This window comes from Microbacterium sp. M4A5_1d (assembly GCF_053345465.1).
The window spans coordinates 57672-506801 of the sequence record NZ_JBKFAD010000001.1; the positions used below are offsets into that span (position 1 = coordinate 57672).

At 69.6% G+C, this 449130-nt stretch carries 429 protein-coding genes, 11 tRNA genes, 1 pseudogene and 2 riboswitches (2 of these 443 running past the window's edge); of the genes and pseudogenes, 206 read left to right on the forward strand and 235 right to left on the reverse strand.

The window, feature by feature from the left end; genetic code table 11:
* The 9 genes from ACLBWJ_RS00210 to ACLBWJ_RS00250 all read left to right on the forward strand — a co-directional run.
* Positions 1-1120, forward strand: partial view of a protoporphyrinogen/coproporphyrinogen oxidase gene (locus ACLBWJ_RS00210; RefSeq protein ID WP_447659561.1) — the 3' portion only. Its footprint begins 287 nt before the window's first position; only the last 1120 of its 1407 coding nucleotides appear in the window; its start codon lies beyond the left edge, outside the window; it ends in the stop codon at positions 1118-1120.
* Positions 1117-1809 carry a hydrogen peroxide-dependent heme synthase gene (gene hemQ, locus ACLBWJ_RS00215; RefSeq protein ID WP_274179544.1) on the forward strand — a complete coding sequence of 231 codons (693 nt, stop codon included), beginning with the start codon at positions 1117-1119 and terminating at the stop codon, positions 1807-1809. The genes ACLBWJ_RS00210 and hemQ overlap by 4 nt, the downstream gene beginning before the upstream one ends.
* Positions 1809-3023, forward strand: coding sequence for a ferrochelatase (locus tag ACLBWJ_RS00220; RefSeq protein ID WP_447659562.1), 1215 nt, complete (start codon positions 1809-1811; stop codon positions 3021-3023). Before hemQ ends, ACLBWJ_RS00220 begins: the two co-directional genes overlap by 1 nt.
* Positions 3020-4000 (forward strand): hydroxymethylbilane synthase, encoded by a 981-nt coding sequence (gene hemC / locus ACLBWJ_RS00225; RefSeq protein ID WP_274179542.1) that lies wholly within the window; start codon positions 3020-3022, stop codon positions 3998-4000. Before ACLBWJ_RS00220 ends, hemC begins: the two co-directional genes overlap by 4 nt.
* Positions 3997-4767 carry a uroporphyrinogen-III synthase gene (locus tag ACLBWJ_RS00230; RefSeq protein ID WP_112617980.1) on the forward strand — a complete coding sequence of 257 codons (771 nt, stop codon included), beginning with the start codon at positions 3997-3999 and terminating at the stop codon, positions 4765-4767. Before hemC ends, ACLBWJ_RS00230 begins: the two co-directional genes overlap by 4 nt.
* Positions 4764-5759, forward strand: a complete 996-nt coding sequence (gene hemB / locus ACLBWJ_RS00235) for a porphobilinogen synthase (protein WP_274179541.1) — start codon at positions 4764-4766, stop codon at positions 5757-5759. The genes ACLBWJ_RS00230 and hemB overlap by 4 nt, the downstream gene beginning before the upstream one ends.
* Positions 5756-7075: a glutamate-1-semialdehyde 2,1-aminomutase gene (gene hemL / locus ACLBWJ_RS00240; protein ID WP_274179540.1), complete on the forward strand. Its 1320-nt coding sequence runs from the start codon at positions 5756-5758 to the stop codon at positions 7073-7075. The genes hemB and hemL overlap by 4 nt, the downstream gene beginning before the upstream one ends.
* 58 nt (positions 7076-7133) lie before the next feature.
* Positions 7134-7979: a 16S rRNA (adenine(1518)-N(6)/adenine(1519)-N(6))-dimethyltransferase RsmA gene (gene rsmA, locus ACLBWJ_RS00245; protein ID WP_274179539.1), complete on the forward strand. Its 846-nt coding sequence runs from the start codon at positions 7134-7136 to the stop codon at positions 7977-7979.
* Positions 7980-8079: 100 nt separating this feature from the next.
* The gene (locus ACLBWJ_RS00250) at positions 8080-9000 is read left to right on the forward strand and encodes a phosphodiesterase (RefSeq protein ID WP_274179538.1); all 921 of its coding nucleotides are present in this window, start codon (positions 8080-8082) and stop codon (positions 8998-9000) included.
* On the opposite strand, the gene ACLBWJ_RS00255 is transcribed toward ACLBWJ_RS00250, so the two are convergent.
* On the reverse strand, positions 8945-10468 hold the full coding sequence (locus ACLBWJ_RS00255; RefSeq protein ID WP_323985806.1) for a stealth conserved region 3 domain-containing protein: 1524 nt from the start codon (positions 10466-10468) through the stop codon (positions 8945-8947). The genes ACLBWJ_RS00250 and ACLBWJ_RS00255 overlap by 56 nt on opposite strands.
* Positions 10469-10666: 198 nt before the next feature.
* Here ACLBWJ_RS00255 and ACLBWJ_RS00260 point away from each other — a divergent pair, with 198 nt between their 5' ends.
* The 8 genes from ACLBWJ_RS00260 (at position 10667) to ACLBWJ_RS00295 (ending at position 17583) form a co-directional block, all read left to right on the forward strand.
* Entirely contained in the window at positions 10667-11737 is a 1071-nt protein-coding gene (locus ACLBWJ_RS00260; protein ID WP_114589289.1) for an aldo/keto reductase, read from the forward strand.
* Entirely contained in the window at positions 11734-12675 is a 942-nt protein-coding gene (locus ACLBWJ_RS00265; protein ID WP_447659563.1) for a 4-(cytidine 5'-diphospho)-2-C-methyl-D-erythritol kinase, read from the forward strand. The genes ACLBWJ_RS00260 and ACLBWJ_RS00265 overlap by 4 nt, the downstream gene beginning before the upstream one ends.
* On the forward strand, positions 12672-13985 hold the full coding sequence (locus tag ACLBWJ_RS00270; protein ID WP_447659564.1) for a GNAT family N-acetyltransferase: 1314 nt from the start codon (positions 12672-12674) through the stop codon (positions 13983-13985). Before ACLBWJ_RS00265 ends, ACLBWJ_RS00270 begins: the two co-directional genes overlap by 4 nt.
* Before the next feature lie 114 nt (positions 13986-14099).
* A complete protein-coding gene (locus ACLBWJ_RS00275; RefSeq protein WP_447659565.1) occupies positions 14100-14390 on the forward strand; it encodes a DUF427 domain-containing protein in 291 nt (96 codons plus the stop codon).
* Between the two features lie 4 nt (positions 14391-14394).
* Positions 14395-15216, forward strand: a complete 822-nt coding sequence (locus ACLBWJ_RS00280) for an ABC transporter ATP-binding protein (protein WP_114589291.1) — start codon at positions 14395-14397, stop codon at positions 15214-15216.
* Position 15217: 1 nt separating this feature from the next.
* The gene (locus tag ACLBWJ_RS00285) at positions 15218-15901 is read left to right on the forward strand and encodes an ABC transporter permease (RefSeq protein WP_112617990.1); all 684 of its coding nucleotides are present in this window, start codon (positions 15218-15220) and stop codon (positions 15899-15901) included.
* Entirely contained in the window at positions 15898-16611 is a 714-nt protein-coding gene (locus ACLBWJ_RS00290) for an ABC transporter permease (protein ID WP_112618041.1), read from the forward strand. Before ACLBWJ_RS00285 ends, ACLBWJ_RS00290 begins: the two co-directional genes overlap by 4 nt.
* A 54-nt stretch (positions 16612-16665) precedes the next feature.
* Positions 16666-17583 (forward strand): ABC transporter substrate-binding protein, encoded by a 918-nt coding sequence (locus tag ACLBWJ_RS00295; RefSeq protein WP_071918006.1) that lies wholly within the window; start codon positions 16666-16668, stop codon positions 17581-17583.
* A gap of 57 nt (positions 17584-17640) precedes the next feature.
* Here the strand turns inward: ACLBWJ_RS00295 and ACLBWJ_RS00300 are convergent, their stop codons facing one another.
* Entirely contained in the window at positions 17641-19458 is a 1818-nt protein-coding gene (locus ACLBWJ_RS00300) for an ABC-F family ATP-binding cassette domain-containing protein (RefSeq protein WP_447659566.1), read from the reverse strand.
* 59 nt (positions 19459-19517) lie between these two features.
* Positions 19518-20036, reverse strand: coding sequence for a MarR family winged helix-turn-helix transcriptional regulator (locus tag ACLBWJ_RS00305; RefSeq protein ID WP_274179529.1), 519 nt, complete (start codon positions 20034-20036; stop codon positions 19518-19520).
* Between the two features lie 99 nt (positions 20037-20135).
* On the opposite strand from ACLBWJ_RS00305, the gene ACLBWJ_RS00310 reads away from it, so the two are divergent.
* The 7 genes from ACLBWJ_RS00310 (at position 20136) to ACLBWJ_RS00340 (ending at position 28518) form a co-directional block, all read left to right on the forward strand.
* Positions 20136-20207: transfer RNA gene (locus ACLBWJ_RS00310), tRNA-Gln, on the forward strand.
* 1 nt (position 20208) lies between these two features.
* Positions 20209-21681 (forward strand): bifunctional UDP-N-acetylglucosamine diphosphorylase/glucosamine-1-phosphate N-acetyltransferase GlmU, encoded by a 1473-nt coding sequence (gene glmU, locus ACLBWJ_RS00315; RefSeq protein WP_274179528.1) that lies wholly within the window; start codon positions 20209-20211, stop codon positions 21679-21681.
* Positions 21656-22690, forward strand: coding sequence for a ribose-phosphate diphosphokinase (locus tag ACLBWJ_RS00320; RefSeq protein ID WP_112617994.1), 1035 nt, complete (start codon positions 21656-21658; stop codon positions 22688-22690). Before glmU ends, ACLBWJ_RS00320 begins: the two co-directional genes overlap by 26 nt.
* A gap of 126 nt (positions 22691-22816) precedes the next feature.
* Positions 22817-25522, forward strand: coding sequence for an HAD-IC family P-type ATPase (locus ACLBWJ_RS00325; protein WP_274179527.1), 2706 nt, complete (start codon positions 22817-22819; stop codon positions 25520-25522).
* 88 nt (positions 25523-25610) lie between these two features.
* Positions 25611-26105, forward strand: coding sequence for an FMN-binding protein (locus tag ACLBWJ_RS00330; protein ID WP_274179526.1), 495 nt, complete (start codon positions 25611-25613; stop codon positions 26103-26105).
* Positions 26102-26974 carry an FAD:protein FMN transferase gene (locus tag ACLBWJ_RS00335; protein ID WP_282501042.1) on the forward strand — a complete coding sequence of 291 codons (873 nt, stop codon included), beginning with the start codon at positions 26102-26104 and terminating at the stop codon, positions 26972-26974. The genes ACLBWJ_RS00330 and ACLBWJ_RS00335 overlap by 4 nt, the downstream gene beginning before the upstream one ends.
* Positions 26971-28518 carry an FAD-dependent oxidoreductase gene (locus ACLBWJ_RS00340; RefSeq protein ID WP_282501041.1) on the forward strand — a complete coding sequence of 516 codons (1548 nt, stop codon included), beginning with the start codon at positions 26971-26973 and terminating at the stop codon, positions 28516-28518. The genes ACLBWJ_RS00335 and ACLBWJ_RS00340 overlap by 4 nt, the downstream gene beginning before the upstream one ends.
* 51 nt (positions 28519-28569) lie before the next feature.
* Here the strand turns inward: ACLBWJ_RS00340 and ACLBWJ_RS00345 are convergent, their stop codons facing one another.
* From ACLBWJ_RS00345 to ACLBWJ_RS00360, 4 genes are all read right to left on the reverse strand, one after another.
* Positions 28570-29979, reverse strand: coding sequence for an HNH endonuclease (locus ACLBWJ_RS00345; protein ID WP_447659567.1), 1410 nt, complete (start codon positions 29977-29979; stop codon positions 28570-28572).
* 99 nt (positions 29980-30078) lie between these two features.
* Positions 30079-30498, reverse strand: a complete 420-nt coding sequence (locus tag ACLBWJ_RS00350; protein ID WP_282501039.1) for a hypothetical protein — start codon at positions 30496-30498, stop codon at positions 30079-30081.
* A complete protein-coding gene (locus ACLBWJ_RS00355) occupies positions 30495-32078 on the reverse strand; it encodes a sensor histidine kinase (protein WP_323985794.1) in 1584 nt (527 codons plus the stop codon). Before ACLBWJ_RS00355 ends, ACLBWJ_RS00350 begins: the two co-directional genes overlap by 4 nt.
* Positions 32075-32806 (reverse strand): response regulator transcription factor, encoded by a 732-nt coding sequence (locus ACLBWJ_RS00360; RefSeq protein ID WP_274178006.1) that lies wholly within the window; start codon positions 32804-32806, stop codon positions 32075-32077. Before ACLBWJ_RS00360 ends, ACLBWJ_RS00355 begins: the two co-directional genes overlap by 4 nt.
* 88 nt (positions 32807-32894) lie before the next feature.
* Between ACLBWJ_RS00360 and ACLBWJ_RS00365 the strand changes: the two genes are divergently transcribed.
* Positions 32895-33908, forward strand: a complete 1014-nt coding sequence (locus tag ACLBWJ_RS00365) for a magnesium and cobalt transport protein CorA (RefSeq protein WP_274178005.1) — start codon at positions 32895-32897, stop codon at positions 33906-33908.
* Between the two features lie 76 nt (positions 33909-33984).
* Here ACLBWJ_RS00365 and gndA read toward each other — a convergent pair whose 3' ends face one another.
* On the reverse strand, positions 33985-35577 hold the full coding sequence (gndA, locus tag ACLBWJ_RS00370; protein ID WP_274178004.1) for an NADP-dependent phosphogluconate dehydrogenase: 1593 nt from the start codon (positions 35575-35577) through the stop codon (positions 33985-33987).
* Between the two features lie 69 nt (positions 35578-35646).
* On the reverse strand, positions 35647-36309 hold the full coding sequence (eda, locus tag ACLBWJ_RS00375; protein ID WP_274178003.1) for a bifunctional 4-hydroxy-2-oxoglutarate aldolase/2-dehydro-3-deoxy-phosphogluconate aldolase: 663 nt from the start codon (positions 36307-36309) through the stop codon (positions 35647-35649).
* A gap of 96 nt (positions 36310-36405) precedes the next feature.
* Between eda and ACLBWJ_RS00380 the strand changes: the two genes are divergently transcribed.
* Both ACLBWJ_RS00380 and ACLBWJ_RS00385 read left to right on the forward strand, forming a co-directional pair.
* On the forward strand, positions 36406-37848 hold the full coding sequence (locus ACLBWJ_RS00380) for a gluconokinase (protein WP_274178002.1): 1443 nt from the start codon (positions 36406-36408) through the stop codon (positions 37846-37848).
* Positions 37849-37856: 8 nt separating this feature from the next.
* Complete coding sequence (locus ACLBWJ_RS00385; protein ID WP_274178001.1) at positions 37857-38813, forward strand: phosphoglycerate dehydrogenase; 957 nt, start codon at positions 37857-37859, stop codon at positions 38811-38813.
* Here ACLBWJ_RS00385 and ACLBWJ_RS00390 read toward each other — a convergent pair.
* Positions 38788-39483, reverse strand: a complete 696-nt coding sequence (locus ACLBWJ_RS00390; protein WP_114589581.1) for a FadR/GntR family transcriptional regulator — start codon at positions 39481-39483, stop codon at positions 38788-38790. The two genes, ACLBWJ_RS00385 and ACLBWJ_RS00390, sit on opposite strands and share 26 nt — an antisense overlap.
* Before the next feature lie 163 nt (positions 39484-39646).
* Between ACLBWJ_RS00390 and ACLBWJ_RS00395 the strand changes: the two genes are divergently transcribed.
* From ACLBWJ_RS00395 to ACLBWJ_RS00405, 3 genes are read left to right on the forward strand one after another with little or no spacing between them, the layout of a single operon-like run.
* A complete protein-coding gene (locus ACLBWJ_RS00395) occupies positions 39647-41035 on the forward strand; it encodes a GntP family permease (protein WP_274178000.1) in 1389 nt (462 codons plus the stop codon).
* Between the two features lie 40 nt (positions 41036-41075).
* Positions 41076-41843 (forward strand): SDR family oxidoreductase, encoded by a 768-nt coding sequence (locus tag ACLBWJ_RS00400; protein ID WP_447659568.1) that lies wholly within the window; start codon positions 41076-41078, stop codon positions 41841-41843.
* A 15-nt stretch (positions 41844-41858) separates the two neighbouring features.
* The gene (locus ACLBWJ_RS00405; protein WP_274177999.1) at positions 41859-42872 is read left to right on the forward strand and encodes a zinc-binding dehydrogenase; all 1014 of its coding nucleotides are present in this window, start codon (positions 41859-41861) and stop codon (positions 42870-42872) included.
* A gap of 93 nt (positions 42873-42965) precedes the next feature.
* Here the strand turns inward: ACLBWJ_RS00405 and ACLBWJ_RS00410 are convergent, their stop codons facing one another.
* The gene (locus ACLBWJ_RS00410) at positions 42966-43088 is read right to left on the reverse strand and encodes a hypothetical protein (protein WP_274177998.1); all 123 of its coding nucleotides are present in this window, start codon (positions 43086-43088) and stop codon (positions 42966-42968) included.
* Between the two features lie 213 nt (positions 43089-43301).
* Between ACLBWJ_RS00410 and ACLBWJ_RS00415 the strand changes: the two genes are divergently transcribed.
* From ACLBWJ_RS00415 to mfd, 3 genes are all read left to right on the forward strand, one after another.
* Positions 43302-43940: a 50S ribosomal protein L25/general stress protein Ctc gene (locus ACLBWJ_RS00415; protein WP_269266094.1), complete on the forward strand. Its 639-nt coding sequence runs from the start codon at positions 43302-43304 to the stop codon at positions 43938-43940.
* Between the two features lie 65 nt (positions 43941-44005).
* A complete protein-coding gene (pth, locus tag ACLBWJ_RS00420; protein WP_274177997.1) occupies positions 44006-44587 on the forward strand; it encodes an aminoacyl-tRNA hydrolase in 582 nt (193 codons plus the stop codon).
* A gap of 58 nt (positions 44588-44645) precedes the next feature.
* A complete protein-coding gene (mfd, locus tag ACLBWJ_RS00425; RefSeq protein WP_274177996.1) occupies positions 44646-48242 on the forward strand; it encodes a transcription-repair coupling factor in 3597 nt (1198 codons plus the stop codon).
* Between the two features lie 31 nt (positions 48243-48273).
* Here the strand turns inward: mfd and ACLBWJ_RS00430 are convergent, their stop codons facing one another.
* From ACLBWJ_RS00430 to ACLBWJ_RS00440, 3 genes are all read right to left on the reverse strand, one after another.
* Positions 48274-49713: a basic amino acid/polyamine antiporter gene (locus ACLBWJ_RS00430; RefSeq protein ID WP_447660069.1), complete on the reverse strand. Its 1440-nt coding sequence runs from the start codon at positions 49711-49713 to the stop codon at positions 48274-48276.
* Positions 49714-49786: 73 nt separating this feature from the next.
* Positions 49787-51145 (reverse strand): NADP-specific glutamate dehydrogenase, encoded by a 1359-nt coding sequence (gene gdhA / locus ACLBWJ_RS00435; RefSeq protein ID WP_274177995.1) that lies wholly within the window; start codon positions 51143-51145, stop codon positions 49787-49789.
* Positions 51146-51223: 78 nt separating this feature from the next.
* Complete coding sequence (locus ACLBWJ_RS00440; RefSeq protein WP_323985786.1) at positions 51224-53896, reverse strand: phosphoenolpyruvate carboxylase; 2673 nt, start codon at positions 53894-53896, stop codon at positions 51224-51226.
* 117 nt (positions 53897-54013) lie between these two features.
* On the opposite strand from ACLBWJ_RS00440, the gene ACLBWJ_RS00445 reads away from it, so the two are divergent.
* The 10 genes and pseudogenes from ACLBWJ_RS00445 (at position 54014) to ACLBWJ_RS00490 (ending at position 63005) form a co-directional block, all read left to right on the forward strand.
* Positions 54014-54673 carry a MazG family protein gene (locus tag ACLBWJ_RS00445; protein ID WP_274177993.1) on the forward strand — a complete coding sequence of 220 codons (660 nt, stop codon included), beginning with the start codon at positions 54014-54016 and terminating at the stop codon, positions 54671-54673.
* Between the two features lie 31 nt (positions 54674-54704).
* Positions 54705-55961, forward strand: a complete 1257-nt coding sequence (gene hisS / locus ACLBWJ_RS00450) for a histidine--tRNA ligase (protein WP_282502580.1) — start codon at positions 54705-54707, stop codon at positions 55959-55961.
* Between the two features lie 280 nt (positions 55962-56241).
* Positions 56242-56781, forward strand: a pseudogene (locus ACLBWJ_RS00455) (SGNH/GDSL hydrolase family protein); the annotation flags it as partial.
* A gap of 96 nt (positions 56782-56877) precedes the next feature.
* Complete coding sequence (locus tag ACLBWJ_RS00460; protein WP_274178047.1) at positions 56878-57555, forward strand: O-methyltransferase; 678 nt, start codon at positions 56878-56880, stop codon at positions 57553-57555.
* Positions 57556-57653: 98 nt separating this feature from the next.
* The gene (eno, locus tag ACLBWJ_RS00465) at positions 57654-58934 is read left to right on the forward strand and encodes a phosphopyruvate hydratase (RefSeq protein WP_023950384.1); all 1281 of its coding nucleotides are present in this window, start codon (positions 57654-57656) and stop codon (positions 58932-58934) included.
* Positions 58935-58965: 31 nt separating this feature from the next.
* Positions 58966-59436, forward strand: coding sequence for an FtsB family cell division protein (locus ACLBWJ_RS00470; RefSeq protein ID WP_240309863.1), 471 nt, complete (start codon positions 58966-58968; stop codon positions 59434-59436).
* 104 nt (positions 59437-59540) lie between these two features.
* Positions 59541-60011, forward strand: a complete 471-nt coding sequence (locus ACLBWJ_RS00475) for a DUF501 domain-containing protein (RefSeq protein ID WP_274178046.1) — start codon at positions 59541-59543, stop codon at positions 60009-60011.
* The gene (locus ACLBWJ_RS00480; protein ID WP_447659569.1) at positions 60008-61273 is read left to right on the forward strand and encodes a S8 family serine peptidase; all 1266 of its coding nucleotides are present in this window, start codon (positions 60008-60010) and stop codon (positions 61271-61273) included. Before ACLBWJ_RS00475 ends, ACLBWJ_RS00480 begins: the two co-directional genes overlap by 4 nt.
* A 43-nt stretch (positions 61274-61316) precedes the next feature.
* Entirely contained in the window at positions 61317-62753 is a 1437-nt protein-coding gene (locus ACLBWJ_RS00485) for an NAD(P)/FAD-dependent oxidoreductase (RefSeq protein ID WP_112618016.1), read from the forward strand.
* A 179-nt stretch (positions 62754-62932) separates the two neighbouring features.
* A tRNA-Leu gene (locus ACLBWJ_RS00490) sits at positions 62933-63005 on the forward strand.
* On the opposite strand, the gene ACLBWJ_RS00495 is transcribed toward ACLBWJ_RS00490, so the two are convergent.
* Positions 62965-63873: an EamA family transporter gene (locus ACLBWJ_RS00495; protein ID WP_447660071.1), complete on the reverse strand. Its 909-nt coding sequence runs from the start codon at positions 63871-63873 to the stop codon at positions 62965-62967. The two genes, ACLBWJ_RS00490 and ACLBWJ_RS00495, sit on opposite strands and share 41 nt — an antisense overlap.
* Before the next feature lie 42 nt (positions 63874-63915).
* On the opposite strand from ACLBWJ_RS00495, the gene ACLBWJ_RS00500 reads away from it, so the two are divergent.
* The 4 genes from ACLBWJ_RS00500 (at position 63916) to ilvA (ending at position 67509) form a co-directional block, all read left to right on the forward strand.
* Positions 63916-64395: a MarR family winged helix-turn-helix transcriptional regulator gene (locus ACLBWJ_RS00500; protein ID WP_447659570.1), complete on the forward strand. Its 480-nt coding sequence runs from the start codon at positions 63916-63918 to the stop codon at positions 64393-64395.
* Between the two features lie 78 nt (positions 64396-64473).
* Positions 64474-65040, forward strand: a complete 567-nt coding sequence (locus ACLBWJ_RS00505; protein WP_112618018.1) for a LemA family protein — start codon at positions 64474-64476, stop codon at positions 65038-65040.
* Positions 65041-65104: 64 nt separating this feature from the next.
* A complete protein-coding gene (locus ACLBWJ_RS00510; protein ID WP_112618019.1) occupies positions 65105-66286 on the forward strand; it encodes an AI-2E family transporter in 1182 nt (393 codons plus the stop codon).
* Positions 66283-67509, forward strand: a complete 1227-nt coding sequence (gene ilvA / locus ACLBWJ_RS00515) for a threonine ammonia-lyase (RefSeq protein ID WP_447659571.1) — start codon at positions 66283-66285, stop codon at positions 67507-67509. Before ACLBWJ_RS00510 ends, ilvA begins: the two co-directional genes overlap by 4 nt.
* Positions 67510-67534: 25 nt before the next feature.
* Here ilvA and greA read toward each other — a convergent pair whose 3' ends face one another.
* Both greA and ACLBWJ_RS00525 read right to left on the reverse strand, forming a co-directional pair.
* Positions 67535-68026, reverse strand: a complete 492-nt coding sequence (gene greA / locus ACLBWJ_RS00520) for a transcription elongation factor GreA (protein WP_112618021.1) — start codon at positions 68024-68026, stop codon at positions 67535-67537.
* 84 nt (positions 68027-68110) lie between these two features.
* Positions 68111-68506: a DUF4307 domain-containing protein gene (locus ACLBWJ_RS00525; protein ID WP_112618022.1), complete on the reverse strand. Its 396-nt coding sequence runs from the start codon at positions 68504-68506 to the stop codon at positions 68111-68113.
* Between the two features lie 80 nt (positions 68507-68586).
* On the opposite strand from ACLBWJ_RS00525, the gene ACLBWJ_RS00530 reads away from it, so the two are divergent.
* Entirely contained in the window at positions 68587-68832 is a 246-nt protein-coding gene (locus tag ACLBWJ_RS00530; protein WP_112618023.1) for a hypothetical protein, read from the forward strand.
* Positions 68833-68866: 34 nt separating this feature from the next.
* Here the strand turns inward: ACLBWJ_RS00530 and trhA are convergent, their stop codons facing one another.
* A complete protein-coding gene (gene trhA / locus ACLBWJ_RS00535) occupies positions 68867-69559 on the reverse strand; it encodes a PAQR family membrane homeostasis protein TrhA (RefSeq protein ID WP_274178043.1) in 693 nt (230 codons plus the stop codon).
* Between the two features lie 96 nt (positions 69560-69655).
* Here trhA and ACLBWJ_RS00540 point away from each other — a divergent pair, with 96 nt between their 5' ends.
* Both ACLBWJ_RS00540 and ACLBWJ_RS00545 read left to right on the forward strand, forming a co-directional pair.
* Positions 69656-70432 carry an isoprenyl transferase gene (locus ACLBWJ_RS00540; RefSeq protein WP_274177988.1) on the forward strand — a complete coding sequence of 259 codons (777 nt, stop codon included), beginning with the start codon at positions 69656-69658 and terminating at the stop codon, positions 70430-70432.
* 192 nt (positions 70433-70624) lie between these two features.
* Positions 70625-71980 (forward strand): PhoH family protein, encoded by a 1356-nt coding sequence (locus ACLBWJ_RS00545; protein ID WP_447659572.1) that lies wholly within the window; start codon positions 70625-70627, stop codon positions 71978-71980.
* A 39-nt stretch (positions 71981-72019) separates the two neighbouring features.
* Here the strand turns inward: ACLBWJ_RS00545 and ACLBWJ_RS00550 are convergent, their stop codons facing one another.
* From ACLBWJ_RS00550 to xseA, 7 genes are read right to left on the reverse strand one after another with little or no spacing between them, the layout of a single operon-like run.
* On the reverse strand, positions 72020-72673 hold the full coding sequence (locus ACLBWJ_RS00550; protein ID WP_274177987.1) for a response regulator transcription factor: 654 nt from the start codon (positions 72671-72673) through the stop codon (positions 72020-72022).
* Positions 72670-73644, reverse strand: coding sequence for a sensor histidine kinase (locus tag ACLBWJ_RS00555; RefSeq protein ID WP_181574278.1), 975 nt, complete (start codon positions 73642-73644; stop codon positions 72670-72672). Before ACLBWJ_RS00555 ends, ACLBWJ_RS00550 begins: the two co-directional genes overlap by 4 nt.
* A 10-nt stretch (positions 73645-73654) precedes the next feature.
* Complete coding sequence (locus ACLBWJ_RS00560) at positions 73655-75049, reverse strand: class II fumarate hydratase (protein ID WP_274177986.1); 1395 nt, start codon at positions 75047-75049, stop codon at positions 73655-73657.
* A gap of 29 nt (positions 75050-75078) precedes the next feature.
* A complete protein-coding gene (locus ACLBWJ_RS00565; protein ID WP_269266110.1) occupies positions 75079-75756 on the reverse strand; it encodes a carbonic anhydrase in 678 nt (225 codons plus the stop codon).
* The gene (locus tag ACLBWJ_RS00570; RefSeq protein ID WP_282501033.1) at positions 75753-76394 is read right to left on the reverse strand and encodes a DUF4245 family protein; all 642 of its coding nucleotides are present in this window, start codon (positions 76392-76394) and stop codon (positions 75753-75755) included. The genes ACLBWJ_RS00565 and ACLBWJ_RS00570 overlap by 4 nt, the downstream gene beginning before the upstream one ends.
* Positions 76394-76627, reverse strand: a complete 234-nt coding sequence (locus tag ACLBWJ_RS00575) for an exodeoxyribonuclease VII small subunit (protein ID WP_023950420.1) — start codon at positions 76625-76627, stop codon at positions 76394-76396. The genes ACLBWJ_RS00570 and ACLBWJ_RS00575 overlap by 1 nt, the downstream gene beginning before the upstream one ends.
* Before the next feature lie 10 nt (positions 76628-76637).
* The gene (xseA, locus tag ACLBWJ_RS00580) at positions 76638-77948 is read right to left on the reverse strand and encodes an exodeoxyribonuclease VII large subunit (RefSeq protein WP_274177983.1); all 1311 of its coding nucleotides are present in this window, start codon (positions 77946-77948) and stop codon (positions 76638-76640) included.
* A 58-nt stretch (positions 77949-78006) separates the two neighbouring features.
* Between xseA and ACLBWJ_RS00585 the strand changes: the two genes are divergently transcribed.
* A complete protein-coding gene (locus tag ACLBWJ_RS00585) occupies positions 78007-79068 on the forward strand; it encodes a 4-hydroxy-3-methylbut-2-enyl diphosphate reductase (RefSeq protein ID WP_274177982.1) in 1062 nt (353 codons plus the stop codon).
* Positions 79065-79646, forward strand: a complete 582-nt coding sequence (locus tag ACLBWJ_RS00590; RefSeq protein ID WP_112618031.1) for a DUF6264 family protein — start codon at positions 79065-79067, stop codon at positions 79644-79646. Before ACLBWJ_RS00585 ends, ACLBWJ_RS00590 begins: the two co-directional genes overlap by 4 nt.
* A 71-nt stretch (positions 79647-79717) precedes the next feature.
* Here ACLBWJ_RS00590 and fbaA read toward each other — a convergent pair whose 3' ends face one another.
* Positions 79718-80746: a class II fructose-bisphosphate aldolase gene (gene fbaA, locus ACLBWJ_RS00595; protein ID WP_274177980.1), complete on the reverse strand. Its 1029-nt coding sequence runs from the start codon at positions 80744-80746 to the stop codon at positions 79718-79720.
* A 210-nt stretch (positions 80747-80956) separates the two neighbouring features.
* Between fbaA and glpX the strand changes: the two genes are divergently transcribed.
* Positions 80957-81946: a class II fructose-bisphosphatase gene (gene glpX, locus ACLBWJ_RS00600; RefSeq protein WP_274177979.1), complete on the forward strand. Its 990-nt coding sequence runs from the start codon at positions 80957-80959 to the stop codon at positions 81944-81946.
* A gap of 130 nt (positions 81947-82076) precedes the next feature.
* The gene (locus tag ACLBWJ_RS00605) at positions 82077-82259 is read left to right on the forward strand and encodes a UDP-N-acetylmuramyl pentapeptide phosphotransferase (RefSeq protein WP_240309861.1); all 183 of its coding nucleotides are present in this window, start codon (positions 82077-82079) and stop codon (positions 82257-82259) included.
* 36 nt (positions 82260-82295) lie between these two features.
* Here the strand turns inward: ACLBWJ_RS00605 and ACLBWJ_RS00610 are convergent, their stop codons facing one another.
* Entirely contained in the window at positions 82296-83543 is a 1248-nt protein-coding gene (locus ACLBWJ_RS00610) for a DNA recombination protein RmuC (protein ID WP_282501031.1), read from the reverse strand.
* 98 nt (positions 83544-83641) lie between these two features.
* Between ACLBWJ_RS00610 and ACLBWJ_RS00615 the strand changes: the two genes are divergently transcribed.
* Positions 83642-84304 (forward strand): DUF6226 family protein, encoded by a 663-nt coding sequence (locus ACLBWJ_RS00615; protein ID WP_447659573.1) that lies wholly within the window; start codon positions 83642-83644, stop codon positions 84302-84304.
* A 254-nt stretch (positions 84305-84558) separates the two neighbouring features.
* On the opposite strand, the gene ACLBWJ_RS00620 is transcribed toward ACLBWJ_RS00615, so the two are convergent.
* The 3 genes from ACLBWJ_RS00620 to ACLBWJ_RS00630 form a co-directional block, all read right to left on the reverse strand.
* Entirely contained in the window at positions 84559-85593 is a 1035-nt protein-coding gene (locus ACLBWJ_RS00620) for a DUF222 domain-containing protein (RefSeq protein WP_447660072.1), read from the reverse strand.
* On the reverse strand, positions 85479-85955 hold the full coding sequence (locus ACLBWJ_RS00625; protein ID WP_447659574.1) for a hypothetical protein: 477 nt from the start codon (positions 85953-85955) through the stop codon (positions 85479-85481). The genes ACLBWJ_RS00620 and ACLBWJ_RS00625 overlap by 115 nt, the downstream gene beginning before the upstream one ends.
* A gap of 73 nt (positions 85956-86028) precedes the next feature.
* Positions 86029-86625, reverse strand: coding sequence for an exonuclease domain-containing protein (locus tag ACLBWJ_RS00630; protein WP_307222043.1), 597 nt, complete (start codon positions 86623-86625; stop codon positions 86029-86031).
* Between the two features lie 109 nt (positions 86626-86734).
* Between ACLBWJ_RS00630 and ychF the strand changes: the two genes are divergently transcribed.
* The 3 genes from ychF to ACLBWJ_RS00645 all read left to right on the forward strand — a co-directional run bounded on the left by ychF (position 86735) and on the right by ACLBWJ_RS00645 (position 88942).
* Positions 86735-87808, forward strand: coding sequence for a redox-regulated ATPase YchF (ychF, locus tag ACLBWJ_RS00635; protein ID WP_094261420.1), 1074 nt, complete (start codon positions 86735-86737; stop codon positions 87806-87808).
* A 52-nt stretch (positions 87809-87860) separates the two neighbouring features.
* Positions 87861-88304: a hypothetical protein gene (locus ACLBWJ_RS00640; RefSeq protein ID WP_282501028.1), complete on the forward strand. Its 444-nt coding sequence runs from the start codon at positions 87861-87863 to the stop codon at positions 88302-88304.
* 98 nt (positions 88305-88402) lie between these two features.
* Positions 88403-88942: a Dps family protein gene (locus ACLBWJ_RS00645; RefSeq protein ID WP_112614998.1), complete on the forward strand. Its 540-nt coding sequence runs from the start codon at positions 88403-88405 to the stop codon at positions 88940-88942.
* Positions 88943-89042: 100 nt separating this feature from the next.
* On the opposite strand, the gene ACLBWJ_RS00650 is transcribed toward ACLBWJ_RS00645, so the two are convergent.
* Together ACLBWJ_RS00650 and ACLBWJ_RS00655 are read right to left on the reverse strand one after the other, a co-directional pair.
* Positions 89043-90083 carry a zinc-binding dehydrogenase gene (locus tag ACLBWJ_RS00650; RefSeq protein WP_447659575.1) on the reverse strand — a complete coding sequence of 347 codons (1041 nt, stop codon included), beginning with the start codon at positions 90081-90083 and terminating at the stop codon, positions 89043-89045.
* Between the two features lie 66 nt (positions 90084-90149).
* Positions 90150-90512: a hypothetical protein gene (locus ACLBWJ_RS00655; protein ID WP_112614994.1), complete on the reverse strand. Its 363-nt coding sequence runs from the start codon at positions 90510-90512 to the stop codon at positions 90150-90152.
* A gap of 192 nt (positions 90513-90704) precedes the next feature.
* Here ACLBWJ_RS00655 and ACLBWJ_RS00660 point away from each other — a divergent pair, with 192 nt between their 5' ends.
* The gene (locus ACLBWJ_RS00660; RefSeq protein WP_114589563.1) at positions 90705-90965 is read left to right on the forward strand and encodes a hypothetical protein; all 261 of its coding nucleotides are present in this window, start codon (positions 90705-90707) and stop codon (positions 90963-90965) included.
* A 27-nt stretch (positions 90966-90992) separates the two neighbouring features.
* Here the strand turns inward: ACLBWJ_RS00660 and ACLBWJ_RS00665 are convergent, their stop codons facing one another.
* Both ACLBWJ_RS00665 and ACLBWJ_RS00670 read right to left on the reverse strand, forming a co-directional pair.
* A complete protein-coding gene (locus ACLBWJ_RS00665; protein WP_258524558.1) occupies positions 90993-91118 on the reverse strand; it encodes a hypothetical protein in 126 nt (41 codons plus the stop codon).
* Between the two features lie 238 nt (positions 91119-91356).
* On the reverse strand, positions 91357-91755 hold the full coding sequence (locus tag ACLBWJ_RS00670; protein ID WP_269266125.1) for a glucose-6-phosphate dehydrogenase: 399 nt from the start codon (positions 91753-91755) through the stop codon (positions 91357-91359).
* Positions 91756-91922: 167 nt separating this feature from the next.
* On the opposite strand from ACLBWJ_RS00670, the gene ACLBWJ_RS00675 reads away from it, so the two are divergent.
* Entirely contained in the window at positions 91923-92837 is a 915-nt protein-coding gene (locus ACLBWJ_RS00675) for an alcohol dehydrogenase catalytic domain-containing protein (protein ID WP_323985764.1), read from the forward strand.
* A gap of 50 nt (positions 92838-92887) precedes the next feature.
* Here the strand turns inward: ACLBWJ_RS00675 and ACLBWJ_RS00680 are convergent, their stop codons facing one another.
* The gene (locus tag ACLBWJ_RS00680) at positions 92888-93436 is read right to left on the reverse strand and encodes a type 1 glutamine amidotransferase domain-containing protein (RefSeq protein WP_112614984.1); all 549 of its coding nucleotides are present in this window, start codon (positions 93434-93436) and stop codon (positions 92888-92890) included.
* 89 nt (positions 93437-93525) lie between these two features.
* On the opposite strand from ACLBWJ_RS00680, the gene ACLBWJ_RS00685 reads away from it, so the two are divergent.
* Positions 93526-93651 carry a hypothetical protein gene (locus ACLBWJ_RS00685; RefSeq protein WP_258524557.1) on the forward strand — a complete coding sequence of 42 codons (126 nt, stop codon included), beginning with the start codon at positions 93526-93528 and terminating at the stop codon, positions 93649-93651.
* A gap of 87 nt (positions 93652-93738) precedes the next feature.
* On the opposite strand, the gene ACLBWJ_RS00690 is transcribed toward ACLBWJ_RS00685, so the two are convergent.
* The 7 genes from ACLBWJ_RS00690 to ACLBWJ_RS00720 all read right to left on the reverse strand — a co-directional run bounded on the left by ACLBWJ_RS00690 (position 93739) and on the right by ACLBWJ_RS00720 (position 101925).
* Positions 93739-95247 (reverse strand): DHA2 family efflux MFS transporter permease subunit, encoded by a 1509-nt coding sequence (locus ACLBWJ_RS00690; RefSeq protein WP_282501024.1) that lies wholly within the window; start codon positions 95245-95247, stop codon positions 93739-93741.
* A 144-nt stretch (positions 95248-95391) separates the two neighbouring features.
* Entirely contained in the window at positions 95392-96348 is a 957-nt protein-coding gene (locus ACLBWJ_RS00695; RefSeq protein ID WP_274177968.1) for a glycosyltransferase family 2 protein, read from the reverse strand.
* Positions 96345-97475 (reverse strand): cysteine desulfurase family protein, encoded by a 1131-nt coding sequence (locus ACLBWJ_RS00700; RefSeq protein ID WP_447659576.1) that lies wholly within the window; start codon positions 97473-97475, stop codon positions 96345-96347. Before ACLBWJ_RS00700 ends, ACLBWJ_RS00695 begins: the two co-directional genes overlap by 4 nt.
* Positions 97475-98332, reverse strand: a complete 858-nt coding sequence (nadC, locus tag ACLBWJ_RS00705; RefSeq protein ID WP_447660074.1) for a carboxylating nicotinate-nucleotide diphosphorylase — start codon at positions 98330-98332, stop codon at positions 97475-97477. The genes ACLBWJ_RS00700 and nadC overlap by 1 nt, the downstream gene beginning before the upstream one ends.
* Positions 98332-99909, reverse strand: coding sequence for an L-aspartate oxidase (gene nadB, locus ACLBWJ_RS00710; protein ID WP_447659577.1), 1578 nt, complete (start codon positions 99907-99909; stop codon positions 98332-98334). The genes nadC and nadB overlap by 1 nt, the downstream gene beginning before the upstream one ends.
* On the reverse strand, positions 99906-101219 hold the full coding sequence (nadA, locus tag ACLBWJ_RS00715) for a quinolinate synthase NadA (RefSeq protein ID WP_323985758.1): 1314 nt from the start codon (positions 101217-101219) through the stop codon (positions 99906-99908). Before nadA ends, nadB begins: the two co-directional genes overlap by 4 nt.
* Positions 101220-101229: 10 nt before the next feature.
* Positions 101230-101925, reverse strand: a complete 696-nt coding sequence (locus tag ACLBWJ_RS00720) for an NUDIX hydrolase (RefSeq protein ID WP_274177965.1) — start codon at positions 101923-101925, stop codon at positions 101230-101232.
* 108 nt (positions 101926-102033) lie between these two features.
* On the opposite strand from ACLBWJ_RS00720, the gene ACLBWJ_RS00725 reads away from it, so the two are divergent.
* The 4 genes from ACLBWJ_RS00725 to gcvP all read left to right on the forward strand — a co-directional run bounded on the left by ACLBWJ_RS00725 (position 102034) and on the right by gcvP (position 107882).
* Positions 102034-103206 (forward strand): MarP family serine protease, encoded by a 1173-nt coding sequence (locus ACLBWJ_RS00725; RefSeq protein WP_269266134.1) that lies wholly within the window; start codon positions 102034-102036, stop codon positions 103204-103206.
* Positions 103207-103281: 75 nt separating this feature from the next.
* Positions 103282-103373: riboswitch (glycine riboswitch) on the forward strand.
* Position 103374: 1 nt separating this feature from the next.
* Positions 103375-103463: riboswitch (glycine riboswitch) on the forward strand.
* Positions 103464-103513: 50 nt separating this feature from the next.
* Positions 103514-104626 carry a glycine cleavage system aminomethyltransferase GcvT gene (gene gcvT / locus ACLBWJ_RS00730; protein ID WP_323985755.1) on the forward strand — a complete coding sequence of 371 codons (1113 nt, stop codon included), beginning with the start codon at positions 103514-103516 and terminating at the stop codon, positions 104624-104626.
* Complete coding sequence (gene gcvH / locus ACLBWJ_RS00735; protein WP_114589552.1) at positions 104623-105006, forward strand: glycine cleavage system protein GcvH; 384 nt, start codon at positions 104623-104625, stop codon at positions 105004-105006. The genes gcvT and gcvH overlap by 4 nt, the downstream gene beginning before the upstream one ends.
* Positions 105003-107882: an aminomethyl-transferring glycine dehydrogenase gene (gcvP, locus tag ACLBWJ_RS00740; RefSeq protein ID WP_447659578.1), complete on the forward strand. Its 2880-nt coding sequence runs from the start codon at positions 105003-105005 to the stop codon at positions 107880-107882. The genes gcvH and gcvP overlap by 4 nt, the downstream gene beginning before the upstream one ends.
* Positions 107883-107978: 96 nt before the next feature.
* Here the strand turns inward: gcvP and ACLBWJ_RS00745 are convergent, their stop codons facing one another.
* From ACLBWJ_RS00745 to ACLBWJ_RS00760, 4 genes are read right to left on the reverse strand one after another with little or no spacing between them, the layout of a single operon-like run.
* Positions 107979-108734 (reverse strand): CPBP family intramembrane glutamic endopeptidase, encoded by a 756-nt coding sequence (locus tag ACLBWJ_RS00745; protein ID WP_447659579.1) that lies wholly within the window; start codon positions 108732-108734, stop codon positions 107979-107981.
* A gap of 39 nt (positions 108735-108773) precedes the next feature.
* Positions 108774-109322, reverse strand: a complete 549-nt coding sequence (locus ACLBWJ_RS00750) for an Lrp/AsnC family transcriptional regulator (RefSeq protein ID WP_023950488.1) — start codon at positions 109320-109322, stop codon at positions 108774-108776.
* Positions 109319-110683 (reverse strand): M20/M25/M40 family metallo-hydrolase, encoded by a 1365-nt coding sequence (locus ACLBWJ_RS00755; RefSeq protein WP_447659580.1) that lies wholly within the window; start codon positions 110681-110683, stop codon positions 109319-109321. The genes ACLBWJ_RS00750 and ACLBWJ_RS00755 overlap by 4 nt, the downstream gene beginning before the upstream one ends.
* A 2-nt stretch (positions 110684-110685) precedes the next feature.
* Positions 110686-111846 (reverse strand): M24 family metallopeptidase, encoded by a 1161-nt coding sequence (locus tag ACLBWJ_RS00760; RefSeq protein ID WP_274177960.1) that lies wholly within the window; start codon positions 111844-111846, stop codon positions 110686-110688.
* Positions 111847-112220: 374 nt separating this feature from the next.
* On the opposite strand from ACLBWJ_RS00760, the gene ACLBWJ_RS00765 reads away from it, so the two are divergent.
* The 16 genes from ACLBWJ_RS00765 to ACLBWJ_RS00840 all read left to right on the forward strand — a co-directional run bounded on the left by ACLBWJ_RS00765 (position 112221) and on the right by ACLBWJ_RS00840 (position 130796).
* Positions 112221-113831 carry a peptide ABC transporter substrate-binding protein gene (locus ACLBWJ_RS00765; protein ID WP_274177959.1) on the forward strand — a complete coding sequence of 537 codons (1611 nt, stop codon included), beginning with the start codon at positions 112221-112223 and terminating at the stop codon, positions 113829-113831.
* A 117-nt stretch (positions 113832-113948) separates the two neighbouring features.
* A complete protein-coding gene (locus ACLBWJ_RS00770; protein ID WP_023950495.1) occupies positions 113949-114878 on the forward strand; it encodes an ABC transporter permease in 930 nt (309 codons plus the stop codon).
* Positions 114868-115818, forward strand: a complete 951-nt coding sequence (locus ACLBWJ_RS00775; RefSeq protein WP_023950496.1) for an ABC transporter permease — start codon at positions 114868-114870, stop codon at positions 115816-115818. Before ACLBWJ_RS00770 ends, ACLBWJ_RS00775 begins: the two co-directional genes overlap by 11 nt.
* Positions 115815-117539 (forward strand): dipeptide ABC transporter ATP-binding protein, encoded by a 1725-nt coding sequence (locus ACLBWJ_RS00780; RefSeq protein ID WP_274177958.1) that lies wholly within the window; start codon positions 115815-115817, stop codon positions 117537-117539. Before ACLBWJ_RS00775 ends, ACLBWJ_RS00780 begins: the two co-directional genes overlap by 4 nt.
* Before the next feature lie 11 nt (positions 117540-117550).
* Complete coding sequence (locus tag ACLBWJ_RS00785; protein WP_274177957.1) at positions 117551-118105, forward strand: PH domain-containing protein; 555 nt, start codon at positions 117551-117553, stop codon at positions 118103-118105.
* Between the two features lie 234 nt (positions 118106-118339).
* Complete coding sequence (locus ACLBWJ_RS00790; protein ID WP_269266146.1) at positions 118340-120064, forward strand: ABC transporter substrate-binding protein; 1725 nt, start codon at positions 118340-118342, stop codon at positions 120062-120064.
* A 112-nt stretch (positions 120065-120176) separates the two neighbouring features.
* Positions 120177-121697, forward strand: coding sequence for an ABC transporter permease (locus ACLBWJ_RS00795; RefSeq protein WP_282501015.1), 1521 nt, complete (start codon positions 120177-120179; stop codon positions 121695-121697).
* A complete protein-coding gene (locus ACLBWJ_RS00800; protein ID WP_269266148.1) occupies positions 121694-122737 on the forward strand; it encodes an ABC transporter permease in 1044 nt (347 codons plus the stop codon). Before ACLBWJ_RS00795 ends, ACLBWJ_RS00800 begins: the two co-directional genes overlap by 4 nt.
* The gene (locus tag ACLBWJ_RS00805; RefSeq protein ID WP_282501014.1) at positions 122734-124389 is read left to right on the forward strand and encodes an ABC transporter ATP-binding protein; all 1656 of its coding nucleotides are present in this window, start codon (positions 122734-122736) and stop codon (positions 124387-124389) included. The genes ACLBWJ_RS00800 and ACLBWJ_RS00805 overlap by 4 nt, the downstream gene beginning before the upstream one ends.
* Before the next feature lie 109 nt (positions 124390-124498).
* Complete coding sequence (gene typA / locus ACLBWJ_RS00810) at positions 124499-126412, forward strand: translational GTPase TypA (RefSeq protein ID WP_023950506.1); 1914 nt, start codon at positions 124499-124501, stop codon at positions 126410-126412.
* 106 nt (positions 126413-126518) lie between these two features.
* Complete coding sequence (locus ACLBWJ_RS00815; RefSeq protein WP_323985747.1) at positions 126519-127241, forward strand: AzlC family ABC transporter permease; 723 nt, start codon at positions 126519-126521, stop codon at positions 127239-127241.
* Positions 127238-127552 carry an AzlD domain-containing protein gene (locus ACLBWJ_RS00820; protein ID WP_114589537.1) on the forward strand — a complete coding sequence of 105 codons (315 nt, stop codon included), beginning with the start codon at positions 127238-127240 and terminating at the stop codon, positions 127550-127552. Before ACLBWJ_RS00815 ends, ACLBWJ_RS00820 begins: the two co-directional genes overlap by 4 nt.
* Positions 127553-127561: 9 nt before the next feature.
* Positions 127562-127963: a histidinol dehydrogenase gene (locus ACLBWJ_RS00825; protein WP_114589536.1), complete on the forward strand. Its 402-nt coding sequence runs from the start codon at positions 127562-127564 to the stop codon at positions 127961-127963.
* Between the two features lie 9 nt (positions 127964-127972).
* The gene (fdxA, locus tag ACLBWJ_RS00830; RefSeq protein WP_023950512.1) at positions 127973-128299 is read left to right on the forward strand and encodes a ferredoxin; all 327 of its coding nucleotides are present in this window, start codon (positions 127973-127975) and stop codon (positions 128297-128299) included.
* Positions 128296-129402, forward strand: a complete 1107-nt coding sequence (gene dapC, locus ACLBWJ_RS00835; protein ID WP_404567744.1) for a succinyldiaminopimelate transaminase — start codon at positions 128296-128298, stop codon at positions 129400-129402. The genes fdxA and dapC overlap by 4 nt, the downstream gene beginning before the upstream one ends.
* A gap of 101 nt (positions 129403-129503) precedes the next feature.
* Entirely contained in the window at positions 129504-130796 is a 1293-nt protein-coding gene (locus ACLBWJ_RS00840; protein WP_274177950.1) for a citrate synthase, read from the forward strand.
* Positions 130797-130923: 127 nt separating this feature from the next.
* Here ACLBWJ_RS00840 and ppk2 read toward each other — a convergent pair whose 3' ends face one another.
* Positions 130924-131724, reverse strand: coding sequence for a polyphosphate kinase 2 (gene ppk2, locus ACLBWJ_RS00845; protein WP_274177949.1), 801 nt, complete (start codon positions 131722-131724; stop codon positions 130924-130926).
* Between the two features lie 92 nt (positions 131725-131816).
* Here ppk2 and ACLBWJ_RS00850 point away from each other — a divergent pair, with 92 nt between their 5' ends.
* A complete protein-coding gene (locus ACLBWJ_RS00850; protein WP_447659581.1) occupies positions 131817-133424 on the forward strand; it encodes an L-lactate permease in 1608 nt (535 codons plus the stop codon).
* A 25-nt stretch (positions 133425-133449) separates the two neighbouring features.
* On the opposite strand, the gene dapD is transcribed toward ACLBWJ_RS00850, so the two are convergent.
* Positions 133450-134400 carry a 2,3,4,5-tetrahydropyridine-2,6-dicarboxylate N-succinyltransferase gene (gene dapD, locus ACLBWJ_RS00855; protein WP_447659582.1) on the reverse strand — a complete coding sequence of 317 codons (951 nt, stop codon included), beginning with the start codon at positions 134398-134400 and terminating at the stop codon, positions 133450-133452.
* Positions 134401-134443: 43 nt separating this feature from the next.
* On the opposite strand from dapD, the gene dapE reads away from it, so the two are divergent.
* The 3 genes from dapE (at position 134444) to ACLBWJ_RS00870 (ending at position 136983) form a co-directional block, all read left to right on the forward strand.
* On the forward strand, positions 134444-135520 hold the full coding sequence (dapE, locus tag ACLBWJ_RS00860) for a succinyl-diaminopimelate desuccinylase (RefSeq protein ID WP_323985740.1): 1077 nt from the start codon (positions 134444-134446) through the stop codon (positions 135518-135520).
* A 10-nt stretch (positions 135521-135530) separates the two neighbouring features.
* Positions 135531-136736, forward strand: a complete 1206-nt coding sequence (locus ACLBWJ_RS00865; protein WP_447659583.1) for a hypothetical protein — start codon at positions 135531-135533, stop codon at positions 136734-136736.
* A 73-nt stretch (positions 136737-136809) separates the two neighbouring features.
* Positions 136810-136983: a DUF3117 domain-containing protein gene (locus tag ACLBWJ_RS00870; RefSeq protein ID WP_023950528.1), complete on the forward strand. Its 174-nt coding sequence runs from the start codon at positions 136810-136812 to the stop codon at positions 136981-136983.
* Between the two features lie 67 nt (positions 136984-137050).
* Here the strand turns inward: ACLBWJ_RS00870 and ACLBWJ_RS00875 are convergent, their stop codons facing one another.
* A complete protein-coding gene (locus tag ACLBWJ_RS00875; RefSeq protein WP_114589532.1) occupies positions 137051-137686 on the reverse strand; it encodes an O-methyltransferase in 636 nt (211 codons plus the stop codon).
* 71 nt (positions 137687-137757) lie between these two features.
* Here ACLBWJ_RS00875 and ACLBWJ_RS00880 point away from each other — a divergent pair, with 71 nt between their 5' ends.
* Positions 137758-138153: a Sec-independent protein translocase TatB gene (locus ACLBWJ_RS00880; RefSeq protein ID WP_240309858.1), complete on the forward strand. Its 396-nt coding sequence runs from the start codon at positions 137758-137760 to the stop codon at positions 138151-138153.
* On the opposite strand, the gene ACLBWJ_RS00885 is transcribed toward ACLBWJ_RS00880, so the two are convergent.
* The 3 genes from ACLBWJ_RS00885 to ACLBWJ_RS00895 are packed head-to-tail and all read right to left on the reverse strand — an operon-like array spanning position 138154 to position 141091.
* Positions 138154-139290 carry an Mrp/NBP35 family ATP-binding protein gene (locus ACLBWJ_RS00885; RefSeq protein WP_447659584.1) on the reverse strand — a complete coding sequence of 379 codons (1137 nt, stop codon included), beginning with the start codon at positions 139288-139290 and terminating at the stop codon, positions 138154-138156.
* The gene (locus ACLBWJ_RS00890) at positions 139287-139820 is read right to left on the reverse strand and encodes a DUF1003 domain-containing protein (RefSeq protein ID WP_112614922.1); all 534 of its coding nucleotides are present in this window, start codon (positions 139818-139820) and stop codon (positions 139287-139289) included. The genes ACLBWJ_RS00885 and ACLBWJ_RS00890 overlap by 4 nt, the downstream gene beginning before the upstream one ends.
* Positions 139820-141091, reverse strand: a complete 1272-nt coding sequence (locus ACLBWJ_RS00895; protein ID WP_112614920.1) for a magnesium transporter MgtE N-terminal domain-containing protein — start codon at positions 141089-141091, stop codon at positions 139820-139822. Before ACLBWJ_RS00895 ends, ACLBWJ_RS00890 begins: the two co-directional genes overlap by 1 nt.
* Before the next feature lie 50 nt (positions 141092-141141).
* Here ACLBWJ_RS00895 and ACLBWJ_RS00900 point away from each other — a divergent pair, with 50 nt between their 5' ends.
* On the forward strand, positions 141142-141873 hold the full coding sequence (locus ACLBWJ_RS00900) for a general stress protein (protein ID WP_282501006.1): 732 nt from the start codon (positions 141142-141144) through the stop codon (positions 141871-141873).
* An 8-nt stretch (positions 141874-141881) separates the two neighbouring features.
* Positions 141882-142541, forward strand: a complete 660-nt coding sequence (locus ACLBWJ_RS00905; RefSeq protein WP_404567756.1) for an alpha/beta hydrolase family protein — start codon at positions 141882-141884, stop codon at positions 142539-142541.
* A 16-nt stretch (positions 142542-142557) separates the two neighbouring features.
* Here the strand turns inward: ACLBWJ_RS00905 and ACLBWJ_RS00910 are convergent, their stop codons facing one another.
* The 3 genes from ACLBWJ_RS00910 to ACLBWJ_RS00920 form a co-directional block, all read right to left on the reverse strand.
* Positions 142558-144279, reverse strand: a complete 1722-nt coding sequence (locus ACLBWJ_RS00910) for a gamma-glutamyltransferase family protein (protein WP_404568561.1) — start codon at positions 144277-144279, stop codon at positions 142558-142560.
* Positions 144280-144341: 62 nt separating this feature from the next.
* Positions 144342-145778 (reverse strand): aminopeptidase P family protein, encoded by a 1437-nt coding sequence (locus ACLBWJ_RS00915; RefSeq protein WP_447659585.1) that lies wholly within the window; start codon positions 145776-145778, stop codon positions 144342-144344.
* 39 nt (positions 145779-145817) lie between these two features.
* Complete coding sequence (locus tag ACLBWJ_RS00920; RefSeq protein ID WP_447659586.1) at positions 145818-146837, reverse strand: endonuclease/exonuclease/phosphatase family protein; 1020 nt, start codon at positions 146835-146837, stop codon at positions 145818-145820.
* A gap of 58 nt (positions 146838-146895) precedes the next feature.
* Here ACLBWJ_RS00920 and ACLBWJ_RS00925 point away from each other — a divergent pair, with 58 nt between their 5' ends.
* Positions 146896-147774 carry a PHP domain-containing protein gene (locus ACLBWJ_RS00925; RefSeq protein WP_112614912.1) on the forward strand — a complete coding sequence of 293 codons (879 nt, stop codon included), beginning with the start codon at positions 146896-146898 and terminating at the stop codon, positions 147772-147774.
* A gap of 28 nt (positions 147775-147802) precedes the next feature.
* Here the strand turns inward: ACLBWJ_RS00925 and ACLBWJ_RS00930 are convergent, their stop codons facing one another.
* On the reverse strand, positions 147803-149257 hold the full coding sequence (locus tag ACLBWJ_RS00930) for a DEAD/DEAH box helicase (RefSeq protein ID WP_112614910.1): 1455 nt from the start codon (positions 149255-149257) through the stop codon (positions 147803-147805).
* Between the two features lie 130 nt (positions 149258-149387).
* On the opposite strand from ACLBWJ_RS00930, the gene ACLBWJ_RS00935 reads away from it, so the two are divergent.
* The gene (locus ACLBWJ_RS00935; protein WP_447659587.1) at positions 149388-150104 is read left to right on the forward strand and encodes a ferritin-like fold-containing protein; all 717 of its coding nucleotides are present in this window, start codon (positions 149388-149390) and stop codon (positions 150102-150104) included.
* A 12-nt stretch (positions 150105-150116) separates the two neighbouring features.
* On the opposite strand, the gene ACLBWJ_RS00940 is transcribed toward ACLBWJ_RS00935, so the two are convergent.
* Both ACLBWJ_RS00940 and ACLBWJ_RS00945 read right to left on the reverse strand, forming a co-directional pair.
* Positions 150117-150407, reverse strand: a complete 291-nt coding sequence (locus tag ACLBWJ_RS00940) for a hypothetical protein (protein WP_114589527.1) — start codon at positions 150405-150407, stop codon at positions 150117-150119.
* A 2-nt stretch (positions 150408-150409) separates the two neighbouring features.
* Positions 150410-150634: a DUF3107 domain-containing protein gene (locus tag ACLBWJ_RS00945; RefSeq protein WP_064956528.1), complete on the reverse strand. Its 225-nt coding sequence runs from the start codon at positions 150632-150634 to the stop codon at positions 150410-150412.
* Between the two features lie 140 nt (positions 150635-150774).
* Between ACLBWJ_RS00945 and ACLBWJ_RS00950 the strand changes: the two genes are divergently transcribed.
* Both ACLBWJ_RS00950 and ACLBWJ_RS00955 read left to right on the forward strand, forming a co-directional pair.
* Positions 150775-153846, forward strand: a complete 3072-nt coding sequence (locus ACLBWJ_RS00950; protein ID WP_447659588.1) for an ATP-dependent helicase — start codon at positions 150775-150777, stop codon at positions 153844-153846.
* Positions 153843-157124, forward strand: coding sequence for an ATP-dependent DNA helicase (locus ACLBWJ_RS00955; protein WP_354450551.1), 3282 nt, complete (start codon positions 153843-153845; stop codon positions 157122-157124). Before ACLBWJ_RS00950 ends, ACLBWJ_RS00955 begins: the two co-directional genes overlap by 4 nt.
* Positions 157125-157134: 10 nt before the next feature.
* Here the strand turns inward: ACLBWJ_RS00955 and ACLBWJ_RS00960 are convergent, their stop codons facing one another.
* Positions 157135-158406, reverse strand: coding sequence for an aminoglycoside phosphotransferase (locus ACLBWJ_RS00960; RefSeq protein WP_354450553.1), 1272 nt, complete (start codon positions 158404-158406; stop codon positions 157135-157137).
* A gap of 65 nt (positions 158407-158471) precedes the next feature.
* On the opposite strand from ACLBWJ_RS00960, the gene nudC reads away from it, so the two are divergent.
* Together nudC and ACLBWJ_RS00970 are read left to right on the forward strand one after the other, a co-directional pair.
* Positions 158472-159374, forward strand: coding sequence for an NAD(+) diphosphatase (gene nudC, locus ACLBWJ_RS00965; protein WP_274177935.1), 903 nt, complete (start codon positions 158472-158474; stop codon positions 159372-159374).
* Positions 159371-161125 (forward strand): ATP-dependent helicase, encoded by a 1755-nt coding sequence (locus ACLBWJ_RS00970; protein WP_269266169.1) that lies wholly within the window; start codon positions 159371-159373, stop codon positions 161123-161125. Before nudC ends, ACLBWJ_RS00970 begins: the two co-directional genes overlap by 4 nt.
* A 747-nt stretch (positions 161126-161872) precedes the next feature.
* Here the strand turns inward: ACLBWJ_RS00970 and ACLBWJ_RS00975 are convergent.
* On the reverse strand, positions 161873-163282 hold the full coding sequence (locus tag ACLBWJ_RS00975) for a zinc-dependent metalloprotease (protein WP_112614898.1): 1410 nt from the start codon (positions 163280-163282) through the stop codon (positions 161873-161875).
* 125 nt (positions 163283-163407) lie between these two features.
* Here ACLBWJ_RS00975 and ACLBWJ_RS00980 point away from each other — a divergent pair, with 125 nt between their 5' ends.
* Positions 163408-164532 (forward strand): YlbL family protein, encoded by a 1125-nt coding sequence (locus ACLBWJ_RS00980; protein ID WP_112614896.1) that lies wholly within the window; start codon positions 163408-163410, stop codon positions 164530-164532.
* A 42-nt stretch (positions 164533-164574) separates the two neighbouring features.
* Positions 164575-167481 (forward strand): UPF0182 family membrane protein, encoded by a 2907-nt coding sequence (locus tag ACLBWJ_RS00985; RefSeq protein ID WP_274177933.1) that lies wholly within the window; start codon positions 164575-164577, stop codon positions 167479-167481.
* Between the two features lie 148 nt (positions 167482-167629).
* Here ACLBWJ_RS00985 and ACLBWJ_RS00990 read toward each other — a convergent pair whose 3' ends face one another.
* The 6 genes from ACLBWJ_RS00990 to mvk are packed head-to-tail and all read right to left on the reverse strand — an operon-like array spanning position 167630 to position 174007.
* Positions 167630-168784 (reverse strand): hydroxymethylglutaryl-CoA synthase, encoded by a 1155-nt coding sequence (locus ACLBWJ_RS00990; RefSeq protein ID WP_274177932.1) that lies wholly within the window; start codon positions 168782-168784, stop codon positions 167630-167632.
* A complete protein-coding gene (locus tag ACLBWJ_RS00995) occupies positions 168781-169827 on the reverse strand; it encodes a hydroxymethylglutaryl-CoA reductase (protein ID WP_274177931.1) in 1047 nt (348 codons plus the stop codon). Before ACLBWJ_RS00995 ends, ACLBWJ_RS00990 begins: the two co-directional genes overlap by 4 nt.
* Positions 169824-170903 (reverse strand): type 2 isopentenyl-diphosphate Delta-isomerase, encoded by a 1080-nt coding sequence (gene fni / locus ACLBWJ_RS01000; protein ID WP_112614888.1) that lies wholly within the window; start codon positions 170901-170903, stop codon positions 169824-169826. The genes ACLBWJ_RS00995 and fni overlap by 4 nt, the downstream gene beginning before the upstream one ends.
* Complete coding sequence (locus ACLBWJ_RS01005) at positions 170893-172041, reverse strand: phosphomevalonate kinase (protein WP_274177930.1); 1149 nt, start codon at positions 172039-172041, stop codon at positions 170893-170895. Before ACLBWJ_RS01005 ends, fni begins: the two co-directional genes overlap by 11 nt.
* Positions 172038-173006: a diphosphomevalonate decarboxylase gene (mvaD, locus tag ACLBWJ_RS01010; protein WP_274177929.1), complete on the reverse strand. Its 969-nt coding sequence runs from the start codon at positions 173004-173006 to the stop codon at positions 172038-172040. The genes ACLBWJ_RS01005 and mvaD overlap by 4 nt, the downstream gene beginning before the upstream one ends.
* Positions 173003-174007, reverse strand: coding sequence for a mevalonate kinase (mvk, locus tag ACLBWJ_RS01015; RefSeq protein ID WP_274177928.1), 1005 nt, complete (start codon positions 174005-174007; stop codon positions 173003-173005). The genes mvaD and mvk overlap by 4 nt, the downstream gene beginning before the upstream one ends.
* Positions 174008-174150: 143 nt before the next feature.
* Between mvk and pyrR the strand changes: the two genes are divergently transcribed.
* From pyrR to pyk, 27 genes are all read left to right on the forward strand, one after another.
* The gene (pyrR, locus tag ACLBWJ_RS01020) at positions 174151-174681 is read left to right on the forward strand and encodes a bifunctional pyr operon transcriptional regulator/uracil phosphoribosyltransferase PyrR (RefSeq protein WP_269266176.1); all 531 of its coding nucleotides are present in this window, start codon (positions 174151-174153) and stop codon (positions 174679-174681) included.
* Positions 174678-175643 (forward strand): aspartate carbamoyltransferase catalytic subunit, encoded by a 966-nt coding sequence (locus ACLBWJ_RS01025; protein ID WP_274177927.1) that lies wholly within the window; start codon positions 174678-174680, stop codon positions 175641-175643. Before pyrR ends, ACLBWJ_RS01025 begins: the two co-directional genes overlap by 4 nt.
* The gene (locus ACLBWJ_RS01030) at positions 175640-176950 is read left to right on the forward strand and encodes a dihydroorotase (protein ID WP_274177926.1); all 1311 of its coding nucleotides are present in this window, start codon (positions 175640-175642) and stop codon (positions 176948-176950) included. The genes ACLBWJ_RS01025 and ACLBWJ_RS01030 overlap by 4 nt, the downstream gene beginning before the upstream one ends.
* Positions 176947-177471: a PH-like domain-containing protein gene (locus ACLBWJ_RS01035; protein ID WP_274177925.1), complete on the forward strand. Its 525-nt coding sequence runs from the start codon at positions 176947-176949 to the stop codon at positions 177469-177471. Before ACLBWJ_RS01030 ends, ACLBWJ_RS01035 begins: the two co-directional genes overlap by 4 nt.
* Positions 177468-178616, forward strand: coding sequence for a glutamine-hydrolyzing carbamoyl-phosphate synthase small subunit (gene carA / locus ACLBWJ_RS01040; RefSeq protein ID WP_378718704.1), 1149 nt, complete (start codon positions 177468-177470; stop codon positions 178614-178616). The genes ACLBWJ_RS01035 and carA overlap by 4 nt, the downstream gene beginning before the upstream one ends.
* A complete protein-coding gene (gene carB / locus ACLBWJ_RS01045) occupies positions 178616-181903 on the forward strand; it encodes a carbamoyl-phosphate synthase large subunit (RefSeq protein WP_274177924.1) in 3288 nt (1095 codons plus the stop codon). Before carA ends, carB begins: the two co-directional genes overlap by 1 nt.
* The gene (pyrF, locus tag ACLBWJ_RS01050; RefSeq protein ID WP_447659589.1) at positions 181900-182769 is read left to right on the forward strand and encodes an orotidine-5'-phosphate decarboxylase; all 870 of its coding nucleotides are present in this window, start codon (positions 181900-181902) and stop codon (positions 182767-182769) included. The genes carB and pyrF overlap by 4 nt, the downstream gene beginning before the upstream one ends.
* A complete protein-coding gene (gmk, locus tag ACLBWJ_RS01055) occupies positions 182762-183658 on the forward strand; it encodes a guanylate kinase (RefSeq protein ID WP_112614868.1) in 897 nt (298 codons plus the stop codon). Before pyrF ends, gmk begins: the two co-directional genes overlap by 8 nt.
* A gap of 79 nt (positions 183659-183737) precedes the next feature.
* Positions 183738-183992, forward strand: a complete 255-nt coding sequence (gene rpoZ / locus ACLBWJ_RS01060) for a DNA-directed RNA polymerase subunit omega (protein WP_023950606.1) — start codon at positions 183738-183740, stop codon at positions 183990-183992.
* 110 nt (positions 183993-184102) lie between these two features.
* Positions 184103-185296 (forward strand): methionine adenosyltransferase, encoded by a 1194-nt coding sequence (gene metK / locus ACLBWJ_RS01065; protein ID WP_404567782.1) that lies wholly within the window; start codon positions 184103-184105, stop codon positions 185294-185296.
* A gap of 29 nt (positions 185297-185325) precedes the next feature.
* Complete coding sequence (locus tag ACLBWJ_RS01070) at positions 185326-187257, forward strand: primosomal protein N' family DNA-binding protein (RefSeq protein WP_447659590.1); 1932 nt, start codon at positions 185326-185328, stop codon at positions 187255-187257.
* Positions 187258-187265: 8 nt separating this feature from the next.
* On the forward strand, positions 187266-188186 hold the full coding sequence (gene fmt / locus ACLBWJ_RS01075) for a methionyl-tRNA formyltransferase (protein ID WP_282500994.1): 921 nt from the start codon (positions 187266-187268) through the stop codon (positions 188184-188186).
* On the forward strand, positions 188183-189535 hold the full coding sequence (locus tag ACLBWJ_RS01080; protein WP_282500993.1) for an RsmB/NOP family class I SAM-dependent RNA methyltransferase: 1353 nt from the start codon (positions 188183-188185) through the stop codon (positions 189533-189535). The genes fmt and ACLBWJ_RS01080 overlap by 4 nt, the downstream gene beginning before the upstream one ends.
* 17 nt (positions 189536-189552) lie before the next feature.
* Positions 189553-190230 carry a ribulose-phosphate 3-epimerase gene (rpe, locus tag ACLBWJ_RS01085; protein WP_447659591.1) on the forward strand — a complete coding sequence of 226 codons (678 nt, stop codon included), beginning with the start codon at positions 189553-189555 and terminating at the stop codon, positions 190228-190230.
* Between the two features lie 52 nt (positions 190231-190282).
* Positions 190283-190546: a phosphoribosyl-ATP diphosphatase gene (locus ACLBWJ_RS01090; RefSeq protein ID WP_023950618.1), complete on the forward strand. Its 264-nt coding sequence runs from the start codon at positions 190283-190285 to the stop codon at positions 190544-190546.
* A 40-nt stretch (positions 190547-190586) separates the two neighbouring features.
* Positions 190587-191429, forward strand: a complete 843-nt coding sequence (gene hisG, locus ACLBWJ_RS01095) for an ATP phosphoribosyltransferase (protein ID WP_094261495.1) — start codon at positions 190587-190589, stop codon at positions 191427-191429.
* A gap of 1 nt (position 191430) precedes the next feature.
* Complete coding sequence (hisF, locus tag ACLBWJ_RS01100) at positions 191431-192195, forward strand: imidazole glycerol phosphate synthase subunit HisF (protein WP_447659592.1); 765 nt, start codon at positions 191431-191433, stop codon at positions 192193-192195.
* Positions 192192-192551, forward strand: a complete 360-nt coding sequence (hisI, locus tag ACLBWJ_RS01105; RefSeq protein WP_447659593.1) for a phosphoribosyl-AMP cyclohydrolase — start codon at positions 192192-192194, stop codon at positions 192549-192551. The genes hisF and hisI overlap by 4 nt, the downstream gene beginning before the upstream one ends.
* Positions 192548-193153: a Trp biosynthesis-associated membrane protein gene (locus ACLBWJ_RS01110; RefSeq protein ID WP_354450574.1), complete on the forward strand. Its 606-nt coding sequence runs from the start codon at positions 192548-192550 to the stop codon at positions 193151-193153. Before hisI ends, ACLBWJ_RS01110 begins: the two co-directional genes overlap by 4 nt.
* 47 nt (positions 193154-193200) lie before the next feature.
* Positions 193201-193428 carry a DUF6704 family protein gene (locus tag ACLBWJ_RS01115; RefSeq protein WP_023950623.1) on the forward strand — a complete coding sequence of 76 codons (228 nt, stop codon included), beginning with the start codon at positions 193201-193203 and terminating at the stop codon, positions 193426-193428.
* Position 193429: 1 nt separating this feature from the next.
* Positions 193430-194206 carry an indole-3-glycerol phosphate synthase TrpC gene (gene trpC, locus ACLBWJ_RS01120; protein ID WP_269266187.1) on the forward strand — a complete coding sequence of 259 codons (777 nt, stop codon included), beginning with the start codon at positions 193430-193432 and terminating at the stop codon, positions 194204-194206.
* Positions 194203-195462, forward strand: a complete 1260-nt coding sequence (trpB, locus tag ACLBWJ_RS01125) for a tryptophan synthase subunit beta (protein ID WP_112614848.1) — start codon at positions 194203-194205, stop codon at positions 195460-195462. The genes trpC and trpB overlap by 4 nt, the downstream gene beginning before the upstream one ends.
* A complete protein-coding gene (trpA, locus tag ACLBWJ_RS01130; protein ID WP_112614846.1) occupies positions 195459-196253 on the forward strand; it encodes a tryptophan synthase subunit alpha in 795 nt (264 codons plus the stop codon). The genes trpB and trpA overlap by 4 nt, the downstream gene beginning before the upstream one ends.
* A 43-nt stretch (positions 196254-196296) precedes the next feature.
* A complete protein-coding gene (gene lgt, locus ACLBWJ_RS01135; protein ID WP_404567790.1) occupies positions 196297-197271 on the forward strand; it encodes a prolipoprotein diacylglyceryl transferase in 975 nt (324 codons plus the stop codon).
* A gap of 53 nt (positions 197272-197324) precedes the next feature.
* The gene (gltB, locus tag ACLBWJ_RS01140) at positions 197325-201905 is read left to right on the forward strand and encodes a glutamate synthase large subunit (RefSeq protein WP_447659594.1); all 4581 of its coding nucleotides are present in this window, start codon (positions 197325-197327) and stop codon (positions 201903-201905) included.
* Positions 201898-203364, forward strand: a complete 1467-nt coding sequence (locus ACLBWJ_RS01145) for a glutamate synthase subunit beta (protein WP_112614840.1) — start codon at positions 201898-201900, stop codon at positions 203362-203364. Before gltB ends, ACLBWJ_RS01145 begins: the two co-directional genes overlap by 8 nt.
* Before the next feature lie 44 nt (positions 203365-203408).
* Positions 203409-204857, forward strand: a complete 1449-nt coding sequence (pyk, locus tag ACLBWJ_RS01150) for a pyruvate kinase (protein ID WP_112614838.1) — start codon at positions 203409-203411, stop codon at positions 204855-204857.
* 58 nt (positions 204858-204915) lie between these two features.
* On the opposite strand, the gene ACLBWJ_RS01155 is transcribed toward pyk, so the two are convergent.
* Positions 204916-204996 (reverse strand) — tRNA-Leu (locus tag ACLBWJ_RS01155).
* A gap of 81 nt (positions 204997-205077) precedes the next feature.
* Between ACLBWJ_RS01155 and ACLBWJ_RS01160 the strand changes: the two genes are divergently transcribed.
* A complete protein-coding gene (locus ACLBWJ_RS01160; protein ID WP_112614836.1) occupies positions 205078-205695 on the forward strand; it encodes an ANTAR domain-containing response regulator in 618 nt (205 codons plus the stop codon).
* A 62-nt stretch (positions 205696-205757) separates the two neighbouring features.
* Here ACLBWJ_RS01160 and ACLBWJ_RS01165 read toward each other — a convergent pair whose 3' ends face one another.
* A complete protein-coding gene (locus tag ACLBWJ_RS01165) occupies positions 205758-206189 on the reverse strand; it encodes a hotdog fold thioesterase (protein WP_282500991.1) in 432 nt (143 codons plus the stop codon).
* 58 nt (positions 206190-206247) lie between these two features.
* Here ACLBWJ_RS01165 and polA point away from each other — a divergent pair, with 58 nt between their 5' ends.
* The 6 genes from polA (at position 206248) to ACLBWJ_RS01195 (ending at position 214217) form a co-directional block, all read left to right on the forward strand.
* Positions 206248-208887: a DNA polymerase I gene (polA, locus tag ACLBWJ_RS01170; RefSeq protein ID WP_447659595.1), complete on the forward strand. Its 2640-nt coding sequence runs from the start codon at positions 206248-206250 to the stop codon at positions 208885-208887.
* Positions 208888-208923: 36 nt separating this feature from the next.
* A complete protein-coding gene (locus ACLBWJ_RS01175) occupies positions 208924-210600 on the forward strand; it encodes a DUF885 domain-containing protein (protein ID WP_447659596.1) in 1677 nt (558 codons plus the stop codon).
* 71 nt (positions 210601-210671) lie between these two features.
* Positions 210672-211712, forward strand: coding sequence for an LLM class flavin-dependent oxidoreductase (locus tag ACLBWJ_RS01180; RefSeq protein WP_354450589.1), 1041 nt, complete (start codon positions 210672-210674; stop codon positions 211710-211712).
* A 43-nt stretch (positions 211713-211755) separates the two neighbouring features.
* Positions 211756-213108 carry an MFS transporter gene (locus ACLBWJ_RS01185; protein WP_274177908.1) on the forward strand — a complete coding sequence of 451 codons (1353 nt, stop codon included), beginning with the start codon at positions 211756-211758 and terminating at the stop codon, positions 213106-213108.
* On the forward strand, positions 213098-213868 hold the full coding sequence (locus ACLBWJ_RS01190) for an SGNH/GDSL hydrolase family protein (protein WP_447659597.1): 771 nt from the start codon (positions 213098-213100) through the stop codon (positions 213866-213868). The genes ACLBWJ_RS01185 and ACLBWJ_RS01190 overlap by 11 nt, the downstream gene beginning before the upstream one ends.
* 88 nt (positions 213869-213956) lie before the next feature.
* Positions 213957-214217, forward strand: coding sequence for a DUF6458 family protein (locus ACLBWJ_RS01195; protein ID WP_274177906.1), 261 nt, complete (start codon positions 213957-213959; stop codon positions 214215-214217).
* Between the two features lie 29 nt (positions 214218-214246).
* On the opposite strand, the gene ACLBWJ_RS01200 is transcribed toward ACLBWJ_RS01195, so the two are convergent.
* Positions 214247-215575 carry an MFS transporter gene (locus ACLBWJ_RS01200; RefSeq protein ID WP_274177905.1) on the reverse strand — a complete coding sequence of 443 codons (1329 nt, stop codon included), beginning with the start codon at positions 215573-215575 and terminating at the stop codon, positions 214247-214249.
* Between the two features lie 146 nt (positions 215576-215721).
* Between ACLBWJ_RS01200 and ACLBWJ_RS01205 the strand changes: the two genes are divergently transcribed.
* Positions 215722-217623 (forward strand): alpha-amylase family protein, encoded by a 1902-nt coding sequence (locus ACLBWJ_RS01205; RefSeq protein WP_447659598.1) that lies wholly within the window; start codon positions 215722-215724, stop codon positions 217621-217623.
* A 13-nt stretch (positions 217624-217636) separates the two neighbouring features.
* Here the strand turns inward: ACLBWJ_RS01205 and ACLBWJ_RS01210 are convergent, their stop codons facing one another.
* The 3 genes from ACLBWJ_RS01210 to ACLBWJ_RS01220 all read right to left on the reverse strand — a co-directional run bounded on the left by ACLBWJ_RS01210 (position 217637) and on the right by ACLBWJ_RS01220 (position 219522).
* Positions 217637-218101 carry a hypothetical protein gene (locus ACLBWJ_RS01210; RefSeq protein ID WP_274177903.1) on the reverse strand — a complete coding sequence of 155 codons (465 nt, stop codon included), beginning with the start codon at positions 218099-218101 and terminating at the stop codon, positions 217637-217639.
* A 91-nt stretch (positions 218102-218192) separates the two neighbouring features.
* Complete coding sequence (locus ACLBWJ_RS01215) at positions 218193-218498, reverse strand: hypothetical protein (RefSeq protein WP_274177902.1); 306 nt, start codon at positions 218496-218498, stop codon at positions 218193-218195.
* A 172-nt stretch (positions 218499-218670) separates the two neighbouring features.
* The gene (locus ACLBWJ_RS01220) at positions 218671-219522 is read right to left on the reverse strand and encodes a phosphatase PAP2 family protein (RefSeq protein ID WP_282500982.1); all 852 of its coding nucleotides are present in this window, start codon (positions 219520-219522) and stop codon (positions 218671-218673) included.
* An 87-nt stretch (positions 219523-219609) separates the two neighbouring features.
* On the opposite strand from ACLBWJ_RS01220, the gene ACLBWJ_RS01225 reads away from it, so the two are divergent.
* Both ACLBWJ_RS01225 and ACLBWJ_RS01230 read left to right on the forward strand, forming a co-directional pair.
* Positions 219610-220527, forward strand: coding sequence for an AEC family transporter (locus ACLBWJ_RS01225; RefSeq protein ID WP_274177900.1), 918 nt, complete (start codon positions 219610-219612; stop codon positions 220525-220527).
* 108 nt (positions 220528-220635) lie between these two features.
* Positions 220636-221187, forward strand: a complete 552-nt coding sequence (locus ACLBWJ_RS01230) for an HdeD family acid-resistance protein (RefSeq protein WP_274177899.1) — start codon at positions 220636-220638, stop codon at positions 221185-221187.
* Positions 221188-221199: 12 nt separating this feature from the next.
* Here ACLBWJ_RS01230 and ACLBWJ_RS01235 read toward each other — a convergent pair whose 3' ends face one another.
* On the reverse strand, positions 221200-223182 hold the full coding sequence (locus ACLBWJ_RS01235) for a S9 family peptidase (RefSeq protein WP_447659599.1): 1983 nt from the start codon (positions 223180-223182) through the stop codon (positions 221200-221202).
* A 2-nt stretch (positions 223183-223184) separates the two neighbouring features.
* Positions 223185-223949 carry an SDR family oxidoreductase gene (locus ACLBWJ_RS01240; protein ID WP_112614802.1) on the reverse strand — a complete coding sequence of 255 codons (765 nt, stop codon included), beginning with the start codon at positions 223947-223949 and terminating at the stop codon, positions 223185-223187.
* A gap of 123 nt (positions 223950-224072) precedes the next feature.
* On the opposite strand from ACLBWJ_RS01240, the gene ACLBWJ_RS01245 reads away from it, so the two are divergent.
* The 4 genes from ACLBWJ_RS01245 to ACLBWJ_RS01260 all read left to right on the forward strand — a co-directional run bounded on the left by ACLBWJ_RS01245 (position 224073) and on the right by ACLBWJ_RS01260 (position 226744).
* Positions 224073-224564: an NfeD family protein gene (locus ACLBWJ_RS01245; RefSeq protein WP_269266204.1), complete on the forward strand. Its 492-nt coding sequence runs from the start codon at positions 224073-224075 to the stop codon at positions 224562-224564.
* Positions 224557-225504, forward strand: a complete 948-nt coding sequence (locus tag ACLBWJ_RS01250) for an SPFH domain-containing protein (RefSeq protein WP_114589502.1) — start codon at positions 224557-224559, stop codon at positions 225502-225504. The genes ACLBWJ_RS01245 and ACLBWJ_RS01250 overlap by 8 nt, the downstream gene beginning before the upstream one ends.
* On the forward strand, positions 225501-226271 hold the full coding sequence (locus ACLBWJ_RS01255) for a glycerophosphodiester phosphodiesterase family protein (protein WP_282500978.1): 771 nt from the start codon (positions 225501-225503) through the stop codon (positions 226269-226271). The genes ACLBWJ_RS01250 and ACLBWJ_RS01255 overlap by 4 nt, the downstream gene beginning before the upstream one ends.
* A 110-nt stretch (positions 226272-226381) precedes the next feature.
* Entirely contained in the window at positions 226382-226744 is a 363-nt protein-coding gene (locus ACLBWJ_RS01260) for an RNA polymerase-binding protein RbpA (protein ID WP_112614794.1), read from the forward strand.
* A 50-nt stretch (positions 226745-226794) separates the two neighbouring features.
* Here the strand turns inward: ACLBWJ_RS01260 and lnt are convergent, their stop codons facing one another.
* The 9 genes from lnt to ACLBWJ_RS01305 all read right to left on the reverse strand — a co-directional run bounded on the left by lnt (position 226795) and on the right by ACLBWJ_RS01305 (position 236644).
* Positions 226795-228405, reverse strand: coding sequence for an apolipoprotein N-acyltransferase (gene lnt / locus ACLBWJ_RS01265; RefSeq protein ID WP_447660075.1), 1611 nt, complete (start codon positions 228403-228405; stop codon positions 226795-226797).
* Complete coding sequence (locus tag ACLBWJ_RS01270) at positions 228365-230839, reverse strand: DEAD/DEAH box helicase (RefSeq protein WP_447659600.1); 2475 nt, start codon at positions 230837-230839, stop codon at positions 228365-228367. Before ACLBWJ_RS01270 ends, lnt begins: the two co-directional genes overlap by 41 nt.
* On the reverse strand, positions 230836-231615 hold the full coding sequence (gene tatC / locus ACLBWJ_RS01275; protein ID WP_447660077.1) for a twin-arginine translocase subunit TatC: 780 nt from the start codon (positions 231613-231615) through the stop codon (positions 230836-230838). Before tatC ends, ACLBWJ_RS01270 begins: the two co-directional genes overlap by 4 nt.
* A gap of 66 nt (positions 231616-231681) precedes the next feature.
* Complete coding sequence (locus ACLBWJ_RS01280) at positions 231682-231930, reverse strand: twin-arginine translocase TatA/TatE family subunit (RefSeq protein ID WP_181574133.1); 249 nt, start codon at positions 231928-231930, stop codon at positions 231682-231684.
* A 60-nt stretch (positions 231931-231990) separates the two neighbouring features.
* The gene (locus ACLBWJ_RS01285) at positions 231991-232950 is read right to left on the reverse strand and encodes a helix-turn-helix transcriptional regulator (RefSeq protein ID WP_112614792.1); all 960 of its coding nucleotides are present in this window, start codon (positions 232948-232950) and stop codon (positions 231991-231993) included.
* Complete coding sequence (locus ACLBWJ_RS01290; RefSeq protein ID WP_447660078.1) at positions 232947-233885, reverse strand: helix-turn-helix transcriptional regulator; 939 nt, start codon at positions 233883-233885, stop codon at positions 232947-232949. The genes ACLBWJ_RS01285 and ACLBWJ_RS01290 overlap by 4 nt, the downstream gene beginning before the upstream one ends.
* A 99-nt stretch (positions 233886-233984) precedes the next feature.
* Positions 233985-234947, reverse strand: coding sequence for an FKBP-type peptidyl-prolyl cis-trans isomerase (locus ACLBWJ_RS01295; RefSeq protein ID WP_112614790.1), 963 nt, complete (start codon positions 234945-234947; stop codon positions 233985-233987).
* 9 nt (positions 234948-234956) lie between these two features.
* Complete coding sequence (locus ACLBWJ_RS01300; protein WP_447659601.1) at positions 234957-235967, reverse strand: tRNA (adenine-N1)-methyltransferase; 1011 nt, start codon at positions 235965-235967, stop codon at positions 234957-234959.
* The gene (locus ACLBWJ_RS01305; RefSeq protein ID WP_282500976.1) at positions 235964-236644 is read right to left on the reverse strand and encodes an HAD family hydrolase; all 681 of its coding nucleotides are present in this window, start codon (positions 236642-236644) and stop codon (positions 235964-235966) included. Before ACLBWJ_RS01305 ends, ACLBWJ_RS01300 begins: the two co-directional genes overlap by 4 nt.
* 122 nt (positions 236645-236766) lie before the next feature.
* On the opposite strand from ACLBWJ_RS01305, the gene ACLBWJ_RS01310 reads away from it, so the two are divergent.
* Entirely contained in the window at positions 236767-237633 is an 867-nt protein-coding gene (locus ACLBWJ_RS01310) for a PAC2 family protein (protein ID WP_274177893.1), read from the forward strand.
* 27 nt (positions 237634-237660) lie between these two features.
* On the opposite strand, the gene ACLBWJ_RS01315 is transcribed toward ACLBWJ_RS01310, so the two are convergent.
* The 4 genes from ACLBWJ_RS01315 to ACLBWJ_RS01330 form a co-directional block, all read right to left on the reverse strand.
* Positions 237661-238494, reverse strand: coding sequence for an undecaprenyl-diphosphate phosphatase (locus ACLBWJ_RS01315; protein ID WP_112614784.1), 834 nt, complete (start codon positions 238492-238494; stop codon positions 237661-237663).
* A 10-nt stretch (positions 238495-238504) separates the two neighbouring features.
* Positions 238505-239803 (reverse strand): M20/M25/M40 family metallo-hydrolase, encoded by a 1299-nt coding sequence (locus ACLBWJ_RS01320; RefSeq protein ID WP_282500974.1) that lies wholly within the window; start codon positions 239801-239803, stop codon positions 238505-238507.
* 72 nt (positions 239804-239875) lie between these two features.
* A tRNA-Leu gene (locus ACLBWJ_RS01325) sits at positions 239876-239960 on the reverse strand.
* Between the two features lie 96 nt (positions 239961-240056).
* Positions 240057-241901 (reverse strand): DEAD/DEAH box helicase, encoded by a 1845-nt coding sequence (locus ACLBWJ_RS01330; RefSeq protein WP_404568564.1) that lies wholly within the window; start codon positions 241899-241901, stop codon positions 240057-240059.
* 78 nt (positions 241902-241979) lie between these two features.
* On the opposite strand from ACLBWJ_RS01330, the gene ACLBWJ_RS01335 reads away from it, so the two are divergent.
* Complete coding sequence (locus ACLBWJ_RS01335) at positions 241980-242825, forward strand: SGNH/GDSL hydrolase family protein (RefSeq protein WP_282500973.1); 846 nt, start codon at positions 241980-241982, stop codon at positions 242823-242825.
* On the opposite strand, the gene ACLBWJ_RS01340 is transcribed toward ACLBWJ_RS01335, so the two are convergent.
* A complete protein-coding gene (locus ACLBWJ_RS01340; RefSeq protein WP_447659602.1) occupies positions 242826-243617 on the reverse strand; it encodes a TrmH family RNA methyltransferase in 792 nt (263 codons plus the stop codon). It lies immediately after the preceding gene.
* 55 nt (positions 243618-243672) lie between these two features.
* On the opposite strand from ACLBWJ_RS01340, the gene ACLBWJ_RS01345 reads away from it, so the two are divergent.
* The 3 genes from ACLBWJ_RS01345 to ACLBWJ_RS01355 all read left to right on the forward strand — a co-directional run bounded on the left by ACLBWJ_RS01345 (position 243673) and on the right by ACLBWJ_RS01355 (position 245709).
* The gene (locus tag ACLBWJ_RS01345) at positions 243673-244521 is read left to right on the forward strand and encodes a Sir2 family NAD-dependent protein deacetylase (RefSeq protein WP_447659603.1); all 849 of its coding nucleotides are present in this window, start codon (positions 243673-243675) and stop codon (positions 244519-244521) included.
* A 37-nt stretch (positions 244522-244558) separates the two neighbouring features.
* Complete coding sequence (locus tag ACLBWJ_RS01350; protein ID WP_114589498.1) at positions 244559-245161, forward strand: histidine phosphatase family protein; 603 nt, start codon at positions 244559-244561, stop codon at positions 245159-245161.
* Positions 245162-245238: 77 nt separating this feature from the next.
* Positions 245239-245709: an Lrp/AsnC family transcriptional regulator gene (locus tag ACLBWJ_RS01355; protein ID WP_274177888.1), complete on the forward strand. Its 471-nt coding sequence runs from the start codon at positions 245239-245241 to the stop codon at positions 245707-245709.
* On the opposite strand, the gene ACLBWJ_RS01360 is transcribed toward ACLBWJ_RS01355, so the two are convergent.
* Entirely contained in the window at positions 245675-246682 is a 1008-nt protein-coding gene (locus tag ACLBWJ_RS01360; RefSeq protein ID WP_274177887.1) for a DMT family transporter, read from the reverse strand. The two genes, ACLBWJ_RS01355 and ACLBWJ_RS01360, sit on opposite strands and share 35 nt — an antisense overlap.
* A 74-nt stretch (positions 246683-246756) precedes the next feature.
* On the opposite strand from ACLBWJ_RS01360, the gene ACLBWJ_RS01365 reads away from it, so the two are divergent.
* Positions 246757-247317, forward strand: a complete 561-nt coding sequence (locus ACLBWJ_RS01365) for a CGNR zinc finger domain-containing protein (RefSeq protein ID WP_274177886.1) — start codon at positions 246757-246759, stop codon at positions 247315-247317.
* On the opposite strand, the gene ACLBWJ_RS01370 is transcribed toward ACLBWJ_RS01365, so the two are convergent.
* The gene (locus ACLBWJ_RS01370; protein ID WP_447659604.1) at positions 247277-248176 is read right to left on the reverse strand and encodes an alpha/beta fold hydrolase; all 900 of its coding nucleotides are present in this window, start codon (positions 248174-248176) and stop codon (positions 247277-247279) included. The two genes, ACLBWJ_RS01365 and ACLBWJ_RS01370, sit on opposite strands and share 41 nt — an antisense overlap.
* A 144-nt stretch (positions 248177-248320) precedes the next feature.
* Here ACLBWJ_RS01370 and ACLBWJ_RS01375 point away from each other — a divergent pair, with 144 nt between their 5' ends.
* The gene (locus ACLBWJ_RS01375; protein WP_447660079.1) at positions 248321-248989 is read left to right on the forward strand and encodes an exonuclease domain-containing protein; all 669 of its coding nucleotides are present in this window, start codon (positions 248321-248323) and stop codon (positions 248987-248989) included.
* Between the two features lie 117 nt (positions 248990-249106).
* On the opposite strand, the gene leuA is transcribed toward ACLBWJ_RS01375, so the two are convergent.
* Positions 249107-250867: a 2-isopropylmalate synthase gene (gene leuA / locus ACLBWJ_RS01380; RefSeq protein ID WP_269266218.1), complete on the reverse strand. Its 1761-nt coding sequence runs from the start codon at positions 250865-250867 to the stop codon at positions 249107-249109.
* 206 nt (positions 250868-251073) lie between these two features.
* On the opposite strand from leuA, the gene ACLBWJ_RS01385 reads away from it, so the two are divergent.
* Positions 251074-251676: a hypothetical protein gene (locus ACLBWJ_RS01385; RefSeq protein ID WP_274177884.1), complete on the forward strand. Its 603-nt coding sequence runs from the start codon at positions 251074-251076 to the stop codon at positions 251674-251676.
* Here ACLBWJ_RS01385 and era read toward each other — a convergent pair.
* From era to lepA, 11 genes are all read right to left on the reverse strand, one after another.
* Entirely contained in the window at positions 251673-252572 is a 900-nt protein-coding gene (era, locus tag ACLBWJ_RS01390; RefSeq protein ID WP_114589491.1) for a GTPase Era, read from the reverse strand. The genes ACLBWJ_RS01385 and era overlap by 4 nt on opposite strands.
* Positions 252569-253897, reverse strand: a complete 1329-nt coding sequence (locus ACLBWJ_RS01395) for a hemolysin family protein (protein WP_274177883.1) — start codon at positions 253895-253897, stop codon at positions 252569-252571. The genes era and ACLBWJ_RS01395 overlap by 4 nt, the downstream gene beginning before the upstream one ends.
* Positions 253894-254358, reverse strand: coding sequence for an rRNA maturation RNase YbeY (gene ybeY, locus ACLBWJ_RS01400; protein ID WP_023950734.1), 465 nt, complete (start codon positions 254356-254358; stop codon positions 253894-253896). The genes ACLBWJ_RS01395 and ybeY overlap by 4 nt, the downstream gene beginning before the upstream one ends.
* The gene (locus ACLBWJ_RS01405; RefSeq protein WP_112615153.1) at positions 254355-255392 is read right to left on the reverse strand and encodes a PhoH family protein; all 1038 of its coding nucleotides are present in this window, start codon (positions 255390-255392) and stop codon (positions 254355-254357) included. The genes ybeY and ACLBWJ_RS01405 overlap by 4 nt, the downstream gene beginning before the upstream one ends.
* Positions 255393-255438: 46 nt before the next feature.
* Complete coding sequence (locus ACLBWJ_RS01410) at positions 255439-255786, reverse strand: HIT domain-containing protein (protein ID WP_447659605.1); 348 nt, start codon at positions 255784-255786, stop codon at positions 255439-255441.
* 43 nt (positions 255787-255829) lie between these two features.
* Positions 255830-256558, reverse strand: a complete 729-nt coding sequence (locus ACLBWJ_RS01415; RefSeq protein WP_282500970.1) for a 16S rRNA (uracil(1498)-N(3))-methyltransferase — start codon at positions 256556-256558, stop codon at positions 255830-255832.
* A gap of 4 nt (positions 256559-256562) precedes the next feature.
* Positions 256563-257684 carry a molecular chaperone DnaJ gene (gene dnaJ, locus ACLBWJ_RS01420; RefSeq protein WP_112614750.1) on the reverse strand — a complete coding sequence of 374 codons (1122 nt, stop codon included), beginning with the start codon at positions 257682-257684 and terminating at the stop codon, positions 256563-256565.
* A 39-nt stretch (positions 257685-257723) separates the two neighbouring features.
* On the reverse strand, positions 257724-258761 hold the full coding sequence (hrcA, locus tag ACLBWJ_RS01425; RefSeq protein WP_112614748.1) for a heat-inducible transcriptional repressor HrcA: 1038 nt from the start codon (positions 258759-258761) through the stop codon (positions 257724-257726).
* A 79-nt stretch (positions 258762-258840) separates the two neighbouring features.
* Positions 258841-260058 (reverse strand): radical SAM family heme chaperone HemW, encoded by a 1218-nt coding sequence (hemW, locus tag ACLBWJ_RS01430; protein ID WP_323987682.1) that lies wholly within the window; start codon positions 260056-260058, stop codon positions 258841-258843.
* Positions 260058-260717, reverse strand: a complete 660-nt coding sequence (locus ACLBWJ_RS01435) for a DUF1990 family protein (RefSeq protein WP_112614744.1) — start codon at positions 260715-260717, stop codon at positions 260058-260060. The genes hemW and ACLBWJ_RS01435 overlap by 1 nt, the downstream gene beginning before the upstream one ends.
* A gap of 26 nt (positions 260718-260743) precedes the next feature.
* Positions 260744-262594 carry a translation elongation factor 4 gene (lepA, locus tag ACLBWJ_RS01440; protein WP_064956574.1) on the reverse strand — a complete coding sequence of 617 codons (1851 nt, stop codon included), beginning with the start codon at positions 262592-262594 and terminating at the stop codon, positions 260744-260746.
* 272 nt (positions 262595-262866) lie between these two features.
* Between lepA and ACLBWJ_RS01445 the strand changes: the two genes are divergently transcribed.
* The 3 genes from ACLBWJ_RS01445 (at position 262867) to rpsT (ending at position 269002) form a co-directional block, all read left to right on the forward strand.
* On the forward strand, positions 262867-267771 hold the full coding sequence (locus tag ACLBWJ_RS01445) for an ExeM/NucH family extracellular endonuclease (protein ID WP_447659606.1): 4905 nt from the start codon (positions 262867-262869) through the stop codon (positions 267769-267771).
* Positions 267772-267887: 116 nt separating this feature from the next.
* On the forward strand, positions 267888-268625 hold the full coding sequence (locus tag ACLBWJ_RS01450; RefSeq protein ID WP_023950752.1) for an alpha/beta fold hydrolase: 738 nt from the start codon (positions 267888-267890) through the stop codon (positions 268623-268625).
* A 116-nt stretch (positions 268626-268741) separates the two neighbouring features.
* Positions 268742-269002 carry a 30S ribosomal protein S20 gene (gene rpsT / locus ACLBWJ_RS01455; protein ID WP_112614742.1) on the forward strand — a complete coding sequence of 87 codons (261 nt, stop codon included), beginning with the start codon at positions 268742-268744 and terminating at the stop codon, positions 269000-269002.
* Between the two features lie 61 nt (positions 269003-269063).
* Here the strand turns inward: rpsT and holA are convergent, their stop codons facing one another.
* Together holA and ACLBWJ_RS01465 are read right to left on the reverse strand one after the other, a co-directional pair.
* Positions 269064-270104, reverse strand: coding sequence for a DNA polymerase III subunit delta (gene holA / locus ACLBWJ_RS01460; RefSeq protein WP_323987680.1), 1041 nt, complete (start codon positions 270102-270104; stop codon positions 269064-269066).
* Positions 270105-270145: 41 nt separating this feature from the next.
* Positions 270146-271261 carry a zinc-binding alcohol dehydrogenase family protein gene (locus ACLBWJ_RS01465; protein WP_447659607.1) on the reverse strand — a complete coding sequence of 372 codons (1116 nt, stop codon included), beginning with the start codon at positions 271259-271261 and terminating at the stop codon, positions 270146-270148.
* A 92-nt stretch (positions 271262-271353) separates the two neighbouring features.
* Here ACLBWJ_RS01465 and ACLBWJ_RS01470 point away from each other — a divergent pair, with 92 nt between their 5' ends.
* Positions 271354-271953 (forward strand): TetR/AcrR family transcriptional regulator, encoded by a 600-nt coding sequence (locus ACLBWJ_RS01470; RefSeq protein WP_447659608.1) that lies wholly within the window; start codon positions 271354-271356, stop codon positions 271951-271953.
* 9 nt (positions 271954-271962) lie between these two features.
* Here the strand turns inward: ACLBWJ_RS01470 and ACLBWJ_RS01475 are convergent, their stop codons facing one another.
* The 6 genes from ACLBWJ_RS01475 to ACLBWJ_RS01500 all read right to left on the reverse strand — a co-directional run bounded on the left by ACLBWJ_RS01475 (position 271963) and on the right by ACLBWJ_RS01500 (position 279801).
* Positions 271963-274293 (reverse strand): ComEC/Rec2 family competence protein, encoded by a 2331-nt coding sequence (locus ACLBWJ_RS01475; RefSeq protein WP_447659609.1) that lies wholly within the window; start codon positions 274291-274293, stop codon positions 271963-271965.
* Positions 274290-274904, reverse strand: a complete 615-nt coding sequence (locus ACLBWJ_RS01480; RefSeq protein WP_447659610.1) for a ComEA family DNA-binding protein — start codon at positions 274902-274904, stop codon at positions 274290-274292. Before ACLBWJ_RS01480 ends, ACLBWJ_RS01475 begins: the two co-directional genes overlap by 4 nt.
* A gap of 68 nt (positions 274905-274972) precedes the next feature.
* Complete coding sequence (locus ACLBWJ_RS01485; protein ID WP_447659611.1) at positions 274973-275287, reverse strand: hypothetical protein; 315 nt, start codon at positions 275285-275287, stop codon at positions 274973-274975.
* A gap of 51 nt (positions 275288-275338) precedes the next feature.
* Entirely contained in the window at positions 275339-275767 is a 429-nt protein-coding gene (locus tag ACLBWJ_RS01490) for a TlpA family protein disulfide reductase (protein WP_269266230.1), read from the reverse strand.
* Positions 275768-275838: 71 nt separating this feature from the next.
* The gene (gene leuS / locus ACLBWJ_RS01495; protein WP_354450628.1) at positions 275839-278421 is read right to left on the reverse strand and encodes a leucine--tRNA ligase; all 2583 of its coding nucleotides are present in this window, start codon (positions 278419-278421) and stop codon (positions 275839-275841) included.
* Positions 278422-278472: 51 nt separating this feature from the next.
* Positions 278473-279801 (reverse strand): anthranilate synthase component I family protein, encoded by a 1329-nt coding sequence (locus ACLBWJ_RS01500; RefSeq protein ID WP_447659612.1) that lies wholly within the window; start codon positions 279799-279801, stop codon positions 278473-278475.
* 42 nt (positions 279802-279843) lie between these two features.
* On the opposite strand from ACLBWJ_RS01500, the gene ACLBWJ_RS01505 reads away from it, so the two are divergent.
* The 4 genes from ACLBWJ_RS01505 to ACLBWJ_RS01520 are packed head-to-tail and all read left to right on the forward strand — an operon-like array spanning position 279844 to position 283232.
* Positions 279844-280524 (forward strand): DedA family protein, encoded by a 681-nt coding sequence (locus ACLBWJ_RS01505; protein WP_274177872.1) that lies wholly within the window; start codon positions 279844-279846, stop codon positions 280522-280524.
* A 4-nt stretch (positions 280525-280528) separates the two neighbouring features.
* Positions 280529-281563 (forward strand): App1 family protein, encoded by a 1035-nt coding sequence (locus ACLBWJ_RS01510; protein WP_112614726.1) that lies wholly within the window; start codon positions 280529-280531, stop codon positions 281561-281563.
* 45 nt (positions 281564-281608) lie between these two features.
* Positions 281609-282316, forward strand: a complete 708-nt coding sequence (locus ACLBWJ_RS01515; RefSeq protein ID WP_447659613.1) for an SOS response-associated peptidase — start codon at positions 281609-281611, stop codon at positions 282314-282316.
* Between the two features lie 37 nt (positions 282317-282353).
* Complete coding sequence (locus ACLBWJ_RS01520; protein ID WP_447659614.1) at positions 282354-283232, forward strand: 3-methyladenine DNA glycosylase; 879 nt, start codon at positions 282354-282356, stop codon at positions 283230-283232.
* Between the two features lie 101 nt (positions 283233-283333).
* On the opposite strand, the gene ACLBWJ_RS01525 is transcribed toward ACLBWJ_RS01520, so the two are convergent.
* The 10 genes from ACLBWJ_RS01525 to rplU form a co-directional block, all read right to left on the reverse strand.
* Positions 283334-283409, reverse strand: a tRNA-Ala gene (locus ACLBWJ_RS01525).
* Between the two features lie 27 nt (positions 283410-283436).
* Complete coding sequence (rsfS, locus tag ACLBWJ_RS01530) at positions 283437-283826, reverse strand: ribosome silencing factor (protein ID WP_112614722.1); 390 nt, start codon at positions 283824-283826, stop codon at positions 283437-283439.
* Positions 283823-285022 (reverse strand): hypothetical protein, encoded by a 1200-nt coding sequence (locus ACLBWJ_RS01535; RefSeq protein ID WP_282500963.1) that lies wholly within the window; start codon positions 285020-285022, stop codon positions 283823-283825. The genes rsfS and ACLBWJ_RS01535 overlap by 4 nt, the downstream gene beginning before the upstream one ends.
* Entirely contained in the window at positions 285019-285615 is a 597-nt protein-coding gene (gene nadD, locus ACLBWJ_RS01540; protein ID WP_094261568.1) for a nicotinate-nucleotide adenylyltransferase, read from the reverse strand. The genes ACLBWJ_RS01535 and nadD overlap by 4 nt, the downstream gene beginning before the upstream one ends.
* Before the next feature lie 10 nt (positions 285616-285625).
* Positions 285626-285853 (reverse strand): hypothetical protein, encoded by a 228-nt coding sequence (locus tag ACLBWJ_RS01545; RefSeq protein ID WP_112614718.1) that lies wholly within the window; start codon positions 285851-285853, stop codon positions 285626-285628.
* Positions 285854-285900: 47 nt separating this feature from the next.
* Positions 285901-287163 (reverse strand): glutamate-5-semialdehyde dehydrogenase, encoded by a 1263-nt coding sequence (locus ACLBWJ_RS01550; RefSeq protein ID WP_114589479.1) that lies wholly within the window; start codon positions 287161-287163, stop codon positions 285901-285903.
* 24 nt (positions 287164-287187) lie between these two features.
* Complete coding sequence (proB, locus tag ACLBWJ_RS01555) at positions 287188-288018, reverse strand: glutamate 5-kinase (RefSeq protein ID WP_404567847.1); 831 nt, start codon at positions 288016-288018, stop codon at positions 287188-287190.
* Positions 288015-289526 carry a GTPase ObgE gene (gene obgE, locus ACLBWJ_RS01560; protein ID WP_274177868.1) on the reverse strand — a complete coding sequence of 504 codons (1512 nt, stop codon included), beginning with the start codon at positions 289524-289526 and terminating at the stop codon, positions 288015-288017. The genes proB and obgE overlap by 4 nt, the downstream gene beginning before the upstream one ends.
* 73 nt (positions 289527-289599) lie before the next feature.
* Entirely contained in the window at positions 289600-289857 is a 258-nt protein-coding gene (rpmA, locus tag ACLBWJ_RS01565) for a 50S ribosomal protein L27 (protein WP_023950785.1), read from the reverse strand.
* Between the two features lie 17 nt (positions 289858-289874).
* The gene (gene rplU, locus ACLBWJ_RS01570; RefSeq protein WP_023950787.1) at positions 289875-290183 is read right to left on the reverse strand and encodes a 50S ribosomal protein L21; all 309 of its coding nucleotides are present in this window, start codon (positions 290181-290183) and stop codon (positions 289875-289877) included.
* A gap of 231 nt (positions 290184-290414) precedes the next feature.
* Here rplU and ACLBWJ_RS01575 point away from each other — a divergent pair, with 231 nt between their 5' ends.
* Positions 290415-290687, forward strand: a complete 273-nt coding sequence (locus ACLBWJ_RS01575) for a DUF4031 domain-containing protein (protein ID WP_112614710.1) — start codon at positions 290415-290417, stop codon at positions 290685-290687.
* A gap of 34 nt (positions 290688-290721) precedes the next feature.
* Here ACLBWJ_RS01575 and ACLBWJ_RS01580 read toward each other — a convergent pair whose 3' ends face one another.
* Positions 290722-293148 (reverse strand): Rne/Rng family ribonuclease, encoded by a 2427-nt coding sequence (locus tag ACLBWJ_RS01580; protein ID WP_447659615.1) that lies wholly within the window; start codon positions 293146-293148, stop codon positions 290722-290724.
* 277 nt (positions 293149-293425) lie between these two features.
* Between ACLBWJ_RS01580 and ACLBWJ_RS01585 the strand changes: the two genes are divergently transcribed.
* Positions 293426-294025 (forward strand): vitamin K epoxide reductase family protein, encoded by a 600-nt coding sequence (locus ACLBWJ_RS01585; RefSeq protein ID WP_114589475.1) that lies wholly within the window; start codon positions 293426-293428, stop codon positions 294023-294025.
* A gap of 62 nt (positions 294026-294087) precedes the next feature.
* On the opposite strand, the gene ndk is transcribed toward ACLBWJ_RS01585, so the two are convergent.
* Genes ndk through ileS form a run of 4 tightly spaced genes read right to left on the reverse strand, consistent with a single transcriptional unit; the run spans position 294088 to position 299621 of the window.
* Positions 294088-294504: a nucleoside-diphosphate kinase gene (ndk, locus tag ACLBWJ_RS01590; RefSeq protein ID WP_447659616.1), complete on the reverse strand. Its 417-nt coding sequence runs from the start codon at positions 294502-294504 to the stop codon at positions 294088-294090.
* Between the two features lies 1 nt (position 294505).
* Complete coding sequence (locus ACLBWJ_RS01595; RefSeq protein ID WP_114589473.1) at positions 294506-294907, reverse strand: DUF4233 domain-containing protein; 402 nt, start codon at positions 294905-294907, stop codon at positions 294506-294508.
* Positions 294895-296247 (reverse strand): bifunctional folylpolyglutamate synthase/dihydrofolate synthase, encoded by a 1353-nt coding sequence (locus ACLBWJ_RS01600; RefSeq protein ID WP_274177865.1) that lies wholly within the window; start codon positions 296245-296247, stop codon positions 294895-294897. Before ACLBWJ_RS01600 ends, ACLBWJ_RS01595 begins: the two co-directional genes overlap by 13 nt.
* The gene (gene ileS / locus ACLBWJ_RS01605) at positions 296244-299621 is read right to left on the reverse strand and encodes an isoleucine--tRNA ligase (protein ID WP_447659617.1); all 3378 of its coding nucleotides are present in this window, start codon (positions 299619-299621) and stop codon (positions 296244-296246) included. Before ileS ends, ACLBWJ_RS01600 begins: the two co-directional genes overlap by 4 nt.
* A 212-nt stretch (positions 299622-299833) precedes the next feature.
* Between ileS and ACLBWJ_RS01610 the strand changes: the two genes are divergently transcribed.
* Together ACLBWJ_RS01610 and ACLBWJ_RS01615 are read left to right on the forward strand one after the other, a co-directional pair.
* Positions 299834-300517 carry a hypothetical protein gene (locus tag ACLBWJ_RS01610; protein ID WP_447659618.1) on the forward strand — a complete coding sequence of 228 codons (684 nt, stop codon included), beginning with the start codon at positions 299834-299836 and terminating at the stop codon, positions 300515-300517.
* Positions 300514-301020: a GNAT family N-acetyltransferase gene (locus ACLBWJ_RS01615; protein WP_269266241.1), complete on the forward strand. Its 507-nt coding sequence runs from the start codon at positions 300514-300516 to the stop codon at positions 301018-301020. Before ACLBWJ_RS01610 ends, ACLBWJ_RS01615 begins: the two co-directional genes overlap by 4 nt.
* A 10-nt stretch (positions 301021-301030) precedes the next feature.
* On the opposite strand, the gene ACLBWJ_RS01620 is transcribed toward ACLBWJ_RS01615, so the two are convergent.
* Complete coding sequence (locus ACLBWJ_RS01620) at positions 301031-301447, reverse strand: OsmC family protein (RefSeq protein WP_447659619.1); 417 nt, start codon at positions 301445-301447, stop codon at positions 301031-301033.
* Positions 301448-301492: 45 nt separating this feature from the next.
* On the opposite strand from ACLBWJ_RS01620, the gene ACLBWJ_RS01625 reads away from it, so the two are divergent.
* From ACLBWJ_RS01625 to ACLBWJ_RS01645, 5 genes are all read left to right on the forward strand, one after another.
* Positions 301493-302254 (forward strand): methionine ABC transporter ATP-binding protein, encoded by a 762-nt coding sequence (locus ACLBWJ_RS01625; protein ID WP_447659620.1) that lies wholly within the window; start codon positions 301493-301495, stop codon positions 302252-302254.
* On the forward strand, positions 302251-302922 hold the full coding sequence (locus ACLBWJ_RS01630) for a methionine ABC transporter permease (RefSeq protein ID WP_447659621.1): 672 nt from the start codon (positions 302251-302253) through the stop codon (positions 302920-302922). The genes ACLBWJ_RS01625 and ACLBWJ_RS01630 overlap by 4 nt, the downstream gene beginning before the upstream one ends.
* A 32-nt stretch (positions 302923-302954) precedes the next feature.
* Positions 302955-303776 (forward strand): MetQ/NlpA family ABC transporter substrate-binding protein, encoded by an 822-nt coding sequence (locus ACLBWJ_RS01635; RefSeq protein WP_323987661.1) that lies wholly within the window; start codon positions 302955-302957, stop codon positions 303774-303776.
* 72 nt (positions 303777-303848) lie between these two features.
* The gene (gene valS / locus ACLBWJ_RS01640) at positions 303849-306428 is read left to right on the forward strand and encodes a valine--tRNA ligase (protein WP_447659622.1); all 2580 of its coding nucleotides are present in this window, start codon (positions 303849-303851) and stop codon (positions 306426-306428) included.
* 1 nt (position 306429) lies between these two features.
* Complete coding sequence (locus ACLBWJ_RS01645; protein ID WP_112614684.1) at positions 306430-306663, forward strand: hypothetical protein; 234 nt, start codon at positions 306430-306432, stop codon at positions 306661-306663.
* Positions 306664-306682: 19 nt separating this feature from the next.
* On the opposite strand, the gene ACLBWJ_RS01650 is transcribed toward ACLBWJ_RS01645, so the two are convergent.
* Complete coding sequence (locus ACLBWJ_RS01650; protein WP_439117173.1) at positions 306683-308002, reverse strand: MFS transporter; 1320 nt, start codon at positions 308000-308002, stop codon at positions 306683-306685.
* 2 nt (positions 308003-308004) lie between these two features.
* On the reverse strand, positions 308005-308628 hold the full coding sequence (locus ACLBWJ_RS01655; protein ID WP_447659623.1) for a helix-turn-helix domain-containing protein: 624 nt from the start codon (positions 308626-308628) through the stop codon (positions 308005-308007).
* 69 nt (positions 308629-308697) lie between these two features.
* On the opposite strand from ACLBWJ_RS01655, the gene ACLBWJ_RS01660 reads away from it, so the two are divergent.
* A complete protein-coding gene (locus ACLBWJ_RS01660) occupies positions 308698-310740 on the forward strand; it encodes a M3 family metallopeptidase (RefSeq protein WP_447659624.1) in 2043 nt (680 codons plus the stop codon).
* Here the strand turns inward: ACLBWJ_RS01660 and ACLBWJ_RS01665 are convergent.
* From ACLBWJ_RS01665 to ACLBWJ_RS01690, 6 genes are all read right to left on the reverse strand, one after another.
* Positions 310737-311351: a dihydrofolate reductase family protein gene (locus ACLBWJ_RS01665; RefSeq protein WP_447659625.1), complete on the reverse strand. Its 615-nt coding sequence runs from the start codon at positions 311349-311351 to the stop codon at positions 310737-310739. The genes ACLBWJ_RS01660 and ACLBWJ_RS01665 overlap by 4 nt on opposite strands.
* Positions 311352-311405: 54 nt before the next feature.
* On the reverse strand, positions 311406-312674 hold the full coding sequence (clpX, locus tag ACLBWJ_RS01670) for an ATP-dependent Clp protease ATP-binding subunit ClpX (RefSeq protein ID WP_269266251.1): 1269 nt from the start codon (positions 312672-312674) through the stop codon (positions 311406-311408).
* Positions 312675-312845: 171 nt separating this feature from the next.
* Entirely contained in the window at positions 312846-313511 is a 666-nt protein-coding gene (locus ACLBWJ_RS01675; RefSeq protein ID WP_023950830.1) for an ATP-dependent Clp protease proteolytic subunit, read from the reverse strand.
* A gap of 23 nt (positions 313512-313534) precedes the next feature.
* Positions 313535-314119, reverse strand: a complete 585-nt coding sequence (locus ACLBWJ_RS01680; protein ID WP_023950833.1) for an ATP-dependent Clp protease proteolytic subunit — start codon at positions 314117-314119, stop codon at positions 313535-313537.
* Between the two features lie 194 nt (positions 314120-314313).
* On the reverse strand, positions 314314-315849 hold the full coding sequence (tig, locus tag ACLBWJ_RS01685) for a trigger factor (protein WP_274177851.1): 1536 nt from the start codon (positions 315847-315849) through the stop codon (positions 314314-314316).
* A gap of 71 nt (positions 315850-315920) precedes the next feature.
* Positions 315921-315994: transfer RNA gene (locus tag ACLBWJ_RS01690), tRNA-Pro, on the reverse strand.
* A gap of 134 nt (positions 315995-316128) precedes the next feature.
* Between ACLBWJ_RS01690 and ACLBWJ_RS01695 the strand changes: the two genes are divergently transcribed.
* Positions 316129-316199 (forward strand) — tRNA-Gly (locus ACLBWJ_RS01695).
* A gap of 38 nt (positions 316200-316237) precedes the next feature.
* On the opposite strand, the gene ACLBWJ_RS01700 is transcribed toward ACLBWJ_RS01695, so the two are convergent.
* Positions 316238-316774, reverse strand: a complete 537-nt coding sequence (locus ACLBWJ_RS01700) for a gamma carbonic anhydrase family protein (protein ID WP_447659626.1) — start codon at positions 316772-316774, stop codon at positions 316238-316240.
* Between the two features lie 109 nt (positions 316775-316883).
* On the opposite strand from ACLBWJ_RS01700, the gene ACLBWJ_RS01705 reads away from it, so the two are divergent.
* The gene (locus ACLBWJ_RS01705) at positions 316884-317369 is read left to right on the forward strand and encodes a Dps family protein (RefSeq protein ID WP_269266254.1); all 486 of its coding nucleotides are present in this window, start codon (positions 316884-316886) and stop codon (positions 317367-317369) included.
* Positions 317370-317478: 109 nt separating this feature from the next.
* Here ACLBWJ_RS01705 and ACLBWJ_RS01710 read toward each other — a convergent pair whose 3' ends face one another.
* From ACLBWJ_RS01710 to ACLBWJ_RS01725, 4 genes are read right to left on the reverse strand one after another with little or no spacing between them, the layout of a single operon-like run.
* Positions 317479-318981 (reverse strand): amidohydrolase, encoded by a 1503-nt coding sequence (locus ACLBWJ_RS01710; RefSeq protein ID WP_447659627.1) that lies wholly within the window; start codon positions 318979-318981, stop codon positions 317479-317481.
* On the reverse strand, positions 318978-319631 hold the full coding sequence (locus tag ACLBWJ_RS01715; RefSeq protein ID WP_447659628.1) for an FMN-binding negative transcriptional regulator: 654 nt from the start codon (positions 319629-319631) through the stop codon (positions 318978-318980). Before ACLBWJ_RS01715 ends, ACLBWJ_RS01710 begins: the two co-directional genes overlap by 4 nt.
* 4 nt (positions 319632-319635) lie before the next feature.
* The gene (locus tag ACLBWJ_RS01720; RefSeq protein WP_114589455.1) at positions 319636-320643 is read right to left on the reverse strand and encodes an Fpg/Nei family DNA glycosylase; all 1008 of its coding nucleotides are present in this window, start codon (positions 320641-320643) and stop codon (positions 319636-319638) included.
* The gene (locus ACLBWJ_RS01725; protein WP_112614660.1) at positions 320643-321188 is read right to left on the reverse strand and encodes a ribose-5-phosphate isomerase; all 546 of its coding nucleotides are present in this window, start codon (positions 321186-321188) and stop codon (positions 320643-320645) included. The genes ACLBWJ_RS01720 and ACLBWJ_RS01725 overlap by 1 nt, the downstream gene beginning before the upstream one ends.
* Before the next feature lie 112 nt (positions 321189-321300).
* Between ACLBWJ_RS01725 and pepN the strand changes: the two genes are divergently transcribed.
* From pepN to ACLBWJ_RS01760, 7 genes are all read left to right on the forward strand, one after another.
* Complete coding sequence (gene pepN, locus ACLBWJ_RS01730; protein WP_447659629.1) at positions 321301-323847, forward strand: aminopeptidase N; 2547 nt, start codon at positions 321301-321303, stop codon at positions 323845-323847.
* 108 nt (positions 323848-323955) lie between these two features.
* Positions 323956-324870, forward strand: coding sequence for an ABC transporter ATP-binding protein (locus ACLBWJ_RS01735; RefSeq protein ID WP_274177847.1), 915 nt, complete (start codon positions 323956-323958; stop codon positions 324868-324870).
* Positions 324867-325679, forward strand: coding sequence for an ABC transporter permease (locus tag ACLBWJ_RS01740; protein WP_274177846.1), 813 nt, complete (start codon positions 324867-324869; stop codon positions 325677-325679). Before ACLBWJ_RS01735 ends, ACLBWJ_RS01740 begins: the two co-directional genes overlap by 4 nt.
* A gap of 10 nt (positions 325680-325689) precedes the next feature.
* Positions 325690-326952, forward strand: coding sequence for a sensor histidine kinase (locus ACLBWJ_RS01745; RefSeq protein ID WP_354450663.1), 1263 nt, complete (start codon positions 325690-325692; stop codon positions 326950-326952).
* A complete protein-coding gene (locus ACLBWJ_RS01750) occupies positions 326942-327616 on the forward strand; it encodes a response regulator transcription factor (RefSeq protein ID WP_205289308.1) in 675 nt (224 codons plus the stop codon). The genes ACLBWJ_RS01745 and ACLBWJ_RS01750 overlap by 11 nt, the downstream gene beginning before the upstream one ends.
* Positions 327617-327662: 46 nt before the next feature.
* Positions 327663-328787 carry a mechanosensitive ion channel family protein gene (locus tag ACLBWJ_RS01755; RefSeq protein WP_269266261.1) on the forward strand — a complete coding sequence of 375 codons (1125 nt, stop codon included), beginning with the start codon at positions 327663-327665 and terminating at the stop codon, positions 328785-328787.
* Entirely contained in the window at positions 328784-329254 is a 471-nt protein-coding gene (locus ACLBWJ_RS01760) for a globin (protein ID WP_114589451.1), read from the forward strand. Before ACLBWJ_RS01755 ends, ACLBWJ_RS01760 begins: the two co-directional genes overlap by 4 nt.
* A 1-nt stretch (position 329255) precedes the next feature.
* Here ACLBWJ_RS01760 and ACLBWJ_RS01765 read toward each other — a convergent pair whose 3' ends face one another.
* The gene (locus ACLBWJ_RS01765) at positions 329256-329930 is read right to left on the reverse strand and encodes a hypothetical protein (protein WP_447659631.1); all 675 of its coding nucleotides are present in this window, start codon (positions 329928-329930) and stop codon (positions 329256-329258) included.
* A 44-nt stretch (positions 329931-329974) separates the two neighbouring features.
* On the opposite strand from ACLBWJ_RS01765, the gene ACLBWJ_RS01770 reads away from it, so the two are divergent.
* Positions 329975-330898, forward strand: coding sequence for an acyl-CoA thioesterase (locus ACLBWJ_RS01770; protein WP_447660080.1), 924 nt, complete (start codon positions 329975-329977; stop codon positions 330896-330898).
* Here the strand turns inward: ACLBWJ_RS01770 and ACLBWJ_RS01775 are convergent.
* The 5 genes from ACLBWJ_RS01775 to msrA form a co-directional block, all read right to left on the reverse strand.
* On the reverse strand, positions 330876-331403 hold the full coding sequence (locus tag ACLBWJ_RS01775; RefSeq protein ID WP_274177843.1) for an acyl-CoA thioesterase: 528 nt from the start codon (positions 331401-331403) through the stop codon (positions 330876-330878). The genes ACLBWJ_RS01770 and ACLBWJ_RS01775 overlap by 23 nt on opposite strands.
* Complete coding sequence (gene ettA / locus ACLBWJ_RS01780; RefSeq protein ID WP_269266265.1) at positions 331396-333075, reverse strand: energy-dependent translational throttle protein EttA; 1680 nt, start codon at positions 333073-333075, stop codon at positions 331396-331398. The genes ACLBWJ_RS01775 and ettA overlap by 8 nt, the downstream gene beginning before the upstream one ends.
* A 56-nt stretch (positions 333076-333131) precedes the next feature.
* The gene (locus ACLBWJ_RS01785) at positions 333132-333623 is read right to left on the reverse strand and encodes a DUF6993 domain-containing protein (RefSeq protein WP_378718550.1); all 492 of its coding nucleotides are present in this window, start codon (positions 333621-333623) and stop codon (positions 333132-333134) included.
* A gap of 39 nt (positions 333624-333662) precedes the next feature.
* Positions 333663-334169, reverse strand: a complete 507-nt coding sequence (gene ssb, locus ACLBWJ_RS01790) for a single-stranded DNA-binding protein (RefSeq protein WP_114589448.1) — start codon at positions 334167-334169, stop codon at positions 333663-333665.
* 155 nt (positions 334170-334324) lie between these two features.
* A complete protein-coding gene (gene msrA, locus ACLBWJ_RS01795; RefSeq protein ID WP_112614640.1) occupies positions 334325-334852 on the reverse strand; it encodes a peptide-methionine (S)-S-oxide reductase MsrA in 528 nt (175 codons plus the stop codon).
* A 116-nt stretch (positions 334853-334968) separates the two neighbouring features.
* On the opposite strand from msrA, the gene ACLBWJ_RS01800 reads away from it, so the two are divergent.
* The gene (locus ACLBWJ_RS01800) at positions 334969-335223 is read left to right on the forward strand and encodes a hypothetical protein (protein ID WP_274177841.1); all 255 of its coding nucleotides are present in this window, start codon (positions 334969-334971) and stop codon (positions 335221-335223) included.
* 30 nt (positions 335224-335253) lie between these two features.
* Here the strand turns inward: ACLBWJ_RS01800 and yczR are convergent, their stop codons facing one another.
* Positions 335254-336663, reverse strand: a complete 1410-nt coding sequence (gene yczR / locus ACLBWJ_RS01805; RefSeq protein WP_274177840.1) for a MocR-like transcription factor YczR — start codon at positions 336661-336663, stop codon at positions 335254-335256.
* A gap of 61 nt (positions 336664-336724) precedes the next feature.
* Between yczR and yczE the strand changes: the two genes are divergently transcribed.
* A complete protein-coding gene (gene yczE, locus ACLBWJ_RS01810; protein ID WP_112614634.1) occupies positions 336725-337360 on the forward strand; it encodes a membrane protein YczE in 636 nt (211 codons plus the stop codon).
* On the opposite strand, the gene ACLBWJ_RS01815 is transcribed toward yczE, so the two are convergent.
* Positions 337341-337553: a methyltransferase gene (locus tag ACLBWJ_RS01815; RefSeq protein WP_274177839.1), complete on the reverse strand. Its 213-nt coding sequence runs from the start codon at positions 337551-337553 to the stop codon at positions 337341-337343. The two genes, yczE and ACLBWJ_RS01815, sit on opposite strands and share 20 nt — an antisense overlap.
* A gap of 111 nt (positions 337554-337664) precedes the next feature.
* Between ACLBWJ_RS01815 and ACLBWJ_RS01820 the strand changes: the two genes are divergently transcribed.
* Positions 337665-337737: transfer RNA gene (locus ACLBWJ_RS01820), tRNA-Arg, on the forward strand.
* A 13-nt stretch (positions 337738-337750) separates the two neighbouring features.
* Here the strand turns inward: ACLBWJ_RS01820 and ACLBWJ_RS01825 are convergent.
* The 7 genes from ACLBWJ_RS01825 to ACLBWJ_RS01855 form a co-directional block, all read right to left on the reverse strand.
* Complete coding sequence (locus tag ACLBWJ_RS01825) at positions 337751-338455, reverse strand: hypothetical protein (protein ID WP_447659635.1); 705 nt, start codon at positions 338453-338455, stop codon at positions 337751-337753.
* Positions 338456-338519: 64 nt separating this feature from the next.
* Positions 338520-340187 (reverse strand): ABC transporter substrate-binding protein, encoded by a 1668-nt coding sequence (locus ACLBWJ_RS01830; RefSeq protein WP_274177837.1) that lies wholly within the window; start codon positions 340185-340187, stop codon positions 338520-338522.
* 44 nt (positions 340188-340231) lie between these two features.
* Positions 340232-341119 (reverse strand): carbohydrate ABC transporter permease, encoded by an 888-nt coding sequence (locus ACLBWJ_RS01835; protein ID WP_269266274.1) that lies wholly within the window; start codon positions 341117-341119, stop codon positions 340232-340234.
* Between the two features lie 35 nt (positions 341120-341154).
* Positions 341155-342183, reverse strand: coding sequence for an ABC transporter permease (locus tag ACLBWJ_RS01840; RefSeq protein ID WP_114589445.1), 1029 nt, complete (start codon positions 342181-342183; stop codon positions 341155-341157).
* Positions 342184-342225: 42 nt separating this feature from the next.
* Positions 342226-343314, reverse strand: coding sequence for a Gfo/Idh/MocA family protein (locus ACLBWJ_RS01845; RefSeq protein WP_274177836.1), 1089 nt, complete (start codon positions 343312-343314; stop codon positions 342226-342228).
* The gene (locus tag ACLBWJ_RS01850) at positions 343311-344039 is read right to left on the reverse strand and encodes a cupin domain-containing protein (protein WP_274177835.1); all 729 of its coding nucleotides are present in this window, start codon (positions 344037-344039) and stop codon (positions 343311-343313) included. The genes ACLBWJ_RS01845 and ACLBWJ_RS01850 overlap by 4 nt, the downstream gene beginning before the upstream one ends.
* A complete protein-coding gene (locus ACLBWJ_RS01855) occupies positions 344036-345166 on the reverse strand; it encodes a Gfo/Idh/MocA family protein (RefSeq protein ID WP_274177834.1) in 1131 nt (376 codons plus the stop codon). The genes ACLBWJ_RS01850 and ACLBWJ_RS01855 overlap by 4 nt, the downstream gene beginning before the upstream one ends.
* Before the next feature lie 121 nt (positions 345167-345287).
* Here ACLBWJ_RS01855 and orn point away from each other — a divergent pair, with 121 nt between their 5' ends.
* From orn to ACLBWJ_RS01880, 5 genes are all read left to right on the forward strand, one after another.
* Complete coding sequence (gene orn, locus ACLBWJ_RS01860; protein WP_354450679.1) at positions 345288-345911, forward strand: oligoribonuclease; 624 nt, start codon at positions 345288-345290, stop codon at positions 345909-345911.
* A 38-nt stretch (positions 345912-345949) separates the two neighbouring features.
* Positions 345950-346025 (forward strand) — tRNA-His (locus tag ACLBWJ_RS01865).
* Between the two features lie 27 nt (positions 346026-346052).
* Complete coding sequence (locus tag ACLBWJ_RS01870; protein WP_274177833.1) at positions 346053-346403, forward strand: metallopeptidase family protein; 351 nt, start codon at positions 346053-346055, stop codon at positions 346401-346403.
* A complete protein-coding gene (gene clpS / locus ACLBWJ_RS01875; RefSeq protein WP_112614614.1) occupies positions 346394-346693 on the forward strand; it encodes an ATP-dependent Clp protease adapter ClpS in 300 nt (99 codons plus the stop codon). The genes ACLBWJ_RS01870 and clpS overlap by 10 nt, the downstream gene beginning before the upstream one ends.
* Positions 346690-347160, forward strand: coding sequence for a DUF2017 family protein (locus ACLBWJ_RS01880; RefSeq protein WP_269266384.1), 471 nt, complete (start codon positions 346690-346692; stop codon positions 347158-347160). Before clpS ends, ACLBWJ_RS01880 begins: the two co-directional genes overlap by 4 nt.
* On the opposite strand, the gene ACLBWJ_RS01885 is transcribed toward ACLBWJ_RS01880, so the two are convergent.
* From ACLBWJ_RS01885 to gatC, 6 genes are all read right to left on the reverse strand, one after another.
* Entirely contained in the window at positions 347161-347739 is a 579-nt protein-coding gene (locus tag ACLBWJ_RS01885; protein WP_354450683.1) for a hypothetical protein, read from the reverse strand.
* The gene (locus ACLBWJ_RS01890) at positions 347714-348034 is read right to left on the reverse strand and encodes a hypothetical protein (protein ID WP_112614608.1); all 321 of its coding nucleotides are present in this window, start codon (positions 348032-348034) and stop codon (positions 347714-347716) included. Before ACLBWJ_RS01890 ends, ACLBWJ_RS01885 begins: the two co-directional genes overlap by 26 nt.
* A gap of 40 nt (positions 348035-348074) precedes the next feature.
* A complete protein-coding gene (dinB, locus tag ACLBWJ_RS01895) occupies positions 348075-349334 on the reverse strand; it encodes a DNA polymerase IV (RefSeq protein ID WP_114589364.1) in 1260 nt (419 codons plus the stop codon).
* A 72-nt stretch (positions 349335-349406) separates the two neighbouring features.
* Entirely contained in the window at positions 349407-350924 is a 1518-nt protein-coding gene (gene gatB, locus ACLBWJ_RS01900) for an Asp-tRNA(Asn)/Glu-tRNA(Gln) amidotransferase subunit GatB (protein WP_269266387.1), read from the reverse strand.
* Positions 350924-352435, reverse strand: coding sequence for an Asp-tRNA(Asn)/Glu-tRNA(Gln) amidotransferase subunit GatA (gene gatA, locus ACLBWJ_RS01905; RefSeq protein ID WP_354450686.1), 1512 nt, complete (start codon positions 352433-352435; stop codon positions 350924-350926). Before gatA ends, gatB begins: the two co-directional genes overlap by 1 nt.
* Positions 352432-352731 (reverse strand): Asp-tRNA(Asn)/Glu-tRNA(Gln) amidotransferase subunit GatC, encoded by a 300-nt coding sequence (gene gatC / locus ACLBWJ_RS01910; RefSeq protein WP_112614600.1) that lies wholly within the window; start codon positions 352729-352731, stop codon positions 352432-352434. The genes gatA and gatC overlap by 4 nt, the downstream gene beginning before the upstream one ends.
* Positions 352732-352783: 52 nt before the next feature.
* Between gatC and ACLBWJ_RS01915 the strand changes: the two genes are divergently transcribed.
* The gene (locus tag ACLBWJ_RS01915; protein WP_447659638.1) at positions 352784-354481 is read left to right on the forward strand and encodes a long-chain-fatty-acid--CoA ligase; all 1698 of its coding nucleotides are present in this window, start codon (positions 352784-352786) and stop codon (positions 354479-354481) included.
* 14 nt (positions 354482-354495) lie between these two features.
* Here the strand turns inward: ACLBWJ_RS01915 and ACLBWJ_RS01920 are convergent, their stop codons facing one another.
* The 3 genes from ACLBWJ_RS01920 to ACLBWJ_RS01930 all read right to left on the reverse strand — a co-directional run bounded on the left by ACLBWJ_RS01920 (position 354496) and on the right by ACLBWJ_RS01930 (position 357973).
* Entirely contained in the window at positions 354496-354987 is a 492-nt protein-coding gene (locus ACLBWJ_RS01920) for a DUF4262 domain-containing protein (RefSeq protein WP_269266391.1), read from the reverse strand.
* Positions 354988-355054: 67 nt separating this feature from the next.
* Complete coding sequence (ligA, locus tag ACLBWJ_RS01925; RefSeq protein ID WP_354450690.1) at positions 355055-357367, reverse strand: NAD-dependent DNA ligase LigA; 2313 nt, start codon at positions 357365-357367, stop codon at positions 355055-355057.
* Positions 357368-357376: 9 nt separating this feature from the next.
* Positions 357377-357973: a DUF4166 domain-containing protein gene (locus ACLBWJ_RS01930; RefSeq protein WP_274177825.1), complete on the reverse strand. Its 597-nt coding sequence runs from the start codon at positions 357971-357973 to the stop codon at positions 357377-357379.
* Between the two features lie 100 nt (positions 357974-358073).
* Between ACLBWJ_RS01930 and ACLBWJ_RS01935 the strand changes: the two genes are divergently transcribed.
* Positions 358074-359090: an epimerase gene (locus ACLBWJ_RS01935; protein WP_354450692.1), complete on the forward strand. Its 1017-nt coding sequence runs from the start codon at positions 358074-358076 to the stop codon at positions 359088-359090.
* On the opposite strand, the gene mnmA is transcribed toward ACLBWJ_RS01935, so the two are convergent.
* Positions 359047-360144 carry a tRNA 2-thiouridine(34) synthase MnmA gene (gene mnmA, locus ACLBWJ_RS01940; protein WP_323987634.1) on the reverse strand — a complete coding sequence of 366 codons (1098 nt, stop codon included), beginning with the start codon at positions 360142-360144 and terminating at the stop codon, positions 359047-359049. The genes ACLBWJ_RS01935 and mnmA overlap by 44 nt on opposite strands.
* Before the next feature lie 9 nt (positions 360145-360153).
* The gene (locus ACLBWJ_RS01945; RefSeq protein WP_274178030.1) at positions 360154-361353 is read right to left on the reverse strand and encodes a cysteine desulfurase family protein; all 1200 of its coding nucleotides are present in this window, start codon (positions 361351-361353) and stop codon (positions 360154-360156) included.
* A gap of 44 nt (positions 361354-361397) precedes the next feature.
* Between ACLBWJ_RS01945 and glgX the strand changes: the two genes are divergently transcribed.
* Genes glgX through glgB form a run of 3 tightly spaced genes read left to right on the forward strand, consistent with a single transcriptional unit; the run spans position 361398 to position 367755 of the window.
* Positions 361398-363467: a glycogen debranching protein GlgX gene (gene glgX, locus ACLBWJ_RS01950; protein WP_354450695.1), complete on the forward strand. Its 2070-nt coding sequence runs from the start codon at positions 361398-361400 to the stop codon at positions 363465-363467.
* Positions 363468-363514: 47 nt separating this feature from the next.
* Positions 363515-365599, forward strand: a complete 2085-nt coding sequence (locus ACLBWJ_RS01955; protein WP_447659639.1) for an alpha-1,4-glucan--maltose-1-phosphate maltosyltransferase — start codon at positions 363515-363517, stop codon at positions 365597-365599.
* Positions 365596-367755, forward strand: coding sequence for a 1,4-alpha-glucan branching protein GlgB (gene glgB, locus ACLBWJ_RS01960; protein ID WP_447659640.1), 2160 nt, complete (start codon positions 365596-365598; stop codon positions 367753-367755). The genes ACLBWJ_RS01955 and glgB overlap by 4 nt, the downstream gene beginning before the upstream one ends.
* Before the next feature lie 62 nt (positions 367756-367817).
* Here glgB and ACLBWJ_RS01965 read toward each other — a convergent pair whose 3' ends face one another.
* Positions 367818-368759 (reverse strand): tetratricopeptide repeat protein, encoded by a 942-nt coding sequence (locus ACLBWJ_RS01965; RefSeq protein WP_282502523.1) that lies wholly within the window; start codon positions 368757-368759, stop codon positions 367818-367820.
* A complete protein-coding gene (locus ACLBWJ_RS01970) occupies positions 368760-370544 on the reverse strand; it encodes a glycosyl transferase (RefSeq protein ID WP_447659641.1) in 1785 nt (594 codons plus the stop codon). It lies immediately after the preceding gene.
* Between the two features lie 155 nt (positions 370545-370699).
* Between ACLBWJ_RS01970 and ACLBWJ_RS01975 the strand changes: the two genes are divergently transcribed.
* Positions 370700-371770 carry an AI-2E family transporter gene (locus ACLBWJ_RS01975; RefSeq protein ID WP_114589351.1) on the forward strand — a complete coding sequence of 357 codons (1071 nt, stop codon included), beginning with the start codon at positions 370700-370702 and terminating at the stop codon, positions 371768-371770.
* Positions 371771-371773: 3 nt separating this feature from the next.
* On the opposite strand, the gene ACLBWJ_RS01980 is transcribed toward ACLBWJ_RS01975, so the two are convergent.
* The 9 genes from ACLBWJ_RS01980 to rpsB all read right to left on the reverse strand — a co-directional run bounded on the left by ACLBWJ_RS01980 (position 371774) and on the right by rpsB (position 378357).
* Positions 371774-372514: an alpha/beta hydrolase gene (locus ACLBWJ_RS01980; protein ID WP_274177818.1), complete on the reverse strand. Its 741-nt coding sequence runs from the start codon at positions 372512-372514 to the stop codon at positions 371774-371776.
* Entirely contained in the window at positions 372511-372792 is a 282-nt protein-coding gene (locus ACLBWJ_RS01985) for a hypothetical protein (protein WP_274177817.1), read from the reverse strand. The genes ACLBWJ_RS01980 and ACLBWJ_RS01985 overlap by 4 nt, the downstream gene beginning before the upstream one ends.
* 11 nt (positions 372793-372803) lie before the next feature.
* On the reverse strand, positions 372804-373388 hold the full coding sequence (locus ACLBWJ_RS01990) for an aggregation-promoting factor C-terminal-like domain-containing protein (protein WP_240309840.1): 585 nt from the start codon (positions 373386-373388) through the stop codon (positions 372804-372806).
* 141 nt (positions 373389-373529) lie between these two features.
* Positions 373530-374099 carry a DivIVA domain-containing protein gene (locus ACLBWJ_RS01995; RefSeq protein WP_112614572.1) on the reverse strand — a complete coding sequence of 190 codons (570 nt, stop codon included), beginning with the start codon at positions 374097-374099 and terminating at the stop codon, positions 373530-373532.
* Positions 374096-375016, reverse strand: coding sequence for a phosphatidate cytidylyltransferase (locus tag ACLBWJ_RS02000; RefSeq protein ID WP_240309839.1), 921 nt, complete (start codon positions 375014-375016; stop codon positions 374096-374098). The genes ACLBWJ_RS01995 and ACLBWJ_RS02000 overlap by 4 nt, the downstream gene beginning before the upstream one ends.
* Positions 375017-375111: 95 nt before the next feature.
* Positions 375112-375666 (reverse strand): ribosome recycling factor, encoded by a 555-nt coding sequence (frr, locus tag ACLBWJ_RS02005; RefSeq protein ID WP_112614568.1) that lies wholly within the window; start codon positions 375664-375666, stop codon positions 375112-375114.
* Between the two features lie 54 nt (positions 375667-375720).
* Positions 375721-376440, reverse strand: a complete 720-nt coding sequence (pyrH, locus tag ACLBWJ_RS02010; RefSeq protein WP_114589348.1) for a UMP kinase — start codon at positions 376438-376440, stop codon at positions 375721-375723.
* A gap of 87 nt (positions 376441-376527) precedes the next feature.
* Positions 376528-377355, reverse strand: coding sequence for a translation elongation factor Ts (tsf, locus tag ACLBWJ_RS02015; protein ID WP_023950948.1), 828 nt, complete (start codon positions 377353-377355; stop codon positions 376528-376530).
* Positions 377356-377460: 105 nt separating this feature from the next.
* The gene (gene rpsB, locus ACLBWJ_RS02020; protein WP_274177814.1) at positions 377461-378357 is read right to left on the reverse strand and encodes a 30S ribosomal protein S2; all 897 of its coding nucleotides are present in this window, start codon (positions 378355-378357) and stop codon (positions 377461-377463) included.
* A 277-nt stretch (positions 378358-378634) separates the two neighbouring features.
* Between rpsB and ACLBWJ_RS02025 the strand changes: the two genes are divergently transcribed.
* A complete protein-coding gene (locus ACLBWJ_RS02025) occupies positions 378635-379138 on the forward strand; it encodes a murein hydrolase activator EnvC family protein (protein WP_282502520.1) in 504 nt (167 codons plus the stop codon).
* Between the two features lie 3 nt (positions 379139-379141).
* Here the strand turns inward: ACLBWJ_RS02025 and ACLBWJ_RS02030 are convergent, their stop codons facing one another.
* The 10 genes from ACLBWJ_RS02030 to ACLBWJ_RS02075 form a co-directional block, all read right to left on the reverse strand.
* Positions 379142-379720 (reverse strand): DUF3060 domain-containing protein, encoded by a 579-nt coding sequence (locus ACLBWJ_RS02030; RefSeq protein WP_282502519.1) that lies wholly within the window; start codon positions 379718-379720, stop codon positions 379142-379144.
* Positions 379721-379788: 68 nt separating this feature from the next.
* Positions 379789-380700 carry a tyrosine recombinase XerC gene (locus ACLBWJ_RS02035; protein ID WP_274177811.1) on the reverse strand — a complete coding sequence of 304 codons (912 nt, stop codon included), beginning with the start codon at positions 380698-380700 and terminating at the stop codon, positions 379789-379791.
* A gap of 58 nt (positions 380701-380758) precedes the next feature.
* Positions 380759-381940, reverse strand: a complete 1182-nt coding sequence (gene dprA / locus ACLBWJ_RS02040; protein WP_274177810.1) for a DNA-processing protein DprA — start codon at positions 381938-381940, stop codon at positions 380759-380761.
* Positions 381937-383484 carry a YifB family Mg chelatase-like AAA ATPase gene (locus tag ACLBWJ_RS02045; protein ID WP_447659645.1) on the reverse strand — a complete coding sequence of 516 codons (1548 nt, stop codon included), beginning with the start codon at positions 383482-383484 and terminating at the stop codon, positions 381937-381939. The genes dprA and ACLBWJ_RS02045 overlap by 4 nt, the downstream gene beginning before the upstream one ends.
* Positions 383481-383843, reverse strand: a complete 363-nt coding sequence (locus ACLBWJ_RS02050) for a YraN family protein (protein ID WP_447659646.1) — start codon at positions 383841-383843, stop codon at positions 383481-383483. The genes ACLBWJ_RS02045 and ACLBWJ_RS02050 overlap by 4 nt, the downstream gene beginning before the upstream one ends.
* 90 nt (positions 383844-383933) lie before the next feature.
* Positions 383934-384257, reverse strand: a complete 324-nt coding sequence (locus ACLBWJ_RS02055; protein ID WP_023950963.1) for a DUF2469 family protein — start codon at positions 384255-384257, stop codon at positions 383934-383936.
* A 63-nt stretch (positions 384258-384320) separates the two neighbouring features.
* A complete protein-coding gene (locus tag ACLBWJ_RS02060) occupies positions 384321-384980 on the reverse strand; it encodes a ribonuclease HII (RefSeq protein ID WP_447659647.1) in 660 nt (219 codons plus the stop codon).
* Positions 384977-385720 carry a signal peptidase I gene (gene lepB, locus ACLBWJ_RS02065; protein WP_114589341.1) on the reverse strand — a complete coding sequence of 248 codons (744 nt, stop codon included), beginning with the start codon at positions 385718-385720 and terminating at the stop codon, positions 384977-384979. The genes ACLBWJ_RS02060 and lepB overlap by 4 nt, the downstream gene beginning before the upstream one ends.
* Before the next feature lie 141 nt (positions 385721-385861).
* Complete coding sequence (gene rplS / locus ACLBWJ_RS02070; RefSeq protein ID WP_023950969.1) at positions 385862-386209, reverse strand: 50S ribosomal protein L19; 348 nt, start codon at positions 386207-386209, stop codon at positions 385862-385864.
* A gap of 155 nt (positions 386210-386364) precedes the next feature.
* A complete protein-coding gene (locus ACLBWJ_RS02075; protein ID WP_114589340.1) occupies positions 386365-386859 on the reverse strand; it encodes an MFS transporter permease in 495 nt (164 codons plus the stop codon).
* Between the two features lie 52 nt (positions 386860-386911).
* Between ACLBWJ_RS02075 and map the strand changes: the two genes are divergently transcribed.
* Complete coding sequence (map, locus tag ACLBWJ_RS02080) at positions 386912-387694, forward strand: type I methionyl aminopeptidase (protein ID WP_112614490.1); 783 nt, start codon at positions 386912-386914, stop codon at positions 387692-387694.
* Between the two features lie 38 nt (positions 387695-387732).
* Here map and trmD read toward each other — a convergent pair whose 3' ends face one another.
* Genes trmD through rpsP form a run of 4 tightly spaced genes read right to left on the reverse strand, consistent with a single transcriptional unit; the run spans position 387733 to position 389715 of the window.
* The gene (gene trmD, locus ACLBWJ_RS02085) at positions 387733-388434 is read right to left on the reverse strand and encodes a tRNA (guanosine(37)-N1)-methyltransferase TrmD (RefSeq protein ID WP_274177808.1); all 702 of its coding nucleotides are present in this window, start codon (positions 388432-388434) and stop codon (positions 387733-387735) included.
* A 1-nt stretch (position 388435) separates the two neighbouring features.
* On the reverse strand, positions 388436-389053 hold the full coding sequence (gene rimM, locus ACLBWJ_RS02090) for a ribosome maturation factor RimM (RefSeq protein ID WP_274177807.1): 618 nt from the start codon (positions 389051-389053) through the stop codon (positions 388436-388438).
* A 1-nt stretch (position 389054) separates the two neighbouring features.
* On the reverse strand, positions 389055-389285 hold the full coding sequence (locus tag ACLBWJ_RS02095; protein ID WP_023950977.1) for an RNA-binding protein: 231 nt from the start codon (positions 389283-389285) through the stop codon (positions 389055-389057).
* A 4-nt stretch (positions 389286-389289) separates the two neighbouring features.
* Positions 389290-389715, reverse strand: a complete 426-nt coding sequence (gene rpsP / locus ACLBWJ_RS02100) for a 30S ribosomal protein S16 (protein ID WP_323987618.1) — start codon at positions 389713-389715, stop codon at positions 389290-389292.
* A gap of 183 nt (positions 389716-389898) precedes the next feature.
* Here rpsP and ACLBWJ_RS02105 point away from each other — a divergent pair, with 183 nt between their 5' ends.
* Entirely contained in the window at positions 389899-391068 is a 1170-nt protein-coding gene (locus tag ACLBWJ_RS02105) for a glutamate--cysteine ligase (RefSeq protein ID WP_112614484.1), read from the forward strand.
* Positions 391069-391083: 15 nt separating this feature from the next.
* On the opposite strand, the gene ffh is transcribed toward ACLBWJ_RS02105, so the two are convergent.
* Both ffh and ACLBWJ_RS02115 read right to left on the reverse strand, forming a co-directional pair.
* Positions 391084-392637 carry a signal recognition particle protein gene (gene ffh, locus ACLBWJ_RS02110; protein WP_094261654.1) on the reverse strand — a complete coding sequence of 518 codons (1554 nt, stop codon included), beginning with the start codon at positions 392635-392637 and terminating at the stop codon, positions 391084-391086.
* Between the two features lie 33 nt (positions 392638-392670).
* Positions 392671-393237 (reverse strand): TetR/AcrR family transcriptional regulator, encoded by a 567-nt coding sequence (locus ACLBWJ_RS02115; protein ID WP_282502517.1) that lies wholly within the window; start codon positions 393235-393237, stop codon positions 392671-392673.
* 57 nt (positions 393238-393294) lie between these two features.
* Between ACLBWJ_RS02115 and lipB the strand changes: the two genes are divergently transcribed.
* Together lipB and lipA are read left to right on the forward strand one after the other, a co-directional pair.
* The gene (lipB, locus tag ACLBWJ_RS02120; protein ID WP_274177804.1) at positions 393295-393933 is read left to right on the forward strand and encodes a lipoyl(octanoyl) transferase LipB; all 639 of its coding nucleotides are present in this window, start codon (positions 393295-393297) and stop codon (positions 393931-393933) included.
* On the forward strand, positions 393930-394952 hold the full coding sequence (gene lipA / locus ACLBWJ_RS02125; RefSeq protein WP_407667133.1) for a lipoyl synthase: 1023 nt from the start codon (positions 393930-393932) through the stop codon (positions 394950-394952). The genes lipB and lipA overlap by 4 nt, the downstream gene beginning before the upstream one ends.
* Before the next feature lie 26 nt (positions 394953-394978).
* Here the strand turns inward: lipA and ACLBWJ_RS02130 are convergent, their stop codons facing one another.
* From ACLBWJ_RS02130 to smc, 4 genes are read right to left on the reverse strand one after another with little or no spacing between them, the layout of a single operon-like run.
* On the reverse strand, positions 394979-395422 hold the full coding sequence (locus ACLBWJ_RS02130; protein ID WP_112614476.1) for an MSMEG_6728 family protein: 444 nt from the start codon (positions 395420-395422) through the stop codon (positions 394979-394981).
* A gap of 1 nt (position 395423) precedes the next feature.
* On the reverse strand, positions 395424-395924 hold the full coding sequence (locus ACLBWJ_RS02135) for a DUF2004 domain-containing protein (protein ID WP_023950989.1): 501 nt from the start codon (positions 395922-395924) through the stop codon (positions 395424-395426).
* A gap of 60 nt (positions 395925-395984) precedes the next feature.
* Positions 395985-396857: a signal recognition particle-docking protein FtsY gene (ftsY, locus tag ACLBWJ_RS02140; protein ID WP_103840597.1), complete on the reverse strand. Its 873-nt coding sequence runs from the start codon at positions 396855-396857 to the stop codon at positions 395985-395987.
* 4 nt (positions 396858-396861) lie between these two features.
* Positions 396862-400368, reverse strand: coding sequence for a chromosome segregation protein SMC (smc, locus tag ACLBWJ_RS02145; RefSeq protein ID WP_323987617.1), 3507 nt, complete (start codon positions 400366-400368; stop codon positions 396862-396864).
* 368 nt (positions 400369-400736) lie between these two features.
* On the opposite strand from smc, the gene ACLBWJ_RS02150 reads away from it, so the two are divergent.
* Entirely contained in the window at positions 400737-400988 is a 252-nt protein-coding gene (locus ACLBWJ_RS02150; protein ID WP_112614470.1) for a hypothetical protein, read from the forward strand.
* Positions 400989-401036: 48 nt separating this feature from the next.
* Positions 401037-402164, forward strand: coding sequence for a GNAT family N-acetyltransferase (locus tag ACLBWJ_RS02155; RefSeq protein WP_274177801.1), 1128 nt, complete (start codon positions 401037-401039; stop codon positions 402162-402164).
* Here ACLBWJ_RS02155 and mutM read toward each other — a convergent pair.
* From mutM to ACLBWJ_RS02185, 6 genes are all read right to left on the reverse strand, one after another.
* On the reverse strand, positions 402112-403008 hold the full coding sequence (mutM, locus tag ACLBWJ_RS02160) for a bifunctional DNA-formamidopyrimidine glycosylase/DNA-(apurinic or apyrimidinic site) lyase (RefSeq protein ID WP_274177800.1): 897 nt from the start codon (positions 403006-403008) through the stop codon (positions 402112-402114). The two genes, ACLBWJ_RS02155 and mutM, sit on opposite strands and share 53 nt — an antisense overlap.
* Complete coding sequence (gene rnc, locus ACLBWJ_RS02165; protein ID WP_112614464.1) at positions 403001-403693, reverse strand: ribonuclease III; 693 nt, start codon at positions 403691-403693, stop codon at positions 403001-403003. Before rnc ends, mutM begins: the two co-directional genes overlap by 8 nt.
* 11 nt (positions 403694-403704) lie before the next feature.
* Entirely contained in the window at positions 403705-403914 is a 210-nt protein-coding gene (gene rpmF / locus ACLBWJ_RS02170) for a 50S ribosomal protein L32 (protein ID WP_019179169.1), read from the reverse strand.
* A gap of 2 nt (positions 403915-403916) precedes the next feature.
* Positions 403917-404414: a YceD family protein gene (locus tag ACLBWJ_RS02175; protein WP_112615121.1), complete on the reverse strand. Its 498-nt coding sequence runs from the start codon at positions 404412-404414 to the stop codon at positions 403917-403919.
* A gap of 105 nt (positions 404415-404519) precedes the next feature.
* Positions 404520-405017, reverse strand: a complete 498-nt coding sequence (gene coaD / locus ACLBWJ_RS02180; RefSeq protein WP_112614462.1) for a pantetheine-phosphate adenylyltransferase — start codon at positions 405015-405017, stop codon at positions 404520-404522.
* A 9-nt stretch (positions 405018-405026) separates the two neighbouring features.
* A complete protein-coding gene (locus tag ACLBWJ_RS02185) occupies positions 405027-407186 on the reverse strand; it encodes an ATP-dependent DNA helicase RecG (RefSeq protein ID WP_282502514.1) in 2160 nt (719 codons plus the stop codon).
* Between the two features lie 57 nt (positions 407187-407243).
* Between ACLBWJ_RS02185 and ACLBWJ_RS02190 the strand changes: the two genes are divergently transcribed.
* Entirely contained in the window at positions 407244-407858 is a 615-nt protein-coding gene (locus ACLBWJ_RS02190; RefSeq protein WP_114589327.1) for a 1-acyl-sn-glycerol-3-phosphate acyltransferase, read from the forward strand.
* Positions 407855-408451 (forward strand): 16S rRNA (guanine(966)-N(2))-methyltransferase RsmD, encoded by a 597-nt coding sequence (gene rsmD, locus ACLBWJ_RS02195; protein WP_274177797.1) that lies wholly within the window; start codon positions 407855-407857, stop codon positions 408449-408451. Before ACLBWJ_RS02190 ends, rsmD begins: the two co-directional genes overlap by 4 nt.
* Here the strand turns inward: rsmD and thiL are convergent.
* Entirely contained in the window at positions 408421-409419 is a 999-nt protein-coding gene (gene thiL, locus ACLBWJ_RS02200) for a thiamine-phosphate kinase (protein ID WP_447659654.1), read from the reverse strand. The two genes, rsmD and thiL, sit on opposite strands and share 31 nt — an antisense overlap.
* 54 nt (positions 409420-409473) lie before the next feature.
* Between thiL and ACLBWJ_RS02205 the strand changes: the two genes are divergently transcribed.
* Positions 409474-409986, forward strand: coding sequence for a DUF3515 family protein (locus ACLBWJ_RS02205; protein WP_447659655.1), 513 nt, complete (start codon positions 409474-409476; stop codon positions 409984-409986).
* On the opposite strand, the gene ACLBWJ_RS02210 is transcribed toward ACLBWJ_RS02205, so the two are convergent.
* From ACLBWJ_RS02210 to ACLBWJ_RS02240, 7 genes are all read right to left on the reverse strand, one after another.
* Positions 409976-411085, reverse strand: coding sequence for a D-alanine--D-alanine ligase family protein (locus ACLBWJ_RS02210; RefSeq protein ID WP_447659657.1), 1110 nt, complete (start codon positions 411083-411085; stop codon positions 409976-409978). The genes ACLBWJ_RS02205 and ACLBWJ_RS02210 overlap by 11 nt on opposite strands.
* Complete coding sequence (locus tag ACLBWJ_RS02215; RefSeq protein WP_114589590.1) at positions 410985-412121, reverse strand: NAD(P)H-dependent glycerol-3-phosphate dehydrogenase; 1137 nt, start codon at positions 412119-412121, stop codon at positions 410985-410987. The genes ACLBWJ_RS02210 and ACLBWJ_RS02215 overlap by 101 nt, the downstream gene beginning before the upstream one ends.
* Positions 412111-412875, reverse strand: a complete 765-nt coding sequence (locus tag ACLBWJ_RS02220; protein WP_112614448.1) for a lysophospholipid acyltransferase family protein — start codon at positions 412873-412875, stop codon at positions 412111-412113. Before ACLBWJ_RS02220 ends, ACLBWJ_RS02215 begins: the two co-directional genes overlap by 11 nt.
* 3 nt (positions 412876-412878) lie before the next feature.
* Complete coding sequence (gene murA, locus ACLBWJ_RS02225; RefSeq protein WP_282502508.1) at positions 412879-414246, reverse strand: UDP-N-acetylglucosamine 1-carboxyvinyltransferase; 1368 nt, start codon at positions 414244-414246, stop codon at positions 412879-412881.
* 71 nt (positions 414247-414317) lie between these two features.
* Complete coding sequence (gene leuD / locus ACLBWJ_RS02230; RefSeq protein WP_023951020.1) at positions 414318-414914, reverse strand: 3-isopropylmalate dehydratase small subunit; 597 nt, start codon at positions 414912-414914, stop codon at positions 414318-414320.
* A 2-nt stretch (positions 414915-414916) separates the two neighbouring features.
* Positions 414917-416365 carry a 3-isopropylmalate dehydratase large subunit gene (gene leuC, locus ACLBWJ_RS02235; RefSeq protein WP_447659659.1) on the reverse strand — a complete coding sequence of 483 codons (1449 nt, stop codon included), beginning with the start codon at positions 416363-416365 and terminating at the stop codon, positions 414917-414919.
* A gap of 151 nt (positions 416366-416516) precedes the next feature.
* Positions 416517-417590 carry a TerC family protein gene (locus ACLBWJ_RS02240; RefSeq protein WP_112614442.1) on the reverse strand — a complete coding sequence of 358 codons (1074 nt, stop codon included), beginning with the start codon at positions 417588-417590 and terminating at the stop codon, positions 416517-416519.
* 116 nt (positions 417591-417706) lie between these two features.
* Here ACLBWJ_RS02240 and ACLBWJ_RS02245 point away from each other — a divergent pair, with 116 nt between their 5' ends.
* Positions 417707-418267, forward strand: coding sequence for an RNA polymerase sigma factor (locus ACLBWJ_RS02245; protein WP_274177795.1), 561 nt, complete (start codon positions 417707-417709; stop codon positions 418265-418267).
* Positions 418264-419382, forward strand: coding sequence for a DUF4349 domain-containing protein (locus ACLBWJ_RS02250; RefSeq protein WP_447659661.1), 1119 nt, complete (start codon positions 418264-418266; stop codon positions 419380-419382). Before ACLBWJ_RS02245 ends, ACLBWJ_RS02250 begins: the two co-directional genes overlap by 4 nt.
* Positions 419383-419451: 69 nt before the next feature.
* Here ACLBWJ_RS02250 and ACLBWJ_RS02255 read toward each other — a convergent pair.
* A tRNA-Glu gene (locus ACLBWJ_RS02255) sits at positions 419452-419527 on the reverse strand.
* Positions 419528-419648: 121 nt separating this feature from the next.
* Here ACLBWJ_RS02255 and ACLBWJ_RS02260 point away from each other — a divergent pair.
* A complete protein-coding gene (locus tag ACLBWJ_RS02260) occupies positions 419649-420287 on the forward strand; it encodes an MBL fold metallo-hydrolase (RefSeq protein ID WP_447659662.1) in 639 nt (212 codons plus the stop codon).
* Between the two features lie 64 nt (positions 420288-420351).
* On the opposite strand, the gene ACLBWJ_RS02265 is transcribed toward ACLBWJ_RS02260, so the two are convergent.
* The 5 genes from ACLBWJ_RS02265 to ACLBWJ_RS02285 form a co-directional block, all read right to left on the reverse strand.
* Complete coding sequence (locus ACLBWJ_RS02265) at positions 420352-420621, reverse strand: HPr family phosphocarrier protein (RefSeq protein WP_023951028.1); 270 nt, start codon at positions 420619-420621, stop codon at positions 420352-420354.
* Positions 420622-420633: 12 nt separating this feature from the next.
* Positions 420634-422709 carry a PTS fructose transporter subunit IIABC gene (locus tag ACLBWJ_RS02270; protein ID WP_447659663.1) on the reverse strand — a complete coding sequence of 692 codons (2076 nt, stop codon included), beginning with the start codon at positions 422707-422709 and terminating at the stop codon, positions 420634-420636.
* Positions 422710-422746: 37 nt separating this feature from the next.
* Positions 422747-423697 (reverse strand): 1-phosphofructokinase family hexose kinase, encoded by a 951-nt coding sequence (locus tag ACLBWJ_RS02275; protein WP_447659665.1) that lies wholly within the window; start codon positions 423695-423697, stop codon positions 422747-422749.
* On the reverse strand, positions 423694-424470 hold the full coding sequence (locus ACLBWJ_RS02280) for a DeoR/GlpR family DNA-binding transcription regulator (protein WP_447659666.1): 777 nt from the start codon (positions 424468-424470) through the stop codon (positions 423694-423696). The genes ACLBWJ_RS02275 and ACLBWJ_RS02280 overlap by 4 nt, the downstream gene beginning before the upstream one ends.
* Before the next feature lie 144 nt (positions 424471-424614).
* On the reverse strand, positions 424615-425388 hold the full coding sequence (locus ACLBWJ_RS02285; RefSeq protein WP_447659667.1) for a hypothetical protein: 774 nt from the start codon (positions 425386-425388) through the stop codon (positions 424615-424617).
* Positions 425389-425514: 126 nt separating this feature from the next.
* Between ACLBWJ_RS02285 and ACLBWJ_RS02290 the strand changes: the two genes are divergently transcribed.
* From ACLBWJ_RS02290 to ACLBWJ_RS02300, 3 genes are all read left to right on the forward strand, one after another.
* Positions 425515-427527 (forward strand): DUF262 domain-containing protein, encoded by a 2013-nt coding sequence (locus tag ACLBWJ_RS02290; protein WP_323987610.1) that lies wholly within the window; start codon positions 425515-425517, stop codon positions 427525-427527.
* Positions 427528-427738: 211 nt separating this feature from the next.
* Positions 427739-429220, forward strand: coding sequence for an SDR family NAD(P)-dependent oxidoreductase (locus tag ACLBWJ_RS02295; protein ID WP_447659669.1), 1482 nt, complete (start codon positions 427739-427741; stop codon positions 429218-429220).
* On the forward strand, positions 429214-429426 hold the full coding sequence (locus ACLBWJ_RS02300; RefSeq protein ID WP_447659670.1) for a putative acetyltransferase: 213 nt from the start codon (positions 429214-429216) through the stop codon (positions 429424-429426). The genes ACLBWJ_RS02295 and ACLBWJ_RS02300 overlap by 7 nt, the downstream gene beginning before the upstream one ends.
* 83 nt (positions 429427-429509) lie before the next feature.
* Here ACLBWJ_RS02300 and ACLBWJ_RS02305 read toward each other — a convergent pair whose 3' ends face one another.
* The 3 genes from ACLBWJ_RS02305 to ACLBWJ_RS02315 are packed head-to-tail and all read right to left on the reverse strand — an operon-like array spanning position 429510 to position 431417.
* Entirely contained in the window at positions 429510-430562 is a 1053-nt protein-coding gene (locus ACLBWJ_RS02305; RefSeq protein ID WP_447659671.1) for a 2,3-butanediol dehydrogenase, read from the reverse strand.
* A 25-nt stretch (positions 430563-430587) separates the two neighbouring features.
* Entirely contained in the window at positions 430588-431136 is a 549-nt protein-coding gene (locus tag ACLBWJ_RS02310; RefSeq protein ID WP_447659672.1) for a TetR/AcrR family transcriptional regulator, read from the reverse strand.
* A 23-nt stretch (positions 431137-431159) separates the two neighbouring features.
* Positions 431160-431417 (reverse strand): hypothetical protein, encoded by a 258-nt coding sequence (locus tag ACLBWJ_RS02315; RefSeq protein ID WP_274177785.1) that lies wholly within the window; start codon positions 431415-431417, stop codon positions 431160-431162.
* Positions 431418-431563: 146 nt separating this feature from the next.
* Between ACLBWJ_RS02315 and ACLBWJ_RS02320 the strand changes: the two genes are divergently transcribed.
* Positions 431564-432811 carry an MFS transporter gene (locus ACLBWJ_RS02320; RefSeq protein ID WP_447659674.1) on the forward strand — a complete coding sequence of 416 codons (1248 nt, stop codon included), beginning with the start codon at positions 431564-431566 and terminating at the stop codon, positions 432809-432811.
* A gap of 59 nt (positions 432812-432870) precedes the next feature.
* Here the strand turns inward: ACLBWJ_RS02320 and ACLBWJ_RS02325 are convergent.
* The 3 genes from ACLBWJ_RS02325 to ACLBWJ_RS02335 all read right to left on the reverse strand — a co-directional run bounded on the left by ACLBWJ_RS02325 (position 432871) and on the right by ACLBWJ_RS02335 (position 435507).
* Positions 432871-432942, reverse strand: a tRNA-Gln gene (locus ACLBWJ_RS02325).
* Positions 432943-433025: 83 nt separating this feature from the next.
* A complete protein-coding gene (gene gltX, locus ACLBWJ_RS02330; RefSeq protein ID WP_447659676.1) occupies positions 433026-434540 on the reverse strand; it encodes a glutamate--tRNA ligase in 1515 nt (504 codons plus the stop codon).
* A 10-nt stretch (positions 434541-434550) separates the two neighbouring features.
* Positions 434551-435507, reverse strand: coding sequence for a LysR family transcriptional regulator (locus ACLBWJ_RS02335; protein ID WP_274177782.1), 957 nt, complete (start codon positions 435505-435507; stop codon positions 434551-434553).
* 80 nt (positions 435508-435587) lie between these two features.
* Here ACLBWJ_RS02335 and ACLBWJ_RS02340 point away from each other — a divergent pair, with 80 nt between their 5' ends.
* Positions 435588-436637 (forward strand): aminotransferase class V-fold PLP-dependent enzyme, encoded by a 1050-nt coding sequence (locus ACLBWJ_RS02340; RefSeq protein ID WP_282502488.1) that lies wholly within the window; start codon positions 435588-435590, stop codon positions 436635-436637.
* A gap of 26 nt (positions 436638-436663) precedes the next feature.
* Here ACLBWJ_RS02340 and ACLBWJ_RS02345 read toward each other — a convergent pair whose 3' ends face one another.
* The 6 genes from ACLBWJ_RS02345 to ACLBWJ_RS02370 form a co-directional block, all read right to left on the reverse strand.
* Positions 436664-436840: a hypothetical protein gene (locus ACLBWJ_RS02345; protein ID WP_269266446.1), complete on the reverse strand. Its 177-nt coding sequence runs from the start codon at positions 436838-436840 to the stop codon at positions 436664-436666.
* Between the two features lie 61 nt (positions 436841-436901).
* The gene (locus ACLBWJ_RS02350) at positions 436902-438191 is read right to left on the reverse strand and encodes an MFS transporter (protein WP_447659677.1); all 1290 of its coding nucleotides are present in this window, start codon (positions 438189-438191) and stop codon (positions 436902-436904) included.
* A complete protein-coding gene (locus ACLBWJ_RS02355) occupies positions 438184-438948 on the reverse strand; it encodes a fumarylacetoacetate hydrolase family protein (RefSeq protein ID WP_404567968.1) in 765 nt (254 codons plus the stop codon). Before ACLBWJ_RS02355 ends, ACLBWJ_RS02350 begins: the two co-directional genes overlap by 8 nt.
* 1 nt (position 438949) lies before the next feature.
* A complete protein-coding gene (locus ACLBWJ_RS02360; protein ID WP_112614406.1) occupies positions 438950-440056 on the reverse strand; it encodes a branched-chain amino acid aminotransferase in 1107 nt (368 codons plus the stop codon).
* A 41-nt stretch (positions 440057-440097) separates the two neighbouring features.
* A complete protein-coding gene (locus tag ACLBWJ_RS02365; protein WP_447659679.1) occupies positions 440098-441150 on the reverse strand; it encodes a 3-isopropylmalate dehydrogenase in 1053 nt (350 codons plus the stop codon).
* A 38-nt stretch (positions 441151-441188) separates the two neighbouring features.
* Positions 441189-442736 carry an MFS transporter gene (locus ACLBWJ_RS02370; RefSeq protein ID WP_282502481.1) on the reverse strand — a complete coding sequence of 516 codons (1548 nt, stop codon included), beginning with the start codon at positions 442734-442736 and terminating at the stop codon, positions 441189-441191.
* 63 nt (positions 442737-442799) lie between these two features.
* On the opposite strand from ACLBWJ_RS02370, the gene ACLBWJ_RS02375 reads away from it, so the two are divergent.
* On the forward strand, positions 442800-443345 hold the full coding sequence (locus tag ACLBWJ_RS02375) for a TetR/AcrR family transcriptional regulator (RefSeq protein ID WP_181574124.1): 546 nt from the start codon (positions 442800-442802) through the stop codon (positions 443343-443345).
* A gap of 43 nt (positions 443346-443388) precedes the next feature.
* Here ACLBWJ_RS02375 and serA read toward each other — a convergent pair whose 3' ends face one another.
* The 7 genes from serA to ACLBWJ_RS02410 all read right to left on the reverse strand — a co-directional run.
* Positions 443389-444993: a phosphoglycerate dehydrogenase gene (gene serA, locus ACLBWJ_RS02380; protein WP_269266450.1), complete on the reverse strand. Its 1605-nt coding sequence runs from the start codon at positions 444991-444993 to the stop codon at positions 443389-443391.
* A 130-nt stretch (positions 444994-445123) separates the two neighbouring features.
* A complete protein-coding gene (locus ACLBWJ_RS02385; RefSeq protein WP_282502480.1) occupies positions 445124-445453 on the reverse strand; it encodes a hypothetical protein in 330 nt (109 codons plus the stop codon).
* On the reverse strand, positions 445453-445920 hold the full coding sequence (locus ACLBWJ_RS02390) for a hypothetical protein (protein WP_282502479.1): 468 nt from the start codon (positions 445918-445920) through the stop codon (positions 445453-445455). Before ACLBWJ_RS02390 ends, ACLBWJ_RS02385 begins: the two co-directional genes overlap by 1 nt.
* 57 nt (positions 445921-445977) lie before the next feature.
* The gene (locus ACLBWJ_RS02395) at positions 445978-446700 is read right to left on the reverse strand and encodes a hypothetical protein (protein ID WP_282502478.1); all 723 of its coding nucleotides are present in this window, start codon (positions 446698-446700) and stop codon (positions 445978-445980) included.
* Between the two features lie 140 nt (positions 446701-446840).
* Positions 446841-447866, reverse strand: a complete 1026-nt coding sequence (ilvC, locus tag ACLBWJ_RS02400) for a ketol-acid reductoisomerase (RefSeq protein WP_023951072.1) — start codon at positions 447864-447866, stop codon at positions 446841-446843.
* A gap of 36 nt (positions 447867-447902) precedes the next feature.
* Positions 447903-448412 carry an acetolactate synthase small subunit gene (gene ilvN / locus ACLBWJ_RS02405; RefSeq protein WP_071918201.1) on the reverse strand — a complete coding sequence of 170 codons (510 nt, stop codon included), beginning with the start codon at positions 448410-448412 and terminating at the stop codon, positions 447903-447905.
* A 1-nt stretch (position 448413) separates the two neighbouring features.
* Positions 448414-449130: the 3' end of an acetolactate synthase large subunit gene (locus ACLBWJ_RS02410; protein WP_112614396.1), read on the reverse strand. Its footprint extends 1086 nt past the window's final position; the window shows 717 of its 1803 coding nt (coding positions 1087-1803); its start codon lies off the right edge, out of view; its stop codon occupies positions 448414-448416.

Below are 449130 nucleotides of genomic sequence, written 5' to 3' on the forward strand. Positions count from 1 at the left end.
CGGCCTGCCCGGCACCCGGTGGAGCCGTCTGCCGTTGCCGCGACGCACGGTCATCGGCATCCCGGCCGACCCGCTCGCTTCGGATGTGGTCGCGATCATCGGCGACCGCGCGGCCGAGCGGGCCGCCGCCGAGGTGCTCGACGCCCCGATCGACCCGACCGCCTCGCTCGCCGACGTCGTCGAAGAACGCCTCGGCGAAGGCCTCCTCCGTGCTCTCGTGGATCCGCTCTGCCGCAGCATCTACTCGCAGCCGGCCGCGGCCGTTCCGCTCCCGCGTCTTCACCCGAAGATGTGGGCGGCGTTCGAGCGAACCGGATCGTTGCTGGCCGCGGCCGCGGAGGTCGCCCCGAACGCGCCCGGCGGAACCGCTGTGGGCGGGATCTCCGGGGGCATGTGGCGGCTCGCCGACGCCGTCGCGAGCCTCGCCGCCGAGCGAGGCGCGGTGATCCGCACCGGCACCGCGGTCGGCCGGGTCGATTCGGCGCGGGGCTCCGGCGTCTCGGTGGCGCTCGCCGACGGCGGGACGATCCGTGCCGAGCACGTCGTCATCGCGACCGGCCCGCGAGGCGCCGCAGCCCTGCTCGGGCAGGACAGCGGCGCCATCGACGCAGCCGCCACGGCGCCGATCCAGCCCGCGGTTCGCCTGCTCACCGCGGCGGTCACCTCCGACGACCTGTCTGCGGAGCCGGTCGGCTCCGGCGTCATCGTCGCTCCTGACGCGCGCACCGCGGCCAAGGCTCTCACCCACATCGACGCGAAGTGGGCCTGGGCCCGGGAAGCGCTGCCCGAGGGAACGCATGTCGTGCGCCTCTCAGCGCGTGCCGACGACACCGCCGGCCTCGACTCCGCCGCAGCCGTTGCCCGCGAGATCTCGCATCTCACCGGTGCGCGCGTCGACCGAAGCGACGTCGGTGAGATCATCACCACCCGCTGGCGCGATGCCGTCGTCCCGGCCGAGTCCGAGGCGTGGACGGCGACGGTGATGGATGCCGCCGCCCGCGGCATCCACGTCACCGGCGCCGTCGCCGCCGGGACCGGACTCGCCTCGGTCATCCCGCACGCCCGCGCGCTGGCCCATGAGCTCTTCGCCGTTCCCTCCGTTCGAAAGGACTCCCGATGACCGAAGAACAGATCCCGCTCGGTTACACCCTCTTCGCGATCCTCGCGGGCCCGCGCCCGCGGCCGCAGACGCCCACCGACGCCGACCTCGCCGAACTCGAGCGCGTCGTCGCCGGACTGCCCGACGCAGGAGTGACGGTGCGTGGCCTGTACGACGTCACCGGCATGCGTGCCGGCGCCGATCTGATGGTCTGGCTGCACACCGCCCCCGGCTCCGACGACGACCCGGCGGCGCTGCAGCGCGCCCTGCGCGAACTTCGGCGGACGGCCGCGCTGGCCGCCTTCGACCTCGAGTGGAGCGCCATGGGCGTGCACCGCGAGGCGGAGTTCAACAAGCGGCACGTTCCCGGTTACCTTCGCGGCGAGCACGCCCGCGACTGGCTCTGCCTCTACCCGTTCGTGCGCAGCTACGAGTGGTACCTGCTGCCCGAGGAGGAGCGCTCGGCGATGCTCGCCCAGCACGGCCGCCGCGGCGCGAAGTTCTCGGACGTCATCGCCAACACCGTCTCGACCTTCGCCCTGAGCGACTACGAGTGGCTCCTGCCCCTCGAGAGCGACGAGCTGATCAGTCTCGTCGACCTCATGCGCGACCTGCGCGCCACCGATGCGCGGCGGCACGTCCGTGAAGAGGTGCCCTTCTACACCGGCCGACGCGTCGAGGTGTCCGAGCTGGCGGAGGTGCTGTCCTGATGAGCGCGAACGAGTTCCGCCCCAAGCCCCCGCGTGCCCAGAGCGCGCCGCCGTGCGCCCCCGGCTGCGCGGTTCCCGCCGCCGGTCCGGCGTCGTGCGGGGGAGCGCCCCACGCGAGCGAGCCCACGTCGTACGACGCGCTCCTCCTCCTCGGCTTCGGTGGCCCCGAGGGCCAGGACGACGTTCTGCCGTTCCTCCGCAACGTCACCGCCGGGCGCGGCATCCCCGACGAGCGCCTCGAAGAGGTCGCGCACCACTACCGCCACTTCGGCGGCGTGTCGCCGATCAACCAGCACAACCGCGAGCTCAAGGCCGCCCTCGAGGCGGAGATCGCCGCGCGCGGCCTCGGGCTGCCGGTGTACTGGGGCAACCGCAACTGGATGCCGTACGTCGACGATGCCCTGCGCGACCTGCACGCCGACGGGCATCGTCGCGTCATCGCGATCGCGACGAGCGCCTACAGCTCCTACTCGTCGTGCCGCCAGTACCGCGAAGACCTGGCCGACGCGATGGAGGCCACCGGACTGGCGGGCGAGGTCGAGATCGATAAGGTCCGGCAGTTCTTCGACCACCCCGGGTTCGTCGCTCCGTTCGTCGACGGCATCCGCGACGGCCTGGCGAAGGTGCGCGAGCGCGGCATCGCCGAGGAGGACATCGAGATCCTCTTCTCGACGCACTCGATCCCGAACTCCGACGCCGACCGTTCCGGCCCGCCCGAGCGCGGCTTCGGCCCCGGTGGCGCGTACGTCGCGCAGCACACCGCTGTCGCGGAGGCGATCGTGGCCGAGCTCGGCACGACGAGCCCGTGGCAGCTGGTGTTCCAGAGCCGGTCGGGCCCGCCGTCCGTGCCGTGGCTCGAGCCCGACATCAACGACGCGATCGCCGAGCTGCCCGCCGCGGGGCGCAAGGCCGTGCTGATCGTGCCGCTCGGGTTCGTCAGCGACCACATGGAGGTGCTCTGGGACCTCGACACCGAGGCGATGGAGACGGCCGAGGAGCACGGGCTGTTCGCGGTGCGCACCGCGTCGCCCAGCACGCACCCGGCCTACGTCGCGGGTCTGGTCGACCTCGTCGAGGAGCGGCTCGAGGGGACGCCCGTCGAGGAGCGTCCCGCGGTGACCTCACTGGGCCCCTGGTACGACGTGTGCCGTCCCGGATGCTGCGAGAACAAGCGCCTGGGCTTCCAGCCGGCGCTCGCGGGGGTGGCGCCGTGACAGCCGGTGCACACGACGTCGACAGGTCCGCGGCGCCGGTGCTCCGTCTCGGGACACGGGCGAGCCTGCTCGCCACGACCCAGTCGCGCCACGTCGCCGACGCGATCACGGATGCAACCGGGATCACCGTCGAGCTCGTCGAGATCACCACTGACGGCGATGTGCTGACCGGCTCGCTCGCGCAGATGGGCGGTACCGGTGTGTTCGCCACCGCCTTGCGCGAGGCGCTGCTGCGGGGCGACTGCGACCTCGTCGTGCACTCGATGAAGGACCTTCCCACCGCGCCCTACCCGGGATTGACCATCGGTGCCGTGCCGCCGCGGGCTCCGCAGCGCGACGTGCTGTGCGGTCCGAGCGAGGAGACGACTCTCGACGGTCTGCCCGAGGGGGCCGTCATCGGCACCGGGTCGCCGCGCCGCGTCGCGCAGGTCCTCCGGCGCCGGCCCGACCTGCGTGTGCGCGACATCCGCGGGAACATCGACACGCGCCTGCGCAAGATGCGCGACGGTGAGTACGACGCGATCGTCCTCGCCGAGGCGGGGCTGCGGCGCATCGAGCGCGACGCGGCGATCGGCGAGGTCTTCGGGCTCGACCAGTGGCCGACATCGGCCGGTCAGGGAGCCCTCGCGGTCGAGATCCGCACGGTCGACCTCGACGGACCGATCGGTCGCGCGGTCGCGCTGATCGACGACGCCGAGTCGTCGTCGCGCGCCCTCCTGGAGCGTGCGGTCCTCCGCCGCCTGGAGGCCGGGTGTGCCGCGCCGGTGGGGATCTCGGTCACCGGGCTCGCGGCCGAGTCCGTCTTCGTCGCCGAGGTCTACGCGCCCGGGGGCGACCGCACGGTGCGCGCCCAGCGTGCCCTGCGCGCCGACCTGACCTCCGAGGGCGAGCGTGAGTCGGTCGCCGCCGATGTCGTCGCCGAGCTGCTGGACGGCGGTGCCGCGGACATCGCCGATCTGCCGGGGACGAGCCGATGACGGGCGGCCTGAAGGGACGCCGCATCCTGATCCCCCGCGGGGGATCCTGGGGCGAGCGCGTGCGCGATGAACTCGAGCGCCGCGGCGCGACCGGCGTGATCGCGCCCCTCATCCAGTCGCGGCCCCCGCGCGATCTCGCCGCCCGCGACGCCGCCTTCACCGCTCTGGCTGCGGGGGAGTACGCCTGGGTCTTCATCACGAGCGCCGCGACCGTCGAGCAGCTCGTCGCCCAACGAGTGAGCATCCCGATCGGAACGCGCATCGCCGCGGTCGGCCGCCCGACTGCGCGCGCCGTGGCCGACGCCGGCTTCGAGGTCGAGTTCGTGCCGGTCGGCACCTCGTCGGCGACCAACATGATCGCGCAGTGGTGCGCCGGACGCTCGCCGCGATCGACGGGGCGCTGTCTCGTGCTCCGCTCCGACCTGGCGATGGCCGTCATCAGCGACGAGCTCGAGCTCCAGGGCTACGAGGTCGACGTCTGCATCGCGTACCGGACGGTCGGGGTCGACCTGACCCCCGAGATCGCCGAGGAGGTGCGCACCGGGAAGATCGACACCGTGCTCCTCACGTCGCTCAGCGTCGGGCGCGAGCTCCGCCGTCAGGTCGGCATCCCCGGGCCCGAGGTGTTCATCGCCTCGATCGGTCCCGGCACCACGCGCGACGCCGAGAAGCTCGGCTACACCGTGCACCACACCGCACACTCGCAGAGCGTCGACGCCCTCATCGCAGAGCTCGACGCGCGACCCGCACCAGAGGATTCCCCATGAGCACCTTCCCCGAGCGGCGCCTGCGCCGCACGCGCCGCACCCCCGCGATGCGCCGCCTGTCGACCGAGCACCACCTCGTCGCCGCGCAGCTGGTGCTGCCGGTCTTCGTGAAGGAGGGCATCGACGAGGCGCTGCCGATCGCCAGCATGCCGGGCGTCATGCAGCATCCGATCGAGGCCATCGCGAGCGTCGTGACGGATGCCGCGGACGCGGGCATCGGCGGGATCATGCTCTTCGGCGTTCCGGCCGTCCGCGACGCCGAGGGATCGGGGGCGGTCGCCGAGGACGGCATCCTCAATCGCGCGATCCGCGTCGCGCGAGACGCCGCTCAGGGACGCATCACGGTGCAGGCCGACCTGTGCCTCGACGAGTTCACCGACCACGGTCATTGCGGGCTGCTCGCGGCCGACGGGTCGGTCGACAACGACGCGACCCTCGAGGTCTACGCGCGGATGGCGCTCGCCCAGGCTCGGGCCGGTGCCGAGGTGCTGGGGCTGTCGGGGATGATGGACGGCCAGGTCGCCGTCATCCGAGCCGCGCTCGACGAGGCCGGTCACAGCGACGTCGCGCTGCTGGCGTACTCAGCGAAATACGCCTCGGCCTATTACGGGCCCTTCCGCGACGCCGTCGAATCGACTCTGCAGGGCGACCGCCGCACGTACCAGCTCGACCCCGCCAACGCGCGTGAGGGGCTGGCCGAGGCGATGCAGGACATCGCCGAGGGCGCCGACTACGTCATGGTCAAGCCCGCGGGCCCCTACCTCGATGTACTCGCGCGCGTCGCGGAAGCCGCCACAGTGCCGGTCTGGGCGTACCAGGTGTCGGGGGAGTACGCGATGATCGAGCTGGCCGCGCGGGCCGGCGCGATCGATCGTGACCGTACGATCGCCGAGTCGCTCGTCGGCATCCGGCGCGCGGGTGCCGATGTGATCCTCACGTACTGGGCCCGCGAGGTGGCGGACTGGATCCGCGCTGGAAAGGACTTCGCATGACCCGCAATGACGAACTGTTCGACCGTGCCCGGGCTGTCATCCCCGGAGGTGTGAACTCCCCGGTCCGCGCCTTCGGCTCGGTGGGGGGCACACCGCGCTTCTACGTTTCCGCGACCGGTCCCTACGTCACCGACGCGGAGGGACGCGACTACGTCGACCTCGTCGCGAGCTGGGGGCCGGCGCTGGTCGGACACGCTCATCCCGAGGTCATCGACGCCGTCGTCGACGCTGCCCGCCGCGGTCTGTCGTTCGGTGCGTCGACCCCCGCCGAGACCGAGCTGGCGGAGGAGATCCGCCGCCGCGTGCCGATCGCGGAGAAGATCCGTCTCGTCTCGACGGGCACGGAAGCGACCATGACCGCCATCCGGCTCGCGCGGGGTGCGACCGGACGTGACCTGCTGGTGAAGTTCTCGGGCCACTATCACGGTCACTCCGACGGGCTCCTCGCTCAGGCCGGCTCGGGACTCGCGACCCTCGCCCTGCCCGGATCGGCGGGCGTCCCCGCTCCGATCGCCGCGCAGACCCTCGTGGTGCCCTACAACGACCGGGTCGCCCTCGAGGCCGTCTTCGCCGAGCATGGCCCGAACATCGCCGCGGTGATCACCGAGGCCGCCGGCGCGAACATGGGGGTCGTCCCGCCCGTGCCCGGCTTCACGACGTTCCTCCGCGAGCTCACGACCCGGCACGGCGCGCTGCTCATCAGCGACGAGGTCCTGACCGGATTCCGCTCCGGACCCTCGGGCTACTGGGGAGTCCTGCGCGAGACGGGCGAAGACGTCGCTCCCGACCTGCTCACCTTCGGCAAGGTCGTCGGAGGTGGTCTTCCGGTCGCGGCGCTGGCGGGACGCGCTGAGATCATGGATCTGCTCGCGCCCCTCGGCCCCGTCTACCAGGCCGGCACGCTCTCGGGGAATCCCGTCGCGGTCGCGGCCGGTCTCGCCACCCTCCGGCTCGCCGACGCCGACGTCTACGCGCGCATCTCGCGAGCGGCCGACACGGTCTCCGTCGCGGCCTCGGCCGCCCTCGATGCGGCCGGTGTGCCGCACATCGTCCAGCGCGCGGGAACGCTCTTCAGCGTCTTCTTTGGCTCGGCGGTGGTCGCAGGCGTCCCCGACTACGAGACGGCGACGGGTCAGGATGCCGGCGCCTACGCGGCCTTCTTCCACGCGATGCTCGACGCGGGGGTGTCGCTTCCCCCCTCGGCGTTCGAGGCGTGGTTCCTCACCGCGGCGCACGACGACGTCGCCCTCGGCCGCATCCTCGAGGCGCTGCCGGGTGCCGCTCGGGCTGCCGCTGCCGCCTCCGCGGACGTATGACCTGCAGCGCCGCGCCGTCCGCCGGGCGACGCGGCGCCGCGCAACTAGGCTGGTCCTCATGCCTGTGACCCTGCTCGGTGCCGCCGAGATCCGCGCCCTCGCGGCCGAACTCGACGTGACGCCGACCAAGAAGCTCGGGCAGAACTTCGTCGTCGACGCCAACACCGTCCGCAAGATCGTGCACGCCGCCCGCGTCCAGCCCGGCGAGCGGGTCGTCGAGATCGGACCCGGTCTGGGGTCGCTGACGCTCGCGATCCTCGAGGCCGGAGCGAGCGTCACAGCGGTCGAGATCGACCACCGCCTCGCCGCGCACCTTCCGGTCACCGCGGCCCGGCACGGCGTCGCCGACGGCGCGCTGACGGTCGTCGACGCCGACGCGCTGCGCGTCACCGAGCTTCCGGGCGATCCGACCGTGCTCGTCGCGAACCTGCCGTACAACGTCAGCGTTCCCGTGCTGCTGCATTTCCTCGAGACCTTCCCGTATCTGCGGCGCGGTGTGGTGATGGTGCAGGCCGAGGTGGCCGAACGCCTCGCCGCTGCGCCCGGGTCGAAGATCTACGGCTCGCCGAGCGCGAAGGCCGCGTGGTACGGATCGTGGCGTCTCGCCGGCACGGTCTCGCGGCAGGTGTTCTGGCCCGTCCCGAACGTCGACAGCCTGCTGGTCGCCTTCGAGCGGGATGCCGAGGCGCGCGGCGACGAAGCCCTCCGCCGCCGCACATTCCAGATCATCGACGCGGCCTTCGGCCAGCGGCGCAAGATGCTCCGCCAGGCGGTCTCGCCGCTGTTCGGCGGAACCGCGGCGACGGCGTCGGCGGCTCTCGAGGCCGTCGGCATCGACCCGACCCTGCGCGGCGAGCAGCTCACGATCGACGATTTCGTGCGGCTCGGGGCATCTGTTCACTGAACGCTCATCAGCGCGTCATCGGGTTCTCCCGAAACATGCCGGTAACATTCGGGACGAGCCGCGAGCGTCGCGGCGAGCATCACCCGACCCGGAAGAGACGATGCGAACCGCCGAGTACCCGGCACCCGAAAGGGTGCTGCTGCACCTGAGCGACACCCACCTGCGAGCCGCCGGCTCCCAGCTCTTCGACCGCGTCGACGCGGCCGCGCACCTGCGCCGGGCCCTCGATGCGATCGAGACGGCCGCCCTTCGCCCCGACGGGATCGTCTTCACCGGCGACCTCGTCGATCTCGGCGAGCGCGGTGCGTACGCCGAGCTGCGCGACCTGGTCGAGCCGTTCGCCGAGCGTCTGGGGACCCGCGTCTTCTGGGTCATGGGCAACCACGACGACCGCGCAGGATTCCGCGAGACGCTGTGGCGCGAGCCCGGTACCGCTGATGCCGCCGATCGCGTCGACGAGATCGACGGGCTTCGGCTCATCACGCTCGACACCAGCGTCCCCGGCGCGCATCACGGCGAAGTGCGCCCCGCGCAGCTGGCGTGGCTGCGCGAGGTGCTGTCGACCCCCGCTCCGCTGGGGTCGATCCTCGCGATGCACCACCCGCCGGTCCCGAGCGTCCTGCCGCTGGCGGCCAGCGTCGAGCTCCGCGACCAGCGCTCGCTCGCGGCTGTGCTTGCGGGTTCGGACGTGCGGGCCATCATCGCGGGCCACCTGCACTATTCGACCTTCGCGACGTTCGCCGGCATCCCGGTCTCGGTGGCGTCCTCGACCTGTTATGCGCAGGACCTCACGGTTCCGGTGGGTGGCACGCGGCCGCAGGACGGCGCACAGTCGTTCAACTTCGTCCACGTGTACGACGACACGGTCGTGCATTCGGTCGTGCCGGTCGATGCGCCCGCCACGCTCGAGTACACCGACGCGGGCGAGGCTCAGCGGCGGCTGGCCGAGGCCGGGATCGCGCCCGTCAGCGCTTCACGCCGGAGCGCGCCGCCGACGCGTCCCGTGCCCGTCCTTCGCTGACCGCCGGGATCTCCCAGGGCGCGCGGATCGGGAACATCCGCTCCAGCACATCGCGCAGCGATGCGACCCGGATCTCCTCCGGAACCTCGGTCTCGCCGCCGTCGTTCAGGCAGAACATGTCGATGTCGCGACGCTTCGCCAGCCGCTCCATTCCGGCGAGCGAGCGGGCGAGCGTCGTCTGCACGTACCGGGTGCGCGGCACCGATGTCGGCAGCGCGCGCCCCGTGAACATCGCGTAGTAGTGGTAGAGCGAGTTGGTCACGGAGATGTCGGTCGCAGCGCGGAAGCGGGATGCCGCGGTGCGGCGGAAGTCCTCGGGGAACGTCTCCTCGAGCTCCCGCATGACGCTGCGGCGCAGGGGAGCGGCGCAGTGCTCGAGGTCGCGGACGATGACGCGCCCGAAGCGCTCCTGCAACAGGGCTCGGTTGACGCGCAGGCCGTTGTCGTGGCCCGAGCGCTCCAGGCGCGGGTCGCCCGCGCCGATGCGCACGTCGCACTCGACGAACGACGAGATGCCGCCCGGCGAGAAGAAGAGCTCGGGATGCACGGGGCGACCGAAGAACATGTCGTCGTTCGAGTACAGGAAGTGCTCGGCCAGCCCGTCGATGCGGTGCAGCTGGGCCTCGACCGCGTGCGAGTTGTGCGTGGGCAGAGTGGAGGGGTCGGCGAAGAACTCCTCGCTGCGCACGATCGTCACCTTCGGGTGGTCGGCGAGCCATGCGGGCGCGGGGGAGTCCGTCGCGATGAAGATCCGCCGCACCCACGGCGCGTACATGTGCACGCTCCGCAGGGCGTAGCGGAGCTCGTCGACGTGCCGATAGCGGGCCGGACCGTCATCTCCCTCGCCGACGACGTACTCGGAGAGCTGGGCGGCGCGCTGCCGCTGGAACTCGCTCGCCGAGCCGTCGACCCACGAGAACACCATGTCGATGTCGTGGGTGACCTCGCGGGGGTGCGGGTCGAGCATTCCGACCACCGTCTGCCATTCGCGTCCGTACCGCGACCCGCTCACGATGTGCACGTCCTGCGCCGGCGTGATGCGCCGCATGAGCGCATTCGCCTGCGGAGCCTCGACGGCCGTCTCGCCGAACCGCCAGAACTCCACGCGCACGCCGTACTCGTGGTCGTACCGCCGGCCTCCGCCAGCGCTGACGCGGGGGCGGTAGGCCCGGAGCGCGTGGGGTGCGGAATCGGGGATGTCCGCATCGGCCGCGAAAACAGGGGCCGTGCCTTTCGCCTTGAGATACAGCGGCTCGCGCTGACCGAGACTGCGCAGGGTCGCCGCCGTCCTGTGCGCGTCCGCGAGGTCGATCGCGAGCGCGGGCGTGTGGAGATCGTGCCGGATGAGCAGCGTGCGGATGCCGGCGGACTCGAGCGCGTCAGCGATCAGCAGCAGGTCGGCGGTGCGGGCGCCGTCCGGCGTCGTGGTCTCGTGGACGAGGCGCAGGACGCCTTCGTCGAGGATCACGTCGTCGCGGCTCGCGGGCAGATCGATCCAGGGGTTCTCGCGGCGGGGCAGAGCGGAAAGGGCCAGGGTTTCCTCCTCGGGGGATGATTGTCTCGGTAGGCAGACTAGACATTCTCCGTTACATCGGTGTTTCCGCGCACCTCGGAGACTCTGCGCGAATGAGGACGCAAGCGGGTGCGCGCTCGATAGGCTCGGACGGTGACCGCCTCGCCCCGCTTCCCCGCCTCGCGCGGCGGAGACCTGCACCGTCCCTATACCGCAGCCCCCGATCGCTACGAGAGCAGCGGGTACCGCCAGGTCGGGGCCTCCGGGCTGTTCCTGCCGCCGATCTCGCTCGGGCTGTGGTGGAACTTCGGCGACAACATCCCCTTCGACCGTCAGCGCGAGGTGCTGCGCCACGCCTTCGACCGCGGCATCACGCACTTCGATCTCGCCAACAACTACGGGCCCCCCTACGGTTCGGCCGAGACGAACTTCGGACGCATGATGCGCGAGGATTTCGCGCCCTACCGCGACGAGCTGATCATCTCGTCGAAGGCGGGGTACGACATGTGGGACGGCCCCTACGGCAACCACGGTTCACGGAAGTACCTGATCGCGAGCGCCGAGCAGTCGCTGAAGCGGATGAGCGTCGACTACGTCGACATCTTCTACTCGCACCGCGAGGACGACACGACCCCGATCGAGGAGACGGTGGGAGCGCTCGACGCGCTCGTGCGTCAGGGCAAGGCGCTCTACGTCGGGATCTCGTCGTACTCGGCCGAGAACTCCGCTCGGGCCGCCGCGGTGGCCCGCGACCTCGGCACGCCGCTGGTGATCCACCAGCCTTCGTACTCCATCCTCAACCGCTGGATCGAGGACGGCCTGACCGACCAGCTGCGCCGAGACGGGATGGGCGCCATCGGCTTCATGCCGCTGCAGCAGGGTCTGCTGACGGGGCGGTATCTCGACGACGGCACGTCCGAGCGGTCGATGCAGCGCTTCTCGCTGCCCGATGACGGGCGGCTGTCGGCGTCCGCACTGGCGGGCCTGCGCGAGCTCGGCGACCTCGCGCGCGATCGTGGGCAGACCCTCGCCCAGCTCGCCATCCGGTGGACGCTGCGTGACCCGGTGGTCGCTTCGGCTCTCATCGGCGCATCGCGCACCGCTCAGCTGGACGAGAACCTGGCGGCGCTCGACGGGCCCGACCTCACCGAGGACGAGCTCGAGCGGATCGACGACATCGCCTCCCGCATCGGCTCGATCTGGGACGGGCCGGACGGCTCATGAGCCTCAGCGCCGTCCCCGACCGCGTGCGTGTGCGGGCTCCCGGCAAGATCAACCTGTTCCTCGACGTCGGGTCCGTCCAGGACGACGGCTACCACGACGTCGCCTCGGTCTATCAAGCCGTCTCGCTGTACGAGGACCTGGTCGCCACACCGGCGGACGACTTCAGCGTGAGCGTCGTCGATGAGGCGGGTGCGCCCGTGCCCCGCGTTCCGCTCGATGATCGCAACCTCGCTCTGCGCGCCGCACGGATGGTGGCGCGCGAGGTGGGGTATCTCGGCGGCGTGCACCTGGAGATCTGCAAGGCGATCCCGGTGGCCGGCGGCATGGGCGGAGGCTCGGCGGATGCCGCCGCCGCCCTCGTGGCCTGCGACGCGTTGTGGGGCGCCGGGCTCACCTCCCCGGCACTGCAGGAGCTGGCAGCGCGACTGGGCGCCGATGTCCCCTTCTCTCTCATGGGCGGCAGTGCCGTCGGGACGGGACGCGGCGATCGCTTGAGCCCGGCGCTGGGGCGGGCCCGCTTCGACTGGGTCGTGGTGATCGACGAAGCCGGACTCTCCACCCCCGAGGTGTACGCGCAGCTCGATCGGCTGCGAGCCGAACGCCGTCCCGACATCGCGCCACGGCCCGAGCCGCCGGAGGTCGACCCGGTCGTCCTGCAGGCCCTGCGTTCGGGTTCCCCCGACCTGCTCGCGGGCGCGTTGCGCAACGATCTGCAGGATGCCGCGTGCGCGCTGCGCCCCGACCTGGGCGAGCTGCTCGATCGCGCCGTCGAGATCGGCGCGCTGGCCGGCCTCGTGTCGGGCTCCGGCCCCACGCTGGCCTTCCTCGCCGCCGACGCCGACGCGGCGCGCGGCATCGAGCAGAACCTGTCCGCGATGGGCCACCGTGCCCGTCACATCTCCGGCCCGGTGACGGGCGCGAAAGTGGTGACCCGATGACCGAGCCCCAGACCTCCTTGCTGAACCGTGACGTCGACGAGGCGTCGCATCGCGCGCTCGCCGAGCGCGGCTTGACGTACCTGACCGTGGCCGCCGGCGAACCGGCGTTCGAGGGCTGGATCCAGGCCGTCTCGCGCGGTTTCCAGGACGGCGAGCGCTCGCCCGAGCAGATCGCCGGCGCACGCGGCAGGAACAGCGGTCGGCGCCTGACCGGCGTGTTCGACGAGAGCGGGCCGATGCCGGAGGTGGCGGTCGGCACGATCGCGTCGTGGCCCTCCGAGCTCACCGTGCCGGGCGGAACGATCCCCGCCGGTGCGATCAGCGCCGTGACCGTCGCGCAGACGCACCGGCGCCGAGGCATCGCGCGGGCGCTCCTGGAGGGCGAGGTGCGCACCGTCGCGGCGGCCGGGCTTCCCATCGCCATGCTCACGGTGACCGAGTCGACGCTCTACGGCCGTTACGGCTTCGCCTCGGCGGCTTCCGCCGCGATCCTCGACATCGACACCCGCCGGGTGCGCTGGGCGGGTCCCACGCCCGACGGGCGCCTCGATTTCATCGATCGGACGGCCGCACGCGACCTCGTGGCGACGCTGCACGAGCGCACGCGTCACCGCACCCCCGGCGACATCGCGCTGCCGCCGGGACACGGCGACCGCTTCACCGGCACCGATCCCGACGAGAAGGACGGGGGAGCGATCCGCTGCGTGCAGTATCGCGACGCCGCGGGCGAGGTGCGCGGCATCCTGACCTACTCGCTCGCGCCTCATGAGCGGGACATCGTCAAGGGCACCGCGAAGGTGACGATCCTCATCGCCGAGACCGACGATGCGTACGCGGCGCTCTGGCGGTTCCTGCTGGAGCTCGACCTGGTGGCCCACGTCCGCGCGGAGCTGTGCTCGGTCGACGAGGCGGTGCTGTGGATGATCGGCGATCGGCGGGCCGCCTCGGTCTCGGTGTTCGACCACCAGTACCTGCGCATCCTCGACGTGCCGGCCGCTCTCCGCGCGCGCACCTACAGCTCCGCGGGGCGCGTGCTGCTGCGCGTGAGCGACCCGCTCGGGATCGCCACCGGCGAGTACCTCCTGACGGTCGATGACGACGGCGAGGGCACGGTGGCGACGGCGGCGGATGCCGATAGGGCCGGCGCCGATGTGCTCGAGCTGTCGGTCGTCGAGCTCGCGGCCGTCTATCTCGGCGGTGTGTCGCCCGAGACTCTCGGGCGCGCTGGACGCCTGACCGGCACCGACCTCGCGGCATCCTCGCGCATGTTCGCATCGACGATCGTTCCCCGCGTCGGCCTCTGGTACTGATCGCTCCGCCCGGGCCGGGATGCGCTGTTCTAGTCCATTTCGCGACATGACGCAACACGGCCCGAGTGTCGGCTCCGAACGCTAGCGTGAGAGACCACAACGGAGGGCGGCGCCATGCGTGCACGACTGGGCGACACGATCATCGCCGAAGCCGACGAGAGCGATCTCGTGCGGATCGAGGGCAACTGGTACTTCCCGCCGCGGAGCATCGCTCCGGGCGTCCTGACCGAGAGCGACACCGCGTACACCTGCGCGTGGAAGGGTGACGCCCAGTACTTCGACGTCGCCGGTTCCTCGGACAAGGCCTGGTCCTACCCCGCGCCGTACCCGACTGCGATCGAGCGCGTCGGCACAGATTTCTCCGGCTACGTCGCATTCGACCGCTCGGTCGTCATCGAGAGCTGAACGCGTGATCGAGTTCCGCGACGTCGTCAAGGAGTTCCCCGACGGCACCCGCGCGGTGCAGGACTTCTCTCTGGTCATCCCCTCGCACAAGACGACCGTCTTCGTCGGATCGTCGGGATGCGGCAAGACGACGCTGCTCCGCATGATCAACCGCATGGTCGAGCCGACCTCCGGAGCCATCGAGATCGACGGCGAGAGCGTCGCGACCGGTTCGCCGGTGCATCTGCGCCGCCGTATCGGATACGTCATGCAGAACTCGGGGCTGCTGCCGCACTTCACCGTCGCCGACAACATCGCCACGGTGCCCGTGCTGACCGGCACGAGCCGGCGTGACGCGCGTCGCCGGGCGCTCGAGCTGATGGAGACGGTCGGTCTCGACACCCGGATGGCCGATCGCTACCCGAGTCAGCTGTCGGGCGGCCAGCAGCAGCGCGTGGGAGTTGCCCGGGGCCTCGCGAACGACCCCAACATCCTCTTGATGGACGAGCCGTTCGGCGCGGTCGACCCCATCGTGCGTGACGAGCTGCAGCAAGAGCTGCTGCGTCTGCAGCGCGAGCTCGGCAAGACCGTCGTCTTCGTCACCCACGACATCGACGAGGCGTTCCTCCTCGGCGACCAGGTCGTGATCCTCGCGGCCGGTGCGCGGAAGCTGCAGGTCGGCTCGCCCAGCGAGATCATCCGCGACCCGGCCGACGAGTTCGTCGCGAGCTTCATCGGCGTCGACCGGGGCAAGCGCGCCCTGCGCGTCGAGCGGACCGCCAACGGCGCGGTGCTCGTCGATTCCGAGGGGCGCACGCAGGGCACCCTGGTCGAAGGCGACGCCTGACGTGTCGTGGATCTGGTCGAATCTCGACCTCATCTTCTCGCTCGCTCTGGATCACATCCGGCAGAGCGTCATCGCGATCGTGCTCGGGTTCGTCCTCTCGGTGCCGCTCGGGTGGGTCGCGTGGCGCTATCGCCTGCTGCGCGGGTGGGTCATCACCCTGACGGGGCTTCTCTACACGATCCCCTCGCTCGCGCTGCTCGTTCTGCTGCCGAGCGCGCTCGGGTACGGCATCCGCACCGAGACGAACCTCATCGTCGGGCTGACGATCTACGCCATCGCGATCCAGACCCGCTCGGTCGCCGACGGCTTCGACTCGGTCGACCCCGGCGTCCGGCAGGCGGCCACGGCCATGGGATACGGCGGGTTCCGTCGTTTCTGGGCGGTCGACCTGCCGCTGTCCGGACCCGTGCTGCTCGCCGGCCTGCGGGTCATGGCCGTCTCGACGGTGTCGCTCGCGACCGTCGGCATCCTCGTCGGCGTCACCAACCTGGGGTATCTCTTCACCAACGGCATTCAGCGCCGCCTGCTCGAAGAGGTGTTCGCCGGCATCGTCGCCGTCGCGATCATCGCGCTCGTCATCGATGCGCTGCTCGTGGTGATCGGACGACTCGTGATGCCGTGGGCGCACGCGGGCTCGGCCCGCCGCGATCGTCGCGCGCGCCGCCGACGGGAGGCGACCGCATGAACGTCTTCGTCGACGCGATCGCCTGGATCCTCGACCCCGCCCAGTACACGGGCAGCAACTCGGTGCCGTTCCTGATCGGCCAGCAGCTGTTCTACACCTTCGTCTCGGTCCTGATCGCCGCGCTCATCGCCGTACCGATCGGCTGGGCCATCGGCCACACGGGGAAGGGCCGCGAGTTCGCCGTGGCCGTCTCGGGAGCGGCCCGCGCCATCCCCTCGTTCGGACTGCTGATCCTGCTGATCCTGCTGCTGGGCGTCACCCAGAAGACCGAGGCGGCGTTCATCACGTTCGTCGTGCTGGCGATCCCGCCGCTGCTCGCGGGCGCCTACAGCGGACTGCAGGCGATCGATCGCCGCACGATCGACGCCGCCCGGGCCGTCGGCATGACGGAGTGGCAGATCCTCTGGCGCGTGGAGGTTCCTCTGGGCCTGCCGCTCCTGATCGGCGGACTGCGCTCCGCGGTGCTGCAGGTGGTGGCGACCGTGACGATCGCGGGGTACACCGACCTCGGGGGGCTCGGCTTCCGCATCATCCAGGGCATCGACCTCCGCGCGATCGACCAGGTGCTCGGCGCCGCACTGATCCTCGCGCTGCTCGCCCTCCTGCTCGACGCCGTCTTCGCCCTTCTGCAACGTCTCAGCGCGCCACGCGGTGTGCGCGCCGCCGACGCCCCGCAGCGGAACCGCCGGCCCGTCGCCGCGACCGCCTGACCGACCTTCCCGACCCACAGCACCGAACTCCCGCACCATCGAAAAGAGGAACCCATGTCCCGCTTCACCACCCGCCGCCTGTTGACGGCCGGTGTCGGCGTGCTCGCCGCCACCACCCTGTTCGCCGGATGCGCGAGCTCCGACCCGCTCGCGGAAGGCGGGGGCGAGTCGGCGGCCCCCGCCGACGGCACCATCGTCATCGGCTCGCAGGACTACTACTCCAACGAGATCATCGCCGAGATCTACGCCCAGGCGCTCGAGGGCGCAGGCAAGACCGTCGACCGTCAGTTCACGACCGGCCAGCGCGAGGCGTACCTGCCCGAGCTCGAGAGCGGCTCGCTGACGCTGTTCCCGGAGTACACCGGCAACCTGCTGCAGTACTTCGACGAGGACACCACCGCCCGCACCTCCGAGGACGTGTATGCCGCTCTCGCCGACGCGCTCCCCGAGAACCTCACGGTGCTCGACCAGGCGACCGCGAGCGACCAGGACTCGTACACCGTGACGGCGGCATTCGCCGAGCAGTGGAACCTGACCACGATTGCCGACCTCGCGAACGTCACCGAGCCGCTGACCCTCGGCGGCCCGGCCGAGCTCGAGCAGCGTCCCTACGGCCCGACGGGCCTCGCCGACACCTACGGCATCGAGGTCGGCTTCCAGGCGACCGGCGAGACCACGGTCGACGACCTCGTCGCCGGCACCGTCAACGTCGCGAACGTCTTCACGGCCGACCCGCGCATCCAGACCGACGACCTCGTCGTGCTCGAAGACCCCGAGGGGCTCTTCCTCGCGTCCAACGTCGTCCCGGTCGTCAACAAGGAACTCGCTGGCGAGGTCGAGGACACCATCAACGCCGTCAGCGCGAAGCTCACCCCAGAGGCCCTGGTCGCCCTGAACGTCCAGAGCACGGTCGACAAGCTCGAGCCGGCCGCGATCGCGAAGAAGTTCCTCGAGGACAACGGACTCGTCTGATCCGCAATGAAGCCCCCGGTGCGCACAGCGCCGGGGGCTTCGTCGTGCGGCGCGCACTCAGCCGTCGATGGCCTCGCCGAGCTCGAGCCAGCGTTCCTCGAGGGTCGTCGTCTCGGCGACGAGTTCATCGCGCCGGCGCTGCAGGCTCATGATCCGCTCGAAGTCGTCGTGAGCCTCCGCGAGCTGGGCGTCGACGGCCGCGATCTCGCCCTGGATCTTCTCGAGACGGCGGTCGATCGCCGAGATCTCCTTCTCGGCCGCTCGCCGCTCCGCGCCGCTCAGAGTGGGGGCCGCCGGGCTCGCCGCCCCGCCACCCGATGCCGGAGCGGATGCCGCTGAGGTCGACCCCGTGCGCCCGGGCTGCTCGCGTCGCAGCCGCAGGTACTCGTCGACACCGCCGGGAAGATGTCGCAGCCGCCCGCCGAGGATCGCGTACTGCTGATCGGTCACGCGCTCGAGGAAGTAACGGTCGTGCGAGACGACGATGAGTGTGCCGGCCCACGAGTCGAGCAGGTCCTCGATGGCCGCCAGCATGTCGGTGTCGAGGTCGTTGGTCGGCTCATCGAGGATCAGCACGTTCGGCTGGTCGAGAAGGATGAGCAGCAGCTGGAGACGCCGCTTCTGCCCGCCGGAGAGGTCCTTGACCGGCGTCGAGAGCTGCGCCGAGCTGAACCCCATGCGCTCGAGGAGCTGCCCCGGGGTCAGGTCCTGCGCCTTCGATCCCGAGCCGATCGTGTAGCTCGTCCGCAGATTCGAGATGACGACGCGGACCGGCTGTTCGAGGTGCTCGTCCAGTTCGCTCATGCGCTGGGAGAGGGTCGCGACCTTGACGGTCTTGCCGTGCTTGACGCGTCCCGCGGTCGGCTCGACGGTACCGGAGATGAGCCCGAGGAGCGTCGATTTGCCCGCGCCGTTCACGCCGAGGATGCCGGTGCGCTCGCCCGGCGCGATGCGCCACTCGACCTTCTCGAGCACGACGCGATCGCCGTAGCTGACACCGGCGTCGAGGACGTCGACGACATCCTTACCCAGTCGCGACACCGCGAGCGACTGCAGCGCGACCCGATCGCGGATCTCGGGAACGTCGGCGATCAGCTCGTTCGCCGCGTCGATGCGGAACTTCGGCTTCGATGTGCGGGCGGGGGCGCCGCGGCGCAGCCACGCCAGCTCCTTGCGGGCGAGGTTCTGCCGTCGGGCCTCGATGGCGGCCGCCTGCCGGTCGCGCTCGACCCGCTGCAGGATGTACGCCGCGTAGCCGCCCTCGAACGGTTCGACGATGCGGTCGTGGACCTCCCAGGTCGCGGTGCAGATCTCGTCGAGGAACCAGCGGTCGTGCGTCACGACGAGGAGCGCACCGGAACCGGCCGACCAGCGGCGCTTGAGGTGCTCGGCGAGCCACGAGATGCCCTCGACGTCGAGATGGTTCGTGGGCTCGTCGAGGAAGATGACGTCGTGATCGCCCGCGAGGAGCGCGGCGAGCGAGACGCGACGGCGCTGACCGCCGGAGAGCCCGCGGATCGGACCTTCCCAGTCGAGGTCGCCGAGAAGGCCCGCGATGACGTCGCGCACGCGGGCGTCGCCCGCCCACTCGTGATCGGCGAGGTCACCGACCACCGCGTCGCGCACCCGGAGGTCGTCGTCGAGGTCGTCCGCCTGCGCCAGGACGCCCACCCGGGTGCCGCCGCGAACCGTCACGCGGCCCGAATCGGGCTCGACGAGCCCCGCGAGCATGCGCAGGAGGCTCGACTTGCCGTCGCCGTTGCGGCCCACGATGCCGATGCGGTCGCCCTCGTCGACTCCGAGGGAGACCCCGTCGAACACCACTTTGGTCGGATACTCGAGGCGAAGGCCCTCGGCTCCCAGAAGATGCGCCATATTGCTTCCAGGCTAGGCCACGCCCGCGGCGGGGCCGCTGTCAGCCGGAGCGGGATGCGTCAGGCGGACGCCGGCGGGGGAGAGCCGTCGAACCCCAGCGACAGCTTGCGCAGCAGCGACGCCAGGCGGTCCCGGTCGCCCTTCGACAGGCCCGACAGAAGCACGGCTTCCGCGTCGACGAGACGCGTGATGGCCGCATCCACGCGGATGCGTCCGTCGTCGGTGAGGGTCACCAGGACACTGCGCCCGTCGCCCGGATCGGCCTCGCGCCGAACGAGCCGGCGCGCGACGAGCCGGTCGATGCGGTTGGTCATCGTGCCGCTCGAGACGAGGGTCTGCTGCAGCAGCTGCTTCGGGCTCAGCTGGTAGGGCTCGCCCGCGCGGCGCAGGGCCGAGAGCACGTCCCACTCCCACGGCTCGAGATCGCTGCGGCGAAACGCCTCGCGCCGCGCCCGGTCGAGGTGACGCGACAGCCGGTCGACGCGCGAGAGCACCCCGAGGGGGGAGAAGTCGAGGTCGGGGCGCTGCAGCGACCACGCACCGACGATGCGGTCCACCTCGTCGGTCTCGTGTGCCATGGCACCATTATCCCGACCCGCGGGGCGGGACTCAGCCGCGGCGCAGACGCGACCCCGCGCGCTCTGGCAGACTTGTCGGGCTGCACCTGCGTGCGGCGTTCCGCCGTGGTGTAATGGCAGCACGACAGCCTTTGGAGCTGTGAGGTCTAGGTTCGAGTCCTGGCGGCGGAGCATGAGCGACACCCCACTCGACCCCCGTCTCGCTGTCGTGATCCTCGCCGCGGGGCAGGGGACGCGGATGAAGTCCTCCCTCCCGAAGGTGCTGCACCGCATCGGCGGTCGCCCCCTCGTCGGCCATGTGCTCGACACGGCACGCGACCTCGCACCCGCTCACGTGCTCGTCGTCGTCCGGCACGAGCGCGATCGCGTCGCCGAGGCCGTGCTCGGCGTCTCGCCCGAGGTCGTCGTCGTCGACCAGGACGAGATCCCCGGCACCGGCCGGGCCGTCGAGGTCGCTCTCGACCAGCTGCCGGACTTCGACGGTGACGTGCTCGTACTCAGCGCGGACGTCCCCCTGCTCGATGACGCGACGCTCGGCGAGATGCTGCGCACCCATCGTGCATCGGGCGCCGCCGCCACGATGCTGAGCGCACGCCTGAGCGACCCGACCGGTTACGGTCGCGTCATCCGTGACACCGCGGGCAGCGTCGACCGCATCGTCGAGCACAAGGACGCGTCGGATGCCGAGCGCGCCGTCGACGAGGTCAACGCCGGGGTCTACGTCTTCCAGGCAGCGCCGTTGCGCGAGCGGCTCGGCCGCATCAGCATCGCCAACGTGCAGGCCGAGAAGTACCTCACCGATGTCGTCGGCATGCTCCGCAACGACGCGCTCGCGGTCGCCGCGCAGCTCGTCGCGGACGCGAATCTCATCGTCGGCGTCAACGACCGGGTGCAGCTGGCCGAGGCCGCGCGCCTGCTCAACGCCCGCACCGTGCGCCGCTGGCAGCTCGAGGGGGTGACCGTGCAGGACCCCGCCACGACGTGGATCGACGTCACGGCGACGCTGGCCCCCGACGTGACCGTTCTGCCGAACACGCACATCCTGCGTGCCACGGTGATCGCGGAGGGTGCGACGATCGGGCCCGACACCAGCCTCTCGGACTGCGAGGTCGGCGCGGGCGCGACCGTCACGCGGAGCGACGCGACCCTCGCCGTCATCGGGGCCGACGCGACCGTGGGGCCCTTCTCGTACATCCGGCCGGGCACGCAGCTCGGCGAGCGCGGCAAGATCGGCACGTTCGTCGAGACGAAGAACGCCGTCATCGGGGAAGGCAGCAAGGTCCCGCACCTGTCGTACGTCGGCGACGCCGAGATCGGCCGCGGCGTGAACCTGGGGGCGGGTGCCATCACCGCGAACTACGACGACCTCGCCAAGCACCGCACCGTGATCGGCGACGAGGTCCACGCCGGCTCGCACAACGTCTTCGTCGCGCCGGTTAAGATCGGTGAGGGCGCCAAGACGGGCGCCGGAGCGGTCATCCGCAAGGACGTCCCGGCCGGTGCTCTCGCGCTCAGCGTCGCCCCCCAGCGCAATGTCGCAGGGTGGGTCGAGAAGAACAGACCCGGTACTGCAGCCGCCGCAGCAGCGGCACGCGTGCGGTCTTCACAGGAAGCGGACGATGGCTCGCAAGAAGAACACGGTTGACCTCGACGTCTCGCGGGGCATCGCCCCGGGACTGGTCGCCAAGACCAAGAAGCGTCTCGTCGTGGCATCCGGTGGCTCGCACCCCGCGCTGTCGGCCGATGTAGCAACGCAGCTCGGCACGGAGCTCGTCCCGACCGAGCACCGCACCTTCGCATCGGGCGAGATCCTCACCCGCTTCGAGGTGTCGATCCGCGGATGCGACTTCTTCCTGGTGCAATCGTTCGGACCGCCGGTCAACGAGTGGCTCATGGAGACGCTGATCATGCTGGATGCCGCCAAGCGCGCGTCCGCCAAGCGCATCACCGTCGTCGCGCCGTACTACCCCTACTCGCGGCAGGACAAGAAGGGTCGCGGCCGCGAGCCCATCAGCGCGCGTCTCGTCGCCGATCTGTTCAAGACGGCCGGCGCCGACCGCGTGATGAGCGTGGACCTTCACGCCGCGCAGATCCAGGGGTTCTTCGACGGTCCCGTCGACCACCTGTTCGCCAAGCCGGTCCTGCTCGAGCACTTCGAGCGCACGCTGAGCCCGGAGGACCGCGAGAAGCTCACCGTCGTGTCGCCGGACACCGGCCGCGTCCGCGTCGCCGACACCTGGTCCGACAGCCTCGGCGCTCCGCTCGCGATCATCCACAAGCGGCGCGACCCGAACGTCGCCAACCAGGTCACCGTCAACGAGATCGTCGGTGATGTCCGGGGTCGTGTCTGCCTGCTGGTCGACGACATGATCGACACGGGTGGCACGATCGTCAAGGCCGCGCAGGCCCTGAAGAACAACGGCGCCGAGCGCGTCATCGTCGCGGCGACGCACGCCGTCTTCAGTCACCCCGCGGTCGAGCGTCTGCAGGATGCCGCGATCGACGAGGTCGTCGTCACCGACACGATCCCGCTCGGTGACGACAAGCGCTTCCCCGGCCTCACCATCCTCCCGATCGCCCCGCTCCTGGCGCGCGCGATCAAGGAGGTCTTCGAGGACGGCTCTGTCACCAGCATGTTCGACGGCGCCGCCTGACTCGACCTGACCCCGGCAGGGTGACCCCGGCGCTGCATCGAGCGTCGGGCTCGGGACGGGGCCGCACCGGGATCTTCTCCGGCGGCCTCCGGTGTACCGCAAAGCCGCACGCCGTAGGATCGGCCCATGGCTGCCCCTGTCTCCGAGGCGGATCTCGAGTCGCCTCGCTCGTACGCCCGCCCCGTCGACGAGGTCGCCGCGGCGCTCAGAACCAGTGCCGACGGCCTGAGCTCGGATGAAGCAGGGCGGCGCCTCGACGCGGTGGGGCCGAACGTCCTTCCCGAGGCCAAGCGCACGCCCGCGTGGCTGCGGTTCCTCTCGCACTTCAACGACACGCTGATCTACATCCTGCTGGCCGCCGCCGCGATCAAGGCGGTCATGGCGGACTGGCTCGACGTGTGGGTCATCCTCGCCGTCGCCATCATCAACGCGGTGATCGGGTATGCCCAGGAGGGGCGCGCCGAGAAGGCTCTCGCGGGCATCCGCGGCATGCTGTCGTCGGATGCGAGCGTGCGCCGAGACGGCTCGTGGCGGAGTGTGCCCGCCGCCGAGCTCGTGCCCGGCGATGTCGTGCGCCTGTCACCGGGCGATAAGGTTCCGGCCGACCTCCGGCTCGTCCAGGCGAGCCAGCTGCGCATCGACGAGGCGGCGCTGACCGGCGAGTCGGTACCGGCGTCGAAGCACACCGATCCGGTCGACGCGGATGCCGGCGTCGGCGACCGGGCGTCGATGGCGTTCTCCGGCACGATCGTGTCGGCGGGACAGGCCCGCGGAATCGTCACGGGCACGGGCGCTCGTACCGAGATCGGCAAGATCCAGGAGCTCGTCGGGGGCGCTGGAGCCCTGACGACGCCTCTCACGAAGCAGCTGGACGCGTTCGGGCGGGTCCTGACCCTCGTCATCCTCGGGATGGCGGCCGCCATGATGCTCGTCGGCCGATTCGTGCACGGGATGCCGTTCGGCGAGCTCGTCTCGGCCACGATCGGTTTCGCGGTGGCGGCGATCCCGGAAGGGCTGCCGGCGCTCGTGACGATCACTCTGGCGATCGGTGTCCAGCAGATGGCCCGGCGTCGCGCCATCACGCGGAAGCTTCCCGCTGTCGAGACGCTGGGCTCGGTGACGACCGTCTGTTCCGACAAGACGGGCACGCTGACGAAGAACGAGATGACGGTGCGGCGGATCGTCACCCCGGTCGCCCGCTACGACGTCTCGGGGCTGGGCTACGAACCGGCGGGCGAGATCGAGCGGACCGACGGGGACGGGCGTTCCGGCGGTGATCTGTCGGCCGTCCTCGCCGTAGCGGACCTCTGCAACGACGCGAACATCGTCTCGGATGACGACGGTTGGAAGCTCGTCGGTGAGCCGACCGAGGGTGCGCTGCGCGTCGTCGCGATGAAGGGCGGACACGACGGTGAGGCAGAGGGCGTCCGTCGCGTGGACGTGCTCCCGTTCGACTCGGAGAACAAGTTCATGGCGACCCTGAACGAGGGCGCCGACGGGTCGCGCGCTCTCCTCGTCAAGGGCGCGCCCGACCGGCTGCTCGACCGCTCGACGCGCCAGCGCGGGGCCGCGGGGCCGGAGGAACTCGACCGCGAGTTCTGGGATGCGGTCATCGCCGAGCTGAGCGCCGAGGGCCTGCGCGTGCTCGCCGCCGCGCGCAAGCCGTCGCGCCTCGACGAGGTCGGGATCGACGACGTCGATGAGCTGGAGTTCCTCGGCCTCTGGGGCATCCTCGACCCCCCGCGGCCCGAGGCCGTCGAGGCGATCGCCGACTGCCACCGGGCCGGCATCCGCGTGAAGATGATCACGGGCGACCATGCGGGAACGGCCGTCGCGATCAGCCGTGAGATGGGGCTGGTGTCGGATGACGAACCCCGCGTGCTCACCGGCGGCGAGCTCGAGTCGCTCAGCCAGGAGAAGCTGAAGGATGTCGTCCGCGACGTCGACGTCTACGCGCGGACGAGTCCCGAGCACAAGATCCGTATCGTCCGAGCGCTCCAGTCGCACGGCGAGGTGGTCGCGATGACCGGTGACGGCGTCAACGACGCCCCCGCGCTCACCCGCGCGAACGTGGGAGTCGCGATGGGGATCAAGGGCACCGAGGCGACGAAAGAAGCCGCCGAGATCGTACTCGCTGACGACAACTTCGCCACCATCCGTTCCGCGATCCGCGAGGGGCGCCGGATCTACGACAACCTGCGCAAGTCGATCGTGTTCCTGCTGCCCACCAACGGGGCCCAGTCGCTCGTGATCCTCGTCGCCGTCGTCTTCGGGTTGGCGCTGCCGTTGTCTCCCGTGCAGGTGCTGTGGGTGAACATGGTCACGGCGGTGACGCTCTCGCTCGCCCTCGCGTACGAGCCGGCCGAGCCGGGGATCATGTCGCGACCGCCCCGGTCGAGCGGCGGGTCGATCATCTCGCTGCGCGAACTTCTGTTCGTCCTCATCGTGTCGGTGATGATCGGGGGAGCGACGCTCGCGGCGTTCGCGATCGTTCGAGCAACGGGCGCCGAGCTGGATGTCGCCCGGACGGTCTCGGTCTCCGTACTCGCGCTCGGCCAGCTGGCGTTCCTGTTGAACTGCCGGTTCTTGCGCCGTTCGAGCCTGACCCGGGATGTCCTGCGCGGCAACCGGGTGATCTGGTGGTCGGCTGCAGCCCTCGTCGGCTTGCAGCTCATCTACACGTACGTGCCGTTCATGAACGCGCTGTTCGACTCGCGGCCGCTCTCGGCGCAGGCCTGGCTGCTTCCGCTGGGGTTCGCCGTGGCGATCTTCTTCGCGGTCGAAGGGCTGAAAGCGCTGTGGCGCGCGCCGGAACTCGATGCAAACGCATAGGAACGACAGAGGGGAGCCATGGCGACGGGCCGCTAGCGTGAGATCAGCCCACCTCCCCCCGGAGGGGCACGACACAGGAGGACCCATCATGATCCGCGCCACTGCCGTACCCCGTTCGCTCCGCGTGACCGCCGCCGCGGCGTCCGTCGCCGGCCTTGCGCTCCTCGCCGGCTGCGCGGGCCAAGCCGAAGGCGAGCAGCCCGCATCAGGCACGGCGCCCTCCGCCGACGCGACGACCGAGACCGGTTCGAGCAGCCCGAGCGGTTCGTCGGGGGCGACCGGCGGCACTTACACCGACGGCACGTACACGGCCGAGGGGACCTATCAGACCCCCGAGGGCCCCGAGACGATCACCGTGACGCTCACGGTCGAATCCGATGCCGTGACCGCGGTCGAGGTCACCGGTGAGCCGACCCGCCGCGAGAGCAAGCAGTACCAGTCGCAGTTCATCGGCGGCATCTCGGATGCCGTCGTCGGCAAGAGCCTCGACGACGTGAAGGTCGACCGCGTGGCGGGCTCGTCGCTCACGAGCGGTGGTTTCAACGCGGCGGTCGAGGAGATCCGCACCGACGCGGCAGCATGATCGTCGCGACTGCCGGCTTCGGGCGGTGGGAGTTCGGCGCCATCGGAACCGCGTGGTGCGTCGACAGCGAGGTGCCGCTGCGTGACGGCGATCGGTCAGCGGTGATGTCGCTCGTGGAGTCGTTCGATCGGGACTGGTCGAGATTCCGCGCGGACTCGACCGTGAGCCGGCTGGCGTCGGGCGGATCGGTCGCGGCGCCTCCCGACGCCGCGGCCTTGCTGGCGCTGTACGGCGACCTGGCCGACGTCACGGACGGCGCGGTGAACCCGCTCGTGGGTGACGCACTCGCCCGGCGCGGTTACGACGGCTCGTACTCCCTCCGCGATCGCGGGGCGATGGCCGCGCCGGACCGGTGGCGCGATGTCGTCGAGCTGGCGGACGACCGACTCACGCTTCACAGCCAGGCGACGATCGATGTGGGCGCGGTGGGCAAGGGTCGCCTCGTCGATCTCGTGATGTCGGAGTTGCGGCGGCGCACGGCCGGCTGGCTCGTCGTCGATGCGAGCGGCGACCTCGCGATCGACGGGGTGCAGCAGCGTGTCGCGCTCGAGCACCCGTATGACGGGTCCCGGGCGGTCGGAGTCTGGACGCTTGACGCCGGGGCGCTGTGCGCCTCCGCGACCAACCGTCGAGCGTGGGGCGATGGTCTGCATCACGTTCTCGACGCGCGCACGGGCGAGCCGGTTCGGGAGTACGCAGCGACGTGGGCGGTCGCTTCGGACGCCATGACGGCGGATGCCGTCGCCACCGCCCTTTTCTTCGACGGCGGCCCGCGGTTCGCGCAGGCGCAGGGGGCATCGTGGGTGCGGATGCGCACCGACGGTTCCGTCGAATGGTCACCTCACTGCGAAGCGGAGTTGTTCGTATGACGTCCCTGACAGCCTTTCGGAATCGGACCGTCGGCGCGCTCGGGCGAGTGTCGATGTACCGGTTCGTCCTCGTCGCACTCTCCGCGCTGACGGTGATCGCTTTCGTGCTCACTCTCGTGGGTCAGATCGCCGGCGACCCGCTCGCGCTGCCGGTGTCGCTCATCGTGCTGGCCGTCGCGATCATCGCGGTCGATGCCGTTGCGCAGCGGATGCTCGGTCGCACCTGGCGCATCGAGTCGGCGCTCATCACCGCGCTCATCCTGTTGTTCGTCCTGCGCCCGACGCTCGAGCCGGTCGGACTCCTGGGGCTCGCCGTCGCGGGAGCGGTGGCCTCGGCCTCGAAGTACCTGCTGGCCTGGCGCGGGCGGCACATCTTCAACCCCGCGGCGGCGGGCGCGACCGTGCTGACGGTGCTCAGCATCCCGTTCCCCGACCTCGGCGCATCCGCATGGTGGGTGGGTTCGCCTGTGCTGGCCGTGCCGGTCATCGTGCTCGGCGGGCTGGTGCTCGTGCGCACGGAGAAGGTGCGGGTGGTCGCGGTCTTCCTCATCGTCGCGGTGGCCGTCGCGCTCGTGCGGACGTTCGTGCAGTACGCGCAGGTGTCGCTCCCCGTCGACGCGTCCGTCATCGCGCAGGTGCTGTGGTCGTCGCCGTTCCTGTTCCTCGGCGCGTTCATGCTGTCGGAGCCGTTGACCCTGCCGCCGCGTCGGCGGCAGCAGTACGCGGTCGCGGCTCTCGTGGGGGCTCTCGCGGGATGGCCGATCCTCGTCGGCGACGTGAGCCTCGGGCAGGAGCGTGGGCTGCTGATCGGCAACCTGCTGGCGTTCTTCTTCGCGTACCGCGCCGCGGTGCGGCTGACCTTCGTCGAGCGCACAGCCCTGACTCCGTCCGTTCGCGAGCTGACCTTTCGGGCGCACCGGGGTTTCCGATTCCGCCCGGGTCAATACCTCGAGCTCGAAGTGCCGCATCGCCGTCCCGACGCGCGGGGCACGCGGCGCGAATTCTCGATCGTTTCGGCGCCCGCGGAGCTGCCGGAGGTGCGGATCGCCATCCGCGAGGGGTCGCAGTCGAGCTACAAGAAGGCGCTCGCGCTGGTCGAGCCCGGTCGCGATCTTCCCGTCACCGGCGTGTGGGGCGATTTCGTGCTCCCCGCACGGACCGATGCCAAGGTGTTGCTCGTCGCGGCCGGTATCGGGGTGACGCCCTTCGTCTCGCAGTTGCGCGAGATGCGTCTGGCGGGGGAGCGGCGGGATGTCGTCATGGTCTACGTGGCATCGGATGCCGACGAGCTGGCCTTCCGCGATGACATCATCGCTGCGGAGATCCCGGTGATGGTCGTGACGCGAGACGAGCCTCGGAACCTGCCCGACCACTGGACGTGGACGGGCGGGGCGCGGCTGACCGCGGCATCTCTCGCCACGCTCGTGCCGGACCTCACCGAACGGCACGCGTTCATCTCGGGACCGCCGCGGCTCATCGCCGACCTCGCCCCGGCGCTCTCGAAAGCGCGGTCGCTCACCACGGACGCCTTCGCCGGATACTGAATTCGCAGTGCGTGTCGAGATCGCGCGACGCATCAGAAGGGTCGCGACGCATCAGAAGGGTGGAGCGAGATCCGGCGGCGGCCCGCCGGATCCGACGCGAGATCGCGGTGGGCCGGAGGTGTCGATGGTGAAGCAGACGGCGGGTATGGGGACGTCTTCGCGGTAGATCCGGCCGAGGGGTGAGGTCCATTCGAGAACGCCGCCGCCGACCTGCCTGACCTCCCACTTGGTGAACTGCTTCATGGAGTGGTGTCGTTGGCAGAGGTGGGCGAGGTTGAAGATGTGGGTGTGGCCGCCGAGGGCGTAATCGACCGTGTGGTCGAGTTCGCAGCGGATCGCGGCCCGTCGGCATCCGGGGAACCGGCAGTGCTGATCCCGCGCCATCAGGAGCTTCTTCATCGACGCGGTCGGCCGGTAGGTGTCGATCTCGACGGGAGTACGGCTGACGGGGTCGATGAAGAGCCGGTCCCACTCCGACACCTGCCCCGCGAGCTCGCGCGCCGTTTCGGCATCGACAAGCCCCGCACCCACGGCTTCGGCGGGGTTCTCGTCACGCCCCATCAACGTCTCGGCGGTGACCGCCACCTGCACGCGTGCCCGGATCGCCCCGAGCCCACCAGCCCGATCGATCCCATACGTCGGGTCAACGACCGGCGCCCCGCCGAGCACCAGGTCGCCGAGGATGTCGGCCCGCAGCTGATCCATCGTCCGCGTATCGGCGGGCTCGCCCGCCCCGACGGCATCCGCCCCGGCGGCATCCGCCCCGGCACCCGCACCCGCACCCGCATCCGCATCCGCACCCACGGTCCGGGCGTCCTTGACGGACTGTCCCATCTGCGTGAGCCGGTCGAGCATGCCCACCGCGATCACGGTCGGGACGGTCGCGATGACATCCGACATCCCGTCCGTTCCGTGTGAGACCCGCACACACCGCCCGGCGGCGGCGTCGCGGTGCCGGTCGGTGAACGTGCGCTCATGAAGTCTCTCCGCGAGGGCACGCAGCGCCGGTTTCACCCGGGTGGCGATGTCGCGCTCGCGCACCGCGATCGCCGCGACCTCGAACTCGCCCCGCACCTCATCGGGCAGCCCGGTCCCCGCTGTGACGACCGCGTCGACGTGGTCGCGGGTGATCCGCCGCTCCTCCCACGCCGAAAAGACGGTCGGGTAATCGTCGACGATCGTCAGCGCATGGTCGATGTCGGCCTGCAGGCGCCTGTCGGTCCGCCGGGCCAGCCCCGCAGCTTCAGCCGCGACCGACCGCAGCTCCATGTCCGAGGCCATCCCACGCACTCCGTCACGGCGCGCCTCACGCAACGCGGACCGGCCCAGCTCGGCCAGAGCCCGCACCGAAGCGACATCCGCGTCATGCACCAGCGCGAGCGCCTCGCCGTAAGCCGCGATCGCGGGGCCGTGCGGCGAGACCTCGATCTCGTCCGAGCCGCCACCCCTGTTCGCTGACATGTTCCCATTGTGGCAGCCGGGTCAGACATCCACATCGAACATAGCTACGAAATGCAAAACTCGTCAGACCCCACCCCTGGGGAGGAATCGCCGACCGGCTCAGCCGCCCGCCCGACCGCGCCCGTCGATCTCGGAACAACGGTGTTCGACAGCACGTGCGATGTCATCCACCGCGCGCCACAGCGCCGTCGATGCATCCGTCGGCGACGGGCTGGCATCCCCGCGGAGACGGCGCTTGAGGAGGTCCTTCGCTTCAGCGCGTTCGATGTCGGCGGCGAGCTCGAAAGCGAGAACGTCGAAGTCGCGCTCCGCATATCCGTCTACGGTCGCTCGTACTCTGCCCAGCTGCGCATCGTCGCTCTCGAGGTGCAGGTGAGTGCGGAGCGCTGGGTCGTACGGTGTCGCACCGACGTAGGCGATGTCGCCTGTCGCCGCGTCGACCCAGACGTAGATCCATGAGCTGGACGGCTGCACCCGCCCGCGGCGGACCGCCACGATCCGCGGCTCACCGAGCGTCACGGCATGTCCTGCGTTCCGCTCGCCTGCTCATTCGTGGTCGGTCCCGTCCCGGCATCCGACGGCTCGCCCGTCTCCGGGGCGGCCGGTCTCGCGGTCAGGCGCAGTTCGAAGGTGGTCGAGCCGGGCTCGCTCTGCACGGTGAGCGAGCCTCCGTGCGCGGCAACGATCGCGCGCGCGATCGACAGGCCCAGCCCTGTGCCGCCGGTCTGACGCGCGCGGGAGCGATCACCGCGTGAGAAGCGTTCGAAGATTTCGTCAGCCACGGCGGGGTCGATACCCGGGCCGTCGTCGTGCACCGACAGGATCGCCGTGCCGTCCGCAACGCGCACGGAGGTGGTGACGGTGGTCCCCGCCGGGGTGTGCACGCGGGCGTTCGCCAAGAGGTTCGCGACGACTTGCGTGATGCGGGTGGCATCCGCGGCGACGATGACCGGATCGTCGCCGACGTCCAAGCGCCATTCGTGGTCCTGGCCCGCGGCACGCGCGTCGGCGACGGCATCGACCGCGAGCGCCGTCAGGTCGACGGTGCCGTAGACGAGCTCCTGGCCCTCGTCGAGGCGGGCGAGGAGCAGCAGGTCTTCGACGAGCCTGGTCATGCGCAGCGACTGCGCCTGGATGCGCTCGAGGGCGGCCGTCGTCGTCTCTTCGACCCCGGGCACGCCCTGGCGCATCGCGCGCAACGAGAGCTCCGAGTATCCGCGGATCGAGGCGAGCGGGGTGCGCAGCTCGTGGCTGGCGTCGGCGACGAACGACCGCATGCGCTCCTCGTTGCGCTGGCGTGCGATGAGGGATGCGTCGACATGGTCGAGCAGCGTGTTGAGGGCGGCGCCCACGCGGCCGATCTCATCATGGTCGTCGGTCTCCTCTGCGGGCACGCGCTCGGTGATGGAGACAGCGCCCTGCGCGAGGGGGAGCGACGCGACCCTCGTCGCTGTGTCAGCCACAACGCGCAACGGCCGGAGTGAGCGCTGGATGACAACCGCGATCGCCGCGCTGAGGAGGAGCAGGCCGCCGACGGTCACGATCGTGATCGTGGTGACGACGATTGCGACAGTCGTATCGACCTGTGCGAGCGGAAGAGCACCCAGCCCGGTGATGTCGCCCGCTTTAAACGACACGACGCGGAACGCGCCGAGATCGCCGATCTCGATCGTCGCCGGAAGGGCGCTGAGGTCGGTCGAAGCCAGATCGTTGAGCTCCGCGGTCGTGAGGCTGCGCACTCCCTCGTCGCCGTCGAAGGTCGCGCCGGTGACGGGACCGCGCGGGTCCTGCACCAGCAGCGTGTAACCATACGGGAGACCCGTCGTGCCGGCGATCGTCTCCTCCGCGGAGCGCACACGCACGACGTAGCCGCTGCTGTCGAAGAGTTTGAGCCCGCGCGTGAGCGATTCGGCGTTGGTGGTGACGGTTGAGACCAGCACAGTTCCGATCGTGGTCGCGAGCCCGACGGCGCTCGAGATGAGCGTCAGCGCGACGACACCGACCACCGTGACCATCAGCCGCGTCTGCAGCGTCCAGCGCTTGCGGGCGCGCCGGTCCGTGCGCCCGTGCGCGCCGGCGCCATCCGGGGCGGACGTCACTGCGGAGCTTTGATCATGTAGCCCACACCCCGGACGGTGTGGATGAGCGGCTCGCGACCCGCATCGATCTTCTTGCGCAGGTACGAGATGTAGAGCTCGACGACCGAGGATCGCCCGCCGAAGTCGTAGTTCCACACGCGGTCGAGGATCTGGGCCTTCGACACCACGCGGCGCTGGTTTCGCATGAGGTAGCGCAGGAGCTCGAACTCGGTGGCGGTGAGCTCGATGCTCGTCCCGCTGCGTTCGATCTCGTGCGAGTCCTCGTTGAGCGTGAGGTCCCCGACGCGTAGCACGGGGTCGGCGCCACCGGCTGTCGCGGTTCCGGCGCGCCGCATGAGACCCCGCAGCCGTGCGACGACCTCCTCGAGACTGAAGGGCTTCGTGACGTAATCGTCGCCGCCCGCTGTGAGCCCAGCGACGCGGTCGCCCACGGAATCCTTCGCGGTGAGGAACAGCACGGGAACATCGTCGCCGGACTGACGAAGGCGCTGCAGCACCGACATCCCGTCGAGGTCGGGCATCATGATGTCGAGCACCATGGCGTCCGGCTCGAATTCCCGGGCGAGCGAGAGCGCCTCGAAGCCGGATGCCGCGGAGCGGACCTCCCAGCCCTCCATCTTCAGTGCCATCGAGAGCAGATCGGTGAGCATCTGCTCGTCGTCGACGACGAGGATGCGCAGCGGGGAGCCGTCGGGACGCTGCAGTGCCGTGGGAGCGGGAGTGGTCATGAGCCCATTGTGAGGCGTTCGCTATGGAGAAGCTATGGACGATGCTATGTGCGCGCTGTGAGCTCGGGATGTGGCATACGGTGACGTCATGACGAACGTTGAGGCGGCGGTGTATGTCGACGGGTCGCGGATCGGCGACGGTCTGGCGCCGCGCGACGCCGCGGTGCTCGCGCGCGAACGGGGCGGCTTCGCGTGGGTCGCGTTGATCGACGTCGACGACGCGCAGATCGAGTCTCACGCGGCCGAGCTGGGGGTACCTCCCATCGCGGTCAAGGAAGCCCTCCGCCCGCATCAGCGGTCGATCTTCGAGCGGTACGGCGACCACGCCTTCGTGGTGCTGCAGCCCGCGCATTACGACGATGCCTCCGAGACGGTCCGCTGCGACGAGATCGACGTGTTCCTCGCACCGCACCTCATCGTGACCGTGACGCGCTCGGATCGCATCGACCTCAGCGAGCTCCAGGGTCGTCTCGACAGCCACCCGGACCTGCTCCGCCGCGGCCCGGCATCCGTCATGTGGGTACTCGCGGAACTCGTCACGACCGGTTACCGCGTCGTGCTCGACGGCGTCGAGAACGACATCGACGAGATCGAGGATCAGCTGTTCGGCGACGACCCCGGAGTGTCGAGGCGCATCTTCGACCTGCAGCGGGAGGTGATCGACCTCGCTCACGCCACGACGCCGCTGCCGGACGTCCTGACGCGGCTCGCTTCGACCCTCACGGATGCCGCGGCCGGCGCCGAACCGGCCGGATGGGACGACGTCCGCGGCCGCGCGCAGTACGTGGCGGAGCGCGTGCAGTCGATGCGACACACGCTCGACGACGCGTTGACGATCCACGCGACCCTCGTCAACCAGCGGCTGGACGAGAAGATGGCCGACCTCACCGTCGTCCAGGTGCGCCAGAACGAACAGGTCAAGAAGATCTCGTCGTGGGCGGCGATCGGATTCGCCCCGACGTTCGTCGCGAGCGTTTATGGCATGAACTTCAGATTCATGCCCGAGCTGGACCAACCGTGGGGCTACCCGATGGCGCTCGGGCTGATGGTGCTCCTGAGCGCCGGTCTCTACGGGATCTTCAAGCGCAACGACTGGCTCTGACGTCTCGTCGTCGCGTACAGCGAAGGCCCCGCCGAGCGGAGATGCTCGACGGGGCCTCGTGACCTCAGGAGTGGGGTCAGTGCGTGTCTTCGGCCTCGACCTCGGAACGGTCTCCCGACCACAGCGTGTGGAAGGTGCCGTCCTTGTCGATGCGCTTGTAGGTGTGCGCACCGAAGAAGTCGCGCTGGCCCTGGATGAGGGCTGCCGGCAGGCGCTCCGCACGCAGGCCGTCGTAGTACGACAGCGACGAGCTGAAGGCGGGAGCGGGGATGCCGGCGCCGGCCGCGGCCTGCACGACGTGGCGCCACGCGTCCTGGGCGCGGCCGAGCGCCTCGACGAAGTACGGCGCGGTCAGCAGGACGGGGAGCTCGTCGCCGGTCGCGTACGCGTCGGCGATGCGGTTGAGGAACTGCGCGCGGATGATGCAGCCGCCGCGCCAGATCTTCGACACCGCGCCGAGGTCGATGTTCCAGCCGTACTGGGCAGCGCCGGCACGGATCTCGTCGAAGCCCTGCGAGTAGGCGACGATCTTGGAGGCGTAGAGCGCGAGGCGCACCTGCTCGATGAAGGCGTCGGCGTCCTCGACCGTGAACGACGCGTCGTCAGGGCCGGGCAGCGAGCCGGACACGTCGCGCTGCTCGCGGTGGCTCGAGAGCGAACGCGCGAAGACGGCCTCCGCGATGCCCGAGACGGGCACGCCGAGGTCGAGCGCGGTCTGCACGGTCCACGCGCCGGTGCCCTTGGCACCGGCCTGGTCGACGATCACGTCGACGAGGGGCTGACCGGTGGCGGCATCCGTCTGACGCAGCACCTCGGCGGTGATCTCGATGAGGTACGACTCGAGCTCGCCGCGGTTCCACTCGGCGAAGATGTCGGCGATCTCGGCGGGCGATTTGCCGGTGCCGCGGCGGATGAGGTCGTAGGCCTCGGCGATGAGCTGCATGTCGGCGTACTCGATGCCGTTGTGCACCATCTTCACGAAGTGGCCGGCGCCGTCGTGGCCGACGTGCGTCACGCACGGCTCGCCCTCGGCGACCGCGGCGATCGACTTCAGGATGGGGCCGAGGGTCACCCACGACTCGTCGGGGCCTCCGGGCATGAGCGAGGGCCCGAGGAGGGCACCCTCCTCACCACCGGAGACGCCCATGCCGACGAAGTTGAAGCCGGCCTCGCGGACCGCCTTCTCACGACGGATGGTGTCGGTGAACAGCGAGTTGCCGCCGTCGACGATGATGTCGCCCGGCTCGAACACCCGCATGAGCTCGTCGATGACGGCGTCGGTGGGGCGACCCGCCTTGACCATGATGATCGCGGTGCGCGGCTTCTGCAGGTTCGCTGCGAACTCCTCGTAGGAGAAGGCGGGGATGAAGTCCGCCTCGGGGTGAGTCTCGATGAGCTCGTCGGTCTTCGAACGCGACCGATTGAACACGGCGACCGTGTTCCCTTCGCGGCTCGCGAGGTTGCGGGCGAGGTTCGAGCCCATGACGGCGAGTCCGACCACACCGATGTTCGCGGAGCCGGACCCGGCCTCGGCGGGAGCGCTGCTCTCGTCGGGGGTCGGGCGGTCGACCTCCTCGGGACGCGGGGCGCCCTCGTGGACCGTGGCCGCTTCGTGCGGCGCCTGATCCTGATCGGTCGAGGGTCCTGTCGGTGAGGGGGTCGACGCCATGCGTAGCTCCAGGTTCGCGTGCGGGTGGGGTGGCCAGGTGCTGCGAGAGAGCCCGGCTCTCTCGCCACTTTATCCGTTCGGGAGGCCGGCCGGAGCGGCTTGCGACAAGGCGTCGACACGTGCGACCGCGTCGGATGCGGCGCGGGTGATGGCGGCGGCATCGCGTGCTCGGACGGCGGTCCGCGGCAGCATCCACGAACCGCCGACGGCGGTCACCTGCGGGTGCGCGAGATAGGCGTCGAGGTTCGTGGCGTCGATGCCGCCGGTCGGCACGAACCGCAGGTCGCCGAAGGGGCCGGCGAGAGCACGCAGGGCGGGGAGGCCGCCCGAGGTCTCGGCGGGGAAGAACTTGACCGTGGTGATCCCGGCCGCGAGCGCCCCCATGATCTCGCTCGCGCTGACGGCTCCGGGAATGAGGGGAACCCCGAGGTCGGCGGCGCGGTCGGCGACCGCGGGGTGGAAGCCGGGGGAGACGAGGAAGCGGGCACCGGCGGCGACGGCGGTGTCGACCTGGGCGGGCGAGACGATCGTGCCCGCGCCGACGAGCACGTCGCCTCGTTCGGCGATGGCTTCGATGGCGGCCGGTGCTGCGGGGGTGCGGAAAGTGATCTCGGCCACCGGGAGCCCGCCCTCGGCGAGCGCAGCGGCGATGAACAGGCCCTCGTCGGCGGTGTCGGCCACGACGACCGGAACGAGGCGGTGGCGGGCGATCTGATCGAGAACAGCGACCATGATGTTTCTCCTCGGGGTGTCCATCGTCGGCCGAATGATCATATCATTGAGTCTCGGCGACGCTGCTGCCCGCCGGACACCCGACGATGGGCCCCTATGAAGATCCTCGCTCTCGAAGCCAGCACCACCTCGGCGAAGACCATGCTCTTCGACACGGACACCGGCGCGGTCGCCGTTCGCAGCCGCCGGTTCGAAGTCGATGGGCCCGATTCGGCCGTCCGAGATGCCGACGCGATCTACATCCAGCTCATGGCCCTCGGTCGCGAGGCCGCAGCCGGCCAGCGGATCGACCTCATCGTGCTGAGCGGCACGTGGCACGGCCTCACCCTTCGCTCCGACGACCTCTCGGCGGTCACCCCGGTGATGGAGTGGCCCTACACCGGCGCGCAGGACCTCAGCGCCGCCCTCCGTGCGGACGACGACTTCACGTGGTGGTTCTACGAGCGCACGGGCTGCATGGTCAATGCCATCTATCCCGTGTTCAAACTTCAGCACCTCCGTGCGCAGGGGCTCGACATCGACGGGCTGCTGGCCCTCGACCAGGCCAGCCTCATCTTCGCTCGGATGACGGGTGAGGTCTGGACGAACGATTCCCTGGCCTCAGGCAGCGGGCTGCTCTCCGCCACCGATGCGACGTGGGACAGCGAGGTCATCGACCGGTTCGATCTCGGTCGCGTCCGGCTGCCCGAGCTGCACGAGACCACTGCCACGGCGCCCCTGTCGGCCGAGGCCGCGGTGCTCCTCGGACTCGCCGCGGGCATCCCGGTGCTCACCCCCGGCCCGGACGGCGGCTTGAACCAGATCGGCGACCTCGCGACCGAGCCCGGCGAGATGACCTTCTCGATGGGGACGAGCGGCGCCCTCCGCGTCGCGTCGCGTCATCCGGCGTTCTCGCCCACGCTGAGCACCTGGTCGTACCGCTCGCCGCTCGGTGCGCTGAGCGGCGCAGCGACCTCGGGATGCGGCAACTGCGTCGACTGGGCGCGCGACCGCCTGTTCGGGGCTTCGACCGACTACCTCGACATCGAGCCGTCGCTGTCGACCGACCGGGTCGACCTGCCCGTCTTCCTGCCCTTCTTGTTCGGCGAGCGGAGCCCGGGCTGGCAGGACCAGCGCCGCGGCGGCTTCGTCGATCTCGCGCCGGCACACTCGCGCGTGGACATGTACCAGTCGGTGCTCGAGGGCATCGTGTACTCGCTCTACCACTGCTACAAGGAGCTCACCGCCCTCGGTGGGACGCCTCGTCGCATCGTCCTCTCCGGCGGCGTCCTGTCGTCGCCGTTCTGGACGCAGCTCACGGCCGACGTGTTCGGGGTCGAGATGCAGGTCTCGGCGCAGCAGCACACCTCGATCGTCGGTGCGGTGCGGATGGGGATGCTCGCGAGCGGGCTCGACCTGCGGCATCCGGCCTTCGACGACGTCGAGGTGCGGACGATCACGCCTCGTGAGCAGCACCGAGATCGATACGACGAGGGGTTCGCCCGGTACCTCGATCAGTATCAGCGCACTGTGCCCGGATCGTTCGAGGCAGTCCGATGAAGGTCCTGGTGACGCCGACGTCTCTGTGCCGCGACCCGCACGGCGCATCGCTCCGCCGCCTCCGCGAGCAGGTCGGCGAGGTTATCCTCAATCCTCACGGGCGGCCACTCACGGCGGCGGAGCTCATCCCGCTCGTCGCCGATGTCGACGGCATCATCGCCGGGCTCGACGAATACGACGGGGCCGTCTTCGCGGCCGCGCCCCGATTGCGTGTTCTCGCTCGCTACGGGGTGGGTGTCGACCGGGTCGACCTGGACGCCGCCGCGTCGAGAGGCGTCATGGTCACTCGGACTCCCGGCGCGAACGCGATCGCGGTCGCCGAGCTCGCGATCGGCCTCGTGCTCGCCGCAGCGCGGGGCATCCCGCGGCTCGACGAGGCGGTGCGTGCGGGGGAGTGGCCGCGCCTCGAGGGCAAGGAGCTCACGGGCACCACCGCGGGGGTCGTGGGCTTCGGCGCCATCGGCCGCCTGGTCGCCGAGCGTGCGCGAGGGCTCGGTATGGAGGTGGTCGCGTACGACCCGATGCTGCCCGACGAGGCGTTCGCGCAGGCCGGGGTCGAGCGGGTCGGCATCGACGAGCTGTGCCGCCGCAGCGATGTGGTGAGCCTGCACGTCCCGCTGCTGCCCGAGACCCGTCATCTGCTCGATGCGCGCCGACTGAGCCTGCTGCCGCCGGGAGCGATCGTCGTCAACACCGCGCGAGGCGGCCTGCTCGACGAGGCCGCGGCGCGCCGCGCACTCGACGAGGGGCGCCTCCACGGGGTCGCCGTGGATGTCTACGAGACCGAGCCGCCGTCCAGTTCGCCGCTCGTCGGGCATCCCGGCGTGGTGGCGACGCCGCATGCGGGAGGGCACACGAGCGGTGCCGTGCAGCGAATGACGGATCAGTCGATCGATGCGCTGCTGGCGGCGCTGCGCGGCGAGCAGCCCGACGGCCTGGTCACACCAGCGCCCGGACCTCGCTGAGGACCGCGTCGACGTAGCCACGGGTGTGGCGCTCCGCACCGTCGGCGTCGCCGCGCGCGATCGCCGCGGCGGTGCGCACGTGGTTGTCGAGCGCCGCTTCGTAGGGGATCGCGGGAGTGAGTCCCACGTCGGAGCGCCCGGCGATGACGGCGGCGATCGCCGCCTTGTTCGCGGCGAGCATGAGGTTGCCGCTCATGTCGAGGATGAGGTCGTGGAACTGGATGTCGACCTCGAGGTACTCCGGCGATGCGCCCTTGCCGCTGCGACCGAGCTCCTCGAGACGCGCCGCGAGGCCGAGGAGCTGCGAGCGCTGCACGTCGGTGCCGCGCTGGGCGGCCAGTCGTGCGGCGATCGGCTCAACGGCGGACCGCAGCTCGTTCACCACGACGATCTGGTGGTCGCGGCGCGGTGATGCGAGCTGCCAGCCGATGAGGCGGGTATCGAGCGCGCTCCACTCGTTCGTCGGCGTCACGGTGAGACCGACGCGCCGGCGCGACGAGAGCATCCCCATCGCCTCCAGCACCCGAACCGCTTCGCGGATGACGGTGCGAGAGACCCCGAACTCGGCTTCGAGATCGGCGAGGGTGCATACCGACCCGGGTGCGAGCTCACCCGACGCGATACGCAGCCCGAGGGCGTCGAGCACGGATCCGTGGGATGCCTGCGCCATGACGCCTCCGATAAATACGATCAGTGGTTGTAAAAGATACGATCATTGTGCGAGGATCGCTCTGCTCCGCTGCCGTGGCACGGGGCAGCTCGAATCCTAACGCGGGACGATCCGCGGGGCTCAGCCCTCGGTCGTCCGCTTCCCGACATCAACGGAGATACCGATGGAAGACTGGACCCAGACCCTGGGTGCCGGACCGCTGCTGCTCATCGCAGTCGGCGCGATCGCCCTCATCCTGTTCCTGATCATCGTCTGCAAGGTCCACGCCTTCCTGACGCTGATCATCGTCTCGCTGCTCACCGCGTTCGTCGCGCAGGTGCCGGTCTCGGCGATCGCGAAGACGCTCACCGATGGATTCGGTGGGACACTCGCCGGAGTCGCCCTCCTCGTCGCCCTCGGCGCGATGCTGGGCAGGCTCATCGAGCACTCCGGCGGCGCCAAGGCGCTCGCCGACAAGTTCGTCGAGGTCTTCGGCGAGAAGCGAGCACCCTTCGCGCTCGGCATCGCCTCGCTCATCCTCGGCTTCCCGATGTTCTTCGACGCGGGCCTGGTGATGATGCTCCCGATCATCTTCGCGATCGCCCGCCGCGTCTCGAAGGCGAACGTCCTGCTCTTCGGCATCCCCGCCGCCGCGGCGTTCTCCGTCATGCACGTCTTCCTGCCGCCGCACCCCGGCCCCGTCACGGCGACCGAGGCGTACGGAGCCAACCTCGGTCTCGTCCTTCTCCTCGGCCTCGTCGTCGTCTTCCCCGTCTGGTACGTCTCCGGTTACCTGTGGGGCAAGTTCATCGCCGCGCGCATCCCGCTGCCGGTGCCGGCTCTCTTCGGCGAGAAGGATGACGACCAGCCGGCGAACCCGCCGCGTCCGCTGACGATCGTCCTGCTCCTGCTCCTGCCGATGTTCCTCATCTTCATGAACACGGGGCTCACGACCCTCGCCTCCGCCGGCGCCGTGTCGACGGACGACCTGTGGGTCCAGGTGCTGGTGCTCCTCGGCAACTCCTTCGTGGCTCTGCTCATCACCGTCATCGTCGCGACCTTCGTGCTGGGCACGCGCCGCGGCGAGAACGGCACGGCGCTCGAGAAGGTCGTCGACTCGGCTCTCGGTCCTGTCGCCTCGGTCATCCTCATCACCGGCGCCGGCGGCATGTTCGGCGGCGTCCTGCGCGCCTCGGGCATCGGCGACGCGCTCGCCGACACGCTGTCCGACCTCGGCCTGCCGATCATCGTGGCCGCATACGTCATCGCCGTCATCATCCGCCTCGCGCAGGGGTCGGCCACCGTCGCTCTGGTGACGGCAGCAGGCCTCGCGGCGCCGGCTGTCGCTGCGGGTGACTTCAACCCGCTCCAGGTGGCCGCCATCGTCCTGGCCACCGCGGCCGGCTCGGTGTTCGCCGGACACGTCAACGACTCGGGCTTCTGGCTCGTGGGCCGCCTCATGGGCATGGACGTGAAGACGACCCTGAAGACGTGGACCGTGCAGCAGGCCATCGAGTCCGTGACCGCGTTCGTGCTCGTGCTCGGTCTGTTCGGGCTCGCGTCCCTCATCTGAGCCGCTGCTGACGGCTCTGCCCTGACGTTAAGGAGTTCCGATGTCCTCTCTGTTCGATGTGACCGGACGCGTCGCCCTCGTGACGGGCTCGTCGCGCGGGCTCGGGCGCTCCCTCACGCTCGCGCTCGCCCGCGAAGGCGCACGTGTCGTCGTGCACGGCCGTGATGCCGAGGCGGTCGAGCGCACGCGGCGTGAGGCCGCCGAAGCCGGTTCGCCGGAACCGGTGGCGGCGGTCTTCGACGTCACGGATGCCGCTGCCGTCGAGGCGGGGGTCGCGGCCATCGTCGCCGAGGTCGGGGTGCCCGACATCCTCGTCAATAACGCGGGGATCCAGCGGCGGGCCCCCTTCGCGGAGTTCTCGGTGTCCGACTGGGACGAGATCGTCGCGGCCAACCTCAACGGCGTCTTCTACGTCGCGCGCTTCGTGGCCCCGGGAATGGTCGAGCGCGGGTCGGGGAAGATCGTCAACATCGCCTCGGTGCAGTCGGCGCTGGCGCGCCAGACGATCGCGCCGTACTCGGCGACCAAGGGCGCGGTAGCGCAGCTCACGAAGGGGATGGCGGCCGACCTCGCTCGACACAACGTGCAGGTGAACGCGCTGTCGCCCGGCTACTTCGCGACCGAGATGAACCGCGCCCTCGTCGACGACGCCGATTTCAGCGCGTGGCTCACGCAGCGCACCCCGGCACAGCGCTGGGGCGACTTCAGCGAGCTCGATGGGGCCCTGCTCTTCCTCTGCTCGGATGCCTCGAGCTTCGTGTCGGGGCAGAACATCTTCGTCGACGGCGGCATGACCGCCGTCGTCTGATCCGGAAGGACCGCCATGCGCGCAGCGCACATCCATGGAAAACAGCACATCGAGATCTCGGACGTCCCCGAGCCGTCGCCCGGCGAGGGAGAGGTGCGGATCCGGGTGGACTTCGTCGGCATCTGCGGGTCCGACCTCCACTACTACTACGAGGGTGCCAACGGGGCTTTCGTCGTGAGGGAGCCGCTGATCCCGGGGCATGAGCTCAGCGGCCGCATCGATCTCGATCCGACCGGGGAGTGGGAGTCCGGCACGCCCGTGACGCTTCACCCCGCCACCTTCGGCCGCAAGGTCGAGGCGATCGCCGACGACCCGCACCTCTGGCCGGGCGGAGCGTATCTGGGCAGCGCCTCGACGACGCCGCACACCCAGGGCGCCCTCGCCGAGCTCATCGTCGCCGATCGGTCCATGGTGCGACCCCTCCCGCCGACGCTGCCGGTCCGTCGTGCCGTGCTGGCCGAGCCGCTCGCGGTCGCCCTGCACGGGCTGAGCAAAGTAGGCGACGTCGCGGGTGCGCGGGTCCTCGTGACCGGTGCCGGGCCGATCGGACTGCTCGCGGTGGCAGCGGCGACCGCTGCCGGGGCGGCGGAGGTGCACGCCACCGATGTGCTGGCCGGACCCCTCGACCGTGCGAGCCGACTCGGCGCGACCCGAACGTTCGACGTCACCACGGAGCAGCCCCCCGCCGACGCCTACGACGTCGTGCTGGAGTGCTCGGGCGTCGCGGCGTCGGTGTCCGCCGCGTTGCGCGCCGTGCGGCCGGCGGGGCGCGTCGTACAGGTGGGCATGGTCCCCAACGAGCCGCGACCGGTCAACCTGGCGCCCTTCATCTCCAAGGAGGTCGTCTACGTCGGCACGTTCCGCTTCAAGGACGAGATCGACGAGGCGGTGCGCCTCCTCGACGAGCGACCCGAGATCGAGCAGGTGATCACCCACGTCGTCGACGCCGCCGACATCGTCGAGGCGTTCGCGACGGCGAGGGACTCGGAGGCGTCCGGCAAGGTCGTCGTCGCGGTCTGGCCCGCCTGAACTCGACACGAAAGCGCGAGGCGCGCCACCTCACCCGGTGGCGCGCCTCGCGCTTTCGTCGATCGGGCCGTCGCGGCGACGCCCGCGGGCGGGTCAGCCCTTGCGGTAGCCCTGTCGTCCCATCGCGAACAGCGCGAGGCTGACGGAGACGATCGACCCGAGCGTCATCGCTCCGATGACCCACAGAAGCACGTGAGAGAACCAGCCGTATTCCATTTTTCCTCCGGGCGTAGACGACGTCTCACCCACCCTACCCAGCGCTGGTAGAGTAGGGGTGTACTTCGGCGAGGGATGCCGCGTGCCCGCTGTGCGGGAACCGGGATCCGTGATCGACGAGGGTGTGTGCAGGACGTTTCCTCTCCACGCGCTCGCGTTCGCGTCGAACCCGCATACCGCTGAGCAGGGCCCCGGGCCCACAAGGAGAAACGCATGTCCACCGAGACCGACACCAAGGTCGTTGCAGAGACGCGCACCAACTTCGGCAAGGGCTTCGCCCGCCGTCTGCGTGCCGCCGGTCAGATCCCCGCCGTCATCTACGGGCACGGCACCGACCCCGTGCACGTCGCCCTGCCGGGCCACCAGATGCTGCTGCTCGTCCGCCGCGCTAACGCCGTCATCGAGCTGACCATCGACGGCAAGGAGCAGCTGGTCCTCGTCAAGGACGTCCAGCGCGACCCCGTGCGCCAGATCATCGAGCACATCGACCTCCTCGTCGTGAAGAAGGGCGAGAAGGTCCAGGTCGACGTTCCCGTCGTCGTCACCGGCGAGCCGTTCTCGGGCACCATCGCGACGCAGGACGCGTCGTCGATCACGCTCGAGGTCGAGGCCACCCACATCCCCACCAACGTCGAGGTCGACGTCGAAGGCCTCGAGGACGGCGCGCGCATCACGGCCGCCGACCTGACGCTGCCCCGCGGCGCCACGCTGGTGACCGACCCCGAGACGCTCGTCGTCGCCGTGTCGGTCCCCGCAGCGACGCTCGCCGCCGTCGACGAGATCGAGGCCGCCGACGAGGCGACCGCCGCCGAGCAGTCCGACGAGGCTGAGGGCGACGAGAAGTCCGAGTAATACTCACCCCTGCGGAGCCCGTTCTCACCTCGTGAGGACGGGCTCCGTCGTTCGAAAGGCGCGCCATGGCGGATACCTGGCTCATCATCGGTCTCGGCAATCCGGGGCCGCGCTACGAGGCGACCCGGCACAACATCGGCCAGATGGTCATCGACGAACTGGCGAGCCGGCGCGGTGAGACGCTTCGTTCGCACAAGGCCAACGCCTGGGCAGCCGAGTCCTGGCTCCGGCCCGGTGCTGCCAAGATGGTGCTGGCCAAGCCGAAGACGTTCATGAACGTCTCGGGAGGCCCCGCGGCTGCGCTGGCCTCCTTCTACGGCGTCGACCCGGACCACGTCGTCGTGGTCCATGACGAGCTCGACATCCCCTTCGACACCATCAAGCTCAAGACGGGCGGCGGCCACGGCGGCCACAACGGCGTCCGTGACATCGCCAAGGCGCTCGGCACCCCCGAGTTCGCGCGTGTCCGCGTCGGGATCGGGCGGCCCACGGGGTCCCAGGATCCGGCCGACTGGGTGCTCGACCCCTTCTCGGCGACCGAGCGCAAGACGCTCGGCATCCTTGTCTCGGATGCTGCGGACGCGGTCGAGGCGGTCGTGGGTGATGGTCTCCTCGCCGCGCAGCAGCGCTTTCACGCACCGCGCTGAGCACGCTGCCCGGGCACGGCGAGGCGCCCGTGTCGGCGGCCGGCGGTAGGCTTCTGTGGTGACAGTTCCCGGGATCGTGCGCGCCCTTTCGCAGGCTGACTCCTTCCGGGAGGCGGTGACATCCGGTGCGGTCGGCAGCGTCGACTACTCGCTGGCCGACGGCCTCGACGCCCCGCTCCTCGCCGCGCTGCTCGAGCAGCGCCGGAGCGAGGGCCGACCCGCTGTCGTCCTCGCCGTCGCGCCCACCGGTCGTCGCGCCGAAACGCTCGGTGCTGCGCTGCAGTGTCTCGTCCCCGAGGCCGAGATCGTTCACTTCCCCGCCTGGGAGACCCTGCCGCACGAACGTCTGAGCCCGAGCCCCGAGACGGTGGGGCGTCGGCTCGCCGTGCTCCGCCGTGCAGCGGCCCATGATGGCGGCACGCCGTTGATCATCACCGCCTCGGTGCGCGCCGCTCTGCAGCCGCTTGCCGCGGGCCTGACCGACGCCGAGCCGATCTCGCTCACGGTGGGCACGCGCGGGAGCGACCTCGAGCAGGTCGTCCGCCGTCTCGTCGAACTCGCCTATCACCGTGTCGACATGGTCTCCCGCCGCGGCGAGTTCGCCGTGCGCGGCGGCATCCTCGACGTCTTTCCGGCCGCGGCCGACCACCCGCTGCGCATCGACTTCTTCGGTGACGAGGTCGACCAGATCCGCGCGTTCTCGATCGCCGACCAGCGGTCGCTCCCGGGCGAGGTCGAGAAGGCCGAGCTGCTTCCGGCCCGCGAGCTGCTCCTGACGCCGGCCGTCCGCGAGCGCGCTGCGGCGATGGCGCCGACGTTCCCCAGCCTGACCGGCATGCTCGAGAAGATGTCGCAGGGCATCCCCGTCGAGGGGATGGAGTCGCTCCTGCCCGCGCTGGCGGAGGGGGTCGTGCCGCTCGTCGACTACCTGCCCCGAGGCTCCGCGATCGCGCTGGTCGATCCCGAGCGCTCGCGCACTCGGGCGCGCACGCTCGGCGAGACGAACCGTGAGTTCCTCGAGGCGGCGTGGAGCGCGGCCACCGCCGGGGCGGACAGCCCGGTCGATCTCGGCGCGGGCGACTTCCTGACGCTCCCCGCGCTGCGCGAGGCGATGCGTGAACGCTCCGGCGTGTGGTGGACGCTCAGTGCGTTCGACTCGGGAGCAGCGGATGCCGCGGACGAGGGGCTGACCGACACGGGCGACGACCTGCGCATCGACGGCAGTGCGGTGCCGTCTTTCCAGGGCAACGTCGACGGCGCCACTGCTCATATCGGTGACCTCCTCTCGCGCGGCTGGCGCGTCGTGGTGTGCGCGTCCGGTCCCGGGCTCGTCGACCGTGCCCGCGACGTGCTCGCCGAGCGCGGCATCGCCGCACGCACGAGCGATGGGGTCGCCGAATTGGCCGACGAGGCCGTCGCGGTCTGCGTCGTCGCGTCGCTCGAGCGCGGCTTCGAGTCGGCGGAGGCGAAGCTCGCCGTCCTGACCGAGAGCGAGTTCTACGGGCGCACGATCGGCAGTGACGGCCGCGTGGTGAAGAAGCTCGCGACACGACGGCGCAACGTCGTCGATCCGTTGCAGCTCAAGCCCGGTGACGTCGTCGTCCACTCGACCCACGGCATCGGAAAGTTCGTCGAGCTCGTGCAGCGCGAGGTATCGAGTGGCGGACGCAACGCGGTGAAGACGCAGCGCGAGTACCTCGTGCTCGAGTACGCGCCCGCCAAACGCGGCTATCCCGGCGACAAGCTCTTCGTGCCGACCGATCAGCTCGACCAGCTCTCGCGCTATGTCGGTGGTGAGGCGCCGGTGCTCTCGAAGATGGGCGGCAGCGACTGGGCGGCCGCGAAGGGCAAGGCGCGCAAGGCCGTTCGTGACATCGCCGTCGAGCTCGTCAAGCTGTACTCGGCCCGCATGGCGTCGAAGGGTCACGCGTTCGGGCCCGACACCCCGTGGCAGCGCGAGCTCGAAGAGGCGTTCCCGTTCGCGGAGACGCCCGACCAGCTGCAGACGATCGACGAGATCAAGGCCGACATGGAGAAGCCGATCCCGATGGATCGCCTGCTCTCGGGCGACGTCGGGTTCGGCAAGACAGAGGTCGCCGTCCGCGCCGCGTTCAAGGCGATCCAGGAGGGGAAGCAGGTCGCGATGCTGGTCCCGACCACGCTTCTCGCGAAGCAGCATCTCGAGACGTTCACCGAGCGCTTCGCCGGATTCCCGGTCAAGGTGCGCCCCCTGTCGCGGTTCCAGACTGCGAAGCAGGCCCGCGAGACGGTCGACGGGCTCGCCGACGGCACCGTCGACATGGTCATCGGCACCCACCGCATCCTGACCGAGAAGGTCGCCTTCAAGGATCTCGGGCTCCTCATCATCGACGAGGAGCAGCGGTTCGGTGTCGAACACAAGGACTCGCTGAAGAAGCTGAAGACCGGCGTCGACATCCTCGCGATGAGCGCGACGCCGATCCCGCGCACGCTCGAGATGGCCGTGACCGGCATCCGCGAGATGTCGACCCTGGCGACCCCGCCCGAGGAACGGCATCCGATCCTGACCTATGTCGGACCCCGCAGCGACAAGCAGATCGCGGCGGCCATCCGACGCGAGCTGCTGCGCGAGGGCCAGGTGTTCTTCGTGCACAACCGCGTGCAGTCGATCCAGCGGGTCGCGGCGCAGCTCGGTGAGCTGGTGCCCGAGGCGCGCATCGCCGTCGCGCACGGCCAGATGGGGGAGAACCAGCTCGAGCAGGTCGTGGACGATTTCTGGGAGCGGCGTGCCGACGTCCTCGTCTCGACGACGATCGTCGAGACCGGACTCGACATCTCGAACGCCAACACCATCATCATCGACCGTGCCGACAAGTACGGACTGAGCCAGCTGCACCAGCTGCGCGGCCGGGTCGGGCGCGGGCGCGAGCGCGCTTACGCGTACTTCCTGTACGACGAGAACAAGCCGCTGAGCGAGACCGCCGCCGACCGGCTCGAGACGATCGCGGTCAACAACGACCTCGGCTCGGGCATGCAGGTCGCGCTGAAAGACCTCGAGCTGCGTGGCGCGGGCAACCTGCTGGGCGCCGAGCAGGCCGGTCACATCGCCGGTGTCGGATTCGACCTCTACCTGCGGATGATCGGCGAGGCCGTCTCGACCTTCCGGGGCGAGGAGGTCGACGGGCCGGCCGAGCTGCGGCTCGAGCTCCCCGTGGCGGCGCGCATCCCCGAGGACTACATCGACAGCGAGCGCCTGCGCCTCGAGGCCTATCAGAAGCTGTCGGCTGCGGCAGCCGTCAGCGCGAAGGATGACGCGATCGATCTCGTCGTCGAGGAGCTGACCGACCGGTACGGCCGCCCGCCGGCCGAAGTGGAGGGACTGCTCGCGGTCGCTCGTCTGCGTCGTCGGGCCGCCCAGTCGGGGCTCACCGACGTCGTCGCGATGGGGCCGAACCTGCGGGTCGCGCCGGCGCGCCTGCCCGAGTCGATGCGCATCCGACTGCAGCGGCTGTACCCCAAGGCCAAGCTCCTCGCCGGCGGCGAAGCCCTCGTGGTCCCGCTGCCGACGGCAGGCGGCACCGTGCTCGGCGATGCGGATCTCATCGCCTGGACCGGTCAGCTGCTCGAGCAGCTCTTCCCCGTCGCCGCGCCGACGACGCCCGCCGCGACGTCCTGACGCGTCTCGGCCTCCTCGCCGGGGGCGCGCGTCAGAGGGTGATGCGGCCCGTCGCCAGCAGCACGACGGCGCACACGGCACCGAGCACAGACGCGCCGAAGATCACCCATTCGATGCGCGTGAAGACGCGGGCTCCAGCGCGCCGACGCGCCGCGGCGAAGAGTGCTGTGCCCGGCACGATGATCAGCAGCGAGAGCAGGAGGTAGTGCGCGCCGGCAGCGATCAGGAGGAACGTCGTGTACGCCGTCGCGATCACGGCGACGACGAGGTCGCGCATCCGCGCACGGTCGCCCGGGCGGTAGGTCTCGCCGGTGACGGTGAGCTTGAGCGCGTACCCGGCGGAGAGGACGAACGGGATCAGCACGAGGACACTCGTCAGATCGAGTGCCACCGAGAACGCGTTCTCGGCGAAGAGGACCACGACCAGCAGCACCTGCACCAGCGTCGTCGACAGGAGGAGCGCACCGACCGGCGTGTCGTCGGCATTGGTCCGCGAGAGGAATCTCGGGAGATCGCCCGACCGCGACGCCTCCAGCAGGACCTCCGCGGCCATCAGGGTCCACGACAGGTACGCGCCGAGCACGGCGACGATGAGGGATGCGCCGATGAAGACCGCACCGGCCGGGCCGACGATCGTCTCCAGGACTCCGCCCAGCGACGGCTCGGGCAGAGCGGCGATCTCCTCCCGCGGCAGCACGCCGAACGAGACGATGGTCACCGACGCGAACACCGCGAGCACGCTGAGGAAGCCGAGGAGGGTCGCGCGGCCCACGTCGCGGCGCGACCGGGCGTGCCGCGAGTTGACGCTCGCGCCCTCGAGACCGATGAAGACGAAGACGGTGACGAGCATCGTGGCGCGGATCTGGTCCCACAGCGGAGCGCCCGACGGGCCCGCCCAGTTGGCGGCGAACACCGCGGGATCGAAGACGGTGGCGCAGAGGATGACGAACACGACGATCGGCAGCGTCTTCGCGATGCTGACGACGCGGTTGACGGCGGCCGCCGATCGCACTCCGCGGCGGATCAGGATGAAGAACAGCCAGAGCCCCGCCGACGACACGGCCACGGCTGCCACCGTGTCGCCTGCGCCGAGGGCCGGGAACACCGCTCCGAGGGTGGAGGTGATGAACACCCAGTAGAAGACGTTGCCCGCGCACGCGCTGGCCCAGTAGCCGAACGCCGAGAAGTATCCGAGGTAGCTCCCGAAACCGGCTCGCGCGTAGCTGTAGACGCCCGCGTCGAGATCCGGCCGACGATTGGCCAGAAGCTGGAACGCGAAGGCGAGCGCGAGCATGCCCCCGCCCGCGACCGCCCACGCGATGAGCGTCCCGGCGACCCCGGTCTCGGCCGCGAAACCAGCGGGGAGCGAGAACACGCCCGCTCCCACCATCGACCCGATGACGAACGTCGACAGGGTGAGCATCGACACGGTCGCCGGGCGGGCTCCGGGGCGCGTGAGAGCGGACTCCATGGGGGAGGAGGGATCGGAAGGCACGGGGTGAAAGCCTAACCCGGCTCGCACCCCGCCCCGCCCCGCGGCAGCGTCAGATGACGCCCTGGGCGAGCATCGCGCGCGCCACGCGCTCGAACCCGGCCGCATTCGCCCCGACGACGTAGTCGCCCGGGTGGCCGTAGCGCTCCGCGGCCGCGAATGCGGCGTCATGGACGTTCTTCATGATCTCGCGGAGCTTGTTCTCGCTGTCGGCGAAGCCCCACCGCTGGCGCGACGCATTCTGGCTCATCTCCAGCGCGGATGTCGCGACACCGCCCGCGTTCGCCGCCTTACCGGGGCCGAAGAGCACTCCGGCCGCACGGAACGCGTCGACAGCCTCGGGGGTCGAGGGCATGTTGGCTCCCTCGACGACGACCCGGACGCCGCTGTCGACGAGCGCGCGGGCGTCGTCTCCGTCGAGCTCGTTCTGCGTCGCGGACGGGATGGCGACGTCGACCGCGGTGCGCCACGGACGGCCACCTTCGATGAACGTCGCGCGGGGCCGGTGGTCCAGGTACGCCGAGATGCGTCGGCGGTCGATCTCCTTGACCTGCTTGAGCACGGCGAGGTCGATCCCGTCCTCGTCGACGATGGTGCCCGACGAGTCGGATGCCGTGATCGGGGTCGCACCGAGCTGGTACGCCTTCTCGATGGCGTACGTCGCGACGTTGCCCGAGCCCGACACCGCGACGCGCTTGCCCTCGAGCGAGTCGCCCGCGACGGCGAGCATCTCCTGCGCGAAGAAGACCGCGCCGTAGCCCGTCGCCTCGGTGCGGACCTCGGCCCCGCCCCACTGCACGCCCTTGCCCGTGAACATGCCCGACTCGTGGCGGTTGGTGATCTTGCGGTACTGCCCGAAGAGGTACCCGATCTCGCGCGCACCGACGCCGATGTCGCCGGCCGGGACGTCGGTGTGCTCGCCGAGGTGGCGGTACAGCTCGTTCATGAACGACTGGCAGAAGCGCATGATCTCGGCATCCGAGCGACCGTGCGGGTCGAAGTCGCTGCCGCCCTTGGCGCCGCCGATGCCCTGACCGGTGAGGGCGTTCTTGAAGATCTGCTCGAAGCCGAGGAACTTCACGATCGACAGGTTCACGGTCGGGTGGAAGCGCAGCCCGCCCTTGTACGGTCCGAGCACCGAGGAGAACTGCACGCGATAGCCGCGGTTGACGCGAACCGTGCCGGCGTCGTCGAGCCACGGCACGCGGAACATGATCTGTCGCTCGGGCTCGACCAGACGTTCGAGGATGCCCTCGCGCGCGAGCTCGGGCTGGACCTCCACGACCGGCGCGATCGCCTCGAGCACCTCGTGCACGGCCTGCTGGAACTCGGGCTCGTTCGGATTGCGCTGGAGGACGGTGTCGAAGACCGGCTGAACGGAGGAGGGCAGGGGAGCGTGGTGTTCGGTCATGGTGGAGCTTTCTGGCCGAGCGGGCGGGACCCGATCCACGCTAGCGGGCACGACGGTGCCCGCCCGGCCATATGACGATCACCCGGTGTTCTGGAGGCCCGCCGCGACGCCGTTGACGGTGATGAGCAGCAGGCGCTGCCACTCGGGCGGGGTGGGTGCGTCCTGCTCGGTCGAGCGGAGCACACGCAGCGCCCGCAGCTGCAGGAGCGAGAGGGCGTCGACGTACGGGCTGCGCATCTTCACGGCGCGCTGGAGCACGGGCTTGTTGGCGAGCAGACCGTCGCCTCCCGCGATGCGCACGACCCAGTCGCGGGTGAGCAGCATCTCGTCGACGACGAGCTGTGCGAGATCATCGCGGTCGGCGAGCGCGAGGTGTCGACGAGCCATGCGCGGGTCGGCCTTCGCGAGGCTCATCGCCACGTTGTCGATGACCGTGCGCAGCAGGGGCCACTGCTGGTACGCCTCACGCAACAGCGCTTCGTCTCCGACCGCCTCGAGTGCGGTTCCGAGCCCGAACCAGCCCGCGAGGTTGATACGCGCCTGCGTCCAGGCGAAGACCCACGGGATCGCGCGCAGGTCTTCGAGCGACTCGACGGACAACCCGCGGCGCGCCGGGCGCGAGCCCAGGGCGAGGAGGCCGATCTCCTCCATCGGCGTGACGGCGGCGAACCACGGGGCGAACCCGGGTGCCTTCACGAGGGAGAAGAAGCGCTCGCGCGAGGCGGCATCCATCGTCGCCGCCACGTCGGCATACCGCTCGGCGGCTCGGCTGTTGCGCTCTTCGATCGACGGCGCGGAAGCGAGCAGGATCGCGGCGGCCACCTGATCGATGTGGCGCAGGGCGATGTCGGGGTCGCCGTAGCGGGCGAAGATGACCTCGCCCTGTTCGGTGAGCTTGAAGCGACCGTCGACCGAGTGCGGCGGCTGGGCGAGGATGGCGGAGTTGGCGGGCCCGCCGCCGCGGCCGAGAGCGCCGCCGCGGCCGTGGAACAGAGTGAGCTCGATGCGCTGCTCCTGCGCCCATGCGGCGATGCGTGCCTGCGCCTCGTAGAGGGCGAGGTTGGCTGCGACCGGTCCGACGTCCTTCGACGAGTCGGAGTAGCCGAGCATGACCTCCAGGCGCCGGCCGGTGGCTTCGAGGCGCGCGGCGAACGCCGGGTGGTCGACGATCTCGGCGAGGATTCCGGGAGCTGCCTGCAGATCGGCGAAGGTCTCGAACAGCGGGATGACGTCGAGGACCGGCGGGGTCCCGTCGGGACCGACGGCGTGACGCGCGAGGGCGTGCACGTTCGCGAGGTCGTCCGCCGACTGCGTGAACGACACGATGTAGCGGCCCGCGGCCCGCGGGCCGAAGCGCTTCTGCACCTGCGAGATGGTGCGGAAGACCTCCAGGACCTCGTTCGCGAGATCGCTCAGCTCGCCGCCCGCCTCGCACTCGGCGAGAACCTTGGCGTGGACGGCGGAGTGCTGCCGGACCTCGAGCTCCGCGAGGTGGAAGCCGAAGGTCTCGACGGCCCAGATCAGCTGCTGGAGCGCGCCGAAGGCCTGGCGCTTGGCGCCGGCCTCGTCGAGCGAGCTCTGCACGACACGCAGGTCGGCGAGGAACTCCTCGGGGTCGCTGTAGGCGAGGTCGGCGTTGCGCGCACGGGTGGCGCGGATGCGGCGTGCGAGCAGCATCATGACGCGCTTGTGGTGCTCCCCGGGGGCGCGCTTCACGGCGTCGGCGGCGCCCTCGTCGTCGGACGCGGCGAGGCGATCCCACAGTGCTCGCAGCGCGGGACTCGGGGGCGTCGTGTCTCCCGACATGGTCAATCCGCGGCCGACGCGCTCGGTGCTGCGCTCAAGGCCGAGGAGCACGTGCTCGGCGGCGATGCCGGCGGCCTTCTTCGTGACCGACGCGGTGACGAAGGGGTTCCCGTCACGGTCGCCGCCGACCCATGTACCCAGACGCACGAACGGCGCCACCACCGGGGGACGGCTGCCGGCGACCTCGCCCTGCAGGGCGTCGTCGAGACGACGGTAGACCAGCGGGATCGTCGTGTAGAGGGTGTCGTCGAACACGGCCATGACGGCGCGGACCTCGTCGGTCGGCGTCGGCTTCTCGGCGCGCAGCGGCGACGTGCGCCAGAGCGTGTCGATCTCCTCGAGCATGCGGCGGCGGGCCCGTCGGTGCTCGGCGCCACCGGCAGCGGAGTTCTCGAGCGTCTCGAGCAGGGTCACGAGCCTCCGGATGCTCTGCGAGACCGCGCGGCGACGTGCCTCCGTGGGGTGCGCCGTGAAGACGGGGTGGAAGCGCAGTTCGCGCAGCCGGCGCGCCGCTTCGTCCTCGCCCACCTCGGACGACAGCTGCGCGTATGCGGCGGGGATGGAGTCGCTCGCGCTGTCCTGGTCGGAGATGCCCGCGCGCTCGCGCAGGAGGCGCACGCGCTGGTGCTCCTCGGCCAGGTTCACGAGGTGGAAGTAGACGGTGAAGGCGCGTGCCACCTCGTCCGCACGCGCGACGCTGAACGACTCGGCGATGGCTGCCGCGCGCTCGAATGCCTCGGGGGAGTCGTCGGTGTACGCCTGGATCGTGGCGCCTCGCAGGCGTTCGACGTCGTCGAAGAGGCCGGGCGAGCCGCTCTCTCGCAGCACCTGGCCCAGCATCGAGCCGAGCATCCGCACGTCGGCGCGCATCGCCTCGGGGATCTCCTGCTCGGCCTCGTATCGGCCGACGAGATCGATGGCTTCGGTTCGGGTCAGCTCGCGCATGCCTCCAAAGTACTGGCACGCGCGACCGCGCTTTGACACGGGCGTCACACACGCGCCGTCGGCTGCCGCTGTGTTACGGCGGGGCTAGCCTGGGACCGTCCCGTACGAAGGAGCCCGATGTCCGATCCGCTGCGTGACGCCGCCGAGACGATGCGCGCCGTGCGCGACCGATGCGTGTGGACGGCGCAGATCTCCCATCGCGATCTCGTCCCGTACCTCATCGAGGAGTCGGCGGAGGTGGTGGATGCCGTCGAGGCGGGCACGGTGGACGACCTCCGGGAGGAGCTCGGAGACCTGCTGTGGCAGGTGCTCTTCCACGCTGAGATCGCGTCGCGTGCGGCATCCGATCCGTTCGACATCGACGACGTCGCCCGGGGTCTGACTGAGAAGATGGTGCGGCGGCATCCCCACGTTTTCGGCGACGCGACGGCCGAGACTCCCGAGCAGGTGCTCGTGCTCTGGAACGCCGCGAAGTCGGCCGAGAAGCGCGCGCGCACGAGTGTGCTCGACGGAGTGTCCGCCCACATGCCGACGCTCGCCCTGGCCCAGAAGATGCTCGCCAAGTCGGAGTCCGTCCTGTCTGCCGCACCGGCGCCACCCGCGGAACCGCCCGCCGACGAAGCCGGGCTCGGTGACGCGCTGCTCGCGCTCGTCGCTCACGGCCGCGCCCAGGGCTGGGATGCCGAGCGCGCCCTGCGCGAACGACTGCGCACCCTGGGCGCCGACATCCGCGAGGCCGAGGGCACCAGTGGCGCCGCCGCCGACCTGGAAGGATAGGACGGTGCCCACCGTGAACCCGCCGCGCGGCATGCGCGACTTCCTTCCCGCCGACAAAGCCCGCCGCGAGCGCGTTCTCGCCGTCGTCCGCGAGCGCTACCGAGCGCACGGCTTCGACGAGATCGAGACACCCGTCATGGAGGAGTACGGACGTCTGCACGCCGGAATCGGCGGCGACAACGAGAAGCTCGCGTACAACGTGCTCGCGCGCGGACTCGACGCCGACGGCATCCGCGCCGCGGCGGACGACCCTGCCGCGCTCACCGATCTGGGGCTGCGCTACGACCTGACGGTGCCGCTCGCCCGCTTCTACGCCTCGCACCGTGCCGAGCTGCCCACGGTGTTCCGCGCCATCCAGATCGCGCCGGTGTGGCGCGCCGAGCGGCCGCAGAAGGGTCGCTACCGGCAGTTCGTGCAGTGCGACATCGACATCATCGGAGACGCGACCTCGCGAGCGGAGACCGAGCTGATGACGGCGAGCCTCGACGCTCTCGACGCGCTCGGTCTGACCGGTGCGTCGGTGCGCATCAACGACCGGCGCGTGCTCGATGCGATGCTCGCGACGTTCGGGTTCGCCGAGTCCGAGCGCCCGGGAGTGCTCATCACGATCGACAAGCTCGACAAGCTCGGGACGGACGGCGTCGTAGCCGAACTGCGCGAGCGTGGTGCCACCCCGGCCGCCGCGGACGCGTTCGAGGCGTTCCTTCGCCGCCCGCAGTCGGATGCCGCGGCCTTCGACGCCGACGGCATCCGCTCGCGACTTCCCGAGGGCGTGGGCGACGACGTGATCTCGCACCTCGTCGGCATCGGCGAGGCCGTGCGGTCGGCGCGGGGCGGGTCGACCGAGGTGCCGCTCGTCTTCGACCCGTTCCTCGTGCGGGGCATGGGCTATTACACCGGCACGATCTTCGAGCTGGCGCACCCCTCGGTGTCGTACTCGCTCGGCGGGGGCGGCCGCTACGACGGCATGATCGGCCGGTTCCTCGGCTCGGACGTGCCGGCCGTGGGCTTCTCGCTGGGGTTCGAGCGGCTCGTCGACCTGCTGGGCTCGTCGGCGGGCGATGACCGCACCGGCGTCGTGCTCGTCCACGATCGTGACGTGCCGCTGCCCGAACTCCTCGCCGCGAAGGCACACCTTCTCGCGACCGGTTCGCGGGTGCGGCTCGAGCAGCGCCCGAAGAACCTCAAGGCGCTGCTCGAGCGCGCCGCTGCCGACGGCTACGCCGCCTTCGTCACGCTGCGTGCGGGGGAGGACGTCGGATCGGTCGAGCCACGCCCGATCGGCTGAGGGACTCCCGACGTCGTTCGCGCGAGCGTCGGATAGTCTTCCGCGCCCGTTCACTCGACGGTGTTGTGCTGGCGTCATGACCACACCTGTCGTGCGCATCGCCGCGGCCGTCGGCGGCGCCGTTCTCTCGGCTGGAGCCGTCGCGCTGGCCTCGGGCGTCGTGCTGGCACGGCAGGCCGCGCTCGCGCGAGAGCGAATCGGCAAGCCCCTGGGTGAGCTCGCCCTCGACGCCGACCGGCTGTGGCGCCGCTCCTATGCGGGCGAGCCGGTGCGTCTGGTCATGCTCGGCGACTCGCTCGCCGCGGGCCTCGGGGCCGAGCGTCGGAAAGACACTCTCGGCGGACGGCTCGCGCGCGGACTGGCGAAGCGGGCGCGCCGCCCCGTGCGGCTCCGGACCGGCGCCGTCGTGGGCGCGGAGTCCTCGACGCTGCCGGACCAGATCGCAGCCCTCGGCGACGATGCCGCAGCCGATGTCGCGGTGATCGTGGTCGGCGGCAACGACGTCACGCACCGCATCCCGGCCGCTGACGCGGCTCGCAGCCTCGCCGACGCCGTCGAGACGTTGCGCGCTCGGGGGTGTGCGGTCGTGGTGGGCACCTGTCCGGACCTCGAGGCCCTCCGACCGGTCCCGCAGCCGCTGCGGAGCTTCGCATCGCGGGCGTCGCGGGCGCTCGCGCAGGCTCAGGAGACCGCGGCGCGGGCAGCCGGCGCGCGGGTCGTCTCACTCCGCCGCGCTGTGGGACCGGTGTTCGTCGACAATCCGGACGAGATGTTCTCCCTCGACCGATTCCACCCGAGCGCACTCGGGTACCGGCGCACCGCTGACGCGCTGCTCCCGGCGGTCGCCGCCGCCCTCGACGAGGTGATGGCGGAGCGGATGCTGGCGCGCGCGGACGCCGTGCGGTTGGCTGAGAGCATGACGACCGACCCCACTCCCGACAGCTGGCGGCGTACCGACGCATACCTGACGGCGACTCTCGTGACGCCCGATCCGGATCTGGATGCCGCCCTCACCGATCAACGCGAGGCCGGGCTTCCCGCCATCGAGGTCTCACCGCTCAGTGCCAAGCTCCTGCAGCTGCTCATCCGGATCGGTGGCGTTCGCCGGGTCCTCGAGATCGGCACGCTCGGCGGCTTCTCGACGATCGCGATGGCGCGCGTCCTGCCGGCGGACGGACGGCTGCTGACCATCGAGGCCGAGCCCCGGAACGCGGAGGTCGCCCGAGCGAGCATCGCGCGTGCCGGCGTCGACGACCGCGTCGAGGTGCGCGTCGGACGCGGCGCGGACGTGCTCCCCGACGTCGACGAGGAGTTCGATCTGGTCTTCATCGACGCCGACAAGGAATCCAACACGATCTACCTCGATCACGCCGCGCGGCTGACCCGGCCGGGCGCGATCGTCGTCGTCGACAACGTCGTGCGTGCGGGCCGCGTCAGCGACCCGGCGACGGAGGACGAGCAGGTGGCCGGCACCCGCCGAGGACTCGAGATGCTCGCCCGTGATCCGCGCTTCGAGGCGACCGCGCTGCAGACGCTCGATCTCAAGGGCTGGGACGGGATCGCGGTCGCGCTGCGGGTCGACCCCGCGTCATAGTCCCGGCAGACCCGGTGGCGGCGGCTCCGGTCATCACTAGACTCAGAGTGGACCGACGACGCTCCACGACTCACCCTCCACAAGCAAGGAGTACCCCTGTGGCACTGATCGAGGCTGTAGGCGCACGCGAGATTCTGGATTCGCGTGGCAACCCGACCGTCGAAGTGGAGGTGCTCCTCGACGACGGCATCGTCCAGCGCGCGGCCGTCCCCTCCGGCGCATCCACCGGCGCGTTCGAGGCGTACGAGCTCCGCGACGGCGACAAGAGCCGCTACGGCGGCAAGGGCGTGCTGAAGGCCGTCACCGCCGTCATCGACGAGCTCGGCCCCGCCATCGAGGGCGTCGACGCGAGCGAGCAGCGCATCATCGACGAGATCCTCATCGAGACCGACGGCACCGAGAACAAGTCGCGCACCGGCGCGAACGCCATCCTCGGCGTCTCGCTCGCCGTGGCCAAGGCGGCCGCCGATTCGGCCGACCTGCCGCTGTTCCGCTACCTCGGTGGCCCGAACGCGCACGTCCTGCCCGTGCCGCTGTTCAACGTCATCAACGGCGGCGAGCACGCCGACAACGGCATCGACATGCAGGAGTTCTTCCTCGCGCCGATCGGCGCCGAGACCTTCAGCGAGTCGCTGCGCTGGGGTACCGAGGTCTACCACGTCCTCAAGGGCGAGCTGAAGGCCGCCGGCTACGCCACCGGTCTCGGCGACGAGGGCGGCTTCGCGCCCGACCTGCCCAGCAACCGCGAGGGCCTCGAGTTCCTCGTCAAGGCGATCGAGAAGGCCGGTTTCAAGCCCGGCTCCGAGATCGCCCTCGGCCTCGATGTCGCGGCGACCGAGTTCTTCAACGACGGCGTCTACCGCCTCGACAACAAGGACTGGAACGCCGAGCAGCTGACGGACTACTACGTGCAGCTCGTCAACGACTTCCCGATCGTCACGATCGAGGACGCCCTCGCCGAGGACGACTGGGACAACTGGACCGCCCTCACCGAGAAGCTCGGCGACAAGGTGCAGCTGGTCGGCGACGACCTCTTCGTCACCAACCCGGCGCGCCTGGCCGACGGCATCCGCCGCAAGGCCGCCAACTCGCTGCTGGTGAAGGTCAACCAGATCGGCACGCTGTCCGAGACGCTCGACGCGATCGCGGTCGCTCACCGTGCGGGCTACACGACGATGCTCTCGCACCGTTCGGGTGAGACCGAGGACACGACCATCGCCGACCTGTCGGTGGCGGTCAACGCCGGTCAGATCAAGAGCGGCGCGCCCGCGCGATCGGAGCGTGTGGCGAAGTACAATCAGCTTCTGCGCATCGAGGAGGAGCTGGGTGACGCCGCGGAGTTCATCGGCCGCGCTGCGTTCCCGCGATTCCAGGGCTGATCTGCGCTGAAACGTGACGAGAGGGGGAGCCGTGGTCAAGACGACGGCTCCCTCTCCTCGTTCCCGGCGGCGGGTGGACGTCCGCGAGTGGATGGGCGGCATCCGCGTGTCGGGCTTCGCCTTCATCATGCTCGGGCTCGTCGTGCTGGCCGCGTGCGTGCTCGTCCCCTCGGTCAGCACCTACCTCGATCAGCGCGCTCAGATCGCAGCGCTGGAGGAATCGGTCCGTGTCAGCCAGGAAGAGGTCGACGCCCTCTCCGCGGAGCGCGAGCAGTGGCGTGATCCGGCCTTCATCATGACGCAGGCGCGCGAGCGCCTGTACTACGTCCGTCCCGGCGAGGTCGTCTACCTCATCGACGACGATCTGCCGGCATCCGCCCTGCCCGATGATCCGGCCGCAGTCTCGAGCGACGTCGAACGCACCCGCACCGACTGGATGTCGCAGTTCGTGCGCTCGGTCGTGACCAGCGGATCCGCTCGAACGGCAGCCACCGGCCCCTGAGCACCGCTGCCGTGCCGCCCCAGGAGTCGGCCAGCGGCGGACGGTAGCCTGTCAGAGTGACTGCTCCCGCTCTGACGCCCGCGACCGACGCCGACCTCGAGGTCATGCGCGAGCAGCTGGGACGCCCGATGCGCGGCGTGGTGGGGATCGCGGCGCGTTGCGTGTGCGGCAACCCGACGGTCGTGTCGACCGAGCCGCGGCTGCCCGACGGCACGCCGTTCCCGACGTTCTACTACCTGACCCACCCCGGTGCCACCGCCGCGATGTCGGCCCTCGAGGCGACCCACGTCATGCGCGAGCTCTCCGACCTGCTGGCCGACGACTCCGACATCGCCGCGGCCTATCGGAGCGCCCATGAGAAGTACCTCGCCGACCGCGCCGCGTACGGTGAGGTCGAAGAGATCGCGGGGATCTCCGCCGGGGGCATGCCGACGCGCGTCAAGTGCCTGCACGCCGTCGCGGCCCACGCCCTCGCGGCGGGGCCGGGGGTCAACCCCATCGGCGACCTCGCGCTGGAGCGATCCACCTGGTCGCCCGAGCGGTGCACGTGCGCGAACCCCCGGGTGGCCGCGTGACGCGGCGCGTCGGGCGGCTTCTGCGCGCGGCCGTCGTCGGCGTGCTCGTCGTCACCACGGCGACGGCCGGTGCGGTGGTGCCTCCGACAGACCCCGCGCGTCAGGCGGAGTACTGGCTCGACGACTACGGCATCCGCACGGCGTGGCAGACCACGCGCGGTGCAGGTACGACGATCGCGGTCATCGACACCGGCATCGGACGCGGACCGGCCGAGTTCGAGGGGGCGGTCACCGCCGGAGCGGACTTCTCGGGCTCGGGCAGCGCCGACGGCCGCACTCCTGTGGGAGGCGACGACCGCGACCACGGCAGCTGGGTCGCCTCGCTCGCGGCATCCCGCGGCACCGGCCCGGACACCGGGATGATCGGCGTGGCTCCCGAGGCGAAGCTGCTGTCGCTCTCGATCGGCTTCGGCGGCAGCTCCGACATCCCGTTCGCCACGCAGGTCGCCGATGCCATGACGTGGGCTGTGGACCACGGGGCCGACGTCATCAACCTCTCGTTCACGACGAACCTGCTCGAATGGGACCCGTCGTGGGACACGGCCTTCCAGTACGCCTACGACCACGACGTCGTGGTCGTCGTGGCCGCGGGCAACCGGGGGACCGGAACCGACCGCGTCGGAGCGCCGGCGACGATTCCGGGTGTGCTCACGGTGGGCGGCGTCGACCGAGGCGGGCTCGCGAGTCAGGAGGCCTCGACGCAAGGCATCACGATCGGCATCTCCGCGCCGAGCGAGGGGCTGCTCGGGGTTTCTGCCGACGGACGCATCGTCGTATGGGACGGCACGAGTGGCGCAGCCCCCATCGTCGCGGGCGTCGCGGCCCTGGTGCGCTCGGCGCACCCCGGGCTCGACGCGAACAACGTCATCAACCGCATCATCAAGACCGCGCGCGCGGTGCCCGGCGTCTCGGCGAAGCCCGACCCGCTCTACGGCTACGGACTGTTGGATGCCGCTGCCGCGGTGAACACCGCCGTTCCGGCGGTTTCGGAGAACCCGATGGGTGATCTCGCCGAGTGGGTGCGCATCTACCGTCGGGCAGAGCAGGCGCCGGCGCCGCAACCCTCGACATCGCCGGTCGCGCTTCCGGAGCTCCCGGCCGCGGATCCGCCGTCCGAGGCTGGTTCGCCGCTGCTGCCGAGCCTGAACACGCTCCTGTACGGGACCGTCCCGCTCGTGGGTGTGACCATCGCCGCTATACTGGTGGCGCTCGGCGTCACTGCTGCTGTCCGGCGCATCCGATCGGCCCGCGCGTCGCGCTAGCCGAGCCCCCGATCAAGGAGTTCTTCCGAACGTGTCCACATCTGTGCCCCAGATCCTCGTCGTCGGTGGCGGCTACGCCGGCTTCTACACTGCGTGGAAGCTCGAGAAGCACCTCCGCAAGGGTGAGGCCGAGGTCACCATCGTCGACCCGCTGCCGTACATGACCTACCAGCCGTTCCTCCCCGAGGTCGCGGCCGGTGAGATCGAAGGCCGCCACGTCGTCGTCGGCCTCCGTCGTCATCTCAAGCGCACGAACGTCGTCAACGCGAAGGTCACCAAGATCGACCACGCGAACAAGGTCGCCACGATCACCCCCGCTCAGGGCGAGCCGTGGGAGCACCGTTACGACCAGATCGTCGTGACCGCCGGTGCTGTCTCGCGCACGTTCCCGATCCCGGGCATCGCGGACAACGCGATCGGCCTGAAGACGGTCGAAGAGGCCATGGCCATCCGCGACCGCATCCTCACGAACTTCGACCGCGCGGCGAACCTGCCGGCCGGTCCCGAGCGCGACCGCCTGCTGACCGTCGTCGTGGTCGGCGGCGGCTTCGCGGGCATCGAGGTGTTCGCCGAGCTGCGCGCGATGGCGTCGTCGCTCCTCAAGAGCTACCCCCAGCTCCGTTTCGAGGACACGCACTTCCACCTCATCGAGGCGATGGGCCGCATCATGCCCGAGGTCTCCCTCGAGACCAGCCAGTGGGTCCTCAAGGACCTCGCGAAAAAGGGTGCCAACGTGCACCTCGACACGCAGGTGCAGGGCGCCGAGGGCGGCAACGTCGCGCTGTCGACGGGTGAGGTCATTCCCACCGACGTCATCATCTGGACCGCCGGCGTCATGGCGAACCCGACGGTCGTCCGCGGCAGCGACCTGCCCGTCGAGGAGCGCGGTCGCATCCGTACGCGCGCCGACCTGCGCGTCGGGACGCCCGAGGAGATCGTCGAGGGCGCCTGGGCTGCCGGTGACATCTCGGCCGTTCCCGACCTCACCGGCGGCGGCGTGGGCGGGTACTGCGTGCCCAACGCGCAGCACGCCGTACGCCAGGCCAAGCTGCTCGCGAAGAACCTCGTCGCGGTTCTCCGCGGTGAGACGCCTCGCGAGTACTTCCACAAGAACCTCGGCGCAGTCGCCGGTCTCGGCCTCGGCAACGGTGTCTTCCAGTCCGGCAAGATCGCGATCAAGGGCTTCTTCGCCTGGGTCGCGCACCGCGGCTACCACGGCCTCGCGATGCCGTCTTGGGAGCGCAAGTGGCGCGTCGTCGGCGACTGGTGGATGAACTTCTGGCTCGGCCGCGACAACGTCGCGCTCCAGGGCACGCTCACCCCGCGCGCCGCGTTCGAGGAGTTCGCCGCGCGTCCGCGTCCCGCTCAGCCGGCCGCGGAGAACCCGCAGCCGCCGATCGACCCGAAGAGCGTCGCGAAGGACGAGGGCGCCGCAGCGGTCGCTCCCGCCGAGAAGGACAACAAGGTCGACGCGAACTGATTTCGCCCGTCACGACGAGGCCCCCGCACCGCACGGTGACGGGGGCCTCGTCGTTTCTGCGCAGTGCGCTCAGTTGGCAGGTTGCGCCGCTTCGTGGGGTGCGAGTGGGCGTGTGCTGCCAGGTGAAGGGTCACCCCTGGGCCCGAGCGGCCACCCGGGGGCCGGTAACGTGGGACCGGGCCCCCGTAGCCCAATGGCAGAGGCAGGCGACTTAAAATCGCTTCAGTGTGGGTTCGAGTCCCACCGGGGGTACGTCGGGGATCTTCGGGCCGCGCTGTGCGACGGCGGCGGTCACCGACGCGAGCACCGTGACGAGGCCGGCGGCTTGGAGGGCGCTCAGCGTCTCGCCGGCGACGAGCAGCCCGAGCAGGACCGCCACGACGGGGCTCAACAGCCCCAGGAACGCCGGAAGGCGCGTCGGCAGCGCCCGCACGCCGCGGAACCACAGCAGGTAGGCGAGCGCCGTGCCGATGAGCGTGAGGTACGCGTAGGCCCCGAGTTCGGGCGCGGTGGGAAGCGCGTCCGGCAGCGGCTCGAGGAACGCCGTGAGCACCGCGAGCAGGATCCCGCCCGTGACGAGCTGCCACGCTGTGATCGTGAGCGGCGGCTGCCCCGCGCCCCAGCGCTTCGTCAGGACTGTGCCGACGGCCATCGAGACTGCGCCGCCGAGCGCCGCGGCGATACCGATCGGGTCGAGGTCGGCGCCTCCGGGCGCGACGATCATCCCGACGCCGATGACACCGGCGACTCCGGCGATCGACGTCAGCACGGTCAGCCGCTCGGAGAGGATCCACCAGCCGAGCATCGCGACGATGAGCGGCTGGATCCCGCCGACGACGGCGGCGACGCCGCCGGGTAGCCGGTCGGCGGCGACGAAGAGGCACCCGAAGAAGACCGTGAAGTTGAGGGCTCCGAGGATCCAGGCGCGCCACCACCACGACCCGGTGGGCAGTCGCCGGGCCACGAGAAGCAGGATCAGCCCGGCCGGCAGCGCGCGCATGGTCGCGATGAGCAGCGGATGCCCCGGCGGAAGGAACGTCGTCGTGGTCAGGTACGTGGTTCCCCAGACCAGGGGCGCGATGGCGGTCAGGGGAACAAATGCGGTCCGATTGCTAAGCACTTAGTCAATATAGCTCAGTGCTTAGCCAGTAGGATCGAGAGCATGGACCGCGTGGACCGGATTCTGGAACAGTGGGCGCGTGAAAGGCCCGGCCTCGACGTGACCCCGATGGCGGTCATCGGGCGGCTCGGGCGGGCGGCGGCCGCCGTCGATGCGCGCCTCGCGGCCACGTTCGCGCGTCACGGTATCGACGCGGCGACCTTCGATGTGCTTGCGACGCTCACCCGGCAGGGGAAGCCCTATGAGCTGACGCCCGCTGAGCTCGCGGCGGATGCCATGATCACCTCGAGCGCCGTCGCCCAGCGGCTGAACCGGCTCGAGGGCCTGGGCTACGTCAGCCGCAATCCTGACCCCGCGGACGGACGGGGGAAGATCGTGCGCCTGACCCCGAAGGGGCTCCGGGTGGTCGACCGCGTCCTCCCGGACCATCTGGAGACCGAGCGTGCGGTGCTCGCGCCGCTCACCGAGAGCGAACGGTCTCAACTCGCCGTGCTCCTGTCCCGGCTCGCCCCGGGTGGGTAAGACCTGCGAGTTCGCGTGCGTGGCCGGTTCGGCCGGATACGCCCTGGTTAGACTGGTCGCGGAGAAGGGGGACATGCAATGGAGTGGCTGATCCCGGTCATCGTCATCGTCGCACTGCTTGCCGTGATCGGCATCTACCTGTGGGCGACCTACAACTCGCTCGTGGCGTTGAACGTCCGCGTCGACGAGGCCTGGAGCGACATCACCGTGCAACTGAAGCGGCGCGCGGACCTTCTCCCGAACCTCATCGACACGGTGCGCGGCTATGCCGCGCACGAGAAGGCGGTCTTCGAGAACGTCACCCGTGCTCGTGCCGAGATCCTGTCTGCGAACGGGCCAGCCGAGGCAGGAGTGGCCGAGGGGCACGTCCAACAGGCGTTGAAGTCGCTGTTCGCGGTCGCCGAGGCGTACCCACAGCTTCAGGCGAGCCAGAACTTCCTGCAGCTGCAGCAGGCGATCGTCGACACCGAGGACAAGATCCAGGCGTCGCGTCGCTTCTACAACGGCGGCGTGCGAGAACTGAACACGAAGATCAAGGTGTTCCCCAACAACCTCTTCGCGCGCAGCCTCGGGTTCTCCGAACGAGAGTTCTTCGAGGTTCAGAACGGCGCGGCGATCGCGGAGCCGCCGCGCGTGCAGTTCTGAGCGCACGCTCTGAGACCGCCCCCGACGGTCGGACGCGCCCGCGGCGCAGTCTTAGACTGGCCGGATGAGCGACGACAAGGTCGGGCGGTCCTTCTTCGACGCCCTGCGCACCCGAACCGTTGCCACCGAGACGTCGACGGGAATTCCCCGGGGCCTGCGTTTGGCCACGGCGTACTCCTGGCGGCTGCTCGTGGTCGCTGCCGCCGCGGGAGTGGCCATCTGGATCATCATCCAGCTCAAGCTGCTCGTCATCCCGCTGCTCATCGCGATCCTGATCGCGGCACTGCTCTGGCCGGGTCTGCTCTGGATGCTGGAGCATCGTGTGCCGCGCTGGGCGGCGATCGTGGTGAGCGTGCTCGCGACCATCGCCGTCATCTCGGGCCTCCTCTGGCTCGCGATCTGGCAGATCAGCCGGCAGTGGTCTTCGGTTCAGGCGAGAACGGTCGAAGCCGTCGGTCAACTTCGTCAGTACCTCATCGACGGTCCGCTCCATCTCACCTCGACGGAGATCGACGGTCTGCTCCAGCAGGGCTGGGGCTTCCTCGAACAGCAGGCGTCACTCCTGTGGTCGGGCGCCCTCGCCATCGGCTCCACCGTGGGGCACGTCGCGACCGGAGCGCTGCTCGTGCTCTTCATCCTGCTGTGCATCCTCGCCGACGGCGGGCGCATCTGGCGTTGGGTCGTCCGGCTCTTTCCCCGTCAGGCTCGTCCGGCGGTCGACGGCGCCGGCCGGACGGGGTGGCGCACCGTCGTGACCTACGCGCGCACCCAGCTGCTCGTCGCGACGATCGACGCAACCGGTATCGGTCTGGGCGCCCTCTTCCTCGGCGTGCCGCTCGCGGCCCCGATCGCTGTGCTCGTGTTCCTCGGTGCCTTCATCCCCTTCGTGGGGGCCGTGGTCACGGGCGCCCTCGCCGTCTTCCTCGCGCTCGTCTACAACGGCCCCTGGATCGCGCTGTGGATGCTCGTCATCGTGCTCGGCGTGCAGCAGCTCGAGGGGCACATCCTGCAGCCGCTCCTCATGGGCTCGGCGGTGAAGGTCCACCCGCTCGCCGTCGTCATCGTCGTCGCCGGCGGTGCGATGATCGCCGGCATTCCCGGGGCCCTGTTCGCGGTTCCGCTGGCCGCATTCGTCAACGTCGTCGTGCTCTACGTGTCGCGACGTTCGTGGGAGACCGGGGTCGCCCCGCGGCCCGATGAGATGATCTGGAGCACCGTGCCCCGAGACCGGAGGAAGAACGCATGACCGGACCCACTCCGGCCGACCTCGACGCCGCAGCGGCCGTGCTCGACGGCGTCGTCACCCGCACGCCGATGGAGTACTCCGAGCACCTCTCGGATCTCCTGGGCGTGCCCGTGCACCTGAAGCTCGAGAACCTGCAGCGCACCGGCTCGTTCAAGATCCGCGGAGCGACCTACCGCCTCTCCCGCCTCACCGAGGAAGAACGCGGGCGCGGCGTCGTCGCGGCGTCGGCCGGCAACCACGCCCAGGGCGTCGCGCTCGCAGCGCAGAAGCTCGGCATCCGGGCGACGATCTTCATGCCGCTCGGCGTCCCCGTCCCCAAGCTCCTCGCCACCCGCGGTTACGGCGCCGATGTCGTGCTCGAGGGCGCGACGGTCGAGACGCCCCTGCGCCTGGCCGCCGAATTCGCCGAGCGCACCGGTGCCGTGCTGATCCATCCGTTCGACCACCCCGACGTCATCACGGGCCAGGGGACTCTCGGACTCGAGCTCGTCGACCAGGTGCCCGACATCGAAACACTCCTGATCCCGATCGGGGGAGGCGGTCTCATCGCCGGCGTCGCCGCCGCAGTGAAGGGCCGCGCCGCCGCCGAGGGGCGCCGCGTGCGCGTGATCGGGGTGCAGGCGGAGAACGCGGCTGCGTATCCATCGTCGCTGGCTGCAGGGATGCCGCTCGCGGTCGAGACGACCCCGACGATCGCCGACGGCATCGCGGTCGCCCGCCCCGGCGACGAGACGTTCGCGGTCATCCGCGAGCTCGTCGACGAGGTCGTCACGGTCTCGGACGACGACATCGCCCGTGCGCTTCTGGTGCTGCTCGAGCGCGCGAAGCAGGTCGTCGAGCCCGCCGGCGCAGTGGGTGTCGCAGCCATCCTCGCGGGCAAGGTGACGGCGTCGGGCCCAACGGTCGCGGTGCTCTCGGGCGGCAACATCGACCCTCTGCTGCTGCAGCGCGTCGTCGCCCACGGCCTCGCGGCATCCGGTCGGTACATGACGCTGCAGATCCCGCTTCCCGATCGGCCCGGCCAGCTGGCTCGCGTCTCGGAGCTCCTGTCGGTCGCGGGCGCGAACGTCATCGAGGTGCTGCACACCCGCCACGGGCAGGGGCTGCAGATCAGCGAGGTGATCCTCCAGCTGAGCGTCGAGACGCGGGGTGAGGAGCACCGCGCTCAGGTCATCGCGATCCTCGAGGATGCCGGCTTCGCGCCGACGGTCGTCGCCGATTGACGGACGCCGGCGCGAAGCTCGCGGGTCACTGGCCCGAGTAGGTCTCGACCTTGACGATCTCGACGGAGATGTCGCGCCCGTTCGGCGCGGTGTACGAGGTCTTGTCGCCCTCCTTGAGGCCGAGGATGGCCTCGCCGAGCGGTGACGCCTCGCTGTAGACATCGAGCTCTGAGCCGGCCGCGATCTCGCGGCTGCCGAGGAGGAAGACCTCCTCGCCGCCGGCGACGAGCGCGGTGACGACGGTGCCCGAGAGCACGGTGCCGTCGGATTCGGGAGCCTCTCCGACGGTCGCGTCCTTGAGCAGCTGCTGCAGCGTGCGGATGCGCGCCTCCTGCTTGCCCTGCTCGTCCTTCGCGGCATGGTAGCCGCCGTTCTCCTTCAGGTCGCCCTCCTCGCGCGCGGCCTCGATGCGCTTGGCGATCTCCTCGCGGCCCGTCGTCGAGAGGTGTTCGAGCTCCGCGACGAGACGGTCGTAGGCGTCCTGCGTGAGGAAGGTGACGGGAGCGTCGTTCGACATGTGATCTCCTTGGACTGGCGCGGCGCACAGCCGCCTATGGCGAACGCCCCGGCATCCGACCGGGGCGCACAAGAAATGCCTAGACTACGGGATCCAGCAAGAGGTCACCAAACCATTGGTCGCCAGCGCCACGGTCGGGATGGTCTCGGTGAACGCTCGTGAGACACCGTCAGCGGCCGGATACTCGACGACCCGCCACCCGACGACGCCGTGCTCGGTGTCCTGGGCCTCGAGGGCGCACGCGAGCGGCTTGTCTCGCGCGCCGCTGACCTGGAACGAGACGACCACCGAGTGCTCGTCGATCACCTGGAATCCGGTCGCGTCGGTGTCGACGGAGTCGATGGCGCCGGTCACGGTCGTCCAGGCGACGAGTCCGAGAACGCTTGCCCCCACCACCGCAGCGGCACCGATCAGAATCCGCCGGGACCGCTTCTCACGCGTCCGACCGTAGCGCTGGTCGAGCTTGAGCTGCGTGGTCACGATGACGGTCTCCGGGGTGGTTCTGACGGGATTAGGCTGGTGGTTCCAGGCTAAGCGCTTCTCGCGCAGATCGAGGAACCATGAACTCCCTCCTGTGGCTCACGTCGGCGGCGACACCGCTCCCCGAGATCACGGTCGACCCCACGTCGGTCACGCCCGGCCCGTGGGGCTTCGGAGCGATCGTGATCCTGACGATCGCCGTCGTGCTCCTCCTGCTCGACATGCTGCGACGGGTACGTCGGGGCCGATACCGTGCCGAGGTGCGCGAGCAGCTCGACGAAGAGGATGCCGCCGCTCGCGGCGAACGGGACGCCGACACGCGCTGACCTACGGGGCCGTCGGCCTCGTCCCTCCGCGACCTCAGCCCGCGTGATACGCGGGCTCGAGCGCGATGAGGAGACACGCCGTCCAGTGGCAGAGGAATGCCAGGACCGTGCAGACGTGGAAGATCTCGTGGAAGCCGAAGTGGCCCGGCCACGGGTTCGGCTTCTTCAGCGCGTAGACCACCGCGCCGCCGCTGTAGAGCAGGCCGCCGATGATCACCAGGATCATCATGGCGGCGTTGGCCTGGAACAGCGGAACGATGTACATCACCGCGGCCCAGCCCAGCGCGAGATAGAGCGCGACATAGAGCCAGCGCGGTGCGTGTATCCAGAACACGCGGAAGAAGATGCCCGCGATCGCTCCGCCCCACACCAGCGACAGCAGCAGCACCGTCTGCTCGGTGGGAAGGGCCAGCACCGCCAGCGGCGTGTACGTTCCGGCGATCAGGAGAAGGATGTTCGCGTGGTCGATCCGCTTGAGGATCGCCTTGGTGCGCGGCTTCCAGTCGAACCGGTGGTAGAGCGCGGAGTTGCCGAACAGCAGCAGCGAGGTGGTCATGAACACGGCGCTCGCCCACTTGGCCGGCGCGCCCTGTGCGAGCACGATCAGAACGATGCCTGCGGCGATCGCGACGGGGAAGGTCGCCGCGTGGATCCAGCCCCGCCACGACGGGCGCAGCTCGACCTGAGCGCTGACGGCAGCGGCGTCCAATAGGGGAAGCTGGGGCATCTCGACGCCCTCATCGGGTGCGGGTCGGGTCACAACACGAGCGTACGCTCTGGCATATGCCAGCGTTCACATGAGGGCGAGGAGTAACGTAGGGGAGTGGCTGCGAACCGCGGACGAGGACCCCTCTATCGCCTGTATGCGTCCCGGCTGCGCCGGCACCTGACGCCGGAGACCGTTCCGCATCACGTCGCGATGATGATCGACGGCAACCGTCGGTGGGCGCGCCAGGCGGGTTACCCCACACCCGCCGAGGGCCACCGCGCCGGAGCCGCGAAGATGCACGAGTTCCTGCGCTGGTGCGACGAGCTCGGCATCCGCGTCGTCTCGCTCTATCTGCTCTCGCACGACAACCTCGCCAAGCGCGACTCGCGCGAACTCGCCGACCTGCTCGAGATCATCGCCGAGCTGGCCGAGACGCTCTCGAGCGAGCCGGGGTGGCGCGTGCAGCACGTGGGCCGCGCGGGCCAGCTGCCCGATGATCTCGCCCGCGTGCTCGCCAAGGCGGAGGACCGCACGCGCGAGAACACCGGTCTGCACGTCAACCTCGCCGTGGGTTACGGCGGGCGGGGCGAGATCGTGGATGCGGTGCGGAGCATCATCACGAGCCACCACGAGCGCGGCGGATCTATGGAGGAGCTCGCGGAGAGTCTGACGCCCGAGCAGATCGGCGAGCACCTCTACACCGGTGGCCAGGCCGACCCCGATCTCGTCATCCGCACCTCCGGCGAGCAGCGCCTCAGCGACTTCCTGCTCTGGCAGTCGGCGCACAGCGAGTTCTACTTCGTCGAGGCGCTCGGACCCGACCTGCGTGAAGTGGACTTCCTGCGCGCGATTCGCGACTTCGCGACGCGCGACCGCCGCTTCGGCGGCTGACGCGCCAAGCACGGCACGCAGAGTTCACGTTGGCGAAACCTTCGCGGGCGTGTCGCGCTGGCGGGCTGCCGGTCGCCCGCCGTACTGTCATCGCAACGGGCACGGCGCCCGTTCGAGTCGGCCTCCTCACGACTCGTGACCCCTGGTCGACTCGTGTGAATCGGGTGAGACACCCGAGGCGGGGAGTGGGCTGTGGCCGCACGAGCAACAGAGCAGCAGCGTCGCGTCATCCACGGCGGAGGTGGCGAGCTCGACCAGGAGCTGCGCACCTACGTGCTGGACACGTCGGTGCTGCTGAGTGATCCGCGAGCATTGTTCCGCTTCGCCGAGCATTCGGTCGTCGTCCCCGTCGTGGTCGTCACCGAGCTCGAGGGCAAGCGGCACGATCCCGAGATCGGCTATTTCGCCCGCCAGGCGCTGCGCCACCTCGACGACCTGCGGGTCGAGCACGGCCGGCTCGACTTCCCCGTTCCCGTCGGCGAGGGCGGCACCCTGCGGGTCGAGCTGACGAACACCGACCCCTCGGTGCTCCCCGCCGGGATGCGGCTGGGTGACAACGACACGCGCATCCTCGCCGTCGCGATGCACCTCGCTCAGGAGGGGCAGCCGGTCACGGTCGTCTCGAAAGACCTGCCGATGCGGGTCAAGGCGGCTTCGCTGGGCATCAGCGCGGAGGAGTACCTCGCCGAGCAGGCCGTGGACTCCGGATGGACCGGCATCGCGAACATCGACCTCTCCGGCGACGAGATGAGTGATCTCTACGAGAGCGAGGTCGCCACGAGCGACGAGGTGCGCGGCGTCCCGGTCAACACCGGGCTCGTCATCCACTCCGAGCGGGGGTCTGCCCTCGGGCGCGTGACGGGCCCGGGCTCGTTCCGCCTCGTGCGGGGCGATCGTGACGTCTTTGGACTGCACGGACGCTCGGCGGAGCAGCGGATCGCGATCGATCTCCTGCTCGACCCGGATGTCGGCATCGTCTCGCTCGGCGGTCGCGCGGGCACGGGCAAGTCAGCGCTCGCGCTGTGCGCTGCCCTCGAGTCGGTGCTCGAACGGCAGCAGCAGCGCAAGATCATCGTCTTCCGTCCGCTCTTCGCCGTCGGCGGTCAGGAGCTCGGCTACCTTCCCGGCGACGCCCAGGAGAAGATGAACCCCTGGGGTCAGGCCATCTTCGACACCCTGGGGTCGGTCGTCTCGGGCAACGTGGTCGAGGAGATCATCGCGCGCGGGCTGCTCGAGGTGCTGCCGCTCACGCACATCCGCGGTCGCTCGCTGCACGATGCCTTCGTCATCGTCGACGAGGCTCAGTCGCTCGAGCGCAATGTGCTGCTGACGGTCCTCAGTCGCATCGGTCAGAACTCCCGCGTCGTCCTCACCCACGACGTCGGCCAGCGCGACAACCTGCGCGTCGGACGGCACGACGGCATCGCCTCCGTGATCGAGACGCTCAAAGGCCACGACCTGTTCGGCCACGTGACGCTCACGCGCTCGGAGCGGTCGGCGATCGCGGCGCTCGTGACGGATCTGCTCGAGGCGGGCGAACTCAGCTGATCCCGGATGAGGTCGGCCTCGGGAAGACCGGGGCCGACCTCAATCCCAGCGGTACCCCTCACCGCGTACCGTGACGATGCGCGAGGCGCCGACCTTGCCCCGCAGATAGCGCACGTAGACGTCGACCACGTTCGATCCGGGGTCGAAGTCGAGCTCCCAGACGCGGCTCAGCAGCGTCTCGCGGCTGAGCACCTCGCCGGCATGGCGGAGGAACTGCTCGGCGAGCGCGAACTCCCGTGCGGAGAGATCGATGTCGCGGCCGTCGACGGTGGCACGCCGGGTCAGCATGTCGAGGCTGACGCCGTCGCGGGTGATCATGGTCGTCGGGCCCGCGCTCTCGCGCAGCCGCGAGCGTACCCGGGCGAGGAGTTCGGCGACGACGAACGGCTTGGACACGTAGTCGCTCGCCCCCGCATCCAACCCTTCGACGGTGTCGTTCGTTCCGCTCCGAGCGGTGAGCATGATGACGGGCACGGCCGATCCGGACGCGCGGAGGCGGCGCAGTACCTCGAACCCGTCGATTCCCGGAAGCCCGACGTCGAGGATGACGAGGTCGATATCCTCGCCCTCGAGCAGGTCGAGCGCCGTCTCACCGTCCTCGGCGACGAGCGGCTCCATGTCGGCGGTGCGTACCGCACGCTCCAGGAGGCCGATGATGTGGGGCTCGTCGTCGACGAGCAGGATGCGGGTCATCCGATCTCCTTGCGCTGGAGGACGACCTCGTCGGCCCGCACCGGCGCAGGGAGGCGCCGGGCCGAGCGGAGCGGGATCGTGATGGTGAAGGTAGCGCCGCCGCCCGCGGTCTCCGTGACCGTGCAGGAACCGCCGTGGCCCTTCGCGATCGCATCGACGATGGCGAGGCCGAGACCCGAGCCGCCGACCGACCGCCGGCGACCGCCGCGATCGAATCTGCGGAAGATGCGATGCCGGGCCGCGGGCGGGATGCCGGGGCCGTGGTCGCGCACCCAGAGGTGGAAGGCGCCCGCGTAAATGCCGCTGCCGAGCTCGATCGCGGTTCCCACCGGGGTGTGCTTGGCGGCGTTGTCGGCCAGCTGCAGCCATGCCTGGAGCAGGCGGTCGGCGTCGCCGTGGATGATCCCGCGCTGCGTCGATTCGACGGCCCAATCGTGCCCGGGGATGACGGTGACGAGGTCGACCACGCGCTGGGTCAGGCTCTCGATGTCGACCTCGTCGAGGGCGAACCGCTCGCCCTCGACCGAAGCCAAGAGATCGATGTCACCGATGAGGCGGGTCATGCGATCGAGTTCGCCGATCGAGATCTCGCGGACGGCGTCGACATCCGCCGGGTCATCGGCATCGACGAGTTCGAGGTGCCCCCTCACGATGGCGATCGGTGTCTTGAGCTCGTGACGCACGTCGTCGAGCAGACGTCGTTGGGCCTCGACCGCCGCGTCGAAGGCGTCCTGAGCCGCCGCCTCGCGCGGCGGGGTGGCCAGGAGCGGCCAGCCGACGAGCCATACCGTCACAAGAGTGCCGGCGCCGGCGACGGCGAAGACCAGAACAGCCGCCCAGGGGAGCTCGACTCCGAGCAGCAGGAACACCAGCAGCGAGCCGATCGCGGCGACGACGAAGCCGGCGCACACGATCGCGAGGACGATCCCCAGGATGCGTGCGCGCCGGGCTTCCGACCGCGACGGGTTCACCCTCCGATTATCAACCAGGGTGCGTCATCGAGAGCAGGTCGAGCTTCTCGTCGAGCTGCGCCTCGGTCAGCTCGCCCCGCTCGACGTATCCGAGGTCGATCACGGCCTCGCGGACCGTGATGCCCTTGGCGACGGAGTGCTTGGCGATCTTCGCCGCGGCCTCGTACCCGATGAGCTTGTTCAGCGGGGTGACGATCGACGGCGACATGCCTGCGAACGCGGCGGCGCGTTCGACGTTGGCCTGCAGACCGGCCACCGTCTTGTCGGCGAGCACGCGCACGGCGTTCGAGAGCAGGCGGATCGACTCGAGCAGCGCCGTGCCCATCACCGGGATGGCGACGTTCAACTCGAACGAGCCGGATGCCCCGGCCCACGCGACCGTCGCGTCGTTGCCGATGACCCGGGCCGACACCATCAGCACGGCTTCGGGAACGACCGGGTTGACCTTGCCGGGCATGATGGACGAGCCGGGCTGGAGGTCGGGGATGTGGAGCTCACCGAGACCGGTGTTCGGGCCCGAGCCCATCCAGCGGATGTCGTTGTTGATCTTCGTCAGCGATACCGCGATCGTGCGCAGGGCGCCGGATGCCTCGACGAGGCCGTCTCGGTTGGCCTGCGCCTCGAAGTGGTCCTTCGCCTCGGTGATCGGAAGCTCGGTCTCGGCCGCGAGCAGCTCGATGACCTTCTGCGGGAAGCCGAGGGGCGTGTTGATGCCCGTCCCGACGGCGGTGCCGCCGAGGGGGACCTCGCCGACGCGGGGCAGCACGGCCTGGACGCGCTCGATGCCGAGGCGCATCTGGCGTGCGTAGCCGCCGAACTCCTGACCGAGGGTCACGGGCGTGGCATCCATGAGGTGCGTACGACCGGACTTCACGACGTCCTTCCACTCCTCGGCCTTCGTCTCGAAGGCGACCGCGAGGTGGTCGAGGGAGGGGATGAGGTCGTCGATGAGCGCCTGGGTCACGGCGATGTGCACCGACGTCGGGAAGACGTCGTTCGACGACTGCGACGCGTTGACGTGGTCGTTCGGGTGCACCGTGCTGCCGAGCGCGCGGGTCGCGAGGGTGGCCAGCACCTCGTTCATGTTCATGTTCGACGACGTGCCGGAACCGGTCTGGTACGTGTCGACGGGGAAGTGCGCGTCGTAGCGCCCGGTGACGACCTCATCGGCTGCTCCGGCGATCGCATCGGCGATGGCGGGGTCGAGCGTGCCGAGCTCCTTGTTGGCGAGCGCGGCGGCCTTCTTGATCCGCGCGAGTGCGGCGATCTGGCTCGACTCGAGCCCCGAGCCCGAGATCGGGAAGTTCTCGACCGCGCGCTGGGTCTGCGCGGCGTAGAGGGCGTCCTTCGGGACGCGGACCTCTCCCATGGTGTCGTGCTCGATGCGGTACTCGATGTCGGTCACGTCGTTGTTCCTCTCTCGGTGGGATGTCGTCAGGATGCGGCGTCGTCGTGGACGTCGCCGAGGATGATGGAAGCCTCAGCGGCGCCTTCGCCGAGGCGGTAGTTCGCTCCGATGATGGCCAGTCGGCCCTCGGCGACGGCGGTGCTGATGAGCTCGGACGCGTGGAGCAGCTGACCGACCGTGTCGCGCAGGTGCTCCCGGCCCACGACCTCGGCGTCCACGTTCTCGGCGGTGACGCCGGCGTCGGCTCCTGCCCGCAGGACGCGGCGCACGGCGGGCACGATGGGGGAGATCTGACGCCAGATGAGCGGCGGCAGCGGGGGAGCGTCGATGCCCGTGCTGTCGATCGCGGCACGCACGGCGCCGCAGGCGTCGTGCGCGAGGACGACGATCAGCGGCACGTTCAGCACGGCGACGGCGTACTCGAGGCTGCCGACGACCGAGTCGGAGATGACCTGACCGGCGTTGCGGATCACGAAGAGGTCGCCGAGGCCCTCGTCGAAGATGATCTCGGCCGCGAGGCGCGAGTCGGAGCAGCCGAAGAGCGCGGCGCGCGGAGTCTGCGAGCCGGCGATCTCGTGGCGGCGCTCGACGTCCTGCCGGGGGTGGCGCGGAGTGCCTTCGACGAATCGGATGTTTCCCGCGCGCATCTCGTCCCAGGCTTCCTGGGGCGTGGGGGATGCCGGAGCGGCCGCGGTCGACGTCATGGTGTCTCCTCCTGCAGTTCGACGATCTGGGTCGCGAGGCCGCGCGCAGCGGTGCGCACGGTCTCGGCGTCGATGGCCCCGCCGCCGTAGACGAGGATGGTGTCGGCTCCCGCCTGGGTCGTCAGGGCAAACGAGATGTTCCCGGCGCGCGCGGGATCGGGGATCTCGAAGACCTCCCACGACACGCCGTCGATGGTCTCGGTCGACGTCGTGCGCGAGCCGCTGACCTGCCGCGACGCCCAGCCGGCATCGGCGTCGAACGCCTGCTGCACGTTGACGTATCCGCTGGCGGGCGCGTAGACGATCTCCCAGGTCTGGACGTCGTCGCCGGCGAGCTCCGCCTTGTTCACGCGCCACGCTTCCGGCACCTCGGGGGCCACGAGCTGGCGACCGATGCCGGAGCCGACATCCGTCGCGACCGCGGCGACGTCGATGCCGGGCTGTTCGGGGACCGAGCCGCGCGGCACGGCGAACACGATGACCGCGACGACGGCCACCGTGACGATGAGGGCGGCGAGCAGGTTCCGCACGTTCTGGCTCGAGCGGTAGACCTGCGACGACGCCGCCTTGCGGGCGGCGGTCTCGTCGGGCGTCTCGGGGCGGCCGAGCTCCGCGACGACGCGGGGCCCCTTGGCCATCACGCGTCGTCCGCGCGCGTGGCGCGCGCTTCGTCGAGCCGGCGCTTGGCGCCGAGCAGCCATTCCTCGCATCGTGCGGCGAGCTGCTCGCCGCGCGTCCACAGGGCGAGCGACTGCTCGAGAGTCGGCGCACCTTGTTCGAGCTCGGCAACGACGCGCACGAGCTCGTCGCGCGCCTGTTCGAAGCTGAGGGTCTCGACGTCGGCGGAGAGCCCTTCGGCCGGCGGAGTCATGTCAGCCATTCTAGGACGGGTCCGCCGGTGCGCCCGCCGCCTCAGCGGGCGCGGCCCCGTCGTCGACGACGCCTTCGGAGCGCGCCGCGAACGCGCCGCGGCCGACGGTGACGGTGACGTGCGAGCCCGCCGGGGCCTGCGCGGCGTCTCGGATGATGACTCCCGCATCGAGATGAGCGATGGCGTAGCCACGGTCGAGTGTGGCGCCCGGCGAGAGCGCCCGGAGTGTGGCGCGGAGTCGGGCGATGTCGTGGCCCGCGGCATCCATGCGGCGCGTCACGACGTCTCGACCGCGCGCCGTGAGGACGTGCAGTTCGTGCGCGCGGGTCGTCATGAGCGATTCCGGATTGCGCAGCACCGGCCGCGATCGCAGTTGCTCGAGCTGCGCGAGATCGTGCGAAACGCGCTGCGTGAGGCGCGTACGGGCGCGGCTGCGCAGCTGCTCGACGAGCGCGCGCTGCTCCACGACGTCGGGCACGACCCGCTTGGCGGCATCCGTCGGCGTCGACGCGCGGAGGTCGGCGACGTCGTCGAGGAGCGGATGGTCGTTCTCGTGGCCGATCGCCGACACCACCGGCGTCGTCGCCGCGGCCACGGCCCGCAGCAGCCTCTCGTCGCTGAAACCGAGGAGCGTCTGCGGGTCGCCGCCGCCGCGCGCGATGACGATCACATCGACCTCCGGGTCGGCGTCGAGGGCGCGCAGAGCCGCGATCGTCTCGGGAACGCACCGATCGCCCTGCACCGCCGCGTGCACCGTGCGGAAGGCGACGTGCGGCCAGCGCAGCTCGGCGTTGCGGTGCACGTCGCGTTCCGCGTCGCTGCGCTCACCCGTGATCAGGCCGATCATGTGGGGGAGGAACGGCAGGCTCCGCTTGCGGGACGGATCGAACAGACCTTCCGCCCGCAGCTTCGCGCGTAGACGCTCGAGCTGGACGAGCTGATCGCCGAGACCTGTCGGTCGCATGGCCGACACCGTGAACGAGAAGTCGCCGGACTTCACGAAGTAGTCGCTCTTGACGCACGCGACGACGCGGTCGCCGACCTGCGGGCTCGAGCCGAGGCGCTGCAGGGTGCTCGACCAGAGGCGGAACGAGAGCGCGGCATCCGCTTCGGCGTCCTTCAGGCGGCCGAAGACATGACCGCCGCGGAGGTTCCAGGAGGTGATCTCGCCCTCGACCCACACGGCGTTCCACCGCTGCACGAAGTCGCGGATGGTCTCGTTGAGCCGCGAGATCGAGGTCGGCGTCTGCGGCGACGAATCGCGAGGATGGACGGCATCCGGCGGCGGCGTCTGATCGGGCGCGGTCTCGAACGACGGCATGGGGCTCCTCACGGCCGGTTCCGAGCGGCTGGCAGGATGCGCCTCGTAGAATCGAGGAGTGAGCACTCCCGCCGTCCGGCTGCCCGTTCCCCGCGTGCCGGGGCGTCACGGCCGTCTCCAGGATATCCCTGTGGGCGCCGCCAAGCGGGTGCTCCTGGCAGCTCCGCGAGGATACTGCGCCGGAGTCGACCGCGCCGTCGTCGCGGTCGAGAAGGCGCTGGAACGCTTCGGTGCGCCCGTCTACGTGCGCAAGCAGATCGTGCACAACATCCACGTCGTGCGCGAGCTCGAGGAGCGCGGCGCCGTCTTCGTCGACGAGGTCGACGCGGTGCCCGAGGGCGCGCACGTCGTCTTCAGCGCGCACGGGGTGTCTCCCGCGGTGGTCTCGGCGGCGTCCGATCGGGGGCTGCAGGCGATCGACGCGACCTGCCCGCTCGTGACCAAGGTGCACCGTGAGGCCGTGAGGTTCGCGCGCGACGACCGCGAGATCCTGCTGATCGGCCACGAGGGGCACGAGGAGGTCGAGGGGACCGCCGGCGAGGCGCCCGAGCACATCACGATCGTGACGTCGCCCGAACACGCAGACACCGTCGAGGTGCGCGACCCGTCGCGGGTCGTCTGGCTCTCGCAGACCACGCTCTCCGTCGACGAGACGATGGAGACCGTTCGGCGGCTGCGCGTGCGGTTCCCCGAACTGCAGGATCCGCCCTCGGACGACATCTGCTACGCGACCCAGAACCGCCAGGTCGCCATCAAGAAGATCGCCGCCGAAACCGACCTGGTGATCGTCGTGGGGTCGGCGAACTCGTCCAACAGTGTGAGGCTCGTCGAGGTCGCGCTCGAGTACGGCGCTCGCGCCGCGTACCGCGTCGACTATGCCGATGAGATCCGGCAGGAGTGGCTCGACGGCGTCCGGACGGTCGGGGTCACGAGCGGCGCTTCGGTACCCGAGGTGCTCGTGCAGCAGGTGCTCTCCAGTCTCGCGGATGCCGGTTACGCCGATGTCGACGAGATCCGAACGGCCGAGGAAGACCTCATGTTCTCCCTGCCGAAGGAGCTGCGCACGGATGCCGCCGGGAAGCAGGACGCCCGCGCACGCGGCGGACGGGGGCGGTCATGAGCGAGCAGGAACGTCCGCGCCCGCAGTACGGCGAGTACGCCACCCCCGAGGAGCAACGCGCCCGCATCGCGGCACTGGGCGGGGAAGCACCGCACCCCGATGTGGTCGAGACGGCGCAGGTGCCGGCCGGCTCAGCGGCACCCCGTCCCCATGAGTCCGCACGACAGCAGCTTCCCTCGCCGCGCCCGACCACGTCGGCTGCGCGCCCCACGCGGCTCGCCGACCGGATCATCACGGTCGCGCTGCTCGCGTACGGCCTGGTGACGGTGCTCGGAGCCATCCCGCAGCTGGTCGACTTCACGGGCTTCGCGCAGACGTGGATGGACATGGCTGGTATCGACGGGACGCTCGCGGACCCGGCGGGCGGACGGGCGTGGGGCATCGCCGCCGCCGTCGTCTACGGCGCGGGGTGGCTGCTGACCGCGGTGCTGTCGTGGTGGTCGCTGTCGCTGCGGCGGCTGTCGTGGTGGATCCCGCTCGTCGGCGCGATCGTGACATTCATCATCGTGAGCCTGCTGCTGGCGGTGCCGCTGCTGTCCGACCCGGCTGTGCTCGACGGGTTCTCGACCAGCCGCTGACGCGTACCCGAGAACGACAGAACGGCGCCCCGCGAACGAATCCGCGGGGCGCCGTTCCGTGTGGCCGGCGGTCAGCTCTGGGACTGGCCGAACGAGCCGAGCTGGCGGGTCGCCTCGACGACGCGAGCGGCCATCGCCGACTCGGCCTTCTTGCCCCAGGCGCGCGGGTCGTAAGCCTTCTTGTTGCCGACCTCGCCGTCGACCTTCAGCACACCGTCGTAGTTCTGGAACATGAACCCGGCCACCGAGCGCGTGAACGCGTACTGCGTGTCGGTGTCGATGTTCATCTTCACGACACCGTTCGCGACGGCGAGGGCGATCTCCTCGTCGGTCGAGCCGCTGCCGCCGTGGAAGACGAGGTCGAGGGGCTTCTCGCCGGTGCCGAACTTCGACGCGATGCCGGCCTGGATCTCGCCGAGCAGCTCGGGCTTGAGCTTGACGTTGCCCGGCTTGTAGACGCCGTGGACGTTGCCGAAGGTGAGAGCGGCGATCCAGCGGCCCTGGTCACCGAGCCCGAGAGCCTCGACGACCTGGGAGACGTCACCGGTCGTGGTGTAGAGGGCGTCGTTCGAGCCTTCGTGCTGCACGCCGTCCTCTTCGCCGCCGACGACGCCGATCTCGACCTCGAGGATCGCGCGGATCGCCTTGATGCGGGGCAGCAGCTCCTTGGCGATCTCGATGTTCTCGGCGAGCGGCACGGCCGAGCCGTCCCACATGTGCGACTGGAAGATCGGCTGACCGCCGTCGGCGACGGCCTCCTCCGATGCCGAGATGAGCGGCAGCAGGAAGTCGTCGAGGGCGGGCTTCGGGCAGTGGTCGGTGTGGAGCGCGACCGTGACGGGGTAGTTCTTGGCGACCTCGTGGGCGAACTTCGCGAAGGCGAGCGCACCGGTCGCGCGGCCCTTGACGGTGTGTCCGGCGAAGTAGTCGGCGCCACCGGTCGTGACCTGGATGATGCCGTCGGAGCCGGCCTCGGTCAGGCCCTGAAGAACGGCGTTGATGGACTGCGAGCTGGCGGCGTTGATGGCGGGGTAGGCGAAACCACCGGCCTTCGCGCGATCCAGCATCTCTGCGTACTGTTCGGGGGTGGCGATGGGCATGAGAGCTCCTCAAATCGGCGGTGTTACCGAGCCCACTTTATCGAAGGCCGCTCTCGCCGTCCGCGGGGCGGCCGGAGAAACGACGCTGCTTGTTGTCACGTGTTCGCGACGCGGCTGGATGTACGGATTCGTTAAGAATCCCGATTCCTTCGTGGGCGCGCGGCCGAAAGCGGCGGATCCCCGCGCCTGCCCGCACCTATGCTGTGGCGCATGGTGAGTTTGACCGCCGACATGAGTCCGCTGCATCCCGATCGAAACCTCGCGCTCGAGCTCGTGCGCGCGACAGAGGCGGCGGCGATCCGTTCGGTGCCGTTCATCGGCCGCGGGCAGAAGGAGCTCGCCGACGGGGCGGCCGTCGACGCCATGCGCGCGTTCCTCACGACGGTCAACTTCGACGGCGTGATCGTCATCGGCGAGGGTGAGAAGGATGCCGCACCCATGCTCTTCAACGGCGAGAAGGTCGGCACCGGTCGCGGGCCCCAGGCCGACATCGCCGTGGATCCGATCGACGGCACGACCCTCACCGCGGAGGGGCGCAACAACGCGCTCTCGGTCATCGCGGTCGCCGACCGGGGAGCGATGCTCGACGCCTCGTCGGTGTTCTACATGGACAAGCTCGTCACCGGCCCTGCGGGTGTCGGCGTCGTCGACATCCGACTGCCCATCGCCGAGAACATCCGGCGGCTCGCGAAGGCTCTCGGCAAGCCTGTCGATGAACTGGTGGTCTCGGTCCTGAACCGTCCGCGTCACGCGCAGCTGATCCAGGAGATCCGGGATGCCGGCGCGGGCACGCGGCTGATGAGCGACGGCGACGTCGCGGGTGGGATCAACGCGGCCCGGCACAACGCGCGCACGGACATGTGCGTGGGTGTCGGCGGCAGCCCGGAGGGCATCGTCACCGCGTGCGCCATCAAGGCCCTCGGCGGTCACATCCAGGGCCGGTTGTGGGCGCGCGACGACGACGAGAAGCAGCGCGGCATCGACGCCGGGCTCAACCTCGACGGTCACGTCTACGAGGCCGACGATCTCGTCCGCGGCAAGAACACGATCTTCGTGGCGACCGGTGTGACCAACGGCGAGCTCGTCGGGGGCGTTCGGCGCGAAGGCGACTACGTGTACACCGAGAGCGTGGTGCTGCGCGGCGCGTCGGGGACGCTGCGTCGGATCACCTCGGAGCACCTCACATCCAAGTGGCTCTGAACTCGGGCGGGTAACTATCACGACACGACTGCGTGTCAACCACTGATGCTCCCAGCAAGGCTCTGTCAGAATGGCAGCGGTATCAACGGCGATGACCACCCTTACGTCAGCACCCGGGAGAACCATGTCGATGACAGCAAACAACCCGCCGACCGGCCAGGTCGCGGTGACGATCGACCCCGCTCGACGTCCGGACGTGCTGCTGCGTCGGCGCCACCCCGAGGGACATCAGATGAGTGCCTGGTGGATGATCGGCGCCTTCCTCGCCGTCTCCGTCGCCGTCGTCGGCCTCGTCAACATGTTCCCGGCCTGACCGGACAGCTCGCCTCCCTTCCCCTCCGCCGACGCGTCACAGCCGTTCGCGAAGCTCGCCGACGTCCGCGCTGAGCAGCTCGGGAGCCGTCGTCATCCGCGTCGACGTCTCGATCGGGCTCGGCGCGCTCGTTGCCTCGAGCCGTGTCTCGTCGATGCCCGGGAACTTCCGCGCCGTCACGAGCACCCTGCTCTCGAGCGTCCCCACGAACTTGTTGTAGGACTCGACCGTCCGCTCGATCGCACGGCGCAGGTCGCCGGCGTGGGAGGCAAGCCCTCCGAGACGCTGGTACAGCTCGTTGCCGAGGTCGAACAGGCGCCGGGCCTCGTCGGAGACGTCTTGCTGGGTCCACGTGTATGCCACGGTCTTCAGCACCGCCCACAGGTTGACCGGTGACGCGAGTGCGACGCGCCGGCTGAAGGCGTAGTCGAGCAGCGCGGGGTCTTCGTCGAGCGCCGCCGCGAGAAGCGATTCGCTCGGGATGAAGCAGACGACGAACTCGGGACTCGAGCTCAGGCCCTGCCAGTAGGCCTTCTTCGCGAGGGCGTCCACGTGGGCGCGCACCGCCTTGACGTGCGCCGTCAGCAACGCTTTGCGGCGTCGCGCCTCCTCACCCTGCGCGGTGACGGGTATCGCGCTCGCCTCGAGATACGAGTCGAGCGGCACCTTCGCGTCGACCGCGAGCGCCTTGTCGCCGGGGAGACGGACGATCAGGTCGGGGCGCCCCGCGCCGCTGTCGGACGAGATGCTGGACTGCAGCTCGAAGTCGACGTAGCGGGTGAGGCCGGCGGACTCGACGATGCGTCGCAGCTGCGTCTCGCCCCAGACGCCACGGGCCGCGCTCGAGCGCAGGGCGCCGGCGAGCGACTCCGTCGTCGAACGCAGCGCCTCGTCGGTCTCGCGTCCGAGTCGCAGCTGCTCCGCGACCGAACCGAACTGCTCGCTGCGTTCGCGTTCGAGGAGCTCGACCTTGGCCTGCATCGCCTGCAGCGACTCCTGGACGGGGGCGAGCGCTCGCAAGACCGCCTGCTCGCGGCGTTCGCGTTCGTCGCGAGCGGCCTGGTCGAGCCGCGCCTGGGTTCCCAGCTCGCGCTGCAGCTCGCGCTGTCGTTCCAGTTGCTCGGCGTGGGCGTCGCGCTCGGCCTCAGCGACGGCCGCGCGAGCCTCGAGACGGACTCGGTCGGCTGCTCCCTCGCGTGAGGCGCGAGCGGAGCCCGCGAACCAGCCGCCGGCGGCGGCGATCGCGGCGACGACGATGAGGATGAAGACGAGAGCGGCGTCCATGTGTCCAGGATGCCGGGTGGCTCCGACATCGCCCGGAGGCGGGGCGTCCGGCGCGGCTCTCTCCGCGCCCGGAGCGGACGGTGCGGCAGGATGTCGGCATGAGAGGCTACGTGCGCCCGACTATCGACACGCCGGCGTTCCGCGATGCCGACGGCGCGGTCATCGAGTACGGCAGACGTTGGCCGGGATCGCCTCCAGAAGACGCCTATTCGGTCGACACGCACCCGGAGCGCTTCGCGCCGCTGCATGCTGTCGGCGATGCGCTCATCGCTCACCTAAGCGAGACATTCGAGGTCGACGTCGAGGAGGGTGTTGAGGTCGCCTCAGATCTGAACAGACCGAGCTCTTTCGCTGTGCTCCGTGCGGTGCGCCTGGAGCCCGCCGACCCGCAGTGCGCATCGGTGACTTTCGTTTTCGATGCGTATCCGGGTCTCTCGGTGCACTCGGGACTGCTGCATGACGCTCACTACCCCCATTGCGGGTGCGACGCATGTGACGAGGAATGGCGGTCTGTCGCAGACGAACTCGAGGAGCAGGTCTTCGCGGTCGTGACGGGGAACTTCCGCGAGGCTATCGTGCCCGGCGCCGAGCTTCCGGTGGAGCACGCGTTCACATTCCCCGAGGGCAGCCGATCCGGCCAATCGCGCGTGGAGGACTTTCCGGTGCAGCGGCTGTCGAGCGCCGCGGAGGTGCTCCGCACCGCGGCGGACGGGTGGGCACCGTGGCCGCGCACGCAGGCGTCGCCGGGTGATGGCGCGTAGTCCCGCACTCCCGCGCGCGGCGCTGACATGGAATCATCAATCGGCCGCGCTGAGCAGGCGACCAGGGCGAACCGAACGATGGACTCGTCAGAACCGTCGAAGCCGGGGCCGGGTGGGTCTGCGCACGCTGACTCGGTGACCGGTACCGGCGAAGCGGCGAGCTGCGTACGCGCGAGTGCGCGAGTGAGCGCACGCCGAACCTGCGGTCTGTGCGCGCCGAACCCACGACCAGCGCCAACCGAACGGCGAACTCGTCAGAACGGTGGAAGCCCCGGATCGGGCGGATCTGTGGTCGTGAAGGCGACGAGGGGTGGTGGTGCGTCTTCGCGGTAGGCCCGTCCGGTGGGTGAGGTCCACACGAGCCGCCCGCCCGCGAGTTGTCGGACGTGCCATCGGGTGTGGTGTTTGACGTCGTGGTGTCTTTTGCAGAGGTTGGCGAGGTTGCACACGTGCGTCGCTCCGCCGTCGGATGCGGCGATGGTGTGGTCGAGTTCGCAGCGGATGGCGGGTTGTTGGCATCCGGGGAACCGGCAGTGCCGGTCCCGCGCTCTCAGCAGTCTGACCATGGCTGCGGTGGGCCGGTAGGTGTCGCATTCGAGCACGGTTCCGGTGACGGGGTGGGTGAGGAGCCGGTCCCATGAGGTCGCGTTGCCGGCGAGCTCGCGGGCGGTCGCGGCGTCGATGGGGGAGCGGCCGGCCAGGTCGGCCGGCCCCTCGTCTTGCCCCATGAGCGTGAGCGCGGACACGGCCACTTGCACGTGTGCGCGGATCGCTCCGAGCGTTCCGTCGCCGTCACCTGTGCCGGTGGGGTCGAGGGCGGGTGTGCCGGCGAGGAGGAGGTCGGAGAACACGTCGGCGCGGACCTGGTCGATGGTTCGGGCGTCACCGACGAACGACGACCCGTCGTGAATGGTCGTGCCGTCATCGTTCGCGTCTGCTCGCGCGTCGGCTCGCCCCTCAGCGAAGCCGGCTGCAGCGTCGGCCTGGGCCCGCGCGTTGATGATCTCCCGCGCCTGCCGCGTCAGCCGGTCGACGATCCCGTCGGCGATGACGGTCGGCAGGGTTGCGATGAGATCCGACATCCCATCCGAACTGGGCTGCACCCGCACGCACCGACCGGCCGCGGCCTCCTCGTGCCGCTCGGTGAAGCTCCGCGGGTGCATCCGTTCCGCGATCATCCGCAATGCCTCCAGCACCCGGTTGGGCCTCTCGTCCTCGCACCGGTCGATCGCGACGCGTTCGAACTCCGCCCGCTCGCCCACGGGTACCAGACATCCGACCTCCTGAATGACCCGGACGTGTCCGCGGACGATCCGCCCGGCTTCCAGGCCGCCATCGTCACCGGGTAGTTCTCGACCAGGTCCCGCGCTTCATCGATGCGGCGCTGCAGGGTCCGGTCGGTCGTGACGAACACCCCGGCCAACTCCGCGGCGATGCCGCGAAGCGCCATCTCGCGCGCCTTGACCTTCTCCGACGACCCGGCGGCCTGGGACTCAGCCAGCTGACCGGCTGCAGCGAGGAGACGAACCTCCCGGACCTGTGCCGCTCGTGCGGCATCCGCTATGCCCTCGGCATCCGCGACCAGCTGAGCGAGGACGTCGACGTCGCCGTCGCTGCCCATCCCGCCGCCAAGTCCGCCATTCGAATGCATGTTCGAATCATGTCACGGACCTCCGACATCGCTCCGGAACTGTCCCCAGGCCCGAGACCGGCGAGCGGTTCGGTCAGGCTGGGCTGAGCAGCGAAGCCCCGATCGGCTCGTGCTCGGGCACGCGCACCCCCAGCAGCATTGCGAGTTCGACCAGGTCGTGCGCGCCGGCCCGACGGGCCGCGTCGATCGTGATGTGTGCGCACGCGAGTGCGTCCGCCAGGGCGTCGTGGTGCGCGAAGTCGAGGAAGCCGACGGCGGCGGCCACGAGCGGCAGTCTGTAGGAGTCGAGCTGATACGTCTTGCGTGCCAGCTGCACGCTGCACACCGAGCGGATCGCGGGGAGCACGGCATCCGTCGCCTCGCACGCGCGGCGCAGCACGGCCATATCGAATCCGGCGTTGTGCGCAACCAGTACGTCGTCACCGATGAACTCGAGAAGCCGGGGGAGTTGCGCTACCCAGCCGGGGGCATGCTCCACCGCGTCGGCGGTGATCCCGTGGATGGACACGTTGATATCGAAGAATCGGTCGTGGCCGGAGGGTGGTCGGATCAACCAGCCGTCGGAAGCGACGACCTCGCCATCGCGAACGCGGACGAGTCCGACCGAGCATGCGGATGCACTGGAGGAGTTCGCCGTCTCGAAGTCGATCGCGGTGAAGTCCAGTGCCACGGGACAAGCGTCACCCGCGTTCGGAGCGGGGGAAGGGAGGCGCGCCGCCGAGCCGGGCGATCCGCATCGGTCGGAGGCGATGCCGGTGGGCCACGTAGACTGGATGCCCGTGGCTCTCACCATCGGAATCGTAGGACTGCCCAACGTCGGCAAGTCGACCCTCTTCAACGCCCTGACCAAGAACCAGGTTCTCGCCGCGAACTACCCGTTCGCGACGATTGAGCCGAACGTCGGCGTGGTGAACCTGCCCGACCCGCGCCTGAAGGTGCTGGCCGAGATCTTCCACTCCGAGCGCATCCTTCCCGCAGCGGTGTCGTTCGTCGACATCGCCGGCATTGTGCGCGGTGCGTCGGAGGGTGAGGGGCTGGGCAACCAGTTCCTCGCGAACATCCGCGAGGCCGACGCGATCGCGCAGGTCGTCCGCGGCTTCGCCGACGACGACGTCGTGCACGTCGAGGGCGCCGTGAACCCGCAGAACGACATGGAGACGATCAACGCCGAGCTGCAGCTCGCCGATCTCCAGACCCTCGAGAAGGCGATCACGCGCTACGAGAAGGAGGTTCGCGGCAAGAAGCTCGACCCCTCCGTGCTCGACGCCGCCAAGGCGGCTCAGGATGCCCTGCAGCGCGGCGAGCTGCTGTCGGGCTCGGGCATCGACCTCGCGCCCATCAAGGAGCTCGGTCTGCTGACGGCCAAGCCCTTCATCTTCGTCTTCAATGTCGACGAGGCCGTTCTCACGGATGACGCGCGCAAGGCGGAGCTCGCCGCGCTTGTCGCGCCCGCTCAGGCGGTGTTCCTCGACGCGAAGATCGAGTCGGAGCTCATCGACCTCGACCCGGAAGAAGCCGCCGAGCTGCTCGCCTCGACCGGTCAGGACGAGTCGGGCCTCGACCAGCTCGCGCGCATCGGGTTCGACACGCTCGGCCTGCAGACCTACCTCACCGCGGGCCCGAAGGAAGCGCGTGCCTGGACGATCGGCAAGGGCTGGAAGGCTCCGCAGGCCGCCGGCGTGATCCACACCGACTTCGAGAAGGGCTTCATCAAGGCCGAGGTCATCTCGTTCGAGGACCTCGTCGCGACCGGCTCCGTCGCCGAGGCCCGCGCGAAGGGCAAGGCGCGCCTCGAGGGCAAGGACTACGTCATGCAGGACGGCGACGTCGTGGAGTTCCGCTTCAACGTCTGACGCCCTGCCGCTATCGGTGAAGCCCACCGCCCACGGCTGGCACAATCGAGGCATGCCACGCGAGCGCGCCGGAGACCCGCAGTACGACGGGTCGCCCGGTGTCGACACGCCCACAGATGACACTCTGCGGGCGTACGACCGACGAATCGGAGCGCTCGTGATCGAAGACCAGGTCGTCGGTCATGTGGCGAGCGTCGTCCGCGAGATGCGATTTCCGTCGAGGCAGCGCTGGTTGTGGTTCACCGTCGTGTGGCCCGATGGATCGCGTGAGCTCCCCTTCGAGGACTACGGTCCTGGATGGCACACGGTTCGTGAGCTCGAGGCCGGGTACCTTGCTTACCACCTGCAAAGCACGGTGCACGAGCGGCGTCTGTTGGGCCGCCACTGGCTCTCGGCGAGGTGGGGTGCGTCGCAGACGTTCGGCGTGCGATGGCTCGAGGGAGACGTCGCCGCTCGTCGTTGGCTCGAACTCGGTCTTCGTGACGAAGACTTCTGAACACCCGTTACCAGCCCCCGCACGTTCCATCAACCGGTGGGCGCCGCGCCCTCGCCCTGCCTAGCGTGGATGTCATCTCGACTCGAGGAGGCAACACTATGGCCACGAACACCACCACCACGCGCAACAAGCGCCGCGCTTCCGGCGCCGGTCTGACCAACGAGCAGAACGCCGAGAGCGGCTTCCGCGCCTCGCAGAAGCTCAGCGAGAACACCCAGAAGGTGCTCGTCGACCTCATCGAGCTGTCGCTCCAGGGCAAGCAGGCGCACTGGAACGTCGTCGGACGCAACTTCCGCGACACCCACCTCCAGCTCGACGAGATCATCGACGCCGCCCGCGAGTTCGCCGACACCGTCGCCGAGCGCATGCGTGCGCTTCACGCCCTCCCGGATGGCCGCAGCGACACCGTCGCCGAGACCACGACGCTGCCCGAGTTCCCGCAGGGCGAGATCGACACCGCCGAGGTCATCGACCTGATCACCGAGCGCCTCGAGGCGACGATCGGCACGTGCCGTGATGTGCACGACGAGGTCGACGAGGAAGACCCGACGACCGCCGACATCCTGCACTCGATCCTCGAGCGCCTCGAGCAGCTCGCCTGGATGGTCAGCGCCGAGAACCGCAAGCCCCAGGGCTGATATGCCCCAGGGCTGACCAAGTCCCGGCCGGGTAGTCCCGGCGACGAAGACCCCGCTCGTGACCACTGCGTCCGGGCGGGGTCTTCGCGTATCGCGTGTGTCAGACCAGCCGCGGATCGATCATCGTCATGCCCGCCGCTGCCGCGGTGTCCATGGCCGGCAACAGTCGCGCACCTTCCTCCAGTCCGACGACCCGCTGCACGAGGTCCTGCGGGCGCAGGCTGCCGTCGCCGATCAGCGCCATCATTCCGGGGTAGTCCTCTGCTGCCATGCCGTGGCTGCCGAGCAGGTCGAGCTCCCACGCGATGACGCGGGCCAGGGCAGCGGCGCTACGACCGGATGCCGAGGGCAGCAGCCCGATCTGCACATGACGTCCTCGACGACGAAGGCTCAGAATCGCATCGGATGCGGTCTGCTCGCTGCCCACCGCATCGACCGAGACGTGGCTGCCCCCGCCCGTCAGCTCGTGAACGACGGCGGGGACGTCCTGCCCGTCAGCGGCGACGACGTGTTCGGCGCCGAGCTCCGAGGCGGTCTGCAAAGCGCCAGGCGACCGGTCGACCGCGATGACCCGCGCTCCCAGAGCCCGTGCGATCATCACGGCGCTGAGGCCGACACCGCCTGCGCCGACGATCGTGATCCACTCGCCGCCGCTCAGGGTCGCCCGGGCGATCAGCGCGCGGTACGCCGTGGCGAAGCGGCATCCGAGCGCCGCCGCGGCTTCGAACGAGACGCCGTCGGGGATGCCGACGAGGTTGACGTCGGCCGCCGGCACGACGACCCGCTCGGCGAACGAGCCGGCGTAGGTGAAGCCGGGCTGCTGCTGGTGCGGGCAGACCTGAGCATCGCCGCGTGCGCACCACTCGCATCGACCGCAGCCGATCACGAACGGCGTCGTGACGCGATCACCCACCTGCCAGCCCGCGACTTCCGCACCGACCTCGGAGATGACACCTGAGAACTCATGCCCGGGGGTGTGGGGGAGTGCGATGTCGTCGTGGCCGGCCCAGGCGTGCCAGTCGCTTCGACAGAGCCCGGTGGCGCGCACCGACACCACCACCCCGTCGGCGGGGACGCTCGGATCGGCCACCTCGCGAACCGTCACCGGCCCGCGGATGCTGTCCATGACCATCGCTCGCACGTTCGGCCACGCTACGCCATCGAGCGAGTCAGCGCCGCACGGTCGACGGCAGTGTGACGCGAAAGGTCAGGCGTCGCGGAAGCCCTCGAGGTCGGGGTCCCACTGTGCGGGTGCCTCGTCGTCGAGGGCATAGAGGTGAGCGCCCTCGGAACGGCGCTGAGGGTAGCTCTCGTGTGCTCGAAGGTCTTCCGCCCCCTCGGAGAAGTCCGGTTCATCGGCGTCCCAGTCGATGGGGGCGGACAGCACGTCGTTGCCGACCCCGATGACAAGTTCGGCCTCATCGACACGCCCGCTCGGTTCGAGCACGATCGGAATCCGCACGGCTTCGGCGCGGCCGTAATTGGCGACCGCCGCCGTGAGCTCCACCAGTGCCTCCGCAACGTCATCCGTCGTGATCACCGTGTCGCCCGCGTACGTGATTCGTCTCATGACAACACTGTGTCGGCTAGCGCCGCCGGGCACCTCGCACTTGCGCTGACGATCGTCATCGGATACGGCTCGCATCGGCCGAGGATCATTGCACGAGGCTCCCGGCTGGTCAACGCGCCTGACGCGATCGGCGGCGCTGCCTAGCGTGGTCGCGAGCGTCGGAATCGGCGCGCCGACAGCGAGGGAGACGTGATGAGCCAGCAGGACCCGGCGACCGACCAGGAACCGCTCTCCGAGCCGGAGGCGGTCCGCAAGGACATGCGCTACAGCCCGGCCAGCGACACCGAGACCCGTGAGAAGCAGGACGAGGCCCCGACCAGCCCCGACGAGGACGTCGATGACGAGCTCGTGCGTGCGCGTCCGGGAACCGGCGGTCCCGACGATGTCGGCGACGTCGATGTGCCCGCCGAAGACCTCAATCTGCCGTGGCGTGACGACGAAGCGGGCGCCTGACAGTCCACCGTCTGTTGGCGCGGGCGGTCAGTTCCACCCGACGGTGTTGAACCACTGAGCCCGGGCCTCGGCCTCGGCGGCATCCGTCGTGCCGCGGAAGGCGTCGTGGCGGTCGATGCGACCCTCGCTCAATTCGACGAAGGCCGTGCACACGGGGCACAGTCCCCGTCCGAAGGGAAAACCGCCGGGCAGTGTCGGCGACGGCTGCGCAGGCTCACCGCTGCCCGAGCATCGTGGCGGATCGGCCTGCGCCTCTGACCACATCTGCGACGTTCCGAGCCGGTTATGCAGCCCCGCGTGTCCCCTCGGGCGGGTGCACAATGCCGATCCGCGGCGGGACCGGCACCACAGCGCGGTCGGATAGTTCGCGGCGGCCGGTTCGCTCACGCCGTCAGATCCGGATGCCGCAGACGCCGCACTCGCCCGCGGCGGACACCTCGACGAAGCAGTCCGGGCACATCGCGCGGACGACATCCGAGGGTGCGGGCGCCTTCGGAGTGCGCGGCGCTGCAGCTCGGGGCGCGGCACGTCGCGCGGGTGCCGAACGTGTCGCGACCGCGACGGGTTGCTTGCGCTCCGGAACGTGCGACTCGCAGTAGAACCGGACGAAGCCGCCGTGGTTGGTCGGGTGGCGGTGCTTGACCGCCCACAGGTGGTCGCGATCATGGGCACCGGCGTCGGCGGGGCAGGCGGCGCATCGCGCGGGATCACCCGGCATGACGTCGGCGACGCGGTAGGGCGTCTCGTAGGTGAGGCGATCGCGCCAGTCGGCCGAGTCGACGATTCTCATGATGGTCCTCTCCGGCACTCGCGCGCCGGATTCCAGCGTACCCGCGGCGCCGGGGAGGCGGTCCGCCCACCATCCGGTGAACATTCGCGAAACGGCGTGCGCCGCCGCGCCGCGGGCCCGGCGGCCTTTGCGACAGTGAGGGGGTCACCACGGGCGAGAGGGCGCGAATGGAACTGGCGACCCCGGCACCGATGGACGTGCTGCTGCGTCCTGCTGCACTGGCACGCGCATGGATGGGGCCGGGCCGCGACCAGGAGACGATCGCCGTGCCCGGCGTCGTGCTCGGGCCGGGCGAAGTGCTCGTCCGTGTCGAGCTCGTCACGATCACCGAGGACGACATCGCGATCACGGACGGTGAGGAGCAATGCCCGGTGCCGACGGTCCTCGGCCGTGAGTTCGTCGGCAGGGTCGCGGCGCTCGGCGGCGCGGTCGCGGCGGCGGACGGCATTCCGCTCGAGCTCGGGGAGCGCGTCGTGAGCGCCGTGGGACCGCATGAGCGCATCGGAGCCCATCGCGAACTCGTGGGCGGCTTCGCGACGCACGTGCATCTGGTCACCGGCACGCCGATCGTCCGTGTGGGCGAGGCGCTCCCCGCCTGCATCCTGGCCCCCGTGTCGGGCGCGGTCGCGCGAGCGGCCGGGCTCGTGCGACGGCTGGAAGAGATCTCCGATCCCGAGGACCTGCTCGTGACCATCGCCGGCACCGGCGCCGATCCGCTCGTGCTGTCCGCCATGATCGCCGAGCGGGGTGGACGAGCGCGGCTCGCCTCAGCCGATCCGCGGGTGCGCGCGCGGGCCGAGCGCTTCGGCGCTGCGCTGGCGCCCGAGCACGTGCCCGAGACGGATCTGAGCGCGCGCTTCCGTACCGCGAGCGAAGCCTCACCGGAAACGACCCTGCGGGTCGGCGTGCCGACATCCGCCGACCTCGAGGCTGCCGTCGCCTTCATGCGCGCCCCGGGCACCCGCCGCTACCCGTTCGCCGACCTCGTCTCGACGCCCTTGCCGCTCGACCGGCTCGACGACGCGATCGAGCTTGCCCGGTCGGGTCGCCACCTGCGCGTGGCGATCGCCCCCGGAGCCTGAGCTCGCGGGGGCGATCGGAAGCCGTGTCGGCGGCGTTCAGGACCGACGGGTCACGCGGTCTGGCCGGCGTGCTCGCCTTCTTCGATCTCCTCGATGACCTTCGCGTTGAAGGCCGGGAGGTCATCGGGCGTTCGGCTCGAGACGAGGCCCTGGTCCACGACGACCTCCTCGTCGACCCAGGTGGCACCGGCGTTCATCAGATCGGTGCGCAGGCTCGGGAAGCTCGTCAGGGTGCGGCCCGAGAGGACGTCGGCCTCGGTCAGGATCCACGCCGCGTGGCAGATCGCGCCAACGGGCTTGTGCTGTTCGAAGAACGCGCGCGCGAAGTCGACCGCGTTCGCGTCGAGTCGCAGGTTGTCGGCGTTGACGACGCCGCCCGGAAGCACGAGCGCGTCGTACTCGTCGGCCTCGGCATCCGCCGTGACGACGTCGACCTTCTGGGTGTGGCCGTTCTTGCCGGTGATCTCGCCCGATTCGGGGGCGATCATGACGACGGTCGCGCCCGCGTCGGAGACGGCCTGCCAGGGCGAGGTCAGCTCGCTGTCCTCGAAGCCGTCGGTTGCCAGGAATGCGATTTTCTTGCCATCGAGAGTGCTCATGTCGCCGACGCTACGCGCGGCCGACGGCGGCTGCGACGCGCTTGACACGCTCCGCGACGCATGGTCCGCTGCGGGGTTACGATGGCGATATGTCCACAGCATCCACGCCCCAGCCTCAGACACTGCAGCCGGTTCCCGATGAGAAGAACCTGCTGGTCACCGCGAACGACGACGCAGGTTCCTGCTGCGGCGGAGGATGCTGCTCGACCTCTTGAACCTCGCCTCGAGGCGTACGACGAAGCCGCCGGTGCATGACGCACCCGGCGGCTTCGTCGTTCTCGCGCGATGGCGGTGAGGCCGGCTCAGTGCGCCGCGGGCACGCCTTCGGGGCTGTCGGCCGGCTTGCGGATGAGCAGCGCCCCGATGATCAGCGGCGACGCGATGATCGCGGCCACGAAGAAGGCCGCCCGCGCGCCCGCGGCGCCGGCCGCCGTCGTCCCCGGATCGGCGGCGCCGGCCTCGGCAGCGGCCATCACCGTGATGAGCAGAGCGATGCCCGCGGCGCCCGCGACCTGCTGGATGGTCGAGACGATCGCGCTGCCGTACGAGTAGAACCGCGGCTGCAGAGAGCCGAGGGATGCCGTGAACAGCGGCGTGAACGACATCGCCAGGCCGAGCGAGAGACACGTCTGCAGCGTGAGCAGCAGCCATACCGACGTGTTCTCGGTGAGGGTGGTGAAGCTCCACAGGATGCCGGTGACGATGACGGCTCCGGGGACGAGGAGCACGCGCGTGCCCCAGCGGTCGTAGATGCGCCCGATGAACGGGCCGGCGATGCCCATCGCGAGAGAGCCCGGCAGGACGATCAGCCCGGACTCGAGCGCGGAGAGCCCGAGGACGTTCTGCATGTACAGCGGCAGCAGGGTGATCGCGCCGAAGAACGCCATGGACATGACGCCCAGCTGGGCCACCGAGAGCGAGAAGTTGGCCGAGCGGAACACGCGCAGGTCGAGCAGCGCCTCGTCGTTGCGCTGCAGCACGAGCTGACGCCACACGAACGCGCCGAGCGCCACGACCCCGACCGACAGGGAGATGATGAGCGGCAGGTTCGACGCGGGCGCCGCGGCCGCGGCATCCCCGCCGCCGTGGCCTCCGGCGCCGATCTGGCTGAGCCCGAACACGAGGCCTCCGAAACCGAAGGCCGAGAGCACGACGGAGAAGACGTCGAGTGGCGCGCGCCGGGTCTCGCCGAGGTTGTGGATCCAGCGGACGCCGATCGCGAGCGAGACCAGGGCGATCGGGAGGACGACGCCGAAGATCCAGCGCCAGCTGAGGGTGTCGAGGAGGAACCCGGACAGCGTCGGCCCGATCGCGGGAGCGAGCGACATCACGATGCTGACCCGGCCCATCATGCGGCCCCGAGCGTGCGGCGGGACGACCGTCATCAGCGTCGTCATCAGCAGCGGCATCATGATCGCGGTTCCCGAAGCCTGCACGACACGCGCGACGAGGAGGAAACCGAAGCTCTGCGCCAGGACGGCGATGAGCGTTCCCGTCGAGAACAGGCTCATCGCAGCGGTGAAGACAGCCCGCGTCGTCAGACGTTGCAGCAGGAAGCCGGTGATCGGGATCACCACCGCCATCGTGAGCATGAACGCGGTCGTGAGCCACTGCGCCGCCACCGCCGTGATGCGGAAGTCGGTGATCAGGTGCGGGATCGCGACGCCCATGGTCGTCTCGTTCAGGATCGCGACGAAGGCGGCGACGAGCAGGAGCCAGATCACCCGGTTCGCCTCGGCGGTCACGACGGTGGGCACGGCGGGCGATGCGGCGGATGCGGGGGCGTTCGTGGACGACGGCGCGACGGCCATGGGCAACTCCTCGGTCGGAAGATCGGTCGTCACCCGAGGGCGGACTCCGCAGGGCCAACGCCCCGACGGATCGATTATTCCCGGGGCCGACGACACGGCGCCAGCATCAGCTTCCGGTCGGTCGACGCGGATGCGCGCGGCGGATCACCAGAGGCGGGCGATGTCCCACAACTCGGCGGCTGCCGGGTCGGCGGCCCGGTGACCCGGTGCTCGTTCCCGGAAGTCGCGGACCAGCCCGCCGATCCGCCGACGGTACTCGGGATCGGGATGGGTCGCGGCGATGCGCACGAGCGGGGGAACGTCCATGTCGAGCACGAGCCGGACCCGGGCCGTGGCCGCGGCACGGGCATCGGCGGCGTCGAGCACCGCCAGGCCCGACCGCAGCGCATCGAGATAGTCGATGAGCACGGGCAGCTGTGCACGGTGCTGCGTGATCGACGACCCGTCCGCCCGCTCGCGCCAGTGCACGACGACGTCCGGAATCACGTCGAACGCTCGGGCGCGGGTGTACATCTGCTGTGCGACCAGCTGGTCCTCGTACAGCCGGTTCTCGGGGAAGCGCAGTCGGTGACGTCGCCAGAACTCGATGCGGCTCGCTTTCGACCACGCGACGATGTTCCCCGATGCCTCGGGATGGTCGGCGAGGGTGGTCCCGATGCGGGCAGGCCGAGTGGATGCCGCGACCCAGGGTTGCACGGGGCCCGGGACGTAGCCCTCATCGGTCGGACGCAGTCGCACGTAGGCCCCGGCGACGAAGTCGGAGCCCGAAGCGTCGAGCGTTCCGATCCAGCGCTCCAGGGCCGACGGGGTGAGGACGTCGTCCGCGTCGAGGAAGGCGACGAACGGGGTGTCGACCCGATCGAGCCCCGCGTTCCGTGCGGCACCCAGCCCGACGGCGCGATCGTGTGCGATCACGCGGAACCGCTCGTCCGACGCGGCCGCTTCCGCGAAGATGCGTCCGGTCGTGTCGCGCGATCCGTCGTCGATGAGGATCGCGGTCCACTCGCCGAGGGTCTGGGCCTTCAGGGAAGCCAGCGCTTCCTCGGCGTAGGGGGCGACGTCGCGGCCGGGGACGATGACGGTGACGACGGGCGAGCTCACGACCCCGATCGTACTGCCGAGACGGCGTCGGCCACCGCGCCCGCGAGCGCTCCCGCATCCGGCACCGTCGCGCGATCGAAGCTGAACCGCACCGCGGTGCGGGCGTCATCGGCGTCGAGACCCATCGCCGTCAAGACGTGCGACGGCTCGTCGCTGCCCGCGGCGCATGCCGACCCGCTGCTCGTGACTATTCCACGCCGTTCCAGTTCGAGGAGCACGGCCTCGCCCGAGGTCGCGGCGAACGTGAACGAGGCGAGGCCCGGAAGCCTCCGATCAGGGTCGCCGGTCGCGCGCGATCCGGGGACGGTGCCGAGCACGCGGCTCGTGAATGCGTCGCGCGCCGCCGCGGCCCGCGCAGCGGCCTCGGGGCGCTCGCGCTCGGCCAGCTCGAGCGCGAGCGCGAGGCCCACCGCCCCCGCGACGTTCTGCGTGCCCGAGCGCCGGCCGCGCTCCTGGCCGCCGCCGTGGATCACGGGCTCGAGGGGGAGCCGGCCGCGGACCGCCAGCACACCGATGCCCTGCGGCGCGCCGATCTTGTGGCCCGCGACCGACAGAGCCGAGGCGCCCGTGCCGGTGAGGGGAAGCCACCCGGCCGCCTGCACGGCATCGGTGTGCACCGGGACCGAACCCGCTGCTCGCGCGATCGCCGCGACATCCTGAACGGTTCCGACCTCGTTGTTGGCGTAGCCGATGCTCACGACGGCGGTGTCATCGCGCACGGCTCGGGCGACGGCGTCGGGGTCGACGTGTCCGAGCGAGTCCACGGGCAGGACGTCGACGTCGTATCGATGCATGCGCTGGAGGTAACGACAGACCGCCAATACCGAATCGTGCTCCACCGCCGTCGTGACGATGTGGCCGGGAGCGCGTCCGCGGGCCCCGAGGGCGATGCCCGCGATCGCGAGGTTGTTCGCCTCGGTTCCTCCGGACGTGAAGACGATGTCGCCGGCGCGCATGCCGAGCACCGCCGCCACCCGCCGCCGCGCGTCGTCGAGGGCGCCGGCGACGTCTTCACCGACCGTGTGGATGCTCGACGGGTTGCCGAATCGCCCGGTGAGGAATGGTGCCATCGCCTCGAGCACCTCACGACGCACCGGACCGCCCGCGGCGTGGTCGAGGTACAGCATCAGCGCGCGTCGACGACGAGGTCGAGCCCGAGGTCGAGCGAGGGCGCGGAGTGCGTGAGCGCTCCGACGGAGATCACGTCGACACCGGTCTCGGCGATCGCACGCACGCTCTCGAGCGACACTCCGCCCGACGCCTCGACGACCGCGCGACCGGAGACGATGGCGACCCCGCGGCGCAGATCGTCCAGCGAGAAGTTGTCGAGCATGATCGTGTCCACGCCGGCGGCGAGCACGGGCTCGATCTGATCGATGCGGTCGACTTCCACCTCGACGTGGGTCGTGTGAGGAAGGTCATCCATCGCGCGTCGCAGCGCTTCGGTCAGCCCCGTCCCATCGGCGGTGATGACACCGAGGTGGTTGTCCTTGAGCATGACCGCATCCGACAGGGAGAACCGGTGGTTGTGGCCGCCGCCGTCCCGGACGGCCTGCCGCTCGATCAGACGCAGCCCCGGTGTCGTCTTGCGGGTGTCGACGATGCGGGCACCGGTCCCCGCGACTTCGTCGACGTAGCGACGGGTCAGCGTGGCGATCCCCGACATCCGCTGGGTGAGGTTCAATCCGACGCGTTCGGCGGTCAGCACGGCGCGCGCCGGACCGTGGACGGTGGCCAGCGTGTCACCGGGGCGGATGCGCGAGCCGTCGGGCACGTCGATCACGACGTCGCAGCTCGGATCGGTGAGCGCGAAAGCCGCGGCGAAAACTGCCCCGCCGCTGAGGATGCCGTCGACGCGCGAGACGAGCGCGGCCGTGGCGCGCGCCGCCCCGGGGATGAAGGCGGTGCTGGTGAGATCGCCCCATGGGGCGTCCTCATCGAGTGCGGGGCCGACGATGGCAGCGATCTGTCGGGGTGTGAGCATCATGCGACCTTCTCGGGAGCGGCGGCGGGTCGGACGGATTCGTCGGCGGTCAGCGGACGAGCGGTGGTGTCGTCGCTGCGGTGGTGTGCGCCGATCGATCGGGTGCGTGCGAGCGCGGCGGTGGTCATCGAGCTCGCGACGAGGAGCAGGTTGGCGTCCTCGTGTTCGCGCCGGGAGCGGGGTGCGACTGCGGCGCGCGACCACTCATCGAAGATGTCGAGCGCGAGAGCGAGCCCGGAGGCGTCCCGCTCGAGTCCGACGTGCCGCCACATGAGCGACTGCAGGGCCGCTCGGCTGAACGGTCCGTTCGCCGGTATCCGTCGCGGCGCACGGGACCGGCTCGCCACGGCGCGAGGTGACGACGAGACGCTCGGAGACGCCGTTGCGACCCGCGGGTCGCCGTCGACGACGGCATCCGCGGTGCGCAGGCCGAACACGACGGCTTCGAGCAGCGAGTTGGAGGCCAGCCGATTGGCACCGTGCACGCCCGTGCGCGCGACCTCGCCGACCGCGAACAGCCCGTCGACGTCGGTCCGACCGTCGAGATCGGTCACGACGCCGCCCATGAGGTAGTGCGCGGCGGGAGTGACGGGAACCGGATGCCGCGACCAATCCCATCCGCGCGCCCGCACGGACTCGTCGATCGTCGGGAACCGGTGGGCGAGGAAGGCAGCCGTCGCCGACGGAGTCTCGCGCAGACCGGTCGCGTCGAGCAGCACCGGCCGGCCGCCCTGACGCGCCATCGCCGCCGCGATCGAGCGGGCCACGACGTCTCGTGGAGCGAGTTCCGCATCGGGATGCGCATCGACGCAGAAGCGGCGCCCGCGCTCGTCGATCAACACAGCACCCTCGCCGCGCACGGCCTCCGACACGAGCGTCCCATCGGTCAGGGCGGTGGGGTGGAACTGCCCGAACTCCAGGTCGGCGACGGTCGCGCCGGCGCGCAGGGCGAGCGCGATCCCGTCGGCGGTCGCCACCGCGGGATTCGTCGTGTGGGCGTACAGCTGTCCCGCCCCACCGGTCGCGAGGACCACGGCATCCGCGGCCAGCGTCTCGGTGCGGCCCTCCGAGAGCACCCGCACACCCCGCGCCGCCCCGTCGGAGACCACGACGTCGGTGACGAGAGCGTCGGAGCGGATCTGGACGGGCGCGAGAGCCAGCGCGCGGTTCAGAGCGCGCTGGATCGCGGCTCCGGTCGCATCGCCGCCGGCGTGCAGGATTCGCGGAACCCGGTGCGCACCTTCCAGGCCGAGTCGCAGCGCGCCGCTGTCGTCGCGGTCGAACGCGACCCCGATCGCCTCGAGCGTCGCGACGGCGTCCGGCCCCGCCGATGCGAGCGTGTGCACGGCGTCGCGCTCGCCGAGGCCCGCGCCGGCGCGCAGAGTGTCGTCGACGTGGGCGAGAACCGAGTCGCCCGTGGCCGTCACGGCGGCGATGCCGCCCTGCGCGTAGGCGGTGTTGCCGTCGCCGAGCGCTCTCTTCGTGACCAGGACGACCTCGCAGCCGGCGTCGGCGGCGCGCAGGGCGCACATGCCGCCGGCAAGACCGGAGCCCACGACCACGACACGCCGGGTCATGGCCGCGCCGCCAGCATCCGTTCGAGGGCGGCCCGTGCCGGCACGGCGACGTCGTCGGAGACCCGGATGCGGTTGGGGGTCCGTCCCGCGCAGAGCTCGTCGAGGACCCACGCCAGGTAGCCCGGGTGGATGCGGTACATCGTCGAGCACGGGCAGACGACGGGATCGAGGCAGAAGATGCGGTGCTGCGGGTATTGCGCGGCGAGCCGCTGGACGAGGTTGATCTCTGTGCCGACCGCGAAGATTGTGGGCTCGGTCGCGCCGTCGATCGCGCGGCGGATGTACTCCGTCGACCCCGCCTCGTCCGCGGCGTCCACGACCGGCATCGGGCACTCGGGGTGGACGATGACGCGGACGCCCGGGTGTTCCGCACGCGCCTGCGCGATCTGCTCGACGGTGAAGCGGCGGTGCACCGAGCAGAAGCCATGCCAGAGGATGACCCGCGCATCGCGCAGGGACGCCTCGTCGTTACCGCCGAGTGGGCGGCGGGGGTTCCACATCGGCATGCGGTCGAGCGTGACCCCCATCGCCTTGGCGGTGTTGCGTCCGAGGTGCTGGTCGGGGAAGAACAGCACCCGGCGGCCGCGTGCGAAGGCCCACTCGAGCACGGTGCGGGCGTTCGAGGAGGTGCACACGATTCCGCCGTGCCGGCCGACGAAGCCCTTGATGGCGGCGGAGGAGTTCATGTACGTGACGGGGATGACGGGGAGAAGTCCTTCGGCGTCGGGGCTGCCGAGGTCGCCGTAGATCTCGCCGAGCTGCTCCCAGCACTCCTCGACCTCGTCGATCGACGCCATGTCGGCCATCGAGCATCCGGCGGCGAGGTTGGGCAGGATGACGGACTGCTCGGGCCGCGACAGCAGGTCGGCGGTCTCGGCCATGAAGTGGACGCCGCAGAAGACGATGGCCTCGGCCTCGGGGTGGGCCTTCGTCGCTTCCGCGAGCTGGAACGAGTCGCCCACGTAGTCCGCGTGCCGCACGACCTCTTCGCGCTGATAGAAGTGCCCCAGGACGACGACCCGGTCGCCGAGGGCGGCCTTGGCGGCGGAGATGCGGTCGTGCAGCTCGTCCTCGTCCGCGGTCCGGTAGTACTCCGGGAGCTCGCCCTGGCGCGGCGCCCCGGTCGGGATGACGTCGCCCATCGACGAGCCCGGGCCGTACCCCGGCCGTGCGTCGAAGCTCCACGGTCCCGCGGCGAGATCGGTGTTGCATGTCTCGGCGTTCGACGCGCCGGCGACGATCGCCTGGATCCCGTGATCGACGCTCGGGTCGATCGGTCGCGGCGACAGCGTAAGCGGAGAAGTGGTCATGCGCGTTCCTTCATCGGGGGAGCGGCCCGCGGTCGGCGAGCTCGACGTCGTGGTTGTAGCGGTAGAGACGGGCGGGGCGGTGGCTGCCGGTGCGGAACTCGCGTGTCGGGATGAGGGTGCCCGACCCCTCGACCTGGCGGCGGAAGTTCGCCGGATCGAGGCGCTTGCCGCCGATGGCCTCGTACACCTCGCGAAGCTCGGCGAGGGTGAACAGGTCAGGCAGAAGCCCATGCGCGATACGGCTGTAGCCGACCTTGTTGCGCAGCCGCCAGAGTGCGTACTCGATGATGCTCCGGTGGTCGAACGCCAGCTCCGGCAGATCGGCGGCGTCGAACCACGCGACGTTCTCGTCCTCGGGCAGCGGTGTCGATGCGACGTCCTCGCGCACCAGCGCCCAGTAGACGATCGACACCACTCGCGAGGGAGAGCGGCCGACGTCGCCGAAGACGTAGAGCTGCTCGAGATAGCTCGGAGCCAGCGCGGTCGTCTCGGCCAGGGTCCGGGATGCGGCAGCCTCGAGGTTCTCGGACACGTCGAGCCATCCGCCAGGGAGCGCCCACTGTCCGGCGTGGGGATCGCGCGTGCGACGCACCAGGGGGAGCACGACGGAGGGAAGCTCGCCGCCGTCGTGGCGCAGGCTGAAGATGACCGTCGAGACGGCGACCCGGATGTCGTCCTGCGGCCCATCCGCGGTGGTTCGTGTCATTGTGACCCTAACTGTCGCACCGATCTTATAGTCATCGCGACACGAAGCGCAAAACGGGGGACTCACAGCGGGACGCCGTACGCTGGCCTCCGTTCCCGAGGAGGTCCTGTGCTGCTGGTCGACGTCATCGTCGTGATCCTCCTCGTCGGCTTCTTCGCCATCGGCGTGACACGAGGCCTCGTCGCGATCGCGGGCTCGCTCGCCGGGCTCGTCATCGGCTCGCTCCTCGCCGTATGGGCTGTGCCCCTCATCGCGCCCGGCGTCGCCGACTGGGAGTACCGGTCGCTCGTGCTCGCCATCTGCGCCATCGCGATCATCATCCTGTGCACCGCGCTCGGCACCGCTGTCGGTGCGGCGCTGCGCCGCGGCGTCGACCGAGCCAAGCTGCGCATCCTCGACCGCATCCTGGGTGCCGGCGGGGCGACGATCGCCGGCGGACTCGTCCTCCTCCTCGGCGCCGGCGCGGTCACCGCGAGCGGCATGCCGCTCGTATCCACCGCCGTGGCCTCATCGCGCGTGCTCTCGTTCATCGACGGTCTCACCCCCGACCCCGTCGACAGCGCACTCGCCGAGGTGCGCGGATTCGTCGTCGACGAGGGGATCCCCCGCATCGGCGAGCTTCTCCGGCCCGAGGTCGCGCCGACCGCGCCCGCCGTCGCGCTCGATGATCCCGAGCTGCAGCGCGCGGCGGCATCCGTCGCCCGCATCAGCGGCACGGCCTACGCCTGCGGTGTGTCGATGACCGGGTCCGGATTCGTCGCCGCCGACGACCTCATCGTGACCAACGCCCACGTCGTGGCGGGCGTCGACACCCCCGTCGTCGAGCTGCCGGGCCGCGACGCGCGTGAAGGGCGCGTGGTGTACTTCGACCCGATCGACGACCTCGCCGTCATCGCGGTCTCGGACCTGGGCGTGGCGCCCCTGCCGGTCGTTCCGCCGGTCGCCGCGGGAGCAGCGGTCGCGGTCCAGGGATACCCGCTCGGCGGGCCCTTCACGAGCGGAGCCGCCTTCGTCCTCTCGGTGGGCTCGGCCCCCGTCCCCGACATCTACGACGAGTCCAGCGCTCCGCGTGAGATCTACGCGCTCGATGCCGACGTCCGCCCGGGCAACTCCGGCGGGCCGCTGTTGACCGACGCCGGTGAGGTCGCCGGCGTCGTGTTCGCGCGCGGCGCCGAGGACGAGCGGCGGGGCTACGCGATGACGACGACGGAGCTGCTGCCGGTGCTCGCGGGCGCCTCTGCGGACGCTCCGGCCGTGACGGCGGGGAGCTGCACGCGCTGAGCGGCCCAGTACAGCGGCGCCTGCGCGGTCTCGCGCGGTGACGCTATGCTGATCGCGCAACTGAAGACAGGCCGCATGACGCACGCGGGAGAGCCCCGGAGAATTCCGGGCACCGAAGGAGCAAGCCTCCCCGCCAATCTCTCAGGTCCGCGTACCGCGCGCGTCCGGCCGCTCTGGAAAGCGATCCCCTCGGGGATCCGCCGACGGTGAAAGCCGGGTTCGCCCGGTGAAACTCTCAGGCCCAAGACAGAGGGGGAGTTCCGGATGCCGCAGCCGTGGCAGCCGCCCGCCCGCAACGGGAGAACTCATGTCAGATCCCCGCTCCACCGTCCTGCACCATCGTCACGCTGCGCTCGGCGCATCGTTCACCGACTTCGGCGGCTGGCTCATGCCGGTCCGCTACACTTCCGACCTCGCCGAGCACCACGCGGTGCGCTCCGCCGCCGGATTGTTCGACATCTCGCACATGGCGGAGTTCGAGGTGACCGGCTCGGTCGCCGGGGACTGCCTCGACGCCGCCCTCGCCGGCAGGATCTCGACGATGGCCGTCGGGAAGGCGAAGTACTCGCTCGTCCTCGCCGACGACGGCGGGATCATCGACGATGTCATCGTCTACCGCCTCGGCGACGACCGCTTCCTCATCATCGCGAACGCGGGCAACCGCGAGCCCGTGTGGGCGGCGTTGCAGGAGCGTGCCGAAGGCTGGGACGTCGAGGTGCGAGACCTCACCGATGACTACGCGCTCCTGGCCGTCCAGGGCCCGGCGGCGCTGGCGGTCCTCGAGTCCACCCCGGGCCTGTCGACGCCCGACGTCGCGCTCGCGGACACGCGGTACTACGCGTGGACCGCCGGCGAGTTCGCGGGCGAGCCGCTGCTCCTCGCACGCACCGGGTACACCGGCGAAGACGGATTCGAGCTGATGATCCCGGCCCGCGCGGCCGAAGCCCTCTGGGATGCCGTGCTCGCGGCCGGGTCACCGCTCGGGCTCGCTCCGGCGGGCCTCGCGTCGCGCGATACGTTGCGGCTCGAAGCCGGGATGCCGCTGTACGGACACGAGCTCTCGCGCGACGTCGCTCCTGCGCAGGCGGGTCTCGGCCGCGTCGTCGCCACGGACAAGGGCGCCTTCGTGGGCCGCGAGGGCCTCGAGTCCCGCGACTCCTCGGGCGGGCCGGTGCTCGTCGGTCTCGTCTCGGCGGGCCGCCGCGCCGGCCGCGCCGGCTACGCCGTGCTCGGCCCCGACGGCGAGCGCGTCGGTGTGATCACGAGCGGCGCCCTGAGCCCGACCCTCGGGCATCCCATCGCCATGGCCTACGTCGCACCCGGATACGCCGCACTCGGCACCGAGCTGGCGCTCGATGTCCGCGGTACCCGCATTCCCGCCACCGTCACCACGCTGCCGTTCTACCGGAGGAAGAAATGACCGATCTCGACGCCCTGAAGTACACCGCCGAGCACGAGTGGGTCGCCCTCTCGGGCACCACCGCGACGGTGGGCATCACCGACTACGCCGCCGAGAAGCTGGGTGACGTGGTGTTCGTCGATCTCCCTGCCGTCGGAACCGCGGTGACCGCCGATGCCGTCTGCGGCGAGATCGAATCGACCAAGTCGGTCGGCGAGCTCTACGCGCCGCTGAGCGGAACCGTCGTCGAGGTCAACGAGGCCGTCGTCGACGACCCGTCGCTCGTGAACGCCGGGCCGTTCGGCGACGGGTGGCTCGTTCGCATCGAGATCGATCCCGCCGACGCGGACGGTTTGCTCGACCGCGCCGCCTACGTCGAGCTCACCGGCGGAGACCGATGACCTCCGCTTTCGTCGCCCGTCACATCGGCACCGACGGCGCCGCGCAGCAGCGCATGCTCGAGGTCCTCGGTTATCCGGACGTCGACGCTCTGCTCGCCCGAGCCGTGCCCGCGGCCATCCAGGTCGATGCGGTGCCCGACAGCGTGATCCCGGCCGCGGCCGCCGAGCACGAGGCGCTCGCGGAGCTGCGCGAGCTGGCATCGCGCAACCGTCCGGCACGGGCGATGATCGGCCTGGGGTACTACGACACGCTCACGCCTGCCGTCATCCAGCGCAACGTCCTCGAGAACCCGTCCTGGTACACCGCGTACACGCCGTACCAGCCGGAGATCTCGCAGGGCCGCCTCGAAGCGCTCATCAACTTCCAGACGATGGTCACCGACCTGACCGGGCTCGCGACGGCGAATGCGTCCATGCTCGACGAGGCCACCGCCGTCGTCGAGGGCATGCTCGTCGCACGGCGGGCCTCGAAGTCGCGCAGCAACGTGTTCCTCGTCGACGCGGATGCGCTGCCGCAGACGAAGGCGCTGCTCGGCCATCGAGCGGCGGCGCTCGGCATCGAACTGCGCGAGATCGACTTCGCCGGCGGCGCGGGCACGGCCCCGTCCGACGAGCCGGTCTTCGGTGCATTCGTGCAGTATCCCGGTGCGTCCGGCCGTGTGTGGGATCCGAGCACGGTCATCGCGGAGGTGCAGGCTGCGGGCGGTCTCGTCGTCGTGGCGGCGGATCTCCTCGCGCTGACCCTGCTGCGATCGCCCGGCTCGCTCGGGGCGGACGTGGCCGTCGGCACCACCCAGCGGTTCGGCGTGCCGATGGGCTTCGGCGGACCCCACGCCGGGTACATGGCGGTGCGTGCCGGCCTCGAGCGCCAGCTGCCCGGACGGCTCGTCGGCGTCTCGGTCGACGCGGCGGGCGATCCCGCCTACCGGCTCTCGCTCCAGACGCGCGAGCAGCACATCCGTCGCGAGAAGGCGACGTCGAACATCTGCACCGCACAGGTCCTGCTGGCGGTCATGGCGTCGATGTACGCCGTGTACCACGGCCCGGACGGGCTCCGGCGCATCGCCGAGTCCGTCGCCGGTCACGCGGCCCTTCTCGCGGAGTGGCTGGCCGATGCGGGGGTCGAGGTCGAGCATGATGCGTTCTTCGACACGCTCGTGGTGCGCGCGCCGGGCCGGGCAGCAGGCGTCGTCGCGGCGGCCCGCGAATCCGGTTACCAGCTGTGGCACCGCGACGACGACACGGTCGGTGTCGCCGTCGACGAGACGACGACCGTCAGCGATCTGCACGCGATCGTCCGAGCATTCGGCGGTCCCGAGCAGCGCGCATTCGCATTCATCGGCGGATCGACGTGGGCTGACCGGCACGCGCCGGCGTCGCTTCGGCGCGAGGACGAGTACCTCACCCATCCGGTGTTCAACAGCCACCACTCCGAGACGGCGATGATGCGCTACCTCAAGCGCCTCGCCGACCGCGACTACGCGCTCGACCGTGGCATGATCCCGCTCGGGTCGTGCACGATGAAGCTGAACGCCGCGACCGAGATGGCCGCCGTGACCTGGCCGGAGTTCGCCCGCGTGCACCCGTTCGCACCCGCCGACGACGTGCGCGGCTATCTCGAGCTCATCGAGCAGCTCGAGGGGTGGCTCGCCGAGGTGACCGGTTACGACGCCGTGTCGCTGCAGCCCAATGCCGGCTCGCAGGGCGAGCTCGCGGGGCTGCTCGCGATCCGCGGCTATCACCGGTCGCGAGGCGACGACGACCGGACCGTCTGCCTCATCCCGTCGTCGGCGCACGGCACCAACGCCGCGTCTGCCGTGCTCGCCGGTATGCGCGTCGTGGTCGTGGCCTGCGACGAAGCGGGAAACGTCGACCTCGACGATCTCCGCGCCAAGATCGACGAGCATGCTGCGGCGCTCTCCGCTCTCATGATCACCTACCCCTCGACTCACGGGGTGTACGAGCACGAGGTGCTCGCGATCACCGATGCGGTGCACGCGGCGGGCGGTCAGGTCTACGTCGACGGCGCCAACCTCAACGCCCTCCTCGGTTTCGCGCGCTTCGGCGACCTCGGTGGCGACGTCTCGCATCTCAACCTCCACAAGACGTTCGCCATCCCGCACGGGGGCGGCGGACCGGGCGTGGGCCCCGTGGCTGCCAAGGCGCACCTGGCGCCGTTCCTGCCGTCGCACCCGCACGCCCAGCGGGCCGAGCACGCGGGCGGGTTCGTCTTCGAGGGCGGTCCGGTCTCGGCCGCGCCCTACGGCTCGGCATCCATCCTTCCGATCTCGTGGGCGTACGTGCGCATGCTGGGGGCAGCCGGGCTGCGGGCGGCCACGGGAGCTGCGGTGCTCGCGGCGAACTACATCGCGGCGCGGCTACGCGAGCACTATCCGGTGCTCTACGCCGGCGAAGGCGGACTCGTCGCGCACGAGTGCATCCTGGATCTGCGTCCTCTGCGGGAGCGCACCGGCATCACCGTGGACGACGTCGCGAAGCGGCTGATCGACTACGGCTTCCACGCGCCGACGATGTCGTTCCCGGTGGCGGGGACGCTCATGGTCGAGCCGACGGAGTCGGAGGACCTCGCCGAGATCGACCGTTTCGTCGAGGCGATGATCGCGATCCGCGCCGAAGCCGACCGGGTCGCCGCGGGGGAGTGGCCGGCCGATGACAACCCGCTCGTCGGCGCGCCGCACACGGCTGAAGCGGCGGTCGCGTCGGCCTGGTCGTACGCTTACTCGCGCGAAGAGGCCGTCTATCCCGTGCGGTCCCTCGTCCGCGGCAAGTACTGGCCACCGGTGCGTCGTATCGACCAGGCCTACGGCGACCGCAACCTCGTGTGCGCCTGCCCGCCGCCGGAGGCCTTCGCCTGACGCCCCCGGCGTCGCGAGAACGCACCGTCCCGTCGAGCTCGCACCGTTCAGCGTGCGTGCTCGACGCGGGGGTGCGTGCTCGGTGAGCGCGACGTGTCAGAAGAGCCCGGGCCACCACGATGCGGCCAGCGGGTAGCCGATGAACGCGATGAGGTCGATCACGACGTGCGCGACGACGAGCGGCATGACCCGGCCCCAACGGTGGTAGACCCACCCGAAGACCACGCCCATCGCGATGTTCCCGAAGATCGGGCCGACGCCCTGGTACGCGTGGTACATCCCGCGGAGCGCGGCGGTCGACAGGATGATCGTCCACGTGCTCCAGCCGAGACGGCGAAGCCGGTCGAACAGGTAACCGATGAAGATGACCTCCTCGGTGAGTCCCGCCCCCAGGGCGGCCAGCGCGAGGAGCATGACGGCGGTCCAGCCGCCGTCGAGCGGTGCGGCCCCCACCTGGACGGTGATCCCGAGCGCCCGTCCGAGTGCGTACAGCCCGAGGCCCGGCCCGCCGATGAGAACGACGAGCAGGATGCCGGCGCCGGCATCCTTTCCGAACACCCGGAAGTCCAGACCGATCCGGCGCAGCGCCGAGCGGCCGGGCTCCCAGAGAAAGTAGATCGCCAACGCGACGGGCGCGAGGTTGAAGAGGTTCGAGAAGACCTGCGACACCACCTGCCACGGGTCGACGGTCGCTGCACCGGGATTGAGCGAGGTCGACTGGTCGCCGAGGCTCACCGGGCTCGTCACCGCCTCGAGGAACGACAGCACCGAGAAGAACGCCGACCGGCCGACCGAGAGCGCCAGAACGAGGGCGATCTCCCACCACAGTCGGGTCCGTGACACGTGCGTCATTCTTCCTCCCGGGTCGATGTTAAGCCGGGGGATGGCGGGTCACGGGCGGCGGCGTTTGCGCGCGGGGGTCTCGGTCGCCAGGACGTGCTGCAACGGCTCGGGATCGGCGAGGCGGCCGATGGCGAGCATGGTCTCGACGCGGTCGATGCCCGGGATCGGCCAGACCTGCTCGACGAGCAGTCGCTGCAGATCGGCGTGGTCGCGGACGCGGAACCGCGCCATCAGGTCGTACCCGGCCGCCAGGACGATGACCTCGGTCATGGCGTCGATCGCCTTGAGCGCGGTCAGCACTGCGGCAGCGTCGGCGTTCCCGGTCAGCCGTAACGGCATCACGACGAGCATCGGATAGCCCAGCGCCGCCCAGTCGAGCTCGATCGTGTGCCGGCGGATGACGTGCCCGCGTTCCATCCGCGCGATGCGTTCCGCGACAGCCGGAGCCGACATCCCGACGTCCGCCGCGATGCTGCGCATCGACGCACGGGCGTCCTCGTGCAGGCGATGCAGGATCCGCCGATCGACGTCGTCGATCTCGAGGACCTCGCGCTCGGGTTCGAGCAGCGAGCGCAGGTGCGCTGGATCGGTCGTCATGCCCCTCCCCGGGGTGTGTCGGCGAAGCCGCTGCGTTCGAGCTCCCGGAGGACGTCGAGGGTGAACTGGACGTGGTCGAGGAAGTCTTCGACGTAGCCGTGCTCATCGTAGCCGTGCATGTTCCCGGCCGGTCGCAGGGTGCCCGTGGGGGAGATGATGGGGGCTCCGAGGTGCTCGAGGAACAGGGCGCCGGGACCCGCTCCCGTCATCACGTCGTAGACGACCGCGTCGGCGCCGAAGGCATGCCCGGCGGCGCGCACGACGGCCTCGCCGAAGGCGGACTCGACCGGTGAGTACGCGGGCGCGAGGGCGCGGATGACGGATACCGAGATGTCCGGATGCCGTGCGGAGAGGTGGGCGCGGACAGCATCCACCACGCGCTCCGGCTGCATCCCGGGGACGAGCCCGAAGCGCACGCGTGCGGACGCCGACGCCGGAATGCTCTGCCGCACGCCGTCGTCGAGGTCGAACCCGGAGAGGCTCATCGACGGCTCGAAGACGAACCGCGTCGAGAGCTCCGCGTCCGTCCCCGGCAGATAGGGCGACACGCCGTCACGCGCGATCGAGGGTCCGGGCAGGGTGATGTCCGCCGTGCGGCGACGCGCGCTCTCGTCGGGGACGAGAGCCTCATCCCGCACACCGGCGACGGCGATCCGGCCGTCGTCGGTGCGCATCGACGAGATCGCCTTCATCAGCTCGAGCGGTGCGGAGCGCAGGATCGAGGAGTACGACGGATGCTGCGCCGCGGCGAGGATGTCGAGCGACAGCTCGATCTCGAGCGAGCCCCGGCATCCGAACCCGACGGCGGGGCGCCCGTCCTCCTCGCGGAGGTAGCTCTCCCACAGGCACGCGTCGGCGCGCAGCTCGGCCGCGTGCGCGGCGAGGACCACGTCCAGGCCCGGGCTGCCGATCTCCTCGCACGGGTCCGCGAGGTAGATGACGCCGAACGGAGTCTGCCCGTCGTGGTCCTCGATCCAGAGGCGAAGCGAGGCGAGACGGCCCGCCACGTCGGCCTTGTCGTCGCACGCGCCGCGCGCGTACATCGCACCGTCCCGGATCTCCGCGGCGTACGGCGGCGAGGTCCAGCGCGACGGATCGCCCTCGGGCTGGACGTCGTAGTGGTTGTACAGCAGCAGCGACGCATCGCTCGCCCCGGCTCGGAAACCGACGACGACGGGTCCATAACCGGGGATGTCGTAGCGCACGACGCGATCCATCAGCGGCGCGAGGCGCTCCTCGATCCAGTCGGCGGCCGCTGCGATCGCGTCGAGTCGACCGGCGACTGTCGGGAACCGGCACAGTTCCCGCCAGCTCTCGACGATCTCGTCGGCGCGGTCGTCGATCCGGGCGTCGCGCGCCATCCTCACTTGCCCCGGGGCAGCGAGACGGGCACGAGGTCGTAGGGGTAGTCCGAGATGAGCTCGTAGCCGTCCTCGGTCACCAGCACGATGTCCTCGAGGCGAACGCCTCCGAAGCCCTGGCGGTAGCAGCCCGGCTCGATGGCGATGACGTCACCGGCCACGAGGACGGCATCGTTCTGGTTGAGGCTCGGCGGTTCGTGCACCTCGAGGCCCACGCCGTGTCCGAGCGAGTGGAAGTACCCCTCGTCGAGCACCTCGCCCGGCTTCTTCGTCAGCTGGGTCGGCTGGCCGGCGGCCTCGATGGGCTCGCACGAGATGCGGTGCAGCTCCGCCACCGGCAGTCCCGGACGGATCGCCGCGAGCGTCGCGTCGAACGACTTCTTGACGATGTCGTAGTAGAAGGCGAGCTCGTCGTCGATGTCGCCCTTGACGAACGTCCGGGTCATGTCCGAATTGCCGCCCGAGGCGATGTCGCGCGGGCAGATGTCGACCGTGACCGGCTCGCCTTCGAAGATCTGACCCGATCCGGCGTGGTGTCCGATGCACGTCTGGGCTCCGTGGGCGACGATCATGCCCGCGTCTTCGCAGCCGTTGCGGAGGAAGACCGACCGGATGCGGTCCTTGAGGTCCTCGCAGGTCAGCGGCGTGCCGTCGAGCAGAAGGCCGCCGTCGGCGTCGACGGTGGCGCGGTGCATGGCATCGGCGACGAGCGAGACGCCCGCCTCAGCGGCGACCTGCGCGCGGCGGATGCCGGCGAGCTCGTGCGGAGTCTTCACGCGACGGCGCTGCACGAACAGGTCGCGGTCCACGCGGACCTCCACCCCGTTGGCGCGCAGGTGGTCGGCCACCTCGAGGGGGAAGGTGGGCGGCACGGCGGCGTGTGTCACGCCGAGCTTGCGGCAGGCGGCGACGAGAGTGGAGAGCTCCGCGAGGTCGGGGTCCTGGCCTGCGGCGCGGAAGTCGTCGAAGCCGAGCTCGTCGAGGGGGAACACGGTCATACCCGGCACGTCGCGCATGCGCGCCGCCTCGAGCGACTTGATGGCCACGTGCGGCGCGCCGTCGACCTCGATGTAGAGGAACGGGTCGTGCACGTCGTGGGGGATGACGTGTCGCATGTCGGCGGCCAGCGTGCTCGCGTAGATGAGGATGGCGTCGTCCACCACAGCGGCTCTCCTTCGGTCGTGAGTTCCGGTGGGATCCGGAACGACTCGACCTTACATCAGAGAGGTGGTCGCGCCCGTTCGCCTTCCTATCCAAAGCTTACGCGGGCGCTCGCGAGTGAAGTGGAAGGTTCCCGCGGATGGTCGCGATCGGGTGGCCGGCAGCCCGGTTGACGCACCGCCCAGAGGGCGAGGCTCACCCGGTGCACGATGACAACCCCACGGGCGCGATTGTTGCCGACATGTAACGGTTTGGGCCTGGATGCGGTCACAGGGCGGGAGCGCGCTTATCGTCGGGGGTATATCCCGTGCTCCGGACACCGGTGTGTCTTCGCCGCCGTCGACCGTGAGCGCGTACCCGTCACCCAGGAGGAAACATGTCGAGACGACGTTGGGGAGTCGGCGCGATCGCGCTGGTGTCCGCCGTCACGCTCACGCTGGCCGGTTGCTCGGCCGGCGGCGACAGCAACACGGGCGGGGGCTCCAACGCCTCCGCGATCATCACCACGAACGGCACCGAGCCGCAGAACCCGCTGCTGACCTTCGGCACCACCGAGACCGGCGGCGGCCGCATCCTCACCTCGATGTACGCGGGCCTGGTCAGCTACAAGGCCGACGGCACGATCGAGAACGAGGTCGCTTCCTCGATCGAGAGCGACGACAACGTCGTCTGGACGATCACCGTCGCCGACGGCTGGAAGTTCACCAACGGTGAGGAGATCACCGCTCAGACGTTCGTCGACACCTGGACCGCGGGCGCGCAGGATGAGAACGGCGCGTACTGGTTCTACACGATCGAAGGCGCGTCCGACGACGGCAGCACCGCCCCGAGCGGCCTCGCTGTCGTCGACGACATGACCTTCACGGTCACGCTCAAGGCTCCCGACGCGGACTTCCCGCTGCGCCTCGGCTACACGGCTTACATGCCGCTGCCGTCCGTCGCGTTCGAGGACCTCGAGGCGTTCGGTGAGAACCCCGTGGGCAACGGCCCGTACATGCTCGACGGCGAGGGCGCATGGCGCCACAACGAGGGCATCAACCTCGTTCCGAACCCCGACTACAAGGGTGTGCGCGAGGTCAAGAACGACGGTCTGAACATCGTCTTCTACACCTCCCTCGAGTCGGCCTACGCCGACGCGCAGGGCGGCAACCTCGACGTGCTCGACACCGTTCCCGACACGGCTTTCGCGACCTACGAGACGGACTTCCCGGAGCGTTCGGTCAACCAGCCCGCGGCGATCTTCCAGGGCTTCAACATCCCCTTCTACCTGCCGAACTTCGGCAACGACGAAGAGGGTCAGCTGCGTCGCGCGGCGATCTCGATGGCGATCAACCGCGAGGAGATCACGGACACGATCTTCCAGGGCACCCGCACGCCGGCCACCGACTTCACGTCGCCGGTCGTCGAGGGCTGGAGCGACGACCTGCCCGGCTCCGAGGTCCTCGAGTACAACCCCGAAGAGGCGAAGGCGAAGTGGGCCGAGGCCGAGGCGATCAGCCCGTACGCCGGACCGTTCACCATCACGTACAACTCCGACGGTGGCCACCAGGCCTGGGTGGATGCTGTCGCGAACAGCATCGCCAACACGCTCGGCATCGAGGCGGTCGGCTCACCGCAGCCGACGTTCGCCGCTGCGCTCGACCTGCGCACGACCGGCACCCTGACCGGCGCCACCCGCGCCGGATGGCAGGCGGACTACCCGTCGCAGGGTAACTTCCTGTCGGCGCAGTACAGCACCGGCGCAAGCTCGAACTACGAGGGCTACACCAACCCGGAGTTCGACCAGCTGCTGACGCAGGCCGCATCGGCTCCGTCCATCGAGGACGCTGCCGGCCTGTACGAGCAGGCTCAGGAGATCCTGATGCGCGATCTGCCCAGCGTTCCGCTGTGGTACCAGAACGCCGTCGGTGTCTGGGGCGAGGGCGTCGACAACGTCGTCTTCGGCTGGGACTCGGTGCCGCTCTACAACCAGGTCACCAAGGGCTGAGTTCGGCTCCAGGCGATCATCGAGTACGGTGTCCGGGGCGCATTCGCGTCCCGGACACCGTGCTGACCGGGGCCCTCTCGCCCTCACTACCCGAACCCATTTAGGAACTATTCGTCGATGCTCTGGTTCATCGGTCGACGGCTGCTGCAGCTGATCCCCGTCTTCTTCGGGGCGACCCTTCTCATCTACGCCCTCGTCTTCCTCTTGCCGGGAGACCCGATCGCCGCCCTGTACGGCGAGCGTCAGCCGTCTCCCGCCGTCATCGAGGCGGTGAGGGCGCAGTACAACCTCGACAAGCCGTTCATCGTGCAGTACTTCCTGTACATCGGGGCGCTGCTGCAGGGTGACTGGGGCACGACGTTCTCGGGCCGCCCCGTCATCGACGTCATGGCTCAGGCGTTCCCCATCACGCTGCGACTGGCGGTCCTCGCCCTCGCGATCGAAGCGTTCTTCGGCATCGTCGTCGGTCTCATCGCGGGCCTGCGCAAGGGCAAGCTCTTCGACGCCACCGCTCTGGTCGTCAGCCTGCTCCTCATCTCCGTGCCGACCTTCGTCATCGGTTTCGTTCTGCAGTACATCCTCGGCATCCAGCTCGGCTGGTTCCGCACCACCGTCAGTGCGGGTGCGCCCTGGAACGAGCTCCTCCTGCCGGCGATCGTGCTCGCGACGGTCTCGTTCGCGTACATCGTCCGGCTCACCCGCTCTTCCGTCGCGGAGAACCTCTCCGCTGACTTCGTCCGCACGGCGACGGCCAAGGGCCTCAGCCGCCGTCGCGTCGTCACGGTGCACGTCCTGCGCAACTCGCTCGTCCCCGTGGTGACCTACCTGGGCGTGGATCTCGGATCGCTGATGGTCGGCGCGATCGTGACCGAGAGCATCTTCAACATCAACGGCGTCGGCGGCACGATCTATCGCGCCATCACGATCGGTGAGGGACCCACGGTCGTGTCCTTCGTCGCCATCATGGTGATCATCATCATGCTGGCGAACCTGCTCGTCGATCTCCTGTACGCCTGGCTCGACCCGAGGATCCGCTATGCCAAGTAATCTCCGCCGGAATCAGGAACACTTCGTCGCTCCCGAGGAGGAGACGCCGCTCCAGGCGATCGACGCCGTCTCGACCGACGACAAGCCGCGCACCGTCTGGAGCGACGCGTGGCAGTCGATGCGCCGCCGGCCCATGTTCTGGGTCTCCGCCGTGCTCATCGTGCTGATCCTCGTCGTCGCGATGTTCCCCGGGCTCTTCTCGCCCGTGTCGCCGACCGCGAACTGTCAGCTGGCCGACAGCAACGCCGGTCCGCGTGCCGGACATATCTTCGGATTCACCCGCCAGGGCTGCGACGTCTACGCCCGCGTGATCTACGGCACGCAGTCGTCGGTCATGGTCGGCTTCATCGCGACGCTCATGGTGACGATCTTCGGCTCGATCGTCGGCGCCCTCGCCGGATACTACGGCGGCATCCTCGACGCGATCCTGTCGCGCGTGGCGGACATCTTCTTCGCCATCCCGACCGTGCTCGGCGCCATCGTCTTCATGTCGGTCGTGCCCGACCGGACGCCGCTCGTCGTCGCCCTCGTGATCGCGGTCTTCGCGTGGCCGCAGATCGCTCGCATCATGCGCGGCGCGGTCCTGACGGCGAAGCAGGCCGACTACGTCGTGGCGTCCATCGCGCTCGGCGTCTCGCGCTGGCGCGTGCTGCTGCGTCACGTGCTGCCCAACGCGATCGCACCCGTCATCGCCGTGGCCACGGTGTCGCTCGGAACCTTCATCGTCGCCGAGGCGACCCTGTCGTTCCTCGGCATCGGCCTGCCCGGGACGGTGATGAGCTGGGGCAACGACATCAACTCCGCGCGCCAGTCGCTCACCACGAGCCCCATGGTGCTGATCTACCCCGCCGCCGCCCTGTCGGTGACGGTCCTGTCCTTCCTCATGCTGGGTGACGTCGTGCGCGATGCCCTCGACCCGAAGGAGCGTGCGCGCCGATGAGCGACACCACGTCCTCGGATGCCACGCCGCTGCTGGACATCCGCAACCTCCACGTCGGGTTCCAGACGAAGGCCGGACTCGTCCCGGCCGTCCGCGGCGTCGACCTGACGATCTACCCGCGCCAGTCGGTCGCGATCGTCGGCGAGTCCGGTTCCGGTAAGTCCACGACGGCTCAGGCGATCATCCGGCTGCTCCCGGGCACCGGGCGGATCACGGACGGCCAGATCATGTTCGAGGGCCGCGACCTCGCGGCGCTGTCGAACCGCGAGCTGCAGGCCGTGCGCGGGGCGCAGATCGGCTACGTCCCGCAGGATCCCATGTCGAACCTCAACCCGGTGCTGACCGTCGGGTTCCAGGTGCGCGAGGCTGTCCGCTCGAACCGCAGCGCGACCGGTCGCGCCGCGGTCCGCGATCGTGCCGTCGAGGTCCTCACCGAGGCAGGGCTGCCCGACGCTGCCGACCGGATGCGGCAGTACCCGCACCAGTTCTCCGGTGGTATGCGTCAGCGTGCGCTCATCGGGATCGGTCTGTCGGCGCGTCCGAAGCTCCTCATCGCCGATGAGCCGACGTCGGCTCTGGACGTCACCGTGCAGCGCCAGATCCTCGACCACCTCGGCACGCTCACGACGGACTTCGGCACGTCGGTGCTGTTCATCACCCACGACCTCGGCCTGGCGGCCGAGCGCGCCGAGCACCTCGTCGTGATGTACCGCGGTCGCGTGGTCGAGTCGGGCCCGTCGCAGGAGATCCTCGCCGATCCGAAGCATCCCTACACGAAGCGACTCGTGTCCGCGGCCCCGAGCCTCGCCTCACGTCGCATCCAGGCGGTGCGCCACCACGAGGACGTCGACGTCTTCGGCGCGGGGGAGCAGTTCCTCGCACGCGCCGAGGAACGCGAGGCCGAGGCAGAGGCGGTCGCTGCGCGCAGTGACTTCATCGACATCCGCAACGCGCGGCGTGTCTACAAGGTGCGCACCGGCGGCCTCTCGTCGAAGCAGATCGTCGCCGTGGACGACGTCAGCATCCAGGTGGCGAAGGGAACGACGACCGCGATCGTCGGCGAGTCGGGGTCGGGCAAGTCCACGCTCGCCAAGCTCTTCCTGCAGCTGGAGCAGCTGACGTCGGGTGAGATCCGCTTCGACGGCAAGAAGCTCGGCGGGCTCAGCCGCGCCGAGGAGCTCGCTTTCCGCCGCCGGGTCCAGCCGGTCTTCCAGGACCCGTACGGCACCCTCGACCCGCAGTACAGCGTCGGCGACACGATCGCCGAGCCCATGCGGGTGCACAAGTTCGGCACCCAGAAGGAGCGGTCGGCGCGGGTACGCGAGCTGCTCGACCAGGTGTCGCTGCCGGCAGCGGCGAAGGATCGCTATCCGAGCGAGCTCTCGGGCGGGCAGCGTCAGCGCGTCGCGATCGCCCGTGCCCTCGCGCTCAAGCCCGACGTGCTCGTCCTCGACGAGGCCGTCTCGGCGCTCGATGTGCTCGTGCAGGGTCAGATCCTGAACCTGCTGACGGAGTTGCAGACGGAGCTCGACCTGACCTATCTGTTCATCACCCACGACCTCGCGGTCGTGCGTCTCGTGGCCGACAACGTCTCGGTCATGCGACGGGGTCGCCTGGTGGAGTCGGCGACGACCGACGAGGTCTTCGACCACTCGACCGAGGAATACACGCGCGAACTGCTCGCGGCCATTCCCGGCGCCGGATTCCAGTTCGGCGTCTGAGCCTCCGCAGTATGCGCAAGACCTACCGGCCGGCGTCGGCGACCATCGCGGTCGCCGGCGCCGGTCTGCTCGGTGCGTTCCTCCTCGGTGACGCCTTCGTCCGGGGCGGCGTCGTGCAGGGTCTGCTGCTGGCCCCCTGGGTCCTCCTGGCGGTCTGGATCATCTACACGCTGCTCTACGCGCCGTTCATCGCGACCGACGAGAACGCGATCGTCATAGCGAACCCGCTCCGGGTGACGCGTGTGCCCTGGCCGTCCGTCACCGACATCCGATTGCGCTGGCAGGTCATTGTCGACACCGCCCAGGGGCGGTCGATCTCCGCCTTCGGCGGCCCCTCTCCGAGCCGGCCGTCGCGCGTCGGCCGTGGTGCCTGGTCGAGCGTCCGGGAGGAGGCGGAGCGGATGCCGGCGGCGGTGCGGGAGATCGAGGAGATCCGCTCGGCGTGGGAGGAGCACGCGCCCGAAGCCCCGGACGAGGCCGTGACCACCGCCTGGAACCGCGCGGTCCTGTTCCCGCTCGCGGTCATCGCGGTCTGGGCCGTCATCGCCCTAGCCTTCGGCGGCTGACGACGCCCGGGCTCCCGGCTGCCTATGTGCTCAGCCGTCGCCTTCCGCGATGAGCAAGGCGTGCGCCGACGGCGGCATGGGTAGGACACATTTTGCTAACGAACTCGTTTCGCGCAACACGTTGGAAACGAACGCACGCAAGGGTAGTGGTCATCTGAACTCGGCGACCGTGTCGCCGAGCGGGGAGCGGAAAGGTCTTCCGTCGCCCGGATCATCAAGAGAACAGGAGTGGGAATGCGTTTCACGCGTATCTCCATGGCGGGCGCGAGCGCCGCTGCCCTGGCGCTCGTCGTCGCCGGCTGCGCGCCGGCGGACGGCGGCGAACAGGAGACGACGACGGCGAGCCAGTCCATCGCCGTTTCGGTCGGTCCGAACGACTTCATCAGCTACAACGGCTTCACGCCCGAGACGTACTCGACGTACAACTCGGCGATCGTGGACCGGCTCCTCGCGGGCTTCAGCTACTTCGACGAGGTCGGCGCCATCCAGCCGAACACCGATCTGGGCTCGTACGAGCTGATCTCGGAAGACCCGATGGTCGTCGAGTACACGATCGCCGACAACGCCGAGTGGTCCGATGGCACGCCCATCACGGTGGCCGACGCCGTTCTCGCCTGGGGTGTCCAGAACCCCAACCTCGCCGGCGCCGAGGGCCCGCTCTTCAACTCCGTCTCGCAGGACTTGGGCGACACCGTCCCCGAGGGCCCGCAGGGCGACGCTGACGCCAAGTCGTTCACGGTCCAGTTCGCCGCGCCCGACCCCGACTGGCAGATCCAGACCTGGATGCTCAGCCCCGCGCACGTCGTCGCCGAGCAGGGCGGTCTGTCGACCGAGGAGCTCGTCGAGGCGATCCGCGGCGGCGACGCCGCTGCTCTCGCAGACGCAGCCGAGTTCTGGAACACCGGATGGAACACCGCCCCCGGCACGCTGCCGGACGAGGCGCTCATCCCCAGCTCCGGCCCGTACGTTCTCTCGTCGTGGGAGGCCGGCCAGTCGGTGACCCTCAAGCGCAACGAGAACTACTACGGCACGCAGGCAGCCAATGACGAGCTCGTCATCCGCTTCGTCGCGCAGGACGCGATGGTCCAGGCGCTGCAGAACGGCGACCTCGACGTCATCGCCCCCCAGCCCACGGTCGACACCGTCTCGCAGATCGAGGAGCTCGGCGACGCCGCTCAGCTGCTTACCGGCCAGACGCTGACCTGGGAGCACCTCGACTTCAACTTCAAGGGCAACGCGTCGCTCGCGAACAGCCTCGAGCTGCGTCAGGCGTTCGCGATGTGCGTGCCGCGCCAGCAGATCGTCGACAACCTCATCAAGCCGGTCAGCTCGGACGCCGAGGTCATGAACGCGCGCGAGGTGTTCCCCTTCCAGGAGAACTACGACGAGGTCGTCTCGGCCGCGTACGACGGCCGCTACGACGAGCCGAACCTCGAAGAGGCCAAGGCTCTCGTCGACGCCGCCGGCGCTGCCGGCACCGTCGTGCGCATCGGTTACTCGGCGCCCAACCCGCGCCGTGCTGACGAGGTCGCTCTCATCAAGTCGTCTTGCGACCAGGCCGGCTTCGACATCCAGGATGTCGGCAACGCCGACTTCTTCCAGCCCGGTGGCACCCAGGAGCGCGGCGATTACGACGTGGCTCTGTTCGCCTGGGCCGGCTCCGGCCAGATCACCTCGGGCCAGAACATCTACGCCACCGACAAGCCGCAGAACTACGGCGGTTACTCGAGCCCGGTCGTCGACCAGGCGTGGGAGACGCTCGCGACGAGCCTCGACGAGTCGGTGCACCTCGAGCAGACGAAGATCATCGAGAAGCAGCTGTGGGACGACCTCTTCGGCATCCCGCTGTTCGCTCACCCCGGTGTCGACGCTGCTGCCGCCGACATCGAGAACGCACAGCACTCGGTGGGCCAGAGCGGCATCATGTGGAACGCCGAGAAGTGGTCGCGCGCAGAATAAACGTATTCTGTCTCTGACACGACCAGAGTGTGGGCCGTCGCTGCGGTGACGGCCCACACTCCCGTGAGGGGCACATGCGTGCCCCGCGTACGACCAAGGGACCTCGACTTCCGTGCTGAAATTCATCATCCGCCGTCTGGCGGCAGCGGTGGGCATCATGCTCGCCGCATCCCTCTTGATGTACGTCCTGACGATCAACTCCGGCGACCCTCTCGCCGATCTGCGAGAGAGCAACGCGGACAACCGCGAACAGTTGATCGCTCGGCGTATCGAATACATGAACCTCGACCAGCCCTGGTTCCAGCGCTATCTCGGCTGGCTCGTGGGCGCGAGCAAGTGCCTCATCGGCCAGTGCGATCTCGGACTCACCCGGCAGGGCGTCGAGGTCACCACGCTCGTGGGACAGGCGGCTGCCTCGACGCTGAGGCTCGTCCTGCTCGCCACGATCCTGGCGCTGATCATCGGCATCGCCATCGGCATCATCACCGCGATCCGGCAGTACTCCGGCCTGGACTACGCGGTGACGTTCCTGACGTTCCTCTTCTTCTCGCTGCCGGTCTTCTGGGCGGCGGTGCTCTTCAAGGAGTACCTCGCGATCGGATACAACGACTGGATCCGTGATCCGGAGCTCTCGCCGATACAGATCATCGTGATCGCCGTCGTCATCGGCTTCGTCGTGCAGGTGCTCGGCGGCGGCTCGCTGAAGCGCCGGGCGATCACCTTCGCCGCCACCGCCGCGGTTCTGGGGGCAGCGCTGCCCCTCATGCTGGCGACGAACGCGTTCCGCGAGCCGCGCCTCACCGTCATCGGTGTGGCCGTGCTCACCGTTCTGCTCGCGCTCAGCGCGACAGTGGCATCGGTGGGACTGCACAACCGGCGGGTGCTCGTCATCGGCCTGGCCAGCGCAGGACTCGTGGTCGTCATGCACCTGGCGCTGACCAACGTGTTCATCTATTACATGAACTGGGGCGTGCTCGCCGGCGGTGCACTGCTGGCGATGATCGTGCCGTTCCTCATCGGACGGTTCTTCGGCGGGCGTTTCCGAGGGCCGGCGACAGTCGTCGCGTTCGTCACGATCTTCGGCGGTGCCCTCCTGACGGTCGTGGACGCGCTCTTCCGCGTGTGGCCCTCGTTCCTGCAGCGCAAGCCGCGTCCGATCTCGACGATCGGCGCGCAGACGCCGAACTTCGACGGGACGTTCTGGCAGACCTTCCTCGACATCGGCACGCAGATGCTGCTGCCGACGCTGCTGCTGACGGTCATCTCGCTGGCGTCGTACAGCCGCTATACGCGGACGTCGATGCTCGAGGTGGGCAACCAGGACTTCATCCGCACGGCGCGGGCGAAGGGCGTGCCGGAGCGGCTGGTCATCTTCCGCCATGCATTCCGCAACGCCCTCATACCCATCGCGACGATTGCGGCGTTCGACTTCGCCGGACTCATCGGCGGGGCCGTGGTCACCGAGCAGGTGTTCGGGTGGAAGGGCATGGGCGACCTGTTCGCGACCGGACTGCGCGAGGTCGACCCGAATCCCGTGATGGCCTTCTTCCTCGTGACCGGCCTTGCCGCGATCGTCTTCAACATGCTGGCGGACATCTTCTACGCCGTCATCGACCCGAGGATCCGAGTATGACGAACCCGAACGACAACGTGCCGACCACGACGTCGGTCCTCTCGGTCGCGGAGGCCGAGGACGCTGCGCTCGCGAAGAGCACGGCCGCGCCCCGCTCACAGGCCCGCATCGTCTGGGGACGCTTCCTGCGGCACCGCGCGGCGACGATCTCCGCGGTGATCCTGATCTTCCTGACGCTCCTGAGCTTCACCTCGGTCGGTTTCTTCGGCATCCCGGGATGGTGGCCGCACGACTACCGCGCCGCCGGTGACGTGGTCAACGGGGGCGCCCCGACGCTGAGCCTGATCCCCGAGTGGCTCGGTGGCGACGGCATCCGCATCGGCGAGCACCCGTTCGGGCAGGAGAACACGGGCAAGGACTTCTTCGCACTGACCATGATGGGCACGCAGCGTTCGATTCTGCTGGGCCTCGTCCTGGGCATCTCGTCGACCGTCATCGGAAGCATCGTCGGCGCTGTCGCCGGCTACTACCGAGGCTGGGTCGACTCCATCCTGATGCGCATCACGGATCTGTTCATCGTCATCCCGCTGCTCGCCCTCGCAGCTGTCGTGGGTCAGATCGCGGGGAACATCGGCAAGAACCCGATCGTGCTGGCTTTCATGCTGTCGCTCCTGACCTGGACCGGTCTCGCGCGTCTCGTTCGTGGTGAAGTGCTCTCGCTCCGCGAGCGCGACTTCGTGCTCGCCGCTCGCGCCTCGGGCGCCGGGGGAGCGCGCATCATCTTCCGACACCTCATGCCGAACGTCGTGGGCGTCATCGCCGTCAACGCCACGTTCGCGATCGCCGGCGCGATCTTGCTCGAGAGCTCGCTGTCTTACCTCGGATTCGGCGTCGTCCCCCCGGAGACGTCGCTGGGCCTGCTGATCAGTCAGTATCAGGGCAGCTTCACCAGCAGGCCGTGGCTGTTCTGGTGGCCGGGCATGATGATCCTCGCGATCGCCCTGTCCATCAACTTCCTGGGCGACGGCATCCGCGACGCGTACGACCCGCGCCAGTCGCGCAGCGTGCGTCGGGAGATCAAGAGGAGGAACCGCGCATGAGCGTCACCGCCACGCGTACCGCACTGAAGTTCACCGACCTTTCGGTCACGTTCCTCACCGGATCGGGCGATGTCAACGCCGTCAAGGGCATCTCGCTCGAGGTGCGCCCGGGCGAGGTCGTGGCCGTGGTCGGCGAGTCCGGCTCCGGAAAGTCGGTGACCTCTCTCGCCGCCATGGGGCTCCTCGCGGAGAACGCCATCACGCGAGGATCCATCACGGTCGGCGAGACCGAGGTGATCGGGCTCCCGAACGAGCGCATGCGCAAGCTCCGTGCCAGCGAGATCGCGATGATCTTCCAGGAGCCGATGACGGCGCTCAACCCGGTGCTCACGATCGAGCGTCAGCTCACCGAGATCTTCGAGCTCCACGACGTCGCCTACGGCGAAGACGCGCGGGACCGGTCGATCGGCCTGCTGCGCGACGTCGGCATCCCCGAGCCGGAGCGGCGCATCAAGCAGTACCCGCACCAGTTCTCGGGTGGTCAGCGTCAGCGCATCGTCATCGCGATGGCGATCGCGCTCGACCCCAAGGTCATCATCGCGGACGAGCCGACCACCGCCCTCGACGTCACCGTCCAGGCGGAGATCCTCGACCTGCTCCGGCGGCTGAAGGACCACCGCGATGCGGGCATTCTGCTGATCACGCACAACATGGGCGTCGTCGCCGACATCGCCGATCGCGTCGCTGTGATGTACCGCGGTGACTTGGTCGAGGTCGGCGACGTCGAGGACGTCCTCACCCGGCCGCAGCATCCCTACACGAAGAAGCTGCTCGCCGCCGTTCCCCGTCTCGACCCCGAGCTGACGGCGCGAGTCGCCGCCAGCGCCACGCGCGACGTGGTGCTGGAGGCGAAGGGACTCGTCCTCGAGTACGCCGGGCGCGGCAAGACGTTCCGCGCCGTCGAGGACGTCTCGTTCGACCTCGCCGCCGGCGAGGTGCTCGGCATCGTCGGCGAGTCCGGCTCGGGCAAGTCGACGATCGCGCGCGCCGTGCTCGGGCTAATGCCGGTCGCGGACGGGACGCTGAGTCTCGGCGGACGAGACCTCGCGAAGCTGCGCGGGCGCAAGGCGAAGAACGTACGGCGCGAGATCGGCGTCGTCTTCCAGGACCCCGCGGCATCCCTCGACCCGCGGTTCCCGATCGGCGACTGCATCATCGAGCCGATGGCCATCCACCGTGTCGGCACCAAGGCGGAGCGGCTCGACCGGGCCCGCGAGCTGCTCGACGCCGTGCGGCTGCCGCGCGACGTGCTCGAGCGCTACCCGCACGAGCTGTCGGGCGGTCAGCGTCAGCGCGTCTCGATCGCGCGGGCTCTCACGCTGCGGCCGAAGCTCTTCGTCGCCGACGAGCCGACGTCGGCGCTCGACGTGTCGGTCCAGGCCGCGGTGCTCGACATGCTGAAGGAACTGCAGGAGACGTACTCGTTCGCCTGCATCCTCGTCAGCCACGACCTCGCCGTGGTCGACCAGCTGTCGGACCAGATCCTCGTGCTCAAGTCGGGGCGAACGGTCGAGCAGGGGCCGACGTCGCGGGTGCTGCTGCAGCCTCGCGAGTCGTATACCCGCGAACTGCTGGCCGCCTCGCCGGTGCCGGATCCGATCGAGCAGCGCCGGCGCCGCGAGGAACGCCGGGCCGCTCTCGACGCGTCCTGAGGGTCGGACTCCGACCTTCTCGCAGGCGCCCCGCGAACTCGCAGGGCGCCTGCGTTAAACTGTCCCGTCGGCATCCCGGCGTTTTCCCTTCATCCTGAGGACCCCCTTCATGGCGCATGCCCTTCGTCCTGACCTCCGCAACGTCGCGATCGTCGCGCACGTCGACCACGGCAAGACGACGCTCGTCGATGCCATGCTCCGCCAGACCGGCTCGTTCGGCGACCACGCGCACGTCGAGGAACGTGCCATGGACTCGAACGATCTCGAGCGTGAGAAGGGCATCACGATCCTCGCCAAGAACACGGCGATCACCTACAACGGCGTCCACACCGACGTGCCCGTGACGATCAACGTCATCGACACCCCGGGTCACGCCGACTTCGGCGGAGAGGTCGAGCGCGGCCTGTCGATGGTCGATGGTGTCGTGCTGCTCGTCGACGCGTCGGAGGGTCCGCTGCCGCAGACCCGTTTCGTGCTGCGCAAGGCGCTCGAGGCCAAGCTCCCCGTCATCCTGCTCGTCAACAAGACCGACCGCCCCGACGCCCGCATCGCGGAGGTCGAGGAGGAGGCCCACGACCTGCTGCTAGGCCTCGCCGGCGACCTCGTCGACGACGTGCCCGATCTCGACGTCGACGCGCTGCTCGACGTGCCCGTCGTGTACGCCTCGGGCCGCGCGGGCGCGGCGTCGCGCAACCGTCCCGACAACGGCGAGCTCCCCGACAACGAAGACCTCGAGCCGCTCTTCGAGGCGATCCTCGAGCACGTGCCGGCGCCGTCCTACGACGACGAGGCGCCGCTGCAGGCCTGGGTGACCAACCTCGACTCGAGTCCGTTCCTCGGACGCCTCGCCCTGCTCCGCGTCTTCAACGGCACCCTCAAGAAGGGCCAGACGGTCGCGTGGGTCCGCCACGACGGTTCGCACTCGAACGCGCGTATCACCGAGCTCCTCAAGACGAAGGCCCTGGATCGTTTCCCGGCCGAGTCCGCCGGCCCGGGCGACATCGTCGCGATCGCGGGTATCGAGGACATCACGATCGGTGAGACCATCGCCGATCCCGAGGACGTCCGGCCGCTCCCGGCGATCACCGTCGACGACCCGGCCATCTCGATGACGATCGGCACGAACACCTCGCCGCTGATGGGCAAGGTCAAGGGTCACAAGCTCACCGCGCGCATGGTCAAGGACCGGCTCGACCGCGAGCTCATCGGCAACGTCTCGCTCAAGGTCGTCGACATCGGACGCCCCGACGCATGGGAGGTGCAGGGTCGAGGCGAGCTCGCGCTGGCGATCCTCGTCGAGAACATGCGCCGCGAAGGCTTCGAGCTGACCGTCGGCAAGCCGCAGGTCGTGACGCGCCGCGATGAGAACGGCAAGCTCACCGAGCCGTTCGAGCACCTGACCATCGACGCCCCCGAGGAGCACCTCGGCGCGATCACGCAGCTGATGGCAGCTCGCAAGGGTCGGATGGACACGATGACGAACCACGGCACCGGCTGGGTCCGCATGGAGTTCGTCGTTCCGTCGCGTGGCCTGATCGGGTTCCGCAGCGAGTTCCTCACGATCACGCGCGGCACCGGTATCGCGAATGCCATCTCGCACGGCTATGACGAGTGGGCGGGCGCGATCTCGACCCGTCAGAACGGCTCGATCGTCGCCGACCGCTCCGGCGTCGTCACTCCCTTCGCGATGATCGCCCTCCAGGAGCGCATGAGCTTCTTCGTCCAGCCCACCGAAGAGGTCTACGAGGGCATGGTCATCGGCGAGAACTCGCGCGCCGACGACATGGACGTCAACATCACGAAGGAGAAGAAGCTCACGAACATGCGTTCGTCGACCTCGGACTCCTTCGAGTCGATGACGCCCCCGCGCGTGCTGACTCTGGAGGAGTCGCTCGAGTTCGCGCGCGACGACGAATGCGTCGAGGTCACCCCCGAGAAGGTGCGCATCCGCAAGGTCGTGCTGGATGCGACCGAGCGCGGCCGCGCCGCGTCGCGCGCGAAGCGCCAGGACGCCAACGCCTGATCCGGCTCCCCGAAGCCCGCCACGACCCCGGATTGCCGATCCTCGGCCTCCGGGGTCGTGGCATTCGCGGCGGCCTCCGGTTCGGCGGGTCGATAGCATCGGAGCGATGGAGCAGGATGCCGCGACGCGGCGCGCGTGGCGCGATGGGATCGGCGTATCCGTCGCGACGAGCGCCTACGGCGTATCGTTCGGCGCGCTCGGGGTCGCCGCGGGGCTCGATGTCTGGCAGACCTGCGTGCTCAGTCTCCTGATGTTCACGGGCGGCTCGCAGTTCGCCTTCGTCGGTGTCGTCGCGACGGGTGGCTGGGCGGCGCTGCCCGCGGCCATCGCCTCCGCAGCACTCCTGGGCGTTCGCAATGTGGCATACGGTCTTCGCATGGCGCCGGTGGTCGGCGGGAGCATCGCGCGGCGGCTGAGCGCCTTCCCGTTCACGATCGACGAGTCGACGGCAGTCGCCCTCGCGCAGTCGGGCCCCCGCGCACGCCGCATCGGCTTCTGGGCGACCGGAGTGGGCATCTATATCGGATGGAACCTCTTCACACTCCTCGGCGCGCTGCTCGGCGACGTCCTCGGCGACCCCCGGGCTTATGGACTCGACGCGGCCGCCGCGGCAGCCTTCCTCGCGCTGCTGTGGCCGCGGCTCCGCCGGCTGGACGCGGTCGTCGTCGGAGTGGCCGCCGGAGTCGTCGCCGGTGTCGCGACGCCCCTCACGATGCCCGGGATCCCCGTCCTCATCGCCGGCGTCGTGGCCATCGTGGTCGCCGCGGCCATGCCGGGCCGGCGTTCGTCGCGGGGCGATGACGCGAAGACGACGGGGGAGGCCCGATGAGCCCGTGGACCGGCATCCTCGTCGCCTCGATCATCTGCGTGGCGCTGAAGGCGCTGGGATACCTCCTTCCGCCGCGATGGTTCGACGGGGAACGCGCGCAGCGCATCATCGACCAGCTGACGATCGCTTTGCTCTCCGCGCTGGTCGTCGTGCAGACGCTCGGCGCGGGCGCCGCGATCGTGGTGGACGCGCGCCTGCCTGCCGTGGCGGTGGCCGCCGTCCTGCTCGCCGCGCGCGCCCCCTTCCTCGTGGTCGTGGCGGGGGCGGCGCTGGTGGCGGCGGTGCTTCGGGCGTGCGGATGGGCCGCTTAGACTGGCTCGGTGAATCAGACCTGGACCCGCTTCGCCGGGTGGCTCGTCGCCGCGATCGCGGGAGCCGTCTACGGTGTCGCGGGGACGATCACCCAGGCGTACTCCTGGGGTGTGCTGCCGGTGGGGCTCATCGTCGCTGTCGCCGGCGTGACCGCCCTCGTCGCGGGGCTGCGGCTGCTCACCGACGACCGGTGGACGGCGCTGGCCTGCGGGCTGGGCGCTCTCGTCGCGACCGTCGTCTTCTCCGGACGCGGGCCCGGCGGCTCGGTCGTCGTGCCTGCCCCGCCGGACGGGCAGCTGAGCACCGGGCTGATCTGGACGTTCGCTGTGCCGGTCATGGTGGCCGTCGTGGTCGGTTGGCCCTCGTTCGCGGGAGCACGCCGGGCGGCCGCGTCCGATCGCACGAACTAGACTCGTCATGTGACTTATGTGATCGCCCTCCCGTGCGTGGACGTGAAGGACCGCGCCTGCATCGACGAATGCCCCGTGGACTGCATCTACGAGGGTGAGCGCTCGCTCTACATCCACCCGGATGAATGCGTCGACTGCGGCGCATGCGAGCCGGTGTGCCCGGTCGAGGCGATCTACTACGAAGACGACCTGCCGGACGAGTGGCAGGACTACTACACCGCGAACGTCGAGTTCTTCGACGACCTGGGATCTCCCGGAGGTGCCGCGAAGGTCGGCGTCATCGCGAAGGACCACCCCCTCGTGGCCGCGCTGCCGCCGCAGGGGGAGGGGCATTGAGCGTCCGCGACCTCGCCGACTACCCCTGGGACGCCGTAGCGCCCTACGCCGAGAAGGCCCGCCGCCACCCGGGCGGCATCGTCGACCTGTCCATCGGGTCGCCGGTCGACCCGACGCCTGAGGTCGTCGCCCGCGCCCTGCGCGAAGCGACCGACGCGCATGCGTACCCGCAGACCGTCGGCACCCCCGCGCTTCGGGAGGCCATCGTGCGGTGGTACGAGCGTCGCCGCGGTGTCACCGGTCTGGCCCCCGACAGCGTGCTGCCAACGATCGGGTCGAAGGAGCTCGTCGCGCTCCTCCCGCTGCTGCTCGGCCTCGGTGCCGGCGATGTCGTCGTGCATCCCCGCGCCGCCTACCCGACGTACGAGGTCGGCGCCCGCCTGGTCGGTGCGACGCCGGCAGCCGCAGACGACCCGGCCGACTACCCGGAGGGCACCCGACTCGTCTGGGTCAACTCGCCCGGAAACCCCGACGGACGCGTGCTGGACGTCGCGGAGCTGCGGCGGATCGTCGCCCGCGCACGCGAGCTCGGCGCCGTCGTCGTCTCGGACGAATGCTACGCCGAGCTCGGCTGGGACGGGCCCTGGGCGAGCGAGACGGTGCCGAGCGTGCTCGACCCGCGGGTGAGCGAAAGCGACGTCAGCGGTCTGCTGTCGGTGTACTCGCTCAGCAAGCAGTCGAACCTCGCAGGTTATCGGGCGGCGTTCCTGGCCGGCGACCCGACGATCGTGGCCCGGCTTCTCACCGCGCGGAAGCACCTGGGACTGATGCAGCCCCTGCCCGTGCAGCAGGCGATGGTCGCAGCCCTGGGCGACGACGGTCACGTCGCCCGACAGAAGGACCTGTACCGCCGCCGTCGCGATGTGCTCCGACCGGCGCTCGAGCGCGCGGGCTTCCGTATCGATCACAGCGAAGCGGGACTCTATCTGTGGGCGACGGCGCAAGAGGACGCGTGGAAGACGCTCGGCCGGCTCGCCGAACTCGGCATCCTCGCGGGCCCCGGCCACTTCTACGGAACGCAGTTCCCGCAGCACGTTCGCTTCTCGCTGACCGCGTCGCAGGAGCGGATCGACGCCGCTGCCGCACGCCTGACGGGGTCGTAGGTTCTCTCCTACCGATCCGCTGATCCTTTGGCGCCGTACGGAGTAGGCCCGTGCGCCCGATAGGCTGTAATGACCGCACCGGACGATCGCAAGGAGGCTTCGTGAACGACACGGGCACCCCGCAGAAGGCCACCGTCACCATCGGTGACCGCACCGCCGAATTGCCGGTGCTGCACGGAACCGACGGAGTTCCGAGCGTCGATTTCTCGACGTTCACCAAGCAGACGGGCCACACGAGCCTCGACTACGGCTTCGTCAACACCGCGGCCACGCGGTCCGCCATCACCTACATCGATGGTGACCAGGGCATCCTGCGTTACCGCGGCTACCCGATCGAGCAGATCGCCAAGCACTCGACGTACCTCGAAGTGGCCTGGCTCCTGCTCTACGGCGACCTGCCCACGGCTGACGAGCTGGCTGACTTCGACGACCGCATCCGTCGTCACACGCTGCTGCACGAAGACCTCAAGCGCTTCTTCTCGTCTCTGCCGCACACCGCGCACCCGATGTCGGTGCTGTCCGCCGCCACCGCCGCCCTGTCGACGTATTACGAGGACCAGTCCGACCCGAACAACCCCGAGCACGTCGAGCTCAACACGATCCGGCTCCTCGCGAAGCTGCCCGTGATCGCCGCGTACGCGCACAAGAAGAGCGTCGGGCAGGCCTTCCTCTACCCCGACAACTCGCTGAGCTTCGTCGACAACTTCCTGCGCCTGAACTTCGGCGTCCTCGCCGAGAACTACGAGGTCAACCCGGTCGTCTCGCGCGCGCTCGAGCGTCTGCTCATCCTGCACGAGGACCACGAGCAGAATGCCTCGACCTCGACCGTGCGCCTGGTCGGGTCGACCGGTGCGAATCAGTTCTCCTCGATCTCGGCCGGTATCAACGCGCTCTACGGACCGTTGCACGGCGGCGCGAACGAGGCCGTCCTCGACATGCTGGCCCGCATCCGCGACTCCGGCGAGAGCGTCGAGCGCTTCGTCGCCCGCGTGAAGAACAAGGAAGACGGCGTGAAGCTCATGGGCTTCGGGCACCGGGTCTACAAGAACTACGACCCGCGCGCGAAGCTCGTCAAGGAATCCGCGGACGAGGTCCTCAACGAGCTCGGCGTCGTCGACCCGTTGCTCGATCTTGCGAAGGAGCTCGAGGAGATCGCCCTGAGCGACGACTACTTCCGCGAGCGTCGCCTGTACCCGAACGTCGACTTCTACACGGGCGTCATCTACAAGGCGATGGGCTTCCCCACGCGCATGTTCACGCCGCTGTTCGCGATCGGTCGGCTGCCCGGCTGGCTCGCGCACTGGCGCGAGATGCAGAACGACCCGCAGACGAAGATCGGGCGTCCGCAGCAGCTGTACGTCGGCTCGGCGGAGCGGGACTACCCCACCTCCTGAACAGGGCTCGACGATCACGAGAGGCCGGCACATCACAGCGATGTGCCGGCCTCTCCCATGCGGTCGCGGATCGCGCCACGTTACCTCGACGTCCGCGGGGTGCCGCTGGACCGGGGCACCCCGTGTGTCACTTGTCGATCAGTGTCGCCGCGTAGTCGGGGACGTATCCGTCGAGCTGCTGCGGCGGGCGGTCGTAACCCCCGGATGGCGGGCGCGGTGGGATCTCGATCTCAGGCCGCTCGACCACTTCGTAGGGGATCTGTCCGAGCAGATGGTGGATCATGTTGATCCGGCCTCGGCGCTTGTCCTCGTTGTCGACCTCGTGCCAGCGCGCCTCCGGGATGTCGGTGTGCACGAACATCGTGTCCTTCGCGCGCGAGTAGTCCTCCCACTTGGTGATCGAGAGCACGTCGTTGGGGGAGAGCTTCCACCGCCGCATCGGATCCTCGTTGCGCGACCGGAATCTCTTCTCCTGCTCGACATCCGACACACTGAACCAGTACTTCAGCAGCAGGATGCCGTCCTCGACGAGCATCCGCTCGAAGATCGGCGCCTGATGCAGGAACCGGTGGTACTCCTCGTTGGTGCAGTAGCCCATGACCCGCTCGACCCCGGCGCGGTTGTACCAGGACCGGTCCATGAGGACGATCTCGCCGGCGGCCGGCAGATGCGCGACGTATCGCTGGAAGTACCACTGCGAGCGTTCGCGCTCGGTCGGCGCGGGAAGCGCGACGATGCGCGCGACCCGAGGATTGAGATACTCGGCGACGCGCTTGATCGTGGATCCCTTGCCCGCGGCGTCGCGCCCCTCGAAGATCACCACGATGCGGGCGCCGGTGGCCTGCACCCAGGCCTGCATGTCGACGAGCTGCGCCTGCAGCCGCCGCAACTCGGCTTCGTACACCTTCTTCGGCAAGCGATCGGCCATCGAGCCACCTCCTGACGCGAGCATACGCCCCCCTCGCGCGGGTGTGCGGCCCGGTCTAGGGTGGGCCGCACGCACGAGCAGGGGAGCGAAGCATGTGGATGCAGACGACCGATCCGCTCGGCTCGCTGGCGCTGTCGGCACTCGTCGCCGCCATTCCGATCATCGTCTTCCTCGTCGCGCTCGTCGGACTTCGCCTCAGCGGCATCCTCGCCGGTCTCATCGCGCTCGTCGCGCAGCTGCTGGTGGCCGCACTCGGATTCGGGATGCCGCTCACGGCAGTCGGGGGTGCGGGCCTGCTGGGCCTGCTCACGGCGGTCTGGCCGATCGCCTACATCATCGTGATGGCGGTGTGGCTCTACAAGCTCGCTGTCGCGAGCGGTCGCTTCGACGTCATTCGTTCATCGATCGGGGGCATCTCGAAAGATCAGCGGATCCAGGTGCTGCTCATCAGCTTCTCCTTCGGTGCCTTCCTGGAGGGCGCCGCCGGGTTCGGCGTGCCCATCGCCATCTGCGCCGCGCTCTTGGTGCAGCTCGGGTTCCGCCCGCTGCGGGCGGCCATGATCTCGCTCGTCGCCAACGCGGCGGCGGGGGCATACGGCGCCATCGGCATCCCCGTGATCGTGGGTGCGCAGGTCAGCGGCCTCGAGGTGCAGGAGCTGTCGCGTGCAATGGTGCTGGTGCTGCAGCCCCTGACGCTGCTCATCCCGTTCTTGCTCGTGGTCATCCTGGACGGTTTCCGCGGGCTGCGTGAGACGTGGCCGGCCACGCTGCTGGTCACCATCGTCTTCAGCGGCGTGCAGGCGGGCGTGCTGTGGTTCCTCGGCCCCGAGCTCGCCGACCTCGGAGCAGGCCTGGCTGCGATGGTCGCGCTCTTCCTCCTCGGCCGGGTCTGGCAGCCTCGGCGGGTCCATCGTGAAGTCGGCGCGCCCGAGCCGGAGCCGCACAGCGCCAATGTACGTAAGGTGATCGCGGCATGGAGCCCGTTCTACATCCTCACGGCGGTCATCCTGGTCTGGAGCCTGCCGGTGTTCAAGAATCTGTTCGCCGCGGGCGGGCCCTTGGCCGCGCTGGTGCTCGCGGTTCCGATGCCCGGGCTCACCGGCAGCGTGCAGACCCCCGGCGGTGATGTCGTCACGGCGACGTGGGGCTTCACTCCCATCAACGCGACGGGCACGGCGATCCTGCTGGCGGTGATCGTGTCGTTCTGGACGACGCCGCGCCTGCGCGCGGCCGACCTGGTGTGGACACTGGTGGAGACGGTGCGCGGCCTCTGGCGCGCGTTGCTGCTCATCGCGATCATTCTCGTCCTGGCCAACGTCGCGAACTACTCGGGCGGCTCGGCCTCGATGGGCACGGCTCTGGCGGCGGTCGGGCCGCTCTTCCCGTTGCTCGCACCGACCATCGGCTGGATCGGCGTCTTCCTGACGGGGTCGGTCGTCAACAACAACACGCTGTTCGCGCCCCTCCAGGTCGCCACCGCCGAGCAGATCTCCGTCGACCCCGGGTTGCTCGTCGCTGCGAACACGGCAGGCGGCACAGCCGCCAAGGTCATCTCGCCTCAGTCGATCGCGATCGCGGCCGGCGCGGTCGGACTCGCCGGACGCGAGTCGGAGATCCTCCGGGCGTCGCTCTGGTACAGCCTCGGCATGCTCGCCGTGGTGTGCCTGTGGGGCGGTCTGCTCTCGGCGCTCCTGCTCTGAGCGCCGCCCGGATCACGCGACGCGATCAGGCGTGCAGAGCCTCGTTGAGCGTGACTCCGACCCCCGCGCGGCGAACAGCCTCGATCGCGCCGGTCAGCGAATTCCGGCGGAACAGGATGCCGTCGCGCCCGGACAGCTCTGCGCCCTTGACGCTTGGACGCGCACCCGAGGCCGTGGCGGGCTCGTCGGCGAGGACGATCTTCGACCCTGCCGTGACGTAGAGCCCGGCCTCGACCACGCAGTCGTCGCCGAGCGAGATGCCGATGCCGGCGTTGGCGCCGAGCAGCGTGCGACGGCCGATCGACACCCGGTGGCTGCCGCCGCCGGACAGCGTGCCCATGATCGAGGCGCCGCCCCCGATGTCGCTCCCGTCACCGACCACGACGCCCTGCGAGATGCGACCCTCCACCATGGAGGCGCCGAGCGTGCCGGCGTTGAAGTTCACGAAGCCCTCGTGCATCACGGTGCTGCCCGGTGCGAGGTGCGCGCCCAGGCGGACGCGGGAGGCGTCGGCGATGCGCACACCGGGGGGAGTGACGTAGTCGAGCAGACGGGGGAACTTGTCGAGGCTGTGCACCTGGATGCCGTCGCGCTGGAGCAACGGCCGACGGCGCGTCGCGTCATCCGGGTGCATCGGGCCCGCGGTCGTCCAGGCGACGATCGGGAGGTGCCCGAAGATCCCGTCGAGATTGACGGTGTTCGGTGCCGCGAGGCGGTGTGAGAGCACGTGCAGGCGGAGGTACGCATCCGGGGTCGACGCCGGCGCCGCATCGAGGTCGATCGAGATGGTGACGGCCTCGACCGTCACGCCCCGGCGCTCGTCGTCCGCTGCGAGCGGCGCCCAGGTCACCATCGCGGCGGCGGACTCGGCGGCCGCCGGTGTCCCGAGCGCGGGCTCCGGGAACCAGGTGTCGAGTGTCGTGCCATCGCTGCTCGAGGTCGCGAGTCCCACGCCCCATGCCCACCGTTCGCTCATGGCTCCAGGTTATCGGTGCAGTCGCCGCCGATAGAATCGCCGCATGCCCGAGCTCGATCTGACCGTGTCCAGCGCCGATCTGACTCGGGCGGTGTGCGACATCCCCAGCGTGTCGGACGACGAGACGGCCCTCGCCGACGCCATCTTCGCCGCCGTATCGCCGTTGGCGCACCTCGAGGTCATCCGCGACGGCGACACGATCGTCGCGCGCACGCAGCTCGGTCGCGCGCAGCGCGTCGTCATCGCCGGTCACATCGACACCGTTCCCATCAACGCGAACCTGCCCGTTCGCGAGATGGTCGAGGACGGGCAGGAGTTCCTGTGGGGGCGAGGGACCGTCGACATGAAGGCGGGCGTCGCGGTGCAGCTGAAGCTCGCGGCAGAGCTCGTCGACCCGCGCGTCGACATCACGTGGATGTGGTACGACCACGAGGAGGTCGCCGCCGAGCTCAACGGCCTGACGCGGCTCGCGGCGAACCGTCCCGACCTGTTCGCGGGCGACTTCGCGATCCTCGGCGAGCCCTCCAACGGTCAGGTCGAGGGCGGCTGCAACGGCAATCTGCGCGCGATCGTGCGGACGCACGGGGTGCGTTCCCACAGCGCCCGCGCGTGGATCGGCGACAACGCCATCCACCACGCGGCCCCGATCCTCCAGCGACTGTCGGAGCACACGCCCGCCGACGTCGAGGTGGAAGGACTCGTCTATCGCGAGGGGCTCAACGCCGTCCGGATCTCGGGCGGCATCGCCGGGAACGTCATCCCCGACCTCTGCGAGGTCGAGGTCAACTACCGCTTCGCGCCGAGCCGTTCGCCCGAAGAGGCCGTCGCGATCGTCCGCGAGTTCTTCCACGGCTTCGAGGTGGAGGTGGTCGACCTCGCCGGAGGTGCACGACCGGGCCTGGATGCGCCGCTCGCCCAGGAGTTCGTCGCCGCGGTGGGAGCCGAGCCTCGCCCCAAGTACGGCTGGACGGATGTCGCCCGGTTCTCGGCGTTGGGAGTGCCCGCCGTCAACTACGGCCCGGGCGACCCCTCGCTCGCGCACCACGACCAGGAGCGGGTGCCGGTCGAGCAGATCGACGCCGTCGAGCGCGGCTTGCGCACCTGGCTCTCGAACCGGTGACCCGGCGCGCATGAGGTCGCTGCGTCGCGCCGCGATCGCGCTGCCGCCCGCGGTTGCGATCGCGCTGATGTACCTGCTCTCGCGCGCTGTCACGACGGGCTTCCTGCTCGGAGCGGCCGAGCTGAGCGGACCCCGGTCCCGCTTCGGCGCCGACGCGACTCTGGGCACTCTGACGATGGGGTGGGACGCGCAGTGGTACTGGCTCATCGCGTTCAGCGGATATCCCGCCGAGCTGCCGCTCGACGCGGCGGGCCACGTCGCCCAGAACGCGTGGGCGTTCATGCCGGTCTACCCCGTCATCACAGGCGCCGTGGGGTGGGTCGTCGGCGGATTCCCGGTCGCTGCGCCCCTGGTGTCGGCAACGGCCGGCTATCTCGCGTGTCTCGTCCTCTTCGCTCTGCTGCGCCGCCGCATCGGCCGCGCGGCAGCGATGTGGGCGGTCGCCTTCTTCAGCTTCGCGGGCCCGATGGCCGCGCTGTTCCAGCTCGGCTACGCGGAATCGCTTTTCCAGCTCTGGCTGCTCCTCGCGCTCCTCGCCGTGGAGCGCCGCCGGTGGTGGTGGCTGTACCTGTGGATCCCGCTCATGGCTTTCACGCGGCCCGGTGTCCTCGCCTTCTCGCTGATGCTCGCGCTGTACGGGATCTGGCGGTGGTCGCGGCGTCAGCACGACGACCTGCACCCGCCGGAGATCGCCCACGTCGTCGCGAGCGGGCTGCTGGCGGCCGCCTGCGGATTCGCCTGGCCCGTCATCACCGGCATCGTGACGGGTGATCCCGGGGCCTACCTGCAGACGGAACTCGCGTGGCGACGATCCTGGATCGGGGATCACGGGGGGTTCGTGCCCTTCGACGGCACAATGCAGGCCGCCGTGCTGTGGTCTGGAATCTGGGGGATTCCGGCGTGGGTGTGTCTCGCGGGGCTTGCGGCGATCGTGGTTCTCGCCACGCTCCTGCTCGTCGCTGATCGCCGCGTGCGTCGCCTCGGTGTTCCGATACGTCTGTGGTCGGCCGCGTACGTCCTCTACCTGCTGGCGGTCTTCTTCCCCCAGTCGAGCACGTTCCGACTGCTCGTCCCGCTGTCACCGCTCTGGGGCGCCGTCGCGCTGCCCCGCGCGCTCTGGTGGCGCATCAGCGTGCTGGTGCTCGGTATAGCCGCGCAGTGGTGGTGGATCCACACGATGTATGCGCTCGGAAGCACCTTCGCTCAGATTCCCTGAGGGACGTGTCCGCGCTGTGCCTGCGCTGCACGATAAACTCTTCAGGTAGTCCTCATGACGAAAGGGAGCCGCGATGGCAGCCATGAAGCCGCGAACCGGAGACGGACCGATGGAGGCCGTGAAGGAGGGGCGCCTGATCATCGTGCGTGTCCCCCTCGAAGGCGGAGGGCGTCTGGTCGTCTCGGTCAATGATGAAGAGGCCAAGGAACTCCACAGCGTGCTGAGCGGAGTCGTCGGCGCAGCCTGACGATGCTGCACGGAAACGGCCGGTCCCTCTGGGGCCGGCCGTTTCCGTCTCTGCCGCTGAGCCGCCGTCAGGCGGTGGCTGCCGTCGTGAGTTGCAACAGTCCCTCTCCGACGATCGACAGCGCGCCGAGCACCGCCGGCGACGACTGTGTCTCGTGGATGAGCGAGCGGTAGGCGCGGGTGACGTCGTCGCGGCGGACGGGGTCGGCGACGGCCCCACCTGCCAGCACACGGGGCACGAGGACCATCCCGCCCGGGCGTACGAGCCGAAGCCCATGCTCGACGTACTCGATGACACCGTCGGGGTCGGCGTCCACCAGCACGATGTCGTACGAGGCCTCATTCATGCGGGGGAGCACATCAGCCGCGCGGCCCGTGATGAAGCGGGCACGAGCCGGAGGGATCCTCGCTTCGGTGAAGGACTGCCGGGCGACGGCCAGATGCTCGGGCTCGATGTCGATCGTGGTCAGCGTGGCGCGTGGCGCCCCATGGAGCAGCCAGAGCGCGGAGACGCCGCCGCCGGTACCGATCTCGACGATGTTGAGTGCGCCCGTCGCGGCGGCGAGCACAGCGCATTGCGCGCCCACCGGCGCACTGATCGGCGCGGCTCCGATCTCGAGGGCGTGTGCACGCGCGCGAGAGATGTGCTCCGGTTCCACCGTCGCCTCCATCGCGAACCTGCGGATCGCTTCCTGATCACCCATGCATTCCTCCTTGTTCCAGCGTAGGCGCGCGGATGGCTCCGGCCGCTGAGGCGCACGGGTAATCTGGGGTCATGTTCTTCGGCCTAGACGGGGACAAGCTCATCCTCATCGGGGTCGCCGCTGTCCTGCTCCTCGGACCCGAGCGCCTTCCGCAGCTCGCCGAGATGCTCGCGCGTTTCACGGTCCGGGCACGTGATTGGGTCAACGGCGCGAAGGACCGCGTCAAGGACGAGATGGGAGAGGACTTCTCCGACGTCGAATGGCGCAAGCTCGACCCTCGGCAGTACGACCCGCGTCGCATCATCCGCGACGCTCTCCTCGAGGACGCCCCCGTACCGACGGTGCGCGCGGCCGCCGCGGGTGCGGCGATCAGCACGGCGACCGCCGTCGGGATGGATGCTGCGGGCGAGGCGGCGAAGCGATTCGAGCGCGGTGCCGACGTTCCGTTCGACGACGAAGCGACCTGATCAGCCCACACGCAGAGGCAGCGGGCGGCCGCGGAGATCGCGTCCGGTGCCTGCGATGGTGTCGGCGATGCGCGCGATCGCCTCGGCGGCGGCGTCGTCGGGATGCGCGACGACGACCGGGACTCCGCTGTCGGCGTCGCTGCGCAGAGCCGGGCTGAGCGGCACGGAGCCGAGCATCGGCACCGGCTGGTCGGTCGACAGGGCCTCGGCGACCCGCATCCCGCCGCCGCTGCCGAAGAGGTCGAGCGATGTCCCGTCGGGAAGCGTCATCGCCGACATGTTCTCGATGACCCCGATCACGCGCTGCCCGGTCTGCCGGGCGACGAGGCCGCTGCGCACCGCGACGTCGGCGGCGGCCGTCTGCGGAGTCGTGACGACCACGACGTCGGCGTGCGGGAGCAGCTGACCCACGCTGATGGCCACGTCGCCGGTGCCGGGGGGCATGTCGATCAGGAGGACGTCGATGTCGCCGAAGAACACGTCGGTCAGGAACTGCGAGACCGTGCGATGCAGCATCGGCCCGCGCCAGGCGACCGCGCCGGAGCTCTTCTGATCGCGCGGCAGGAACATGCCGATCGAGATCGTCCGGACCTCGTGCGCGATGGGCGGGATCATGAGCCCGTCGATACGCGTCGGCTGCGGTGGCAGGCCGTCGGCATCGACGAGACCGAGCAGCGCGGGAATCGAGAAACCGTGCACATCGGCGTCGATCAGCCCGACGGCGAGGCCGCGCTGCGCGAGGGCGACAGCGAGGTTCGCGGTGAGGGTCGACTTGCCGACGCCCCCCTTGCCGCTCGTGATGGCGATGACGCGTGTGAGCGAGTCCGGACCGAACGGGTTCTCGCGGGCGGCCTTCCCACCCCGCAGCCGCTCGGTGAGTGCGGCGCGCTCCGCCGGGGTCATCACCCCGACCTCGACCGAGACCGTCTCGATGCCCGGGGCGGACAGCGCGGCATCCCGGACGTCGCGCTCGATCCGATCGGCTGCAGGGCAGCCGACGATGGTCAGCGCGATGCCGACACGAGCGTGGGCGCCATCCACGGCGATGTCGCGCACCATGTCGAGCTCGCCCAGGGGCTTGCGCAACTCGGGATCGCGCACCGCCGCGACGGCCGCGCGGACGGCGTCCGTGCTCATCGCGTGTCCGGGCGCTCGTCGGAGTCGAGGCGGTCGAGCGCGGTACGCAGCTCGGCGCGCAGCGTCTCTTTGGTGACGAGTCCGTCGGTCAGGTCGGAGATCGCCATGCGCAGGGCGACGACCTCGCGTGCCAGGTACTCCGTGTCGGCCAGGTTCCGCTCGGCACGCTGACGGTCCTGCTCGATCTGCACGCGGTCGCGGTCGTCCTGCCGGTTCTGCGCGAGCAGGATCAGGGGCGCGGCGTACGACGCCTGCAGCGAGAGCATGAGCGTCAACGCCGTGAAGCCGTTGGCCGCGGAGTCGAACCGGAGCTCGACGGGCATGAGCGTGTTCCAGGCGAGCCACGCCGCACAGAACAGCGAGAGCGCGACGAGGAAGCCGGGCGTGCCCATCGCCCGGGCGATCCACTCGGTGAACCGACCGAACCGGTCGCGGGACGGCTGCGACGTCCGCTGACCGAGCACACCGCTGACACCGCTGCGCCGTCCACGGGGCGCCTCGAGCGAGGGGGTCTTCGACGAGCGGGCCATCAGCGGCGCCCCCGCATCGCAGCGGCATCCTGGGGCTCGACGTCTTGCGACCGCCAGTCGTCCGGAAGCAGATGATCGAGCACATCGTCGACGCTCACGACGCCGACGAGCCGGCGGGCCTGGTCGACGACGGGAACCGAGACCAGGTTGTAGCTGGCCAGCATGCGTGCGACCTCGGCCGCGGACGACGACGCCGCGACCGGGTCGACGGTGTCGTCGATGATCGCGCCGAGTCGCTCGTGAGGCGGGTAGCGCAGCATCCGCTGGAAGTGCACGGTGCCCAGAAGTCGCCCCGTCGGCGTCTCGTACGGGGGGAGCGTCACGAAGACGGATGCGGCGAGGGCCGGATGCAGCTCGTGTCGGCGGATGAGCGCGAGCGCCTCAGCCACCGTCGCCTCCGCCGACAGCACGATCGGGTCGCTCGTCATGAGGCCGCCCGCGGTGTCGGGACCGTACTCGAGGAGGGCGCGGACGTCCTCGGCCTCCTCCGGCTCCATGAGGTCGAGCAGCTGCTCGATGCGGCCTTCGGGGAGCTGACCGAGCAGGTCCGCCGCGTCGTCGGGCTCCATGGCGTCGAGGATGTCGGCGGCGCGCTCGTCGCCGAGCCGCTCGAGGATGTGGACCTGCTCATCCTCGGGCATCTCCTCGAGCGCGTCGGCGAGGCGCTCGTCGGGGAGTTCCTCGGCGACTTCGAGCAGGCGCTCCTCCGGAAGGTCGAGCAGCGTGTTGGCGAGGTCTGCGGGCTTGAGCTCCGAATAGGTCGCGACCAGCTGCTCGGCGGACTGGGCGGCGCCCGAGGACTGGTCCTCGCGCACGTCTTTCCAGGCCGCGAAGGTCGTCGGCCCCTTGGCGAACGGCGACGCACTCGTCTTGGGACGGCGGAGGAAGAGCTGGCCGATGTCCCATTCGCCGAGCCGGTTGCGCTCGATCGCGACATCCTCGATCACTGCGCCGCCCGACCCGTCGCGCAGGTAGACCTTCCGACCTAGGAGCTCGGCCATGACCCGCACCTCACCGCCGCGTTGCTGGAAGCGCCGCACGTTGATGAGACCGGTGGTGATCACCTGGCCGGTCGCGATCGAGGTGACACGGCCGATGGAGAGGAAGACGTTGCGTCTGCCCGGGATCTCGACGACGAGGCCGATGACTCGCGGAGGGTCCGATTTACGGAAGATCACGACCACGTCGCGGACCTTGCCGAGACGGTCGCCTGCGGGATCGAACACGACGCACCCGACCAGGCGCGCGACGAAAACCCTCTGCGTACTCACCGCTCCAGCGTAGTCGGCGACCGCGAAGGTGGCCGTGACACAATGACGGAATGAGCATGATGGGCGGGACGCCCGCGGTCACGGGTGAGAAGGTCGCCGAGTACGCAACGTACGAGGCCGCGCAGAAGGCGGTGTCGACTCTCATCTCGGCCGACATCCCGGCCCGTGAGATCGCCATCGTCGGCTACGGACTGCGGTCGGTCGAGACGGTCACCGGCCGGCTCGGATATGCGACGGCGGCGCGGACGGGTGCGATCAACGGCATCCTCCTGGGGCTGATCTTCTCGCTGATCTTCGTCTTCGGCACTCCTGACGCCGCCATTCAGCTTTTCCTCGGCGTGATGCTGGTCGGCGTCGCGATCGGCATGATGATGAGCCTCGTCATGTTCGCTCTCGTGCGCCGTCGTCGCGACTTCGCATCGGTGACGCAGGTCGTCGCCGACCACTACGAGGTGACCGTGCAGGCGAGCAGCATCCATCGCGCCCGTGGCGCGCTGAACGTCGCGCCGGCCCGGCCCGCGGCGCCGGCCACGCCGGTGCCGGACGGGCCGCCCCGGTACGGCGAGCGCATCGACCCCGTGCCCGCTCCGTCGGGCGATCGGCCCGCCCCCGGTCCGGCGGCACCCGCGGGCAACCCGATCGCGCCGCCGTCGGGATCGCCCGCCCCCGGCCCCGCCGACGCCCCGCTGCCGCCGGCCGTGGGCCCGGTGCCCGGCGGCGAGGCCCCCGGCCCGCAGACTCCGGGTACGCTCGAGCCCCCGGCGACCGATCCGCAGCGATGATTGACGCGGTGCCGGTCGACATCGCGGCCGGGACCGTCGACCTGCCGCTGACGTACGACCGCGCTGAGCGTGCGGACGCTGTGATGATCCTCGCTCATGGCGCGGGCGCCGGACCCGAGCATCCGTTCCTCGGCGGTTTCGCGCATGCCGGCGCGGCGGCCGGGATCGATGTCGTGCGCTTTCCGTTCCCCTATGTGGTGGCGGGCCGCCGACTGCCCGGCGCCGCCGGTGACGCCATCGCGTCGTGGGCGGCAGTCTTCCGCGCCATCGCCGACGCGCACGCCGGGGTGCCCATCGTCGCGGCGGGGAAGTCGTACGGCGGCCGGATGGCATCGATGGCGGCCGCTTCCGGAGCGATCGACCCGGCTCTGCTCGTCTACCTCGGGTACCCGCTGCATGCGCCCGGTCGGCCCGACCGTCCGCGTGCGGCTCATCTGCCGGAGGTCACGTCGCCTCAGCTGTTCGTGTCCGGGACCCGCGATCCGTTCGTCGACCCGGTGACCGACCTCGAGAGCGTCGTCGCCGGATGCGCCGACGCGGAGTTGCTCCGGGTCGAGGGCGGCCGCCACTCCTTCGAGGTCGCGGGACGCAAACGGGATGCCGAGGAGGTCGGCGGCGCCGTGGCCGAGCTGGTCGCGCCGTGGTGCCACCGCCGGTTGTCGCAATGAGGGCGGGCGCTCCGCTTCAGCGACCGGCCGCGTAGCCCTGCATCCCGCGCGGGTTCGACGCCGCCCAGAGCAGTCCCCGCGAGCGGTCGATGCCGACGGCCGAGAGACGTCCGAGGCTCCACGGCCCGACCACGGTGACGTCGTGCCCCCGCGCGCGCAGGCCCGAGGCGACCTCGTCGCCGAGCCGGTCTTCCATCACCACTCCTGCGGGCGTCCAGGTGCGCGGCCAGAACGAGTCGATCATCGCGGTCGTGTGAAGCGTCGGCGCATCGATCGCCGATTGCGCGTCCCAGCCCCCGACCAGCATGCGCAGCAGCATCGGCAGCTGCCACTGGTCCTGCTGGTCGCCTCCGGGCGTCCCCATCGCGATGTCGGCCCGGTCGCCGGTCATGACGAGGGTCGGGGAGAGGGTCGTGCGCGGGCGGGCGCCCGGGCGGAGTGCGGCGGGCGACGTCTCGTCGAGCCAGGTCATCTGCAGGCGCGTGCCTAGCGCGAAACCGAGTTCCGGGATCGCGGGGGACGACTGCAGCCAGCCGCCGGACGGCGTCACCGAGATGATGTTGCCCCACCCGTCGACGACGTCGATGTGACAGGTGTCGCCGCGCGTCTCGCCCGCTCGCCCGACCGTCGGTTCGCCTGTGCCGGCGACGCTCGTCCCGTCGGGACGCACGAGCGGCGGACGATGCGGTGCGCGCCCCGCCACGGTACCCGGGCGCCATTCGTGCGAGGCATCCGGGAGCAGCTGCGCACGACGCGCGGCGAGGAAGGCGGGGTCGAGGAGCTCGCTGACCACGCTGTCGTGGCCGAAGTGCGCGTCGCGGTCCGCGAGGGCCAGCTTGAAGGCCTCGACGATCGTGTGCGCGCCCTCCGGAGTCGCGGGGTCGAGGCGCTCATCGGGCAGCGGATCGAGCAGGGCGAGCGCCTCGAGCAGTGCGGGACCCTGCGTCCACGCGCCGGCCTTGACCACGGTCCGTCCGCGGAAGGTCGTCGTGAGAGGCTCCTCGTACCCTGCGGAGAAGTCGGCGAAATCGGCCTCCGTGATCACCCCGGCGTGGTGGCCTCCGGTCGAGTGTCGATGGGGTCGGGCCGCGAACGCGGCCGTCGCGTGCGCGACCGTGCCCGTCCGCCACTCGGTGCGAGCAGCCTCGATGCGCGCGGCCCGGTCTGCGGCGTCTCGTCCCGCCGCCACGAGACCCTCGAACACCGCGGCGAGCGCGGGGTTCCGGAACACATCGCCGGCCCGCGGCACGGTGCCCCCGGGCAGCCACAGATCGGCCGAGGACGGCCATTCGTCGCGGAAGAGCTGCGCGACGCGTGCAATGGTCGCTGACGCGGACGCGAGCAGAGGGTGCCCGTCGCGGGCGTAGCCGATCGCGAAAGCGAGGACGTCGGCGAGCTCCCACGTGCCGTAGTCGCGCAGCAGGACGAGCCAGGCGTCGACTGCTCCCGGCACCGCGGCCGCGAGGGCGCCGGCGCCCGGCACGGTCTCGAGCCCCTCCGCGCGGTAGTGCTCGATCGTCGCGCCGCGAGGCGCCGGCCCCTGGCCCATGAGCACGCGGGGCCGCGGATCCTCGGCCGCCTGGAAGAGGCCGACGAGATCGCCCCCGGGCCCGTTGAGGTGGGGTTCGACGACCTGCAGGACGAAGCCGCCCGCTGCGGCGGCGTCGAAGGCGTTGCCCCCGCGTTCGAGCACAGCCTGGGCCGTGGCGGTGGCGAGCCAATGGGTCGCCGCAGCCATCCCGAACGTGCCGGTCAGCAGCGGGCGCGTCGTCTGAGCGGGCGGCGGCGAGAACCGATCGGTCACGAGGTCGCGCGTGCGATCCAGGCTTCGACCTCGTCAGCTGTGCGCGGGATGTCCGCAGAAAGGTTGACGGGTCCGCTCTCGGTCATGAGGATGTCGTCCTCGATCCGGACCCCGATACCGCGGTACTCCTCGGGCACGGTGAGATCGTCGATCTGGAAGTACAGACCGGGCTCGATCGTGAACACCATGCCGGGCTCGAGGATGCCGTCGTAGTACATCTCGCGGCGCGCCTGCGCGCAGTCGTGCACGTCGATCCCGAGGTGGTGGCTCGTGCCGTGGACCATGTAGCGCCGGTGCTGGCCGCCCCGGTCGGCGTCGAGCGCCTCGTCCGCCGTGACGGGGAGCAGACCCCACTCCGCGACGCGGGCGGCGATGACCGTCATGGCGGCCTCGTGGATCGAGCGGAACGTCACACCGGGCCGGGCAGCGGCGAACGCGGTGTCGGCCGCCTCGCGAACGGTCTCGTAGATGCGGCGCTGGATCTCGGTGAAGCGTCCCGACACGGGCAGCGTGCGCGTGATGTCGGCGGTGTAGAGGCTGTCGACCTCGACGCCGGCATCGACGAGGATGAGGTCGCCGGGCACCACGGGCCCGTCGTTGCGCGTCCAGTGCAGGTAGCAGGCGTGAGGTCCGGAGGCGGCGATCGTGTCGTAGCCCTCGCCGTTGCCGTCCGTGCGCGCGCGCAGGTGGAACACGCCCTCGACGACGCGCTCGCCCCGGGGGGTGGCGATGATGCGGGGGAGGTCGGCCACGATGTCGTCGAAACCACGTGCGGTCGCCGCGACAGCGAGACGCATCTGCTCGATCTCGTACTCGTCCTTCGTCAGCCGCAGCTCGGACACGGCCCGCGTCAGGTCGGGATCTGCTTCGACGACCAGGTCATCGGCGCGTAGCTCGATATCCGCGAGATGCGCGGTCGCAACACCGAGATCGGCGGCGACGTCGGCGAGCGCCGGGCGCGGTCCGATCCAGAACTCGCCGACCGAGGCGTCGGCGTAGAACTCGGCCGTGGTGCGATCGGCTCGGTCGCGGAGGTACAGGGTGACATCGTGTCCCTCGGCGGTGGGCTCGAAGACGAGCACCGAGTCGGGTACGGCGTCGCTGCCCCAGCCCGTCAGATGCGAGAACGCGGAGTGCGCGCGGAAGGGGTAGTCGGTGTCGTTCGAGCGCTGCTTGAGAGAGCCCGCGGGGATGACGAGGCGCCGACCGAGGAACTCGCGTGAGAGTTGTTCGCGGCGAGCGGCGGCGAAGCGCGCCGCGTCGCGGGGCGGCGTCGTCGTCTCGGGCCGGGATGCCCAGCCCTCGGAGATCGTGTCGAGGAAGCCCTGCGGGAACGGCTGACGCCGGTTGGTGTTCTCGGCGGGCGCTTCGGTCTCGGCGGTCGCGGTTCCGATCGTGTCGGTTGCGGTCGTCTCGGTCTCGCTCGTGGTCATGCCTCCAGTCTCGCACCCGGAGGCGGCCGCCGCGACGGTTCAGCGCCGCGTGTACTGCACGACGAGCGGCCGATGGTCGCTGCCGGAGTGATCGAGCGAGGAGATGACGACCGAGCCTTCGGGCTTCCAGGACGCGGTTGCCATGACGTGGTCGATCGGCGCTCCGAGCGGAGCCGGTAGGTCGGTCGGCCAGGTTCCGATACCGCCATTGCCGGTGGATCGGGCGGCGTCGTGGCAGCGACCCAGATCGGCGTCGTCGACGCCGAGACGCGCCATGTGATCGAGCGTCGCGTTGAAGTCGCCGGCCATGATGACATCGTCCGTGGCGCACTGGTCGGCCAGCCACTGGAGGTCGCTGCGCCAGCTCGCCATCTCCTCCGGCCGCGGGGCGACCGCGTGTACCGCCACCACCACGGGGCCGTCGCCGTCGACGGGCATGGCGACGGCGCTCGGGACGATGGTGGTGTTGGACGTACCGGCTGCCTCGGACTCGATGACCGCGTAGTCGCCGAGCTCGGGTGAGATCAGCAGGGCCGTCGAGTTCGCGTCCCAGCTGTCCGGCCCCTCGTAGCTGTCGACGTGCGCCCACATCGGGCGCCCGCGCTCGCGCATCGCCACCGCGACCGCGCGTCCGGTGTCCATCGTCGTCTCGGGCAGCGCCACGATGTCGGCCTGCATCGCCACGGCGGTCTCGGCGATTGTCTGCGCATCGGTGGCGGGACCGGCGGTGTTCCAGGTCATGACGCGGATGCTGTCCTCCGTCTTCGGCGGCAGCGTCTCCGCGCCGAGCCCCCTCACCGCCACGGTTCCCGCGCCGCCGATGGCGACGACCACGGAGACGAGCACGACCCACAGGCAGAAGGCACGGATGCGGCGGCCGAGCGAGAGGACGAGGAAGATCAGGGCGATCGCGACGAAGGCGCCGATCAGGAACGGACGCAGCGCGACCGCCTGCGCGAACGGGAACTCGCGTTCGAGGCGGAGAAGCTCCGGCCAGGTGGCCACGATGGCCGCCGCTGCGAACAGGGCCACCACGAGGGCTCCGAACACGCGCTTCACGCCTCGACTCTAAGAGAGCGAGCCTGGACGATCGCCGGGCACGGCTACGCTGTGGAGGATGGGTACGGCAGAGCGCGCGCACGGCTTCCACGGCCCCAGCGATCTGCACCTGCACTCGGTCCGCTCCGACGGGACGGAGCCTCCTGCCGGAGTCGTGCAAGCCGCCCACCGTGCGGGTGTGCGAACGATGGCGCTCACCGACCACGACACGACGGCCGGCTGGGCCGAAGCGGCTGAGGCCACGGCGTCGCTCGACATGACCTTCCTCCCGGGTATGGAACTCAGCGCCCGCCACGAGTGGCGAACCGTGCACCTGCTCGCGTACCTCTTCGATCCCGACCATCCGCGGTTGCGCGCAGAGATGGAGCGCATCCGCGAGGACCGCATCGGCCGGGCCGAACGGATCGTGCGCAGCATCGCCCGTTCGCACGACCTGACGTGGGACGACGTGCTCGCGCAGACCGGTGCCGGCGCCACGGTGGGACGGCCCCACATCGCCGACGCTCTCGTCGCGCGCGGCCTCGCCGTCGATCGCGCGGCGGCGTTCGCCGGCATCCTGCACCCCAGCCAGGGACATTTCACGCCGCACTACGCTCCCGACCCCGTCACCGCGGTGGAGCTCGTCGTCGCCGCCGGGGGAGTGCCGATCCTCGCGCATCCCTCGCCGAGCGGACGCGAGCGGATGATGCCGCCCGCGGTGCTCCGCGAGCTCGTCGCCCACGGCCTCGCGGGCTTCGAGGTCGGGCACCGCGAGAACACAGCGGACGGCAAGCGCGTCCTGCGTGCTCTCGCCGCAGAGCTCGACCTCATCGTGACGGGGTCGAGCGACTACCACGGTCTCGGCAAGCCGAATCAGCCCGGTGAGAACACGACCGACGATGACATGGTCGCGCGCATCATCGCCCGGGCAAGCGGAACGGCGCCCGTCTACGCGTAGTCGGGCGCCGTCGCGCGAGATGGCCGTATCAGCCTGCGGCGGGAGCCGTCGAGCCTGCCGCGCCGGATCCCGATCCGCCACGACGACGGCGACGCCGGCGGGGGGAGGTCTTGCCATCGCGGTGCTCGGATCCGCCACCATCGTGCGTGCCCGTCCCGGCATCCGTCGACGCGGCCGCCGAGCCCTCAGCGGCCGCCGCACCGTCGCCCGAGCCGCGCGAGCGGCGGCGACGGGGACGCTTCGCATCGCCCTCGGACGATTCCGTCGAGACCGTCTTGACGCTCTGCGTCGTGGGCAGCTTGCGGAGGCGTCCCTTGGTTCCCGCGGGGATGTTCAGGTCCTCGAAGAGGTGCGGGCTCGACGAGTAGGTCTCGACGGGCTCGGGCTGACCGAATTCGAGCGCTCGGTTGATGAGGGCCCACTTGTGCAGGTCTTCCCAATCGACGAAGGTGACCGCGATGCCGGTGCGGCCGGCGCGACCGGTGCGGCCCGCGCGGTGCAGGTATGTCTTCTCGTCGTCGGGGATGGTGTGGTTGATGACGTGGGTGACGTCGTCGACGTCGATGCCGCGCGCGGCGACGTCGGTCGCGATCAGGACGTCCTTCTTGCCGGCCTTGAACCCGGCCATCGAGCGCTCCCGCGCTTCCTGGCTCATGTCGCCGTGGACCGCGCCGGCGTTGAAGCCGCGGTCGTTCAGCTCGTCGACGAGCTTCTGGGCCGCGCGCTTGGTGCGCGTGAAGATGACGGTCTTGCCGCGGCCTTCGGCCTGGAGGATGCGGGCGATGACCTCGTCCTTGTCGAGCGAGTGCGCGCGGTAGACGAGGTGCTTGATGTTCGCCTGGGTCAGGCCCTCGTCGGGGTCGGTCGCGCGGATGTGGATCGGGTTCGACATGAACCGGCGCGCCAGCGCGACGATCGGTCCCGGCATCGTCGCCGAGTAGAGCATCGTGTGACGGACGGGAGCGACCTTCTGGAAGATCTTCTCTATGTCGGGGAGGAAGCCGAGGTCGAGCATCTTGTCGGCCTCGTCCAGCACGACCTCCGTCGCGTTGGACAGGTCGAGCAGACGCTGGCCCGCGAGGTCGATCAGGCGGCCCGGGGTGCCGACGACGATCTGCGCTCCGGCCTTCAGCTGGTCGATCTGGCCCTCGTAGGCCTTTCCGCCGTAAATGGCCACGACACTCGTGGACCGGTTGCGGGTGAGCATGTCCATGTCCTCGAACACCTGGACGGCGAGCTCGCGGGTGGGGACGACGATGAGGGCCTTCACGCCGGGCGCGGGGTCGAGACCCAGGCGCTGCACGACGGGGATGCCGAAACCGAAGGTCTTGCCGGTGCCGGTCTTGGCCTGGCCGATGATGTCCTGGCCGGGCAGGCCCAGCGGGATCGTCTGCTCCTGGATGGGGAAGGCGTCGACGATGCCCTTGTCGGCGAGGGCGTCGACGATGTCCTGGTCGACGCCGAGGTCAGCGAATGTGGTCATGGGTGACGTGCCTGTCTGGCGGTGAGAAGCCGCCGGTGATGTGGGTCCACGCCCTTCACTCAGCCACAGGCGCGGGGCCCCGGTCCGATGCCGGGGCGCATCCAGCCTACCGCGACCCTAGGCTGGACCCGTGGTGAGCTGGTTCTTCAAGCGCAAGCGTCCTGTCGGTCGCACCCTGCGGCTGCGATCCCGAGGCGACTACGGGGATGTCCGTCGCGTCGATTTCGAGGAGCTCGCTCCCGAGGTCGACACCTTCCTCGGTCAGGCCGCGTATCTGCAGCTCGGCTACTTCGAGACGCTGAGCGACCTGATCGCCTCGACCCCCGAGCTGTCGCAGAAGGAGTCGCTGTCGTTGGCGGCGGGCACAGCCCTGCTCAAGCACCGCGAGCTCGTCGGCGTGATCCGCGATCGCGGCGCCGATCCGCTCGAGCTGATGCTGCCCTTCCGTGAGCCGCTCGATGCCTTCCGCCGCGCGACGCACGGCGCACGGCCACTCGAGACGATGCTCTCGGTGCACCTGACGGCCGGCATGCTCGACGACTTCTACCTCGCGCTGTCGGCGAGCTACGGCGACACCGGACGGCAGGTCGCCGTCATCCTGCGGGCGCACGACGACCGCAGTGCTCTGGTGCGCATCATCACCGATGCCATCGCCGCGGACGAGCAGTGGCGGGGACTGCTGTCGCTCTGGGGCCGCCGCCTCGTCGGGGACACCCTGCTGATCGCCCGGGCGGCGCTGCGGTCGACATCGCTGCAGCCTGCGGACGAGAAGAGGGTCGAGCCCACCTACGCCGACGTGATGGCCGCGCATTCGCGCCGCATGGCCGCGATGGGCCTCGAGGCCTGACGCCTCGGGCGGTCAGCCGATCCGGAGGCGACGACGCTCAGCGGCATCCGTCCGGGCCCGCGAGCGCGTCAGCAGCAGGAGGACAGCGGGCACCAGCACAGCCGGAGTCACGATGGCGACGACCCAGATGACGGGGTTGTCGACCGCGAGACCGGCCCAGGTCATCACTGCCCACGCGACGCCGCCGATGACGGCGCCGAGAACAGGCGCGAGCGCGGCACCACGGGCCTCGCGCCCGCGAATCGCGAACTCGGCGGCGAGGCCGATCGCGGCGCCCATGATCAGCGCCAGGACGATCTGCACGGTCAGGCCACGAAGCCCACGCGGCGGGTCTGGTCGGTGCCGACCTCGACGAATGCGATGCCCGCGGTCGGCACGATGTAGGAGCTGCCCTTCGCGTCGCTGAGCTCGACGAAGGGAGCGCCGGAGGTGAGAGCCTCGGAAACGGTCGCCCGAACGGCGTCCGCCGACTCGTTGGATTCGAGGCTGAGCTCGCGGCCGGTGTTCGCGATGCCGATACGGATCTCCACGGATACATCCTCCTCCGCGCCCGTGCGTCGGGCGCTCTTCGACTCTACGACACCGGTCGGACCGGGATGCCGGCCGGGTCACGCCCTGGGCGAACGCCGACGGCGAACCGGTGTCGGCGGTGCCGGTTAGCGTGGAAGACATGGGTCAGGTCTCCGTCGGCGTCGTGCCCGACGCCGCGCAGTCGCGCGCGCTCGAGCTCCCGGCCGAGGCGAGCGCCGTCGTCGTCGGCGCGCCGGGCACAGGTAAGACGCGGACCATCGTCGAACGGGTGCGACGGCTGGTCGTCGACGGACTCGACCCCGACGCGCTCGTCGTCCTGACGGCCACGCGCCAGGCGGCCACGGACCTGCGCGACGACCTCGGCGTCGCCGTCGGCGTGGCGACGGCCGGCCCCCTGGCCCGGTCGGTTCCGGCCTTCGCCTTCCAGATCGTGCGTGCCGAAGCGGTCAGACGCGGCGTCGAACCGCCGCGTCTGCTGACGGGCGGCGACGAGGACGCGATCATCCGCGACCTTCTCGACGGCGACGCGGAGGACGAGCGCGACGGGCGGTCGCGGTGGCCGGGCGAGCTTCCCGCGCACGTGCGCGACTCGCGCGGCTTCCGCGCCGAACTGCGCGCTTTCATCGCGGAGTGCACGGCCTCGGGCATCGACCCGAGCGCTCTCGCCGCCCGCGCCGTTCGCGAGGGGCGACCGGCCTGGCGGGCCGCGGCGTCCTTCATGTCCGAGTACTTCGCGGTCCGCGACGCCATGCGCGGCGCCCACCGTGACGCAGCCGGGCTCATCCGTGAGGCGGTCGAGATCGTCTCCCATCGAGGGATCCCGCAGCTGCGGGTCGTGCTCGTCGACGACGCGCAGGAGCTGACCGCCGGCGGCGTCGACCTCCTCCAGGCTTGTCGCGCTCGCGACATCGCCGTCGTCGCGTTCGGTGACCCCGATGTGGGCTCCGGTGCGTTCCGAGGCGCGACGCCCGAGAACTTCGCCCGTCTCGCCGCGGGCCGCGACGTCGTCGTGCTCGAGACGGTCCACCGGGCCGAGGCCCGCCACGCCCCGCTCGTCTCCGCCATAACCGCCCGCATCGGCGCGGTCGGGCTGGTGGCGCATCGACGGGCTCCAGAACCGGATGCTCCCATGGTCGGTGTCCGGGCGCTGGCGCTGCGATCGCGCTCGGAGGAATTCGACGCCGTGGCGCGGCTGCTTCGCGAGCGGCACGTGCACCACGGAGTGCCGTGGGAGGAGTGCGCGGTCATCGCCCACGACAGTCGTCAGGTCACCGCGCTCGAGGCCGAACTGGCTGCGCGCGACGTCCCGACGGCGACCTCCGGCACCGGTACCTCGCTCGGGGAATCGCCCGTCGTCCGCGACCTGCTGCGGCTCGTCGATCTGGCGGCACGTCCGGGTGAGACCTGGGAGCGCGACGAGGTCATCGCCGCACTCTCCGGCGCCGGGCTCGACGCCGTCGACCAGCGCCGGCTCCGGTCTGCGCTCCGTCAGGCGTTCCCGCCGCGCGAGGGCGAGCCGGTGTCGGCGTGGGAGCTGCTGCGCTCAGCGATGCTCCACCCCGCCGAGCTCGCACTGCTCGATCTGCGTGAGGCGCGTCGGGCGGCGCGTGTTGCGGACACTCTGAGGACCGTCGCCGACCTCATCGCCGACGGTGCGACGGCACACGAGCTGCTCTGGGCGTCGTGGGAGGGGTCAGGCCGGGAACGAGCCCTGCGCGAAGCCGCTCGCGGCCACGGGCCGCTGGCCGCGCAGGCGGATCGAGATCTCGACGCGGTCGTCGCCCTGTTCCAAGCCGCCAAACGCCACGGCGAGCGCGAGGACGGCACGACCCCCGTCGTCTTCCTGCGGGGCATCCTCGACGCAGACGTCGGCGACGACCGGTTCGTTCCGCCGCCGGTGAGCGGAGCGGTGCGGGTGCTGACACCGGCCGCGGCTCTGGGCACCGAGTTCGACACCGTCGTGGTGGCCGGGGTTCAGGAGGGTATCTGGCCGAACCTTCGCGTGCGCGGCGGCCTGCTCGACACCTGGCGACTGCCCTTCGACGACCCCGCGGTCGCGGACGCGCTCGATCGCCGTCGCGGTGTCCTGCACGACGAGCTGCGGCTTTTCGCGCGTGCGGTCTCGCGAGCACGCGAGCTCGTCGTGGTCACGGCCGTCGATGACGACGACACGGGACCGAGTCCGTTCTTCGAGCTGCTGCCCGAGGCGGAAGGGGCCCCGCCGGAGGCGGCGCACCCGCTGACCCTGCGCGGTCTCGTCGCACGGCACCGACGTGCCCTCACGGATCCGCGCACCGCGGAGAACGACCGCCGACGCGCGGCCGGGCAGCTCGCGCTCCTGGCCGATGCGGGTGTCGCGGGCGCCGATCCCGACGAGTGGTTCGGCATCCGTCCGCCGACCACGACGGCGCCGCTGCGCGACCGCGAGGTCGAGACGATCCGCGTCTCGCCCTCACGCCTCGAGACCCTCGAGGAGTGTCAGCTGAACTGGGTGATCGCCGACCTCGGCGGTGACGCGTCGAGCGCCACAGCCGGTATCGGCACGATCGTGCACAGCGCCCTCGAGATCGCGTCTCCCGACGAAGAGTCGCTCTGGCGGGCCGTGTCGGCGCGGTGGAGCGAGCTCGAGTTCGAGTCCGCCTGGCGCGAGCGCGCGGAACGGATGCGCGCCCGTGATCTCGTGCGACGGCTCGCCCGCTATCTCCGGGATTTCGAACGCGACGGCGGCCGTCTGCTGGGGGCCGAGCCGCGTTTCGAGGTGGAGCTCGCCCATGACGACGCCGACGGGCGCATCGTCCTCAGCGGCGCGGTCGATCGCGTGGAGCTGCGTGCCGACGGCAGCGTCGTCATCGTCGATCTCAAGACCGGGAAGCGCGAGCCGCAGACCGACCGTGCCGTGACCCATCACGCGCAGCTCGCGGCGTACCAGCTCGCACACGAGCACGGTGCGATCCCCGCAGCCGCGGGCCTGCCCCCCGGGGGTGCGATGCTGCTCGTGCTGCGACCGACGGCCGCGACGAAGGACTACGCCGCGCCTCGCCAGCCGCCCTTCGGCGACGACGAGCGCGTCGGCTTTCTCGGCCGCGTCCGCGGCGCCGCACGCGTCATGGCCGGGAGCAGCTTCGAGGCTCCGTTCGAGGAGCATTGCCGGGACGATCATTCGTTCGGGCTCTGCCGCATCCACACGATCGCGGCGGTGAGTGCGACATGATCGTCTCGCCTGCAGCCCTGGCGTCCGCCCTCGGTCAGTTCCCACCGACCCCGGAGCAGAGCGCGGTGATCGCCGCGCCGCTCGCGCCGGCGCTCGTCGTCGCCGGCGCCGGCAGCGGCAAGACCGAGACGATGGCGGGCCGCGTCGTGTGGCTCGTCGCGAACGGACACGTCCCGCGCTCCGGCATCCTCGGCCTCACCTTCACCCGTAAGGCGGCAGGCGAGCTGAGCGAACGCATCCGGCGGCGACTCGATCGCCTCGCGGAGTTCGAGGACGCGGGCCTGCTGCCGCATCTCGACGCGCTGCACCGACGAGGAGCACTGGACGTCTTCGGCGAACTCGAGCGAGCGGGCGACCCGGGCGGCGCGCGACGTCACGCCGCGCAGCGCCGCCTCGTCGACGACACCGGTGCGCGCACGCTCGGACCCGCGACGGACTCGCTGCTCGAGCGCCCGACGGTGTCGACCTACAACAGCTTCGCCGACGGCATCGTGCGCGAGAACGCGGTGCGCATCGGGCGCGACCCCGAGGCGGCTGTGCTCAGCGAATCCGCCGCGTGGCTGCTGATGCGGCGCGTCGTGCTCGAGTCGGATGACGAGCGTCTCGAGACGCGGGAGAACGCGCTTCGCAGCATCATCGACGGGGCTCTCCGCATCGCGCGCGACGGCGTCGACAACCTCGTCGACTTCGACGAGCTCGCGCGTTTCGGGGCGGCGTTCCAGGATGTCCTGGAACGCCCGTCGACCCGCAGCGGCACGACCGTCTACGCCGATGTCGCGCGGGCGGCGGAGCAGGTGTCGGGCCTGCCGCTGCTCGCCGACCTCGCGGTGGAGTACCAGCGTCGCAAGCTCCGCTCGGGTGTCATCGACTTCTCCGACCAGGTGGCTGGGGCGCTGACGATCGTCCGCGCCCACGCAACGGTCTCCGCCGACCTCCGCGCGCGGTATCCCGTCGTCCTCCTCGACGAGTATCAGGACACTTCCGTCGTCCAGACCGAGCTGTTGAGCGCCGTGTTCGCCGGTACGTCGGTGATGGCGGTCGGCGACCCGCACCAGTCGATCTACGGCTGGCGCGGCGCGAGCGCCGGCAACCTGGGCGACTTCGCGGCCGCCTTCGCGCCCGGCGGCGGCTCGGGCAGGTACTCGCTCGCGACGAGCTGGCGGAACAGCGAGCGCATCCTGGATGCCGCCAACGCCGTGCTCGCCCCCCTCGCCCAGCGATCGCCGGTGCCGGTCGACCGGCTGCGGCCGCGGCCGAATGCCCCCGCAGGCGGGGTCGACATCGTCTTCGAGACCGATCTCGACGCCGAGACCGAGCGCGTCGCGGCATGGTTCGAGGAAGTGAGAGCGGACCGGCAGCGGCGCGGTCTTCCCACGAGCGCGGCGATCCTGCTGCGCAGCAAGAAGCACATGGTGCGCTTCGCCGACGCCCTCGCGCGGCGCGGCATCCCGCACCGCATCCTCGGACTGGGCGGGCTGCTGAGCACCCCCGAGGTCGTCGACGTCGTCTCGGCCCTGCGTGTCATCAGCGATCCGACGGCAGGGTCGGCATTGCTCCGACTGCTCGGCGGGCCGCGCTGGTCGATCGGTCTTCGCGACCTGCGTTCGCTCGCTGAGCTCGGGCGCCGACTCGCGCGTTCCGACGTCGGGTTGCAGCCGCTGGCTGCTGAGCACGCGACGGAAGAGAACGCGTCGCTGATCGACGCGCTCGACTTCTTCGTGCGCGTCGGCCCCGATCACGGTTGGCTGGCTGACTTCAGCGCACCCGGCCGTGAGCGTCTCCGCGAGGCGGCGGCCACGTTCGCCGGGCTGCGGCGCGCGTCGTCGATGCCCATCCCGGAACTCGTGCGACTGATCGAGGCGGAACTGCGCCTCGACGTCGAACTCGCCGCGAACGAGAGCCGGGGCCCCGCTCGGGTCGCCTCCGATCAGCTGCGTGCCTTCGTCGACGAGCTGCAGGGTTTCCTCGCGACCGATGAGTCAGGATCGCTGCCGAGCCTGCTCGCCTGGCTCGACCACGCCGAGCGGCAGGACGAGTTCGCCCCGCGCACCGAGCCCCCCGAGGATGACGTCGTGCAGATCCTCACGATCCACGGATCGAAGGGACTGGAGTGGGATGCTGTCGCCGTCGGCCGGGTCGTCGCCGACGAACTCCCCGCTCGGCCGCGCGACAAGCAAGGGTGGCTCGGATTCGGAGTCTTGCCGTACGCCTTCCGGGGTGATGCGCGCTGGCTGCCCGACCTCGGGTGGGAGGCGCACGTGGCGCCGAGCCAGCAGGACCTCAAGGCGGCGCTCGCGAGATTCGCCGAAGACAACGCCGATCGACAGCGCGAAGAGGAGCGTCGTCTGGCATATGTCGCCGTGACCCGCGCTCGCGACGCGCTTCTGCTCAGCGGGTCACCGTGGTCGGGCACTCGCAACCCCCGCGGTCCGAGCCCGTTCCTGCGCGAGATCGCGACCGCGCTCGAACACGACCTCGCCGATGCCGAACCGGGGGAGAACCCCTACCTCGATCGTCGTCAGACGATGCAGTGGCCGCTGGATCCCCTGGGCGCGCGGCGCGCGCGGGTCGAGGCGGCTGCGCAGCGTGTGCGCGACGCCTGCGACGCGGGCGCGCGGGATCAGCCCGAGCGCGACCTCGCCCTCTTGCTGGCGGAACGTGAGGAGAGGGCCGGAGGCGTCCGACGGGTCGCCCCCACCCGCATCCCCGCGTCGCGCTTCAAAGACTTCGCCGCCGATTACGACTCCGCCGTGGAGGCGACTCTGCGGCCGATGCCTGAGCGTCCATACCGTGAGACGCGGCTGGGTACGCGCTTCCACGCCTGGGTCGAGCAGCGGTCCGGTCTCACCGCACGGGGGCCGCAACCCGATGCGCCGCTGTGGGAGGTCGATGACCCCGCCGATGACTCGGGCGGTGGCGCGGACGACGATCTGAGCCGTCTGCAGGAGAACTTCCTGCGCTCTGAATGGGCCGAGCTGCAGCCGATCGAGGTCGAGACCGAGATCGACTTCGCCGACGACCGGATGCTGGGCGACGGCCGCCCGCACGTCATCATCTGCAAGCTCGACGCGGTCTACCGCCGTGCCGACCGAGATGGGCGCATCGAGATCGTCGACTGGAAGACGGGGCGACCGCCGCGAACACCGGCGGAGCGGTCCGAGCGGATGCTTCAGCTCGAGCTCTATCGCCGGGCGTACTCGATCCGCCACGGCATCCCCGAATCCGAGATCGATGTCGCGCTGTTCTACGTGGCCGACGACCTCGTCCTGCGGGGCTGAGCGCGACTCGTCAGTCGGCGGTGGACCAGCGCCGCAACGCGTTGCGCGCGGCTTCCGCGTGCTCGGGGTCGTCGCCGTCCTCCTGCTGTCCCGTCGCAGAGGTCGGCGTGACGGTCGGTGCGGCGCCGGTGTCCCCGCGCCGGTCGCTCGAGGCGCCGTCGGGCGTCCAGTCGGACAGGTCGATCGGAACCGTTTCGATGTCGGCCTGCTCAGCGGTGTCCTGGTCGGCAAGGTACGCCGCCAGAAGTGCCGGGTCGTAGGTGTCGGTCTGCATGGAGGTGTCGCCCGCAGCCACCGCAGCCGGCGTGCGGCCGAGCAGCTCGAGCGCGTCGTCGACGGTGCTGTAGTCCTCCGGCAGGAGAGGCTCGTCGCGCACGCCCTCGTCGAGCGCGTTCAGCAGCGCGACGGCATCCTCCACGACCCGGGCAGCACCGGTCTCGTGGCCGTGTGCGAGCCACCGCGCGAACTCGAGCTCCGCATACAGACGCGAGCGCGCAGCGAGAGCGGCGTCGGGCGTGTGGTGCGCGGCCTCGGCGTAGGCGGCGAGCACGTCGCCGCGGGCATCCGGAGCCGAGGCGAGCCAGCGGAGGTCCTCGGCAGGGTCGCCGACGCCGAGACCGTGCCAGGCGAGAAGACCCGTGACAGTGGGGCCGGCGGCGGTGTCGCTCAGGACGAAGCGGCCCGGGTCGACCCCGCCCAGCGTGACCGTCGCCTCGAAGCGCCAGAGACGGTCCTCGCCGAGTGCCGTGCTCCAGCGTCGGAGGAGACCGAAAGGCAGCGAGCCGGTGGCCTCGGCGCGGTCGAGCAGACGTTCGGCGTCTTGGCGCACGTCGGCGCTCGTGCGGATACGCAGGCCGGCGTCGCGCGCGACCGCGTGGGGGAGGGCGTGGACGCGCGCTATGGCCGAGCCGAGCGACCAGGCCGCGCCGCGGCCCGGCGGAATGTGGCCCGCTTCAACACGGTAGCCGGGGACGTAATCCTGCACGACCGCGGTGAAACCGCCCATCCGGGCTGTGCCGAGAACCGCGGGGGCCTCGAAGGGAAGCAGGCCGCGCACACCCGGCGTCAGGGCGCGCAGCGCGCGGGTGTCGGCGACGAGTTCGAGGTCGGCGTCGACGTCGACCGGCACGCGCACGACGACTCTCCGGCCGTCCTCGAGGGTCACCAGGGCACTGTCGTATCTGCCCTCGGCGCGCTCGGTGAGCTCCGCGGCATTCACGACGGCAGCCCCGGGGAGAGCCGAACTGACGGACGCGGCTAGAGTGAAGGGAGAGCGAGCCATGCCATCAGGGTAGGTCGGGCGGCCGCGCAGGCCGACGCGCCACGCCCGCGAGAGAGGTCCCCGAGATGCGAATGCAGCCGCCGGCGCTGGCCCGGTCCGTCTTCGAACCGTCACCGGAAGAGCGCTCCGATGAGACGCTCATCGATCGTCTTCGTGCCGACCCGGCGACCCGCGTCGTGCAGATACACGGTGACCGTGCCCGTGTTCGCGGGAACCGACTCGTCTGGGACGAGCCCGCGGCTGTCGAAGAGGCCGGGGACGCCACCGAATGGGGCTTCCTCGGACGTGCCGTCGACGGTTCGGCGCGGCTCGTCGCGGCTGTCGCGTCGCCGGTCGACGGCGATGACGCGGGCGCGTGGGCGTCGCTGCGGATGTCGGGGGGCGACCTCGTCGACGAGGACGCGGGTGCCTTCGTGACTGCTGTGGCCCTCGGACGCTGGTTCTCGGATTTCCGGTTCTGCCCGCGCTGCGGTTCCCCCGCACGGCTGCGGTCGGCGGGGTGGTCCCGCGCGTGCAGCGGGTGCGGTCGTGAACAGTTCCCACGGACGGATCCCGCGGTGATCGTCGCGGTTCGCGACGTTCGCGACGAGCGACTGCTGCTCGGGCAGAACGCGGCCTGGGCCGTGGACAACCGGTTCTCCACCTTCGCGGGGTTCGTCGAAGCGGGTGAGTCACTCGAGACGGCCATCCGCCGCGAGGTGGCCGAAGAAGCGGGCGTGGTCGTCGACGACCTCGTCTATCGAGGCTCGCAGGCGTGGCCTTACCCGCGCTCGCTGATGCTCGGGTTCCACGCCGTAGCCGCAGATGCGCCGGCGGCCCGGCCGGACGGCGAGGAGATCGTCGCCGTGCGATGGTTCGACCGCGAGGAGATCCGCAGTTCGCTCGCCGGCGCCGGGCCGGTGAATCTTCCCGGCACCGCCTCGATCGCGCGTCGGCTCATCGCGGACTGGTGCGGGGACGCGGCGTGAGCGACTCGCTCGCCGGCCTCGATGAACAGCAGCGCGAGGCCGCCTCGGCGTTGCGTGGCCCCGTCTGCGTCCTCGCGGGCGCCGGGTCGGGCAAGACCCGGGTCATCACGCACCGGATAGCCCATGGCGTCGAGACCGGGGCGTACTCGCCGAGCCGGGTGATGGCGGTGACCTTCACCGCCAAGGCCGCGGGCGAGATGCGGGGCCGCCTCCGGGCGCTGGGCGTCGGGGGCGTGGCCGCTCGAACCTTCCACGCCGCCGCCCTCGCGCAGCTGAACTACTTCTGGCCGCAGCTCGCCGGTGACGCGGCCCCCACGATCCTCGGCAGCAAGGTGCGGCTGCTCGCTCAGGCTGCCGACACCATCGGCGTCGATCCCGACCCGGCGGTGCTTCGCGATGTCGCGACACGCATCGAGTGGCGGAAGATCACGATGCGCTCTATCGAACGCTATGCGCTCGATCGTCCCGAGCCGGTGGGGTCTCTCTCGCTGGACGCCGTCGTCGCGCTGCAGCGCGCTTACGAGCAGCTCAAGGACGAGCGCCGGCAGCTCGACTTCGAAGACGTCCTCCTCGCCTGCGCGGGAATGCTCGAAGCCGAGCCGCGTGTCGCCGCCGAGGTTCGTGAACAGTACCGGCATTTCACGGTCGACGAGTTCCAGGACGTCTCACCCGTCCAGCACCGGCTGCTCGAGCTCTGGCTCGGTGAGCGCCGCGATCTCTGCGTCGTGGGCGACGCGAGCCAGACGATCTACTCCTTCGCCGGTGCCGACCCGTCGTATCTGCTGGACTTCGGGGTGCGCCATCCCGATGCGCGCGTGCTGCGACTCGAGCGGAACTATCGATCAGAGGCCGGCGTTGTCGCCGTGGCGAACTCGCTCATGCGGGGTCGTCCCGGCGCGCTCGAGCTCACCGCGAATCGGGCGACACCCGACCATCCCCGCCCGACGATCCGTGCGTTCGCCGACGACAGCGCGGAAGCCGACGGCGTGGCGGAAGCAGTCGCCGACCAGATCGCTCGGGGCATCGATCCGCGCGACGTCGCCGTCCTGTACCGCGTCAACGCGCAATCCGCACCACTCCTGGCGGCCCTGGCTCGGCGCGGCATCGCCGCGGCGGTGCTCGGAGGGAAGCGCTTCTTCGACATCCCCGAGGTGCGTCAGGCCGTCATGGCGCTGCGGGGTGCGTCGGTCGCCCCGTCGTCGGGCGACCTCGTCGCAGACGTCCGCTCGATCCTGCGTTCGCTCGGGCTGACAGACGAGCCGCCGCCGGCGGGCGGGCCGCTCCGTGATGCCTGGGAGGCGCGCGCGGCGCTGCTCCGTCTCGCCGAAGAAGCGCCGGCGGGCACCACGATGCGGGCCTTCACCGACGAGCTCCAGGTGCGCGCGAAGGACCAGCACGAGATCCCGACCCGCACGGTGACGCTGTCGACGCTGCACGCCGCGAAGGGGCTGGAGTGGGACCACGTTCACCTCGTCGGCCTCGCGGAGGGACTGCTGCCCATCGCTTACGCCACGACCTTCGAGCAGATCGACGAGGAACGGCGCCTGACCTACGTGGGGGTCACGCGGGCAGCGCGCACGCTGACGATGTCGTGGGCCCGGGCGTCGGGACGGTATGAACGCCAGGTGTCGCGCTTCGTCCGGGAGATCGGCACCAGCACGCTGGATGAGGTTCGTGGTCGCGCCACGCCGCCTCGGCGGTCGACGCCAGCACGGTCAGCGAGCGGGTCCGCTCCGTCACCGGCGCGCTGATCAGACGCATCGCCGTGGCGCATGCCGCGGCGATGGCGGCGGGCTCGGTGGGAGAACAGGGCCGGGCGAGCAGTTGCGCGGCAAGCACCGGCCACGCGGCATCCTGAGCGCGACGGTGTTCGTGAAGGCACGCCAGACATCCGGTGCGACCGGGAACGACGAGCGGCCCCACGGTGACCTGGTCGCCGGCGAGCTCGAGGGCGAGATGCGGGATGTCGCGGGCCACGAGGGATGCGGCCCGGCGTGGCTCGACCAGCCGGGAGGCGACGAGGATGACGACGCCGGTGGAGTCCGGGTTGGTCGACGCCCGCAGCCGTGCACCGGCCGCCGCGAACGCATGGTCCACCGCGGCCCGATCTGCGGCCGCGACCTCGTCGCCGAAGGACACGGTGACGGACACGGGGGACCGGGGCCGAACCAGCACGGGACGCAGCGACTCGCGCAGGAGCTCGATCTGAGCCGGGTTCGCGCCGCCTTCTCGAGCGATCGTGTCGAAGAGCTCGTCGGGGATGCCGGTCACCAGCGCGTGCAGCAGCCGTTCATGCCACGATTCGACCGGCTCCAGCACGATGCTTCCCGGCTCGTGGCCGAGCTGCACGGCGGTGGGGGAGCGCCACAGCGGCGCAGCGGAGGGCGCGAGACGGATCATGCCTCGATTCTCGGCTCGGGCCGTGGTCCCGGGGGCGGTCTCCACAGGAAGCATCGCGTCGGACTGACGAAGAAGCAGTGGGGAGGAGACGCGGCCGCTCAGACGGGCGAAGGCCCGCCGGGTCCGTCGTCGTCCCGCCGCGTCCGATCCTCTTCCGGGGCTTCGTGCGTCGAATCGTCGCCCTCGGCCGCGGAGGCCAGCAGCGCGTCCAGCGCGTCGTCCATCTCGTCGCGTTCGGGTGCCTCGCCGCGTGCCCGCGCCTGCAGACGCGCGATGAGAGCCGACGGATCGTCGACATCGGCGGGTGCCGGCATGAGGTCCGGGTAGTCCCACAGGCTGTCGCGGGCGTCGCGCCCGACGGCATCCGTGATCGCGCGCCACATCGCCGCCGCCTCGCGCAGACGACGCGGCCGCAGCTCCAGGCCGACCAGCGACGCCATCGCCTGTTCGGCGGGACCGCCGACGGCACGGCGACGACGCACAGCCTCAGCGATGCGGTCCGCGGCGGGAAGACGCGTCGTCGCGTCCGCGGACACGACGTCGACCCAGCCCTCGATCGTGGCGAGCAGGTGCTCGAGGCGCGTGAGCGCGGCGGACTGGGCCTCGGATCGCTGGGGGAGCAGCACGCCGCTCTCGAGCGCCTGGCGGAGCTCCTCGGGCTGAGAAGGATCGAAGCGCGAGGCCAACTCCTCGAGGGCGTCGGTGTCGACGTGGATGCCGCGTGCGAAGTCCGTCACCTGCGAGATCACGTGCAGGCGCAGCCAGCGGGCGTGTCGGAAGAGCCGAGCATGGGCGAGCTCGCGGGTGGCGAGGGAGAGAGCGAGCTGCTCGTCGTCGATGCCCAGGTCGCGACCGAAGTCGGCGAAGTTCTGGGGCAGGATCGCGGCTTCGCCGTCCGGCATGACGGGGATGCCGACGTCGCCGCCGGAGACGACTTCGAGTGACAGCTTTCCGACCACCGCGCCCAGCTGCGCGGCGAACAGGGAGCCGCCGACCGTCCGCATCAGGCGACCAGCGCCGGCGATCATGCCCTGCATGTCTTCCGGAGCCTGCGATTCCAGGGCCGCGGTCAGCGCGTCGGCGACCGAGGTTGCGACCGGCTCGGCGAGTTCCTGCCAGACCGGGAGGGTCGCTTCGACCCAGGCCCCGCGGGTGAGGGCTCGCGGCGGCGTGGCCAGATCCGAGATCGTGGTCGCCTCGCTCAGCCACAGCGTGGCCAGCGCGAACGCCTCGGAGAAGTCCTGCTTGTCGCCTGCGCTGATGCCGTGACCGTCCTTATTGGCCAGGTGCAGCGCCTGCGTCCGCGTCGCGCTCCAGTCGACGCCGCCGTCGCCGCCCGCGGCGAAAGCGCCCTGGAGATGCTGCACCATCTGCTGCAGCATCGCGGGGTCGACGCCCATTGCCGACAGGCGTTCGAGCTGCTCGGGCCCGAGCGTGCCGCCCTGGCCCAGCAGGCTGCGGAGCAGCTCCTGGAACTCGTCCTCGGGAGAGCGGTCGTCATCAGCCATGTCAGGCGCCTTTCAGCAGGGCGGTCAGCTCGCGTTCTACGCTAGCCGCACGACCTCGTCGCACGGCGCGAACGGACCTCGTTCGCTTTCGCCGGTCGCGAACGACCGGGACCAGAAAGCAGCACGTGTCACTTTTCGACGAGAACGCACCCGCCCCCGCGCCCCGGCGCCGCCGCATGAGCCGCGCCTCACTCGCGGGTCTGTGGGCGGTGTCCTTCTCCCTCATCGCGCTGCTCATCCTCACCGTCGTGCCGACGTCCTTCGTGATCCAGCGCCCCGGGCCGGTCTACGACACGCTCGGTTCCGTGGCCGCCGGCGACGGCGAGCAGCGCCCTCTCATCAGCGTGTCGGGTGCGGAGACGTTCCCGACGTCGGGCTCGCTCGACCTGCTCACGGTCGAGGTTCTGGGAAACCGCGAGCGTACGCCCTCGTGGCTGGAGCTGGCGGCCGCCTGGTTCGATCCGGCCCGCGCGGTCGTGCCCATCGACGAGATCTTCCCCGCGGGCGTGACGACCGAGCAGCGCAACGACGAGAACGCCGCGCTGATGGTGGACTCCCAGAAGGAGGCCACCGCCGCTGCCCTCTCCGAACTCGGGTACGACGTCACGTCGCTCGTCCGTGTCTTCCAGCTCGCCGACGACTCGCCGGCGGCCGGTCTCCTCGAGCCCGACGACGTCATCCGCTCGGTCGACGGGGAGTCCGTCGCGACCACGGCGGCTCTGCGAGACGCCGTGAACGCCGCGGGCGGACGTCCCCTCACGCTCGAGGTCGATCGCGCGGGAGAGCGGCTGTCGGTCGAGGTCACCCCGAAGCAGATGACGGTCGACGGCGAGACCCGGTGGGTCATCGGCGTCACGATCGCGCAGGACTTCGACTTCCCGATCGACGTGACGCTTCAGCTCGACAACGTCGGCGGCCCGAGTGCGGGCATGATGTTCGCCCTCGGCATCATCGACACGCTCACCCCCGGAGAGCTGACCGGCGGGGAGCGTTTCGCCGGGACCGGCACGATCGATGCGACGGGCACCGTGGGCCCGATCGGCGGTATCCGGCAGAAGCTGTACGGCGCCAAGGATGCCGGAGCCGAGTGGTTCCTCGCCCCGGAGCGCAACTGCAACGAGGTCGTGGGTCACATCCCTGATGGCCTCCGCGTGTTCTCCGTCGCGGACCTCGACGACGCCCTTTCGGTGGTCGAGACCGTCAGCACGGGCGGCGATCTCGACGCTCTTCCGACCTGCACCGCGGGCTGAGGCTCGGCGTCCCCCCCAGCGGGCGGCGCCTAGGATGGAGGGGTGACCACGACCTCAGCGCCGACCCCGGCCACACCCAGCAGATCCCGCCGCGCCGTCGGCATCACCCTCGCCGTCATCGCGGCCGTGGTGGTGGCCTTCTTCATTTTCGCGAGCCTCTACGCCGATTGGCTGTGGTTCCGTCAGCTCGGCTTCGACGGCGTCCTGGTGACTCAGTGGACCGCGCGCGCGATCATGTTCGTCGTCGGCTTCGTCGCGATGGCGGTGCCCGTCTGGCTCTCGATCCAGCTCGCCTACCGGTTGCGGCCCGTCTATGCCCGCCTGAGCTCGCAGCTCGACCGCTATCAGGAGGTCGTCGAGCCGCTGCGTCGTCTGGGCATGTGGGGCATCCCCACCTTCTTCGGCTTCTTCGCCGGCTTCGCCGCTTCGGCGCAGTGGGAGACGGTGGCCCTCTGGCTCAACGGCGGCACCACCGGCACCGCCGATCCGCAGTTCGGGCTCGACACCGGCTTCTACCTCTTCACGCTGCCGTTCCTCTCGGCGGCCGTGGGCTTCGTCTCGGCGATCGTCATCGTGTGCCTCCTGGTCACCGCCCTCGTGTCGTACCTCTACGGCTCGGTCCGGGTCGGCCAGCGCGAGCTGCGGATCTCGAAGTCGGCGCGCATCCAGCTCGCCGTCATCGCCGGCATCTACCTTCTGGTGCAGGGCGTGAGCATCTGGATCGACCGTTATCGCACGCTGGTCACCCCGAATGACCGCATCACCGGGGCCGGGTACGTGGACGTCAACGCCGTCATCCCGGGGCAGACGATCCTCGCGATCGCCGCCGCGATCGTGGCGGTGCTGTTCTTCGTCACTGCGATCATCGGCCGCTGGCGCTTCCCGCTCATCGGCACCGGCCTCCTGGTCGTCACCTCGCTCGTCGTCGGCGTCGCCTACCCGTGGTTCGTCAACAACGTGCAGGTGCGGCCGAACCAGCTGACCCTCGAGTCGCAGTACTACGAGCGCAACATCGAGGGCACGAAGGCGGCCTACGGCATCTCCGGCCTCGAGAAGACCGACTTCCAGGCAGTGACCGACGTCGAGCCGGGTCAGCTGCGGGCCGATGCCGACACGACCGCTTCGATCCGCATCATGGACCCCGCGATCATCGGACCGACGGTGCGGCAGATCGAGCAGTACCGCTCGTACTACCAGTTCGCCGAGCCGCTCGACGTCGACCGCTACGAGATCGACGGGCAGTCGCAGGACACCGTGGTCTCGGTCCGCGAGCTCAACGTGAACCAGCTCGGCGACGCGGCGTCCTGGTACAACACGACGCTCGTCTACACCCACGGTTACGGCATGGTCGCGGCGAAGGGCAACGAGCGCACGGCCGACGGCAACCCGGTCTTCGTCGAGCGAGGCATCCCGGCATCCGGTGAGCTGACGAACGGCCAGGAGTACGAGCCGCGCGTGTACTTCGGCGAGTTCTCGCCCACGTACTCGATCGTCGGGGCGCCCGAGGGGTCGTCTCCCATCGAGCTCGACTATCCGCGCGGGCAGGAGGGCGAGAGCCAGACGAAGACGACGTTCGAGGGAGACGGTGGTCCGTCCATCGGCGACGTCTTCCACCGCCTGATCTACTCGCTGAAGTTCCAGTCCACCGACATCCTGTTCTCGGACGCCATCAACGAGGACTCGCAGATCCTCTACGACCGCGACCCGGCGACGCGCGTGCAGAAGGTGGCGCCCTACCTCGAGCTCGACAACGACCCGTACCCGTCCGTCGTCGACGGACGCATCGTCTGGATCGTCGACGGCTACACGCTGAGTGCGAACTACCCGTACTCGTCGATCGTCAGCCTCAGCGACGCGATCTCCGACTCGTCGAACCCGCAGCCCCGTGTCGCGCTCGACAACATCAACTACATCCGCAACTCGGTCAAGGCGACAGTTGACGCGTATTCGGGCGAGGTGACGCTGTACGCGTGGGACGAGACCGACCCGCTGCTGCAGGCCTGGCAGAAGGTCTACCCCAACACGCTCAAGCCGATCAGCGACATGAGCGGCGACCTGATGAGCCACGTGCGGTACCCGACCGACCTGTTCAAGGTGCAGCGCGCCATGCTCGGCACCTACCACGTCGACACGGCGCAGTCGTTCTACTCGCGCGACAACGCCTGGAAGACGCCGAACGACCCGCAGCAGGACACGCAGCTGCAGCCGCCGTACTACCTGACGATGAAGATGCCCGGCCAGGACGCCCCGTCGTACTCGATGTTCTCATCGTTCATCCCCGGCGGTCAGGACACTCGTAACGTCCTGATGGGCTACCTGTCCGTCGACTCCGACGCCGGTTCCGAAGCTGGTGTCGTCAGCGGTGAGTACGGCAAGCTCCGGATGCTCGAGGTCAATGCCGAGACGCCGGTTCCGGGTCCCGGCCAGGTGCAGAACACGTTCAACGCCGATCCCGTCGTGTCGTCGTTCTCGAACATCCTGCGTCAGGGTCAGTCGGAGGTCATCAACGGCAACCTGCTGACACTGCCCGTGGGTGGCGGTCTGCTCTACGTCCAGCCCGTCTTCGTGCAGTCGTCCGGAGCTACCAAGCTGCCGACGCTCCAGAAGGTGCTCGTCGGCTTCGGCGACCAGGTCGCCTTCGAGGACACCCTGCAGGAGGCGCTCGACAAGCTGTTCGGCGGCGACTCGGGTGCGAGCACCGGAGACACGGATGTCGTTCCCGAGCCCAGCCCCGGCGACGAGGCGACTCCGGGCACCGGCGACGGCGGAACGGCGCCGACGACTCCCGCCGCGGACTACCAGGCGGCGCTCGACCAGGCGCGCGATGCTCTCGCCGAGCGCAACACGGCGATGCAGAACGCCGACTGGGCGGCGTACGGTGCCGCAGATGCCAAGCTCACGGAGGCGATCTCGCGTCTGCTCGAGCTCGGTGAGCAGGGCGAGAACTGACCCCACCTGAAACGGAGAGAGGGCCCCGACCTCGGTCGGGGCCCTCTCTCCGTCGTGTCCTGCTTCTTTTCACCGCCGAGGATGCACGAACGCACGGTGCCCAGGGGCTGGGACCGTGCGTTCGTGCTCTCTCGCGAAGCGCGGGGCGTCAGTCGCGGGTGTAGCGGCGGGCGCGCCCTGCGAGGCCGGCGAAGTGGAACGGGCCGGGGGACTCGGCCGCGATCTCGACGTCGACGGTGCTGTCGCGGTGCGTCGCGTCGTGGAGCTCACGGTAGGTGGGGACATCGACTGCGGTCCGCGCGGCGAGGATGGCCTCGGTCTCCGCGCCGCGGGTCGCCTCGCGGTAGCCGGGCTGGACGACGAGGGTGAAGAACTCGCTGACCGACCCCGAGCCGTAGCTGAAGAGCCCGATGCGCGAACCAGTGAGGTCGTTCTCGCCGTCCAGGAGCGCTGCGAGAGCGATGTAGAGCGACGCCGTGTAGGAGTTGCCGATCCGGCGGTTGTAGCCGGTGGTCGCGGTCACGAGCTCGGGGTCGAGTTCGACGCCGACGTGCTGACCGAGCGCGCGATGCGCCTTCACGGCCATCTTGGTGAACGGCTGGTGGTGGCAGAACCAGTCGATCTGATCGATGTCGACGCCGCCGCGCGACCGGTAGTCGTCCCACGCGCCTGCGACACCGTCGAGGTAAGCGCTGACGGAGAGCTTGCCGTCGACGACCGCGGTGACGCTGTCGTTGGGACGCCAGAAGTCGTCGACCTCCGCAGTGTAGACGCCGGCGGCGGTCTCGAGGACGGCGAGCGCCGGCTCAGCCGACACGAGGAAGGCGACCGCCCCTGCACCCTGCGTCGGCTCAGCCGCGGTGTCGAGCTCGTACCGGGCGACATCACTGGCGATGACCAGGACGCGCTCGTCGGGGTTGCGCGCGATGAGACCGGCCGCAGCCTGAAGGGCGGCCGTCGCGGAGTAGCAGGCCTGCTTCAGCTCGACGACGCGGACCGAGCGGGGGAGGCCGAGCAGCTCGTGGACGTGCACCCCGGCAGCGCGCGACTGGTCGATGCCGGTCTCGGTGGCGAAGAACAGGGTCCGGATGCCGTCGACACCGTGCCGGTCGATGATGCGCTGCGCGGCCGCGGCGCCCATCGTGACGATGTCCTCGTCGAGGCCGGGGATGCTCATCTGCTCCTGGCCGAGCCCGATGCGGAACTTCGCGGGGTCGATGTCCGCGCGTGCGGCGAGGTCGTCGAGCTCGACGACGTGCGAGGCCGTGGCGACAGCGAGGTCGTGGATGCCGATGGTGGTCACTTCGTGGAATCCTTCCGGCGCTCGAGGAGCAGGTGCGACTGCATGAGCTCCCCGGGATTGGTCTGGGCGGCGAGCAGCGAGAGCTCGCCGCAGAGGACGGTGGCGGCGATCAGCCCCGCGAGGCGTCGGGCGTTCTCGCCGGAGGGACGCTCCTCACGGCAACCGAGGCGCGCGAGAGCGTCGTCGACGGCAGGCAGGTCCTTGCCGTTGCCGACGGTGCCGACGATGAGGTGGGGCAGCGTGCACGAGAAGTACAGGTCGCCGTCGCCGCGGACCTCGGCCCAGGTGAACCCCTGCGAGCCCTCGACGATGTTCGCGGCGTCCTGACCCGTAGCCAGGTAGAAAGCCAACAGCATGTTGGCGTAGTGCGCGTTGGCGGAGCGCAGCGCTCCGGCGATCGTCGAGCCGACCAGGTTCTTCTGAACGTTCAGATCGACGATGCGCTGCGCGGTCGACCGCAGCTGCTTCTGTACGAGGTCTGCGGGGATCACGATCTCGGCGATGACGTTGCGCCCGCGGCCGAGGATGCCGTTGACGGCCGTGGCCTTCTTGTCGGTGCAGTAGTTGCCGGAGATCGAGCCGTACGAGAGCTCGGGGTGCCACGAGAGCACGCGCTCCATGAGCGTCTCCGCGGCGAAGGTCACCATGTTGTGGCCCGAGGCGTCGCCGGTCGTCAGCGCGAAGCGGAGGTAGAGCAGGTTGCCGACGACCTCGGTGTCGAGGTCGATGAGCTTGGCGTGGCGGCTGCGCTCCGAGACGGCGGCAGCGAGCTCGTCGAAACGGGCGACGATGGCGCGCGACGCAGCGACGGCGGCCGCCGCCGACTGGGCGACGAACAGTGACGAGCGCGTCATCCGTTCGTCGACGACCGTCACGCGGATGCCGTCCTCGACGAGCCGCGAGATGCGCGCGCCGCGGCCGACCGAGGGCCACAGCGGCGACTCGTAGGTCGCGAGCGGGACTTCCTGCTCGGTCTCGACGTCTCCGGTGAGCCGAAGCGGTCCCACCCACCGCAGGGGGATCGGGGTGAACTCGGCGCTCATCGCGCGTCCTTCCCGCCGGCGCGACGCGCCAGGCTGTCGATATCGATACCGCGGGCTCGCGCGAACTCCGCCGCGCGTCCGTGGATGATCAGGTCGGTACGGCGGAGATCGTCCGGACGGGTCGCCCCCACCAGGGAGTGCAACGCCGTGAGGTGGTCAGACCATTCCCGGATACGGGAGATCAGCGCCTCCGCGCCGCCGTCGAGCACGACCGAGAGGAACGAACCGGAGGCGCCGACCGCACGCGCGCCGAGCGCGAGGCCGCGCGCGACGTCGAGGGGCGTGCGGACGCCGCCGGACGCCAACAGCACGGGCGCGTCGGCCGGGGCCTCGAGCAAGCACTCCACCGCGGACTGTCCCCACCCGGCCAGGTACGCGTAGTCGCGGCCCGATCGCCGGTCGTTCTCGATGCGCATGAAGTCGGTGCCGCCGACGCCGGACACATCGGCGAAGCGCACACCCAGGTTCCCCAGACGGGACAGCGTGGCGGCGCTCAGACCGAACCCCACCTCCTTCACCACGACGGGCACCTCGACGGCGGCGACGATGGCCTCGAGCGAGGCCGGCCAGCTCGAGAACGAGCGGCTGCCCTCGGGCATCACGGTCTCCTGCATGGCGTTCACGTGCACCTGGAGAGCGTTCGCCTCGAGGGCGTCGACGGCGCGCCGCGCGTCTTCGGGAGACCGTTCGATCCCGACATTGGCCATGACGAAGCCATCGGGGTTCTCGTCGCGGATCACGCGGAACGTCCCCATGAGGTCGGGGTTGTCCAGCGCGATGCTCAACGAGCCCGATGCGATCGCGACGCCGGTCTCACGCGCGGCGATGGCGAGGTCGCGGTTGATCGCACCGGTCGAAGCGCTGCCGCCGGTCATGGCGTTGACGTAGAACGGCAGTGCCCAGCGGGCACCGGCGACCTCGACGCCGAGATCGACGCGCTCGGCGTCGACACCGGCGAGGGCATGGTGGACGAAGCGGACGTCGTCCCAGCCGTTCGGCCGCGGCGGCTCCTTCTGCTGTGCGGCGGCGAGACGGACGTGGTCGTCCTTGCGCTCGGAAGCCAGTTCAGCCGGCATGATGCTCTCCTTCCGGCGGGTGCACGCCGATCGTGAGGTGTCGGATGTCGTTGGTCTCCCAGACCCGGAGCATGCCGGCGACGTCAGCGCCCGCGGGCGCGAGCACGATGCCGCAGTCGCCACCGCCCGCCCCGGACGGCTTGGCTGCCGCGCCGATCGCCTCGGCCGCGTCGCAGAGGATCCTCAGGCGGTCGGTCTCGATCGTCACACCCGTCCGTGCTCCGAGCGCCTGCAGCAGGCGACGGTTGCGCCGGATCGCGTCGAGCGCGAGCGCGTCGTCGGAGGCAGCGCGGGGCGGTGTCGTTCCGGGCGGCGAAGCCGCGAGCGCGCGCCACAGATCCTCCACGCAGGCGCGAGAGGCATCCAGGAAGCCCGTATGCGCGCCGTCCGCGACGTCGGTGCCGCGCGAGACACCGCTGACCAGGCGCTCCGTCGACGCGGGGTGCCCCGTCCAGCCGACGAGCAGGTCGAGTCCCGCGGGAGGCGCGAGACGTGTGATCTCCGTTCCTCGCCACGCGTCCGAACCCAGGACACGGGCGACGTCGTTCTCCGCGCGCGCCGCGCGCAGGCGGTCGCGGTCGGGGGAGCGATAACCGATCCAACCGCCGTAGGTGCTCGCGGCGACGTCACCACCGGAAGCATGGGGGGCGACGGCGATCGTGGCGAGCATGGCGAGCTCGTAGCGGCCGCGTGTGCCCAGGTCGAATCCGTAGAACCGGTCGATCGCGGCGATCGTCGCGACGGTGACGGCAGCCGACGAACCGAGGCCGAACTTGCGTCCGCTGGGGTCGTCGAGCCCGCTCTCGATGAAGAGGTCGAAGAAGCGGGGACGCAAGCCCCGCTCGGCGCGCAGACGCTCGGAGACCTCGATCGCGGCGATAACGTAGTCGTAGGGGTGGTGCTCGCGATCGAGCGTCAGCCCGTCCTGCCCCCGGGTCCAGCGCACCGGCATCCGGCTGTACTCCGGCGAGTGGATGCTGCCGGCGTCGACGCTCTCGGACAGCGACACCGTCAGGTAGCGGTCGACGGCGATGAGCACGGATGGCTCACCCGGTGAGACCACCGCATACTCACCGGCCACGAACAGCTTGCCGGGCGCACGCGCGACGATCGCGCGGGTCGAGTCGACGGTGGTCATTCGCCCGCTCGCGAGACGAGAGCTGCGGCGGGTCCGGGGTGGGCGACAGCGAGCTCGGCGAGACCGTCGAGCGCGGCAGTGACCGCATCGACGGACGCGGGCCGCGTCAGGATCACGACGTTCGGTCCGGCATCGGCGGTCGCCCAGGCTTCGACGCCGGACTCGCGCAGGGCCGAGATGCGGTCGAAGATCTCGACGCTCACGGGGCTCAGATAGCGGATGGGCGGGTCGCACGACTGGATCAGGGCGTGCATCCGCAGGGCGTTGACCTCCGTGATGCGGCCGAGGCGCTCGACATCGCCGTCTCGGCATGCTTCCGCGGCTGCTTCGAGGCTCTCGGCCGTCGACGAGACCCAGGCGGGGTAGAAGGGCGAGGTGAGCACCGTGCGGCGCATCGCCTCACGGCTGGACACCGGCTTCTCGCGCTTCTCCACCATCGCCACGACCATCGCGAGATCCGGCGCTGCCACGGGCTCGGCGAAAGAGGTCTCATCGCTGTCGCCGGCGTGCCAGATGGCGAATCCGGGGATGACCGAGCGCGACGCCGATCCCGAGCCGCGGCGGGCGAGTCGGCTCAGGGAGCGGGTATCGAGGTCCAGCCCGTAAGCCGCGGAAGCGGCGACGGCCAGCGCGGCGAAGCCCGAAGCGGACGACGCGAGACCGGCGGCCGACGGCACGGTGTTGACTGTCTCGACGCGAGCGGAGAGCGTGCTGCCCGCCATCTCGCGAACGATGTCGAGGAATCGCGTGACCCGCTCGGAGGGTCCGTCGACGCGCTGCTCGCCGTTGAAGACGAGGACGTCGCCGGACGCTCCCTCGTCGAGGCTGACGGTCGTCGTGGTGGGGAAGATGTCCAGCGTCATCGACAGGCTGCCCGTTGCGGGGAGGTTCAGTGCGCTGTCGCGCTTGCCCCAGTACTTCACGAGCGCGATGTTCGGGTGCGCGATGGCTGTCGCGGTGCTCATGCCGCTCCTTCGACGGTGGTGGTCCAGACCGCGGCGGCGCCGGCGCGGGTGAGTCGGTCGCCGAGCTCGGCGGCGGATGCCGCGTCTCGAGCGAGCGCGAGGACGCAGCCGCCCCGGCCGCCGCCGGTCAGCTTGGCGCCCAGGGCGCCGCCGGCGGTCGCGGCCTGCACGAGGTGGTCCAGCGCCGGATCGCCGACGCCCAGGCCCGTCAAGAGGACGTGGGCGCGGCTCATCGCGCTTCCGATCGCCTCGCGGTCACCCGTCGAGACGTCGCTGCGGAGGTCGGTCGCCAGCGCGCCCAGCTCGTCCAAGGCGGCTTCGACCGCGCGCGGATCGCTCTCCCGCCGCTGGGCGACGGCGGCGACGGCTTCACGGGTGCGCCCCCGGACTCCGGTGTCCGCGATGACGAACACGAGATCGCGCCCGACGGAGACGGGCTCGATGCGGCCCTGATCGAACCACACGGCCGCCCGAGCGCGCACGGTGCGCGCGTCCAGTCCGCTCGGTGCGCCGTGGGCGGCGCGCTCGGCCGTCTGGATGAGCTCGTGCATCGTCTCGTCGTCGGCCGCGAAGCCGCACGCTCCCAGCACTGCCTCGATGACCGCCGCGGACACGGCGGCGCTCGACCCGAGCCCGCGTTCGGCCGGGATGCTGCTGTCGATCGAGATGTCGAGCTCGGCGCCCGGCCTGCCTGCCGCCGCCAGTGCGGCGCGCATGGCTGTCAGCGTGACGTGCAGCCGCTCGGGCGCTCGGGCGATGGGGCCGTGGAAGAGCGTGCTGGCGAGGTGACCGGGGCCTTCGGCCGGCTGCGCGTGCGCCTCGACTCCGAGAGCGTTGACCGGGATCGCGATCGCCGGGCGGCCGTACACGACGGCGTGCTCGCCGAGGAGGATAGCCTTCGCACCGGCGCGGCCCGTCGCTCCGGGCTCCGCGGCCGAGCCGTGCGTTGCCACGTGCAGATGGGCGTCCGGTGCGATGGGGACGTCGGTCGGTGCAGTCATGGAATTTCGTCGAGCGTAACAGTCCGCCCCCGGGCGAGGCCTGAGTGGCCATGGATGTGCTCCGGAGGCCTCCGAGCGCTATCATGGGCGCCGCACCCAGCAACCTTTAACCCCGTCCTGTGAGGCGGAGAAGGGAGCGGCGGATGAGCACGCGCACCGTGCTGCATGAAGCCGACATCGCGCGGGCCCTGACGAGGATCTCCCACGAGATCCTCGAGTCGAACAGGGGACCCGCCGACCTCGTCATCCTCGGCATCCCGCGGCGGGGCGTTCCCCTCGCTGCACGCATCGGCTCTCTCCTCGCGGAGATCTCCGGGACGGTCGTCCCGGTCGGAGCACTCGATGTGACGATGTACCGCGACGATCTGCACCGCAACCCGACGAGGGCACCGCAGCCGACCGAGATTCCGGAGGGCGGCATCGACGGCAAGGTCGTCGTCCTCGTCGACGACGTGTTGTTCTCCGGACGATCGATCCGCGCGGCCCTCGACGCGCTGCAGGACATCGGTCGCCCCGCGGCCGTCAGACTCGCGACTCTCGTCGACCGCGGCCACCGCGAACTGCCCATCCGACCCGACTTCGTCGGCAAGAACCTGCCCAGCGCCCGCGACGAGCGGGTCAATGTGCGCCTGCGCGAAGTCGACGGCATCGAGGAGGTGACGATCGGAGCATGAGGCACCTGCTCGACACCAAGGACCTGGATCGGCGCGACGCCCTGCGCATCCTCGACGTCGCGGAGGACATGGCGGCTACGCAGCAGCGCGAGGTCCGCAAGCTCCCCACGCTCCGAGGCAAGACCGTCGTGAACCTCTTCTTCGAGGACTCCACGCGCACCCGGATCTCGTTCGAGGCCGCCGCCAAGCGCCTCTCGGCCGACGTCATCAACTTCTCGGCTAAGGGCTCGTCGGTCTCCAAGGGCGAGTCCCTCCAGGACACGGCACAAACGCTGCAGGCGATGGGGGCCGACGCCGTCGTGATCCGCCATGGCGCCTCCGGCGCACCGCAGACCCTGGCCGGCAGCGGATGGATCAGCGCCGGTGTGGTCAACGCCGGTGACGGCACGCACGCGCATCCGACGCAGGCCCTGCTCGACGCATTCACCATCCGCAAACGATTCTTCGGCGAGGCCAGCCGGGGCCGCGACCTCGCCGGTCTCCGGGTGACGATCGTCGGCGACATCCTGCACTCGCGCGTCGCGCGATCGAACGTCTGGCTGCTGACGACCCTGGGTGCCGAGGTGACCCTCGTCGCACCGCCGACCCTCGTGCCGCAGGATGTGTCGGCCTGGCCGGTCCGCGTGATCTACGACCTCGATGAGGCCATCGCCGCGGGTCCGGATGCGCTCATGATGCTCCGCATCCAGCTCGAGCGCATGAACGCCGCCTATTTCCCGACTGAACGGGAGTATTCGCGGATGTGGGGCCTGGATGCCGCGCGGCTCGGCGCGCTCCCGGCCGATAGCATTGTCCTGCACCCCGGCCCGATGAACCGGGGGATGGAGATCTCCGCCGCCGCCGCCGATTCGCCGCGCTCGACCGTGCTCGAGCAGGTGGCGAACGGTGTCTCGGTGCGGATGGCCGTGCTCTACCTGCTGCTCGCGGGCGAGCGCACCGAAGCTGAGGAGGACGGACGATGAGCGAGAGCTTCCTCATCCGCGGAGCGCGCCTGGCCGGCAGCGACGCGACGGACATGCTGGTCATCGACGGGACGATCGCCGAGGTCGGCACCGGCCTGAGCGCCAGAGGTGCCACCGTCGTCGACGCCGACGGGCTCATCGCCCTGCCGGGGCTCGTCGACCTGCACACCCACTTGCGCGAGCCGGGGTTCGAGGCGTCCGAGACGATCCTCACCGGGTCGCGTGCCGCAGCGGCGGGCGGGTTCACCACCGTTTTCGCGATGCCCAACACCTCGCCCGTCGCCGACACCGCGGGTGTCGTCGAGCAGGAGCTCGCCCTGGGCGAGGCCGCCGGGTACGTGCACGTCCAGCCGATCGGCGCCGTCACGATCGGGCAGAAGGGCGAGCGCCTGGCCGAGCTGGGCGCGATGGCCGCCTCGCGGGCGCGCGTCCGCGTGTTCAGCGACGACGGCTTCTGCGTCTTCGATCCGCTCATCATGCGCCGCGCCCTCGAATACGTGAAGTCGTTCGACGGCGTCGTCGCCCAGCATGCTCAGGATCCGCGGCTGACCGAGGGCGCCCAGATGAACGAGGGCACCGTGTCGGCAGAGCTGGGACTGACCGGCTGGCCGGCGGTCGCCGAGGAGTCGATCATCGCGCGCGACGTCCTGCTCGCCGAGCACGTCGGCTCTCGACTGCACGTCTGCCACCTCTCGACGGCGGGCTCGGTCGACATCATCCGGTGGGCGAAGAAGCGGGGCGTGAACGTGACCGCCGAGGTGACCCCGCACCACCTGCTGCTGTCGGAAGAACTCGTCCGCGGCTACGACGCGCGTTTCAAGGTCAACCCGCCGCTTCGCCGTGACGAGGACGTGCGGGCAGTCCGCGAGGGCCTCGCCGACGGCACGATCGATATCGTCGCGACCGACCACGCGCCGCACCCCGCCGAGGCGAAGACGTGCGAATGGGCCGCCGCGGCGAACGGCATGGTCGGTCTCGAGTCCGCGCTGCGGGTCGTGCACCAAGCGGTCGTCGACACCGGACTGCTCGATTGGGGCGACGTCGCCCGCGTGCTCTCGACGGCTCCCGCTCGGATCGGCCGCCTGGCCGATGCCGGCACGCCGCTCGAGGCCGGCCGCCCCGCCTCGTTCACGCTGTACGACCCACGCCCGGTCCGCACCTTCACGGATGCCGACCTGCGGGGTCGCAGCGTGAACTCGCCCTACGTCGATCGCGAACTGCCGGGCGAGGTGCGCTGGACGTTCTTCCGCGGCACGCCGACGGTCGCCGACGGTGACCTGCTCGAACGCCCGGGAGCCCGCGCGTGACCCGCGAAGGAGCTCTGCTCGTCATGGTCGCGGTCGCCCTGGTGCTACTCGCACTCGGGGTCTGGGCCTGGCGACGACGAACGAGGCGCGACAGCGGCCTCACGGCACCGGTGGGCGAGTTGCCCGCGGGCGCCGTGCAGACGGCGGCGATCTCGGGACTCTACGTCGCGACGACCCGCCACGACGAGCCGCTCGAGCGCCTCGCCATCCGCGGGCTCGGATTCCGCTCCCGCGTCGACGTCATCGTCGCCGCGGGAGGCGCGGGTGACGGCGTGGCCATCGACCTGACCGGTCAGCCGCGCCTGTACATCCCCGCCGGGCGCATCGTCTCCGTCGATCAGGCCACCGTCGCCATCGACCGTGTCGTCGAGAAGCAGGGCCTGACACGCCTGAGCTGGCTGATCGATGACGAGACGATCGTGGACAGCTACTTCCGGCCCCAGACCGCATCGGCCCGTGCGCTGGCCGATGCCATCCAGACCATCGTGACCCCCACCCAGACCCCAGGAGGCGACGCGTGACACTGTTCACCCGTGACCCCGCCGTGCTCGTGCTCGAGGACGGATCCCGCCACATCGGCCGCGCCTACGGCGCGCGCGGCACCACCCTCGGAGAAGTCGTCTTCGCGACCGGCATGACCGGCTACCAGGAGACCCTCACCGACCCGTCCTACGCGGGCCAGATCGTGCTGCAGACCGCACCCCACATCGGAAACACCGGCATGAACGGCGAGGACGTCGAGTCGCGCCGCATCTGGGTCGCCGGCTACATCGTGCGCGACCCCTCGCGCGTCGTGTCGAACTGGCGCTCGGAGAACTCGCTCGACGAGTCGCTCGAGCGCGACGGCATCGTCGGCATCAGCGGCATCGACACGCGCGCCGTCACGCGCGTCCTGCGCTCGGCGGGCTCGATGCGCGGCGGCGTCTTCAGCGGCGACGCCGCCGACATCGATCCCGAGGAGCAGCTGCGCATCGTCCGCGAGGCGCCGGAGATGACCGGTCGCAACCTGTCCGCCGAGGTGTCGGTGCCCGCCGCCGAGGTGACCCCGGCGACGGGGGAGCGGCTCGGAAACCTCGCGGTGCTCGACCTCGGCGTGAAGCAGGCCACGGTGAACAACCTCGCCGCCCGCGGATTCGACGTCCACGTCCTCCCGCAGGACGTCACGTTCGAGCAGCTCCGTGCGATCGACCCGATCGCGGTGTTCTACTCCAACGGCCCGGGCGACCCGGCCGCGAGCGACCACCACGTCGAGCTCCTGCGGGGCGTCCTCGCCGAGAAGCTGCCGTTCTTCGGGATCTGCTTCGGCAACCAGCTCCTCGGCCGCGCCCTCGGCTTCGGCACCTACAAGCTGCCCTTCGGCCACCGCGGCATCAACCAGCCCGTGCTCGACAAGCAGACCGGGCGCGTGGAGATCACCGCGCACAACCACGGCTTCGCCGTCGACGCGCCGATCGAGGGCGTCGTCGACAGCCCGGCCGGCTTCGGCCGCGTCGAGGTGAGCCACGTCGGCCTCAACGACAACGTCGTGGAGGGCCTGCGGGCCCTCGACCTGCCGGCATTCTCGGTGCAGTACCACCCCGAGGCCGCCGCCGGCCCGCACGACGCCAACTACCTCTTCGACCGCTTCCGCGACCTCGTGGTCGCGACCCAGGAGAACAAGAACTGATGCCCAAGCGCGACGATATCCAGAGCGTCCTCGTCATCGGGTCGGGGCCGATCGTCATCGGCCAGGCCTGTGAATTCGACTACTCCGGCACCCAGGCGTGCCGCGTGCTCCGCGAGGAGGGTGTCCGCGTCATCCTCGTCAACTCCAACCCGGCGACGATCATGACCGATCCCGACTTCGCCGACGCCACGTACATCGAGCCCATCACGTGGCAGGTCATCGAGACGATCATCGCCAAGGAGCGCCCCGACGCGATCCTGCCGACCCTGGGCGGTCAGACCGCTCTCAACGCGGCGATCGACCTGCACAAGCACGGCATCCTCGAGAAGTACGACATCGAGCTGATCGGCGCGAACTTCGAGGCGATCAACAAGGGCGAGGATCGGCAGATCTTCAAGCAGCTCGTCATCGACTCGGGAGCGGATGTCGCCGACAGCCGCATCTGCCACACGATGGACGAGGTGCTCGCGGGCGCCGCCGAGCTCGGCTACCCGCTCGTCGTGCGCCCCTCCTTCACGATGGGCGGGCTCGGCTCGGGCTTCGCGTACGACGAGGAGGACCTGCGCCGTATCGCCGGAGCGGGCCTGCGCGACTCGCCCACGACCGAGGTCCTGCTGGAGGAGTCGATCCTCGGGTGGAAGGAGTACGAGCTCGAGCTCATGCGCGACTCGGCCGACAACACCGTGGTCGTCTGCTCGATCGAGAACGTCGACCCGGTCGGCGTCCACACCGGCGACTCCATCACGGTCGCGCCGGCACTGACGCTCACCGACCGCGAGTACCAGAAGATGCGCGACATCGGCATCGACATCATCCGCGCCGTCGGCGTCGACACCGGTGGCTGCAACATCCAGTTCGCGGTCGATCCGCAGACGGGGCGCATCATCGTCATCGAGATGAACCCGCGCGTGTCGCGTTCGTCCGCGCTGGCGTCGAAGGCGACCGGGTTCCCGATCGCGAAGATCGCCGCGAAGCTCGCGATCGGCTACCGCCTCGACGAGATCCCGAACGACATCACGAAGGTCACCCCGGCGAGCTTCGAGCCGACGCTCGACTACGTCGTGGTCAAGGTGCCGCGCTTCAACTTCGAGAAGTTCCCGGCCGCCGACACCACCCTCACGACGACCATGAAGTCGGTGGGCGAGGCGATGGCGATCGGGCGCAACTACGCCACGGCTCTCCAGAAGGCGCTGCGCTCGCTCGAGAAGCGCGGATCGAGCTTCCACTGGGGCGACGAGGAGCGCTCGGTGGACGAGCTGCTCGAGATCGCGAAGACCCCGACCGACGGCCGGATCGTGGTCCTGCAGCAGGCGATGCGCAAGGGCGCGACGGTCGAGCAGGCCTTCGAAGCCACCGCGATCGACCCGTGGTTCCTCGACCAGATCGAGCTGATCAACGAGGTCGCGGCGTTCGTGGCCGACGCGGGCGAGCTCGACGAGCACGTCATTCGGACGGCGAAGGACCACGGGTTCAGCGACGCGCAGATCGCGCAGCTGCGCGGCATCACCGAAGAAGAGGTGCGCGGCGTCCGCCACGGCCTCGGCCTGCGGCCGGTCTTCAAGACGGTCGACACCTGCGCCGGTGAGTTCCCCGCGCTCACGCCGTACCACTACTCGTCGTACGACACCGAGACCGAGGTCACGCCCTCCGAGCGCACGAAGGTCGTCATCATCGGCTCGGGCCCCAACCGCATCGGGCAGGGCGTCGAGTTCGACTACTCGTGCGTCCACGCCAGCTTCGCGCTGGCGGACGCCGGCTACGAGACGATCATGGTCAACTGCAACCCCGAAACGGTATCGACCGACTACGACACGAGCGACCGGCTCTACTTCGAGCCGCTGACGCTCGAGGACGTCCTCGAGGTGCTGCACGCCGAGTCGCAGTCCGGCACGATCCTCGGCGTCATCTGCCAGCTCGGCGGTCAGACGCCGCTCGGGCTCGCAAAGGGCATCGAGGCGGCCGGATACAGCATCCTGGGCACCCAGCCCGCGGCGATCGACCTGGCCGAGGAGCGTGAGCTCTTCTCGCGTCTGCTCGACGACGCCGGTCTCGTCGCCCCGCGCAACGGCACCGCCATCGACGTCGAGGGGGCCGTCGAGGTCGCCGAGTCGATCGGCTACCCCGTCCTGGTCCGCCCGAGCTTCGTCCTCGGCGGCCGCGGCATGGAGATCGTCTACGACACCGAGAGCCTGCGCGACTACTTCGTGCGCGTCGCCGACCAGGCGATCATCGGCCCGGGCCTCCCGCTGCTCGTCGATCGCTTCCTCGATGACGCCGTGGAGCTCGACGTCGACGCGCTGTTCGACGGCGAAGAGCTGTACATCGGCGGCGTGATGGAGCACCTCGAGGAAGCCGGCATCCACTCCGGTGACTCGAGCTGCACGCTGCCGCCGATGTCGCTCGGCCGCACCGAGATCGACCGGGTGCGCGAGGCGACTCTCGCCATCGCCCGCGGTGTCGGCGTGCGGGGTCTGCTGAACGTGCAGTTCGCCGTGTCGGCGGGTGTGCTCTACGTCATCGAGGCGAACCCGCGCGCGAGCCGCACCGTGCCCTTCGTGTCGAAGGCGCTCGGCATCCCGCTGGCCAAGGCCGCGTCGCGGATCATGGCCGGGTCGTCGATCGCCGAGCTGAAGGCCGAGGGGCTGCTGCCCGCCGAGGACGGCTCGCGGGTCCCGCTCGATGCGCCGGTCGCCGTCAAGGAGGCCGTACTCCCCTTCAAGCGCTTCCGCACCGCTGACGGCCGGACGGTCGACTCGGTCCTCGGCCCGGAGATGCGCTCGACCGGTGAGGTCATGGGCATCGACCGCGACTTCCCGACCGCCTTCGCGAAGAGCCAGGCGGCCGCCTACGGCGGCATGCCCACCTCGGGCACCGTGTTCCTGTCGGTCGCCGACGACGACAAGCGCGCCGTCATCCTGCCTGCCCACCGGCTGCAGGAGCTCGGCTTCCGCCTGATCGCGACCGAGGGGACCGCCGAGATCCTCGCTCGCAACGGCATCCGCGTGGAGGTCGTCGGCAAGTACTCCGAGACCCAGGGCTCGGGGGAGCGAAACGTCGTCGATCTCATCAACGCCGGCGAGATCGACATGGTCGTGAACACGCCCTCGGGCGGCGTCGCTCGCGCAGACGGCTACGAGATCCGGGCCGCGGCCGTGGCGGGCGACCGTGCCCTGTTCACCACGATGGCGGTCCTCGGTGCCGCCGTGAGCGCGCTGCCCGTGCTCCGGGAAGGGTTCGAGGTCAAGAGCCTGCAGGACTACGCCCTCGAGCGGGCGGGGCGCAGGTGACCGCATTCGGGGAGCGCCTGTCCGGCGCGCTCGACACGTATGGGTCGCTCTGCGTCGGCATCGACCCGCACGCCGCACTGCTCGCGGACTGGGGCCTTCCGGCCTCGGCCGCGGGCGTGCGCGAGTTCGGTCTGCGCGTGGTCGAGGCCGCGCGCGAGCGGGTGGGCATCGTCAAGCCGCAGGTCGCCTTCTTCGAACGGTACGGGTCAGCGGGCTTCGCCGCGCTCGAAGAGGTGCAGCGCGCCGCACGCGACGCGGGCCTCATCGTCATCGCGGACGCCAAGCGCGGCGACATCGGCAGCACGATGGACGGCTATGCCGCGGCGTGGCTCGAGCCGGGCGCCCCGCTGGAGGCCGACGCCGTCACCGTGAGCCCGTACCTCGGCCCGGGGTCGCTCCGCGGCACGATCACCGCCGCGGCGCGCGCCGGCAAGGGCGTCTTCGTCCTCGCCGCCACCAGCAACCGCGAGGCGTTCGGACTGCAGTCGGCGGAGGTCACCGTCGTCGAGGCGCAGCGCGGCCAGACGGTCGCGGACTGGGTCGCCGCCGGCGTCGGATGGGCGAACCGTGCGGCGGCGGACGCGGGAGGTCTCGGTCACGTCGGGCTCGTCGTGGGTGCGACCGTCGACCGCGACGAGCTCGGCCTCACGCACGAATCGCTTCGCGGCGCACCGATCCTCGCTCCCGGCTTCGGCGCGCAGGGCGTGGCGCTCGGCGCGGTGCGTTCGGTGTTCGGACCGCTCGCGGGCCAGGTGGTCGCGAGCGCCAGCCGCAGCGTGCTCGCCGCCGGTCCCGACGGAATCATCGACGCCATCGACGCGCATCGGCGGGAGCTCGCCGAGGCAGAGGAGGAAGCCCGTGGCTGATCGTCCCCACCCACCCGAGGTCGACCGCGCCGCGGCGTCACGCCGTGCCGTCGAAGCGCGACGCGAGCGGGCGGCGCTGAAGAAGGATGTCGCGATGCGCGTCATCTCACCTCAGGAGCTCCTGCGGCGCGCTCTCGCCGATCCCGAGTCGGCGGCCGGCGCCATGCGGGTGACCGACTTCCTCACGGCGATCCCGGCGATCGGTGAGAACAAGCGCGACCGGATCCTCGCGGATCTCGACATCTCGCCCGTCAAGCGCCTCGGCGGGCTGGGGTCGCGTCAGCGGCTCGCGCTTCAGCAGTTCTTGGATGCCCGCCTGCCCGAGCCCCAGCCGCGTGCCGGCCGATCGCGGCTGCTTGTGCTGGCCGGGCCCACTGCCGTCGGCAAGGGAACGGTCGCCGCGCACATCCGCGACAACCATCCCGAGATCATGCTGTCGGTGTCGGCGACCACCCGGGCCCCGCGGCCGGGAGAGGTCGACGGCGAGCACTATTACTTCGTCGACGACGCCGAGTTCGACCGTCTCATCGCCGAGGGCGAGCTGCTCGAGTGGGCCACCGTGCACAACCGTCACCGGTACGGCACGCCGAAGGCGCCCATCGAGGCGGCACTCGCGGCGGGGCGCACGGTGCTGTTGGAGATCGACCTGCAGGGAGCCCGTCAGGTGCGCGCGGCCGCGCCGGATGCGACCCTCGTCTTCCTCCTGCCGCCGAGCTGGGACGAACTGGTCGACCGGCTGGTCGGGCGGGGAACCGAGGACGCCGAGGAACGCGCCCGTCGCCTCCGTACGGCGCGTGTCGAGCTCGCCTCGCAGGGCGAGTTCGACTACCGCGTCGTCAATGACACCGTCGCGCGCGCGGCCGACGAGGTCGCCGCGCTGGCCGACTGATCGCGTAGACTGGGGGGATGCCTGCGCCTGCGGCGCGGCAGCAGACTCTCCACCGACATCGATCCCGGAAGGATCCGCCATGGCCGGAAGCAACGAAGGCATCATCGACCCGCCCATCGACGCCCTGCTCGACAAGGTCGACTCGAAGTACCAGCTGGTCATCTACGCGTCCAAGCGTGCGCGTCAGATCAACGACTACTACTCCGACCTCCACGAGGGCAACCTGTTCGACAACGTCGGCCCGCTCGTCGACTCGTCGGTCGAGGACAAGCCGCTGACGATCGCGATGCACGAGATCCACGAGGACAAGCTCCGCCTGCGTTCGCTCGACTGATCCGGCGGTAGACCCGTCACATTTCTGCCCGCGGCAGCCGGATGTCGGCCGCCGCGGGCAGAATCGTCTCCGTCCCGATCCCGCCCCGTTCCGTCCCACAGGGAGCCCCGATGAGCCAGCTGCGCCTGTTCACGTCCGAGTCCGTCACCGAGGGGCACCCCGACAAGATCTGCGACCAGATCTCCGACAGCATCCTCGACGCGCTGCTCACGGTCGACCCCGGCTCCCGTGTCGCTGTCGAGACCCTCGTGACGACGGGTCTGGTGCACGTCGCGGGCGAAGTGCGCACCGACGGTTACGCCGACATCCCCGGCATCGTCCGCGGCGTCGTCAACGGAATCGGGTACACCTCGAGCGAGACGGGCTTCGACGGCGACTCGTGCGGTGTGACGGTGTCGATCGGCGAGCAGTCGTCCGATATCGCCGCCGGCGTCGACAACGCCCTGGAGCACCGCGAGCAGGGTTCGATCGATCCGACCGATGCGCTCGGCGCCGGCGACCAGGGCATCATGTTCGGCTACGCGACCAACGAGACGCCGCAGCTCATGCCGATGGCCATCTGGACTGCCCACCGCATCGCCGAGCGTCTGACATCGGCCCGCCGCACCGGGGCCCTGCCGTTCCTGCGGCCCGACGGCAAGACGCAGGTGACCCTCGGCTACGAGGGCGCGGTGCCCCGCACGGTCGAGACCGTGGTGCTCTCGACACAGCACCAGCCCGACATCTCGCTGCCGGCGCTGCGGGCGGCCGTGCAGGCCGAGGTCATCGAGCCGGTGCTTGCCGAAACCGGTCTCGACATCTCCGACGTCGAGTACGTCATCAACCCCGCGGGGCCGTTCGTCGTCGGCGGCCCGAAGGGGGATGCCGGACTGACCGGCCGCAAGATCATCATCGACACCTATGGGGGCGCCGCACGGCATGGCGGCGGAGCCTTCAGCGGCAAGGACCCGTCGAAGGTCGACCGCTCCGCGGCCTATGCGATGCGGTGGGTCGCGAAGAACGCCGTCGCCGCAGGCCTGGCCGACCGTCTCGAGGTGCAGGTCGCCTATGCGATCGGGCGCGCCGCACCCGTGGGGCTCTACGTCGAGTCGTTCGGTACGGGACACGTCGCCGACGAGGTCATCTCGGCGGCCATCCGCGACGTGTTCGATCTCCGGCCGCAGGCGATCATCGACCGCCTCGACCTCCTGCGGCCCATCTATGCGAAGACCGCCGCGTACGGTCACTTCGGCCGCGAGCTGCCCGAGTTCACCTGGGAGCGCACCGACCGTGTCGAGGAGTTGCGCGTCGCCGCGGGCCTGTGAGCGACGCGCCTCGGCGGGTCGCCCGAGTATTGATCGATTCGCCCCTGCCGCAGCTCGATCGCCTCTTCGACTACGTCGTTCCCGACGTCCTCCGCGAGGCCGCGTTGCCCGGTGTGCGGGTCAAGGTGCCGCTCCGCACGGTCGGGCGCACCGTCGAGGGCTACCTCGTTGAGCTCGGCGACGAGACCGACGGCGACCGTCCGCTGTCCGAGCTCGAGGATGTCGTTTCGCCCGTCGAGGTGCTGCCGGAGCGGCTCTACGCCCACGCGCGCCGGGTGGCCGATCGGGCCGCGGGGTCGGCGAGCGATGTCCTGCGGCTGGTGATCCCGAAACGGATGGTGCGGGCCGAGAAGGCCTGGGCGGCCTCCGGTCCGCCTGACGTACCGGTCGTGAGCGCGGAGTCCCTCGCCTGGGCCCGCGAGACGACGGCGGCGTACCCCGATCTGGAGGGTGCGGTCGAGAACGGCGAGCGCCTCGCGGTCGACGCCCCGCCCCGCCCCGCCGAGGACGTCCCTGCCTGGTCCGAACTGCTCGCCGCGCTGGCCGTGCTTACGCTCGCGCGGGGCAAGAGCGCGGTCGTCGTCGTGCCCGACCACCGAGACGAGGCGCATGTCCTCTCCGTCCTGGCGCGTCGGGTCGACGAGGGAGCGGTCGTCAGGGACGATGCGCGCCGCTCGGGCCCCGAGCGCTACGCGGGGTACCTTCGGCTGCTGGCCCCGGTGCCGTGCATCGTGGTGGGCAATCGGTCGAGCGTGTACGCCCCTGCCCATGACGTCGGCGCCGTCCTCCTCTGGGACGACGGCGATCCGCTGCTCGCGGAGCCGCTGAGCCCGGGTGTGCACGCGCGAGACGCCGCCCTCGTCCGGCAGGAGCTCCAGGCCTGCGCGCTGGTCTTCGTCGGTCTGACACGGACGACCGACGTCGAGCGTCTCGTAGCACTCGGCTGGGTGCGCGAGATCGCGGCCCGCCGTCGTGAGAGCCCCCGGGTCGTGCTGTCGGCGACGCGCGAGGGCGAGTCGCGGGGCACGCGGGTCCCGTCGGCGGCGTTCGCCGCGGCGCGCGAGGCGCTGACGCACGGACCCGTTCTGGTGCAGGTGGCACGACCCGGGTACGCCCCGGTGCTGGTGTGCGCCGACTGCCGCACGCCGGCGCGCTGCGCGCATTGCGCCGGTCCGCTGCGCGCCCGTCGGCCGGGTGCCGTTCCCGAGTGCGCGTGGTGCGGGCGGGGTGCGCCGGCGTGGGGATGCGCGTCGTGCTCCTCCCAGCGCCTGCGCATGGCGTCGTCGGGGAGCGAGCGCACGGCCGACGAGCTCGGACGCGCCTTCCCGAACACCCGTGTCATCGTCTCCGACGGCGAGCACCAGGTCACCCACGTCGATGCGAGACCCGCCCTCGTGATCGCGACGCGCGGCGCGGAGCCCTTCGCCGCCGGCGGGTACCACGCCGTCATCCTGCTCGACGGCGATCGGATGCTGATGACCGAGCAGCTGCGCATCGCCGAGGCATGTCTGCGGTGGTGGTCGGATGCTGCGGCTCTCGCGGCGCCCGGCGCGCCGGTGCACCTCGTCGGTGTCGCGGGTCCCGCCGCCCGCGCGCTCGCGACATGGACGCAACCGGCGTACGCCCGGGCGGAGCTCGCCGAGAGGGCCCCGCTCCACATGCCGCCGACGGTGCGCGTCGCGGCCGTGGAAGGGACCGCATCAGCCGTATCGGAGGCGATCGAGCAGCTGCGGGCCGATGTGCCCGCTCTGACCGAGACGTCGATTCTCGGCCCCGTGCCGCGCGAAGACGCCGTCCGTGCGCTCGTGCGGTTCGAGTATGCGCTGGGGCGCACGGTGGCCGAGTCGCTTCGGGCGTCGGTCGTCGCTGCGGCGCTGCGCGGGCGTCGTCGGCGCGGGGCGCCGCCAGGACCGCGCAATACACTCAGAGTACGTCTCGACGTGCCCGATCTCGATCTGTGAGGAGCGCCATGCGCATCGTCTTCGCCGGGACACCGGAACCCGCCCTGCCCTCGCTCCGGCGACTCGCCGCCTCTCGCCACGAGATCGTCGGAGTCGTGACGCGCCGCGACGCGCCGCTCGGTCGCAAGCGCGTGCTGACGCCCTCGCCGGTCGGCGCGCTCGCGGCTGAGCTCGGACTGCCGGTGCTGAAGACCGACCGCCTCGATGCGGCGGCGACGGAGACGATCACGTCGTGGGGCGCCGACCTCGGCGTCATCGTCGCGTACGGAGGGCTGGTGCGCGAGCCGCTCCTGTCGGCACCGCGGCACGGGTGGATCAACCTGCACTTCTCGCTGCTGCCGGCCTGGCGCGGGGCGGCGCCGGTGCAGCATTCGCTCATCGCGGGGGACCGGGTCAGCGGCGTAAGCGTGTTCCAGCTCGTTCCTGAGCTCGACGCGGGCGATGTCTTCGCGCAGACGCGCCACCCGGTGGACCGGGGCGCCACCGCGGGGCGACTTCTCGCCGAACTCGCGGATCTGGGTGCGGACACCGTCTCGGATGTTGTCGACGCGATCGCCGACGGCACCGCGACCGCCGTCCCGCAGACGGGCGCGCCGACCCTCGCTCCCAAGCTCACGCTCGCCGACGGGCTCCTCGATTTCGCACTGCCCGCCGACACGGTGCTCGACCGCTTCCGCGGCACGACGCCCGAGCCCGGCGCGCACACCACGGTGGCCGGGCAGCGGCTCAAGGTGCTGTCTGCGAGGCGCGGGCCGGATGCCGCTGCCCTCGCACCGCGCGAGATCTGCCTCGTCGGTAAGGAGGTCCTCGTCGGAACCGCCGACGGCACGATCTCGCTCCTGTCGGTGCAGCCCGCGGGGCGCGGCGCGATGCCGGCTCCCGACTGGTGGCGCGGACTGCGCGTCGACAGCCTCGAGGCGGGATCGTGAACCCCGCACGCCGTGTCGCCTTCGACGTGCTGCGCGCGGTGGCCGACTCCGACGCGTATGCGAACCTCCTTCTGCCGCAGGAGCTCCGGCGGGCGGGACTGAGCCCTGCCGACGCCGGGCTCGCGACCGAGCTGACATACGGCACGCTGCGCCGCCAGGGCACCTACGATGCGATCATCGAGCAGGCGTCGGGGCGTTCCATCGACACGATCGATCCGCCGGTGCGCGACGCGCTGCGCCTCGGTGTCCATCAGCTGCTGTCGACGCGGGTCGCGTCTCATGCCGCGGTGAACGAGAGCGTCGAGCTGGTGCGGCGCGCGGGCGCGCCCAACGCGGCCGGTTTCGCCAACGCGGTCCTGCGACGCATCGCGCGGGACAACCCGGGCGATTGGCTGCAGCGGGTGGATGCCGCAGCACGCTCGGACGACGAGCGGCTCGGGCTGCGCTACTCCCACCCGGTATGGGTCATCCGTGCGTTCCGTCGGGCACTCGCGGCCGAGGGGCGCGCGGACGAACTCGACGAGCTGCTGGCCGCCGACAACGTCTCGCCGAGCGTCACGATGACCGCGCTGCCGGGCCTCGCCGACATCCCCGCCGACCGGGCACGGACCCCGTACTCACCGCTCGGTTTCCGCCTCGACGGCGGTGATCCCGAGCCGATGGTGCGTCGCGCGGAAGGCCGCATCCGCGTCCAAGACGAGGGTTCCCAGCTCGCGGCGCTCGCGCTGTCGCGCGCGCTCCCGGTCCGCGCCGGTGAGCGCTGGCTCGATCTGTGCGCCGCGCCGGGCGGCAAGACCGCTGTCCTGGCCGCCGAGGCCCTGGCGGGAGGGGCCGTGGTCGAGGCCAACGAGATCTCGTCTGCGCGCGCACGTCTCGTTCGATCCTCGGTCGCCGGCGTTCCGCTCGAGGTGCCGGTGTCGGAGGAGGACGGGCGCGAGCGTGCCGGCCGAGGTCGTTACGACCGCATCCTCGTCGATGCGCCCTGCACGGGGCTCGGCGCGCTCCGTCGCCGGCCGGAGGCGCGCTGGCGCAAGAGCCCCGCGGATGTCCCCGACCTCAGCGCCCTCCAGCGCGAACTGCTCTCCGCCGCCGTCGATGCGCTCGCCCCGGGCGGGGTCGTCGCCTACGTGACCTGTTCTCCCCACCTCGCCGAGACCGCCGTGGTCGTCGCCGACGTGCGAGCAGCCCACCCCGATCTCCGGGAGCTCGATGCCCGCGAGGTCGTCCGGGCGGTCAGTCGGGGAGAGATCGATCTGCCCGAGCCGCAGGACGGGTCGGGCCGCGCGCAGCTGTGGCCCCACCGCCACGGCACCGACGCCATGTCCATCACCCTGCTGCAGAAGCCGTGAACGGCGATAATGGGGGAGTGAGCGACGCCGACGCCCTGCGCATCAACCCCAGCATCCTGGCCGCGGATTTCGTGAACATGCAGGCCGAGCTCGGCCGCATCCGATCGGCCGACTTCGTCCACGTCGATGTGATGGACAACCACTTCGTCCCGAACCTGACGTTCGGGCCGCAAATGGTCGAGCGGATCCAGGCCACGAGTCCGATTCCGCTCGACGTCCATCTGATGATCTCGGACGTCGATCGCTGGGGTCCCGGCTACGCCGAGCTCGGTGCCGCGAGCGTCACCTTCCATCTCGAGGCCGCCACCGACCCCGTCGCGCTCGCTCGCCGGCTGCGCTCGATCGGCTCACGCGCCGGTGTCGCCGTCAAGCCCGCAACGCCCGTCGAGGGCCTCTTCGACGTGCTGGACGAGTTCGATCAGATCCTCGTCATGACGGTCGAACCGGGCTTCGGCGGCCAGAGCTTCATGGCCGACCAGATGCCCAAGCTCCGCCGGCTCGCCGACGAGGCGCGCCGTCGCGGTTCTGCCGTCTGGCTGCAGGTCGACGGCGGCATCTCCGAGTCGACGATCGCGCAGGCCGCCGAGGCCGGAGCCGACACGTTCGTGGCCGGCTCGGCGGTGTTCGGCGCCGACGATCCGGATGCCGCGATCGCGAGCCTCCGCGATCGGGCGCTGCGGGCGCACCGGCACTGATCCGTCGCCCGCCGCGGTCGGATCGCCCGTCGCGGGCCGGTACCCTGGCTAGGTGAAGACGTTCGACGCGCTGTTCGCAGAGCTCACCTCTATCGCCGAGACCCGGCCCGAGGGCTCGGGCACGGTCGCGCAGCTCGACCGCGGTGTGCACGCCATCGGCAAGAAGATCGTCGAAGAGGCGGCCGAGGTCTGGATGGCGGCCGAGTACCAGTCCGATGCCGAGACGGCCGAGGAGATCTCGCAGCTGCTCTACCACCTGCAGGTGCTCATGATCAGCAAGGGTCTGAGCCCCGAAGACGTCTACCGACATCTCTGAGCGACGCCCCGCCCTCCCGCTCCGAGACAGAAAGACCCCCATGCTGCGCATCGCCGTCCCGAACAAGGGATCGCTCGCCGAGACCGCCGCCGAGATGCTGGCCGAGGCCGGATACACCGGACGCCGCGACTCGAAGGACCTCCACGTCATCGACCCCGTCAACGAGGTCGAGTTCTTCTACCTGCGTCCGAAGGACATCGCCACCTACGTCGGCTCGGGCGCCCTCGACGTCGGCATCACCGGCCGCGACCTGCTGCTCGACGCCCGCATGCCGGGCGCGCGCGAGATCGAACGGCTCGGCTTCGCGGGTTCGACCTTCCGCTTCGCGGCCCCGACCGGCACGTTCACCGACGTGGCCGAGCTCGCCGGCAAGCGCATCGCGACGTCGTACCCCGGGCTCGTCGACGCGTTCCTCGACGAGCGCGGGATCGCCGTCGACCTCGTGCCGCTCGACGGTGCCGTCGAGTCCGCGGTCCGCCTGGGCGTCGCCGATGCCGTCGCCGACGTCGTCGAGACGGGCACGACCCTCCGTCAGGCCGGACTCGAGGTCTTCGGTCCCGAGATCCTGCGTTCGGAGGCCGTGCTGATCGCGGGTCCCCACGATGCGGACGGCACCGAGCGGCTGCTGCGCCGGCTTCGCGGCGTGCTCGTCGCGCGCCGCTACGTGCTGGTGGACTACGACCTGCCGGCCGCGCTGGTGGATGAGGCCGTCGCGATCGCGGGTGGCATCGAGTCGCCGACGATCTCGCCGCTGCGCGACCCCGAGTGGGTGGCGGTCCGCGTGATGGTGCCGCGCGCGAGCGTGAACACGACGATGGACGAGCTGTACGCCATCGGCGCGCGCGCGATCCTCGTCACCGCGATCCACAACGCGAGGCTCTGACATGGCCTTGGCACGCCGCGTCATCCCGTGCCTGGACGTCGCCGCCGGTCGCGTCGTCAAGGGCGTCAACTTCGAGAATCTGCGCGACATGGGCGACCCGGTCGAGCTCGCGCGACTGTACTTCGAGCAGGGCGCCGACGAGCTGACCTTCCTCGACGTCACCGCGACCGTCGACGGACGCGCCACGACCTACGATGTCGTCCGTCGCACCGCGGAGCAGGTCTTCATCCCGCTCACCGTCGGAGGCGGCGTCCGCTCGGTCGACGATGTGGCGCGGCTCCTCTCGGTCGGTGCCGACAAGGTCGGCGTCAACTCGGCCGCGATCGCTCGCCCCGAGCTGCTCGGTGAGATCGCCGACCGCTTCGGCGCGCAGGTCCTCGTTCTCTCGCTCGATGTCAAGCGCGCCGAGGGCACCGAATCGGGTTTCGTCGTGACGACGCACGGCGGGCGAACGGCGACCTCGATCGACGCGCTCGCCTGGGCGCGCGAGGCCATCGAACGGGGTGCGGGGGAGTTGCTCGTCAACTCGATCGATGCCGACGGCACCAAGGACGGCTTCGATCTGGAGCTCATCTCGCTGATGCGCGAGATCTCGTCCGTCCCGGTGATCGCCTCGGGCGGCGCGGGTGCGACGGAGCATTTCGTCCCCGCCATCGAGGCAGGAGCGGATGCCGTCCTGGCGGCATCCGTGTTCCACTCGGGCCAGCTCACGATCGGCGACGTGAAGGATGCGCTGACCGCTCAGGGCATCGAGGTGCGGCGATGACCGAGAGCAGCATCGACGAGCGCATCGCCCGGGTCTCGTTCGACGCGAACGGGCTCGTCGCCGCTATCGTCCAGCAGCACGACACGCGCGAGGTGCTCATGCTGGCGTGGATGGATGCCGAGGCGCTGCGCCGAACGCTCACGAGCGGACGCGTGACCTTCTGGTCGCGCTCCCGCCAGGAGTACTGGCGCAAGGGCGACACGTCCGGCCACATCCAGCTCGTCCGCGGGGCGCGGCTCGACTGCGACGGCGACGCCGTGCTCCTGCTCATCGAGCAGGTTGGTGTTGCGTGCCACACCGGCACCCGCACATGCTTCGACGCGGACGACCTCGACCCCGTCGTCGCGGTGCCATGACCCGCCGGTCCCGCATGCTCGCCGTCCTCGCGGCCGTCGTCGGCGGCGGCCTCGCGGTCATCGGCGCGACCCAGCCCTGGCTCGAGGCGACGCTGCGCGACGGCGCCCAGGCGGTCCTTCCGGTGCCGGGCACCGAAGCGCTCCCGCTCGTCACCCCGCTCGGCCTGGCGGCGCTGGCGCTCGGTCTGGCGCTGTCGATCGTCGGCACGGTGCTCCGCTACGTCTTCGGTGTCATCGGCGTGCTCATCGGCGCGGCTCTCCTCGCCGAGTCGCTGCGGATCGCCCTCACGGCACCGCCGGAGGCCGTGGTCGGCGTCGTCGCCGACACGACGGGCCTCGCGGGGGTCGAGGCGGTCGGGACCCTCGTGTCGGCCATCACCGTCACCGCTTGGCCCTGGATCACGGCGATCGGCGCGCTGGTGGTGTGCGCGGGCGGCGTGCTCACTCTCGTCACGGCGCGCTCGTGGCGCAGCACCGCGCGCCGCTATCGCACCGACCCCGCTGTCGAGGCCCGCCGTCCCGGCGGATCGCGTCCGCATGATTCGCACGATCCGATCGATTCCTGGGACGACCTCAGCCGCGGGTCCGATCCGACCGCCTGAGCCCCGGTAGACTGACCTCAGCCCGAGAAATCCCGCGAAGGAGAACAATGAGCAACATCGGCGACCCCGGCCACGGACACTCCCCGGCGGCGTGGACCGCTGTGGTGATCATGCTTCTGGCGTTCGCGCTCGGCACCCTGTTCTTCTGGCTCGACATGCCGGTGCTGGTCTGGGCGTCCGCGGGTCTCCTGGTCGTCGGCCTGATCGTCGGCTGGGCCATGGCGAAGGCCGGCTACGGCGCATACGGCGACAAGTACACCCCGAAAGCGCACTGACGTGCTGGCCGGTCTCACGGCCGGCGCCGTCGAGGATGCCGAGGCCCGTGCGGCCGAGCGGCCCCTCGCCGTCGTCGAGCGCGACGCGCTCGCTCAGGCCCCGGCCCGGGACGCCCTCGCGGCGCTCGCGCCGGCCGAGCGGGTCAAGATCATCGCCGAGGTCAAGCGCGCGAGCCCCTCGCGGGGCGATCTCGCCGCCATTCCCGACCCGGCGCTGCAGGCCGCGCGGTATCAGGAGGGCGGCGCATCCGTCATCTCCGTGCTGACCGAGGGTCGACGTTTCAAGGGGAGCCTGGCCGACCTCGAGGCCGTTCGCGCCGAGGTATCGATCCCCGTTCTCCGCAAGGACTTCATCGCAGGCGCCTACCAGGTCTTCGAGGCACGGGCAGCGGGCGCCGACCTGGTGCTGCTGATCGTCGCCGCGCTTGAGCAGCCGGTGCTGGCCGAGCTTCACGAGCTCGTGCTCGAACTCGGCATGACGCCGCTCGTCGAGACCCACTCGCTCGACGAGGTGCATCGTGCCGCCGACATCGGAGCGCGTCTGGTCGGCGTCAACGCGCGCAACCTTTCGACGTTCGAGCTCGATCGCGATCTCTTCGGCCGGCTCGTGGAGCACCTTCCGGCTGACGCTGTGAAGATCGCGGAGTCCGCCGTCCTCACCCCCGACGACGTGTCCCACTACCGTCGCGCGGGTGCCGACGCCGTCCTGATCGGCGAGGCGCTCGTGACCAACGACCCCGTGACCACCCTGCACGCATTCCTGGAGGCCGGCGCGTGAGCCTGCGAGAACAGCACGGTCCCTTCTTCGGTGAGTTCGGCGGGCGATTCATGCCCGAATCCCTCATCGCGGCGATCGACGAGCTGACAGCGGTATACGAGTCGGCCATGGCCGACCCCGAGTTCGCGGCCGAACTGACGCGGACCCTCGCGACCTACGCCGGACGTCCGTCCGCGTTGACGGAGGTGCCGCGTTTCGCCGAGCACGCCGGTGGCGCGCGCGTGTTCCTCAAGCGCGAGGATCTCAACCACACCGGCTCGCACAAGATCAACAACGTGATCGGTCAGGCGATGCTGACCAAGCGTCTCGGCAAGACGCGCGTCATCGCCGAGACCGGAGCCGGTCAGCACGGCGTCGCGACGGCGACGGCCGCAGCCCTGTTCGGCTTCGACTGCACGATCTACATGGGCGAGGTCGACACGGAGCGGCAGGCGCTCAACGTCGCGCGGATGCGCTTGCTCGGCGCCGAGGTCGTGCCGGTCACGACGGGGTCGCGCACCCTCAAGGATGCGATCAACGAGGCGTACCGCGACTGGGTCGCCTCGGTCGAGACCACCAACTACATCTTCGGCACCGCGGCGGGGCCGCATCCGTTCCCCGCCATGGTGCGCGATTTCCAGAAGATCATCTCGGAAGAGGCACGCGAGCAGCTCCTCGCCGAGACCGGGCGGCTTCCGGATGCCGTCGTCGCCTGCGTCGGCGGCGGATCGAATGCGATCGGCATGTTCGACGCCTTCCTCGATGACGAGGGCGTCGCACTGTACGGCGTCGAGGCCGCGGGTGAGGGAGTCGACACCGAGCGTCACGCCGCGTCGATCGGGCGGGGCCGCCCAGGCGTCCTGCACGGGGCGAAGACTTTCGTGCTGCAGGACGAGGACGGTCAGACGGTCGAGTCGCACTCGATCTCCGCGGGACTCGACTATCCGGGCGTCGGCCCCGAGCACGCCTGGTTGGCGTCCATCGGTCGTGCGTCCTACATCCCGGCCACCGACACCGAGGCGATGGAGGCGCTGCGGCTGCTGAGTCGCACCGAGGGCATCATTCCCGCTATCGAGTCGGCCCATGCGCTGGCCGGTGCGCTGCGCATCGGACGTGAACTCGGCCCCGACGCCATCATCGCCGTCAACCTGTCGGGGCGCGGCGACAAGGACATGGACACCGCGGCGCGCTGGTTCGAGCTGTACGACGACGGTGCGGAGCCGGTGGTCGAGCCCGAACACGACGAGGCGGCGTCGGGCGAAGGAGTGGAACTGTGACCTCCCGCGTGGCCGCGGCGATCGAGGCCGCACACGCCGAGGGGCGCGGCGCGTTCGTCGGTTACCTTCCGCTCGGCTTCCCCGATCTCGAGACGAGCATCGAGGCCGCCGTCGCGCTGGCAGAGGCCGGCGCCGACGTCCTCGAGCTCGGCCCCCCGTACTCCGACCCCGTGATGGACGGCGTCGTCATCCAGGAGGCGACCCAGGTGGCCCTGGCCGCGGGTTTCCGACTGCGCGACACCTTCACGGCAGTCCGGGCGATCGCAGAGCGCGTCGACATCCCGATCCTCGTCATGACCTACTGGAACCCCGTGCTGCAGTACGGCGTCGACCGTTTCGCCGACGACCTGGTCTCGGCCGGCGGTGCAGGTCTGATCACGCCGGACATCACTCCGGATGCGGCGCCCGAGTGGCTCGCCGCGTCGGAGCGCACGGGGCTCGACCGCGTATTCCTCGCCGCACCGACGTCGACCGAGGAGCGACTGCGGATGATCGTCGAGGCCTCCACGGGCTTCGTGTACACCGTTTCGACCATGGGAATCACGGGGGAGCGGACGGAGCTCGACGCGGCCGCCCGCACTCTCGTCGGCCGTATCCGTGCGCTCGGCGCAGCCCACGCCTGCGTCGGCATCGGCATCTCGACGCCCGAGCAGGTCGCGGGCGTCGTCGACTATGCTGACGGCGCCATCGTCGGGACCGCACTCGTGCGTGCCCTGCGCGACGGGGGAGTGGCCGGTCTCACCGACACCGCGCGTGAACTCGCGGCGGGCACCGCCCGCGAGCGCGTCTAGACTTTTCCGGTCGCACGACCACCGATTTCCGAGGGACGATCCGATGATCCACGCTGCACACACGCTCGTCGCGAGCATCCCGAGCCCGTCGGTGAGCTACATCGACCTGGGCCCGCTGCGCATCCACTTCTACGCGCTGTGCATCATCGCCGGGATCATCGTCGCGACGCTGATGACCAACCACCGCCTCACGAGGCGCGGTGCGGAGCCGTGGGTCGTCATCGACATCGCACTGCTGGCTGTGCCGTTGGCCCTGGTGGGTGCGCGCGCATTCCACGTCCTGACGCACCCGGGGTTCTACTTCGGACCCGACAAGAACCCGTGGGCGGTGCTCTTCATCTGGGAAGGCGGCATCGCGATCTTCGGTGCGCTCATCGGCGGTGCCGTGGGCGCCTACCTCGGCTGCAAGTGGACCGGCATCCGGTTCTGGAGCTTCGCCGACGCGCTGGCTCCGGGAATCCTGCTCGCTCAGGCGATGGGGCGCTTCGGGAACTGGTTCAACCAGGAGCTTTTCGGACTCCCCACCGACCTGCCCTGGGGGCTGGAGATCAATCCCAGCAACCCCGCGTTCCCCGCGGGACTGGCTCCTGACACGCTCTTCCACCCGACGTTCCTCTACGAGGTGATCTGGAACGGTCTCGGCGTGCTCGTGCTGCTGTGGGTCGGTCGCAAGGCCTGGGCGCAGTGGGGCAAGCTCTTCGGTCTCTACCTCGTCTGGTACGGCGCCGGCCGCATCGTGTGGGAGTCGATCCGGATCGATCCGAGTGAGATCATCCTCGGCATCCGCACCAACGTCTGGGCGGCGATCTTCGCCGTCGTGGTCGGAATCGCGATCATCGTGGTGCAGACGCGACGTCACCCGGGCGACGAGCCGTCGCCTTATCAGCCGGGTCGCGAATGGGTCGCTCCGAGCGCGCTACAATCGCAGAGCACCGAAGACTTCGTGGATCTGAGCGCACCCCCGACGCCCGAAGCTCACGCAGACAGCGCCACAAGCGCAGTCACCTCGAAGCAGTAGTTCCCCAGGGCCGACGTCGTCCCGGTTTCAGCACCAATGTGAGGACGGTCAGTATGGCCTCGAGCCCTCGACCCCAAAAGTCCGGATTCGGTTCATTCCCTCCTAAGCAGGGCATGTACAACCCTGCGTTCGAGAAGGACGCGTGTGGTCTGGCGATGGTCGCCACGCTGCGCGGCGAAGCTGGTCACGACATCGTCGAGCTCGCCTTGACGGCTCTGCGCAACCTCGAGCACCGCGGCGCCATCGGCTCCGACGCAGGAACCGGAGACGGAGCCGGGATCCTGACGCAGATGCCCGATGCGTTCCTCCGCGAGGTCGTCGACTTCGACCTGCCGCCCGCCGGCGAGTACGCCGCGGGTATGGCGTTCCTGCCGCGCGACGCCGACGAACGCCACGCTCTGAAGGCCGACATCGAGGCGCTCGCGGCATCCGAGGGTCTGACGGTCCTGGGCTGGCGCGACGTGCCGACCGAGGATGAGAACCTCGGCAAGCTCGCCTTCGCCGCACGCCCCGCTTTCGAGCAGCTCTTCGTGTCGCGTCCTGCCGTTGGCGACGCGCCCGCCCTCGCCGGAATCGAGCTCGACCGCCGGGTCTATCGCCTGCGCAAGCGCGCCCGCCATGAGCACGACGCCTACTTCGTGTCGCTGTCGAGCCGCACGCTCGGCTACAAGGGCATGGTCACGACGCTCCAGCTCGAGCCGTTCTACCCCGACCTGCAGGACGAGCGCTTCGCGTCGGAGCTCGCGGTGGTGCACTCGCGCTACTCGACCAACACCTTCCCGTCGTGGCCGCTCGCGCAGCCACTGCGCATGCTCGCGCATAACGGTGAGATCAACACCGTCAAGGGCAACCGCAACTGGATGCGCGCGCGCCAGTCGCAGCTCGAGTCCGAGCTGCTCGGCGATGTGCAGCCGCTGCTGCCGATCTGCACGGACGGAGCGAGCGACTCGGCCTCGTTCGACGAGGTCCTCGAACTGCTCACGCTCACCGGGCGCAGCCTGCCGCACGCCGTCATGATGATGGTGCCCGAGGCGTACGAGAAGCAGACCGACATCGATCCCGATCTCCGGGCGTTCTACGACTACCACTCCATCCAGATGGAGCCCTGGGACGGCCCGGCTGCACTCATCTTCACCGACGGCACCCTCGTGGGCGCCACTCTCGACCGGAACGGCCTGCGCCCGGGACGATGGACCGAGACCACCGACGGACTGGTCGTCATCGGCAGCGAGACCGGCGTGCTCGACTTCGCCCCCGAGCGGATCAAGCGCCGCGGTCGCCTGCAGCCCGGGCGGATGTTCGTCGTCGACACGGCCGCGGGCCGCATCGTCGAGGATGAGGAGATCAAGCGCGAGCTTGCGACGCTCCACCCGTGGCAGGAATGGCTCGACGCCGGTCGCGTGCGGCTCAAGGACCTGCCCGAGCGCGAGCACATCGTGCACCCCATCGCGTCGATCACGCGCCGCCAGCGCACCTTCGGCTACACCGAGGAGGAGGTGCGCATCCTCCTCACCCCCATGGGGCAGGTGGGAGCCGAGCCTCTCGGTGCCATGGGCAGCGACACCCCCGTCGCGGTGCTCAGCGAGCGCCCGCGCCTGCTGTTCGACTACTTCACGCAGCAGTTCGCGCAGGTGACGAACCCGCCGCTGGACTCGATCCGCGAAGAGGTCGTCACCTCCCTGTCCCTCGGGCTCGGTCCCGAGGCGAACCTGCTGGCCTGGGGGCCGCAGCACACCCGCACGGTGACGCTCGACTTCCCCGTGATCGACAACGACGAGCTCGCCAAGATCCAGCACATCGACACCGCCCTCAAGGGCCGCTCGTCGGTGACGATCCGCGGTCTCTACCGCGTCGAGGCCGGTCACAAGGGCATGCAGAAGCGCCTCGCGCAGATGTGCGCCGAGGCCGACCAGGCCATCGAGGACGGCGCGGAGTTCCTCGTGCTCAGCGACCGCGACTCGAATAAGGACCTCGCCCCCATCCCGTCCCTGCTCATGCTCGCCGCGGTGCACCACCACCTCATCCGGCAGCAGACCCGTATGCGGGTCGGTCTCGTGGTCGAGGCCGGCGATGTCCGCGAGGTGCACCACGTCGCGACGCTCCTCGGCTACGGCGCGTCGGCGGTGAACCCGTACCTCGCGATGGAGACCGTCGAGTACCTCGTGCGTGCCGGATACATCACCGGCGTCACTCCCGAGAAGGCCGTCAAGAACCTGATCTACGCGCTCGGCAAGGGCGTGCTGAAGATCATGTCCAAGATGGGCATCTCGACCGTCTCGTCCTACGCCGGCGCCCAGGTGTTCGAAGCCGTCGGGCTCTCCGACGAGTTCGTGTCGAACTACTTCACCGGCACCGAGACCAAGCTCGGCGGTATCGGCATCGAGGTCATCGCGGCAGAGAACGCCGCGCGGCACGCCTACGCGTATCCGGAAGACGCCGCGGTCCGCGCCCACGAGCGACTGTGGACCGGTGGTGAGTACCAGTGGCGCCGCGACGGTGCCCCGCACCTGTTCAACCCGGACACGGTCTTCCGACTCCAGCACGCGACCCGCACCCGTCGTTACGACATCTTCCGCGAGTACACGAAGCTCGTCGACGATCAGGCGGCCGAGCTGAAGACGCTGCGCGGCATGTTCAAGCTGCGCACCGGCGTCCGGCCCCCGGTGCCGATCGACGAGGTCGAGTCGGTCGCCTCTATCGTGAAGCGATTCTCGACGGGCGCGATGAGCTACGGCTCGATCTCGAAGGAGTCGCACGAGACGCTCGCGATCGCGATGAACCGGCTCGGCGCGAAGTCGAACACGGGCGAGGGCGGCGAAGACGTCGAGCGTCTGCTCGACCCCGAGCGCCGCAGCGCGATCAAGCAGGTCGCCTCGGGCCGTTTCGGGGTCACGAGCATGTACCTCACGCATGCGGACGACATCCAGATCAAGCTCGCCCAGGGCGCCAAGCCCGGCGAGGGCGGTCAGCTGCCGCCCGGCAAGGTGTATCCGTGGATCGCCCGCACCCGCGGTGGCACCCCGGGCGTCGGTCTCATCTCGCCGCCGCCGCACCACGACATCTACTCGATCGAGGACCTCAAGCAGCTGATCTTCGACGTCAAGCGCGCGAACCCGGCCGCCCGGGTGCACGTCAAGCTCGTGAGCCAGTCGGGCATCGGCGCCGTCGCGGCGGGAACGGCGAAGGCCCTCGCCGACGTCATCCTCGTCTCCGGGCACGACGGCGGAACGGGCGCGAGCCCGCTCAACTCGCTCAAGCACGCCGGCACGCCCTGGGAGCTCGGTCTCGCCGAGACGCAGCAGACGCTCATGCTCAACGACATGCGCGACCGCGTGGTCGTGCAGGCCGACGGCCAGCTGAAGACCGGTCGAGATGTCGTGATCGCCGCGCTGCTCGGCGCCGAGGAGTTCGGTTTCGCCACCACCGCCCTGGTCGTCGAGGGCTGCATCATGATGCGCGTCTGCCACCTCGACACGTGTCCTGTGGGCGTCGCGACGCAGAACCCCGTGCTCCGCGAGCGTTTCACGGGCAAGCCCGAGTTCGTGGTGAACTTCATGGAGTTCGTCGCACAGGAGGTCCGCGAGTACCTGGCCGAGCTCGGTTTCCGCTCGCTCGACGAGGCGATCGGGCGCAACGACGTCCTCGACGTCGACGGCGCGATCGAGCACTGGAAGGCCAACGGCCTCGACCTCGGACCCATCCTCACCGGACCCGCGTTCGCCGAAGACGCGCCGCGTCGTCACCGGCGCGACCAGGACCACGAGCTCGACGCGCACTTCGATGTGCAGCTCATCGAACGAGCGCAGGATGTCGTCGCGCACGGCGGTCACATCGAGATCGATCTGCCCATCCGCAACACCGAGCGCGCCGTGGGCACGATGCTGGGCAACCGGGTCACGCTCGCGCACGGCGAGAACGGCCTTCCTGCCGACTCGATCGTGGTGAACCTCACGGGTTCGGCCGGACAGTCCTTCGGAGCCTTCCTCCCCGCCGGCATCACGCTGCGTCTCGAGGGGGACTCGAACGACTACGTCGGCAAGGGGCTCTCGGGTGGACAGATCGTCGTGCGCCCGCCGCGCGGAGCGGCCTTCGACGCGTCGGAGAACGTGATCGCGGGCAACGTCATCGGCTACGGTGCGACGCAGGGCACGATGTTCCTGCGCGGCGTCGTGGGGGAGCGGTTCCTCGTGCGCAACTCCGGGGCCACGGCCGTGGTCGAGGGCGTGGGCGACCACGCGCTGGAGTACATGACCGGCGGCCTCGCCGTGATCCTCGGCGCCACCGGGCGCAACCTCGGCGCCGGGATGTCGGGTGGCAACGCCTACGTCTACCGCCTCGAGACCGCGAACGTGAACCGCGAGGCCATGGCCAGCGGCGAGCTCGTGCTCGGGGAGATGGGGTCCGGCGACGCCGAGATCCTCCGCGACCTGCTCGAGCGCCACGTCGCCGAGACGGGGTCCGAGCTGGCAGCCCGGCTGCTGGAGGACTTCGAGAACGAGGTCGCCAACTTCGTCCGTGTGGTGCCGCGCGACTACGCCGCGGTGCTCGAAACCCGACAGACGGCGGCCGCCGAGGGGCTCGACCCCGACGGCGACGAGGTCTGGAGCCGCATCCTGGAGGTGACCCGTGGCTGACCCCAAGGGCTTCCTGAAGATCACGGAGCGCGAGCTCCCCAAGCGCCGTCCCGTTCCCGTCCGCATCATGGACTGGCGCGAGGTCTACGAGCCCGGTGACAGCGCCGTGCTCCGCCGTCAGGCGGGGCGCTGCATGGACTGCGGCGTGCCGTTCTGTCATCAGGGGTGCCCGCTGGGCAACCTCATCCCCGAGTGGAACGACCTCATGTGGCGCGGCGAGGGGCGCTCGGCCATCGAGCGTCTGCACGCCACGAACAACTTCCCGGAGTTCACCGGGCGCCTGTGCCCTGCACCGTGCGAGAGCTCGTGCGTTCTCGGCATCAACCAGCCGCCGGTCACGATCAAGCAGATCGAGGTCTCGACGATCGACGAGGCGTTCGCCAACGGATGGGTCGAGGCCGAGCCCCCGGGGCGTCTGACGGGCAAGACGGTTGCCGTCGTCGGCTCCGGCCCCGCCGGACTCGCCGCCGCGCAGCAGCTGACCCGCGCCGGTCACACCGTCGCCGTCTACGAGCGCGACGACCGCATCGGCGGCCTGCTGCGGTACGGCATCCCCGACTTCAAGATGGAGAAGCGCCACATCGAGGCGCGCCTGCGTCAGATGCAGGACGAGGGCACGCGTTTCCGTGCCGGCGTCGAGATCGGCAAGGACATCTCGTGGGACGCGCTGCGCGCCCGCTACGACGCGGTCGTGGTGGCGACCGGCTCGACCCTGCCCCGCGACCTCGCAATCCCGGGCCGCGACCTCGCCGGCGTGCACTTCGCGATGGAGTACCTCGTCGAGTCGAACAAGGCCGTCGCGGGAGACCAGGTCGCGAACCAGATCCACGCGGAGGGCAAGCACGTCGTCGTGATCGGCGGTGGTGACACCGGCGCGGACTGCATCGGCACGGCGCACCGTCAGGGCGCGCTCAGCGTGACGAACCTCGCGATCGGCAAGCAGCCGCCGTCGGACCGCCCCGACACCCAGCCGTGGCCGATGATGCCGACCATCTTCGAGGTCGCCTCCGCGCACGAAGAAGGCGGTGAGCGCAGCTACCTGGCGTCCACGGTCGAGTTCCTCGGCAACGAGGCGGGAGAGGTGCGCGCGCTGCGCGTCGCCGAGACCGAGTTCGTCGACGGTCGCCGCGTGCCCAAGAGCGGGACCGAGCGCGAGATCCCCGCCGACCTCGTCCTGATCGCGATGGGTTTCACCGGTCCCGAGCGCTCCGAGCTCGAGGCGCAGCTGGGTACGTTGTTCACCGATCGCGGCAACGTGGAACGTGCCGACGACTACCAGACCACCACGCCGGGTGTGTTCGTGGCCGGCGACGCCGGGCGCGGACAGTCGCTCATCGTGTGGGCGATCGCGGAGGGCCGCGCCGCGGCATCCGCTGTCGACCGCTATCTGATGGGCGACACCGACCTTCCGGCGCCGGTGCGTCCGACCGACGTCGCGATCGGGCTCCAGCGGGCATAGGCTGGACCCAACCCCCCTCCCGACCCGAAACCACCGGAGTATCAGTGAGACGCGCCAAGATCGTCGCCACCCTGGGACCGGCCACAGCCAGCTACGAGATGGTGCGAGCCATCATCGACGCCGGTGTGGACGTGACCCGATTCAACCTCAGCCACGGAGACTATTCGGAGCACGAGGCCCGCTGGGCCAACGTGCGGAAGGCCGCCGACGACGCGGGTCGCCCCGTCGCGATCCTGGTCGACCTGCAGGGGCCGAAGATCCGTCTCGGCAAGTTCGAGAACGGGCCGCACCAGCTCGCGGTCGGCGACGTCTTCAAGATCACGACCGACGACATCCTCGGCACCAAGGAGATCGTCTCGACGACGTTCAAGGGCCTGCCCGGCGACGTCAAGCCCGGCGACTTCCTGCTCATCGACGACGGCAAGGTCCGCGTCGAGGTCGTGTCGGTCGAGGGCTCGGTCGTCACGACGAAGGTCATCGTCGCCGGTCCCGTCTCGAACAACAAGGGCATCAACCTGCCCGGTGTCGCCGTGAGCGTTCCGGCGCTGTCGGACAAGGACGAGGCCGACCTGCGCTGGGGGCTGCAGCAGGGAGCCGACATCATCGCACTGTCGTTCGTGCGGGATGCCGCCGACGTCACGCGTGTGCACGAGATCATGGCGGAGGAGGGCCGCAAGGTCCCCGTCATCGCGAAGATCGAGAAGCCGCAGGCGGTCGAGAACCTCGAGGAGATCATCGACGCCTTCGACGGCATCATGGTCGCGCGCGGTGACCTCGGCGTGGAGCTTCCGCTCGAGGCCGTGCCGATCGTGCAGAAGAAGGCCGTGGCGCTGTGCCGCCGTATGGCCAAGCCCGTGATCGTCGCGACCCAGATGCTGGAGTCGATGATCGAGAACCCGGTGCCGACGCGCGCCGAGACCAGCGACGTCGCCAACGCCGTCCTCGACGGCGCCGACGCCGTGATGCTCTCGGGCGAGACCAGCGTGGGCAAGTACCCCGTCGTCGTCGTCGAGACCATGGCGCGCATCGTCGACTCGACCGAGACCCACGGTCTCGAGCGCATCGCACCGCTGACGGCGAAGCCGCGCACGCAGGGCGGCGCGATCACGCTCGCCGCCATGGAGGTCGCGCAGTTCATCGAGGCGAAGTTCCTCTGCATGTTCACCGAGTCCGGCGACACCGCGCGCCGCATGTCGCGTCTGCGTCCCGAGATCCCCATGATCGCGTTCACCCCGGACCCGGCGATCCGTCGTCGCATGGCCCTGACGTGGGGCATCCGTTCGAGCCTCGTGGAGGAGGTCGCGCACACCGACCTGATGTTCCACCAGGTCGACGACTACTTCCTTTCGAACGGCCTCGCCGAGGTCGGCGACAAGGTGGTCGTCATCTCCGGGTCCCCTCCCGGAATCCAGGGATCGACCAACGACATCCGCATCCACAAGATCGGCGACGCCGTCAACGGCCGCGCGCCGATCTACCAGGCGATCCAGTAAGCGCCACGTGAATGCCGAAGGGCGGGCACCTCTCCACGAGGTGCCCGCCCTTTCGTCGTGCCGGTGGTGGGAGTCGAACCCACACGTCCGAAGACAACCGAGTTTGAGTCGGTCGCGTCTGCCATTCCGCCACACCGGCGCACGCACATCGACAATACCGCCTCACGCGGTGTCACCCGACGGAACCGTGTCCGGAACGCCCATACCGTAGGATCGAAAGGTGACAGAGCAAGAAGAGGTCCCCACGTCGGCCGCTCCCGCACCGCGCCGAGTCGTCGTGGCCGAAGACGAGTCGCTCATTCGACTCGACATCGTCGAGATCCTGCGCGACAACGGATACGACGTCGTCGGCGAGGCAGGCGACGGCGAGACCGCGGTGCAGCTTGCGACCGAGCTGCGTCCCGATCTCGTGATCATGGACGTCAAGATGCCCGTCCTCGACGGGATCTCGGCCGCCGAACGGCTCGGCAAGGCGCACATCGCGCCCGTCGTCCTGCTGACGGCGTTCAGCCAGAAGGAACTCGTCGAGCGGGCGACCGAGGCCGGTGCTCTCGCCTACGTCGTCAAGCCCTTCACCCCGAACGATCTGCTCCCCGCCATCGAGATCGCGCTCGCCCGCTACGAGCAGATCATCACCCTCGAGGCCGAGGTCGCCGACATGGTCGAGCGCTTCGAGACCCGCAAGCTCGTCGACCGGGCGAAGGGTCTGCTCAACGAGAAGATGGGTCTCAGCGAGCCCGAGGCGTTCCGCTGGATCCAGAAGGCGTCGATGGACCGCCGCCTCACGATGCAGGACGTGGCCAAGGCGATCATCGAGCAGCTCGCCCCCAAGAAGTAGTCCGCGGCGCCGCGGCGACGAGAAAGCCCCCTCCCGGTTCGGGAGGGGGCTTCGTCGTCGCGTCAGGATGCCGCGGGGGCGTCCTTGATGAGGTTCGTGATGCGGATGGTGGAGCACCGGCGCCCCTGCTCGTCGGATACGACGATCTCGTGCACTGTCATCGAGCGTCCGAGATGCAGGGGAGTGCACACGCCCGTCACGACACCGCTCGTCGCGGATCGCGTGTGCGTGGCGTTGATGTCGACGCCGACGGCGAGGCGTCCCGGGCCGGCGTGCATGTTCGCCGCCATGGAGCCGAGAGACTCGCCGAGCACGACGTACGCGCCGCCGTGGAGCAGGCCCACGGGCTGGGTGTTGCCCGCGACGGGCATTGTCGCGACGCAGCGCTCGGTGGTGAACTCCGTGAACTCGATGCCCATGCGCTCGGCGAGAGCTCCCTTGCCGCGGCCCTGTGCCCAGGCCAGGCCGGTGTCGGTGTCGGTCTTCTCGGGCATGCTTCACCCCTCGGTCGCAGCGGGTCGTGGTGTCCGCGGTCGTCGTTAGGCTGGACGGGTGACGGACTCCGCAAAGCCTACCCTTCTCGTCGTCGACGGCCACTCGCTGGCCTACCGGGCGTTCTTCGCGTTGCCGGTCGATAACTTCACGACGAAGGACGGCCAGCACACCAACGGCATCTACGGGTTCCTGTCGATGTTCGTGAACCTGATCAAGGCCGAGAAGCCGACCCATCTCGCGGTCGCCTTCGATACGTCGCGACAGTCGTTCCGTACGCGCGAGTACACGGAGTACAAGGCCAATCGCTCCGAGTCGCCGGCCGAGTTCAAGGGCCAGATCCCGCTTCTGCAGGAGTGCCTCGCCGCGATGAACGTGACGGTGCTGACGAAAGAGGACTACGAGGCCGACGACATCCTGGCGACGCTCGCGACGCAGGGCGAAGCGGACGGATTCGAGGTCCTCGTCTGCTCGGGCGACCGCGACACGATCCAGCTCGTGACCGACGACGTGACGTTGCTCTACCCCAGCGTCCAGGGTGTTTCTCAGCTCAAGCGATACACGCCCGAGACCGTCGTCGAGAAGTATGGTCTGCCGCCGCAGAACTATCCCGACATCGCCGCCCTCGTCGGCGAGACGAGCGACAACCTGCCTGGAGTGCCCAAAGTCGGCGAGAAGACCGCGGTCAAGTGGCTCACGCAGTGGGGGTCGCTCGACGCCCTGCTCGAGAACGCCGACAAGATCGGGGGAGTGGTCGGCGGGAACCTCCGGGAGCACCTTGACGATGTGCGGCGCAATCGTTCGCTGAACCGGCTGCTCCGCGACGTCGAGCTCGGGGTCACGCCCGCAGACCTCGCGGTGGGCCCGATCGACGCCGAAGCGGTGCGCGACATCTTCGCCCGGCTCGAGTTCCGGACGCTGCTGCCGCGCGTCTTCGAGGCAGCGGGGGCAGATCCCGCGATGGCCGTCGAGACCGCCGCGCCCGCCGTTCCGGCCCCGACGGCCGCGGAGCTCTCCGCCGCCGACCTCGCCGCGTGGGCGGCTGCCCGCGACGGCGAGGTCGGCGTGACCGTCATGGTCGCGGGAGGTTTTCCGCAGCGCATCGGTCTGGCCGACGCCGCCGAAGCGGTCGAGGGCACCTGGGGCGACGACGTCGCCGAGGCCCTGCGCCCGTGGCTCGAGTCCGACGCGCCCAAGGTGATCTCCGACGCCAAGCTCCAGGTCAAGGCGCTGCGGCGCGGCGGTGTCCGCTTGGGCGGGCTCGTCTTCGACCCGATCCTGGCCGGGTGGCTCCTGCGCCCCAGCTTCCCCGACAAGACGCTCGCCGACCTCGTCCACCGCTACCTCGACGAGAAGCTGCCGGAGGCCGATCCGACTCAGCTCGTTCCCGAGACGGAGGGTGCCACGCCGGGACAGCTCTCCTGGTTCGCGCTGCGCACGGCAGCGGCGGTTCGCGCCGAGATGCCCGCGCCCGTCCTCTCCGTGCTCTCCGATATCGAGCTTCCGACGCTCGACACCCTCGCTGACATGGAACTCGCGGGTGTTGCCGTGTCGCACGAGAAGCTCTCGACGTTCTCGGCAGAACTCGCGGCACGAGCGGACGACATCGCACAGCGCGCGTACGCCACGATCGACCGCGAGGTGAATCTCGGTTCGCCCAAGCAGCTGCAGGAGGTGCTGTTCGAGCAGCTCCAGCTGCCGAAGACCCGCAAGACGAAGACGGGGTACTCCACGGACGCGGCGGTGCTCGCCGATCTGCAGGAGTCGAACCCGCACCCGTTCCTCGAGCTGCTGCTCCAGCACCGTGAAGCCACCAAGCTGCGTCAGATCATCGAGTCGCTCGATACCGCGATCGCTGCCGACGACCGCATCCACACCACCTACGTGCAGACGGGAAGCCAGACCGGCCGGCTCTCGAGCACCGACCCGAACCTCCAGAACATCCCCATCCGCAATGAGGAGAGCCGCCGCATCCGGGCCGCCTTCGAGGTGGGCGAGGGGTACGAGACCCTGTTGACCGCCGACTACTCGCAGATCGAGATGCGCATCATGGCGCACCTCTCCGAAGACCCCGGGCTCATCGAGGCGTTCGTCTCGGGCGAAGACCTGCACCGCTTCGTCGGCGCGCGCGTGTTCGGCGTCGATCCGGCCGATGTCACGCCGGCGATGCGCACGAAGGTCAAGGCCATGTCGTACGGACTCGTCTACGGCCTGTCGGCGTTCGGCCTGTCGAAGCAGCTGCGCATCGAGCAGTCGGAGGCCAAGCAGCTCATGCTCGAGTACTTCGCCCGTTTCGGGGCGGTGCGCGACTACCTGCGCTCGAGCGTCGAGCAGGCCCGCATCGACGGCTACACGGAGACCATCTTCGGCCGGCGCCGTCCGTTCCCCGACCTCGCGAGTCCGAACCGAGTGCTCCGCGAGAATGCCGAGCGCGCCGCCCTGAACGCACCCATCCAGGGCAGCGCAGCCGACATCATGAAGATCGCGCTCTTCCGCATCGACCGCGAGTTCCGCGCCGAGGGCCTCCGCTCTCGTGTGCTGCTGCAGATCCACGACGAGCTCGTGGTCGAGGTCGCTGCGGGTGAGTGGGATGCCGCCGAGCGCATCGTGCGCGATCGCATGGGCGACGCTGCTGAGCTCACGGTGCCCCTCGACGTTCAGATCGGGCGCGGCGGCGAATGGGACGTCGCCGGTCACTGACCTCGTCGCGCGGGGGCGCCGCAGTAGGCTCGGAGGATGACCGAAGCACAGCGCACCCCCACGCCGATCGACCGGATCGCCGATGCGTGGGTCGACACCCTGGCCGAGCTCTCACCCGGGCTCGCGACGTACATCGGCCGTTTCGAGCACAACGCACGACTCGACGACTACTCGCCTGCGGGCACGGCTCGCGCACTCGAGGCCGCACGCAGCACCCTCGCCGCCCTCGAGGCGGCCGAGCCCACGGACGACGTCGATGTCGTCACGAAGGCGGACCTCGCCGGTGACCTGCGGCTGAACATCGAGTTGGCCGAGGCGGGCGCTCACCTGCGCGACGTGAACGTGATCGCGTCGCCCGCGCAGGAGATCCGCAACACCTTCGACCTCATGCCCACGGCTACAGTCGACGACTGGAGCGTCATCGCCGACCGTCTCGGTGCGGTTCCGGCCGCGATCGACGGGTACATCGAGACGCTCCGCGAGGGCATCGCCCGCGGCGTCCTCCCGGCGCGCCGTCAGGTCTCCGAGGTCGCCACGCAGATCGGTCGCTACACGGCGGACACGGGTTTCTTCGCGACGTTCGCGGCAGATGCCGCGCCGACCGAGGGCAGCCTCCCCGCATCGTTGGCTCGTGAGCTGGCGGACAACGCGAACGCTGCCCGCGTCGCGTACGACGCTCTCGCCTCCTTCTTCACGGGTGAGCTCCTCCCCGAGGCGGGCGAGACCGACGCGGTCGGGCGCGAGCTGTACGCGCTGCACTCCCGCCGTTTCCTCGGCGCCACGATCGACCTCGACGAGACCTACGAGTGGGGCCTCCAGGAACTGGCCCGGATGGTCGCGGAGCAGGAATCGATCGCGAACGAGATCCTCCCCGGCGCCACGGTGGAAGAGGCGGTGGCGCACCTCGAGAAGGACGAGTCCCGGAAGCTCCACGGCACCGAGGCCCTGCAGAAGTGGATGCAGGAGACGAGCGACCGCGCCGTCGACGAGCTGGGTCGCACCCACTTCGACATCCCCGAGCCCATTCGCACGCTCGAGTGCATGATCGCCCCCACCAACGAGGGCGGGATCTATTACACCGGTCCGACCGACGACTTCTCGCGCCCCGGTCGCATGTGGTGGTCGGTGCCGGAGGGGGTCGACTCGTTCGACACCTGGCGTGAGCTGACGACGGTTTATCACGAGGGCGTTCCGGGCCATCACCTGCAGATCGCCCAGGCGGTGTACAACCGGTTCGAGCTGAACTCCTGGCGGCGGCTGCTCGCCGGGTCGAGCGGACACGCCGAGGGCTGGGCACTGTACGCGGAGCGCCTCATGGAGCAGCTGGGCTACCTCGATGACCCGGCGGACCGGCTGGGCATGCTCGACGGACAGCGCATGCGTGCCGCTCGCGTCGTGCTCGACATCGGCGTGCATCTGGGGAAGGAGCGCCCCGACGGAGAGGGCGTGTGGGACGCGGAGTACGCGCTCGAGTTCATGAAGCGCAACGTCAACATGCCCGAGGAGTTCATCCGCTTCGAGGTCAACCGCTACCTCGGCTGGCCGGGCCAGGCGCCGTCGTACAAGGTGGGTCAGCGGATCTGGGAGGAGATCCGCGATGACTACGCCGCGCGCGCGGGCGAGCAATTCGACGTGAAGGCCTTTCACATGAAGGCGCTGCGCCTGGGCGGTGTCGGACTCGACACGCTCCGCATGGCGCTCGCGCAGGGCTGAACACGACGACGGCGGGACGGGAATACTCTTCCCGTCCCGCCGTTGTATGCGGATGAATGAAAGGTGGCCCCATGACCGCGACATCCGTCCAGTTCGCCCTCGACACGTTCGGCGACGTCACCCGCGGCGCCGACGGCGAGCTGCTGTCCGACGCGCAGACGATCCGCAACGTCGTCGACCAGGCGGTGCTCGCCGATGAGGTCGGACTGAGCTTCTTCGGCGTCGGGGAGCACCACCGTCGCGAGTTCGCCGTGTCGAGCCCCGAGATCGTGCTGGCCGCTGCCGCGGCCCGCACGAAGGACATCCGCCTGGGCACCGCGGTCACCGTCCTCTCCAGCGATGACCCCGTGCGCGTCTACGAGCGCTTCGCAACCCTCGACGCCGTCTCGAACGGCCGGGCCGAGATCATCCTCGGACGCGGCTCGTTCACCGAGTCGTTCCCGCTGTTCGGGTTCGATCTCGCCGATTACGAGATCCTCTTCGAGGAGCGCCTCGACCTGTTCGGCCGGCTGCGGTCCGAGCAGCCGGTCACCTGGCAGGGCCGGACCCGACCGGCGCTGACGGACGCGGATGTCTTCCCGAAGACCGAGAACGGCCTCCGCGCGTGGGTGGGCGTCGGCGGCTCTCCCGAGTCGGTGCTGCGAACGGCCCACAATGGCTATGGCCTGATGCTGGCGATCATCGGCGGCGGCGCGGCACGGTTCCGCCCGTATGTCGATCTCTTCCACCGCACCCGCGATGCGATGGGTGCCGACCGGTTGCCGGTCGGGGTCCACTCGCCCGGCCATGTTGCCGACACCGACGAACAAGCGTGGGAGGAGCTCTTCCCGGCGATGAAGGTCAACCGCGACGCGATCGGCGCGGAGCGCGGGTGGCCGCCCTACTCGCGCCTGCAGTTCCAGCACGATCTCGGACCGGACGGTGCCGTGTACGCGGGGTCGCCCGAGACCGTCGCGCGCAAGCTCGCGCAGACGATCCGCACCCTGGAGCTCGACCGGTTCGATCTGAAGTTCTCGCACGGGACGCTCGCCCACGAGAGCATGATGCGCTCGATCGAGCTCTACGGCACGAAGGTCGCGCCTCTCGTGCGGGACATGCTCGCCGACGACTGAGTGAGTGGCGTCCGAGGGCGTCGCGGGTCAATAGCATGGTCGAATGACCGATACCGCGACGCCCTCGGTGGCGCGCCGCCTCGACGATCTGCCCTTCGGGCGTCGGCACCTGAGAATCCTCACCGGGTCCGGGCTGGGATGGGCCCTCGACGCGATGGATGTCGGGCTGATCTCTTTCATCATCACGGCGCTCATCGCGCAGTGGTCGCTCGACACCTCGCAGGCGTCGTGGATCGCGTCGGCCGGCTTCGCCGGCATGGCGATCGGTGCGAGCCTCGGCGGGCTGCTGGCAGACCGGTTCGGACGTCGCTCGGTGTTCGCGGTCACACTCCTCGTCTACGGAGTCGCAACCGGCGCGAGCGCTCTGGTCGGCGGACTCGCGATGCTGCTCGTCCTGCGCTTCGTCGTGGGACTCGGCCTCGGCGCCGAGCTGCCGGTCGCGAGCACGTATGTGAGCGAGTTCGCGCCCGCCCGCATTCGCGGCAGGGTCATCGTCATCCTCGAGGCCTTCTGGGCCGTCGGGTGGACCGCAGCCGCTCTGATCGGCTACTTCGTGATCCCACAGGTCGACGAGGGCTGGCGCTGGGCATTCGTCGTCGGCGCGATCCCCGCGGTGTACGCGCTGATCGTGCGCTGGGGGCTGCCCGAGTCGGCCCGATGGCTCGAACGCCGCGGCCGGCACGCCGAGGCCGAGGCGGTCGTCCGGAGCTTCGAGACGAACAGTGCGACCACGTCGCGCGACGTCGGCGCTGCCGTCGGAGCGGAAGCGATCGCGGCGCCGGCCGCCGTGTCGTCGACCGGCCGGCTCCGCGCGCTCTGGTCGCCCGAGTTCCGCGGCCGCACCGCGAGCCTGTGGCTGGTCTGGTTCTGCGTCAACTTCTCGTACTACGGCGCCTTCATCTGGATCCCGACGATCCTGTACACGCAGGGCTACGACCTCGTCCGATCGTTCGGGTTCACCCTGATCATCACTCTCGCTCAGCTGCCGGGCTATGCCGTGTCGGCCTGGCTGATCGAGGTCTGGGGCCGACGCCTGACCCTGTCGGTCTTCCTCATCGGCTCGGCGGCATCCGCCGTGGTGTTCGGGACGGCCGGCACCGAGACGGTCATCATCGCCGCGGGCATGGCGCTGTCGTTCTTCAACCTGGGCGCCTGGGGTGCGTTGTACGCGGTGACGCCGGAGATGTACCCGACGTCGCTGCGCGGCACCGGGGCCGGCTGGGCGGCCGGTGTCGGCCGCATCGCATCGATCCTCGCGCCCCTGTCGGTGCCGCCGCTCCTGTTGTGGGGCGGCGCTCCGGTGCTGTTCGTCGTGTTCGCCGTGTTCTTCGTCCTCGCCGCCGCCGGTGCGTGGGGACTCGTCGACCGCAGAGGAGAGTCGCTCGATGACCGCTGAGACAGAGGTTCGTTACGTCGCGATCGGCGATTCGTTCACCGAGGGCGTGGGGGACGAGCTGCCCGACGGCGCCGTGCGCGGCTGGGCCGACCTCGTCGCCGCCGGCTGGGCCGATGCGACGGGACGACCCGTGCAGTACGCCAACCTCGCAATCCGCGGCAAACTCGTCCGCCCGATCGTCGACGAACAGCTCGAAGCCGCCCTCGCCCTGCGCCCGACCCACCTGTCGTTCAATGGCGGTGGCAACGACATGCTGCGCCCGCGCACGTCGATCGCGCACATCGTCGACGCTTTCGTGCAGGTGCTGCGGCGGTGCGATGAGGAAGGCGTCCGCCTCATCCTGCTGTCGGGTGCGAACCCGTCCGCGCAGCTGCCGCTGGGCGGCCTGATCAACCGGCGGGGCGACGCGCTCTCGGACGCCGTCGTCGAGCGCATCTCAGGTCGCGACGACGTCGTCCGCGCCTTGAACTGGTACGACAGCGCATTGACCCATCCGTCCTACTGGTCGGCCGACCGACTCCACATGAACGCCCGCGGTCACCATCGGGTCGCCGCTCGGGTGCTCGGTTCCCTCGGCCTCGAGGCGCCGGGGGACTGGTGGTCGCTTCCCGTCGACGACCAGCCGCCGGTGCTCGCCCGAGGCGAGTACTTCCGAGAGCACCTCGCTCCCTGGGTGCGTCGCCGACTCACGGGGCGTTCATCGGGTGATAACCGGCAGCCCAAGTTCGGCTCGTGGATCGAGGTCGCGCCGCGCGCCTGACACGCCGCGAGAACGCGTGTCAAGCCGGTGCGTGGAACCACGCGCGCGCGTCAGTATCAGCGGGTCCGCACACCCGAAGGGAACTGACATGAGCATTGGTGCCGGAATCGCATTGTTCGTCATCGGCGCGATCCTCGCGTTCGCCGTGAACGTCGAGGTCGAGTGGGTGAACCTCGACCTCATCGGCTACATCCTGATGGGTGCGGGAGCCCTCATCTTCCTCATCGGCCTGGTCGTGATGGTGCGCCGCCGTCAGACCGAGACGGTCAGCCGTACCGCCGTCGACCCCGCCAGCGGCCAGCGAGTCACCCGCAACAGCACGAGCACCTCGGGCGACCCCATCCTCTGACGCAGCTGCTGTGAACGGCCGCGGTGGGCTCACGCCCGTCGCGGCCGTTTCGGCATGTCCATCCCGATGTGGATGCGGGTGCGCTTGCGTTCGATCGCGATGAACGCACCGCCGATGAGCCATAGCGGCACCTGGGTGAGGAAGGCGATGCGGAAGGCTTCGAGCGAGTACGTCGCCGGCGTTCCCGCACCCTGCAGGTCGAGCGCCAAGCCGATGCTGAACACGGCGATCAGGGCGGCGAGGAAGCCGCCGGCGTTCGTCAGTCCCGTCGCCGTGCTGAGGCGATGCGAGGGGTTGTGCGTCCGGGCGTGATCGAACGCGATCATCGACGCAGGACCCCCGGTCGCGAGGGCGACGGCGAGAGCCACGAGGAGCCACCCCGGCGCGGTGCCCGGCCAGAGGATCACCGCTGTCCATGCGATGAGCTGCACGGCGACCGCCGGCAGGACGAGGGCGCGTGAGCGGAGGTTGGGGATGCGGCGGGAAAGCTCACCCATGATGGGTCCGAGCGCCATCCCCGCGAAGACGTAGAGCGTCGTGATGAGGGTCGCTTCGGCCTGAGTCCGGCCCTCTCCTGCCGTGAGGAACGGGATGCCCCACAGCAGGATGAACGCCGTGCCGGCGAACGGCGTCGTGAAGTGAGACCAGAACGCCAGCCGGGTGCCGGGGTGCGCCCACGCGGCACGGATGCCGACGCCGGTGTCGACGCTCGAGGTGACCACCCGGATGGCGCCCGTGTCGGTGTTGACGCTGACGTCACGATCGACCTCCGGCGGGTGGTTGCGCACCAGCAGGAAGACGAGGACCGCGAAGAGGACGCCGAGGCCGGCCACGCTGCCGAAGGCGACCGACCAGCTGGTGGCGTGCAGGAGTGCTGAGAGGGGGATGACGGCGACGAGCTGGCCGGCCTGACCGAGTATGCCGGTCATCTGAACCATGAGCGGCCCGCGCTGCGCCGGGAACCAGGTCGCGACGAGTCGGAGGACCGCCGGGAAGATGGCGGCGTCGCCGGCTCCGAGGAGCATGCGCGCGACGATGGCGACGCCGACGCTGGGGGAGAGGGCCATCGTCAGCTGGCCCACCGCCATGAGGATCATGCCGATCGTCATGATGGGCCGGGAGCCGTAACGGTCGAGCAGGACGCCGATGGGTATCTGCATCCCGCCGTACACCGCGAGCTGGACGACAGCGAACATCGACAGCGTCGCGGCGTCCGCCTGGAAGCGTTCGGCTGCGTCCACGCCCACGGCCGCGAGCGACGTCCGATTCGTGATGGACAGGACGTACGCGGCGACGCCGGTTCCCCAGACGAGCCATGCCCGGAGCCCCGGGCCGCTCGTCCGAGCCGCGACGCTCATCGGGTGACCCGTCCGAGCGGGCAGAGCGTCGGAGAGGTCACCCCTCTACGCTACTCCGCTGTCGGACGCCAGCTGCGCGCGCCTTGGTGTCCGCCGTCTCCGTCCTCTGAGATGATGCGGAGCATGAGTGCTCCGGTGGCCCCGCGATGACCGCGCTGACCGCGCTCGAGACCGATGCGACGATCGTCGTCGAGCACGTCGCGCGTCGCGAACGGCCGGTCGACGGCGAGACGATCGCGCGCCTTCGCGGCGAGTTCCCGCGGTTGCACCGTCTGTTCCGAGCTCTCTACGGCGAGCGTCCCGACGGGCTCGAGTCGCTCCTGCACCTCGTCGACGTGGCGCTGGATGCCCGGGGAGAGCGCACCGCCGAGCTCAAGCAGCTCGACCGCCTGCGCGCCGCGGACCCCGCGTGGTTCGAGTCCGAGAGGATGCTGGGCGGCGTCTGCTACGTCGATCGCTTCGCGGGTGACCTCGACGGCGTCCGCCGGATGATTCCGTACTTCCGCGAGCTCGGACTGACCTACCTGCACCTGATGCCCCTCTTCGACAGGCCCGACGGCGACAACGACGGTGGCTACGCGGTGTCGGACTACCGCACGGTCGATCCGGCCCTCGGGACGATGGCCGATCTGCGTGCGCTCGCGAGCGAGTTGCGTGAGGCGGGCATCTCGCTGGTCCTCGACTTCATCTTCAACCACACCTCGAACGAGCATGAGTGGGCGAAGCGCGCCCTCGCCGGCGACCCGGTGTACGAGGACTTCTACCTGATCTTCCCCGACCGCGAGCTCCCGGATGCGTACGAGCGGACGACGCGCGAGATCTTCCCGGACGACCACCCGGGCTCGTTCGTGCCGCTTCCCGATGGCCGGTGGATCTGGGCCACCTTCTACCGGTTCCAGTGGGATCTCAACTACGCCAACCCCGACGTGTTCACAGCCATGGCGGGGGAGATGCTGTTCCTCGCGAACCAGGGTGTCGAGATCCTGCGGATGGATGCCGTCGCCTTCATCTGGAAACGCCTCGGAACGGCCTGCGAGTCGCTGCCCGAGGCGCACCTGCTGCTCCAGGCGTTCAACGCCGTGCTGCGCATCGCGGCGCCGGCGGTGCTGTTCAAGTCCGAGGCGATCGTGCATCCCGACGAAGTGCAGGACTACATCTCGCCCGATGAGTGCCAGCTCTCCTACAACCCGCTGCAGATGGCCCTGACCTGGGAGGCGCTGGCGACCCGTGACGCGCGCATGCTTCAGCTCGCGCTGGACGAGCGTCACGCGTTGCCGCCCGGGACGGCGTGGGTCAACTACGTCCGCAGTCACGACGACATCGGCTGGACGTTCGCCGACGAGGATGCCGCGCGCTTCGGCATCGACGGCGGTCCGCACCGCCGGTTCCTCAACGACTTCTACATCGGTCGCTTCGACGGCTCGTTCTCGCGCGGCTACCCGTTCCAGGAGAATCCGCGCACCGGTGACGCCCGGATCGCGGGCACCACGGCCTCGCTGGCCGGGATTGCCGCGGGCGATGCCGGGGGCGAAGACCGGGTCGTGCTCGCGCATGCGCTGGCGATGTCGACGGGCGGCATCCCGCTGCTCTATCTCGGTGACGAGGTCGCCCAGCTCAACGACGACACGTTCCAGGACGACCCCGAACGTCGGGGAGACAGCCGGTGGGCGCACCGGCCCCTGCGATCGACCGCGCGATACGCGCAGCGCCTCGATAAGTCGACCGTCGCCGGCCGGGTGTTCACGAGGCTCCGGGGTCTGATCGAGGTGCGCGCAGCGACGCCGGAGTTCGCCGGCAACGAGCTCGTCCCGTTCCACACGCCTCACGACGCGGTCGTGGGGTTCATGCGTCCGGCGGCGGATGGCGGCGGGGGAGCGGTCCTCGTCCTCGCCAATGTCGGCGATGCGACGGCGGCCATCCGCCCTGAGACCACGAGCGGGCTCGAGGATTCTGCGATGGATCTCGTGAGGGGGGTGCCGATCGAGCTCGGGCGTGGCGTGGTGCTGCCCGCGCACGGATTCGTCTGGTTGCGCGTGCGCCGACGCTGAACGGGTCAAACCATCACAGGACGTCCTCGAGGATGAGGTCGCGCAGCGTGCTGCGGCGCAGATCGTGCGCGGTGACGACGGTGCCGTCTCCGAGGTTGCTGCGGCCGCTGAGATGCTCCGCGACACGGCGCGCCGCGATGGGGCGGTCCTGCTCGTCGTCCAGCACGACGCCGATGGCCGTGAGATCGCGACCCAACGAGTTGCTCGAGTGGACGCTCGCACGATCGATGAGCTCGCTCGCGAAGACGCGGCCCTCGCTCAACCGCCCGGCAGCGTGCACCACCGCGACGAGGACGCGGGGCGACACGCGGCTCAACTCGTGCTCGAGCAGCGCGTCGAGCTCTGCGATGCACGCCGGGAGCGCGTCGGACGACGCGGGGAGTGACACGCCGATCGTGAGTGCATCGGGCCGGTGATCGGGCGTCGCGACCTGCGTCAGTGCGTCGATGATGTCGGCATCCAAGCCAGCGATGTGCATGGCCGTCTCCCTTCGTCGCGCTCCATTCGAGCGAGGATGACCGATTACTGTACCAGCTGGACGGTACGAATGCAGGTCGGCGCGACGAGGTTCATCCGGAGGTGGTGAGAATGCGACCCGGGCCGAGGGGAATCAGGGGAGAGCGGTAGGAGAGGCCGGTGTCCGCGGGATGCAGCACGACTCGAGCCTCGCCGAACCGCCACAAGCGATTGAAGAGGAAGACGGTGATCTCCACGGCCTCGTCGGCGGGCACGAGCCAGGTGCCGACGCCCCATTGCGCGGGCTGTCCGCGGCCGTCGATCACGATGGTCGGGCGCACGCCGGGAATCAGGTGGAGCACGGGTCGGCGGAGATCCAGCGTGACGCGTCGTCCCGGTATCGCGGCATCGTGGGTCATGCCTGCATCGCTTCGTCGAGACGCGTCGGTGTCTTCATTTCACAACCGTATCGGGACGATGGTGCGGCACTCGAGACGGAAGCGGCGGTTCGCGGGTGCTCGATCTCGAGCCGATGGGGAAGATGCGCACCGACGAGCTCACACCTGAACTGACATAATGTGCATTATCGGATCAAAGGGCAGAAGCCACTGAGGCCCTGCGGGAACGGGCCGACGGCATCCCGCCACTGACGGCAAGTGCACCGAGAACCGTCGCAATGATCGTGACCACCGTCAAGACAGCCGTGACGAGCGTGCGTCCGGAACCAGACGCGTAGAACGCACTCAGCGCGACGGCCGTGATCGCGCCGCCCATGACCAGGACGGGTGCGAGACCGCGCAGCCGGCGCTGCGGACGGGTCAGGACGGCCGCGGCCTGCCCATGACGGTGACGCGCCGCCGTGACGATCAGCGCGGCAATCGTGTACCAGAACCCCACGACGAGGCTCGCCGTGACGACATCGCTCGGTCGATGCCATCCGGCGGCGATCACACCCATGCCGGCGACGGCGGCCCAGGTGACCAGAACCGGTGCGAGGACGAACTTCATCCGGTTCGGTGCCGCGAACAATGCGGCGCACGCCGCGGCGATCGCGATGGTGGCATGGCCGGACGGCAGTGAGTTGCCATATGCGCCCCAGCCGCTCGCCAGATCCGGGCGTGCGATGACCTCGTGCTTCAGCACCTGTGTCACGACACTCGACCCGACGAAGATCACGGATGCCGCCGCAGCCTCGGCGAAGCGCCGCCGCACGAGGGCGGCGGTGATGCCGACGAGCATCGTCACGGCGGCGACCACGATGATGTAGTTCGCGCTGACGTGCTGAGCCGCGCGAAGGACGGGATTTCCGGACGCTGTCGTGGCGACCATGGCGGCCTGATCCGCGTACTGGCCGGACGCCGTGAACACGCACACCAGGATCGTCACCGCTATCGCCGCCAGCTGAACGCCCGCCAGCTGCAGGTAACGCACGTTGCGCCTCATCCGATCACCTCGCTCTCGCCGTCGTTCCACCGTACGAAGTGGCGGCTGTGAGCCGGGTCAACGCGCCCACTCCCCTAGGCTCGGAGGGTGCAGGTCGTGACCGGATTCGTCGTCGTCGGGGTCGCGATCATCGTCGGATACGTCATCGGCCGGATCGATCTGCTCGGGCCGCACGGCCGCCCGGTGCTCGCGCGACTGATCTTCTTCGTCCTGTCGCCCTTCCTGATGTTCGTCGTGCTCTCGCAGGCCGACGTCTCGACGCTGTTCTCAGCTCTGTTGCCGGTCTCCGCCATTGCCGCGGTGTCGATGTTCGTCGTCTACGCGCTGATCGCTCGACTCGTGTGGCGTCGTTCGGTCGGTGAGACCCTCATCGGGATGCTGTCGGCCGGGCAGGTGAACTCCAACAACATCGGGATCCCGCTCTCGCTCTACCTCCTGGGTTCAGCCGCACTGCCGGCGCCGGTCATCCTGATGCAGCTCATCGTGTTCACCCCGATCACGATGGCGATCCTCGAGGCTGTCACGACCGGACAGCGGCGGCCGCTCCCGATCCTCAAACGGACCATCGGCAACCCGATCGTCATCGCCTCGGTCGCGGGCGTGATCGTCTCGGTCTCGGGCTTGGAACTGCCCGCTCTCGTGCTCGACCCGCTCCAGCTCATCGCCGACGCGTGCGTGCCGGTTCTCCTCATCGCCTATGGGATGTCGCTGCACGGCCAGCGCGTGCTCTCGGCATCCGGCCGTCGGCGAGACATCCTGCTGGCGGCAGGTCTGAAACTGATCGCCATGCCGCTCGTGGCGTGGGCGGTGGCCGCTCTCGTCTTCGACCTCTCCCCCGCGGACATCCTGGCCGTCACCGTGCTCGCGGCGCTTCCGACCGCGCAGAACGTCTTCAACTTTGCGCAGCGCTACGACATCGGCGAGACCATCTCGCGAGACACGGTCTTCTTGACCACCCTCGGGTGCGTCCCCGTCCTGCTGGGTGCCACTCTCATCCTCGGCTGATCGGCCCGGCACCGTCCGGGGCGCATCCGGGGCTCTGACGCCCGCCCGCCCGGTGCACTAGCGTGTGCCGTGTCGGGGGTGCTCGGCTCCCGCGAAGGAGGTTCCGTCATGGCAACTGCAGAGGACATCGCCGGAAGATTCGTCAGATCGCTGCGGACGTCGTTCATCGTCAGCGGCATCCTGATGCTGATCCTCGGCCTGCTCATCCTCATCTGGCCCGGCCGCACGGCGCAGGTCCTCACCGGCATCATCGCCGCCTACGCGATCATCGCGGGCATCGTCTACGCCGCCCTCGGGATCCTCTCGCGGACCAAGCGCGGCTGGGCGCGGGTCGGGCACGTCGCGCTCGGCCTCTTCTTCGTGATCGTCGGCATCGTGGCATTCGCCAACCTCGCCGCCTTCACCGTGTCGTTCGCTGTGTTCCTCGGCGTGCTGGTGGGCATCATGTGGATCGTCGAGGGCGCCGTCTCGCTGTCGGTCGTGAGCGAGTCGTCGTCGCGAGGGTGGACGATCGCGTTCGCGATCCTCTCGATCATCGCCGGCGTCATGCTGCTGTTCACACCGCTGTGGGGCGTGTTGGTGCTCTGGTGGCTGCTCGGCATCTCGGCCGTGGCCCTCGGCATCGTCAACATCATCCGGGGGCTCTCGTTCCGGCCCTGACCGGGACGGTCGTCACGCCGGGAGGCGGCGTCCCCACCACTCCAGGAGGGCCTCGAACCGTTCCACGCGGTGACGGGGCCGCCCCGAACGGGTGAGCTCGTGGTCCTCGCCGGGGAACACGAGGAGCTCCGCCTCCGTGCCCTGGCGGCGCAATGCCGTGTAGTAGCGGGTGGCCTGTTCCAGGGGGCACCGGAAATCGAGCTCCGAATGGATCACCAGGGTCGGCGTGGTGACGTCCTTCACGACGGCCATCGGGCTCTGCGCTCGGATCGCGGCCGCCTCGGTGCCGACGTACTCGTCACCGAAGAACGAGCCGATGTCACTCGTTCCCTGGAACGTCTCGGGATCGAAGAAGCCGCGCTCGACGACAGCGGCCGCGAACCGGTGGTCGTGCGCGATCGTCCACGCCGTCAGGTAGCCGCCGTACGACCCGCCCAGGATTCCGACGCGGCCGCCGTCGAGTCGCGCATCCGACGCCACGGCTCCGTCGAGGAAGGCGAGGACGTCACTCAGATCGTCGGTTCCCATACGGCCCCGGATGCTGCGGCCGTGGGCGCGCCCGTATCCAGCGCTGCCCCGGGGATTGCAATAGACGACGGCGTAGCCCGCCCCGACCAGGACCTGCGTCTCGTCGAAGAGGTGCACGCCGTAGGACGCGTACGGACCGCCATGAATCTGCAGCAGGACGGGGAAGGGTCCCTCGCCCTCGGGTGTCGCGACCCAACCGTGTACGGGGTAGCCGTCGGGTGCGTTCACCTCGAGCTCGCGCGGGAGGACGAATCCGGCGCGGCTGGCGGCATCTCCGAATGACGTCAGCAACCGCGCCTCGATGCCTTCGCCGTCGAGGAGGAGAAGCTCGCCGGCCGACCGATTGGTGGCTACGGCGCAGACGATGCGCTCGCCTGCGGCATCGGCGGCGTGGCCGACGACCTCCATGCCGCGACGGAGGCGCGTGGCCGCGCCGTCGCGCGAGACCCGCAGCAGGTGCACTTCGCCGCGCGTACGGTTCTGCACCAGGAAGTCATCGCCGATCGGCGTGATGTGCGAGCCCAGTTCGCCGAGGTCGATCGTCTCGGGATCGGTGAGCCGACGGGGCTCGCCACCCTCGAGCACCCAGAGCGCGACGCCGGGCGCGACGAAGTCGGTGCCGTCCGGGCCCGGGTCGGAGGCCAGGAACGCGATGGTGCCGTCGGAGGCGACGGTGACGTCGACGATCGACAGGGTCGCGGGAACGACGACCCGCTCCCCTGTTCCGTCGATATCGATCGCGATCACCGGGGAGCGAAGGTCCCGACGCTCGTGCTCGATCCCGTCCGTCGTCGTAAGGATCTCCGAGCCGTCGGCGGTGAACACGACCCCGTCGTGCGAGAGCGCACCGGAGGTGAGCTGACGTGCGTGCTCCGGAACCTTCCGCGGGGCGTCCGAGGAGCCGGAATCCGGTGCCGGGGCGGGAGTGTACGTCGGCTCGGAATGGAGGTCTGGTGCGGCGACGACGAAGACCTGAGCGGGGCGGTCCGCGATGTACCCGAGACCGTTCGCATGCCAGCGGATGCCGGTGATCCGCCGAGCGGATTCCGCGTCGGGAGACAGCCCGTCGACGGTGCCGTAACGCCCGCGTTCAGGTATGCGTGCGGTGAAGGCGAGGAGCTCGCCCGTGGGCGACCAGGCGAAGGACCCGACACCGAGGGGTGCGTCCGTCACCTGAATCGCTTCCGAGCCGGATGCCGCGATCACGTGGATCTGCGGCTTGCCGTCAGCGTCTCCGCGGAGGAAGGCGACGTGTCGGCTGTCGGGCGAGAGCCTCGGAGAGGCGTCCGCGACACCGCGCGTGAGTCGGTGCGGCTGGCCCGACGGCAGGTCGACGCGCCAGAGCTGCCCCACGTTCCGATCGGCGGCGATGTCGGGGCGAGATGTCGCGAACACGGCGAAGGAACCGTCGGCAGCGACCGTCGGACGCCCGACAGCGATCAGCGCCTCGATGTCGGTGGGGCGCATGGTCACTCGCCGCCGAAGGACGAGATGTCTCCGACGAGGCGCGTGTTGTCAGCGGGAATCGGTTCGACGGCGGCGAGGGCGATCTCGGCGGCGAACTCCGAGACGTTGTAGAGCTTTCCGGCCGACTCGCGGCGCGTCTCGATGGCGCCCGGGTTCGCCCGCTCCAGCAGCGTCGCGGTGATGGTGCCCTCGATCATGTCTCCCGACACGACGACGAATCCGATGCCCCGTTCGGTCAGCTCGCCCACGCGCTCGCGGAGAGCGTCCTCGCCCGCCCGCTTCGACAGGGCGACCGCCTCGTACTCGGGCATCGTCGGCGTCGTGCGGATGAAGTGCGCCTGGTGGCTCGTCACGAACACGACACGCGACCCGTCTTCGAGCAGCGGCAGCGCCGCATCGAGGGTGCCGAGCTGCGCGTCACGGTTCAAGGTGAGGGCGTAGTCCTCGGCCATGCCGCCCTCCATGCCGCCTGATGCATTGAGCACGAGGATGTCGAGGCGGCCGAAGGTCTCGCGGACGGCGGCGAACATCTCGTCGACGGAGGCGCGGTCGGTCAGATCAGCGCCGACCACGAGGACCTCGACGCCGAGCTCTCGCAGCTCCGCGGCCAGCTTCTCGGCGCGGGGAGCCTTGTTGCGGAAGTTGATGACGACGTTCGCGCCCGCCTGTGCCAGGTAGCGCGCGGTGTCCGCGCCGATTCCGCGCGACGATCCGGTCACCAGTGCCGTGCGACCCGTGAGGGTTCCGGCGGGAAGGGGCTGAGTCATGTGGCGCTCCTGCGGGGAAGAAAGGCTCTCGGCACGGCGGACCGCCGGCACCGCACGAGCCTATCAACCGGCCCGGATCGAACCCCCGACTGATAGGTTCGGATGAGGGACGAAGGAGCGCCGATGTTGCCCGATCTCACGCAATACCTGTGGATAGCGTGGCTCGTGCTGGCCCTGATCTTCGTGATCGTCGAACTGCTCACCCTCGAGTTCACCTTCCTCATGCTCGCGGGCGGCACGCTCGTCGGCGGACTGGGAACGAATCTTCTCGGCGCCCCGTGGTGGCTGCAGGTCGCGGCGGCCGCTGCCGTCTCGGCCCTGCTCCTTTTCACGATCCGACCGCTCCTCCTGCGCGCTCTCCACCGCAGCAGTCAGCACATCCCGACCAATGTCGACGCTCTCGCAGGCCTCGGCGCGCGCGTCCTCGTCCCGTTCGTCGACGGCGCCGGTTCGGTCAAGCTCGACAACGGTGAGACGTGGACCGCTCGTCTCGTGGGCGAGCCGGGCGAGGCCCCCGTCGGTTCCCGTCTCGTCGTCCGCGCCGTGCGGGGCGCCACCGTGGAGGTCGGTTCCCCCTCCCAATCCCCCGACCCGAAGGAGAACACCCATGGTTGATGTCGGCGCTTTCGTCGGTCAGATCTTCGTGATCGTGCTTCTCGTGGTTCTGGCGATCTTCGTGATCGTCGTGCTCTTCCGAGCCATCCGCATCATCCCGCAGGCCTATGCGGGAGTCGTGGAACGGCTGGGCCGATACCAGCGCACCCTCTCCCCCGGGCTCAACCTGCTCGTGCCGTTCATCGACCGGGTGCTGCCGCTCGTCGACATGCGCGAGCAGGTGGTGTCGTTTCCGCCGCAACCCGTGATCACCGAAGACAACCTCGTCGTCTCGATCGACACCGTGGTCTACTTCCAGGTGACCGACGCGCGGGCCGCCACCTACGAGATCAACAACTATCTGGGTGCCGTGGAGCAGCTCACGACCACGACGCTTCGAAACGTCGTCGGCGGCCTCAATCTGGAAGAAGCGCTGACGAGCCGCGACAACATCAACGGTCAGCTGCGCATCGTGCTCGACGAGGCGACCGGCAAGTGGGGCATCCGCGTCTCGCGCGTCGAGCTCAAGGCGATCGACCCGCCCACCTCGATCCAGGACTCGATGGAGAAGCAGATGCGCGCCGAGCGCGATCGTCGTGCCGCCATCCTCACCGCCGAGGGGTCGAAGCAATCGCAGATCCTGGAGGCGGAGGGCCGCCGTCAAGCGGAGATCCTGAAGGCCGAGGGCGACAAGCAGGCACAGATTCTGCGGGCCGAGGGCGAGTCGGCTGCGATCCAGTCGGTGTTCCAGGCCATCCACGACGGGAACCCCGACGACAAGCTGCTGGCCTATCAGTACCTGCAGACCCTTCCGAAGATCAGCGACAGCGCGTCGAGCAAGCTCTGGATCATCCCGAGCGAGTTCACGGAGGCTCTCAAGAGCATGAGCGCCGGATTCGCGGGTCGTCGGGACGACCGCCCGGCGGCACCGGCGGACCGTCCTGCGCCTCCCGCGCCGTGACGCACCCGTACTTCGGCTCGGAGCGTCCTCGGGTTCTCGCGCACCGCGGTTTCGTGCCGGCGGATTCTGAGGGCATCGTCGAGAACACCTTCGCGGCCTTTGCTGCGGCACATGCGCTCGGCGTGCGGTACGTCGAGTCGGACTGCCATCTGAGCGCGGACGGGACGGTGATCCTGTTCCACGACTCCGACCTCTCGCGGGTCGCCGGAGATCCGCGCCCAATCGCGGATGTCGCAGACCGCGAGCTCGAGAATCTCATGGCCGACCGCGGCGGGCTGGTGACGCTCGCACAAGCCCTCGACGCGTTTCCCACGCTGTTCTTCAACCTCGACGTCAAAGCCGAATCGGCTGCAGAGACGGTCGGGCGCCTGGTGGCGCCGCATGCGGATCGGGTGCTGCTCACCAGCTTCTCCGACCGCACACGCGAACGCGCACTCCGCGCCGCCCACGCAGCCGGGGGACGCCCCGCGACGTCGGCAGGCACGATCCGGATCGCGGCTCTCGTCGCAGCCGTCGCGTCATGTGTGCCATGGTTGATAGGTCGTGCGTTGCGCGGCATCGACGCGGTGCAGGTTCCCGAGCGTCGGGGGCCCATCCGCATCGTCTCCCCCCGAATGATCCGCGCGGTCCACCGTGCGGGTGTCGAGATGCACGTCTGGACGGTCAACGACGCGGACGGCATGAGACGCCTGCTCGCGGCCGGCGTCGACGGTATCGTCACGGACCGAGCCGACCGCGCGATGACCATCGTGGCGGAAGAGCGCTGAATACCCCGACACGCTGAACATCGGCTGTGAAACCCCGAAGACCATCCCTTCTTCGGATGATGCACACAGCCGCGCACGTTACAACTGATAGCCGACGAGAGGACCACACAATGGCAGACCGCAGCTTGCGCGGCATCCGACTCGGCGCCTCGAGCCTACAGAGCGAAGAGGGCGTCGTCTTCCACGACCGGGTCAACCACACGTACGTGTGTTCGCGCTGTGCGCACGAGACCGTCATGACGTTCGCCGCCGACGCGGAGGCGCCCGAGACCTGGGAGTGCCGCGCGTGCGGCGCCGAGGCTCTCCTGCGCGTAGGCGAGGGCGTCGTCGAGGTCGATCACTCGGGCGACAAGGCCGCCCGAACCCACTGGGACATGCTGCTCGAACGCCGCACGATCCCCGAGCTCGAGGAACTGCTCGAGGAGCGTCTGGCCATGCTCCGCGAGCGCCGCGGCTCCCGCTTGAGCGCCTGAGCCTCCAGCTCCGCGCGAATGCCGTCGGTCCTTCGGGACCGGCGGCATTCTCATGTCGCGGACGTGCTGCGTGAGCGTCGTCGCGCGACCGCGACGGCGACGCCGCAAGCGAGGAGAGCCAAGAGGCTTCCCCAGCCGAGGATGACCTGCACAGCGCCGCCGACGATGACGGCGGGCGTGAGTCCGGTGCGCAGCGGCACCTCGGTGATCATCGCACCGGCCTCCGCCGCCGGCAGGCCGTCGATCTCCGTGCCGTCGGGCGCGATGACCTGGCTCGTGCCGACGGTCGAGATGTTCACGACCGCTCGGCCGGTCTCGATGGCGCGCATGCGCGCGAACGCGAGCTGCTGGAGATTCTCGTCCGTGTCGCGGAAATCGGCGTTGTTGGTCTGGAAGACATAGAGCTGCGCACCGTCACGTGCACCCGTCCAGATCACGTCGTCGTAGAGCACGTCGAAGCAGATCGCGAGCCCGACGCCGATGCCGGAGACGTCCATGAAGGGCGGGTTCGTTCCCGGTGTGTACTCGCGCTGGATGAGACCGATGAGGTCTGGGACGATCAGCTCGAAGAACCACCGGTCGGGGACGTACTCGCCCATGGGAACCGGGCGTGACTTGTCGTGGATCGCGACGGGATTGTCGGCGCCAGCCCGCCAGAGCATCGACGTGTTGTAGATGTCGTCGCCGCGCTGCGTGGCTGCGTTGACGAGCAACGGCGCGTCGATGCGCTCCGACAGCCGATCGAGCGTGTCGGCGACGGACGCATTCGACAGCGGGTTCGCATCGATGCCGCCCTCCGGCCAGACGAGAAGGTCCATGGGCTCGTCGATGATCGGCTGTGTGGCCGCGAGCTGCGAGCGCAGGACGTCGTAGGGCTCGCGAGAATCGAAGTATCCCGTGGGGCCGTCGCCCTGGACGGAACCGACGCGGTACGTCCCGGCATCCGTCGTCGGGAAAGCGGGCAGCGCCACGAGCGCGACGGCGACGACGGCCGCCGGGAGCGCCGTGCGGAGGTCGCGCATCCTGCCCAGGCGCAGCCACTCGATGACCGCCGCTGTGACGAACACCATGAGGAATGTCAGGCCCGCCACCCCGGTCCAGGACGCGACGTGCGCGAGCGGGCTCTCGGACTGACTCATGCCGACGCGGCCCCAGGGGAAGCCGGTGTAGGGCCATGACCCCATGAAGAGCTCGCGCGCTGTCCACAGTCCCGCGACCAGGGCGGGGAGGGCGATCAGTCGTGCTCCCTGGCCCGGCAGCAGACGCGGGACCCAGCGGTACGCAAGAGCGATGGGGATCGAGCCGACCGCGAAGAAGAGCGTCTCGATGCCGGCGAGTCCGAACCACGGGATGGGCCCGAGATAACGGGTGATCCACGAGATGTGGATGAAGTAGAAGGACGCTCCGAAGACGGCCCCGACCGCGAGCGCACCCCACGCCGAGCGCCCGATCAGACCGGCGAGAGCGAACGCGACACCGGCGAACGCCAGCGGCCACCACCCGATGTCGGGGAATGCGGCGTCCAGAACCGCACCGCCGACGACGGCGCCGACCAGTGCCAGCCACAGCGGTATCAGAGGCCGCACCGCGGCCGGAGACGAGTCGGGCACGTGTTCGAGCCTAGACGCCGGAGTATGCGACGATGCCGCGCCGGACGGCATCCAGCGCGGCACGCGCTGTCCGCGCCAGATCGGCGTCGGCGACGAGCGAGAGCTGATCGAGGAGATCGATCGTCTGCTTCGCCCAGCGCACGAAGTCGCCGGCGGCCATGTCGGCCTCGAGCAGGACGCGATCGAGCATCATGCCGCGTGCCCACGAATGCATGGCCTTCGCGAGGCCCGTGGCCACCGGCTCGGTGCCGGGCAGGCGGTGGTCCTGTTCGAGGTCGTCGAGGACCGCCCACAGCTCTTGCGTCTCGGCCAGTGCCGTTCGGAAGGCGCCTCGCGGAAGCCCGTACTCGCCCGGACCGTCGCTCTCGCGGCGCGGCTCGTAGACAAGACTGCACGCGAGGGCCGCCAGACCGGCGGGATCGAGCTCGCGCCACAGGCCCCGGCGAAGCGCCTCGGCCACGAGGAGGTCGCGTTCACCGTAGATCCGACGCATCGTGGCGCCCGCCTCGGTCAGCGCGGTGGTGCCGTCGCTGTCGACCGAGACGTAGTCGAGGGCGGTCAGGACGTCGACGACTCGATCGAACACCCGCGCCACGGTGCCGGTGCGCGTGTCGATCTGCTGCCGCAGCTTCTGCACGTCGCGGCGCAGCCGCCAGTAGCGCTCGGCCCACCGGGCATGGTGCTCCCGGTCCGGGCAGTCGTGGCAGGGGTGCCGCTGCATCCGCTTGCGAAGGCCGGCCAGCTCGTCCTGACGGCGCTGACGGATGCGTGCCGGTGCGGTGCGGTCGTTGCGATTGAGTTTCTCGAGGTCGCTCAGCTCGCGACGGATGCCGGAGTACTCCGCGAAATCCCCCCGCTCGCACGTCATGGAGCGGGCGTAGCCGTCGAGCGTCTGCTCCTTCTCCTTGACCTGGCGCGCGAGGCCGACGACGGACCGGTCGGCCTGGAACTGGGCGAACGACGACTCGAGGATCTCACGTGCGCGGTCGCGACCGAAGCGGTCGATGAGGTTCACGGCCATGTTGTACGTGGGGCGGAAGCTGGAGTTCAGCGGGTACGTGCGCCGCGACGCCAGCGCGGCGACCGACTGCGGGTCGAGACCGTCGCTCCATTGGATGACCGCGTGCCCTTCGACATCGATGCCCCGGCGACCGGCGCGCCCGGTCAGCTGGGTGTACTCCCCCGAAGTGATCGCCACGCGTGCTTCGCCGTTGAACTTCTCGAGCTTCTCGAGGACGACGGTGCGTGCGGGCATGTTGATGCCCAGCGCCAGCGTCTCCGTCGCGAAGACCGCCTTGACGAGCTTGCGCTGGAAGAGCTCCTCGACGACCTCCTTGAACGCCGGCAGCAGTCCGGCGTGGTGGGCCGCGACGCCGCGCTCGAGGTTGTCGCGCCACTCCCAGAACCCCAGCACTGCCAGGTCTTCCTGCGCGAGCGCGCGGGTGCGGCGATCCACGATGACGCGGATCTCATCCCGTTCCTCGGGTGTCGTGAGCCGGATACCCGACCTGCGCACCTGTTGGACCGCTCCGTCGCACCCTGCGCGGCTGAAGATGAAGAAGATCGCGGGCAGCAGATTGGCCCGGCCCAGGAGTTCGACGACAGCCGGTCGGTCGAGGCGTTCGAGGCGCTGCGCGGCCGCGGGGCGTCCCGACCCCTGTCCGCCACGGTGCTTGCGATGAGCCTCGCGGCCCCCCGCACCGCGGTAACCGTGCGAGCGCCGGTTGCTGTCGTATCGCTGGCCCTGGGGCGAGCGCAGGCGGGTCAGCTCCTGGTTGACCTGCGCAGTCGCCACACCCGCCCGGTCGTCGAACAGCGGCAGCAGATCGCCGCGGACCAGAACGTGCTGTTCGAGAGGAACGGGACGGATCTCGGAGACCACGACGGCGGTATCGCCTCGCACGGTGTCGAGCCAGTCGCCGAACTCCTCCGCGTTCGAGACCGTCGCCGAGAGCGCCACCATCCGCACCGAGCGGTGGAGATGGATGATGACCTCCTCCCACACGGCGCCTCGGAACCGATCGGCCAGGTAGTGGACCTCGTCCATCACGACGTAGCGGAGGCCACGCAAGGCCGGCGAGTCGGCGTAGAGCATGTTCCGCAGCACCTCGGTGGTCATGACCACGATGCGTGCGTTGCCGTTGATGTTCGTGTCGCCGGTGAGCAGGCCGACCTCATCCTCGCCGTACACGTCGACCAGCTCGCGGAACTTCTGGTTCGACAGGGCCTTCATGGGCGTCGTGTAGAACGCCTTCGTGTCGGGCTCGAGCATGGCCAGGTGCATCGCGAACTCGCCCACGATCGTCTTGCCGGCTCCCGTGGGCGCGGCGACGAGGACGCTCCGCCCGTCCTCGAGGGCGTGACATCCGGCGATCTGGAACGGGTCGAGATCGAATCGCTGCATGTCGGCGAACGCCGCGGTCAGCGGGTGGGCCCGGGCCGACTGCGCGGCGAGGAACCGCTCCGCGGGGCTGGACGCGCTCACGGAAGGGGATCAGTCATCGGGGGCGGGCCGGGGACAGTGAGCTCGGGCGCGCGACGCGACCGGCGCAGGTCGAGGAGAAGTGAGAGCGCCGCGGCCGCGAAATAGAGCACCGTCAGGATCGCCGCCAGCATCAGCATGCTCACGATGTCGGCGGCGGGGGTTGCCAGGCCCGAGAAGACGACGGCGATGAGGATGGCGACGCGCCATCCCTTGAGGATCGCCTTCCCGCTCATGATGCCGGCGAAGTTCAGCGCGACGAGGAACACGGGAATGATGAACGCGACCCCGACGACGAGCAGGAGCTTGAAGACGAAGTCGTAGTAGTACTTGCCCTCGTAGAAGTTCGCCGACGCCTCCGGCGAGAACGTCGCCATGATCTCGACGATGTGCGGCATGACGAGCCAGCCGGTGTAGACACCGGCGAAGAAGAGGGGAACCGCGGCCGAGACGAATCCGACCGTGTACCGGATCTCTTTCCGGGTCAGTCCGGGCATGAGGAATGCCCAGATCTGCCAGAGCCAGATGGGAGCAGAGAGGATGATGCCGACCGAGAACGAGATGCGCAGGCGCATGTCGAACGGTCCGGTGATCGTCGAGTACATGAGCTTCACCGCTTCGGTGTCGCCTCGCTGCTCCGCGACGACGCGGATCGGCTCGGTCATCGCCCAGATGATCCAGTCGGTGAGGAAGAACGACACCACCATCGAGACCACCAGGGCGAGCGCCGAGATGATGAGGCGTCGCCGCAGCTCGATGAGGTGCTGCCCGAGGGACATGCGCTTGTCGCGCCGGGGCGCACCGTCCGCCCCTGAGCGCGTGCGCTCAGCCGTCACCACGCGGCGCTACGGTGTGGGAGCTGCGGGACCGCTCTTCGGGTCCGCAGGCTTCTCGACGGGCGCGACGTCAGCGGTCGTCGAGGCGGCGGTGCCGGCCGTGGCATCGTCTTCCTTCATGGCCTTCATCTCGCCCTTGAAGATGCGGGCGGACTGTCCCATGCTCTTCGCCAGCGCCGGCAGCTTCGCAGCGCCGAAAAGCAGCAGAATGACGATGAGTAGGATCCACAGGTGCGGGCCTGCGAACAGATTGCTCATTGAGTCTCCCCATCGATCGTTTCGCACAGTCTAACCCGCGCACCCGGCGGGAAGCCCGTCTCAGGCGTACTGATCGAGACCGGCTCGGGCCCAATCGCGGGCGGCACGCCGGGCCTCGGCCGGTGCGAGGACCTCGATGCTCCCCCCGCTGCGGGCGACCAGTCGTTTGAGCGAACGGGGGTCGGCGACCCGGATCATCGCCGTCTGCGATCCGCCCTCGTCGCGCACCTCTGCGTTCGTCAGGAATTCGCCCACGATCGTCGCCGCATGATGCGGGTAGCGGATCTCGGCGAGGATCTCGTCGTCGCCCGGCTCGAACAGCTCGGGCACCGGCTCCGTCGAGTGAAGGGCCGGGATCTCGGTGAGCGCCGGGTCGGTCACGCGATCGAGGTGGAAAGTGCGCATCGCGCGACGTGTGTGGCACCATCCCTGCAGGTACCAGCGGCCGGCGGAGATCGTCACCTTCACCGGGTCGACGGTGCGCGTCGTCGGCGCGCCGTCCGGTGCTGTGTAGGTGAACGCCAGGGCGACGCGCTCGCGCAGCGCTCGCGCCACCGTCTCGCGAACGTCATCGACCGGCGCCGGGGCGACGATGACGTCGGCGGGAGTCTGGCCCGCCCCGCGCGCGAGCTTGGCGAGGAGCCCCTGGACGATACCGCTGTCGCCGACACCCGGGACGGATGCCGCCAGCTGCAGACCCGCGAGCAGCGCTGCGGCCTCGCGCGCGGTGAGCCGCGGCGATCGCTGCAACCCCACGGTGTTGGTGATGACGATGCGGTCCTCGCGGTCGAGGAGGTCCCAGTCGATGTCGAAGAGGTCGTTGGCCATCTGCCAGAAGCCGCCCTCGCCGGGAAGCCCGATCACGGTGAGCTTCTCGACCATCGAGCGCATCTGCTGCGGCTCGACGTCGAAATCGCGCGCTGCGTCGGCCACGGTCACCTCTCCTTGGGCGATGAGGTACGGAACGAGCTGCATGATCAGGGCCGCGCGGTCGGTTGCGACGATGGGCTGGGCACTCACGACGTCACCGCCGATCGGTCAAGGGCACCGCGGAGGCGCTGCACGACCGCGTCGCGCAGATCGGCCGGCGCGTGCACCATCACCTCCGGTCCGTAGGAGGCGAGCTCGTCGGCGAGCACCTCGAGATCCACAAAGGGGATGCGCAGCCGTCGTCCGCTCGAGGCCTCGGCGAGAGAGCGTCGGCGCAGCCGCAGCTCAGCCTCCGTGCCGGGGACGACGGTGACGTCGGCGCTCTGACGGCGGGCGACGTCGCGCAGTCCCGACAAGGCGCGTTCTCCGGCGCCGGCACGAAGCGCGGCGTCGAAATTCTGCCGAGTCACGACGACGTCCGCGACGATGCGCGACAGCAGGAACGTCCGCTCGGCATCGACACCGGCATCCCACCCGAACAGGTGCCAGCGTGCCTCGAACTCGACGAGCGCGAGAGGCCGCACACGTCGTCGTCGCGGCCGATCGGACCCCGGGCGCAGATAGTCGAACTCCACCTCGCGAGCCTGCTCGATGGCGCGCTGCAACGGCAGGAAAGACGAGTCGTGAAGATCGAGTCGCGGGGCGAAGCCGATGATCGGCTCATCGACCTCGATCCCGAGGGAGCGGATCTTCCGCAGTCCCGACCGAGCGCCCGCCGAGAGCGTCTGCTCGCCCCACACTCCCCCGGCCAGCGTCAGCACAGCGAGCTCGGCTGGGGTGAAGCTGATGTCTGCGGGCAGCTCGTACTCCGTCGGCGGGATCCGGTAGCGCGCTTCGCGTAGGTCGTCGGGGTCGGCATAGTCGCCGATCGTCTCGATCGGGACGCCCAAACCGCGCAGGTTCTCCTTGTCGCGTTCGAACATCTTCTCGAGCGCTTCGCGTCGGGCGCCCGCTTCTGCCTGCTCTCGATAACCGGAGACCGAACCCAGGATGGTGTCTTTCGTCACGCCCTGCTCGGTCGCCATGAGGGCGACGACGAGATTGACCAGGCGTTCCTCGGGCGGAACGCGAGTGGGCGAGACGGACACGCCTTCGATTCTAGGCGTGGCCGTCGTCCCCCCGACTCAGGACGCGGCGTCGAGGCCGAGGATGTCGACGACGAACACGAGCGTCGAATCGGCGGGGATGCCGCCCTGGGCCGTGTCGCCGTAACCCTGGTCGGGCGGGATCACCACGAGGATCTGCGAGCCGACGGTCTGGCCTCGGAGCGCTTCGGCGAACCCGGGGATCGTCTTGTCGAGCTCCATCGGCTGCGCGCCCTGACCCCACGTGCTGTCGAAGACCTTCTTGTCGGCCCACGTCACGCCGGTGTAGTGCACGCGCACCGGCACATCGCCGGTGACCTCTTCACCGTCGCCCTTCTTCAGCACCTCGATCGCGAGGTCGCTGGGCGGGTCGTTGTCGGGGATGACGATGCCGGGGCGTCCGTCAGGAGCGACCACGACCGAGGGCATGCCGGCCCGATCGTTGAACTGCTCGGCACCGTCAGCGGCGGCGAGATACACCTTCTGCAGATCGAGGACGACGACCGTCGTGGCGTCTTCCGCCATGCCGAACCGTGCACGAGTGTCGGCCGTCACCTCGTCCGGGCCGAGCGCCATCACGACGCGCGAGCCTTCGGTCGCGCAGTGCAGGGCGTCGACGAGGCCCGGGAATGTGGCATCCCAGCTGTCGAGCGGGTAAACCTCCGACAGCTCGCCGGTGTATCCGGATGCCGCGATCGGCGCACCCGATGACCCGTCGAGGACCGTGAGGTCGAAGACGACGTCTTGTGCGTCGCTCGTCACCGCACGACCGTCTCCCGTCACGGTGTCGCGTGCTGCGAGACCGTCGACGTGGACCGGCGCCGAGAGGGCGACGGTGGGCTTCGTGCCGACGGGGCTGTCGCTGACGTCGACGAGATCGAGGGCCGAGGACTCGGACACGTCCCGCGTGCACGACGCTGAGCCCGAGGACGGCGTGGCACAGGCCGTCAGGGCGAGCACGGTCAGAGAGAGAGCGCCGGCGGCGGCGATGATCCTACGCACCGCAGCAGTCTACGCGGAGTCGTCGTCGTGCCCGTCCGGAACGGAGAGCGAGCTCCGCGCGGCCCGCTGCGCTTCGCGGACGCGCTTGCGGAGGTTCTTGTCCGTGATCTCGCGGTCGCCGACGGCTCCCGGCGTCCAGATCTCGACGTCCGCATCGTCGTACGACGGCTTCTTCAGCGCGCGCTTCCGGACATCGGGCGGGATGGCCCCCGGAGCGAGGCGGCGGGCGGTGATGAGGAATCCGGTGTGAGCCACCATCCGGTGGTCCGGGCGCACGGCCAGACCCTCGACGTGCCAGCCGCGGATCATCGTCTCGGACGCGTCGGGATCGGTGAACAGGCCCGTGCCGCGGAGATACTCGGCGACACGGCTGAGCTGGGTAGCAGTGGCGACGTAGCAGAGCACGACGCCCCCGGGGGCGAGCGCGTCGGCGACGGCGTCGATGCACTCCCACGGCGCGAGCATGTCGAGGACCACCCGGTCGACCGTCCCCGGCTCGACGGCGTCGGGCAGGCTCGCGACGAGATCGCCGACGATGACCGACCAGTTCGCGGGGGTACCGCCCGTGAACGTGGCGACGTTCGCCTCGGCGACCTCTGCGAACTCGGCGCGTCGCTCGAATGACACGAGCCGTCCGTGGTCGCCGATCGCCCGAAGCAGCCAGAGCGACAGCGCGCCCGAGCCGACACCGGCCTCGACGACGGTGGCGCCGGGAAAGATGTCGGCCGCGGCCAGAATCTGAGCCGCATCCTTCGGGTACACGATCGCGGCACCACGGGGCATCGACATCACGAAGTCGCGCAGCAGGGGGCGGAGTGCCAGGTACTCGTGCCCACCGCTGTTGGTCGCCACCGACCCGTCGGGCTGGCCGACGAGGACCTCGTGGCGCAGCACGCCGTGGTGGGTGTGCAACTCGCCGCCCTCTCGGAGGGTGATCGTGTGCATCCGTCCCTTGGGGCCGGTCAGCTGGACGCGGTCGCCGTAACGGAAGGGGCCGCGGGGCTGGAGGTCGTCGGTCATGCGGAAGCTCCGAGTCGGTGGAGGGTGAAGAGATCGGCCAGGTCTGCCACCGAGCGCCCCGCGAGGGAGTCCCAGAGAGCGTGAGCACCGAGGCCGTGCAGTGGGACCATCAGCGGTACTCCGAGTGCGACGGCGCCGGAGGCGACCGCCGAACGCAGGCCGTTGGGTGAGTCCTCGATGGCGACGGTGTCGGCGACATCGACCCCGAGCGCTGCGCACGCCTGGAGGTAGGGGTCGGGGAACGGCTTGGGGCGGGCCGCCTCGTCGCCGGCGATGACGACGTCGAACGCCTCGAACGGGATAGACGACACGACGGTGTCGGCCATGCTGCGCATCGACATGGTCACGAGCGCCGTCTTGATCCCGGCTTCGCGGAGCCCGGAGAGCATCTCGCGCGCACCCGGGCGGAACGGAGTGCCGCCGCGGCGCAACTGACCCGAGACCGTCTCGGTGAGGTGGTCGATGATCTCGCGCGTCTGCATCCGGACACCGGCATTCTGCAGGATGCGCGCGGAGTCCTCGAGCCCGAGTCCGACGAGGCTGAGCGCCTGCTCGGGCGTCCACACTCCCCCGAAGCTCTCGACGAGCGGACCCTCGGCCGCCATCCAGTACGGTTCGGTGTCGACGAGCGTGCCGTCCATGTCCCAGAGGACCGCGGCAGGGGAACGAGAAGTCATCCGCACCATGTTACCGATGCAGGGGTGAGACGCCGCGTGGCCCGACCCGCATGCGCTGGCCTCGGCGTATCGTGGAGCAGACCCGCTCGCGCAGAGCGAGCCGGCTCGGAACGGAGGACGGGTTGAACAGTCTGGGACGCCGCGTCCTCGTGGTCGCGTTCGACGGGTGGAACGATGCCGGCGAAGCCGCGACCGCCGCCGCGACACAGCTTCGCGAATCCCGTCCCTATGACGCCGTCTACTCGGTCGATCCCGAACTGTACTTCGACTACATGTACACGCGGCCGCACGTCCAGGCCGACGCTGACGGCCGCCGCTCGCTGAAATGGCCGGATGCGACGATCTGGCGACCGCGCGCGACGGCACGCGGCACGCGTCTATGGGTCCTCAGCGGCGCCGAACCAGCGCGTGCCTGGAAGTCGTTCGCGGCCGAGCTGGTGGATGCGGCGCTGAGCGAGGACATCACCGGTGTGGTCGCGCTCGGCTCGATGATGAGCGACGTTCCCCACACTCGTCCCATCACCGTCTTCAGCGGAAGCGACAACGAAGAGCTGCGCACGGCGCTCGGTCTCGAGCGCTCGACCTACGAAGGCCCCGTCGGCATCCTGTCGGTCATCGCCGCTGCGGCGGAGGAGGCCGGGATCCCTACGGCGGCACTGTGGGCGAGCGTGCCGCACTACGTCGCGGGCCACTCGCCGTCGCCGAAAGCGACCCTGGCGCTTCTCGACAAGCTCGAGGGCATCACGGGCGCCAAGGTCGCCCGCGGCTCGCTGCCGGGTGATGCGCTCGCCTGGGAGGCGACCATCGACGCCGCGGCGGCTGACGACGAGGAGATGACGGAGTACATCCGTCAGCTGGAGCAGACCCGCGACACGTGGGACTCCCCCGAAGCTTCGGGGGACGCCATCGCGCAGGAGTTCGAGAGGTACCTCCGGCACCGGGGCGACGGCGGCGACGGCCGTGGCCTCGGTCGCGGCCCGCATCGCTGAGACGCGCGCCGCGACCGTCCGGCCGGCTCAGTACGCCTGCAGGACTCCGAGCGAGAGCAGAACGATCAGCACCGCTCCGAGCCCGACACGATAGAGCACGAACGGCAGGAAGCTGCCGCGCTTGAGGTACTGCATCAGGAAGGCGATCACGGCGAGTCCCACGCCGAAGGCGACGACGGTGGCCACGGCGGTGTCGACGAGCGAGAACACCGACGCTCCCGGCTCACGGATCGCCTGCAGCAGCTCGTAGAGACCGCTGCCGAACACGGCCGGCACGGCGAGGAGGAACGCGACCTCTGCGGCCGCGGGCCGGGTGTACCCCAGCGCGAGCCCCATCGTCGTGGTGGCGCCCGAGCGCGATACGCCCGGGATGAGCGCGAGCGCCTGCGCGAACCCGAGGGCCAGACCGTGACCGTACGTCAGGTCCTTCTCGGTCCGGACGCGTCGCCCGAGCGCGTCGGCCGCCCCGAGGATGAGGCCGAAGACGATGAGCACGATCGCGACGAGCCAGAGATTGCGGAAGGTGTCGCGGATGACGTCCTGGAACAGGAACCCGAGAACGCCGATCGGCAGGGTACCGATGATGACGATCCAGCCGAGACGAACGTCGGCATCGTCACGCGGGACCGAACCGTTGAACGAGCGGAACCAGCGACCGATGATGCGGGTGATCTTCTTCCAGAAGTACACCAGCACGGCCAGTTCGGTCCCGATCTGAGTGATCGCGGTGAAGGTGGCGCCGGGGTCCTGCGCGGACGGCAGGAACTCCCCCACGATGCGCAGGTGGGCGCTCGAGGAGATCGGCAGGAACTCGGTCAGACCCTGGACGATGCCCAGGATGATGGCCTCGAGGAGCTGCATGGGCGGCCTTTCAGTACGTGCGGATGAGATCGATGAGCACGCGCTGCCCGAAGACGAGCGCGTCGATCGGGACGCGTTCGTCGACACCGTGGAACATACCCGTGAAGTCCATGTCGGCCGGGAGGCGCAACGGCGCGAAGCCGAATCCTGCGATGCCGAGCTCGGACAGCGCCTTGTTGTCGGTGCCGCCGCCCATGAGGTACGGCAGCACGGGCACGCCGGGATCGTGTCGGCCGAGCGCGCCGACCATGGTGTCGACGAGCGACCCCGCGAAGGGGACCTCGAGGCCGATGTCGCGATGCACGATCTCGATACGGATGTCGTCGCCGACGATTCGCTGGATCTCCGCCAGCACCGCATCCTCCTGTCCCGGGAGCGTGCGCACGTCGATCGCAGCGGACGCGGCATCGGGGATGACGTTGTGCTTGTACCCCGCGGTCAGACCCGTCGGATTCGTCGTGGTCCGGAAGGTCGACGCGAGGAACGCGGACGTCGGCCCGGTCGCGTCGGCGACGGCATCCGGATCCGACGCGTCCCGGCCACTGAGCGCCGCGAGGTCGTCGACGAGTCGTCGGGTCGTGCGCGTGAGCTCGATCGGCCAGTGCGCGCGACCGAGCTTCGCGACGGCCTCGGACAGACGCGTGATGGCGTTCTCCGGATGCAGCCGGCTGCCGTGGCCCGCTCGTCCGGTGGCGTGGAGCCGCAGCCAGACGAGGGCCTTCTCGCCGACCTGCAGCAGGTATGCCCGGTGCCCGTCGACGCCGATCGAGTATCCGCCGACCTCGCTGATGGCCTCGGTCGCACCGGCGAACCACTCGGGCCGATCGCGCACGACGAGCTGCGATCCCTCGACCCCGCCGTTCTCCTCGTCGGCGAAGAACGTGACGACGAGATCGCGCTCGGGCTGCTCCCCCGCGCGCAGGAGCTCGGCCACGGACGTGAGGATCATCGCGTCCATGTCCTTCATGTCCACGGCGCCGCGACCCCACAGCATCCCGTCGCGGACGACGCCCGCGAACGGGTCGACGCTCCAGTCTTCCGCCACGGCCGGCACGACGTCGAGGTGGCCGTGCAGGACGAGAGCCGGCTTCGCGCTGTCGCGACCCGGTATGCGCACAGAGACGTTCGTGCGCCGCGGGATCGGCTCGTAGTACTCGGGTCGAAGTCCGAGCGCCTCGAGATAGGCCCCCACGTACTCGGCCGCTTCGCGTTCGCCGCGCGAGCGCCCCTCGCCGAAGTTGGTCGTGTCGAAGCGGATCAGATCCCGCGCGACGCGGGCGACCTCGGGCAGATCGTCGTACTCGGACATGCTCTCCACGGTAGTCGTGAACCGTTCCGGGAAATGACGAAGGGCTCCGTTTCCGGAGCCCTTCTTTCACTGTGCGCGAGGGGGGACTTGAACCCCCACGCCCTATACGGGCACTAGCACCTCAAGCTAGCGCGTCTACCTATTCCGCCACCCGCGCAGTGTTTTTCAGTTGTTCCCAACCGAGGAACAACACTAACACGTCACCGGCGGGGCGGAGAATCGTCGGCACGCCGGGCGTGGCGCGCCGACGACGTCACGATCTCACGCGTGATCGCAGGACCGCGATGCGCGCCTGGAGCTGGGCCACGGTCGCATGCGACACAGCCGGTCCGCCGCACACGCGACGAAGCTCGGCGTGGATCTGGCCGTGCGGCTCACCGCTCTGGCGGGCGTACAGGCCGACGAGGCTGTTCAGGAGCTGTCGCTGCTCCTTCAGCGACCGGTGCAACGGCTCGGGCAGTGTCGACTCGGCGCTGGGAGCATCCCCGCCGGATGCGGCACCCGCTGCGCTCTCGCGTGCCTCGCGGCTGTGCCGGTGCTTGGTCTGCCGCGACTGGCGCTGCATGAGCAGCTCGTGCACGTGCTCGGGCTCGAGAAGTCCGGGGATGCCCAGGAACTCCTCCTCCTCGGGCGTGCCGGGCACCGCGAGCTGGCCGAACTCGGCGCCGTCGAAGAGGACGCGGTCGAAGTGGGCGACGGAGCCGAGCGCCTGGTAGCTGAACTCCTGGGTGAGCTCATCGGAGGCCTTGTCCTCGCTCTCCGCCTCGGCGAGGAGGGTGTCTTCGAGGCCGTCGTCGTCGCCTGCCTCTCGGTCGAGCGCGTGGTCGCGCTGACGCTCCATCTCAGCGGCGAGGTTGAGCAGGACGGGCACGTTCGGGAGGAAGACGCTCGCCGTCTCGCCGCGACGACGAGCCCGGACGAAACGCCCGATCGCCTGCGCGAAGAACAGCGGGGTCGAGGAGGACGTGGCGTAGACGCCCACCGCGAGCCGCGGAACGTCGACGCCCTCGGACACCATGCGCACCGCGACCATCCACCGGGTGGTCGACTGCGCGAAGATCTCGATGTTGCCCGACGCGGACTTGTCGTCCGACAGCACGACGGTCGGCGCCTCGCCGGTGATCTGATGCAGGATCTCCGCATACGCCCGCGCCGCCGTCTGGTCCGTCGCGATGACGAGGCCGCCGGCGTCGGGCACGTCCTGGCGCACCTCGCTCAGGCGACGGTCTGCAGACCTCAGCACGGCGGGGATCCAGTCGCCCTCGGGGTTCAGCGCGGTGCGCCACGCCTGCGAGGTGATGTCCTTCGTGTTGTCCTGGCCGAGGTGGGCCTCGAATTCGTCGCCGGTCTTCGTCCGCCACTTCATGTGGCCGGCGTAGACGAGGAACAGCACAGGGCGCACGACACCGTCGGCGAGGGCGCGTCCGTAGCCGTAGTTGAAGTCCGTCTTGGAGAGGCGGATGCCCTTCTCGTTCGGGTGATACTCCACGAACGGAATCGGAGCGGTGTCGCTTCGGAACGGTGTTCCCGAGAGAAGCAGACGTCGCGTCGCCCTGCCGTAGGCCTCGCGCAGCGCATCGCCCCAGCTCAGCGCGTCGCCGCCGTGATGGACCTCGTCGAGGATGACCAGCGTGCGGGCATCCATCGTCAGCCGCTGGTGGACGGATGCCTTCACCGCGACCTGCGCGTAGGTCACCGCGACGCCGTGGTACTGCCGCGACGGCATCCCGTGGCGGTTGCTGAAACGCGGATCGAGACGGATGCCGACTCGGCCGGCGGCATCCGCCCACTGCGTCTTGAGGTGCTCGGTGGGGGCGACCACGATGATGCGATCGACAACGTCACGGCGCAGCAGCTCCGACGCCAGGCGGAGAGCGAACGTCGTCTTACCGGCGCCGGGGGTCGCAGCGGCGAGGAAGTCGCGCGGTCCGCGTCCGACACCCTCCGGGCCGTCGGCGCCGAAGTACTGGTCCAGCGCCTCTGCCTGCCACGCACGCAGGCGCTGAGCGGTACCCCACGGCGCACGCTGCGGGAACGAGGGTGACAGGTGTTCTGCGGCGAAGCTTCCGAAATGCTCCTGGGGGTCCTCTGTCACGATGGACCACCTTAAACGACCCCACCCACACGATCGCCCGGCACGAGATAGCGTGGCAGGTACGGAGCTTCGAGGAGGGTCATGAGAAACAACGAGCCATCCGAGGACGCGCGGCGCACACCCTATGTGCCGAACGAGACCGCTCACCCGTGGCGTCGCATGGTCGCGATCGGCGACTCGTTCACCGAGGGAATCGGCGACCCCGAGCCCGGCAGCCCCGGCGGGCACCGCGGCTGGGCCGACCGCGTGGCCGAGGTGCTCAGCTCACAGGTGCCCGACTTCGCGTACGCGAATCTCGCCGTCCGGGGCAAGCTCATCGGCCAGATCGTGACGGATCAGATCGAGCCCGCACTCGCGCTCAAGCCCGACCTGGTCACCTTCTCGGCGGGCGGCAACGACGTCATCCGACCGGGGTCCGACCCCGACGCCGTTGCGCAGCAGTTCGAAGATGCCGTCGTACGCCTGTCGTCGACGGGCGCGACGCTCGTGCTCTTCACCGGCATCGACACCAACTTCACCCCGGTCTTCCGCGGCATCCGCGGCCGGGTGGCGATCTACAACGAGAACATCCGGGCGATCGCCGACCGTTACGACGCGATCGTCGCCGATCAGTGGGCGCTAAAAGAGGTGCAGGACATGCGCTTCTTCGACGACGACCGGCTGCACTACAACTCGCTCGGCCACCACGAGGTTGCGCGCATGGTGCTGCGGGCGCTCAACGTGCCCAACGACCTGCAACCGATGCAGCCCGACACGACACCGGTGCTGACCTGGCGGGCGGCCCGCGCGAACGACCTCGTCTGGGCTCGCGAGTACCTCATGCCGTGGGTGCTGCGCCGGCTCCGGCATCAGTCCTCGGGCGACCACATCACCGCCAAGCGGCCCGAGCCGCTGCCCGTCCTGCGGCGCGCCGACGACCCCGACTGATCAGCGCAGGGCCCAGAGCGACACCGCGGCGGCCGCGGCGACGTTGAGGGAGTCCACTCCGCCGGCCATCGGGATGGTGACGACGGTGTCGGCGACCGCGAGGGCGCGCCGGCTGAGCCCGTCGCCCTCGGTCCCCATGAGCAGTGCCACCCGATCGCGCCGCGCTGCGGCGAACTCATCGAGCGGGACGGCTCCGTCCGCGAGGGCGAGGGCGGCGAGGTGGAGACCGGCCTCGTGGAGCAGCGGCGCCGCCTCCGGCCAGGCCGGCAGACGCGTCCACGGCACCTGGAAGACCGTGCCCATGCTGACGCGGACGCTGCGGCGGTAGAGGGGGTCGGCGCAGCGCTCGCTCACGAGCACCGCATCGGCCCCCAGACCGGCGGCAGCTCGGAAGGCGGCGCCGACGTTCGTGTGGTCGACAATGTCCTCGAGCACCAGCACGAGCCGGGCGTCCGCGACGATCTCACTGACCGGTGCCGTGACGGGCCGGTGCATGGCGGCGAGGGCTCCGCGGTGCACGGCGTAACCGGTCACCTGCTCGGCGACCTCGTCCGAGACGACGAAGACCGTCGCGTCGCCTGCGAGGTCGGCCACATCCGGAAGCCATTTCTCCTGCACGAGGAACGAGCGCGCGCGGTGCCCTGCTGCGTGAGCGCGAGAGATGACCTTCGCCGACTCGGCGATGTAGAGGCCGCCTGCGGGCTCGAGCACCCGGCGCAGCGCGACATCGGTCAGGTCGCGGTAGTCCGAGAGGCGGGGGTCGGTGGCGTCGTCGATGCGGATCACGGGCACTGTCTCAGCCTGTCACGTCGCCCGGGCGATGCGCTGACGCTCGTAGAGTGGGACTGTGACGAACCCCGACCTCGAGACGCCCGCGGGCGACGAGATCGACAACGCCCTGCAGGTACTCGCGGGCCGTCGCATCGCGGTGCTCACTGGAGCCGGCGTGTCGACCGACTCGGGCATCCCGGACTACCGCGGCGCCGGAGCGCCGGTGCGCACGCCCATGACGGCGCAGCAGTTCCTCGCGAGCGCTGACGCGCGTCGGCGGTACTGGGTCGGCAGCCATCTCGGCTGGCAGGCTTTCGCGGCGGCGCGACCGAACGACGGGCATGCGGCGCTGGCGGATCTCGAGCGCTCCGGCGTCGTCACGGGCGTCATCACGCAGAACGTCGACGGTCTGCATCTGCGGGCCGGAAGCAGCCGGGTGGTCGAGCTGCACGGAACGATGCGACGCGTGTTCTGCCTGCACTGCGGTCAGGTCTTCGACCGGCGCGATCTCGCCGAGCGCGTGGAACGGGACAATCCGTGGATCACGGTCCCCGAGAACGTCGAGCTGGGCCCCGACGGCGACGTCCCGCCCGCGACGAGCGACGGCTTCATCGTGCCCACGTGCACGGTCTGCGGTGGCATGCTGAAACCGGATGTCGTCTTCTTCGGCGAGTTCGTGCCGCGTGAGAAGTTCGCGGAGGCCGAGCAGCTGGTGCGCACGAGCGGCGCGCTCATCGTCGCCGGGTCGTCGCTGGTGGTCAACTCGGGCGTCCGGCTCGTCGAGCGCGCACGCCGCCGCAAGCTCCCGGTGGTCATCATCAACCGAGGCGCGACGCGCTCCGACCCGAAGGCAACCGTCAAGATCGATGACGGCACGAGTCATGTCCTGCGTGTGTTGGCCGACGCGCTGCCGTCCCGGCGGTGAGGTCGAGGTCGGACGACCGTCAGCGTAGGGTCGAGAGGTGACCATCCTGACCCTCGTGCGCCATGGTGAGACCGACTGGAATCGTGAACGGCGGATCCAGGGCTCCACCGACATCCCCCTCAACGACACCGGACGTGAGCAGGCTCGCGCTGTCGCCGCCGCCCTGCGGGAGTCGCTCGACGGGGATGCGGTCGTTGCCTCCAGCGACCTCTCGCGCGCAGCCGAGACGGCTCGGATCATCGCAGACGGGCTGGGGGCCGCTGCGCCGCGCACCTATCCGGAGCTGCGGGAGCGCGGCTACGGGGATGCCGAGGGCGTCGGGGTCGAGGAGTTCCACGCTCGCTGGGGCGAATGGGCCGTGGCCGACGTGCCGAACGCGGAGCCGTGGCCGGTGGTCCGCGAGCGGGCGCTGCGCGGGCTCGAGCGGGCCGTCCGCGATGCGCGTGCCACCACGGCACCGATCGCGGTGCCGCTGATCGTCGTCGCGCACGGCGCCCTCATCCGTGAGGTCATCCGGCATGCGACCGCAGAGGAGTTCCCGTTGCAGGGAGTCCGCCTCGCCAACGGATCGGCCCACACCTTCGTCATGGAGCGCGAGCGTCTGCGCCTCATCGACTCCCCCGCGCTCGCGACGATCTGACCCTGCCGCCGCCCCGTCGCTCGCCGCGAGAGGCGATGCTCCGAGGTGGGGCTCCGAGCGGTGTATCGTCCAGCATCATGACCATGCACGACCGCGTCGACCTCGCGTTGCTCGAAGCTCTCGCCGATGACCCCCGCGCGACGGTGGTCGCGCTCGCCGAGCGCCTGCGCATGTCACGCAACACGGTCCAGGGGAGGATGGCACGGCTGGAGCAGTCGGGTGTCTTCCTCTCGTACGAGCGGTCGATCTCGATGCGTGCTCTCGGCTTCCCGATCGAGGCGCTCATCAGCGTCGTGCTCCGTCAGCCCGACCTGCCCCGTATCGCGCAGGAGCTCGCAACCATCCCCGAGGTGCTGCAGGCTCAGGGGCTGAGCGGTCAGGTCGACCTGATGGTCCGCGTGGTCGCGCGCGACACGCAGCACCTTTTCGCCGTTGACGCGCGCATCCTCGCCATCGATGGGGTCGAACGCACGGAGACCTCGCTCATCATGGACGACGTGATCCCGCACCGGGTCAAGCCGCTGCTCGCTGAGGGGCGCGCGGGCTGACGGCTGCCGGTGCGCGTTCGGCGTCGAGCCGCACGAGGACCACACCGACGAGGATGAGCGCCCCGCCGACGAACTGGACCGGCGCGGGCGCCTCGGCCAGGAGCAGCCACGCGAAGCCGAGTGCGAACAGAACCTCCGAGAGACCGATGAACGATGCCAGACGCGACCCCGTGCGCGGAACCGCGGAGACTCCCAGGGCGTAGGCGGTCCCGGTCGCGGCGCCCACCCAGAGCAGGACGACGATGGGCGGCAGCTGCATCCCGACGACGTCTGCGAGCACGGTGCTCGTCGCGAAGGGCAGGAAGCCCGTGAGAAGGAGGGTGCCGATGATCGCGCTCGCGATGACCATGCCTCCGGCGGCCAGGACGAGGGGCGGCAGCGTGTCGCCGGTGCGCTCGGCCATGACGAAGTACACGCACGTGCAGAGGGCGGCACCGAGGGCGAGGAGAGTGCCCCAGAAGTCGAAACGGGCTCCGGCGATGTCGACGACCAGCACCAGACCCGCCATGGCGACGACGGAACCGGCGATCACCGTCGGTGACGGTCGGCGGCGGGTGGTGAGCCATACCCAGATCACCAGGAGGACGGGCGCCAGATACTGGATGAGGAGGGCGACGGCGACCGGCATCCGCTGCATCGCTGAGAAGTAGAACAACTGGCAACCGACGACGGGCATCGCACCGAAAGCGATCAACGCGAGTCCGTGCCGGCGCAGGAAGTGCCGTTCCCGAGCGATCGCGCGAATCAGGAACGGCGACAGCACGAGGGCTGCGACGCCGATCCGGATGAACAGCGCGGCGCCGAGCGACCAGCCGTTCTCGAGGAGCGGCTTCACGAGCGGACCACTCGACGAGAACGCCAGCGCGGAGGCGATGGCCATGGCCATGCCCGCGGTTCGCCTGCCCGGGACGCCAGTGGGCGGTGTCTCCGGTGCGCCTGCGATGATGGGCAGGGGCGCGGTCGGGTTCGTCATCGGCAGCCTCGGTGGTCAGGGGTGAAAGTTATCTACACTCGTGACAGTAACGCTCGCGATCGTCAGGAGTCAACGTGGTCTTCATCCATGACACGGAATTGTCGCTGCGCGCGACTGCTGCACTGGTCAACACGCTCCCGCTCACGAGCGCGGACGCCGCCGACACGCTCGTCGACGGGGACGACCTGGATGCCTTTCTCACCGAGTTCGCCTTCACCGGCGCGATCGTGCGCGACGAGGCGGAGCTGCAGGCGATGCGCGGCATCCGGCCGCGCCTTCACGAGCTCTGGGAGCTCGACCGGGACTCCGCCGTGCCCCACGTGAACGCGATGCTGCGCGACGGCCGCGCGCAGCCTCAGCTGGTGATCCACGACGGATACGACTGGCATATCCACGCGACTCCCGACGACGCGCCTCTGGCAACGCGCGTGCTCGTGGAGGCCGGCATGGCGTTCGTCGACGTCATCCGCGCCGACGCGTACGACCGCGTGCGGATCTGCGCCGCCGACGACTGCGCGGCGGTCTACGTCGATTTCTCCAAGAACGGTTCGAAGCGCTACTGCGACACCGGCAACTGCGGCAACCGCATGAACGTCAACGCGTACCGTCGTCGGAAAGCGCGAGAAACCGCCTGATCGCGGCGGCGGCCTCGCGGGGCTTCTCGTAATGGATGAGGTGCCCCACGCCGTCGATCTCAACCAGCTCGGCCACGGGGAACAGCTCGCGCAGCCGGCGTTCGGCCTCGATCGGGGTGATGTCGTCCTGAACGGCGGCGACGAGCAGGGTCGGCTGAGAGATGCGCGGAGCGAATGCGCGGACGTCGTTCGAGACGGACGTCACGAAGGCGTCGCGGAGCACGTCGCGATCGGCGAAGCTCGAGAAGTACGTGTCGTGCTGCTCATGGACGAACCGGCGCAGGGTCCGGTCTCGCGTCTTGACCATCGCGAGGCTCATCACCCGGACGATGAGGCGATTGCGCAGCAACGCTTCGCCCGCTCGCCGCGGCAGGCGCGCCCCGACGTCGTAATACCAGACAGCGAGGCGCGTGAAGACCCCACGGGGTCCCTCGAGCGCGGGCGCCCCGATGGGGTTGATGAGGATCAGCCGAGGGGTAGGAAGCCCGCCCGCCACCGCGGCGGCGGAGACGATCGAGCCGAATGAGTGGCCGACGACCACCGCGCCGGGAGCGACCACGGCCGCGAATGCGGTGAGCCAGTCGGCGTATGTCTCGAGGTCGTGTTCGCGTCCCGGTATCGCGGGGGTCTCGCCGAAACCCGGCAGGTCGGGCATGATGACGCGCACGTCGCCGAGGTGAGCGACGACGGGCTCGAGACCGTGGTGCTCTCCCCGGAACCCGTGTACCGCCAGGAGCGTCTGAGGTGCATCGTCGCGCCCGTAGACCCAGTACGCGGTCGTTCCGCCGAGGATGTCGGTCTCGAGGCGGCGCACCGGGATGCGCGCGAGCAGGGAGTCGTACGGAGAGACGGTCGGCACCCGTCGAGTCTACGGAGGCGGCGCGTCGGATCCGGCGTGTCCGACCCGAGCCGTAGCCTCGATTCCGTGGAGCCGGATCGCCCTCTCGTCGTCGCAACGCCCGAACTCGACCTATGGCCCGGCTCGGCACCCGAATGGTGCCAGGTGGTCGGGGTCTTCGATCTGGAGACAACGGGCGTCGAGGTCACCGTGGATCGCATCGTGACGGCGCACGTCGGCGTCCTCGACGCCGACGGAACACCGGTGCGGGCCGACAGCTGGCTGGCCGACCCGGGAATCGACATCCCCGATGGTGCGGCGGCGATCCACGGCATCACGACCGAGCACGCCCGTCGGCACGGACGGCCCGCGGCCGACGTGGTCGCGGAAGTCGTCGCCGCCCTGCGGGGCCTGTTCGACGCCGGCATCCCGGTGGTGGCGTACAACGCGCCGTTCGATTTCTCGATGCTCAAGTACGAAGCGCTCCGGCACAGGATCGATCCGATTCACTCGCCCTCCCCCGTCATCGATCCGCTCGTCATCGACAAACGGTACGACCGCTACCGCCGCGGGAAGCGCACGCTGTCGGTCGTCGCCGAGCACTACGCCGTCACGCTCACCGGGGCGCACGAGGCATCCGCAGATGCGATCGCAGCGGGGCGCGTCGCGCAGATTCTCGCTGAGCGGTTCGCCGATGGGCTGCCGTCGACCGCCGCCGAGCTTCACACCCGCCAGGTCGGCTGGGCGCGGGCCCAGGCGGAGAGTCTCACCGAGTACTTCGTGAGCATCGGACGGATCGACGCCGACGTCGACGGGTCGTGGCCCATCCGCTGATCGGTCGGCGTCCGGAGGCCCGCCGGGCGGAAAGCGAGGCCCGGCAGGTGGGCGGATGAGGCCGCCGCGAGGGCGGCCCCGACCTGCGAGGCCGCCCTCGCGGCGGTGCGACGATCCTCAGACCGCGGTCAGCTCCGACGAGCGCTCGCGGGTGCGGATCGCGCGGTTGACGCACGATACGACGGCCTTCAGGCTCGCGGTCGAGATGTCGCCGTCGATGCCGACGCCCCAGAGTCGCTGGTCATCGACCTGCAGCTCGACGTAGGCCGCCGCCTGAGCGTCGCCACCCGAGCTCAGCGTGTGCTCGACGTAGTCGTAGAGCGAGATGTCGAAGCCGCGGTCGCGCAGCACCGCGAGGAACGCCGCGATCGGGCCGTTGCCGACACCGGACACATCGTCGTGCTCGTCACCGTCGCGCAGTGTGACGTCGAGCCGGACGTCACCCGACATGTCGCTCTGCGTGCGGGTGCCGAGCAGCTCGAACCGGCCCCACTTGTCGTCGTCGGCCGGTGCGGGCAGGTACTCGTCGGTGAAGATCGACCAGATCTGCTCGCTCGTGACCTCGCCGCCCTCGGCATCCGTCTTCTCCTGCACGACTCCCGAGAACTCGATCTGCAGCTTGCGCGGCAGATCCAGGGCGTGGTCGGTCTTCAGCAGGTAGGCGACGCCGCCCTTGCCCGACTGCGAGTTGACCCGGATCACGGCTTCGTACGAACGACCGAGGTCCTTGGGGTCGACGGGCAGGTAGGGCACCGCCCACTCGATCTCGTCGATCGAGACGCCGTCGGCAGCCGCACGTGCGGACATCGCCTCGAAGCCCTTCTTGATGGCGTCCTGGTGCGAGCCGCTGAACGCGGTGAACACGAGGTCTCCGGCCCAGGGGCTCCGCTCGGGCACGGGCAGCTGGTTGCAGTATTCGACCGTGCGCTTGATGCCGTCGACGTCGCTGAAGTCGATCTGCGGGTCGATGCCCTGCGTGAACAGGTTGATGCCGAGCGCGACGAGGTCGACGTTGCCGGTGCGCTCCCCGTTTCCGAACAGGCAGCCCTCGATGCGGTCGGCGCCGGCCATGTAGCCGAGCTCCGCGGCAGCGATCGCGGTGCCACGGTCGTTGTGGGGATGCAGCGACAGCACGACGTTCTCGCGATGCGCGAGGTGACGGCTCATCCACTCGATCGAGTCGGCGTACACGTTCGGCGTGGCCATCTCGACGGTTGCCGGCAGGTTGATGATGACCTTGCGGTCGGGCGTCGGCTCGAAGATCTCGATGACCTGGTTGCAGACGTCGACGGCGAACTCGAGCTCGGTGCCGGTGTAGCTTTCGGGCGAGTACTCGTAGTAGACGGCGGTCTCGGGGATGGTCTGCTCGTACTGGCGGCACAGGCGCGCGCCCTCGAGTGCGATGTCGATGATGCCCTGGCGGTCGGTGCGGAAGACCACCTCACGCTGCAGGATGCTCGTCGAGTTGTACAGGTGGACGATCGCTTGCTTCGCGCCGGCGATCGCTTCGTACGTGCGCTTGATGAGGTGCTCGCGAGCCTGCGTCAGCACCTGGATCGTCACGTCGTCGGGGATCAAACCGTCCTCGATCAGCTGGCGCACGAAGTCGAAGTCGGTCTGGCTCGCGCTCGGGAACCCGACCTCGATCTCCTTGTACCCCATCTTCACGAGCAGCTCGAACATCACGCGCTTGCGCTCGGGACTCATCGGATCGATGAGCGCCTGATTGCCGTCCCGCAGATCGACGGCGCACCAGCGGGGCGCCGTCTCGATGCGCTTCGCGGGCCAGGTGCGGTCGGGCAGATCGACGCGGATCTGCTCGTGGAACGGCCGATACTTGTGGATCGGCATGCCCGAAGGCTTCTGGTTGTTCTCCATGGTCGTCTCGCTCTTCCTCATCGGGTGTGACGGGCCAACGCGAAGCTCCGCGACGAGAGAGGCCCTAGAACGAGGACTCGTCGCGGCGACTAAGGAGAAGCAGTCGGCCGAAGCGCATGCGCCCAGGCTACACCCCGCTCGCCGCCGGGACGCACACGGGCGTGCCTCACCTGAGACGAAGGCGTCGTGCGCGACACTGTGGGGATATGAGAACTGCGCGCGCGGGCTCGTCCGCCCTCATGATGTGTGCGATCGCCCTGACGGCGGGCTGCGCCTCGACGCCCGCGGCCGGCCCGACTTCGCTGGACCCGGCGACCCCGAGCGGCGATGTCGTGGCGCAGGGAACGGTCCTTGATGACGGCTCCGGTGCCGAGCTCTGTCTCGGCGCTGTTGCGGAGTCGGCGCCGCCCCAGTGCGACGGCATCCCGGTGAAGAATTGGGACTGGTCCTCGCTTTCCGATGCGACCACGATGTCGGGCTCGACGTGGGGTACTTATGCCGTCCAGGGACGATATGACGGCTCTGCCCTGACGGTCACCGCGCCGGCGGTTCCGCTGGCACTGTACGACCCCATGCCGCTTCCCGACCCGACGGGCGGCGTGCCCGGCACGGCGGACGACGCGACGCTGCGAGACGTCGAACAACGGGTGCACGACACCCTCGGCGACACCGTGCTCGCCTCCGGTGCGTACGACGGCCGGCTCTGGGTCACGGTCGTCTGGGACGACGGAACGCTTCAGGATGCCGCCGACGCCGAGTTCGGCGCGGATGTCGTCGTCGTCCAGTCGGCGATGCGCGAGGCCGGCTAGAACCCGAGGCGTCCCAGCTGCTTGGGGTCGCGCTGCCATTCCTTCGCGACTCGGACCCGCAGCGAGAGGAACACCCGGGTCCCGAGAAGAGGCTCGATCTGTGCGCGGGCACGAGCACCGACATCGGCGAGCCGTGAGCCTTTGCGGCCGATGATGATGGCCTTCTGGCTGTCGCGCTCGACGACGATGTTGGCGTACACGTCCGTGAGGTCGGAGCCCTCACGGGGCGCGACGTCCTCCACCGTGACGGCGATCGAGTGGGGCAGTTCGTCGCGCACGCCCTCGAGGGCCGCTTCTCGGATGATCTCGGCGATCCGGTCCTCGGTCGACTCGTCCGTCACCACGTCATCCGGGTACAGCGCCGGCCCTTCGGGCATCAGCGCGAGCAGCTCGTCGGCCAGCACGTCGAGCTGGTCCTCGGTGACGGCGGACAACGGGATCACAGCAGCCCAGTCCTCGCGAAGGCTGTCGACCTCCATCAGGCGCTCCATGATCTCGTCGCGGGTCGCCAGGTCGGTCTTGGTCACGATGGCGACCTTCTTCGCGCGGGTGTAGCCGTCGAGCGACGCGGCGATGCGGCGGTCACCGGGCCCGACCTTGTCCACGGCGGGCACGAGGAAGCCGATGACGTCGACGTCACCCAGCACCTGCTCGACGAGGTCGTTCAGGCGCTGGCCGAGCAGGGTGCGCGGCTTGTGGATGCCGGGCGTGTCGACGATGACCAGCTGTCCGCCGGGCCGATTCAGGATGCCGCGGATCGCGCGCCGCGTCGTCTGCGGCTTGTCGCTCGTGATCGCGACCTTCTCCCCCACCAGGGCGTTCGTCAGCGTCGATTTCCCGACGTTGGGACGTCCGACGAAGGTCACGAAACCCGATCGGCTCTCTGCTGCGGTCATCTGCTGTCTTCTCCTCTTCGTGCCACGCGGACCTCTCCGGTCCGCGGGTGCGTCGTGTCGTCCGTCTCGTCGGTGGGGGCGCGTTCGACGAAGACGGTCGCGAGTCCCCGCCCGCGGCCACGCGAGACGCCCCCGGTGATCGTGATCCCGTCGACGGTCACGGTCGCCCCCGGCATCGGGACCCGGCCGAGCGTCTTGCCGAGCAGCCCGCCGATGGAGTCGACGTCGTCATCGTCCAGCTCGATGCCGAACAGCTCGCCGACCTCGTCGAGGCCGAGCCGGGCACTCACGCGGTAACGGCCGGGTTCGAGCTCGACGACCTCCGCTGCGCCGCGGTCGTACTCGTCGGCGATCTCACCGACGAGCTCCTCGATGAGGTCCTCGAGGGTAATCAGGCCGGCGACCCCGCCGTACTCGTCGACGACGAGGCACACGTGGACGGCATCCCGTTTCATCTGCTGCAACAGCGATTCGGCTCGCATCGACTCCGGGACGAACACGGCCGGGCGCGCCACGCGGCCCACGGGTACGTCGCGCCACCCCTTCGCCTCGCCGTAGGAGAACTGCACGAGGTCCTTGAGGTATACGACGCCGACGATGTCGTCGCGCTCGTCGTCCGTGACCGGCACCCGCGACACACCGCGCTCGAGGAACAGCGCGAGCGCTTCGTGCGTCGTGGCCGTCTGCGGCACCGTGACCATGTCGGTCCGGGGCACCATCACCGCACGGACGAGCGTGTCGGTGAAATCGAAGACCGAATGGATGAGGTCGCGATCGTCGGCTTCGATGAGGTCCTGCGAAACCGCCTCGTCGACCATGCTCAGGAGTTGCTCTTCGGAGGCGAAGGAGGTGCCGCGCGAGACGCCCGGCGTGACGCGATTGCCCACGATCACCAGGAGGTGGGCGAGAGGTCCCAGCACGATGCGGGCACCGCGCACGATCGGAGCACACGCGATGAGCAGGCCACGGGCGTGCTGGCGCCCGACCGATCGCGGGCTCGCGCCGACCAGAACGAAGGACACCGCCGTCATGAGCAGGGCGGCGACGAGGATCGCCCACCACAGATTCTCCAGCGCGAGGGTCAGCGCCGCCGTGACGAACACCGCAGCCGTCGACTCCGCGAGGATGCGGATGAAGACGACGGCGTTCGCGTGGGCCGTCGTGTCATCGGCGATGCGGCGGAGCGCCTGCTGGCGCCGACTGGACTCCGCCCAGTCGGCGAGGTCAGCGCGCGATGTGACACCGAGAGCGGCATCGAGAGCGGCCATCAGACCCCCGAGCGCGACGAGGAACACCGCGCCGAGGACGAGGAGGAAGACGGTCACGCGCGGCGGCGCTCGCTTGCGTGGAAAGCCGAGATCAACTCGCGCTGGAGGCCGAACATCTCGCGCTCCTCCTCCGGCTCGGCGTGATCGAACCCGAGCAGGTGCAGCAGCCCGTGCGTCGTGAGGAGGATGAGCTCGTCGAGCGTCGTGTGGCGCGCGGCCTGCGCCTGTGCCTCGGCCACCTGCGGGCACAGCACGATATCGCCGAGAAGTCCCGGCGGGGTCGGGGCGTCCTCGGTGCCCGGGCGGAGCTCGTCCATCGGGAAGCTGAGCACGTCGGTGGGGCCGGGCTCGTCCATCCACTGCACGTGGAGAGACTCCATGGCGCCCTCGTCGACGAGGAGGATGGCGAGGTCGGCGTCCGGGCTCACGTTCAGCTGCGCGAGGTTGTGCTCGGTCAGGCGCAACAGCACGGTCTCGTCGACGGACACGCCGGATTCGTTGGTGATCTCGATGGTCATGAACGTCCTCGTTTCGGGAGTCGGTCGCGCGGACCGACGGGCCGTGTCGCGGTGCGCCGCTCGGCCCGGTTGGCGAACTCGCTGGCCTCGTCGCGCTCACGACGCGCGGCCAGCCGCTGCTCGTCGTACTCGCTGTACGCGTCGACGATCCGGCCGACGAGAGTGTGCCGCACGACGTCCTCGCTGGTGAGGGTGGCGAAATGAATGTCGTCGATACTCTTCAGAACGCGTGTCACGGTGCGCAGGCCGGACGTCCCCTGGGGAAGGTCGACCTGTGTGATGTCGCCGGTGACGACCATGCGCGTACCGAATCCGAGACGCGTGAGGAACATCTTCATCTGCTCGGGCGTGGTGTTCTGCGCCTCGTCGAGCACGACGAACGAATCGTTCAGGGTGCGTCCGCGCATGTACGCCAGCGGCGCGACCTCGATCGTGCCGGTGGCCATGAGCTTGGGGACGAGCTCGGGGTCGAGCATCTCGTTGAGAGCGTCGTACAGCGGCCGGAGGTACGGGTCGATCTTGTCGGTGAGGGTGCCGGGCAGGAAGCCGAGGCGCTCTCCCGCTTCCACGGCGGGGCGCGTCAGGATGATGCGATTGACTTCCTTGCGCTGCAAGGCCTGCACCGCCTTCGCCATCGCGAGGTAGGTCTTGCCGGTTCCCGCGGGGCCGATGCCGAAGACGATCGTGTTCTCGTCGATCGCGTCGACGTAGGCCTTCTGCCCAAGCGTCTTCGGCCGGATCACCTTGCCGCGCGAGGAGAGGATCGCCTCCCCCAGCACCTCGGACGGGCGCGGGCCTTCATCGCCCTTTCGCCGCTGCAGGATGCGACTGGACGTCGACACGTCGCTCGGATCGAGGCCTTGCCCGGCCCGTGCCATGGCGATCAGCTCGTCGACGAGCGACTTCGCGGCGGCGACGTCATCGTTCGAGCCCGTCAGGGTGATTTCGTTGCCGCGGACGAGGACGTCGACGTCGGGGTGCTCCCGCTCGACGACGCGCAGGAGGCGGTCTTGGGGCCCGAGCAGCTGGACCATGGCGACACCGTCGGCGAGGATCGTCGCGACGGCGGGTTCGGAAGCATCAGCCACCGAGGCTCCCTTCGGAGAGGCCACCGGCGAGGACGTGCGCGTGAACGTGGAACACGGTCTGTCCTGCGCCGGGGCCGGTGTTGAAGATCAAACGGAAGTCGCCGTCCGAATGCTCGGCAGCGACGGAGTTCGCGAGCCCGACGAGCTCGCTGAGGAGAGCGGGGTCGCCCGCGGCGAGCTCAACCACGGTGCGGTAGCGCTCGGTCTTGGGGATCACGAGGACATGCACCGGAGCCTGCGGAGCGATGTCGCGGATCGCGAACGCATTCTCGGTCTCCGCGATGATCTCGGAGGGGATCTCGCCGCGGAAGATGCGCGTGAAGACAGACGGTTCGCTCATACGTTCAGTCTATCGACGGGGTGCGGTGGCGGGACGGGCGGCGTTACCAGCGACCGAGGGCGACGTTGACGACGCCGAGCGCAGCGGGGCCGGCCGTCGACGTCCGCAGGACCGTGTCCCCCAGACGCACGGCGACCGCGCCGGCCGCGACGAGCGCGTCCAGCTCCTCGGCTGCGATCCCGCCCTCGGGACCGACCACGAGCGACACGTCGCCCTCGCCCAGTTCGACCTCGCTCAGTCGCCGCGTCGCCGTCGGCTCGAGCACCAGCACTCGCTCGGAGCCGCATCGCGCCGCGAGCTCCGTCGTCGACACGGGCGCGTCGACGGCGGGCAGCCACGCGCGATGCGCCTGCTTCGCCGCTTCGCGCGCGATGGTCGCCCACCGCTGCACACCGCGCTCGACCTTCGGTCCGCTCCACCGCGAGACGCTTCGCGCAGCCTGCCAGGGCACGATCGCATCGACGCCGAGCTCGGTGCAGGCCTGCACCGCGAGCTCGTCGCGATCGCCCTTCGCGAGCGCTTGGATCAGCGTCACGCGCCGTGCGGGCGCGGAATGCTCGACTCGCGAGAGCGCCTCGATGCGGACGAGCTTCGGATCGGCTGCGGTGACGGTGCCCTCGAGCCACGCCCCCGCGCCGTCGCCCACCGTCACCGTCTCACCGACACGCACGCGACGGACGCCGGCCGCGTGATGAGCCTCGGCGCCGGTGAGGTCGACGAACTCGCCCGGCCGAGTGATGAGCGGCGGGTCGACGAGGAAGTGCAGGGCCATGCGCTCAGCTGTTCCGGAACCGATCGCGGAGCTTGGCGAAAAGGCCCTGGTGGAACTCCGCGAGCTGTGGTGCGGGCGACTTCGTGCGCTTCTTCAGCTCCTCGATGAGGGCCCGCTCCTTGGCATCCAGACGCGTCGGGGTGACGACGTGAACGCCGACACGCAGGTCGCCGCGCGTCGAGCCGCGAAGCGGCGTGATGCCGCGACCCTTGACGGTGAGGACGTCGCCGGACTGGACGCCGGGGCGCAGCTCGAGCTCGACCGGACCGTCGAGCGACTCGATCGTGGTGCTGGTGCCGAGGACGGCGTCGGGCATCGACACCTCGAGCGTGGCGAGCAGATCGTCGCCCTCGCGGCTGAACACGTCGTGCGGAGCGACCGTGACCTCGAGGTACAGATCGCCGTTGGGGCCGCCGGCGGGACCGACCTCGCCGGATCCGGGGAGCTGCAGGCGCAACCCGGTCTCGACACCTGCGGGGATGTCGAGCGAGACGGTGCGGCGAGCCCGAACGCGTCCCTGCCCCTGGCAGGTCGTGCACGGGTACGGGATCGTCGTGCCGTAACCCTGGCAGACGTTGCAGGGCTGCGACGTCACGACGTTGCCCAGCAGGCTGCGGACGGTGCGCTGCACGTTGCCCGCGCCGTGGCAGACGTCGCAGGTGACCGGCTGCGTTCCCGGCTGGCAGCACGAGCCCTGGCAGGTGTCGCAGAGCACCGCGGTGTCGACCTCGATGTCGCGATGCACGCCGAAGACGACGTCGCCGAGCTCGAGGGTGACCCGGACGAGCGCATCCTGTCCGCGTTCGCGCCGGGAGCGCGGACGCCCGGCGCGACCGCCGCCTCCGGCGCCGCCGCCGAAGAAGGTCTCGAAGATGTCGCTGAATCCGCCGAAGCCCGCGGCGCCGCCGAAGCCGCCGGCGGAGTCACCGCCCATGTCGTAGCGCTGACGCTGCTCCGGATCGCTGAGGACGTCGTAAGCATGCGTGACGAGCTTGAATCGCTCGGACGCATCCTCTCCCGGGTTGACGTCGGGGTGCAGTTCTCGTGCCAGGCGTCGGTACGCCTTCTTGATCTCGTCGGGCGACGCGTCGCGCGCAACGCCCAGGACCTCGTAGTGGTCAGCCACGGATCGCCTTTCCGCCCGTTCGGGCGTGGGTGGGGTGGGTCAGCGGGACTTCTCGTCTTCGTCGAGAAGCCGGCTGAGGTAGTGCGCGACGGCGCGGACCGTCGCGAGGTTCGTCGGGTAGTCCATGCGCGTCGGTCCCATGAGGCCGACGCGTGCATGCGAGCCCGGGACGTCGTAGTCGCTCGTGACGACCGAAGCTTCGGAGAGCCCGTACGCCTCGTTCTCGCGGCCGATTCGCGCTGCGACGCCGCGGTCGTCGGCGACCATCTCGCCCATGAGCCGAAGCAGCGTCACCTGCTCCTCGATGGCTTCGAGCAGCGGATAGATACTGCCGCGGAAATCCGCCTCTCGCCGCGCGAGCGTGGCGGTGCCGGCCATGACTAGGCGGTCCTGCCGGAACGTCTCGAGCTCTTCGACCAGGATGCGGGCGATCTCGCGCACCGCATCGCCGATCGGGTCGCCGACCGACTCGCTCTCCGCGAGCGCCGACACCGCGGTGACGGCGTCTCGCACGGCGACGCCGGTGACAGCGGCGCGCAGCGTCGCCTTGGCTACGGCGAATTGCGCTTCGTCGAGGAGGGTGCGTACCACGCCCACCCGCTGGGAGACACGGCCGGTGTCGGTGACGACGATGACGACGAGTCGTCCGCCGCCGAGGTCGACCAATTCGAGGTGCGAGACCTGCGCGCGCGCGAAGGAGGGGTACTGCACCATTGCGACCTGGCCCGTCAGCTGGGTGAGCGCACGAACCGTCCGCACGAGCAGGTCGTCGAGGTCGGTAGGGCCGTCGAGGAAGGTCGTGATGGCCGAGCGCTGGGCGGCGCTCAGGGGGCGAAGGCCTGCCAGATGGTCGACGAAGACGCGGTAGCCCTTATCGGTCGGCACGCGTCCGGATGACGTGTGGGGCGCGGCGATGAGCTCCTCGTCCTCGAGGAGCGCCATGTCGTTGCGGATCGTGGCAGCCGAGACGCCGAAGGCGTGGCGCTCGACGATCGACTTGCTTCCCACGGGCTCGCGGGTGTCGACATAGTCCTGCACGATCGCCCGCAGCACCTGCAGTCCGCGCTCTGAGACCATGTCCGTCACCTCCTGTTTGGCACTCGATGTCTGCGAGTGCCAATTCTACCGCGTGGGCGAGGCGGGTCGCCGCCCGGGATCACTCGGTGAGCGCCCGTACGACCGCATCGGCCATGAGGCGTCCGCGGCGAGTCAGGACGACCCGACCGCGGACGGCGTCCGCGCCTTCGATGAGCCCGTCGGCGATGAGCGATGCGACGGCACGGCGCGAGTCGTTCGCGAGCTCATCGACGGCGAGCCCATCCACGATGCGTGATCGCAGCAGGACGGACTCGAGCCGTCGGGCCTCGGCATCCGGGCGCTCGCGGCCTGCGGCGGGAGACTCGCCCGCGGAGAGCCGCTGAGCATATGCCGCCGGGTGTTTCACGTTCCACCAGCGGAGGCCCGCGATGTGACTGTGCGCGCCCGGCCCGTAACCCCACCAGTCGGTTCCGCGCCAGTAGGCGAGATTGTGGCGCGAGCGCTGGTCGGTCGACCGGGCCCAGTTCGAGACCTCGTACCAGGAGAAGCCGGCGGCGGCGAGACGGTCATCGGCCAGTTCGTACATGTCGGCCTGGAGATCGTCGTCGGGCGCGGCCACCTCACCGCGGCGGATCTGACGCTCGAGACGGGTGCCCTCCTCGATGATCAGCGCATAGGCGGACACATGGTCGGGTTCGAGCGCCACCGCGGTGTCGACCGAGCGCCGCCAGTCGTCGAGGCTCTCCCCCGGCGCTCCGTAGATCAGGTCGACCGAGACGTCGAGTCCAGCCCCGCGCGCGGCAGCCACGGCGGTGGCGACGTTGGCGGGATCGTGCGTTCGGTCGAGCGCTGCGAGCACGTGCGGAACCGCGGACTGCATGCCGATCGACAGGCGCGTCACGCCCGCCGCCGCCAGCTCGTCGGCGACCCGAGGGTTCATCGTGTCGGGGTTCGCCTCGACGGTGACCTCCGCGCCGGCGGCGATGCCGAACGTGTCCCGCACTCCGCTCAGCATCCGAGCGAGGTCCCCGGCCGGAAGCAACGTGGGAGTGCCGCCGCCGAAGAACACCGTCTGCGCCGGACGCCGGGGGCCGCGCTCGTCCATCACATCGGCCGAGAGGGCGATCTCGCGCAGCACCTCGTCGGCGTAGGCATCTTGCCGCGCGCCACGCAGCTCTGTGGCGGTGTAGGTGTTGAAGTCGCAGTAGCCGCACCGCACCCGGCAGAACGGAACGTGCAGGTACACCCCGAACGGGACGTCGGGGTCGATGACGAGGTCGTCCGGCAGCGTCCCGCCGACCGGCACCGGATCACCGATCGGCAGTGCCGCGCCCATCAGGCCTCAGGCGTCGCGTACAGCGGCGAGATCGCGCGGAGGTAGCCCTGGAACAGCATCCGGCGGCGGCGGCGGACGAGACTCTTGAGCATGCGGTAAGCCAATGCCGTCGGCCGATCGAACGCCCGCACGACGAACCAGACCTCATCGTTATCGCGCCATTCGAGGAGGAAGGACTCCTCGCCGCTCACGACGGAACCGCCGACGGTCCCGAGAGCGAACGCGACCCGGCGGGGCTCCTCGTCGACGAAGATCACGCGGAGCTCCGCATCCGCATTCAGCCCCGACACACGCCCGTGCACCTGAAGCGTGGTGCCGGCTCCGACGTAGGGGGTGCCGTCCGCCGCGAAGCGCTGCTCGTGTTCCATGCTGCTGGGCGCGACGGCGTTTCCCTGGTCGTCGAACGCGACGCCGGTGTACATCGGTCCCGATGCGGGCCGAACATCCGCGACGCGCAAACCCGCCCCACGGAGCGCTGCCCACGACATGAGGAGGTCGGCGGCGGTGTCGAAGCGAGCCTGCCCGCTGCCGATCCGCCATGCGTCCTCCGCGGGGATGCTGTGTTCGGGCGGATACGCCATGAGGTCGTGCGCGCGTGTCGCGCCGACCGCCGCGTAGTCGACGGTCTCGTCCCGGAAGGTCCCGCGTCGCTGATGCATGGGTCTCCTCGTTGCTCCCCGTGGGGCTACTTCTTGTCCTTGCCTTCGACGTCGCCCGACAGCGCGGCGATGAACGCCTCCTGCGGCACCTCGACGCGACCCACCATCTTCATGCGCTTCTTGCCCTCTTTCTGCTTCTCGAGGAGCTTGCGCTTACGCGTGATGTCACCGCCGTAGCACTTGGCGAGGACGTCCTTGCGAATCGCGCGGATGTTCTCGCGGGCGATGATACGTGCGCCGATGGCGGCCTGGATCGGCACTTCGAACTGCTGGCGCGGGATGAGCTTGCGCAGGCGCTCGGTCATCATCGTGCCGTAGGCGTAGGCCTTCTCGCGGTGGACGATCGAGCTGAACGCGTCGACCTTCTCACCCTGCAGGAGGATGTCGACCTTCACCAGGTCGGCGGTCTGCGACCCGGCGGGCTCGTAGTCAAGGCTCGCGTATCCCTGCGTGCGCGACTTGAGGTGGTCGAAGAAGTCGAAGACGATCTCGCCGAGCGGCATGTTGTAGCGCAGCTCGACGCGGTCCTCGCTCAGGTAGTCCATGCCGAGGAGAGTGCCGCGGCGCGACTGGCAGAGCTCCATGACCGTGCCCACGTAGTCCTTCGGGGCGAGGATGCCGACCTTCACGACCGGCTCGGACACCTCGGCGACGCGGCCGTCGGGGTACTCGCTGGGGTTGGTCACCACGACGGTCTCGCCCGTGTCGGTCGCGACCTCGTAGGTCACCGACGGTGCCGTGGTGATGAGGTCGAGGCCGAACTCGCGCGACAGGCGCTCGGTGATGATCTCGAGGTGCAGCAGTCCAAGGAAGCCGCAGCGGAACCCGAAACCGAGCGCGACTGAGGTCTCCGGCTCGTACTGCAGCGACGCGTCGGACAACTTCAGCTTGTCGAGAGCCTCACGCAGGTCGCCGTAGTCGCTCCCGTCGATCGGGTAGATGCCCGAGAACACCATCGGCTTGGGGTCGGTGTATCCGGGCAGTGCCTCGGACGCGGGCTTCCGATGATTGGTGATCGTATCGCCGACCTTGGACTGGCGGACGTCCTTCACGCCGGTGATCAGGTAGCCGACCTCGCCGACACCGAGTCCCTTCGTGGGGATGGGCTCCGGGCTCGACACGCCGATCTCGAGCAGCTCGTGCGTCGCGCGCGTCGACATCATCTGGATGCGCTCGCGCGGTTCGAGCTTGCCGTCGACCATACGGACGTAGGTGACGACGCCGCGGTAGGCGTCGTAGACGGAGTCGAAGATCATCGCGCGCGCCGGTGCGTCGGGGTCGCCGACGGGGGCAGGGATGCGGTCGACGATGCGATCCAGCAGATCCTCGACGCCCATGCCGGTCTTGCCGCTGACGCGGAGGACGTCTTCCGGGTCGCCGCCGATGAGGTTCGCGAGCTCCGCGGCGTACTTCTCGGGGTCGGCCGCCGGAAGGTCGATCTTGTTGAGGACGGGGATGATCTGCAGGTCGTTCTCGAGCGCGAGGTAGAGGTTCGCGAGCGTCTGCGCCTCGATGCCCTGCGCGGCGTCGACGAGCAGGATGGCTCCTTCGCACGCGGCGAGAGAGCGGCTGACCTCGTACGTGAAGTCGACGTGACCGGGCGTGTCGATCATGTTCAGCGCGAACGTGCCGGAGTCTTTCGACCACGGCATCCGGACCGCCTGGCTCTTGATCGTGATGCCGCGCTCGCGCTCGATGTCCATGCGGTCGAGGTACTGGGCGCGCATGTCGCGGTCGGCGACGACGCCGGTGATCTGCAGCATCCGGTCGGCCAGCGTCGACTTGCCGTGGTCGATGTGGGCGATGATGCAGAAGTTGCGGATGAGCTCGGGCGGCGTTGCGGCAGGCGCGAGCGGCTGGAGTGCGCGCGGAGACATGTCCCGGAGAGTCTACCCGGGGCCGCGCAACGGCACTGCCGCGAACCCTCGCGCGCGGGATGGTACGAGGCCGAAGGCCGGACACGCCAGCACTCAGCTGGGTGATAAACAATTAACCATTCCGCTACTTGCCGAACACGTCGATGACGTCGAATGCTCAGTGCGGCGGCCGGTGGTTGCGCGATATCCCCCGCGCCCGGTCCGCCCCCCGGGAGAGCACCGTGATCACAGCAGACCCTGTCGCGCCCGCGCGACGCCCCTGGTACAGATGGGTGGCCTCCAGCGCCGCCGTCGCGATCGTGGCGGGAGGTGTGGGGTGGGCCGCGATGCCCGCGCGTGCCGCGGTCGGCGCTGACGCGCCCGTCGTGATCAACGAGATCTACGGCGGCGGTGGAAACAACGGCGCGCCCCTGAACCGCGACTTCATCGAGCTTCGCAACACCTCGGATGCCGCTGTCTCGCTCGACGGCTGGAGCGTCCAGTACGCGTCGAGCACGGGAGCCAACTGGCAGGTGACTGCTCTCGCGGGTGCCACCATCGAACCCGGCGGGCACCTGCTGATCGGCCAGGCCATCGGCGGTAACGCCGCGCTGCCCGGCTTCACGGCCGACATCGAGGGCTCCATCCCGATGAGCGGCACGCAGGGCAAGGTCGCGCTCGTGAACTCGACGGCCGCGCTCAGCGGTGGATCGGGCCTCGCGCAGAACGACGCTGTCGTCGACTACGTCGGGTGGGGCAACGCGACCGACTTCGCAGGCTCCGGCGCGGCACCGGCGACGACCAACGCGACGAGCATCGCTCGGGACGACCAGGGCGCGAACACCGCCGACAACGGGGCCGACTTCACGGCCGGTGCACCGACGCCCCAGGGCGCAGCCGGGACGATCCCCGAGCAGCCGGGTGAGCCGGAGCAGCCGGGTGAGCCGGAGCAGCCGGGTGAGCCGGAGCAGCCCGGTGAGCCGGAGCAGCCCGCTGGGCCCGAGGTGGTCTCGATCAGCGAGATTCAGGGCCCGGGCGCTCGTTCGCCCCTGGCAGGTCAGACCGTCACGACGGAAGGCGTCGTGACGGCGCACTATCCCACGGGCGGGTACAACGGCTACGTCATCCAGACAGGCGGCACCGGCGGTGCGATCGATTTCGCGACGCATCGGGCCTCCGACGCGATCTTCGTCTACTCCCCCGCTGCGGTCGGAGAGGTCACGCCCGGTAGCACGGTGCGCGTCACCGGTGTCGTGGGCGACTACTTCGGGCTGACGCAGCTCACCGTCGGCCCGGGAGGTGCGACGGCGATCGCCGACGCGGCCCCGGTGGTGCCGGCGGCGGTGGCGTGGCCGACCGACGACGCGCACCGCCAAGCGCTCGAGTCGATGCTGGTTCAGCCGCAGGGCGACTTCGTCGTCGCCGACAACTACAACCTCAACCGATTCGGCGAGCTCGTGCTCGCCGCGGGCGCCGAGCCGCTGCGCCAGCCCACGGATGTCGCGCGTCCCGGTTCTGCCGAAGCCGCAGCCGTCGCGGCGGACAACGCCGCACGTCGCGTGGTGCTCGACGACGGTTCGTCGACCAACCTCGGGGCAGCGGGTGCGACACCGCCCTACATCTCGACCAGCGAGCCCGTTCGCGTCGGCGCTCGGGTGACGTTCGACGCGCCTGTCGTCTTCGACTACCGCAACGACTCGTGGAAGCTGAGCCCGGTGCGGCACATCGTCGCCGGCGAGAACCGTGACGACGACATCACCGTCGAGAACACGCGCACCGCCGTTCCGGCGGAGGTCGGCGGGGACGTCTCGGTGGCGTCGTTCAATGTCCTGAACTACTTCACGACCCTCGGTGTCGAAGACAGCGCCTGCCAGGCCTACACCGATCGTGAGGGCAAGGGGACCAACGTCCGCGGGGGCTGCGATCAGCGCGGGGCGTGGGACTCGGCATCCTTCGAACGCCAGCAGGAGAAGATCGTCGCCGCGATCAACGCGCTCGACGCCTCCGTCGTCGGTCTCATGGAGATCGAGGACTCGGCACGGCTCGGTGAGCAGCCCGACGAGGCGACCGCTTCACTCGTCGCCGCCCTCAACGCGGCGGCTGGCTCGGAGCGCTGGGCATTCGTGCCGTCATCGGACGAGCTGCCGGATGCCGCAGGGCGCGACGTCATCACGAACGCGATCATCTACCAGCCGAGCGCCGTCGAACGGGTCGGCGACGCTCGTGCTCTCGGAACCGAGTCCGACGCGGGCGAGGCCTTCCAGAACGCACGGACGCCGATCGCGCAGGCCTTTGCCCCGGTCGACGGCGGCGAAGCGTTCCTCTTCGTCGTCAACCACTTCAAGTCGAAGGGCTCGGCGGGCCCCTGGGCGGGTGACGCCGACACCGGAGACGGCCAGGGAGCCTCGAACGAGTCGCGCGTGCGACAGGCGCGCTCGCTCGACGCATGGGTCGATCGGATCCAGGGCGACGTGGACTCGGTGCTGCTGGCGGGAGACTTCAACTCCTACTCGCAGGAGGACCCGATGCAGGTGTTCTACGAGTCGGGATATGTCGACGCGGGGATCGCCTTCGACGCGACTGACACCAGCTACGTGTTCCAGGAGCTTTCGGGCTCGCTCGACCACATCCTCATGAACGAGGCCGCGTACGAGCGCGCCACCGGCGCCGACGTGTGGAACATCAACGCGGGCGAGTCGATCTTCCTGGAGTACAGCCGGCACAACTACTTCCCGGTGAACTTCCACGACGATGGCCCCTACCGCTCGTCGGACCACGATCCGGTGAAGGTCGGGCTCTCGGCGGAGGCGTCGGCCCCGGTCGAGCCGATCGATCTGACGCTGCTCGGGATCAACGACTTCCACGGCCGCATCACCGGCGTCACGCCTGCCAAGCCCGCCGAGGGGAAGGTGGAGGCCCAGCCCGAGGTCCCGGGGACCGTCGGGTTCGCCGGAACCATCGAGGAGCTGCGCGCGGCCGCTCCCGACGCTGTCCTGCTGTCGGCCGGTGACAACATCGGGGCTTCGCTCCCGGCGTCGTCACTCGCTCAGGACGAGCCGACGATCGACGTGCTGAACGCCCTCGATCTGCGGGCGAGCGCGGTGGGTAACCACGAGTTCGACCGCGGCTTCGCCGACCTGCGCGACCGCGTCATCCCGCGTGCCGACTTCTCGCACCTCGGGGCGAACGTCTACGCCGCCGGCACGACCGATCCCCAGTTCGACGAGTACGAGCTCATCGAGTCTCAGGGCCTCACGATCGGCGTCATCGGCGTCGTGACGGAGGAGACCGCGTCGCTGGTGAGCGGCGCGGGCATCGCCGGTCTCGAGTTCGGAGACCCCGTCGAAGCGGTCAACCGCGTCGCAGCCGACCTCACCGACGGCTCCGGCGACCAGGCCGATGTCATCGTCGCGCTCTACCACGAGGGTGCGGCCGACAGCGCCTCGGACGCGAGCCTCGACGAGGCCGTCGCCGACAGTGCGGTCTTCGCCCGCATCGTCAAGGAGACCTCCCCCGAGGTCGACGCCATCTACACCGGTCACACGCACAAGCTGTACGCGTGGTCGGCGCCGATCCCGGGAACGGACCGGACGCGACCGATCGTCCAGACCGGCTCGTACGGCGAGTTCGTCGGCAAGGTCGTCCTTTCGGTCGATCCCACGAGCGGTGAGGTCGTCTCGCACTCACAGGAGAACGTCGGCCAGACCGAGACGCCCGCCGCCGACCTGATCGCGACCTACCCGCGCGTCGCCGAGGTCGACGAGATCGTCCGGCAGGCGCTCGCGGACTTCGCTGAGATCGGCAACACGCCGGTCGCGACGATCTCCGCCGATATCACCAGCGCGTACTCGGGCGGCTCGTATGTCGACGGCGCCTATGCCGGCGGCAAGCGCGACGACCGGGCGTCGGAGTCCTCGCTCGGAAACCTCGTCGCGGAGTCGATCCGCTCCAACCTGGCGAACTTGCCGAACGGCGCGCAGATCGGCGTGACGAACTCCGGCGGCCTTCGGGCCGACCTGTTCGACACGCAGGCCGAGTTCGGGGCCAACGCGGTCGCGGGCGTGCCGGACGGCACGATCACCTGGGGTCAGGCGTACGCCGTGCTGCCGTTCAACAACACGATGGCCCTCGTGACCCTCACGGGCGCCGACTTCGTGCGCGTCCTCGAGCAGCAGTGGCAGCGCGATAAGGACGGCAACGTGCCGTCGCGTCCGTACCTGCAGCTGGGCCTGTCCGACAATGTGACCTACACGTTCGACGACACCCGCCCGGAGGGCAGCCGGATCACCTCGGTCACGGTCGACGGGCAGCCGCTCGACCTCGACGCCGAGTACCGCATCGGCACGCTCTCGTTCCTCGCATCCGGGTCGGGAGACAACTTCCGCGCCTTCGCCGCGGGCACCGACTACGTCGATACCGGCTTCCTCGACCACGAGGCCTGGATCGAGTACCTCGGCGCGCAGCAGCCCGTCGCGCCGTCGTTCACGAAGCACGCCGTCCGGGTCCAGGGGGTGCCCGAGACCGCAGCTGCGGGCTCGACGCTCCAGCTCACCGTGTCGAACCTCGACATGACGAGCCTCGGAGCGCCCCAGAACGGTTCGGTGGATGTGTCCCTCGGCGGCGAGGTCATCGCGTCCACACCGGTCGCGGGCGGAAGCGCGGTCGTGTCCGTGCCGCTTCCGACTGGCCTCGCTGACGGCGCCGCGGAGCTCGTCCTGACGACGGATGCCACGGAGACGACGGTCACCATCCCCGTTCGGATCGGCGAGCCGAGCACCGAGCCGGGTACCGACCCGGGCACGGCGGCGTGGGCGCAGGTCGAGCTCTCCACCACCCGCGTCGAGCAGGGTGGGTTCATCGATGTGCGGGTCTCGGGCCTCGAGCCCGGCCAGCAGATCGGTGCGACCCTCTTCAGCGAGCCGGTCGAGGTACGCGGCATCACGGCCGCTGACGGCTCCGGCGTCACGTCATTCCGGGTGGCGATTCCCGCAGACTTCGCGGTGGGAGCCCACACGCTGCGGATCTCGACGGCCGGCGAGGAGCCGCTGGAGTTCGCGATCACCGTCGTGCGCTCGGGGCAGCTCGCGGTGACCGGCGCGGAGACGCCGCTCGGCGTTCTGCTCGCGGGAGCGATGCTCCTCGTCGCGGGCGGCGTCATCGCGTTGACGCGGCGACGAGGTGCCGTCTCGGAGCGATGATTTCGCGGGCACGCTGATGCGACGTGAGGGCGGCCGGGATCACCGGTCGCCCTCACTCGTTCATGTGCTCGCCGAGCTGCTCCCCCGCGCAGGGTTCGGGTCCGTAGGGTGGAAGCATGACCGCGCAGGTGGTGCTCGTGCACGGGATCCGGACCTCGGCCACGATGTGGCGCGCTCAGGTGGCCCACCTCCAGGATCGCGGCATCCCCGTCACGGCGCTCGACCTGCCCGGCCACGGCACTCGCATGGCCGAGACCTTCACCCTCGATGGTGCGTTCGCGACGATCGACGATGCGGTTCGGGATGCCGCTGAGCGCGGCCCCGTGTTGCTGGTGGGCCACTCGATGGGCGGGCTGCTGAGCACCGCTTACGTCGGCCGCGAGGAACGCCCGCCGGTGTCGGCGTTCATCGCCGCGTCCTGCACCGCGATCCCCCGTGGCTTCGGCCTCGCGGTGTACCGAGCGCTCGCCCTCGGGTTCGACCGCTTGCCCGGCCGTGGCCAGCGGATCACCGACTGGGTCCTCGACCGCACGCTTCCCGTCGAGACCCGGCCGGACTTCGGCGCCGGCGGATACGCCTACGACGCGCAGGACGTTGCGCTGGCGAGCCTGTCGGTGCTCGACCTGCTCGCGGCGATCCGACGGATCGATGTGCCGACCTGGTTCGTGAACGGTCAGTACGACCAGCTACGCGTCAATGAACGGCTGTTCGCGAAGCTCGCCCCCGAGGCGGAACTGATCGTCGTCCCCCGCACCAGCCACCTCGTCACGGCCATGCGTCCGCGCGTGTTCAACGCGGTCATCGACCTCGCCCTCGCGACCCTCGCGAATACCGGCTCTCGCGACGCGACCTGATAGACTCTGAAGTCGGCTTGCCGTGTGGGTTCCTCCCTCACACGACCGCCGTGCGGCATCCCTCTACTGTCGCCCGGCACATCCACCGAAAACTCCGAACGAAAGATACGTCGAACGTGGCGAACATCAAGTCGCAGATCAAGCGCAACAAGACCAACGAGAAGGCGCGCGAGCGCAACAAGGCCGTCAAGAGCGCGCTGAAGACCGAGGTGCGTCGCACCCGCGAGGCCATCGCCGCCGGCGACAAGGCCGCTGCCGAGAAGGCGCTGGCCAAGGCCACGAAGAAGCTCGACAAGGCCGTGAGCAAGGGCGTCATCCACGAGAACCAGGCTGCGAACCGCAAGTCGGCTATCGCGAAGCAGGTCGCCGCTCTCTGAGCCGCCGCTGTCGAAGGCCCGTCCCCATGTGGGGCGGGCCTTTCGCTTTGCCGCTGAGCGATCAGGACCCGTAGGGTGACCGCGTCGCGATGACGGTGACAAGCCGCTCGACCGCGAAGACGGGGTCGCGCGAGGCGCCCTTCACCTCGGCATCCGCGCGGGCGGCCGCCTGGATCGCGGTCGCGAGGGCGGATTCCGTCCAGCCGACGAGATCGCGCTTGGCTCGGTCGACCTGCCAGTCCTTCATGCCGAGCCGGGCAGCGAGCGCGGCGGACGGCTCGCGCGTACCGACGACGCGGGCCATGGTGCGCAGCTTCGAGGCGATCGCAGCGACGAGCGGCACGGGGTCGGCCCCACTGGCCAGAGCGTGCCGCAGCGTGATGAGGGCCTCGCCGTAGCGGCCGGCGATCGCGGTGTCGGCGACGGCGAAGGCGGTCGTCTCGACCCGACCCCCGTAATACCGCTCGACGACCTGGTCGCCGATGTCACCGGGCACGTCCGAGATGAGCTGCTGACAGGCGGCCGCGAGCTCGGTCAGGTCGTCGGCGAAAGCGGAGACGAGGCTGCGCAGCGCCGACGGAGCGATCCGCTTGCCCGCAGCCTTGAACTCCCCCGCCGCGAAGTCGAAACGGTCGGAGTCGCGCTTGATCGCGGGAACTGAGATCTCGACCCCGCCCCCGATGCCCGAACGGATGGCCTCGAGCAGCTTCTTGCCCCGGACACTCGCACCCGTGTGCCGCAGGACGATCGTGGCGCCCTCCTGCGGATTCTCGAGATACGCGAGGGCCTCTGCGAGGAAGGCGTCGGAGCACTTCTCGACGCCCGCTACTCGCACGAGCCGAGGTTCGCCGAAGAGTGAGGGCGACGCCATCCCGAGAAGGGTGCCCGCGGCGTAGTCGTCGGCGCGGATGTCGGAGACCTCGAGGCTCGGGTCCTCGGCCTTCAGATAGTCGCGGAGTCCGGCGATGGCGCGCTCGGCGCACACCTCTTCGGGGCCTGCGACGAGCACGATGGGCGCCGGTTCCGGCGTACGCCACGACAGCTGCCGGATAGCCGACTTCGCGGCACTGCGGGCGGCAGGACGTCGGGGACTCGGCGGCATGCTCCCAGCCTAATCGCGACCACCGACCCCGATCGGTGGCGCTACAGGCGGACGACGAGCTTTCGGGCGGAGACGCCTGTGTGAAGCAGGTTCAGCGCGTGTTGAATGCTCTCCAGACCTTCCCCGACGATTTCGGGCTCGGGGGCACAGACATGCCGGCCCTCGGCGAGAGCCCCGGGCAAGTACTGCTCCCACAGCATGGGTCCGACGCTGTTGGTCATGAGAGAGCTCCCCCAGACGAACCGGGCCGCGATGCCGTGGCGGTGAGCCCGAGCCTGCGTCGCGAGCTGAGCCAGCCCGATCGTCGTCATCGTGCGCAGGAACGCGATGCTCGGGCCACTGCGGCGCGGAAGCGTCGTGAAGGCGACCGGCGGGCTCAGCAGAGCGACGCGATACGCGCCGGCCGCGGCGGCGATCCTCACCGCGGCATCGCCCGAGCCCGCCCCGATCGCGACCACACCGGCGAGGGGGCTGCCTTCGACGCCCGAGACGATGGCGGCGACGGCTGCGGGGTCGCGGTAGTCGACGACGAGCTCCGCGCCGAGCTCGCGCATTCGCGCCTCGTTGTGCGATGACGCGGTGGTGATGACGCGATAGCCCGCCGCCACCGCCAGCTGGATCGCGTTGCTCCCCACACTCGTCGAGCCGCCCCACACGACCACGGTCTCCCCCGTCGGTGGTTCGTCGGCGCTCGGGCTGCGGAGTGCGAGCTGATCATCCTGGAAGAGAGCCGTGGCCGCCGTCGAGACGGCGAGCGGCAGCACCGCGGCCTGCTCGTACGGAAGACCGTCGGGCAACGGGGTCGCGAGGTCTTCTCGCGCGACGACGTAGAGCTGGAACGCGCCTTCCGCCTCATGGCGTCGGCCGCGCTCCATCCCGACGGCGTACGCGGCAACGCGGTCGCCCACCGCGAAGCGCGTCACTCCCGGTCCGACGGCGGCGACCTCGCCGGCGACATCCTCCCCGAGCACCGCGGGATAGCCCAGCCAGCGGTACATCAGGTCGCCTGTCCATTGCTTGACGTCATCGAGCGGGTTCACCGCGACCGCCCGGCTGCGGACGAGGAGCTCCCCCGGGCCAGGCTCATGCATCGCAGCGGGCCCGACGACGAGATCGGCGCGCGCGGACGGAAGCCAAGCGGCGGCATTCGATGACATGGGTGGGCTCCGTTTCGAAGGGCGATGACACGATCTGTCATCACTGCGTCGTGCCCATGATGTCACATGATGTCATCAGGTAGGCTCGCCCCATGCCACGTTGGGCTCCCGATGCCGCACTGCGCCTGGAACAAGCAGCCGTCGAGCTGTTCCGGTCGCAGGGGTATGCGGCCACCACGGTGCCGCAGATTGCCGAGCGGGCGGGTCTGACGACGCGGACGTTCTTCCGTCACTTCCCCGACAAGCGCGACGTGCTCTTCCTGCGAGAGCGCGAGTTTCCGGATGTCGTCGCCGACCTGCTCGCCGCCGCGCCCGACGGGCTCGGCCCGATGGCACTGGCCATGCACGGCTTGCTCGCCGTCACGCCCGAGCTGGAGGCATGGCGCGACGCGATCCGCGAGCGCCGATCGATCATCGCCACCGACCCACATCTCATCGAGCGCGAGCGATCGAAGTCAGCGGTGCTGGCGCAAGCGATCCGCGACGGGCTCCGGCGACGCGGCGCCGATCACATCGACGCTCTGCTCGTCTCCCAGACAGTCGTGGGGCTCTTCGACACCGCGCTCGAGCTGTGGACCGCTGAGGATTCCGACGCGACACTGGCCTCGATCATCACCGACTCCTATGCGCGGCTGGCCGAACACGTCTCCCACCCGGAGCAACCGGCTCACGGCCCGGAGAACGCGGACTGAACCTCGGGTTCATCCCGACGCCGTGAGGCGCTCGCGCCACACCCGGATGCCGTCATCCGTCATGGTGAGCGCTGCCGCCCCGGTCTCGTCGGTGCGGACGATCTCGTGACCGAGCGACCGCACGAGGGCGAGGGTTTCTTCGCGTGGATGGCCATAGGAGTTCTCCCCCACCCCGATCAGCGCAACGCGCGCGCCGAGTCGGCGGTACAGCGACGCGGCTTGGTCGGCGCTGCCGTGGTGCGACACCTTCACGACGTCGTATGTCGACCGCAGCGCGGCCCCGAGGGCCAGCTGGGGCGTCTCCGAGAGATCGCCGAGGAGCAGCACGGCGGGAATCCCGCCTCCGCGGACATCGATCACCACGCTCGAATCGTTGCCGGGCGCGAACCCGCTCGCGCGACTGCGCGGCCAAAGGACCTCCCACTCGGCGGCGCCCAGCACCCCCGCCAGCCCGGCGGAAGCTGTGCGAACCTCTGCCCCGGCAGCGGCGAGCCGCGCGAGCAGCTGCTCCTCCTGCGGCTCCGCGACCGGACCGTGAAGAACCGCACCGACGCGCCCCATGACCGCATCGCTGCCGCCGACATGGTCGAGGTCGAAGTGGGTGAGTACGAGGAGATCGATACGGCTGACCTCGAACCGGTCCAGGCACGCCGCGAGGGCCTCGGGATCGGGACCGGTGTCGACGAGAGCGACGGCGTCATTCGAGCGCACGAGGACCGCGTCGCCCTGGCCCACGTCACACAGCGCGATCGCCCAGTCCTCGGGTGTTCGCGCCCGGTCGAGCGGCCCCGTTACGAGGCCCGCGCCGACCGCCCCGCCCACTGCGAGGGCGACGAGCCCCGTCGAAATGCGACGAACCCGGCGAGGGGTGCCGGGCAGCATAGCCAGCAGCAGCGCGGTGCAGAGGACCGTCGCCAGCATGACGCCCGGCGCACCCGGGATCCATGCGATCGAGTTACCCGGGACGGCGTCGACCGCTTCCGCCGTGGCGGCGATCCAGGCACAGGGCACCCAGGCGATCGCGGCGAGACCGCTCGCCAACAGCGGCACCCCGGCGCTCAGGCATGCCGCGAGGCCGGCGATGGTCGCCAGCGGTGCCGCGGGCGCGGTCAGCGCGTTGGCGAGCACGGCGTACACGGGCAGTCGCGGATCGATCATCACCAGGATCGGGGTGCACGCGAGCTGGGCAGCGGCCGGTACTGCGATAGCGAGCGCGAGCGGGCGCGGCATGAAGCGCCGAAGCGAGTCGCTCACAGGTCCGGCGAACAGGATCAGGGCTCCGGTCGCCGCCGACGACAGAGCGAACCCGATACTGCCGGCGAGCCAGGGGTCGGCGATCAGACACGCGACGATTGCCAGGCACAAAACGGATGTTCCCGCACCCGCGCGCCCGAGCAGCGCTGCGAGCATCGCGATCCCGGCCATGGCAGCCGCGCGCACGACGCTCGGCTCGGGTGAGACGAGGATCACGAAGCCCGAGAGCGCCGCGAGCCCGATCGTGACGCGCCACGGGCGGCGCAGCCCCAGCATCCCGGCGCCGACGAACGCGATGCCGACGACGAGCGCGCAGTTCGCCCCGGAGACCGCGGTGAGATGCGAGAGCGAAGCGGTCTTCATCTGCGCATCGAGCTCGACAGTGACCGCGGATGTGTCGCCGACTGCGAGCCCTGCGACCAGGCCTGCGCCCGGCTGCGGCAGCGAAGCGGCCTGCGCGAGCAGCGCTGTGCGGAGGCTTGAAGCCAGGGCGAGGGGACCCCGCGGCCGGGATACCACCTCCGGCGGGCCGGCCGCCGTGATGACGAGGACCGCCCGCTCCCCCGGCCGGGCGGGCGCGGCGGAGCCGGTGAGCGAGACGGTGGCACCGAGGTCGAGCCCGACGGGACGCTCGGTCGTACGGACGACGACAGGCACCCGGGTCGCGGTGACGTCGCCGCCGATCCGCACACGGGTGGCGACAGCGTCGAAACGCCAGCCCGTCGCAGAGCTCAGGATCTTTCCCGTGACATCGGCTTCGATCGCCACCACTCGCCCGCCGGAGAGGGGCAATGCGAGGACCCGATCGCGGTCCGGCGCGCTCATCGCGATGTGTGAGACGGCCGCGGCGGCGAAAGCGAGAGTGACGGCGAAGATCGTGATCGGCGAACGTCGCGGGCGTGCGGCGCCGCGGGACCTGCGAAGGGAGATCGCCACGGCCACCAGCAATGCCGTCGCGACCGTCCACAGGACCGCCGCCACGATGACCGCGACCTCGGGATGGTGCGTCGCCACGAGTGCGACGACCCAGACACCGATCGCGACGGGGAGCAAGCGGAGGTCGCGACGGCGGATGCGGGCGCTCACACGCGGACCCGTTCCCGCAGTGCCTCCAGCATCTTCTCGCCGATCCCGGACACCGCCAGCAGGTCTTCGACGCTCGTGAAACGCCCGTTCTCCTCGCGCCAGGCGATGATCCGCTCGGCCAGCGCAGGACCGACGCGCGGAAGCGTGTCGAGCGCAGCGGCATCCGCGGTGTTCAGATCGACGAGGCCGTCCGTACCCGCCCCGCCGGACGCTCCACCGCCTGCCGATTCGGGCGGCGCTTGACCGGGCTCGGGGACGAAAAGCTGCTCGCCGTCGGTGACGGTGCGCGCGAGGTTCACTCCCGCCGGATCGGCCGTGTCGCTGAACCCGCCGGCCGCGGCCACGGCGTCGACCACGCGCGCGTCGGCGTCCAGGCGATACAGGCCGGGACTCACGACGGCGCCATGGACGTGGACGTACACGGCGGCGGCGCCGGTGTCGCTGTGGGCCGGGGCCGCCGGCGTCACGACGGGGGTCACCACCGCCACGGGCGCCGCGAGAGAGCGGATCATGCCGATCGCGACAGTCACCGCCACTGCGGCGAGAACGAGGACGACCAGTGCCCCGACACCCAGGCGGCGCCGGGCCGGAGCGGGGTCGGGAGCAGTCACGCCGTCAGGCTAGGCGGGACGCTCCCGACCGTTCGGCCGCGGGTCGTCGCTTCGGGAGATCATGGGCATCACCCTGTCTGGGGAGGGCCCGACGCGGTATCCGGCCGTCGTCGAGTAGCCGGCGCTGATCCCGGATCCGCACCTGCGGGTGGATCCGCCTCATGGGTGACCGGGACGCTCTTGTCCTCTGCGGTGCGCATGTCCCACGACGGCTTGCGCACGGCGTAGAAGATCAGCGGCGGTGCACCGAGGACGATGATCACCAGCCCGACGATCCAGGGATACAAGGCGGGTGAGAACGCGGTGAATCCCGTCGGCGGGATGAACGAGAACACGAACGCGGCAAGGCTCGCGAGGAACCCGACACCCGCGACCAGCCCCATGGCCGGGACGCGGTAGGTCCGGAAGAGCACACCCCAGGGCGCGCTCCGCGGTCAGACCTCCCGCAGCAGACGGCTGATCTCGGTCGCGAGCGCGGACCGATCCGGAAGACCACCGGTGCGCTGACGAACCCTCCCGGTACCGTCGAGCACGAGAACCGTGGGTGTCTGCATCACTTCGAACCGACGAGTCAGGTCCGGGCGATGCGTGAGGTCCACCTCAACGTGGCGGACGCCGTCATGCTCCGCGGCGAGCGACGAGAGAACGCGTCGCGCCGCGGGGCACCGAGAGCACAGCTCGGTGCTGAACTGCAGCAGCGTGGCGGAGCCACCGAAGGCGCTCGCGCCAATCATCGCGGGCGTCACGAGCTCGCCGTCTGCGACATCGCGGGAGCGACCCCGCGAACGCCGGGAGACCAGACCGACCGCCGCGACGAACGCGACGAGCACGACGGTGAGGATGACGGCGGGAAGCGGCTGCACGATCGCCACCGTAGACCGCCGGCGACAGCGGCGGGGAAGTGTGTCATCGCGTGACGACTCCCCCGCCGTCATCAGCGAGCGGTGGTGAAGCTGACCACCTTCGGCGCCCGCACCACGGCGCGGGCGATCTCACGACCGTTGAGCGCGCGGACGATCTTGTCGTCGCTGCGGGCGAGCGATTCGAGCTCGTCGGAGGAGATCTTCGCCGACACGCTGAGCGTGCCGCGGACCTTCCCGTCGATCTGGACGACCGCGGTGACGGACTCCTCGACGAGAAGGGTCGGGTCGGGCTGACGCCAGACGGTAAGGCCCACGAACGGCCGGTGGCCCAGCGTCTCCCACATCTCCTCGGCGGTGTGCGGGGCGAACAGGTCGAGGATGACGGCGATCGCTTCCGCTGCCTCGCGAACCGCCGGGTCGCCGGCGCCGGCGCCGCTGTCGATGACCTTGCGGGTGGCGTTCACGAGCTCCATGAGTCGAGCGACGACGACGTTGAACTTCGTCTGCTCGACGAGCCCCGGAGCGTCGGCCCAGAGGCGGTGGGTGACGCGACGGAGCGCGGCATCCCCCTCGGCCCAGACGACGTCGATCTCGCTGTCGACGTCCGCAGCCACGCGCAGCGCACGGGCGAGGAACTTCGCCGCTCCCGTCGTCGAGACGTCTGCCCAGTCCTTGTCGTCTTCGACGGGTCCGGCGAAGGCCAGTGCCACACGCAGGACGTCGGCGCCGTGCTGCTCGAGCTCCTCCTGGAAGAGCACGAGGTTGCCCTTGCTCTTCGACATCTTCGCGCCGTCGAGGATGACCATGCCCTGGTTGATGAGGCTCGAGAACGGCTCGGTGAACTCCACCTGCCCCATGTCGAAGAGAGCCTTGGTGATGAACCGTGCGTAGAGCAGGTGCAGGATCGCGTGCTCGACCCCGCCGATGTAGAAGTCGACCGGGCCCCACTTGTCGGCCTCGCGAGGCGCGAAGGGCTGGCCTGCGTCGTTCGGCGACAGGAAGCGCAGGAAGTACCACGAGCTGTCGACGAAGGTGTCCATCGTGTCGGGGTCGCGAAGGGCCGGCTCCCCCGTCTCGGGATCGGTCGTGGTGACCCAATCGGTCGCCGCCCCGAGCGGCGAGGAGCCCTTCGGCGTGAGGTCGAGCCCCTCCACGGACGGGAGGCGGACCGGAAGCTCCTCGGAGGGCACCGGGACGATACGGCCGTCGTCGGTGTGGATCATCGGGATCGGCGTTCCCCAGAAGCGCTGACGCGAGATCAGCCAGTCCCGCAAGCGGTAGGTCTTGGCTGCGCGCCCGTTTCCGCTCGCGGTCAGCTGCTCGATGGCACGGGCGATGGCGTTGCGCTTGCTGAGCCCGTCCAGCGCACCCGAGTTGATCATCCGGCCGTCGCCCGTGAGTGCAACACCCGTGCGGGCGGGGTCGATGTCGTCGATCGCGGGCGTCGGGTCGATCGGCACGCCCTCGTCGTCGAGCTCGATGACCGGCATCGCCCCGGTCACCGGCGCGGTGGTGTCGACGACGACGCGCACCGGCAGGTCGAATGCGCGTGCGAAGTCGAGGTCGCGCTGGTCATGCGCCGGAACAGCCATCACCGCACCGTGGCCGTAGTCGGCCAGGACGTAGTCCGCCGCCCAGATCGGCAGTCGCTCGCCATTGATGGGGTTGATCGCGAAACGGTCGAGGAAGACGCCGGTCTTCGGTCGATCGGCGGTCTGACGGTCGATCTCGCTCGTCTTCTGGACCGTCTGCAGGTACTCACGGAAACGCTGCTGCACCTCCTCGGACGACCCCGCCGCCAGCTCGGCGGCAAGGTCGGAGTCGGGCGCGACGACCATGAAAGTCGCACCGTGCAGCGTGTCCGGTCGGGTCGAGAAGACCGTGATCTTCTCGTCACGGCCCTCGATCTCGAAGTCGATGTCGGCGCCGACCGACCGGCCGATCCAGTTGCGCTGCATCTGGATGACCTTCTGCGGCCAGAAGCCCTCGAGCTGATTCAGATCGTCGAGCAGGCGGTCGGCGTACTCGGTGATCTTGAAGTACCACTGCGTGAGCTTCTTCTTGACCACCTCGGCGCCGCAGCGCTCGCAATGCCCGTCGACGACCTGCTCGTTGGCGAGCACCGTCTGGTCGTTCGGGCACCAGTTGACCGGACTCTCCTTGCGGTAAGCCAGCCCCTTCTCGTACAGCTTCTGGAACAGCCACTGGTTCCAGGTGTAGTACTCGGGGTCGCTCGTATGGAGCACGCGGCTCCAGTCGAACGAGACGCCGTACTCGTGCAGGCTCTGCTTCTGCTGAGCGATGTTGTCGTACGTCCATGCGCGGGGGTCGGCACCGCGCTTGATGGCGGCGTTCTCAGCGGGCAGGCCGAAGCTGTCCCAGCCGATCGGGTGCAGCACGTTGTAACCGCGGTGCCGCCAGAAGCGGGCCACGATGTCGGAGTAGAGGTAGTTCTCGGCGTGCCCCATGTGAAGGTCGCCCGAGGGGTACGGGAACATCGCGAGGACGTACTTGCGGGGACGCTTGTCGTCATCGCCGCCGGCCCGGAAGGGATCGGCGTCTGCCCAGGCGCGCTGCCACTTCGCCTGCACGGCGTGGGCGTCGTAAGCGGCGGAATCGGGCGTGTTGGCGCGATCAGTGGAGCTGTCGGTCACGGGTGAACCAATCTGGGAATGCGAAAAGGGCGCGAGAGCACCGCTCCCAGGCTACCGGACCCGTTCCCGCCACCGGGGCGGCAGGTCCGCTCCGAGCGCGGCCAGCGGCGCCCGCGCCTTCAACGCGACCTCGTCGACCTCGGCTTCCGGCTCGGATCCCCACGTGATGCCCCCGCCCGCGCCGACGTAGGCCTGCTCGCCGTTCACGACGATTGATCGGATGATCATCGCGAGATCGGCGTCGCCGTCGCGGCCGACCCAGCCGAAACAGCCCGCGTACGTCCCCCGCGGAGCGCCCTCGAGGTCGTGCAGGATCGTCATCGCCGAGAGCTTCGGTGCACCCGTCATGCTGCCGGCCGGAAACGCGGCGGCGAGCACTTCCGACAGCCGCGTACCGGGCCGGATCGATCCCGACACGCTGCTGACGAGCTGGTGCACCGCGGGGTAGGTCTCGACCTCCAGCAGACGCTCGACCACGACGGAACCCGGCGCACTGACGCGCTGGAGGTCGTTGCGCATGAGATCGACGATCATGACGTTCTCCGCGCGTTCCTTCGGGCTCGTCACGAGGTCCCGCACCAACTGATCATCGGATGCCGCGTCATCGCCGCGCCGCCGCGTGCCCTTGATCGGACTGGTCAGCACGGTTCCGCCGGTGAGCCCGAGGAAGCGCTCGGGGCTCGCGCTGATCAGCGCCCGCTCCCCCGATCGGATCAGCCCGCCGTGATGCGACGACGACGCGGCACGAAGCCTCCGAAACACCGCGAGCGCGTCGAACGGGTGATCATCGCGAACGGTGAAACGCGTCGTGAGGCACAGCTGGTACGCGTCACCCCGGCGGATCGCGCTCCGGCAGTCCCCGACGAGCGCGGCGTACTGGTCAGGGTCGACGCGGGCCTGAGCGACGAGATCACCCGTCGCCGCGTCCCCCCGCGCGCGCGCGGAAGCCCCTGTGCGCCAGGTGTCGACCTGCGCCGCGAAGTCGTCGACGGCGTCGGCCGGCGCCGCCACCCATACGCGCCGCGCGGCATGGTCGAACGCGACGAACCTCTCCACTCGGAGCCAAAGAGCCTCGGGGTCCGCAGCATCCCGCTTCGACGGCGCGCCTGCTCGGGATGCCGCCGCGTCGTACCCCGCCCAGCCGACCCAGCCGCCGACGAAGGGGCCCGTGCGTGCCTCGCGGCCCATCCTCTGCCGGGAGGATCCGTCGACGACCGGGTCCGGCGGATCGCCGGGCTCGCCCGAGCCGATCCAGCTCCAGCCCGAGGCGGCGTCGACGCCGGCGTCGAGCCAGAAGACATGCTCGCCGGGCACCTCGCCGATGAGGTTCGCGGGATCGGTCCAGCCGTCGAGGCAGCGGAAGCTCGTCGTCTCGGGCACGATCACAGGTTATGTCTTAGGTCACGCCCCTAGGCTCGGAGCGTGAACGAGATCCTCGACTGGATTCTGAACACCGTGCAGAGCATCGACCCGGTGTTGCGCACGGTCGTGGCGGGTATCGCGATCATGCTCGAGACCAGTGTGCTCATCGGGCTCGTGGTGCCGGGGGACACCGTGGTGATCGTGGCCGCGACCGCGGTCGGGAGCGTCGGCGAAGGCTTCATCCTGGGTGCTGCGGTCGTCGCCGGCTCGCTCGCGGGAGAGTCGATCGGGTTCGCGCTCGGGCGCTGGCTCGGCCCTCGCATCCGCTTCTCTCGTCTCGGGCGCCGCATCGGCGAGGACAACTGGGTGCGTTCGGAGCTCTATCTGAGACGCCGCGGCGGCCCCGCGATCTTCCTCTCGCGATTCCTGCCCGTCCTGCATTCGCTCGTGCCTTTGACGGTCGGCATGAGCGGCTTCTCGTATCGGCGCTTCATCGCGTGGACGGCGCCGGCCTGCGTCATCTGGACCTCTCTCTACGTCGGAGTGGTCGCGGCCGCGGCGAAGACCTATCGCGAGGTCTCCGACAACATCCAGTACGCGGGATACCTCTTCGTCGGCGTCATCGTGGTCTTCCTGCTCCTCGCCTACCTCGTGAAGCGACTGATCAGCCGCCGCGAGGCACGTCATCTCCGGCTCGAAGAGGAGAAGATCCGACGCGCGGACGGGGACGTGAAAGACTGAGGTGATGGCTTCCTCACCCGCACCACGGAAGAAGATCCTGTGGTTGGCGCGCCTCGAGCGCCGCTTCCACTCGTGGCGCGAACGACGCGCCCGCGCGCGCGGTCAACGACCGACCGTCGCCGCATACCCCGGCTATGGCGGCGACGGCTGGGTCCGTGTCCTCGGACGCGTGCTGATCGCACCGAAGAAGCGGCCCGCGAAGGGTGGCGAGTACGCCTCGGTCCGTGGGTGGCGCAGCTTCGCGTCGGTCCCGGTGGCGTTCGCGCAGGTGAGGGTCACCGTCGCGGGCACGACGCATGAGATCGTGGCCGATCGCGGCGGCGTCATCGACGTCGAGCTGCCCGGAGCCCTCGAGCCGGGCTGGCAGACGATTTCGATGACCGTCGAAGGCAGCGAGGTCATCGAGACCCGCGTCTTCGTGATCTCCGGCGACACCGACTTCGGAATCATCTCCGACATCGACGACACGGTCATGGTGACCGCTCTGCCGCGTCCCTTCGTGGCGGCATGGAACTCGTTTGTCCTCGACGAGCACGCGCGCCAACCGGTGCCCGGGATGGCCGTCATGCTCGAGCGGCTGACGCGCGACCGTCCGGGCAGCCCGGTGATCTATCTGTCGACCGGCGCGTGGAACGTCGCGCCGACCCTCATCCGATTCCTGCGACGCCATGTCTTCCCCTCGGGACCGATGCTTCTCACCGACTGGGGGCCGACCCACGACCGCTGGTTCCGCAGCGGACGCGATCACAAGGCCGAGAACCTGCGCCGCCTCGCGAAGGAGTTCCCGCATGTCCGCTGGCTCCTGGTCGGCGACGACGGCCAGCACGACGACGCCCTCTACACGGCGTTCGCCAGTGAGTACCCAGATCGGGTGCGTGCTGTTGCGATCCGTCGACTGTCACCGGCGGAGGCGGTTCTCGCCGGTGGCCGCACCGCGGTGAACGATCACTCCGCGGCGCAGGTGCCGTGGGTCTCCGGCTCGGATGGAGCGGCGCTGCTCGACCGGCTCGCCGATGTCGGCGTGATCGCGCGCGACTGAGGTCGGCATCGCCCGGATGTCGCACGGGCGCCCTACGCTGAAGACATGTGCGGTCGTTTCGTCGTAGCCCGCGTCGGTTCCGAGCTCGCGAGCGTTCTGCACGCCGAAGTCGTCCCCGACGATCTGCCCCGTCCGTCGTTCAACATCGCGCCGACAGCGCAGGCGACGATCGTGCTCGACTCGGTCAAGACCGAGCCTCCGACGCGTCGCCTCGCCTCCGCCCGCTGGGGCCTCGTGCCCGGCTGGGCCAAAGATCCGTCGGTCGGATCGCGGGCGTTCAACGCCCGGTCCGAAGAAGCGGCGGAGAAGCCGACGTTCCGCGATGCGCTGGTCTCGCGCCGGGCCGTCATCCCGGCATCGGGCTATTACGAGTGGCGAGATCACGGCGGTGCGAAGACGCCTCACTTCGTCCGGCCCGAGAACGGTGAGCCGCTCTTCTTCGCTGGGCTCTACGAATGGTGGAAAGACCCGTCGCGCCCCGTCGACGACCCGGGCCGGTGGCTGCTGAGCTTCACCATGCTGACGCGCTCAGCGGTCGGCGGTCTGGCCGAGATTCACGACCGCATGCCGCTGATGATCGACGCCGAGTATGCCGATGTTTGGCTCGATCCCACCACCGAATACCCGGCCGACCTGCTCGACGCGGTGTCCGAGGCGGCTCCGGTCGTCGTGGACACGCTCACCTGGTTCGCCGTCGGCTCCGCTGTGGGAAACGTGCGCAATGACGATCCATCGCTCATCGAGCCGGCGTGACGCGGTTTCCCAGCGCACCGGTGTCTATCCTCGAGAGGTGACGCTCCGCCTCTCCGCCCCCGTGCAGTTGGCGCCTGAGACATGGCATCAGCTCGCCGACGAGCACGCGGAGCGCGCTGATGCGCTCACGGAGGCGCACCGGCGGCGCGCTTCGCGCGCTGAGAAGCACCCGGTCGAGGACTTCCTGTTCACGTATTACTCCTACAAGCCGGCCATTCTCCGGCGCTGGCATCCAGGCCCCGGTGTCGTCCTGAACGGCGGCGCGGACCAGCGCGGCGGCTGGCGCTGGTATGAGATCGTCGGCGGCCGCAACGCGCGTGTCGCAGACGAGCAGTTCCGCCAGGAGCGCGCGTCACTGTACCGCGGTGTGACGGGACTCCTCCGCGCAACGCGCGACCGCGCGGGGGTCTTCGGCTGCTTCGGCCTCCATGAGTGGGCGATGGTCTACCGGACCGATGCCACGCGCCACGAGATCCCGCTCCGGCTGGGCGCGGCGGGAACGGATGCCGTCGTCGAGGCCCACGACCTGCGCTGCACGCACTTCGACGCGTTCCGGTTCTTCACGCCCGAGGCCGTGCCGCTCAATCGCGAACCGCTCGACCGAGAAGGGGCCGTCGCACGCGAGCAGCCGGGTTGCCTGCACGCCGGCATGGACGTCTACAAATGGATGCTGAAGCTCGGGCCCCTCGTTCCCGGACATCTGCTCCTGGACGCCTTCGTTCTGGCTCGCGACATCCGCGAACTCGATATGCGCGCCTCGCCCTACGATCTGCGTGACTGGGGCTACTCCCCCGTTGCGATCGAGACTGCCGACGGCAAGGCCGAGTACGTGCGCCAGCAGCGGCTGCTGAGCGCCCGCGGTCAAGCGTTGCGCGCCGCGGTGCTCGACGTGGTCGACGCCGCAGCGGCCGTCTGAGCATTCGAGTCACGCCGGGTGTGTCGCCCGAGCCGCAGCACTCCGCCACTCGGGCGACACCACCGCCGTAAAAACACGAAATCCCCGCCGAAGCGGGGACTTGGTGGACCTGAGGGGACTCGAACCCCTGACCCCCTGCATGCCATGCAGGTGCGCTACCAGCTGCGCCACAGGCCCATGGTTTCCGCTCTCGCGGCAACTCATTTAGCTTACAACATCTCCAGGGGTGCTCGTGACCACGGCGGCCTCGATCGGGATGACCGGGCAGTCCTTCCACAGGCGCTCGAGCCCGTAGTAGACGCGCTCCTGCTCGTGGAACACGTGAACGACGAGGTCTCCGAAGTCGAGCAGCACCCAGCGCGACTCGGTGCGGCCCTCCCGGCGCAGACGCTTGTGGCCGGCCTCGAGCATGCTCTCCTCGACCGCATCGGCGATCGCGGCGACATTGCGCTCGCTGTTCCCACTGACGAGCAGGAACGCATCGACGAGCGGGAGGGGCTGCGACACGTCGAGGGCAACGAGGTCTTCGCCGCCCTTCGATTCTGCGGCCGTCGCGGCGACGGCGACCATGTCGATGACTGCTTGTGAACTCATCCGAAGACTCCTGTGAAAAGCGAGACGAGCAGAACGCCCGCCAGGGCGAGGGCGAGGGCCCCCGCGGTGATGGCGAGGGCGACCGTCCAGCGGCTGCCCTTCTCCGGCGCCGGCGGACGAATGACGTCCTCGGCGCTCTTGATGGTCGAGATGGCCGCGCTCGCGGCGATGGGAGTGGGCGAGGACGACGCCGGCAGCTCGCCGTCCACGAGAACCGCATCGACCTCCTTGCCGTCCGCAACGCCCGGGACGACACCGGTCGAACCGAAGTTCTCGGGCAGCGTGAACGTCCCGGTGATCAGAACCTCGCCTGTCGCGGTCACGGGTGCGACCAGCGGGCCGCCGTCGGGGTTCTCGGCGAGGATCAGTGCGTTCGGCGTCGTGAACGCGCCCGTCGCCGCGGCACTGCGCGACAGCAGCTGATCGAACGATGCGGGCACGTCGCTGGCGGCGGACTCCCCCGCGAGCAGATCGGCGCCGAGGTCGTTCGAGACGACGTGGCGCTCTGGTTCCTCTTCATCCGCGGTCTCGTCGATCGCGCGCTCGTCGTCACCGACAACATCGTCTTCGGCGATTTCGTGCGCGGCGATGTCGTGCTCGGCGATGGACTCTTCAGGGACGGTCTGCTCCGCCTCGACAGCCTCGGAGCCCGCTGCCTCGGACTCGGTCTCGACCACAGCGTCAGTGACGTCCGGGGAGGCGGCTTCCGTTTCGGCATCCGCACCATCGGCCGCCTCGGCCTCACCGTCAGCCCCGGGGGCGTCGAGCTCGGCGCGGTCCTGGGCATCCTCGTCGGCGGCATCCGACTCGACCGCTCGAGCCGCTTCATCGGCGTCGTGTGGACCGGACGCGTCGGAGTCGTCGGATTCGGCCGCCACGGTCGGGTGCTCGCCGGTCGCTGTCACGACAGGGATGGATGCCGTGCGGATCTTCTCCTGCAGGCGAGCCTGGCGACGGGTCAGCGCGGGCGAGCCGAGATCGACAGACGTCTGCGGGACGGGCGCCGGGGGAACCTCGACCGGCTCCGCAGCACGCGGCAGCGGCGCTGGGGCGGGCGTCGGCTCCGCTCCGGTCGCCGACGCGTCGTCGGTGGCGTCAGGGTCGACGATGATCGGATTGGAAGCCGTGTTGCGCAGCTCACGCAGTTGTCGGCGCGTCAGCTGCGGAGTCGGTGGCTGTTGCTCGTTGTCGCTCATGCCTTGCTCCGATAGAGATGATGCTTCGCAATGTATTGGACGACCCCGTCTGGAACGAGGTACCACACCGGATGTCCGCGTCCGACTCGTGCCCGGCAGTCGGTCGACGAGATGGCCAGCGCGGGGATCTCGAGCAGGCTCACGTCATCGCTGGGCAGTCCGGCACTCGAAAGCGTGTGGCCGGGACGCGAGACGGCGACGAAATGCGCGAGCTCCCACAGTTCATCATGGTTCCTCCAGCTGAGAATCTGCGCGATGGCGTCAGCTCCGGTGATGAAGAAGAAGTCGGCGTCGGGACGTTGTGCCTTCAGATCGCGCAGTGTGTCGATCGTGTACGTCGGACCGTCGCGGTCGATGTCGACGCGACTCACCGTGAACATCGGGTTCGAGGCCGTCGCGATGACCGTCATGAGGTACCGATGCTCCCCCGGCGACACGAACGACTTCTGCCACGGCGTTCCCGTCGGCACGAAGATGACTTCGTCCAGATCGAACGACTGCGCGACCTCGCTCGCGGCCACCAGGTGCCCATGATGAATCGGGTCGAACGTGCCGCCCATCACGCCGATACGCGGCGCACGCGTTCCCGTCATCGGTGCGGCCTCAGTGGTGGCCGTTCTCCGACTGCGTCAGTTGCTTGCCGTGAGCGGCGGCGTAGGCCTCGGCCTTGCCGTCGTGGCGGTTGGCGACGTTGCGGTACGACAGCGTCACGAGACCGAGAGCGAGGAAGATGACCAGGGCGATGACGCCGAAGATCATCGTCTCCGCCTGCACATTGCCGTGGTGCTCGGTCTGCTCGGCGGCGAATGCGGTGATCGTGGCGAGGGTCATCGTGGCTCCGTTCGTTTCGCGCGGCGGCGCGTATCAAGTTTAGGTGGTCAGGCGCGCGTCTGGCCGGCGCCGCGCGCGAGCCACTTCGTGCTGGTCAGCTCAGGAAGTCCCATCGGGCCGCGGGCATGCAGCTTCTGAGTCGAGATGCCGACCTCGGCACCGAAGCCGAACTCGCCCCCGTCGGTGAACCGCGTCGACGCGTTCGCCATGACGACAGCGGCGTCCACTTCAGCGAGGAAGCGCTCGGCATTCGCATCGTCGGCGGTCACGATGGCCTCGGTGTGCATCGTCGAGTAGCGACGGATGTGCTCGAGAGCCTCGTCGAGATCGTCGACCACGCGCATGGCGAGGTCGAGGCTCATGTGCTCGGTCGCCCAGTCGTCGTCCGTTGCGGGAACGGCGGCGGGCACGAGGCGGCGCACGTCATCGTCGCCGTGGATCGTGACTCCTGCGCCGATGAGCGCCGCGGACACGGGCGGAACCAGGCGGTCGGCCGCCGACCGCACGACGAGCACGGTCTCGACCGCATTGCAGACGCTCGGCCGCTGCGCTTTCGCGTTCACGACGATCTCGCGCGCCCACTCGAGCGGAGCGGACTCGTCGAGGACGATGTGGACGACCCCGGCTCCGGTCTCGATGACCGGCACCGTCGACTCGGTAACGACGGTCTCGATGAGCTGGGCACTGCCGCGAGGAACCAGGACGTCGACGAGGCCCCGGGCCCGCATGAGCGCCCGCGCGCCGTCGCGGCCGAAGTCATCGACGGTCTGGATGCCGTCGGGGTCGACCCCGGCTCGCTGCAGCGCACCCCGCATCGCCTCGATAAGCGCGGCGTTGGTCGACTGCGCTGCGGAGCCGCCGCGCAGGACGACGGCGTTTCCTGAGCGGAGCGCGAGCGCCGTGATGTCCACCGTGACGTTCGGCCGGGCTTCGTAGATGGAGGCGACGACGCCGAAGGGCACGGACACCTTCTGGAGTCGCACGCCGCCCGGCAGCTCGCGCTCATCGAGCACACGCCCGACAGGATCCGGGAGGCGTGCCACATCGCGCACAGCACGCGCGAGGGACGCGACGCGTGCCTCGTCGAGCATGAGGCGGTCGCGCAGACCGGCAGAGATCCCGTCCGCCTCGCCGCGCTCCAGGTCATCGCGGTTCGCCGTGACGATGCGGGCGGTGTCGGCGATCAACGCGTCGGCGATGCCGTCGAGGAGCAGGGTCTTGGCGGCATCGTCCAGAAGGCCGATCGAGCGGCTCGCCCGTTTCGCGGCGCCCAGGCGCTCGGCGACGTCGGATGCGACGGCTGTGGTCATCACGCCAGTCTAGCGACGGCGGCCTCAGCCCTGACCGACGCCGATCGCCCCGGTACCGGTGATCAGCGCGGGCGCGGGATTCGCCTCGAACCACGTGCCGACATCCGCACCCGCGAGGGCTTCGCTGGCGAGGTCGATGCTCGTCACGAGCGCCGCGACCCCGCCCTCGGCGGCCAGCCGCGCGGCCGAAGCCTTCGTTGCGGCACCGCCGGTGCCGACGCTGTTGACCACCGTCGCGCCGAATTCGTACCCGCTGAGGTCGTCATCGAAGGAGACGGTCTCGATGGAGCGCGCGCCCGGCTCGCTCGGCGGCCGGGTGTAGAGGCAGGCGATATCGCTGAGCAGCACGAGGGCGTCCGCCCCGACGAGGCGCGAGACGAGAGCCGCGAGCCGGTCGTTGTCACCGAAACGGATCTCGTGTGTCGCGACGGTGTCGTTCTCGTTGACGATGGGAAGGATGCGGAGCCCCAGCAACCGCTCCATCGCGCGGCGTGCGTTCGATCGGTGCGTCGGGTCGTCGAAGTCCCCCGCGGTCAGCAGCACCTGGCCCGCGACGATGCCGTACTGTCGCAGGGCGTCCAGGTAGCGATAGACCAGGACGTTCTGCCCGACGGCCGCTGCTGCCTGCTGGGTGGCGAGGTCGGTGGGGCGCTCGTCGAGACGAAGGTACGGCATGCCGGTCGCGATCGCGCCCGACGAGACGAGCACGACCTCGGTGCCGCGGGCGTGCGCCTCTGCCAGCGCGTCGACGAGGGAGTCGATCTTGCCCGCGTTGTCCCCGCTGATCGAGGAGGAGCCGACCTTCACGACCACGCGTCGGGCACCGTTGAGCTCCCGGCGCGCGAGCAGGCTCACGCGTCGTCCTCTGCGACACCTCGCGACTTCTCAGCGCGGCGCTCTGCCTCGAGTTCCGCCCGAGCCTCAGCCTTGGCATCCATCCGCTCGCGGTACCGCTCGCGACGCTCATTCGACGTCCGGCGCGGATTGAGGTCGAGACGCGGATCGGTGCCGCGCGGAGCGGTCATGAGCTCAGCGGCCGACGACAGCGACGGATGCCAGTCGAAGACGATGCCGTCGCCCTCGCCGATCACGACCGTCGAGCCCGGGGTCGCACCGAGCCGGAACAGCTCGTCCTCGATGCCGAGCTTGTCGAGACGATCGGCGAGGAAGCCCACCGCTTCCTCGTTCTGGAAGTCGGTCTGCTGCACCCAGCGCACCGGCTTGGCGCCGAGGATGCGGTAGACGTTGCCGTAGGTGCCGCCTTCGACGCGGATAGTGAAGTCGCGTTCGGCGCCCTTGGGGCGGATGACGATCCGTTCTGCGGGAACCTCGGCAGCGGCGGCGACACGGTGCTCGGCGACGAGCTCGGCCATGGCGAACGAGAGCTCGCGCAGACCCTGACGGCTCACGGTCGAGATCTCGAACACGCGGTAGCCGCGGGCTTCGAGGTCGGGACGCACGAGGTCAGCGAGATCGCGAGCCTCGGGGACGTCGGTCTTGTTGAGAGCGATGAGCTGCGGGCGCTCCAGCAGCGGCACCTGACCCTCGGGAACCGGATACGCGCCGAGCTCGGCGAGGATGACGTCGAGGTCGGTGAGGGGATCGCGTCCCGGCTCCAGCGTCGCGCAATCGAGCACGTGCACCAGGGCCGAGCAGCGCTCCACATGGCGCAGGAACTCGAGACCGAGTCCGCGTCCCTCGCTCGCGCCCTCGATGAGGCCCGGCACGTCTGCGATCGTGTAGCGGATGTCGCCGGCCTGGACGACGCCGAGGTTGGGATGCAGCGTCGTGAACGGGTAATCTGCGATTTTCGGGCGGGCGGCGGACATCGCCGCAATGAGGCTCGACTTGCCCGCGGAGGGGAACCCGACCAGTGCGATGTCGGCGACCGTCTTCAGCTCGAGCTGGACATCGCCTTCCCAGCCCGGGGTTCCCAGCAGCGCGAAGCCGGGAGCCTTTCGCTTGGGAGACGCCAGTGCCGCGTTGCCGAGGCCGCCCTGTCCACCCGGAGCCACGACGAAACGCATGCCCGGGGTCACCATGTCGACGAGTGTCTCGCCCTCGGGAGACTTGACGACCGTGCCGACAGGGACGGGGAGCTCGAGGTGCTCCCCCGCCGCGCCCGAGCGGTTGTCGCCCATGCCGAAGCCGCCGTTGCCGCCCGACCGGTGGGGCGAGTGGTGATACGACAGAAGCGTCGTCACCTGGGGATCAGCGACGAGGACGACGTCGCCGCCGTCACCGCCGTTGCCTCCGTCGGGGCCGGCGAGCGGCTTGAACTTCTCGCGGCGCACCGACACGCAGCCGTTGCCGCCCTTGCCGGCACGCAGATGCAGCGTGACCCGGTCGACGAACGTCACCATGCGGTGCCTCCTGGAAAACAGGGCGAGGGGCGAGCCGAAGCCCGCCCCTCGCCGCGAAGTGGTCTGGTCCGAATTACTCGGCAGCCGCCACGATGTTGACGACCTTGCGGCCACCCTTCGTGCCGAACTCGACGGCACCGGCCGCGAGTGCGAACAGGGTGTCGTCGCCGCCACGGCCGACGTTGGCGCCGGGGTGGAAGTGGGTACCGCGCTGGCGGACGAGGATCTCGCCGGCGTTGACGGCCTGGCCGCCGAAGCGCTTCACGCCGAGGCGCTGTGCGTTGGAGTCACGACCGTTACGGGTGGAGCTTGCGCCCTTTTTGTGTGCCATCTCTGCGTCTCCCTGGCTTACTTGATGCCGGTGATCTTGACGCGCGTGAGGTCCTGACGGTGGCCCTGGCGCTTCTTGTAGCCGGTCTTGTTCTTGAACTTCTGGATCACGATCTTCGGGCCGCGCTCCTCACCGAGAACCTCGGCGGTGACCGTGACCTTCGCGAGCTTGTCAGCGTCGGTGGTCACGGCGTCGCCGTCGACGAGGAGAACGGCGGGAAGCTCGAGCTTGTCACCGATCTGAGCCGCCTGACGATCGAGGACGACGATCGTGCCGACCTCGACCTTCTCCTGACGGCCGCCGGCGCGCACAACTGCGTAAACCACTTCACACCTGTTTCTTCTGTGGAGCGCACGGCTCCGATTGTCTTTGCGAGACTGGAAAGTCTTGGTGCGCGTGCCCCAGAGGATCCTGTGGCTGAGCCGCAATCGTGACGGGACGTCGACGGACTCGCTGCACCAAGGGTCCACTTTACCGGATGCCGGGAGATCCGGCAAAAGGACGGCCGGGTGTGTCGCTTCGGAGCCGCCGAGCGAGGCGCTCCCTAGGATCGGAGGATGGCGATCCTCATCGACGATCCGCGCTGGCCGGCCCACGGCCGCCTGTGGTCGCACCTGGTCAGCGACACGGACCTCGATGAGCTCCATGCCTTCGCGCGACGCCATGATCTGCCCGCGCGGGCATTCGACCTCGACCACTACGACGTCCCCGATTCGGCATTCGAGCGCCTCATCGCCGGCGGCGCCCAGCACGTCTCTGGCCACGAGCTCGTACGCCGGCTCATCGCCTCCGGGCTGAGGGTCACAGCGCGCGAACGCCGCGGGATCTGAAGCGATCCCGCGGCGTCCTTCTCGGCGATGGGCGTCAGTCGTCCGAAGCCGGCGCAGCTGACACCGGGGTGCCGCTGAGAGCGGCCGTGGTCACGCGACGACGTCCTCGTCCCTGACCGGGCGCCTTGGGCTCGGGAAGCGCGTTGAGGACCGAGTCGAGGAGAAGATCCTTCTCGGTCCGCGGCGCCTTGGGCTCGGCCTTCTTGCGACGGGGCTTCTTCGGGCGCTCGACGGGCGCAGGCTCGGCCTCGAGGGGAGCCGCGATGATCTCGGCATCCTCATCGGCCGCGGTCGCCTGGATCGTCGAGGCAGCGATCTGCGCCAGGGCCGACTTCGCGCCCTCGGTGATGACGTGGGTGCCACCGTTCGCGGGAGCCGGTGCCGCGTTGCCGCCGCCGCGACCGCGCCGCGCCGAGCCGTTGCCGTTGCCGCCCTGAACTCCGCCACCGCGGTGCTTGACGACCGGGTCGTGGTGAACGATGACCCCGCGGCCAGCACATACGTCGCACGCCTCGCTGAATGTCTCCAGCAACCCGAGGCCCAGCTTCTTGCGCGTCATCTGGACGAGACCGAGAGAGGTGACCTCCGCGACCTGATGCTTGGTGCGGTCGCGGCTCAGGCATTCGATGAGGCGCCGCAGCACGAGATCGCGGTTCGATTCGAGCACCATGTCGATGAAGTCGACGACGATGATGCCGCCGATGTCGCGCAGACGAAGCTGGCGGACGATCTCTTCCGCAGCCTCCAGGTTGTTCTTCGTGACGGTCTCTTCGAGGTTGCCCCCGGAACCGACGAACTTGCCGGTGTTGACATCGACCACGGTCATCGCTTCGGTGCGGTCGATCACGAGCGAACCTCCGGAAGGCAGCCACACCTTGCGGTCGAGGGCCTTCTCGATCTGTTCGGTCACGCGGAACGCGTCGAACGGGTCCTGCTCGTCCTCGTACTTCTCGACGCGCTCCAGGAGATCGGGAGCGACGCCGGTGAGGTAGGAGGTGATCGTCGAGTACGCCTCGTCACCCTGGATGAGCATTCGCGAGAAGTCCTCGTTGAAGACGTCGCGCACGATCTTCACCAGCAGATCGGGCTCGGAGTGCAGGAGGGCCGGCGCCTGGATCTTCTCGAGCTGCGAGCTGATGTGCTCCCACTGCGAGGTGAGGCGCTGAACGTCGCGCGTCAGCTGATCCTCGGTCGCGCCCTCGGCGGCGGTGCGCACGATCACACCCGAGGACTCCGGGAGCACCTCTTTGAGGATGCGCTTGAGACGCGCCCGCTCGGTGTCGGGCAGCTTGCGAGAGATGCCGTTCATCGCACCGCCGGGGACGTACACGAGGTAGCGGCCGGGCAACGAGATCTGGCTGGTGAGGCGCGCGCCCTTGTGTCCGACGGGGTCCTTCGTGACCTGCACGAGGACGCGGTCGCCCGACTTCAAGGCGAGCTCGATGCGACGGGGCTGGTTGCCCGTCTCGACGGCATCCCAGTCGACCTCGCCCGAGTACAGCACGGCGTTGCGGCCACGCCCGATGTCGACGAACGCGGCTTCCATGCTCGGCAGGACGTTCTGCACGCGGCCGAGGTAGACGTTGCCGATGAGGGAAGCGTCCTGGTTGCGCGCGACGTAGTGCTCGACGAGCACGTTGTCCTCGAGCACGGCGATCTGGATGCGGCCGCTCTTCGAGCGCACGACCATGACGCGGTCGACCGCTTCGCGTCGCGCGAGGAACTCCGCCTCGGTGACGACGGTGCGTCGACGACCGGCTTCCCGCCCGTCGCGGCGACGCTGCTTCTTCGCCTCCAGGCGAGTGGAGCCCTTGATGCGCTGGGGCTCGGTGATCAGCTCGACGGCGCGCTGGCGCGGAGCGGGCTCATTGCCCTCGTCGCCGTTCGACCCGCCGCGGCGACGGCCACGGCGGCGCGAGCTGCTCGAGCTCGACGAGGATCCGTTGTCGTCGTCATCGGTGTCGTCCGGCAGCGCGGGAAGAGGCGCGATCTCGGGCGCGTAGAAGTGCAGCGCGGTGGACACCGCCGATACGAACTCCGCCGGCAACAGGCCGAGCGAGACCGCGGTGGGCGGGCCGGAAGCGGCCGGCTCGTCCGTGGGCGCCGGCTCGTCCGTCGGCGCCGGCTCCTCAGCGGGGGCCAGCTCCTCAGCGGGGGCCGGCTCCTCAGCTTCTTCGGCGGACGCCGGCTCGCCAGTGGGGACGACGGGTTCCTCCGAGGGGGCGGCCTCCTCGACGGGCGCGGACTCGGGCGCGGGTGCGGCAGGCGTCCCCTCGGTGCCGGTCTCCGCGGTCATTCCGGAACCGGGTTCCGGCGCGGCATCCTCGGCGGCGCGCCCGCTGTCGATGTGCTCCTCGGTGGCGTCGATCGACGTCACCGCGTCAGCGAGCTCGGCTGCGGCGGGATCTACCGCGTTCGCGGGCTCATCGGGGGTCGGGCTGTCGTTACGATCATCGGCCATCACTGGCGTACTCCTCTTCGGGCGGCACCGCGCGCCACCCGGTACATCTCTGGCGGCGTCGCTCCCGGAAGGACGAGCCGCGAACTCACTCGGTGTGCAGCCGGCTCTCGGCGCGGCCTGCGTGGGCAGCCATTGCCCGAAGTCTCTCGTGATGTCCTGTCGCAGCGCGGCTGCAGACGAGCATCGGCATCCATTATCGCACTACGCGCGTCGCTTCGTGGGACACGGGGCCGATGCTCACGGCGGGGTCATCGATGCCGATGGGATAATCGCGGTCATGTCCGCACCCCGTAGCCACGCCCGCCCTGTCGCACTCGCCGTCTGGCTGATGATCGCGGGCGTCATCGGATGGATCGCAGCGTTCGCGCTGACGACAGAGCGGCTCCACCTGCTCGAGGACGCCACGGCCACGGCATCATGCGACTTCAACCTCGTCGTGCAGTGCGGGGCGAACCTGACCTCTGCCCAGGGTTCGGTCTTCGGCTTCCCCAACCCGCTGCTGGGGCTCACCGGCTGGGTCGCGCCGATCGTCGTGGGCGCCGCGATCCTCGCGGGCGCACGCTTCGCCCGGTGGTTCTGGCTGCTGTTCTGGGCGGGCATGGCGTTCGCGTTCGGCTTCGTGGTGTGGCTGATCTCGCAAAGCATCTTCGTTCTCGGAACGCTCTGCCCCTGGTGCATGGTCACCTGGTTCGTGACCATCCCGAGCTTCTACGCCGTCACCCTGCACCTGCTCAGGTCGGGTGTCGTGCCGCTGCCGCGTCGAGGCCGAGCGATCGCCGCCACCCTGACCGGCTGGGTGCCGCTCCTCGCCGTGCTCAGCTACGTCGCCATCGCCGTGATCGCACAGATCCGGCTCGACTGGATCGGCTTCCTCTGAGACGACGACGCCCGCCGATCGACGTCGTGACGTCGGCCGGCGGGCGTCTTTCGCAGAGTCGGTCAGCCGAACCAGATCTCGAGCTCGCGCGCGGCGGACTCGGGGCTGTCGGAGCCGTGGACGAGGTTCTGCTGCACGGCCAGGCCCCAGTCGCGTCCGAAATCGCCCCGGATCGTGCCGGGCGCGGCTGTGGTGGGGTCGGTCGTTCCGGCGAGCGAGCGGAAGCCCTCGATGACGCGATTGCCGGCCAAGCGGATGGCGACCGACGGGCCGCTCTGCATGAACTCGAGCAACGGCTCGTAGAACGGCTTGCCGGCGTGCTCCTCGTAGTGCTTCGCGAGCACCTCCCGGTCGGGTTCGACGAGCCGGATGTCGACGAGCGCGTAGCCCTTCGCCTCGATGCGGGCGAGGATCGCGCCGGTGAGGCCGCGGGCCACGCCGTCGGGCTTGACGAGGACGAGGGTCTCTTCGGTGGGCATGTCAGTCTCCGTTCGATTCGTCGGCTGCGAGGGCGGCGTTCCGCCGGTCGAGAGCAGCCCCCTTGATGGTCGCATACGCGTACATGCCGCCGAAAACCAGCGCGACGATCCCGAGCGCCGGCACGAGGAACACCCCGAGAGCCAGGACCACCTGCAGCAGCCAGCCCAAGAGGATGCCCCACCGGTGCCGCAGCAGCCCTGAGGTAACGATCATCGCCACGGCGAGGACCGCCCCGGCGACCACTCCCCACCAGTCGGCGACGCCCTCCGGCAGCGCACCGAGTCCGTAGACGGTCAGTCCGCCGAGGAAGACCACGATGGATTCGAAACCGAGGACGACCGATCCGAGCGACTCCGCGGCACCGCGACGTCGGCGCTCGCGAGGCCGTCTCACGCCTGCCATCCCGACTTCCAGTCCTCTGCGGCGGCGAGGGCGATCGCTTCGCCCGCGAGTACGACCGAACCGGCGATGATCACCGCGCGCCGTTCCGCAGCCGCGGCCCACTCGCGCGCAGCCTCGGCCGCTTCGACGAGGTCGCGGTGCTCGGTGACCCCGAGTCCGCGCTCCTCGGCAAGATCGGCGACGAGGGTCGGCTCCGACGCGCGCTCCGAGTCCGGTGAGGTCGCGAACACGTGCGCGGCGACCGGTGCCAGGGCCTCGACGATCCCCGCGGCGTCCTTGTCTCCCAGAACACCGAGCACGACGCCCCACTCGTCGAAGTCGAACGACTCGCGCAGCGCCGCCGCGAGTGCCGCTGCCCCGTGGGGATTATGTGCACTGTCGACGAGCACGGTCGGGCTGATCCCGAGCAGCTGCAGACGACCCGGGGAGGTGACAGCGCCCAGTCCGTCCGCGACGACCTCCGCGTGGAGTGCCTGGTCCTCGGCGCCGATGAGAGCTTCGACCGCGGCGACCGCGAGGGCGGCGTTCTCGGCTTGGTGAGAGCCGTAAAGCGGCAGGTAGAGCTCGGGATACTCCCCGGCGCGCCCCCGAACACTGATCTGCTGTCCGCCGACGGCGAGGCTGTGCGCGGTCAGACCGAACTCCTCACCGGCGAACCCGACGGTGGCGGCCGCCTCCGCGGCGCGCGCTCGGATCTGCTCGGCCGCCTCGGGTGTCTGCACGGCCGAGACGACCGCCGCGCCGGGCTTGATGATGCCCGCCTTGACCGCGGCGATCTCGGCGATGGTCTCGCCGAGGCGGTCGGCGTGGTCGAGCGCGACGGGGCCGATGACGGCGACGTCCCCGTCGGCGGTGTTGGTCGAGTCCCACGATCCGCCCATGCCCACCTCGATGACCGCGACATCGACGGGCGCGTCGGAGAACGCGACGAAGGCGAGGACGGTGAGCAGCTCGAAGAACGTCAGAGGAGCGTCACCCGCCGCATCCAGCTCAGCGTCCACGAGGTCGACGAAGGGAGCGATCTCGTCCCACGCGTCGGCGACCGCGGCGTCGGCGATCGGCTCGCCGTCGATCAGGATGCGCTCGGTGAAGCGCTCGAGGTGCGGGCTGGTGAAGAGCCCGGTGCGCAGCCCGTGCGCGCGCACGAGGCTCTCGATCATCCGGCTCGTCGACGTCTTGCCGTTCGTTCCCGTCACGTGCACGACGCGGTAGGTGCGCTGCGGGTCGTCCAGCAGTTCGAGAACGCGTCGTGTCCGCTCGACGCGGGGCTGCACCCACTGCTCCCCCTGACGCTGCAGCAGCGCCGTGTACACGGCGTCGGCGCGGGCCTGATCGGTCATGCGGTCTCTCCTGTCAGCCGGGTGACGCTCACGGCGAGGTCTCCCCTGTTGGCGTAGGTCTTGGCCGCGACCACGGCCTCGAAGTCGGGCTCGGTCGCGGCGACGGACTCCGCAGACTCGGCGACGGTCGAGGTGCGTGAGCGCACCACCCATTCGCGCGCCAGCGTCTCGCCCGCCACATCGGCGGCATCGAACGCCGATGCGACAGCAGCGGCGTCCTCGTCGGAATCGAAGGTCAGCATCAGCCGGATGCGGTCACTGACTTCGAAGCCGGCGGCCTTCCGGGTGTCCTGCACCGCGCGGATCACGTCGCGCGCCATGCCCTCGGCCTCGAGCTCCGGGGTCGTGGTGGTGTCGAGCAGGACGAACCCGCCGCCCGACAGCAGTGCGATCGCGGTGCCTTCCGCCACCCCTCCCGCTTCGAGGGTCAGGTCGTACTCGCCGGGCTCGAGCGCGACGCCGTCGACGGTCACGACACCGTCCTGCTCGCTCCACAGGCCCGCCCGGGCACCCGCGATGACGTGCTGCACCTGCTTGCCCAGTCGTGGACCGGCCACGCGCGCATTGACCGAGAGACGCTGGCTGATGCCATACGAGGCCGCGAGGTCGTCCGAAAGCTCGGCCACAGCGACATCCTTCACGTTGAGCTCGTCGCGGAGGATGTCGGCGAACTGCTCCAGCGACGCCGCGTCACTCATCGCAACCGTGAGCTGAGGCAGCGGCAGGCGCACGCGCTTGCCCTCCTTCTTGCGCAAAGCGTTGGCCACCGATGAGACCTCGCGGACGGCGTCCATAGCCGAACGGATGTCGGCTGCGGGCGCGAACTCGTCCGCGTCCGGCCAGTCCTTCAGGTGAACGCTCCGTCCGCCGGTGAGGCCCTGCCAGACGCGCTCGCTCACGAGGGGCAGAAGCGGCGCCGCGACCCGGGTCAGCGTCTCGAGCACCGTGTAGAGGGTGTCGAACGCCTCCGTCGAGGAATCGTCGCCGGGCACGACGCCCACCCAGAAGCGATCGCGGGAGCGGCGGATGTACCAGTTCGTGAGCGCTTCGGCGAAGTCGCGCAGCTTGGCGGCGGCCATCGTGGAGTCGAGGGCCTCCAGGTCGGCTGCGACATCGCGCACCAGGTCGCCGGTCAGCGCCAGGATGTAGCGGTCGAGCACGTTCGTGGAGTCGGTCCGCCGCCGCGCCTCGTACCCGGCCCCGCCCTCACCGCCGGCCGCGTTGGCATAGGTGGCGAAGAAGTACCAGGTGTTCCACAGCGGAAGCAGGAACTCCCGCACGCCCGCCCGGATGCCCTCTTCGGTGACGACGAGGTTGCCGCCGCGGAGCACCGACGAGCCCATCAGGAACCACCGCATCGCGTCGGAACCGTCGCGATCGAAGACCTCGGACACGTCCGGGTAGTTCCGCAGCGACTTCGACATCTTCTGACCGTCGCTGCCCAGCACGATGCCGTGGCAGGCGACGCCCGAGAACGCCGGCCGGTCGAACAGCGCACCCGAGAGCACGTGCATGACGTAGAACCAGCCGCGGGTCTGTCCGATGTACTCCACGATGAAGTCGGCCGGCGCGTGCTCGTCGAACCACTCCCGGTTCTCGAAGGGGTAGTGCACCTGCGCGTACGGCATCGACCCGGAGTCGAACCATACGTCGAAGACGTCCTCGATGCGGCGCATCGTCGAGCGGCCCGTGGGGTCGTCGGGGTTCGGACGCGTGAGGTCATCGATGAACGGCCGGTGCAGGTCGACCTCGCCCGCCTCGTTGCGCGGTAGGCGACCGAAGTCGCGTTCGATGTCGGCGAGCGAGCCGTACACGTCGGTTCGCGGGTACTCGGGGTCGTCGCTCTTCCAGACCGGGATCGGCGAGCCCCAGAAGCGGTTGCGGCTGATGGACCAGTCGCGCGCGCCCTCGAGCCACTTGCCGAACTGCCCGTGCTTGACGTTCTCGGGTGCCCACGTGATCTGCTCGTTGAGTTCGAGCAGGCGGTCCTTGATCGCCGTGACCCGCACGAACCAGCTCGACACCGCCTTGTAGATGAGCGGATTGCGGCAGCGCCAGCAGTGCGGGTAGGAGTGCTCGTAGCTCGCCTCGCGAAGGAGACGGCCCTCGGCCTTCAGGAGGCGGATGAGCGGGCGGTTGGCGTCCATCCACAACTCCCCCGCGACGTCGGTGACCTGCGGGAGGAAGCGCCCGCCGTCGTCGAGGCTCATGATGAGCGGGATGCCGGCTGCGCCGGTCACGCGCTGGTCGTCCTCACCGTAGGCCGGGGCCTGGTGGACGATGCCGGTGCCGTCGGTGGTGGTGACGTAGTCGTCGACGAGCACCCGCCACGCGGAACCCGTTCCCCAGGTGTCGGTGTCCGCGTAGTAGTCGAAGAGCCGGTCGTACTGCACGTCCGAGAGCTCGCTGCCGAGAACGGTCCGCTCGATCGCGGCGCGCGCCTCGTCGACGTCGCCGTACCCGAGGTCCTTCGCGTAGCCCGCGAGGAGGTCTTCGGCGAGGAGGTAGCGGTGGGCGTCGGCCTCGACACGGTCCTCATGAACGTCGGCGGCGCCGGCCGGCCCGCCGGGCAGCACGACATAGCGGATGTCGGGGCCGACGGCGAGAGCGAGGTTCGTGGGCAGCGTCCACGGGGTCGTCGTCCACGCGAGAGCGCGCACACCGGTGAGCCCGAGGGACTCGGCCTTCGCCCCGACGAGCGGGAAGGTGACGGTCACCGACGGATCCTGGCGCATCTTGTAGACGTCGTCGTCCATGCGCAGCTCGTGGTTCGACAGGGGCGTCTCGTCGCGCCAGCAGTAGGGCAGCACGCGATGCCCCTCATAGGCGAGGTCCTTGTCCCACAGCTCCTTGAACGCCCAGAGCACCGACTCCATGAAGCCCGTGTCGAGCGTCTTGTACCCGCGTTCGAAGTCGACCCACCGCGCCTGCCGGGTGACGTAGTCCTCCCACTCGCGCGTGTACTCGAGGACGGATGAGCGCGCCTTGTCGTTGAAGGCGGCGATGCCCATCGCCTCGATCTCGCTCTTCTCGGTGATCCCGAGCTGCTTCATCGCTTCGAGCTCAGCCGGGAGGCCGTGGGTGTCCCAGCCGAAGACGCGGTCGACCTTCTTACCGCGCATGGTCTGGAAGCGAGGGAAGACATCCTTCGCGTACCCGGTGAGCAGATGGCCGTAATGCGGGAGCCCGTTCGCGAACGGAGGGCCGTCGTAGAAGACCCACTCGGGCGCCCCCTCGCGCCGCGCGATGGAGCTGCGGAAGGTGTCGTCGCGCTCCCAGAACGCCAGCACGTCGCGCTCGACGTCGGGGAAGCGGGGGCTCGGAACGACGCTGTCGGCGGCGGGGCCGAAAGCAGAGGACTTCGGATAGGTCATGGCTTCTCTCGCAGGGTCGGACTTCCTGCGAGGACGATCGTGCGACCGCGGTACCACCCCGCTTGCCCCGGAGGGCCACTCTCCCAGCGGCTGTGACGGGCCTGCCCCGCTCGGTTCTACTGGGCGGATGACCGCCGTTCTTCCGAGAGCTCCCCGGTGATGGCCGGATCGGTGCTGATGAGCCCATCATACCGTCGGCATACGCTGAACGTATGGCCCGCCCTCGTACCCGTCCCACGCCCCCTCGGGTGAGCGAACCCGACCTGCCGCGTCACCTCGAGCCCGGAGTCCTCACTAGACACGGCGATCTCGTCGAGACGTCGATAGCACTCGGCGGCGAGGCGGTCGACGGCGCCCACGCACGGCTGAGCGAGAGCGCCGTCGAGGCCGGGTCCCCCGACCGGCTCGATCTCACGGGCGCGGTGCTCGCCGACGTGGCCATCCGCGACCTCGCGACGGCCGAATTCCGCTCGGGCGACGGCAGCTGGCGCACCGTGACCCTCAGCGGTGGGCGGATCGGCACCCTCGACGCCCAGCGTGCCCGCTGGGACGGCGTCATCCTCCGCGGCATCCGGATCGACTACCTCTCGGTGCCCGCCGCGACGTTGCGCGACGTGCTCATCGTCGACTGCCGCATCGGAACGCTCGACGCCCCGGGCGCGATGCTCGAGCGGGTCCGTTTCGTCGACACGACGGTCGACGAGTTCGACTCCCGTGCGCTCTCGAGCACAGATCTCGACCTCCGCGGCCTGGAAGCACTCGCCTTCACGGACATCCGGGCGCTGACCGGCGCCACTGCATCGCGTCGGCAGATCGAAGTGCATGCCCCCGCGTTCGCCGCTGCGCTCGGACGGGACGTGCGCGATGAGGCGTCCGCCGAGGAGCCGAGCCGATGATCGCCCGCACCGAACGTCTGGTCCTCCGGCTGATGACCGAGGACGATCTGGACCCGCTCCGCGAGATACTGACCGACCCCATCGCGATGACCGCCTACGAGGGGGCGTTCGACGACGACGAGAGCGCGCGGTGGCTCGCGCGCAATCTTCGTCGCTACGAGGAGGACGGGTTCGGCCTCTGGGCCGTCGACCTCCCTGGGGCCGGCATGATCGGGCAGTGCGGCATCACGCGGCAGTTCGTCGGCGACGAAGAGGTGCTCGAGGTCGGCTACCTCTTCCAGCGGGCGCACTGGCACCGCGGTTACGCGACCGAGGCCGCCGCCGCCGCGCGCGACTGGGGATTCCGCGAGCTCGGTGCTCCGGCCATCTGGGCCAAGGTCCGCGACACCAACATCGCATCCATGAACGTCGCCATCCGCCTCGGCATGACCGTTCGCCGCCGGTTCATGGTGCACTACCGAGGCGTGGACATGCCCCACCTCGGATTCGCCGTCGATCGCTGACGGCGCCTCGTCAGGACGCCGACCAGGCCTCGCCGCGTACCTCGGCGAGCGGCGATTCCCGCAACAGGCGCGAGATCGGGCAGCGATCGTGCGCTGCGGCGGCGAGTTCCGCCGCCTCGGAGGCATCCAGCCCCTCGCCGGAGATGAAGGCCGTCACGAGGAACTCGTACCCCGTGCGCCCCTCGGCGTCGCGCAGCTCGACCTCGACCCGCGCCTTCGTGCGGTGGCGGCCCGCCACGATCGCCTGCGCCGTCGCGTTCAGGCACGTCGACCAGGCCAGCGCGAGGAGCTGCTCGGGATTGCTCGCGGCGGTGTCATGGCCCGGCTGCAATGGATTCGACACGGCGACCTTCAGGCCGTCCGGAACGCGGCTGACCCCCGTGCCGCCGTCGTCGTTGAAAGCAGAGGTGCGGTACCGGGTGACCATGGTTCGACTATAGTTGAACGTCGTCCAACTATTAGGGGATGCCCCGTGCCACCGACCGACGCGCCGATCGCCCTCAGCGGCGTGAGCGTCACCTACCCCGGCGGGACCCGCGCTCTCACCGGCGTCGATCTCGCTGTTTCTCCGCGCGAGATCTTCGGAGTCATCGGCGAGAGCGGTGCCGGCAAGAGCACTCTCCTGGCTCTGCTCACCGGCGAGATCAGCGCGACCGCAGGAACCGTGAGGGTGCTCGATCAGGACCCGACCGGTCTCAGCCGGACAGCGCTGCGGGATCTGCGCCGGCGGATCGGCGTGGTCTTCCAGGGTGTGCACCTGCTGGCGAATCGCACCGTCCGTCAAAACGTCCTGCTCGCCCTCGAACTGCGCGACCGCCGGGACCGCCTGAGTGTGAATGAGCGACGCGCCGCGGCCGACGAGACGCTGCGTTTCGTCGGTCTCGGTGGTCGCGAGGATGCGTACCCGTCTGAGCTCAGCGGCGGTCAGCGTCAGCGCGTGGGGATCGCCCGCGCGCTCGTGGGCCGGCCCGAGGTCCTGCTCTGCGACGAGCCGACCTCCTCGCTCGACGCCACCACGACCGACGGCGTCCTCGCGCTCCTCCGCGAGGCCCGGGACCGGTTCGGAACGACAGTGGTCGTCGTGACGCACGATCTCGCCGTCGTGCGGCGCGTCTGCGACCGCGTCGCGCTGTTCGAGGACGGGCGTCTGCGCGACATCCTGCACGTCGAACCCGGATCGGATCTGGGCCGGGAGAGCTACCTCGACCGCGCCCGGCGGGAGCTGGGCGCATGACCGGCCTGGTCGAATCACTCGAGCGCCGCGGCGGAGACCTGCTCGAGGCGCTCGGCGAGACCGGATACATGCTCCTCGTCTCGCTGGCCGCAGCGGTGGCCCTCGGGCTCCCCCTCGGGATGCTCGTGTACCTGACGCGGCGGGGCGGCGCTGCGCCGAACCGGTTCGTGTGGTGGATCGGAAACCTCTTCATCAACGTCGTGCGCTCCTTCCCGTTTCTCCTCCTGGTCGTGTTCCTCGTGCCGGTGACACGTCTCGCCTACGGGACGACATTCGGCACTCCTGCGGCGACGTTCTCGCTCTGCTTCGTCGCGGTCGCGATCTACGCACGACTCGTCGAGCAGATTCTGCGCGAGATCAGCCCGGGCATCCCCCGGGTCGCGCGCACGATGGGAGCGACCCTGCCTCAGACGATCCGGCGCTTCCTGCTTCCCGAGGCCGTTCCCGGCCTCGTCTACGCGCTGACCTCGGCGACGATCAGTCTGCTGTCGTATTCCACCGTGCTCGGTGTGGTCGGCGGTGGCGGCATCGGCGACTTCGCGCTGCGCTACGGCTACCAGGAGTACGACTATCCGCTGATGTACTTCACGATCGCCGTCATCCTCGTCGTCGTGCTGGTCATCCAGTCGGCCGGTCACCGCCTGTCGATCCGACTCGATCACCGTTGACCCTCGTCCACCCGCTCTCACAAGGAGAACCCATGCCCGTTCGCACCCTTCGCACCCGCATCGCCTCGGCGGCCATCGCCACCTTCGCGGTCGCCGGACTCCTCGCCGGCTGCGCCGGCTCGCCCGGAGACACGGATTCCGGGGTCACGACGCTCCGCGTGGGCGCGGTGACCGCCCCCGCGACGGACATCGTCGAGGCCGCCGGAGCCGCGATCGCCGACGGGTACGAGATCGAGCTCGTTCCGGTGTCGGACTACGTCACGATCAACAACATGCTCGCTGCCGGCGACATCGACGCGAACTTCTCGCAGCACGAGCCGTATATGACGGAGTTCAACGAGAAGAACGGGGCATCGCTCGAGGCGGTCCAACCCGTCTACAACTTCGTCATCGCCTTCTACTCGAAGACGCTGACCGACATCGGCCAGCTCCCCGACGGTGCCACGGTCGCCATCCCGAACGACTCGTCGAACACCGCGCGTGCGCTCAAGCTGCTGGCCGACGCCGACATCATCGACCTCGCCCCCGGCATCGACCCGTACACAGCGACCCTCGACGACGTCGCGGAGAACCCGAAGAACCTTCAGTTCCTGTCGCTGGAGATCAACCAGTTGAACACGGCGTACGACGAGGCCGACCTGGTCTTCCAGTGGCCGTCGCACATCGCCGCGCTCGGCCTCACGCCGCAGGACGACGGCCTGCTCACCGAACTCGACGACCGCTTCGCGCTTCAGCTCGTGGTCCCCTCGGCTGAGGCGGATTCCCCTGCCACGAAGGCACTCATCGACGCGTTCACGAGCGACGAGGTGCGAAAGGTCATCGACGGCAACGAGACCATCGAAGCCGCCTTCTGACCCCCGGTAGACTCGGACGACGCACACTCAGGCACGCTCACACAGTGCCGCACATATCGTCGAGGAGTTCCCATGACAGCGCACATTCCCGAGAAGCCCGCTCTGGAAGGCCTCGAGCAGAAGTGGGGCGCCGCGTGGGCCGAGCAGGGCACCTACCTGTTCGACCGCGCGCGTGCCGCGAAGACCGGCCGCGGCGGCGTCTTCTCCGTCGACACGCCTCCCCCGACGGCATCCGGGTCGCTGCACATCGGCCACGTCTTCTCGTTCACCCACACCGACCTCAAGGTGCGATTCGAGCGCATGCGCGGGAAGAGCGTCTTCTACCCGATGGGCTGGGACGACAACGGCCTGCCCACCGAGCGCCGCGTCCAGAACTACTACGGCGTGCGCTGCGACCCGACTCTCCCCTACGACGAGTCGTTCGTCCCGCCGTTCGAGGGCGGCGACAACAAGTCGAGCCGTGCCGCCGACCAGGTGCCCATCAGCCGTCGCAACTTCATCGAGCTGTGCGAGAAGCTGACGATCGAGGACGAGAAGCAGTTCGAGTCGCTCTTCCGTCAGCTCGGGCTCTCCGTCGACTGGACCCAGACGTACCGGACGATCTCGGACGAGACCATCCGCACCAGCCAGCTCGCGTTCCTGCGCAACCTCGAGCGCGGCGAGGCCTACCAGGCACTGGCCCCCACGCTGTGGGACATCGACTTCCGCTCCGCCATCGCGCAGGCCGAGCTCGAGGATCGCGAGCAGCAGGCGTCGTATCACCGCATCGCGTTCCACAAGACCGACGGCAGCGGCGACATCCACATCGAGACGACGCGGCCCGAACTGCTTCCGGCGTGTGTCGCCCTCGTGGCGAACCCCGATGACGAGCGCTACCAGCCCTACTTCGGCAAGACCGTCCGCACGCCGCTCTTCGACGTCGAGGTGCCGGTCCTCGCCCATCACCTCGCTCAGCCCGACAAGGGCTCGGGAATCGCGATGATCTGCACGTTCGGCGACGTCACCGACATCATCTGGTGGCGCGAGCTCGACCTGCCCAACCGCACGATCCTCGGCCACGACGGTCGCATCGTGGCCGAGGCGCCTGACGTCATCGTCACGGATGGCGCACGCGCGGCCTACGCCGAGCTGGCGGGCAAGACCGTCTTCAGCGCCAAGAAGCGCGTGGTCGAGCTGCTGCAGGAATCGGGCGAGCTGCTCGAGGTGTCGAAGCCCTTCAGCCACCCGGTGAAGTTCTTCGAGAAGGGCGATCGCCCGCTCGAGATCGTCTCGACCCGTCAGTGGTACCTGCGCAACGGTGCCCGCGACGAAGAGTTCCGGGCGCGCCTCATCTCGCTCGGTCAGGAGATGTCGTGGCACCCCGACTTCATGCGGGTGCGCTACGAGAACTGGACCAACGGTCTCACCGGCGACTGGCTCGTCTCCCGTCAGCGCTTCTTCGGCGTACCGATCCCGATCTGGTACGGCCTCGATGAGAACGGCGAACGCGATTACGAGCGCGTCATCACCCCCGATGCCGCCCAGCTCCCGATCGACCCGACCACCGATGTCCCTCCGGGATACACCGCCGAGCAGCGCGGCGTGCCCGGCGGATTCGACGCCGAGCGCGACATCTTCGACACTTGGGCGACGTCGTCGCTGACCCCGCAGCTCGCGGGCGGGTGGCAGCGCGACGAGGAGCTGTGGCAGCTCGTCGCGCCGTTCGATCTGCGGCCGCAGGGGCAGGACATCATCCGCACCTGGCTGTTCTCCACGATGCTCCGCAGCGCTCTCGAAGACGGCCGCGCACCGTGGTCGGATGCCGCGATCTCCGGCTTCATCGTCGACCCCGACCGCAAGAAGATGTCGAAGTCGAAGGGAAACGTCGTCACCCCCGCCGACATCCTCGCCCAGCACGGCACGGATGCGGTCCGCTACTGGGCCGCGTCGAGTCGCCTCGGTTCCGACGCCGCGTTCGATCCGCAGAACCCCACGCAGGTGAAGATCGGCCGCCGTCTCGCCATCAAGGTGCTGAACGCCGCGAAGTTCGTGCTGTCGTTCCCCGTGCCCGAGGGCGCGGCGGTGACCCACGACCTCGACGCCGCCATGCTCGCAACGCTCGACCGTGTGATCGTCGATGCCACGCGGGCGTTCGAGGCCTACGACCACGCTCGCGCGCTCGAGATCACGGAAGCGTTCTTCTGGACCTTCTGCGACGACTACCTCGAGCTCGTCAAGGAGCGCGCGTACGACCGCTCCGACGCGGGTCAGGCGTCGGCGGCGCTGGCACTGCGACTCGCGCTGTCGTCGCTGCTGCGTCTGCTCGCCCCGGTGCTCGCCTTCGCCGCAGAGGAGGCATGGTCGTGGTTCGAGGAGGGCTCCGTGCACACCGCGCCGTGGCCGGAAGCGAGCGGCATCGACGGCGACCCGGCCGTTCTCACCGCGGCCAGCGCCGCGCTCATCGGCATCCGCCGGGCGAAGACGGAAGCCAAGGCCTCGCAGAAGACCCCCGTCTCGGTACTGACGCTGCGCGCGGATGCCGCGACGATCGAGCGACTGCGCCGCGCGGAGGGCGACCTGAAGGCGGTCGGACGCATCGCCGAGCTCGAGCTCCTCGACGGTGACGGCGACCTGGTCGTGGAGCGCGTCGAGCTCGCGCCTCAGGAGGCGTGAGATGCGTTTGGGAACGCGGTGGACCAGTGGCGATGAGCCGCCCGTCTCGCTGCCGGCCGCTTTCCGCGACCGGGTTCGCGCGGTCGACGGCGGGCTCGACGCAGATCCGCGTCCGAAGTGGACTCTGACCTGGCTCGAGGGACGCCCCGTGGCCGAGCTCGAGACCGGTGTCGTGGTCTCGCTCGACGCCGCCGGTGAACCGGTCGTCGGTCAGATCGACGACGACGAGTTCTGACGCCCCGCTCTCCCGCCGCTCACTCCGACGCGGCGGGAGAGCTTTGCGCGGACGCGGAGCGGATGAGGCGCGTGCACGCGGCCGTCGCGGTGAGGCAGACAGCGCCCGCAGCGATGAACGGCAGCCGCAGGTCGATCGACGCGACCAGGCCGCCCAGGATCGTCGCCACGGGGAAGAGTCCCCAGGTGAGCGTCCGGATGATGCCCAGAGTGCGCCCGAACAGCGCCGGCGGGATGATCTGCTGCCGCAGCGCACCCCACGGGACATTCCACACCGACACCGCGAACGCCATGCCCGCGTAGGCGACGACCGCGACGACGATTCCGGGGGCGAACCCGACGGCGACCATGCACGCTGCGGCGGCGAGGTTCGCGCCCCACATGACGTTGCCTCGGCCCCAGCGGGCGACCATGCGCGCAGCGAGGAGTGAGCCCGCGAGCGCACCGACCCCGACACCCGCCGTGACGAACCCGATGGCGAACTCGGGTACCCCGTGGACATCGAGGAAGTAGAGCAGCGTCGGAGCCTGCGCGAAAGCGAAGGCGCAGCCGACGACCGACGTGAACACGACCAGGGCACGCAGGAACCGATGGCGCCAGAGGTAGCGCAACGCTTCCCCGGCGGGAACGGCGACGTCCGGTGCTGCCGGCAGGGGCTCGGGGACGGCGCCGGCGACGACGTCGCCCTGATCCGCGCCGATGACGTCCGAAGCCCGTGAACGCGCCGCGGCCAGCGGGAGAAGGAGCGCCAGCGCGATCGGCACCAGGTAACCCGCGGCGCCGAGCCACAGCGGTAGTGCGAGCGAGACGGCGAAGAGAACGCCGGCGACGGGCTGCGCTACGAAGCTGTCGATGGTGATCTGCGCGGCCTGGATGCGCCCGTTGGCCCGATCGAGCTGATCCCGCTCGACGACGCTCGGAATGATCGCGTTGGTCGCGTTGTCGAACAGGGTCTCGCCGAAGCCGAAGACGAGCGTGCCCACGAGCAGCCACACGATGTCGAGACTGCCCGTGACCGTGAGCACGGCCAGACCGACCGCGGCCGCGCCGCGCACGCTGTTCGCCAACGCCATGACACGGCGCCGGTCGAACCGATCGACGATGACGCCGGCAGGCACCCCGAAAACGAGCCACGGGAGGAAGGCGGCCGCGCCGAGCAACGAGATCAGCAGCGGGTCGCGCGTGAGTGTCGTGGCGATCAGGGGCACCGCCGTGCGGCCCAGGCCGTCCGCGAGGTTGCTGAACGCGGCGGCGGTCCACAGTCGCGAGAAATCGCGCCCGAGCGGACGGGGGCGCCCGGACTCGGGTGGGCGGATCCGGGAGACGGTCACGCTGGTCATCGTCAGTCGCTCTCTGTCGTGATCGGAAACGCCTCGGCGCGCAGCGAGACGATGCGGCGTTCGGAGGACGAACCCGGGCCGGGGTCCGGGTCGACGCGGTACTCGTCGACGACGTCGTCGATGACTCTTTGGATACGCGCGTTGACCTCGCGGAGCTGCTCGACCGTCAGCGAGACGGTGGCCGAGGTGATGAGCGCGTTCTCGGCCCATGGGTCGAGTTCGTCGCGCAACGTGCTCTCCACGAAGCGCATGAGCTGCTCGTGTCGACGATCGAGGAACTCGCCCATGACGACCTGGGTCGCGGCGCGGCCCGCCGGCGTCCGCATCGTGTCCGCACCCGGGAACGACACGCCGCCGGTGGGCCGTTCCCACCATCGCTCGCGCGCCGTGCCCCGATCGGGGATCTCGCGAATGAGATCGTGCTTCGCGAGAGCGCGCAGGTGGTAGCTCGTCGAACCGGACGACTCCCCCGTCATCGCCGCGAGCGAGCTGGCCGTCTGAGGGCCTTGCTGACTCAGGATGTCGTAGAGACGCACGCGCACGGGGTGAGCGAGGGCACGGAGCGCGCCCGAGTCGAGCGTGCGGATGTCGCGAGGCGTCCGCTTCTCGGCGTTGTCTTCGGTCATGGGTCCAAAGATAGCTTTGCAAGCACCGCTTTGCAACATAGTCTTTGGAACACATCGTAGGCTTGTGCCATGTCGGCATCTTCGAATTCCCTTCTCACCGCCTCGTCACTCGCGTGGGGCCTCCCCGACTACCGCGAGATCGACGTCAATGACTACCTGCCCGCCTTCCGCGAGGCCTTCGCTCAGCAGCGGCGCGAGATCGACGCGATCGCCGGCAGCACCGAGCCTCCGACGTTCGAGAACACGGTCGTGGCATGGGAAGAGAGCGGCCGGCTCCTGGGCGACGTAGCGCGCGTCTTCTACACGGTCAGCTCTGCGGACGCCACTCCCGCGGTGCAGGCCGTCGACGAAGAGCTCGCCCCGCTGATGTCTGCGCACTCCGACGCGATCCTCCTCGATCCCCGCCTGTACGACCGGATCGAGCGCCTGCACGCGAGCCGCGATGATCTCGGACTCACGGCCGAGCAGCGCTACCTGCTGGAGCGGCGGTTCGTCCAGATGACCCACGCCGGCGCCGGGCTCGACAGCAGCGCTAAGGAGCGACTGACCGAGCTCAACAGCCGACTGTCCGTTCTCACGACGACCTTCGAGAAGAACCTCCTCGCCGACACGAACGATCTGGCCGTAGTGTTCGAGTCGCGGGAGGAGCTCGACGGGCTGAGCGAGGGTGAGATCTCCGCCGCCGCGCGCGCGGCTGCCGATCGCGGGCGACCGGGGGCTTACGTCATCACCTTGACGCTGTTCACGGGCCACCCGGCGCTCGCCTCGCTCACGGACCCGCGGTCCCGTCGCCGCATCCTCGAGGCCTCGCGCGCTCGCGGCTCCCGCCCCGGCCGCCACGACAACCGGCCCGTGCTGCTCGAAATCGTCCGCCTCCGTGCCGAGCGCGCGGAACTGCTCGGCTTTCCCTCGCACGCGGCCTACGTCACTTCCGACCAGACGGCTGGCAACCCGGAAGCGGTATCCACGCTGCTGCGCCGGCTCGCCGCTCCTGCTGCGCGCAACGCACAGCGCGAGAAGCTGGCCCTGCAGGAGGTCGTGGACGGCGCCGAGGTCGGTCCGGAGGATTGGGCATTCGCAACCGAGCGCGTGCGCGCGAGCACGCTCGACATCGACACGCCCGCGCTGCGCCCCTGGTTCGAGGCCGAACGAGTGCTGCGCGACGGCGTCTTCTTCGCGGCGACACGTCTCTACGGCATCACGTTCCGTGAGCGCGATGACCTGCCTGCGTACCACGAGGACGCGCGCGTGTTCGAAGTCTCGAACGAGGACGGCTCCCACCTCGGACTGTTCGTGCTCGACCTCTACACGCGCGACACCAAGCGCGGCGGCGCATGGATGAACTCCATCGCCTCCCAGTCAGCGCTACGCGGGGCGACTCCGATCGTCGTGAACAACCTGAACGTCCCGAAGCCCTCCCCGGGCACGCCGACGTTGCTGACGCTCGACGAGGTGACGACACTCTTCCACGAGTTCGGGCACGCGCTGCACGGCTTGTTCGCCACGGTCACCTACCCGACCTTCGCCGGAACCAACGTTTTCCGCGACTTCGTCGAGTTTCCCAGCCAGGTCAACGAGATGTGGATCTACCGACCCGAGGTGCTGGCGAACTACGCCCGCCACGTCGACACCGGTGAGCCGCTCGCCTCGGACGTCGTCGAGCGCCTCGAAGCCTCGGGGGCCTTCAACCAGGGGTTCGCCACGAGCGAGTATCTCGCCGCCGCATGGCTGGACCTCGCCTGGCATTCGCTCAGCGCGGACGAGGCAGCAGCTGTCACCGACGTCGCAGCCTTCGAAGCCGCAGCCCTCGCCGACATCGGACTCGACGACCCCGCTGTACCGACACGCTATTCGTCCGCATACTTCGCACACATCTTCTCGGGTGGTTACAGCGCCGGGTACTACTCCTACATCTGGAGCGAGGTTCTCGACGCCGACACCGTCGAATGGTTCGAGGAGAACGGTGGGCTGACCCGCTCGAACGGGGATCGCTTCCGTCAGCGCCTCCTCGGCGTCGGCGGTTCGAAGGATCCGCTCGAGGCATACCGTGACTTCCGGGGCCGTGACGCGCGCATCGAGCCGTTGCTCGCACGCCGCGGGCTGAGCGCCTAGGTCGCGTCTGCGGCGAGGAGTCCGTCGGTGGGAGCGCTTCGCGCGTCGCGCCCACCGACGGGGATCACGTCGTAGACCAGGCGCGCGAACGCCCCCACCCGTTCTGCTGAGCGCAACGCGAGCCGGTCCGACTCGATGCGACGCGGAAGCAGGGGCGCTCCCCCACCCAACGTCACGGGCGCAATGGAGACCGCGATCTGGTCGAGCGCACCGGCGTCGAGGAACTGACCGGCCAGGTCGCCACCGCCGACGACCCACACATCGTGCCCCGCAGCGGCCTCTCGGATATGCGCAAGCGCATCGGACACGGGCCCGGACACGAATCTGACGTCTGCGCCCGCCGGACGCGGAAGCTCGCGTGTCGTGAACACGAAGGTCGGCCGATCGCCGTGGAACTCCTGCCATCGCTCAGGATGGGCGAGGAGGTCGGACTCGGCGAGTACCCACTCGTAGGTCGTGGACCCCTCGACGAGCACGCCCGCGTTCTCCGGGAGCAGACTCGCGTCGGGCTCGTCGCCACCGTCGACCGCGAACAGCCAGGAGAGCGAGTTCGCGCCGTCGGCGATGAAGCCATCGAGCGAGCTCGCCGTGTCGAAGATGATGCGTCCCATATCGGCAGGTTAACCGGGACCTCGGACACCTCCGCAGGCGTCGCGGCTCGGTCGTCAGGCGCTCTTGCGCTTCTGCCGCAGGACGAGCGTGGGCGGAGCGCCGTCATCGACGGCGGCCCGGGTCACGATCACCTTGTCGACATCGTCGGCCGACGGGATCTCGAACATGATGGGGCCGAGAACGTCTTCGAGGATGGCGCGCAGGCCGCGGGCACCGGTCTTGCGCGCCACGGCGAGATCGGCGATCGCGCGCAGCGCCTCGTCTTCGAACTCGAGCTCTACGCCGTCGAGTTCGAACATGCGCTGGTACTGCTTGACGAAGGCGTTCTTCGGACCGGTGAGGATCTCGATGAGCGCCTTCTGGTCGAGCGGCGCGACAGACGTGACGACGGGGAGACGGCCGATGAACTCGGGGATGAGACCGAACTTGTGCAGGTCTTCCGGCTCGACCTCGCGGAAGAGGTCGAGTTCCTTGTCCTTCTCCTGCAACGGGGCGCCGAAGCCCACGCCGTGCTTGCCGACACGGGACGAGATGATCTCCTCGAGGCCGGCGAACGCGCCCGCGACGATGAACAGCACGTTGGTCGTGTCGATCTGGATGAACTCCTGGTGCGGGTGCTTGCGTCCACCCTGCGGCGGAACCGACGCCACCGTCCCCTCCAGGATCTTCAGCAGAGCCTGCTGCACGCCCTCGCCCGACACGTCGCGCGTGATCGAGGGGTTCTCCGCCTTGCGTGCGATCTTGTCGACCTCGTCGATGTAGATGATGCCGGTCTCCGCACGCTTGACGTCGAAGTCCGCCGCCTGCAGAAGCTTGAGCAGGATGTTCTCGACATCCTCACCGACATAGCCCGCCTCGGTGAGCGCGGTCGCATCGGCGACGGCGAAAGGCACGTTGAGGCGTTTCGCGAGCGTCTGCGCCAGGTACGTCTTGCCACAGCCGGTGGGACCGAGCAGCAGGATGTTGCTCTTGGCGATCTCGACGTCGTCGGCGCGCTGTTCGGCGGGTTGGAGGGTCGAGTGTGCCCGCACGCGCTTGTAGTGGTTGTAGACCGCGACCGAGAGCGCACGCTTCGCCGGGTCCTGCCCGACGACGTACTCCTCGAGGAAGGAGAAGATCTCGCGCGGCTTGGGGAGGTCGAACTCGGCGACCGACTCGTCGCCCGACTCGGCCATGCGCTCTTCGATGATCTCGTTGCACAGCTCGACGCACTCGTCGCAGATGTAGACGCCGGGTCCTGCGATCAGCTGCTGGACCTGCTTCTGACTCTTTCCGCAGAACGAGCACTTGAACAGGTCGGCACTCTCACCGATGCGAGCCATGTACCCCTCCTGGATGCCGGAAACCATCGCTCACCTGAGAACGTGGTGCTCCGAGCCTAACCTCTCCCGCAGACATCCCCGCGGATTTGCGAGCCCTTCGAGTCGAACCGCCCCCATGACGCGTATGGCCCCGGCTCGTCGCCGGGGCCATACGCTGCGAACTCGCCTCGCTCAGGAGGTGATCGCGGCGGGGGTCCGTTTGCGCGACGTCAGCACCTGGTCGACGATGCCGTACTCCATCGCCTCGTGTGCCGAGAGGATCTTGTCGCGGTCGATGTCCTTATTGACCTGCTCCTGCGTGCGGTTGGTGTGGCGCGCCATGGTCTCCTCGAGCCACGTGCGCATGCGCAGGATCTCGGCCGCCTGGATCTCGATGTCCGAGGCCTGACCGTGACCGGCCTCGCCGACGGCGGGCTGGTGGATGAGGATGCGGGCGTTCGGAAGCGCAAGACGCTTGCCCGGGGCGCCGGCGGCGAGCAGCACGGACGCGGCCGAAGCCGCCTGACCCAGCACCACCGTCTGAATCTGGGGCGACACGTACTGCATGGTGTCGTAGATCGCGGTCATGGCGGTGAACGATCCACCGGGCGAGTTGATGTACATGATGATGTCGCGGTCCGGGTCCTGCGACTCGAGCACGAGCAGCTGAGCCATCACGTCATCAGCCGATGCGTCGTCGACCTGGACGCCGAGGAAGATGACGCGGTCCTCGAACAGCTTGTTGTACGGGTCCTGGCGCTTGTAGCCGTAGGCGGTACGCTCCTCGAACTGCGGCAGGATGTACCGGCTCGAGGGCATCGCCGCACCGTGGGGAAGGCCGAAGGCGGGTGTGTTCATCGTTGTCTTTCTCCTTCGGTCGATCAGTTCTCGGTGCCGCCGCCGCCGACGACGTCGGTGGCCGACTCGCGGATGTGGTCCACGAAGCCGTACTCGAGCGCCTCCTGAGCGGTGAACCACCGGTCGCGGTCGCCATCGGCGTTGATCTGCTCGACGGACTTGCCGGTCTGGGCCGCGGTGATCTCGGCGAGACGACGCTTCATGTCGAGGATCAGCTGCGCCTGCGTCTGGATGTCGCTGGCCGTGCCGCCGAACCCGCCGTGCGGCTGGTGCAGCAGAACCCGGGCGTTGGGCGTGATGTAGCGCTTGCCCTTCGTGCCGGCGGTCAGGAGCAGCTGCCCCATGGACGCGGCCATGCCGATGCCGACGGTGACGATGTCGTTCGGAACGAACTGCATCGTGTCGTAGATCGCCATTCCGGCCGTGATCGAGCCGCCCGGCGAGTTGATGTAGAGGTAGATGTCCTTCTCGGAGTCCTCGGCGGCGAGCAGGAGGATCTTCGCGCAGATCTCGTTCGCGTTCTCGTCGCGCACCTCCGACCCGAGCCAGATGATGCGGTCCTTGAGCAGTCTGTCGAAGACGCTTGTTGCGATGAGGGGGTCAGCCATGTGTGCTCCTGATCCGAAGTTTCGTGACGTGTCGAATCTACCGACGCCGCCGCATGCGCCTGACCGTGTTCGCCGTGGGCATAGCCCGTGTCACCGCCGTCCCTGATGCGGAGCATCTGTCGGGCAGAGCAGAAGGGGCGGATGCCGCAGCATCCGCCCCTTCTGCCGGTCGGGCGACCGTCGCGATCAGGAGATCACTCGGCGGCAGCCTCGTCGGCGGCCTTCTTCTTGGCGGGGGCCTTCTTGGCCGGCGCCTTCTTGGCAGGAGCCTTCTCGTCGGCGGCGGGAGCGTCGTCGGCGGCATCCGCCTTCTTCTTAGCGGGCGCCTTCTTGGCAGGCGTCTTCTTAGCGGGCTTCTCCTCCGCCTCGGCGGCGTCGGCATCGGCGTCGGCGGCCTCGTCGGCGATCTCCTGCGCCTCCTCGACGACCTCGTCGGCGGCGGACTCCTCGCCCTCGACGGTGATGAAGCCGGTCAGGTCGACCGACTTCCCGTCGGTGTCGACGACCGTGACCTTGCCCAGGGCGATCGCGAGGGCCTTGTTACGGGCGACCTCGCCGACCATCACCGGAAGCTGGCCGTTCTGCTGGAGCGCGTTGACGAAGTCCTGCGGGGCCATGCCGTACTGCGCAGAGGCCTGGATCAGGTACTGGGTCAGCTCGTCCTGCGAGACCTGGACCTCGTGCGTCTCGGCGATCTTGTCGAGCACCATCTGCGTGCGGAACTGCTTCTCGCTCGCCTCGGTGACCTCGGCACGGTGCGCGTCGTCCTCCAGACGACCCTCGCCCTCGAGGTGCGCGTGAACCTCGTCCTCGACCAGTCCGGCCGGAACCGGGATCTCGACCTTCTCGAGGAGCGCGTCGACGAGCTTCTCGCGCGCGGCAGCGCCCTGCGTGAACAGGCTCTGCTGCGAGACGCGCTCGACAAGGCTCTCGCGCAGCTCGGCGATGGTGTCGAACTCGCTCGCCATCTGCGCGAAGTCGTCGTCGGCCTCGGGGAGCTCGCGCTCCTTGACAGCCTTGACCGTGACGGCGACCTCGGCCTCTTCGCCGGCGTGGTCGCCGCCGACGAGCTTGGAACGGAACGTGGTGTCCTCACCAGCGGTGAGCGACTCGATGGCCTCGTCGATGCCCTCGAGGAGCTCGCCCGAGCCCACCTCGTACGACACACCCTCGGCGCGGTCGATCTCGTTGCCGTCGATCGTCGCGACGAGGTCCAGCTCGACGAAGTCGCCCTTCGCGGCAGGACGGTCGACGGTGACGAGCGTGCCGAAACGGCCGCGCAGGCGGTCGAGCTCCTCGTCGATGGCGGCGTCGTCGGTGGCGACGGGCTCGACCTCGATGGTGATGTCCGCGTAGGCGGGAAGCTCGAACTCGGGACGCACGTCGACCTCGACCTCGACCTTCAGGTCGCCCGAGAAGTCCTTGTCGCTGGGCCAATCGACGACCTCGGCCGACGGACGCCCGAGGACGCGCAGCTCGTTCGCGGTGACGGCTTCGCGGTAGAAGCCGTCGAGGCCCTCGCTGACCGCGTGCTCGATGACCGCACCGCGGCCGACACGCTGGTCGATGATGGGAGCGGGCACCTTGCCCTTGCGGAAGCCGGGAATCTGCACGTCCTGAGCGATGTGCTCGTACGCGTGGGTGATGCTCGGCTTCAGCTCGTCCGGGCTGACCGTGATGTGGAGCTTCACCCGCGTGGGGCTGAGCGTCTCGACGGTGCTGGTGACCATGCCTGTCGTTCTCCTTTATCCGGCCGCGCACATGCGCGTCCGTTCGGTGGTCTGGGTTCGTGGGGCCGTTGTCGGGGCGACAGGATTTGAACCTGCGGCCTCCCGCTCCCAAAGCGGGCGCTCTACCAAGCTGAGCTACGCCCCGGGCGCGCAGCACACGTGCGTCGGAAAACGGCCGTGGTCAGTCTAGCCGACGGAGTCCGCTAGACTGTTCGAGTTGCCAGCGCTGGACATGGTTCTCAGCGTGAGGGCGATCCACATCCGATCCAGGTCGGATGCGGGGCTGTAGCTTAGTGGTAAAGCCTCTGTCTTCCAAACAGATGATGCGAGTTCGATTCTCGTCAGCCCCTCCGATGCTCCTCCTCGTCTTCATACGCGGAGGAGCTCTTCATTCAGCGCAACGGGCGCCGTGATCGGTGGCCAGCTGCAGGTATGTCGCGGCGTTCCCGTTAAGCCCGCCCCGTTCGTCCTCCGTGAGCGCCCGACGGACCTTCGCCGGCACCCCGGCGACGAGGGAACCGGCGGGGATCACGGTTCCCTCGAGCACGACCGCTCCCCCGGCGACGAGAGATCCGGCTCCGATCACCGCACCGCTGAGGATCGTGCTGTTCATCCCGATGAGGCAGCCGTCCTCCACCGTGCACCCGTGGACGACGGCGTTGTGGCCGATCGAGACGTCGTCGCCGATCTTCGCGGGCGACCCCGCGTCGACGTGGATCACGACGCCGTCCTGGACGTTGCTGCGATCTCCGATCACGATGCGCGACCGATCACCGCGGATCACCGCGTTGTACCAGACGCTCGACATCTCGCCGATGACCACGTCACCGACCAGTCGCGCCCCGTCCGCGACGAACACCGTCGGATGCAGGCGGGGCCGAGACTCTCCGAGAGACACGAGGGATGCGGACGAGGCGACGGGCATGGCCTCACGTTACCCCTGGTGAGCCCAGCCTTCTCTTGCTTGCGGAATGTTCCGGCGTGAGTAGCGTTTGGACAGATGCAGGCCACGACCTGCCAGAAGGAGCGCAGACATGACCGACACCAACATCACCACTCCCGCCCTCACCGCCGACCCCGAGGTCGCCGCCGCTGCCGCGCAGTTCCTCACCCCGGTCGTGCACAAGATGCAGGCGCTCGTCGTCAACGGCAAGCAGGCGCACTGGAACGTCCGCGGCTCGAATTTCATCGCGATCCACGAGTTGCTCGACACGGTGGTCGCCCACGCCCAGGACTACGCCGACACCGCCGCTGAGCGCATCGTCGCCCTCGGCCTGCCCGTCGACTCGCGCGTCTCGACCATGGCCGAGAAGACCAGCACCGCCGTGCCCGCCGGGTTCGCGCAGTGGCAGGACGAGATCAAGGCCATCGTCTCCGACATCGACGGGGTGCTCGTCGACCTTCAGAACGCCATCGACGGTCTCGATGAGGTCGACCTCACGAGCCAGGACGTCGCGATCGAGATCAAGCGCGGCGTCGACAAGGATCGCTGGTTCCTCCTCGCACACCTCGCCGAGTAATCCTCAGCGCCGAACGGGGCGATGATCGGGACTAGGGCAGCTGGACGCTTCCCCACCGATCACCGTCCCGTTTCGCCTTCCCGGGACGCGTGCCCCGAAAGAACGCGATTCAACCGATGTGCGTGATCCGGCCGCCGAGGAGGGTCGCCGTCGCGCCGGTTCCGCGCAGAGCGCCGGGCGTCTCGGCGGCGAGAGGGTCACGGTCGACGATGGCCAGATCCGCGATGTCCCCGGGCGCGATCGCCGAGCCGGTCTGCGACCCACCCGCCGTTGAGGCTGCGAGGGCGACTGCAGCCGCGATTCGCTGATGCGGACGCCAGGGATCGCGCTCGTCACGCGTACGGAACACCGCGTCCGACATCGTGGTCCAGGGATCGAGACGGGCCACCGGCGCGTCCGAACCGAGCAGCAGGTTGGCTCCGGCGTCGACGAGCTCCCGCATCGGGTAGCCGACGGCCGTCTGCCCCGCCCAGAACTCCTCCGCCATGTCGCGATCATCGACGGCATGCGAGGGCTGCACACTCGCGCCGATGCCGAGGCGGGCGAACCGCGGGATGTCGGCGTGAGCGACGAGCTGAGCGTGCTCGATGGTCCCGGTGGCTCCCGTCATCGCGAAGGCGTCGAGGGCATGCGAGTTCGCGATGTCGCCGATCGCGTGCACCGCGCAGGAGATGCCGCCCCCCGTTGCGCGCCGCATCAGCTCGACGAGCTCGGCAGGCGGCACGGTCATGACTCCGAAGTCGTGCTCGGCGTTCGGATAGTGGTGCGAGCACGCCGCCGTCCGGGTGCCGAGTGAGCCGTCGGTGATGACCTTGAATGGCCCCATCCGCACGAGCCCCGCCGGATCTATCGCGTCGCCGGTCTGCAGTCCCGCTGAAATCGCTCGATCCAGCATGCTGGCGTAGACACCGAACGACACGCGCACCGCGTCGTATCCGCGAGCCAGCCTGCGATCCCAGGCCTCCGCGTTCCATGCCATGTCCAGGTCGACGATGCCGACCACGCCGCGGGCGGATGCCGCGGACATCGCCTCGATCACCGCGGCATCCGCGACCGCCGTGTCGAGGGCGTTCAGGCGGCGGGAGATCTCGAACGCGGGCTCCTCGCGCAGCACCCCGTCGGCCGCCGACATCCCCTCACGCCGGAGCGCGGCGCTGTTGAGCCAGACGCTGTGGACATCGGAGTTGATCAGATAGGTGGGCGCGTCGCCCGTAGTCGCGTCGAGCAGTGCGAGCGAGGGCCGATCAGGCCAGAGCGCGTCGCGGAAACCCGAGCCGACGCGGCGACCGTCGAGATCCAGTCCCGCTCGACCCATGACCGCCGCCGCCTCGGCAGCGCTCACGATGCCCTCGAGGTCGACGCGGCGCGCCGCCAGGGCCCACTGCACGGTGTGAACGTGGTGGTCCCAGAGTCCGGGGATCAGCCAGCCCCCACCACCGTCGAGAACGACCCCGCGTCGCGGGAGGGCGCCCGCAGGCGCGATGTCGACCACGACATCACCCGCGACGTGCACGTCGACCAGATCGGCACCGAACGGATCCGTGCGCCCCGGGCCGGTCAGTCGGACGTCCGCGATGATGTCCACTGTCTCGCCCGGCGCTGCAGGATTCACGACCGATCCTCGCGGGCGGCGCGCATCGCCTCGTGAGCCCGGCGCATCTCCGTCGCCAGCCGGGGGTCGGCATACGGTGTGGCGGTCTGCTCGAGCTCGGCGATGATGGTGTCGACCACGGCATCCGGCCGATTCTGGCTGAGCTTGCGTTTAGCCTCGACTCGGGCCGGTGAGAGACGGAATCCGACGGTCCCCCGCTCGAGACGCCGGACGAAGTCCTCATCGTTCGGCGCGGCCCACATGCCCCGTGGCGCACCCAGGCCCGACTCGAACCGGTCGACGAGGCGCTCGAGCACACGCAGGTTCTCTTCCGGCGCGAGGATCTCGGGCACGCCGGAGAGATGAACCGAGACGTAGTTCCAGGTGGGGACGGCAGGCACGTCGCCGTACCACTGAGGCGACACGTACCCGTGCGGCCCCTGGACCACGACGAGCATCTCGCCGCCACCGAGGCCGTGGATCACGTCATCCGGGCGCCCGACGTGCCCCACGATCGTGAGGTCGTCGCGTTCGTCGTCGAGGAGCACGGCGTAGTGCGACGCGACGAGTCCGTCGGTGCCCGCACTGATGATCGTGACCCACGGGTTCTCGTCGATCACACGGCGCAGCTCGACGACATCCGTCATCGCGAAGCTGGGATTCTGTCTCATGCGCTCACCTCTGGCAGTTCGGGCACCAGTACAACTTGCGTGACGCCATCTCCTCGAGGACGATCGACGTTCCGCACACGCGGCAGGGCAGGCCCGCCCGGTGATACACCCAGTGCCGGTCGTCACGATGGGCCATCGCCCGGCGCCATGCCTCGGGATCGAGATCGTCCATCGTCATCATCTGCCCCGTCTCGACGCCGATCGCGAGGAGCCGTACCCAGTCGCGCCAGAGCTCTCGGACGGTCTCCTCCGGCACGTCGCGGCCCGGCGTGTGCGGGTTCAGGCGTGCGCGGAACAGCATCTCCGCGCGATAGACGTTGCCGATTCCGCTGACCACGCTCTGGTCCATGAGAAGCAGACCGATCGCCGTCGGCTTGCGGCGGACGGTCGCGGCGAATCGCTCCTCGCCCTCCGTCACGTCATCCACGAGCGGATCGGGCCCGAGCTTCGCGATCGTCGCCTGAACCTCTTCCGGTGTCTGCAGCTGACAGGCCGTCGGTCCGCGAAGGTCGGCACAGGTCACGTCGGTGAGCAGGCGCAGGCGCACCTGACCGACGACGGGCGGCGGCCATCCCCCGTCCTCGGCAGCACCGTCGTCACCGAGCCCCGTGGTCTGTTCGCTCATGCGGACTCGTCCGCGGGCTCGTCGCGGCGCACCGATCGAGCTGAGGGAGTTCTCTCCGGCCGCGTCGTAGATCGGCGCGATCTCTGTGCCGCGCTGATTCGTATGTCCCATCCGTCCGTTCGCGGACGCGATCGTGGGGTCGACGACGATCTCGCCGGCGAAATCCCACGCGCCATACATCCCCAGGTGGACGCGCAACCAGACGTCGTCCTCGAACGCGAGGAACATCTGCTTGCCGACCGCCCGCGCCTCGATCGCCTCGCGACCGTCGAGCACCGCCGCGCCCTCGACGAACCGCCCTTGCGGGCTCGACGCGGCGACGACGCGGCCGACGACGTTGCGCTCGAACTGGCGGGCGATCCGGTGGACGGAATGGCCCTCGGGCATCAGCCCGCTTCCGGATCGAACGAGTCGGTGGCGGGCAGCGGCGACGTGGTGCCGCCGTCGACCGCGCGCGGGTCGGGCAGCAGGCTGCCGTCGGCTTCGTAGGCGGCGAGCTGGGCGATACGTCGCGCGTGGCGCTCCTCCCCGCTGAAGGGCGTCGCGATGAAGCGGTCGATGAAGGTGACCGCCTCGTCGAACGTGTGCTGGCGCGCGCCGATGGCGATGACATTGGCGTCGTTGTGCTCCCGCGCGAGCTCGGCCGTCGGGATGTTCCAGACGAGTGCTGCGCGTGCACCATGCACCTTGTTCGCCGCCATCTGCTCGCCGTTGCCGGACCCGCCGAAGACGACGCCGAGCGCCTCGACGCCCGCCTGCTGATCCCGGACGACGGCCTCCGCCGCACGGATGCAGAAGGCGGGGTAGTCGTCTACCGGGTCGTACTCGATCGGGCCGTGGTCGACGACATCGTGACCCGCTTCGGCGAGGTGGTGCTGGAGCTGAGTGGAGAACTCGAGACCGGCGTGGTCGGTCGCGATATGGATGCGCATGGCACCATCCTATGAACGTGCGAGCCCCGAAAGCGTAGGCTGGCACGGTTGCCGTCGGCGCCAGCAGCGCGCGGCCCCGAATCCTCACCCCGACCCTGGGAGCAGAACGCACGTGCCTGGAGAGAACCTCACCCGCATCGAGGCGCAGGAGCGCCGCGCGATCGTCGACACGCAGAGCTACGACATCGCCCTCGATCTGACCGTCGGCGCGGAGATCTTCCGCTCGCGCACGGTCATCCGTTTCGCCGCCGCCGAGGGCGCCTCGACCTTCGTCGATCTGATCGCCCGCGATGTCCGGGAGATCACCCTCAACGGCCGGGCGATCGACCCCTCGGCATTCAGCGATTCCCGCATCGCACTCGACGGTCTCGCGGCGCAGAACGAGCTCATCGTCGATGCGGACTGCCTCTACACGAACACCGGCGAAGGCCTGCACCGCTTCGTCGACCCCGTCGACGGCGAGGTCTACCTGTACTCGCAGTTCGAGGTTCCCGATTCGCGTCGTGTCTTCGCGGTGTTCGAGCAGCCCGACCTCAAGGCAGAGTTCCGCTTCACGATCACGGCCCCCGTCGAGTGGAAGGTCGTCTCCAACTCCCCCACACCCGAGCCCGTGCCCGGCGACGGCGGGACGGCCACGTGGGCCTTCGAGCCGACTCCCCGGATCTCCTCGTACATCACCGCTCTCGTCGCGGGCCCGTATGAGCAGGTCTTCTCCGAGCTCACGAGCGCCGACGGGCGCGTGATCCCCCTCGGCGTCTACGCGCGCAAGAGCCTGTGGCAGTACCTCGACGCCGACTACGTCTTCGAGAAGACACGTCAGGGCTTCGCCTACTTCGAGGAGAAGTTCGGCGTCCCCTACCCCTTCGCGAAGTACGACCAGCTCTTCGTGCCGGAGTTCAACGCCGGCGCCATGGAGAACGCGGGCGCCGTGACCTTCACCGAGACCTACGTCTTCCGTTCCAAGGTCACCGATGCGGTGAAGGAACGCCGTGTCGTGACCATTCTTCACGAGCTCGCCCACATGTGGTTCGGCGACCTCGTCACGATGAAGTGGTGGAACGACCTCTGGCTCAACGAGTCGTTCGCCGAATGGGCGTCGACGATCGCGACGGCCGAGGCGACCGAGTGGACCGAGGCCTGGACGACCTTCAACGCAATGGAGAAGACCTGGGCCTACCGCCAGGATCAGCTTCCGTCGACGCACCCGGTCGTCGCCCGCATCAACGACCTCGAGGATGTCCAGGTCAACTTCGACGGCATCACGTACGCCAAGGGCGGCTCGGTTCTCAAGCAGCTCGCCGCGTGGGTCGGCGTCGAAGCCTTCTTCGCCGGTGTCTCGGCGTACTTCCAGAAGCACGCGTGGGGCAACACGGAGCTCTCCGATCTTCTCGTCGAACTCGAGGCCACGAGCGGTCGCGAGCTCGAGACCTGGTCGAAGAAGTGGCTCGAGACGGCCGGCGTGAACACGCTCGAACCGGAGATCGTCACGGATGCCGACGGGATCATCACCCGTTTCGCCATCGTGCAGACGGCACCCGCCGACTACCCGACGATCCGTCCGCACCGCCTCGGCGTCGGCTTCTACTCCCTCCAGGGCGGCACGCTCGTGCGCACGCACCACGTCGAGCTCGACGTGGACGGCGATCTGACCGAGGTGCCGGAGCTGAAGGGTCGCGCGCAGCCCGACCTGGTCCTCCTGAACGACGAGGACCTCGCGTACGCCAAGATTCGCCTCGACGAGCGCTCGCTCCGTACGGCGGTCGAGCACCTCGCGAAGATCAGCGACCCGCTCGCGCGCTCCCTCGTCTGGGGCGCTGCGTGGGACCAGACCCGAGACGCGGAGGCATCCGCGACCGAGTACATCGACCTGGTTCTCCGCAACATCGGCACCGAGACGGAGTCGACCACGGTCCGTACCACGCTCGGTCAGCTGCAGCTCGCCGCGAACTCCTACGTCGATCCCCAGAGCCGGGATGCCGCGCGCGCCCGCGTCGCCGATGGACTGTGGGCGCTCGCGCAGCAGGCCGAGGCCGGGAGCGACAGCCAGCTTCAATTCGTGACCGCGTTCGCGTCTGCGGCGTCGACGGCTGCGCACGCGGACGTCGTCCGTGCGCTGCGCTCGGGTGAGACGGTGCTGCCGGGGCTGGAGATCGACGCCGACCTCTCGTGGGCGCTCCTGGTATCGCTCGCCGCGTCCGGTGCCGTCGCGGCGTCCGACATCGACGCTGCACTCGCAGCCGACAACACCGCGAAGGGCGGGGAGTTCGCGGCGCAGGCGCGGGCGGCACTGCCGACGGCCGAGGCGAAGCGCGCCGCATGGGCGTCCCTCATCGAGAGCGACGACCTGCCTAACACCGTCGTGCGATCGGCGGCCGCCGGCTTCACCCACCCGGCGGGCGTGACGCACCTCACGCCGTACGTGGCGGAGTACTTCCGGATGCTGCTGCCCATTTGGGAATCCCGCAGCTACCAGATCGCGCAGTACCTCATCGTCGGCCTGTACCCGGCGGCCCTCGCCAACGCCGAGCTGCGCGATGCGACCCGCGCGTGGCTCTCGGAGAACACAGAGGCTCCGGCTGCGCTCCGCCGACTTGTCGCCGAGAACCTCGCGGGCGTCGAGCGGGCGCTCGCTGTGCAGGAGCGCGACGCGCAGGACTGACGTCATCCGCAATGCTGATGGGCGTCGTACTCCGGTACGACGCCCATCAGCATTCTCGGCACTCCCGGCGGACGACAGCGGGATGCGCCCGTCGATAGCGTGGGGCGCATGATCGTTGCAGAAGGCCTCACGAAGAGGTACGGAGACAAGACGGCCGTCGACGGGGTGAGCTTCACCGTGCAGTCGGGCAAGGTGACCGGCTTCCTGGGGCCCAACGGCGCCGGCAAATCCACCACGATGCGGATGATCGTCGGCCTCGACCGGCCGTCGTCCGGGCGCGTCACCATCGACGGCCGCGACTACCGCTCGCTGCGGTCACCGCTCACCGAGGTCGGCATCCTCCTCGACGCGAAGGCCGTCCACACCGGCCGCAGCGCGCGCAACCACCTGCGCGCGATGGCGGCGACCCACGGCATCCCCCGCTCCCGCGTCGATGAGGTGATCGAGATCACCGGCCTCGGCTCGGTAGCGGGCAAGCGCGCCGGCAAGTTCTCGCTCGGCATGGGGCAGCGCCTGGGCATCGCAGCCGCGCTCCTCGGCGATCCGCAGACCCTGATCCTCGATGAGCCGGTGAACGGTCTCGACCCCGAGGGCGTTCGCTGGGTCCGGCAGTTCGTCCGCGGTCAGGCGGCGCAAGGGCGGACGGTACTGCTCTCGAGCCACCTCATGAGCGAGATGGCCCTCACCGCCGACCACGTGATCGTGCTCGGCCGAGGCCGCGTGCTGGCTGATGCCGGCATCGACGATCTGGTTCGCTCGTGGACGAGCAACACTGTCGTCGTCCGCACCCCGCGGGCCGACGAACTCACCCGCCTCATCGCCGGCCCCGACGTCGCGGTGACCACGGGCGAGCCGGGACTCCTGCAGGTCGCCGGCCTGAGCGCGGCCGCGATCGGCGACACCGCAGCCGCGCACGGCATCCCGCTTCACGAGCTCACACCGCGCGTGGGATCGCTCGAAGACGCCTACCTCGCCCTCACCGAGGGGTCGGTCGAATACCAGACGAAGGGAGCGGCGCGATGACCGCCACCACCACCGTGCAGACCCCCGCGCCGGCGCGCGCCACGCCGCCGAACGCGCGACTGTCGTTCGGTCGCCTTGTCCGCAGCGAGACCATCAAGCTGCTCTCGTTGCGCTCCACCTGGTGGTCGCTGGGAGTCACGGCCGTCCTCGCGATCGGCATCTCGCTGCTCATGGCGTGGGCTTCGCAGGATTTCGGTGGCGACTTCAACCCGGTCAGCGCGATCGTCGCTCCGATGCAGTTCACGATGCTGGTGGCGGGCATCCTCGGTGCCATGGCGATCACCGGCGAATACTCGACCGGCATGATCCGATCGACCCTGACCGCCGAGCCACGACGCGGTGCCGTGCTCGTCGCGAAGGCGGTCGTGGTCGCACTGCTGCTCGCCGCCACGACGGTCGTCACCACGATCGTGTCGGTCGTCGCCTCCGCGCCGATCTTCGGCGACCGTGCCATCGACTGGGCGGACGCGGAATCGTCGGTGCTCCCCCTCGTACTCGGTGTTCTGGCGATGGCCACGTTCGCCCTGCTCGGACTCGGATGGGGCTTCATCATTCGCAACGGCGCCGGCGCGATCGCCGCCACGGTCGGCATCCTGTTCGTCATGCCGATCGTCCTGAGCCTGTTCGCCTTCGGCGGGGAATCGTGGGCGTGGATCGTCGACCTGGGCAAGTACCTGCCCGCGAGCGCAGCGCAGACGGTGACCTCGCCCGGTTCCGACGACTTCGTCACGGGCCTCATCACACTGCTCGCGTGGCCGACCGCGACGCTGCTCGGCGGCTGGGCTATCCTCCGCTCGACCGACGCGTAGGGTACGAGGAGTGTCTCCCGGAAGCCGTGGCTCATCGTCGCCCGACGATGAGCTGCGGCTTCCGCGTCCGCCCGGATTACTCCGGCGGTTCTGGGGGCGGCACCCGGTCTTCGCCGACATCCTCACCGCGCTCATCTGCCTGGCCTTCTCGCTCGTCCCGGCGACGAGCTTCACGGATCGCATCGACGACGCGATCGGTGTCGGCCGGCTCTGGGCCACCACGGCTCCTATCGTCATGGTCGTGGTCGTGCTCGGGTGCGCCTCGCTCCTCGTGCGCAGGCGCTACCCGACGCTCGTGTTCGTCGGAGCCGTGGCGGTCGCGCTGGCTTACCTTCTTGCCCCTGCGCCGACCGGTGGGCCGATGCTCGGCATCGCGGCGTACACCCTCGCCGTCCATCGGAGTGCTCGGGCCTGCCTGATCGGTGTGGCCGTCGCGTTCGGCACCATCGCCGCGTTGGTGGCCGGCCTCGCGTTCACGGGAATGATCGGCCCGATGATCGCCTGGAACGCGCTGGTCGGCGAGGGCCTGAGCGCGCTCATCGGGGCCCTCATCGGCACGAATGTCGGCAACCGGCACCGTTACGTCGCCGCTCTCATCGACCGGTCGCGCCAGCTCGTCGTCGAACGCGATCAGCAGGCGCGCCTCGCCGCGGCATCGGAACGCGACCGGATCGCCCGGGAGCTGCACGACATCGTCGCTCACTCGCTGACGGTGATGGTGGCCCTGGCCGAGGGCGTCGCCGCATCGAGCGACATCGACCGCGCCCGTCCCGGCGCCACCGCCATCGCATCGACGGGGCGCGAAGCCCTCAGCGACATGCGCGCGACCCTCGGCATCCTCCGCGAGGACGACGCCGCTCCGCTCGCCCCGCTGGCACGCGACACGACCGCGGACACGGTCGATTCCGCGCGCGCCGCCGGGTTCGACGCGACTCTGACCATCTCGGGCGACAGACCGGACCTCAGCAGCGCGGTGCAACTCGCGATCTCGCGCATCGTGCAGGAAGGCGTCACGAACGCGATGCGCCACGCACGCGGTGCCGAACGGATCGACGTGCGGGTGGGTTACCGTCCTCACGCAGTCCAGGTCGATATCGTCGACGACGGCGAGCCGGTCGCTTCCTCGACGACGTCGTCATCGGGGTACGGCCTGCGTGGCCTCCGAGAGCGCGTGGTCCTGGCGGGCGGAGCGGTGACCGCGGGACCGGGATCGGGCCGTGGGTGGCGCGTGCACGCCGTCATCCCCCTCGAACAGGAGAATAATGACCGCTGATCCAGCTTCGCCGATCCGCGTGCTGATCGTCGACGACCAGCAGCTCATCCGCCTCGGCTTCCGGATGGTGCTCGACGCCGCTGACGGCATCGAAGTCGTCGGCGAGGCAGCCGATGGCGCGGCCGCCCTCCGCGCCGTCTCCGAGTCGTCGCCCGACGTCGTATTGATGGATGTGCGCATGCCGGTGGTCGACGGCATCGAAGCCACCGCTCGCATTCGGGGCGAGCATCCGACCGTCGCCGTGCTGGTGCTCACGACGTTCGACCTCGACGAGTATGCGTTCGGGGCGCTCCGCGCCGGCGCCGGCGGCTTTCTCCTGAAGGATGCGCGACGCGATGAGCTCGTCGCTGCCGTCCGCGCTGTCGCCGCAGGCGAGGCGACGCTCGCTCCGCGGATCACCCGTCGCATGATCGAGCTCGTGACCGCGACCGGGCTGCCCGCTCCGCAGCCCGTCACCCCGGCCGTTCTGACGGCGCGGGAGGCGGATGTGCTGGCTGCCATGGCGCGAGGACTGACGAATCTGGAGATCGCCGGTGAGCTCTTCCTCAGCGAGTCCACGGTCAAGACGCACGTCGGCCGCATCCTGACGAAGCTGCCCGCGCGAGATCGCGTGCACGCCGTGCTGATCGCGCACGGGCTCGCCGAGCCCGGCCTCGATGCCTGATGGCTCTCTCGGAAATGTCGTGGTGCCGCTCGGTAAAATCGGATCGATGACCACCGTGACCACTGCCGTCCCGCTCGCCTGGGAGTTCCCCGCCGAGGAGTTCTGGAAGTTCCTCACCGACGCGGGATGGAACATCGTCGCGGTCGCGGGCATCATCCTCGGCGCCTTCGCGCTCTCCTGGTTGATGCGCCGCCTGATCGCCCGCATCGTCGACCGCATCGTGCGCGGTGCGAAGACGCGGGCCGAGGCCGAGGACACGCGAGCGATCGACATGTCGCCGCTCGCACAGGTGCGTATCGTCCAGCGGACCCGCACACTCGGGTCGATCCTGACCAACATCGTCAACGTGACGATCGTCATCGTTGCCCTGCTGATGATCGTGGGCGTTCTCAGCCCCGACATCCTCGGGTCGTTCACCCTGCTGTCGGCCGCGATCGGCGCCGGTCTCGGTTTCGGTGCTCAGAACATCGTCAAAGACGTCCTGAACGGGATGTTCATCGTGGCCGAGGACCAGATCGGCATCGGCGACGTCGTCGACCTCGGACTCGCCACGGGCATCGTCGAGTACGTCAGCGTCCGTGTCACGCATGTCCGAGACGTCAACGGGACGCTGTGGTTCGTTCGCAACGGTGAGATCACTCGCATCGGGAACATGTCGCAGGGCTGGTCGCGCGTGATCATCGATCTCGGCGTGCCGACCGACGCCGACGTCGATGTCGTCGAGAAGACCGTGATCGACGCCGCGAAGGATCTCGCGCGCGAACCGAAGTGGCGCAGCCGCATCATCGAGAAGCCCGAACTGTGGGGGCTCGAATCGATCAGCGGCGACGCGTTGGTGATCCGTCTCGTCGTCAAGACGCGGCCCAACGCCAAGGACGATGTCGCGCGAGCCCTCCGCGCGCGACTCAAGGATGCCGTGGACGAGCTCGGCGTCGCGCTCCCCCAGCTCAACTCCACCGTCCTCACCGGTTTCGAGGGTGCCCAGAGCATCCGAGGCGCGAACCCGCCGCGGACCAAGCCCCAGCCGGTGGCACCGCCGCAGGTGAAGGCGCGCCCCCAGTGGCGGCCGAAGCGCAGCAAGGGGGCCTCGGCGTCGACGCAATCGCCCGACGCCCAGGAGGCGCCCGCCGGTGACGGCGACGCAACGGATCAGCAGAAAGACACCCCGTGAGCGACCAGGTCAGCTTCTACGACGAGGTCGGCGGTCACGAGACCTTCGTCCGCCTCGTCGATGTCTTCTACCGAGAGGTCGCCGCCGACGAGGTGCTGCGGCCGATGTATCCCGAGGCCGACCTGGGGCCGGCGGCGCACCGGCTCACGATGTTCCTCGAGCAGTACTGGGGTGGCCCGACCACCTACGGTGAGGAGCGCGGTCATCCTCGGCTGCGAATGCGCCACCGCCCGTTCCACGTGGATCCCGACGCTCGCGACCGGTGGCTGCGCCACATGCGCACGGCACTCGACGAGCTCGCGCTGCCCCCGCTCCATGACGCGACCTTGTGGGACTACCTCGAGCGCGCTGCGTACGCCATGGTCAACACGTTCGAGCCGGCCGGCATCGGTCCACAGGGCTCGGCACGGCGGCCGATGCTGGGCGTGCACCCCGCATCCGCCGCCGACGCCCCGGCGTCGGACTGAATCAGCGCGGCGTTCCCGTGGCGCGAACGGGAGTGAGACCCATCGCGACCGGCCCCCGTGTCAGGACGTGGCCCCGTGCGAACGACACCCGCGTCCAGACGTCGGTACGGCGGATGGTCGGGTGCTCGGCGCCCGCGATGAACCCCAGGCCGACCGCGGCGAACGCGACTCCCAGAGGAAGGCCGCCCAGATCCTCGTCGGGTGCTCCCCAGATCGACGAGCGGACGAGATGGACGACGTCATCGCCGGCGCCGGCGGGGAGTTGACGAGCGACCGCCGCGATCCCCCACTGCGCCCGGAGCGACACCTGAGCGGAGTCGAGGCTGCCGGCCTCGCGCCATCCCGAGCGCGGAGGCGACACGCCGGCCCAGGAAGCAGCGACCCCGCTGTCGGGAAGTCGCACGGCACGGTCGTCATCGCCATCGGGTGCGAGCGCAGCCGCGTCGATCGTCAGGTCGCATTCGAGCTCGGGATCGACGCGAGCCGTCCGGAGCGCAAGCACGAACGGAGTCGCGTCGGTCAGTGAACGCGGTGCCAGGGGCGCGCACGAGAGCGCTAGGACGCCGGCACGAGCGCGGAGCCGAAGGATGCCGTCGCCGTGGCGGGCTGTACGGCCCGCGAATGTCAGGACGTCACGGGCCACCTCGGGCTGCGGGAACAGGAGGCGCTCGGACATCCGTCCTAGACTACCGACCGATGCCCGCACACAGCTCAGAGCCCATGCCCGACAGCCTCACGGAAGAGACGGATCCCGTCGCCGCGATGCTCAGCGTGCTCGATCTCTCCTCCAGCGAGGCGCGGACCACGGAGGACATCTTCACCGGCAGGTCGCAGGTGATGCCCCAGGGTCGGGTCTTCGGCGGCCAGGTGCTCGCACAGGCGACGATGGCGGCGATGCGGACGGTGCCGCGCGAACGCGTGCCGCACTCGATGCACGGCTACTTCCTGCGCCCCGGCGACTCGTCGAGGAACATCACGTTCTCCGTCGATCGCATCCACGATGGTCGGTCGTTCTCGACACGGCGAACCCAGGCTTTCCAGAACGGGATGCCGATCTTCTCGATGATCGCTTCGTTCGAGGATGAGGATCCCGGCGTCGAGCACGCGGAGCCCATGCCCGACGGTCTGCCGCAGCCCGAAGACCTCCCCGCTCTGGAGGAACAGCTGAGCGGTATGCACCCGCTCAGCCGGCGGATCTTCTCCGCCAGCCCCATCGAGCTGCGCCACGTCACGGCGCCGATCTACCTGCAGCCCGACGACGACGCGACGCCTCGGCAGGCGGTGTGGGCTCGCACCCGCTCAGCCCTGCCCGACGACCCCGCGGTGCACCGGGCAGCCCTCGCGTTCCTCAGCGACCTCACGATCCAGGAGCCTGTGCTGCGAGCGCATGGGCTGGCGTGGGCGACGCCCGGCCTCAAGGTGGCGAGCCTCGACCACGCCATGTGGTGGCACCGCTTCGCGCGGGTCGATGACTGGCTGCTTTACGTGCAGGAATCACCCAGCGCACGCGGCGGGCGCGGGCTGTCGACCGGGCGGATCTACGATCGGGCGGGCACACTCGTCGCCAGCGTCGCCCAGGAGATCATGGTCCGCGTTCCCGCGACCACGGATGCTGGTGACCCTAACGCCGATGAGCGTAGGTGATCGGCTCCCCGAGGATGGGCGCCCATGCGCGGCGCATCTCATCCGTCAGGCGGACGGGCCGGCCGGTCTCGGTCGAGACCATCACCACGACGGCAGTCGAGCGGGCGTAACAGGTCTGCGGGTCGTCCTCATGGGGGCTGTAGACCTCGTAGCAGACGTCGATGCTCGAACCGCCGATACGGCCGATCCAGAGCTGGACGTCGAGCGGGCGCTGGCCGTACGGCACCGGAGCGAGGTACTCGATCTCCTGCCGCGCGATCAGCGTCATCGTCTCCGCCGACAGGCTCAGCGCGTCGAGGATGGCCGTGGTCGGGCCCGACATCCCTGCCTCGGGCTTCCAGAAGGCGCGCAGGCGCGCTTCTTCCAGCAGCTTGAGCATCGAGGTGTTGTTGACGTGCCCCAGAGCGTCGAGGTCGCCCCAGCGGAGATGGATGGGGATACGGACACGGGTGGCCCCGGCAGTTGTCACCACCGAGGCCACCGTGTGCGGCGTGTGCTCAGTCACGCGTGAGCTTGCGGTAGGTCGACTTGGCGGGGTTCGCGGCGTCCGCGCCCAACCGCTCGATCTTGTTCGCCTCGTACGCCTCGAAGTTGCCCTCGAACCAGTACCACTGCGCCGGGTTCTCCTCGGTGCCCTCGTACGCGAGGATGTGCGTCGCGATGCGGTCGAGGAACCACCGGTCGTGGGTGATGACGACCGCGCAGCCGGGGAACTCCAGCAGCGCGTTCTCGAGCGAACTGAGGGTCTCGACGTCGAGGTCGTTGGTCGGCTCGTCGAGGAGGAGGAGGTTGCCGCCTTCCTTCAGGGTGAGGGCGAGGTTCAGACGGTTCCGCTCACCACCGGAGAGCACTCCCGCCTTCTTCTGCTGGTCGGGTCCCTTGAATCCGAACTTCGACACGTAGGCCCGCGAGGGGATCTCGGTCTTGCCCACCGTGATGATGTCCAGTCCATCGGAGACGACCTCCCAGAGGGTCTTCTCCGGATCGATGTTGCCGCGTGACTGGTCGACGTAGCTGATCTTGACGGTCTCGCCGATCTTCAGCTCTCCGCCGTCGAGCGGCTCGAGACCCACGATGGTCTTGAACAGCGTGGTCTTTCCGACGCCGTTGGGGCCGATGACACCGACGATGCCGTTGGGCGGGAGGTTGAAGCTCAGGCCGTCGATCAGCACGCGATCGCCGAACGCCTTGTGAAGCTTCTTCGCGTCGATGACGACGCTGCCCAGACGCGGGCCAGCGGGGATCTGGATCTCTTCGAAGTCGAGCTTGCGCGTGCGCTCGGCCTCTGCCGCCATCTCCTCGTAGCGGGCCAGACGGGCCTTCGACTTGGTCTGACGCCCCTTGGCAGAGCTCCGCACCCACTCGAGCTCGTCCTTCAGACGCTTCGCGAGCTTCGCGTCCTTCTTGCCCTGGATGTCGAGGCGCTCGGCCTTCTTCTGGAGGTACGTCGAATAGTTGCCCTCATAGCCGATGAGGCGACCGCGGTCGACCTCAGCGATCCACTCGGCGACGTTGTCGAGGAAGTATCGATCGTGGGTGATGGCGATGACAGCACCCTTGTAAGCCTGAAGGTGCTGCTCGAGCCAGAGTACGCTCTCGGCGTCGAGGTGGTTCGTGGGCTCGTCGAGGAGGAGCAGGTCGGGCTTCTGCAGGAGCAGACGCGCGAGGGCCACGCGGCGGCGCTCCCCACCCGACAGCGGCGCCACCGAGGCGTCGGCCGGCGGCGTGCGAAGTGCTTCCATCGCCTGGTGCAGCTGAGAGTCGAGGTCCCACCCGTCGGCCGCGTCGATCTCTTCCTGCAGCGTGCCCATCTCGGCCAGGAGCGAGTCGAAGTCGGCGTCGGGGTCGGCCATGAGCGCGGAGATCTCATTGAAGCGGTCGAGCTTCGGCTTGATCGCGACCCCGGCCTCGATGTTCTCGAGCACGGTCTTCGTGTCGTCGAGCTCCGGCTCCTGCATCAGGATGCCCACCGAGAAGCCCGGCGCGAGCCTCGCCTCACCGTTGGACGGCTGATCGAGCCCCGCCATGATCTTCAGGATCGTCGACTTACCGGCACCGTTGGGGCCGACCATTCCGATCTTGGCACCGGGAAGGAATGCCATCGTGACGTCGTCGAGGATGAGCTTCTCGCCGACGGCCTTGCGGGCGCGGACCATGGAGTAGATGTATTCGGCCATAACGTCTCGAGTCTAGTCCGGGAGGGCGCCGCGTTCGCCCGCCCGGACCCCGCGATTCACCAGTCGATGGGGCGCGTCTGGCCGATCAGGCAGCCACCGCTCGGCAGTTCGGGCAACACCGTCGCCGTGGGGGCGGGAGTCGATGGACCCACCTGTCCGACCAGGCACTCCCCCGCCCACAGGACCGAGAACTGCAAGCTGTCGACCGGGTCGTCGACGGAGGTGCGGTCGGCCGTCACCTGCATCGTCGACTTGTCGAAACCGGCTGCCACGAGCGCATCGATGTACGCCCGCCCCGCGACGCTGTCGGGCGACGCCGCCACCTGGTTCATCACCTCGGAGAACAGCGGCAGGTTGTCAGCCGCGGTGCTCTCAGGCGACAGGGGCGCCGGACCTTCCGTGGTGGTCGGTGCCGGCGTGGGCGCTGTGGATGTCGCCGGGGGCTCCTCGGGGAAGAGCATCGAGCACCCGGCGAGGGATGCGGCGAGGACGAGAGCGCCGGCCGTTCCCACGAGCGAGCGAGTGAACCGGGGACGAGGCGAGCGCATGTCTGAATCCTAGGCGGCCCCGGTCTCCGACTCGCGGCGTCAGAACGGCGTCGGCTCGACGGGGTCCCTCTCGGGCACCGCAGCGACGGCCCACTCGCCGTCGGTGGTCACGGGGTGGGCCGCGTTCTCGCCGGCGGCCTCGGTGCCATCGGCCGCCCCGCCGGGACGTGCGGGACCGGCCGCATCCGTGCGGGGGTTCCGTTGGAACGACGCGGTCCCCCACTTGAGGTCGGGACCGATCGCGTCGGCGTCGATCTCGATCTCGATGCCGCGCTTCTCGCCGGCTTCCCACTCCTTCAGCCGCAGCCGCCCGTCGACGATGACCCGCTGCCCCTTCCGCAGGGACGCGAACGCATTCTCTCCGAGCCCACGGAACACGCTGATCCGGTACCAGTTGGTGGTGCCGTCGATCCACTCGCCGGACTGGGCGTCCCGGTAGCGCTGGCTGCTCGCGAGACGGAAGCTCGTGACCGGGATGCCGGTACCCGTCCGGCGCTGCTCGGGCTCGGTGGCGATGTTGCCGATGACGGTGATGCGATCTGACATGTCTGCTCCTCAGCAGGGCACGGAAGGTGGGACGCTCCGACACCCGAGTGCCCGTCGGGTGCCGGAGCGCTTCCAGCCTCGGCCCCGGCGCCGGAACACCGAGGGCGGTTCCGCACATCGGTGCAGAACCGCCCTCGAATCGCGCTGGGGAGGAGTCAGCTGCGGGCGTACTCCGCGAAGCGCGCGCGCACCTTGTTCACCTTGGGAACGGCCACCGCGAGGCAGTATCCCTGCCCCGGGTTCTTCGCGAAGAAGTCCTGGTGGTAGTCCTCGGCCGGGTAGAACGTGTCGGCGGGTTCCATCGTCGTCACGACCCCGCCACCCCACATCTCGTCGGCGCGGTCGCGGGCCGCCGCGAAGAGCTCGCGCTGGTCTTCGTCGAGCGGGAACATGGCCGAGCGGTACTGAGTGCCGACATCGGCACCCTGGCGATTGAGCTGACGCGGGTCGTGCATCGTGAAGAACGCATCGAGGATGACGTCGGCCGGGATGACATCGGGGTCGAACGTCACCGACACCGCCTCGGCATGACCGGTCGTGCCGGTGCACACCGCCTCGTAGCTCGGGTGGGGAACGTGCCCGCCGATGTAGCCCGACACGACCTCGGACACACCGTCGAGCGCACGATAAGCGGCATCGAGGCACCAGAAGCAGCCGCCGGCGAGGATGAAGGTGGTGGTCATGGAAAGCTCCGTTCTCCCGCTTGCGCGAGGTCTCACCCTAGCCAACCACGGGCGCCGTCCGCGTGTTCCCGCGGATGTCCGAGGCCCGTTCTAGCCTCGTTCGCGAGGAGGAGATCATGACGTTGGTGCAGGCCCACACCCCACAGGCCCGGGAACAGCGGCCGGGCGGCGAGCTCATCGCTATCGGGACCGACCGCTGGCGAGTCGTCGAGGGTGATGGACACGTCAGGGGCCTCGTCGAGCGCGTCCAGACGCCCACCGGAGACCGCTTCCGCGCGCTCCGGTTCCACCCGCCGTCACGTTCCTTCCGGGCGATCGGCGAATTCTGGCGCATCAATGAGGCGTCCGACACCCTCCGGCTCTCTCGCTGACCTTCGCCCGCTCTGCCCGGCTCGCACAGCTCAGACCAGGGCGTCGAGAGGCGTGGGGCCGGCCGTCCGAGCTCCGCTCGCCACGCGCGGCCACACCGAGGCCAGCACTTCGACGGCGCGCTCCAGTTCTGCAGGCGACGCGGTGAACGGAATCCGCAGACGGTTCTCGTGCCCGCCGTCGACCGCGAAGCGCTGTCCGCCGCTGAGATACACGTGCTCGGCACGGGCACCCAGGACGAGCGGCCCGCTGAGCGGCGCCGGAAGACCGACCCAGAGCGCCACGCCACCGCAGACCTCGGGGACGTCCCAGTCCGGCAGCCTGTCGCGCAGCGCGTCTCGGACCGCGCGGTATCCCGTGGCGAGCAACTCGGCGCGTTGCGGCAGGATCTCCGGCATCCGCGGAATCACCCTCGCCGCCACCTCCTGCTCGAACTCGGGCGTGCCGAGGTCGCGCGCCGGCCGCGCCGCATGCAGCCGCCGGATGACCTCCGGCTGGGCGCGAACCCATCCGACGCGCAGGCCGCCCCACACCGTCTTGCCGAGCGAACCGATCCGCACGACGTCGTCGTCCGGAAGGGCTGCGGGTGCCGGTGCGCCGAACGACAGTTCGGCCGTCGTCTCGTCGACGACGAGGGTGCACCCCCGCTGAGCCACCTCGCGCAGTGCATTCTGCTCCGTCGCCGTCATGGAGCGGCCGGTCGGGTTCTGCAGCGTGGGCATCAGGTAGGCGAGCGTCGGTCGCGTCCGTCGCGCGGCTTCGTCCAGGCGGTCGAGGTCCCAGCCGTGCGCGGTCGTCACGGGTACGGCTACGAGCCGCGCTCCCGCGGCCCTGAGCGCCTCCGCCGCATGCGGATAGGTCGGCGTCTCGACGAGCACGCGATCGCCCCGCGCCACGAGCACCTCGGCGATGAGGTGGATGGCGCTCTGCGCGCCCGCGGTCACGAGAATCTGATCGCGCGCCGTGGGAATGCCACGCGCGGTGTAGCGTTCGGCGATGGCGTCGCGCAGGCCGGTCGACCCGAGGGTGTCGTATCCGGTCCGCGAGACGAGTCGGGCCGCATCCGACGCCATCTCCGCCATCACGCCGGCCAAGCCCGGCCAGGCGCTCGGGCTCGCCTGCTGCAGGTCGATCGACCCCGGTTCGGCGAACACCGTCCCACCCCCGCGCAACGGCTGAGCAGTGGTGACGCTGCCCGAGCCCCGCACGCTCTCGATGTGCCCGCTCGCGCGCAGGCTCGCATAGGCGCTCGCCACCGTCGTGCGGCTCAGCCCCAGCGTCTGCGCCAGGGCGCGCTCGGCGGGGAGCAGGGTGCGCGCCGCGATGCGGTTGTCCAGACACAGCAGTCGGACGCCGTCCGCGAGCGCTTCATAGGCCGGCTCGCGGGTACGCCATCCTCCGAGCGACGCTTCGAGCGACCTGGCGGAGATCCGGGAGTGCATACGGCCACGATACGGGAATTGGCATCTTTCGCTACGGCCAATCCTGCAGTGCAATAGACGAGTGATACTCCGCTTCTCGCAGCTCATCGTCGGCCTCATCCTGTTCGGAGCGGGGTGCGCGGTGATGGTCGACGCGGGAATCGGTCTCGACCCCTGGACCGTCCTGGCCGAAGGAATCAGCAAGAACACCGGCATCGGGATCGGCTGGGTCGTCAGCATCACCGGGTTCCTGGTCCTGCTCCTGTGGATCCCACTCCGTCAGAAGCCCGGTGTCGGCACCGTCGCGAACATCCTCGTGGTCGGCGCCGCGATGCAGTTCACCCTCCCGCTCGTGAGCACGCCCGATCACTGGATCGCGCGGGTGGCGATGTTCATCGCGGGCACGGCGCTCGTCGGTGTCGCCTCGGGCATCTACATCGGGGCGCGATTGGGTCCCGGCCCCCGCGACGGCTTGATGACCGGAATCCATCAGCGGTGGGGCTGGCCCATCTGGGCGGGGCGGCTCGGGGTCGAGGCGACCGTGCTCGTCACGGGCTGGCTCCTGGGCGGCACGGTTGGCCTGGGCACAGTGCTCTTCGCCGTGCTCATCGGGCCCATGGTGCACGTGAGCCTGCCGGTCTTCGACGGCCGGGCACGCCGCCGACGTCACACAACACCAGCCGCGGCGGTGGGCGGCCTCAGTGCTCCCGGAACCTAGGCCAGTCCGCTCCCGGCGCCATGTGCGCATGCAGCGCGTTCTTGGCGATCTCCATCGTGGGGTACGCGCCGAGTTCGGCGTCCGCACCCGCCATCGTCACGATGTACTCGTCGCCGCGGTGGCGGATCATTCCCGCGACTCCCCCGGCGCCGTACGCCACCCACAGTGCGGTCGATCGTGTCTGCGCGTTCATCATCGAACCCCTTCCGACACCCGCAGGGTACGCCCCCGACCGCCCCGGAACCAGTGTTCCGCGGCATCCGGCCCGAAACCGGCGTCTCCGCGCGATAGCGTAGAAGCATCCGCCTCCGTAGCTCAGTGGATAGAGCAGCGGCCTTCTAATCCGTTGGTCACAGGTTCGAATCCTGTCGGGGGCACTCCAGGCGCCGCTCAGGCCTGCGGCGTGAATCTCCGCGCGGTGTCCGCCAGCAGCGGTCGAGCCATGAGCGCGAGCAGACCCGCGAACGCCCACAGGAGGAGCAGCACGACGGTCCCGCTCACCACGATCACGATAAACACCGTCACGATCAGCAGGGACAGCACCCCCAGCGAGAACCGCCACTGGGAAGCGAGCTGCGCCGCCGCGACACGCGCTGCATCGCGCGCGCGACAGTGGAACCCGGCCGTCAGGACGACCATGTGCCCGGCCCAGACGAGGATCAGCAGCCCGAGGACGCTGTAGAGCGGGCGCAGCGTCGCCCCGCCGTCGACGCCGTCCAGGTGGATGAGGTTGAAGGCGAGCAGAGCGAGAGCCACCGCCGCCGGGGCCGCCCAGCGGAGGGTCGGCGCGAGCTCGCGGCGATACGCACGGAAGAAGTGCCGCCCCGGCGACAGGTCGGTGCGCGGAACCATCGCTGCGGCCACCCCCGCCACGAGGGCGGGGGCGACCGGCAGCAGCGCGAGGACGAAGAGGGGGACGTTCGACGGGTCGCGGTCCAGCAGCAGCACCGCCACGACGGAGGGCAGCGACGCGAGCAGCAGCTGCGCCTCCAGGACCATCTGCCGGTAGATGAACGCAGCACCGCGTGAGAGGGGGCCGCGGCCGACCTCATCTGCCGGGTCGCCGCGACGAATCGTGGTGGTTTCCGCATCCATTTCCTCGGCCCCTTCGCTCGACGAGACGCGGCGGCCGGCCCGGTCGAGGACCGGCCGCCCTCGGTCATTCCTGATTCTGCGTGCGCTCGAGCGCCGTGTTGAACGTGTCGATGAGCTGGCGTGACCCCAGACCCTCGAGTTCGGCCACGTAAGCGTCCCAGTCGTCTTCGATGGAGCGCTGGCCCGTGATGAACGACGCGGTCGCCGCATGGACGGCATCCGTCAGCTGCGTCTGCAGCAGAGAGGTCTGCTCGAGCTCGATCTCGTTGAGCAACGGGGCCGGGGCGGTGGGCAGCTGTTCCTTCTTGTCGAGCTGCTCAGCGGTCCACTCGGCGATCTCGTCGGTCATCATCGAGAGCACCAGCTCCTGGGACGAGCCGTTCGCGAGAAGGAAGACCCCGTTGCTGTAGCCGTAGTCGGCGTTGAGAAGCTGTGGAGCGCCGGCGTTGATCGAACTCCACGCGATATCGTCCATCAGCTTGCGAGTACCGTCGGCCTCGCGGGTGAACGTCTCGCCCTCGACACCCCACTGAGCGAACTCGAGGCCCTCGTCTGAGTAGTACAGCCAGTCGACGAATTGCAGCAGTGCCTTGAAGTACGGCTTCTCGGCCGCATCGCTCGAGATGAGGATGCCCGAGGTGAAGCGGCCACTCGGAAGCTTGTCGCCCGCCGGCCCGCCCGGGAGCGAGATCAGGCGGATCGGGACGTCGCCCTGCCCCGAGTCGGCGAACTTCTGCCGGTATTCCGCGATCGTCTGGGTGTTCCCGGAGATCGCGGCCGACTTGCCCGAGATGAACTTCTGCACAGCCTGGTCATCGCTCTGGGTGATCTCCGGGTCCAGGACGCCCGCCTCGACGAGAGCAGCAGCATCGGACACGACCTGCTTGTATCCGTCCGATGCTCCCGTGAACACGTACTCGCCGGCATCCTGGTCGTACCACGTGTTCGCGTAGCCCCAGCCCGCGGCCGTGGGGTAGTTCGGCGCCATGATGCTGAGCAGGGAGCCGAGCGGTGTCGCATCCGTCCAGCGATCCGACATCGCGTAGTCCAGCTCGGGATTTGCCTGCTTCACCCTCTCGAGCTGCTCGAGGTACTCGTCCCAGGTCGCCGGATCCTCGGTGATGCCGGCCTTCTTCCACAGATCCTCGCGGATGGCCACCGAGTACTGGACATCGGGCACCTCGCGCAAGCCGGGAAGGTGGTAGATCTTCCCGTCCTCCTGGCGACGATTCCGGAGATCGTCCTCGAGGTCCCAATCAGCGATCTTCTGCTGGAAGTTCGGCATGTAGTCGAAGTAGTCCGAGACCGGCAGAATCGCACCGCCCGAGACGAACTGCGTCTCGGATCCCGCGTACGTCGACGAGATGATGTCGGTGGCCTCGCCGCTGCCGATGAGAAGAGACTTCTTCTGATCGAAATCGGCCATCGGGATGTCCGTACGGGAGAACGTGACGTTGTGGTCCTTCTCGAGATGCTCGAAGAACGACCAGTCGTCCTTCACCGGATAGTTGGGGTGGTCCCGATACATGATCGAGAACTGGACCGGCTCGGTCGCGGCGAAGGAGACCCCGGCCTCGAAGTCCTCCATTGCGCCGACGGACTGGGCCTCTCCGATCGTGGCACCGCCGTCGCGGGCGGCATCCTCGGTCGCGGGCCCGGAGCAGGCGGACAGCGCGACCGCGACCGCAGCCAGGCCCGCGGCACCGGCGAGGGTGTGGCGAGTGATTCTCATGGTGTTTCTCCTCTGTGTGAACGTCGTCGTTCGACGTAGGGGATTCAGCCCTTCACCGACCCGAGCATCACGCCCGAGACGAAGTAGCGCTGGATGAAGGGGTACAGGCAGATGATGGGGAGCACGGTGAGCAGCATCGTGACGGCCTGGATGTTCGAAGCGACCTGAGCGGACTCGCCGCCGATCGCTTCCTGGACCCCCGTCGCCGCGGCGATGAGGTTCCGTAGGTAGACGGTCACCGGGAACAGTGACTTGTCGTCCAGGAACAGGAAGGCGTTGAACCACGAGTTCCAGATGCTCACGGCGTAGAACAGCGTCATCGTCGCGAGCACGGCCTTCGACAGCGGCAGCACGATCCGGAAGAAGATGCCGTAGGTCGTGAGCCCGTCGATCGCTGCGGCTTCTTCGAGTTCCTCCGGGAAGTTCTCGAAGAAGGACTTCATGACGAGCAGGTTGAAGACGCTCAGCGCTCCGGGTACCACGACGGCCCAGATGCTGTTGCGCCAGCCGAGGTAGTTGGCGATGAGGATGTAGTTGGGGATGAGCCCGCCGCCGAAGAACATCGTGAACACCGCGATGCCGACGAAGAAGGTCCGTCCCTTCAGATACGGCTTGCTGAGCGCGTAGGCGTACGTCGTGGTGATCGCCATCGCGATGACGGTTCCGACGATCGTGTACAGGAACGTGTTCCCGTAGTTCGTCCAGAACGTGCCGTCGTTCATGACAACGCGGAACGTGTCGATGTTGAAGCCGCGCGGGATCAGGTTCACTTCGCCGGCGGCGATGTACCCCTCCGACGAGAACGCCTTGGCGACGAGGTTGATGAACGGATAGAGCGTCACGACGCAGACGAGCACGAGCGCGACGGCGTTCACCACACGGAAGGTGCGGTAACCCGCTGACTCCTTGATGATGCCGGTCTCCCGGCGCACGCGGGCACTGTCTGGCTTCGGGGGAAGGGCTTCGGTCACCACAGCGAGGTACCAACCAATCGACGGGAGAGGGCGTTCGCGCCGAGGACGAGCACGAGGCCGATGACGGCCTCGAACAGACCGATGGCCGTTCCGTACGAGAACTGGGCCGACTGGATGCCGACGCGGTAGAGATACGTAGAGATGACGTCCGCCGTCGAGTAGATGAGTGGATTCTGCAACAGCAGGACCTTCTCGAACCCGACGGCCATGAAGGAGCCGATGTTCAGGATGAGGAGCACCATCATCGTCGGGCGGATCCCCGGCAGTGTGATGTGCCAGGTCTGCTGCCAGCGATTGGCCCCGTCGATGCGGGCGGCCTCGTAGAGCTGATCGTCGATGGTGGTGAGCGCGGCGAGGTACAGAATCGTTCCCCAGCCGACCGTCTGCCACACCTCGGACGACACGTAGATGGAGCGGAACCACTCGGGGCGCTGCATGAACGGCACGGGGTCGCCCCCCATCGCCTCGACGACCTGGTTGACCGTCCCGTTCAGAGCGGTCAGCTGCAGCACCAGGCCGGCGACGATGACGACCGACATGAAGTGCGGAAGATACGAGATCGTCTGCACGATGCGCTTGAAGCGACGCGAGCGCAGCTCGTTGAGCATGAGCGCCAGGATGATCGGCAGCGGGAACGTGATCAGCAGGGTGAGGCCTCCGAGCACCACCGTGTTCCAGAACACCGTCCAGAACTGCTGGTTCGAGATGAACGCCTCGAAGTAGTAGAAGCCCACCCACTCGTCGCCGAAGATCGATCCCCCGGGGCGAAACCGCCGGAAGGCGATGACGTTTCCGAGCATCGGGATGTACCGGAACACGAGCAGGAAGACGACCGGCACGAGAAGGAAGGTGTACAGCCGCCAGTCGCGGACGAGGGCACGACGCCAGGTCTGCTTGGCTCGCGGGGTGCGATCACGGCGGAACAGTCGCCGCTTCGCGGGCGCCGTGGTGATCGCGCGCGTGGCGGTGCCCGGCCTCGGGCCCTCCCCGAGCCGAACCGGCGCGTGAACGGATTGCGTCATTCGGAACTCCACATCCTCGTGGTCTTCGTGACCGGGTCCCCGTCAGGGTGTCAGGACGGGCGCCGGCGACGGAGAGCCGATCACCGTCGCGCCCATCTGCGCGTGCAGGCTGAGCTCCGCCGCCATCAAGGCGTGGTCCTGGCTCATCGCGGTTTCGGTGCCATCGATGCAGTCGCGGATGAGCTGCCCGAAATACGGGAACCCCGTCATGCCGTTCGCGTTGAACCGGTGCTGCGCCTCCTGATTCACGAGGAGCACCTGGCCACCACCGTTGTCGGTCGTGATGTCGATGTACTTGCGCAGCTCGATGTACCCGTCGGTGCCCAGCAGAAGCGTGCGCCCGTCACCGAACACTCCCAAGCCGTCGGGGGTGAACCAGTCGACGCGGACGTATCCCGTCGCACCGTTGTCGAGGACCACGTGCGCGTCGCCGAAGTCCTGCAGGCCGGGAGTCTCCGGATGCGCGTAGTTCGCGATGGTCGAGGTCGACACCCGACCGGTCGTCGCACCCGTGTAATGGAGGATCTGGTCGAAGTTGTGGCTGCCGATGTCACAGAGGATGCCGCCGTACTGCGCCGGGTCGTAGAACCAATCGGGGCGTCCCCCGCCGATGCGATGCGGACCGAAGCACACGACCTGCACGACCCTGCCGATCGCGCCCCGCTGGACGAGCTGATCTGCGAGGATCGCCGCCTCCGAGTGCACGCGCTCGCCGTAGTACACCGCATAGAGCAGACCCGTCCGTGCGGTCGCCTCCCGGACGGCATCCAGTTGCGCGAAGGTCGTCAGGGGCGCCTTGTCGACGAAAGCGTGCTTCCCTGCGTCGATCGCCCGCAGTCCGATGGGCGCACGCTGCGACGGAATCGCGGCGGTCGCGACCAGCCGAACCGCGGGGTCGTTCAGGACCTCCTGCTCGCTCGAGGCGATGCGTGCCGTCGGATACTGCTTCGCGAACGCGGCGGCGCGTGCGTGATCCTCGTCGAACACCCAGGTCACCGTCGCCCCGGCGCCGATCAGTCCATCGGTCATGCCGAAGATGTGGCCGTGGTCGAGACCGACCGCCGCGAAAGCGAACTCGCCCGGAGGGACGACGGGGCGCGGGAGGGGGTCGAAAGTGTATGAATCGGTCATCGGGTGTTCTCCTGGTCTGTCAGGTCGTAGGCACGGATCCGTCCGCACATGCCGAAGGCGCGTTCCCCGGGGGGCGCGGGAGCGACACGGGCTCGGGCATCGCGCAGATGGGCGACGTCGCCGCGCGCGGTGGCCTCGGTGAGCGTCAGCGAGGTCTGCGCCTGAGCGAGCGCACCGGCGCGGACGAGCTCGCTCCAGGCGGCCGCCCGGTCGCGGACGAGCGCGCCGGCGCTTGCGTAGAAGTCGTCGAGCGGAGCCCGATCGCCGGCGGCGACCGCATCGCGCAAGGCCTGGAACCCCGTCACGGCCAGGTCCCGACGGCGAGCGGCGCGCGCGGCCCGCTCCTCCCCCTCGCCCAGTGCTGCCGCCTCGGCGTACGCCGCCGGGTCGCCGACGATATGCGGGGGGAAGGTCATGACGGCATCGCCGGCCTCCGGCAGTCCCGCGTTGCTCATCAGCACCAGCACCTTCAGCCCGCCGCGGTTGACCGCACGGTGGATCGTGCCCGGCGTGAACCAGACGACCGATCCGGCATTCAGCTCGGTCTCCCGGACCCCCTCGCCGTCGATCGTCTGAAGGGCGCCACGACCCTCGACGACGAGGTAAGCCTCCGTCGAGACGAGGTGGATGTGCGGACTGCCGCCGCAGATGCCATCGGGGGCGGCGTCGTGGTAGATGTCGAGGTGCGACAGCGAGGTGCCGCCGGGGAACGAGAGGCCGGTCACGATGCCGCCTCGATGAGTGAGTGCTGCTTCTCGTAGAAGCGGGGTGCGCGCTCGACGAGCTGGCCGGCGCGGTAGTAGGGGTCGTCGGCGGGGATCGGGAGGTCGACGAAGGTGCGCTCGATGCCCGCCTTGTAGATGGCCGAGACGACCTCGATCGCGTTGCGGCCGTCCCGCCCGTCCGCGACCGGAGCGCGCCCCTCCCGGATGGCGGCGAGCAGGTCTCCGATCTGCCCCGCGTGCCCGGTGTGCGCGAGAGGTTCCCGGGCAGTGACGACAGCCTCGATCGCTGCCACCAGCTCGGGATCACCGCCCTGCGCGGGGAATCCGCCACCATCGGCGCGCTCGGCGATCACCCGCCACGGCTGCGACACCCGGGCGTTCGCCCCCTGGATGACGATCTCCTGCTCTTCCCCGTGATGGACCACGGAGCTGGTGAGCTGGGCGAGCCCGCGTTCGTAGCGGAGGACCGCGACGGAGAGATCCTCGACCTCGCTGTTGTCGTGCTGCGCGTTGGCGAGCATCGCGGTCACCTCCATCGGGCGGCCGAGGAGCCACAGCAGCAGGTCGATGTGGTGAATCGCGTGGTTGAGGGTGCAACCGCCGCCCTCCTTCTCCCAGGTGCCACGCCACCAGAGGTCGTAGTAGGGCAGCCCGCGCCACCACGCCGAATCCACCCGCACGGAGGAGATCGGACCGAGAAGCCCCGAGTCGACGACGGTTTTGAGCGTCGCCAGGTCGTCGCGGAACCGGTTCTGTGCGACGACCGAGAGCACCTTGCCTGAGCGCTCCTGGGCGGCCAGCATCGCGTCGCACTCTTCGAGGGACGGCGCCATCGGCTTCTCGACCAGCACATTCACACCGCCGTCCAACGCCGCGATCGAGAGGGCCGCGTGCGTCGACGGCGGAGTCGCGATGCTGACGAGGTCCAGATCGGCCTCCGCGATCATCCGGAGCGGGTCGTCGTAGCCGGCGGCATCCCTCAGGCCGAACTCCTCGGCCTTCTGCGCCGCCTTTCCCGGCATGACGTCGGCAAGGGCGACGATCTCGCACTCCCCAGGGAACGCGAGGTACCCGCCGATGTGGGCACTCGCTATGCCGCCCGTGCCGATGATGCCGATTCTGAACATGCTTCCTCGCACTTCTACTACGTATTACTACGACGTAGTAGTCATGATGGTCGCATCTGCCGCGCGCGGTCAACAGTTTTCTAAAACGACCGTGTCGCGACCGGTCACTAGGATGGGCGACATGGTGGGAGCAGCCGAGAACGACCGTCTCGTATGGATCGATTGCGAGATGACGGGGCTGGATCTCAGCGTCGACGAGCTCGTCGAGGTGGCGGTCATCGTCACCGACTACGAGCTGCGGCAGCTCGACCCGGGCTTCCAGCTCGTCATCCGTCCGAGCGAGGCGGCGCGAGCGAACATGGGCGACTTCGTGACCGCGATGCACGAGACGTCGGGCCTGCTTTCCGAGCTCGACTCGGGCGTCCCCCTCGTCGATGCTGAAGCGGCGGTGCTCGAGTACATCCAGCGCTTCGTGCCCGAAGGCAAGGCAGCCCTCGCCGGCAACACGATCGGCACCGACCGGATGTTCCTCGCGAAGTACATGCCCCGGGTCGACTCCTGGCTGCATTACCGCAACGTCGACGTCTCGAGCATCAAGGAGCTCTCGCGGCGCTGGTTCCCCCGCGCCTACTTCCAGGCACCGGCCAAGGACGGCGGACACAGGGCGCTGGCCGACATCCGAGAGTCGATCCGCGAGCTCGCCTACTACCGTTCCGCCGTGTTCGTGCCGGCGCCCGGACCCACGAGCGACGAGGCTCGGGCAGCCGCTGAGGCCGCCGTGTCGTCGTATGCCCCATCCGTGTAATACAATCGTCTGGTTGCCCGGTTTCACCGGGAGACATGGTGGCTATAGCTCAGTTGGTAGAGCACCGCGTTGTGGTCGCGGGGGTCGCGGGTTCAAGTCCCGTTAGCCACCCCACGTAAACACCCCGGTCCGGGAGTGCAGATGATCGAGATGGATGTCGAGGAGTTCGAGCTCCTCGTCACCGACGAGCTGGATCGCCTCCCCGACGACATGGTCGACGGACTCGACAACGTCATCTTCGTCGTCGAAGACCGCCCGGAAGACGGCAGCCTCGACCTGCTCGGCCTCTACGACGGCTACGCCCTCACAGAGCGCGAGCGCTACGGGCAGGGTGAGCTCCCCGACCGCATCATCGTCTACCGCGAACCGCATCTTCACGCGTGCGCCGACGTCGCCGGCCTTCGCGACGAGGTCCACACCACGCTGGTCCACGAGATCGCCCACTTCTACGGCATCGACGACGACCGCTTGCACGAGCTCGGATGGGCCTGATGAGCACCGCTCTCCCCGACCTCGACATCGAGACCGACCTCCGTGCTGCGCCCGACGAACCATGGCAGACCGTCGTGTGGAACGACCCGGTGAACCTCATGTCGTATGTGGTCCACGTCTTCCGGACCTACTTCGGGTACTCGCGCGACCGCGCGACGCAGCTCATGCTCTCCGTCCATCACGAGGGGCACGCGATCGTCGCCGAGGGTCCGCGCGAAGCGATGGAGGCGCACACGCGCGCGATGCACGAATTCGGCCTCTGGGCGACGGTCAGACGGGCGAACGAATGACCACGACCATCGTTTTCGCGCTGCCCGCGGCCGAGGCGGACTATCTCCGCGAACTCGTCGATCAGTACCTCGAGCTCGTCGAAACCCCCGACGATCCTCGGGATCCGGCAGCCCGCCGGCTCTCCCCCGACGCATACCCGGACGACCCGGCTGCCGCGACGGAGTTCCGCGCCCTCACACGAGACGATGTCGCTGCGACACGCGCCGCGGATGCGCGCCTGGTGCTGGCCACCCTCGCGAGAGGCTCCCGCGATCGCTCCACCCATACGGCATCCGGCGAGGGACTCACGCTCGATCCGCACGAGCAGACGGCGTGGCTGAGGACGCTCGCTGGGCTCCGTCTGGTGCTTGCGGAGCGCATCGGCATCACCGACGAGAGCATCATGCCGGTGGGGGATCCCCGCTTCGACGTCTACGAGTGGCTCGGGTACCGGCAGGAGATGCTGCTGCAAGCACTCGACGGATGATCAGACCAGTTCGACGACGTGCGTCGCGAGGCGGCGGGGATCGTTCCGAGCGATGTGGTCCTGCTCCTGCGCCGCCCAGCGCTCCCAGTGCGGCCGATAGGTCTCACCGTCGCGGTCCAGGGCACGCCGCTTGCGCACATCACTCGGCGCGTCCAACCAGATCCGTACGGTCGCGAAGGCTGCGGCCGCAGCAGTCAGCGCACCGCTGCCCTCCAGGATGACCGACTCGTCGCCCTTCAGCGCGCGATCCTGGCCATAGCGGTCCGCCGCCCAATCCCACTGCTGCCAGCGCGCGGGCGCGCCTGTGCGACGCGGGGCGAGCACGCGCGCGACGGCGTACTCGGCACCCGCAGCGAGGCCGTCCCATCCGGGATACAGCTCATCGAGCGCGACCAACTGCGGCGGCTGCGCGCCGTCCCACTGTCGCTCGAGCTCGCGCGCCAGCGTGGACTTTCCCGCGCCGCTGCGCCCATCGATGATCACGACGTCGCCCGGCGAGACCTCGTCGAGGACGGTGCGGACGAGCGCCGCCGAGGTCAGGCGCGCGACGGCCCTACTTCTTGAGGGCGCGGATGACACGGCTGAGAGCGCGGCCCACGACCCAGACGAAGGGAATGCCGACGGCGACCAGCGACACGAGGTTCGGCTCGAAACGCAGATCATCGCCCTTGCGCACGTACGCCCCGACGGGGATGGCGTAGCCGCCGCCCCCGCCGCCGCTGTTTCCCTCATTGTCCTCGCCGGCCCCGAAGCCGCTCCACGTCAGCGCGACCGGAATGAGCGTGATGCCGTCGACATCCTGCTGTTCGCCGTAGACGCTGGTGACGCCGAGATTCGCGGTCTGCTTGCCGAGTTCGAGTGCGAGGTTGGGCATGGACCCACCGTACCCTCCCCCGGGTGCCGCGGTACAGGTGTCAATGTTCGTGGTCGGGGCGCGGGTTGGTCGGCATGGCGCCGACGTCGCGACGAGGTCCGAGCACGCTCGCCCGCGTGACCGCACCCCGGCCGAAGCGGGCGCGGGCCCCGTCGAGGGCGTCGTCGACGCGGCGCCATTCCTCATCGTCGTCCCAGAGCGTGAGGCCTCCCGTGCCGTCCGGACGCAGCTTCTCGGCTCGGACGCCGATGAGTCGCACCGGTTGCGAGAGCTCCACCGACGAAAGCAACTCGATCGCCGCTGACCCGATGCGCTGCCCGACGTTCGTCGCCAGGGGCAGAGTCTGCGAGCGGGAGTACGTCGAGAAGTCGCTCAGTCGCACCTTGATCGACACCGTCCCAGCCTCCCAGCCGCCAGCGCGCAGTCGCGCGCCCACCCGGTCGGCCAGACGCCTGAGCTCGGAACGGAGCACCGTGAGGTCGGTGACGTCGTGGGAGAACGTCTCCTCGTGCGAGATGCTCTTCTCGGCCCGTTCGGTCTGCACCTGACGAGCGTCGTGACCGCGCGAGAGATGCCACACGCGCTCGCCCATCGCCGGACCGAGCGCACGGTCGAGGACGGAGCGCGGGGTGTCCCACACGTCGGCCACCGTCCGGATGCCGCGCGCGAGGAGGGCCTCGGCGGCTTTGGGGCCCACGCCCCACAGGGCACCGACCGGGCGACCTGCGAGGAAGCGGAGCGTCTGGTGCTCGGCGACGACGAGGAGCCCGTCAGGCTTGGAGATCGTCGACGCCATCTTGGCGACGTGCTTCGTCGCCGCGACCCCCACGCTGCAGGTGAGGCCGGTCTCGCTCAGCACGCGCCGTCGAATGAGCTGCGCGATCTCGCGTGGGCTCCCCCAGAGCCGACGGGCCCCGCTCACGTCGAGGAACGCCTCGTCGATCGAGAGCGGCTCGACCAGTGGCGTGATCGACCGGAAGATCTCCATCACGCGTCGAGAGAGCTCCGTGTAGCGCTCGAACGTCGTCGGGACCACGATGGCCTGCGGGCACAGCTGCAGGGCGCGCGCGACCGGCATCGCCGACCGGACGCCGAAGCGCCGCGCTTCGTACGAGGCGCTCGAGACGACGCCGCGGCGCTCCACGCCGCCGACGATGATGGGCTTGCCCGCGAGGGACGGGTCGTCCAGCACCGCGACGGCCGCGTAGAAGGCGTCCATGTCGACGTGGAGGATGCGGGTGCCGGTGTCGTCCGCATCCGGCGGCGACACGATGCGTCCCGTGCCGTCGCCGCGTCCCATGCTTCTATTGTCGCGGGTACCGCCGACAACGGCCGCGCCGTCGGACGACGCGGCCGTGCGACGAAGCTGCGCCTACTGGGCCGCGCGCTCGAGGATCAGCTCGCGCACGCGCGCGGCGTCGGCCTGACCCTTCATAGCCTTCATGACCGCGCCGATCACCGCTCCCGCAGCCTGCACCTTGCCGTCCTTGATCTTCGCCAGGACGTCCGGCTGAGCGGCGAGGGCGTCGTCGATCGCGGCGATCAGAGCGCCGTCGTCCGACACCACAGCCAAGCCGCGCGAATCCACGACCTCCTGGGGCGAGCCTTCGCCGTCGATCACGCCCTCGAGCACCTGGCGCGCCAGCTTGTCGGTCAGGGTTCCGGCATCCACCAGCTTCTGCAGCGCCGCCACGTCAGCCGGCGAGACGAGCGCCTGCGGCTCGGCCCCACGCGCGTTCGCGACGCGCGTGATCTCGCCGGTCCACCACTTGCGGGCCGAAGCGGGCGACGCCCCCGCCGCGACCGTCGCGTCGACCTCGGCGAGCAGGCCGCCGTTGACGACGTCCTGGAACTCGAGGTCGGTGAAGCCCCATTCGCCCTGCAGCCGGCGGCGTCGGGCAGCCGGCGGCTCGGGAAGGGCCGCGCGGAGCTCGTCGATCAGCTGCGGCGACGGTGCGACCGGCAGCAGATCGGGCTCCGGGAAGTACCGGTAGTCGTCGGCATCCGACTTCGGGCGCCCCGGCGAGGTCGTGCCGGTGTCCTCATGCCAGTGCCGAGTCTCCTGCGTGATGGTGCCGCCCTCGGCGAGGATGGCGGCCTGACGCTGGATCTCGTAGCGCACCGCACGCTCGACGGAGCGCATCGAGTTGACGTTCTTCGTCTCGGTACGCGTGCCGAGCTTCTCCTGGCCCCGGGGACGCAGCGACACGTTCGCGTCGCACCGCAGGTTCCCCCGCTCGAGGCGCGCCTCCGAGATACCCAGGCCGATGACGATGTCGCGGATCGTGCGGACATAGGCCTTCGCGATCTCCGGCGCGCGGTGCTCGGCACCGAAGATCGGCTTGGTCACGATCTCGACGAGCGGCACTCCGGCTCGGTTGTAGTCGACGAGCGAGAACTCGGCGCCCTGGATACGACCCGCGGCGCCGCCCATGTGCGTGAGCTTGCCCGCATCCTCCTCCATGTGGGCCCGCTCGATGTCGACGGTGACGGTGGTGCCGTCGGACAGCTCCACCTCGACCGCGCCCTCGAACGCGATCGGCTCGTCGTACTGCGAGATCTGGTAGTTCTTGCCGAGGTCCGGGTAGAAGTAGTTCTTCCGCGCGAAGCGGCTCGAGGGTGCGATCGAGCAGCCGAGCGCGAGACCCAGGCTGATCGACGACCGGATCGCCGTCTCGTTCACGACAGGGAGCGCCCCGGGCAGACCCATGTCGACGGGCGCGACGAGGGTGTTCGGAGCTGCGCCGTGGTTGTCGGGGTGAGCCGGGTTCGCAGCCGGCGAGAACATCTTCGTGCGCGTGTTCAGCTCGACGTGCACCTCGAAGCCGAGCACGGGCTCGAACAGCTCCAGCGCCTTGTCGAAGTCCATCAGTGCGACCTTGGCAGCCATCAGCGTGCCCCTCCCAGGATCGGTGCGCGGTCGAGCAGCGGGCCGCCCCAGCTGTCGACGAGCAGAGACTCGAGCGCGGCGCCCACCCGATACAGCTGTGCGTCCTGGCGCGCCGGAGCGATGAACTGGATACCGACCGGCAGACCATCGTCATCCGACAGCCCCGACGGAATGGAGATCCCCGGAACGCCGGCGAGATTGACCGGGATGGTCGTCACGTCGTTCAGGTACATCTGCAGCGGATCGTCGATCTGCTCGCCGAGACGGAACGCGGTCGTGGGTGCGGACGGAGTCGCGATGACATCGACCTGCGCGAAAGCTTCGTCGAAATCGCGCTGGATGAGCGTCCGCACCTTCTGAGCGCTGCCGTAGTAGGCGTCGTAGTAGCCGGCCGACAGGGCGTAGGTGCCCAGGATGATGCGGCGCTTGACCTCGTCGCCGAAGCCGGCTTCGCGGGTCGCCGACATGACGTCCTCGACGGTGCCGCCGGGCACGTCGACGCGAAGTCCGAACCGCACCGAGTCGAACTTCGCGAGGTTGCTCGACGCCTCGGCCGGGAGGATCAGGTAGTACGCGGCGACCCCGTACTCGAAGTGGGGTGCACTGATTTCGACGATCTCCGCGCCCTGCGCCTCCACCGCCGCCAAAGATGCGCGGAACGACGCGCTGACGCCGGGCTGGAAGCCGACATCGGCGAGCTCGCGGATGACGCCGACCTTGAGTCCGCGCAGCACATCGCCCCGGGCACCCTCGCGCGCTGCCGCGGCGAAGGACGGCCACTGGTCCGCCAGCGACGTCGAGTCGTGCGGGTCGTGGCCGCCGATGACGTCGTGCAGCAGAGCCGAGTCGAGAACGGTGCGCGAGACGGGACCGACCTGGTCGAGACTCGAGGCGAGCGCGATGGAGCCGTAGCGGCTGACGCCACCGTACGTCGGCTTCACTCCGACCGTGCCCGTGACGTGCGCGGGCTGACGGATCGAGCCGCCGGTGTCGGATCCGAGGGCGAGCGGCGCCTCGAACGCGGCGACGGCGGCGGCGGAACCGCCCCCGGAGCCGCCGGGGATGCGGTCGAGGTCCCACGGATTGCGGGTCGGCCCGTACGCGGAGTGCTCCGTCGAGGAGCCCATCGCGAACTCGTCCATGTTCGTCTTGCCGAGCGGGACGAGTCCCGCAGCACGAGCGCGCGCCACGACCGTCGCGTCGTAGGGCGACATGAAGCCCTCGAGGATCTTCGACCCACTCGTCGACGGCATGTCCGTGGTGACGAGCACGTCCTTGATCGCGAGGGGCACACCCGCCAGCTCGCCGAGCTCCTCACCCGCGGCGCGGCGCGCGTCGATCTCGCCCGCCACCTCGAGGGCGTGCTCGGAGACGTGCAGGAACGCGTGCACGTCACCATCGACGGCGGCGATGCGGTCGAGGTGAGCCTGAGTCACCTCGACGCTGCTGATGCTGCGGTCGGCCAGACGGGCGGCGAGCTCGGCGGCGCTCGACCGGATGAAGTCGCTCACTGCTCCTCCCCCAGGATCGCGGTCACGCGGAAACGGTCGTCCGCTCGTTCGGGTGCGTTCTGGAGAACCTGGTCGAGCGTGAGCATGTCGCCGGGGACGTCCTCGCGGAAGACGTTCTCGAGGGCGATCGGGTGGCTCGTCGCCGGAACATCCGGCGTCGCCACCTCCGACACCTTCGCGATGTTGTCGACGATCGCGTCGAGCTGTCCCGTGAGACGCTCGACCTCCTCGTCGTTCAGCTGGATCCGGGCGAGCACGCCGAGGTGGCGCACGAGATCGGGGGTGATTTCAGACACCCGACGATTCTAGTTGGGGCCCGATCGCCCGCGAGACCCGTAGGGTGTCAGCGTGACGACCTACGACCCGCCACGTCCCTGGATCGCCAGCTACGCCGACGGGGTGCCGGAGGACCTCCCGCCCATGGAGGGCTCGCTCGTCGACATCGTGGCGACGTCCGCACGGGAGCATCCCGACGCCCCCGCCCTGGAGTTCTTCGGCCGCACCGTCTCGTACCAGCAGCTGCAGGACCGGATCGAACGAGCCGCCGCGTACCTGCGGGATGCCGGTGTGCGCCGCGGCGACCGGGTGGCTATCGTGCTGCCCAACTGCCCGCAGCACATCGTGGCCTTCTACGCCGTTCTGCGCCTGGGGGCCGTCGTCATCGAGCACAACCCGCTCTATACCCCGCGCGAGATGCGCAAGCAGTTCGAAGATCACGGCGCGAAGGTCGCCATCGTCTGGAGCAAGCTCGTCTCGGTGCTGCTCGACTTCCCCGACGATCTGGCCCTCAACGCCGTGATCGCCGTCGACATCACCACGGCCATGCCGTTCCACATGCGGGCGGCGCTCCGCCTGCCCATCGCCAAGGCGCGCGAGTCGCGTGAAGCACTCACCTCTCCCGTGGCCCGCAATCGCGTGCACGGATTCTGGTCGGATGCCGAACGCCACGATCCCCTGCCGGCGAGCCACGTGGGTCCGACCACGGGTGATCTCGCTCTCATCCAGTACACCAGCGGCACGACGGGCAACCCCAAGGGCGCGGCGCTCACCCATCGAAACCTCCTGGCGAACGCGGCCCAGGCGCAGGCGTGGACCCCGACGATCGAGCGCGGCGCGGGTTGCGTCGTCTACGCGGTGCTGCCGATGTTCCACGCGTACGGCCTGACCCTCTGCCTCACTTTCGCGATGTCGATGGGTGCGCGGCTCGTCCTCTTCCCGAAGTTCGATCCGGCCCTCGTGCTCGCGGTGCACAAGCGGCATCCGGCCACTCTCCTGCCCCTGGTTCCGCCGATCGCCGAGCGGTTGCTTGCGGCCGCCGATGCGGCGGGCGTGTCACTCGCGGGCACGCAGGTCGCGATCTCCGGCGCGATGGCGCTCCCCCACGAGCTCGTCGTGCCGTTCGAGGCATCGACGGGCGGATACCTCGTCGAGGGATACGGGCTGTCGGAATGCTCCCCCGTCCTGATGGCCAATCCCGTGGCCGGGAACCGTGTCCCCGGCACCGTCGGTCTACCGCTTCCCGGCACCGAGTGCCGCGTCGTGGACCCGGACGAACCGACACGGGACGTCGAGCCCGGCGGGCGGGGCGAGCTACTGGTCCGCGGCCCCCAGGTGTTCACCGGCTACTACGGCAAGCCCGAGGAGACCGAGAAGGTCTTCGTCGACGGCTGGTTCCGCACGGGCGACATCGTGACGATCGACGAGGCGGGATTCGTGCGGATCGTCGACCGGATCAAGGAACTCATCATCACCGGCGGCTTCAACGTCGCACCGACCGAGGTCGAGATCGCGCTGCGTCAGCACCCGCAGATCGCCGACGCCGCCGTCGTCGGGCTGCCCAGCGAGCATTCCGGCGAGGATGTCGTGGCCGCCGTGGTCGCCGCCCCCGGGGCGACAATCGACGAGGCCGACGTGCGGGACTTCTGCCGCGGCATCCTGACGCCCTACAAGGTGCCGCGTCGGGTGGTCGTCGTCGACGAGCTGCCGAAGTCGATGATCGGCAAGGTCTTGCGTCGCCAAGTCCGCGATCGGCTCCTCGCGGGCTGATCCCCGCCCTTCGCTCACGCGCGGAAGGCGCCCGGCTCCGGCTGCAGCCAGCGCGGCCTGCTGTACCCCTCATCCCAGGGGAAGCGACCCTCGATATCGTCGTAGATCAGCTGGAGGGCCGGGACCGAGGCGAACGGCGGCCGGTCGTAGTACGAGTTGGCCGAGAACAGCACCTCGCCGGGGTTCGGGACCTCCGCCACGCTCACGCGATGCGCCCAGCCGGGGAATGACAGCACCTCGCCGACCGTGAGATCCGACCCGGCCCGCACACGCGCCGCAACGTCGTTGATGAGAGCACCCGCGTTCGCGTCATTCAATCCGAAGACGAGGACCTCGGGATGACCGAGGCCGAACAAGCCGATCGAGTATGCGAAGCTCGGCTGGCGGCGCGGCGGGTCGCCGATGACATACTCGGCCGCCACACCGTAACGCCGTATGGTCTCGGTGACGCGGCGGTGCTCCTGATCGAGCCAGGCGATCTCCTGCGGGGTGAGCGGATCTGACATGCGGCCTCCTTGTGATCGTCGTCACTCTAGGTCGAGCCGCAGACACCGGTCTCGCGTCATCCCCTGTTCAGGAATCGAGGGCCGCTGGCCCCTGCTCGACGAGGAGGCGGAACTGCGCGGCATCGATGATCCGCACACCGAGCTGTTCTGCCTTGGCCAGCTTGGATCCTGCGCCCGGCCCCGCCGCGACGAAGTCGGTCTTCTTCGAGACGGACGAGCCGGCCTTTCCACCGGCGGCGAGGATCGCCTCCTGGGCGCCTTCGCGGGTGTAGCCCTCGAGCGATCCCGTCGCCACGACGGTGATGCCCTCGAGAACTCCGCCCTCGACCACGGCTGCGCCCGGTCCGGGGTGACCCGGTACCTCGAGCCGCGCCCCGGCGGCTTCCCATCGCTCGACGATCTCGCTGTGCCAGTCGACCTCGAACCAGTCGATCAGAGAATCCGCGATGATGCCGCCCACGCCCTCGACGGCCGCCAGTTCGTCCCGCGTCGCCGCACGGATCGCGGCGATCGAGCCGAACCACTGCGCGAGGGCACGCGCCGCGACCGGACCGACGTGGCGGATGCTGAGCGCGACGAGGAACCGCCACAGCTCCTTCGTCTTCGCCTTCTCGAGCTCGTCGAGCAGCTTCAGTGCCTGCGCCGACGGTTGCGGTCCGGTCAGCCCATCCTTCTTCTCCGCAGCCGAGGGGTTGCGCCGGAAGGGAGCACGCCGCACGGGTTCGCCCGTCTTCTCGTCCACACGGGGCTCGCCCGTCTCGGAGTCGCGGACGATGACCTCGATCGGCACGAGCTGATCGAGGGTGAGCTCGAAGAGAGCGGCCTCGGTCACCAGCGGCGGGGTGGCGTCGCCCAGCGGCTGCGTGAGGGCGGCTGCCGTGACCTCTCCGAGCGCCTCGATGTCGAGGGCGCCGCGGGACCCGACGTGCTCGACGCGACCACGCACCTGCGCCGGGCAGGAGCGCGCATTGGGGCAGCGGAGGTCGATGTCGCCCTCCTTGGCGGGGCGCAACGGCGACCCGCACTCGGGGCAGTTCGTGGGCATGACGAACGCGCGTTCCGTGCCGTCGCGCAACTCGACCACGGGTCCCAGTACTTCGGGGATGACGTCCCCCGCCTTCCGCAGCACCACGGTGTCGCCGATGAGGACGCCCTTGGCGCGGACGACGTCCTGGTTGTGCAGCGTCGCCTGCCGCACGACGCTGCCCGCGACGCGGGCGGGCGCCATCACGGCGAAGGGCGTGGCCCGGCCGGTGCGACCGACCGACACGACGATGTCGAGCAGCTTGGTATTGACCTGTTCCGGCGGGTACTTGTAGGCGATCGCCCAGCGAGGTGCGCGACTGGTCGCGCCCAGCTCGTCGTGCAGCGCCAGCTCGTCGATCTTCACGACCACACCGTCGAGCTCGTGCTCGACGCTGTGACGGTTCTCGCCGAAGTGCGCGACGTAGCCGAGCACGCCGTCGATGCTCTCGTGGGTCTGCGAGTGCGGGCTGATGGGCAGACCCCATTCAGCCAAGAGCGCATAGATCTCGCTCTGCGACGACACCGGCGGATTCTGCCAGGCTCCGATCCCGTGCACGTAGAGCCGGAGTGAGCGGACGCGGGCCTCGGAGGCTTCGAGCTCGAGACCCGACTTCTTGTCGAGCTGCTGGCGCAGCCCCCCGCTCGCGGCGTTGCGAGGGTTCGCGAAGGCCGGGAATCGGCGCTCGGCGCTGATGCGCGCGCGTTCCTCGTCGAACGCGCGGGAACGGGACCGCGCATCTTCGACCACACGATCGCGCATCTCGGCCTGGAGCGCGTTGAGCTGAGCGAACTCAGCGACGGGGATGAAGATCTCGCCGCGCACCTCGACGACCGCCGGGTGCCCGTCTCCCGCGAGGCGCTCGGGGATGCCGCTGACGCGCAGGGCGTTCACGGTGACGTCCTCACCGACGCGGCCGTCGCCGCGTGTCGCGGCAGATGTCAGGACGCCGTTCTCGTAGCGCAGGCTGATCGCGAGTCCGTCGATCTTGAGTTCGGAGAGCCAACGGACAGGACGGCCGGCGGACGCCGCTGCCTTGACGCACCAATCGGTCAGCTCTTCGGGCGAGAAGACGTTGTCGAGGCTCAGCATCCGTTCGGCGTGCGTGACCGGCGCGAACAGCGTCGACTCGGCGGCGCCGACCGTCTGCGTGGGCGAGTCCTGCGACTGCAGCTCGGGATGCACTCGCTCGAGCTCGTCGAGGCGACGCATCCACCCGTCGTACGTCGCATCGTCGACGACCTCGGCATCGCGACCGTAGTACGCGTCGCGCGCCGCGGTGATCCGGTCGATCAGGTCACGGGATTCTGCGCGCGCCTCGTCGAGGGTGATCTCGGGGAGTTCTCCGTCTGCCACCTCGTCAGTCTAGGCAGGGGGTACGACGCCGCGGACGGGGTTCCCGTCGGCCGGCTGGATGCGGTACGTGAACGAACCGTGATAGCGGAAGAGCTCCCCGATCAGCCACGCCCGCACGCTCACCTCGACGCGCTGCGCCACGGCATCCGCGTGGTCCGCAGTCTCGGTCACGGCCACTCCCGCCACCGGAGGAAGCGGCAGCCGCGCCGCACCCAATCGGACGGCGAGTCCCACGGACCGCATCCGCATCCCGCGGAGGTCGGCTTCGGCGCGAAGGCGCACTTCCAGCCCGCCCCGACGACCGAGACGGTCGACGATCTCGCCGGTTCGAGCGCAGCTCATCGCGTCGACCATGCGCCGCGGGGCACCGGCGAAGAGGAAGTCGCGCTCCGCGTGGAGAGAATCGTCCCGCCGGGGCGTGTTCACGACCACGAACGGTACGTCGGTACCCCGTTCGGGGAACATCACCCCGCGCCCAGCGAACAAGCGGACGATGGGCCGCAGCCAGCGGGGGCCGCAGTAGCCCGCCTCGTCGTAGATGCCCTCTCCGACCCCGACGCACCCCGCGGGTATCGAGCCGAAGTAGACGCGGAGCACGGGCGGCATGCGCGAGAGGTCCCCCCCGAGCGCGCGTTCGTATATCGACCGATCGTGCGGACCGTTTCCTCCGGTACTGAACATGTTCAGAAACTACTACGATGACCGTATGAGCAACACCCGCCCCCGCGCCGTCGTGGCCGGCGCCTCCGGATTCATCGGCACCGCAATCGTCGACGCGCTCACGACCGACGGTTATACCGTCGACACGATCGGGCGCGCGTCCGGCAGGACGTGGGACGATGCGGCCGCCGTGGCCCGCCTCATCGACGGCGCGGATCTCCTCGTCAACCTGGCAGGCAAATCGGTGGACTGCCGCTACACCGATCGCAACCGCGACGAGATCCTGCGCTCGCGGGTGGCGACGACGCGCGACCTCTCCGCTGCCGTCCGCCGGGCCGCACAACCGCCGCGACTCTGGGTCAACGCGTCGACCGCCACGATCTACCGTCACGCGACCGACCGGCCGAACTCCGAATCAGACGGCGAGCTCGGGAGCGGCTTCTCCGTCGACGTGGCACGCGCATGGGAGGCGGCGTTCTTCAACGGCGAGCTTCCGCGGACGCGCCGCGTCGCCCTGCGGATGGCCATCGTCCTGGGCCCGGGGCCCGCCACCGCCATGCTGCTGACGCTGGCCCGCGTCGGCCTCGGCGGCCCGCAGATCGATGGTCCGATCATGCCGCACCGCCGCTATCGCGGCATCGGCGATCACCCGACCGGGAGCACCGCACCCTGGTATCGCACGCGCGGGCGGCAGCGGTTCAGCTGGGTGCACATCGACGACGTCGTGGGCACGCTGCGCTGGGTCGATGCGCACGAGGACATGGCGGGAATCGTCAACGTCGTGAGTCCGCACGCATCGGATAACCGCACCCTCATGCGAGAGCTGCGCTCCACCGTCGGGATGCCGTTCGGCGTTCCCTCCTGGCGGTGGATGCTCGAACCCGCGATGTGGCTCCTGCGCACCGAACCGGAACTCGTGCTGAAGAGCCGTTGGGTCGTCCCCGAGCGCCTCCTCGAAGCGGGGTACCGGTTCCGCTACACGGAGCTGGCCGACGCGCTGCGCGCCGCCGCCGGCTCGATCAGGCGTCGACCGGGACGGCCGAGACGGTCCGGTCGATCGTGAACTGTCCGAGAACGCGCGAGCCGTCGTAGATCACGGCCGTCTGACCCGGAGCCACGCCGTCGAAGGCAGTGTCAGGGGTCACGACGATCTCGTTCTCGGTGATCTCGGCTCGGGCCGGGACAGGATCGGCGTGCGCCCGGATCTGCGCTTCGCAGGCGAAGACGCGCTCGGACGGCGCCCGCCCGGCCCACGTGAAGCGGCCCCCCGCGATCTCAGCGGTCGCCAGCGCCTCCTTCGGACCCACCACGACACGGTTGTCCACCGGGCGCACCTCGAGCACGAAGCGAGGCTTGCCGTCCGGCGCTGGAACGCCCAGCTGGAGGCCTCGGCGCTGACCCACGGTGAACGCGTGCGCCCCCTCGTGACGTCCGACCACCGCTCCCGTGCGGTCGACGATCTCGCCCGCCTCGGCGCCGACCTTCTCGGCGAGCCACCCTCGGGTGTCGCCGTCGGGGATGAAGCAGATGTCGTGACTGTCGGGCTTCTGCGCGACCGTCAGACCACGCTCGGCCGCCTCCGCGCGCACCTCGCCCTTCGAGGGCGTCGACCCGAGCGGGAAGTAGGTGTGGGCGAGCTGCTCCGCCGTGAGCACGCCGAGGACGTACGACTGGTCCTTCGCGGCATCCGACGCGCGGTGCAGCTCGCGTCCCTCGGGGCCGTCGACCAGGAGGGCGTAGTGACCGGTGCACACAGCATCGAATCCGAGTTCGATGGCGCGCTCGAGGAGCGCCGCGAACTTGATCTTCTCGTTGCACCGCATGCACGGGTTCGGTGTCCGGCCGGCGCGGTACTCCGCGACGAAGTCGTCGATGACGTCATCGCGGAAGCGCTCGGAGAAGTCCCAGACGTAGAAGGGGATGCCGAGGAGGTCGGCGGCGCGGCGCGCGTCCATCGCATCCTCGATCGTGCAGCAGCCGCGGCTGCCGGCCCGCAGCGTGCCGCCCGCGCGGGAGAGCGCGAGGTGTACGCCGACGACGTCGTGCCCGGCGTCGACGGCTCGGGCCGCGGCGACCGCCGAGTCGACGCCGCCGCTCATCGCAGCCAGTACTCGCATCGCCCCAGTCTACGTGCGGGCTGCACGCCCGGCGCGGGCGGCGACCGCACGCCGGTGCACCTCGGGAAGGGCCGCGAGGAACGCGTCGACGTCGGCGTCGGTGCTCGTGCGCCCGAGGGTCAGACGCAGCACCGCACGGGCGTCGTCGGCGTCACGTCCCAGGGCGAGCACGACGTGCGAGGGCTCCGTGACCCCGGCCTGGCAAGCCGAACCGGTCGACACCGCGATCCCGACCGTGTCGAAGAGGAACAGGAGAGTCTCGCCGATCGTGCCCGGGAAGAGCACATGGACGTTGCCGGGCAGCCGGTCGCGAAGATCGCCCAGGATGACCGCCGACGGCACGAGCGATCGGATGCCCTCGATCAGGCGACCGCGAAGGCGCTCGACCCGGACCGCCTCGTGGGCGCGCTCGGCCTCGGCGATGTCGAGCGCCGCCGCGAACGCCGCCGCCCCGGCGACATCCTGGGTACCCGCGCGAAGCCCCCGCTGCTGGCCACCGCCGTGCGCGAGGGGTGTCAGCTGCGCGTGGCGCGATACGACGAGCGCGCCCGTGCCCACTGGGGCGCCGACTTTGTGGCCGGAGACGGACATGGCCACGAGGCCGTCGGGCGTCGCGCCCCCGCCCCGCCACGCCGCGAAGTCGAGGGCGACGGTGCCGAGCGCCGCGACCGCGTCGAGGTGCAGCGGCACCCCCGCGTCGCGCGCCGCCCGGGCGAGCGCCGCCGCATCGTTGCGCGTTCCGACCTCGTTGTTGGCGACGAGCGCGGTCGCGAGAGCAGCGCCGGGCAGCGCGTCGGCGAACAGAGCGGGATCGATCCGGCCGACGGAGTCGAGACCGACGGGGCGCACGGCGGCACCCCAGCGCGACGCGAGCCACGCGACCGCATCGATCGTGGCGTGGTGTTCGCCGTCAGGCAGCACGATCGGCCCGGTCGCGGAGGACTCGGCGCCGGCGTCGGCGGCGAGCCAGAGCCCTTTGACGGCCAGGTTGATCGCCTCGGTCCCCCCGGACGTGAAGACCACCTCGATGGGCTCGCAGCCGAGCGCCGACGCGACCGCATCGCGCGCATCCTCGAGGAGCCGGCGCGCCGCCTGTCCCGCGCCGTGCACCGACGAGGCGTTGCCGAGCGTCTCGTGGGCCGACAGCCACGCATCGCGCGCTTCCGGGCGGAGCGCGGTCGTCGCAGCATGATCGAGATAGACGACCATCCGACCTCCCCGGGCGTTCACCGACGCTCATTACTGTAGATCGCATGCCCGACAGCACCAGCCCAGCCGGACTGCACGATCCCCGATTCACCGACCTCGGCGTCACGCTCCGCGAGAACGGCGGCACCCTTCGGGTCTGGTCCGAGCGGGCGACATCGATCGACGTGGTGCTGTTCGATGACGACGACCTCGACTGGGCCGTCGACGAGCGACCGCTCGAGCCCGTCGGCGACGGGATCTGGGCAGCCGACATCGAGACGCTGCGGCCCGGAGTCCGGTACGCGCTGCGCGTGGATGGACCGCACGGGGCGGGCAACGTCTTCAACCCCCAGACCCTTCTACTCGACCCGTACGCTCGCGGCGTCGTCTCGGGCGCCCCGGGCGATCACCGCTCGGTCGTGATCGACTCGGGCTTCGACTGGGGCGGCATCCGTAAACCGCGGGTCCCCCGGGACCGCACGGTCATCTACGAAGCGCACGTCAAAGGCCTCACCAAGCGGCATCCCGACATCCCCCCGGCGTTGCACGGCACATACGCCGGACTCGGTCACCCGGCGATGATCGACCATCTCCGCTCGCTCGGCGTCACGAGCGTCGAGCTTCTGCCGATCCACGCCTTCGAGAGCGAGCCGCGGCTGCTCGCTCTGGGGCTGGCCAACTACTGGGGCTACAACACGCTCGGGTTCTTCGCGCCCCACGCGGCCTACGCCACGCAGGACGCGCGCCGCAGCGGCCCCACCGCCGTCCTGAAAGAGCTCAAACGCACAGTGCGCGCTCTTCACGCCGCCGGCATCGAGGTCATCCTGGACGTCGTCTACAACCACACCGCCGAACTCGAGCTGGGCGGACCGCGGTCGAGCTTCCGAGGCATCGACAACCGCGGCTACTACCGCCAGCAGGACGACGGCGCCTACATCGACGTGACCGGCTGCGGCAACTCCGTCGACACGTCGACCCACGCCGCCGCACGACTGATCCTCGACTCTCTGCGCTATTGGAGCAAGGAGGTGCAGATCGACGGGTTCCGCTTCGACCTGGCTGTGACCCTCGGTCGTGACGCCGAGCACGTGTTCGATCCGGACCACCCGTTGCTGCGGGCGATCGCCGACGACCCCATCCTGCGCGACGACAAGATCATCGCGGAGCCGTGGGACGTCGGGCTGGGCGGCTGGCACACCGGCGGGTTCGGCGACGGATGGCAGGAGTGGAACGATCGCTACCGCGACGGGGTCCGCAACTTCTGGCTCAGCGACATCGACTACCTGCGCCGAGCCGGAACCTCACCGGCCGGCGTCGGCGGACTCGCCACGCACCTCGCGGGCTCTGCGCCGCTGTTCGGCGCGAAGCGCGGTCCGCTGGCGGGGGTGAACTTCATCACCGCGCACGACGGCTTCACCCTGCGCGACCTGGTCTCTTACGACGTCAAGCACAACGACGCCAACGGCGAGCAGGGCCGCGACGGCGCAGACACGAACCGGTCCTTCAACCACGGCGCCGAGGGCGACACGTCGCTCGAGCACATCCTGTCTGCGCGGCATCGCGCGATCCGAAACCTGGTCGGGACCCTCCTGCTGTCGGCCGGAGTGCCGATGCTGACCGCCGGAGACGAGATGGGCCGCACACAACTCGGTAACAACAACGCCTACTGTCACGACAGCGCCCTGACCTGGGTCGATTGGCAGCTCGCGGACTGGCAGGTCGACCTGCTCGCGCACGTGCGGGAACTCACGCGGCTGCGCGCCGAGAACCCGGCCCTGCGCCCCGTGCGGTACGCCGCCCCGGACGACGAGGTGCCCGAGGCATCCGTCATCCAGTGGTTCGACGCGCAGGGCCAGCCCATGACGCAGGCGACATGGACCGATCCGGAGCAGCGCACCCTCCAATACGTCGCGACGTCGACGCCGGCGCACGAACCCGCCAACTGCGTGCTCCTCATCATCCACGGCCGCGAGGACGACGCAGAGGTCGTGCTGCCACCCGTCGGCGCGGCGTCATCTCTGGTGTCCCTCTGGTCGAGCGCCGACGAGCGTCCCCGAGAGAACGGCGCGCGATTCGCCCCGGGCGACCGCCTCCCCCTCTCGGGGCCGACGTTGCATTTGCTCAGAGCGGAGTGAGGCGCAAGCCCGTTTTTCGAACTCGTCCACCGCGATAGGTTCGAGCCGTGGCATCAACGACGCGCACGACCTCACCCGCCCCGTTCCGCAGCACCGCCGAGATCCCCGGCCGCCCCGCCGCGCCGCTTCCGTCGGCCGGCGACACGGTCACGGGACGCATCCCGCTCCAGCGCCCCGCCCCCTCGGTTCCGGGTGGCCGGTTCCGTCCCTCCGCCTTCGCCGGCGAAGCCGTGCCGTTCCGAGTCACGGCGTTCCGCGAAGGGCACGACGCGATCGGTGTGCATCTGCGGCTGTTCTCGCCCGATGGACGTGAGTCGTTGCACCGGCTGACGCCCCTCAACGACGGATTCGACCGATGGTCCGTCCTCGTCGCCCCGCTCGCCGAGGGCGTGTGGCGCTTCCGCTACGAGGCTTTCGGTGACGACTTCGCCACCTGGCAGCACGCCGCCGCGATCAAGATCGCCGCCGGAGTCGACGTTCCTCTGATGCGCGAGGCTGGCGCCCTCCTGCTCGTGCACGCTGCCGCAGAGAAGTCCCGCCCCGCTGCCGAGCGCAAGATCCTCGAGAAGGCCGCCGCGAGACTTCGGGATGCCGCGGTCGACGCGGTCGATGCGCTCGCGGTCGTCCGCGACGCCGATCTCGCGCGCGTCTTCGCCGATCGCCCGCTCCAGTCGCTCGTGACGGTCGGCGACGAGCACGAGCTGCTCGTCGAACGCGAGCGCGCGGGCGTCGGCGCCTGGTACGAGTTCTTCCCCCGCTCCGAGGGCGCCGAACGTCTCTCCGACGGCTCCGTCCGCAGCGGCACGTTCGTCACCGCGCGAGACCGCCTGCCCGCCGTCGCCGCCATGGGGTTCGACGTCCTCTACCTGCCACCCATCCACCCGATCGGGCGCACTCACCGCAAGGGGCCGAACAACACCCTGACCGCCGGCCCGGATGATCCGGGCTCGCCCTGGGCGATCGGCGGCCCCGAGGGCGGTCACGACGCGGTGCACCCCGACCTCGGGACGCTCGAGGACTTCCGCGGCTTTCTCGCCGCGGCCTCCGGCGCGGGCCTCGAGGTCGCGCTCGACCTCGCGCTGCAGGCATCCCCCGACCACCCCTGGGTCGCGGAGCATCCCGAGTGGTTCACCACGCTGCCCGACGGCTCGATCGCGTACGCCGAGAACCCGCCCAAGAAGTACCAGGACATCTACCCGGTCAATTTCGACAACGACCCCGCGGGCATCCGCGCCGAGGTGCTGCGGGTCGTGCGCCACTGGATCGCGCAGGGCGTGCGGATCTTCCGCGTCGACAACCCGCACACCAAGCCTCTGCAGTTCTGGGAGTGGCTGATCGCGACCGTTGCCGACGAGACGCCCGGCGTCGTCTTCCTGGCGGAGGCGTTCACCCGCCCCGCCCCGATGCAGGGCCTCGCGATGGCCGGGTTCCAGCAGAGCTACTCGTACTTCACGTGGCGGAACACCAAGGAGGAGCTCGAGGAGTTCCTGACCTCGGTCGCCCACGACACGGCCGACTTCATGCGTCCGAACCTCTTCGTGAACACCCCCGACATCCTCACCGAGTACCTGCAATACGGCGGCCGCCCCGCCTACAAGATCCGCGCCGGGATCGCCGCCACCGCGGGGGCGTCCTATGGCGTGTACGCGGGGTACGAGCTCATCGAGAACGTCGCGCGCCCGGGGTCGGAAGAGAACATCGACAACGAGAAGTACGAGTACAAGTTCCGCGATTGGGCGGGCGCCGAGGCACGCGGCGAGTCGCTCGCTCCCTACCTCACGCGCCTCAACGAGATCCGGCGCACCCACCCCGCGCTCCGTCAGCTCCGGAACCTCTCGTTCCACTGGTCCGACGACGAGGCGATCGTGGTCTTCTCCAAGCATCTTCCCGGCGCGCTGACGGCCGACGGCAGGGACGACACGATCCTCGTCGTCGTCAACGTCGACCCGCATTCGGCACGCGAGACGACGGTCCACCTCGACACGTCGGTCTGGGGCGTCGCCCCCGGCGACGAGTACGAGGTCGAGGATCTGCTCACCGGCGCCGTCTGGACCTGGAACGACCACAACTATGTGCGGCTCGACGCCTTCGCCGAGCCCATGCACATCCTGCACGTGAAGGAACGCCGATGAACGCCCCCGCAGACCACGTCCTCGACTCGGTCGCCACCGGCTCGTACCACGCTCCGCACGACGTGCTCGGCTCGCACCAGACCGAGGACGGCTGGGTGATCCGCGTGCGCCGCCCGCTGGCTCGCACGGTCACCGCCGTTTTCGCGAACCAGCCCGAGGCTTCGTTCCGCCACCTCCGCGCCGGCGTGTGGGAAGCGGCTCTCGACGAACGCCCTGAGGCCTACCGGGTCGTGGCCACATACGATGAAGCGCCAGCCTGGGTGTCCGATGACCCGTACCGTCACCTTCCGACGATCGGCGAGCTCGACCTGCACCTCATCCGCGAAGGTCGCCATGAAGAGCTCTGGCGCGTCCTCGGCGCTCATGTCCGCCTGCACAACGGCGTCCCGGGGGTGTCGTTCACCGTCTGGGCGCCCAACGCGCGCGCGGTCCGGGTGATCGGTGATTTCAACGGCTGGGACGGCCAGGGCCACGCGCTGCGTTCGATGGGCGAGTCCGGGGTCTGGGAGCTCTTCGTTCCGGGGCTGAACGCCGGCGCTGTCTACAAGTTCCAGATCCTCACGGCCGACGGTGCATGGATCGATAAGGCCGACCCGATGGCCCGCCAGTCGGAGGTGCCGCCCGCGACCGCGTCGATCGTCGCCGCGAGCTCCTACGAGTGGGAGGATGCCGCGTGGCTCGATCGGCGCAGCACGTCGACGCCCGTCTCCCAGCCGATGTCGGTCTATGAGGTGCACCTCGGGTCGTGGCGTTCCGGACTCGGTTACCGAGACGCCGCCGACCAGCTCATCGACTACGTTCGCGAACAGGGCTTCACCCATGTCGAGTTCCTGCCGCTGGCCGAGCACCCGTTCGGCGGCTCGTGGGGTTACCAGGTGTCGGGCTACTACTCCCCGACCAGCCGCTTCGGCTCACCCGATGATCTGCGCTACCTCATCGACCGGCTTCACCAGGCGGACATCGGCGTCATCATGGACTGGGTCCCCGGGCATTTCCCGAAGGACTCGTTCGCGCTGGCGCGATTCGACGGGCAGCCGCTGTACGAGCACCCGGACCCCCGCCGCGGCGAGCACCGCGACTGGGGAACGCTGATCTTCGACTACGGACGCAACGAGGTGCGCAACTTCCTCGTCGCGAACGCCCTGTACTGGTTCGAGGAGTTCCACGTCGACGGCCTCCGGGTCGATGCTGTCGCCTCCATGCTCTACCTCGACTACTCCCGCGAGGAGGGGCAGTGGGAGCCCAACGTGCACGGCGGGCGTGAGAACCTCGAGGCAGTCTCGTTCCTCCAGGAGGTCAACGCGACCTCGTACAAGCGCTACCCCGGCATCGCCATGATCGCGGAGGAATCCACGAGCTTCCCGGGCGTGACCGCACCGACGGAGTGGGGCGGCCTCGGCTTCGGGTTCAAGTGGAACATGGGGTGGATGAACGACTCGCTGCAGTACATCAAGCGAGACCCGATGTACCGGGGTCACCACGAGGGTGAGCTGTCGTTCTCATTCGTCTACGCGTTCAGCGAGAACTTCGTCCTGCCCATCAGCCACGACGAGGTCGTGCACGGCAAGGGAAGCCTGTTCACCCGGATGCCCGGCGACCACTGGCAGAAGCTCGCCAACATGCGCGCCTACCTCGCGTACATGTGGGGACATCCGGGCAAGCAGCTGCTGTTCATGGGGCAGGAGTTCGGGCAGATGTCGGAATGGTCCGAATCACGCGAGCTCGACTGGTGGATGCTCGACCAGCCGGCGCACCGTGGGCTGCACGCGTTCGTTGCGGACATGAATCGCACGTACCGAGACCAGTCCGCCCTCTGGTCCCGCGATTCGGACGGCGAGGCCTTCAGCCGTCTCGGCGCGCCCAACTGGAACCCGAACGTCATGGCGTTCGCGCGCCGCGACAACCACGGGAACACCGTCGCGGTGATCTGCAACTTCTCGGGAGTACCGCTGCACGAGTACACGCTCGAATTGCCGGCGGATGGCGCGTGGCGCGAGGTCCTCAACAGCGACGCCGAGGCATACGGGGGTTCCGGCGTGGGCAACTTCGGCACCGTGCACGCGACCGACGGACGAGCGACCATGGTGATTCCTCCGCTCGGCGTGTTGTGGCTGCACCACGCTCCCGACGCCGCACCTGGGGTCTCGGAAGACTGAACGAACGCCGCGGGCCCGGGGTATGTCACTAACGGTGACACCCCGGGCCCGCGGCGTTCGCCTCAGAACATCAGAGAGGTGAGCCGCCGGCGCGCGCTGATGACTCGCGGGTCGGCGTTTCCCACGAGGCCGAACAGCTCGAGGAGCCTGTCGCGCACCGTCGATCGAGCATCCCCGTCGACCGCGGCGAACAGATCCAGGAGTCGGCCGAACGCGTCGTCGACGTGACCACCGGCGACATCGAGGTCGGCGACGCGCAGCTGCGCATCGACATCGTGCGGCGCGGCCGCGGCTGCGGCGCGGGCCTCACCGAGGTCGACGCCCTGCACCCGGTCGAGGAGCTTGACCTGTCCGAGACCCGCCTGAGCGTCGGCGTCGCGCGGGTTCTCCGCGAGCGCCCGCTCGTAAGCGCTGATCGCACGCGGGTAGTCGCCCGCTTCGATCGCAGCGAAGGCTTCGGCATGCAGCGGGGGCAGCGGCGGCTCGGCGGCCTCTACCGGTGCGTCCGTCTCCCCTTCCAGGGGAACGGTGCCGGTGACACCGTGCTGAGACGCGAGTTGAAGCAGTTGCGCGAAGACCTCGCGCACCTGCTGCTCGGGCACCGCTCCGGTGAACAGCGGCACGGGCTGCCCTGCCACCAGCGCGACCACCATCGGGATCGACTGCGCTCGGAACCCTTGCGCGAGCTGCGGGTTGGCGTCGACATCGACCTTGGCGAGGACGACGCGACCGGCCAGCTCGGTGACGACCTTCTCGAGCACGGGGCTCAGCTGCTTGCACGGGCCGCACCATTCCGCCCAGAGATCCACGACGACGGGTACCGTTCGCGAGAGCTCGAGGACCTCACCGAAAGTCTGGTCGGTTACGTCGAAGATCAGGCTCGATGCACTCTCGGACGGCTGCCCGGCGGGTGCCGACGCGGGCACCGGGCCCGTGGGGCGGTTACGCAGCGACGACAGATCGAGCGCGCCACGGAGCACGGCGTTGGAGGAAGGATCACTCATTCATACGACCTTTGCTGAGAGGACATTGGAACGGTAGCCGAGGAACTGGATCGGCTCGGATGAGCCGGCGCCGGGCACGAAGAAGAACAGCTGGTCCGCGTACGTGGTGGTGAAGCCGGTGGACGACTGCGACACTCCTGTCAGCGCGCTCGCGACCGGGTTGGTGTCGGGCACGTTGATCACGGCATCCGGATTGCTCGGCTTGAACGTGTGGTCCTCTGTGATGGTCACCGCCACGACGGCGCCGCTCTCGAGCGTCTGGAGGGCGATCGGCGGCTGCGTCCCGGCCTGGGTCGTGAACGAGACCGTGCCCGTCTCCGCACCTGTCTGGTTGAAGTCGTTGACGATCTGCTCGCGGTTGGAGGTGACGCCCGCACGGAAGGCGTCGCCGTCCGCTTCGAACAAGCCCGCATAAGGACTCGCGTCGCCGTTGGTCAGCAGGTCGGCGTATGCGGCCGCGAGGTCCTTCGGCGGCAGGACGAGGAACGGCGAGTCCGGCGCCACCTGCGCGGCACCCAGGTATGCCGGTGCGAGTTCCGGGAACGAATCGGTCGCCAGCTCGGCGATGTAGCCGAGCTTGTAGTTGGACCAGGGATCCTGCTGACTGACCGTCATGATCGTGTCAGCTGCGCCCTCGCCGCCTTCGACGACCGCGAGGAAGGTACGCGGCCACTTCTCGAACGTCTCCGGCAGGAGGATCTCGAGGGGTTCCGCCGGGATGGGCGGCAGCGGGGCACGATCGGTGATCTTGGAGCGGAGGGTGTAATTGGTCTCGCGCTCCGCGAGCGCCGGCCCCGCGAGCCGCGTGCCGGCGAGGGCGGCGTCAGCGCTCGCGTCGGCCGTCGAGACGTCTTCCGCGATACGCGTGAGGATGCGCTCGGCCTGCTGCTGAGTCACCGCCGGCGGCGCCTGATCGGGGTCGGCGACGACCATCGTGGTCGGCGAGGGAGTCGGGCTCGGGGCCAACTGGGGCCAGGCGTCCGCCGAGCACCCCGTCAGCGCCACGAGGGAGACCAGCGGGATCGCGAGGAGAGCCTGACGCCCGCGTGTCAGGCGGCGTCGCGGCGGCGTGGACGAGATGACGCCCTTCGCTTCCGCGTCCGTCGCGAGATCGATGGGCTGAGTGGCGCTCATCGGAAGCCCCTTCCGTCGCGGACCGCGCGAGCGACGCAGATGGCGCCAGCCGAGCGCGTACATGACGATTCCGAACGCGAGGAGGATCCCACCGGCCACGATCAGCGGGCCGGCCCAGGGCGTGTTCGACTCGATCGGCCACGTCACCTGGATGTCGGCGGGCGCGGGCGCGGTGCCGTCCGATGCGATCAGGACGCTCATGTCCTGCGGCAGCTGCAGGGATGTGGTCAGCGCGTCATCGCGCTGGAACTCTTCGAGCCAGAGATCCGACCCGACCGGTGACGGCATCGCCGGGATGTTGCCGTCGGCATCCGGCGTCGGCGCGGACGAGGCCGCGACCTGGGAAGTCGTGATCGCCCCCTCGGCGTCGACGCCGAGGCGCGTGTAATCGGTGCGCGCGAGCCACGCGGTCACGTCGGACGTGCGGCCGTATGCGGCGAAGACGGTCCCGGTGCCCTGAACGCTCAATGCCTGCGCGCCGGGGCGCGAGGTGAGCACGGCGCCGTCGATGAGGGTGAAGGGGGCGTCTCCCGTCACCGTCACCGACTCGGTGACGGTCTCGGGCCCGCGCAGGATCGTGCGCTGCGCGATACCCGCCCCGATCATGACGGTGGCCAGGACGAAGGCGACGACAGCCCACACGAAACGCACGAAGAAACACCTCTCCACATTCGGAACGGGACCACCGAACGCTTGATCGACGTTCCAGAGTATCCAAAACGACCTGAAAGGGTCGTGAAAGGGGCGCCTCCCAACGAAAGTTCGCGCGGCTCGTAAAGTGAAGTGATTCGACCCCGGAGGCGTTCGTGAAGATCCAGAACCCGTTTCGCACTGCACTGATCGCCACGCTCGGCGTCGGCGTGGGCATCGTGATCATCGGGGGCATCCAGACCCTCTCGACCATCCTTCTCTACGTCGGCACCGCGCTCTTCCTCGCTCTCGGGCTCGACCCGGTGGTCTCGTGGCTCGAGCGGCGACGCCTGCCACGATGGGCAGCTCTCCTGATCACCTTCGCAGCGCTGCTCGCGGCCTTCGCCGGCATCATCCTCATGGTCGTGCCGATCATCGTCTCGCAGATCTCGCAGCTCGTGGCCGCCATCCAGGACCTCGTCACCAACGGCGACTGGGACCCGGTCAACGCCGTCAAGGACTGGCTGACCGTCACCTTCCCGCAGCTGAACGTCGACGAGCTGTTCCAGTACCTCTCCGACTGGTACAACTCGCTCGACATCGGGGCGATCGGCGGGTCGATCACGGGCTCGATCATCCTGATCGGCGGTGGCATCATCAGCGGGTTCACCGGCGCGGTCATCGTGCTCATCCTGACGATCTACTTCACGGCGTCGACCCCGAACCTGAAGGCTGCGGTCTATCAGCTCGTGCCGGCTTCGCGACGGCCGCGCTTCATCGACCTGGCCGAGCAGATCACGGCATCCGTCGGCTTCTACGTCATGGGCCAGGTGTCCCTGGGCGTCATCAACGGTGTGCTCAGTGCCATCTTCCTGAGCGTGATCGGAGCCCCCTTCCCCGCGGTGCTCGCGGTCATCGCCTTCTTCTTCTCGCTCATCCCCCTGGTGGGAACCCTCACCGGGTCGGCGATCATCGTGCTCACCTGCCTGATACCCGGACTCGCAGAACCCCAGACGGCACTGTGGGCGGCGATCTGGTACCTCGTGTACATGCAGGTCGAGGCCTACCTCATCTCGCCGCGCATCATGAACCGTGCCGTATCGATCCCCGGCGCGGTGGTGGTCATCGCAGCCCTCGCCGGAGCCGCGCTGGGGCAGCTCCTCGGAGCGCTCGTGGCGATCCCGGTGGCAGCCAGCATCCTGATCATCTACCGCCAGGTCGTGATCCCGCGGCAGAACGAGCGCTGACGCTCAGGAGGCGTCGTCCGCCGCGTGATCGTCGTCCCACTCTTCGGCGAGCGGCAGCGCGTCGGGGTTGACGGCCGCGACGATCTCGGTGAGCACCCGACGGGTCTGGTTCTCCCCCACCCACAGGTGTTTGCCGCCCTCGACGGCGATGAGCGTCGCATGCGGGATCGAGGCGAAGCGCTGACGCGCCTCGTCCGGGCGGAGGTAGTCGTCGAACTCGGGCACCACGATGACGACTCGTCGATCGTCGCCTGCCCAGGCAGCGACCTCGTCGGCTGTGGCCCGGTGCAACGGCGGCGAGAGGAGAACGACGCCCTCGATGTCGTGGTCGCGCCCGTATTTGAGGGCGAGCTCGGTTCCGAAGGACCAACCGACCAGCCAAGGACGCGGCAGGCCCCGATCGCGCACGAACGCCATCGCCGCCGCGACGTCGAACACCTCGCCGACACCGCCCTCGAACGTCCCCTCGCTGGTCCCCCGAGGCGATGTCGTTCCTCGGGTGTTGAAACGCAGCACGGCGAGGTCGGCGAGGGCGGGGAGGCGCCCGGCCGCCTTGCGCAGGATGTGCGAGTCCATGAATCCGCCCGCCGTCGGAAGCGGATGCAGGGTGACGAGCGTCGCGACCGGTTCGCGATCCTGTGGCAGCGCGAGCTCGCCGACCAGGGTCAGCTCGTCGAGCGTGCGGAGCTCGATGTCCTCACGACGTGCGGGGAGCTGAACGGGTCCACGGATTTCGAAGCTCATGCGATCCTCCAACATGCCGAATGCCAATGCCGACGCGCGGCGAGGTCCGCGGCGTCGCCCAGGACACCGTCCGCCCGCCACGCGACCACATGCGCCGTGGCGGGCGCGATGTCACGCCCGCAGCCCGGGCAGGTATAGGTCTTCTGCGATTGCGCGGCCGACACCGGCTGCACGGTCCATTCGACGCCACGTCGCGTCTCGGAGCGCTTCCAGCCGCTCAGCAGCCGCTCGAGCGAGTCGTCGCGCGGTTCCGGCCGTCGCCTGTTGGAACGGGGCATGACGCGCGCAGTCACCACCAGTGGTTGCTGGACCAGAAGGCATACGCCTCGCTCCAGCTGCCGTAACGTCCGACGGCGTAGCCGTTCGCCCACGTGAGGTTGTCGACGGGGTCGTACCCACTGCCCGGCACCTTGCTGCAGGGATAGGCCTGAACGAGACCGCAGGCCCCCGACGAAGCGTTCGTCGCGTTCGGGTTCCAGCTGCTCTCGCGCGACACGATGTAGTCGACGTAGCCCCAGTCGCTCTCCGGGATGCCGGCGGCGCTCAGCCAGTCGGCGGAAGATCCCCCGCCGGAGTACAGGACCGGCGCTGCGCGCGACGTCCCGGTGCTCTCGCCTTCCACCGGGGTGGGGGTCGGGGTGGGGGTCGGCGTCGGCTTGGGAGCGACGTACACGGTGAAGCCGCTGCGATCGAGCTGAGCGGGCGTCGTCGCCGTTCCGTCACCGGACAGCGCCTGCGCGTCGCCGCGCGACTCGGCCCACAGCGAGACGACTTCGACGGGCTTCTCCTGGGCGACCGCGAGTGCGGTGCCGAGCGGTGCCAGAGCGCCGCCCGCCATACCGAGCGCAGCGACCGCGGCGAAGACGGAGGACACACCGCGACGTCGCGACCAGCGCGCGGAGACCGGCGTGCTCCGGCGACGAGCCGGGACGCGCGTCGTGCGCCGGGAGACAGTCGAGCGGGAAGTCACAATGCCCTCGAGTTTAGCGAGGCGTGCAGCTTCTCTCCATCAGACTCACCCGATGGCGAGAATCACCGACACCACGCCGTCGAGAACCGCATCGACCTGCGCTTCGCGGTAGCCTCCGCGCTGCATGCGGAACGCGACCGATCGCACCTGCTCGACGGTGAGCGGTTCACCTGACTCGAGGTAGCGGGCGATGCGGTCCGCCACGAGGTCGACCTCGTCCATGCGGTAGCCGTACGACAGCACACCCACACGATCGAACCTCCGCCGCTCGGGACGCGACAGCCGGTCGAGTATCTCCTGGGCGAGATTGCGTGAGCGGCCGACCCAGGCGCGGGCGCCCGCACGTGACAGGGCACGTTCCCGCTCGCGCGCCGCGAATGCGTCCTCGATCCGTCCGATCGCGGCGTCGACGGGGGCGACGGCATACCCGCCGCGCACGAGCGGGAAGGCGGTCGCGCGAATCGCGGCGGAGTCGAGGTCGTCCTCCTCGGACGCCTCGAACGCTTCGCGAGCGCGCCGCAGGAAGGCATCCACAGCGGCTCGGTCGTATCCCTTGGCTCGTCCCTGCACCTCGGGGAACGGGCTCGTGGACAGGGAGGTATCGGTCGAGGTCATGACATCACCAGAGGGGACAGAGCGTGGAAGAGGACGAGCGCCACGACGGTGGACGGCAGGATCGAGTCGAGTCGGTCGAGCACTCCCCCGTGGCCCGGCAGCCACGAGCTCATGTCCTTGATGCCGAGATCACGCTTGATCATCGACTCAGCCAGATCACCGACCGTGGCGGAACCGAGGATGACGATACCGATGATGACGCCGGTCCACGCCGGAAGTCCGAGAAGCAGCCAGGCGAACCCGACAGCGACGAGCATCGCGACCACGCCCGCGCCTGCGAAACCCTCCCAAGTCTTCTTCGGGCTGATTCGCGGGGCCATCGGATGCTTGCCGAAGGCGAGCCCCGCGGCATACGCGCCGGTGTCCGCGCCCACCACGACGGCGATCATCGCGAGGACCCAGAACTCTCCGCCGTCCTCGCGCAGGAGGATGAGCAGCAGGCTTCCGAGGAACGGGACGTAGAGCTGAACGAACCCGCTGATGAGCACGTCGCTGAGCACCTGGCCGTAGCGACGGCTCTCGCCGCTCACCATCTGCGCCATCAACCGCCAGACGATCACCGTGACCACGGCGGCGAAGACAACGACCCAGTGCGTGCCGGCATCGAGGAGGAAGCCCGCCGCCAGCACCGCGGCGCCGGCGACCAGCTGCGGTGCGACGTCCACGCGTCGTCCCGCGGCCTGCAGGGCTCGGACGAACTCGAAGACGCCGAGCAGCGCGACGGGGATCGCGAAGAGGACGAACACCCACTTCACGAAGATGAGCGACCCGATCACGACGACGCCGATGGCGACCCCGATCAGGATCGCGACGAAGAGATTGCGTCCGGTCCGCGCGTTGATGCGCTCGTTCGCCTGCTCGAAGTCGGCCCGAGCTCGGCCGATGTGCTGTTCGAACTCCGTTCGCGCGGCACGCACCTGATTCTGAAACGCCGAATCACCGTGCTCGCGCGAACGGGACCGCTCCCGCTCGGATCGAGACGGGGCGTCGTCGCCGGGTGCGCTCATCGGTCTCAGACCTCGAGAAGCTCGGCCTCTTTGCGCTTGAGCGCGTCGTCGATGAGGTCGACGTGTGCACGCGTGAGACCGTCGAGTTCCTTCTCCGCACGCACCAGCTCGTCCTCGCCGACCTCGCTCTTGAGACCATCGAGCTCGTCCTTGGACTTCCGCCGGATGCCGCGCAGGTGGACCTTGTGGTCCTCGCCCTTCGAACGGACGAGCTTGACGTACTCCTTGCGGCGCTCCTCCGTGAGCTCGGGCATGGTGACGCGCACGATGTTGCCGTCGTTCGTCGGGTTCACGCCGAGGTTGGGGGTGTCGCGGATCGCCTGCTCGATCGCCTTGAGCGCCGACTTGTCGTACGGCGTGACGATGATCGTGCGGGCCTCGGGGTTGTTGAGCGACGCGAGCTGCGCGAGCGGAGTCGGCGACCCGTAGTAGTCGACGAGGATCTTCTGGAACAGCGCCGTGTTGGCGCGCCCCGTGCGCACGGTGGAGAAGTCCTCCTTGGCCGCCTCGACGGCGCGTTCCATGCGGGCTTTCGTGTCAGCGAGTATCTCGGGGATCACGTCACTCCATTCGTCGGTACGTCCGGTCAAGTCTAGTCTGCAGGCGGGCGGGGCTCAGACGGTGACGAGCGTGCCGATGCGCTCGCCCAGCAGTGCGCGCGTGACGTTCCCCGCCGGCTCCATGCCGAAGACGCGCATGTCGATGCCATTGTCCATGCACAGGCTGAATGCGGTGGAGTCCACGACCTTGAGCCCCTGTTGCAGCGCCTCGCCGTAGGTGATCTGCTCGATCCTCTCCGCCGTGGGGTCCTTCTTCGGGTCGGCCGTGTAGACCGCGTCGACACCGTTCTTGGCCACCAGGACCTCATCGGCCTTGATCTCGAGGGCGCGCTGCGCCGCCACCGTGTCGGTGGAGAAGTAGGGCAGACCGGCGCCGGCGCCGAAGATGACGACGCGACCCTTCTCCATGTGGCGCTCCGCGCGACGGGGAATGTACGGCTCAGCGACCTGCGTCATCGAGATGGCCGACTGCACGCGCGTTGCGGCGCCGGCCTGCTCAAGGAAGTCCTGCAATGCGAGGGCGTTCATCACGGTGCCGAGCATGCCCATGTAGTCGGCGCGACCGCGGTCCATCCCGCGCTGGCTCAGCTCTGCGCCTCGGAAGAAGTTCCCGCCGCCGACGACGATGGCGACCTCCACCCGGTCGGCGGCCTCAGCGATCTCGCGGGCGATCTGCCCGACGACATCCGGGTTCACGCCCAGCTGGCCGCCACCGAATGCCTCGCCCGACAGCTTCAGCAGGACGCGACGGCGCCCGGTCTTCTCATCGTTCATCGTGTCCCTCTCATCGCTGTGTTGCAGAGTATCGCCCGGATGGGCATGGAAAAGGCCCGCATCCGAAGATGCGGGCCTTTCGGGCTGTTACGCGCCGACCTTGAACCGAGCGAAGTCGGTGATGGTGATGCCGGCGTCCTTCGCGACCTGCGCGACGGACAGCTTGTTGTCCTTCGCGTAGTCCTGGTCGAGGAGGGCGACCTGCTTGAAGAACGCACCCACGCGGCCCTCGACGATCTTGGGAAGGGCGGCCTCGGGCTTGCCCTCGTTGCGGGAGATCTCGGTGACGATCTCGCGCTCCTTCTCGACGTCGGCCTCGGGAACGTCCTCGCGCGACAGGTAGCTGGGGTTCGCGAACGAGATGTGCTGCGCGATCGAGCGGGCGGTCTCCGCGTCCGAGCCCGAGTACGCCACGACGACGCCGATCTGCGGGGGCAGGTCCTTGCTCGTCTTGTGCAGGTAGATCTCGAACGCGTCGCCGGTCAGCGTGCGCACGCGACGCAGCTCGACCTTCTCGCCGATGATGGCGGCCTCATCGTTGATGAGCTGCTCGATCGTCTGGCCCGACGCGTCTGCGGCGAGGGCGGCCTCGACCGAGTCGGCGGATGCCGCGGCGGCCGCGTCTGCGACCTTATCGGCCAGAGCGATGAAACGGTCGTTCTTCGCGACGAAGTCGGTCTCGCATGCGAGCTCGACGAGGGTGACCTTCCCGTCCTGCTCACGCGCGACGACGAGGCCCTCGCTCGTGGAGCGGTCGGCACGCTTCGCGTTGCCCTTCGCCCCCTTGAGGCGGAGGATCTCGACGGCCTTCTCGACGTCGCCGTCGGCCTCTTCGAGGGCCTTCTTGGTGTCGACCATTCCGGTGCCGAGCTGCTCGCGCAGAGCCTTGATGTCGGCGATGGTGAAGTTTGCCATGAGTGGCGGCTCCTTCTGTCTGTGTGAAATCTCGTGGATGCCGATCGGCGCGGCCGGGCTCAGCCGCGGCCGCGCCGATCGTAGCGGGTCAGGAAGACGCGCTGATTACTTCTCGGTGGCCTCGGTGGCGACGGCCTCGGCCTGCGCCTCGGCACCGGCCTCGTCGGCGGGCGTCTCCGTCGCGGCGACCTCAGCGTCAGCGCCCTCGACCGGGGCGTTCTCGGCGGCAGCGGTCTCTGCAGGAGCGCTCTCGAGCAGCTCGCGCTCCCAGTCGGCGAGGGGCTCGGCCTCGGCCGACTCGTCGGACGGCTGGTGGCGCTGGATGAGGCCCTCGGCAGCAGCGTCGGCGACGATGCGCGTGAGCAGGCTCACCGAACGGATCGCGTCGTCGTTACCGGGGATCGGGTACTGGAACTCGTCGGGGTCGGCGTTCGTGTCGAGGATGCCGATCACGGGGATGCCGAGCTTCTTGGCCTCATCGATCGCGAGGTGCTCGCGCTTGGCGTCGACGACCCAGATGGCCGACGGGGTCTTCTGCAGGTTGCGGATACCGCCGAGCGACTTGTGCAGCTTGTCGAGCTCGCGTTTCTTGAGCAGCAGCTCCTTCTTCGTGAAGCCGCTGGCCGCGGGGTTCTCGAAGTCGAGCTCCTCGAGCTCCTTCATGCGGGCGAGGCGCTTCGAGACCGTCTGGAAGTTGGTCAGCAGACCACCGAGCCAGCGCTGGTTCACGTAGGGCTGACCCACGCGGGTCGCCTGCTCGGCGATGACCTCCTGCGCCTGCTTCTTGGTGCCGACGAAGAGGATGGTGCCGCCGTGCGCAACCGTCTCCTTGACGTACTCGTAGGCACGGTCGATGTACGACAGCGACTGCTGCAGGTCGATGATGTGGATGCCCGAGCGCTCGGTGAGGATGAAGCGCTTGACTTTCGGGTTCCAGCGGCGGGTCTGGTGCCCGAAGTGGACGCCGCTGTCGAGCAGCTGGCGAATGGTGACGACGGCCATGGCCGTTCTCCTTCTGTTTCGGTTGATTCGCCGGACCGACGGCCCGGTACTCCTGGCGCCCGACACACTTCCGCTCGCCGCCGGAGCGGGAGACCTGGGGAAGATGCGCCACGATCGGGAACCGATCGCTCAGGGCACGCGTAGTCACCTCGACGAGCGAGGTGCGGTGATCAGTGTAGCAGTGAGCCGCTCCTCCCCGACGCTGCGTGCGAACGGGTTGCTCACGTGTCGCGGCCGACGTCGCTGCGGCGAACGAACAGGTCTCGAGACTCGACTCGTGACCCGTTCCCCGGCCGCCCTGCTCGCAGCAGCGCTCCTCATCGTGAGCACGTTTCTTCCCGACGCCGTCGCGCCAGGTGGTGAGCCGCGTCCTTCACCCGGCTGGACCATGCCGCTGCGCGGAGCCGCCGTCGCGCGAGCCTTCGAAGCTCCGGCACATGAGTACGCTCCCGGGCATCGAGGGGTTGACCTCGCCAACGGGGGCGAGGGCGAGGTCGTCGCGCCGGCGAACGGTGTCATCGCGTTCGCGGGGCCCGTCGCCGGCCGCCCCGTCGTGACGATCGACCACGGCGACGGGGTGGTGACCAGTCTCGAGCCGGTCGACACGGGCCTGCAGACGGGGACGGCGGTCGGCCGAGGGGAGCCGGTGGGAACCGTGGCGCCCGGCGGCCATACCGGCGACGGCACGATCCACTTCGGAGTGCGGCGCAACGGTGAGTACATCAACCCGCTCCTGATGATGGGTGGCCTCACCAGGCCGATCCTGTTGCCGTGCTGCTGAGCGTCAGTCGTTCCCGATCGTGTTGCGGTCACCGCTCTGGGTGACCGCTCCCAGGCGATCCGCGTCGACGTGGTTGTCGTTGCCCGATACCGATACGGTGCCGACCTCGTCGGCGTCGACGGAGTTGCGGTCTCCTGCGATGGTGAGGGCGCCGACCCTGACGGCATCCACATCGGCGGATTGCCCCGTGATCTCGAGCGAGTCGACCGAGCCGAGGTCGATCTCGATGCGATCACCACTCGCGAGGACGTTTCCGACGCGCGCTCGCTCGAGGTCGACGTCGAGCGAAGCACCCTCGATGCGGACCACGTCGCACTCGCCGGCGAAAACGAGGTCGAGGTCGGTCCCGCGGATCGCGACGACGCCGTCGATGCACGCGGGGTCGTTCGGCCCCGGCACCGCCGGAACCGTCGCGTCGGATGATGCTTCCGGCGTCGCGGCGGGCGAGGCCGAGGGAGCCGCCGAGGTCTGCGGCGCCGTAGGCCGGACGATCCGGTCGGGCTCGTTCGACGCCACCGGCGCGCATGAAGCGAGCATCCCGACGAGCACGGTCGCGCCGATCGCTGCAGCAACTCTTCTCATGCGTGCCCCCTCTTCGTGCTCCTCCGTGCGCTCTCCCAACGCTACGACGGCGGAGGGCCAGCGCACCATCATGCGCGCGGATGCGCTTGTCGATAGGCGGCGGCGAGCCGTTCCCCCGAGACGTGCGTGTAGATCTGCGTCGTGCCGAGGCTCGCGTGCCCGAGGATCTCCTGAACGGCCCGCAGGTCGGCACCGCCATCCAGCAGATGGGTCGCGGCGGAATGCCGCAGAGTGTGCGGCCCGACGGCATCCACCCCGAGTGCGGGGCCGAGCTTCTCCGAGACCGTCGCGTATACGGCGCGCGCCGTCAGCCGACCACCGCGCGACCCGAGGAACACTGCACGCGCGGCTTCTGCTCGGCCTGCGGCGCGCGCCGCGAGCACCGGACGCCCGCGGACCAGGTAAGCCTGCACGGCGTCGAATGCCGGACCGCCTACGGGAACGACCCGGTCCTTATCGCCCTTGCCCATGACACGTGCCGTGCGGCGTTCGCTGTCGATGTCGTCGAGGTCCAGTCCGCATAGTTCGGACACGCGGATGCCGGTCGCGTACAGCGCTTCGAGGATCGCGTGGTCGCGGAGGAGAACCGGATCTCCGTCGGCCGCCCGCGCCCGCAGATCGTCGAGGACGGATGCCACCGTCTGAGCGGTCGCGACTTTGGGCAGGGTCCGCGCCCGCTTCGGTGACGCCAGGCGGAGGGCGGGGTCGCTGGCGATCGCGCCGCGCTCGGTCGCCCACGCGAAGAAGCCCCGGGCGGTCGCGGTACGGCGAGCGAGGGTGGACCGCGCCTCGCCCCGCTCACTCGCGCGCCAGACCCAATCGCGGAGCACCTCGATGTCCACCTCTTCGAGCTCGATGTCGCCCGACGCCGCAGCCAGATCGGCGAGGTCATTGCGGTAGGCGCGGACGGTGTTCTCAGAGAGCCTGCGGACGCGCAGCAGGTGGTCTGCGTACGCGTCCGCCGCCTCCGAGATGAGCATGCAGCCAGCATGACCGATCCGCAGGCACCGCCGGGCCAGGCTCGCGGGACGCCAGCCGTCAACTGCCCGCTCGACGCCACCCGCGTTCGTCGGACACGACTCGACCATCGAGCTCCAGGAGTCCCAGCCAGGCGCTCACTTCCTCGCCGGCCACGCCGGAGCGCCGAGCGATCTCTGCGACATCCCGGGGCGCTCGTGTGCTCAGCGCGTCGAGCACCCTGGTCGCATCGTCCGTACGGCCGTCGCTGTCGAGAGCCGCGGGAGGCCCGGGCTCCTTCGACCACCCGAGCAACTCCCGGACGTCGTCCGCGCTCGTGATGCACCGACCGTCGTACTCGCGGAGGATCCGGTGGCATCCTGCCGACGCCGCAGAGGTGACCGGCCCCGGTACCGCACCGAGGGCCCGCCCGAGCGCCGCTGCGTGGCCCGCGGTGTTCAACGAACCCGACCGCCACCCCGCCTCGACCACCACGGTGGCATCGGAGAGCGCGGCGATGACCCGATTGCGCTGCAGAAAACGCCACTTTGTCGGCGCCGTGCCGCACGGCACCTCGCTCACGACCACACCACGGCGCGACACCTCCGTCAGCAGGCCGGCATGGCCCGACGGGTACGCCTTATCGACGCCCCCCGCGAGCACGGCGATCGTGCTGCCGCCGACCGCGAGGCAGGCTCGATGCGCCGCAGCGTCGATCCCGACGGCGGCCCCGGACACGATCGTCACCCCCGCGACGCCCAGTTCTCCCGCGATCTCCCCCGCGACCTGCACACCGTACGCGGTCGCCGCGCGCGCTCCGACGAGCGCAACCGCCGCAGCTGGCGCCGCGAGAGCGTCTGCCCGTCCTCTGGCCCACAGCGCGACCGGGGCATGGATGCCGAGTTCCTCGACCCTCTCCGGCCAGGCGGGATCACCCGGCACGATGAGCCGTACCCCGACCCGCTTCGCCCGCTCGATCGCGTAGGAGTGGTCGTCCTGCCGCGGACGCCACCGGGCACAGGCGCGGCGCCAGTCCCGCACCTCGAGGCCGAGCTCCGCCGGGGGTGTGTCGTCTCGCAGCGCGCACTCGAGGGCGCGGAACGCCCCCAGCCGCTGTATTGCGAGCCCGGCGATGCCGTCTCCGGGCTCGGCCAGCACCGACCATCGGGCTCGCCCCCAGCGCTCGCGACCGCTCTCGGGATCCACGAGGCCGTCCGCGGGCACGAGCCCCGCCAACGCACTGCGCACCTCGTCGTCGCTCACTGCTGGAGCCCCTTCTTCAGGAACAGCGCGCGCCCGACGTCACCCGCGGTCAGCCGCTCGCGACCCGCGAGGTCGGCCACCGACCATGCCACCCGCAACACCCGGTCGTAGCCACGCAGGGTGAGCGCTCCGCGCTGGAGAGCCGCGTCGAGCGGAGCACGAACGCGCGGTTCGGGAGCGAGCGGTCCATCCCGCAGCCACGCGCCCGAGACAGCGGCGTTCGATCGCCACGGGGTCTCCGCCAATCGCAGAGCGGCACGCGACCGCGCGGCCGCGACCTGCTCGCGCGCGGTCGCCGTCGTCGTCTGCGCAGGACCGCGCGCCGTCAGGTCGGCGAGCGACACCCGCGAAAGCGAGAGCTCGATGTCGATGCGGTCCAGCAGCGGGCCCGAGAGCCGGCCGAGATAGCGGCGGATCGCGAGGGATGGGCACGAGCAATTGCCGCCACGGACGCCGTATTGTCCGCACGGGCAGGGGTTCGTGGCCAGCACCAGCTGGAACCTCGCCGGCAGAGTTGCCCGGAATCCCGCCCGGTGGATGTCGATCGACCCCGCCTCGAGTGGCTGACGAAGAGAGTCCAGCGCGTGCGCGCTGTACTCACCGGCCTCGTCGAGAAACAGGACGCCCCCGCTCGCCCGAGCGATCGCCCCCGGTCGCAGCGACCTGCTGCCACCGCCCACCAGCGCCGCGACGCTCACGCTGTGATGCGGCGCCTCGAACGGAGGAACTCTGCTCAGGCTGTCGACGACGGTGCCCGACAGCGAGCGAATCGATGCGACTTGCAGCGCGGTCTCGTCGCCGAGCGGGGGCAGGATCCCCGGCAGGCGACGTGCAAGCATGGTCTTCCCGGCACCGGGCGGACCGCTCATGAGCAGATGGTGGCCGCCGGCCGCCGCGACGACGAGCGCATCGATCGCCTCCTCCTGCCCTCGGATGTCCGAGAGATCGTCGACAGGCAGCCCGTCGCCGTCATGCTCCCCATCATCGGCGGGAACCGGCACCTCGGGTACCGCCTCGTCATCACCGTCGATCTCGAGCCCGTGCCAGCGCGCGACGCCCGCGAGGGTGCGGCATCCGACGACGCGGACCCCGTCGACGAGAGCGGCTTCTGCTCGGCAGGCCTCGGGGACGATGACCGTCCGCTTCCCCGCGCGCGCTGCGGCGATGACTGCGGGGAGAACTCCCGGTACCGGCCGCAGCCGCCCGTCGAGGCCCAGCTCGCCGATGTGGACGGTGTCGGCGAGCGACGTCGGGTCCATCGGGAGCTCCGTCGCGAGCGCCGCGACGGCGATGGCGACATCGAAGCCAGCTCCCTGCTTCGGAAGGCTCGCCGGTGAGAGATTGACCGTCACACGACGTCGTGACAGCGGCAGCCCGCTGTTCTGACAGGCGTTGTGCACCCGCTGCTGTGCCTCGGCGAGGGCTCGGTCGGCGAGTCCGACGATGCGGAACGCGGGCGTCTGGTTCGACAGGTCGGCCTCGACTTCCACGAGGTCACCGGCGAGCCCGGTGAGTGAGACCGCCCAGGTACGCCCGAGGCTCACCGCAGGTCCTCGACGTGCTCGAGCACCGCCGTATCGACGTCGTCGCCGGTGATACCGATGACGTCGAGACGGACCCGGCGCCCGCGCCCCCCCCCCGGGTGCGCGGCGATCCAGGCGCAGGCGAGCCGCCACAACCGGTCCTTCTTGCGTTCGTCCACCGCCTCGAACGGATGCCCGTACGCCGCGGTCCGCCGGGTCTTGACCTCGACGATGACGAGTTCGTCGCGCGATACGGCGACGATGTCGATCTCGCCCTGCCGATCGCGCCAGTTTCGATCCAGGATGTCGTACCCGAGGCGGGTCAGGTGCCGCGCGGCCCGCTCTTCACCGGCGCGGCCCCGGTCGTCTTTCGCTGCCATATGAGCACTCTCGCGCGGCGGCCGACGGCCCCGGGGTCACGGCTGCGCGGCCGTGCAGAACCGGCTCGACGACGGTCCTGGGGAGGAGCGTCAGCTGTCGAGCGAGAGCTCGTCGGGGAGCTCGAAGTCGCGGCGCTGGAGCTCCTCGACGTTGACGTCCTTGAACGTCAGTACACGCACGGACTTCACGAAACGGTCGGCGCGATAGATGTCCCAGACCCACACGTCGTTCATCGTCAGCTCGAAGTAGAAGTCGTGCTCGGTGTCGCGCCGAACGACGTTGACGTCGTTCGCGAGGTAGAAGCGACGCTCGGTCTCGATCACGTACTGGAACTGCGACACGACGTCGCGGTACTCCTTGTAGAGCGCCAACTCCAGCTCGCGGTCATAGTCTTCGAAGACTTCGTCATCCATGGTGCTTCCATCCTAGGCGGCGGCAGCACGGCGTTCTCGTCCCCGCGACCCCGCCCACCGAAGTCAGAACAGCGTCGGCGCGTCGGCGATCGCCCAGGACGCCCGGTGATGCCGTGACAGCCCGTGCTCCCGGATCGCGGCCCGGTGGAGCGCGCTGGCGTAACCCTTGTTCCGTGCCCACTCGTACATCGGCGTCTCGTCGTGCAGCTCGGTCATGTGGGCATCGCGCGCCACCTTCGCGATGACCGACGCCGCCGCGGCACTGGCGCAGTCACGGTCCGCCTTGATGATCGTCCGCACCGTCATGCCCGGTCCGGCCATCGGACTGACATAGTCGTGATTGCCGTCCAGGATGACGACGGTCTCAGCAGCGAAGGGATCCGCGACGCCGAGACCCTGGATCGCGCGAACAGCGGCCAGGCCGAGCGCCCGCATGATCCCCATCTCGTCGATCTCACCCGGCGTGGCCGACCCCACCGCCGAGGCCACGACCCAGTCGGCTGCTCGCAGCGCCAGCTCTGGTCGGCGAAGCTCGGTCACGAGCTTCGAGTCACGAAGCCCCTCGGGAACGCGACGACGCGCGCAGCGTGCGTCGAGCACGGCGGCACCGACCGACACCGGGCCCGCCAACGCGCCCCGCCCGACCTCGTCGAGAGCGATGACGAAATCGTACTCGCGCAGCAGCCGCCGTTCGACGGTCAGCCGGGGCGCGACGACGGTCATCGTCCTTCGGGCGCGGGGACCCCCGCGAAGACGTCGTGGTGGAAGTCGATGAGGCCGAAGCGGTCGAGGGGCCAGGTGATGAGGAAAGCTCGTCCCACGACGTTGTCGAGCGGGACGAAGCCCTGCGAGGGCTGGTCGCGGTTGTAGCGCGAGTCCCGCGAGTGATCACGGTTGTCGCCGAGCACCCAGAGCGAGTTCTCGGGCACCGTCACGTCGAACGGAACCTCTTGCGGGGCCGACTGGCCGTCCGCGAGCGAGACGTACGAGGATTCGTCGATGGGAACGTCGTTCACCGTGATCTGGCCGACGGCGTTGCAGCACACGACATGGTCACCCGGCATCCCGATGATCCGCTTGATGAGGTGGTCCTTGCTGTCGGGAGCCGACAGTCCGACGACGGAGAGCACCCAGTCCATGCCCTCGACGAGCGGCGGACGGGCCTGCTCGACGGTGGGAGGCAGCCACCCTCCGGGATCGCGGAAGACGACGACGTCACCCCGCGCGTAGCCGCCGAACCGGGGCGTGAGCTGGTCGACGAGGATCCGGTCGTCCTTCAGCAGCGTCCGTTCCATGGATCCGGATGGGATGTAGAACGAACGGACGAGGAAAGTCTTGACCAGAAACGACACCGCGAGAGCGATGGCGACGATCACGAGGATGTCGCGAAGAAGCAGGCCGAGGCGACGTGATCGTGAACGCGCGGGCTTCGGCGCCTGCGCGGCAAGGTCATCGGTGGTCATTCATCGCCTCTCATCCGACTCGCCCGCCGGGGAGCCCTACCCAGGGTCGCACATTCCGCGACCATCGCCGGTCACCGCGCAGCGGAGACGACGGATGCCCCGAGCCTGAGCCCGGGGCATCCAGAGAATGCGTCGCTGCGATCAGCGGTCGCGCTTCTCCTTGATCTTCGCCTTCTTGCCGCGCAGGTTGCGCAGGTAGTACAGCTTCGCGCGACGGACGTCACCGCGCGTGACGACCTCGATGTGGTCGATCACGGGGCTGTGGACGGGGAACGTACGCTCGACGCCGACCTGGAAGCTGATCTTCCGGACGGTGAAGGTCTCGCGCACGCCGTCGCCCGAGCGGCCGATGACGACGCCCTGGAAGACCTGGATACGCGAGCGGTTGCCCTCGGTGATGTTGACGTGCACCTTGACGGTGTCGCCGGGGGCGAATGCGGGGATGTCGCTGCGCAGCGATGCTGCGTCGACGGAGTCGAGGATCTGCATGATCTGTTCTTCCTGCGACCGCCTCAGGTCGACCACGAGAGAGTTGAATAAGGATGCGGTGCCCCGGGCGCCCGCCGGGCGCCGCTCCCCTGAGGCAGAGATCTATCAGGGCACAAGCGTTCATTGTGCCATGCCGGGCCCTGCTGACCAAAACGTCAGCCGTCGCTGCGCCGGACCTCTTCGATGATCACGACCTTCTCGTCGGCACGTCGTTCGGACGTCGGTCGCATCGCTTCACGCAGGTACGCCGGATCCGTGGCGACGGAGAACAGCGAGACGGGCCGCGCTTCCCGGAAGAGCTGCCAGAGCGACACCCAGAAGACGGCGAGGAACGCCGCGACCGCGGCGAAGAGCAGCGGCCAGAAGGCGCCCTCGGGGTAGAACCCGATGACGATGATGAGCGCGTGCCACACCGTGAACACGAGGACGTCCCACCACGACAGCATCCGCGAGTGCCGAACGGTGCCGCGTGCCCGCACCAGCAGTGTCGTCACGAGCTGACCGATCAGCACCGCCGGGACCGCGATGAACAGGACCCAAAGGAACACCCAGCCGCTCGCACCCGAGATCGCCCAGCCCACGACGAGCCACAGCGGCAGCGCCAGGGCCGCGGGAAGGAGCCAATGGAAGAGCGCGCGTCGCAGCCACATGCTCCCGATGCTACGCCGGTCCGGCAGGATAGAAGCTGAAGAGAGGATCACGATGATCGAGCTGCGCACCCCTGCCGAGATCGAAGCGATGCGTCCCGCGGGACGCTTCGTGGCCGAGACGCTGGCGACCCTTCGAGACGAGACGAAGGTCGGCACGAACCTCCTCGCGATCGATCGGCGCGCGCACGAGCTCATCCGCCGCGCCGGCGCTGAATCCTGCTACATCGACTACCACCCGTCGTTCGGAGCCAGCCCGTTCGGCAAAGTGATCTGCACGTCGATCAACGACGCGGTCCTGCACGGGCTCCCCCACGACTACGCCTTGCGCGACGGCGATCTCGTCACGCTCGACTTCGCGGTCTCGGTCGACGGCTGGGTGGCCGACTCGGCCGTGTCGTTCGTCGTGGGAACGCCGCGAGACGAAGATCTCGCCCTCATCGACACCACCGAGCGCGCTCTCGATGCAGCAATCGGAGCCGCCGTGGTCGGCAACAAGATCGGCGACATCTCGCACGCCGTCGCGACGGTCGCCCGGGCCGACGGGCTGTCGATCAACACCGACTTCGGCGGCCACGGCGTCGGCCGGGAGATGCACGGCGACCCGCACGTCCCCAACGACGGCAAGCCCGGCCGCGGCTACCCGCTGCGCGCCGGCCTCGTGGTCGCGCTCGAGCCCTGGTTCCTGCAGAGCACCGACAAGCTGGTCACGGATGCCGACGGATGGACCCTCCGCAGCGCCGACGGGTCCCGCGGTGCGCACTCCGAGCACACCGTGGCCATCACTGCGGACGGTCCGGTCATCCTCACCGACCGGTCGTTCCTCGGCGTCGACTGACGTGTGCCCTGGGCCGGTCCGTCGTCGCGGCGGCCGGCTCAGGCCTCGAGGTCTCGGGGCAACAGGTCCGGACGGCGCTCGCGCGTCCGCTCGACCCGCTGAGCGTGCCGCCACTCCGCGACGCGGCCGTGGTGCCCGCTGAGCAGGACGGCCGGCACCTCGTGGCCACGCCAGGATGCGGGCTTGGTGTAGGAGGGGTACTCGAGCAGCCCGTCTTCGTGCGACTCCTCGACGAGGCTCTCGGGGTTGCCGACCACACCGGGAATGAGGCGGCCGATCGCTTCGATCATCGCCATCGAGGCGACCTCTCCCCCGTTGAGGACGTAGTCGCCAAGGCTCATGAGCCGGACGTCGCCGAGCGTCGCCGCGTATGCGAAGACGCGCTCGTCGATCCCCTCGTAGCGGCCACAGCCGAAGACGAGGTGCGACGCTTCGCTCAGCTCGCGAGCGGTGCCCTGCGAGAACCGCTCGCCGGCAGGCGAAGGAAAGATGAACGTCGGCCGGTCGCCCGCGTCCGCGACGATCGCATCCAGCGCGAGCCCCCACGGCTCGGGCTTCATCACCATGCCGGCGCCGCCGCCGTACGGGGTGTCGTCGACGGTGCGGTGCCGATCGGTGGTGTAGTCCCGCAGATCGTGGACGCGGACATCGAGGAGGCCGGCGCCTCGCGCCTTGCCGAGAAGCGAGACCTCGAGGACGTCGAAGAACGCGGGGAAGATCGTGACGACGTCGACGCGCACGTCAGTCCTCGGAGGAGGCGCTGTCGCCGTCTTCCACGGAACCAGCTTCCGCGGGGTCGTCGGACTCATCAGCGGGCAGGTCTTCGAACAGTCCCGCCGGCGGAGTCACGATGACACGACCCCCTGCGACATCCACCTCGGGCACGATCGCCTTGACGAACGGTACGAGGATCTCGGTGTCGTCGCCGTCGCGCTGGACGATGAGGAGGTCCTGCGCGGGGAGATGATCGACTCGTGCGATGCGTCCGACCCGCTCGCCGTCACGCACAACGTCGAGGCCGACGAGCTGGTGATCGAACCAGGCGTCGTCCTCGGCCGTGGCGTCGCCGTCCTGGTCGACCCAGAGGATGGCCTTGACGAGGCTCTCGGCGGCATCGCGGTCGTTGACGTCTTCGAGGAAGAGGACGGGGTGCGAGTTCATCCACCGGAACTCTCGGACGGTCACGGACTTGCCGTGCCAGGGAGACGCCTCGGGGACCTGCAACGTGAACGTCGCGCCCGGCACGAAGCGGCCGTCGGGATCATCGGTGTACAGCTCGAGCTTGAGTGCGCCCTTGAGGCCGTGCGCCTTGACGAGGCGCCCGACGCGCAGCTGAGTGCGAGCGGGGTCGGCGGCCATGTCAGTCGTCCGCGACGTCGACGCGAACGCGCGTGCCGTCGGCAAGCGCGGAGATCAGCGCGCGCAGCGCCTTGGCGGTGCGTCCGCCGCGCCCGATCACCCGTCCCCGGTCGTCGGGGTGCACGCGCACCTCGAGGACCTCGCCGCGGGGCGACGAGGAGGAACGGATGACGACGTCGTCGGGGTGATCGACGATCCCCTTGACGACGTGCTCGAGCGCGGCGGACAGCAACGGATTACTCCGCGTCGGTCGCGTCGGCGGCGGGAGCCTCGTCGGCGGGAGCCTCAGCGGCGGGCTCCTCGGCCTTCTTGGCGGCCTGCGGCTTGATGACCGACTTCTTCGACGCGTCAGCGACGAACTCGCCCTTGGCCTCGGCCGTGCGAACGGTCGAGACGGCGTTCCTGTCGCCCTTGAACTTGCCCCAGTCGCCCGTGAGCTTGAGCAGAGCGGTGACCTGCTCGGTCGGCTGAGCGCCGACGGACAGCCAGTACTGGGCGCGGTCGGAGTCGACCTTGATGATCGAGGGCTCCTCGGTCGGGTGGTACTGACCGATCTCCTCGATCACGCGGCCGTCGCGCTTGGTGCGCGAGTCGGCGACGACGATGCGGTAGTAGGGCGCGCGGATCTTGCCGAGGCGCTTGAGACGGATCTTGACAGCCACAATTCTCCTGAGTGGTGTGATGTGAAGTGAACGTCGCCTGGAGCGTGGGGTGCACACCCGGCGGGAGCTCTGAGGGTGGACCTTCCCGCCGGATAGAGGGTCGAGCGAGCGGTCCAACCGTCTATTTTGCCAGATGATGACGGTCGTCGCGAACCGCACCGCACCGCGTGTCAGACTGAGCGCATGACGGTCCCCTTCGCCACGTCTGCCCGTTCCTCCGTGGGGCTCGAGTGGGAGTTGATGCTCGCCGACCGCGACACCGGGGATCTGGCGCCCCGAGCGCCGGAGGTGCTCGCCGAAGTCGAGGAATCCTCCGCGCTCGAGCGCTACACGATCACGGGCGAGCTGCTGACGAACACCATCGAGGTGACCAGCGGTGTCGGCGACACCGTCGCCGCGGCGGTCGACGACATCGACGACGCGATCCAGCGGGTGCGCGAGTTCGCGGCACCGCGCGGTCTTGAGATGCTCTGCGCCGGCAGCCACCCCTTCGCCCGGTGGTACGAGCAGCAGATCACCGACAAGACCCGCTATCACAAGCTCATCGAACGCACCCAGTGGTGGGGCCGGAACATGATGATCTGGGGCATCCACATCCATGTGGGTGTCGAGGACGTGAACAAGGTGTTCCCGCTCATCAACGCGCTGTCGCTCTACCTCCCCCACCTGCAAGCCCTGTCGGCGTCGAGCCCGTTCTGGGCCGGCGACCGCACCGGGTACGCATCCAATCGCGCCCTCGTCTTCCAGCAGCTGCCCACCGCCGGCCTGCCCTGGAGTTTCACGCAGTGGAGCGACTTCGAGAACTACCTCGACGGCATGGTCCGCACGGGCGTCATGGAGGACGCGTCGGAGGTGCGTTGGGACATCCGCCCCGCGCCGAAGTGGGGAACGATCGAGATCCGCGCCTGCGACGGGATGTCGACGCTTCCCGAGCTCGCGGCCGTGGCATCCCTCGTCCAGGTGCTCACCGAGCACCTCTCGCGACAGCTCGACGAGGGGCGCGAGCTCCCGACGATCCCCCCGTGGTTCGTGCGGGAGAACAAGTGGCGCGCCGCCCGGTACGGGCTGGACGCGCGTCTGATCGTCGACGCCGATGGCACGCAGCGACACGTCGCCGATCACCTCCGCGACACGATGGCCGAGCTCGAGCCGATCGCCGAGGAGCTGCACTGCGCACGCGAGTTCCGCGGGCTGAACACGATCCTCGATCAAGGGGCGAGCTACCTCCGGCAGACACGCGTCGCGGATGCGGCCGACGGGGACCTGCGCGAGGTCGTCCAGCACCTGATCCGCGAGTTCCGCGACGGCCCCACGCTGCGCCAGCACCTGGCGCAGCCGGACGTCGGCCGCTGATTCAGGGCGGCTGACTCAGCCCTTGCCGAAGAGCTTCTGGATCTCGGCGAGGTCGGCCTCGCTCGGCTGAGCCTGACCGCCGGCTCCGAGACCGAAGCCCGAACCGGTCGGCGCCGTCGCGGTCGCGAGGCCGGCGTTCTCTGCGGCCCGCTTCGCCGGGTTGCCCGAACGCGAACCGCCCTTGTTCTTGGCCTGCTTGCCGCGCTTGCTCGAGGCGCCGGGCTTGCCGCCCATCGGCCCCATGCCGGGGATGTTGGGAACGCCACCGCGAGCGACCGTCTTCATCATCTTCGCCGCCTGCTCGAAGCGCTGCACGAGCTGGTTGACATCGGTCACCGTCATCCCCGAACCGCGGGCGATGCGCAGGCGGCGCGAGCCGTTGAGGACCTTCGGGTTGCGACGCTCGGCCGGCGTCATCGACCGGATGATCGCCTCGGTGCGGTCGATCTCGCGCTCGTCGAACTGCTCGAGCTGCTGCTTCATCTGCCCCATACCCGGCAGCATGCCGAGCATCTTCTTCATCGACCCCATCTTCTTCATCTGCTGAAGCTGGTCGAGGAAGTCCTCGAGCGTGAACTGCTCCTTCGCGAGCTTCTCGGCGACCGCGAGGGCCTCCTGCTCGTCGAACGCCTGCTGTGCCTGCTCGATCAGGGTGAGGATGTCGCCGAGGTCGAGGATGCGGCTGGCCATGCGGTCCGGGTGGAAGGGCTCGAGGTCGTCGAGGCCCTCACCCGTGGACGCGAAGATGATCGGCCGCTGGGTGACCGAGGCGACCGAGAGCGCAGCACCACCGCGTGCGTCGCCGTCGAGCTTGGAGAGGACGACACCGGTGAAGTCGACGCCTTCCTGGAACGCCTTCGCGGTGTTTACCGCGTCCTGACCGATCATCGCATCGATGACGAAGAGCACCTCGTCGGGATCGGTGGCCTTGCGGATCGAGGCGGCCTGCTTCATGAGCTCCGCATCGACGCCGAGGCGTCCCGCGGTGTCGATGATGACGACATCGTGCTGCTGGCGGCGTGCGTGCTCGACACCGTCACGCGCGACTCGCACGGGGTCGCCGACTCCGTTGCCGGGCTCGGGCGCGTAGATGGCGGCGCCGGCACGCTCGGCCACGACCTGGAGCTGGTTCACGGCGTTCGGCCGCTGGAGGTCGCACGCGACCAGAAGGGGGGTGTGGCCGTCCTTCTCGAGCTGCTTCGCGAGCTTGCCGGCGAACGTGGTCTTACCCGAGCCCTGGAGGCCCGCGAGCATGATGACGGTGGGCGGGTTCTTCGCGAACTGCAGTCGCCGCTGCTCGCCGCCGAGGATGCCCACGAGCTCCTCGTTGACGATCTGAACCACCTGCTGCGCAGGGTTCAGCGCACGGTTCACCTCATCGCCGAGCGCGCGCTCACGCACCTTGGCGGTGAACTCCTTGACCACCGCGAGGGCGACGTCGGCGTCGAGAAGCGCGCGGCGGATCTCACGGACGGTCTGGTCGACGTCAGCCGCCGAGAGCTTTCCCTTGGTGCGGAGATTCCGGAAGGTCTCGGTAAGACGGTCGGAGAGCGTGCCGAAAGTTGCCATGATCCCTCGATTCTATGCGAGCAGCCGACCCGGTCAGTGCCCCCGGACGATCGCGATCGCTCGGACCATCTCGTGCGCCAGATCCGTCCGACCCGCTCCCCCGCGCGCCCAGGAGCGGACGGCTCCGAGCACAGCACCGCCCCAGGCGGCACCGAGGATGTCGGCTTCGAGCCGTTCCGTCCCCGACCCGTGCAGGGCCGCGGCGACGGCTCTAGCGATGCGAGCGGCCCGCAGTGCGGCATCTCGCGCGAGCTCGTCGGACAGCCCCATCGCGACATCGTTCACGATCGCGAGCGCCAACGCATCGGGGGCGAAGCCGCGGGCGAGCTCCGCCACCGCGGACGCGACGTCGTCGACGCCGCCGGCGCGCCGCAGACCGAGCTCGAGCACGCTGATCCGCTCGTCGAGTCCGGCCCACAGGACGGCCGACTTCGACGAGAAGTAGTTGAAGAAGCTCGAACGGCTGACACCGGCGCGTCGGGTGATGTCGGCGACCGTCGTCGCCTCATAACCGCGCTCGAGGAAGAGCTCGCAGGCGGCCTCCGCGAGGGTCTCGCGGGACGATACGCGAGGCCGGCCGGCGCGGCTGGAAGACGTCACCAGGACAGCCTAGGCGTGTCGTATTGTTGGACGCGGTCCAGTATTCGAGGAGGAACCGTGCTCGATGTCCGCGTCGTGGGGCTCGCCCCCGCCGTCGTCCCCTACGCAGAAGGCTGGGAGCTGCAGCGCCGCGTCCACGATGCCGTCGTGGCCGGTGGTCCCGACACGCTGCTCCTGCTCGAGCACGAGCCGGTGTTCACCGCGGGCGCACGTACCGAGCCCGGCGAGCGACCGACAGACGGCACCGCCGTCGTCGACGTCGACCGCGGTGGCAAGATCACCTGGCACGGACCGGGCCAGCTGGTGGGGTATCCGATTCTGCGTCTGCCGGAGCCGGTGGACGTGGTCTCGCACGTGCGGCGGCTCGAGCGGATGCTCATCGACGTCGTCGCCGACCTGGGCGTCGCGGCCCGTCAAGTGACGGGCCGAAGCGGCGTCTGGGTGAGTCAGGACGGCCGAGACGCGAAGATCGCGGCCATCGGTGTGCGGGTTCAGCGCGGCGTGACGATGCACGGCTTCGCCCTCAATTGCGACAACGACCTCGCACCGTTCCAGCAGATCATCCCGTGCGGCATCGCCGATGCCGGCGTCGCTTCCCTCTCGACAGTGCTGGGCAGAAGCGTCTCCCCCGCGGATGTGGTGGACACCGTCGCGTGTCGGTTCCGCGCCGAGTTCGAGACGGCGGCCGCAGCATGAGCGGCGGCTGCGCCGTGCCCGCCGCTCCCGCCGCGGGTGGTCCGGACGGGCGCAAGCTCCTGCGACTGGAAGTGCGCAACGCGCAGACGCCGATCGAACGCAAGCCGGAGTGGATCAAGACGAAGGCGCGGATGGGCGAGGAGTATCGCGCTCTGCATGACCTGGTCAAAGAAGAGGGACTCCACACGGTCTGCCAGGAAGCGGGATGCCCGAACATCTACGAATGCTGGGAGGACCGGGAGGCGACCTTCCTCATCGGCGGCTCGCAGTGCACACGTCGGTGCGACTTCTGCCAGATCGACACGGGCAAGCCGGCCGAATACGACACCGACGAGCCGCGCCGCGTCGCCGAGAGCGTCAGCCGGATGCAGCTGCGCTACGCGACGGTCACCGGGGTGGCGCGCGACGACCTCGCCGATGGCGGAGCCTGGCTCCACGCGGAGACGGTGCGACGGATCCACGCGGAGAACCCGGGCACGGGCGTGGAGATCCTCGCGACGGACTTCAACGGCGACGCGGCGCAGCTCGACGAGGTGTTCGCGTCACGACCCGAGGTCTTCGCACACAACGTCGAGACGGTCCCCCGCATCTTCAAGCGGATCCGGCCAGCCTTCCGTTACGAGCGCTCCCTGGGCGTGATCACGCGCGCCCGTGACGCCGGACTCATCACCAAGTCGAACCTCATCCTCGGGATGGGCGAGACGCCCGAGGAGGTCGTCCAGGCCCTCCAGGACCTCCACGACGCGGGCACCGACATCATCACGATCACGCAGTACCTCCGTCCCACGCCTCGTCACCTGCCGGTCGACCGCTGGGTCAAGCCGGAGGAGTTCGTCGGCTTCCGTGAGGAAGCGGAACGCATCGGCTTCCTCGGCGTGCTCGCCGGACCGCTCGTGCGGTCGTCCTATCGGGCCGGGCGCCTGTGGGCGCAGTCCATGACTGCCAAGGGCCGGGAGATCCCGCCCCATCTCGCGCACCTCGCCGACTCGGCCCAGTCCGGATTCGCGCAGGCCGTCTGACGGCGTGCCGGCCCGGCCGCGAGGTCTCAGGACGCGGTCGGGTCCGGCGGCCAGACATACGGCAGGTCGTCGGGAACGTCACCGAAGCGCGGCCGGTAGAACGCGGCATCCTTGCGCACGAGGTTCGAGCGGTGAGACAGGTGGAACGCCTCATCGCCCAGCCACGGCGGCATCTCGAGTTCGCTCTCGGGCATCCCGTCGACATCGGGCGCGAACTGCAACAGCTGCGGCCGGACCGTGTCCGGGCGACCGGCGGCGATCCACGCGTCCGTCATCGCGAGGCCGTACGCCGTGAGAGCGGGCAGATAGCCGCGCCACATCTTGGCGGCCGGATGGTTCCGCCATCCGTATCCCGGGACCGTGTTGGCCCGGAGCAGCTGCAGCGTCTCCACGCGCTGCTTGCCGAGCCGCGCCGTGTCGAGGGCCGCCGCCGACTGGGCGAACGAGGGATACGGCAGAAAGGTCTGCACGTCAGTCGGCGCTGGTGACCGACTGGATGCTGCCGTCGCTCGTGAGATTCACCAGGAGCACCTCTTCGGTGGAATCGGGGTCGAGCGCGTACTCGAGCACCGCGAATGGGTCCGATCCCCCGTGCTCATCGGCCAGGATCGTCATGCTGATCAGCTGCAGCGACCGGATGACGTCCATGTGGACGTCGCCCGAGATGTCCACGAGGTACGACTCGATGTCCTCTCCGAGCTCCTCCTGCTGCTGGAGGATGAACTCCGTCACCTCGCTGGTGCGGTCGTTCAGCTCGGAGACCATCGCGTTGCGAGCGGAGAGATCGATCGATTCGATCGCCGAGATCATGGCGGCGGCGACATCCAGCGCGGCAGCCGAGACGTCGTCCTGATCCGGAGCCGTCAGATCGACGGTGACCGTCTGATCGCCGATCTCGACGTGATCCGACCAGAAGATCGATCCGTCCGGCCCCGACTCGAGGAGTCCGAAGTAGTCGTGCTCGATCGCCATGTGTTTATGAAACCAGCCGTGAGGGTGCGGGGGAAGTGGTGATGCGGCGCGGCGCGCGACTCAGTCGACGAGCGCCGACGCGAAGACGTGCGGGGTGAAGCCCGTGAGGTCGTTGATTCCCTCGCCCTGGCCGAGAAGTTTCACGGGGATGCCGGTGCGCTCCTGCACGGCGAGGACGAATCCGCCACGTGCGGAGCCGTCGAGCTTCGTCAGGACCAGGCCGGTCACTCCCGCGTGCTCGAGGAACGCCTCGGCCTGCATCACGCCGTTCTGCCCGGTCGTCGCGTCGAGAACGAGCAGCACCTCGCTGATCGGCGCCTGCTTCTCTATGACGCGCCGGATCTTGGTGAGCTCGTCCATCAGCCCGCCCTTGGTGTGCAGGCGGCCGGCTGTGTCGACGAGCACGATCTCCGTGCCTGTCCGCTTGGCGTAGTCGATCGTCTGGAACGCAACCGAGGCCGGGTCCTGGCCTTCCTGTTGCGGACGGACGATCTGCGCGCCTCCGCGCTCGGCCCACGTCGCGAGCTGGTCGACCGCGGCCGCACGGAAGGTGTCGGCGGCTCCGACGACGACCGACCGACCGTAACGCTGGAGGAACTTCGCGAACTTGCCGATCGTCGTGGTCTTCCCCACGCCGTTCACCCCGACGACCAGGACGACGGCGGGACGCTCCGTCAGACGCAGGGTCGAGTCGAACGCGGCGAACCGCTCCTCCAGGGTCTCCTTGAGCATGCGCTGGAGGTCGCGGGGGTCGGTCGTGCGGTACCGCTCCACCTTGTCGCGCAGGTCATCGACGAGACGCTCCGTGATGTCGGGCCCGAAGTCGGCGGTCAGCAGCGCCGTCTCGAGATCGTCCCACGTGTTCTCGTCGATGGTCGGCTTGACGAAGAGCCCGCGCAGCGCGCGCGAGAGCGACCAGGGATTGTCGGCCATACCCTCAGCCTACGGCGCCCGCGCGCTCCCGAACGCGCTGACCGACGACCGCCGACACTCCGTCCTGGCGCATCGAGACGCCGTAGAGCGCGTCCGCGATCTCCATCGTGCGCTTCTGGTGCGTGATGACGATGAGCTGGCTCGATTCGCGGAGCTGTTCGAACACGCCGAGCAGGCGTCCGAGATTCGCGTCGTCGAGCGCTGCCTCCACCTCGTCGAGGATGTAGAACGGGCTCGGCCGCGCCTTGAAGATGGCCGTCAGAAGAGCGACAGCGGCGAGGGAACGCTCGCCGCCCGAGAGGAGCGACAACCTCTCGATCTTCTTGCCCACAGGTCGCACCGCGACCTCGATGCCGGTCGTGAGCGGGTTGTCGGGATCGGTCAGCGAGATGCTGCCGGTGCCCCCGGGGAACAGGATCGGGAATACCTCGCCGAATGCGACCTTCGTGTCCTCGAAGGCGGACAGGAAGATCGTCTGCATCCGCTCGTCCAGCTCGCCGATGATCGTCAGCAGGTCCGAGCGGGTCTGCGTCAAATCCGCGAGCTGTTCCGTGAGGAACGCGTGCCGCTGCTCGAGCGCGGCGTACTCTTCCAGCGCCAGAGGGTTCACGCGCCCGAGCTGCGCGAGCTTCCGCTCCGCCTCCGCGAGGCGACGGCGCTGAGCGGCGCGATCGAAGGGCACCGGCTCGCCGGAATCGTCGAGGGCGGGGTGGTCCGGCCCATATTCCGAAACGAGAATGTCCTCGTCGAAGCCCAGTTCCGACCCGACGCGTTCGAGCAGACTCGTCACGTGCAGCTTCTTCTCGTGCATCTGCATCTCGAGTCCGTGCACCGACTCGGTGAGGGCCGAGAGCCGGCTGCGCGCCGACTGATCCTGGCGGCGCAGCTCGGCGAGCTCGCTCGTGATCTCGCTCCGCGCCTGCTCAGCCCTCCCCAGTTCCACGCGGGCGGCGGCGACGGACCTGTCGATCGATTCGAGCAGCGGCGGCAGTTGTGCGGCGACGGCATCCGCGATCGCACGCTGCTGCCGCCGGATGACGGCGCGTCGGGCGGCCTCGGCGGCGGCGGCGCGCTCTCGCTCGCGCTGGCGTTCGAGCTGAACCACGCGGGCCTCGCCGGCTCGCACACGCTCTCGCAGGGTCTCGACGTCGAGGCGTGCGCGCATCTCGCGTTCACGAGCCTGTTCGAGGGCTTCGAGGAGACCGTCACGCGCCGATGCGTCGAGGATCGGGCGCGGCGCCGCAGCCGCCGCCGCGAGCGCTTCCTCGGCATCGCGGGCCGCTGACTCGGCCTCGGTCGCGGCCGAGACGGCCGGCGCGATGCCTGCCTCGAGCCGGTCGCATTCTGCGATGGCCGCTTCGTACCGCACTGTGGCTCGGTTGAGCTTTTCCGCGTCGGCCGCAAGCGCCGCATCGTGGGCACGCAGCGTCTCGAGCGCTGTCCTCGTCCGGGCGCGAGCCTCGGTCCAGGCTGCCTGTGCATCGGTCAGCGACTCCCGGAGCGCGTCGGCGACGACGGTCATCTCGCTCAGCCGGTCAGCCGCCGCGTCTCGCTCCGCGGCGAGTTCGAGACGTGACCGGCCCTCGCCGGATCCGGCTCGGACCGTGCGCCACGAGACCAGCTCGCCCTGCTTGGTCACGACGACGGCGCGTCCGCGTTCGCTCGCCGACCATGCATCGCGGATACGGACTGCTGTCTCGAGGTCATCAGCGACGAGCACGTGCTCGAGCTGGCCGACGACGCCGTCGGGCCCGCTGACGACGTCGATCGCACGCACAGCGCCCGGCACGGCGTTGACAGCCTCTCCCCGGTCGGCATGCGCGAGGACGATGTCGACGACACCGAGGTCGTCCTCGGCAGCGGTGGCTGCCGCCCGCAGCGCTGCGGGCACATCGGCGGCGAGCACGCCCTCGGCCAGCGCCCCCAGCGCCGCAGCGACAGGCGCTTCGTATCCCGGTTCCACCTTCAGGGCGTCGGCGACGAGTGACCGCAGCCCATCGTCGCCGCGCGACAGCAGATCGGCGGCCGCGTTGCGGACCTCGAGCGCCCGCCCGAGCGCAGCCGTCTGCGCCGTCAGCGACTCGACCTCGCGCTCGGCCGCGTGCAGCCGCTCACGGATGCCCGCGAGCGTCGTCTCCGCCTCCGTCGCCTCGCGCTGAGCGCGCTCGTACGCAGCCGTGTGCTCGGCGGAGCTCGCCTCGGGAGCCGCTTCGGACTGGACCTGCTCGAGGGCCGCCTCAGCCTCCGCGCGCCGCGTCCGTGCGGCGTCCAGCCCCCGCTGCTGCCGTTCGACCGTCGCGCGCAGAGCTTCCAAGCGCGACGCGGCGGCGTCTGCTCGGCCGCGGAGCTTGGTCAGCCGCATGTCGTGCTCGGAGACGAGAGCGCTCTGCGCGGCGATGTCGGAGTCGAGAGCATCCAACTCGGCACGCGCTCGAATCACATCCCGGGATGCCGCGGCGGCGGCATCCTGCGCGTCGCCGACGCCCGAGGCGATCTCGTCGACCTCCTGGCGGGCCTCGTCGATCGCCCCCTGTCCTACCGTGGCGACCTCGATCGAGAGCTGGCCGTCGTCCTCGAGAAGAGCGCGGCGCTGCGCCGCGAGCGTGTGCAGTCCGCGCACCCGCTCCTGGACCTGCTCGAGCGCGAACGCGGTGGCGCGTGCCCTGTCGACGGCCTCGGATCGCTGCTCGGCCTCGAGCTCGTCGATGCGTCGTTTGACGCCGTCGAGCCGGTCCTGCAGCACGAGGCGTTCGGCGTGCCGCTCGTGCTCGTCGCGTGCATGGTCGGCGAGCTGGGAGCGCAGCGCGACGAGGTCGTCGGCGTACAGCCTCGCCTTCGCGTCGCGGACGACGGCGGCGATCGTCGCGGCTTCACGTGCGATCTCGGCCTGCTTGCCGAGGGGCTTCAGCTGCCGCCGCAGTTCGCCCGCCAGGTCGCTCAACCGCGTGAGATTGGCCTCCATCGCCTCGAGCTTGCGAACCGTCTTCTCTTTGCGGCGGCGGTGCTTCAGAATGCCCGCCGCTTCCTCGATGAAACCGCGCCGGTCCTCCGCGCTCGCCTGCAGCACGGTGTCGAGCCGGCCCTGCCCGACGATCACGTGCATTTCGCGACCGAGACCGGAGTCGCTCAGGAGCTCCTGCACGTCGAGCAGTCGGCACGTCTCGCCGTTGATCGCGTACTCGCTCGATCCGTTGCGGAACAGCGTGCGGCTGATCGTCACCTCGGCGTACTCGATCGGAAGCACGCCGTCGTGGTTGTCGATCGTCAGCTGGACCTCGGCGCGACCGAGCGGACCGCGCGTCGCAGTGCCGGCGAAGATGACGTCTTCCATCTTCCCGCCGCGGAGGGTCTTGGCTCCCTGCTCGCCCATGACCCAGGCGAGCGCGTCGACGACGTTCGACTTGCCCGAGCCGTTGGGCCCGACGATGCAGGTGACGCCCGGCTCGAGCACGAAAGTGGTCGGTTGGGCGAACGACTTGAAGCCCTTGAGCGTGACGCTCTTCAGGTGCATGTCGGGCCCTCCCGGCGCTCGGTGGATGCCCACACGCTACCGGAGGATGACGAGCCGGACTTGACGCCGCACCGGGCGGACCGCTAGCGTCACTTCCCGCATCCCTGACGAAAGGAGGTTCCCCGATGTTGATTTCTGTCACCGCGTTTAACGCTGTTGCTGTTCGTTCCGAGCACCGCGACCGTTTCTCCTGCGTGATCGGTGGAGCCGCCGTCATGGGTGCTCCGCTGAACGTCTGAGTCCGCGAGTCCCTCGCCCCGTTCCGCCTCTCCGCCCGCGCGACACCTCGCGCCGGGCCGCAGCCGACGGCTGCACCTGCGACGCACATCGTCGCCATCGCACGTCCGCCCTCTTCGAACGAGGACACCATGAACACCGTCGTACAACGACGTCCCGAGGTCGCGCCTGCGCGGCCCGCCATTTCCGAGCAGACGGCTCTCGGCCGTCCGACCCTCGCCCAGCGCCTTGCGCTGCGCATCGCACTGCGCCTCATCGTGTGGAGCGCGAACCGCGGCGCCAGCTCTGCGCCCGAGGTCGCGTACCGCCGCGAACAGCTCGCCGCCCGCGAGGCGCGCGAGCGGCACTGGGAACGCGCGTACCTGCTCACTCCCTACCGTTGATCCGCGTGGGGTCTCGGTGACGAGACCCCACGCCGCCGAAAGAGAATCATGAACGACATCACTGCGCGGCTCGAGCTGCGCCCCCTCCGCATCCCCGAGAGGATCGATGCACCGGACGCCGCGGATTTCTGCGAGATGGTGCGCGTGCGCAATCTCGTGTATCGCGAGATCACCGGCGGCGATGACGATACCGCCCGCCCCGACGAGCTGCTCCCCCACTATCGCCCGAGCCCGGACGAGACGAGATTCAGCTGGCTCGCGGTATGGGACGGCAGAGTCGTCGGGCGCGTGGGGCTCGACATCCCCCACGAAGCCGGATCCGACAGCGCGTACTGGCTCATCGAACTCCTGCGCGAGGTGCGCGGACTCGGCATCGGTTCGCAGGCCCACGCGCTCGTCGAGCGGACCGCCCGCGACCATGGCCGCCACGTTCTGCAGACGTACGCCGAGCATCCCGATGAGCCGGGCGACAGGCTGGCCGCACCGACGGGGTACGGCGACATTCCGCGCGACCATGCCGCGCGCTTCCTGCTGCGTCACGGCTACACGCTCGAGCAGATCAATCGGAAGAGCGTGCTCGATCTGACCGACTCCGCCACCGTCGTCGATGATCACCTGGCGAAAGCCACGGTGGCGGCCGCCGGCTACCGCGTGGTGCGATGGACCGCGCCGACGCCGCCGGAGTTCGTCGAAGGGTACGCCTGGCTCAAGTCGCGCATGTCGACCGACGCCCCCGCCGCCGGCCTCGAGGTGGACGAGGAAGAGTGGGATGCCGCGCGCCTGGCCCGCCACGATGCGCGCTACGTCGAAGCGGACCAGACACTGCTCGTGACCGCGGCGCAGCACATCGAGACCGGCGAGCTCGCGGCCTTCAACGAACTCATGATCGGCTCCGACCGCACCGGCGCGACCCATCAGCACGACACGCTCGTGTCGGCGAGCCACCGGGGCCACCGGCTGGGAATGCTCGTGAAGTGCGCGGGCCTCGTCGCGTGGCGCGACATCGCCCCCGAATCACCCCGCGTCATCACCTACAACGCCGAAGAGAATCGCCCGATGCTCGACATCAACGAGGCCCTCGGGTTCCGCCCGCTGTCATACGAGGGCGCTTGGAAGAAGCGGCTCAGTGGCGACGACGCTGGCAGCGCGGGCAGTAGTGCGATGAGCGATTCGTGAACGCGACCCGGACGATGGCCGAGCCGCACCGCGAGCACTCCGCTCCGGTGCGGCCATAGGCCTCGAGCGAGTGCGCGAAGTAGCCGGCCTGGCCGTTGACGTTGACGTACTGGGCGTCGAAGCTCGTGCCGCCTTCGGCGAGAGCCTTCGTCATCACCGCGACGACGGCCTCGAGGAGGCGCTCACGCGCGGGCCGCGAGAGGAGGGATGCAACGGTCTCCGGATGGACGCGGGCAGCCCACAGCGCCTCATCGGCGTAGATGTTGCCGATGCCGCTGACCACGCCCTGGTCGAGGAGGACGCGCTTGATGCCGGACGACCGCCGGGCGAGTTCCCGATGGAACCGCGGAGCGTCGAACGCCGGGTCGAGGGGGTCGCGGGCGATGTGCCGCACCTGCCCCGGGATCAGTGCCGCATCCGTTCCGCGCCCGGCTGGTGCGCCGTCCACCGTGGGTTCGAGGTCGTCCACCGCGAGAGAGCCGAAGGTCCGCTGGTCGACGAACAGAACGGAGAGCTCGCCGTGCTCCGGGTGCACGATGTCCCAGCGGATGCGTTCGTGGCGTTCGGTCGGCGCACCGGGCTCGCGCAGCAGCATCTGCCCGCTCATTCCGAGGTGGGCGATGACCGCACGCTGGGTGCCCTCTACGGGAAACCAGAGGAACTTGCCGCGTCGCGCGGCGGCGGTGAGGGAGCGGCCGGTCAACTCCTGCTCGAACGACGCCGGCGTTCCGACGTGGCGCGTGAGCGCGCGAGCGTCGAGCACCGTGCACGCCTCGATCCGTGCGCCGACGACGGCCGGCTCGAGACCGGCGCGCACGACCTCGACTTCGGGCAGCTCAGGCACGGGCAGACAGCACGTGCCACACAGCGAGGGCGGCCGCCATCTCGGCCTGCTTCTTGCTGCTTCCCACGCCCTCGCGTGACACGTCCCCGACGGTGACGGTCGCGGTGAAGACCCGGTGGTGGTCGGGTCCCGAGGCCTCGATGCCGTAGACCGGCGGCGCAACGCCCAGGTGAGCGGCGAGCTCTTGCAGGGAGGTCTTCGGGTCCATCGCCGCGCCGTAACGCGCGGGGTCCGCCAGAAGTGGCGCGACGAGACGGAGGACGAGTTCCTGCGCCCGCTCGGGACCGGCCGAGAGAAAGGCCGCTCCGATCACGGCCTCCATGGCGTCGGCGAGGATCGAGTCTTTATCGCGCCCGCCGGTCTGCGTCTCGCCGCGGCCCAGCTTGATGTGGTCGCCGAGCCCGATCGTCCGAGCGACCTCGGCCAGGGCGATCGTCGACACGACGCTCGCGCGACGCTTGGCCAGCGCACCCTCGTCGAGATCGGGATGCGTGCGGAAAAGATGCACGGTCACGGCTTGGCCCAGGATCGAGTCGCCGAGGAACTCGAGACGCTCGTTGTGAGGCGTCCCGCCGTTCTCGTACGCGTACGAACGGTGGGTGAGGGCAAGCGACAGAAGCTCGGGGTCGATGTCGACCCCGAGCTTGTCGGTGAGCGCGGAGCGCTCGGTGGTGTTCTCAGTCACGCCGCGCGTCGTCAGACGTCAGCGACCTTGCGACCCTTGTACTCGAGGAACAGCTCGGTGCCCTGCGAGTCGGTGACGACCTTCGCCTGGTGGGGGCGGCTGTAGACGACCTTTCCGTTCTCGATGGTCTTGACGAGCGTGGGAGCCTCGGCCTTCCACTGCGCGCGACGCGAACGCGTGTTGGAGCGGGAGACCTTCCGCTTCGGGGGGTTACCTGCCATGGCTAGCTCTTCTCTGTGTCGGGCGCGACGCGGTGGTCTGCGTCGTCGTGGTCTGGGGTGTAGGCCGTCAGCGCGGCCCAGCGCGGGTCGATCTGCACCTGCTCCGCAGGTTCCGCTCCCGGCGTCAGCTTCTCACCCGTGACCGGGTCGAGCCCGGGGCAATCCGGCTGACACACCGGTTGGAACGGAAGCGCCAGGACGATCGAATCCCTGACCGGAGTTTCAAGATCCACGTGGTCGTCTTGAACCTCGAAGTCGGACGCTTCGTCCCCAGAATACCCGAAGAGCTCCTGAAACTCGATTCGGAGGGGGCGTGTCAGTTCCGTCAGGCACCGACCGCAGACGCCGTCATACACGGTGTCGGCCTCAGCGGTGGCCAGGATGCCCTCGTGCACCGACTCGAGGCGCACCTCGAGATCGATCGGCCGGCCCGCGGCGACCGAGACGAGACCCTCGCCCCACTTGTCGGGCGCGGGCACGCTGAACGCGAACTCCCGCATCTCCCCCGGCTGGCGCACGATGTCGCGCACGGGGATGACGAATGGTCCGGTGACGTGCTTTCTACCCACGATCGACCATGCTAGTCGCCGTGGCGTCGAGCGGACTCAGATGCCGCGGGATCCCGTGTCGAGGAACCGCGCGACGGGGCCCGGCACGAAGGGCGACACGTCGCCGCCGAGCGAGGCGACCTGCCGCACGAGCGAGCTCGACACCAGCGCGTGCGCGGGGTCGGGAAGCAGGAACACGGTCTCGATCTGAGCGAGGTGCCGGTTGACGATCGCCATCGGCGTCTCGTAGGCGACGTCGACCTGCGACCGGATCCCCTTGACGAGGATCCCGGCACCGACGTCGGTCGCGTAGTCGACGAGCAGTCCCATGCTCCACGCCGCAACGACGATCTCACCCTCGATCCCGGCCTCGTCGATCGACTGCTCGAGAAGCGCCTGACGCTGCGCGATGGGGAGCATCGCTTCTTTGCCGGGGTTGTGGACGACCAGGACGTGGAGCTGGTCGTACAAGGCAGCGGCCCGACGGATGACGTCGAGATGGCCGAGGGTCGGCGGATCGAAGGAGCCGGGCACGACCGCGATCCGGTTGCTCATGGTCTGAGCCTAGTTCCTGTGGAGCGCGCCGCGCTCGTCCTCGCCCAGGCGCCGCGCAATGGCTGCGGCGAGCCCGGGATGCTCCGACAGATCGGGGTCGTTCTGCAGCACGGATGCGGCTTCGTCGCGCGCCTGCGCGATCAGGTCGGCATCCGCGACGACTCGCAGCAGACGAAGCGATGACCGCGCACCTGACTGAGCATCGCCGAGGACGTCTCCCTCGCCCCGCAGCTCGAGGTCGACCTCTGCGAGGGAGAAGCCGTCGGTCGTGGCCGCGACGGCCTCGACCCGTGACCGCGCCGCCGTATCGGGGTCTGCCTCGGTGACCAGCAGACACAGCCCGGGCACGCTGCCCCGGCCGACGCGGCCGCGCAGCTGATGAAGCTGCGACACTCCGAATCGTTCAGCCTCGAGGATCACCATGGTCGAGGCGTTCGGCACGTCGACGCCGACCTCGACGACTGTCGTGGCCACGAGCACGTCGATCTCACCGCGGGCGAACGCCTGCATGACGGCATCCTTCTCGTCTGCGGGCATCTTGCCGTGCAGCGTCGCGACGGTGAGGTCGGCGAACGACGGATGCTGTGCGAGCATCGCGGTGGCCTGAACGACTCCCCAGCGAGTCCGCGTCCGCGTGCCGTCTTCGAGCATGCCAGCGTCGTCGGTGTCGTCGACCACGGCCTTCTCGGCGTCGATCGCCGCACACACGACGAAGGCCTGTCGTCCCTGAGCGACCTCTTCGGCCACGCGCTCCCACACCCGGCCGAACCAGCCCGGCTTCTCGGCCAGAGGCGCGACGAAGGTGGAGATGCCCGCGCGCCCGGTCGGCATCGTGCGGATCGTCGACACGTCGAGGTCTCCGAAAACGGTCATCGCCACGGTGCGCGGGATCGGCGTCGCCGTCAGCACGAGCACGTGGGGCGAGGTGCCCTTCGCGCGGAGCGCCTCGCGCTGCTCGACGCCGAATCGGTGCTGCTCGTCGACGACGACCAGGCCGAGGTCGGCGAACGTCGTCGACGCACTCAGCAGCGCGTGGGTGCCCACCACGATCCGTGCCTGGCCGGATGCTGCCCGCAGGGCAGCCTTGCGCCGCTCAGCGGCCGGCTGCGCCCCCGTGAGCAGAGTGGGCATCAGCTCGGGGGCGAGCCGCGGCCCCAGCATCTTCGCGATGGATCGCACGTGCTGCGCCGCGAGGACCTCCGTCGGAGCGATGAGTGCTGCCTGCCCGCCGGACTGCGCAACCTGCAGCATGGCGCGAAGAGCCACGAGCGTTTTACCCGAACCCACCTCGCCCTGCACCAGCCGGTTCATCGGCCACTCGTTCACGAGATCGTCGGCGATCACGTCGCCGACGGCGATCTGATCGGGGGTGCGCTCGAAGGGCAGAGCGGCGTCGAACTGCTCGAGAAGGTCTCCCGCCGGTCGGGCAGTGGCGGCGAGTCGCCGCACCTGGATGCGGTGCTGCAGGAGCGCTGCCTGAAGGACGAAGGCCTCGTGCATGCGGAGGGTCTCGAACCCCGGCCGCACGTGCTCGGGGACGGTCGGGGTGTGCACCTGAACGAGCGCCGTCCGGGCATCGAGGAGCTGACGCCGTTCACGCAGCTCGTCGGGCAGCGGATCGGCCACGTCACCGAGCCGCGCGATGACGTCGGCGATGATCTTGCGCAGCTGCCAGCTCGTGATGGTGCTGGTGGCCGAGTAGATGGGGATCGGTTCGAGGCTTCGCGCGACCGCCGTCACGCGCGCCTCGACCTCGTCGTCGAAGAGCTCGTAGTCGGGGTGGGCGAACTGCTGCTTTCCCTTGAACACCCCGACCTTGCCCGAGAAGATGCCCTGTCGCCCGACCCGGAGCTCTTGGAGACGCCACTTCTGTCCGAAGAACGTCAGCGTCGCTTCGCCGACGCCATCGCTGATCACGACCTCGATGAGCGACCCTCGGCGCTGACGCATCGGACGCTCCGAAACCGATTCCACCTCGGCGACGATCGTCGCCATCTCCCCCACGGGCAGCGACGAGATCGGGGTCAGCTCGCCGCGGCGGGCGTAGCGACGCGGGTAGTGCGCGAGGAGGTCACCGACCGTCGACATCGCGAACGCACGCGAGAGCGTCGCGGCGACCTTCTCGCCCACGGCCTGCGGCAGCGGGGTATCCAGGTCGACCTGCGGCATGGAGTCGAGTCTAGGCAGGAGGTCGGACACGCTGCCGCCAGGCTTTACGGTAAGAGCATGCTCCGACGCGCGATCGCCCGCATCTTCTGGACGTTCAGCCGCTGGCGCCTCGTCAGCACGCCCGCACCCACACGACCCACCATCCTCATCGGTGCGCCGCACACCTCCAACTGGGATTTCGTGCTCATGCTCGCGATCGCGTGGCGTCTGCAGATCCCGGTCCGGTGGCTGGGCAAGAAGAGTCTGTTCCGCGGCTGGCGGAGCGGTCCGATGCGTCGCCTCGGCGGCATCCCCGTCGACCGGGACGACCCCTCGCGCGTCGTCGACGATGTCCTCGCGCAGATCGCGGCGGGCGAGGTGTTCGGTCTGGTCATCACCCCGGACGGGACCCGCACCTCCCGTACCGGCTGGAAGTCGGGGTTCTACCGCATCGCCCGCGCCTCGGGCCTGCCGGTGACGCTCGGGTACGTCGACCGCACCACCATGACCACCGGCCTCGGACCGACGATCGAGCTCACGGGCGACGTCGCCGCCGACATGGCCGTCATCCGCGAGTTCTACGCCGACAAGGCGGGGTTCCGCCCCGAGCTGCGTAGCGAGCCGCGCCTCCGCGACGAGAACGGCGGCAGCGCCGGCGACGAGGCCGCGGAACATACGGCGGGCCCGTCATGACACGCATCATCGCCGGCGCCGCCGGATCGCTCGTGCTGCGGGTTCCCGACCGCGGCACCCGACCGACGAGCGACCGGGTCCGCGAGTCGCTCTTCGGGGGGCTCGATGCCTCGGGCGTCCTCGACGGCGCGCGCGTGCTCGACCTCTACGCCGGCTCGGGTGCACTGGGTCTCGAGGCCGTCAGTCGGGGCGCGGCGTCCGTCGACCTCGTCGAGAAGTCGGCGTCGGCGGCCGCGGTGACCGACCGCAACGCGCGAACCGTCGCTCGGGCCGTCGGCTCGTCGGCGGTCCGGGTTCATCGCAGCAGCGCCGACGCGTTCCTGCAGTCGGCATCCGGGCCCTTCGACCTCGTGTTCATCGACCCGCCCTACGACCTCGATGACGACGCCCTCGCGATCACTCTCGCACTGCTGGCCGACGTCACCGCGCCAGGGGCGGTCGTCATCGTGGAACGCGCGAGCCGCTCCCCCGAGCCGCGCGTTCCGGCGCAGCTCGAACCGCTGCGCAGCAAGCGTTACGGCGATACCGCACTGTGGTGGTACGAACGCGCGGACAATGGTGGTCAGCCGCCCGCGCCGTCCCAGTCGCGGTAAGGGTCCCATCCGCCGGCCGAACGTTCCGGCCGCCCGTCCACGGTGAGCGGGTCGAGGCCGGCCTGCTTCACCGAGCCGATGCGACGGAAGCCCGCGGGAAGCACCGTCCCGGCGGCGAAGGTCGCGAGGAGCGCATGATCCTCGCCGCCGCGAAGCGCGCGATCGCTGTCCCGGCCGAGCGCGCTCCGCTCGAGATCGACCGTGACGCCGGAGGCCCGGCCGAGACGACGAGCATCACGCACCAGGCCGTCGGACACGTCCATCATCGCCGTCGCGCCCGCTCGCGCCGCAGCTGTACCGGACCCGATCGGTGGACGCGGGCGGAGCTGCCCCCGCACTGCGACGCGCTCGGACGGGCTCAGCGCAGCGTCGTCGACGGCTACTGCCGCACCCCGCTCATCTCGGAATCGATCGAACAGGATGTCGAGACCCGCGGCGGCGAGACCGACATCGCCGCAGATCGCCACGATGTCACCGGGGCGTGCCCCGGAGCGCAGCACCGGAGCCCGGCCCGGGTCGAGCTCGCCGACCGCGGTGACGGCGATCGTGAGCGTATCGGAGCTCGTGAGATCGCCTCCCTCGACCCGGCATCCCGGGGCGAGCTCGTCGCACGCCTCTCGAAGCCCGGAGGCGAGCTCGCCGACGAACCCGATGCTCGTCTCGGGCGGCATGGCGAGAGCGACGAACAGAGCGACGGGCCGGGCGCCCATCGCGGCGACGTCCGCGAGGTTGACGGCCGCAGCCTTCGCGCCGAGGTCTCGCCCGGACGACCAGGCCAGCCGGAAATCCGGACCGTGGATCAACGTGTCGGTGGTCACCACGACGCGTGCATCGGCGAGCCGCAGCACCGCGGCATCGTCGCCCGGCCCGACGAGTGCCTGGCCCGGGCCCAAGTGCTGGAGGATCTGCGCGAGCACGGTCTCTTCCGACAGGGAGCCGACGGGGGTGGCGGGATCGACGTCGGGCATGGTCCCACGCTACCCCGGCGGTCGCGGCCCCTCGCGGCCCAGTACCCTGGAGGGATGCCGCTCCGCCGTACGATTCCCGCACTCGTCCTGGCCTCGGTGACTCTCGCCCTCGCTGGCTGTGCCGGGACCGTCAACGTCCCCTCGGCCCCGGAAGCGAACGCTCCCGAATGCGCCGACCTGATGGTTCGGCTTCCGCAGCAGGTCGCCGGCGCAGAGCGCCGCTGGACGGACAGCCAGGCAACGGCCGCGTGGGGCGATCCGGCGACCATCATCTTCTCGTGCGGTGTCGCCTCTCCCGGTCCCACGACGCTGCGCTGCGAATCGGTCGCCGGCGTCGACTGGGTCATCGACGAATCGGAAGCGCCGCGCTTCCGTGTCGTCACGTACGGGCGAAAGCCCGCGGTCGAGCTCTACTTCAACACCGAGATCTCGGCCGAGGTGCAGGGCGTGTCGAGTCGAGAGGTCCTCGACGAACTGTCACGGGTCGTGTCGCGGCTGCCCAGCGACGGCGGTGCATGCGTCGACCGTGCGGAGGCGACCCCCGTCCCCTCGCCCGTCAGTCCCTGACGGCGCGCCCGACGGGCCGGGAGAGCGCGACCTCGATCAGCTCGGCGATGAGGTCGCTGTAGCTGAGGCCCGAGGCGATCCAGCACTTCGGGAACATCGAGATCGGCGTGAAGCCCGGCATCGTGTTGAGCTCGTTGACATACAGGCCATCGGCCGTCTGGAAGAAGTCGACGCGCGCGAGCCCGCGGCCGTCGACGGCGGTGAATGCGGCGACCGCCATGTTCTGGAGCGCCTCGATCTCGTCAGCCGTCACATCGGCCGGACAGACGACCTCCGCGCCGTCACCGCCGAGGTACTTGCCCTCGAAGTCGTAGAACTCGCGCGTTGTGAGCACGATCTCCCCCGGCAGTGACGCTCGGGCGGAGTCTTCGCCGCGCCCCTCCAGAACCGCGACCTCGACCTCGCGGCCGACGATCGCCGGCTCGATCAGCACCTTGCCGTCTTCCGCGAACGCCAGCTCGAGGGCCGCGTCGAGCTCGGCCGCCTCGTGGACCTTCGACACCCCGACGCTCGATCCGGCGCGCGCCGGCTTGACGAAGCTCGGAAAGCCGAGGCCTGCGGCATCCACACGAACACCGTCGGGGTCTCGACGCCACCGGGTCTCTTCGACGGTGACCCAGGGAGCGACGGGGATGCCGGCAGCCTGCAGCACGATCTTCATGAAGTGCTTGTCCATGCACAGGGCGGAGTCGAAGACCCCGCCGCCGGCGTAGGGCAGCTGCAGCGTGTCGAAGAACCCTTGGATCGTGCCGTCCTCGCCGTGCGGACCATGCAGGATCGGCAGCACGACGTCGATCTCGCCGAGCGCCTCGACGGAGCTGTCGTCGCGGCGCACCCGGAGCTCTCGCCGGCCGCCGGGCTCGGGCCACAGGATGCGCGTGCCGTTGTCGACGACCTCCGGCATCCGTTCCGGGTTCAGCGCGAACTTATCGGCGTCGTCGTCCTCCAGGACGAACGCACCCTCGCGCGTGATCCCGACGGGGATCACGCGGTAGCGCTCACGATCGATCGCGCGCAGGACCCCGGCCGCCGTTGCGGAACTGATCGAGTGCTCGCTGGAACGCCCGCCGAAGAGCACCGCTACTGTTGTCGTCGCCATGGGGGGTCCTCTCGCCGGTCGGCTTGTCGTCGTCGGTGGTCAGGTGGGGCGCGATGTCGCGCGGGTTCATGGTGCCGTCGAGGACCATCTTGACCTGCTCGACGATCGGCATCTGCACTCCCGCTGCGCGCGCCAGTGTCAGGACGGGCGCGACCGAGGCCAGGCCTTCGGCGGTCTGGTCCATCTGCTTCACGACGTCCTGGAACGAGTAGCCCTGCCCCAGCAGGCGCCCCGCCGTGTTGTTGCGGCTCAGGGGCGACTGGCACGTCGCGATGAGGTCGCCGAGGCCCGCGAGTCCCTGGAGGGTTTCGGGGTGAGCCCCCTGCGCCACGGCGAAGTCCGTCATCTCGACGAGACCGCGCGTGATGATGGACGCCTTCGTGTTCTCGCCGTACCCGACGCCGTCGACGATGCCGATCGCGACGGCGATCAGATTCTTCAGCACACCGCCGAACTCGGTGCCGATCACGTCGGTGTTCACGAACGTGCGGAAGTAGGAATTGCGTGCGCGCAGCGCGACCGCCTCAGCCGTCTCCTGGCTCGCAGACGCGATCACGGCGGCCGTCGGCTGTTCGCGTGCGATCTCGAGGGCGAGATTCGGTCCGGATGCGACCGCGATGCGGTTCGGGTCGCAGTCGAGCCCCTGCTCGATCACCTGGCTCATTCGCAGGCCTGTGCGCTTCTCGACGCCCTTCATGAGGGAGACGACGGGCATCGTTCCGCCGGCGATGAGGGGCCGGATGGCCGTGAGGTTCTCACGCAGCGCCTGACTCGATACGGCGAGGTACACCTGCTCGGCGCCCTGCAGCGCCTCCGAGAGATGGTGGGTGGCCGTCATCGAACGCGGGAGGTTGATGCCCGGCAGATACCGGCTGTTGCGCTTGCCTTCGCGAATCTCATGCGCGAGCTCGGCACGGCGCGCCCACATCGTGACCTGGGCGCCGCCGTCGGCGAGCACCTTGCCGAACGTGGTTCCCCAGCTACCCGAACCGATGACGGTGACCCGGGGTCCGGAGGTCTCGGTCTTACGGCTCAAGGCGACCCGTCTCCTTCTGGCCGTGCTGTCCCGGGTTCCAGCGCTCGGCGGGCGGGGTCTCGCCGCGAAGCTCGCCGAGCAGCCCCGAGATGCGGGCCATCACGGCGTCCGTTCCCGCCACCAGCTGCGTCGGCGACGGCGTCACGCCCGGTTCGAAAGGAAGCTCGACACGCGGACCGAAGCGCACGCGGATGCGCTTGCGCAGCGGCCAGGCGCTGAACTTCCCGTAACGCGGGAGGATCGACTGAACGCCCCACGTGGCGACCGGGATGATCGGGATGTCGCCGGCCGCCGCGACCCGGACGGCACCCGACTTCCCTCGCATCGGCCACAGATCGGGCTCGCGCGTCAGCGAACCCTCGGGATACACGATCACGCCGCGACCGTCGGCCACGAGCTCGGCGGCCTGCGAGATCGCCTGGCCCGCCGCCGAGGCCGACGTCGTCCGCGAGACGGGGATCATGCCGAGGCCCTTCAGCACCGCACCCACGACGGGCACGCGGAAGAGGCTCTCCTTCGCCATGAATCGCGGCGCCCGGCCCAGGCGCCAGGTCGCCACGGCGATGACGATCGGGTCGAACTCGCTGTAATGATTGGGCGCGAGGACGTACGGGCCCTCCTCCGGGAGATGCTCCCCGCCCTCGATCTCGATCCGGGCCAGCAGACCGACCGCGGGCACGACGAGGGCCGCGGCCAACCAGAACGGGGTCGGCTTCGTCTTCTCCGCGGACGCGCGACGGCGGTTGTGCGACACGCGTCAGCCGATGATGTCGAAGTCGGCGCCGAGCGCCTCGAGCTTGTCGAAGAACTTCTCGTAGCCCCGGCGGATGATCCCGACGTTGCGGACGACCGACGTTCCCTCGGCCGCGAGAGCCGCGATGACGTAGCTGTATCCGCCGCGCAGGTCGGGCACGACGACATCCGCACCGTGCAGCGGCGTCGGGCCCGTGATGACCGCGGCCTGCTCGAGGGCGCGACGCGGGACGCGACGGTCCGGGCTCGCGATGCCCTCGGGGTGCACCACGATCTGCGCGCCCATCTTGTTCAGCGCCTGAGTGAAGCCGAGACGGTTCTCGTAGACCGTCTCATGCACGGTCGAGACGCCTTCGGCCTGAGTCAGGGCGACGATGAGCGGCTGCTGCCAGTCGGTCATGAATCCGGGGTGGACATCCGTCTCGACCGAGACGGGACGCAGCGCGCCGTCGCGACGGAAGCGGATGCCGTCCTCCTGGATGTCGAAGTCGCCTCCGGCCTTGCGGAAGACGTTGAGGAAGGTGAGCATCTCCTGCTGCTTCGCACCGCCGACGAAGATGTCGCCGTCGGTCGCCAGGGCGGCGCACGCCCATGAGGCTGCTTCGTTGCGATCGAAGATCGACCGGTGGTCGTACCCGCGGAGCTTGTCGACGCCCTCGATGAAGATCACGCGATTCGGCTCGTAGGAGATGATCGCGCCCATCTTCTGAAGCACGGCGATCAGGTCCATGATCTCGGGTTCGATGGCGGCGTTGCGCAGCTCCGTCGTGCCCTTGGCTCGCACCGCAGTCAGCAGCACCTGCTCGGTGGCGCCGACGCTCGGGTAGGGCAGGTCGATGTCCGCACCGTGAAGTCCCTCGGGCGCCGAAAGACGGATGCCGTTGGGCTGCTTGTCGACGATCGCGCCGAACTTGCGGAGCGCGTCGAGATGGAAGTCGATGGGGCGGTCCCCGATTCGGCATCCGCCGAGGTCGGGGATGAACGCCTGGCCGAGCAGGTGCAGGAGCGGCCCGCAGAAGAGGATCGGGATGCGCGAGGCGCCGGCGTGCGCGTCGATCTCCTCGAAGCCGGCCGATTCGGCCCCGCTCGGGTCGAGCCGGTACGTGCCCTCGCCGTCGTCGGCGACCGTCACGCCGTGCACCTCGAGAAGGGACCGGACCACGGCCACATCGCTGATGTCAGGAACGTCGCGCAGGACGCTCTCGGTCTCGCCGAGCAGCGAGGCAACCATGGCCTTCGTCGCGAAGTTCTTCGCTCCCTTGACGTCGACACGTCCGACGAGGGGCCGCCCGCCCCGGATCTCGAGGATCTCGCCGTCTTCGCGACGGTTGCCGTTCTCCGATGCGGACGGCTCACTCGGCGGAGTGCTCATGCAGGACTTCCTCACTTGGTGATCGAGGGCGGGGCGGATCTTCGCCCCACGGTTCAGGGCGTGATCCGGGGCTACGCGACGGGGAGTGTCCGGGGTCGCCACGCCTCGCGGCGCGCCTCGAACTGCGCGATCGCCTCTTCATTGCGCAGCGTGAGCCCGATGTCGTCGAGTCCTTCGAGGAGCCTCCAACGAGTGTAATCGTCGATCTCGAACGGGACTCGGAGGTCGCCGAGAGCAGCGACGCGTGCCTCGAGATCGACCGTCATCCGCACCCCCGGCTGCGCATCCACGGCAGCCCAGATCGCCTCGCGATCCGACTCCGAGATGACACCGGCGAGGAGGCCCTGCTTGCCCGCGTTGCCGCGGAAGATGTCGGCGAACTTGGGTGCCAGCACGACGCGGAATCCGAAGTCGCGCAGCGCCCACACCGCATGCTCACGGCTCGATCCGGTACCGAAGTCGGGCCCGGCGACGAGGATCGACGCCCCCGCGAAAGCGGGCTGGTTCAGCACGAACTCGGGGTCCTGACGCCAGTTGGCAAAGAGCGCGTCCTCGAAGCCGGTCTTGGTGACGCGCTTCAGGTAGACGGCCGGGATGATCTGGTCGGTGTCGACGGCGGAGCGCTTGAGCGGTGCGACGACACCGGTATGGGTCTCGAACTTCTCCATGGTCAGGCCTCGACCTTCTCGCGTGCGGGCAGATCGCTCGGCGATGCGAGGCGCCCGAGCACAGCGGTGGCGGCGGCCACGAGCGGCGACACCAGGTGCGTACGGCCGCCCTTGCCCTGGCGTCCCTCGAAGTTGCGGTTGCTGGTCGACGCGCAGCGCTCGCCCGGAGCGAGCTGGTCGGGATTCATGCCTAGGCACATCGAGCAGCCGGCGAAGCGCCACTCGGCCCCGAACTCCGTGAAGACCCGGTCGAGGCCCTCTGCCTCAGCCTCGAGCCGAACGCGGGCGGAGCCCGGAACGACCATCACGCGAACTCCGTCAGCCTTCGTGCGCCCCTCGATGATCGACGCGAACGCGCGCAGGTCTTCGATGCGGCTGTTGGTGCACGAACCCATGAAGACGGCGTCGACCGGGATCTCCTTGAGCGGAGTACCCGGCTGCAGGTCCATGTACTCGAGCGCGCGTTCAGCCGCCGCCTTCTCGTTCGGGTCGCTGAAGTCGTCGGGCGAGGGAACCGTCGCACTGAGCGAGACGCCCTGGCCGGGGTTGGTTCCCCACGTGACGAACGGCTCGAGCTCGGCCGCATCGATGAAGATCTCGGCGTCGTAGACGGCGCCCTCGTCGCTGGGGAGCGTGCGCCAGTAAGCGACGGCGTCATCCCAGTCCTGCCCGGTCGGCGCGTGCGGGCGACCCTTCACGTATTCGAAGGTGATCTCGTCGGGGGCCACCATGCCCGCGCGGGCGCCCGCCTCGATCGACATGTTGCACATGGTCATGCGCCCCTCCATGGAGAGGGCGCGGATGGCGCTGCCGCGGTACTCGAGCACGTAGCCCTGGCCGCCGTTGGTGCCGATCTTCGCGATCACGGCGAGGATGATGTCCTTCGCCGTCACGCCTTCCTTCAGCTCGCCCTCGACGGTGATCGCCATCGTCTTGAACGGCTTCAGCGGGAGGGTCTGCGTCGCCATGACGTGCTCGACCTCGCTCGTGCCGATGCCGAACGCCATCGCGCCGAACGCACCGTGCGTCGAGGTGTGGCTGTCGCCGCACACGACCGTGATGCCCGGCATCGTGAGGCCGAGCTGGGGTCCGACGACATGGACGATGCCCTGCTCCGCGTCGCCGAGCGAGTGGAGGCGGACGCCGAACTCCTCGGCGTTGCGCCGAAGGGTCTCGATCTGCGTTCGGCTCGTGAGGTCCGCGATCGGCTTGTCGATGTCGAGCGTCGGGGTGTTGTGGTCCTCGGTCGCGATCGTCAGGTCGAGGCGCCGCAGCGGACGCCCCTCGGCACGCAGACCGTCGAAGGCCTGCGGGCTCGTGACCTCGTGCACGAGGTGCAAGTCGATGTAGATCAGGTCGGGCTGACCGTCTTCACCCTTGACGACGAGGTGGTCGTCCCAGACCTTTTCGGCGAGGGTGCGCGGGCGCTCGGGAGGGGTGGCATTGCTCATGGGTTTCGTTCTCCTTGCGAACCGGGATCAAGCCCACGACGGACTCCGCGGCGAGGAGGGGCTCAGAACGAGACCTCGCCGCGGCCGCTAAGGAGAAGGCGAGCGATCCGCATGCGGTCAGAATACCACCGGGCGCCGCGGCGGCGTCCGGTCACGAGCGCTCGTCGTCGCGCGGGTGCGGCTGCTCGACCGTGGGGGGCGTGCCCTGCTCGTCGGCGACGGCGGCCGCAGCCTGGGTCGGGCCGGCCGCGTCGCGGTCGTGCCGCGCGGCGATCAGACTGGCGACGGTCGCGACGAGCATGGCGCCGATGATGACGCCGAGCGACACCCACGTCGAGATCTCCGGCGCCCAGGCGATCCCGTCGCCGCCGTTGATGAACGCGAGCTCGTTCTCGTGCATCGCGTGGAGAATCAGCTTCACGCCGATGAACGCGAGGATGAACGCGATGCCGTAGTGCAGGTACTTGAGCCGGTCGAGCAGATCGCCCAGCAGGAAGTAGAGCTGGCGCAGCCCCATCAGCGCGAAGATGTTCGCGGTGAACACCAGGAACGGGTCCTGCGTGATGCCGAAGATCGCTGGGATCGAGTCGAGGGCGAACAGCAGATCGGTGACGCCGATCGCCACGAAGACGATGATCATCGGGGTGAACATCCGCTTGCCGTTCACGACGGTCCGGACCTTGGGGCCGTCGTACTCGTCGGAGATGTCCACCGTGCGACGGATGATGCGGACGAGGAAGTTCTCCTTCTTCACGTCGTCGTCGTGGTCGCCCTCGGGCAGCGCCTGCTTGATCGCCGTGTAGATGAGGAAGGCGCCGAAGATGTAGAACACCCAGCTGAACTGCTCGATGATCGCCGCCCCCGCGAGGATGAAGAGACCTCGAAGCACCAGCGCGATGATGATGCCCACCATCAGCACCTTCTGCTGATACCGGCGCGGAACCGAGAACTGGCTCATGATCAGGACGAACACGAAGAGGTTGTCGATGGAGAGGCTGTATTCGGTCAGCCATCCGGCGACGAACTGTCCGGCGTGCTCGACGTCTGCGACGGCCCAGAGGATGCCGGCGAACACCAGCGCCAGGGAGACGTAGAACAGCACCCACAGCGTCGATTCCTTCGGCGACGGGATGTGGGGCCGCTTGACGATGATGAGCAGATCGGCGACGAGCACGAGCACCAGAACGACGAGCGCGACGATCTGGAACGGCACGGGGAGGTCCATGCGAGCCTTTCGGGGAGGAAGCCTCCCGAGACTACACCCCGGCTCCCCCGCGGCCCGGGTGCGAGACGGTTCGCGACGACGCGACACTGATGGGATGAGGGAAGGAACTCAGACGCATGGTCGACACGATCACCCGCGGTGATGCCGAGCTCGTCGAAGCTGCGGCGTCCGGAAGTGAGCACGCCTTCCGTACGCTCTATCGCGCCTACGTGCGACCGGTGTACTGGCTCGCGCATGGCCTGCTGGGCGATCGCCTCGAAGCCGAGGACGTCACGCAGGAGACGTTCCTGGTGGCCTGGCGCAAACTCCCCGACCTCGAGCTGGCGGGCGAGTCGCTGCTGCCGTGGCTCGTCACCATCTGCCGGTTCCAGAGCGCGAACCGCATCCGCCGACGGCAACGGGAACGACGCCACACGACGGATGAGGACGCCGCCGAGGTCGCCGACACGGTAGACGTCGAGCGGCAGGTGGTGCAGAGCGATCTCGTCGAACGCATCCTCGCCGCCGTCGGCTCGCTGAGCCCCCTCGACCAGGACATCTTCCGGCTCTGCGCCGCCGAAGGGTTCGCGTATCAAGCAGCCGCCGACCAGCTCGGCGTCAGCCACGGGACGGTCCGGAACCGGCTCTCCCGCATCCGCACATTCGTCCGCTCGAGCGTTGAACCGGAGCAGTCATGAACGATCTACCCACCCTGGATGACAGCCGTATCGATGTGATCGAAGAGGCTTTGTTCGCGGACATCGCGCGCGACCGCGCCGAGCGCCGCGCCTCGGCTGACCGAGCCGCCGCGCAGCGGACGCGACGGCGGCGGGCCTGGTGGGGCGCGTCCGGCGCCGCGGCAGCCGTGATCGTCGTGGCCGCGGCCGTCGCGCCGCAGCTGACGAGCAGCAGCGGCGGGGCATCCTCCGTCGCGCCCGCCACCGCCCCGGAGGGGTTCTTCGGCACGACGGAGAACGGCGCAGTGTCGCGAGACACCGGCGACTCGGCGGCGCAGCCCGAGCCGTTCGCGTTGGACGGCTCGACCGATGAGGGGTCGGCCTCCGGCGCCGTGTCCGACTCCCCCGCCGGGCGCGACGTCATCGCCACGGCATCCGCGACAGTGATCGCCGACGATCCCCGTGACGCGGCGGAATCGATCGCCGCGGCCGCCGTCGCCGCGGGCGGCTATGTCGAGTCGATGAGTCTCGGGGGCACGGCGGCGGGCGCGTTGCCGTACGCGGATGACCGCGCGGTCTGGCCTGCCTCAGTCGGCTCGGCCTGGGTGTCCGTCCGGGTTCCCGCAGCGAGCCTCGAGGAGGCCATCGCTGCGCTCGCGGACGTCGGCGAAGTCGAGAGCTCGCAGGTCTCACGCGACGACGTGACAACGCAGACGACCGACCTGCGCGCCCGGGTGGCCGCCGGGCAGGCATCGGTCGAACGGCTGACGGAGCTCATGGGCGAAGCCGGGTCGGTCGCCGACCTCATCGCGGCGGAGTCTGCTCTCGCGGACCGGCAGGCCGAGCTCGACTCGCTGCGGCAGCAGCTCACCGCGCTCGAGTCGCAGGTCACCCTGTCGTCGCTCACGGTGCAGCTGCAGACCCCGGCCGAGAAGGTGGACGCCGATCCCGCGGGCTTCGGCGACGGACTCGCGACGGGGTGGAACGGGCTCATCGCCACCTTCAACGGGATCGTCGTGGCGCTCGGGTTCCTGCTGCCCTGGCTCGTCGTGATCGGTCTCACCGCCGCGCTGATCTGGCTCGTCGTCTCGACGACGCGCCGGCGCCGAGCGCGACGGAGCTCCACCGGCGACTGACCTCGCGGGGCCGGAGGCCGGTTCCCGAGAAACGCGAAACGCCCATCCGATCGGATGGGCGTTTCGCAGTGGTGACCCCAGCGGGATTCGAACCCGCGTTACCGCCGTGAGAGGGCGGCGTACTAGGCCGCTATACGATGGGGCCGTACTTTTTTGTCTTCCCCGGGGCTCCGGAGGCAACCGTTAAAGTATGCCACGGGCTCGCGCATCCGGCAAAATCGAGGCCCCCATTGCCCTCTCGGGCGTGTCGGGCGTTGACTGAGGGCATGCATGTCACCAAGCACGAACACGCCTGCCTGCGCCTCGAGCGCGACGGCAAGACCCTGATCATCGACCCCGGCACGTTCACCTCGCCGCTCGAGGATCTGCATGACGTCGCGGCTGTCGTCGTCACGCACGAGCACCCCGACCACTGGACGTCGCAGCACCTGTCGACGATCCTCGAGCAGTTCCCGAACATCCCCGTCTACGGCCCGGAGGGTGTCGTGCGCGCGGCCGCAGGGTTCGACATCCGCGAGGTCTCCCCCGGCGACAAGCTCGAAGCGGGTCCGTTCAGCCTCGAGTTCTTCGGCGGACGCCACGCGGTGATCCACGAGTCGATCCCGGTGATCGACAACGTCGGCGTCCTCGTCGACGACGCGTTCTACTACCCCGGTGACTCGTACGCCGTGCCCAAGGGAGCGAAAGTGGAGCTTCTGGCGGCGCCCGTCGGCGCCCCTTGGCTGAAGATCGGCGACGCGATGGACTTCGTGCTCGAGGTCAAACCGCGGCGTGTCTTCGCGGCCCACGACATGACCCTCTCACCGGCAGGCCTCGCGATGGGGCGCGAGCGGCTGGCGTGGGCGGCCCAGCAGAACGGCGGCGACTTCGTCGCGCTGGACCCGGGCGACTCCACCGACATCTGAGCCGCGCGGAAACGACGGATGCCGTGGACCCGAAGGTCCACGGCATCCGTGTGTTCCGAGCGGATCAGGCCGCGTCGTGGTCGATCTCGAGGAAGGCGACGAGCTCGTCGAGAGCCTTCTCGGCACCCTCACCCTCGGCCTTGAGCGTCACGACCGACCCCTGCGAGGCGCCCAGGCCCATGATGCTCAGGATGCTGCCGGCGTTCAGGTCGGGGCCGCCCTCGACGGCGATCGTGACGGGAACGCCCTTCGACTGCACCTCCTGCACGAAGAGCTTCGCGGGGCGGGCGTGCAGTCCGGAGCTGCTCGCGATGGTGGCGGTGCGTTCTGCCATGGTGGTGTCTCCTCAGACTGTCGCGGTCGCCGCGGCCGGGGCCGGGGCGGTGGAGCTCTTGCGGACGTACTTCTTGAGCACGACGAGCAACAGCGCAGAAACGACGGTACCCGCCAGAAGCGCGACGAAGAAACCCCACACCGGGGAGATGGCGAACAGCACGAACACGCCGCCGTGCGGAGCGAAGCTCTGGACGCCGAACCACATGCTCAGCGCACCGGTGATCGCCCCGCCGACGAGGGAGGCCGGGATGACGCGCAGCGGGTCGGCCGCCGCGAACGGGATCGCACCCTCACTGATGAACGAGGCGCCCAGCAGCCATGCCGCCTTGCCGTTCTCGCGCTCGACCGGCGTGAAGAGCGGACGCGCGAGCACGGTCGACGCGAGCGCAAGAGCCAGCGGCGGCACCATGCCCGCCGTCATGACGGCAGCCATGATGAGGTACGGCGCGGTGTTCTCGGTGGACGCGGCCGCGAGTCCGGTCGTCGCGAAGACGTAGGCGACCTTGTTGATCGGACCGCCGAGGTCGAAGCACATCATCAGGCCCAGGATCACGCCGACGACGATGAGGCCCGCACCGCTCTGGGTGAGCGACGTGAGTCCATCGGTCAGGAGCGCCATGAGCGCGGCGATCGGCCGGCCGAGGAACAGGATCATGAGACCCGAGGCGACGATCGAACCGAGCAGCGGGATGATGACCACGGGCATCAGACCGCGCAGCCAGCGCGGGGCGGGGAGGCGCCCGAGCCACCAGGCCACGAAGCCGGCGAGGAAACCGCCGATGATGCCGCCGATGAAGCCGGCGCTCATCGTGACCGCGATCGCACCGGCGACGAATCCGGGAGCGATGCCCGGACGGTCGGCGATCGCGTAGGCGATGTATCCCGCGAGAGCGGCCACCAGGAAGCCCATGGACGTCGAGCCGATCATGAACGCCACCGACCCGAGGTACTGGCCGAGCGGCCCGAACGGCGACGTGATGTCGGTCGTGGGCAGGTTCCACAGCGCGTTGTCGATGATGACCTTCGACGCGTTGGCCGTGACCTCGTAGCCGCCCAGCGCGAAACCGAGGGCGATCAGCAGACCACCGCCGGCGACGAAGGGGATCATGTAGCTGACGCCCGTGAGCAGGATGCGCTGGATCTTCGCGCCCCACGACAGGTTCTGCGTCGTAGCCGCGCTCGTGCCGGAGCCGGCATCCGCTGCGGCACCGCTGACGCGGGCGGCGTTCGGGTTGGACGCGGCGGCGACGGCTTCGCGGATCATCTGCACGGGCTGCTCGATGCCGCGCTTGACGCCCGAGCGGATGACCGGCTTGCCGGCGAACCGCGACATCTCGCGGACGTCGACGTCGGTGGCGAAGATGACCGCGTCGGCGTTGTCGATGACGGATGCCGGCAGCGCCTGGTAGCCGCTGGAGCCCTGGGGTTCGACCACGAGGTCGATCCCGGCTTCCTTACCTGCGGCAGTCAGCGCGTCGGCAGCCATGAAGGTATGGGCGATGCCCGTCGCGCACGAGGTCACGGCGACGATGCGCGCGGGACGGCCGTCGATCGTCAGGTCGCCGGAGGCTGCCGCAGCCGGCGCAGCCGAGGTGGCCGTCGGCGCGGCGGCAGCGGGTGCTGGGGCGGCCTCGCCCTCGCCGATCGCCGCGCGAACCGTACGCACGACGTCGTCGGCAGTCGCCGCCGCGCGGAGGTCGCTCGTGAACGTGTCCTGCATCAGGCTGCGGGCGAGACGCGACAGCACCGCGAGGTGCTCCTCGGCGGCATTCTCGGGCGCGGCGATGAGGAAGACGAGGTCGGCCGGTCCGTCGGGCGCCCCGAAGGCCACGCCCGGCTTCAGCCGTGCAAAGGCGAGGGAGGCCTGCGTCACCGCAGAGCTCTTCGCGTGCGGGATGGCGATGCCACCGGGAAGCCCGGTCTCATCCTTCTCCTCGCGAGCGATCGCGTCATTCGCGAGGGCGTCGGCGTCCGTGGCGCGGCCCTGCGCTGCGACGAGGCGAGCGAGAGCGCGGATGACGTCCTTCTTGTCGGTCCCGAGGGGCGCGTCGAGGCTGACGAGCTCCGGGGTGATGGTGTCGGACACGGTGTCCTCCTGGTTCGAGTGTTGCGGGTCGTTCGGATCAGTGATGGAGCGCGCGGACGGGGATGTCCGCGGCGGGGAGATCGGTCGGTGTCGGGGCTTGCGTTCCCTCGAGCGCCGCGGCCGCCGAGCCGTACCGGATGGCGGAGACGAGCGCGGCTGCCGGGTCCGCGCCGCGCGAGTCGGCGAGGAGGAAGCCCGCGAGCGAGCTGTCACCGGCACCGACCGTGCTGCGGACGCGGGTGGGGGGCGGAGTCGCTGCCCACGCGCCGCGGTCGGAGACGAAGACCGCACCGTCGCCACCGAGGGTGACCAGCGCCGCGCCGACCGCCGCGGGGACCAGCTCGCGAGACGCGAGGTGGACGGCGTCGGCGAGGGTGTCGGCCGCCGGCAGCGGCGCGCCCAAGAGATCGGCGAGCTCCTCGTCGTTGGGCTTGATGAGGTCGGGACGTCCGTCCGCGACGACGGCGCGCAGCGCGGCTCCCGACGTGTCGACAGCGATCCGTGGGGCTTCCTCCCCCAACCGGTCGCGAACCGCGCGGATGACGCGGACGTAGGCGTCATCCGGCAGGCCGGGCGCGAGCGAGCCGGCGAGCACGAGCCACTGGGCACCGCGCGCGCACTGCGCGACGACGTCGATCACGTCGTCGAGGTCGGCCGCGCTCAGAGCCACACCGGGGAGATTGATCTTCGTCGTCTCGCCGGTCGGGTCCGTGACCGCGATGTTCGCGCGAGTGCGGCCGTGCACCGCGACCGTGCGCACGTCGACATCCCCGTCCGCCAGCACCGCAGCGAACGGGTCGGCGGGGTCCAGGGGAAGCACGGCGAGACTGTCGACGCCCGACGCGTGCAGCACGCGCGCGACGTTGATGCCCTTGCCGCCGGCATCCTCGCGGACGGCGGACGCCGTCTGCACCTCGCCGACGCGCAACGACGCATCGATCGAGATGGTCCGGTCGAGCGACGGGTGCACCGTCAGGGTCACGATCATGCGATCCATACCTCCACGTCGGCCTCGCGCAGGGCGCGGGCGAGCTCCGAATCCGGCTCCCGGTCGGTCACGACGACGTCGAGGTCCGAGAGGTCGGCGAACGACACGAGCAGTTCGGCGTCGAACTTGTCGGCATCGACGAGGAGGATCACGCGCCGGGCTCCGGCGACGATGGCGCGCTTCACGGCGGCCTCGTCGGGGTCGGGCGTCGTGAGTCCGGCATCTCGGGCGATGCCGTTCGTGCCGAGGAAGGCGACGTCGGGCCGCAGCCGCGTGATGGCGCCGACGGTATCCGATCCGACGGCCGCCGCGGTGAGGCCCCGGACGCGTCCGCCGATCGCAGTCAGGCCGATACCGGCCGCTCCGGCGAGCGAGTGGGCGATCGTCATCGAATGGGTGACGACCTCGAGTCCGTTCGGCGCGCTGCGCTCCATCAGTGCCTCCGCGAAGGCGCCGGTGGTCGTGCCGGCATCCACGTAGATCGATCCGGTCCCGGCCGGGAGCGCTGTCAGAGCGCGCCGGGCGATCCGTTCCTTGGCCGCCGAGTGGCGCTGGGAGCGTTCGGCGACGGATGGCTCTGCGGTGCTGACGCGCTCCGCCGACACCGCGCCGCCGTGAACCCGGCGCAGAACGCCGGTCTCCTCCAGGGCCGCGAGGTCGCGCCGGACCGTCTCGGTCGTGACATCGAAACGCGAAGCGAGGTCGACGACGGCCACGCGACCGTGGGTGGCGAGCATTCGTTCGATGAGCTGCTGGCGCTCCATTGCGTACACGACATCCTCCTTCGGATGCCCACACGTTACAACGCATTCACACGCAAAGCAACAGAAAGCAACACGGTATTTGGTCCCACCGCGAAGGACGAAGAAGGGAGGCGCCGGCCGCAGCCGACACCTCCCTTCAGGCGAGTCCGAGGCTCAGGCCTCGCTCATCGCGATGACCTCCTGCTGACCGCGTGCTGCGAGCGCGGCGGCACGAGCGGCGATGCGGCGCTCCTGCTCGATCTGGCCGGCGTCGAGGGTCTCCTGGTCGACCGGGTAGCTCTCCACCTTGTTCACGCCGTTGTACTTGGCGATGTAGGCATCGAGCTCGGGGCCCGACTCCCACGAGGTGATGAGGCAGTAGCGCGGCTCGTCACCGTAGTGAGCTGCCGCGTGCCACAGGCGCTGGGTGTCGACGATGAGCTGCGCACCGGCGGGCAGCGCGATGCGGGTCTCCTCGCTGGGGTCGGTGCGGTTCTCACGGAGCACGAAGTAGCTCGTCTTGTCATCCGTCAGGTTGAAGAAGCCGCGAACGACCCAGCCCGTGCCGTCGGGGTTGAGGCGGTTGTTGTCGTCCTGGTGCAGGTTGTAAAGGCAGTCGGCGTACGTGTTCGGCTGCAGCTCGATGATGCGGCAGCGGCCGACGTTGGCGCCGGGCTCCTGCGCACGCGCGGTCAGCGTCGGAGCGACCGCGGTCTGCGAGTCGATCCACACGCCGTCCTTGTCGGTGCGCGGCGGCTTGTGGTTCCAGAAACCGTTGCACTCGATCTCGCCCTTGGCCGAGGCCAGCGGAGCGAAACGGGTGTCGCCGGAGGACTTCCAGTCGACGTACTCGACGTCGAGCCACTCCTTCGGATCGATCTCCTTGTTGTAGCGGTCGAGGACGACGTAGCCGGTCTCCTCGAGGGCAGCGGACTTGATGTAACCCATGACGGATCATGACCTTTCTGTCGGACAAGCGAAGTTTTTACAGGCCCGACTTAGGTCAGCCTACCTAGGGCTCCTGAACGCGCCGGTAGACTCGTCCGGGGTTTTCGAGGAGCGATTTCGGAGAACATGAGCACTGCCACGAATGTCGAAGCGACCGCCGTCAACACGATCGGCTGGCTCTCGGCATCCGAGACCACCATCGTCGTCCCGGTCTATCAGCGGCAGTACCGCTGGGACATCGGCGGCTGCGAGCAGCTGCTCGGCGACATCCGGTCGGTGTCGGCCTCCGATGACACTCATACCCACTTCATCGGATCGATCCTCTCCACCGCGAGCACCTCGTCCGACGACGACGCGCAGCTCGTGCTCATCGATGGTCAGCAGCGGATCACGACCCTGATGCTGCTCGTCGCGGCACTCCACCACACGCTGCGCGACGACGATCCCGACCTCGCGCGGGAGCTCGAGGCGGTGCTCGTCCGCGCCGACGACCCGACGCGCACCAAGCTCCGTCCCCACCGAGCCTGGGCCGACGTCTTCGAGAGCGTCGTCCTCGACCGGCGCTCCCCCGAAGACGAGCAGCGCGCCTCGCGCTTCGACGACAACTACGCGTTCTTCCGCAGCCAGATCCGGCCCGGCGAGGCCGCCGCGCTGTGGCGCGGCCTGCAGAAGCTCGAGCACGTCGCCATCACTCTGGGGGCGCAGGCCAACGCTCAGCAGATCTTCGAGAGCCTGAACTCCACGGGCGAGCCGCTGCGCGACCACGAGCTCATTCACAACTACGTGCTGATGGGGCTCACGCACGGCGAGCAGAACGAGATCGAGCAGGAGTACTGGCTCCCGATCGAGCAGAACACCGGCGACGCGATCGGGTCATTCTGGAACCACTACCTCGTCATGCTCACGGGGCGCGAGGTGCTCATCACCGGAGGACGCGGCGTCTACGACGTCTTCCGGCAGCAGTTCCCCCGGCTCGACATCGGCAGCCTGCGGGAGCACGCGACGAGCTGGCGGACGTTCTCGGAGATCTACCGCGAGCTCCTCGACCCGGCCACGAGCGACGACCCCGAGGTCGGCCGGCAGCTCGGCTACCTCGCGGTGCTGGGACGTCAGATGTTCCCGCTCGCGATGCGGCTCGTTCACGACCAGCGCGCCGGCATCCTGCCCCGCGACGAGCTGATCGCCCGTCTCGAAGACATCCAGTCGCTCCTGCTGCGCCGTGTCGTCGTCGGCATCGCGACGGAGCGGCTCGTCGCACGGCTGTGCCGTGCGTACGCCGAGGGGCCGGACGCGCTGACCCGCGCCATCGCGCGAATAACGCCCTCGGACGAGCGCGTGCGCGTCGGACTCAAGTACAGCGACCTCCCCCACCCGCGCTACGTTCTCGGCCGCCTCGCCGACGTGGATCCCGCAGACCTCCTCGACGTTTCGCCGGTCTTCCCTGCCGGTGCCGGCGACGACTGGTCGGGAGACGGCACGCGACGCTTCGCCGATTACAGCGAAGACGAGCAGAACAGCCACCGCGCCCTGGCGCACACGATCGGCAACCTCACGCTGCTCGAACAGGATCGCGCGGAGCGCGCGCTAGACGCGACCTTCCCGCAGCTGCGTCCTCTCCTCGCGGGCAGCTCGGTGCAGATGTCGCGCGACGTGGCCGAGCGCCCGAGCTGGGACACCGCAGCCATCGGGGCGCGTACCGAGGAGCTCGCGGCGCGCTTCGTCGAGGTCTGGCGCCGTCCCGCGCTGACAGGGATCGACGACGACAACCTCACGCCGATCCTGGATGCCAAGCTGCGACGGGGCTGGCCGCGCGGCTGGCAGCGCGAGTTCGACTACGTCGAGTTCCGCGGTGAGCACTGGGAGGTGCCTGACGTCCGGTACCTGTTCAACCGCGTCTTCAAGCGCCTCTGGGTGGACTCCCGTCAGAGCGTCGTCGACTTCAGTGCTCGTCGCGGCGGCCCGGTGTACCCGGCGATGGCATGGAACGGCCAGTGGGACGAGCTCGGTGAGGGCAGCTACCTCTACATGGGTTGGGACTCCCGTTACATGCTCACGGCGGTCCAGGGCGTTCTCGAAGAGGCCGGCTGGGCGTCGGAGGTCTTCCTGAAGTACTCGTACATCGGCGAGGCGATGCGCTGATCGCCTAGCAGAGTCGGAAGCGCGGCGTCAACGACCCCGACGCCCCGCCTGCGACCGCGTAGTTTCACTGTTGTACGTGAGCGGCTCGGTAGAGACGGTGTTCGGGTCACTTTCTCCCAGGGCTCACTGACGGCCCCGCCGTGAGATCTCATCTCCGGCGGGGTCGTCCCCTTCTCCGGAGTCGTTCAGACCGGGTGTCGTAGAATTCCGTGTGCTTCCCGACACGATCTCCCCCGCTTCCGTAGCGCCCAGCGGCATCGATCCGGCCGACCTCGCCGCGACGCTCCGCGTTCTGGAGCAGCTCGCCGATATCGACCACGCCCACCCGGACTACGTCACGGTGCGTCGCGCGACAGCGGCGATGTTCAAGGCGGCGAAGAAGGTGCGGCGCCGTGAGATCCGGGATGCCGTTGCCTCCGCCGACCGCGCCGTGGTGCACGCCACCGCGACCGGCGCCCCCGACCGCATCGACGACGAGACCCGCGGCATCCCGATCTCGTCGTCGACGACCGCTCCGATCGCCGGCACCCTCATCAAGGCGCGCGCCTGCTACATCTGCAAGCAGCCGTACACGATCGTGGACGCCTTCTACCACCAGCTGTGCCCGGACTGCGCCGCTCTCAGCCACGCGAAGCGCGACGCCCGCACCGATCTCACGGGACGCCGGGCGCTGCTCACCGGCGGGCGCGCCAAGATCGGGATGTACATCGCACTGCGGCTGCTGCGCGACGGCGCGCACACCACCATCACGACGCGTTTCCCCCGCGACGCGGTTCGCCGGTTCACGAGCCTGCCCGACTCGCCGGAGTGGATCGACCGGCTCAAGGTCGTCGGCATCGACCTGCGCGATCCCGCCCAGGTCGTCGGACTCGCGGATGACGTCGCCGCGGCCGGTCCGCTCGACATCCTCATCAACAACGCGACGCAGACAGTGCGGCGCTCCCCCGGCGCCTACCAGCCCCTCGTCGACGCCGAGCTCTCGCCGCTGCCGGACGGGCCGCTGCCCGAGCTGGTCACCTTCGGCCACACCAACGACATGCACCCCCAAGCTCTCGAGCGCTCGGTGAACGCTCACCCGATCCTCGCCGCCGCAGCCTCGCGCGCAGACGAGCTCACCGAGCAGGCGATGGCCGCGGGCTCGAGCTCGCTCGAACGCCTCGCCGCCGGCACCGCGATCGACGCCGGCGGGCTCATCCCCGACCTCGACAGTGTCAACTCGTGGACGCAACGCGTCGGCGACGTCGACCCGCTCGAAATGCTCGAGGTCCAGCTCGCCAACACCACCGCGCCCTTCCTGCTCGTCTCGAAACTGCGCGCCTCGCTGGCCGCGAGCCCGGCCCGCCGCACCTACGTGGTCAACGTCAGCGCGATGGAGGGCGTGTTCAACCGCGGCTACAAGGGCCCCGGCCACCCGCACACGAACATGGCCAAGGCCGCCGTGAACATGCTCACACGCACGAGCGCGCGGGAGATGTTCGAGACCGACGGCATCCTGATGACGAGCGTCGACACCGGATGGATCACCGACGAGCGTCCCCACCCGACCAAGGTCCGTTTGGCCGAGGAAGGCTTCCACGCCCCGCTCGACCTCGTCGACGGCGCCGCGCGCGTCTACGACCCGATCGTCCGTGGCGAGGCCGGCGAAGATCTGTTCGGAGTCTTCCTCAAGGACTACTCCACCGGCGCATGGTGAGGCTGCCCGCCCCCGGCAGCCGTGTCGTCGTGCGCTACCTGCTGCCGACGGGACAGGCGACGGATGCGCTCGGCGAGCTGCTGAGCGCGGACGACGAGCTGGTCGTGGTGGACGGCAAGCGCGGGGTCGAACGTATCCGTCGCGCGGACATCGTCGCGGCCAAACCCGTCCCGCCGCCGCCGGCGCCGAGGCCGCGCCGCACCTGACCTCCGCTCCTGCGCAGCAAGAACACGAAAGCCCGCGAACCGATGACTCGGACTCGCGGGCTTTCGCTTCGAGGCGTCAGGCGTCAGGCGTCGGAACGCACGAGGATCTTCGCCCCGGCCCCACCACGGAGCTTCTCGATGGCGCCGACGACACCGTCGATCGGGACCTCCTCGACCCATCCCGTCGTGTCGTAGACGCCGCGCGACATCGCGTCGATGACGGCGTCGAAGTCGGCCGGCAGGTACGCCAGCGCCCCGGCGATCTCGGTCTCGGCCATCACGAGCTGCGTCGGCGAGAACTCCATCGCGCGCTCGTGGATCGCCACGACGACGAGGCGGCCGCCGGGCACCAGGCTCGCGAGTCCCGACGTGATGGCGGGGCCGGCGCCTGCGGCGTCGAACGCGACGTCGGCACCGCGTCCGTCGGTCAGCTCGGCCACCGCGGCGGCGAGGTCGCCCGAGACAGGGTCGACGACCGAGGCCCCGAGCGCGGCGATCGTCTCGCGCCGCGACGCGCTCGGCTCCGAGACGAGCACCTTCTCGACACCGTGAGCCTTGAGAGCGAACCAGACGCCGATGCCGATGGGACCGGCACCCGCGACGATCGCGGTCTGCCCCGCCTTCACGAAGGAGCGCTCGACCGCGTGCCACGCGACGGCCATGGGCTCGACGAGGGCGCCCATCCGCAGATCGACGTTCTCGGGGAGCTTGTGGAGCATCGACGCCGGAACCGTCGTGTATTCCGCCATGCCGCCGCCGTGAGAGCTGAGGCCGTGGAAGCCGATCTTCTGGCAGGCGTTGAACATGCCCTTCTGGCACGCGGGGCACTCGCCGCAGTAGTAAACGGGCCAGACCGCGGCGCGGTCGCCGACCGAGACCCCCTCGACGCCCTCGCCGACCTCGACGACGGTCCCCGCGAACTCGTGACCGAGGATCTGCGGAAGCTGCGCGCCCGTCACGGGGTGCGGCTCGTCGAGTGTGAGGCCCGCGGCCTCCGGAGCGTAGTAGACGTGCAGATCCGACCCGCAGATACCCGCGAAAGCGTTCTTCAGCTTCACCTGGCCCGCGTTCACCGTCGGTTCGTCGACGTTCTCCACACGGAGGTCTTCCTTCGCGTGGAACACTGCTGCCTTCATCGTGATCTCCTCTCGTTCGGCCGCGTTACCGCAGCCACCATTCCGGTGATGCGGCGAGGATCGCCCTCGTCGCCCACGCCACGTCGTCCGCGCCGGAGCGCAGCCAGACCTCGATCGCCGCGACCGTCCCGCCCGCCGCGTACGCGACGGCGATCTCTCGCGTCGGCTGGTCGTCGATCGCGGGCGGCTCGATCTCGGGATGCCGCGCAAGCCATTCCTCGAGGCCGCCGGCGACGACCCGCTCGAGCACGCCACGAATAGGTGCGGCGAGCGAAGGATGCAGCGCCCCGCGGTACACGTCGGCTCGTTCCTTGACGTGCGTGAGCAGCAGGGTCTCGGCGCTCGAAAGCGAGTCGAGCTCGCCGACGTCGGAGAGCACCTCCGCCAGCTCGACGCTCAGCGCGTCGGCGACGAGCGCGACGGGCGAATCCGCGTGACGGTAGAACGTATCGCGTGTCACGCCGGCCGTGCGGCAGATCTCGGAGACCGACAGATCCGCAAGCGGACGAACAGCGGCCAGATCGAGCGCGGCCCGGCGCAGTGCCTCTCGGCTGCGCATCGACCGCGGGTCCATGTGATCAGCCTATCCGACACCTGTCAGACAGTGGGCGGCTCGCTGCGTGATCCCGGCTCGCCGTCGGCGTCGGCGTCGGCTTTTTCAGCCTCCGTCGCGGTCGGAACCGCCAGCGGAATCGAGATCGACGCGATACCGCCCCCGCCGAGCAGGTCGCCTGCAGGGTCGGCGGCCGGCGGCTCGTCGGGCAGCAGCTCGGCGTTCGACTTCCGACGAACGGGCTCGGAGGGCAGACCCGCCCATTCGCTCGGTTCCTCGGGTCGCTGCGTGAAGAGTCCCATACGCCCATTGTCACTCGGCGGCACGCCGTTCGCGGCCGCACGGCCGTCGTCTTGCGATGATCGTCTGGGTGCTTTGCACGACCCGCCCCTCCGCTGCACCCGACGGCGCCCTCGGACGGCATATTCGAAGCTCAAGAGAAACCAACGTGCAGATTCCCTCTCCCCCTGCCGCAGCACCGCGTTCCGCACCCACCCCGGCGCTGCTCACGACGCAGTTCCTGTTCAACACGGGCTTCTACGCCGTCGTGCCCTTCCTCGCGCTCGTCCTCACCGAGGACTTCGGCGTCGCGGCCACCACAGTCGGACTGATACTCGGGGTCCGCACGTTCGCCCAGCAGGGCATGTTCCTCGTCGGCGGGGTGCTCGCCGACAGAATCGGCGCGCGCCGCGTCATTCTCCTCGGCTGCGCCGTTCGCGTGGCCGGGTTCACGACGCTCGCGGCATCCCTACTGCTGGCACCGCCCCAGCTCGCTCTCTTCGTCGCCGGGACCGTCCTCACGGGCCTCGGCGGAGCGTTGTTCTCACCGGGGCTCAACGTGCTCCTCGCGGACGCCGAGGGCCGGCGACCGGCCGCGGGAACCGGACCACGTGCCTCGCTTTTCGCCTGGCTCAGCATCACCGGCGAGCTGGGAGCTGTGACCGGCCCCGTCATCGGTGCCGCTCTCCTCGGCTGGGGCTTCGAAACGGTCGCCCTCTGCGGGGCCGGCTTCTTCGTTCTGATCGGACTGTTCCTCGCATTCTCGCTGCCCGCCGCGAGCCGCGAACACACGTCGAAGGTCGCGGCGGGCCCGACGAGACGCTGGTGGTCGTTGCGTGACCGGCGCTTCGTCGGCTTCTCGGCCGCTCACGCCGCCGATCTGCTGGCGTACAACCAGCTCTACCTCGCGTTGCCGTTGCAGCTCGCCACCACGGACCACCCGGCCACCGCGACCGCCGGGATGTTCGCGTGGGTGTCGGTCCTGACGCTGACGCTGCAAATCCCCGTCGCCCGCTGGTCGGCGCGCGTCGGCGCGCCGGTCGCCCTTCGCACCGGCTACCTGCTGTCCGCCGCCGGCTTCGCCGTCGTCGCGGTCGGCGCGCTGACGCCGGTGGCGGATGCCGCACGCGTCACGATCGTCGTCGTCGCGGCATCCCTCGTCGTGGCGGGCCACATGACGACCAACCCGACAGCCCTGTCGCTGGCGCCCCGCTTCGCGGAGGATCGTCCGACAGGGTCGTTCTTCGGCCTGCTCGCCACCTGCGGGGGCATCGCGGTGCTCATCGGCAACCTCATCGTCGGCGTCCTGCTCGCGATGCCCGGGACATCGGCTGCCGCCTGGCTCTTCTTGGCCGCACCGCTGATCGTGGCGGCGGTCGTGGCACCGCGGCTGGCACCGTCTGCCCGGCCTCGCTGACCGCGGCCACGTCGCACACGAAACGGAAAAGCCCCGCCGAAGCGGGGCCTTTCTCGAAGCTGGGGTACCTGGACTCGAACCAAGAACAACTGAACCAGAATCAGCCGTGTTGCCAATTACACCATACCCCATGGTCGGTTTGACCTCAGTCGCACCGAGGATCAACTATACCCGACGGATGCGGTGGGGCCTAACCGAGCGCCGCCCGGGCGCGTCAGCCGACGCGCTGGACGAGCGCGTCGAGCCGGCGGATGGTCTCGGCCTTGCCGAGCAGCTCCATCGACTCGAACAGCGGCGGCGACACGCGACGTCCGCTGAGCGCGACGCGCAGCGGGCCGTAGGCGACACGCGGCTTGAGCCCGAGCCCCTCGATGAGGGCGGGCGCGAGGGCATCCTGCACCGCGGCTGCGGTGAAGCCCTGCTCGGGAACGAGCTCGAGGGCGCCGACCGACGCGACGAGCACCTCCCCCGCGTTCGCCGGAAGACCCGAGAGAGCATCGTCGTCGTAGGCGACCTCGGAGCGGAACAGGAAGCCGAGCAGACCCGGTGCATCGCCGAGCAGCTGCATCCGCTCCTGGACGAGGGGCGCCGCGGCCTCGAGGATCTCGCGCTGCGCCGCCGTGGGAGGGTTCTCGATCAGCCCGGCGCCGGCGAGGTAGGGCACGAGGCGCTCGGCGAAGTCGTCGGGCGCGAGCATCCGCACGTGGTCGCCGTTGATCGACTCGGCCTTCTTCTGGTCGAAGCGGGCCGGGTTCGGGTTCACGTCGGCGATGTCGAACGCGGCGATCAGCTCGTCGCGCGTGAAGACGTCGCGATCGGGCGCGATCGACCAGCCGAGGAGCGACAGGTAGTTCAGTAGCCCCTCGTGAATGAAGCCCTTCTCGCGCTGCAGGAAGAGATCGGCCTTCGGGTCGCGCTTCGACAGCTTCTTGTTGCCGGTCTCGCCGAGGACGAGCGGCATGTGACCGAACCGCGGGACGAAATCGGTGACCCCGGCCTCGATGAGCGCCGCGTACAGCGCGAGCTGACGCGCCGTCGACGGCATGAGGTCCTCGCCGCGCAGAACGTGGGTGATGCCCATGAGCGCGTCGTCGACGGGATTCACGAACGTGTAGAGCGGAACGCCGCCGGCGCGAACGATGACGAAGTCGGGGAACGACCCGGCGGGGAAGGTCACCTCGCCGCGGATGAGATCGACGAAGGTGAGGTCGTGGTCGGGCACGCGCAGGCGCCATGCGGGCTCGCGACCCTCGGCACGGAAGGCGGCCTTCTGCTCGCCGGTGAGGTCACGGTCGAAGTTGTCGTAACCGAGCTGCTTCGCGCGGCCGTTCGCCTCGTTGCGGGCGTCGATCTCCTCGGCGGTCGAGTACGACTCGTAGACGACCCCGGCGGAGATGAGCTTGTCGAGCACCTCGCGGTAGATCTCGTGGCGCTGCGACTGGCGGTACGGCGCGTGAGGGCCGCCCTTCTCGACGCCCTCATCCCAGTCGATCTCGAGCCACCGCAGCGCTTCGAGCAGCTGCTGATAGCTCTCCTCGCTGTCGCGCGCGGCGTCGGTGTCTTCGATGCGGAAGACCATCTTGCCGCCGTTGTGGCGCGCGTAGGCCCAGTTGAACAGGGCCGTGCGGATGAGGCCGACGTGCGGCAGACCGGTCGGCGACGGGCAGAACCGCACGCGGACATCGGTTCCGGCGGCGGTCGTGGTGGCGGGGTGCGGTGCGGTGGACATCCCCTCCAGCTTAGTTCTCGTGAGCGTCGCCGCCGGTGAGCTCCGCGACGACGGCCCGCAGGTGGCCGAGGACCGATGCCACCGCGGGAACCCGGCCCGCTCCGCCCGCGGAGACCGCGTGGATGGCGCGGCGTTCGCTCGCGGGAAGCGGTCGCGTCACCACACCGGGGAGGAGAGGGAATGACGCGACCGCGAGCCCGGGAAGAGTGGCGACACCGATTCCCTGGGCCACGAGCTGCTCGACCGCGACGAAATTGTCGGTCTCGAAGCGGATCGCGGGCTCGAACCCGGCTCGGCCGCACACCTCGAGCAGATGACCACGGCAGCGGGGGCATCCGGCGATCCAGGCCTCGTGCGCAAGTGGCGCGATCTCGATGGCCCCCGACCCGCGGGCGGCCGGGTGGTCGGCCGGCAGCACCGCCAGCAGGTCGTCGTACCCGATGGCCTCGGTGTCGAGTCCTCGGACGTTCTCACCGTGCGGGTCGCTCCGATCACCCGGGTAACCGAACGTCAGAGCGATGTCGGCCCGGTCTGCGCGCACATCGGCGATCGCCTCGGGCGGCTCCGCCTCGACGTATGTCAGGGTCAGCCCCGGCTCCGCCAGGGCGAGCCGGTCCATCAGCCGCGGCAGCACCGTCGGCGAAGCGGAGGGGAAGCCGACCATGCGCACGGTCCCCGACCGCAATCCGGCGAGCTCGGCCAGTTCACCGGAGGCCGCCTCGATGACCGTCGCGACCGCCGCCGCGTGCCGGGCGATCACGCGGCCTGCTTCGGTGAGCCGCATCCGTCGCCCGACCCGCTCGACGACCGGCACGCCGAGGCGCTGTTCCAGCCGCTTGATCTGCTGGCTCACGGCCGGCTGACTGTAGCCCAGGGCCGTCGCTGCCGCCGTGATGGAGCCACCGTCGGCGACGGCGCGCACGACGCGCAACTCGGTGACGTCGAGACGATAGTCCGGGGTATCCATCCGGATAGATAACTAGGCGTGATGCTTTGTATGCAAATCCTGCCGTAGACCAATAGATCACGATCGCGCAGCCTGGATGCATGCAGACGACGACTCTCACGCCGGAGGAGCTTCACGCCGCGTTCCCGGGGGCTCAGGGCTATCTCGCCGCCTGCAGCACGGGCCTGCCGACGGTCGCGACGCGGGCGGCGGTCGTCGCCGACCTCGATGCCCGGCCCGATCTCGTTCATTACGCGGACGTGGCCGAGCGCTGCCGCGGCCACTTCGCCCGATTGGTGTCGACCGACCCCGAGCACGTGGCCATCGGGTCGCAGACGTCGGTCCTGGTCGGCATGATCGCGGCTTCGCTCCCCGATGGCGCAACCGTGCTGTGCCCCGAGGGCGAGTTCTCCTCGCTCGTTCTCCCGTTCGCGCACGCCGGGCGCGGCATCCGAGTCCGCGCCGTCCCGCTCGCCGACCTCGCCGACGCGATCACTCCGGATGTCGACCTGGTCGCATTCTCGATCGTGCAGTCGGCCACGGGAGAGGTCGCCGACGCGGCCGCGATCGCCGAGGCCGCGCAGCGGACCCGAGCCCGCACCCTCTGCGACGCGACGCAGGCGGCGGGCTGGCTCCCCCTCGACGCCGGGCAGTTCGACGCCCTCGTCTGCCACACGTACAAGTGGCTGTGCGCGCCTCGCGGCGTGGCTTTCCTCGTGCTCGCCGACGACTTCGCAGCGACGCTCACACCCCTCCACGCCGGATGGTACGCCGGCGAGGACCCGTGGGCCGCGTGCTACGGCGTCGACGCGTCACTCGCGCGCTCGGCGCGGCGCTTCGATGTGTCGCCAGCGTGGCAGGCGATGGTGGGCGCCGAACCAGCACTGGCGATGTTCGCGGATGCCGACCCTGCGGCCCTGCACGCGCGGGTGACCGGTCTCGCCTCAGCCTTTCGCGAGCGGCTCGGACTTCCCGAGCCTCTGCGGGCGACCCCGATCGTCACGTGGCCCGACCCCGCCGGTACGGATCTCGCACGGCTGACGTCCGCCGGGGTGGCGGCATCCGGCCGTCGCGGCAATGCGCGCATCGCGTTCCACGTCTTCAACGACGAGGCCGACGTCGAGCTGGCCGCGACCGCCCTCCTCGGCTGATCAGCGGAGCACGGCGGTGGGCGGCGTCACGCTGTCAGTGCCCACCCGGTCGACGCGAGCGCATCGGCGATGTGGGAATCACCCGCGAAGTCGATGCCATCGGTGAAGAAGCTGATGATCACCAGCGCGAACATCAGCGCGATCGAGAGGAAGAGGATCGCGCTCGAGACGAGGGCGATGATCAACTGTGCGCGGTGGCTCATGACTCCACGGTGCCAGCCTTCCGCCCCGGAGCAAAATGCTTGCCGCTGAGCGGCCCAGGGTCTAGGTGCCGACGGGGTGGTTCGAACGGTCGGGCGAACGCATAGACCGGCCAGCCAGAAGTCCGCCGATCACGACGACAGCGACGACAGCGAGAGCGCACACCGCTAGACCCGCGTAGCCGAGGACGCCCAGCACTCCCCCGGCCGCGGCGGCGCCCGCGGCCCCGACGACGTTCATGATGGCGTCGCTGCGTCCCTGACGCGCGGTCCGGCGCTCCGGCGACGACGCCTCGGTGAGCAGCGCCGATCCCGCCACGGTGGCTCCGCTCCAGCCGAGCCCAAGCAGAATCAGTGAGGCAGTGACAGCGAGGGCCGAGTCGGCTCCCATCGCGGCGACGACGAGCGAGGCGGCGAGCAGAGCCTGACCGAGCAGGACCGTCGCCACGCGCCCGAGACGGTCGGCGAGGATGCCGAAGAGAGGTGACAGCGCATACATGCCGGCGATGTGCAGGCTGATGGTGAGCCCGACGACCGAGAGTTCCGCACCGTGGTGGACGAGATGCAGAGGCGTCATCGCCATGACCGACACCATGACCCCGTGCGATCCGGCGATCGCGAGCACGGCGTATCGGGCGGCACCGGGTCGGTCGGCCTGCGCCCGGCGCCTCGCCGGCGCCTGGGGTGCCTCGGCGCTCGCCGTGCGCGCGAGCAACAGCGGGTCGGGCCGCAGAGCGACGAGGTATAGGGCGATGGCCAGCAGCTGCGCGACCGCCGTGAAGAGGTACGGCCCGGTCAGGGGAGGCATCCCCACCACGTCGCCGAGCGCCTCACCGGCGCCGATCAGGTTCGGACCGAGCACAGCGCCGATGGTGGTCGCCCACACGACGATCGAGAGGTCGCGCCCGCGCGTGCGATCGGTCGCGAGATCGGTCGCGGCGAACCGGGACTGCAGATTCGCGGCCTGGCCGGCGCCGATCAACGCGAAGGCGACGAGCAGAACCGGGAACAGCGCTGCCGCCGTCCCCACGACCACGAGCGCGACGCCGACGAGCGCCAGCAGCATCCCGAGGGCGAGCGCCGGGCGTCGCCCCGACCGCGACGCGAACGAGGCCAACGGCACCGCCAGCAGAGCAGCCCCCAGCGTCACCGCAGCAGTCGGGAGACCCGCCAGAGCCTCGTCGCCCGTGAGCCGCTCGGTGATGACCGCTCCGAGCGAGATGGTCGACCCGAAACCGATGCCGCCGAGCACCTGGCCGAGCGAGAGCACGACCAGCGCGCGGCGCCGCACGACCTCCCGTGGGACGCCGGCGGACGCCGCGCTCGGAGCAGGAGTTCCGATCGTGTCAGGCATCCCGGACGATGTTGCGCAGGATGCCGAGACCATCGATCTCGACCTCCACGACATCGCCCGCGACGAGCGGACCGACGCCGGCAGGCGTTCCCGTCAGGATGACGTCGCCCGGCAGCAGCGTGAACGCCGCCGAGGCGTAGGCGATGAGGTCGGCGACACCGTGGACCATGTCCGTCAGCGGTGCACGCTGCTTCTCGTCCCCGTTGACGCGCGCCACGAGCTCGGCCTGCGACGGGTCGAACTCGGTCTCGATCGCCGGCCCGAGCGGGCAGAACGTGTCGAAGCCCTTCGCCCGCGTCCACTGGCCGTCGCTGCGCTGCAGGTCGCGTGCCGTGACATCGTTCGCGATCGAGTAGCCGAACACATGGCTGAGCGCGTCGTCGGCGGAGACGTTGCGGGTGACCTTGCCGATGACGACGGCGAGCTCGCCCTCGAAGTCCACCTGCTGCGACTGGGTCGGGCGGATGATGGCGTCGCCGGGACCGATCACCGAGGTGTTCGGCTTGAAGAACAGCAAGGGTTCCGCGGGCACCTCATTGCCGAACTCCGCGGCGTGCTCGCGGTAGTTCCGGCCGACGGCGATGATCTTGGATCGCGGGATGACGGGAGCCAGCAGCACGGCGTCGCTGAGCGCAACGCGCTCGCCCGTCGTGTCGTAGCCCGCGTACATCGGGTCGCCTGCCAGGGTCACCAGGTCGGTGCCGTCGAGGATGCCGTAGCGGATGGCCTCGTTGTGGGAGAACCGTACGATCTTCATCTCAGCCGTCCAATCGCACGAGCCAGCCGTGCTTGTCTTCGCGTCGTCCGTACTGGATGTCGGTGAGCTCTTCGCGCAGCGACAGGGCGAGCTCGCCGACCGGCTGCTCGTCGAAGAAGTCGTGGCCCTTGAGAATCCCGATCGGCGTCACGACGGCAGCGGTACCGCAGGCGAAGACCTCGACGATGTCACCGGATGCCACGCCCTGGCGCCACTCGTCGAGCGAGACGGCGCGTCCCTCGACCTTGTGCCCACGGTCGCGCGCGAGCTGCAGGATCGAGTCGCGGGTGATCCCTTCGAGGATCGAGTCGGACTGCGGCGTGACGATCGTGCCGTCCTTGTAGACGAACACGACGTTCATGCCGCCGAGCTCCTCCACGTTGCGGTCCTGATCGAGGAAGACGACCTGGTCGCATTCGTTCTCGTACGCCTCGGCCTGCGGGAGCAGGCTCGACGCGTAGTTGCCGCCGGTCTTGGCGGCGCCCGTGCCGCCCTTGCCCGCGCGGGCGTAGTCCTCGCTGAGCCAGATCGAGACAGGCTTCACACCCCCGGTGAAGTAAGCACCCGCCGGGCTCGCGATCAGGTAGTACGCGACCTTGTTCGCGGGGCGCACGCCGAGGAACGCCTCCTTCGCGAACATGAACGGCCGCAGATAGAGCGACTGATCAGCGCCGGAGGGCACCCAGTCGCCATCGACGGCGATGAGCTCGCGGAGCGACTGGATGAACCATTCGACCGGCAGCTCGGGCAGCGCGAGGCGGCGCGCGGAGCGCTGGAGCCGCCGACCGTTCTGATCGGGTCGGAAGGTGTGGACCGAGCCGTCGGCGTGACGATAGGCCTTGATGCCCTCGAAGATCTCCTGGCCGTAGTGCAGCACCGCCGCAGCCGGATCGAGGGTGATCGGACCGTACGGCTGGACGCGCGGGCGGTGCCAGCCGCCCCGGACCGACCAGCAGATGTCCACCATGTGGTCGGTGAAGTGGGTGCCGAACCCGGGATTCGCGAGGATCTCCTCGCGACGGGCAGCCGAGGCTGCGGTGAGGTTTCGCGTGACGGCGAACTCGAGGGCTTCGAGTCCGGCGTCGGGGTCGTTTTCGAGGAGCGTCATCTGTCTTCCCAGAGAATGTCGGGCGGCGGGCGGCTTCCAGGCTACGCCTGGAGTCGAGCCGTGACCGCGTCGCCGATCTGTGTCGTGGTGCGCGGGTCCGAGCTGCGGTCCGCGATGTCAGCCTCGACCGCGCGTGTCACGCGTCGAGCGGCCTCCGTGAGCCCGAGGTGATCGAGCAGCAACGAGACGGAGAGGATCGCGGCCGTGGGATCGGCCTTCTGCTGGCCCGCGATGTCGGGCGCCGATCCGTGAACAGGCTCGAACATCGAGGGGAACGCGCCGTCGGGGTTGATGTTCCCCGAAGCGGCGAGGCCGATGCCTCCGGTGACGGCGCCGGCCAAGTCGGTCAGGATGTCGCCGAAGAGGTTGTCGGTGACGATCACATCGAAACGGCCCGGGTTCGTGACCAGGAAGATCGTCGCCGCGTCGACGTGGAGATAGTCTACGGCGACGTCGGGGTGCTCAGCCGCCACCTCGTCCACGATGCGCTTCCAGATCCCGCCCGCGTGCACGAGGACGTTCATCTTGTGCACCAGCGTCAGCTTCTGCCGCCGGCGCTCGGCCAGATCGAACGCGTAGCGCACGACACGCTCGACACCGAAAGCGGTGTTCACCGAGGTCTCGTTCGCGACCTCGTGCGGGGTGCCGCGGCGGATGCTGCCGCCGTTGCCGACGTACGGCCCCTCGGTGCCCTCGCGGACCACGACGAAGTCGATCTCCCCGGGGGCGGCGAGCGGACCCGGAACGCTCGGATACAGCTTCGACGGCCGGAGGTTGACGTAGTGGTCGAGCTCGAAGCGAAGCTTGAGCAGGAGTCCCCGCTCGATGTTCGCGTCGCGCAGCCGCGGGTCGCCGGGCACTCCCCCGACCGCGCCGAGGAGGATCGCGTCGTGCCCCGCGATGGCCGCGAGGTCGTCGTCCGTGAGCGTGTCACCGGTCTCGAGGTAGCGCGCCGCACCGAGCGCGAACCGCGTCCTGTCGATGACCACATCCGTCCCCGCCACGGCCGCGTCGAGCACCTTCTCGGCCTCGGCGACGACCTCGGGACCGATTCCGTCGCCCGGAATCACGGCCAGCTTCACGACGCGCGACATCGCTCTCCTCGTTCTCGGCGAAGCGGCGCGCCGAGCGCTCAGTGCTCGGCGGGCCGCGAGTGGGATCCCTTCAGCGTAGTGGCCGCGATGATGCCTGCGCAGACGACGAGCACAGCGCCGATGGCGGCGGTCACGCCGACGCCGGAGTCGAACGCGTGCGCGGCTGCATCCATCAGCTGACGTCCGATCGGCTCGGGCAGACCCTGCGCGACGTTGACGGCTCCCGCGAGAGTCTCGCGCGCTGCATCAGCGGCCTCGGCTGGCACCCCTTCGGGGACCGCCATGCCGACGCGATACATCGCGGTGAGGATGCCGCCGAGCACCGCTGTTCCCAGCACGGCGCCCACCTCGTACGCAGTCTCGGACACTGCACTGGCCGCTCCGGCCTTCGCCGGCGGGGCGCTCGCGAGCACGAGTTCGTTCGACACCGTCTCCGCCGCGCCGATGCCCATACCCAGCAGGGCGAACGCGAGCACGAGCTCGATCATGCTCTCGGCGTCGGTCAGGAGCGCGATCATGACGTACCCGGCGGCCGACAGCGTCAGTGCCGCGGGCACGACGATGCGAGGCGACACCCGGCGCGAGATGGGCACGACTCCCAGGCCCGCGACGATCATCATGGCCAGACCGGGCACGAGCGCGAGCCCGGCCTGCAGCGGCGAGAGACCGACGATCAGCTGCAGATGCTGCGTCACGAAGTACAGGAACCCGACGAGGGCCACGACGCTCAGGAGGTTGACCAGCAGCGCACCACTGAAGGTGCCCCGGGAGAACAGTCGCATGTCGAGCATCGGTTCGTTCACGCGAAGCTGGCGCCGCACGAAGAGCCAGCCGAACACCAGCCCGAGCGCGAACAGCAGCGGCGGGGTGATGCCCCACCCCTTCACCGCGAAGTCCTTGATGGCGTAGACGATCGGCACCATCGTCAGCATCGACAGGGCGATGCTGATCGGATCGATGCGCCCCGGCCGCGGATCGCGGCTCTCGGGAACGAGGAAGGGCGCGAGCACGAGCAGCGGCACGAGTACCGGCACCGCCATGAGGAACACCGACCCCCAGCTGAAATGCTCGAGCAGCACGCCGCCGACGATCGGACCGAGCGCGGCGCCCGCCGAGAACATCGAGGCCCAGACCGCGATGGCGAGCCGGCGCTGGTCCCGGTCGGTGAAGATGCTTCGCAGCAGCGACAGCGTCGACGGCATCAGCATGGCGCCGAACACGCCCATCGCCGCCCTCGCCGCGATGAGCATCTCGGCGTTGGGCGCGAAAGCCGCCAGGGCGGAGACCGTTGCGAACCCGGTCGCGCCGACCAGCAGCATCCGGCGCCGACCGAAGCGATCGCCGAGCGACCCCATCGTCACGAGGAGTCCCGCGAGGATGAGCGGATACACGTCGATGATCCAGAGCTGTTGCGCGCTGGTGGGACTCAGGGCTCGTGCGATCTCGGGCAGCGCAAAGCTCAGCACCGTGTTGTCCACCGATACGAGCAGCACCGGCAGCATCAGCACGCCGAGCGCGGCCCACCCCCGCCAGCCGACCCGTCGGCCCTGGCCGTCTGCGATTGCGATCTCTTCTGTCAACGTCATTAGTTCACCGTCCAGCCGGTATAGTAACAGGACCGAACGCCGAGACGCGAGAGGATTGAGGACATGAGTCGTCCCCCACGCGCACGCGAGAGCGTGCTCGACGCGTACGAGAATCTCCTGATCTCCGACGGAGCCCGCGGCGCCACGATGGACGCTGTCGCCGCCGCAGCCGGGGTCTCGAAGGGAGGGCTGCTGTACCACTACGCCTCGAAGGAGGCGCTCGAGACGGCCCTCCTGGAGCGGATGATGGAGCTCGCGCGTCTCGACGTCGACGACATGGCGCAGCATCCCGAGGGGATCGTCGCGGCCTATCTCCGCACGTCGGTGATGGAGGACAGCGCGCTCGATCGCGCGCTCTTGGCCGGTTCCCGTCTGGCTCAGAGCGGTCACCCCGCCGCGAGCGCCGCGCTGCGCGACGTCCGCACCCTGTGGGAAGAGGCGCTCCGCGAGCACACGCGCGACGAGACGGCGCTGCAGCTCGTGCTTCTGGTCGGCGACGGCCTCTACTTCAACAACGCGCTGGGGGCGGGCGCTGTCGTGGGTCCACTCCCCCAGGGCGAAGACTTCGACGCACTCATCCGGCTGGTGCTCAGCGTCGCCCGACCATGACCGATGCCCGGGACGAATCCGCCCCGGGCATCGAATAGAGCACTCAGACCTCGGTCAGCTCGATCTGGCGGAACAGGTCTGCGGCCACGGCCTCGCGCATCTCGTCGAGAAGGTGGTCGGGCACCGGCGAATCGACCGTGAGCACCGAGAGCGCGCGGCCCGAGGCGTCCGGCCGCGCGACCTGCAGACCGGCGATGTTGATGCCCGCCTCCCCCAGCTTCTGGCCGTAGATCGCGACGATGCCGGGCCGGTCGGCGTAGCGCATGACGACGTGGTGACGCTCGATCGGCACCTCGACCTCGTAACCGTTGATACCGACCACCTTCGGAACCATCCGCGTTCCGGCGAGAGTGCCCTCGACCGTCAGGACCGACCCGTCGGAGAGGGTGCCCCGGAGAATGGTGATGTTGCGGTAGAGCGGGCTGTCGGCCTCGACGATGAGACGAGTCTCGATGCCGCGCTGCTCGGCGAAGAGCGGTGCGTTCACGTACGAGACGTTCTCGCTGACGATATTGGTGAAGATGCCCTTCAGCGCGGCGAGACGGTACACGCTCACGTCGTAGGCGGCCAGCTCGCCGCGGACCTCGATGTCGAGGCTCGTCAGTGCGCTGGGCGCAAGACCCGTGAAGATCTGGCCGAGCTGCTCGACGAGCGCGATGCCGGGGCGGACGAAGGGGTCGATGACACCCCCGGCGACGTTGACGGCATCGGGCACGAGGTCGCCCTCGAGAGCGAGCTTGACCGACTTCGCGACCGAGACGCCCGCCTTCTCCTGAGCCTCATCGGTCGACGCGCCGAGGTGCGGCGTGACGACGACGTTCGGCAGAGAGAGCAGCGGGTACGCCGTGCCGTCCTCCTTCGGCGGCTCGCTCGTGAACACGTCGAGCCCCGCCCCGGCGATCTCGCCGGTCGTGAGAGCGGCGTAGAGGGCCTCCTCGTCGATCAGGCCGCCGCGAGCGACGTTGACGACGTAGGCGGACTTCTTCATGCGCGCGAACTGCTCGGCGCCGATCATGCCGGTCGTCTCAGGCGTCTTGGGCATGTGGATCGTGACGAAATCGCTCTGCGCGAGCAGGTCGTCGAGGCTCAACAGCGTCACGCCGAGCTGCTGTGCACGGGTGGGAGTGACGTAGGGGTCGTATGCCACGACGTTGACGCCGAATGCCTGCAGTCGCGCAGCGATCAGCGCACCGATACGGCCGAGGCCGATGATGCCCACGGTCTTCTCGAACAGCTCGGTTCCGGTGAAGGACGAGCGCTTCCACGCACCGGTCGCGAGCGACGCGTGAGCCGCGGGAATGTGGCGCGCAAGGCTGAGGATGTGGCCGACGGTGAGCTCGGCCGCGGAGATGATGTTGGATGTCGGAGCGTTGACCACCATCACACCGGCAGCAGTTGCGGCCTTGATGTCGACGTTGTCGAGTCCGACGCCCGCGCGAGCGATGACCTTCAGCGAGGGCGCGGCAGCGATCGCCTCGGCATCCATCTTGGTCGCCGATCGGATCAGCACAGCATGCGCGTCGGCGAGAGCCGGCAGCAGCGCGGCACGGTCGGCGCCGTCGACGGATCGGATCTCGAAATCAGGACCGAGGGCATCGATCGTGGCGGGCGAGAGTTCTTCGGCGATGAGCACGACGGGCTGGGGCACGGACGATCCTCTGGAGCATGCGCAGAAGCGCGGAACGGGTGGTCGCCACGACAGCCGACGGCGGTGCGGCGGGTCGTCTCAGCCTAGCGCGGCGTCGGCGACACCCATGACCGTGTGACGTTCCGCCGCGTCAGACCGCACCGGAGGTGAGCGCGAACGAGATGACGTTGAGGAAGAACACGGACGCAAGCCCGAGGCCGCCCAGCAGAATGAGCGCGAACGCCCAGGACGGCCGGCGCCAACCGAGCGCGAAAGCCCCGGCGAAGATCACGATCGGCATCACGACCGCGGCGACGACCGCCACCCACCCGACAGCGGTGCGTGCCGGAGAGGGCGCGAAGAGGAGCGGGACCGCCGCCCAGACCGCATACGCGTAGAACAGACCGAACGCGCCCGCGACAGTCGCCACCCGCCAGACCGGGGGCGCCTTCCGTGACGGCTGCGCTTCGTTCGACACCATCAGCTCACCGCCCCGAGCGTCGCGAAGGGCCACGGAACGAGAAGCAGCGCTCCCGCGACGAGCCAGGCGAATCGAATCCACGCGCGCGAACTCCGAGTGAGGACGTAGGCGGCCGTGAACCAGATCGCCGGCGCGGCGACGGCGAGCACGAGCACCGGGATGGTGACGGCCGTCTCGATCCCGAGCAGTCCGCTCAGGTTGTGGACGCGCATGCCGCCGACGAACCAGCCGACCGAGTACAGCAGATAGATCCCGCCGAGGACACCGAGCGAGATGAGAGCAGCACTGCTCAGGCCCTCGGACGAGGGGTGCTCCGCCGACTCGGCAGGCAGGTCGGACGCCGTCTCCCTGGAATCGTTCTCCCTAGGGCCGGACGCCGCCGGCGTGGGCTGACCCGTGGCCGCGGACACGAGTGTCGGATCGTCGTCCCCCGCCCAGCTCAGGGCGTCGTCATCGCGGCTCGTCACCTGCTCAGAGTACCGCGCGACCACGGCCGGCACGGGCGCGGCGCCGTGCCGCGCCGATCAGCGACCGATCTGACGACCGCCGCGCAGCACCAGAATCGCGACACCGGCGCCGGCCAGAGCGAGCGCTCCGGCCCACGGCGCCCAGACGACGGGTCGCGTGAGTTCCTCGCCCGACCCGTCGTGCAACGATCCGACTCGGACCGCGTCGGTCCGCCCCGTCGGGTCTTCAGCGGGGACGGAAGCGCCGAGCTGCGCCGACCCGCCCACGTCAGGACCGCCGTCGATGTGGACCGCGTCGCTCGGTTCGGGGGTGGGCGTTGCCATGTCGGTGCCACGCGGCGCGAGCCGCAGCAAGGCGCCGAGTCGGATAGCAGTAGAAGCGCGCAGCTCGACCTGGGCGTCGGTCTCGATGCGCGGCGGCGTCGGCGCGGGCGGCTGCTCGACGGGCACCGTCGGCGGGGGGTCCGCCGGAGAGGACGGGCTCGGTGCCGGACTCGTGGTCGGCGCCGGAGTCGGCTCGCCATCCGTCGGCGACGGTTCGCTGGTCGGCGCCGGCGACGGCGTCTCGGTCTCACCCGGCGCGGGCGTCGGGACGCCCTCGTCCGATTCCTCATCCGGGATCACGGGCGCAACCGGGGCGTCCGATCGCGGGACGACCTCGATCTCATCGGCGGTGACCGACCAGGCGGACGGTGCGGTGATCGCCCCCGCGATCACAGAAGCTGCGACGCACACCGCCCCCAGGCGCGCGCGAGCGAACTGCTTCTTACGGACGGGCATGCATCCATCGTAAAAGGTCACGACTGTGGGGGCACGCCGAAAGCCCGGCCCCTGATGGGGACCGGGCTTCCGTGGCACGAGGCCGGGCTCGACGGGGTGCCGCCGAGGGTCGCGGAGCGGACTGTGCCGCTCGTGACGGGTCAGCGCGCGGCGCTGCCCTCGATGTAGTCGCTGTCCTGCTGCTTCCAGGCGAAGAGTCCGCGCAGCTCCTTGCCGGTCGCCTCGATCGGGTGGCCCTGCTCCTTCTCGCGGAGGCCGAGGAACTCGGTGGCGCCGTTGTCCTGGTCGGCGATGAAGCGCTGCGCGAACGCGCCCGACTGGATGTCGGCGAGCACGGCCTTCATGTTCTCCTTGACCTCCGGCGAGATCACGCGCGGGCCCGAGACGTAGTCGCCGTACTCGGCGGTGTCGGAGATCGACCAGCGCTGCTTGGCGATGCCGCCCTCCCACATGAGGTCGACGATCAGCTTGAGCTCGTGCAGCACCTCGAAGTACGCGATCTGGGGCTGGTAGCCGGCCTCGATCAGCGTCTCGAAGCCGTACTGGACGAGGTGGCTCATGCCACCGCAGAGCACGGCCTGCTCGCCGAAGAGATCGGTCTCGGTCTCCTCCGTGAAGGTGGTCTTGATGACACCCGCGCGGGTGCCGCCGATGGCCTTCGCGTACGAAAGCGCGGTGTCCCAGGCCGAGCCGGACGCGTCGCGCTCGACGGCGATGATGTCGGGGATGCCGCGACCCGCGACGAACTCGCGGCGCACCGTGTGGCCCGGGGCCTTCGGGGCGACGAGGATGACGTCGACGCCCTCGGGAGCGTCGATGTAGCCGAAGCGGATGTTGAAGCCGTGCGCGAACGCGAGGGTCTTGCCCGCCGTGAGCTTGTCCTTGATGGAGTCGGCGTAGATCGAGCGCTGGTGCTGATCGGGAGCCAGGATCATGATGAGGTCGGCCCACTCTGCGGCATCCGCGACGTTCTTGACCTCGAAGCCCTCGTCCTGCGCCTTCGCGGCCGACTTCGAGCCGTCCTTGAGCGCGATGACGACCTCGACACCGGAGTCGCGGAGGTTCTGGGCGTGGGCGTGTCCCTGCGAGCCGTAGCCGACGATCGCGACCTTCTTGCCCTGGATGATGGACAGGTCGGCGTGGTCGTCGTAGAAGATCTCGGCCATGTTCGTGTGTTTCTCCTTGATTCGTGGTTCGGAAGGTCAGCCGCGCAGAACGCGCTCGGTGATGCTCTTGCCGCCGCGCCCGATGGCGAGCAGGCCGGACTGGGCCAGCTCCTTGATGCCGAAGGGCTCGAAGGCGCGGAGGATCGCGTCGATCTTGCCGCGGTCTCCGGTCACCTCGACCACCAGCGCGTCGGGGGCGTAGTCGACGATCGCGGCGCGGAACAGGTTCGCGACCTCGATCACGTTCGAGCGGGTCTGGTTGTCGGCCCGCACCTTGATGAGGATGTGCTCGCGCTGCACCGACGACGAGAAGTCGAGCTCGACGATCTTGATGACGTTCACGAGCTTGTTCAGCTGCTTGGTCACCTGCTCGAGCGGCAACTCCTCGACATCGACGACGACCGTGATGCGCGAGAGCCCCGGCACCTCGGTGACGCCGACGGCGAGCGACTCGATGTTGAAGCCGCGTCGGGCGAACAGCCCGGCGACACGGGTCAGCAGACCCGGCTTGTCCTCCACCAGGAGGCTCAGCACGTGGCGCGACATCTCAGGCCTCCTCGTCGAATGCGGGCGCGTGCTCGCGGGCGTACTGGATGTAGCTGTTGCTCACACCCTGCGGGACCATCGGCCACACCATCGCGTCGGCGCTCACGACGAAATCGATCACGACGGGGCGATCGTTCGTCTCGAGGGCGAGCTTGATGGCGTCGTCGATCTGGTCCTCGGTCTCGACCCGGATGGCGAGGCAGCCGTACGCTTCGCCGAGCTTGACGAAATCGGGGACGCGCGCCGTTCCGTGGCCGGTGTTCAGGTCGGTGTTCGAGTGACGGCCATCGAAGAACAGCGTCTGCCACTGCCGCACCATGCCCAGCGACGAGTTGTTGATGATCGCGACCTTGATCGGGATCTGGTTGATGACGCAGGTCGCGAGCTCCTGGTTCGTCATCTGGAAGCAGCCGTCGCCGTCGATCGCCCAGACGACGCGCTCCGGCTGAGCGACCTTCGCACCCATGGCAGCGGGCACCGCGTAGCCCATCGTGCCGGCGCCGCCGGAGTTGAGCCATGAGTTGGGGCGCTCGTACTTGATGAACTGTGCGGCCCACATCTGGTGCTGGCCGACGCCCGAGGCGTAGACGCCCTCGGGGCCTGTGAGCTCGCCGATCCGCTGGATCACGTGCTGCGGCGACAGCAGCCCGTCGGTCGTCGGGGCGTAACCGAGCGGGAACTCCTCGCGCAGCCCGTCGAGGTAGGCCCACCACTCGGT

What these genes read in the sequence shown, in the direction of transcription:
- hemQ (WP_274179544.1), top strand. Translation starts at nt 1,117, where the DNA reads ATGACCGAAGAACAGATCCCGCTCGGTTACACCCTCTTCGCGATCCTC.
- ACLBWJ_RS00220 (WP_447659562.1), top strand. Translation starts at nt 1,809, where the DNA reads ATGAGCGCGAACGAGTTCCGCCCCAAGCCCCCGCGTGCCCAGAGCGCG.
- ACLBWJ_RS00230 (WP_112617980.1), top strand. Translation starts at nt 3,997, where the DNA reads ATGACGGGCGGCCTGAAGGGACGCCGCATCCTGATCCCCCGCGGGGGA.
- hemB (WP_274179541.1), top strand. Translation starts at nt 4,764, where the DNA reads ATGAGCACCTTCCCCGAGCGGCGCCTGCGCCGCACGCGCCGCACCCCC.
- hemL (WP_274179540.1), top strand. Translation starts at nt 5,756, where the DNA reads ATGACCCGCAATGACGAACTGTTCGACCGTGCCCGGGCTGTCATCCCC.
- rsmA (WP_274179539.1), top strand. Translation starts at nt 7,134, where the DNA reads ATGCCTGTGACCCTGCTCGGTGCCGCCGAGATCCGCGCCCTCGCGGCC.
- ACLBWJ_RS00250 (WP_274179538.1), top strand. Translation starts at nt 8,080, where the DNA reads ATGCGAACCGCCGAGTACCCGGCACCCGAAAGGGTGCTGCTGCACCTG.
- ACLBWJ_RS00265 (WP_447659563.1), top strand. Translation starts at nt 11,734, where the DNA reads ATGAGCCTCAGCGCCGTCCCCGACCGCGTGCGTGTGCGGGCTCCCGGC.
- ACLBWJ_RS00270 (WP_447659564.1), top strand. Translation starts at nt 12,672, where the DNA reads ATGACCGAGCCCCAGACCTCCTTGCTGAACCGTGACGTCGACGAGGCG.
- ACLBWJ_RS00275 (WP_447659565.1), top strand. Translation starts at nt 14,100, where the DNA reads ATGCGTGCACGACTGGGCGACACGATCATCGCCGAAGCCGACGAGAGC.
- ACLBWJ_RS00290 (WP_112618041.1), top strand. Translation starts at nt 15,898, where the DNA reads ATGAACGTCTTCGTCGACGCGATCGCCTGGATCCTCGACCCCGCCCAG.
- ACLBWJ_RS00295 (WP_071918006.1), top strand. Translation starts at nt 16,666, where the DNA reads ATGTCCCGCTTCACCACCCGCCGCCTGTTGACGGCCGGTGTCGGCGTG.
- ACLBWJ_RS00300 (WP_447659566.1), bottom strand. Translation starts at nt 19,458, where the DNA reads ATGGCGCATCTTCTGGGAGCCGAGGGCCTTCGCCTCGAGTATCCGACC.
- ACLBWJ_RS00305 (WP_274179529.1), bottom strand. Translation starts at nt 20,036, where the DNA reads ATGGCACACGAGACCGACGAGGTGGACCGCATCGTCGGTGCGTGGTCG.
- glmU (WP_274179528.1), top strand. Translation starts at nt 20,209, where the DNA reads ATGAGCGACACCCCACTCGACCCCCGTCTCGCTGTCGTGATCCTCGCC.
- ACLBWJ_RS00320 (WP_112617994.1), top strand. Translation starts at nt 21,656, where the DNA reads ATGGCTCGCAAGAAGAACACGGTTGACCTCGACGTCTCGCGGGGCATC.
- ACLBWJ_RS00325 (WP_274179527.1), top strand. Translation starts at nt 22,817, where the DNA reads ATGGCTGCCCCTGTCTCCGAGGCGGATCTCGAGTCGCCTCGCTCGTAC.
- ACLBWJ_RS00330 (WP_274179526.1), top strand. Translation starts at nt 25,611, where the DNA reads ATGATCCGCGCCACTGCCGTACCCCGTTCGCTCCGCGTGACCGCCGCC.
- ACLBWJ_RS00335 (WP_282501042.1), top strand. Translation starts at nt 26,102, where the DNA reads ATGATCGTCGCGACTGCCGGCTTCGGGCGGTGGGAGTTCGGCGCCATC.
- ACLBWJ_RS00340 (WP_282501041.1), top strand. Translation starts at nt 26,971, where the DNA reads ATGACGTCCCTGACAGCCTTTCGGAATCGGACCGTCGGCGCGCTCGGG.
- ACLBWJ_RS00345 (WP_447659567.1), bottom strand. Translation starts at nt 29,979, where the DNA reads ATGTCAGCGAACAGGGGTGGCGGCTCGGACGAGATCGAGGTCTCGCCG.
- ACLBWJ_RS00360 (WP_274178006.1), bottom strand. Translation starts at nt 32,806, where the DNA reads ATGACCACTCCCGCTCCCACGGCACTGCAGCGTCCCGACGGCTCCCCG.
- ACLBWJ_RS00365 (WP_274178005.1), top strand. Translation starts at nt 32,895, where the DNA reads ATGACGAACGTTGAGGCGGCGGTGTATGTCGACGGGTCGCGGATCGGC.
- gndA (WP_274178004.1), bottom strand. Translation starts at nt 35,577, where the DNA reads ATGGCGTCGACCCCCTCACCGACAGGACCCTCGACCGATCAGGATCAG.
- eda (WP_274178003.1), bottom strand. Translation starts at nt 36,309, where the DNA reads ATGGTCGCTGTTCTCGATCAGATCGCCCGCCACCGCCTCGTTCCGGTC.
- ACLBWJ_RS00380 (WP_274178002.1), top strand. Translation starts at nt 36,406, where the DNA reads ATGAAGATCCTCGCTCTCGAAGCCAGCACCACCTCGGCGAAGACCATG.
- ACLBWJ_RS00390 (WP_114589581.1), bottom strand. Translation starts at nt 39,483, where the DNA reads ATGGCGCAGGCATCCCACGGATCCGTGCTCGACGCCCTCGGGCTGCGT.
- ACLBWJ_RS00395 (WP_274178000.1), top strand. Translation starts at nt 39,647, where the DNA reads ATGGAAGACTGGACCCAGACCCTGGGTGCCGGACCGCTGCTGCTCATC.
- ACLBWJ_RS00400 (WP_447659568.1), top strand. Translation starts at nt 41,076, where the DNA reads ATGTCCTCTCTGTTCGATGTGACCGGACGCGTCGCCCTCGTGACGGGC.
- ACLBWJ_RS00405 (WP_274177999.1), top strand. Translation starts at nt 41,859, where the DNA reads ATGCGCGCAGCGCACATCCATGGAAAACAGCACATCGAGATCTCGGAC.
- ACLBWJ_RS00410 (WP_274177998.1), bottom strand. Translation starts at nt 43,088, where the DNA reads ATGGAATACGGCTGGTTCTCTCACGTGCTTCTGTGGGTCATCGGAGCG.
- ACLBWJ_RS00415 (WP_269266094.1), top strand. Translation starts at nt 43,302, where the DNA reads ATGTCCACCGAGACCGACACCAAGGTCGTTGCAGAGACGCGCACCAAC.
- pth (WP_274177997.1), top strand. Translation starts at nt 44,006, where the DNA reads ATGGCGGATACCTGGCTCATCATCGGTCTCGGCAATCCGGGGCCGCGC.
- ACLBWJ_RS00430 (WP_447660069.1), bottom strand. Translation starts at nt 49,713, where the DNA reads ATGGAGTCCGCTCTCACGCGCCCCGGAGCCCGCCCGGCGACCGTGTCG.
- gdhA (WP_274177995.1), bottom strand. Translation starts at nt 51,145, where the DNA reads ATGACCGAACACCACGCTCCCCTGCCCTCCTCCGTTCAGCCGGTCTTC.
- ACLBWJ_RS00440 (WP_323985786.1), bottom strand. Translation starts at nt 53,896, where the DNA reads ATGCGCGAGCTGACCCGAACCGAAGCCATCGATCTCGTCGGCCGATAC.
- ACLBWJ_RS00445 (WP_274177993.1), top strand. Translation starts at nt 54,014, where the DNA reads ATGTCCGATCCGCTGCGTGACGCCGCCGAGACGATGCGCGCCGTGCGC.
- hisS (WP_282502580.1), top strand. Translation starts at nt 54,705, where the DNA reads ATGCGCGACTTCCTTCCCGCCGACAAAGCCCGCCGCGAGCGCGTTCTC.
- ACLBWJ_RS00460 (WP_274178047.1), top strand. Translation starts at nt 56,878, where the DNA reads ATGACGACCGACCCCACTCCCGACAGCTGGCGGCGTACCGACGCATAC.
- ACLBWJ_RS00475 (WP_274178046.1), top strand. Translation starts at nt 59,541, where the DNA reads ATGCGCGAGCAGCTGGGACGCCCGATGCGCGGCGTGGTGGGGATCGCG.
- ACLBWJ_RS00500 (WP_447659570.1), top strand. Translation starts at nt 63,916, where the DNA reads ATGGACCGCGTGGACCGGATTCTGGAACAGTGGGCGCGTGAAAGGCCC.
- ACLBWJ_RS00505 (WP_112618018.1), top strand. Translation starts at nt 64,474, where the DNA reads ATGGAGTGGCTGATCCCGGTCATCGTCATCGTCGCACTGCTTGCCGTG.
- ACLBWJ_RS00510 (WP_112618019.1), top strand. Translation starts at nt 65,105, where the DNA reads ATGAGCGACGACAAGGTCGGGCGGTCCTTCTTCGACGCCCTGCGCACC.
- ilvA (WP_447659571.1), top strand. Translation starts at nt 66,283, where the DNA reads ATGACCGGACCCACTCCGGCCGACCTCGACGCCGCAGCGGCCGTGCTC.
- greA (WP_112618021.1), bottom strand. Translation starts at nt 68,026, where the DNA reads ATGTCGAACGACGCTCCCGTCACCTTCCTCACGCAGGACGCCTACGAC.
- ACLBWJ_RS00530 (WP_112618023.1), top strand. Translation starts at nt 68,587, where the DNA reads ATGAACTCCCTCCTGTGGCTCACGTCGGCGGCGACACCGCTCCCCGAG.
- trhA (WP_274178043.1), bottom strand. Translation starts at nt 69,559, where the DNA reads ATGCCCCAGCTTCCCCTATTGGACGCCGCTGCCGTCAGCGCTCAGGTC.
- ACLBWJ_RS00550 (WP_274177987.1), bottom strand. Translation starts at nt 72,673, where the DNA reads ATGACCCGCATCCTGCTCGTCGACGACGAGCCCCACATCATCGGCCTC.
- ACLBWJ_RS00565 (WP_269266110.1), bottom strand. Translation starts at nt 75,756, where the DNA reads ATGACGTCGACCGCGGCCGCTCCGGCATCCCCCACGCCCCAGGAAGCC.
- ACLBWJ_RS00570 (WP_282501033.1), bottom strand. Translation starts at nt 76,394, where the DNA reads ATGGCCAAGGGGCCCCGCGTCGTCGCGGAGCTCGGCCGCCCCGAGACG.
- ACLBWJ_RS00575 (WP_023950420.1), bottom strand. Translation starts at nt 76,627, where the DNA reads ATGACTCCGCCGGCCGAAGGGCTCTCCGCCGACGTCGAGACCCTCAGC.
- xseA (WP_274177983.1), bottom strand. Translation starts at nt 77,948, where the DNA reads ATGCCGTCGTTCGAGACCGCGCCCGATCAGACGCCGCCGCCGGATGCC.
- ACLBWJ_RS00590 (WP_112618031.1), top strand. Translation starts at nt 79,065, where the DNA reads ATGAGCGAGCAGGAACGTCCGCGCCCGCAGTACGGCGAGTACGCCACC.
- fbaA (WP_274177980.1), bottom strand. Translation starts at nt 80,746, where the DNA reads ATGCCCATCGCCACCCCCGAACAGTACGCAGAGATGCTGGATCGCGCG.
- glpX (WP_274177979.1), top strand. Translation starts at nt 80,957, where the DNA reads ATGGTGAGTTTGACCGCCGACATGAGTCCGCTGCATCCCGATCGAAAC.
- ACLBWJ_RS00605 (WP_240309861.1), top strand. Translation starts at nt 82,077, where the DNA reads ATGACAGCAAACAACCCGCCGACCGGCCAGGTCGCGGTGACGATCGAC.
- ACLBWJ_RS00610 (WP_282501031.1), bottom strand. Translation starts at nt 83,543, where the DNA reads ATGGACGCCGCTCTCGTCTTCATCCTCATCGTCGTCGCCGCGATCGCC.
- ACLBWJ_RS00615 (WP_447659573.1), top strand. Translation starts at nt 83,642, where the DNA reads ATGAGAGGCTACGTGCGCCCGACTATCGACACGCCGGCGTTCCGCGAT.
- ACLBWJ_RS00625 (WP_447659574.1), bottom strand. Translation starts at nt 85,955, where the DNA reads ATGCATTCGAATGGCGGACTTGGCGGCGGGATGGGCAGCGACGGCGAC.
- ACLBWJ_RS00640 (WP_282501028.1), top strand. Translation starts at nt 87,861, where the DNA reads ATGCCACGCGAGCGCGCCGGAGACCCGCAGTACGACGGGTCGCCCGGT.
- ACLBWJ_RS00645 (WP_112614998.1), top strand. Translation starts at nt 88,403, where the DNA reads ATGGCCACGAACACCACCACCACGCGCAACAAGCGCCGCGCTTCCGGC.
- ACLBWJ_RS00655 (WP_112614994.1), bottom strand. Translation starts at nt 90,512, where the DNA reads ATGAGACGAATCACGTACGCGGGCGACACGGTGATCACGACGGATGAC.
- ACLBWJ_RS00660 (WP_114589563.1), top strand. Translation starts at nt 90,705, where the DNA reads ATGAGCCAGCAGGACCCGGCGACCGACCAGGAACCGCTCTCCGAGCCG.
- ACLBWJ_RS00670 (WP_269266125.1), bottom strand. Translation starts at nt 91,755, where the DNA reads ATGAGAATCGTCGACTCGGCCGACTGGCGCGATCGCCTCACCTACGAG.
- ACLBWJ_RS00675 (WP_323985764.1), top strand. Translation starts at nt 91,923, where the DNA reads ATGGAACTGGCGACCCCGGCACCGATGGACGTGCTGCTGCGTCCTGCT.
- ACLBWJ_RS00680 (WP_112614984.1), bottom strand. Translation starts at nt 93,436, where the DNA reads ATGAGCACTCTCGATGGCAAGAAAATCGCATTCCTGGCAACCGACGGC.
- ACLBWJ_RS00685 (WP_258524557.1), top strand. Translation starts at nt 93,526, where the DNA reads ATGTCCACAGCATCCACGCCCCAGCCTCAGACACTGCAGCCGGTTCCC.
- ACLBWJ_RS00690 (WP_282501024.1), bottom strand. Translation starts at nt 95,247, where the DNA reads ATGGCCGTCGCGCCGTCGTCCACGAACGCCCCCGCATCCGCCGCATCG.
- ACLBWJ_RS00700 (WP_447659576.1), bottom strand. Translation starts at nt 97,475, where the DNA reads ATGCTGTACCTCGACCACGCCGCGGGCGGTCCGGTGCGTCGTGAGGTG.
- nadC (WP_447660074.1), bottom strand. Translation starts at nt 98,332, where the DNA reads ATGCTCACACCCCGACAGATCGCTGCCATCGTCGGCCCCGCACTCGAT.
- nadB (WP_447659577.1), bottom strand. Translation starts at nt 99,909, where the DNA reads ATGACCCGGCGTGTCGTGGTCGTGGGCTCCGGTCTTGCCGGCGGCATG.
- nadA (WP_323985758.1), bottom strand. Translation starts at nt 101,219, where the DNA reads ATGACCACTTCTCCGCTTACGCTGTCGCCGCGACCGATCGACCCGAGC.
- ACLBWJ_RS00720 (WP_274177965.1), bottom strand. Translation starts at nt 101,925, where the DNA reads ATGACACGAACCACCGCGGATGGGCCGCAGGACGACATCCGGGTCGCC.
- gcvT (WP_323985755.1), top strand. Translation starts at nt 103,514, where the DNA reads ATGTCAGATCCCCGCTCCACCGTCCTGCACCATCGTCACGCTGCGCTC.
- gcvH (WP_114589552.1), top strand. Translation starts at nt 104,623, where the DNA reads ATGACCGATCTCGACGCCCTGAAGTACACCGCCGAGCACGAGTGGGTC.
- gcvP (WP_447659578.1), top strand. Translation starts at nt 105,003, where the DNA reads ATGACCTCCGCTTTCGTCGCCCGTCACATCGGCACCGACGGCGCCGCG.
- ACLBWJ_RS00745 (WP_447659579.1), bottom strand. Translation starts at nt 108,734, where the DNA reads ATGACGCACGTGTCACGGACCCGACTGTGGTGGGAGATCGCCCTCGTT.
- ACLBWJ_RS00750 (WP_023950488.1), bottom strand. Translation starts at nt 109,322, where the DNA reads ATGACGACCGATCCAGCGCACCTGCGCTCGCTGCTCGAACCCGAGCGC.
- ACLBWJ_RS00755 (WP_447659580.1), bottom strand. Translation starts at nt 110,683, where the DNA reads ATGGCGCGCGACGCCCGGATCGACGACCGCGCCGACGAGATCGTCGAG.
- ACLBWJ_RS00765 (WP_274177959.1), top strand. Translation starts at nt 112,221, where the DNA reads ATGTCGAGACGACGTTGGGGAGTCGGCGCGATCGCGCTGGTGTCCGCC.
- ACLBWJ_RS00770 (WP_023950495.1), top strand. Translation starts at nt 113,949, where the DNA reads ATGCTCTGGTTCATCGGTCGACGGCTGCTGCAGCTGATCCCCGTCTTC.
- ACLBWJ_RS00775 (WP_023950496.1), top strand. Translation starts at nt 114,868, where the DNA reads ATGCCAAGTAATCTCCGCCGGAATCAGGAACACTTCGTCGCTCCCGAG.
- ACLBWJ_RS00780 (WP_274177958.1), top strand. Translation starts at nt 115,815, where the DNA reads ATGAGCGACACCACGTCCTCGGATGCCACGCCGCTGCTGGACATCCGC.
- ACLBWJ_RS00785 (WP_274177957.1), top strand. Translation starts at nt 117,551, where the DNA reads ATGCGCAAGACCTACCGGCCGGCGTCGGCGACCATCGCGGTCGCCGGC.
- ACLBWJ_RS00790 (WP_269266146.1), top strand. Translation starts at nt 118,340, where the DNA reads ATGCGTTTCACGCGTATCTCCATGGCGGGCGCGAGCGCCGCTGCCCTG.
- ACLBWJ_RS00800 (WP_269266148.1), top strand. Translation starts at nt 121,694, where the DNA reads ATGACGAACCCGAACGACAACGTGCCGACCACGACGTCGGTCCTCTCG.
- ACLBWJ_RS00805 (WP_282501014.1), top strand. Translation starts at nt 122,734, where the DNA reads ATGAGCGTCACCGCCACGCGTACCGCACTGAAGTTCACCGACCTTTCG.
- typA (WP_023950506.1), top strand. Translation starts at nt 124,499, where the DNA reads ATGGCGCATGCCCTTCGTCCTGACCTCCGCAACGTCGCGATCGTCGCG.
- ACLBWJ_RS00815 (WP_323985747.1), top strand. Translation starts at nt 126,519, where the DNA reads ATGGAGCAGGATGCCGCGACGCGGCGCGCGTGGCGCGATGGGATCGGC.
- ACLBWJ_RS00820 (WP_114589537.1), top strand. Translation starts at nt 127,238, where the DNA reads ATGAGCCCGTGGACCGGCATCCTCGTCGCCTCGATCATCTGCGTGGCG.
- ppk2 (WP_274177949.1), bottom strand. Translation starts at nt 131,724, where the DNA reads ATGGCCGATCGCTTGCCGAAGAAGGTGTACGAAGCCGAGTTGCGGCGG.
- ACLBWJ_RS00850 (WP_447659581.1), top strand. Translation starts at nt 131,817, where the DNA reads ATGTGGATGCAGACGACCGATCCGCTCGGCTCGCTGGCGCTGTCGGCA.
- dapD (WP_447659582.1), bottom strand. Translation starts at nt 134,400, where the DNA reads ATGAGCGAACGGTGGGCATGGGGCGTGGGACTCGCGACCTCGAGCAGC.
- dapE (WP_323985740.1), top strand. Translation starts at nt 134,444, where the DNA reads ATGCCCGAGCTCGATCTGACCGTGTCCAGCGCCGATCTGACTCGGGCG.
- ACLBWJ_RS00865 (WP_447659583.1), top strand. Translation starts at nt 135,531, where the DNA reads ATGAGGTCGCTGCGTCGCGCCGCGATCGCGCTGCCGCCCGCGGTTGCG.
- ACLBWJ_RS00870 (WP_023950528.1), top strand. Translation starts at nt 136,810, where the DNA reads ATGGCAGCCATGAAGCCGCGAACCGGAGACGGACCGATGGAGGCCGTG.
- ACLBWJ_RS00875 (WP_114589532.1), bottom strand. Translation starts at nt 137,686, where the DNA reads ATGGGTGATCAGGAAGCGATCCGCAGGTTCGCGATGGAGGCGACGGTG.
- ACLBWJ_RS00880 (WP_240309858.1), top strand. Translation starts at nt 137,758, where the DNA reads ATGTTCTTCGGCCTAGACGGGGACAAGCTCATCCTCATCGGGGTCGCC.
- ACLBWJ_RS00885 (WP_447659584.1), bottom strand. Translation starts at nt 139,290, where the DNA reads ATGAGCACGGACGCCGTCCGCGCGGCCGTCGCGGCGGTGCGCGATCCC.
- ACLBWJ_RS00890 (WP_112614922.1), bottom strand. Translation starts at nt 139,820, where the DNA reads ATGGCCCGCTCGTCGAAGACCCCCTCGCTCGAGGCGCCCCGTGGACGG.
- ACLBWJ_RS00900 (WP_282501006.1), top strand. Translation starts at nt 141,142, where the DNA reads ATGAGCATGATGGGCGGGACGCCCGCGGTCACGGGTGAGAAGGTCGCC.
- ACLBWJ_RS00910 (WP_404568561.1), bottom strand. Translation starts at nt 144,279, where the DNA reads ATGGCTGCGGCGACCCATTGGCTCGCCACCGCCACGGCCCAGGCTGTG.
- ACLBWJ_RS00915 (WP_447659585.1), bottom strand. Translation starts at nt 145,778, where the DNA reads ATGACCACGAGCGAGACCGAGACGACCGCAACCGACACGATCGGAACC.
- ACLBWJ_RS00925 (WP_112614912.1), top strand. Translation starts at nt 146,896, where the DNA reads ATGGGTACGGCAGAGCGCGCGCACGGCTTCCACGGCCCCAGCGATCTG.
- ACLBWJ_RS00930 (WP_112614910.1), bottom strand. Translation starts at nt 149,257, where the DNA reads ATGACCACATTCGCTGACCTCGGCGTCGACCAGGACATCGTCGACGCC.
- ACLBWJ_RS00950 (WP_447659588.1), top strand. Translation starts at nt 150,775, where the DNA reads ATGGGTCAGGTCTCCGTCGGCGTCGTGCCCGACGCCGCGCAGTCGCGC.
- ACLBWJ_RS00955 (WP_354450551.1), top strand. Translation starts at nt 153,843, where the DNA reads ATGATCGTCTCGCCTGCAGCCCTGGCGTCCGCCCTCGGTCAGTTCCCA.
- ACLBWJ_RS00960 (WP_354450553.1), bottom strand. Translation starts at nt 158,406, where the DNA reads ATGGCTCGCTCTCCCTTCACTCTAGCCGCGTCCGTCAGTTCGGCTCTC.
- nudC (WP_274177935.1), top strand. Translation starts at nt 158,472, where the DNA reads ATGCGAATGCAGCCGCCGGCGCTGGCCCGGTCCGTCTTCGAACCGTCA.
- ACLBWJ_RS00975 (WP_112614898.1), bottom strand. Translation starts at nt 163,282, where the DNA reads ATGGCTGATGACGACCGCTCTCCCGAGGACGAGTTCCAGGAGCTGCTC.
- ACLBWJ_RS00995 (WP_274177931.1), bottom strand. Translation starts at nt 169,827, where the DNA reads ATGAGCGCCGAGTTCACCCCGATCCCCCTGCGGTGGGTGGGACCGCTT.
- fni (WP_112614888.1), bottom strand. Translation starts at nt 170,903, where the DNA reads ATGCCGGCTGAACTGGCTTCCGAGCGCAAGGACGACCACGTCCGTCTC.
- ACLBWJ_RS01005 (WP_274177930.1), bottom strand. Translation starts at nt 172,041, where the DNA reads ATGACCACCGTCGACTCGACCCGCGCGATCGTCGCGCGTGCGCCCGGC.
- mvaD (WP_274177929.1), bottom strand. Translation starts at nt 173,006, where the DNA reads ATGAGCACCGCGACAGCCATCGCGCACCCGAACATCGCGCTCGTGAAG.
- mvk (WP_274177928.1), bottom strand. Translation starts at nt 174,007, where the DNA reads ATGACTGCACCGACCGACGTCCCCATCGCACCGGACGCCCATCTGCAC.
- pyrR (WP_269266176.1), top strand. Translation starts at nt 174,151, where the DNA reads ATGAGCACGCGCACCGTGCTGCATGAAGCCGACATCGCGCGGGCCCTG.
- ACLBWJ_RS01025 (WP_274177927.1), top strand. Translation starts at nt 174,678, where the DNA reads ATGAGGCACCTGCTCGACACCAAGGACCTGGATCGGCGCGACGCCCTG.
- ACLBWJ_RS01030 (WP_274177926.1), top strand. Translation starts at nt 175,640, where the DNA reads ATGAGCGAGAGCTTCCTCATCCGCGGAGCGCGCCTGGCCGGCAGCGAC.
- carB (WP_274177924.1), top strand. Translation starts at nt 178,616, where the DNA reads ATGCCCAAGCGCGACGATATCCAGAGCGTCCTCGTCATCGGGTCGGGG.
- rpoZ (WP_023950606.1), top strand. Translation starts at nt 183,738, where the DNA reads ATGGCCGGAAGCAACGAAGGCATCATCGACCCGCCCATCGACGCCCTG.
- metK (WP_404567782.1), top strand. Translation starts at nt 184,103, where the DNA reads ATGAGCCAGCTGCGCCTGTTCACGTCCGAGTCCGTCACCGAGGGGCAC.
- fmt (WP_282500994.1), top strand. Translation starts at nt 187,266, where the DNA reads ATGCGCATCGTCTTCGCCGGGACACCGGAACCCGCCCTGCCCTCGCTC.
- hisG (WP_094261495.1), top strand. Translation starts at nt 190,587, where the DNA reads ATGCTGCGCATCGCCGTCCCGAACAAGGGATCGCTCGCCGAGACCGCC.
- hisF (WP_447659592.1), top strand. Translation starts at nt 191,431, where the DNA reads ATGGCCTTGGCACGCCGCGTCATCCCGTGCCTGGACGTCGCCGCCGGT.
- hisI (WP_447659593.1), top strand. Translation starts at nt 192,192, where the DNA reads ATGACCGAGAGCAGCATCGACGAGCGCATCGCCCGGGTCTCGTTCGAC.
- ACLBWJ_RS01110 (WP_354450574.1), top strand. Translation starts at nt 192,548, where the DNA reads ATGACCCGCCGGTCCCGCATGCTCGCCGTCCTCGCGGCCGTCGTCGGC.
- ACLBWJ_RS01115 (WP_023950623.1), top strand. Translation starts at nt 193,201, where the DNA reads ATGAGCAACATCGGCGACCCCGGCCACGGACACTCCCCGGCGGCGTGG.
- lgt (WP_404567790.1), top strand. Translation starts at nt 196,297, where the DNA reads ATGATCCACGCTGCACACACGCTCGTCGCGAGCATCCCGAGCCCGTCG.
- gltB (WP_447659594.1), top strand. Translation starts at nt 197,325, where the DNA reads ATGGCCTCGAGCCCTCGACCCCAAAAGTCCGGATTCGGTTCATTCCCT.
- ACLBWJ_RS01165 (WP_282500991.1), bottom strand. Translation starts at nt 206,189, where the DNA reads ATGCCCGAGAAGACCGACACCGACACCGGCCTGGCCTGGGCACAGGGC.
- ACLBWJ_RS01175 (WP_447659596.1), top strand. Translation starts at nt 208,924, where the DNA reads ATGACCGAAGCACAGCGCACCCCCACGCCGATCGACCGGATCGCCGAT.
- ACLBWJ_RS01180 (WP_354450589.1), top strand. Translation starts at nt 210,672, where the DNA reads ATGACCGCGACATCCGTCCAGTTCGCCCTCGACACGTTCGGCGACGTC.
- ACLBWJ_RS01185 (WP_274177908.1), top strand. Translation starts at nt 211,756, where the DNA reads ATGACCGATACCGCGACGCCCTCGGTGGCGCGCCGCCTCGACGATCTG.
- ACLBWJ_RS01190 (WP_447659597.1), top strand. Translation starts at nt 213,098, where the DNA reads ATGACCGCTGAGACAGAGGTTCGTTACGTCGCGATCGGCGATTCGTTC.
- ACLBWJ_RS01195 (WP_274177906.1), top strand. Translation starts at nt 213,957, where the DNA reads ATGAGCATTGGTGCCGGAATCGCATTGTTCGTCATCGGCGCGATCCTC.
- ACLBWJ_RS01200 (WP_274177905.1), bottom strand. Translation starts at nt 215,575, where the DNA reads ATGAGCGTCGCGGCTCGGACGAGCGGCCCGGGGCTCCGGGCATGGCTC.
- ACLBWJ_RS01205 (WP_447659598.1), top strand. Translation starts at nt 215,722, where the DNA reads ATGACCGCGCTGACCGCGCTCGAGACCGATGCGACGATCGTCGTCGAG.
- ACLBWJ_RS01210 (WP_274177903.1), bottom strand. Translation starts at nt 218,101, where the DNA reads ATGCACATCGCTGGCTTGGATGCCGACATCATCGACGCACTGACGCAG.
- ACLBWJ_RS01215 (WP_274177902.1), bottom strand. Translation starts at nt 218,498, where the DNA reads ATGACCCACGATGCCGCGATACCGGGACGACGCGTCACGCTGGATCTC.
- ACLBWJ_RS01220 (WP_282500982.1), bottom strand. Translation starts at nt 219,522, where the DNA reads ATGAGGCGCAACGTGCGTTACCTGCAGCTGGCGGGCGTTCAGCTGGCG.
- ACLBWJ_RS01230 (WP_274177899.1), top strand. Translation starts at nt 220,636, where the DNA reads ATGGCAACTGCAGAGGACATCGCCGGAAGATTCGTCAGATCGCTGCGG.
- ACLBWJ_RS01235 (WP_447659599.1), bottom strand. Translation starts at nt 223,182, where the DNA reads ATGCGCCCCACCGACATCGAGGCGCTGATCGCTGTCGGGCGTCCGACG.
- ACLBWJ_RS01240 (WP_112614802.1), bottom strand. Translation starts at nt 223,949, where the DNA reads ATGACTCAGCCCCTTCCCGCCGGAACCCTCACGGGTCGCACGGCACTG.
- ACLBWJ_RS01245 (WP_269266204.1), top strand. Translation starts at nt 224,073, where the DNA reads ATGTTGCCCGATCTCACGCAATACCTGTGGATAGCGTGGCTCGTGCTG.
- ACLBWJ_RS01250 (WP_114589502.1), top strand. Translation starts at nt 224,557, where the DNA reads ATGGTTGATGTCGGCGCTTTCGTCGGTCAGATCTTCGTGATCGTGCTT.
- ACLBWJ_RS01260 (WP_112614794.1), top strand. Translation starts at nt 226,382, where the DNA reads ATGGCAGACCGCAGCTTGCGCGGCATCCGACTCGGCGCCTCGAGCCTA.
- lnt (WP_447660075.1), bottom strand. Translation starts at nt 228,405, where the DNA reads ATGCCGTCCGGCGCGGCATCGTCGCATACTCCGGCGTCTAGGCTCGAA.
- tatC (WP_447660077.1), bottom strand. Translation starts at nt 231,615, where the DNA reads ATGTCCCTCGGGCAGCACCTCATCGAGCTGCGGCGACGCCTCATCATC.
- ACLBWJ_RS01280 (WP_181574133.1), bottom strand. Translation starts at nt 231,930, where the DNA reads ATGAGCAATCTGTTCGCAGGCCCGCACCTGTGGATCCTACTCATCGTC.
- ACLBWJ_RS01290 (WP_447660078.1), bottom strand. Translation starts at nt 233,885, where the DNA reads ATGGCGACCGAGCAGGGCGTGACGAAAGACACCATCCTGGGTTCGGTC.
- ACLBWJ_RS01300 (WP_447659601.1), bottom strand. Translation starts at nt 235,967, where the DNA reads ATGACCGACGACCTCCAGCCCCGCGGCCCCTTCCGTTACGGCGACCGC.
- ACLBWJ_RS01305 (WP_282500976.1), bottom strand. Translation starts at nt 236,644, where the DNA reads ATGACTTCTCGTTCCCCTGCCGCGGTCCTCTGGGACATGGACGGCACG.
- ACLBWJ_RS01315 (WP_112614784.1), bottom strand. Translation starts at nt 238,494, where the DNA reads ATGCAGCTCCTCGAGGCCATCATCCTGGGCATCGTCCAGGGTCTGACC.
- ACLBWJ_RS01320 (WP_282500974.1), bottom strand. Translation starts at nt 239,803, where the DNA reads ATGTCCGAGTACGACGATCTGCCCGAGGTCGCCCGCGTCGCGCGGGAT.
- ACLBWJ_RS01335 (WP_282500973.1), top strand. Translation starts at nt 241,980, where the DNA reads ATGAGAAACAACGAGCCATCCGAGGACGCGCGGCGCACACCCTATGTG.
- ACLBWJ_RS01355 (WP_274177888.1), top strand. Translation starts at nt 245,239, where the DNA reads ATGACCATGCACGACCGCGTCGACCTCGCGTTGCTCGAAGCTCTCGCC.
- ACLBWJ_RS01360 (WP_274177887.1), bottom strand. Translation starts at nt 246,682, where the DNA reads ATGACGAACCCGACCGCGCCCCTGCCCATCATCGCAGGCGCACCGGAG.
- leuA (WP_269266218.1), bottom strand. Translation starts at nt 250,867, where the DNA reads ATGGAGAACAACCAGAAGCCTTCGGGCATGCCGATCCACAAGTATCGG.
- ACLBWJ_RS01385 (WP_274177884.1), top strand. Translation starts at nt 251,074, where the DNA reads ATGAGAACTGCGCGCGCGGGCTCGTCCGCCCTCATGATGTGTGCGATC.
- era (WP_114589491.1), bottom strand. Translation starts at nt 252,572, where the DNA reads ATGACCGCAGCAGAGAGCCGATCGGGTTTCGTGACCTTCGTCGGACGT.
- ybeY (WP_023950734.1), bottom strand. Translation starts at nt 254,358, where the DNA reads ATGACCATCGAGATCACCAACGAATCCGGCGTGTCCGTCGACGAGACC.
- ACLBWJ_RS01405 (WP_112615153.1), bottom strand. Translation starts at nt 255,392, where the DNA reads ATGGTCCAGCTGCTCGGGCCCCAAGACCGCCTCCTGCGCGTCGTCGAG.
- ACLBWJ_RS01410 (WP_447659605.1), bottom strand. Translation starts at nt 255,786, where the DNA reads ATGAGCGAACCGTCTGTCTTCACGCGCATCTTCCGCGGCGAGATCCCC.
- ACLBWJ_RS01415 (WP_282500970.1), bottom strand. Translation starts at nt 256,558, where the DNA reads ATGGCCCTGCACTTCCTCGTCGACCCGCCGCTCATCACTCGGCCGGGC.
- hrcA (WP_112614748.1), bottom strand. Translation starts at nt 258,761, where the DNA reads ATGGTCTCAGAGCGCGGACTGCAGGTGCTGCGGGCGATCGTGCAGGAC.
- hemW (WP_323987682.1), bottom strand. Translation starts at nt 260,058, where the DNA reads ATGGGCGCGGCACTGCCGATCGGTGATCCGGTGCCGGTCGGCGGGACG.
- ACLBWJ_RS01435 (WP_112614744.1), bottom strand. Translation starts at nt 260,717, where the DNA reads ATGCATCAGCGACGCGGGACCTTCCGGGACGAGACCGTCGACTACGCG.
- lepA (WP_064956574.1), bottom strand. Translation starts at nt 262,594, where the DNA reads ATGTCTCCGCGCGCACTCCAGCCGCTCGCGCCTGCCGCAACGCCGCCC.
- ACLBWJ_RS01450 (WP_023950752.1), top strand. Translation starts at nt 267,888, where the DNA reads ATGACCGCGCAGGTGGTGCTCGTGCACGGGATCCGGACCTCGGCCACG.
- holA (WP_323987680.1), bottom strand. Translation starts at nt 270,104, where the DNA reads ATGCCGCCGAGTCCCCGACGTCCTGCCGCCCGCAGTGCCGCGAAGTCG.
- ACLBWJ_RS01465 (WP_447659607.1), bottom strand. Translation starts at nt 271,261, where the DNA reads ATGTCATCGAATGCCGCCGCTTGGCTTCCGTCCGCGCGCGCCGATCTC.
- ACLBWJ_RS01470 (WP_447659608.1), top strand. Translation starts at nt 271,354, where the DNA reads ATGCCACGTTGGGCTCCCGATGCCGCACTGCGCCTGGAACAAGCAGCC.
- ACLBWJ_RS01485 (WP_447659611.1), bottom strand. Translation starts at nt 275,287, where the DNA reads ATGGGGCTGGTCGCGGGTGTCGGGTTCCTCGCGAGCCTTGCCGCGTTC.
- ACLBWJ_RS01510 (WP_112614726.1), top strand. Translation starts at nt 280,529, where the DNA reads ATGGCTTCCTCACCCGCACCACGGAAGAAGATCCTGTGGTTGGCGCGC.
- ACLBWJ_RS01515 (WP_447659613.1), top strand. Translation starts at nt 281,609, where the DNA reads ATGTGCGGTCGTTTCGTCGTAGCCCGCGTCGGTTCCGAGCTCGCGAGC.
- rsfS (WP_112614722.1), bottom strand. Translation starts at nt 283,826, where the DNA reads ATGAGTTCACAAGCAGTCATCGACATGGTCGCCGTCGCCGCGACGGCC.
- ACLBWJ_RS01535 (WP_282500963.1), bottom strand. Translation starts at nt 285,022, where the DNA reads ATGAGCGACAACGAGCAACAGCCACCGACTCCGCAGCTGACGCGCCGA.
- nadD (WP_094261568.1), bottom strand. Translation starts at nt 285,615, where the DNA reads ATGACGGGAACGCGTGCGCCGCGTATCGGCGTGATGGGCGGCACGTTC.
- ACLBWJ_RS01545 (WP_112614718.1), bottom strand. Translation starts at nt 285,853, where the DNA reads ATGACCCTCGCCACGATCACCGCATTCGCCGCCGAGCAGACCGAGCAC.
- ACLBWJ_RS01550 (WP_114589479.1), bottom strand. Translation starts at nt 287,163, where the DNA reads ATGACCACAGCCGTCGCATCCGACGTCGCCGAGCGCCTGGGCGCCGCG.
- obgE (WP_274177868.1), bottom strand. Translation starts at nt 289,526, where the DNA reads ATGGTGACGTTCGTCGACCGGGTCACGCTGCATCTGCGTGCCGGCAAG.
- rpmA (WP_023950785.1), bottom strand. Translation starts at nt 289,857, where the DNA reads ATGGCACACAAAAAGGGCGCAAGCTCCACCCGTAACGGTCGTGACTCC.
- ACLBWJ_RS01575 (WP_112614710.1), top strand. Translation starts at nt 290,415, where the DNA reads ATGGCGATCCTCATCGACGATCCGCGCTGGCCGGCCCACGGCCGCCTG.
- ACLBWJ_RS01580 (WP_447659615.1), bottom strand. Translation starts at nt 293,148, where the DNA reads ATGGCCGATGATCGTAACGACAGCCCGACCCCCGATGAGCCCGCGAAC.
- ACLBWJ_RS01585 (WP_114589475.1), top strand. Translation starts at nt 293,426, where the DNA reads ATGTCCGCACCCCGTAGCCACGCCCGCCCTGTCGCACTCGCCGTCTGG.
- ndk (WP_447659616.1), bottom strand. Translation starts at nt 294,504, where the DNA reads ATGCCCACCGAAGAGACCCTCGTCCTCGTCAAGCCCGACGGCGTGGCC.
- ACLBWJ_RS01595 (WP_114589473.1), bottom strand. Translation starts at nt 294,907, where the DNA reads ATGGCAGGCGTGAGACGGCCTCGCGAGCGCCGACGTCGCGGTGCCGCG.
- ACLBWJ_RS01600 (WP_274177865.1), bottom strand. Translation starts at nt 296,247, where the DNA reads ATGACCGATCAGGCCCGCGCCGACGCCGTGTACACGGCGCTGCTGCAG.
- ileS (WP_447659617.1), bottom strand. Translation starts at nt 299,621, where the DNA reads ATGACCTATCCGAAGTCCTCTGCTTTCGGCCCCGCCGCCGACAGCGTC.
- ACLBWJ_RS01610 (WP_447659618.1), top strand. Translation starts at nt 299,834, where the DNA reads ATGGCCCGCCCTCGTACCCGTCCCACGCCCCCTCGGGTGAGCGAACCC.
- ACLBWJ_RS01615 (WP_269266241.1), top strand. Translation starts at nt 300,514, where the DNA reads ATGATCGCCCGCACCGAACGTCTGGTCCTCCGGCTGATGACCGAGGAC.
- ACLBWJ_RS01620 (WP_447659619.1), bottom strand. Translation starts at nt 301,447, where the DNA reads ATGGTCACCCGGTACCGCACCTCTGCTTTCAACGACGACGGCGGCACG.
- ACLBWJ_RS01630 (WP_447659621.1), top strand. Translation starts at nt 302,251, where the DNA reads ATGACCGGCCTGGTCGAATCACTCGAGCGCCGCGGCGGAGACCTGCTC.
- ACLBWJ_RS01635 (WP_323987661.1), top strand. Translation starts at nt 302,955, where the DNA reads ATGCCCGTTCGCACCCTTCGCACCCGCATCGCCTCGGCGGCCATCGCC.
- valS (WP_447659622.1), top strand. Translation starts at nt 303,849, where the DNA reads ATGACAGCGCACATTCCCGAGAAGCCCGCTCTGGAAGGCCTCGAGCAG.
- ACLBWJ_RS01645 (WP_112614684.1), top strand. Translation starts at nt 306,430, where the DNA reads ATGCGTTTGGGAACGCGGTGGACCAGTGGCGATGAGCCGCCCGTCTCG.
- ACLBWJ_RS01650 (WP_439117173.1), bottom strand. Translation starts at nt 308,002, where the DNA reads ATGACCAGCGTGACCGTCTCCCGGATCCGCCCACCCGAGTCCGGGCGC.
- ACLBWJ_RS01655 (WP_447659623.1), bottom strand. Translation starts at nt 308,628, where the DNA reads ATGACCGAAGACAACGCCGAGAAGCGGACGCCTCGCGACATCCGCACG.
- ACLBWJ_RS01660 (WP_447659624.1), top strand. Translation starts at nt 308,698, where the DNA reads ATGTCGGCATCTTCGAATTCCCTTCTCACCGCCTCGTCACTCGCGTGG.
- ACLBWJ_RS01665 (WP_447659625.1), bottom strand. Translation starts at nt 311,351, where the DNA reads ATGGGACGCATCATCTTCGACACGGCGAGCTCGCTCGATGGCTTCATC.
- clpX (WP_269266251.1), bottom strand. Translation starts at nt 312,674, where the DNA reads ATGGCTCGCATCGGTGAGAGTGCCGACCTGTTCAAGTGCTCGTTCTGC.
- ACLBWJ_RS01675 (WP_023950830.1), bottom strand. Translation starts at nt 313,511, where the DNA reads ATGAACACACCCGCCTTCGGCCTTCCCCACGGTGCGGCGATGCCCTCG.
- ACLBWJ_RS01680 (WP_023950833.1), bottom strand. Translation starts at nt 314,119, where the DNA reads ATGGCTGACCCCCTCATCGCAACAAGCGTCTTCGACAGACTGCTCAAG.
- tig (WP_274177851.1), bottom strand. Translation starts at nt 315,849, where the DNA reads ATGGTCACCAGCACCGTCGAGACGCTCAGCCCCACGCGGGTGAAGCTC.
- ACLBWJ_RS01700 (WP_447659626.1), bottom strand. Translation starts at nt 316,774, where the DNA reads ATGCCCGTCGCCTCGTCCGCATCCCTCGTGTCTCTCGGAGAGTCTCGG.
- ACLBWJ_RS01705 (WP_269266254.1), top strand. Translation starts at nt 316,884, where the DNA reads ATGACCGACACCAACATCACCACTCCCGCCCTCACCGCCGACCCCGAG.
- ACLBWJ_RS01715 (WP_447659628.1), bottom strand. Translation starts at nt 319,631, where the DNA reads ATGAGACAGAATCCCAGCTTCGCGATGACGGATGTCGTCGAGCTGCGC.
- ACLBWJ_RS01720 (WP_114589455.1), bottom strand. Translation starts at nt 320,643, where the DNA reads ATGCCCGAGGGCCATTCCGTCCACCGGATCGCCCGCCAGTTCGAGCGC.
- ACLBWJ_RS01725 (WP_112614660.1), bottom strand. Translation starts at nt 321,188, where the DNA reads ATGCGCATCCATATCGCGACCGACCACGCCGGTCTCGAGTTCTCCACT.
- ACLBWJ_RS01735 (WP_274177847.1), top strand. Translation starts at nt 323,956, where the DNA reads ATGATCGTTGCAGAAGGCCTCACGAAGAGGTACGGAGACAAGACGGCC.
- ACLBWJ_RS01740 (WP_274177846.1), top strand. Translation starts at nt 324,867, where the DNA reads ATGACCGCCACCACCACCGTGCAGACCCCCGCGCCGGCGCGCGCCACG.
- ACLBWJ_RS01750 (WP_205289308.1), top strand. Translation starts at nt 326,942, where the DNA reads ATGACCGCTGATCCAGCTTCGCCGATCCGCGTGCTGATCGTCGACGAC.
- ACLBWJ_RS01755 (WP_269266261.1), top strand. Translation starts at nt 327,663, where the DNA reads ATGACCACCGTGACCACTGCCGTCCCGCTCGCCTGGGAGTTCCCCGCC.
- ACLBWJ_RS01765 (WP_447659631.1), bottom strand. Translation starts at nt 329,930, where the DNA reads ATGTCCGAGCGCCTCCTGTTCCCGCAGCCCGAGGTGGCCCGTGACGTC.
- ACLBWJ_RS01770 (WP_447660080.1), top strand. Translation starts at nt 329,975, where the DNA reads ATGCCCGACAGCCTCACGGAAGAGACGGATCCCGTCGCCGCGATGCTC.
- ettA (WP_269266265.1), bottom strand. Translation starts at nt 333,075, where the DNA reads ATGGCCGAATACATCTACTCCATGGTCCGCGCCCGCAAGGCCGTCGGC.
- ACLBWJ_RS01785 (WP_378718550.1), bottom strand. Translation starts at nt 333,623, where the DNA reads ATGCGCTCGCCTCGTCCCCGGTTCACTCGCTCGCTCGTGGGAACGGCC.
- ssb (WP_114589448.1), bottom strand. Translation starts at nt 334,169, where the DNA reads ATGTCAGATCGCATCACCGTCATCGGCAACATCGCCACCGAGCCCGAG.
- msrA (WP_112614640.1), bottom strand. Translation starts at nt 334,852, where the DNA reads ATGACCACCACCTTCATCCTCGCCGGCGGCTGCTTCTGGTGCCTCGAT.
- ACLBWJ_RS01800 (WP_274177841.1), top strand. Translation starts at nt 334,969, where the DNA reads ATGACGTTGGTGCAGGCCCACACCCCACAGGCCCGGGAACAGCGGCCG.
- yczR (WP_274177840.1), bottom strand. Translation starts at nt 336,663, where the DNA reads ATGCACTCCCGGATCTCCGCCAGGTCGCTCGAAGCGTCGCTCGGAGGA.
- ACLBWJ_RS01815 (WP_274177839.1), bottom strand. Translation starts at nt 337,553, where the DNA reads ATGAACGCGCAGACACGATCGACCGCACTGTGGGTGGCGTACGGCGCC.
- ACLBWJ_RS01825 (WP_447659635.1), bottom strand. Translation starts at nt 338,455, where the DNA reads ATGGATGCGGAAACCACCACGATTCGTCGCGGCGACCCGGCAGATGAG.
- ACLBWJ_RS01830 (WP_274177837.1), bottom strand. Translation starts at nt 340,187, where the DNA reads ATGAGAATCACTCGCCACACCCTCGCCGGTGCCGCGGGCCTGGCTGCG.
- ACLBWJ_RS01840 (WP_114589445.1), bottom strand. Translation starts at nt 342,183, where the DNA reads ATGACGCAATCCGTTCACGCGCCGGTTCGGCTCGGGGAGGGCCCGAGG.
- ACLBWJ_RS01845 (WP_274177836.1), bottom strand. Translation starts at nt 343,314, where the DNA reads ATGACCGATTCATACACTTTCGACCCCCTCCCGCGCCCCGTCGTCCCT.
- ACLBWJ_RS01855 (WP_274177834.1), bottom strand. Translation starts at nt 345,166, where the DNA reads ATGTTCAGAATCGGCATCATCGGCACGGGCGGCATAGCGAGTGCCCAC.
- orn (WP_354450679.1), top strand. Translation starts at nt 345,288, where the DNA reads ATGGTGGGAGCAGCCGAGAACGACCGTCTCGTATGGATCGATTGCGAG.
- ACLBWJ_RS01870 (WP_274177833.1), top strand. Translation starts at nt 346,053, where the DNA reads ATGATCGAGATGGATGTCGAGGAGTTCGAGCTCCTCGTCACCGACGAG.
- clpS (WP_112614614.1), top strand. Translation starts at nt 346,394, where the DNA reads ATGGGCCTGATGAGCACCGCTCTCCCCGACCTCGACATCGAGACCGAC.
- ACLBWJ_RS01880 (WP_269266384.1), top strand. Translation starts at nt 346,690, where the DNA reads ATGACCACGACCATCGTTTTCGCGCTGCCCGCGGCCGAGGCGGACTAT.
- ACLBWJ_RS01890 (WP_112614608.1), bottom strand. Translation starts at nt 348,034, where the DNA reads ATGCCCAACCTCGCACTCGAACTCGGCAAGCAGACCGCGAATCTCGGC.
- dinB (WP_114589364.1), bottom strand. Translation starts at nt 349,334, where the DNA reads ATGGGACGCGGCGACGGCACGGGACGCATCGTGTCGCCGCCGGATGCG.
- gatB (WP_269266387.1), bottom strand. Translation starts at nt 350,924, where the DNA reads ATGGCTGCCAAGGTCGCACTGATGGACTTCGACAAGGCGCTGGAGCTG.
- ACLBWJ_RS01920 (WP_269266391.1), bottom strand. Translation starts at nt 354,987, where the DNA reads ATGTCAGATCCGCTCACCCCGCAGGAGATCGCCTGGCTCGATCAGGAG.
- ACLBWJ_RS01930 (WP_274177825.1), bottom strand. Translation starts at nt 357,973, where the DNA reads ATGCCGCCCGTGCTCCGCGTCTACTTCGGCTCGATACCCGCGGGGTGC.
- ACLBWJ_RS01935 (WP_354450692.1), top strand. Translation starts at nt 358,074, where the DNA reads ATGAGCAACACCCGCCCCCGCGCCGTCGTGGCCGGCGCCTCCGGATTC.
- mnmA (WP_323987634.1), bottom strand. Translation starts at nt 360,144, where the DNA reads ATGCGAGTACTGGCTGCGATGAGCGGCGGCGTCGACTCGGCGGTCGCC.
- ACLBWJ_RS01945 (WP_274178030.1), bottom strand. Translation starts at nt 361,353, where the DNA reads ATGGTCGTCTATCTCGATCATGCTGCGACGACCGCGCTCCGCCCGGAA.
- glgX (WP_354450695.1), top strand. Translation starts at nt 361,398, where the DNA reads ATGCCCGACAGCACCAGCCCAGCCGGACTGCACGATCCCCGATTCACC.
- glgB (WP_447659640.1), top strand. Translation starts at nt 365,596, where the DNA reads ATGAACGCCCCCGCAGACCACGTCCTCGACTCGGTCGCCACCGGCTCG.
- ACLBWJ_RS01965 (WP_282502523.1), bottom strand. Translation starts at nt 368,759, where the DNA reads ATGAGTGATCCTTCCTCCAACGCCGTGCTCCGTGGCGCGCTCGATCTG.
- ACLBWJ_RS01980 (WP_274177818.1), bottom strand. Translation starts at nt 372,514, where the DNA reads ATGAGCTTCGAAATCCGTGGACCCGTTCAGCTCCCCGCACGTCGTGAG.
- ACLBWJ_RS01985 (WP_274177817.1), bottom strand. Translation starts at nt 372,792, where the DNA reads ATGCCCCGTTCCAACAGGCGACGGCCGGAACCGCGCGACGACTCGCTC.
- ACLBWJ_RS01995 (WP_112614572.1), bottom strand. Translation starts at nt 374,099, where the DNA reads ATGACCTCGACCGATACCTCCCTGTCCACGAGCCCGTTCCCCGAGGTG.
- pyrH (WP_114589348.1), bottom strand. Translation starts at nt 376,440, where the DNA reads ATGAACGATGAGAAGACCGGGCGCCGTCGCGTCCTGCTGAAGCTGTCG.
- tsf (WP_023950948.1), bottom strand. Translation starts at nt 377,355, where the DNA reads ATGGCAAACTTCACCATCGCCGACATCAAGGCTCTGCGCGAGCAGCTC.
- rpsB (WP_274177814.1), bottom strand. Translation starts at nt 378,357, where the DNA reads ATGGCCGTCGTCACCATTCGCCAGCTGCTCGACAGCGGCGTCCACTTC.
- ACLBWJ_RS02030 (WP_282502519.1), bottom strand. Translation starts at nt 379,720, where the DNA reads ATGAGAAGAGTTGCTGCAGCGATCGGCGCGACCGTGCTCGTCGGGATG.
- ACLBWJ_RS02035 (WP_274177811.1), bottom strand. Translation starts at nt 380,700, where the DNA reads ATGCTCATCTCGGAGGCGGCGGACGCGTACGCAGACCACCTGCTGCGC.
- ACLBWJ_RS02050 (WP_447659646.1), bottom strand. Translation starts at nt 383,843, where the DNA reads ATGGCAGCGAAAGACGACCGGGGCCGCGCCGGTGAAGAGCGGGCCGCG.
- ACLBWJ_RS02055 (WP_023950963.1), bottom strand. Translation starts at nt 384,257, where the DNA reads ATGGATGACGAAGTCTTCGAAGACTATGACCGCGAGCTGGAGTTGGCG.
- ACLBWJ_RS02060 (WP_447659647.1), bottom strand. Translation starts at nt 384,980, where the DNA reads ATGACCGTCGTCGCGCCCCGGCTGACCGTCGAACGGCGGCTGCTGCGC.
- lepB (WP_114589341.1), bottom strand. Translation starts at nt 385,720, where the DNA reads ATGACCACCGATGACCTTGCCGCGCAGGCGCCGAAGCCCGCGCGTTCA.
- rplS (WP_023950969.1), bottom strand. Translation starts at nt 386,209, where the DNA reads ATGCAGATCCTCGACTCCGTCGACGCAGCATCGCTGCGCAGCGACATC.
- ACLBWJ_RS02075 (WP_114589340.1), bottom strand. Translation starts at nt 386,859, where the DNA reads ATGTGGCTGCGACGCGCGCTCTTCCATTGGCTCCTTCCCGCGGCCCTG.
- map (WP_112614490.1), top strand. Translation starts at nt 386,912, where the DNA reads ATGATCGAGCTGCGCACCCCTGCCGAGATCGAAGCGATGCGTCCCGCG.
- rimM (WP_274177807.1), bottom strand. Translation starts at nt 389,053, where the DNA reads ATGGCCGCCGACCCCGCTCGCACTCAGCTGCGCGTCGGGCGCCTCGTC.
- ACLBWJ_RS02105 (WP_112614484.1), top strand. Translation starts at nt 389,899, where the DNA reads ATGACGGTCCCCTTCGCCACGTCTGCCCGTTCCTCCGTGGGGCTCGAG.
- ffh (WP_094261654.1), bottom strand. Translation starts at nt 392,637, where the DNA reads ATGGCAACTTTCGGCACGCTCTCCGACCGTCTTACCGAGACCTTCCGG.
- lipA (WP_407667133.1), top strand. Translation starts at nt 393,930, where the DNA reads ATGAGCGGCGGCTGCGCCGTGCCCGCCGCTCCCGCCGCGGGTGGTCCG.
- ACLBWJ_RS02135 (WP_023950989.1), bottom strand. Translation starts at nt 395,924, where the DNA reads ATGGCGATCGAGCACGACTACTTCGGACTCCTCGAGTCGGGGCCGGAC.
- ftsY (WP_103840597.1), bottom strand. Translation starts at nt 396,857, where the DNA reads ATGGCCGACAATCCCTGGTCGCTCTCGCGCGCGCTGCGCGGGCTCTTC.
- smc (WP_323987617.1), bottom strand. Translation starts at nt 400,368, where the DNA reads ATGCACCTGAAGAGCGTCACGCTCAAGGGCTTCAAGTCGTTCGCCCAA.
- ACLBWJ_RS02150 (WP_112614470.1), top strand. Translation starts at nt 400,737, where the DNA reads ATGAACACCGTCGTACAACGACGTCCCGAGGTCGCGCCTGCGCGGCCC.
- ACLBWJ_RS02155 (WP_274177801.1), top strand. Translation starts at nt 401,037, where the DNA reads ATGAACGACATCACTGCGCGGCTCGAGCTGCGCCCCCTCCGCATCCCC.
- rpmF (WP_019179169.1), bottom strand. Translation starts at nt 403,914, where the DNA reads ATGGCAGGTAACCCCCCGAAGCGGAAGGTCTCCCGCTCCAACACGCGT.
- ACLBWJ_RS02175 (WP_112615121.1), bottom strand. Translation starts at nt 404,414, where the DNA reads ATGCGGGAGTTCGCGTTCAGCGTGCCCGCGCCCGACAAGTGGGGCGAG.
- coaD (WP_112614462.1), bottom strand. Translation starts at nt 405,017, where the DNA reads ATGAGCAACCGGATCGCGGTCGTGCCCGGCTCCTTCGATCCGCCGACC.
- ACLBWJ_RS02185 (WP_282502514.1), bottom strand. Translation starts at nt 407,186, where the DNA reads ATGCCGCAGGTCGACCTGGATACCCCGCTGCCGCAGGCCGTGGGCGAG.
- ACLBWJ_RS02190 (WP_114589327.1), top strand. Translation starts at nt 407,244, where the DNA reads ATGCTCCGACGCGCGATCGCCCGCATCTTCTGGACGTTCAGCCGCTGG.
- rsmD (WP_274177797.1), top strand. Translation starts at nt 407,855, where the DNA reads ATGACACGCATCATCGCCGGCGCCGCCGGATCGCTCGTGCTGCGGGTT.
- thiL (WP_447659654.1), bottom strand. Translation starts at nt 409,419, where the DNA reads ATGCCCGACGTCGATCCCGCCACCCCCGTCGGCTCCCTGTCGGAAGAG.
- ACLBWJ_RS02205 (WP_447659655.1), top strand. Translation starts at nt 409,474, where the DNA reads ATGCCGCTCCGCCGTACGATTCCCGCACTCGTCCTGGCCTCGGTGACT.
- ACLBWJ_RS02210 (WP_447659657.1), bottom strand. Translation starts at nt 411,085, where the DNA reads ATGGCGACGACAACAGTAGCGGTGCTCTTCGGCGGGCGTTCCAGCGAG.
- murA (WP_282502508.1), bottom strand. Translation starts at nt 414,246, where the DNA reads ATGAGCACTCCGCCGAGTGAGCCGTCCGCATCGGAGAACGGCAACCGT.
- leuD (WP_023951020.1), bottom strand. Translation starts at nt 414,914, where the DNA reads ATGGAGAAGTTCGAGACCCATACCGGTGTCGTCGCACCGCTCAAGCGC.
- leuC (WP_447659659.1), bottom strand. Translation starts at nt 416,365, where the DNA reads ATGAGCAATGCCACCCCTCCCGAGCGCCCGCGCACCCTCGCCGAAAAG.
- ACLBWJ_RS02240 (WP_112614442.1), bottom strand. Translation starts at nt 417,590, where the DNA reads ATGGACCTCCCCGTGCCGTTCCAGATCGTCGCGCTCGTCGTTCTGGTG.
- ACLBWJ_RS02245 (WP_274177795.1), top strand. Translation starts at nt 417,707, where the DNA reads ATGGTCGACACGATCACCCGCGGTGATGCCGAGCTCGTCGAAGCTGCG.
- ACLBWJ_RS02250 (WP_447659661.1), top strand. Translation starts at nt 418,264, where the DNA reads ATGAACGATCTACCCACCCTGGATGACAGCCGTATCGATGTGATCGAA.
- ACLBWJ_RS02260 (WP_447659662.1), top strand. Translation starts at nt 419,649, where the DNA reads ATGCATGTCACCAAGCACGAACACGCCTGCCTGCGCCTCGAGCGCGAC.
- ACLBWJ_RS02265 (WP_023951028.1), bottom strand. Translation starts at nt 420,621, where the DNA reads ATGGCAGAACGCACCGCCACCATCGCGAGCAGCTCCGGACTGCACGCC.
- ACLBWJ_RS02275 (WP_447659665.1), bottom strand. Translation starts at nt 423,697, where the DNA reads ATGATCGTGACCCTGACGGTGCACCCGTCGCTCGACCGGACCATCTCG.
- ACLBWJ_RS02285 (WP_447659667.1), bottom strand. Translation starts at nt 425,388, where the DNA reads ATGGGTTACATCAAGTCCGCTGCCCTCGAGGAGACCGGCTACGTCGTC.
- ACLBWJ_RS02290 (WP_323987610.1), top strand. Translation starts at nt 425,515, where the DNA reads ATGAGCACTGCCACGAATGTCGAAGCGACCGCCGTCAACACGATCGGC.
- ACLBWJ_RS02300 (WP_447659670.1), top strand. Translation starts at nt 429,214, where the DNA reads ATGGTGAGGCTGCCCGCCCCCGGCAGCCGTGTCGTCGTGCGCTACCTG.
- ACLBWJ_RS02305 (WP_447659671.1), bottom strand. Translation starts at nt 430,562, where the DNA reads ATGAAGGCAGCAGTGTTCCACGCGAAGGAAGACCTCCGTGTGGAGAAC.
- ACLBWJ_RS02310 (WP_447659672.1), bottom strand. Translation starts at nt 431,136, where the DNA reads ATGGACCCGCGGTCGATGCGCAGCCGAGAGGCACTGCGCCGGGCCGCG.
- ACLBWJ_RS02315 (WP_274177785.1), bottom strand. Translation starts at nt 431,417, where the DNA reads ATGGGACTCTTCACGCAGCGACCCGAGGAACCGAGCGAATGGGCGGGT.
- gltX (WP_447659676.1), bottom strand. Translation starts at nt 434,540, where the DNA reads ATGTCCACCGCACCGCACCCCGCCACCACGACCGCCGCCGGAACCGAT.
- ACLBWJ_RS02335 (WP_274177782.1), bottom strand. Translation starts at nt 435,507, where the DNA reads ATGGATACCCCGGACTATCGTCTCGACGTCACCGAGTTGCGCGTCGTG.
- ACLBWJ_RS02340 (WP_282502488.1), top strand. Translation starts at nt 435,588, where the DNA reads ATGCAGACGACGACTCTCACGCCGGAGGAGCTTCACGCCGCGTTCCCG.
- ACLBWJ_RS02345 (WP_269266446.1), bottom strand. Translation starts at nt 436,840, where the DNA reads ATGAGCCACCGCGCACAGTTGATCATCGCCCTCGTCTCGAGCGCGATC.
- ACLBWJ_RS02350 (WP_447659677.1), bottom strand. Translation starts at nt 438,191, where the DNA reads ATGCCTGACACGATCGGAACTCCTGCTCCGAGCGCGGCGTCCGCCGGC.
- ACLBWJ_RS02355 (WP_404567968.1), bottom strand. Translation starts at nt 438,948, where the DNA reads ATGAAGATCGTACGGTTCTCCCACAACGAGGCCATCCGCTACGGCATC.
- ACLBWJ_RS02360 (WP_112614406.1), bottom strand. Translation starts at nt 440,056, where the DNA reads ATGACGCTCCTCGAAAACGACCCCGACGCCGGACTCGAAGCCCTCGAG.
- ACLBWJ_RS02365 (WP_447659679.1), bottom strand. Translation starts at nt 441,150, where the DNA reads ATGTCGCGCGTCGTGAAGCTGGCCGTGATTCCGGGCGACGGAATCGGT.
- ACLBWJ_RS02370 (WP_282502481.1), bottom strand. Translation starts at nt 442,736, where the DNA reads ATGACGTTGACAGAAGAGATCGCAATCGCAGACGGCCAGGGCCGACGG.
- ACLBWJ_RS02375 (WP_181574124.1), top strand. Translation starts at nt 442,800, where the DNA reads ATGAGTCGTCCCCCACGCGCACGCGAGAGCGTGCTCGACGCGTACGAG.
- ACLBWJ_RS02385 (WP_282502480.1), bottom strand. Translation starts at nt 445,453, where the DNA reads ATGGTGTCGAACGAAGCGCAGCCGTCACGGAAGGCGCCCCCGGTCTGG.
- ACLBWJ_RS02395 (WP_282502478.1), bottom strand. Translation starts at nt 446,700, where the DNA reads ATGCCCGTCCGTAAGAAGCAGTTCGCTCGCGCGCGCCTGGGGGCGGTG.
- ilvC (WP_023951072.1), bottom strand. Translation starts at nt 447,866, where the DNA reads ATGGCCGAGATCTTCTACGACGACCACGCCGACCTGTCCATCATCCAG.
- ilvN (WP_071918201.1), bottom strand. Translation starts at nt 448,412, where the DNA reads ATGTCGCGCCACGTGCTGAGCCTCCTGGTGGAGGACAAGCCGGGTCTG.